General features: G+C 70.4%; 415 protein-coding genes, 4 tRNA genes, 32 pseudogenes and 1 riboswitch (1 of these 452 only partly in view). Of the genes and pseudogenes, 219 read left to right on the plus strand and 232 right to left on the minus strand.

Annotated elements, in window-relative coordinates:
• Together ACY0PA_RS05335 and ACY0PA_RS05340 are read left to right on the plus strand one after the other, a co-directional pair.
• On the plus strand, window positions 1-494 hold the 3' portion of the coding sequence (locus tag ACY0PA_RS05335) for an RNA polymerase sigma factor (protein ID WP_473083572.1). 124 nt of this gene lie to the left of the window's left edge; 494 of the gene's 618 nt are visible here — the last part of the coding sequence; its start codon lies beyond the left edge, outside the window; its stop codon occupies window positions 492-494.
• Window positions 491-1,564, plus strand: a complete 1,074-nt coding sequence (locus tag ACY0PA_RS05340; protein WP_473083573.1) for a CU044_5270 family protein — start codon at window positions 491-493, stop codon at window positions 1,562-1,564. Before ACY0PA_RS05335 ends, ACY0PA_RS05340 begins: the two co-directional genes overlap by 4 nt.
• Before the next feature lie 69 nt (window positions 1,565-1,633).
• On the opposite strand, the gene glsA is transcribed toward ACY0PA_RS05340, so the two are convergent.
• The 5 genes from glsA to ACY0PA_RS05365 all read right to left on the minus strand — a co-directional run bounded on the left by glsA (window position 1,634) and on the right by ACY0PA_RS05365 (window position 7,632).
• A complete protein-coding gene (gene glsA, locus ACY0PA_RS05345) occupies window positions 1,634-3,418 on the minus strand; it encodes a glutaminase A (RefSeq protein WP_473083574.1) in 1,785 nt (594 codons plus the stop codon).
• Between the two features lie 70 nt (window positions 3,419-3,488).
• The gene (locus ACY0PA_RS05350) at window positions 3,489-4,304 is read right to left on the minus strand and encodes an ABC transporter permease (RefSeq protein WP_473083575.1); all 816 of its coding nucleotides are present in this window, start codon (window positions 4,302-4,304) and stop codon (window positions 3,489-3,491) included.
• 97 nt (window positions 4,305-4,401) lie between these two features.
• The gene (locus tag ACY0PA_RS05355; RefSeq protein WP_473083576.1) at window positions 4,402-5,286 is read right to left on the minus strand and encodes an ABC transporter permease; all 885 of its coding nucleotides are present in this window, start codon (window positions 5,284-5,286) and stop codon (window positions 4,402-4,404) included.
• Between the two features lie 12 nt (window positions 5,287-5,298).
• Window positions 5,299-6,501: an ABC transporter substrate-binding protein gene (locus ACY0PA_RS05360; protein WP_473083577.1), complete on the minus strand. Its 1,203-nt coding sequence runs from the start codon at window positions 6,499-6,501 to the stop codon at window positions 5,299-5,301.
• A 54-nt stretch (window positions 6,502-6,555) separates the two neighbouring features.
• On the minus strand, window positions 6,556-7,632 hold the full coding sequence (locus ACY0PA_RS05365; protein WP_473083578.1) for an ABC transporter ATP-binding protein: 1,077 nt from the start codon (window positions 7,630-7,632) through the stop codon (window positions 6,556-6,558).
• Window positions 7,633-7,745: 113 nt separating this feature from the next.
• On the opposite strand from ACY0PA_RS05365, the gene ACY0PA_RS05370 reads away from it, so the two are divergent.
• Complete coding sequence (locus ACY0PA_RS05370; RefSeq protein WP_473083579.1) at window positions 7,746-8,564, plus strand: FadR/GntR family transcriptional regulator; 819 nt, start codon at window positions 7,746-7,748, stop codon at window positions 8,562-8,564.
• Window positions 8,518-9,321, plus strand: coding sequence for a cache domain-containing protein (locus tag ACY0PA_RS05375; RefSeq protein ID WP_473083580.1), 804 nt, complete (start codon window positions 8,518-8,520; stop codon window positions 9,319-9,321). The genes ACY0PA_RS05370 and ACY0PA_RS05375 overlap by 47 nt, the downstream gene beginning before the upstream one ends.
• 19 nt (window positions 9,322-9,340) lie before the next feature.
• Here the strand turns inward: ACY0PA_RS05375 and ACY0PA_RS05380 are convergent, their stop codons facing one another.
• The 5 genes from ACY0PA_RS05380 to ACY0PA_RS05400 form a co-directional block, all read right to left on the minus strand.
• On the minus strand, window positions 9,341-9,763 hold the full coding sequence (locus tag ACY0PA_RS05380) for a GNAT family N-acetyltransferase (protein ID WP_473083581.1): 423 nt from the start codon (window positions 9,761-9,763) through the stop codon (window positions 9,341-9,343).
• A gap of 185 nt (window positions 9,764-9,948) precedes the next feature.
• Entirely contained in the window at window positions 9,949-10,788 is an 840-nt protein-coding gene (locus tag ACY0PA_RS05385; protein WP_473083582.1) for an alpha/beta fold hydrolase, read from the minus strand.
• Between the two features lie 27 nt (window positions 10,789-10,815).
• Window positions 10,816-11,151, minus strand: coding sequence for an alpha/beta fold hydrolase (locus ACY0PA_RS05390; RefSeq protein ID WP_473083583.1), 336 nt, complete (start codon window positions 11,149-11,151; stop codon window positions 10,816-10,818).
• Window positions 11,152-11,238: 87 nt separating this feature from the next.
• On the minus strand, window positions 11,239-11,895 hold the full coding sequence (locus ACY0PA_RS05395) for a DUF1707 SHOCT-like domain-containing protein (RefSeq protein ID WP_473083584.1): 657 nt from the start codon (window positions 11,893-11,895) through the stop codon (window positions 11,239-11,241).
• Window positions 11,896-11,967: 72 nt separating this feature from the next.
• Entirely contained in the window at window positions 11,968-12,378 is a 411-nt protein-coding gene (locus tag ACY0PA_RS05400; RefSeq protein WP_473083585.1) for a RidA family protein, read from the minus strand.
• A 176-nt stretch (window positions 12,379-12,554) separates the two neighbouring features.
• On the opposite strand from ACY0PA_RS05400, the gene ACY0PA_RS05405 reads away from it, so the two are divergent.
• The 3 genes from ACY0PA_RS05405 (at window position 12,555) to ACY0PA_RS05415 (ending at window position 16,049) form a co-directional block, all read left to right on the plus strand.
• Window positions 12,555-15,065, plus strand: a complete 2,511-nt coding sequence (locus ACY0PA_RS05405; protein WP_473083586.1) for a SpoIIE family protein phosphatase — start codon at window positions 12,555-12,557, stop codon at window positions 15,063-15,065.
• Window positions 15,066-15,178: 113 nt separating this feature from the next.
• Entirely contained in the window at window positions 15,179-15,634 is a 456-nt protein-coding gene (locus ACY0PA_RS05410; RefSeq protein ID WP_468982910.1) for a GNAT family N-acetyltransferase, read from the plus strand.
• A gap of 22 nt (window positions 15,635-15,656) precedes the next feature.
• The gene (locus tag ACY0PA_RS05415) at window positions 15,657-16,049 is read left to right on the plus strand and encodes a TOBE domain-containing protein (protein WP_473083587.1); all 393 of its coding nucleotides are present in this window, start codon (window positions 15,657-15,659) and stop codon (window positions 16,047-16,049) included.
• A 24-nt stretch (window positions 16,050-16,073) separates the two neighbouring features.
• Here ACY0PA_RS05415 and ACY0PA_RS05420 read toward each other — a convergent pair.
• A pseudogene (locus tag ACY0PA_RS05420) lies at window positions 16,074-16,283 on the minus strand (hypothetical protein); the annotation flags it as partial.
• Between the two features lie 148 nt (window positions 16,284-16,431).
• Between ACY0PA_RS05420 and ACY0PA_RS05425 the strand changes: the two are divergent.
• The 5 genes and pseudogenes from ACY0PA_RS05425 (at window position 16,432) to ACY0PA_RS05445 (ending at window position 20,219) form a co-directional block, all read left to right on the plus strand.
• Window positions 16,432-16,682 (plus strand): annotated as a pseudogene (locus ACY0PA_RS05425) (MerR family DNA-binding transcriptional regulator).
• A gap of 71 nt (window positions 16,683-16,753) precedes the next feature.
• Window positions 16,754-17,593, plus strand: coding sequence for a molybdate ABC transporter substrate-binding protein (modA, locus tag ACY0PA_RS05430; RefSeq protein WP_473083588.1), 840 nt, complete (start codon window positions 16,754-16,756; stop codon window positions 17,591-17,593).
• A complete protein-coding gene (gene modB / locus ACY0PA_RS05435) occupies window positions 17,590-18,471 on the plus strand; it encodes a molybdate ABC transporter permease subunit (protein WP_473083589.1) in 882 nt (293 codons plus the stop codon). The genes modA and modB overlap by 4 nt, the downstream gene beginning before the upstream one ends.
• Window positions 18,472-18,532: 61 nt before the next feature.
• Entirely contained in the window at window positions 18,533-19,624 is a 1,092-nt protein-coding gene (locus ACY0PA_RS05440; protein WP_473083590.1) for an ABC transporter ATP-binding protein, read from the plus strand.
• A 175-nt stretch (window positions 19,625-19,799) separates the two neighbouring features.
• The gene (locus ACY0PA_RS05445; protein ID WP_473083591.1) at window positions 19,800-20,219 is read left to right on the plus strand and encodes a TOBE domain-containing protein; all 420 of its coding nucleotides are present in this window, start codon (window positions 19,800-19,802) and stop codon (window positions 20,217-20,219) included.
• 74 nt (window positions 20,220-20,293) lie between these two features.
• Here ACY0PA_RS05445 and lpdA read toward each other — a convergent pair whose 3' ends face one another.
• Complete coding sequence (gene lpdA, locus ACY0PA_RS05450; protein WP_473083592.1) at window positions 20,294-21,703, minus strand: dihydrolipoyl dehydrogenase; 1,410 nt, start codon at window positions 21,701-21,703, stop codon at window positions 20,294-20,296.
• A 193-nt stretch (window positions 21,704-21,896) separates the two neighbouring features.
• On the opposite strand from lpdA, the gene ACY0PA_RS05455 reads away from it, so the two are divergent.
• From ACY0PA_RS05455 to ACY0PA_RS05475, 5 genes are all read left to right on the plus strand, one after another.
• Window positions 21,897-22,511, plus strand: coding sequence for a DUF4291 domain-containing protein (locus ACY0PA_RS05455; RefSeq protein WP_473083593.1), 615 nt, complete (start codon window positions 21,897-21,899; stop codon window positions 22,509-22,511).
• A gap of 157 nt (window positions 22,512-22,668) precedes the next feature.
• On the plus strand, window positions 22,669-23,394 hold the full coding sequence (locus tag ACY0PA_RS05460; RefSeq protein WP_473083594.1) for a peptidoglycan-binding domain-containing protein: 726 nt from the start codon (window positions 22,669-22,671) through the stop codon (window positions 23,392-23,394).
• Between the two features lie 67 nt (window positions 23,395-23,461).
• The gene (locus tag ACY0PA_RS05465; RefSeq protein ID WP_473083595.1) at window positions 23,462-24,109 is read left to right on the plus strand and encodes a CatB-related O-acetyltransferase; all 648 of its coding nucleotides are present in this window, start codon (window positions 23,462-23,464) and stop codon (window positions 24,107-24,109) included.
• Between the two features lie 237 nt (window positions 24,110-24,346).
• Complete coding sequence (locus ACY0PA_RS05470) at window positions 24,347-25,246, plus strand: glycoside hydrolase family 16 protein (protein ID WP_473083596.1); 900 nt, start codon at window positions 24,347-24,349, stop codon at window positions 25,244-25,246.
• A gap of 28 nt (window positions 25,247-25,274) precedes the next feature.
• The gene (locus ACY0PA_RS05475) at window positions 25,275-25,655 is read left to right on the plus strand and encodes a hypothetical protein (protein WP_473083597.1); all 381 of its coding nucleotides are present in this window, start codon (window positions 25,275-25,277) and stop codon (window positions 25,653-25,655) included.
• A gap of 21 nt (window positions 25,656-25,676) precedes the next feature.
• Here ACY0PA_RS05475 and def read toward each other — a convergent pair whose 3' ends face one another.
• Complete coding sequence (gene def / locus ACY0PA_RS05480) at window positions 25,677-26,339, minus strand: peptide deformylase (protein WP_473083598.1); 663 nt, start codon at window positions 26,337-26,339, stop codon at window positions 25,677-25,679.
• A gap of 105 nt (window positions 26,340-26,444) precedes the next feature.
• Between def and ACY0PA_RS05485 the strand changes: the two genes are divergently transcribed.
• Window positions 26,445-27,032 carry a helix-turn-helix domain-containing protein gene (locus ACY0PA_RS05485; protein ID WP_473083599.1) on the plus strand — a complete coding sequence of 196 codons (588 nt, stop codon included), beginning with the start codon at window positions 26,445-26,447 and terminating at the stop codon, window positions 27,030-27,032.
• A gap of 141 nt (window positions 27,033-27,173) precedes the next feature.
• On the opposite strand, the gene ACY0PA_RS05490 is transcribed toward ACY0PA_RS05485, so the two are convergent.
• Together ACY0PA_RS05490 and ACY0PA_RS05495 are read right to left on the minus strand one after the other, a co-directional pair.
• On the minus strand, window positions 27,174-27,500 hold the full coding sequence (locus ACY0PA_RS05490; protein WP_473083600.1) for a hypothetical protein: 327 nt from the start codon (window positions 27,498-27,500) through the stop codon (window positions 27,174-27,176).
• A 711-nt stretch (window positions 27,501-28,211) separates the two neighbouring features.
• Window positions 28,212-29,486, minus strand: coding sequence for a D-arabinono-1,4-lactone oxidase (locus ACY0PA_RS05495; RefSeq protein ID WP_473083601.1), 1,275 nt, complete (start codon window positions 29,484-29,486; stop codon window positions 28,212-28,214).
• Window positions 29,487-29,658: 172 nt separating this feature from the next.
• On the opposite strand from ACY0PA_RS05495, the gene ACY0PA_RS05500 reads away from it, so the two are divergent.
• From ACY0PA_RS05500 to ACY0PA_RS05520, 5 genes are all read left to right on the plus strand, one after another.
• Entirely contained in the window at window positions 29,659-30,705 is a 1,047-nt protein-coding gene (locus tag ACY0PA_RS05500; protein WP_473086242.1) for a LacI family DNA-binding transcriptional regulator, read from the plus strand.
• Between the two features lie 283 nt (window positions 30,706-30,988).
• Window positions 30,989-32,299, plus strand: a complete 1,311-nt coding sequence (locus ACY0PA_RS05505) for an ABC transporter substrate-binding protein (RefSeq protein ID WP_473083602.1) — start codon at window positions 30,989-30,991, stop codon at window positions 32,297-32,299.
• 14 nt (window positions 32,300-32,313) lie between these two features.
• The gene (locus ACY0PA_RS05510; RefSeq protein ID WP_473083603.1) at window positions 32,314-33,249 is read left to right on the plus strand and encodes a carbohydrate ABC transporter permease; all 936 of its coding nucleotides are present in this window, start codon (window positions 32,314-32,316) and stop codon (window positions 33,247-33,249) included.
• Complete coding sequence (locus tag ACY0PA_RS05515; protein ID WP_473083604.1) at window positions 33,246-34,067, plus strand: carbohydrate ABC transporter permease; 822 nt, start codon at window positions 33,246-33,248, stop codon at window positions 34,065-34,067. Before ACY0PA_RS05510 ends, ACY0PA_RS05515 begins: the two co-directional genes overlap by 4 nt.
• A complete protein-coding gene (locus tag ACY0PA_RS05520; protein ID WP_473083605.1) occupies window positions 34,064-36,436 on the plus strand; it encodes a beta-xylosidase/alpha-l-arabinosidase in 2,373 nt (790 codons plus the stop codon). The genes ACY0PA_RS05515 and ACY0PA_RS05520 overlap by 4 nt, the downstream gene beginning before the upstream one ends.
• 67 nt (window positions 36,437-36,503) lie before the next feature.
• Here ACY0PA_RS05520 and ACY0PA_RS05525 read toward each other — a convergent pair whose 3' ends face one another.
• On the minus strand, window positions 36,504-38,468 hold the full coding sequence (locus ACY0PA_RS05525) for a M13 family metallopeptidase (protein ID WP_473083606.1): 1,965 nt from the start codon (window positions 38,466-38,468) through the stop codon (window positions 36,504-36,506).
• Between the two features lie 135 nt (window positions 38,469-38,603).
• On the opposite strand from ACY0PA_RS05525, the gene ACY0PA_RS05530 reads away from it, so the two are divergent.
• Window positions 38,604-39,308, plus strand: coding sequence for a TetR/AcrR family transcriptional regulator (locus ACY0PA_RS05530; protein ID WP_473083607.1), 705 nt, complete (start codon window positions 38,604-38,606; stop codon window positions 39,306-39,308).
• A gap of 24 nt (window positions 39,309-39,332) precedes the next feature.
• Here the strand turns inward: ACY0PA_RS05530 and ACY0PA_RS05535 are convergent, their stop codons facing one another.
• Window positions 39,333-39,692 (minus strand): YceI family protein, encoded by a 360-nt coding sequence (locus tag ACY0PA_RS05535; protein ID WP_473083608.1) that lies wholly within the window; start codon window positions 39,690-39,692, stop codon window positions 39,333-39,335.
• Between the two features lie 112 nt (window positions 39,693-39,804).
• Between ACY0PA_RS05535 and ACY0PA_RS05540 the strand changes: the two genes are divergently transcribed.
• Window positions 39,805-40,434, plus strand: coding sequence for a hypothetical protein (locus ACY0PA_RS05540; RefSeq protein ID WP_473083609.1), 630 nt, complete (start codon window positions 39,805-39,807; stop codon window positions 40,432-40,434).
• Between the two features lie 3 nt (window positions 40,435-40,437).
• Complete coding sequence (locus ACY0PA_RS05545; RefSeq protein ID WP_473083610.1) at window positions 40,438-41,118, plus strand: uridine kinase family protein; 681 nt, start codon at window positions 40,438-40,440, stop codon at window positions 41,116-41,118.
• Between the two features lie 22 nt (window positions 41,119-41,140).
• Here ACY0PA_RS05545 and ACY0PA_RS05550 read toward each other — a convergent pair whose 3' ends face one another.
• Window positions 41,141-41,710 carry a PadR family transcriptional regulator gene (locus ACY0PA_RS05550; RefSeq protein ID WP_473083611.1) on the minus strand — a complete coding sequence of 190 codons (570 nt, stop codon included), beginning with the start codon at window positions 41,708-41,710 and terminating at the stop codon, window positions 41,141-41,143.
• 71 nt (window positions 41,711-41,781) lie between these two features.
• On the opposite strand from ACY0PA_RS05550, the gene ACY0PA_RS05555 reads away from it, so the two are divergent.
• Window positions 41,782-42,174 carry a nuclear transport factor 2 family protein gene (locus ACY0PA_RS05555; protein WP_100594580.1) on the plus strand — a complete coding sequence of 131 codons (393 nt, stop codon included), beginning with the start codon at window positions 41,782-41,784 and terminating at the stop codon, window positions 42,172-42,174.
• A 29-nt stretch (window positions 42,175-42,203) separates the two neighbouring features.
• Here ACY0PA_RS05555 and ACY0PA_RS05560 read toward each other — a convergent pair whose 3' ends face one another.
• Window positions 42,204-43,163, minus strand: coding sequence for a LysR family transcriptional regulator (locus tag ACY0PA_RS05560; protein ID WP_473083612.1), 960 nt, complete (start codon window positions 43,161-43,163; stop codon window positions 42,204-42,206).
• Window positions 43,164-43,312: 149 nt separating this feature from the next.
• Here ACY0PA_RS05560 and ACY0PA_RS05565 point away from each other — a divergent pair, with 149 nt between their 5' ends.
• The 4 genes from ACY0PA_RS05565 to ACY0PA_RS05580 all read left to right on the plus strand — a co-directional run bounded on the left by ACY0PA_RS05565 (window position 43,313) and on the right by ACY0PA_RS05580 (window position 47,659).
• Window positions 43,313-44,008 carry a type 1 glutamine amidotransferase domain-containing protein gene (locus ACY0PA_RS05565; protein WP_473083613.1) on the plus strand — a complete coding sequence of 232 codons (696 nt, stop codon included), beginning with the start codon at window positions 43,313-43,315 and terminating at the stop codon, window positions 44,006-44,008.
• A 2-nt stretch (window positions 44,009-44,010) separates the two neighbouring features.
• A complete protein-coding gene (locus ACY0PA_RS05570; protein WP_473083614.1) occupies window positions 44,011-44,628 on the plus strand; it encodes a TetR/AcrR family transcriptional regulator in 618 nt (205 codons plus the stop codon).
• 206 nt (window positions 44,629-44,834) lie between these two features.
• A complete protein-coding gene (locus tag ACY0PA_RS05575; RefSeq protein ID WP_473083615.1) occupies window positions 44,835-47,171 on the plus strand; it encodes a xanthine dehydrogenase family protein molybdopterin-binding subunit in 2,337 nt (778 codons plus the stop codon).
• A gap of 11 nt (window positions 47,172-47,182) precedes the next feature.
• Window positions 47,183-47,659 carry a (2Fe-2S)-binding protein gene (locus ACY0PA_RS05580; RefSeq protein ID WP_356274990.1) on the plus strand — a complete coding sequence of 159 codons (477 nt, stop codon included), beginning with the start codon at window positions 47,183-47,185 and terminating at the stop codon, window positions 47,657-47,659.
• Between the two features lie 23 nt (window positions 47,660-47,682).
• Here ACY0PA_RS05580 and ACY0PA_RS05585 read toward each other — a convergent pair whose 3' ends face one another.
• The gene (locus ACY0PA_RS05585) at window positions 47,683-48,471 is read right to left on the minus strand and encodes a hypothetical protein (protein ID WP_473083616.1); all 789 of its coding nucleotides are present in this window, start codon (window positions 48,469-48,471) and stop codon (window positions 47,683-47,685) included.
• A 476-nt stretch (window positions 48,472-48,947) separates the two neighbouring features.
• On the opposite strand from ACY0PA_RS05585, the gene ACY0PA_RS05590 reads away from it, so the two are divergent.
• Window positions 48,948-50,099, plus strand: a complete 1,152-nt coding sequence (locus ACY0PA_RS05590; protein WP_473083617.1) for a serine hydrolase domain-containing protein — start codon at window positions 48,948-48,950, stop codon at window positions 50,097-50,099.
• Between the two features lie 64 nt (window positions 50,100-50,163).
• Here the strand turns inward: ACY0PA_RS05590 and hemC are convergent, their stop codons facing one another.
• Entirely contained in the window at window positions 50,164-51,099 is a 936-nt protein-coding gene (hemC, locus tag ACY0PA_RS05595) for a hydroxymethylbilane synthase (RefSeq protein WP_473083618.1), read from the minus strand.
• A gap of 349 nt (window positions 51,100-51,448) precedes the next feature.
• On the opposite strand from hemC, the gene ACY0PA_RS05600 reads away from it, so the two are divergent.
• Window positions 51,449-51,982 carry a GNAT family N-acetyltransferase gene (locus tag ACY0PA_RS05600; RefSeq protein WP_473083619.1) on the plus strand — a complete coding sequence of 178 codons (534 nt, stop codon included), beginning with the start codon at window positions 51,449-51,451 and terminating at the stop codon, window positions 51,980-51,982.
• Window positions 51,983-51,986: 4 nt separating this feature from the next.
• On the opposite strand, the gene ACY0PA_RS05605 is transcribed toward ACY0PA_RS05600, so the two are convergent.
• Entirely contained in the window at window positions 51,987-52,580 is a 594-nt protein-coding gene (locus ACY0PA_RS05605; protein WP_473083620.1) for a helix-turn-helix domain-containing protein, read from the minus strand.
• Between the two features lie 119 nt (window positions 52,581-52,699).
• Between ACY0PA_RS05605 and ACY0PA_RS05610 the strand changes: the two genes are divergently transcribed.
• Window positions 52,700-53,773 (plus strand): NAD(P)/FAD-dependent oxidoreductase, encoded by a 1,074-nt coding sequence (locus ACY0PA_RS05610; RefSeq protein ID WP_473086243.1) that lies wholly within the window; start codon window positions 52,700-52,702, stop codon window positions 53,771-53,773.
• Between the two features lie 41 nt (window positions 53,774-53,814).
• Here the strand turns inward: ACY0PA_RS05610 and ACY0PA_RS05615 are convergent, their stop codons facing one another.
• The 7 genes from ACY0PA_RS05615 to ACY0PA_RS05645 form a co-directional block, all read right to left on the minus strand.
• Window positions 53,815-53,958: a hypothetical protein gene (locus tag ACY0PA_RS05615; protein ID WP_473083621.1), complete on the minus strand. Its 144-nt coding sequence runs from the start codon at window positions 53,956-53,958 to the stop codon at window positions 53,815-53,817.
• Window positions 53,959-54,018: 60 nt separating this feature from the next.
• Entirely contained in the window at window positions 54,019-54,663 is a 645-nt protein-coding gene (locus ACY0PA_RS05620) for a GOLPH3/VPS74 family protein (RefSeq protein ID WP_473083622.1), read from the minus strand.
• Between the two features lie 132 nt (window positions 54,664-54,795).
• The gene (locus ACY0PA_RS05625) at window positions 54,796-55,485 is read right to left on the minus strand and encodes an alpha/beta fold hydrolase (RefSeq protein ID WP_473083623.1); all 690 of its coding nucleotides are present in this window, start codon (window positions 55,483-55,485) and stop codon (window positions 54,796-54,798) included.
• An 89-nt stretch (window positions 55,486-55,574) separates the two neighbouring features.
• Window positions 55,575-55,832 (minus strand): hypothetical protein, encoded by a 258-nt coding sequence (locus tag ACY0PA_RS05630; protein ID WP_473083624.1) that lies wholly within the window; start codon window positions 55,830-55,832, stop codon window positions 55,575-55,577.
• Between the two features lie 86 nt (window positions 55,833-55,918).
• A complete protein-coding gene (locus ACY0PA_RS05635) occupies window positions 55,919-56,431 on the minus strand; it encodes a hypothetical protein (RefSeq protein WP_473083625.1) in 513 nt (170 codons plus the stop codon).
• A gap of 76 nt (window positions 56,432-56,507) precedes the next feature.
• Window positions 56,508-57,296, minus strand: coding sequence for an SAM-dependent methyltransferase (locus tag ACY0PA_RS05640; RefSeq protein ID WP_473083626.1), 789 nt, complete (start codon window positions 57,294-57,296; stop codon window positions 56,508-56,510).
• A 66-nt stretch (window positions 57,297-57,362) separates the two neighbouring features.
• A complete protein-coding gene (locus ACY0PA_RS05645) occupies window positions 57,363-58,796 on the minus strand; it encodes a hydrolase (RefSeq protein WP_473083627.1) in 1,434 nt (477 codons plus the stop codon).
• A 288-nt stretch (window positions 58,797-59,084) separates the two neighbouring features.
• Between ACY0PA_RS05645 and ACY0PA_RS05650 the strand changes: the two genes are divergently transcribed.
• Together ACY0PA_RS05650 and ACY0PA_RS05655 are read left to right on the plus strand one after the other, a co-directional pair.
• Window positions 59,085-59,972, plus strand: coding sequence for a TIGR03619 family F420-dependent LLM class oxidoreductase (locus ACY0PA_RS05650; protein WP_473083628.1), 888 nt, complete (start codon window positions 59,085-59,087; stop codon window positions 59,970-59,972).
• 97 nt (window positions 59,973-60,069) lie between these two features.
• A complete protein-coding gene (locus ACY0PA_RS05655) occupies window positions 60,070-60,378 on the plus strand; it encodes a zinc ribbon domain-containing protein (protein WP_473083629.1) in 309 nt (102 codons plus the stop codon).
• Window positions 60,379-60,382: 4 nt separating this feature from the next.
• Here the strand turns inward: ACY0PA_RS05655 and ACY0PA_RS05660 are convergent, their stop codons facing one another.
• The 6 genes from ACY0PA_RS05660 to ACY0PA_RS05685 all read right to left on the minus strand — a co-directional run bounded on the left by ACY0PA_RS05660 (window position 60,383) and on the right by ACY0PA_RS05685 (window position 66,329).
• Window positions 60,383-60,922: a 2'-5' RNA ligase family protein gene (locus ACY0PA_RS05660; RefSeq protein WP_473083630.1), complete on the minus strand. Its 540-nt coding sequence runs from the start codon at window positions 60,920-60,922 to the stop codon at window positions 60,383-60,385.
• Window positions 60,923-60,993: 71 nt separating this feature from the next.
• Window positions 60,994-61,665, minus strand: a complete 672-nt coding sequence (locus tag ACY0PA_RS05665; RefSeq protein ID WP_473086244.1) for an LAETG motif-containing sortase-dependent surface protein — start codon at window positions 61,663-61,665, stop codon at window positions 60,994-60,996.
• 68 nt (window positions 61,666-61,733) lie between these two features.
• Entirely contained in the window at window positions 61,734-62,939 is a 1,206-nt protein-coding gene (locus ACY0PA_RS05670; protein WP_473083631.1) for a Gfo/Idh/MocA family protein, read from the minus strand.
• Between the two features lie 113 nt (window positions 62,940-63,052).
• Window positions 63,053-64,396 (minus strand): ABC transporter substrate-binding protein, encoded by a 1,344-nt coding sequence (locus ACY0PA_RS05675; RefSeq protein WP_473083632.1) that lies wholly within the window; start codon window positions 64,394-64,396, stop codon window positions 63,053-63,055.
• Window positions 64,397-64,411: 15 nt separating this feature from the next.
• Window positions 64,412-65,329 (minus strand): carbohydrate ABC transporter permease, encoded by a 918-nt coding sequence (locus ACY0PA_RS05680; RefSeq protein ID WP_473083633.1) that lies wholly within the window; start codon window positions 65,327-65,329, stop codon window positions 64,412-64,414.
• Window positions 65,330-65,357: 28 nt separating this feature from the next.
• Complete coding sequence (locus tag ACY0PA_RS05685; RefSeq protein ID WP_473083634.1) at window positions 65,358-66,329, minus strand: carbohydrate ABC transporter permease; 972 nt, start codon at window positions 66,327-66,329, stop codon at window positions 65,358-65,360.
• Window positions 66,330-66,542: 213 nt separating this feature from the next.
• Between ACY0PA_RS05685 and ACY0PA_RS05690 the strand changes: the two genes are divergently transcribed.
• The 3 genes from ACY0PA_RS05690 to pspAB all read left to right on the plus strand — a co-directional run bounded on the left by ACY0PA_RS05690 (window position 66,543) and on the right by pspAB (window position 69,434).
• Entirely contained in the window at window positions 66,543-67,697 is a 1,155-nt protein-coding gene (locus ACY0PA_RS05690; protein WP_473083635.1) for an ROK family protein, read from the plus strand.
• A 193-nt stretch (window positions 67,698-67,890) separates the two neighbouring features.
• Window positions 67,891-68,826: a zinc metalloprotease HtpX gene (htpX, locus tag ACY0PA_RS05695; RefSeq protein ID WP_473083636.1), complete on the plus strand. Its 936-nt coding sequence runs from the start codon at window positions 67,891-67,893 to the stop codon at window positions 68,824-68,826.
• A 17-nt stretch (window positions 68,827-68,843) separates the two neighbouring features.
• On the plus strand, window positions 68,844-69,434 hold the full coding sequence (pspAB, locus tag ACY0PA_RS05700) for a PspA-associated protein PspAB (protein WP_473083637.1): 591 nt from the start codon (window positions 68,844-68,846) through the stop codon (window positions 69,432-69,434).
• Window positions 69,435-69,683: 249 nt separating this feature from the next.
• Here pspAB and ACY0PA_RS05705 read toward each other — a convergent pair whose 3' ends face one another.
• The 4 genes from ACY0PA_RS05705 to ACY0PA_RS05720 form a co-directional block, all read right to left on the minus strand.
• On the minus strand, window positions 69,684-70,481 hold the full coding sequence (locus ACY0PA_RS05705) for a family 1 encapsulin nanocompartment shell protein (protein ID WP_473083638.1): 798 nt from the start codon (window positions 70,479-70,481) through the stop codon (window positions 69,684-69,686).
• Window positions 70,478-71,497 (minus strand): Dyp-type peroxidase, encoded by a 1,020-nt coding sequence (locus tag ACY0PA_RS05710; protein ID WP_473086245.1) that lies wholly within the window; start codon window positions 71,495-71,497, stop codon window positions 70,478-70,480. Before ACY0PA_RS05710 ends, ACY0PA_RS05705 begins: the two co-directional genes overlap by 4 nt.
• Window positions 71,498-71,594: 97 nt before the next feature.
• Window positions 71,595-72,089, minus strand: a complete 495-nt coding sequence (locus ACY0PA_RS05715) for a DUF5709 domain-containing protein (protein ID WP_473083639.1) — start codon at window positions 72,087-72,089, stop codon at window positions 71,595-71,597.
• 403 nt (window positions 72,090-72,492) lie between these two features.
• Entirely contained in the window at window positions 72,493-73,668 is a 1,176-nt protein-coding gene (locus ACY0PA_RS05720; protein ID WP_473083640.1) for a hypothetical protein, read from the minus strand.
• 220 nt (window positions 73,669-73,888) lie between these two features.
• Here ACY0PA_RS05720 and ACY0PA_RS05725 point away from each other — a divergent pair, with 220 nt between their 5' ends.
• A complete protein-coding gene (locus tag ACY0PA_RS05725; RefSeq protein ID WP_116500627.1) occupies window positions 73,889-74,107 on the plus strand; it encodes a hypothetical protein in 219 nt (72 codons plus the stop codon).
• Window positions 74,108-74,173: 66 nt separating this feature from the next.
• Here the strand turns inward: ACY0PA_RS05725 and ACY0PA_RS05730 are convergent, their stop codons facing one another.
• Window positions 74,174-75,109, minus strand: a complete 936-nt coding sequence (locus tag ACY0PA_RS05730) for an SDR family oxidoreductase (protein WP_473083641.1) — start codon at window positions 75,107-75,109, stop codon at window positions 74,174-74,176.
• Window positions 75,110-75,331: 222 nt separating this feature from the next.
• Between ACY0PA_RS05730 and ACY0PA_RS05735 the strand changes: the two genes are divergently transcribed.
• Window positions 75,332-75,796: a pyridoxamine 5'-phosphate oxidase family protein gene (locus ACY0PA_RS05735; protein ID WP_473083642.1), complete on the plus strand. Its 465-nt coding sequence runs from the start codon at window positions 75,332-75,334 to the stop codon at window positions 75,794-75,796.
• A 157-nt stretch (window positions 75,797-75,953) separates the two neighbouring features.
• Here ACY0PA_RS05735 and ACY0PA_RS05740 read toward each other — a convergent pair whose 3' ends face one another.
• Window positions 75,954-77,561, minus strand: a complete 1,608-nt coding sequence (locus ACY0PA_RS05740) for an MDR family MFS transporter (RefSeq protein ID WP_473083643.1) — start codon at window positions 77,559-77,561, stop codon at window positions 75,954-75,956.
• Between the two features lie 172 nt (window positions 77,562-77,733).
• The gene (locus tag ACY0PA_RS05745) at window positions 77,734-78,408 is read right to left on the minus strand and encodes a TetR/AcrR family transcriptional regulator (protein ID WP_473083644.1); all 675 of its coding nucleotides are present in this window, start codon (window positions 78,406-78,408) and stop codon (window positions 77,734-77,736) included.
• 238 nt (window positions 78,409-78,646) lie between these two features.
• Here ACY0PA_RS05745 and ACY0PA_RS05750 point away from each other — a divergent pair, with 238 nt between their 5' ends.
• Window positions 78,647-79,225 (plus strand): DUF4232 domain-containing protein, encoded by a 579-nt coding sequence (locus tag ACY0PA_RS05750; protein ID WP_473083645.1) that lies wholly within the window; start codon window positions 78,647-78,649, stop codon window positions 79,223-79,225.
• Window positions 79,226-79,234: 9 nt separating this feature from the next.
• Here ACY0PA_RS05750 and ACY0PA_RS05755 read toward each other — a convergent pair whose 3' ends face one another.
• The gene (locus ACY0PA_RS05755; protein WP_473086645.1) at window positions 79,235-79,420 is read right to left on the minus strand and encodes a hypothetical protein; all 186 of its coding nucleotides are present in this window, start codon (window positions 79,418-79,420) and stop codon (window positions 79,235-79,237) included.
• A gap of 57 nt (window positions 79,421-79,477) precedes the next feature.
• On the opposite strand from ACY0PA_RS05755, the pseudogene ACY0PA_RS05760 reads away from it, so the two are divergent.
• Window positions 79,478-79,876: pseudogene (locus ACY0PA_RS05760) on the plus strand (DUF3459 domain-containing protein); the annotation flags it as partial.
• Between the two features lie 150 nt (window positions 79,877-80,026).
• Window positions 80,027-81,457, plus strand: a complete 1,431-nt coding sequence (locus tag ACY0PA_RS05765) for a PP2C family protein-serine/threonine phosphatase (protein ID WP_473083646.1) — start codon at window positions 80,027-80,029, stop codon at window positions 81,455-81,457.
• Window positions 81,458-81,519: 62 nt separating this feature from the next.
• On the opposite strand, the gene ACY0PA_RS05770 is transcribed toward ACY0PA_RS05765, so the two are convergent.
• Window positions 81,520-83,019, minus strand: coding sequence for a DNA-binding protein NsdB (locus ACY0PA_RS05770; RefSeq protein ID WP_473083647.1), 1,500 nt, complete (start codon window positions 83,017-83,019; stop codon window positions 81,520-81,522).
• Between the two features lie 233 nt (window positions 83,020-83,252).
• On the opposite strand from ACY0PA_RS05770, the gene ACY0PA_RS05775 reads away from it, so the two are divergent.
• Window positions 83,253-84,431: an aminoglycoside phosphotransferase family protein gene (locus tag ACY0PA_RS05775; protein WP_473083648.1), complete on the plus strand. Its 1,179-nt coding sequence runs from the start codon at window positions 83,253-83,255 to the stop codon at window positions 84,429-84,431.
• Between the two features lie 71 nt (window positions 84,432-84,502).
• Here ACY0PA_RS05775 and ACY0PA_RS05780 read toward each other — a convergent pair.
• The 4 genes and pseudogenes from ACY0PA_RS05780 to ACY0PA_RS05795 all read right to left on the minus strand — a co-directional run.
• Window positions 84,503-84,754: pseudogene (locus tag ACY0PA_RS05780) on the minus strand (carbohydrate-binding protein); the annotation flags it as partial.
• A 39-nt stretch (window positions 84,755-84,793) separates the two neighbouring features.
• Window positions 84,794-85,498 (minus strand): annotated as a pseudogene (locus tag ACY0PA_RS05785) (RNA-guided endonuclease TnpB family protein); the annotation flags it as partial.
• 56 nt (window positions 85,499-85,554) lie between these two features.
• Window positions 85,555-87,324 carry a group II intron reverse transcriptase/maturase gene (gene ltrA, locus ACY0PA_RS05790; protein WP_473082088.1) on the minus strand — a complete coding sequence of 590 codons (1,770 nt, stop codon included), beginning with the start codon at window positions 87,322-87,324 and terminating at the stop codon, window positions 85,555-85,557.
• A gap of 660 nt (window positions 87,325-87,984) precedes the next feature.
• Window positions 87,985-88,503 (minus strand): annotated as a pseudogene (locus ACY0PA_RS05795) (RNA-guided endonuclease InsQ/TnpB family protein); the annotation flags it as partial.
• A 735-nt stretch (window positions 88,504-89,238) separates the two neighbouring features.
• On the opposite strand from ACY0PA_RS05795, the gene ACY0PA_RS05800 reads away from it, so the two are divergent.
• Complete coding sequence (locus tag ACY0PA_RS05800) at window positions 89,239-91,224, plus strand: N-acetylmuramoyl-L-alanine amidase (protein ID WP_473083649.1); 1,986 nt, start codon at window positions 89,239-89,241, stop codon at window positions 91,222-91,224.
• Between the two features lie 68 nt (window positions 91,225-91,292).
• On the opposite strand, the gene ACY0PA_RS05805 is transcribed toward ACY0PA_RS05800, so the two are convergent.
• Entirely contained in the window at window positions 91,293-91,793 is a 501-nt protein-coding gene (locus tag ACY0PA_RS05805) for a hypothetical protein (RefSeq protein WP_116500604.1), read from the minus strand.
• Between the two features lie 208 nt (window positions 91,794-92,001).
• Window positions 92,002-92,625, minus strand: a complete 624-nt coding sequence (locus tag ACY0PA_RS05810) for a CGNR zinc finger domain-containing protein (protein ID WP_473083650.1) — start codon at window positions 92,623-92,625, stop codon at window positions 92,002-92,004.
• Between the two features lie 7 nt (window positions 92,626-92,632).
• On the opposite strand from ACY0PA_RS05810, the gene ACY0PA_RS05815 reads away from it, so the two are divergent.
• Entirely contained in the window at window positions 92,633-93,388 is a 756-nt protein-coding gene (locus ACY0PA_RS05815; RefSeq protein WP_473086246.1) for a leucine-rich repeat domain-containing protein, read from the plus strand.
• A gap of 15 nt (window positions 93,389-93,403) precedes the next feature.
• Here ACY0PA_RS05815 and ACY0PA_RS05820 read toward each other — a convergent pair whose 3' ends face one another.
• The 6 genes from ACY0PA_RS05820 to ACY0PA_RS05845 form a co-directional block, all read right to left on the minus strand.
• Complete coding sequence (locus ACY0PA_RS05820; protein WP_473083651.1) at window positions 93,404-94,315, minus strand: universal stress protein; 912 nt, start codon at window positions 94,313-94,315, stop codon at window positions 93,404-93,406.
• Between the two features lie 223 nt (window positions 94,316-94,538).
• Window positions 94,539-94,766, minus strand: coding sequence for a DUF397 domain-containing protein (locus ACY0PA_RS05825; RefSeq protein WP_383085598.1), 228 nt, complete (start codon window positions 94,764-94,766; stop codon window positions 94,539-94,541).
• Between the two features lie 96 nt (window positions 94,767-94,862).
• A complete protein-coding gene (locus tag ACY0PA_RS05830) occupies window positions 94,863-96,065 on the minus strand; it encodes a thiolase domain-containing protein (protein ID WP_473083652.1) in 1,203 nt (400 codons plus the stop codon).
• Window positions 96,062-97,108, minus strand: a complete 1,047-nt coding sequence (locus tag ACY0PA_RS05835; RefSeq protein WP_473083653.1) for a thiolase domain-containing protein — start codon at window positions 97,106-97,108, stop codon at window positions 96,062-96,064. Before ACY0PA_RS05835 ends, ACY0PA_RS05830 begins: the two co-directional genes overlap by 4 nt.
• A complete protein-coding gene (locus tag ACY0PA_RS05840; RefSeq protein WP_473083654.1) occupies window positions 97,109-98,056 on the minus strand; it encodes a Zn-ribbon domain-containing OB-fold protein in 948 nt (315 codons plus the stop codon).
• 28 nt (window positions 98,057-98,084) lie between these two features.
• Window positions 98,085-98,921, minus strand: coding sequence for a crotonase/enoyl-CoA hydratase family protein (locus ACY0PA_RS05845; protein ID WP_473083655.1), 837 nt, complete (start codon window positions 98,919-98,921; stop codon window positions 98,085-98,087).
• Between the two features lie 196 nt (window positions 98,922-99,117).
• Between ACY0PA_RS05845 and ACY0PA_RS05850 the strand changes: the two genes are divergently transcribed.
• The 3 genes from ACY0PA_RS05850 (at window position 99,118) to paaK (ending at window position 103,107) form a co-directional block, all read left to right on the plus strand.
• Window positions 99,118-100,734 (plus strand): acyl-CoA synthetase, encoded by a 1,617-nt coding sequence (locus tag ACY0PA_RS05850; protein WP_473083656.1) that lies wholly within the window; start codon window positions 99,118-99,120, stop codon window positions 100,732-100,734.
• A gap of 111 nt (window positions 100,735-100,845) precedes the next feature.
• Window positions 100,846-101,637, plus strand: a complete 792-nt coding sequence (locus tag ACY0PA_RS05855; protein WP_473083657.1) for a GNAT family N-acetyltransferase — start codon at window positions 100,846-100,848, stop codon at window positions 101,635-101,637.
• A gap of 174 nt (window positions 101,638-101,811) precedes the next feature.
• Entirely contained in the window at window positions 101,812-103,107 is a 1,296-nt protein-coding gene (paaK, locus tag ACY0PA_RS05860) for a phenylacetate--CoA ligase PaaK (RefSeq protein ID WP_473083658.1), read from the plus strand.
• 26 nt (window positions 103,108-103,133) lie between these two features.
• Here the strand turns inward: paaK and ACY0PA_RS05865 are convergent, their stop codons facing one another.
• From ACY0PA_RS05865 to ACY0PA_RS05875, 3 genes are all read right to left on the minus strand, one after another.
• Window positions 103,134-103,283: a hypothetical protein gene (locus ACY0PA_RS05865; RefSeq protein ID WP_473083659.1), complete on the minus strand. Its 150-nt coding sequence runs from the start codon at window positions 103,281-103,283 to the stop codon at window positions 103,134-103,136.
• A gap of 158 nt (window positions 103,284-103,441) precedes the next feature.
• Complete coding sequence (locus ACY0PA_RS05870) at window positions 103,442-104,965, minus strand: acyl-CoA synthetase (protein WP_473083660.1); 1,524 nt, start codon at window positions 104,963-104,965, stop codon at window positions 103,442-103,444.
• 137 nt (window positions 104,966-105,102) lie between these two features.
• Window positions 105,103-106,668 carry a recombinase family protein gene (locus ACY0PA_RS05875; RefSeq protein ID WP_473083661.1) on the minus strand — a complete coding sequence of 522 codons (1,566 nt, stop codon included), beginning with the start codon at window positions 106,666-106,668 and terminating at the stop codon, window positions 105,103-105,105.
• A gap of 60 nt (window positions 106,669-106,728) precedes the next feature.
• Here ACY0PA_RS05875 and ACY0PA_RS05880 point away from each other — a divergent pair.
• Window positions 106,729-107,451, plus strand: a pseudogene (locus ACY0PA_RS05880) (penicillin acylase family protein); the annotation flags it as partial.
• 61 nt (window positions 107,452-107,512) lie between these two features.
• Here the strand turns inward: ACY0PA_RS05880 and ACY0PA_RS05885 are convergent.
• Window positions 107,513-109,084, minus strand: coding sequence for an acyl-CoA synthetase (locus tag ACY0PA_RS05885; RefSeq protein WP_473083662.1), 1,572 nt, complete (start codon window positions 109,082-109,084; stop codon window positions 107,513-107,515).
• Window positions 109,081-110,208 carry an NAD(P)H-dependent flavin oxidoreductase gene (locus tag ACY0PA_RS05890; RefSeq protein ID WP_473083663.1) on the minus strand — a complete coding sequence of 376 codons (1,128 nt, stop codon included), beginning with the start codon at window positions 110,206-110,208 and terminating at the stop codon, window positions 109,081-109,083. The genes ACY0PA_RS05885 and ACY0PA_RS05890 overlap by 4 nt, the downstream gene beginning before the upstream one ends.
• Before the next feature lie 161 nt (window positions 110,209-110,369).
• Here ACY0PA_RS05890 and ACY0PA_RS05895 point away from each other — a divergent pair, with 161 nt between their 5' ends.
• A complete protein-coding gene (locus ACY0PA_RS05895) occupies window positions 110,370-112,190 on the plus strand; it encodes a serine hydrolase domain-containing protein (RefSeq protein WP_473083664.1) in 1,821 nt (606 codons plus the stop codon).
• 77 nt (window positions 112,191-112,267) lie between these two features.
• Here ACY0PA_RS05895 and ACY0PA_RS05900 read toward each other — a convergent pair whose 3' ends face one another.
• Genes ACY0PA_RS05900 through ACY0PA_RS05910 form a run of 3 tightly spaced genes read right to left on the minus strand, consistent with a single transcriptional unit; the run spans window position 112,268 to window position 117,056 of the window.
• The gene (locus ACY0PA_RS05900; protein WP_473083665.1) at window positions 112,268-113,818 is read right to left on the minus strand and encodes a phytoene desaturase family protein; all 1,551 of its coding nucleotides are present in this window, start codon (window positions 113,816-113,818) and stop codon (window positions 112,268-112,270) included.
• A gap of 50 nt (window positions 113,819-113,868) precedes the next feature.
• Window positions 113,869-116,127: a serine/threonine-protein kinase gene (locus tag ACY0PA_RS05905; protein WP_473083666.1), complete on the minus strand. Its 2,259-nt coding sequence runs from the start codon at window positions 116,125-116,127 to the stop codon at window positions 113,869-113,871.
• Window positions 116,100-117,056, minus strand: coding sequence for an oxygenase MpaB family protein (locus ACY0PA_RS05910; RefSeq protein ID WP_473083667.1), 957 nt, complete (start codon window positions 117,054-117,056; stop codon window positions 116,100-116,102). The genes ACY0PA_RS05905 and ACY0PA_RS05910 overlap by 28 nt, the downstream gene beginning before the upstream one ends.
• Before the next feature lie 487 nt (window positions 117,057-117,543).
• Here ACY0PA_RS05910 and mptB point away from each other — a divergent pair, with 487 nt between their 5' ends.
• The 7 genes from mptB (at window position 117,544) to ACY0PA_RS05945 (ending at window position 124,566) form a co-directional block, all read left to right on the plus strand.
• On the plus strand, window positions 117,544-119,007 hold the full coding sequence (gene mptB / locus ACY0PA_RS05915; protein ID WP_473083668.1) for a polyprenol phosphomannose-dependent alpha 1,6 mannosyltransferase MptB: 1,464 nt from the start codon (window positions 117,544-117,546) through the stop codon (window positions 119,005-119,007).
• A gap of 65 nt (window positions 119,008-119,072) precedes the next feature.
• Window positions 119,073-119,771, plus strand: coding sequence for an SDR family oxidoreductase (locus ACY0PA_RS05920; RefSeq protein ID WP_473083669.1), 699 nt, complete (start codon window positions 119,073-119,075; stop codon window positions 119,769-119,771).
• Between the two features lie 588 nt (window positions 119,772-120,359).
• Window positions 120,360-121,175, plus strand: a complete 816-nt coding sequence (locus ACY0PA_RS05925; protein ID WP_473083670.1) for an ABC transporter ATP-binding protein — start codon at window positions 120,360-120,362, stop codon at window positions 121,173-121,175.
• On the plus strand, window positions 121,172-122,020 hold the full coding sequence (locus tag ACY0PA_RS05930) for an ABC transporter permease (RefSeq protein ID WP_473083671.1): 849 nt from the start codon (window positions 121,172-121,174) through the stop codon (window positions 122,018-122,020). Before ACY0PA_RS05925 ends, ACY0PA_RS05930 begins: the two co-directional genes overlap by 4 nt.
• An 11-nt stretch (window positions 122,021-122,031) precedes the next feature.
• On the plus strand, window positions 122,032-123,012 hold the full coding sequence (locus tag ACY0PA_RS05935) for an LLM class flavin-dependent oxidoreductase (protein ID WP_473083672.1): 981 nt from the start codon (window positions 122,032-122,034) through the stop codon (window positions 123,010-123,012).
• The gene (locus ACY0PA_RS05940; RefSeq protein WP_473083673.1) at window positions 123,005-123,640 is read left to right on the plus strand and encodes a flavoprotein; all 636 of its coding nucleotides are present in this window, start codon (window positions 123,005-123,007) and stop codon (window positions 123,638-123,640) included. The genes ACY0PA_RS05935 and ACY0PA_RS05940 overlap by 8 nt, the downstream gene beginning before the upstream one ends.
• Complete coding sequence (locus ACY0PA_RS05945; RefSeq protein ID WP_473083674.1) at window positions 123,637-124,566, plus strand: hypothetical protein; 930 nt, start codon at window positions 123,637-123,639, stop codon at window positions 124,564-124,566. Before ACY0PA_RS05940 ends, ACY0PA_RS05945 begins: the two co-directional genes overlap by 4 nt.
• 130 nt (window positions 124,567-124,696) lie before the next feature.
• On the opposite strand, the gene ACY0PA_RS05950 is transcribed toward ACY0PA_RS05945, so the two are convergent.
• The 3 genes from ACY0PA_RS05950 to ACY0PA_RS05960 form a co-directional block, all read right to left on the minus strand.
• On the minus strand, window positions 124,697-125,119 hold the full coding sequence (locus ACY0PA_RS05950; protein WP_473083675.1) for a transposase: 423 nt from the start codon (window positions 125,117-125,119) through the stop codon (window positions 124,697-124,699).
• 577 nt (window positions 125,120-125,696) lie between these two features.
• Complete coding sequence (locus ACY0PA_RS05955; protein ID WP_473083676.1) at window positions 125,697-127,136, minus strand: M16 family metallopeptidase; 1,440 nt, start codon at window positions 127,134-127,136, stop codon at window positions 125,697-125,699.
• Window positions 127,137-127,139: 3 nt separating this feature from the next.
• The gene (locus ACY0PA_RS05960; protein ID WP_473083677.1) at window positions 127,140-128,453 is read right to left on the minus strand and encodes a M16 family metallopeptidase; all 1,314 of its coding nucleotides are present in this window, start codon (window positions 128,451-128,453) and stop codon (window positions 127,140-127,142) included.
• Window positions 128,454-128,646: 193 nt separating this feature from the next.
• Here ACY0PA_RS05960 and lxmK point away from each other — a divergent pair, with 193 nt between their 5' ends.
• The 5 genes from lxmK to ACY0PA_RS05985 all read left to right on the plus strand — a co-directional run bounded on the left by lxmK (window position 128,647) and on the right by ACY0PA_RS05985 (window position 132,059).
• Window positions 128,647-129,783, plus strand: coding sequence for a class V lanthionine synthetase subunit LxmK (gene lxmK, locus ACY0PA_RS05965; protein WP_473083678.1), 1,137 nt, complete (start codon window positions 128,647-128,649; stop codon window positions 129,781-129,783).
• Window positions 129,780-130,760, plus strand: coding sequence for a T3SS effector HopA1 family protein (locus tag ACY0PA_RS05970; RefSeq protein ID WP_473083679.1), 981 nt, complete (start codon window positions 129,780-129,782; stop codon window positions 130,758-130,760). Before lxmK ends, ACY0PA_RS05970 begins: the two co-directional genes overlap by 4 nt.
• Window positions 130,761-130,778: 18 nt before the next feature.
• On the plus strand, window positions 130,779-131,114 hold the full coding sequence (locus ACY0PA_RS05975) for a helix-turn-helix domain-containing protein (protein WP_473083680.1): 336 nt from the start codon (window positions 130,779-130,781) through the stop codon (window positions 131,112-131,114).
• Between the two features lie 270 nt (window positions 131,115-131,384).
• A complete protein-coding gene (locus ACY0PA_RS05980) occupies window positions 131,385-131,573 on the plus strand; it encodes an LxmA leader domain family RiPP (RefSeq protein WP_362023257.1) in 189 nt (62 codons plus the stop codon).
• A gap of 285 nt (window positions 131,574-131,858) precedes the next feature.
• Complete coding sequence (locus tag ACY0PA_RS05985; protein WP_362023255.1) at window positions 131,859-132,059, plus strand: LxmA leader domain family RiPP; 201 nt, start codon at window positions 131,859-131,861, stop codon at window positions 132,057-132,059.
• A 71-nt stretch (window positions 132,060-132,130) separates the two neighbouring features.
• Here ACY0PA_RS05985 and ACY0PA_RS05990 read toward each other — a convergent pair whose 3' ends face one another.
• The 3 genes from ACY0PA_RS05990 to ACY0PA_RS06000 all read right to left on the minus strand — a co-directional run bounded on the left by ACY0PA_RS05990 (window position 132,131) and on the right by ACY0PA_RS06000 (window position 133,473).
• Window positions 132,131-132,484: a transcriptional regulator gene (locus tag ACY0PA_RS05990; protein ID WP_473083681.1), complete on the minus strand. Its 354-nt coding sequence runs from the start codon at window positions 132,482-132,484 to the stop codon at window positions 132,131-132,133.
• Window positions 132,481-132,951 carry a hypothetical protein gene (locus ACY0PA_RS05995; protein WP_473083682.1) on the minus strand — a complete coding sequence of 157 codons (471 nt, stop codon included), beginning with the start codon at window positions 132,949-132,951 and terminating at the stop codon, window positions 132,481-132,483. Before ACY0PA_RS05995 ends, ACY0PA_RS05990 begins: the two co-directional genes overlap by 4 nt.
• Window positions 132,952-133,152: 201 nt before the next feature.
• Window positions 133,153-133,473, minus strand: a complete 321-nt coding sequence (locus ACY0PA_RS06000) for a hypothetical protein (protein ID WP_473083683.1) — start codon at window positions 133,471-133,473, stop codon at window positions 133,153-133,155.
• A 520-nt stretch (window positions 133,474-133,993) separates the two neighbouring features.
• On the opposite strand from ACY0PA_RS06000, the gene ACY0PA_RS06005 reads away from it, so the two are divergent.
• On the plus strand, window positions 133,994-135,766 hold the full coding sequence (locus tag ACY0PA_RS06005; RefSeq protein ID WP_473083684.1) for an ABC transporter ATP-binding protein: 1,773 nt from the start codon (window positions 133,994-133,996) through the stop codon (window positions 135,764-135,766).
• Between the two features lie 240 nt (window positions 135,767-136,006).
• Here ACY0PA_RS06005 and ACY0PA_RS06010 read toward each other — a convergent pair whose 3' ends face one another.
• On the minus strand, window positions 136,007-137,197 hold the full coding sequence (locus ACY0PA_RS06010) for an acyl-CoA dehydrogenase family protein (RefSeq protein WP_100597361.1): 1,191 nt from the start codon (window positions 137,195-137,197) through the stop codon (window positions 136,007-136,009).
• A gap of 196 nt (window positions 137,198-137,393) precedes the next feature.
• Between ACY0PA_RS06010 and ACY0PA_RS06015 the strand changes: the two genes are divergently transcribed.
• Window positions 137,394-138,284: a GNAT family N-acetyltransferase gene (locus ACY0PA_RS06015; protein WP_473083685.1), complete on the plus strand. Its 891-nt coding sequence runs from the start codon at window positions 137,394-137,396 to the stop codon at window positions 138,282-138,284.
• Between the two features lie 136 nt (window positions 138,285-138,420).
• Complete coding sequence (locus ACY0PA_RS06020) at window positions 138,421-139,560, plus strand: ABC-2 transporter permease (protein ID WP_473083686.1); 1,140 nt, start codon at window positions 138,421-138,423, stop codon at window positions 139,558-139,560.
• 83 nt (window positions 139,561-139,643) lie between these two features.
• Here the strand turns inward: ACY0PA_RS06020 and ACY0PA_RS06025 are convergent, their stop codons facing one another.
• Window positions 139,644-140,276, minus strand: coding sequence for an HdeD family acid-resistance protein (locus ACY0PA_RS06025; RefSeq protein ID WP_473083687.1), 633 nt, complete (start codon window positions 140,274-140,276; stop codon window positions 139,644-139,646).
• A 137-nt stretch (window positions 140,277-140,413) separates the two neighbouring features.
• Here ACY0PA_RS06025 and ACY0PA_RS06030 point away from each other — a divergent pair, with 137 nt between their 5' ends.
• The 4 genes from ACY0PA_RS06030 (at window position 140,414) to ACY0PA_RS06045 (ending at window position 144,374) form a co-directional block, all read left to right on the plus strand.
• A complete protein-coding gene (locus ACY0PA_RS06030) occupies window positions 140,414-140,797 on the plus strand; it encodes a DUF488 domain-containing protein (RefSeq protein ID WP_473083688.1) in 384 nt (127 codons plus the stop codon).
• A 200-nt stretch (window positions 140,798-140,997) separates the two neighbouring features.
• Window positions 140,998-141,144: a hypothetical protein gene (locus tag ACY0PA_RS06035; protein ID WP_473083689.1), complete on the plus strand. Its 147-nt coding sequence runs from the start codon at window positions 140,998-141,000 to the stop codon at window positions 141,142-141,144.
• Window positions 141,145-141,165: 21 nt separating this feature from the next.
• A complete protein-coding gene (locus tag ACY0PA_RS06040; RefSeq protein ID WP_473083690.1) occupies window positions 141,166-142,989 on the plus strand; it encodes an alkyl/aryl-sulfatase in 1,824 nt (607 codons plus the stop codon).
• 80 nt (window positions 142,990-143,069) lie between these two features.
• Complete coding sequence (locus ACY0PA_RS06045; RefSeq protein ID WP_473083691.1) at window positions 143,070-144,374, plus strand: hypothetical protein; 1,305 nt, start codon at window positions 143,070-143,072, stop codon at window positions 144,372-144,374.
• A gap of 13 nt (window positions 144,375-144,387) precedes the next feature.
• On the opposite strand, the gene ACY0PA_RS06050 is transcribed toward ACY0PA_RS06045, so the two are convergent.
• A complete protein-coding gene (locus ACY0PA_RS06050) occupies window positions 144,388-144,999 on the minus strand; it encodes a TetR-type transcription factor C-terminal domain-containing protein (protein WP_473083692.1) in 612 nt (203 codons plus the stop codon).
• 115 nt (window positions 145,000-145,114) lie between these two features.
• Between ACY0PA_RS06050 and ACY0PA_RS06055 the strand changes: the two genes are divergently transcribed.
• The 4 genes from ACY0PA_RS06055 to ACY0PA_RS06070 all read left to right on the plus strand — a co-directional run bounded on the left by ACY0PA_RS06055 (window position 145,115) and on the right by ACY0PA_RS06070 (window position 149,074).
• Window positions 145,115-146,797: a class I adenylate-forming enzyme family protein gene (locus ACY0PA_RS06055; RefSeq protein ID WP_473083693.1), complete on the plus strand. Its 1,683-nt coding sequence runs from the start codon at window positions 145,115-145,117 to the stop codon at window positions 146,795-146,797.
• 290 nt (window positions 146,798-147,087) lie between these two features.
• Entirely contained in the window at window positions 147,088-147,762 is a 675-nt protein-coding gene (locus ACY0PA_RS06060) for an SRPBCC family protein (RefSeq protein ID WP_473083694.1), read from the plus strand.
• Window positions 147,763-147,830: 68 nt separating this feature from the next.
• Window positions 147,831-148,343: a DinB family protein gene (locus ACY0PA_RS06065; RefSeq protein ID WP_473083695.1), complete on the plus strand. Its 513-nt coding sequence runs from the start codon at window positions 147,831-147,833 to the stop codon at window positions 148,341-148,343.
• 98 nt (window positions 148,344-148,441) lie between these two features.
• Window positions 148,442-149,074 (plus strand): TetR family transcriptional regulator, encoded by a 633-nt coding sequence (locus ACY0PA_RS06070; RefSeq protein WP_473083696.1) that lies wholly within the window; start codon window positions 148,442-148,444, stop codon window positions 149,072-149,074.
• A gap of 20 nt (window positions 149,075-149,094) precedes the next feature.
• On the opposite strand, the gene ACY0PA_RS06075 is transcribed toward ACY0PA_RS06070, so the two are convergent.
• Window positions 149,095-150,792, minus strand: coding sequence for an AMP-binding protein (locus ACY0PA_RS06075; RefSeq protein ID WP_473083697.1), 1,698 nt, complete (start codon window positions 150,790-150,792; stop codon window positions 149,095-149,097).
• Between the two features lie 57 nt (window positions 150,793-150,849).
• Window positions 150,850-154,095, minus strand: a complete 3,246-nt coding sequence (locus tag ACY0PA_RS06080) for a carboxyl transferase domain-containing protein (RefSeq protein WP_473083698.1) — start codon at window positions 154,093-154,095, stop codon at window positions 150,850-150,852.
• Between the two features lie 220 nt (window positions 154,096-154,315).
• Here ACY0PA_RS06080 and ACY0PA_RS06085 point away from each other — a divergent pair, with 220 nt between their 5' ends.
• From ACY0PA_RS06085 to ACY0PA_RS06095, 3 genes are all read left to right on the plus strand, one after another.
• Window positions 154,316-154,966 (plus strand): TetR/AcrR family transcriptional regulator, encoded by a 651-nt coding sequence (locus tag ACY0PA_RS06085; RefSeq protein ID WP_473083699.1) that lies wholly within the window; start codon window positions 154,316-154,318, stop codon window positions 154,964-154,966.
• Between the two features lie 167 nt (window positions 154,967-155,133).
• Window positions 155,134-155,718, plus strand: a complete 585-nt coding sequence (locus tag ACY0PA_RS06090) for a nucleosidase (protein WP_116500556.1) — start codon at window positions 155,134-155,136, stop codon at window positions 155,716-155,718.
• Between the two features lie 118 nt (window positions 155,719-155,836).
• Window positions 155,837-156,832 (plus strand): YihY/virulence factor BrkB family protein, encoded by a 996-nt coding sequence (locus ACY0PA_RS06095; protein WP_473083700.1) that lies wholly within the window; start codon window positions 155,837-155,839, stop codon window positions 156,830-156,832.
• On the opposite strand, the gene ACY0PA_RS06100 is transcribed toward ACY0PA_RS06095, so the two are convergent.
• The 3 genes from ACY0PA_RS06100 to ACY0PA_RS06110 form a co-directional block, all read right to left on the minus strand.
• The gene (locus tag ACY0PA_RS06100) at window positions 156,801-157,967 is read right to left on the minus strand and encodes an alpha-hydroxy-acid oxidizing protein (RefSeq protein ID WP_473083701.1); all 1,167 of its coding nucleotides are present in this window, start codon (window positions 157,965-157,967) and stop codon (window positions 156,801-156,803) included. The two genes, ACY0PA_RS06095 and ACY0PA_RS06100, sit on opposite strands and share 32 nt — an antisense overlap.
• Before the next feature lie 244 nt (window positions 157,968-158,211).
• Entirely contained in the window at window positions 158,212-160,359 is a 2,148-nt protein-coding gene (locus ACY0PA_RS06105) for an ATP-binding SpoIIE family protein phosphatase (RefSeq protein WP_473083702.1), read from the minus strand.
• Window positions 160,360-160,500: 141 nt separating this feature from the next.
• Entirely contained in the window at window positions 160,501-161,838 is a 1,338-nt protein-coding gene (locus tag ACY0PA_RS06110; protein WP_473083703.1) for a hypothetical protein, read from the minus strand.
• Window positions 161,839-162,312: 474 nt separating this feature from the next.
• Between ACY0PA_RS06110 and ACY0PA_RS06115 the strand changes: the two genes are divergently transcribed.
• Together ACY0PA_RS06115 and ACY0PA_RS06120 are read left to right on the plus strand one after the other, a co-directional pair.
• Entirely contained in the window at window positions 162,313-162,870 is a 558-nt protein-coding gene (locus ACY0PA_RS06115) for an EGFR-like transmembrane domain-containing protein (protein WP_473083704.1), read from the plus strand.
• 31 nt (window positions 162,871-162,901) lie between these two features.
• Window positions 162,902-163,363 carry a hypothetical protein gene (locus tag ACY0PA_RS06120; RefSeq protein ID WP_473083705.1) on the plus strand — a complete coding sequence of 154 codons (462 nt, stop codon included), beginning with the start codon at window positions 162,902-162,904 and terminating at the stop codon, window positions 163,361-163,363.
• Between the two features lie 283 nt (window positions 163,364-163,646).
• On the opposite strand, the gene ACY0PA_RS06125 is transcribed toward ACY0PA_RS06120, so the two are convergent.
• The gene (locus ACY0PA_RS06125) at window positions 163,647-163,802 is read right to left on the minus strand and encodes a DUF6131 family protein (protein WP_473083706.1); all 156 of its coding nucleotides are present in this window, start codon (window positions 163,800-163,802) and stop codon (window positions 163,647-163,649) included.
• Window positions 163,803-164,209: 407 nt separating this feature from the next.
• Between ACY0PA_RS06125 and ACY0PA_RS06130 the strand changes: the two genes are divergently transcribed.
• The 5 genes from ACY0PA_RS06130 to ACY0PA_RS06150 all read left to right on the plus strand — a co-directional run bounded on the left by ACY0PA_RS06130 (window position 164,210) and on the right by ACY0PA_RS06150 (window position 167,200).
• Window positions 164,210-164,569, plus strand: a complete 360-nt coding sequence (locus ACY0PA_RS06130) for a hypothetical protein (RefSeq protein ID WP_473083707.1) — start codon at window positions 164,210-164,212, stop codon at window positions 164,567-164,569.
• Between the two features lie 198 nt (window positions 164,570-164,767).
• A complete protein-coding gene (locus ACY0PA_RS06135) occupies window positions 164,768-165,391 on the plus strand; it encodes a HemK2/MTQ2 family protein methyltransferase (protein WP_473083708.1) in 624 nt (207 codons plus the stop codon).
• Entirely contained in the window at window positions 165,375-165,590 is a 216-nt protein-coding gene (locus ACY0PA_RS06140) for a CDGSH iron-sulfur domain-containing protein (protein ID WP_473083709.1), read from the plus strand. The genes ACY0PA_RS06135 and ACY0PA_RS06140 overlap by 17 nt, the downstream gene beginning before the upstream one ends.
• The gene (locus tag ACY0PA_RS06145; protein WP_473083710.1) at window positions 165,587-166,657 is read left to right on the plus strand and encodes an iron-containing redox enzyme family protein; all 1,071 of its coding nucleotides are present in this window, start codon (window positions 165,587-165,589) and stop codon (window positions 166,655-166,657) included. The genes ACY0PA_RS06140 and ACY0PA_RS06145 overlap by 4 nt, the downstream gene beginning before the upstream one ends.
• Before the next feature lie 414 nt (window positions 166,658-167,071).
• Window positions 167,072-167,200, plus strand: coding sequence for an LPFR motif small protein (locus ACY0PA_RS06150; protein WP_384681378.1), 129 nt, complete (start codon window positions 167,072-167,074; stop codon window positions 167,198-167,200).
• A gap of 174 nt (window positions 167,201-167,374) precedes the next feature.
• Here the strand turns inward: ACY0PA_RS06150 and ACY0PA_RS06155 are convergent, their stop codons facing one another.
• From ACY0PA_RS06155 to ACY0PA_RS06170, 4 genes and pseudogenes are all read right to left on the minus strand, one after another.
• Window positions 167,375-167,548 (minus strand): gas vesicle protein K, encoded by a 174-nt coding sequence (locus ACY0PA_RS06155; RefSeq protein ID WP_473083711.1) that lies wholly within the window; start codon window positions 167,546-167,548, stop codon window positions 167,375-167,377.
• A 130-nt stretch (window positions 167,549-167,678) separates the two neighbouring features.
• Window positions 167,679-169,391: an IS1634 family transposase gene (locus tag ACY0PA_RS06160; protein WP_473083712.1), complete on the minus strand. Its 1,713-nt coding sequence runs from the start codon at window positions 169,389-169,391 to the stop codon at window positions 167,679-167,681.
• 157 nt (window positions 169,392-169,548) lie between these two features.
• Window positions 169,549-169,770 (minus strand): annotated as a pseudogene (gene gvpK, locus ACY0PA_RS06165) (gas vesicle protein GvpK); the annotation flags it as partial.
• Window positions 169,760-169,984 carry a gas vesicle protein gene (locus ACY0PA_RS06170; RefSeq protein ID WP_473083713.1) on the minus strand — a complete coding sequence of 75 codons (225 nt, stop codon included), beginning with the start codon at window positions 169,982-169,984 and terminating at the stop codon, window positions 169,760-169,762. The gene ACY0PA_RS06170 and the pseudogene gvpK, both read right to left, overlap by 11 nt.
• Here ACY0PA_RS06170 and ACY0PA_RS06175 point away from each other — a divergent pair.
• Window positions 169,982-170,746 (plus strand): annotated as a pseudogene (locus ACY0PA_RS06175) (SRPBCC family protein); the annotation flags it as partial. The gene ACY0PA_RS06170 and the pseudogene ACY0PA_RS06175 sit on opposite strands and share 3 nt — an antisense overlap.
• 500 nt (window positions 170,747-171,246) lie before the next feature.
• On the opposite strand, the gene ACY0PA_RS06180 reads toward ACY0PA_RS06175, so the two are convergent.
• Window positions 171,247-171,402, minus strand: coding sequence for a DUF6131 family protein (locus ACY0PA_RS06180; RefSeq protein WP_473083714.1), 156 nt, complete (start codon window positions 171,400-171,402; stop codon window positions 171,247-171,249).
• 468 nt (window positions 171,403-171,870) lie between these two features.
• Between ACY0PA_RS06180 and ACY0PA_RS06185 the strand changes: the two genes are divergently transcribed.
• Window positions 171,871-172,713 carry a DUF1206 domain-containing protein gene (locus tag ACY0PA_RS06185; RefSeq protein ID WP_473083715.1) on the plus strand — a complete coding sequence of 281 codons (843 nt, stop codon included), beginning with the start codon at window positions 171,871-171,873 and terminating at the stop codon, window positions 172,711-172,713.
• 351 nt (window positions 172,714-173,064) lie between these two features.
• Here ACY0PA_RS06185 and ACY0PA_RS06190 read toward each other — a convergent pair whose 3' ends face one another.
• Complete coding sequence (locus tag ACY0PA_RS06190; protein WP_473083716.1) at window positions 173,065-174,585, minus strand: catalase; 1,521 nt, start codon at window positions 174,583-174,585, stop codon at window positions 173,065-173,067.
• Window positions 174,586-174,848: 263 nt separating this feature from the next.
• Window positions 174,849-175,040: pseudogene (locus tag ACY0PA_RS06195) on the minus strand (thiamine pyrophosphate-dependent enzyme); the annotation flags it as partial.
• A gap of 222 nt (window positions 175,041-175,262) precedes the next feature.
• Between ACY0PA_RS06195 and ACY0PA_RS06200 the strand changes: the two are divergent.
• From ACY0PA_RS06200 to ACY0PA_RS06230, 7 genes are all read left to right on the plus strand, one after another.
• Window positions 175,263-175,469: a hypothetical protein gene (locus ACY0PA_RS06200; protein WP_473083717.1), complete on the plus strand. Its 207-nt coding sequence runs from the start codon at window positions 175,263-175,265 to the stop codon at window positions 175,467-175,469.
• Between the two features lie 148 nt (window positions 175,470-175,617).
• Entirely contained in the window at window positions 175,618-176,088 is a 471-nt protein-coding gene (locus tag ACY0PA_RS06205) for an MrpF/PhaF family protein (protein ID WP_473083718.1), read from the plus strand.
• Window positions 176,081-176,350: a hydrogenase subunit MbhD domain-containing protein gene (locus ACY0PA_RS06210; RefSeq protein WP_454398260.1), complete on the plus strand. Its 270-nt coding sequence runs from the start codon at window positions 176,081-176,083 to the stop codon at window positions 176,348-176,350. The genes ACY0PA_RS06205 and ACY0PA_RS06210 overlap by 8 nt, the downstream gene beginning before the upstream one ends.
• Window positions 176,347-177,120 (plus strand): MnhB domain-containing protein, encoded by a 774-nt coding sequence (locus tag ACY0PA_RS06215; RefSeq protein WP_473083719.1) that lies wholly within the window; start codon window positions 176,347-176,349, stop codon window positions 177,118-177,120. Before ACY0PA_RS06210 ends, ACY0PA_RS06215 begins: the two co-directional genes overlap by 4 nt.
• Window positions 177,117-177,464 carry a sodium:proton antiporter gene (locus tag ACY0PA_RS06220; protein WP_473083720.1) on the plus strand — a complete coding sequence of 116 codons (348 nt, stop codon included), beginning with the start codon at window positions 177,117-177,119 and terminating at the stop codon, window positions 177,462-177,464. Before ACY0PA_RS06215 ends, ACY0PA_RS06220 begins: the two co-directional genes overlap by 4 nt.
• Window positions 177,461-179,272, plus strand: a complete 1,812-nt coding sequence (locus tag ACY0PA_RS06225) for a complex I subunit 5 family protein (protein WP_473083721.1) — start codon at window positions 177,461-177,463, stop codon at window positions 179,270-179,272. Before ACY0PA_RS06220 ends, ACY0PA_RS06225 begins: the two co-directional genes overlap by 4 nt.
• Before the next feature lie 89 nt (window positions 179,273-179,361).
• On the plus strand, window positions 179,362-179,898 hold the full coding sequence (locus tag ACY0PA_RS06230; RefSeq protein WP_473083722.1) for a cysteine hydrolase family protein: 537 nt from the start codon (window positions 179,362-179,364) through the stop codon (window positions 179,896-179,898).
• A gap of 39 nt (window positions 179,899-179,937) precedes the next feature.
• Here the strand turns inward: ACY0PA_RS06230 and ACY0PA_RS06235 are convergent, their stop codons facing one another.
• Complete coding sequence (locus tag ACY0PA_RS06235; RefSeq protein WP_473083723.1) at window positions 179,938-180,084, minus strand: hypothetical protein; 147 nt, start codon at window positions 180,082-180,084, stop codon at window positions 179,938-179,940.
• Here ACY0PA_RS06235 and ACY0PA_RS06240 point away from each other — a divergent pair.
• Window positions 180,083-180,538 (plus strand): universal stress protein, encoded by a 456-nt coding sequence (locus ACY0PA_RS06240; RefSeq protein ID WP_473083724.1) that lies wholly within the window; start codon window positions 180,083-180,085, stop codon window positions 180,536-180,538. The genes ACY0PA_RS06235 and ACY0PA_RS06240 overlap by 2 nt on opposite strands.
• 736 nt (window positions 180,539-181,274) lie before the next feature.
• On the opposite strand, the gene ACY0PA_RS06245 is transcribed toward ACY0PA_RS06240, so the two are convergent.
• A complete protein-coding gene (locus ACY0PA_RS06245) occupies window positions 181,275-182,369 on the minus strand; it encodes a glutamate--cysteine ligase (RefSeq protein ID WP_473086247.1) in 1,095 nt (364 codons plus the stop codon).
• A 278-nt stretch (window positions 182,370-182,647) separates the two neighbouring features.
• Window positions 182,648-182,902: a CsbD family protein gene (locus tag ACY0PA_RS06250; RefSeq protein ID WP_473083725.1), complete on the minus strand. Its 255-nt coding sequence runs from the start codon at window positions 182,900-182,902 to the stop codon at window positions 182,648-182,650.
• Between the two features lie 180 nt (window positions 182,903-183,082).
• On the opposite strand from ACY0PA_RS06250, the gene ACY0PA_RS06255 reads away from it, so the two are divergent.
• From ACY0PA_RS06255 to ACY0PA_RS06270, 4 genes are all read left to right on the plus strand, one after another.
• Window positions 183,083-186,181 carry an FAD-binding and (Fe-S)-binding domain-containing protein gene (locus ACY0PA_RS06255; protein WP_473086248.1) on the plus strand — a complete coding sequence of 1,033 codons (3,099 nt, stop codon included), beginning with the start codon at window positions 183,083-183,085 and terminating at the stop codon, window positions 186,179-186,181.
• A 58-nt stretch (window positions 186,182-186,239) separates the two neighbouring features.
• On the plus strand, window positions 186,240-188,063 hold the full coding sequence (locus ACY0PA_RS06260; RefSeq protein WP_473083726.1) for a thiamine pyrophosphate-requiring protein: 1,824 nt from the start codon (window positions 186,240-186,242) through the stop codon (window positions 188,061-188,063).
• 70 nt (window positions 188,064-188,133) lie between these two features.
• Window positions 188,134-189,186 carry an SDR family oxidoreductase gene (locus tag ACY0PA_RS06265; RefSeq protein ID WP_473083727.1) on the plus strand — a complete coding sequence of 351 codons (1,053 nt, stop codon included), beginning with the start codon at window positions 188,134-188,136 and terminating at the stop codon, window positions 189,184-189,186.
• Window positions 189,183-190,301, plus strand: a complete 1,119-nt coding sequence (locus ACY0PA_RS06270; protein ID WP_473083728.1) for an enolase C-terminal domain-like protein — start codon at window positions 189,183-189,185, stop codon at window positions 190,299-190,301. Before ACY0PA_RS06265 ends, ACY0PA_RS06270 begins: the two co-directional genes overlap by 4 nt.
• A 186-nt stretch (window positions 190,302-190,487) precedes the next feature.
• On the opposite strand, the gene ku is transcribed toward ACY0PA_RS06270, so the two are convergent.
• The gene (gene ku, locus ACY0PA_RS06275) at window positions 190,488-191,573 is read right to left on the minus strand and encodes a non-homologous end joining protein Ku (protein ID WP_473083729.1); all 1,086 of its coding nucleotides are present in this window, start codon (window positions 191,571-191,573) and stop codon (window positions 190,488-190,490) included.
• A gap of 171 nt (window positions 191,574-191,744) precedes the next feature.
• Between ku and ACY0PA_RS06280 the strand changes: the two genes are divergently transcribed.
• Window positions 191,745-192,704 (plus strand): LLM class F420-dependent oxidoreductase, encoded by a 960-nt coding sequence (locus ACY0PA_RS06280; protein WP_473083730.1) that lies wholly within the window; start codon window positions 191,745-191,747, stop codon window positions 192,702-192,704.
• Window positions 192,705-192,893: 189 nt separating this feature from the next.
• Here the strand turns inward: ACY0PA_RS06280 and ACY0PA_RS06285 are convergent, their stop codons facing one another.
• Both ACY0PA_RS06285 and ACY0PA_RS06290 read right to left on the minus strand, forming a co-directional pair.
• Entirely contained in the window at window positions 192,894-193,601 is a 708-nt protein-coding gene (locus tag ACY0PA_RS06285) for a UdgX family uracil-DNA binding protein (RefSeq protein WP_473083731.1), read from the minus strand.
• A 95-nt stretch (window positions 193,602-193,696) separates the two neighbouring features.
• Window positions 193,697-193,942, minus strand: coding sequence for a hypothetical protein (locus ACY0PA_RS06290; RefSeq protein ID WP_473083732.1), 246 nt, complete (start codon window positions 193,940-193,942; stop codon window positions 193,697-193,699).
• Between the two features lie 86 nt (window positions 193,943-194,028).
• Here ACY0PA_RS06290 and ACY0PA_RS06295 point away from each other — a divergent pair, with 86 nt between their 5' ends.
• From ACY0PA_RS06295 to ACY0PA_RS06305, 3 genes are all read left to right on the plus strand, one after another.
• Entirely contained in the window at window positions 194,029-194,700 is a 672-nt protein-coding gene (locus tag ACY0PA_RS06295; RefSeq protein WP_473083733.1) for an HhH-GDP family DNA glycosylase, read from the plus strand.
• Window positions 194,701-194,851: 151 nt separating this feature from the next.
• A complete protein-coding gene (locus ACY0PA_RS06300) occupies window positions 194,852-196,054 on the plus strand; it encodes a PP2C family protein-serine/threonine phosphatase (protein ID WP_473083734.1) in 1,203 nt (400 codons plus the stop codon).
• A 159-nt stretch (window positions 196,055-196,213) separates the two neighbouring features.
• Entirely contained in the window at window positions 196,214-196,456 is a 243-nt protein-coding gene (locus ACY0PA_RS06305; protein WP_473083735.1) for a hypothetical protein, read from the plus strand.
• Between the two features lie 463 nt (window positions 196,457-196,919).
• Here the strand turns inward: ACY0PA_RS06305 and ligD are convergent, their stop codons facing one another.
• The 3 genes and pseudogenes from ligD to ACY0PA_RS06320 form a co-directional block, all read right to left on the minus strand.
• Window positions 196,920-197,852, minus strand: a complete 933-nt coding sequence (gene ligD / locus ACY0PA_RS06310) for a non-homologous end-joining DNA ligase (RefSeq protein ID WP_473083736.1) — start codon at window positions 197,850-197,852, stop codon at window positions 196,920-196,922.
• Window positions 197,853-197,867: 15 nt separating this feature from the next.
• Entirely contained in the window at window positions 197,868-199,715 is a 1,848-nt protein-coding gene (locus ACY0PA_RS06315) for a transketolase (protein ID WP_473086249.1), read from the minus strand.
• Window positions 199,716-199,970: 255 nt separating this feature from the next.
• Window positions 199,971-201,050 (minus strand): annotated as a pseudogene (locus tag ACY0PA_RS06320) (ATP-binding SpoIIE family protein phosphatase); the annotation flags it as partial.
• 82 nt (window positions 201,051-201,132) lie between these two features.
• Between ACY0PA_RS06320 and ACY0PA_RS06325 the strand changes: the two are divergent.
• A pseudogene (locus tag ACY0PA_RS06325) lies at window positions 201,133-202,385 on the plus strand (IS256 family transposase).
• A gap of 241 nt (window positions 202,386-202,626) precedes the next feature.
• The gene (locus tag ACY0PA_RS06330) at window positions 202,627-203,130 is read left to right on the plus strand and encodes a GNAT family N-acetyltransferase (protein WP_473083737.1); all 504 of its coding nucleotides are present in this window, start codon (window positions 202,627-202,629) and stop codon (window positions 203,128-203,130) included.
• 25 nt (window positions 203,131-203,155) lie between these two features.
• On the opposite strand, the gene ACY0PA_RS06335 is transcribed toward ACY0PA_RS06330, so the two are convergent.
• Window positions 203,156-203,374 carry a GAF domain-containing protein gene (locus ACY0PA_RS06335; protein ID WP_473083738.1) on the minus strand — a complete coding sequence of 73 codons (219 nt, stop codon included), beginning with the start codon at window positions 203,372-203,374 and terminating at the stop codon, window positions 203,156-203,158.
• On the opposite strand from ACY0PA_RS06335, the gene ACY0PA_RS06340 reads away from it, so the two are divergent.
• From ACY0PA_RS06340 to ACY0PA_RS06380, 9 genes are all read left to right on the plus strand, one after another.
• The gene (locus ACY0PA_RS06340; RefSeq protein ID WP_473083739.1) at window positions 203,367-203,879 is read left to right on the plus strand and encodes an ABC transporter ATP-binding protein; all 513 of its coding nucleotides are present in this window, start codon (window positions 203,367-203,369) and stop codon (window positions 203,877-203,879) included. The genes ACY0PA_RS06335 and ACY0PA_RS06340 overlap by 8 nt on opposite strands.
• Window positions 203,876-204,943 carry a phosphotransferase enzyme family protein gene (locus ACY0PA_RS06345; protein WP_473083740.1) on the plus strand — a complete coding sequence of 356 codons (1,068 nt, stop codon included), beginning with the start codon at window positions 203,876-203,878 and terminating at the stop codon, window positions 204,941-204,943. The genes ACY0PA_RS06340 and ACY0PA_RS06345 overlap by 4 nt, the downstream gene beginning before the upstream one ends.
• Window positions 204,944-204,947: 4 nt before the next feature.
• A complete protein-coding gene (locus tag ACY0PA_RS06350) occupies window positions 204,948-205,451 on the plus strand; it encodes a P-loop nucleotide/nucleoside kinase family protein (RefSeq protein WP_473083741.1) in 504 nt (167 codons plus the stop codon).
• The gene (locus ACY0PA_RS06355; protein WP_473083742.1) at window positions 205,369-205,719 is read left to right on the plus strand and encodes a membrane dipeptidase; all 351 of its coding nucleotides are present in this window, start codon (window positions 205,369-205,371) and stop codon (window positions 205,717-205,719) included. Before ACY0PA_RS06350 ends, ACY0PA_RS06355 begins: the two co-directional genes overlap by 83 nt.
• 515 nt (window positions 205,720-206,234) lie before the next feature.
• Window positions 206,235-207,335, plus strand: a complete 1,101-nt coding sequence (locus ACY0PA_RS06360; RefSeq protein ID WP_473083743.1) for an LLM class flavin-dependent oxidoreductase — start codon at window positions 206,235-206,237, stop codon at window positions 207,333-207,335.
• Window positions 207,332-208,732 (plus strand): NtaA/DmoA family FMN-dependent monooxygenase, encoded by a 1,401-nt coding sequence (locus tag ACY0PA_RS06365; protein WP_473083744.1) that lies wholly within the window; start codon window positions 207,332-207,334, stop codon window positions 208,730-208,732. Before ACY0PA_RS06360 ends, ACY0PA_RS06365 begins: the two co-directional genes overlap by 4 nt.
• A 109-nt stretch (window positions 208,733-208,841) precedes the next feature.
• Complete coding sequence (locus tag ACY0PA_RS06370) at window positions 208,842-209,765, plus strand: LLM class F420-dependent oxidoreductase (RefSeq protein ID WP_473083745.1); 924 nt, start codon at window positions 208,842-208,844, stop codon at window positions 209,763-209,765.
• Between the two features lie 75 nt (window positions 209,766-209,840).
• Entirely contained in the window at window positions 209,841-210,665 is an 825-nt protein-coding gene (locus ACY0PA_RS06375; RefSeq protein ID WP_473083746.1) for a DUF1684 domain-containing protein, read from the plus strand.
• Window positions 210,666-210,922: 257 nt separating this feature from the next.
• Complete coding sequence (locus tag ACY0PA_RS06380) at window positions 210,923-211,063, plus strand: hypothetical protein (protein ID WP_473083747.1); 141 nt, start codon at window positions 210,923-210,925, stop codon at window positions 211,061-211,063.
• A gap of 3 nt (window positions 211,064-211,066) precedes the next feature.
• Here the strand turns inward: ACY0PA_RS06380 and ACY0PA_RS06385 are convergent, their stop codons facing one another.
• Window positions 211,067-212,341: a sulfite oxidase gene (locus tag ACY0PA_RS06385; RefSeq protein WP_473083748.1), complete on the minus strand. Its 1,275-nt coding sequence runs from the start codon at window positions 212,339-212,341 to the stop codon at window positions 211,067-211,069.
• Between the two features lie 147 nt (window positions 212,342-212,488).
• Window positions 212,489-212,572: a putative leader peptide gene (locus tag ACY0PA_RS06390; protein ID WP_354775551.1), complete on the minus strand. Its 84-nt coding sequence runs from the start codon at window positions 212,570-212,572 to the stop codon at window positions 212,489-212,491.
• A 382-nt stretch (window positions 212,573-212,954) separates the two neighbouring features.
• Between ACY0PA_RS06390 and ACY0PA_RS06395 the strand changes: the two genes are divergently transcribed.
• Complete coding sequence (locus tag ACY0PA_RS06395; protein ID WP_473083749.1) at window positions 212,955-213,989, plus strand: MDR family NADP-dependent oxidoreductase; 1,035 nt, start codon at window positions 212,955-212,957, stop codon at window positions 213,987-213,989.
• Window positions 213,990-214,040: 51 nt separating this feature from the next.
• Entirely contained in the window at window positions 214,041-214,412 is a 372-nt protein-coding gene (locus ACY0PA_RS06400) for a MerR family transcriptional regulator (protein ID WP_473083750.1), read from the plus strand.
• Window positions 214,413-214,895: 483 nt separating this feature from the next.
• Here ACY0PA_RS06400 and ACY0PA_RS06405 read toward each other — a convergent pair whose 3' ends face one another.
• From ACY0PA_RS06405 to ACY0PA_RS06445, 9 genes are all read right to left on the minus strand, one after another.
• Window positions 214,896-216,023, minus strand: coding sequence for an LLM class flavin-dependent oxidoreductase (locus ACY0PA_RS06405; RefSeq protein WP_473083751.1), 1,128 nt, complete (start codon window positions 216,021-216,023; stop codon window positions 214,896-214,898).
• Window positions 216,024-216,037: 14 nt separating this feature from the next.
• On the minus strand, window positions 216,038-217,129 hold the full coding sequence (locus ACY0PA_RS06410) for an LLM class flavin-dependent oxidoreductase (protein WP_473083752.1): 1,092 nt from the start codon (window positions 217,127-217,129) through the stop codon (window positions 216,038-216,040).
• Entirely contained in the window at window positions 217,126-218,499 is a 1,374-nt protein-coding gene (locus ACY0PA_RS06415; RefSeq protein WP_473083753.1) for an NtaA/DmoA family FMN-dependent monooxygenase, read from the minus strand. Before ACY0PA_RS06415 ends, ACY0PA_RS06410 begins: the two co-directional genes overlap by 4 nt.
• Before the next feature lie 19 nt (window positions 218,500-218,518).
• Complete coding sequence (locus ACY0PA_RS06420) at window positions 218,519-219,736, minus strand: LLM class flavin-dependent oxidoreductase (RefSeq protein ID WP_473083754.1); 1,218 nt, start codon at window positions 219,734-219,736, stop codon at window positions 218,519-218,521.
• 99 nt (window positions 219,737-219,835) lie between these two features.
• Window positions 219,836-219,952, minus strand: coding sequence for a putative leader peptide (locus ACY0PA_RS06425; RefSeq protein WP_473083755.1), 117 nt, complete (start codon window positions 219,950-219,952; stop codon window positions 219,836-219,838).
• Between the two features lie 110 nt (window positions 219,953-220,062).
• Window positions 220,063-220,839, minus strand: a complete 777-nt coding sequence (locus ACY0PA_RS06430; RefSeq protein ID WP_473083756.1) for a GNAT family N-acetyltransferase — start codon at window positions 220,837-220,839, stop codon at window positions 220,063-220,065.
• A gap of 89 nt (window positions 220,840-220,928) precedes the next feature.
• The gene (locus ACY0PA_RS06435) at window positions 220,929-221,948 is read right to left on the minus strand and encodes a transporter substrate-binding domain-containing protein (RefSeq protein ID WP_473083757.1); all 1,020 of its coding nucleotides are present in this window, start codon (window positions 221,946-221,948) and stop codon (window positions 220,929-220,931) included.
• Between the two features lie 49 nt (window positions 221,949-221,997).
• Window positions 221,998-222,834, minus strand: a complete 837-nt coding sequence (locus ACY0PA_RS06440) for an amino acid ABC transporter ATP-binding protein (RefSeq protein ID WP_473083758.1) — start codon at window positions 222,832-222,834, stop codon at window positions 221,998-222,000.
• Window positions 222,831-223,835, minus strand: coding sequence for an amino acid ABC transporter permease (locus tag ACY0PA_RS06445; protein WP_473083759.1), 1,005 nt, complete (start codon window positions 223,833-223,835; stop codon window positions 222,831-222,833). The genes ACY0PA_RS06440 and ACY0PA_RS06445 overlap by 4 nt, the downstream gene beginning before the upstream one ends.
• A 625-nt stretch (window positions 223,836-224,460) precedes the next feature.
• Between ACY0PA_RS06445 and ACY0PA_RS06450 the strand changes: the two genes are divergently transcribed.
• Window positions 224,461-224,760 (plus strand): hypothetical protein, encoded by a 300-nt coding sequence (locus ACY0PA_RS06450; RefSeq protein WP_473083760.1) that lies wholly within the window; start codon window positions 224,461-224,463, stop codon window positions 224,758-224,760.
• 346 nt (window positions 224,761-225,106) lie between these two features.
• On the opposite strand, the gene ACY0PA_RS06455 is transcribed toward ACY0PA_RS06450, so the two are convergent.
• Window positions 225,107-225,703, minus strand: coding sequence for an NADPH-dependent FMN reductase (locus tag ACY0PA_RS06455; protein WP_473086250.1), 597 nt, complete (start codon window positions 225,701-225,703; stop codon window positions 225,107-225,109).
• 112 nt (window positions 225,704-225,815) lie between these two features.
• Here ACY0PA_RS06455 and ACY0PA_RS06460 point away from each other — a divergent pair, with 112 nt between their 5' ends.
• The 4 genes and pseudogenes from ACY0PA_RS06460 to ACY0PA_RS06475 form a co-directional block, all read left to right on the plus strand.
• Window positions 225,816-226,652 (plus strand): helix-turn-helix domain-containing protein, encoded by an 837-nt coding sequence (locus tag ACY0PA_RS06460; protein ID WP_473083761.1) that lies wholly within the window; start codon window positions 225,816-225,818, stop codon window positions 226,650-226,652.
• Complete coding sequence (locus ACY0PA_RS06465) at window positions 226,649-226,837, plus strand: DUF2255 family protein (RefSeq protein ID WP_473086251.1); 189 nt, start codon at window positions 226,649-226,651, stop codon at window positions 226,835-226,837. The genes ACY0PA_RS06460 and ACY0PA_RS06465 overlap by 4 nt, the downstream gene beginning before the upstream one ends.
• A gap of 394 nt (window positions 226,838-227,231) precedes the next feature.
• On the plus strand, window positions 227,232-227,420 hold the full coding sequence (locus ACY0PA_RS06470; RefSeq protein ID WP_473083762.1) for a hypothetical protein: 189 nt from the start codon (window positions 227,232-227,234) through the stop codon (window positions 227,418-227,420).
• A gap of 59 nt (window positions 227,421-227,479) precedes the next feature.
• A pseudogene (locus tag ACY0PA_RS06475) lies at window positions 227,480-228,109 on the plus strand (integrase); the annotation flags it as partial.
• Window positions 228,110-228,245: 136 nt separating this feature from the next.
• Here the strand turns inward: ACY0PA_RS06475 and ACY0PA_RS06480 are convergent.
• The 3 genes from ACY0PA_RS06480 to ACY0PA_RS06490 form a co-directional block, all read right to left on the minus strand.
• Window positions 228,246-228,830, minus strand: coding sequence for a hypothetical protein (locus ACY0PA_RS06480; RefSeq protein ID WP_473083763.1), 585 nt, complete (start codon window positions 228,828-228,830; stop codon window positions 228,246-228,248).
• 20 nt (window positions 228,831-228,850) lie between these two features.
• Complete coding sequence (locus ACY0PA_RS06485; RefSeq protein ID WP_473086252.1) at window positions 228,851-230,521, minus strand: IlvD/Edd family dehydratase; 1,671 nt, start codon at window positions 230,519-230,521, stop codon at window positions 228,851-228,853.
• Between the two features lie 118 nt (window positions 230,522-230,639).
• A complete protein-coding gene (locus ACY0PA_RS06490) occupies window positions 230,640-232,091 on the minus strand; it encodes an Nramp family divalent metal transporter (RefSeq protein ID WP_473083764.1) in 1,452 nt (483 codons plus the stop codon).
• 96 nt (window positions 232,092-232,187) lie between these two features.
• Between ACY0PA_RS06490 and ACY0PA_RS06495 the strand changes: the two genes are divergently transcribed.
• The gene (locus tag ACY0PA_RS06495) at window positions 232,188-232,955 is read left to right on the plus strand and encodes a FadR/GntR family transcriptional regulator (protein WP_473083765.1); all 768 of its coding nucleotides are present in this window, start codon (window positions 232,188-232,190) and stop codon (window positions 232,953-232,955) included.
• A gap of 51 nt (window positions 232,956-233,006) precedes the next feature.
• Window positions 233,007-233,153, plus strand: a pseudogene (locus ACY0PA_RS06500) (helix-turn-helix domain-containing protein); the annotation flags it as partial.
• A 42-nt stretch (window positions 233,154-233,195) separates the two neighbouring features.
• Here ACY0PA_RS06500 and ACY0PA_RS06505 read toward each other — a convergent pair.
• Together ACY0PA_RS06505 and ACY0PA_RS06510 are read right to left on the minus strand one after the other, a co-directional pair.
• Window positions 233,196-233,960 (minus strand): POT-type proton-dependent oligopeptide transporter, encoded by a 765-nt coding sequence (locus ACY0PA_RS06505; protein ID WP_473083766.1) that lies wholly within the window; start codon window positions 233,958-233,960, stop codon window positions 233,196-233,198.
• Between the two features lie 118 nt (window positions 233,961-234,078).
• Window positions 234,079-234,537: pseudogene (locus tag ACY0PA_RS06510) on the minus strand (oligopeptide:H+ symporter); the annotation flags it as partial.
• Between the two features lie 11 nt (window positions 234,538-234,548).
• Here ACY0PA_RS06510 and ACY0PA_RS06515 point away from each other — a divergent pair.
• Window positions 234,549-234,695 (plus strand): annotated as a pseudogene (locus ACY0PA_RS06515) (FAD-dependent oxidoreductase); the annotation flags it as partial.
• A gap of 397 nt (window positions 234,696-235,092) precedes the next feature.
• On the plus strand, window positions 235,093-235,437 hold the full coding sequence (locus tag ACY0PA_RS06520; RefSeq protein ID WP_473083767.1) for a hypothetical protein: 345 nt from the start codon (window positions 235,093-235,095) through the stop codon (window positions 235,435-235,437).
• Window positions 235,438-235,617: 180 nt separating this feature from the next.
• On the opposite strand, the gene gap is transcribed toward ACY0PA_RS06520, so the two are convergent.
• Window positions 235,618-236,616 (minus strand): type I glyceraldehyde-3-phosphate dehydrogenase, encoded by a 999-nt coding sequence (gap, locus tag ACY0PA_RS06525; protein WP_329567851.1) that lies wholly within the window; start codon window positions 236,614-236,616, stop codon window positions 235,618-235,620.
• Between the two features lie 107 nt (window positions 236,617-236,723).
• Window positions 236,724-237,680 carry a GlxA family transcriptional regulator gene (locus tag ACY0PA_RS06530; protein ID WP_329567852.1) on the minus strand — a complete coding sequence of 319 codons (957 nt, stop codon included), beginning with the start codon at window positions 237,678-237,680 and terminating at the stop codon, window positions 236,724-236,726.
• Between the two features lie 264 nt (window positions 237,681-237,944).
• Between ACY0PA_RS06530 and ACY0PA_RS06535 the strand changes: the two are divergent.
• A pseudogene (locus tag ACY0PA_RS06535) lies at window positions 237,945-238,327 on the plus strand (integrase core domain-containing protein); the annotation flags it as partial.
• Window positions 238,328-238,437: 110 nt separating this feature from the next.
• Here the strand turns inward: ACY0PA_RS06535 and ACY0PA_RS06540 are convergent.
• Window positions 238,438-238,851 carry a hypothetical protein gene (locus ACY0PA_RS06540; protein WP_473083768.1) on the minus strand — a complete coding sequence of 138 codons (414 nt, stop codon included), beginning with the start codon at window positions 238,849-238,851 and terminating at the stop codon, window positions 238,438-238,440.
• A 610-nt stretch (window positions 238,852-239,461) separates the two neighbouring features.
• On the opposite strand from ACY0PA_RS06540, the gene ACY0PA_RS06545 reads away from it, so the two are divergent.
• Both ACY0PA_RS06545 and ACY0PA_RS06550 read left to right on the plus strand, forming a co-directional pair.
• Window positions 239,462-239,710, plus strand: a complete 249-nt coding sequence (locus ACY0PA_RS06545; RefSeq protein WP_473083769.1) for a hypothetical protein — start codon at window positions 239,462-239,464, stop codon at window positions 239,708-239,710.
• A gap of 319 nt (window positions 239,711-240,029) precedes the next feature.
• A complete protein-coding gene (locus ACY0PA_RS06550) occupies window positions 240,030-240,458 on the plus strand; it encodes a VOC family protein (protein ID WP_473083770.1) in 429 nt (142 codons plus the stop codon).
• Window positions 240,459-240,750: 292 nt separating this feature from the next.
• Here the strand turns inward: ACY0PA_RS06550 and ACY0PA_RS06555 are convergent.
• The 3 genes and pseudogenes from ACY0PA_RS06555 to ACY0PA_RS06565 all read right to left on the minus strand — a co-directional run.
• Window positions 240,751-241,878 (minus strand): annotated as a pseudogene (locus ACY0PA_RS06555) (TIGR02679 domain-containing protein); the annotation flags it as partial.
• Window positions 241,784-242,428 (minus strand): restriction endonuclease subunit S domain-containing protein, encoded by a 645-nt coding sequence (locus ACY0PA_RS06560; protein ID WP_473083771.1) that lies wholly within the window; start codon window positions 242,426-242,428, stop codon window positions 241,784-241,786. The pseudogene ACY0PA_RS06555 and the gene ACY0PA_RS06560, both read right to left, overlap by 95 nt.
• Window positions 242,429-242,835: 407 nt before the next feature.
• Window positions 242,836-243,675, minus strand: a complete 840-nt coding sequence (locus ACY0PA_RS06565; protein ID WP_473083772.1) for an IS5 family transposase — start codon at window positions 243,673-243,675, stop codon at window positions 242,836-242,838.
• Between the two features lie 184 nt (window positions 243,676-243,859).
• Here ACY0PA_RS06565 and ACY0PA_RS06570 point away from each other — a divergent pair.
• Window positions 243,860-244,104, plus strand: a pseudogene (locus tag ACY0PA_RS06570) (VWA domain-containing protein); the annotation flags it as partial.
• Between the two features lie 121 nt (window positions 244,105-244,225).
• Here the strand turns inward: ACY0PA_RS06570 and ACY0PA_RS06575 are convergent.
• From ACY0PA_RS06575 to ACY0PA_RS06630, 12 genes and pseudogenes are all read right to left on the minus strand, one after another.
• Window positions 244,226-244,501 carry a VWA domain-containing protein gene (locus tag ACY0PA_RS06575; RefSeq protein WP_473083773.1) on the minus strand — a complete coding sequence of 92 codons (276 nt, stop codon included), beginning with the start codon at window positions 244,499-244,501 and terminating at the stop codon, window positions 244,226-244,228.
• Between the two features lie 447 nt (window positions 244,502-244,948).
• The gene (locus ACY0PA_RS06580; RefSeq protein WP_473083774.1) at window positions 244,949-247,003 is read right to left on the minus strand and encodes a TerD family protein; all 2,055 of its coding nucleotides are present in this window, start codon (window positions 247,001-247,003) and stop codon (window positions 244,949-244,951) included.
• A gap of 199 nt (window positions 247,004-247,202) precedes the next feature.
• Window positions 247,203-248,333, minus strand: a complete 1,131-nt coding sequence (locus tag ACY0PA_RS06585) for a glycoside hydrolase family 32 protein (RefSeq protein WP_473086253.1) — start codon at window positions 248,331-248,333, stop codon at window positions 247,203-247,205.
• 22 nt (window positions 248,334-248,355) lie between these two features.
• A protein-coding gene (locus ACY0PA_RS06590; RefSeq protein WP_473083775.1) for an IS5 family transposase occupies window positions 248,356-249,173 on the minus strand; the annotation gives its coding sequence in 2 pieces (ribosomal slippage) (window positions 248,356-248,822 and window positions 248,822-249,173; 819 coding nt in all).
• A 183-nt stretch (window positions 249,174-249,356) separates the two neighbouring features.
• Window positions 249,357-250,091, minus strand: a complete 735-nt coding sequence (locus tag ACY0PA_RS06595; RefSeq protein ID WP_473083776.1) for an NADPH-dependent F420 reductase — start codon at window positions 250,089-250,091, stop codon at window positions 249,357-249,359.
• Between the two features lie 106 nt (window positions 250,092-250,197).
• A complete protein-coding gene (locus ACY0PA_RS06600) occupies window positions 250,198-250,791 on the minus strand; it encodes a TetR/AcrR family transcriptional regulator (protein WP_473083777.1) in 594 nt (197 codons plus the stop codon).
• Window positions 250,792-251,039: 248 nt separating this feature from the next.
• A pseudogene (locus tag ACY0PA_RS06605) lies at window positions 251,040-251,878 on the minus strand (helix-turn-helix transcriptional regulator).
• Between the two features lie 492 nt (window positions 251,879-252,370).
• The gene (locus ACY0PA_RS06610; protein WP_473083778.1) at window positions 252,371-252,856 is read right to left on the minus strand and encodes an SDR family NAD(P)-dependent oxidoreductase; all 486 of its coding nucleotides are present in this window, start codon (window positions 252,854-252,856) and stop codon (window positions 252,371-252,373) included.
• A 112-nt stretch (window positions 252,857-252,968) separates the two neighbouring features.
• Window positions 252,969-253,151, minus strand: a pseudogene (locus ACY0PA_RS06615) (hypothetical protein); the annotation flags it as partial.
• 37 nt (window positions 253,152-253,188) lie between these two features.
• A pseudogene (locus ACY0PA_RS06620) lies at window positions 253,189-253,352 on the minus strand (NAD-dependent malic enzyme); the annotation flags it as partial.
• Between the two features lie 104 nt (window positions 253,353-253,456).
• The gene (locus ACY0PA_RS06625) at window positions 253,457-254,797 is read right to left on the minus strand and encodes a cation:dicarboxylate symporter family transporter (protein ID WP_473083779.1); all 1,341 of its coding nucleotides are present in this window, start codon (window positions 254,795-254,797) and stop codon (window positions 253,457-253,459) included.
• 166 nt (window positions 254,798-254,963) lie between these two features.
• Window positions 254,964-256,130, minus strand: coding sequence for a mandelate racemase/muconate lactonizing enzyme family protein (locus ACY0PA_RS06630; protein WP_473083780.1), 1,167 nt, complete (start codon window positions 256,128-256,130; stop codon window positions 254,964-254,966).
• Window positions 256,131-256,239: 109 nt separating this feature from the next.
• Here ACY0PA_RS06630 and ACY0PA_RS06635 point away from each other — a divergent pair, with 109 nt between their 5' ends.
• On the plus strand, window positions 256,240-256,917 hold the full coding sequence (locus ACY0PA_RS06635; protein ID WP_473083781.1) for a GntR family transcriptional regulator: 678 nt from the start codon (window positions 256,240-256,242) through the stop codon (window positions 256,915-256,917).
• A 618-nt stretch (window positions 256,918-257,535) separates the two neighbouring features.
• Window positions 257,536-257,736 (plus strand): integrase core domain-containing protein, encoded by a 201-nt coding sequence (locus ACY0PA_RS06640; protein ID WP_473086254.1) that lies wholly within the window; start codon window positions 257,536-257,538, stop codon window positions 257,734-257,736.
• Window positions 257,737-257,765: 29 nt separating this feature from the next.
• Here ACY0PA_RS06640 and ACY0PA_RS06645 read toward each other — a convergent pair.
• Window positions 257,766-257,920 (minus strand): annotated as a pseudogene (locus ACY0PA_RS06645) (SDR family NAD(P)-dependent oxidoreductase); the annotation flags it as partial.
• Window positions 257,921-258,545: 625 nt separating this feature from the next.
• Between ACY0PA_RS06645 and dhaK the strand changes: the two are divergent.
• The 5 genes from dhaK (at window position 258,546) to ACY0PA_RS06670 (ending at window position 263,196) form a co-directional block, all read left to right on the plus strand.
• The gene (gene dhaK, locus ACY0PA_RS06650; RefSeq protein WP_473083782.1) at window positions 258,546-259,538 is read left to right on the plus strand and encodes a dihydroxyacetone kinase subunit DhaK; all 993 of its coding nucleotides are present in this window, start codon (window positions 258,546-258,548) and stop codon (window positions 259,536-259,538) included.
• A 44-nt stretch (window positions 259,539-259,582) separates the two neighbouring features.
• Complete coding sequence (gene dhaL / locus ACY0PA_RS06655; RefSeq protein ID WP_473083783.1) at window positions 259,583-260,185, plus strand: dihydroxyacetone kinase subunit DhaL; 603 nt, start codon at window positions 259,583-259,585, stop codon at window positions 260,183-260,185.
• A complete protein-coding gene (locus ACY0PA_RS06660) occupies window positions 260,178-260,621 on the plus strand; it encodes a PTS-dependent dihydroxyacetone kinase phosphotransferase subunit DhaM (RefSeq protein WP_473083784.1) in 444 nt (147 codons plus the stop codon). The genes dhaL and ACY0PA_RS06660 overlap by 8 nt, the downstream gene beginning before the upstream one ends.
• A gap of 208 nt (window positions 260,622-260,829) precedes the next feature.
• On the plus strand, window positions 260,830-261,840 hold the full coding sequence (locus tag ACY0PA_RS06665) for a fibronectin type III domain-containing protein (protein ID WP_473083785.1): 1,011 nt from the start codon (window positions 260,830-260,832) through the stop codon (window positions 261,838-261,840).
• 201 nt (window positions 261,841-262,041) lie between these two features.
• Window positions 262,042-263,196, plus strand: coding sequence for a Gfo/Idh/MocA family protein (locus ACY0PA_RS06670; RefSeq protein WP_473083786.1), 1,155 nt, complete (start codon window positions 262,042-262,044; stop codon window positions 263,194-263,196).
• 39 nt (window positions 263,197-263,235) lie between these two features.
• On the opposite strand, the gene ACY0PA_RS06675 is transcribed toward ACY0PA_RS06670, so the two are convergent.
• From ACY0PA_RS06675 to ACY0PA_RS06685, 3 genes are all read right to left on the minus strand, one after another.
• Window positions 263,236-263,775, minus strand: a complete 540-nt coding sequence (locus tag ACY0PA_RS06675; RefSeq protein WP_473083787.1) for a PadR family transcriptional regulator — start codon at window positions 263,773-263,775, stop codon at window positions 263,236-263,238.
• Window positions 263,776-263,836: 61 nt separating this feature from the next.
• Window positions 263,837-265,858 carry an oxidoreductase gene (locus tag ACY0PA_RS06680; protein ID WP_473083788.1) on the minus strand — a complete coding sequence of 674 codons (2,022 nt, stop codon included), beginning with the start codon at window positions 265,856-265,858 and terminating at the stop codon, window positions 263,837-263,839.
• Window positions 265,859-265,976: 118 nt separating this feature from the next.
• Entirely contained in the window at window positions 265,977-266,243 is a 267-nt protein-coding gene (locus tag ACY0PA_RS06685) for a hypothetical protein (protein WP_326777240.1), read from the minus strand.
• Window positions 266,244-266,382: 139 nt separating this feature from the next.
• On the opposite strand from ACY0PA_RS06685, the gene ACY0PA_RS06690 reads away from it, so the two are divergent.
• Complete coding sequence (locus ACY0PA_RS06690) at window positions 266,383-266,775, plus strand: MarR family winged helix-turn-helix transcriptional regulator (protein WP_473086255.1); 393 nt, start codon at window positions 266,383-266,385, stop codon at window positions 266,773-266,775.
• A gap of 28 nt (window positions 266,776-266,803) precedes the next feature.
• On the opposite strand, the gene ACY0PA_RS06695 is transcribed toward ACY0PA_RS06690, so the two are convergent.
• Window positions 266,804-267,523: a GNAT family N-acetyltransferase gene (locus tag ACY0PA_RS06695; protein ID WP_473083789.1), complete on the minus strand. Its 720-nt coding sequence runs from the start codon at window positions 267,521-267,523 to the stop codon at window positions 266,804-266,806.
• A 193-nt stretch (window positions 267,524-267,716) separates the two neighbouring features.
• On the opposite strand from ACY0PA_RS06695, the gene ACY0PA_RS06700 reads away from it, so the two are divergent.
• The gene (locus tag ACY0PA_RS06700) at window positions 267,717-268,349 is read left to right on the plus strand and encodes a peptide deformylase (protein ID WP_473083790.1); all 633 of its coding nucleotides are present in this window, start codon (window positions 267,717-267,719) and stop codon (window positions 268,347-268,349) included.
• Between the two features lie 11 nt (window positions 268,350-268,360).
• Here ACY0PA_RS06700 and ACY0PA_RS06705 read toward each other — a convergent pair whose 3' ends face one another.
• Entirely contained in the window at window positions 268,361-269,152 is a 792-nt protein-coding gene (locus tag ACY0PA_RS06705; RefSeq protein WP_473083791.1) for a VOC family protein, read from the minus strand.
• 206 nt (window positions 269,153-269,358) lie between these two features.
• On the opposite strand from ACY0PA_RS06705, the gene ACY0PA_RS06710 reads away from it, so the two are divergent.
• A complete protein-coding gene (locus ACY0PA_RS06710; protein WP_473083792.1) occupies window positions 269,359-270,384 on the plus strand; it encodes an NAD-dependent epimerase/dehydratase family protein in 1,026 nt (341 codons plus the stop codon).
• 41 nt (window positions 270,385-270,425) lie between these two features.
• On the opposite strand, the gene ACY0PA_RS06715 is transcribed toward ACY0PA_RS06710, so the two are convergent.
• Window positions 270,426-271,538 carry a sensor histidine kinase gene (locus ACY0PA_RS06715; RefSeq protein WP_473083793.1) on the minus strand — a complete coding sequence of 371 codons (1,113 nt, stop codon included), beginning with the start codon at window positions 271,536-271,538 and terminating at the stop codon, window positions 270,426-270,428.
• Window positions 271,531-272,316: a response regulator transcription factor gene (locus tag ACY0PA_RS06720; protein WP_473083794.1), complete on the minus strand. Its 786-nt coding sequence runs from the start codon at window positions 272,314-272,316 to the stop codon at window positions 271,531-271,533. The genes ACY0PA_RS06715 and ACY0PA_RS06720 overlap by 8 nt, the downstream gene beginning before the upstream one ends.
• A 123-nt stretch (window positions 272,317-272,439) precedes the next feature.
• On the opposite strand from ACY0PA_RS06720, the gene ACY0PA_RS06725 reads away from it, so the two are divergent.
• Genes ACY0PA_RS06725 through ACY0PA_RS06735 form a run of 3 tightly spaced genes read left to right on the plus strand, consistent with a single transcriptional unit; the run spans window position 272,440 to window position 274,489 of the window.
• Window positions 272,440-273,174 carry a glycosyltransferase family 2 protein gene (locus tag ACY0PA_RS06725; protein WP_473083795.1) on the plus strand — a complete coding sequence of 245 codons (735 nt, stop codon included), beginning with the start codon at window positions 272,440-272,442 and terminating at the stop codon, window positions 273,172-273,174.
• A complete protein-coding gene (locus ACY0PA_RS06730; protein ID WP_473083796.1) occupies window positions 273,171-273,839 on the plus strand; it encodes a TIGR04282 family arsenosugar biosynthesis glycosyltransferase in 669 nt (222 codons plus the stop codon). Before ACY0PA_RS06725 ends, ACY0PA_RS06730 begins: the two co-directional genes overlap by 4 nt.
• Window positions 273,836-274,489, plus strand: coding sequence for a class I SAM-dependent methyltransferase (locus ACY0PA_RS06735; RefSeq protein WP_473083797.1), 654 nt, complete (start codon window positions 273,836-273,838; stop codon window positions 274,487-274,489). The genes ACY0PA_RS06730 and ACY0PA_RS06735 overlap by 4 nt, the downstream gene beginning before the upstream one ends.
• Here ACY0PA_RS06735 and ACY0PA_RS06740 read toward each other — a convergent pair.
• Together ACY0PA_RS06740 and ACY0PA_RS06745 are read right to left on the minus strand one after the other, a co-directional pair.
• A complete protein-coding gene (locus ACY0PA_RS06740; RefSeq protein ID WP_473083798.1) occupies window positions 274,444-274,992 on the minus strand; it encodes a hypothetical protein in 549 nt (182 codons plus the stop codon). The two genes, ACY0PA_RS06735 and ACY0PA_RS06740, sit on opposite strands and share 46 nt — an antisense overlap.
• Window positions 274,992-276,224 (minus strand): molybdopterin-dependent oxidoreductase, encoded by a 1,233-nt coding sequence (locus ACY0PA_RS06745; RefSeq protein ID WP_473083799.1) that lies wholly within the window; start codon window positions 276,222-276,224, stop codon window positions 274,992-274,994. Before ACY0PA_RS06745 ends, ACY0PA_RS06740 begins: the two co-directional genes overlap by 1 nt.
• A gap of 153 nt (window positions 276,225-276,377) precedes the next feature.
• Here ACY0PA_RS06745 and ACY0PA_RS06750 point away from each other — a divergent pair, with 153 nt between their 5' ends.
• On the plus strand, window positions 276,378-277,736 hold the full coding sequence (locus ACY0PA_RS06750) for a hypothetical protein (RefSeq protein WP_473083800.1): 1,359 nt from the start codon (window positions 276,378-276,380) through the stop codon (window positions 277,734-277,736).
• On the opposite strand, the gene ACY0PA_RS06755 is transcribed toward ACY0PA_RS06750, so the two are convergent.
• Window positions 277,723-279,468, minus strand: coding sequence for a phosphatidylglycerol lysyltransferase domain-containing protein (locus ACY0PA_RS06755; protein ID WP_473083801.1), 1,746 nt, complete (start codon window positions 279,466-279,468; stop codon window positions 277,723-277,725). The two genes, ACY0PA_RS06750 and ACY0PA_RS06755, sit on opposite strands and share 14 nt — an antisense overlap.
• Before the next feature lie 157 nt (window positions 279,469-279,625).
• Here ACY0PA_RS06755 and ACY0PA_RS06760 point away from each other — a divergent pair, with 157 nt between their 5' ends.
• Both ACY0PA_RS06760 and ACY0PA_RS06765 read left to right on the plus strand, forming a co-directional pair.
• On the plus strand, window positions 279,626-280,852 hold the full coding sequence (locus ACY0PA_RS06760) for an alpha/beta hydrolase (protein ID WP_473083802.1): 1,227 nt from the start codon (window positions 279,626-279,628) through the stop codon (window positions 280,850-280,852).
• Between the two features lie 151 nt (window positions 280,853-281,003).
• On the plus strand, window positions 281,004-281,486 hold the full coding sequence (locus ACY0PA_RS06765; RefSeq protein ID WP_473083803.1) for a DUF4440 domain-containing protein: 483 nt from the start codon (window positions 281,004-281,006) through the stop codon (window positions 281,484-281,486).
• Here the strand turns inward: ACY0PA_RS06765 and ACY0PA_RS06770 are convergent.
• Window positions 281,483-282,208 carry a class I SAM-dependent methyltransferase gene (locus ACY0PA_RS06770; RefSeq protein ID WP_473083804.1) on the minus strand — a complete coding sequence of 242 codons (726 nt, stop codon included), beginning with the start codon at window positions 282,206-282,208 and terminating at the stop codon, window positions 281,483-281,485. The two genes, ACY0PA_RS06765 and ACY0PA_RS06770, sit on opposite strands and share 4 nt — an antisense overlap.
• Before the next feature lie 411 nt (window positions 282,209-282,619).
• Between ACY0PA_RS06770 and rho the strand changes: the two genes are divergently transcribed.
• The 3 genes from rho to ACY0PA_RS06785 all read left to right on the plus strand — a co-directional run bounded on the left by rho (window position 282,620) and on the right by ACY0PA_RS06785 (window position 284,917).
• A complete protein-coding gene (gene rho / locus ACY0PA_RS06775; protein ID WP_473083805.1) occupies window positions 282,620-283,780 on the plus strand; it encodes a transcription termination factor Rho in 1,161 nt (386 codons plus the stop codon).
• A 60-nt stretch (window positions 283,781-283,840) separates the two neighbouring features.
• A complete protein-coding gene (locus ACY0PA_RS06780; RefSeq protein ID WP_473083806.1) occupies window positions 283,841-284,329 on the plus strand; it encodes a GNAT family N-acetyltransferase in 489 nt (162 codons plus the stop codon).
• A 153-nt stretch (window positions 284,330-284,482) separates the two neighbouring features.
• On the plus strand, window positions 284,483-284,917 hold the full coding sequence (locus ACY0PA_RS06785; protein ID WP_383095141.1) for an inorganic diphosphatase: 435 nt from the start codon (window positions 284,483-284,485) through the stop codon (window positions 284,915-284,917).
• A 35-nt stretch (window positions 284,918-284,952) separates the two neighbouring features.
• Here the strand turns inward: ACY0PA_RS06785 and ACY0PA_RS06790 are convergent, their stop codons facing one another.
• Window positions 284,953-285,315 carry an ArsR/SmtB family transcription factor gene (locus tag ACY0PA_RS06790; protein ID WP_473083807.1) on the minus strand — a complete coding sequence of 121 codons (363 nt, stop codon included), beginning with the start codon at window positions 285,313-285,315 and terminating at the stop codon, window positions 284,953-284,955.
• 89 nt (window positions 285,316-285,404) lie between these two features.
• Window positions 285,405-285,628, plus strand: a riboswitch (cobalamin riboswitch).
• Between the two features lie 29 nt (window positions 285,629-285,657).
• Here ACY0PA_RS06790 and nicT point away from each other — a divergent pair.
• The 4 genes and pseudogenes from nicT to ACY0PA_RS06810 all read left to right on the plus strand — a co-directional run.
• Window positions 285,658-286,752, plus strand: coding sequence for a Nickel transporter NicT (gene nicT, locus ACY0PA_RS06795; protein ID WP_473083808.1), 1,095 nt, complete (start codon window positions 285,658-285,660; stop codon window positions 286,750-286,752).
• A 42-nt stretch (window positions 286,753-286,794) separates the two neighbouring features.
• A complete protein-coding gene (locus tag ACY0PA_RS06800) occupies window positions 286,795-287,508 on the plus strand; it encodes a YoaK family protein (protein WP_473083809.1) in 714 nt (237 codons plus the stop codon).
• Between the two features lie 91 nt (window positions 287,509-287,599).
• Window positions 287,600-288,358, plus strand: a complete 759-nt coding sequence (locus ACY0PA_RS06805) for a hypothetical protein (protein ID WP_473083810.1) — start codon at window positions 287,600-287,602, stop codon at window positions 288,356-288,358.
• 152 nt (window positions 288,359-288,510) lie between these two features.
• A pseudogene (locus tag ACY0PA_RS06810) lies at window positions 288,511-288,881 on the plus strand (cytochrome P450); the annotation flags it as partial.
• Window positions 288,882-288,966: 85 nt separating this feature from the next.
• Here the strand turns inward: ACY0PA_RS06810 and ACY0PA_RS06815 are convergent.
• Both ACY0PA_RS06815 and ACY0PA_RS06820 read right to left on the minus strand, forming a co-directional pair.
• Window positions 288,967-289,338 (minus strand): annotated as a pseudogene (locus ACY0PA_RS06815) (cytochrome P450); the annotation flags it as partial.
• Window positions 289,339-289,358: 20 nt separating this feature from the next.
• Window positions 289,359-290,066 (minus strand): MBL fold metallo-hydrolase, encoded by a 708-nt coding sequence (locus ACY0PA_RS06820; protein ID WP_473083811.1) that lies wholly within the window; start codon window positions 290,064-290,066, stop codon window positions 289,359-289,361.
• A 576-nt stretch (window positions 290,067-290,642) separates the two neighbouring features.
• Between ACY0PA_RS06820 and ACY0PA_RS06825 the strand changes: the two genes are divergently transcribed.
• Together ACY0PA_RS06825 and ACY0PA_RS06830 are read left to right on the plus strand one after the other, a co-directional pair.
• A complete protein-coding gene (locus ACY0PA_RS06825; protein ID WP_473083812.1) occupies window positions 290,643-291,152 on the plus strand; it encodes a transglycosylase SLT domain-containing protein in 510 nt (169 codons plus the stop codon).
• Between the two features lie 66 nt (window positions 291,153-291,218).
• Window positions 291,219-292,355, plus strand: a complete 1,137-nt coding sequence (locus ACY0PA_RS06830; protein WP_473083813.1) for an LCP family protein — start codon at window positions 291,219-291,221, stop codon at window positions 292,353-292,355.
• Window positions 292,356-292,359: 4 nt separating this feature from the next.
• Here ACY0PA_RS06830 and ACY0PA_RS06835 read toward each other — a convergent pair whose 3' ends face one another.
• A complete protein-coding gene (locus ACY0PA_RS06835) occupies window positions 292,360-292,806 on the minus strand; it encodes a hypothetical protein (RefSeq protein WP_473083814.1) in 447 nt (148 codons plus the stop codon).
• Window positions 292,807-292,911: 105 nt separating this feature from the next.
• On the opposite strand from ACY0PA_RS06835, the gene ACY0PA_RS06840 reads away from it, so the two are divergent.
• On the plus strand, window positions 292,912-293,973 hold the full coding sequence (locus ACY0PA_RS06840; RefSeq protein WP_473083815.1) for a right-handed parallel beta-helix repeat-containing protein: 1,062 nt from the start codon (window positions 292,912-292,914) through the stop codon (window positions 293,971-293,973).
• A 50-nt stretch (window positions 293,974-294,023) separates the two neighbouring features.
• Complete coding sequence (locus ACY0PA_RS06845; protein WP_473083816.1) at window positions 294,024-295,052, plus strand: methyltransferase; 1,029 nt, start codon at window positions 294,024-294,026, stop codon at window positions 295,050-295,052.
• 95 nt (window positions 295,053-295,147) lie between these two features.
• Here the strand turns inward: ACY0PA_RS06845 and ACY0PA_RS06850 are convergent, their stop codons facing one another.
• From ACY0PA_RS06850 to ACY0PA_RS06880, 7 genes are all read right to left on the minus strand, one after another.
• Window positions 295,148-295,480: a TcmI family type II polyketide cyclase gene (locus ACY0PA_RS06850; RefSeq protein WP_100598572.1), complete on the minus strand. Its 333-nt coding sequence runs from the start codon at window positions 295,478-295,480 to the stop codon at window positions 295,148-295,150.
• 25 nt (window positions 295,481-295,505) lie between these two features.
• Window positions 295,506-295,982, minus strand: coding sequence for an SRPBCC family protein (locus tag ACY0PA_RS06855; RefSeq protein WP_473083817.1), 477 nt, complete (start codon window positions 295,980-295,982; stop codon window positions 295,506-295,508).
• 1 nt (window position 295,983) lies between these two features.
• Entirely contained in the window at window positions 295,984-296,244 is a 261-nt protein-coding gene (locus ACY0PA_RS06860) for an acyl carrier protein (protein ID WP_329577059.1), read from the minus strand.
• Window positions 296,245-296,271: 27 nt separating this feature from the next.
• Window positions 296,272-297,519, minus strand: a complete 1,248-nt coding sequence (locus ACY0PA_RS06865) for a ketosynthase chain-length factor (protein ID WP_473083818.1) — start codon at window positions 297,517-297,519, stop codon at window positions 296,272-296,274.
• Window positions 297,516-298,784 carry a beta-ketoacyl-[acyl-carrier-protein] synthase family protein gene (locus ACY0PA_RS06870; RefSeq protein ID WP_473083819.1) on the minus strand — a complete coding sequence of 423 codons (1,269 nt, stop codon included), beginning with the start codon at window positions 298,782-298,784 and terminating at the stop codon, window positions 297,516-297,518. Before ACY0PA_RS06870 ends, ACY0PA_RS06865 begins: the two co-directional genes overlap by 4 nt.
• Window positions 298,781-299,260 (minus strand): cupin domain-containing protein, encoded by a 480-nt coding sequence (locus ACY0PA_RS06875; protein ID WP_473083820.1) that lies wholly within the window; start codon window positions 299,258-299,260, stop codon window positions 298,781-298,783. The genes ACY0PA_RS06870 and ACY0PA_RS06875 overlap by 4 nt, the downstream gene beginning before the upstream one ends.
• Window positions 299,261-299,327: 67 nt before the next feature.
• Window positions 299,328-300,452 carry a SchA/CurD-like domain-containing protein gene (locus tag ACY0PA_RS06880; RefSeq protein WP_473083821.1) on the minus strand — a complete coding sequence of 375 codons (1,125 nt, stop codon included), beginning with the start codon at window positions 300,450-300,452 and terminating at the stop codon, window positions 299,328-299,330.
• 218 nt (window positions 300,453-300,670) lie between these two features.
• On the opposite strand from ACY0PA_RS06880, the gene ACY0PA_RS06885 reads away from it, so the two are divergent.
• Window positions 300,671-302,407, plus strand: a complete 1,737-nt coding sequence (locus ACY0PA_RS06885; protein ID WP_473086256.1) for an FAD-dependent oxidoreductase — start codon at window positions 300,671-300,673, stop codon at window positions 302,405-302,407.
• Window positions 302,408-302,422: 15 nt separating this feature from the next.
• On the opposite strand, the gene ACY0PA_RS06890 is transcribed toward ACY0PA_RS06885, so the two are convergent.
• Both ACY0PA_RS06890 and ACY0PA_RS06895 read right to left on the minus strand, forming a co-directional pair.
• Entirely contained in the window at window positions 302,423-303,181 is a 759-nt protein-coding gene (locus ACY0PA_RS06890; protein WP_473083822.1) for a class F sortase, read from the minus strand.
• 202 nt (window positions 303,182-303,383) lie between these two features.
• The gene (locus ACY0PA_RS06895; RefSeq protein ID WP_473083823.1) at window positions 303,384-304,382 is read right to left on the minus strand and encodes a hypothetical protein; all 999 of its coding nucleotides are present in this window, start codon (window positions 304,380-304,382) and stop codon (window positions 303,384-303,386) included.
• 683 nt (window positions 304,383-305,065) lie between these two features.
• Here ACY0PA_RS06895 and ACY0PA_RS06900 point away from each other — a divergent pair.
• A complete protein-coding gene (locus ACY0PA_RS06900) occupies window positions 305,066-306,457 on the plus strand; it encodes an MFS transporter (RefSeq protein WP_473083824.1) in 1,392 nt (463 codons plus the stop codon).
• 109 nt (window positions 306,458-306,566) lie between these two features.
• Here ACY0PA_RS06900 and ACY0PA_RS06905 read toward each other — a convergent pair whose 3' ends face one another.
• The 4 genes from ACY0PA_RS06905 to lnt all read right to left on the minus strand — a co-directional run bounded on the left by ACY0PA_RS06905 (window position 306,567) and on the right by lnt (window position 311,536).
• Window positions 306,567-308,510 (minus strand): helix-turn-helix domain-containing protein, encoded by a 1,944-nt coding sequence (locus ACY0PA_RS06905; RefSeq protein WP_473083825.1) that lies wholly within the window; start codon window positions 308,508-308,510, stop codon window positions 306,567-306,569.
• 90 nt (window positions 308,511-308,600) lie between these two features.
• Window positions 308,601-309,392: a 3-hydroxybutyrate dehydrogenase gene (locus ACY0PA_RS06910; RefSeq protein WP_473083826.1), complete on the minus strand. Its 792-nt coding sequence runs from the start codon at window positions 309,390-309,392 to the stop codon at window positions 308,601-308,603.
• 55 nt (window positions 309,393-309,447) lie between these two features.
• Complete coding sequence (locus ACY0PA_RS06915; RefSeq protein WP_473083827.1) at window positions 309,448-309,927, minus strand: NUDIX hydrolase; 480 nt, start codon at window positions 309,925-309,927, stop codon at window positions 309,448-309,450.
• Between the two features lie 10 nt (window positions 309,928-309,937).
• Complete coding sequence (lnt, locus tag ACY0PA_RS06920; RefSeq protein ID WP_473083828.1) at window positions 309,938-311,536, minus strand: apolipoprotein N-acyltransferase; 1,599 nt, start codon at window positions 311,534-311,536, stop codon at window positions 309,938-309,940.
• Window positions 311,537-311,760: 224 nt separating this feature from the next.
• Here lnt and ACY0PA_RS06925 point away from each other — a divergent pair, with 224 nt between their 5' ends.
• Window positions 311,761-312,831, plus strand: coding sequence for an O-antigen ligase family protein (locus tag ACY0PA_RS06925; protein WP_473086257.1), 1,071 nt, complete (start codon window positions 311,761-311,763; stop codon window positions 312,829-312,831).
• A gap of 14 nt (window positions 312,832-312,845) precedes the next feature.
• Here the strand turns inward: ACY0PA_RS06925 and ACY0PA_RS06930 are convergent, their stop codons facing one another.
• Together ACY0PA_RS06930 and ACY0PA_RS06935 are read right to left on the minus strand one after the other, a co-directional pair.
• A complete protein-coding gene (locus ACY0PA_RS06930) occupies window positions 312,846-313,397 on the minus strand; it encodes a hypothetical protein (RefSeq protein WP_473083829.1) in 552 nt (183 codons plus the stop codon).
• A 105-nt stretch (window positions 313,398-313,502) separates the two neighbouring features.
• Complete coding sequence (locus ACY0PA_RS06935; protein ID WP_473083830.1) at window positions 313,503-314,291, minus strand: glutamate racemase; 789 nt, start codon at window positions 314,289-314,291, stop codon at window positions 313,503-313,505.
• A 58-nt stretch (window positions 314,292-314,349) separates the two neighbouring features.
• Here ACY0PA_RS06935 and ACY0PA_RS06940 point away from each other — a divergent pair, with 58 nt between their 5' ends.
• The gene (locus ACY0PA_RS06940; RefSeq protein ID WP_473083831.1) at window positions 314,350-315,525 is read left to right on the plus strand and encodes a glycosyltransferase; all 1,176 of its coding nucleotides are present in this window, start codon (window positions 314,350-314,352) and stop codon (window positions 315,523-315,525) included.
• A 12-nt stretch (window positions 315,526-315,537) separates the two neighbouring features.
• On the opposite strand, the gene ACY0PA_RS06945 is transcribed toward ACY0PA_RS06940, so the two are convergent.
• Window positions 315,538-316,827, minus strand: a complete 1,290-nt coding sequence (locus ACY0PA_RS06945) for a TerD family protein (RefSeq protein ID WP_473083832.1) — start codon at window positions 316,825-316,827, stop codon at window positions 315,538-315,540.
• Between the two features lie 259 nt (window positions 316,828-317,086).
• Here ACY0PA_RS06945 and ACY0PA_RS06950 point away from each other — a divergent pair, with 259 nt between their 5' ends.
• From ACY0PA_RS06950 to ACY0PA_RS06965, 4 genes are all read left to right on the plus strand, one after another.
• Window positions 317,087-317,524, plus strand: coding sequence for a DUF6643 family protein (locus ACY0PA_RS06950; protein ID WP_116500463.1), 438 nt, complete (start codon window positions 317,087-317,089; stop codon window positions 317,522-317,524).
• 45 nt (window positions 317,525-317,569) lie between these two features.
• Window positions 317,570-318,394 carry an MOSC domain-containing protein gene (locus ACY0PA_RS06955; RefSeq protein WP_473083833.1) on the plus strand — a complete coding sequence of 275 codons (825 nt, stop codon included), beginning with the start codon at window positions 317,570-317,572 and terminating at the stop codon, window positions 318,392-318,394.
• Between the two features lie 180 nt (window positions 318,395-318,574).
• Window positions 318,575-319,180 carry an Rv1733c family protein gene (locus tag ACY0PA_RS06960; RefSeq protein ID WP_473083834.1) on the plus strand — a complete coding sequence of 202 codons (606 nt, stop codon included), beginning with the start codon at window positions 318,575-318,577 and terminating at the stop codon, window positions 319,178-319,180.
• A gap of 115 nt (window positions 319,181-319,295) precedes the next feature.
• Window positions 319,296-321,701, plus strand: coding sequence for a right-handed parallel beta-helix repeat-containing protein (locus ACY0PA_RS06965; protein WP_473083835.1), 2,406 nt, complete (start codon window positions 319,296-319,298; stop codon window positions 321,699-321,701).
• Here the strand turns inward: ACY0PA_RS06965 and ACY0PA_RS06970 are convergent.
• Window positions 321,671-324,010, minus strand: a complete 2,340-nt coding sequence (locus ACY0PA_RS06970) for a hypothetical protein (RefSeq protein WP_473083836.1) — start codon at window positions 324,008-324,010, stop codon at window positions 321,671-321,673. The genes ACY0PA_RS06965 and ACY0PA_RS06970 overlap by 31 nt on opposite strands.
• Window positions 324,011-324,226: 216 nt before the next feature.
• Between ACY0PA_RS06970 and ACY0PA_RS06975 the strand changes: the two genes are divergently transcribed.
• Window positions 324,227-325,054 (plus strand): DeoR/GlpR family DNA-binding transcription regulator, encoded by an 828-nt coding sequence (locus ACY0PA_RS06975; RefSeq protein WP_383094842.1) that lies wholly within the window; start codon window positions 324,227-324,229, stop codon window positions 325,052-325,054.
• Between the two features lie 66 nt (window positions 325,055-325,120).
• Complete coding sequence (locus tag ACY0PA_RS06980) at window positions 325,121-325,618, plus strand: SRPBCC family protein (RefSeq protein ID WP_473083837.1); 498 nt, start codon at window positions 325,121-325,123, stop codon at window positions 325,616-325,618.
• A gap of 15 nt (window positions 325,619-325,633) precedes the next feature.
• Here the strand turns inward: ACY0PA_RS06980 and cds1 are convergent, their stop codons facing one another.
• Window positions 325,634-326,791 (minus strand): L-cysteine desulfhydrase Cds1, encoded by a 1,158-nt coding sequence (gene cds1, locus ACY0PA_RS06985; protein ID WP_473083838.1) that lies wholly within the window; start codon window positions 326,789-326,791, stop codon window positions 325,634-325,636.
• A 306-nt stretch (window positions 326,792-327,097) separates the two neighbouring features.
• On the opposite strand from cds1, the gene ACY0PA_RS06990 reads away from it, so the two are divergent.
• Both ACY0PA_RS06990 and ACY0PA_RS06995 read left to right on the plus strand, forming a co-directional pair.
• A complete protein-coding gene (locus ACY0PA_RS06990) occupies window positions 327,098-327,442 on the plus strand; it encodes a hypothetical protein (RefSeq protein ID WP_473086258.1) in 345 nt (114 codons plus the stop codon).
• Between the two features lie 211 nt (window positions 327,443-327,653).
• Window positions 327,654-328,172: an ATP-binding protein gene (locus ACY0PA_RS06995; RefSeq protein ID WP_473083839.1), complete on the plus strand. Its 519-nt coding sequence runs from the start codon at window positions 327,654-327,656 to the stop codon at window positions 328,170-328,172.
• A gap of 62 nt (window positions 328,173-328,234) precedes the next feature.
• On the opposite strand, the pseudogene ACY0PA_RS07000 reads toward ACY0PA_RS06995, so the two are convergent.
• The 3 genes and pseudogenes from ACY0PA_RS07000 to ACY0PA_RS07010 all read right to left on the minus strand — a co-directional run bounded on the left by ACY0PA_RS07000 (window position 328,235) and on the right by ACY0PA_RS07010 (window position 331,869).
• A pseudogene (locus tag ACY0PA_RS07000) lies at window positions 328,235-330,797 on the minus strand (ABC transporter permease).
• Window positions 330,798-330,802: 5 nt separating this feature from the next.
• Window positions 330,803-331,591 carry an ABC transporter ATP-binding protein gene (locus ACY0PA_RS07005; protein WP_473083840.1) on the minus strand — a complete coding sequence of 263 codons (789 nt, stop codon included), beginning with the start codon at window positions 331,589-331,591 and terminating at the stop codon, window positions 330,803-330,805.
• Window positions 331,588-331,869, minus strand: coding sequence for an SHOCT domain-containing protein (locus ACY0PA_RS07010; RefSeq protein ID WP_473083841.1), 282 nt, complete (start codon window positions 331,867-331,869; stop codon window positions 331,588-331,590). Before ACY0PA_RS07010 ends, ACY0PA_RS07005 begins: the two co-directional genes overlap by 4 nt.
• A gap of 183 nt (window positions 331,870-332,052) precedes the next feature.
• Between ACY0PA_RS07010 and ACY0PA_RS07015 the strand changes: the two genes are divergently transcribed.
• Genes ACY0PA_RS07015 through ACY0PA_RS07025 form a run of 3 tightly spaced genes read left to right on the plus strand, consistent with a single transcriptional unit; the run spans window position 332,053 to window position 334,131 of the window.
• On the plus strand, window positions 332,053-332,625 hold the full coding sequence (locus ACY0PA_RS07015) for a TetR/AcrR family transcriptional regulator (protein WP_473083842.1): 573 nt from the start codon (window positions 332,053-332,055) through the stop codon (window positions 332,623-332,625).
• A gap of 7 nt (window positions 332,626-332,632) precedes the next feature.
• Window positions 332,633-333,217 (plus strand): DUF4865 family protein, encoded by a 585-nt coding sequence (locus tag ACY0PA_RS07020; RefSeq protein ID WP_473083843.1) that lies wholly within the window; start codon window positions 332,633-332,635, stop codon window positions 333,215-333,217.
• Window positions 333,214-334,131, plus strand: a complete 918-nt coding sequence (locus ACY0PA_RS07025) for a phosphotriesterase family protein (RefSeq protein ID WP_473083844.1) — start codon at window positions 333,214-333,216, stop codon at window positions 334,129-334,131. Before ACY0PA_RS07020 ends, ACY0PA_RS07025 begins: the two co-directional genes overlap by 4 nt.
• Window positions 334,132-334,141: 10 nt before the next feature.
• On the opposite strand, the gene ACY0PA_RS07030 is transcribed toward ACY0PA_RS07025, so the two are convergent.
• From ACY0PA_RS07030 to ACY0PA_RS07045, 4 genes are all read right to left on the minus strand, one after another.
• Window positions 334,142-334,717, minus strand: coding sequence for a DUF1097 domain-containing protein (locus ACY0PA_RS07030; protein ID WP_473083845.1), 576 nt, complete (start codon window positions 334,715-334,717; stop codon window positions 334,142-334,144).
• Between the two features lie 118 nt (window positions 334,718-334,835).
• Entirely contained in the window at window positions 334,836-336,086 is a 1,251-nt protein-coding gene (locus ACY0PA_RS07035) for an amidohydrolase family protein (protein ID WP_473083846.1), read from the minus strand.
• A gap of 90 nt (window positions 336,087-336,176) precedes the next feature.
• A complete protein-coding gene (locus ACY0PA_RS07040; RefSeq protein WP_473083847.1) occupies window positions 336,177-337,244 on the minus strand; it encodes an acetamidase/formamidase family protein in 1,068 nt (355 codons plus the stop codon).
• On the minus strand, window positions 337,241-337,549 hold the full coding sequence (locus ACY0PA_RS07045; protein ID WP_473083848.1) for a hypothetical protein: 309 nt from the start codon (window positions 337,547-337,549) through the stop codon (window positions 337,241-337,243). The genes ACY0PA_RS07040 and ACY0PA_RS07045 overlap by 4 nt, the downstream gene beginning before the upstream one ends.
• 171 nt (window positions 337,550-337,720) lie before the next feature.
• On the opposite strand from ACY0PA_RS07045, the gene ACY0PA_RS07050 reads away from it, so the two are divergent.
• The 4 genes from ACY0PA_RS07050 (at window position 337,721) to ACY0PA_RS07065 (ending at window position 343,433) form a co-directional block, all read left to right on the plus strand.
• Window positions 337,721-339,337, plus strand: a complete 1,617-nt coding sequence (locus ACY0PA_RS07050) for a PucR family transcriptional regulator (RefSeq protein ID WP_473083849.1) — start codon at window positions 337,721-337,723, stop codon at window positions 339,335-339,337.
• A gap of 132 nt (window positions 339,338-339,469) precedes the next feature.
• Complete coding sequence (gene fdrA / locus ACY0PA_RS07055) at window positions 339,470-341,050, plus strand: acyl-CoA synthetase FdrA (RefSeq protein WP_473083850.1); 1,581 nt, start codon at window positions 339,470-339,472, stop codon at window positions 341,048-341,050.
• Window positions 341,047-342,510, plus strand: coding sequence for a YlbE family protein (locus ACY0PA_RS07060; RefSeq protein WP_473083851.1), 1,464 nt, complete (start codon window positions 341,047-341,049; stop codon window positions 342,508-342,510). Before fdrA ends, ACY0PA_RS07060 begins: the two co-directional genes overlap by 4 nt.
• A gap of 104 nt (window positions 342,511-342,614) precedes the next feature.
• Complete coding sequence (locus ACY0PA_RS07065) at window positions 342,615-343,433, plus strand: oxamate carbamoyltransferase subunit AllH family protein (protein ID WP_473083852.1); 819 nt, start codon at window positions 342,615-342,617, stop codon at window positions 343,431-343,433.
• A 258-nt stretch (window positions 343,434-343,691) separates the two neighbouring features.
• Here the strand turns inward: ACY0PA_RS07065 and ACY0PA_RS07070 are convergent, their stop codons facing one another.
• The 4 genes from ACY0PA_RS07070 to ACY0PA_RS07085 all read right to left on the minus strand — a co-directional run bounded on the left by ACY0PA_RS07070 (window position 343,692) and on the right by ACY0PA_RS07085 (window position 347,609).
• Window positions 343,692-344,954 (minus strand): ROK family protein, encoded by a 1,263-nt coding sequence (locus tag ACY0PA_RS07070; RefSeq protein ID WP_473083853.1) that lies wholly within the window; start codon window positions 344,952-344,954, stop codon window positions 343,692-343,694.
• A gap of 75 nt (window positions 344,955-345,029) precedes the next feature.
• Complete coding sequence (locus ACY0PA_RS07075) at window positions 345,030-345,749, minus strand: alpha-ketoglutarate-dependent dioxygenase AlkB family protein (protein ID WP_473083854.1); 720 nt, start codon at window positions 345,747-345,749, stop codon at window positions 345,030-345,032.
• Window positions 345,750-345,809: 60 nt separating this feature from the next.
• Window positions 345,810-346,685, minus strand: coding sequence for a class II fructose-bisphosphate aldolase (locus ACY0PA_RS07080; protein ID WP_473083855.1), 876 nt, complete (start codon window positions 346,683-346,685; stop codon window positions 345,810-345,812).
• 39 nt (window positions 346,686-346,724) lie between these two features.
• Complete coding sequence (locus ACY0PA_RS07085; RefSeq protein WP_473083856.1) at window positions 346,725-347,609, minus strand: SIS domain-containing protein; 885 nt, start codon at window positions 347,607-347,609, stop codon at window positions 346,725-346,727.
• Window positions 347,610-347,788: 179 nt separating this feature from the next.
• Between ACY0PA_RS07085 and ACY0PA_RS07090 the strand changes: the two genes are divergently transcribed.
• The 3 genes from ACY0PA_RS07090 to ACY0PA_RS07100 all read left to right on the plus strand — a co-directional run bounded on the left by ACY0PA_RS07090 (window position 347,789) and on the right by ACY0PA_RS07100 (window position 350,742).
• The gene (locus tag ACY0PA_RS07090) at window positions 347,789-348,568 is read left to right on the plus strand and encodes a DeoR/GlpR family DNA-binding transcription regulator (RefSeq protein WP_473083857.1); all 780 of its coding nucleotides are present in this window, start codon (window positions 347,789-347,791) and stop codon (window positions 348,566-348,568) included.
• 153 nt (window positions 348,569-348,721) lie between these two features.
• On the plus strand, window positions 348,722-349,939 hold the full coding sequence (locus ACY0PA_RS07095) for an MFS transporter (RefSeq protein ID WP_473083858.1): 1,218 nt from the start codon (window positions 348,722-348,724) through the stop codon (window positions 349,937-349,939).
• 65 nt (window positions 349,940-350,004) lie between these two features.
• Complete coding sequence (locus ACY0PA_RS07100) at window positions 350,005-350,742, plus strand: maleylpyruvate isomerase family mycothiol-dependent enzyme (protein WP_473083859.1); 738 nt, start codon at window positions 350,005-350,007, stop codon at window positions 350,740-350,742.
• 25 nt (window positions 350,743-350,767) lie between these two features.
• On the opposite strand, the gene ACY0PA_RS07105 is transcribed toward ACY0PA_RS07100, so the two are convergent.
• Window positions 350,768-351,172, minus strand: a complete 405-nt coding sequence (locus ACY0PA_RS07105; protein ID WP_473083860.1) for a MarR family winged helix-turn-helix transcriptional regulator — start codon at window positions 351,170-351,172, stop codon at window positions 350,768-350,770.
• 87 nt (window positions 351,173-351,259) lie between these two features.
• On the opposite strand from ACY0PA_RS07105, the gene ACY0PA_RS07110 reads away from it, so the two are divergent.
• Window positions 351,260-352,786, plus strand: a complete 1,527-nt coding sequence (locus ACY0PA_RS07110; protein WP_473083861.1) for an MFS transporter — start codon at window positions 351,260-351,262, stop codon at window positions 352,784-352,786.
• 92 nt (window positions 352,787-352,878) lie between these two features.
• On the opposite strand, the gene ACY0PA_RS07115 is transcribed toward ACY0PA_RS07110, so the two are convergent.
• The 3 genes from ACY0PA_RS07115 to ACY0PA_RS07125 all read right to left on the minus strand — a co-directional run bounded on the left by ACY0PA_RS07115 (window position 352,879) and on the right by ACY0PA_RS07125 (window position 355,729).
• Window positions 352,879-353,544 carry a response regulator gene (locus ACY0PA_RS07115; protein ID WP_375998949.1) on the minus strand — a complete coding sequence of 222 codons (666 nt, stop codon included), beginning with the start codon at window positions 353,542-353,544 and terminating at the stop codon, window positions 352,879-352,881.
• On the minus strand, window positions 353,541-354,833 hold the full coding sequence (locus tag ACY0PA_RS07120) for a sensor histidine kinase (protein ID WP_473083862.1): 1,293 nt from the start codon (window positions 354,831-354,833) through the stop codon (window positions 353,541-353,543). Before ACY0PA_RS07120 ends, ACY0PA_RS07115 begins: the two co-directional genes overlap by 4 nt.
• A gap of 143 nt (window positions 354,834-354,976) precedes the next feature.
• Window positions 354,977-355,729, minus strand: a complete 753-nt coding sequence (locus tag ACY0PA_RS07125) for a TetR/AcrR family transcriptional regulator (RefSeq protein ID WP_473083863.1) — start codon at window positions 355,727-355,729, stop codon at window positions 354,977-354,979.
• A gap of 265 nt (window positions 355,730-355,994) precedes the next feature.
• On the opposite strand from ACY0PA_RS07125, the gene ACY0PA_RS07130 reads away from it, so the two are divergent.
• On the plus strand, window positions 355,995-356,480 hold the full coding sequence (locus tag ACY0PA_RS07130; RefSeq protein WP_473083864.1) for a nitroreductase family deazaflavin-dependent oxidoreductase: 486 nt from the start codon (window positions 355,995-355,997) through the stop codon (window positions 356,478-356,480).
• Here ACY0PA_RS07130 and ACY0PA_RS07135 read toward each other — a convergent pair.
• Complete coding sequence (locus tag ACY0PA_RS07135; protein ID WP_473083865.1) at window positions 356,464-357,780, minus strand: geranylgeranyl reductase family protein; 1,317 nt, start codon at window positions 357,778-357,780, stop codon at window positions 356,464-356,466. The genes ACY0PA_RS07130 and ACY0PA_RS07135 overlap by 17 nt on opposite strands.
• Window positions 357,781-357,991: 211 nt before the next feature.
• On the opposite strand from ACY0PA_RS07135, the gene ACY0PA_RS07140 reads away from it, so the two are divergent.
• Complete coding sequence (locus tag ACY0PA_RS07140) at window positions 357,992-359,350, plus strand: M20/M25/M40 family metallo-hydrolase (protein ID WP_473083866.1); 1,359 nt, start codon at window positions 357,992-357,994, stop codon at window positions 359,348-359,350.
• A gap of 96 nt (window positions 359,351-359,446) precedes the next feature.
• Complete coding sequence (locus ACY0PA_RS07145; protein WP_473083867.1) at window positions 359,447-360,184, plus strand: MBL fold metallo-hydrolase; 738 nt, start codon at window positions 359,447-359,449, stop codon at window positions 360,182-360,184.
• Window positions 360,185-360,200: 16 nt separating this feature from the next.
• On the opposite strand, the gene ACY0PA_RS07150 is transcribed toward ACY0PA_RS07145, so the two are convergent.
• Window positions 360,201-361,241: an NUDIX hydrolase gene (locus ACY0PA_RS07150; RefSeq protein ID WP_473083868.1), complete on the minus strand. Its 1,041-nt coding sequence runs from the start codon at window positions 361,239-361,241 to the stop codon at window positions 360,201-360,203.
• A gap of 148 nt (window positions 361,242-361,389) precedes the next feature.
• Between ACY0PA_RS07150 and ACY0PA_RS07155 the strand changes: the two genes are divergently transcribed.
• Window positions 361,390-361,620, plus strand: a complete 231-nt coding sequence (locus ACY0PA_RS07155) for a hypothetical protein (protein ID WP_473083869.1) — start codon at window positions 361,390-361,392, stop codon at window positions 361,618-361,620.
• A gap of 61 nt (window positions 361,621-361,681) precedes the next feature.
• Window positions 361,682-362,113, plus strand: a complete 432-nt coding sequence (locus tag ACY0PA_RS07160; RefSeq protein ID WP_473083870.1) for an anti-sigma factor antagonist — start codon at window positions 361,682-361,684, stop codon at window positions 362,111-362,113.
• Here the strand turns inward: ACY0PA_RS07160 and ACY0PA_RS07165 are convergent.
• The 3 genes from ACY0PA_RS07165 to ACY0PA_RS07175 are packed head-to-tail and all read right to left on the minus strand — an operon-like array spanning window position 362,088 to window position 365,220.
• Entirely contained in the window at window positions 362,088-363,020 is a 933-nt protein-coding gene (locus ACY0PA_RS07165; protein ID WP_473083871.1) for a carbohydrate ABC transporter permease, read from the minus strand. The two genes, ACY0PA_RS07160 and ACY0PA_RS07165, sit on opposite strands and share 26 nt — an antisense overlap.
• Window positions 363,017-363,940, minus strand: coding sequence for a carbohydrate ABC transporter permease (locus ACY0PA_RS07170; RefSeq protein ID WP_473083872.1), 924 nt, complete (start codon window positions 363,938-363,940; stop codon window positions 363,017-363,019). Before ACY0PA_RS07170 ends, ACY0PA_RS07165 begins: the two co-directional genes overlap by 4 nt.
• Before the next feature lie 11 nt (window positions 363,941-363,951).
• Window positions 363,952-365,220 (minus strand): ABC transporter substrate-binding protein, encoded by a 1,269-nt coding sequence (locus ACY0PA_RS07175; RefSeq protein WP_473083873.1) that lies wholly within the window; start codon window positions 365,218-365,220, stop codon window positions 363,952-363,954.
• A gap of 266 nt (window positions 365,221-365,486) precedes the next feature.
• Between ACY0PA_RS07175 and ACY0PA_RS07180 the strand changes: the two genes are divergently transcribed.
• Window positions 365,487-367,553, plus strand: coding sequence for an NPCBM/NEW2 domain-containing protein (locus ACY0PA_RS07180; protein WP_473083874.1), 2,067 nt, complete (start codon window positions 365,487-365,489; stop codon window positions 367,551-367,553).
• A 90-nt stretch (window positions 367,554-367,643) separates the two neighbouring features.
• On the opposite strand, the gene ACY0PA_RS07185 is transcribed toward ACY0PA_RS07180, so the two are convergent.
• The gene (locus ACY0PA_RS07185; RefSeq protein WP_473083875.1) at window positions 367,644-368,597 is read right to left on the minus strand and encodes an ROK family protein; all 954 of its coding nucleotides are present in this window, start codon (window positions 368,595-368,597) and stop codon (window positions 367,644-367,646) included.
• A 160-nt stretch (window positions 368,598-368,757) separates the two neighbouring features.
• Between ACY0PA_RS07185 and ACY0PA_RS07190 the strand changes: the two genes are divergently transcribed.
• Entirely contained in the window at window positions 368,758-369,795 is a 1,038-nt protein-coding gene (locus tag ACY0PA_RS07190; RefSeq protein WP_473083876.1) for a LacI family DNA-binding transcriptional regulator, read from the plus strand.
• A 220-nt stretch (window positions 369,796-370,015) separates the two neighbouring features.
• Here ACY0PA_RS07190 and ACY0PA_RS07195 read toward each other — a convergent pair whose 3' ends face one another.
• The 5 genes from ACY0PA_RS07195 to ACY0PA_RS07215 all read right to left on the minus strand — a co-directional run bounded on the left by ACY0PA_RS07195 (window position 370,016) and on the right by ACY0PA_RS07215 (window position 374,578).
• Window positions 370,016-371,308 (minus strand): DUF6986 family protein, encoded by a 1,293-nt coding sequence (locus ACY0PA_RS07195; RefSeq protein WP_473083877.1) that lies wholly within the window; start codon window positions 371,306-371,308, stop codon window positions 370,016-370,018.
• A gap of 167 nt (window positions 371,309-371,475) precedes the next feature.
• A complete protein-coding gene (locus ACY0PA_RS07200; protein WP_473083878.1) occupies window positions 371,476-372,438 on the minus strand; it encodes an electron transfer flavoprotein subunit alpha/FixB family protein in 963 nt (320 codons plus the stop codon).
• Between the two features lie 61 nt (window positions 372,439-372,499).
• Window positions 372,500-373,285, minus strand: a complete 786-nt coding sequence (locus ACY0PA_RS07205) for an electron transfer flavoprotein subunit beta/FixA family protein (protein ID WP_473083879.1) — start codon at window positions 373,283-373,285, stop codon at window positions 372,500-372,502.
• A 168-nt stretch (window positions 373,286-373,453) separates the two neighbouring features.
• On the minus strand, window positions 373,454-373,960 hold the full coding sequence (locus ACY0PA_RS07210; protein ID WP_473083880.1) for a flavin reductase family protein: 507 nt from the start codon (window positions 373,958-373,960) through the stop codon (window positions 373,454-373,456).
• A gap of 210 nt (window positions 373,961-374,170) precedes the next feature.
• Complete coding sequence (locus ACY0PA_RS07215; protein WP_473083881.1) at window positions 374,171-374,578, minus strand: TlpA family protein disulfide reductase; 408 nt, start codon at window positions 374,576-374,578, stop codon at window positions 374,171-374,173.
• Window positions 374,579-374,654: 76 nt separating this feature from the next.
• Here ACY0PA_RS07215 and ACY0PA_RS07220 point away from each other — a divergent pair, with 76 nt between their 5' ends.
• Both ACY0PA_RS07220 and ACY0PA_RS07225 read left to right on the plus strand, forming a co-directional pair.
• Entirely contained in the window at window positions 374,655-375,071 is a 417-nt protein-coding gene (locus ACY0PA_RS07220; protein ID WP_473083882.1) for a DUF4395 domain-containing protein, read from the plus strand.
• A gap of 175 nt (window positions 375,072-375,246) precedes the next feature.
• Window positions 375,247-375,975, plus strand: a complete 729-nt coding sequence (locus ACY0PA_RS07225; protein ID WP_473083883.1) for a lysophospholipid acyltransferase family protein — start codon at window positions 375,247-375,249, stop codon at window positions 375,973-375,975.
• A 40-nt stretch (window positions 375,976-376,015) separates the two neighbouring features.
• Here ACY0PA_RS07225 and ACY0PA_RS07230 read toward each other — a convergent pair whose 3' ends face one another.
• The 7 genes from ACY0PA_RS07230 to ACY0PA_RS07260 all read right to left on the minus strand — a co-directional run bounded on the left by ACY0PA_RS07230 (window position 376,016) and on the right by ACY0PA_RS07260 (window position 382,927).
• Window positions 376,016-376,702, minus strand: a complete 687-nt coding sequence (locus tag ACY0PA_RS07230; RefSeq protein WP_473083884.1) for a B3/B4 domain-containing protein — start codon at window positions 376,700-376,702, stop codon at window positions 376,016-376,018.
• A 34-nt stretch (window positions 376,703-376,736) separates the two neighbouring features.
• Complete coding sequence (locus tag ACY0PA_RS07235) at window positions 376,737-377,330, minus strand: transglutaminase-like domain-containing protein (protein ID WP_473083885.1); 594 nt, start codon at window positions 377,328-377,330, stop codon at window positions 376,737-376,739.
• Between the two features lie 88 nt (window positions 377,331-377,418).
• Window positions 377,419-378,489 (minus strand): threonine aldolase family protein, encoded by a 1,071-nt coding sequence (locus ACY0PA_RS07240; protein ID WP_473083886.1) that lies wholly within the window; start codon window positions 378,487-378,489, stop codon window positions 377,419-377,421.
• On the minus strand, window positions 378,486-379,244 hold the full coding sequence (locus ACY0PA_RS07245) for an SDR family NAD(P)-dependent oxidoreductase (protein ID WP_473086259.1): 759 nt from the start codon (window positions 379,242-379,244) through the stop codon (window positions 378,486-378,488). The genes ACY0PA_RS07240 and ACY0PA_RS07245 overlap by 4 nt, the downstream gene beginning before the upstream one ends.
• Before the next feature lie 26 nt (window positions 379,245-379,270).
• Window positions 379,271-380,689, minus strand: coding sequence for a DUF6421 family protein (locus ACY0PA_RS07250; RefSeq protein WP_473083887.1), 1,419 nt, complete (start codon window positions 380,687-380,689; stop codon window positions 379,271-379,273).
• Window positions 380,690-380,771: 82 nt separating this feature from the next.
• Window positions 380,772-381,716, minus strand: a complete 945-nt coding sequence (locus tag ACY0PA_RS07255) for an alpha/beta hydrolase (RefSeq protein ID WP_473086260.1) — start codon at window positions 381,714-381,716, stop codon at window positions 380,772-380,774.
• Window positions 381,717-381,787: 71 nt separating this feature from the next.
• Window positions 381,788-382,927: an LLM class flavin-dependent oxidoreductase gene (locus tag ACY0PA_RS07260; RefSeq protein WP_473083888.1), complete on the minus strand. Its 1,140-nt coding sequence runs from the start codon at window positions 382,925-382,927 to the stop codon at window positions 381,788-381,790.
• A gap of 153 nt (window positions 382,928-383,080) precedes the next feature.
• Here ACY0PA_RS07260 and ACY0PA_RS07265 point away from each other — a divergent pair, with 153 nt between their 5' ends.
• Both ACY0PA_RS07265 and ACY0PA_RS07270 read left to right on the plus strand, forming a co-directional pair.
• Window positions 383,081-383,665 carry a PadR family transcriptional regulator gene (locus ACY0PA_RS07265; RefSeq protein WP_473083889.1) on the plus strand — a complete coding sequence of 195 codons (585 nt, stop codon included), beginning with the start codon at window positions 383,081-383,083 and terminating at the stop codon, window positions 383,663-383,665.
• 290 nt (window positions 383,666-383,955) lie between these two features.
• Window positions 383,956-384,639: a glycerophosphodiester phosphodiesterase gene (locus ACY0PA_RS07270; RefSeq protein ID WP_473083890.1), complete on the plus strand. Its 684-nt coding sequence runs from the start codon at window positions 383,956-383,958 to the stop codon at window positions 384,637-384,639.
• A 57-nt stretch (window positions 384,640-384,696) separates the two neighbouring features.
• Here the strand turns inward: ACY0PA_RS07270 and ACY0PA_RS07275 are convergent, their stop codons facing one another.
• A complete protein-coding gene (locus ACY0PA_RS07275; RefSeq protein WP_473083891.1) occupies window positions 384,697-385,248 on the minus strand; it encodes a GNAT family N-acetyltransferase in 552 nt (183 codons plus the stop codon).
• 79 nt (window positions 385,249-385,327) lie between these two features.
• On the opposite strand from ACY0PA_RS07275, the gene ACY0PA_RS07280 reads away from it, so the two are divergent.
• Complete coding sequence (locus tag ACY0PA_RS07280; RefSeq protein ID WP_473083892.1) at window positions 385,328-385,714, plus strand: VOC family protein; 387 nt, start codon at window positions 385,328-385,330, stop codon at window positions 385,712-385,714.
• A gap of 138 nt (window positions 385,715-385,852) precedes the next feature.
• On the plus strand, window positions 385,853-387,211 hold the full coding sequence (locus tag ACY0PA_RS07285) for an NAD(P)/FAD-dependent oxidoreductase (protein ID WP_473083893.1): 1,359 nt from the start codon (window positions 385,853-385,855) through the stop codon (window positions 387,209-387,211).
• A 157-nt stretch (window positions 387,212-387,368) separates the two neighbouring features.
• On the opposite strand, the gene ACY0PA_RS07290 is transcribed toward ACY0PA_RS07285, so the two are convergent.
• Genes ACY0PA_RS07290 through ACY0PA_RS07310 form a run of 5 tightly spaced genes read right to left on the minus strand, consistent with a single transcriptional unit; the run spans window position 387,369 to window position 392,826 of the window.
• Complete coding sequence (locus ACY0PA_RS07290; RefSeq protein WP_473083894.1) at window positions 387,369-388,922, minus strand: sodium:solute symporter family protein; 1,554 nt, start codon at window positions 388,920-388,922, stop codon at window positions 387,369-387,371.
• Window positions 388,919-389,266: a DUF3311 domain-containing protein gene (locus ACY0PA_RS07295; protein ID WP_473083895.1), complete on the minus strand. Its 348-nt coding sequence runs from the start codon at window positions 389,264-389,266 to the stop codon at window positions 388,919-388,921. The genes ACY0PA_RS07290 and ACY0PA_RS07295 overlap by 4 nt, the downstream gene beginning before the upstream one ends.
• A 32-nt stretch (window positions 389,267-389,298) precedes the next feature.
• Window positions 389,299-390,087, minus strand: coding sequence for an SDR family NAD(P)-dependent oxidoreductase (locus tag ACY0PA_RS07300; protein WP_473083896.1), 789 nt, complete (start codon window positions 390,085-390,087; stop codon window positions 389,299-389,301).
• A gap of 37 nt (window positions 390,088-390,124) precedes the next feature.
• Window positions 390,125-391,573, minus strand: coding sequence for an aldehyde dehydrogenase family protein (locus ACY0PA_RS07305; protein WP_473083897.1), 1,449 nt, complete (start codon window positions 391,571-391,573; stop codon window positions 390,125-390,127).
• Complete coding sequence (locus tag ACY0PA_RS07310) at window positions 391,570-392,826, minus strand: M20 family metallopeptidase (RefSeq protein ID WP_473083898.1); 1,257 nt, start codon at window positions 392,824-392,826, stop codon at window positions 391,570-391,572. Before ACY0PA_RS07310 ends, ACY0PA_RS07305 begins: the two co-directional genes overlap by 4 nt.
• 142 nt (window positions 392,827-392,968) lie before the next feature.
• On the opposite strand from ACY0PA_RS07310, the gene ACY0PA_RS07315 reads away from it, so the two are divergent.
• Complete coding sequence (locus ACY0PA_RS07315; RefSeq protein WP_473083899.1) at window positions 392,969-393,748, plus strand: FadR/GntR family transcriptional regulator; 780 nt, start codon at window positions 392,969-392,971, stop codon at window positions 393,746-393,748.
• Between the two features lie 45 nt (window positions 393,749-393,793).
• Here the strand turns inward: ACY0PA_RS07315 and ACY0PA_RS07320 are convergent, their stop codons facing one another.
• The 3 genes from ACY0PA_RS07320 to ACY0PA_RS07330 are packed head-to-tail and all read right to left on the minus strand — an operon-like array spanning window position 393,794 to window position 396,353.
• Window positions 393,794-394,069 (minus strand): DUF305 domain-containing protein, encoded by a 276-nt coding sequence (locus ACY0PA_RS07320; protein WP_473083900.1) that lies wholly within the window; start codon window positions 394,067-394,069, stop codon window positions 393,794-393,796.
• 5 nt (window positions 394,070-394,074) lie between these two features.
• Window positions 394,075-394,605 (minus strand): MarR family winged helix-turn-helix transcriptional regulator, encoded by a 531-nt coding sequence (locus tag ACY0PA_RS07325; protein ID WP_473083901.1) that lies wholly within the window; start codon window positions 394,603-394,605, stop codon window positions 394,075-394,077.
• Complete coding sequence (locus tag ACY0PA_RS07330) at window positions 394,602-396,353, minus strand: FUSC family protein (RefSeq protein ID WP_473083902.1); 1,752 nt, start codon at window positions 396,351-396,353, stop codon at window positions 394,602-394,604. Before ACY0PA_RS07330 ends, ACY0PA_RS07325 begins: the two co-directional genes overlap by 4 nt.
• A 218-nt stretch (window positions 396,354-396,571) precedes the next feature.
• On the opposite strand from ACY0PA_RS07330, the gene ACY0PA_RS07335 reads away from it, so the two are divergent.
• The 3 genes from ACY0PA_RS07335 (at window position 396,572) to ACY0PA_RS07345 (ending at window position 399,020) form a co-directional block, all read left to right on the plus strand.
• The gene (locus tag ACY0PA_RS07335) at window positions 396,572-397,123 is read left to right on the plus strand and encodes a DUF5134 domain-containing protein (RefSeq protein WP_473083903.1); all 552 of its coding nucleotides are present in this window, start codon (window positions 396,572-396,574) and stop codon (window positions 397,121-397,123) included.
• A gap of 213 nt (window positions 397,124-397,336) precedes the next feature.
• The gene (locus tag ACY0PA_RS07340; protein WP_356288887.1) at window positions 397,337-398,272 is read left to right on the plus strand and encodes a M56 family metallopeptidase; all 936 of its coding nucleotides are present in this window, start codon (window positions 397,337-397,339) and stop codon (window positions 398,270-398,272) included.
• A 73-nt stretch (window positions 398,273-398,345) separates the two neighbouring features.
• Window positions 398,346-399,020, plus strand: a complete 675-nt coding sequence (locus ACY0PA_RS07345) for a phosphatase PAP2 family protein (protein WP_473083904.1) — start codon at window positions 398,346-398,348, stop codon at window positions 399,018-399,020.
• A 147-nt stretch (window positions 399,021-399,167) separates the two neighbouring features.
• Here the strand turns inward: ACY0PA_RS07345 and ACY0PA_RS07350 are convergent, their stop codons facing one another.
• Window positions 399,168-399,413: a DUF2630 family protein gene (locus tag ACY0PA_RS07350; RefSeq protein ID WP_473083905.1), complete on the minus strand. Its 246-nt coding sequence runs from the start codon at window positions 399,411-399,413 to the stop codon at window positions 399,168-399,170.
• A 306-nt stretch (window positions 399,414-399,719) separates the two neighbouring features.
• Between ACY0PA_RS07350 and ACY0PA_RS07355 the strand changes: the two genes are divergently transcribed.
• Window positions 399,720-400,400, plus strand: coding sequence for a TetR/AcrR family transcriptional regulator (locus ACY0PA_RS07355; RefSeq protein ID WP_473083906.1), 681 nt, complete (start codon window positions 399,720-399,722; stop codon window positions 400,398-400,400).
• Here the strand turns inward: ACY0PA_RS07355 and ACY0PA_RS07360 are convergent.
• Window positions 400,388-401,890 carry an LVIVD repeat-containing protein gene (locus ACY0PA_RS07360; protein WP_473083907.1) on the minus strand — a complete coding sequence of 501 codons (1,503 nt, stop codon included), beginning with the start codon at window positions 401,888-401,890 and terminating at the stop codon, window positions 400,388-400,390. The genes ACY0PA_RS07355 and ACY0PA_RS07360 overlap by 13 nt on opposite strands.
• Window positions 401,891-402,006: 116 nt before the next feature.
• Between ACY0PA_RS07360 and ACY0PA_RS07365 the strand changes: the two genes are divergently transcribed.
• From ACY0PA_RS07365 to ACY0PA_RS07375, 3 genes are all read left to right on the plus strand, one after another.
• The gene (locus tag ACY0PA_RS07365; protein ID WP_473083908.1) at window positions 402,007-402,651 is read left to right on the plus strand and encodes a DUF305 domain-containing protein; all 645 of its coding nucleotides are present in this window, start codon (window positions 402,007-402,009) and stop codon (window positions 402,649-402,651) included.
• A gap of 95 nt (window positions 402,652-402,746) precedes the next feature.
• Complete coding sequence (locus ACY0PA_RS07370; RefSeq protein ID WP_473083909.1) at window positions 402,747-404,093, plus strand: FAD-dependent oxidoreductase; 1,347 nt, start codon at window positions 402,747-402,749, stop codon at window positions 404,091-404,093.
• A 173-nt stretch (window positions 404,094-404,266) separates the two neighbouring features.
• Window positions 404,267-405,661 (plus strand): nucleobase:cation symporter-2 family protein, encoded by a 1,395-nt coding sequence (locus tag ACY0PA_RS07375; protein WP_473083910.1) that lies wholly within the window; start codon window positions 404,267-404,269, stop codon window positions 405,659-405,661.
• Here the strand turns inward: ACY0PA_RS07375 and ACY0PA_RS07380 are convergent.
• On the minus strand, window positions 405,584-405,943 hold the full coding sequence (locus tag ACY0PA_RS07380; RefSeq protein ID WP_473083911.1) for an ArsR/SmtB family transcription factor: 360 nt from the start codon (window positions 405,941-405,943) through the stop codon (window positions 405,584-405,586). The genes ACY0PA_RS07375 and ACY0PA_RS07380 overlap by 78 nt on opposite strands.
• 164 nt (window positions 405,944-406,107) lie before the next feature.
• Between ACY0PA_RS07380 and ACY0PA_RS07385 the strand changes: the two are divergent.
• The 5 genes and pseudogenes from ACY0PA_RS07385 to ACY0PA_RS07405 all read left to right on the plus strand — a co-directional run.
• A pseudogene (locus ACY0PA_RS07385) lies at window positions 406,108-406,416 on the plus strand (oxidoreductase); the annotation flags it as partial.
• A gap of 70 nt (window positions 406,417-406,486) precedes the next feature.
• On the plus strand, window positions 406,487-407,563 hold the full coding sequence (locus tag ACY0PA_RS07390; RefSeq protein WP_473083912.1) for an NADH:flavin oxidoreductase/NADH oxidase: 1,077 nt from the start codon (window positions 406,487-406,489) through the stop codon (window positions 407,561-407,563).
• Between the two features lie 1,147 nt (window positions 407,564-408,710).
• The gene (locus ACY0PA_RS07395; RefSeq protein WP_473083913.1) at window positions 408,711-409,466 is read left to right on the plus strand and encodes a DUF6879 family protein; all 756 of its coding nucleotides are present in this window, start codon (window positions 408,711-408,713) and stop codon (window positions 409,464-409,466) included.
• Window positions 409,467-409,476: 10 nt separating this feature from the next.
• Window positions 409,477-410,319, plus strand: a complete 843-nt coding sequence (locus tag ACY0PA_RS07400; RefSeq protein WP_473083914.1) for a helix-turn-helix domain-containing protein — start codon at window positions 409,477-409,479, stop codon at window positions 410,317-410,319.
• Between the two features lie 172 nt (window positions 410,320-410,491).
• Window positions 410,492-411,064, plus strand: a complete 573-nt coding sequence (locus ACY0PA_RS07405; RefSeq protein ID WP_473083915.1) for a hypothetical protein — start codon at window positions 410,492-410,494, stop codon at window positions 411,062-411,064.
• A gap of 48 nt (window positions 411,065-411,112) precedes the next feature.
• On the opposite strand, the gene ACY0PA_RS07410 is transcribed toward ACY0PA_RS07405, so the two are convergent.
• From ACY0PA_RS07410 to ACY0PA_RS07420, 3 genes are all read right to left on the minus strand, one after another.
• Window positions 411,113-411,328 carry a LexA family protein gene (locus ACY0PA_RS07410; RefSeq protein WP_473083916.1) on the minus strand — a complete coding sequence of 72 codons (216 nt, stop codon included), beginning with the start codon at window positions 411,326-411,328 and terminating at the stop codon, window positions 411,113-411,115.
• Between the two features lie 131 nt (window positions 411,329-411,459).
• Window positions 411,460-412,059, minus strand: a complete 600-nt coding sequence (locus ACY0PA_RS07415; protein ID WP_473083917.1) for a hypothetical protein — start codon at window positions 412,057-412,059, stop codon at window positions 411,460-411,462.
• Window positions 412,060-412,234: 175 nt separating this feature from the next.
• Entirely contained in the window at window positions 412,235-412,411 is a 177-nt protein-coding gene (locus ACY0PA_RS07420; RefSeq protein ID WP_473083918.1) for a phage terminase small subunit, read from the minus strand.
• A gap of 414 nt (window positions 412,412-412,825) precedes the next feature.
• Between ACY0PA_RS07420 and ACY0PA_RS07425 the strand changes: the two genes are divergently transcribed.
• Entirely contained in the window at window positions 412,826-412,972 is a 147-nt protein-coding gene (locus ACY0PA_RS07425) for a hypothetical protein (RefSeq protein ID WP_473083919.1), read from the plus strand.
• Window positions 412,973-413,656: 684 nt separating this feature from the next.
• Here ACY0PA_RS07425 and ACY0PA_RS07430 read toward each other — a convergent pair.
• Window positions 413,657-414,064, minus strand: coding sequence for a hypothetical protein (locus ACY0PA_RS07430; protein ID WP_473083920.1), 408 nt, complete (start codon window positions 414,062-414,064; stop codon window positions 413,657-413,659).
• Between the two features lie 1,236 nt (window positions 414,065-415,300).
• Here ACY0PA_RS07430 and ACY0PA_RS07435 point away from each other — a divergent pair.
• Window positions 415,301-415,879: a DUF4352 domain-containing protein gene (locus ACY0PA_RS07435; RefSeq protein ID WP_473083921.1), complete on the plus strand. Its 579-nt coding sequence runs from the start codon at window positions 415,301-415,303 to the stop codon at window positions 415,877-415,879.
• Window positions 415,880-416,229: 350 nt separating this feature from the next.
• On the opposite strand, the gene ACY0PA_RS07440 is transcribed toward ACY0PA_RS07435, so the two are convergent.
• The 5 genes from ACY0PA_RS07440 to ACY0PA_RS07460 all read right to left on the minus strand — a co-directional run bounded on the left by ACY0PA_RS07440 (window position 416,230) and on the right by ACY0PA_RS07460 (window position 417,290).
• A tRNA-Pro gene (locus ACY0PA_RS07440) sits at window positions 416,230-416,308 on the minus strand.
• Window positions 416,309-416,311: 3 nt separating this feature from the next.
• Window positions 416,312-416,382, minus strand: a tRNA-Trp gene (locus tag ACY0PA_RS07445).
• 176 nt (window positions 416,383-416,558) lie between these two features.
• The gene (locus ACY0PA_RS07450; protein WP_473083922.1) at window positions 416,559-417,059 is read right to left on the minus strand and encodes a hypothetical protein; all 501 of its coding nucleotides are present in this window, start codon (window positions 417,057-417,059) and stop codon (window positions 416,559-416,561) included.
• Window positions 417,060-417,088: 29 nt separating this feature from the next.
• Window positions 417,089-417,159: transfer RNA gene (locus tag ACY0PA_RS07455), tRNA-Ser, on the minus strand.
• A gap of 55 nt (window positions 417,160-417,214) precedes the next feature.
• Window positions 417,215-417,290: transfer RNA gene (locus ACY0PA_RS07460), tRNA-Asp, on the minus strand.
• Window positions 417,291-418,119: 829 nt separating this feature from the next.
• Between ACY0PA_RS07460 and ACY0PA_RS07465 the strand changes: the two genes are divergently transcribed.
• Entirely contained in the window at window positions 418,120-418,959 is an 840-nt protein-coding gene (locus ACY0PA_RS07465) for an IS5 family transposase (protein WP_473083923.1), read from the plus strand.
• 36 nt (window positions 418,960-418,995) lie between these two features.
• Here the strand turns inward: ACY0PA_RS07465 and ACY0PA_RS07470 are convergent, their stop codons facing one another.
• A complete protein-coding gene (locus ACY0PA_RS07470; RefSeq protein WP_473083924.1) occupies window positions 418,996-420,627 on the minus strand; it encodes a recombinase family protein in 1,632 nt (543 codons plus the stop codon).
• 43 nt (window positions 420,628-420,670) lie between these two features.
• Here ACY0PA_RS07470 and ACY0PA_RS07475 point away from each other — a divergent pair.
• Window positions 420,671-421,413: pseudogene (locus ACY0PA_RS07475) on the plus strand (oxidoreductase); the annotation flags it as partial.
• A 59-nt stretch (window positions 421,414-421,472) separates the two neighbouring features.
• Here the strand turns inward: ACY0PA_RS07475 and ACY0PA_RS07480 are convergent.
• The 3 genes from ACY0PA_RS07480 to ACY0PA_RS07490 form a co-directional block, all read right to left on the minus strand.
• Window positions 421,473-421,727: a type B 50S ribosomal protein L31 gene (locus ACY0PA_RS07480; RefSeq protein WP_100598819.1), complete on the minus strand. Its 255-nt coding sequence runs from the start codon at window positions 421,725-421,727 to the stop codon at window positions 421,473-421,475.
• 127 nt (window positions 421,728-421,854) lie between these two features.
• Entirely contained in the window at window positions 421,855-423,402 is a 1,548-nt protein-coding gene (locus tag ACY0PA_RS07485) for a M81 family metallopeptidase (RefSeq protein ID WP_473083925.1), read from the minus strand.
• Window positions 423,399-424,580 (minus strand): ROK family protein, encoded by a 1,182-nt coding sequence (locus ACY0PA_RS07490; RefSeq protein ID WP_473083926.1) that lies wholly within the window; start codon window positions 424,578-424,580, stop codon window positions 423,399-423,401. Before ACY0PA_RS07490 ends, ACY0PA_RS07485 begins: the two co-directional genes overlap by 4 nt.
• A 261-nt stretch (window positions 424,581-424,841) precedes the next feature.
• On the opposite strand from ACY0PA_RS07490, the gene ACY0PA_RS07495 reads away from it, so the two are divergent.
• The 8 genes from ACY0PA_RS07495 (at window position 424,842) to ACY0PA_RS07530 (ending at window position 434,669) form a co-directional block, all read left to right on the plus strand.
• Window positions 424,842-426,719: a peptide ABC transporter substrate-binding protein gene (locus ACY0PA_RS07495; RefSeq protein ID WP_473083927.1), complete on the plus strand. Its 1,878-nt coding sequence runs from the start codon at window positions 424,842-424,844 to the stop codon at window positions 426,717-426,719.
• A complete protein-coding gene (locus ACY0PA_RS07500) occupies window positions 426,716-427,666 on the plus strand; it encodes an ABC transporter permease (RefSeq protein WP_326777093.1) in 951 nt (316 codons plus the stop codon). The genes ACY0PA_RS07495 and ACY0PA_RS07500 overlap by 4 nt, the downstream gene beginning before the upstream one ends.
• Window positions 427,663-428,568, plus strand: coding sequence for an ABC transporter permease (locus tag ACY0PA_RS07505; protein WP_473083928.1), 906 nt, complete (start codon window positions 427,663-427,665; stop codon window positions 428,566-428,568). The genes ACY0PA_RS07500 and ACY0PA_RS07505 overlap by 4 nt, the downstream gene beginning before the upstream one ends.
• 27 nt (window positions 428,569-428,595) lie before the next feature.
• A complete protein-coding gene (locus tag ACY0PA_RS07510) occupies window positions 428,596-430,650 on the plus strand; it encodes an ABC transporter ATP-binding protein (protein ID WP_473083929.1) in 2,055 nt (684 codons plus the stop codon).
• Between the two features lie 92 nt (window positions 430,651-430,742).
• Complete coding sequence (locus tag ACY0PA_RS07515) at window positions 430,743-431,831, plus strand: WD40/YVTN/BNR-like repeat-containing protein (RefSeq protein WP_473083930.1); 1,089 nt, start codon at window positions 430,743-430,745, stop codon at window positions 431,829-431,831.
• Between the two features lie 34 nt (window positions 431,832-431,865).
• Entirely contained in the window at window positions 431,866-432,543 is a 678-nt protein-coding gene (locus ACY0PA_RS07520) for a uracil-DNA glycosylase (RefSeq protein WP_473083931.1), read from the plus strand.
• On the plus strand, window positions 432,540-433,586 hold the full coding sequence (locus ACY0PA_RS07525) for an N-acetylglucosamine kinase (protein ID WP_473083932.1): 1,047 nt from the start codon (window positions 432,540-432,542) through the stop codon (window positions 433,584-433,586). Before ACY0PA_RS07520 ends, ACY0PA_RS07525 begins: the two co-directional genes overlap by 4 nt.
• 132 nt (window positions 433,587-433,718) lie before the next feature.
• Entirely contained in the window at window positions 433,719-434,669 is a 951-nt protein-coding gene (locus ACY0PA_RS07530; protein ID WP_383095392.1) for a sirohydrochlorin chelatase, read from the plus strand.
• A gap of 85 nt (window positions 434,670-434,754) precedes the next feature.
• Here ACY0PA_RS07530 and ACY0PA_RS07535 read toward each other — a convergent pair whose 3' ends face one another.
• From ACY0PA_RS07535 to ACY0PA_RS07545, 3 genes are all read right to left on the minus strand, one after another.
• Window positions 434,755-435,798 carry a lactonase family protein gene (locus ACY0PA_RS07535; protein ID WP_473086261.1) on the minus strand — a complete coding sequence of 348 codons (1,044 nt, stop codon included), beginning with the start codon at window positions 435,796-435,798 and terminating at the stop codon, window positions 434,755-434,757.
• A gap of 210 nt (window positions 435,799-436,008) precedes the next feature.
• On the minus strand, window positions 436,009-437,364 hold the full coding sequence (locus ACY0PA_RS07540) for a nitric oxide synthase oxygenase (protein ID WP_473083933.1): 1,356 nt from the start codon (window positions 437,362-437,364) through the stop codon (window positions 436,009-436,011).
• Between the two features lie 300 nt (window positions 437,365-437,664).
• The gene (locus ACY0PA_RS07545) at window positions 437,665-439,176 is read right to left on the minus strand and encodes an FUSC family protein (protein WP_473083934.1); all 1,512 of its coding nucleotides are present in this window, start codon (window positions 439,174-439,176) and stop codon (window positions 437,665-437,667) included.
• A 391-nt stretch (window positions 439,177-439,567) separates the two neighbouring features.
• Here ACY0PA_RS07545 and ACY0PA_RS07550 point away from each other — a divergent pair.
• Window positions 439,568-439,837 (plus strand): annotated as a pseudogene (locus tag ACY0PA_RS07550) (P1 family peptidase); the annotation flags it as partial.
• A gap of 56 nt (window positions 439,838-439,893) precedes the next feature.
• Here ACY0PA_RS07550 and ACY0PA_RS07555 read toward each other — a convergent pair.
• The 3 genes and pseudogenes from ACY0PA_RS07555 to ACY0PA_RS07565 all read right to left on the minus strand — a co-directional run.
• Window positions 439,894-440,175: pseudogene (locus ACY0PA_RS07555) on the minus strand (glycoside hydrolase family 65 protein); the annotation flags it as partial.
• Between the two features lie 2 nt (window positions 440,176-440,177).
• Window positions 440,178-440,834 carry an HAD family hydrolase gene (locus tag ACY0PA_RS07560; RefSeq protein WP_473083935.1) on the minus strand — a complete coding sequence of 219 codons (657 nt, stop codon included), beginning with the start codon at window positions 440,832-440,834 and terminating at the stop codon, window positions 440,178-440,180.
• 79 nt (window positions 440,835-440,913) lie between these two features.
• Window positions 440,914-443,298: a phosphoketolase family protein gene (locus tag ACY0PA_RS07565; RefSeq protein WP_473083936.1), complete on the minus strand. Its 2,385-nt coding sequence runs from the start codon at window positions 443,296-443,298 to the stop codon at window positions 440,914-440,916.
• Between the two features lie 48 nt (window positions 443,299-443,346).
• Between ACY0PA_RS07565 and ppk2 the strand changes: the two genes are divergently transcribed.
• Window positions 443,347-444,150: a polyphosphate kinase 2 gene (ppk2, locus tag ACY0PA_RS07570; RefSeq protein WP_473083937.1), complete on the plus strand. Its 804-nt coding sequence runs from the start codon at window positions 443,347-443,349 to the stop codon at window positions 444,148-444,150.
• A gap of 13 nt (window positions 444,151-444,163) precedes the next feature.
• Here ppk2 and ACY0PA_RS07575 read toward each other — a convergent pair whose 3' ends face one another.
• The 3 genes and pseudogenes from ACY0PA_RS07575 to ACY0PA_RS07585 form a co-directional block, all read right to left on the minus strand.
• The gene (locus ACY0PA_RS07575) at window positions 444,164-445,045 is read right to left on the minus strand and encodes a universal stress protein (RefSeq protein WP_473083938.1); all 882 of its coding nucleotides are present in this window, start codon (window positions 445,043-445,045) and stop codon (window positions 444,164-444,166) included.
• A 99-nt stretch (window positions 445,046-445,144) separates the two neighbouring features.
• Window positions 445,145-445,288 (minus strand): annotated as a pseudogene (locus ACY0PA_RS07580) (universal stress protein); the annotation flags it as partial.
• A 784-nt stretch (window positions 445,289-446,072) separates the two neighbouring features.
• Window positions 446,073-446,237 (minus strand): annotated as a pseudogene (locus ACY0PA_RS07585) (pirin family protein); the annotation flags it as partial.
• Window positions 446,238-446,416: the final 179 nt, after the last annotated feature.

The following is a 446,416-nucleotide window of genomic DNA, read 5'->3' on the forward strand; positions in this document are numbered from 1 at the left end:
TGTCCGACACGTTCCTCACCGCGTGGGCGACCCGGGAGCGTCTCGATCCCGGCGCCGATGCCGACGCACCGCTCGGGCCCTGGCTCTACGGCATCGCGACCAACAAGGCGCACAACGCCCGGCGCGGTGTGCGGCGCCGGCTGGCCTTCCTGGCCCGCCAGCCCGCCGCACCCGACGTGGACGACTTCGCGGAGGAGACGGCGGGCCGTATCGACGACGCCCGCCAACTCGCCCGTATCCACGGCTCGTTGGCCAGGTTGCGGCGCCCCGAGCGGGACGTGATCGCCCTGTGCGTCTGGGCCGGACTCGACTACGCGCAGGCGGCGGACGCGTTGGGCGTCCCCGTGGGCACGGTGCGGTCGCGGCTGTCCCGGGCGCGCGCCAGACTGCGGCAGCTCAGTCAGCAGGAAAAGCCGGAACCGCGCCCCGGTCGCGGAGAGGTATCGAGTGAGGCCGCGTTCGCGGCCCTGCCCCTGCGGGAGGAAGCCCGATGAACGCAGCACACTCCTTTGGGAGTGACCGCAAGGAGGCCCACGAGGTGTCCCGGCTTCTGCCCGAGGCGCCCGAATGGGATCTGCCGCGGGGGCGACACCGCCACCACAAGGACGTCCTGATGCAGCAGATCGACCGCCACCACGAGAGCGTCGCACCCGCCACTGGGCCGCGTCACCAGGAAAGCGCCATCGCCCGCCGACTCTTCCTGCGCCCCGCGGTGGCCGTGCCCGTAGCGGCGCTCGCTCTGACCGGCGCGCTGGCCGCCACCCTGACCTTCGTCGGCGACGACCACGGCGCGGCTCCCGCAGCCCACGCACCCGTGGCCGACAGCGGAGCCACCGTCCTGCTGAACCAGATCGCCGACGCCTCGCTCAGGACGGACGCCACACCGGTCAAGGACGGCCAGTACGTGTACGTGCGCAGCACAGTCCGGTCCAACGAGGGCACGTTCGCCGGGCCCGTCGAACTCGGCGCCCCGCACCGGCGCGAGGTCTGGATGGCGCAGACGTCCAAGCCGGTGAAGACCCTCGGCACCATCGAGGAAACCGGCAAGGGCGTCCCGATGTCGGGACAGCGGCTCCCCGTCGAATCGGCGGACGCGCTGGCCCCCGGCCTCGACCGTCCGACGTCTGCCTGGCTGGCCTCGCTGCCGACCGATCCCGACCAGCTCCTCGACGAGCTCTACGCCGGGACCCGGGCCTCGGGCCGCGAGTCCAGGGACCAGGCCGTCTTCGAGAAGATCGGATCCCTCCTCGACGAGACGGTGATGCCGCCGAAGAACGCCGCGGCGCTCTACAAGGCCGTCGCGCGGATCCCCGGGGTCAAGCGGATTCCCGACGCGGTCGACGCCGCGGGGCGCCACGGGGTCGGCATCGCCCGCCAGGACGCCAGCTCCGCAACCCGCAGCGAGTGGATCTTCGACAGCGAGAGCCTCACCTACCTCGGCTCACGCTCGTATCTGGACAAGGACGGCAAGGGCATGAAGCTGGCGGGTACGAACGCGATCCTGCGCCGCGCCGTCGTCGACAAGTCCGGCGAGTTGCCCTCCGGCACGACGGCCGACAGCTGACCGGACGGCGGGGCGGCTTCGGGCGCTCCGCCGTTCAACTCCCTGACGATTGCCGCGACTTGGCGCGCTTCAGCCGCCCTCGGGCCGGTCCACCGTCTCCGCCCCGTCGAGCGGGCTGCGCTCCAGGAAGGCGGCCGCCGCGGGCACGGCCGTGCGCAGCCGCACCAGTCCCGCCGCCGTCAGGGTGCGGCACACCGAGTCCTCCTCCGCCATGACGCGCTCGCCGAGGCGGGCGTGGAAGTCGGCAGGGGTGAGGGCCGCGCCCGGCCCGGCGGACCAGGTGCGGCCCGCGGGTGTGGGCCGTGAGCTGTGGGCGCACACGGCCAGGCGCCCCGACTCCACGTACCAGAGGACCACGGGCTCCGCGCGGGGTGGCTCGACGGTCTGGCCCGCGGACAGGGACAGGGTGCCGAAGCAGTCGAGGACGGCCTGCGCGGCCTGCTCACCGGCCCTCCCGAACAGGTCGCTGTCCGTCAGGGGAACAGGCGCGGAGGGGTCGAGTCCGAGGCCGGTCAGGAGTTCGTCCTCGCAGGATTCGATGGCGCGGCCGAGGTCGGCGAACTCGTCCTTGGTGTGCGTCACGGGTCGGGCCGACGGGTCGGCGATCACCATGCGGATCCCGCGTTCGCGCAGGTCGTGGCCGAGGGCGCGCAGGAGGTCGGCCGCGACGGGTTCGATGCGGCCGACCCGGGCGAGGTCCAGAACAAACCAGCGCGCGGCCTTCGGGAGGTCGCGGGCCGCGCGCAGGGTCTGTTCGGCGGTGGCGAAGTCCAGGTCGCCCTGGAGGACGTGGACCCGGATGCGGTCGGGTCGTTCGTCGAGTGCGGCGCGCTGGTCGCGGGGGCGGTGGCGCAGCGAGCGCAGCGGGCCCGGGTCGAGGGAGCGGGGCGGCAGGGGGCGGCCGCTGCTGCCGGTGGGGCGCATGAGGTGCAGCCCGAACTGCTCCGACAGGAGGTGGCAGGCGGCGATGGCGCGGACGCTGTTGCCCTTCTCGTCGAGGGGCGGGCTGAACACTCCGATGCCGAACTGGCCGGGCAGCGCCACGCCGATCCCGCCCGAGACGCCGCTCTTCGCCGGCAGGCCCACGCGCAGCATCCACTGCCCCGAGGCGTCGTACATCCCGCAGGTGGCCATGACGGCGAGCACGTGCTGGGCATGGCGGGAGGCGACGACCCGTTCGCCGGTGAGCGGATTCGTGCCGCCGCCGGCCAGCGTCGCGTGCATCACGGCGAGGTCGTCGCAGGTCACGAGCACGGAGCACTGTCGGAAGTAGACCGCGAGCTGCTCTTCTACGTCGCCGGTCAGCGATCCCGCGTTGTGCATGAGGTAGGCGAGGGCGCGATTGCGGTCGCCGGTGGAGCGCTCGGAGGCGAAGACCGCTTCGTCGACGGTCAGATCCCGGCCCGCGAAGGCTCCCAGTCCGGCCAGGATGCGGGCGAAGCGCTCGTCGGGGTTCGCTCCCGCGACCAGTGAACTGGTCACGATGGCACCGGCGTTGACCATCGGGTTGGGCGGGCGTCCGGTGCCGGGTTCGAGGCGGATCGAGCTGAACCCCTCACCGCTCGGCTCGGCGCCCACGCGCGCCAGGACGTCCTCCAGGCCCTGGTCCGCGAGTGCGAGCGCGAAGACGAAGGGCTTGGACACGGACTGGACGGTGAACGGCACCTCACTGTCGCCGCAGCTGTAGACCTGCCCGTCGAGCGCGCACAGGCTCAGTCCGAACAGGTCGGGGTCGGCCCTGCTCAGCTCCGGGATGTACGAGGCCGGCTCGCCGTCGGTGAGGTCGCGCAGCCGGATGCGGACGCGGTCCAGGAGCGCGGCGAGCGGATCGTCCAGCGGCTTGTTGTACCTCACACCGCAATCGAACACCACGGCCGGACGATGCGCCTTCCCGAGCGGGCAACGGGTGCCCGCGATGCCCGGGTCAGATCCGGCTCCCGGACGCGGTGTCCGAGGACAGACGCTGGGCGAGGTAGATCGGGATGACGGACAGCAGGACGAGGACGGCGGCGACGACGTTGACGACGGGGGCCTGCTGCGGGCGCGCCATGTTCGAGAAGATCCAGACGGGCAGTGTCTGGATGCCGGGTCCGGCGGTGAAGGTCGTCACGACGATCTCGTCGAAGGAGAGGGCGAAGGCGAGCAGCCCGCCCGCCACCAGCGCGGAGCGCACCAGCGGGAACGTGATGTCGAGATACGTGCGGAAGGTGTGCGCCCCGAGGTCCATGGCGGCCTCTTCGTACGCCCCCGGCATGCGCCGCAGCCGGGCGATGACGTTGTTGAAGACCACCACGATGCAGAACGTGGCGTGCCCGACGATGACGGTGAACAGGCCGAGGCCCACGCCGAGCGGTTCGAGGACCGTGCGGAAGGCGGTGTTGAGCGCGACGCCGGTGACGATGCCGGGCAGCGCGATCGGCAGGACGACGACGAAGGAGATGGCGTCACGTCCGAAGAACTTGTAGCGCTGGCACGCGAAGGCGATGAGCGTGCCGAGGACGAGGGCGATGACGGTCGCGCCGAGCCCCGCCTTGACCGACGTCCAGAGCGCGTCGCGGGCGCCGGAGCTGTGCCAGGCGTCGGCCCACCAGTCGAAGGTGAGCCCAGGCGGCGGCCAGCCCGAACTGCGGTCCGGGTTGAGGGAGTTGACGAGGACCAGGAGCAGCGGCACGTAGATCACCGCGAAGCCGAGCGCGGCGGCGATACGCAGGGTGATGCGCGCGGGGCGGGAGAGATTCAACGGAGGGACCTTCGCTGTGCGTGATACGGAGGGTCGGCGAGGGCGGGCGGCGGCCCGGGACATCAGGGGCTTCAGACGAACCGGCAGGCTCGGGGCGTCACAGGCTGCTGAGGGCTCCGGTGCGGCGTACCGCGAGCAGGTACAGCACGATGATCACCACGGGCACGGTGCCGAGCGCGGCGGCGAGCGGCAGGTCGAGGGTGATGTTGGAGTAGATGAGGTTGCCGATCAGCTGCGTCTTGCCGCCGACGATCTGCACGGCGATGTAGTCGCCGAGGCTGAGCGAGAACGTGAAGACCGAGCCGGCCGCGACGGACGGCAGGATCATCGGCAGGACCACCGAGCGGAAGGTGCGGCCCGTGCGGGCGCCGAGGTCGGCGGAGGCGTCGAGGAGGCTGTCCGGGAGCTGTTCGAGTCCGGCGTGGATCGGAAGGATCATGTACGGCAGCCACAGATAGGTCAGGACGAGGACAGTGGCGGTGAGGCCGTAGCCGGGCCCCTTGAGGCCGAGCGGCCCCAACACCCAGTCAAGGAGGCCGCCTTGAGCGAGGATGAGCCGCCAGGCGTACGCCTTGACGAGGTAGCTGGCCCACAGCGGGGTGAGGATGGCGACGACGAGGAGCGGCCGCCACCGGGGGTTCGCGATGCGAGCCGTGTAGAACGCGATCGGGAACGCGATGAGCACGCACAGCGCGGTGACCGCGAGGGCGACGCCGACGCTGCGCAGGGCGACCTGCCGGTAGACGTCGGTGGTGAACAGGGCGGTGAAATTGTCCGTGTTCCAGATCTTCACGACGTTCGAGGTGAAGGAGTCCGTGGTCCAGAACGCGGACAGGAACAGGACGGTGAGCGAGCCGAGATAAGCCAGGACGAGCCAGGCCAGTGGTGCGGAGAGCAGCAGGGACAGCTGTAGCCGGGGGCGGCGGTACAGGGCCCCGGCGAGCCGCCGGACGGGTCCGGCGGCAGGCGCGGTGTCGGTCATCGGCGGCAGGTCCTAGCCCTTGATCTCGGTCCAGGCCTGGACCCACTTGGCATACGGGACGCACTTGGTGTCCGTGCGGCCGTCGATGCACTGGGCGATGGGCGTGGTCCAGAAGTGGACGTTCTTCCAGTAGGCCTCGTCGGCCGCGTGGTAGCTGGCGCAGTGGTTCTTGTCGGCCGTCAGGTCACACGCCTTCGCGTTGGCCGGCGCCTCACCGAAGTACTCGGCGACCTGGGCGTTGGCCTTGGGCGAGATGATCCAGTCCATCCACTTGTAGGCGCAGTTGGGGTGCTTGGCCTTGGCGGAGAGCATCCACGTGTCGGACCAGCCGGTGGCGCCCTCCTTGGGCAGGACGCCCTTCACGGGGACCTTCTCCGCCTGGGCGGTGTTGAGGATCACCTGCCAGCTGGTGCCGACGACGGAATCGCCGCTCTTGAAGGCGGAGACCTCCTTGAGGTAGTCGCTCCAGTACTCGCCGACATTGGAGTTCTGCGCCTTGAGCAGGGCGACCGCCGCGTCGAACTGCTTCTGGTCAAGGGCGTAGGGGTCCTTGATGCCGAGGGACGGCTTGGTCTTCATCAGATACAGGGCGGCGTCCGCGAGGTAGATCGGCGAGTCGTACGCGGTGACCTTCCCCTTGTGGGCCGAGGCCTTGTCGAAGACCGCGGACCAGGAGTCGGGCGCCGGGGAGACCTTCTTGGTGTTGTACATGAGGAGATTGGCGCCGCGGCCGTGCGGGATGCCGTAGGCGACACCCTTGACCGAGTTCCACTGCTGGTTCTTCAGTCCGGCGAAGACATCCTTGTAGTTGGGCACCAGTTTGGTGTTCACGGGGGCCGCGTCACCCGAGGCGATCAGCCGCAGCGACGCGTCGCCGGAGGCGGAGACCGCGTCGTACTGGCCGGTCTTCATCAGGTTGACCATCTCGTCGGACGTGCCCGCGGTCTTGGTGTTGACCTGGCAGCCGGTCCGCTTCTCGAAGTCGGTGACCCAGTCGACCTTCGGGTCGTTCGAGCCGTCCTCGGCGTAACCGGCCCAGGCGATCAGGTTGACCTGGCCCTCCGTCTTGCCGAGGGTCTTCTGCGCGGAGAGCTTCGGCGGGGTGAAGTCGCTGCCGCCGGGCGAGGATCCGGCGGTGTCCGGGGAACCGCAGGCGGAGGCGAGGAGCAGGGCGCCGAGCGCGGCCACCGCTCGGGACGTTCGGGTCAGTCGCACGGGGATCTCCAAGGTGAGGGGACGGTCGGGCAGGCGGTAGCGGTCGTTCGAGGTCTACGGCGATACGTGCTTGCCAGGAGCGAGGCCGGCGGACGGCCAACTGGCGTCAGGAACCTGGAAGTTGTGCCGCCTGTGCCACTGGAGTCTGACCCGGGAGCCGCGCAGGGCGGCCACGTCCTCGGAAGAGGTCTCGAGGTTCTGCTGGAGGGCGGTGAGGCGGCCCCCGGCATCGAGGTCGACGAGGAAGCGGGTCGCGTCGCCCAGATAGACGACCTCCGCGACGGTGCCGGTCGCGCTGGCGTGCTCCGGCTCGGCGGCGGCGGACTCCTTGAGCACGTGGATCTTCTCCGGGCGGATGCTGTACGTCGCCCGGTCCCCGACGACCTGCTCCGCCGCGTCGCCGGACAGGAGATTCGAGGTGCCGACGAAGCCCGCGACGAAGGGGGTGGCGGGACGCTCGTATATCTGGGCCGGGGTGCCGACCTGTTCGACGCGGCCCTGGTGGAAGACCGCGATGCGGTCGCTCATCGTCAGCGCCTCCTCCTGGTCGTGCGTCACGAAGACGAACGTGATGCCGATCTCCCGTTGGATCGCCTTGAGTTCGACCTGCATCTGCTCGCGGAGCTTGAGGTCGAGGGCGCCCAGCGGCTCGTCGAGGAGCAGCACCTTCGGGCGGCCGACGAGGGCGCGAGCCAGGGCCACGCGCTGACGCTGGCCGCCGGACAGCTGGGAGGGCCGGCGCCCGCCGAAGCCTTCGAGCCGCACGCTCGCCAGAGCCTCCCTGGCCCGCGCGAGGCGCTCGGCCTTGGGCACCTTGCGGACCTTGAGGCTGTAGGCGACGTTCTGCTCCAGGGTCATGTGCGGGAACAGGGCGTAGTCCTGGAACACGGTGTGCACGTCACGCTCGAAGGGGGCCCGGCGGGTGACGTCGGCGCCCGCGAGCTCGATGGTCCCTGCGGTCGGGGCCTCGAAGCCCGCGATCATCCGGAGCACCGTGGTCTTGCCCGAGCCGGACGGCCCCAGCATCGAGAAGAACTCGCCGTCCGCGATCTCCAGGTCGACCCCGGCCACGGCCTCCGTCCTGCCGAAGGACTTGCGCAGGCTCTGCAGCCGGATGGCCATTCCCTCCATGGGCGGGAACCTTTCTGGTGCTGTCGGGAGTTGGCCGTAAACATATGAAGCCATAGTTCTAATTTCAAGGCCCCGCTAAGGTAAAGGCTGTGCCAAGTGGCAAGGTGGTGACCGTGAACCGAGACAAAACCGGCGTCCGAAGAGCCGTCTTCACACCCGTCGACACGCTCGCCCGCGTGGACGCCGTCGTGCGGCGGCTCGGTGACGCCATCGACCTCGGGCTGCTCGCCGACGGTGAGCAGCTGCCCGGCGAGAGCGACCTCGCCGCCCAGCTCGGCGTCTCCACCGTGACCCTGCGCGAGGCCCTCATGGCGCTGCGGCAGCGCGGCCTGGTCACCACCCGCAGGGGCCGCGGCGGCGGCAGCTTCGTCACCGTCCCCGACGGCCCCGCCGAAGACCGGCTCCTCGCCCGCCTCGCCGACTGGAGCACGGAGGAACTGCGCGATCTCGCCGACCACTGGGCCGCCGTCTCCGGCGCCGCCGCCCGCCTCGCGGCCCGGCGCACGGAGCCCGCCGATCTGCGGCAACTGCAGAGGTCTTTGGGAGAGTTGATGGACGCCAAGGACTCGGGGGCCCGCAGCCGCATCTACGGTCGCTTCCATGTCGAGCTGGCCGCCGCCGCCCAGTCCGCCCGTCTGACCAGGGAAGAAGTCGCTCTGCAGACCGAAGTCGGAGCGCTGCTGCGGCTGGTGCTGCACGACGACGACCTCCTCGCGGACGCCGCGGACCGTCACCGCGCCGTGATCTCGGCCGTGCATGATGGGGCGGACGACCGCGCCAGAGCCCTGGCCGAACAGTGCGTGCAGACCTCCATGGCGCGCCTGATCGAACTCCGCCTCGGCCCGGCCGGCGACGCGAGCGGTCCCCGCCCGAAGGAGGCCCCCGATGGGCAGCAATCCCCGTCCCGCACACGCCGGATCGGCGCTGCTTGACGACCTGTCGGCAGCCGACGCGGCCGCCCGCGTCCGCGACGCGCTCGAAGGGGTCTTCGACGCCGTCGGCGCCACCGCCGCGGACATCGAGGCGCTACTCTCCTCCGTCGCCGCCGAGGGCCGCCGCCCGGCCACGGACGACCTGACCGCGCTGCGCCCCGGACTGCACACCCGGCTCGACCGCTACGACCTGGTCTCGGGGATCGGCTTCGTCGCGGCGCCCGGTCTCCTCGACGACGTACCCGCGTGGCTCGAGTGGTGGCAGCGGACCGCGGACGGATCCGTGCAGCGGCTGCTGCTCGACCTGGACCCGCAGCGCTCCGCGTACTCGGACTACACCCACTGGGACTGGTTCACGCTGCCCCGCGACACCGGGCAGCGGGCCGTCGCGGGCCCCTACGTCGACTACCTCTGCTCCGACGAGTACAGCCTCACGCTGTCCGCGCCCGTGACGGTCGGGGGCCGCTTCATGGGAGTGGCCGCCGCCGACGTCTACCTGCGGCGCTTCGAGTCCGTCGTCATGCCGCTGCTCCAGCGCCTTCCGGGCCCCGCCCGCCTGGTGAACGCGCGCGGCCGCGTCGCCGCCTCGACGGACCCCCGCCACCTCGTCGGCTCCCTCACCAAGGGCCCCGACCTCGCGGCGGTACTGGCCGGACCGGCACAGGGCACGGACCACGACGAGGTGCGCCTGCTGCCGTGCGACGGTGTCCCGTTGATCCTGGCCACGACACCTCCGATGTCTGAGACCAGGCGGTAATAAACCCGCTCCGGCCCCCTCAGGCACCACCCGGCGCACGCACCGCCGCCGCGACTGCGCTGTACACGCGACCGTCCACCACGTACTCGCCCAGGGGCCGCATACCGAACCCGTCCACGTGGACGCGCCAGGAGGGCCGGTTCGTGGACTCGATGAACGCGACCACCGCGTCGGCCCGCGCCGCGGCCGCCTCGACGGCCATGGTGAACAGGCCACGCGCCACCCCGCGCCCCCGGTAGGCCGCGTCGACGACCACGGGACCGTAGAGCAGCGAGCGCACCTCACTCAGCGGCCGGTCCTCCCAGCGCAGCGAGTACTGCGCCGCGAGCAGGCCGACGACCGGTGGCGGCGGCGCGGGCAGTTCGTCGAGGCCGGAGAGGGCGAGGAGACCCACCACCTGCCCGTCGTCGTCGGCCACCAGCAACGTCCCGGCCGCGGCCATGGCGCGGAGCGTCGTGGTCGAAACCCCCTTGTACGAAGCCCTGGTCGTCCCGCTGCTGTTCCGTCAGGGCGTCGCCGTGGTTGGCGGCGAAGAGCGCGGCCATGGCGGGAGCGTCGGCCTCGGTCGCCCAGCGATACGTCGTGGATCCGATCCTGGCACGGCAGGCGCGGCGCGCACGGCGGCGGCTATCCCAGGAACGAGGCCACCGTCTCCGTGAAGCGATCGGGGTCGTCGACCCACGGGAAGTGGCCCGCGCCTTCCTGGACGACCAGGTGGGCGCGCGGGAACAGCTCCGCGACGGCGGCGGCGACCCGGGGCAGCGGGCCGCCGTCCCGCTCGCCCGCCACGACCAGGACCCGCGCGTCCCACCCGGTCAGGGCGGCGCGGGCCACTGCGGGGTCGAAGGATCCGGGGGACGCGTAGACGTCCGCCGCCTCCTCGTTGGTCTGGTCGACCTCGCAGGCGGCGTGCGCCTCGGCGGCCGCGTCCCAGCGCCCGTAGAAGAACGGGACAGCCGCGTCGAAGTCCTCGTCGGTCGCGGTGCCGTCCCAGACGCGTCCGAACGCGTCGCGCGCGGAGGCGAACCAGGGTTCGTCCGCGCGCAGGTCCGCCGCTTCGAGCCGCTGCTCCGTGGTGAAGTCGACACCGAGGGCGCGTGCGCGGGCGGTGACCATGGTGAGGGTGCGGACCCGCCCGGGACACCTGGCAGCGTAGAGCAGCGCGAGGTCTCCGGCTGCCGAGTGCGCGAGCAGATCGACGCTCTCCAGGCCGAGTTGGACGCGGAGCGCCTCGACGTCGTCGACCTGCCGGTCGCAGCGGTACGTGGACGGGTCCGCCGGGACGTCGGAGGCGCCGGTGCCGCGCAGGTCCAGCAGGACAAGGCGGCGCCGCTTCGAAAGCCCGCCGAGGTCGCCGAGGTAGGCGGAGGCACGCATGGGCCCGCCGGGCAGACAGATCAAGGGCTCACCCTCCCCCACGACGTGGTAGGCGAGCCGGGTGCCGTCGGGTGCGGTGAAGGCGGGCATGGCGTCATCCTCGGGTCCGCGCGCCGATCATGGCAAGCGGATTGGCGCCCGCCCGGCGGGGCCGGGAGTCACCGGCGGGGGTTCCGGATCGGGTACGCGCGTGAACTCCCGTACAGCTGAAGCCAGTTCAGTCGGCTGGCCCAGGGGGACGAGGGTGTAGCTGTCCTCGATCTCGACCAGCCGCCCGCGCGGGAGGAGCTCGGCGAGGCGCCGGCCGTGGGCGAGCGGCATCACGCGGTCGTCGCGCGCCCAGATGAGTTCCCGCCGCCGGGCTTCACCGCGCGGCGACCCGGCCGACCGCCGGTAGCCCGCCCGTCCTGGTGAGCCGTCGTCGGCAGGGGTGTTCACATCGGCGGCTTCCATGGCCGGTCCTCCTCGCGCAGCGAACGCTCGGGCCGACCATAGCCGCCGGGGGCGGACCATGATCCGTACGTCCCGCCGGGGTCCCGGTCAGCGAGGGAGCGCCGCCACCGGTCGCGGGCGCCGCAGCAGCCACTGCCAGAAGCCGCGGCGGGGCGGCCTGGGCGGCCTGGGCGGCCGTATGGTGACGCTGCCGCTGTGGACCTCACCCGTCATCTGGATGCGCAGCCTGACCGGCGTCACGGGCTCGGGCCGCGCCTGATGGCGCACGCTACCGCTGCGAACGGCCACATCGTCGACGTCCGCGACGACGTCCGGCGGCACCAGCAGCGTCACCGACCCGCTGCGCACCGCGACCTCGATCTCCAGGGTGGGCACCGCTATGACGGCCTGGGTGAAGTCGAGCACGACGGAACCGCTCCTCGACTCGATCTCCAGACGCCTCGGAACCACCCAGCCGCCGTCCCGTTTCGCGCTCGCGCTGTCGACGACGATCCGCGACACGTCTTTCGGGGTTGCGGCCGCGACGCCGGCGGCCCACGCAGGGCCGGCCTCGGGCAGGTCGGCGAGCAGGGCCGCCAGCTCACCGTGGGTACGGGCCGTCAGCGCGGCCCCGAGCCGTTCGTCCAGCTCGTCCGCGGTCAGTCGGCCGTCACCGGCGGCGACGGTCAGCCGCTCCACGACCTGGTCGCGCTCCTCGTGCGACGCACGCAGCTCGCGGCGGTCTGGCACCATTTCACCGGGCATGGACGCACTCTAGTGGCGTGGCCGCCACCCGTGGAACCGGCCCGGGCGGCCACCCGCGACCGGATCGTCCCGTCAGGAGTCCAGTACCGCCGCGACGCCCTCGATCTCCACGAGCTGGTCGGCGTATCCGAGCACCGTGACGCCCATCAACGTACTGGGGACGTCGTGGTCGCCGAACGCGTCGCGCACCACCTCCCACGCCGTCACGAGGTCCTCCTGGCGCGTGGACGCGACGAGGACGCGGGTGCTGATGACGTCGCCGAGCGTGGCGCCGGACTCGGTGAGCGCCGTCCGCATGTTCTCCACGGCCTTGGCCGCCTGTCCGGCGTAGTCGCCGACGGCCGCCGTCGAGCCGTCCTCGTTCAGCGGACAGGCCCCTGCGAGGAAGATCAGCCGCGCTTCCGCGGGCGCCGTGGCCGCGTAGGCGTACTCGGCGACGTCGGACAGCGAGGACGAGCGGATCAGCGAGACGGCGCGGGGCACGTGAGTTTCCCTTCGAAGCGGGTACGACGGGCGGTCATCCTCGCAAGGAACTTCGGCGGACGCCCCGGATTTTCCCGGCGCGGAGGCGTGCGGGTGGCGAACAGCTGCCGCCATCGTCACACGAGGTGAAGAATGGACGGGAGGGGGAAGCCACCTTCAGGACGGAGCGGGGCGCAGTGGGGACGAGCGAGCACAGCGATGCCACCGAGCAGCGCTTCGACGTGGCGGACGCCGCGCCGGTGCTGCTCGACGCGCACGGGGTGGTGTCCGGCTGGTCGGGCGCAGCCGGGCGGCTGCTGGGGTACGCGGCCGCCGAGGTCGTGGGCCGGAAGGTGGCCGAGCTGCTGCTGCCCGCGGACGCGGCCCGGGTTCGCACGCTCAGCGAGCGGTGCAGGAGGGCCGGCGGCTGGTCCGGGATCCTGACGGCGAGGCACCGCGACGGCCACTCGGTCACCCTGATGGCACGCGTCGTCGAAGCGCAGCTCAGCCCTGGGCCCGAGCGCTGGATCGCGCTCGTGACGGACCTGACGGGGGCGCCGGGATGGGACATGAGCCGCTCCGTCCTTGAGCAGATGGCCACGCGCTCCCCCTTGGGCATCGCCATCGTGGACACGGATCTGCGGTACGTGTGGTCGAACGAGGCGCTGGCACGGTTCGGCGGCGGCCCGGCGCAGGACCGTATCGGACTCAGGCTGGCGGACATCCAGCCGGGGCTCGACTCCGAGCGGCTCGAGGCGAAGATGCGCGAGGTCCTGGAGACGGGCGAAGCGGTCGTGGACTTCGAACAAGTGGGCCGCGTGCGGTCCGCCCCGCACCGCCAGATCGCCCACGCCATGTCGTTCACGCGGCTCGACGACGACAACGGGCACCCACTGGGCGTGTACTACACGGCTATGGACATCACCGACCGCTATCTGGCCCGGCAGCGGCTCGCCCTCCTGGACCGGGCCGGGGAGCACATCGGCCGGAGTCTGAACGTCCTGCAGACCGGGCAGGAACTGGCCGATGTGGCGGTGCCCGGCCTCGCGGACTTCGTCGCAGTGGATCTGCTGGAGTCCGTGCTCGAAGGGGCCGAGCCGACGCCGGGGCCGCCGGACGACTCCGAGGTGGTGATGGTGCGGCGCGCGGGCCACCGGTCGGTGCGGGACGGCGTCCCCGAGACCGGCATCCGCATTGGGGAAACGGTCCGCTATCACGCGGATTCACCCCCCGCCCGCGTCCTGACCAGCGGCGAGTCCTGGCACGAGGAGCAGGTCGGCCCCCAGGCTGAGGACTGGACGGCGACCGGCCCTGGCCGCCCGGCGGCCTCTCTCATGGAGTTCGGGCTGCACTCGATGATGATCGTGCCGATCCGCTCGCGCGGCGTCACGATGGGCATCACCAGCTTCTTCCGGCGAGACCGCCCGGACCCGTTCGACGCGGACGATCTGGCGCTCGCGGAGGAGCTCGTCGCCCGGGCCGCGATCTGCGTGGACAACGCCCGCCGCTACACACGCGAACGCGACGCCGCGCTGGTGCTTCAGCGGAGTCTGCTGCCGAGCCACCTGCCCGAGCAGAACGCGGTGGACGTCACCGCCTGCTACCGGCCGGCGGACGAGCTGACGGGCCTCGGCGGCGACTGGTTCGACGTCATCCCGCTGTCCGGCGCCCGGGTCGCCCTCGTCGTGGGCGACGTCCCCGGCCACGGCATCGACGGCGCCGCCGCCATGGGACGGCTGCGCACCGCGGTCCAGACGCTCGCCGATCTGGACCTGCCGCCGGAAGAGGTGCTCGCCCACCTCGACGACCTCGTCAGCAGGGGCGCGCGCGAGGAGGACTCCCTCAGCGCGGTCCAGGCCGTGGGCGCCAGCTGTCTGTACGTGGTGTACGACCCGGTCAGCGGCCAGTGCGCCATGGCCAGCTCCGCGCATCCCCCGCCCGCGCTCGTGACCCCGGACGGCGAGGTCTCCTTCCCCGACCTCCCGATCGGGCCGGCGCTCGGCACGGGCGGCCTGCCCTTCGAGGCGGCCGAGATCTCCCTCGCGGAAAGCACTGTGCTCGCGCTGCACACCGACGGACTGCTCGCCGTCGACCCACGGGAACCCGGTCGCGAGCCCGGCCTCGACGCGGGCAGGGAGCGCCTGCGCAATGCCCTGGAGCTGCGCGGCCCGTCCCTGGAGAACCGCTGCGTGGCCGTCGTCGACGCGCTGGTGCCCGCGCGCCCGAACGACGATGTGGCCCTCCTGATGGCCCGCACCCACCGTCTCGGCGCCGGGCAGGTCGCGTCGTGGGATCTGGAGAGCGACCCAGCGGTCGTCGCCGAGGCACGCAGGAAGGTCACCCAGCAGCTGTCCGCATGGGGGCTCGACGAACTCGCCTACACAACGGAACTCGTCGTCAGCGAACTCGTCACCAACGCGATCCGGTACGCCTCCGGGCCGATCCGGCTGCGTCTGATCGTCGAACGGGCGCTGATCTGCGAGGTGTCCGACGCGGGCGCCAGCGCTCCGCATCTGCGCCACCCCCGCACCACCGACGAGGGCGGGCGCGGGCTGTTTCTCGTCTCCCAGTTCTCCCAGCGCTGGGGAGCGCGCTACACCCTCGAAGGAAAGATCATCTGGGCCGAACAGTCCCTCACCGACGAACTGGACACCGAGACCGGGACCGGGACCCGGACCGACGAAACGCCCCCTGAGACGACGCGCTGAACCAGCGCCGCCGCACCGCATCCCCTCCAGGCCGGAAAGAGGTCGCCCGATCACCGACTGCCGGGCACCGATATGCAGTTGACGTGCGGCGACGGGCGCGATTTCCTGCTGCGATGACTGATCTGCGCATAGAGAAGGTGCAGGGCGACGCCCTGATCGAGGACTGGCGTCACGTCCACAACCTGATCATCCCGGCCGACCCGCTGTCCCTCGACGACGTGCGCGAGCGGGTGGGCCGCAACCATCTGGAAGTCGCCTATCTCGGCGATACCCTCGTGGGCTGCACGACGGTGCGCCCGCCGACGGACGACACCGCCACAGCCACAGTGATCGCGCGCGTGCTCCCCGACCACCGGCGGCAGGGCTTCGGCGAAGTGCTCTACCGGCACGGCCTGGAGCACGCGCGGACACTGGACGCCGCCGTCATCGAGACGGTGATCCTGGCGTCCAACGTGGCCGGGGTGCGGTTCGCCGAGAAGCACGGGTTCGTGGAAGTGGAGCGCTACGTGCTGCCGGAGGACCCCGCGCTGTGGTTCACGATGCGACTCGCCGAGGACGGGCTCACCTGAGTATTCGTCTATCTTGGCGCGTATGCAGTCCTACACGATCGGCCAGGCCGCGCGACTCCTCGGCGTGAGCCCGGACACCGCGCGCCGATGGGCCGATGCGGGCAGAGTGGCCACCCACCGTGACGCGGGTGGGCGGCGGCTCATCGACGGCGGGGACCTGGCCGCCCTCTCGGTCGAGGTCGCCAGGACCGGCGGCGAGGACGACATCTCATACACCTCCGCGCGCAACGCCTTCCCCGGCATCGTCACTGCCGTGAAGCTGGGCGATGTAGCGGCCCAGGTGGAGATCCAGGCGGGCCCTCACCGGCTGGTGTCACTGCTCACGCGTGAGGCCGTGGAGGAGCTGGGACTTGAGGTCGGCGCGGAGGCCACCGCCCGCGTGAAGTCGACGAACGTGCACATCGACCGCACCTGACGTCTGCGGGCGGCGGCCCGCGCGGCCGGGTCCCGCGTCGTGCAGGACGTCGTGCAGCAGCGGGCCCGCGAAGCTGTGCTCCTGGATGCCGCTGGTGGCGCACTCGAAGCTGACCCGGGCCGCGTGCTGCGGCCAGCCGAACAGATCGGGCACCGTCAGCCGGGCCGGGCGCGCGACATCACCAGTCAGGGCGAGCTCTGCCACCGGTCCGGCGGCCGTAAGAGATTGACGCACGGACCACCACCTCCCGGATGACCGTACCCGGGCCACGGCCGGAGCAGTCTCATACAAACGCACATGCCTACCCCCATCCGCACATGATCCAGCTCATGCGATGCGACAAGAGACTTTCGCCTCGCATCTGCGGCAGTATGATCCGTGCATGCGCACCTACCGGATCGGGGAGGCGGCCGCCTTGACGGGCGTCAGCGCCGACACCCCTCGGCGCTGGATCGACGGCGGGAAGCTGCATGCCGAGCGTGACGAGCTGCGCCGCCGGATCATCCCCGGGCCGGACCCTTCCGGGTCGTGGCCACGGTCAGCCGGGAGTCGGCCGAGGAGAGGGAGCTGGAACCCGGCGTGCCTGCCGTCGCCGTGATCAAATCGACCAACGTGGTCGTCGAAGGTCCTTGAAGTGTCCGCCGGACGCTTCGCGGAGAATCAGCCCGATTCTTCTCCAGAGAGCCCTAGGGAGTAACCCCGTGATGACCCGTTACGCGCCCCGGACCCGCCTGACCCTGCAGGTGACCGGCGTGGGCGTCGCCGCGCTGCTGGCGCTGAGCGCCTGCTCCTCCGGCTCGGACTCGTCCTCCGAGAAGGCCTCTTCCTCCTCGGCGTCCGCGGACTCCTCCAAGAAGCTGACGGGCACGGTGACCGTCTTCGCCGCCGCCTCGCTCAAGGAGAGCTTCACAACCCTGGGCAAGGACTTCGAGAAGGCCCACCCAGGCACGAAGGTGACGTTCAGCTTCGGCGGCAGTGACACCCTTGCCGCGAGCATCACCGGTGGCGCGCCGGCCGACGTGTTCGCCGCCGCCAGCCCCAAGACGATGGCGATCGTGACGGACAAGAGGGACGGGAAGGGCACAGCCACCGCCCCGTCGACGTTCGTGCGCAACCAGCTGGAGATCGCGACCCTGCCGGGCAACCCCGACAAGGTCGCCTCCCTCAAGGACCTCACCAAGTCCGACCTCAAGGTCGTGCTCTGCGACAAGACGGTGCCGTGTGGCGCCGCCGCGCAGAAGGCGCTGGACGCAAGCAAGCTGAAGCTCACCCCGGCCTCGTACGAGCAGGACGTCAAGAGCGCCCTGACGAAAGTGGAGTTGAAGGAGGCCGACGCCGCCGTCGTCTACAAGACCGATGTGAAGGCCGCGGGCAACAAGGTCGAGGGCGTCGGGTTCCCCGAGTCCACCAACGCCATCAACGACTACCCGATCGCTCTCCTGAAGGACGCGCCGAACGCCGAAGCGGCCAAGGAGTTCATCGCGCTCGTGCAGTCCCCCGAGGGCCAGAAGGTCCTGACCGCGGCAGGGTTCCTCAAGCCGTGACCGAGCTCGACAAGTCAGGGGCCGCGGCCAAGGTCCTCACGGGTGGCGGCACCCGTGGGGCCGGGCCGCGGCGTCGGCGTGCCCGGCCGGGCGCCCGAGGACGCGGGGTGCCTCTCCCGCTTCTGCTGCCCGCCCTCGCCGGCCTCGCGTTTCTGCTGCTGCCCCTGATCGCCCTGCTCGTGCGGGCCCCTTGGCGCAGCCTGCCGGACCAGCTGACAAGTCCGGAGGTCTGGCAGGCGCTCCAGCTGTCCCTGATCTGCGCGACGGTGGCCACGGCGGTGAGCCTGGTTCTCGGGGTGCCGCTGGCCTGGCTGCTCGCGCGCACGGAATTCCCCGGGCGCGGCTTCGTCCGGGCTCTGGTGACGCTGCCGCTCGTACTGCCACCGGTGGTGGGCGGTGTGGCGCTGCTGCTGGCGCTCGGGCGCAACGGTGTCGTCGGGCAGTTGCTGGACTCGTGGTTCGGGATCACGCTGCCGTTCACCACGGCGGGGGTCGTGGTCGCGGAGTCGTTCGTGGCGATGCCGTTCCTCGTCATCTCCGTGGAGGGCACGCTGCGGGCTGCCGATCCGCGGTTCGAGGAAGCCGCCACGACGCTGGGCGCCTCCCGTTTCACGGCGTTCCGCAGGGTGACGCTGCCGCTGATCATGCCGGGTATCGCAGCGGGAGCTGTCCTCGCCTGGGCGCGCGCGCTCGGCGAGTTCGGCGCGACGATCACCTTCGCGGGCAACTTCCCCGGCCGTACGCAGACCATGCCGCTGGCCGTGTACCTGGCGCTCCAGAACGATCCGGCCGCCGCGATCGCCCTCAGCCTGGTGCTGCTCGCCGTGTCGATCGCGGTCCTCGCGGGGCTGCGGGACCGCTGGATGACGGCGTCATGACCGGCCCCGCTCTCCCCCTCACGGTCCCCGCCGGACCGTCCGACCACCGGATGACCGCCCCATGACGCACATCGACCAGGCCACCGGTGGCGTCCTCGCCGACGGCATCCGCGCCGAAGGCCTGGACGCCCGCCTCGTCGTCGACCGCGGTCCCTTCCGCCTCGACGTCGCCCTGAGCGTGGCCCCGGGCGACGTGGTCGCGCTCCTCGGACCGAACGGCGCCGGCAAGACCACAGCCCTGCGCGCCCTGGCGGGTCTCACGCCTCTGACGGGTGGCCATCTGCACCTGGACGGCACCGCGTTGGACCGTACGGCGCCCGAATCCCGGCCGGTCGGCGTGGTCTTCCAGGACTACCTCCTCTTCCCCCACCTGAGCGCCCTGGACAACGTCGCCTTCGGCCCGCGCTGCCATGGCGTGCCCAAGGCCGAGGCGCGCGATCAGGCCGCGCGGTGGCTGGACCGCATGGGCCTCGCCGACCACCACGGCGCCAAGCCGCGCCGGCTGTCCGGCGGCCAGGCCCAGCGCGTGGCCGTGGCCCGCGCCCTGGCCACCCGTCCCCGGCTGCTGCTCCTCGACGAGCCGCTCGCCGCGCTCGACGCCCGCACCCGCCTCGACGTGCGCGCCCAGCTCCGGCGCCACCTGGCCGAGTTCGAGGCGGTCGCCGTACTGGTCACTCACGACCCGCTGGACGCGATGGTGCTCGCCGACCGGCTCGTCGTCATAGAGCACGGGCGCGTCGTCCAGGAGGGCGCCCCCGCCGACATCGCCCGTCGTCCTCGTACGGACTACATCGCCCAGCTGGTCGGCCTGAACCTCTACAAGGGGCAGGCCGACGGGCACGTGGTGCGGGTCGGCTCCGGGCCGGAGATCGCGACCAGCGAGGAGCTGTCGGGACCCGCCTTCGTGGCGTTCCCGCCGGTCGCCGTGACCCTGTACCGGGACCGGCCCACCGGCACCAGCGCCCGGAATCTGTGGCGCTGCCAGGTCGCCGGGCTCGAGACTCACGGGGACCAGATCCGCGCGGACCTCACGGGTGAACTCGACCTCGCCGCCGACCTCACGACGGTCGCCGCCGCCGAGCTGAACCTGCACCCGGGCGCGCCGGTCTGGGCCACGGTCAAGGCGGCGCAGACGCACGCGTATCCCGCCTGACTCGGCGCCCCGGGAGCCCGTAACAGAGTCGGCGCCTGCGACCTGCCAGGCACTCGCGCCCCCTCGCCCGGCAGGTGCGACGGGCCTCGCACACAGCCGCACCCCACCCGGCTACGGTGATGCCTACAGAGGCCCAAAACCCGACATTCCATACCAATTCTGTGAGGCGTTCCGTATGAGCCTGAGCATCCGCAATCAGCTTCCCGGAAGCGTTACGGGCATCACGGCCGGTGAGGCCATGGCGACCGTCACGGTCCGCCTCGACGGCGGCCAGGACATCACCGCGGCGATCACCCTGGATGCCGTCAAGGACCTCGGCCTCACCGAGGGATCCGCCGTGCGCGCCCTGGTCAAGTCCACGGAGGTCTCCCTCGCCACCGGCACGGTCGAGGGCCTGTCCATCCGCAACCAGCTCCCCGGAACGGTCGACGACGTCGTCGCGGGAGGGGCCATGGCCTCCGTCAAGGTCAGCGTCCAGGGCGGCGAACTGACCTCCGCGATCACCAAGGACGCCGTCACCGACCTGGCCCTGGCCCCCGGCACCTCGGTCGTGGCCCTGATCAAGGCGACCGAGGTCTCGCTCGCGACCGCGTGACGGCAAGGGGTTCACCGACCACTTGACCGAGGAAACCCGGCCGGCCACCGCAGAGGCCGCCGCCCGGACGCACGTCACATGTTGATCATGTGTCCGGCCAGCCCGTGCACCGCCTCCTTCACGGCCTCGCCCAGTGTCGGGTGGGCGTGCACGTTGCGGGCCACCTCGTGGACGGTCAGGTCCCACTGCTGGGCCAGCGTCAACTCCGGGAGGAGTTCGGTGACTTCGGGGCCGATGAGGTGGGCGCCGAGCAGTTCGCCGTACCGGTCGTCGCTGATGATCTTGACGAAGCCCGTCGGTTCACCGAGGCCGTGCGCCTTCCCGTTCGCCGAGAACGGGAACTTCGCCACCTTCACGTCGAAGCCGAGCTCGCGGGCCTGCGCCTCGGTCCAGCCGAAGCTGGCGATCTGCGGCTGGCAGTAGGTGGCGCGCGGGATCATGGTGAAGTCGACCTCCATGGTCTCCGCGCCGCCGATCGTCTCGGCGGCGATCACCGCCATGGCCTCCGCCGCGTGTGCCAGCATCAGCTTCGCGGTGACGTCACCGATCGCGAAGAGGTGGGGCACGTTGGTGCGGCCGCGTCCGTCCACGTCGATCGCGCCGCGGTCGGTGAGCTGTACACCGGTGTTCTCGAGCCCGTATCCGGTGGTCCGCGGCGCGAAGCCGATCGCCTGGAGGACCTTGTCGGCCTCGATCACGCGCTGCTGCCCGTCCTTGGAGACCGTGACGCGTACCTTGGCCGCCGGGTCGCTGTCGTCGATGGACTCCACCCGCGTCCCGGTGTGCACCTCGATGCCCAACTTCCGGTACTGACGGGAGAGTTCCTTGGACACGTCGGCGTCCTCGGTCGGCACCATGCGGTCCAGGAACTCGACGACGGTCACCTTGACGCCGTAGTTGTGCAGGACGTAGGCGAACTCGACGCCGATCGCACCGGCGCCCGCGATGACGACGGACTCGGGGAGCGTCTCGGAGAGGATCTGCTCCTCGTAGGTGACCACGCGGTCGCTGAGGGCGGTGCCCGGCAGGAGGCGGGTGGTGGCGCCGGTCGCGATGATGCAGTTCCCGAAGGTGACGGTCTCGGTGCCGCCGGCCGTGAGGTCGATCCGGAGCGTGCGGTCGTCGGTGAACGTGCCGCGCCCGTCGTACTCGGTGATGTCGTTCTTCTTCATCAGGTAGTGCACGCCCGCGACGCGGCCGTCGGCGACCTTGCGGCTGCGCCGGTAGGCCTCGCCGTAGTCGAAGCTGACCTGCCCGTCGACGTGGATGCCGAAGGCCGAGGCCTGCTGCGTGAAGATGTGCGCGAGTTCGGCGTTGCGCAGGAGCGCCTTGGACGGGATGCAGCCCACGTTCAGGCAGACACCTCCCCAGTACTTCTCCTCGACGACCGCCACACGAAGGCCCAGCTGGGTGGCGCGCACGGCCGCGGTGTAGCCACCGGGCCCGGCGCCCAGGACGACGACGTCGTAGTGCGTGGTACTCATGGAGCGTTCCTGCCGTTTCGGTGAGACGCGGTCTGGCGCTGACGTGCACGACGGTACGTCCGCGGGCCCGGAGCGCGCGAATACGCAACGCCCGCACCTCCCCGGCCCACGCGCCGTCAGCCGTCGTGACGTTACGCCGTCACGCCAGGAAATCGATGGCCTCCCGACGCCCGCGCCCCTCACCCTGTACGGCATGGAAGAACCAACCCGTAGGATCCGCGCCCTGCACACCGCCTCGACCGTGACGGTCTATCAGGCGTACCGCCCCGACCTCGGTCTCGCCGCGGCCCGAGAGGGGTGGTTCCCCCCGGCCTGGAAGCGGGACCGGATGACGTGGATCAAGCCGTCGTTCCTGTGGATGATGTACCGCTCGGGCTGGGGCACCAAGGAGGGGCAGGAGACCGTCCTCGGTATCGAGATCACCCGGGACGGATTCGAATGGGCCCTCCGGCACGCCTGTCTGTCGCATTACGAGCGCGGCCTGCACCCCGACCGCGACACCTGGAAGCGCCGGCTCAAGCAGGCTCCCGCCCGCGTCCAGTGGGATCCGGAACGCGATCTGCGGCTCCAGCCGCTGCCGCACCGTTCGCTGCAACTCGGTCTCGCGAACGGCGCGGCGGGCCTGTTCGCGGACGAGTGGACGGTGTCCGTCACCGACGTGACCGCCCTCGCGCACGAGGTGCGCGCCCTGGTGCGCGAAGGCGATCTCGACGCCGCCCGGCGTCTGTTGCCCAGGGAGACGCCGTATCCGGTGGAGGACGATGTGCTGAACCACCTCGTGGTCGCGGTCGGGGATCGGTCCAACTGATCGTCGTCATATGCTGTGCCCGCCCGGAGGAGGGGCGATTCACGTGAATGCACAGCATTGCCCCTGGTGCGGGGCCGGATCCGCTGGCGGCCAGCCCCCGGCATGCGCCTGCCCCAAGACCGCACCGGCGATTCCGGCAAACCCGGTGTTCGGGCAGGTGGCTCCGCCCGGGCAGTCCGTCGGCCCGGTGGCCCAGGACGATCTGCGGCTCTTCGAGGGGCCGGTCGTCGGTGGCTCTTCGGCCCGGACGCCGGAGCGTCCCGGCGCGCCCGGTCGTCGTCGGCGCGCACCCGCGCGCCGCAGGCCATGGCTGCTCGCCGGTACGGCGGTGGTGGGTGTCGGGGCGGCCGCTGTCATCGCCATGGCGACCGGAGTGTTCAGCTCCGGAGCGGGCCCGAGCGAGGCGGTGTCCTCGGTCGACGATCCGACCGTGCCCGCGCCGACCGGTTCCGCCTCGGAACGGACGGAAGGCCCCGCCCCCGAGGACGGTGCCGGTGCGAACCCCACCCGCTCCCAGGACCCGTCATCCACAGCCTCCGGATCCTCCTCGGCCGCCTCCGCAACCACATCCACCTCCGCGGCCGTCTCGGCCAAGTCCCCCACCGCGACGCCTTCCGAGCCCACACCCACCACATCGTCCGCCGCCCGCCCGGGACCAGGCTCCGGTGTCCTGTCCACCGGCAGCCACGGCGGCCAGGTCAAGGATGTGCAGCGGCGGCTGACGCAGCTCAACCTGTACACCGGGCCGGCCGACGGCACGTACTCGGCCGACGTCGCGGACGCCGTCCACCGCTATCAAGTCGCCCGCGGTATCGACGAGGACGCCGGTGTCTACGGCCCCAAGACGCGGACCGCACTGGAGTCGGAGACCAGTCGCCGCTGAGACCATGACGGCCGGCCGCCGCCGTCGCGTACATACAGCGCATACAGCGTAAGGAAGTTGGACTGTCATGTCGTTCGTGCCCGCCGATCCGACCGTGCTTCACCCGATGCCGGGGCAGTCGCGGGTCGTGCTGCTCAAGCCGCTTGTCACCTCGCCGCTGATCGAGGTCGGCGAGTTCTCGTACTACGACGATCCAGACGACCCGACCGCCTTCGAGACGCGCAATGTGCTGTACCACTACGGGCCGGAGAAGCTGGTCATCGGGAAGTTCTGCGCGCTGGGCGAGGGCGTGCGGTTCATCATGAACGGCGCCAACCACCGTATGGACGGCCCGTCGACGTTCCCCTTCCCCATGATGGGAGGTTCGTGGGCGGACCACTTCGACCTCATCAGCGGCCTGCCCGGCAGGGGCGACACGGTGATCGGCAACGACGTGTGGTTCGGCTACCGCACCACGGTGATGCCCGGTGTGCGCATCGGACACGGGGCGATCATCGCCTCGGGTTCCGTGGTCGTCGACGACGTACCCGACTACGGAATCGTCGGCGGCAACCCGGCGAAACTCATCCGCCGCCGATACTCCGACGAGGACGTCGAGCGCCTGCTCGCCCTCGCGTGGTGGGACTGGCCCACCGAGCACCTCACCGAGCACGTGCGCACCGTCATGTCCGGCTCCGTCGACGCTCTGGAGGCCGTGGCCCCGAAGCCGCGGTGAAGATCGGGGCGGCGGGCCGTCGGCCTACCGGGCGACCCCGCAGGCCACGGCGCCTGCGGGGTCGCTCCTTGCACTTGGTACACGCCAATGCCTTGACTCCACGATGGGCACTCCTTTAAATCAAGAAGTGAAGGAAGTGCCTCAAGTGGCCGTCGTCGGCGTTCACTTCCGGATGCTTCGCTTGCTTCGTTGTCATGCACGCGACCCCCCACACGACCCCCCACGTGAAGCGATGTGATGACCGTGAGCTCATCCTGGCGCCGCCGCGCCTCCCTGTACGCCGCCTCCCTGGCCTGCTGCGCCGCGAGCCTGGCGGCGATGCCCAGCGGCGCGTCCGCCGCCCCGGCGCCCATCGACAGCCCCGCGAAGGCCGCCGCGGCCACGTTCACCGATGATTTCAACGGCGCCGCGGGCTCGGCCGTCGACGGCGGCAAGTGGCAGATCGAGACCGGCGACAACGTCAACAACCATGAGCGGCAGTACTACACCGCGGGCAACAGCAACGCCGCGCTGGACGGCCAGGGCAACCTGGTCATCACGGCCCGCAAGGAGAACCCCGGCAACTACCAGTGCTGGTACGGGCGTTGTGAGTACACCTCGGCCCGGCTCAACACCTCAGGCAAGTTCACCCAGGCCTACGGTCATGTCGAAGCACGGATGAAGGTGCCGCGCGGCCAGGGCATGTGGCCCGCGTTCTGGATGCTCGGGGACGACATCGGCAGCGTCGGCTGGCCGGCCAGCGGCGAGATCGACGTCATGGAGAACGTCGGCTTCGAACCCGGCACGGTCCACGGCACGCTGCACGGCCCCGGGTACTCGGGCTCAGGCGGCATCGGCGCGGCCTACACGCTGCCCGGCGGCCAGGCCTTCGCCGACGGATTCCACACGTTCGCCGTGGACTGGGCCCCGGACTCCGTCAAGTGGTCGGTGGACGGCAACGTCTACCAGACCCGCACACCCTCCGACGTCGGCGGCAACCAGTGGGCGTTCAACAAGCCGTTCTTCCTGATCCTCAACCTCGCGGTCGGCGGCTACTGGCCGGGCGACCCCGACGGCAGCACGAGCTTCCCCCAGCAGCTCGTCGTCGACTACGTCCACGTCACGACCGGCAACGGCGCGGCACCGGCGAGCAAGTGAGGCGGGACCGCGCGGCTACGATCCATTAATGGTCCGCAGCGCGAAGAAGGCCCGCCGACTCGTGGTCGGCGGCCGGACGTACCTCTGGTCGGTGGGACACCGGCACCAGGAGGAGGACGGCCGGTTCCTGGACTGCAGGGAGATCCTCACCGTCCGCCCCGACGGGGCGGACGGGAGGCTACTGATCTCCTTCCGGCACGGCCCCGGCCGACTGGTTCCGGACGGGTTCCTGCACTCCGGAGCCGTCGGCACGACCGAGGGCCGCTTCCTGAACCTCCACGAGCCGGGCACCGTCAGGGCCCTGCTCGACGAGGCGATGTCCCGGGGTGGCTGGTGTCCTACGGACCCGCCGCCCCGGGACATCGACGGCTGGTCCCTCTTCGACGCCGCGGCGACCCGGCGGCGCTGACCGCTCGGCGCCCGGCCCGACTCACTTGCCCAGTTCGGCCGCGCGGGCCGCGCGCCGGGCGAACACACCGTCCCTCGTCGCCTCCATCTCGCGCAGCGCCGCCTTCCGTTCCCGCTGGGCGAGCCGGTCCAGATACGTACGGCCGTAGAGGTGGTCCGTCTCGTGCTGAAGGCAGCGCGCGAAGTACCCCCGGCCCTCGATCACCAGCGGATTGCCCTCCTGGTTGCGTCCCCGGACGACAGCGTGGTCCGGCCGCGGGACGACCTTGTAGGGACCGGGTACCGACAGGCAGCCTTCGGATTCCTCGGCCAACACACGTTGGGCCGCGGGCAGTTCGTCGAGAACCGGGTTGGCGATGTGACCGACATGACGCACCCCCCAGTCATCCGTGATGTCCCACACGAACAGCTGGAGGTCCACATCGACCTGATTGGCGGCGATGGCCGCGCCGTCAGCGACCGCGTTCGTGGCGAACATGTCGTCGATCAGCCTCGACAGTTCAGGTGTACCGAAGTTCGTGACCTCACGGCAGCGGCGGTGCAGGATCTCCTCCCCCACGACCGTGATGCGGCGCATCGTTCCGCGCCCGGCCTCTGGTGGAAGTCCCGAGTAGGAGTCCACCGGAACACCCTGCACCCGCACCCGTAGGTCCTGTGATGTTCCGTCACCGAACTGAACTGCCATGGGTGTTGACGCCTCCCGCGCGCAGGCCGAGGGGGGCCGGAGCGCATCCCCGGCCTCACTCGGCGGACTTGACCAACCGCTTTGCAAAGTAGCACTCTTTGCAAAATGAGCGACAAGGAACGAGACAGGGAACGACGACCCGCAGCGGCCGCCGGCCCGTGGATACCGCCGCGCGGAGCGCGACGGCTCCTGCCCGACCATCCGGTGCGAATCGCCCTCCTCGACCTGCTCGCAGAGGCCGGCACGGTCACCTCCACCGAGGCCGCCGCCCGCCTCGGCCACAGCTCCGGCCTCTGCTCGTTCCATCTGCGCCAGCTCGCGCGCTACGGCCTCATCGAGGAGGCACCCCCCACGGACGGACGGGCCCGTCCGTGGCAGTTGCGCTGGGAGTCCGGCGACCGGCCGGCCGGCCAGGCCGGACCTGCCCCCTTCGAGTCACTCGCCCGCGGCCTCGAGGACGAGAGCCACCAGCAGTGGCTGGCCCGGCGGGAGCAGGCACCGGCAGCATGGCGGGACGACGTGTCGTTCAGCGCCGTACTCCACCTCAGCCCGGCAGAAACGGCCGAACTCGCAGCCTCTGTGCGGGACTTGATGGTCGAGTTCCAGAGGCGCCACGACGCTGCCGCGACCCCGCCGGTGGACACCGTGCCGGTCGCCGCCGTCACGAGGCTGTTCCCGCTGCTCACCGACTAGCGGATCCTGAAGCTGTCCACGATCAGATAGCTCCCCGTCTTCATGACGCCCTTGTTGGTGTGCTCGCCCGGGTGGGCGAGGCTGCCAGGACGGCACGCGGACGTGCGACTCCGGCGCGGCAGAGGTCGTCACCACACCGTCTCAGTCCTGCGAACCGGAGCGGCGCCTGGCTGCGTACACGCCGGCGCCCACGGCACCGGCCACCAGGGCGGTGCCCGCAAGGAGCTGTGTGGCGTCGAGCCTGGAAAGGCTTCCGCCGTCTCCGGCCTCCACGCCCCCCGGCACTGTGGGCGTGGTGGGACGAGTGCCTCCGCCGGAGATGACGAGCTTGGCGGTGCCACGCCGCCCCTTGCAGTCGAACGTCACGTCGTACTGGCCACCCGGCTTCGCATCGCGGGAGACCGTGGCCTTCGCCGAACGGCCCCCATTGAGCGTGACGTCACCGAAGACGGGCGCCGTGACGCGCACGGTCGGCTTCTCGCACCGGGTGGCATTGAGGGTGACGGTCCCGCCGGGGGACACGGTCCTCGGGGAGACCGTGAATCCGAAGGGGGTGATGTTGTTGCCGCTGCCATCGGTGCGACCTTCACTGCCGAGGTCGTCGCCACCTTGATCGGTACCACTGTCGGAACGGCCGCCACTGTCGGCTTCGCGAGCGGGGGCGGTCTCGCCACCGTCGGCTTCGCCAGCGGGGGCGGTGTCCCCACCGTCGGCTTCGCCAGTAGGAGCGGTCTCGCCACCGTCAGCTTCGCGAGTAGGAGCGGTCTCGCCACCGTCAGCTTCGCGAGTAGGAGCGGTCTCGCCACCGTCAGCTTCGCGAGTAGGAGCGGTCTCGCCACCGTCAGCTTCGCCAGCGGGGGCCGTGTCCCCACTGTCGGCTTCGTCAGTGGGAGTGGCGTCGCCCCCGTCAGCTTCGCGAGTAGGAGCGGTCTCGCCACCGTCGGCTTCGCGAGTGGGGGCGGTCTCGCCACCGTCGTCCGCCACGGACGCCAGCGCGGTCACGGACACAAGCGCGGCGGCGCCGAACAGCGCTGCGGTAGCGAGACCTATGGAACGCACAGTGGACCCTCCAGACAGAAATACCCCCTGACTGTGGGAACGCTAGGTTCGGCGCCGGAGGGCAGCGACCCGGGCGCCGCCGAACGGACCAGCCCTGCGGTGCTCCGCAGGGGATCACGTTCAGTGACCGGCGAAGAGTTCCGTCACGAAGGCATTGCTGAACTTCCCGGCCGGGTCCAGCTCTTGTCGCAGCCGCCGGAAGTCAGGTGCTCGTTCGTAGAGGGCGGCGACGGTACGGGGAGCAGCCGTCGTCAGTTTCCCCCAGTGGGGGCGCGCCCCGAGCGGCAGCAGCCGCTCCTCGATGGCGCCGATGACGGGGAGTACGTCGTCGGGTCGTCGCACCCAGGTGAAGTGCAGGGCGAGGGACGCGCGGCCGTGGCTCGGACTGAGCCACAGGTCGTCCGCGGCGACCGTGCGGATCTCCGAGACGAGGAGTACCGGGGCGATCCGGTCTCCGAGCGCGCGCAGGGCCGCCATCGCGTCGGCCGCGGCCTCGCGCGGCAGGAGCAGTTCGGACTGGAGCTCCTCGCCGTTGCTCGGGGTGAAGTCGGGGCGGAAGTGGGGCAGGCGCTCGTGCCACGGTCCGGGGGCGCCCAGCTGCTCGGTGCAGAACGACGGTGGCATGCCGGGGACCGGGTGGCGTGGGCCGTCCGCGAGCAGGCCGCCCATCCACCGGTCTCCCGGGGTGACGGTCGGCAGGCGGTCGGTGCGGCGCTTCAGCCACACGGTGGCGGTCTCCGCGCGCCAGTCGGTGAACGCGCTGACGCTGTACGCGGCGCCGAACACGGTGTCGAAATCCTCGGCGATGTGGTCCAGCGGCACGTCGTCGTAGACCCACTGGGCGACGTCGAAGGCGGGTTCCACGGCGAGTGTCATGCCGACGACGACACCGAGAGCGCCCAGGTTGACCACGGCACCGGGGAAACGGTCCGGGTCGGAGTCGCGGTCCAGCGTCGTCCGCGTACCGTCGGGGCCGATCAGCTCGATCCCGGTCACTGCGGTGGCCAGACCGCGCAGCGAGTCCCCTGAACCGTGCGTGCCGGTGGCGCACGATCCCGCGACCGAGATGTGCGGCAGCGAGGCCAGGTTGGCGAGAGCGAGACCCCGCTCCTGGAGCGCCGAGGCGACCTCCGCGTACCGCATGCCGGCCGAGACGCTCACGGTGGCGCGGTCCTCGGACACCCGTACCCGGCGCGCGAGCCCGTCCAGGAGCACGAGGTCGCCGTCCGTGTCCGCGATGCGGTTGAAGGAGTGTCCGCTGCCGAGGACCCGTACCTTCTCGGCGGAGGCGACGGTCCGGCTCAGCTCGGCCTCCGACGTCGGACGGTGGACCCGCGCCGCGCCGAAGGTGACGTTTCCCGCCCAGTTCCGCAGCGGTGTATCGGTCGCGGGCATCCGCATGTCCGTTCTCAAGGGGTGTTCGCGTTCAACTATTTCGGCGCTGAAGACGCATGTTGCGAAAACCTAGAAGGATCTTGCCGGTGCGTCAAGGCTGCTGGGATGCGTTGATCCCCTTGCCCCGTCTCACCCCCAAGAAGTTACGATCCGTACCGTGAACTCCTCAGCGGTGCAGAAGAAGCAGACGTCGGCCTCCCAGGACGCTTCCGGGGCCGGCACGGCGACGCTTGCTGAGATCGCCCGCGAGGCGGGAGTCTCCGCTCCGACTGTTTCGAAGGTCCTCAACGGCCGGGCCGATGTCGCTCCGGCCACTCGCGAGCGGGTCGAGGAACTGCTCCGCCGCCACGGCTACCAGCGCCGCAGGGCCAACACCACGGCCATCCCCCTCCTCGAACTGGTCTTCCACGAGCTGGAAAGCTCCTGGTCGATGGAGGTCATCCGCGGGGTCGAGAACGTGGCCCGCGAGGAGGGGCTCAGCCTGGTCCTGTCCGAGCACGCCGGGCAGCTCAGCATCGGCCAGTCCTGGGTCGACGGCGTCCTCGCCCGCCGTCCCACCGGCGTGATCCTCGTCCTGTCCGGGCTCGACGCCGCTCAGCGGGCGCAGCTCACCAGCCGTGACATCCCGTTCGTGGTGATGGACCCGGCGGGCGATCCCGGTGACGACGTGCCCGCGATCGGCGCCACGAACTGGCAGGGCGGGCTCGCCGCCACGCGGCACCTGCTGGAGCTGGGCCATCGCCGGATCGGCGTGATCGCCGGCCCGGCGGGGATGATGTGCAGCCGTGCCCGGATCGACGGCTACCGGGCGGCCCTGGAGACGGCCGGCATCGCCGTCGACCCCGCGCTGATCCGCGAAGGGACCTTCCACCATGAGTCCGGCCACGCGGCCGGTCTCGAACTGCTCGGCCTGCCGGACCGGCCGACCGCCGTGTTCGCCGGCAACGACCTCCAGGCACTCGGCGTCTACGAGGCGGCCCGCGAACTGGGCCTGCGGATCCCGGACGACCTCAGTGTCGTGGGCTTCGACGATCTGCCTCTGGCCCGCTGGGTGGGGCCGCCGCTGACCACCGTCCGCCAGCCCCTGGTCGAGATGGCCGAGGCGGCCGCACGGCTGACCCTCGACCTGGCACGGGGCAACAAGCCCGCCACGCCGCGCATGGACCTGGCGACCCGTCTCGTCGTGCGGAGCAGCACGGCGGCGCCGGCCGAGCGGTAGCCCTCACCCCACCTCGCCACCACGCCCCATCGGCCATCACGCCCTGCGGCGACCTTCGAAACTGTCGGCGCGCATGGTCCGCGCCCTCTTCGGCGGCCCGAACCGGACCGCCGCCCTCGTCGTGCCCTTTTGCCGCAAGGCCTGACCTGCGCCAAGCGGCGCCCCATCGATAACGCTTCGGAAACCCGGACGCCGAGGGTTGACCGTCCCTTCGGCGCACCTTAGCGTCACACCATCCAAAACATTTCGCTCTCATTACCGACACTTTCGAGAGGCTTCGAAGATGAAGACACCCGCACGGATCTCCCGCGCCGTCGCCGCAGGTGTGGCGCTCACCCTCGGTCTGACCCTGTCGGCCTGTGGCGGCGGCTCCTCCGACTCGGCGGGCGGCGGGGACTCCGACAAGATCCACGTGCTGGTGTACGGGGACGCGGCCAACAAGGTCGAGAAGCAGCTCGTCGCCACCTTCAACAAGACGTCGAAGGTCAAGGCGGTCCTGGACACCATCCCCGGCGCCGACTACCAGCAGAAGCTGCAGACCATCATCAGCACCCCGCAGGCCCCTGACGTCTTCTTCAACTGGGGCGGCGGCAGCATCAAGCCCTTCGTCGACGCCGACCTCCTGCTGCCGCTCGACGACTTCATCAAGGACGACCCGGCCCTCAAGTCCAGCTTCCTGCCGTCGGTCTTCGACAGCGCGACGGTGAACGGGAAGCCGTACGGGGTCCCGATGCGCGGCACGCAGCCGGTGCTGCTCTTCAACAACAAGAAAGTTCTGGCCGACGCCGGTGTCACGCCGCCGAAGACCTGGGACGACCTGCTCGGCGCGGTGAAGGCGCTGAAGGCCAAGGGCGTCACCCCGATCGCTCTCGGCGGCGGCGACCAGTGGCCGACGCTGATGTGGTTCGAGTACCTCTACGACCGTGTCGCCGGCCCGGAGGTCTTCCAGAAGGCGCTCGGCGGCGACAAGAGCGCCTGGGAGAGTGCGGGCAGCAAGAAGGCCCTGGGCATGATCAGGCAGCTCGTCGACGCGGGTGCCTTCGGCACCAACTACGACTCGGTCAAGTTCACCGACCAGGGCTCGCCCACGCTGCTCGCCACCGGCAAGGCCGGCTTTGAGCTCATGGGTTCCTGGGAGTACTCGACCCAGCAGGACTCCCACCCCGCGTTCGCCAAGAAGGACCTCGGCTACTCCTCGTTCCCGACGGTCGCGGGCGGCACGGGCGACGCCGGCAACCTCGTCGGCAACACCAACAACTTCTACTCGGTGATGAAGAAGACGAAGCATCCCGAGGCCGTCGCCGAGTTCCTGAAGCTCCAGTACTCCGACAAGTTCGTGAAGGCGCAGCTGGGCATCGGCAACCTGCCGACCACGACGAACACGGACAAGTTCCTCGGCGCCTCCGCGAGCCCGGACTACTCGAAGTACCAGTTCGACCTCGTGAAGAAGGCCCCGTCGTTCCAGCTCTCGTGGGACCAGGCCTACCCCCAGTCCGCCTCGACTCCCATGCACCAGGCGGTCCAGCAGTTCTTCAACGGCGGGCTCGACACCGACGGTTTCATCAAGGCCATGCAGGCCTTGCCGACCGCGTGAGAACTGGTGCCGAGATGACCACCACCGTCACCAAGGCCGCTGTCGTCGCCGAACGGCGGCCCGCGCAGCGGCGCACGGCCGGCGTGGGGCGCCCGGGCTTCGCCTGGGCGCTGCCGGCCACCGTGTTCTTCGTCCTGTTCGCCGTCCTCCCGCTCGTCCTGGTCGCCGTGCTGTCGTTCACGAGCTGGAACGGTCTGGGCTCGCCCCGGTTCGCCGGACTCGACAACTGGACCAAGCTCTTCCACGACCCGGTGATGCTCAACAGCCTCTGGCTGAGCGTGCTGATCACCGTCCTGGGCGTGCTCGTCCAGACGCCGCTGAGCATCCTGCTCGGCGTCTGGGCGGCGGGCCGCCAGCGCAACCGCGCGATCCTGTCGGCCATCTACTTCGTCCCACTGCTGCTGTCCGCCACCGCGGTCTCCGTCCTGTGGCGCACGCTGCTCGACCCCAACTTCGGTGTGCCGTCACAGGCCAAGTGGCTGTTCGGCGACGGCAATCTGCTCGGTATGCAGAGCGGAGCCATCGGCGTGCTCGTCTTCGTGGGTGCCTGGCAGTTCACCCCGTTCCACACCCTGATCTACCAGGGCGCGGCGCGGGCCATCCCTCAAGTCCTTTACCAGGCAGCCCAGATCGACGGTGCGGGCACGGTGCGCCAGTTCTTCCACATCACGCTGCCGCAACTGCGCAACACCATGATCACGTCGATGATCCTGATGGTCGTCGGCGGTCTCACCACGTTCGACACAGTCCTGATCCTGACCCAGGGCGGTCCCGGCACGGACACCACCATCAGCGCCTACTACATGTACCAAAAGGCCTTCAAGAGCTTCGACTTCGGCGCGGGATCGGCCATCGCGCTGCTCCTGGTGGTGGTCGCGACGGTCATCTCGCTCGTCGTCGTACGGGTCTCGGGCTACGACAAGATGCGCAGCTCGGTGGAGGGCCTGTGAGAAAGCAACGCCCCAACTACCTGGCCGGCCTGGGCTCCGTGGTCTGGCTGCTCGTCGTCGGCGCCCCGCTCTACGTCCTGGTCTCGGCGTCCGTGCAGTCACGCGCGGACTACGGCGCGAGCGGCCCGCTGAGCCTGCCCCGGCACTTCACGCTGCGGAACTACATCGACGACTTCTCCACCGGCTTCGGCCGGTACTTCCTCAACACGGTGATCGTGACCGTGTGCGTGGTCGCCATCGTCCTCGTGGTGGTGCCGCCGCTGTCGTACACCATCGTCCGCAGCCGCGGCCGTGTCACGACCGCCGTCTTCCGTCTGTTCCTGCTCGGTCTCGCCATCCCCGCGCAGGCGGTGATCGTGCCGATGTTCTACGTCATCAGCAAGGCGGGGCTCTACGACAACCTCATCGGCGTCATCCTGCCGACCGCGGCCTTTTCGCTGCCCATGTGCGCCCTGGTCCTGACCGGGGTGATGCGTGACATCACCCCGGATCTGTACGAGGCGATGGCCATCGACGGGGCCTCCTCGTGGCGGGTGTTCCATCAGCTCGTCCTTCCCCTGTCGCGGGGCGGGCTCTCGACGATCGCGGTCTTCTCCGCCCTCCAGGCGTGGAACGGCTTCCTGTTCCCCCTGGTGCTCACCCAGTCCGACTCCACCAAGGTGATCACCTTGGGGCTCTACAACTTCCGCACCCAGTACGGCATCAACGTCCCGGGGCTGCTGGCCGCCGTGGTCCTGTCCATGGTGCCCGTCCTGCTCGTCTACCTGTTCGCCCGGCGCACCCTGGTCCAGGGGCTCATGGGCGTCGGAGGAAAGTGACCCACAACGTGGCCGTAACGACAGACTCCATCACGCCCGTGTGGCGCGACACGACCCTCGACCACGAGACGCGCGCCGACGCCCTCATCGGCGAGATGACCCTCCAGGAGAAGGTCGCCCAGCTGTTCGGCGTCTGGGTCGGGGCGTCCGACGAGGGCGGCGAAGTCGCCCCGTACCAGCATGAGATGGAAGAGGTGGTCGACCTCGATGCGCTGCTGCCGCAGGGGCTCGGGCAGCTCACCAGGCCCTTCGGCACCGCCCCGGTCGACCCCGCTCTCGGCGCGCTGTCCCTGCTGCGCACCCAGCGCCGCATCGCCGCGGGCAACCGCTTCGGCATCCCGGCGGTGGCGCACGAGGAGTGCCTCGCGGGCTTCGCCGCCTGGGGTGCGACCGCCTATCCCGTCCCGCTCTCCTGGGGCGCGACGTTCGACCCTGCACTGGTACGGCGCATGGCCGGGGCCATCGGGCAGGACATGCGCTCGGTGGGTGTACACCAGGGCCTCGCCCCCGTGCTCGACGTCGTGCGCGACGCACGGTGGGGCCGCGTCGAGGAAACCATCGGCGAAGATCCCTACCTGGTCGGAACGCTCGGCACGGCCTACGTCCAGGGCCTGGAGTCCGCCGGGATCATCGCCACCTTGAAGCACTTCGTGGGCTACTCCGCCTCCCGCGCGGGACGGAACCTCGCGCCCGTCGGCATGGGGCCCAGGGAGCGCGCCGATGTGATGCTGCCGCCGTTCGAGATGGCGCTGCGCGAGGGCGGCGCCCGCTCGGTGATGCACGCCTACACCGACACGGACGGCGTCCCGTCGGCAGCCGACGAGCAGCTGCTCACCGGGCTGTTGCGGGACATCTGGGGCTTCGACGGGACCGTGGTGGCGGACTACTTCGGTGTCGGGTTCCTCAAGACCCTGCACGGTGTCGCCGCCACCTGGGGCGAGGCGGCCGGCGCCGCGCTGACCGCCGGGGTGGACGTGGAACTGCCCACCGTCAAGGCGTTCGGACAGCCGCTCCTCGACGCGATCGCGGACGGACGGGTGTCCGAGGCCGTCGTGGACCGCGCGCTGCGCCGGGTGCTCGTGCAGAAGGCGCAGCTGGGCCTCCTCGACACCGGTTGGGACGCGGTGCCGCAGGCGCTGGCCGGTGCGGACCTCGGAGACCCGCAGGCGCTGCGCGGAACCGTGGTCCTGGACACCGCGGAGCGCCGCGCCCTCGCCCGGGAGGTCGCCGAGCAGGCCGTCGTCCTGCTCCGCAACGACGGCACACTCCCCCTGGCCCGGCCCGCCACAATCGCGGTGGTCGGCCCGACTGCCGACACCGCGACGGCCGTCCTGGGCTGCTACGCGTTCCCGGTGCACGTCGGCGCCCAGCACCCCGAGACACCGGTCGGGATCGAACTGCCCACTCTGGTCGAGTCGTTGAGGGCCGAGTTCCCGGACAGCGAGGTCGTCACCGCGCCCGGGTGCGGCATCGACGACACCGGCACCGACGGTTTCGCCGAGGCCGTGGAGCTGGCCAGGGGCGCCGACGTCGTCGTCCTCGCGCTCGGCGACCGGGCCGGCCTCTTCGGCCGCGGCACCAGCGGCGAGGGATGCGACGCCGAGACGCTCGCGCTGCCGGGCGTGCAGGAGCAGCTCCTCAACACGCTCCTGGACACCGGCACACCGGTCGTGCTGACACTCCTGGCGGGACGCCCGTACGCGCTCGGCCGTGCGGTACGGGAGTCGGCCGCCGTCGTCCAGTCGTTCTTCCCCGGCGAGGAGGGCACGCCCGCCATCGCCGGTGTGCTCAGCGGGCGGGTCGCCCCGTCGGGACGGCTGCCCGTCAGTATCCCGAACGGCCCGGGGGCCCAGCCGTCCACGTATCTGGCGGCGCGGCTCGGTCAGGTCAACGAGGTGTCGAACATCGACCCGACACCGGCGTTCGGCTTCGGGCACGGCCTGACGTACACGTCGTTCGACTGGTCCGATCTCACCGTGGAGCGTGCGACGGTCGGGACGGACGGCGAGGCCGAACTCGCCTTCACCGTAAGGAACTCGGGCGACCGTGACGGCACCGAGGTCGCGCAGCTCTATCTGCACGACCCGGTCGCCTCGGTCGTGCAGCCCGTGCAGCGGCTGATCGGGTTCGTGCGCCTGGCACTCGCGCCCGGGCAGGCCGCGCGGGTCCGGGTGACGGTGCCCGCGGACCTCGCGTCGTTCACCGGGCGGGACGGGCGGCGGATCGTCGAGCCGGGCGAGCTGGAGCTGCGGCTCGGCGCGTCCAGCACGGACCTCCGGCTGACCGCGAAGGTGACGCTCACCGGTCCCGTGCGGGCGGTGGACCACACCCGCGGACTGCACGCCGGCTTCGGCGTCACCGTGTCCTGAACCAGCCGTGGCCCGTGCCTTCCAGGAAGGTCTTCCTGGAAGGCACGGGCCACGCGTCACGGGCGCGCTACCAGATGCGCACGCGGTCCGCCGGGTCGAGCCACAGGCCGTCGCTGTCCGACGTGTTGAACGCGTCGTGGAACTCGTCGAGGTTGCGCACGATGTTCGCGCGGAACTCCGCCGGCGAGTGCGGGTCGATGGTCAGGTACTGCTGCTCCTGCTCCTTGCGCCGCTTGGTGCGCCAGCAGTAGGCCCAGTTGAGGAACAGCCGCTGGGAGCCGGTGGTGGCCTCGTGCTCCGGCGACGGGGTGTCGCCGAGCGAGATGACGTACGCCTTGTGGCCGATGGTCAGGCCGCCGAGGTCGCCGATGTTCTCGCCGACCGTGAGCGCGCCGTTGACGGTCTCGCCGGGCAGGTTGCGCGGCGAGAAGCCGTCGTACTGCTCGATGAGGGCCTTCGACTTGGCCTCGAAGGACGTCTTGTCGGAGGCGGTCCACCAGTCGTTGAGATTGCCCGCGCCGTCGTACTGGGCGCCCTGGTCGTCGAAGCCGTGGCCAATCTCGTGGCCGATCACGGAGCCGATGCCGCCGTAGTTCTCGGCCGCTTCGGCGTCGGGCGCGAAGAACGGCTTCTGCAGGATGCCCGCAGGGAAGCAGATCTCATTGGTGCCCGGGTTGTAGTACGCGTTCACCGTCTGCGGCAGCATGAACCACTCGTCGCGGTCGACCGGCGAGCCGATCTTGGCGAGCTCGCGGTCCGTCTCGAACGCCGCGGCCGCCTGCGCGTTGGCGAGCAGGTCGTCCGCGGTGACCTGGAGCTTGGAGTAGTCGCGGAACTTGTCCGGGTAGCCGATCTTGGGGCGGAACGTGGCGAGCTTCTCGAACGCCCGCTCCTTCGTCTCGTCGGTCATCCAGTCGAGCTGGGCGATCGACTGACGGTAGGCCTCCAGGAGGTTGGCGACGAGCTCGTCCATCATCGCCTTGGACGCCGGCGGGAAGTGCCGGGCCACGTACTCCTTGCCGACGGCCTCGCCCATCGCGCCCTCGACGAACGCGACGGCGCGCTTCCAGCGGGCGCGCAGCTCCGGGGTGCCGTTGAGCGTGCGCCCGTAGAAGTCGAAGTTGTTCTGGACGAACGCGTCCGAGAGGTACGGCGCCGAGGCGCGCAGCACGCGCACCAGCACCCAGTCGCGCCACTGCTCGATCGGGAACTCGGTCAGGACCTGGGAGAGGTGGGCGAAGTACGAGGGCTGCCGGACGCAGGTCTCGGCGATGGTCGTATCGGTGCCACCGAGCCCGGCGGTGTAGCCGTGCCAGTCGAACTCCGGCGCCAGGGCCTTGAGTTCGTCCAGGGCGATGAGGTTGTACGTCTTCTGCACGTCACGGGTCTCGGCCCGCTCCCAGTGGCCCGCGGCCAGCTTGGTCTCGATGGCGAGGACGGTCCGCGCGGCGGCCGCGGGATCGGCGTGCTCGGCGAGCGTCAGAAGATCGGTGAGGTAGGTGACGTACTTGTCGCGGATCTCGGCGAACTTGTCGTCCCGGTAGTACGACTCGTCGGGCAGGCCGAGGCCGCCCTGCACGACGTTGACGAGGTAGCGGTCGGAGTTGCGGTCGTCGGTGTCGACGTACGACCCGAAGAGGCCGGAGCCGCCGACGCGCTCGAAACGGCCGAGGAACGTCGCGAGGCCCCGGAGGTCGGTGATGGCCGCGACCTCGTCGATCAGCGGGCGCGCCGGCGCAAGACCGAGCGCCTCGATGGCCTGCTCGTCCATGAAGGAGGCGTAGAGGGCGGCGATCTTGCGTACCTCGCCGGCGTCGGCCGAGGTCGCCTCGGCTCCCGTCGCGAGTTCCTCGATGATCGCCTTGACCTGCTCCTCAGCGGTGTCGGCGAGCTGCACGAAGGGGCCCCAGCTCGAGCGGTCCTCGGGGATCGGCTCGGTGTCCAGCCAGTGGCCGTTGACGTGGCCGAACAGGTCGTCCTGCGGCCGGATCTCGGGGTTCATACCCGGGCGGGCGTCATCAAGAATGCTCATCGACGCAGCTTATGCGAGGTGCGGCCGGGACGTTTCGTAATCCCCCGGGCCGGGATCCTCATAGGGCTCCGAACACGCTCGTTAAAAACTTGTTCGTGACGAACGTGTTCGTCACCCGCTCGTTACGGTGAGCACGTGTCCCCCCGGCCCGCAGCACCCCGCAGCCGCCGAGAGCGCCCGGCCAAGCCCGCCCTGACCCGGGACGGCATCGTCGCGACCGCGGTCACGATCATGCGCGACGAAGGCCTCAAGCGCGTCACCATGCGGCGCCTTGCGCAGGAGCTCGACACGGGCCCGGCCTCGCTCTACGTGTACGTGCGCAACACCGCCGAGCTGCACGCGGCCATCCTGGACGAGCTGCTCGGCGAGGTCGACCTCTCCCCCGCCACCGCCGCGGACGACTGGCAGGACCGTCTGGTGCGGATCCTGTCCTCGTACACCGCCGTGCTCTTCGAGCATCCGGGCCTCGCCCGGTCGGCACTCGTGGCGATGCCCTCGGGCGAGCACTACCTCGACCTGCTCGAAGCCCTTCTCGCGCTGCTCGCCGAGGGTGGTGTCCCGGACGCGCAGGCCGCGTGGGGCGTGGACGCCCTGGTGCAGTACGCCACTTCGACCGCGGCTGAGCAGTCCACCCGCGACCAGGACGAGGGCGCCCGGGGCGACTGGGACGCCCTGACCACCGCGCTGCACGACGTGTCCGCCACGAGCCACCCGCGCCTCGCCGCGCTGGGCGACGAACTGCTGTCCGGGCCGGGACAGGCCCGCCTGGGCTGGGGCCTGCGGGTGCTGCTCAACGGGATGCCGCACACACCCAGGCCGTCCAGCGCCGACACCCCGTGACCCCCCACCGGGTGTCGCGGCAGGTCAACGCGTCGCCCTGATGTCCAGGCGCACGATCAGGCGGCGGCCGGTCATGCCCTTCGCGGTGGTCACACCGAACGCGTACCGGTCGACGACGGCCGACCCCACGACCGTCAGCCTGCGGCCCTCGACGGCCACGCTCTCCACGGTGACGTCGACCGGTCGGCTGACTCCGAGGACGGTCAACTGCACTGTCGGAACTGTCACGTTGGAGTCCACCTCGACGCCTTCGCCGCGGAACGCGAACTCGGGATGGGTGGCCCACATCGAGGTAGTCGGCCGACCGTACGTGTTCGTCGCGGCGCGCCACACCCGGGTCGAACGTGTCCCGCCGACGGCCCGCACGGCCGTACACAGTGCCATCCCACCTACACTGCGCAGGGGCAATGCACCGAAGAAGCGTGCACAAGTGTGTGTGGTGTGAGTACCCTTCGGCACCAACACACAGCCCCACAGAAACAGGAAGCGGGCAGTCATGTCGGACAGCAACACGCTCAAGTCCCAGTACTCCGCCCAGGTGGAGGCCGACATCGAGCGCAACGCCAAGGAACAGGAACGCGTCGCCGCCGAGTTGGCCGCACTTCAGGAGCAGCTCCAGACGCTGGACCACGACCGCACCCTGCTGGTGGGGATGCGCGAGGCACTCTCAGGCCAAGGCACGGCGGCGGTGGCCGAGGAGGCACCGGTCGCGCCGAAGACGGCGCCTCCCGCCGAACTCCCCAAGGCACGCAAGCCGAAGGGAGAGAGCGCGGCACCCAAGCAGCGCGCGAAGAAGGCGGCCGGCAAGCAGGACACCACGAAGAAGGCACCCACCGTCGCGCAGCCCCGCACACCCGGCACCCCCACCCTGCGGGAACTCGTCCTGAACCTCATCACCACGAGCACCGAGCCGCGTTCGGCCGCCGAGGTCACCACGACGCTCGCCGAGACCCACCCCGAGCGCAAGGCGGGTGGCACGGTCGTGCGCAACACCCTCGAATCCCTCGTCGCCCGCGGTCAGGCCGAGCGCACCAAGCAGAACAAGTCCGTGTTCTACACCGCCCTTCCGGCCGCGGCGCCCACCACTGAGGACGCCGACAAGAAGGACGCTCCGGCGAACGCCTGAGACATGGCGGACGCCGGATGGGCGCGTGCGGTGCGCGCGGAAATCCCGGCCGGCACCGCACAACCGCCGCTGTCGTGCGCCCTCATGGAACCCACCCCTGAGACGTACAGGGCACTGGCGACCCGCATCCGGGCGGCGCCACCGCGGTGCGGGCCGGTCAGGCTCGTCGCCGTGGACGGCCCGCCGGGGGCGGGCAAGAGCACGTTCGCCGAGCGCCTGGCCGGGGCTCTCGGCAGCGCCCCGATCGTGCACACGGACGACTTCGCCTCGTGGGACGACCCGTTGGGCTGGTGGCCCCGCCTCGAGGAGCAGGTGCTCCAGCCCTTGGGGAGCGGGGTGGCCGGCCGGTTCCAGCGCTACGACTGGGTGCGGCGCGAACTCGCCGAGTGGCACGAGGTTCCCGTCGGCCGCGCCCTCGTCCTCGAAGGTGTGTCGACGGCGCGCCGGGCCGTCGCCGACCGTCTCGCCTGCGCCGTGTGGGTCGAGACGGGTCGGACGGTGCGTCTGCGCAGGGGCCTGGCTCGTGACGGTGAGGACGCGCTGCCGCAATGGCGTACGTGGATGGCCGCGGAGGACGAGCACTTCACCCAGGACGGGACCCGGGAGCGGGCCGACGTGGTGGTCGACGGCAACCCGCGCACCGCGCCCGCCGATCCGGCGCACACCTACCTGCGTCTGCAGTAACCACCCGTCTCCGTAAGGGAGTTCAGGATCGGCCGGCACGTGACGTGCGACGGGCCAGGATGTCCAGGACGCGCTCGCCCCACCGGAGGTTCTCCTCCTCGAAGGAGCGGCCGCGCATCAATGTCAGGTACGGGCCGATGCGTTCGGCGTCGCGCAGGTACGTGTCCTCGTCGCGCCCGTCGAGGAGCCGCTCCCTGAGGCGTTCGTAGCGGGCCAGCTTGCCGCGCGCCCACCCCATGCGCTCCTCGACGAGCGCGCGTACGGCGTCCGGGTCCGCGCCGTCCGAGGCCTGGATCTTGACCATGAGTTCGTCGCGGATGGCGGTGGGCCTCGGCGGGGCGAGGGCGAAGTCGTCCAGGGTGGCACGTCCCGCGTCGGTGAGCGTGAACATCCGCTTGTTCGGCCTGCGTTCCTGCGGCACGACCCGCGCCTCGACCAGGCCCTCCCCGGCGAGGCGCTCCAGTTCCCGGTAGAGCTGCTGCGGGGTCGCGGACCAGAAGTTGGCCACCGCCACGTCGAACACCTTGGCCAGGTCGTACCCGGACGCCTCGCCCTCCAGGAGGGCCGCGAGGACCGCGTGCTTCAGAGACATCTGGACACGCTAACACCGGCACGATTAATCTCGGCCGCACCTATTCAACAAATTGACTATGGAGCGCGCGCATGAAGGCATTCCGCAAGGCCGTGGAAGCGAACGACCCCGACGCCGTCGAGGCGCTCCTCGCCGAGAACGTCGTGTTCACCAGCCCGGTCGCCTTCCACCCGTACCCCGGCAAGGCGATGACCGCCGCGATCCTCCGGGGCGTCATGCGGGTCTTCGAGGACTTCCGCTACGTACGGGAGATCAGCAGCGCCGACGGACGCGACCATGCCCTGGTCTTCGTCACCCGCGTCGGCGACCGCGAGGTCAACGGCTGCGACTTCATCCACCTCGACGAGGACGGGCTCATCGACGACTTCACGGTCATGGTGCGCCCGCTGTCCGGCGCCGAGGCCCTCTCCGAGGCCATGGGAGCGCAGTTCGAGCGGATCCGGCAGGAGGCCGCGGGCGCGTAGCCGCGCCGCCGCTGTGAGGCCGGTGGGGGCTACCAGCCCCGGCCGGCCTCCAGGAGCTGGTCGCGGACGAGGGCGATGTGCGGGTTGTCCGGCGTTCCGGGGCGCTGGACCACGTAAACGGTGTTGAAGGGCGGGTCCTGCGGGTCGTGGAGGAGGACGAGCGCACCCGCCGCGAGCAGGTCGCGGCACAGGTAGCGGGGCAGCACGCCGAACCCGGCGCCGGCCGCCACGGCGGACACGACCCCGCGCAGGTCGGGCACGGTGACGGCGGCCTTGCAGGTCAGGCGTCCGCCGAAGACGTGATGCCAGTACCGGCGGACGATCGGGAGTTCCTCCGCGTACGTGATGAGCGGGACGGTGTGCAGCATGCCGGGTCCGTCGGCGGCGATCCGGTCCGGGCCGCCGATACGGTCCGCCCAGGCGGGTGCGGCGACCAGGACGCACTCCTCGTCGGCGAGCGGCACCGACATCAGATTGCGGCCGCGGGGGCGGGCGGTGGCGATGACGAGGTCGTGCCGTCCGGTGCGCAGCTCCTCGAGGAGCGGGTCGGTCAGCCCGGTGGTGACGCGCAGCCGCACCCCCTTCTCGACCAGTGGTGCCAGCGCCGGCAGGACGCAGTGGCACAGCATCTCGGCCGGTCCCGCGAGGTGGACGGGCTCGGCCGCGGCGTCGGTGCCGGGTCCGCCCTGTCCGGCGACGGCCGACAGGGCGTCGAGCGGGTCGACCACCCGGGACGCGAGCTCGTGGGCGAAGGGAGCGGGAGCGACGCCGCGCGGCAGCCGCTCGAACAGCTCGCGGTCCAGCCGCCGCTCCAGCGCGCGGATCTGTGTGGTGACGGTCGGCTGTGACAGACCGAGCAGTCGCGCGGCCGCGGTGAAGGAACCCGACCGGTACACCGCGAGGAAGGTGCGCAGCAGATTCAGGTCCAGCGGGCCCGTGTGCGCCGTCCGGCCTATTCCCGGAGACCCATTCGAATCCCTATTTCTCATATGGACCACCCTATTGGATTCCTATGGGAGACCCGCCCTACGGTCGGTGCCATCGCCACACACTGACGATCTGAGCACACAGCGTCAGAGGTTCCGCGATCCGAACCCGTCCTTTGGGCCCGCGGGCCCGCACCCTCGGAGCACTCACCATGTCGAAGATCCTTTTCGTAGTCACCGGCGCCACCCACTGGACGCTGGCCGACGGCACGCTGCACCCGACCGGCTTCTGGGCGGAGGAGGCCGTCGCCCCGTACGAAGCCTTCAAGGCCGCGGGCCACGACATCGTCGTGGCCACGCCCGGCGGCGTCGTCCCGACCGTGGACAAGGGCTCCCTCGCGCCCGAGTTCAACGGCGGCCAGGAAGGCGCGGACCGGGTGGCCGCGGCCCTCGCCTCCTTCAGTGAACTCCAGCACCCGGTCAAGCTGGAGGACGTGAACCTCGACGACTACGCGGCGGTGTTCTACCCCGGCGGCCACGGCCCCATGGAGGACCTCTCCGCCGACGCCGACTCGGGCAGGCTCCTCACCCGCGCCCTGGAGACCGGCAAGCCGCTCGGCATCGTCTGCCACGCCCCGGCCGCCATGCTCGCCGCGATCAAGCGCGACGGCTCCAACGCCTTCGCCGGGTACAAGGTGACCGCCTTCACCAACGCCGAGGAGACCCAGGCCGGCTTCGCCGACAAGGCGAAGTGGCTGCTCCAGGACCGCCTCGTCCACGCGGGCGTGGACTTCCAGGAAGGCGAGCCGTGGGCCCCGAAGACGGTCGTCGACCGCAACCTGGTCACGGGCCAGAACCCGTCCTCCGCCGCCCCGCTCGCGGCCGAGCTGCTCGAGAAGCTGGCCTGACGATGGGCGCCGACCGGCTCGACGAGGTCCTCGACGCCGCCTACGACTGCCTGACCAGGTACGGCGTCCGGCGCACGACGATGGACGACATCGCCTCCACCATGGGCGTGTCCCGGTCCGCGGTCTACCAGTACGTACGGAGCAAGGACGACGCTTTCCGCCGGCTCGCCGAGCGTCAGCACACGCAGGCGCTGGAGCGGGCCCGGCGGGCGGCAGCCGAGGACTCTCCCATCGCCGGGCGCGTCCGGGGTGTCCTGGCCGCCAAGCTCGAGCTGGTTCTGCGCCTCGCCGGGGACTCGCCGCACTCCGCCCAGCTCCTCGACGCGAAGGCCCGGCTGTTCGGCGACATCTGCCACACGTTCACCGCGGATCTGCGCCGGCTCCTGACCGACCTGTTCACGCAGGCGGGCACCCCCGCCGCCGTGGAACCCGCCGAGGCCGCCGACATCTGCATCGCCCTGGTGGTCGGCCTGGAGTCGGTTTCCGACGCACGGCAGTTGTTCACCCCGGCCACGGACGCGCTGCTCGCAGGGCTCCTCCGCAGCCCCATATCCGTATGCACCTCGCGGGTGACAACGCCCGGCGGGCCGCCGCCCGGATCCGTGACGCGTCCCGCCTGACCGGCCACACTGTGCCCACCGGCCGGGCGGGGCGGGTCTGGGTGGCTCGCCCCTCTCGCAGCCGCGAGCCGTGAGCCTCAACTGCCCCCGCATACGCGAGTGTGTGGCAGTCATGTGGAGCTTCCCCGCACCGTATACACCCTCCGCCTCCCACGCCCTAGGCTCCCCGGTTGATCAACTCAATCCGTGCGCCGGGAGGCACCCTCATGGCAGAACAGAGCCGTTCGCCACGTGAACCCGCACAACCCGATGGCCCCGGCGGTCCCGGACGGCGACGGGTGCTCGCCTATCTGCTCGCCGCACCGACGCTGGCGGTCGGTGCGCGCATCGGCCTGGACGCCGTAAGCGGTGAGTCCGCAGAAGCCGCGGTGCCTTCCGTGCCGCAGCCTGAGGAGCTCTTCGACCTCGGTGACATGCAGACCATGGCGGCGGCGCCCACATCCGGTCTGATCTCCGTCCAGGTGCACTCCGACGGGACAGCGTCGTTCGCGGTTCCGCGCGCCGAGGTGGGCCAGGGCATGACGACGGCGGTCGCCATGATGATCGCCGAGGAGATGGACCTCCCGCTCGCGAAGGTACGGGTGTCCCTGGCCGACGCGCGCCCGGAACTCCTGATGAACCAGCTGACCGGCGGCTCCAACTCGATGCGCAGCATCTACCTCCCCGTCCGCTCCGCCGCGGCCGTCGCCAGGCAGCGGCTCGTCGCCACGGCCGCACAGCAATGGGGCGTACCGGAGTCCGAACTGACCACGCGGGAAGGCGTGATCACGCACGGCACCGCGAAGAGCGCCACGTACGGCTCGCTCGCCGAGGCCGCAGCCACCGCGCGCACCATCACCGCCTCCGCCCACCTCAAGTCCACGTCCGACTTCACGATCCTGGGCACGCCGCAGAACCGTATCGACGCACGCGACATCGTGACCGGCGCCAAGAAGTTCGGCATGGATCTGCACGTGCCCGACGCCAAGCCGACGATGGTGCGCAGGCCGCCCACGGTCAACGGCACGGTGGTGTCCGTCGCGAACGCCGACGCCGTCAGGAACATGCCGGGCATCACCGACGTCGCCACCGTCGAGCACGGTGTCGCGGTACGCGGCGAGACGTTCGGCCAGTGCATCGACGCGCTGCGCGCGCTCGACGTGACCTGGGGCCCCGGCACCGTGGACAAGGAGTCGGACGACACCGTCCTCGCCAAGCTCAGAGCCGCGGCGCTGCCCATGGCCGTACCGCCGCTCCTCACGAAGAAGATCGACGCCGAGTTCACCTTCGCGTTCGCCAGCAACAGCCCGCTGGAGCCGGACAACGCGATAGCCGACGTGCGTCCCGGCCGCGCCGAGATCTGGGCGAGCCTCAAGGTTCCGATCGTGGCGCAGCGCGACATCGCCGACCGGCTCGGGCTGCCGCAGACGGCTGTCACGGTGCATGTGGTGGAGGGCGGCGGTTCGTTCGGGCGGCATCTCTTCCACGACGTGGCCGCAGAGGCCGCGGAGATCTCGCAGAAGATGGGCAAGCCGGTCAAGCTGTCGTGGTCACGGACCGACAACTTCCGGCAGGGCAGGACCCATCCGATGTGCGTCTCGCGCGTGCGCGCCACCTACGCGCTCGGCAACGTCGTCAGCTACGAGCAGCGTCACACCAGTTCGCAGACCGACTTCGGGCACGGGCTCGGAGAGATGATCACGTCGACGGCGGCGAAGCTGCCCGTGGCCGGCAACCTCACGTTCGCCGAGACGATCTTCCAGCTGACCCAGTCCACGCCGTACAACTTCGGTGTCACCACGCAGCTCCTCAACGAGGTGCCGCTGAAGTTCAACACCGGCAGCATGCGCAACATCTACTCCCCCAACGTGGCCTGCGCGCGCGAGCTCGTCGTCGACCAACTGGCCGCGAAAATGGGCAAGGACCCCGTCGCCTTCCGCCGCGAGTTCCTCAAGGAGAAGCGGCTGCGCGCCGTCCTCGACAAGGCGGCCGAGGCCGGGGAATGGGGCAGGTCGCTGCCGGCAGGTGTCGCACAGGGGATCGCCCTGCATACGGAGTACCGCGGCGCGGTCGCCTCGCTCGTCGAGATCGACTGTCGGCCCGAGACGGTGAACCGCAAGGTCAGGGACGGTGTCACCGGCCCGCGCGTGACCCGCGCCCTGATGGTCGTCGACGCCGGATTCGCGATCAACCCCCGTGGTCTGGAAGCCCAGATGATGGGCGGGATGAACGACGCGCTCGCGATGGCCCTCACCTCCAGCCTGCACATCAAGGACGGCATCCCGCTGGAGGGCAGCTGGGACGAGTACTTCTACACGCGGCAGTGGAACACCCCGCCCGACCTGCGCGTCATCGTCATGCCGTCCACCGGTGACAAGCCCTCGGGGGCGGGGGAGCTGGGTGTCGCGCCTGCGTTCGCCGCCATCGCCTGCGCCTACGCGCGTGCCACGGGCACCCTGCCGACGAGCTTCCCGGTCAACCACGCCACCCTCTCCTTCGACCCGCTGCCCCTCGAACCGTCCACACCCCAGTCCCCCACCGACGGTCTCGACCGCGCCTTCTGAGGAGCCCCGCCATGCCCAGTCACACCTTCAAGCTCAACGGCGAGCAGATCACGGTCGAGGCCGAGGACGACGTACGGCTGCTGTGGGTCCTGCGCGACCTGCTCGGCGTCACGGGACCCAAGTACGGCTGCGGCCTCGGCGTGTGCCAGGCCTGTACGTCACACATCAACGGCAAGGCGTTCAACCCGTGTTCGGTGCCGGTGTCGAAGATCGGCCCCGAGGACGAGGTCACCACCATCGAGGGTCTGCCCGCCACGGTGGGCAAGGACCTCCACCCGATGCAGGAGGCCTGGCTCGACCTCGATGTCGCGCAGTGCGGGTACTGCCAGCCGGGCCAGATCATGACGGCGGTCGCCAAGGTCCGGCGCGCGGCGGAGGCCGGCCGCGACATCACCGACGCGGACCTCGACGAGATCCGCAACATCTGCCGCTGCGGCACCTACACGCGTATCCGCGAGGCGATCAGGGCAGGCGCCAAGAACATGTGAGGAACCGCGACGCCGGCGGCCGGCTACGTCAGCGGCCGCGGCGGCGCCGGTCCCCTGCCCACGTCGCGTACGAGGTCCAGGCCGAGTACCCGGTCCACATACGCGAAGGTCTCGAAGAGTGCTCCGGCCGGGGCGTCCCCGGAGTGCTCCAGGCGGTGCAGCGTGCGCAGCACCCCGGGCAGGTCGAGGTCGTCCTCCAGGCAGTTGCGAATACTGTCGCGGGCGGGTCCGGGCATGGGCCGGGACGGGCTGTCCGCCCAGGTGGCCACCGCGTGCCGCCACCGCAGAAGCGTGTGATGGGCGGCCGACACCGACGCGGGTGCGAGGCGCAAGGGCTCCGTGCGCGGCTCGCTCAGGAGCGCGAGGCGCAGGGCCAACGGGTCACCGGCTCGGTCCGCGGCACCGTCGGCGGCGTGGGCGTCGCCGACGGCGAGCCGGATGACGTCCCCGTTCGCCTCGTCCGGCGCGTCCTCATGCGGTCCCACACGGACGGCGAACGGACCGCCCAGCTCGCCCTCCACCCCCCGCTCGTCCCCATGCGCGGCGGCCGGATGCATGCCGAGCTCGGCGGCCCGCGCCTGGAGCGCCGCGCGCCGCTCGTCGGCCCCGTCCGGGCAGATCAGCCCTGTGTACGCGATGGTTCCTGACAGCTCAAGTACGCGGGTCAGGACGTCGGCGACGAGCATCGCCCGTACGTCGGAAAGCGTCTCGCCACCCTCGGGGAGGGCCACAGGCACGCCGATGCGCACCACGCTCTGGTGCATCACCGGAGCGACAGGAAGGCCCGAGCAGGCATCGACGAGGCGCAGCATGGCGCGAAGCCTATGCGCAACTCCCTCCGCACGCCGAGACGTGCGGCCGAATCCGGACCTCGCGCGTCGCGGATCGCGGGTCCGCGACCGGGGTGCAGCCCCAACTGGCCAAGACCGTCGGTGTGTTGGCGGTGCGCTCACGCGCGGCAGAGCCTGACGGCGGAGACCGCCAGCAGGAGTACGGCCGCGACCTGGACCGCCTCCCGTCACCGCGCCGACGATGGCCGCGGATGCGCCGAGCGAGGCGAGGAGGGGCCGGTGACCGAGCCGGGGGGGCGCCCTCGTGGACGAAGTCGGCGAAGGAGGCTGACCGTGCCGCACCCGACCACGAACCGCCACGGCCTCATCGCTGTCGCCTCTTGGGTCATCCGGCCCCCTCCCCGCCGCCTTTCGGGTAAGCCGGCGGCGCCACGGCCGATGAATCCGCGCCTCGTGGGGAGTCTCCCCTTCGACCCCACACTCGAGAAGGTGGATCGATGACCAGCTTGCAGGGCATTCTCACGCCGCACGTCCGCGACGGTTCGCTGCCGGGGGCGGTGGCGCTGGTGGCCCGTGGTGACCGGATCGAGGTGGAGACCGCCGGTTCGGCCGCCCTCGGAGGCAGTACTCCGATGGCCCGGGACTCGATCTTCCGCATCGCCTCGGTCACCAAGCCCATTGTCGCCGCGGCCGTGATGACGCTGGTCGACGAGGGGCGGATCGCGCTGAACGACCCGGTCGACCAGTGGCTTCCCGAGATCGCGAAACCGGTCGTGGTCCGCACGCCGGACGCTCCGGTCGACGACGTGGTCCCCGCGGCCCGGCCGATCACGGTGGCCGACCTCCTGACGTCCCGCGCGGGATGGGGCTTCCCGTCCGACTTCTCGCTGCCGGCGGTCCAGTCGCTGTTCGGGCTCCAGAAGCACGGCCTCTCCCCCCAGCTCGTTCCGCCGCCCGACGAGTGGATGGCGCACCTCGCGCGTATCCCGCTGCTCAACCAGCCGGGTGAGGCGTGGCTGTACAACACGTGCTCCGACATCCAGGGAGTGCTGATCTCCCGGGCGACGGGGAGCGCGCTGCCGGACTTCCTGGCTGAGCGCCTCTTCGAGCCGCTCGGGATGACCGACACCGGGTTCGAGGTGCCGGCCGGCAAGCTCGACCGGTTCACCACGTCCTACCGCCCGCGCCCGGAGGGCGGCCTCGAACTGGCGGACGCTCCCGACGGGCAGTGGAGCAGCCTGCCCGCGTTCCCGTCCGGCGCGGGCGGGCTCGTCTCGACCGTCGACGACTGGCACGCCTTCGCCCGGATGCTGCTCGCGGAAGGGGTCGCGGGCGGCCGGCGTCTCCTGTCGGCCGACGCGGTACGGCAGATGACGACCGATCACCTGACGGCTGCCCAGCGCGAGGCCAGCGGCCTGTTCACGGAGGGGCAGGGCTGGGGCTTCGGCGGCTCGGTCGACGTGGCGCCCATCGATGCGTGGAACGTCATGGGCCGCTACGGCTGGGTCGGCGGCACGGGAACGACGGCGCACCTCGTCCCGTCCACGGGCGCGGTCGCCATCCTGTTCGCGCAGGTGGAAATGACCGGCCCGACCCCGCCCGCGCTGATGCGCGACTTCTGGCGGTACGCGGCTGCCGAGACCGCCTGACCGTCAGGCGAGGCGGAACGCGTCGGGCGGCGACTGGCTCGCCGCGCAGTGACGGGCCGGCCGTTCAGTGCTTGATCGAGTCGATCAGCTCACGCGCTCCCTGCCGCAGCAGGGCCACGGCGACCGAGGTGCCGAGGGTCGCGGGGTCGAGAGGGCCGGCCCATTCGTGAGCGTTGAGCACGGTCTTCCCGTCCGGGGTGAACACACAGGCCCGCAGCGACAGATCACCGCTGCGCTCCGCCCTGGCGAACCCGGCGATCGGGCTGTTGCAGTGCCCCTGGAGGACGTGGAGGAACATGCGCTCCGCACTCGCCTCGCGGTGGGCGTCCCGGTCGCCGAGCCCGGAGATCGTGTCGATCAGGTCGGTGTCGCCCTCACGGCACTGAAGAGCCAGGATCCCCGCGCCGATGGGCGGGCACATGACCTCGGGCGACAGGACCTCTGTGATCACGTCCGTACGCCCGATGCGTTCGAGGCCGGCGGCGGCCAGGAGGAGCGCGTCGGCGTCGCCCGCCGCGAGCTTCTCCAGGCGCCGGTTCGCGTTGCCTCGCATCGGCACGCACTCGAGGTGCGGGTACGCGGCGGAGAGCTGGGCGATGCGGCGCACGGACGAGGTGCCGATCCGCGTGCCGGACGGGAGTCGGTCGAGCGTCAGGCCGTCCGGATGGATGAGGGCATCCCGGATGTCGTCCCGCTTGAGGAACGCGGCGAACACCGTTCCCGCGGGCAGGGGCCGGTCGGCGGGCACGTCCTTGACGCAGTGCACCGCGAGGTCGGCCTCACCGGCGAGCAGCGCGGCGTCGACCTCCTTGGTGAACGCCCCCTTCCCCTCGACCGCGGACAGGTCGCCCATCCACTTGTCGCCGGTCGTCTTGACGGGGACGACCGCGGTGCGGATTCCCGGGTGCAGGGCGGCCAGCTCGGCGCGTACGCGCTCCACCTGGGCCAGTGCCATGGGCGAGTCGCGGGAGACGATGCGGATCAGTTCAGGGGCGGACATGGCCTCCACGATAGAGGGTCACGCCCGCCCGTCCGCCGCGTGTTCAGCCACCGGCCGTGAACTGCTCGCCCGTCACGGTGACCTTCCGGCCGACCGGTGTGTCGGACGACGTGCTGCTCAGGCAGCTGCCGGACGCGGGATCGGTGACGGTGGGGAGGCTTCCCGTGTACTTGTTCCCGCCCTCGGGTGCGGCTGCGCGACAGCATGTAAGCGTTTGCTGTTCACTCGCAAGAGGGCTCGGAATGTTTCTGTCTTTTACTATGGCGGCGGCGATTTGACGGGTAGTAACCGCTCACGTCGGGAAGCGGGCCCGCACGCCCCGTACCGGCACACGAAAGGCGAGAAGTCCGTGGACACGAGCCAGGCCCGGCACACCGACGGCGACCTCACGGTCCGTAAGGGAGGAGCCGAGTTCATCGACCACCTCGCTCCCCTGTGGCTCGCGCTGCACGCCCATCACCAGTCCGTGCAGCCCGGGTTCACCTACTTTCCCGACGAGGACTCCTGGGAGCTGCGCCGCGACTGCTACCGGCGCTGGATCCTCGACGAGGGCTCGTTCGTGCTGCTCGCCGAACGGGACGGGCAGCCCGTCGGGTACGCCTTCGTACAGATCGAGGAAGGCCCGGACGACACCTGGGTGACCGGCACCCGCATCGCCGAGCTCCAGACGCTGTCCGTCCTGCCGGCCGAGCGCGGCCACGGCATCGGCACCCTCCTGCTCGACCTGGTCGACGCCGAGCTGGACCGCATGGGCGTCACCGACCTGCTCATCGGGACGCTGGCCGCGAACACAGGGGCGCAGCGCCTCTACGAACGCCGGGGCCTGCGGCCGGTGTTGGTGCACTACGCCCGGTTCGCCGCCGACGACGCGAAGCCGGCGTAGGCGCTCATCCCTCGCTGGGCCGTGCTCGCACGTGGAGCCGTTCGCCCTGGGGGCCGAACAGGGAGAGGAACTCGACCGGGTACGTGCCGGCGTTGGCGAAGCCGTGCGGGGTGCGTGTGTCGAATTCGGCGGCCTCACCGGCCGTGAGGATGAGGTCGTGCTCACCGAGGGCCAGGTGCAGGCGGCCGGTGAGCACGTAGAGCCATTCGTAGCCCTCGTGCGTGTTCTGCTCGGGCCGCACGCCCTCGCCGAGTTCGCGCACCGGCATGATCTGTTTGTAGGCGTGCAGGCCGCCCAGGTGCCGGGTCAGCGGGATGTACGTGTGGCCGCCCCGGGTGATGGGGCGCGGGTGGATCCGCGGGTCGCCGGTGTCGGGTGCGCCGACCAGCTCGTCGAGCGGCACGTGGTGGGCCTTGGCCAGCGGCAGCAGCAGTTCCAGCGTGGGCTTGCGCTGCCCGGACTCCAGGCGCGAGAGGGTGCTCAGCGAGATGCCGGTCTGCTCGCTCAGCCGGGCCAGGGTCGTCCCGCGCTCGTGCCGCAGGGCCCGCAGCCGAGGCCCCACGCCGGCCAGGACCGGGGTGAACTCGTCGTCGCTCATGCCTCGATTTTGCTCTTACGGCAAAGAACTTTGTCAACCGGGACGGGACCGGCGCAGGCTCGGTACCCAACGGAGGCAATCCCATGAGCAATCAGCTGAGCAAGCAGATGGAGCCGATGATGAGTGCTGACCCTTCGCGTGACGAGCGGCGCTACGACGTCGTGGTGATCGGCGGTGGCGCCGCCGGGCTGAGCGGGGCCCTGACCCTGGGGCGGGCGCGCCGCTCGGTCCTCGTGATCGACGCGGGCGAGCCGCGCAACGCCCCGGCCGACGGCGTGCACAACTACCTGGGCCGCGAGGGCACACCTCCCGGTGAGCTCGTGTCCACCGGCCGCGACGAGGTGCGCCGCTACGGCGGGGAGATCGTGGCGGGCCGCGTCGTCACGGCCGAGCGGGACGGCGACGGGTTCCGGGTCGTGCTCGACGACGGCGGCGCCGTGCGCGCCGCCCGGATCCTGGTCACGACGGGCCTGGTGGACGAGCTGCCGCAGGTGCCGGGCCTTGCCGGACTGTGGGGTTCGGACGTCCTGCACTGCCCGTACTGCCACGGCTGGGAGGTCCGCGACCAGGCGGTCGGCGTCCTCGGTACGGGACCGGCCGCGGTGCACCAGGCCCTGATGTGGCGGCAGTGGAGCAAGAGCGTCACCCTCTTCCTGCACACCGCGCCCGAGCCCACCGACGAGGGGTACGAACAGCTCGCCGCCCGCGGGATCAGCGTGGTCGACGGCACGGTGGCCGCGCTGGAGAGCGAGAACGGCCGGCTGGCCGGAGTCCGCCTGGAGCGCGGCACGCTCGTGCCGGTCCGGGCCCTGGTGGTCGCGCCCCGGTTCACCGCGCGCGCCGCTTTCCTCGGCTCCTTGGGGCTCGAACCGTCCGAGCAGGAGATGAACGGCATGGTCATCGGTACGCGCATCCCCGCCGGTCCCACGGGTCAGACGGCGGTTCCCGGGGTGTGGGCGGCGGGCAACGTCACCGAGCTGACCGAGCAGGTCATCGGCTCGGCCGCGGCGGGACTGCGCGCGGCCGCGGCCATCAATGCCGATCTGATGGCGGAGGAGACCCGTGCCGCCGTCGAGGCGCGGCGCGCCGACTTCTCCGATGCGTCAGGCGTCTCCGGCTTCTCCGACTTCTCCCCGGAGGCCGAACGCCGGGTGTCGGAGCGGGTTCTGGGCAGTCGGCGGCACGGCCTGTGACGCGGGGAGGCTCCTCGGGCCGCACGACTTGAGCCGCAACGTCAGCGCAGTACGGCGCGCGTCCCGTCGTCCACGAACCCGGCCTCGACGGCGGCCCGGCCGAGGGCCTTGAGCGCGAGTGCGCCGAAGCCGAGGTCGCGCGCGAGGAGCCGGCACTCGTCGCTCAGGAGTGAGCGGGTCTGCACGGGGGTTGTCGTCGCCGAGCACGACGGGCCTCGGTCCGTGGGCCGCCCGGCGTGACCGGGTCAGCCACCGCCCATCCCGCCCTGCGCCGCCACCATCGTCATGCCGAGACCGCCGACCGCCTTGCCCAGGCCGGGGGCCACGGCGTCGAGCCGTGCCGTCAATTCCTCGATGCGGTCCTTGCGGGCGTGGGCATCCGGTCGGGAGACGACCGACCGGATGCCGCCGGCGGCGGCCAGGGCCACCAGCGCGGCGTCGGCGGGCGCGATCCGGACGGCGGGCTCGATGCCGTGCAGCAGCCCGGCCGCCGTGGCCTGGAGCGAGGTGACCGCGGAGGCGTCCCGCACCGTCACCTCACGGCGGGACCGGCCGAAGGACTTCTTCTCCTCGACCGCGAGGACTCCCTCGGCGACGAGCCTGTCCTCGACCGCGTGCAGCGTCTCCTTGCGGTCGTGCTTGATCCAGGACTTCCAGCCGCGCCGGTCGCGCGCGACATGGTCGAGCGTCAGGTCGAGGACCGGGTCCCCGGTCGGTTCCGGCGTCGCGACCGACACATCGCCTCCGGAGCTGACGAGGTTCCCCCGGATCGCCAGCTCGGCCAGGACGGCGGCCCGGATCAGGAACCCGGTCCTCGTACGGTCGTAGAGGCCGTGGGCGGAATTGTCGTAGGCCGTGAGGTAGATCCGGCCGTACAGAGTCTGCGTCATGGCATCGACGCTACGGCGTTCATGACCGTGAGTGCTCCGTCCAGCGGGTGGAGCGGCGCTGGGCCCAACGGATGAACCGGCCGGGCGCTCATCCTGAAGGGCGCGTCACGCCACCGGGGTCGCCGGCGGACGTCAGGCGCTCTCCTTGACGTAGGCCTCAAGGCGGTCGGCGAGCTCCATCGGGTGACTCAGTGCCGCCAGATGGCCGCCCGGCACCTCGTCGGGGGTGATGCCCAGTCGGTCCTCCGCCACCCGGCGCTGGAAGTCGGCGGGGAAGAAGCGGTCGTCGCGGCCGGTCACCACCCGCGTCTCCACCGCCGGCCACACATCGAGGGTGAACGGTGTGGCGAAGGCCGCCTCGGACTCGTCCTGGTTGTGCTCCGCCGACGCGTCGATCAGCGTCTGCGGCAGGTCGTGCAGGAAGTACGTCTCCAGGTCGGTCTCCGCGTCGGGGTCGCGGCCCTCACGCACGTCGTTCGCGCGGCGGGCCTCTTCCTGGCCGGTGTGGGCCCACCACTCCCCCGGTGTCTCGCCTGGCCGCGGGATCATCCCGTTGACGAGTACGAGGAGCGACACGGGCAGGCGCGGGCACACCAGCGGCGCGGTGAACCCGCCGAGGGACTGCCCCACGACCACCAGGTCGGTCCGGTCACCGACCGCGTCGACAACCGTGTCCACGTACTCCGGAAGACCTGCCCGGGTGTCGTCTCCGGGGAGGTCCACGGAGACGACGTCCCGCCCCCGGCGCATCAGCTCGTCAGCGACCCCGTGCCAGTACCAGGCCGAGCCGCCGGCTCCAGGGATCAACACGTACGTGGTCATGGTGCACCCTCCACGATGGGACCGTCCGTCTTCTGTGTGACCGTCGTGCGCACGACGGTCCTCTCTCTGACTCTCGGTCCCCGCGGAACTCACCGCATGTCGGCAGGCCGCTCCTTGGACTCGAACGGGAAGCGACGGCGGAAGTCGTAGGCCGCGTCCTCCAGGGTGCAGAAGGAGACTCCCTCGTGGCCCGAGACGTAGGCGATGAAGCGCTCCAGCATCAACAGCACCTGCGGGCGCCCCGAGACGTCCGGGTGCAGGGTCACCGGGACGACCGCGTAGTCGAGCTCGCGGTGGACCCAGTCGAACTGGTCCTTCCAGTCCTGTTCGAGCGCCCGCGGCGACACATAGCCGTGGCTGATGTGCGAGGTGGACCTCGTGGCCGTGGACAGCCAGGAGCCCGACGGGCAGACCGTCCCGCGCGGGCTCGCGGTCAGTGCCCCGCGAGCAGCTTCACCCCCACCACACCGGCCCCGATCACCGCGTCGACCGCGGCCGCCAGGCTTGAGGCGAGCAGCCCGCCGCCCATCCGGCGGCCGCCCTCGAAGCCCCAGGCGGCGATCCCGGCGATGCCCGCGCCGGCCGCGATCCACAGGGCGGTGTCGAGGTCGAGGGCGCCTGCCGCGGACAGAGCGTCCATCGCGAGCGGGCCGGCCGCGGACGAAAGGAGGGGGCTGCTGACGTACAGCATGTGGCGCACCTCGGCGCGCCTCGGGAACCGCTTGTGCACGACGCGGTGCGCCTGCACGTCCGCGACCAGCGTGGCCAGCCACAGGCCGACCGCGGTGCCCGTCACATAGGCGGCAGCGGTCCAGTGCTCCACGTGCGGGCTCTGCGCGAGACCCACGACCACCGCGAGCATCGTGATCGCGGCGTAGATGCGCTCCTTGAGGCGCTCTCGCAGGGTGTTGAGCAACTCCCCTTTTTTCTCCGCATTTACAGCCATGCGCGAACAATAAATGCAGCGCCCGCCGGGAGATCACTCCCGCCGGACGCTGCACCGGTGTCCGTCTCGATCCGTACTACGGCTTGCGCGCCACCGCGCCGTAGATTCCGCCGTTCTCCGCGCGCGGGGCGTCCGTGTCCCGGAACCACTCCGTCGCCGTCACGAGGCCGGGCTCCACGAGTTCGAGACCGTCGAAGAAGCGGGCGACCTCGTCCCGCGAACGGAACCCGAGCTCGATCCCGCCCTTCGCGTACTCGGCCGTCACCCGCGCCGACAGCTCCGGGAAGATGTCGGACGACGCATGCGACAGCACGAGGTAACTGCCGGAGGGCAGCGCTTCCACCAGGGTGGAGACGATGTCGTACGGCTCCTGGTCCCCGGGCAGGAAGTGCATGAGCGCGATGAGCGAGAGCGCGACCGGCCGGTCGAAGTCGAGCAGCTTGCGGGCGTGGTCGAGGATCTCGCGGGGCGAGCGCACATCACCCTGGACGTAGTCGGTCATGCCCTCGGGGCTGCTGACCAGCAGGGCCTCGGCGTGCCGCAGCACGATGGGGTCGTTGTCCGTGTAGACGACGCGCGACTCGGGGCGGATCCGCTGGACGATCTGGTGCAGGTTCGGGGCGGTCGGTATCCCGGTGCCGATGTCGAGGAACTGGCCGACACCGGTGCCCGCCAGCCACGCGACGGCGCGGTGCATGAACTCACGGTTCTGGCGCGCCCCGTCCCTTGCCTCGGGCGGCAGTTGCTCCCCCACCGCCTCGTCGACGGGGTAGTTGTCCTTGCCGCCGAGAAGATAGTCGTAGACACGGGCGGGGTGGGGCTTGCTGGTGTCTATCCGGGGGGTGGGTGATGTGTCTGCCGTCATGGCCACGCAGTCTGCCACAGCAACTCGCTTGTCAGTACGGATGGTTGGCGGTCGGCCTGCGGTCGGTCAGCTCACGCTGACCGCCGTGTCGTCGACGACGAACGACGTCTGGAGGGTGGTCCCTTCCGTGCCGGTCAGCTTCACGGTCACCGACTGCCCCGCGTACGCGCCCAGGTTGAAGTTCTTGAGCGCGTAGCCCGAGGCCGCGTTGAGGTTGGAGTAGGTGCCGAGCGTCGAAAGGACGGTGCCGCCGCTGTTGAGGACCTGCACCTTGAGCGTGTCGTACGCCGTAGTGGTGGTGGTCTCCGCCGTGTCGATGTGGAGGTAGAGACTGAGGGTGGCGGCGCAGCCGGCCGGGATGTTCACCGCCTGCGACAAGGTGTCCGTGTGGGCGGAGCCGTAACCGCCGAGCCATGCCTTGTAGGTGCCGGTGCGCGCGGGTTCGCCGGTGTCGTCGGTGATGACACCGCTGGAGGCGGTCCAGGTGGTGCTGCCCGACTCGAAGCCCGGGTTGCCGAGGAGCTGGGCGGCGGTGCAGGTGCCCCCTCCGCCGCTGCTGCCGGTGGCTCCGGAGAGCCACTCGGTGGCGTTCAGGGCGAGCGGCGCGTTCGTGCCGGCGGGGTCGTTCCAGCCGTCGTAGAGCGTGTTTCCGGACTGGCCCGTGCCGTCGTCGATCGGGGAGCTGTCGCCCCAGAACGCGACGCGGCCGCTGCCGAACGTGCTGGTGGCGAAGAAGGCGCCCGTGTTGCCTGAATATCCGGTGCGGTAGACGAGGCCCTTGACCGCGGAGTTGTCGGCCGGCTTGAGCGTGGCCGTGGTGCCGCTGCGGATGATGCTGCCGCCGACCTTGCCGAACGACCCGTTGATGACGGGGTCGGTGGTGGAGGTGATGGCCTTGGGGTTGTCGGTGCTGATGCTCAGCGTGTCGACGGAGAAGCCGAACGGGTCCGTGGAGTCGACGGTGTTGTTGGTCATGAGGTCGTTGATGACCTCGACCGCGTCGTTGCCGTCGTTGTTGCGGTCCGCGCCGGTGTGGTCGGAGATGAGGAAGAGACCGCCGCCGTTCTGGACGAACTTCATGACGGCGGTCTTCTCCGCCGCGCTGAGCAGCACGTTCGGCTCGGGCAGCACGAACGTGTCGAAGTTCTTGAGATCCAGGGCCGACGAGGTCCCGTACGTGATGGTGTTGCCGGACGGCAGCGTCTTGAGCGCGTAGTCGCCGGTCTTCTGGAGGCCCACGCCCCATGCGGAGAGCGCGCCCGTCCAGTCGTTCTCGGCGGACGGGGTCGCGTCCTGGCCGAGAGGGTCGGGCTGGCTGGTGCCGATGATCCAGTCGGCGTTGCCGGCGGTCTCGGCCTTGGTGTTGTCGAAAAGCACGCGGTGGGGCGTCGCGGCGGCGGCCGGGGTGGCGGCCGAACCGGCCGTGACACCGGCGAGCAGCATCCCGAACACGCCGGCCGCGCACGCGATGCGGCGGCGGGACCGTATGGATCTGAGCATCCGTCATACCTCCGGGAGGGGTGGGGAGAAGGCGGTGCGGGCGCCGAGTCTGCGCGCGTAGAACGTCGGCCGCGAGTGGGGAGGACCACGCGTTATTGAACAGTACATGGCAACGCGGGGGCCGGACAGATGGCGTGTCACGCCTCGCAGGTGCTCATCCGCCCCGCAGACGACGGCACCGCCCCCGGGCCGGATCCTCCGCTTTCGCCCTCCCCCGTTCACCCGATGAGTTCCGCCCCCGCGCGCGGTCATACATGGAGCACGCACCCCCGCAGAGGAGATGTCCCGATGAACACCCCACGTATCGGCTTCAGCCTGCCGAGCTACGGACCGTACGCAGGCCCCGAGGCCATCGCCGAAGTGGCACGGGCCGCCGAGCGGTTCGGGTTCGACAGCGTGTCCCTGTCCGAGCGGCTGCTGCTCCCCGCCGGTCCCGACTGGCGCAACGAGGCGCGGCTGCCCGAGGCGTACGTGTGGGATCCCCTGGAGACGCTGACCTGGGCCGCGGCGCACACGAGCCGGATCAGGCTGGCGACGGGCATCGTCAACGCGCTGTTCCAGCCGCCGCTGATCCTGGCCCGGCGGCTCGCCACCCTCGACCGGCTCTCCGGCGGGCGGCTCGACGTGGGGATCGGGCAGGGCTGGCTGCCGGAGGAGTTCACGGCCACCGGCGTGCCGGCCGGTCGCCGGGGCGCGGGTTTCGAGGAGCACATCGCCGCGATGCGGGCCTGCTGGGGTCCGGACCCGGTGGAGTACGAGGGGAAGTTCTACCGGATCCCGCTGTCGACCGTCGGGCCGAAGCCGGTGAACGGCCCGCTCTCCCTGGTGATCGGGGCGGGCGCGCGTTCTGCGGTGGAGCGGGCGGCCCGGCTCGGCGCGGGGTTCGTCACCGTGGCGTTCCCCCAGGACTGGGACACCGCCCGTACCCAGATCGGCTGGTACCGGGAAGCCGGCGGCGCCGGTCCCGTGGTGATCCGGATCCTCGCGGTCTCCCAGGAGACACCCGACCCGGTGGCCACACTGGTCGACGGCGCGCGTGAGGAACGTGAGCGGTGCGTGGAGCTGGGCGCGGACGAGATCCAGTGGGGTGACCTCAATCTGGCGGAGGTCCCCATCAGGGACCAGGTGGCCGCGATGGAGGCGATGGCGAAGGCCCTGGACCTCGACGCCTCCTGAGGGCCACTGCGCCCGACCGGCCTCGGCGTGCTCCCTTTACGATGGCGCCATACCGCCGCTCATGTGCCGGCGGGCCGCCGGTCGGGAGGGGCCACCAATGATCATTTTCGGTACGCGGGGATATCTGTACCAGCTCGCGATGCTCACGTTCGTCTGTGGCAATTGCGGGAATCCCGCGGCGCACGCGCTGCGGAAGTACGTCACGAAGTTCACGCTGTTCTTCGTGCCGCTGTTCCCCATCTCGACCAAGTACCGCTCGCAGTGCACGTTCTGCGGGATCGAGCACCACCTCGCCAAGGAGCAGGCGGAGGCGCTGCTCGCGCAGGCCGCCGCGCCCGCCGGTTACCCGGCCCAGGGCCGGCAGCAGCCGGGCCAGCCGCTCGGCCAGAACCCGTACCAGCAGTAGTCGTTCAGGGGCCGGCGGCGAACGGCGCCGTGAGGCGCAGCCGCCAGTCCCGGTCGGTACGGACCACGAGATCGACCCGCCAGGCCGCCACGCGCAGCGGAAGCAGCGGACGCACCCGGTCCCGCACGAGCTCCGCCTCCTCGTCCGTGGCCCCCGTCGCCAGCGTGACATGCGGCTCGGGACGCTCCCCGAACCGGCCGCCGTACGGCGCGATGAGCGGCCAGCGTGCGCAGAACGCGTCGGCCACGGCCTGCAGCGCGGGCACGGGCACGGCGACGAAGCGCGGCGCCACCACGAAGTCCTTCAGATCCGTCTCGACCGCGGGCAGCGATGCCGCGAGGTCGCGCACCTCGGCGTCGACGTCCGCCGTCAGCTCCGCCGCGGGCAGGAACGGGTAGAGCAGCGAGACATGGGCGGGCAGGCCCTTTCTCACCAGCGCGGGGTTGACCTCCGCCGCCGCTTCGAGCAGCGGGTTCGCCATGGGCAGGGTGATGACCAGAGCGCTCCGGTCCTCCGGGGCGCTGCCCTCGCCGACGGCCGTCATGGCCAACTCACCTCCGTGTTCGGACATGCGTGCGGGGGCGGACCAGGATCGGCCCGCCCCCGCACATCTTCTCAGCCCTGAGCGGCGCTGCGGCGCTTGCGCGTCGCCCACACGAGGCCGCCACCCGCGACGATCACCACGGCGGCCGCCCCGGCGATGAGCGGCGTGGCGCTGGACGAGCCCGTCTCGGCGAGGTCGCCCGAGTCGGCGCTCGGCTTGGACGAGGGCACCGCGGCAGCGGAGCTCGTCGACGTGCTGGGCTTGTCGCTCGGCGTCGGAGTCGCCGTGTCGGCGGGCTTCGACGGCGTCGGAGTCGGCTTCGGCGTGTCCGAGGGCTTGGGCGTGCTGCCCTCGCACACCGGGGCCGTCTTCGTCTCGTCACGCGAGTACTGGTCGCCGTCGGCCGCCTTCACGACCAGGTGGACCTGGAGTTCCTTGCTGTGCTCGGGCAGGTCCAGCTTCTTGTGGAAATCGTTCTGGAACGTGGCGGTGGGCAGCAGGTCCTTTCCGTCCACCGTCACAGTCACCGTGTTGTCGGCCTTCGACCCGTAGTTGGTCAGGTCGAGGCTGACCTGGGAGCAGGTCACCTCCCACACGGGGGTGTGCGCCTGCGCGGGGCTCGCGAAGAGACCCACGCCGAACGCACCCGCAGTGGCGGCCGCTATGAGAGCGCCCGACGTCCGCCACGTCTTCTTGTTCTCAACCACAGAATTGTCCTCCGCGATGTTCGCCCCGTATGACAGTGCGCGCACCCTACTCCTGGCGCACCGGGGGTTCACAACCGCCTCCCTCTTTCCCACGCGTCCCTGACTCAGAGGGAGTTGGGAGCGTCCCCGAAGTCCGGGATGTCCAGACGTGCACCCCCGCGCAGGGCCGACTCGTGGGCGACGATGCCGGGCAGGGTGTAGCGGGCGGCGACCCACGCGTTCACCGACGGAAGGGTCCTCGTGGCGACGGCGGTGACGAAGTCGTCGACGAGGAAGTGGTGGCTTCCCTCGTGGCCGTTGGGCATGTGGTCGAACTCGCGGGGCAGCCGGGCGCGGTCGTGCACGGGCGCCGAACCGGAGGTGAACGCATCCCTGAGTGCGGGCGAGATGTGCTGGAGCGAGGGATCGTCGGCCGGCAGGGTCGGCTTGGGCTGCAGGAGCTCCGAGATGTCCTGCACCCCCTTCTTGTCCTGCCAGAAGCTGACCGTGGCCAGCTGCTCCATGCTGGCGTCCGTGCCGAAGAACCGGAACCGCGATTCCCGGATGTGCGACGGATAGCCGACCCTGCGGAACTCGTTCGTACGGAACGAGCCGCCGCCCGCAACCTCGAAGAGCGCCGTCGCGTTCGACAGGTCGTTGCCGAACTGGCTGACCTCCTTGTCGAAGACCCCGTCACCGCGCTCGTCGGGCACACCGATCGCGGAGACGCTCACGGCGTGGGTCTGCCAGGCGCCGAGCACGCCGCCGACGGAGTGCGTCGGGTAGAGCAGGGGCGGATAGCTGGCGGTGGCCTTCCAGTTGTCGCCACCGCTGTACCGGTAGGCGTCGTAGAAGCCGAGGTCCATGTCGTGGACGTAGTCGCCCTCGGCGTAGAAGAGCCGCCCGAAGGCACCGTCGGCGATCTGGTTGCGGGCGTGCACCGTCGCCGGGTTGTACTGGCTGGTCTCGCCCATCATGTACGTCAGCCCCGTGTCGCGCACGGCGTCGATGATCGCGGCGATCTCGTCCTCGGTGATCGCCATCGGCACCGCCGAGTACACGTGCTTCCCGGCACGCAGCGCCTTCAGGACGAGCGGGCCGTGGGTCCAGCGCTGGGTGAAGACCGCCACGGCGTCGACCGCGTCGGACTCCAGCATGGCGTCGAACGAGGGGAAGGTGCCGGTGAGCCGCTCGGCGGCGACGAGCTGTTCGGCGCGCTCCGGCAGCAGGTCCGTGACGTGGATGTCGCCGACACCGGGATGGGCGCGGAACAGTTTGGCGAACTGCCCGGAGAACTGCCCGGCGCCGACGATGCCGATGGAGAACGTCATGAGGATCCCTTCACAGACTGAACTTCACTGAACTTGGCTGAACTTCACTGAACTTGACCGAACGTCAAAGAATTCACGGAACTACACTGCACGCTCCTCCACTTCCCTGAACTTCACTGGGAGAGCAGGAGGTTGATCTGGCTGTTGGTGCGGTCGAGGGCGCCGACGGGCGCGTCGTTGGCGTAGATGTCCTGCATGGTGGGCCGCATCAACGCGTACACGTCCGCCGCGTAGTTGGTGATCGGGAAGGAGAAGGTCGTCTTGTCGGCGACCGGCTTGGTGAACGCCGTGACGTCGATGCCGTCCTTCTTGTACGCGGCCACGGCCGCGGCCGTGCCGTCCTTGGTGGCCGGGAACACGATCCCGTGCTCGCCCACCGTCCGCTGGCAGGCGTGGGAGGCGAGGTAGGCCACCCACTTCTCGGCGCCCGGCTTGTTGCGCGCGTTCTTGGTGACGGAGTCGGCGAGGCCGTTCATCATGGTGGCGCGCCGGCCGCTCGGGCCGACCGGGGTGAGGGCGGTGCCGGTCTCGATGCCCTTGAACCCGTAGTACGTCTTGATCATCCACGAGCCGTTGAGCGAGGTCGCCGCCGTGCCCGAACCGAACTGCACATCGGGGCCGTTGGTCTGGGAGAAGTCCTTCTGGGGCGGGAGATAGCCCTTCTTGGCGAGACCGAAGTACCAGTCGATCGCGGCCTTGAACCTCTTGTCGTCATAGTTGTAGTGGGTGCCCCAGGCCGGCTGGTCGGTGTAGCGCCAGCCCATGGACGCGGCGAACGCGCTCCACTGGGTCTGGCCGTCGCCGTCGCCCGCGTCGTTCGTGGCGAGGCCGTAGACCTTGACGTGGTTCTTGTCGAAGCCCTTCTCGTCACCACGCACGCCGTTCTTGTCGACGGTCAGGTGCGCGATGGCCTTCTCGAAGGTTCCGCCGTCCTCGGGGTTCCAGGTGAGGTTGTTCAGTTGGCCGGCGGTCAGTCCGGCCTCGCGCGCCATCTTCTTGTTGTAGAAGAGGGCGACGGTGTCCCAGTCCTTCGGCGCGCCGTAGCGGTGCCCGTCCTGGCCGACCCAGGAGGCGGCGAGCCCGGGCTGGTAGTCCGCGTCCTTGATGCTCCTCGTGTGCGGGAGCTTGTCGAGGGGCGCGAGCACCTCCAGGTCGGCGAACTGGGCGAACTTCTGGATGTGGTCGGTGAACACATCGGGCTGGGTGCCCGCGATGAAGCTCGCGGTGAGCTTGGTCCAGTAGTCGTTCCACCCCATCTGCGTGATCCGTACGTCGAGGCCGGGGTTCTCCTTCTCGAAGTCCTTGGCGCAGGCCTCGTACGCGGGCAGCTGGTTGGAGTCCCACAGCCAGTACGTGACGGTGTGCGAGGCGGGGCCGGAGGAGGATCCCGCCGAACAGCCGGACACCAGTGAGAGGGCGAGCGCCCCCGCGAGGGCGGTGAAGGCACGCAGTCGCATCAGGTTCCTGCCTCTCTACTTGATCCCGCTGAAGCCGATGGAGTTGACGATGCGCCGCGCGAAGCAGCCGAAGAGCACGAGCATCGGGAGCGCGGCCACGAGCGTCGCCGCCATCAGGCCCGACCAGTCGGTGCCGCTCTGCGGGGTCTGCGCGCGGAAGATGCTCAGCGCGACGGTGAGCACGCGCGAGCTGTCGCTGTACGACACCATCAGCGGCCAGAAGTAGTCGTTCCAGGCCGTGATGTACGTGAGGACGCCGAGCGTGATCACGGGGGTCGACGCCATCGGGAGCAGCACGCGGAAGAAGATCCGCACCTTGCCGGCGCCGTCGAGCAGCGCGGCCTCCTCGACCTCGCGGGGCAGGTTCATGAAGAACTGCCGCAGGAAGAACACCGCGAAGGGCGTCATGAACAGGCTGGGCAGGGCGATCCCGAGCAGCGTGTCGACCAGGCCGAGCTGTTTGATCAGGATGAAGTTCGGCAGGAACGTGAAGATGGTCGGCACCATGAGCCCGGCGAGGAAGAGGCCGAACATCCGGTCCCTGCCGCGCCAGCGGAGCCGGGCGAAGGCGTATGCGGCCGTGGCGGAGAACAGGATCTGGCAGACGGTGATCAGGGTCGAGACGGCCACGGAGTTCAGCAGATAGCGCCAGAAGTCGATCGACCCGCCCGCGCCGCCCTGGGCGAGCGCCTCCTTGGTGCTCTGCTGCCCGAAGACCCGGGCGAAGCCGCCGCCTGTCAGGCCGGTGGGCAGCGGGGACGAAGGGTCGGCGGTGAGCGCGGCGTTGGAGGACAGGGCGGTGCGCAGGATCCAGTAGAACGGCACCAGGGTGATGACGACGATCGCGGTCATCACGGCCCAGGCGAGGGCGCGTCCGGGCGAGATCCTGCGCCGGGCGCGGGTGCGGGGCGCTGTGGTGGTCACGGCGGCCATGGCGATGGCTCCTTTCTCTCGCTCGTCGCTAGCCGAGGTCGGTGTGTCCGGCGCGGGTGAGCCGGTACTGGATGACGGTGATCACGCTGAGGACGACCAGGAGGGCCACGGACATGGCGGAGGCGTAGCCGAACTGGAAGCGGCCGAACGCGGAGCCGTAGATGTACAGCTGAAGGACGTTCGTGGCGTTGGCGGGCCCGCCGCCGGTCGTCACGGCGACGGAGTCGAAGACCTGGAACGAGCCGATGACGGTCATGATCAGGACGACCGCGAGCACCGGCCGCAGCAGCGGCAGCGTGACGCGCCAGAACATCCGCCACTCGCTCGCGCCGTCGACCTTCGCCGCCTCGTACACGTCGGAGGGGATGGCCTGGAGCCCGGCGAACAGGAGCAGCGCGGTGTAGCCGACGTGGCGCCATACGTTGATCAGCGCGATGGTCGGGATCGCCCAGGTCTCGTCGGTCAGGAAGGGGATGTGGTCGAGGCCGAACGCGCCGATGACGCGGTTGCCGATGCCCAGCTGGGTGTCGAGCATCCACAGCCAGACGATGCCGGCGACGACGTTCGACACGAGGTAGGGCGTCAGGACGATCCCGCGCAGCAGCGCAGACTTCGTCAGCCGCTGCATCAGGACGGCGATGGCGAGCGCCGCGACCGTCTGGACGCCGATGTTGATGATCACGTACTCGACGGTGACCTTCAACGACCCCCAGAATATGGGGTCGTTGACCATACGCACATAGTTGTCGAGGCCGACCCACTCGGCGGGCGTGAGCAGGTTGAAGCGGGTGAAGCTCAGATAGATCCCGCGCAGCGTGGGCCAGAGCAGGAAGACCAGGAAGCCGAGCAGCGCCGGGGCGATGAAGACCGCCGCGAGGGCGCCGTCCCCTCCGCTGCCGCCACCGTCCCGTTCCCTGATCCGGTCCTTGGTCTTGTTCCTGGCTGCTTCGGCACCAGGCAACCGCACTCGGGTGGGTGGGCTGCTTGAGGCGACAGTCATCTGAGACTCCCTCGTCCGCGACTCGTCCTCGTGCCGATTACTTTTGATGCGGAACAATCATCGCGTCAAGAGGCGTGCACAGACCTTCTCAAGGGCACCCCTCCCCGCATCGGACCTTGACATTGTTTCCGTCCCGGAATAATTCTTTGTCACAGGCTGTGACAGGCTTAGGTTCTGCACTGCACTCCCTTCACCGACCAGCGCGAGGAGCCCATGAGCGCACGTACCGCGAGCTGGCTGCCCCTGAGCCCCGGTGAACGCGCAGTGGCGATCGAGGTGTTGACGCACGGCCCGCTGTCCCGCAGCGAGATCGCCAAGCGGCTCAGCCTGTCCCCCGGCAGCCTCACCCGCCTGACGAAGCCGCTCATCGAGTCGGGCCTGCTGGTCGAGGAGGCCACGACGGCGGCATCCTTGCGCCAGGGACGCCCCTCGCAACCGCTCGACATCGTGGCCGGGTCACAGAGCTTCGCCGGGTTCAAGATCACGGGTGACGCGGTCTACGGGGTGGTCACCACCCTCAGGAGCGAGATCGTCGCCCGCCGCTCCGCGTCCCTGGACACGCACGATCCGCAGGAGATCGCGGACCTCCTGCACCGGATGACCACCGGTTTCCAGGAGAGCTTCCCCCGCCTGGCCGGAATCGGCATCGGCGTGGGCGGCAACGTCAGACACCGGGCGACCGTCGTCGCGAACGCGTTCCTCGGCTGGGAGGAGGTGCCCCTCGCCGAGATGGTCGAGGAGCGCACGGGGCTGCCCGTCGTCGTCGACAGCGACGTGGCGGGGCTGATCGAGGCCGAGGCCTGGTTCGGCGCGGGCCGCGGCCTCGACCGGTTCGCGGTCCTCACCATCGGGGCGGGCATCGGCTACGGCCTCATGCTCGGCGGACACCTGGTCCGCACCGGCGAGGACGGCCACGGCGTCGGCAAGCGCTGGATCATCAACGCCAACGGTCCGCTCACCCCGGAGGGCGAACGGGGCAGCGCCACGGCCCTGTTGACCATCCCCAGCATCTGCTACCAGGTCCGCGCGGCCACCGGCCGGGACGTGACGTACGAGGAGATCCTGGCCGGCGCCGCCTCCGGCGACCCGCTCTGCTCCCGCGTGATCGGCGAGGCGGCCCGGGCCCTGGGCACCCTGGTCGCACAGATCGCCAACTTCGCGATACCGGAGAAGATCCTGCTGGCGGGCGAGGGGGTGGGCCTCGCCGACGTAGCGGGCGGCCTGATCCACGAAACGATCCTCGCCAACCGCCACCCCATGGCGGACCCCGTCCACCTGGAAACAAAGGTCTCCGACTTCCACGAGTGGGCCCGCGGCGCCGCGGTCCTGGCCATCCAGGTACTGGTACTGGGGACGAACGAGGGGTGAGGGCCCCAGCGGGCGCCGCGCACGACTGGAAGGGCCCGACCCGGACGGAGCGCGGGCTCACGAGGATCTGACGGGCACCGTGCGCTACTGGTCGGAAGAGGCCCGGTTAGTGGCATCGTGGAAGGTGAGCGCACCGCCGGTCCCGCTCCGTGTGAGCGGTCCGTACGGCGGGGCGCGCCGCGGAGCGAAGGCGGTGACGGCTGTGGCAACCACCCTGAAGGCCGGAGGGAGCCGGTTCAAGCCGGACCGGCAGCTGACCGTGCGCATGCTGGTCACCGTGTTCCTGCTGGGCCTACTGTACGTGGCCTTCGTCGGCGCGCTCCTGGTCCTGCTCAAGTCGACGCTCCTGGTCGTCGTGCTCGCCGCGGTACTCCTCGGGTCGCAGTACTGGTTCTCCGACCGGATCGCCCTGTACGCCATGCACGGCCGGATCGTGACCCGTGACGAGCAGCCCCAGCTGCACGGCGTCATCGACCGGCTGTGCGCGACCGCCGACATGCCGAAACCGCAGGTGGCCGTCGCCGGCACCGACCTGCCGAACGCCTTCGCCACCGGCCGCAACGCCGATCACGCCGTGCTGTGCGTGACCAGCGGCCTGCTGCGCCGCCTCGAGCCCGACGAACTGGAGGGCGTCCTCGCGCACGAGCTGTCCCACGTGGCGCACCGCGACGTCGCCGTGATCACCGTGGCCTCGTTCCTCGGAGTGATCGCCGGCATCGTCGTGCGCTTCGCGTTCTACTCCGAGCTGCTCGGCGGCCGCCGCAGGACCGACCAGAACACGCTGGTCGTCCTCGCGGTGGTGGTGGGCGTCTCGGCCGCTGTCTACGCGATCAGCTTCGTCCTCATCAGGGCGCTGTCCCGGTACCGGGAGCTGGCCGCCGACCGGGCCGCGGCGCTGCTCACGGGCAGGCCGTCGGCGCTGGCGTCCGCGCTGACCAAGCTCGACGGGGACATCGCCCGCATTCCGAACAAGGACCTGAGGACGGCCCGCGCGTTCAACGCGTTCTACTTCATCCCGGCGCTGTCGAGGAACGCCCCGCTCCCCCGTCTCTTCTCGACGCACCCCTCGCTCGAACAGCGCCTCGACCAGCTGGCGACGATCTCCGCCGACCTCGGCCGCCCGGCCTGAGCCCCGAAGGGATCCACATGGGTTTCCTGGACATCCTGCTCGGGCGCACCAGGCCCGCCCCACCGGACCTCGACCGGCTCTTCGGCCTGCCGTCGGCCGCGGTCACCCTGGAGGCGGCGGCCGGGTTCACCCCGACCGGCCTGGGGTCGGTGTGCTTCACGACGGTGGAGGGGACGGCCTTCGACACGATCCGCCAGGACGTGGGGGCGCTCCTCAACGCCGAGGCGGAACGGGCCGGCGCGACGGAGTTCAGCCGGGACGAATACGGCTACACATGGCTGCTCTCCCGGCGCGACCCCTCGGACCTCCCGGCGCTGGTCGGCGATCTCCACGCGGTGAACGCCACGCTCGAAGGCAACGGCTTCGGCCCCCAACTCCTCTGCTCCCTGGCCGGCTTCCGCAACGCGGAGGGCCACTCGCTCGCGCTCGTGTACCTCTACAAGCGGGGCACGTTCTACCCCTTCGCCCCGCTCCCCGGCGAGAAGCGCGACAACGCGCTGGAACTGCGCGTACGCGCGGTGGTCGGCGACGACCTCCGTATAGAGCCGGACCTGGAGCGCTGGTTCCCGGTGTGGGGCGCACCCGGCCTGGAAGGGGCCAGGCCCTGACGCCGCAGCCAAGGCAAGGGCCCGCTCCCTAGACTCGTTCCGCCTCCACGAGCCGGAGCACGGCCCTGATCCGGTCGGCGTACGTGCCGATCTGGAACAGGGTGCCGGAGAACTCGAAGAGAACGGCACGCACAGGCAGTTCGGATACAGCGGGTCCGGCGCGCAGAGGCCCTTCGGGCCCGCAAACGGTAGGTCGACTCATCCGGTCTTCCTCACCGCCCCGGCACACCCCGTCAACAATCCCGGCCATCACGCCCGCAGGGCGACAACGGCCTCGTCCGTGTACATCAGGAACGTCAACGTCTCCTGGAAGTACAGGTCGACGCCGGTCGCGTCGTGCGAGGTGTAGCCGATGGACAGGTCCTGGCCGATGCGGAGTTCGTAGTCGCCGCCGCGGGTGGTCAGGACGAACGCGCCGTTGATCGCGGGTGCCCAGATCAGTTCGCCGTCGAGGAGACGGGCGATGTGGCCGGACACGGGGAAGCCGTGGTCGGTGGTCTCACTGACCGCCGTGTACGCCTGCGCGCCGAGCAGCAGCGAGTACGGGCCGTCGACACCGGCGAGGCGCAGGGCGCTGAGGGCCCTCGCGATGGTGTCGGGGTAGTCGCGAGGCTCGGCCGGCAGACTCAGGACGGGGTTGGACGTGCGCTCGCGGACGCCTTCGATCCGGGCCGCGGCGTAGCCGTCGAAAATCGCCTGGTCCTCGGCGAACGCCATGGTGCGGGCCGCGTCCTTGACCGGCTGCCAGTCGGAGTCGTTGGAGCCGCGCGCGACATCGTCCACGGCTTCGCGGCTGACGGTGAAGGGAACGCGCAGTTCGACAAGCGGCTGGGCCTCGCGCAGGCGTGCCATGACTCCCGGGGCGGGCGGCGTGACGGACCGCAGATGGCCGGTGCCGACGGCGGCGAGTTCGAGCCCGTCGGGGCCGGTGACGTCGAGGACGCGGCGTCCCGCGACATGACGCTGGAAGGTCCGGCCGGCCTCTTGCTCGATCTCCGCCCAGGCGGCTTCGCTGATGGGGGCGAGTTCGCGGTGCAGGTTGTTCATGACGCGGGGGCTCCTTTGAGGCCGCCGATGCCCAATGAGCCGTCGGGCGGGGCGACGACGGGCTGCGGTGACACGGCAGGGACGGGAAGTTCGCGTGCGGCGTCGGGCAGGGCGGGCGGGTCCGGCAGGTTGTCGAGGAAGTCTGCGGTGGGGACGAAGAACAGGTTTCCCGTGACGGCGGTGGAGAAGTCGAGGATCCGGTCGGTGTTGCCGGGCGGGCTGCCGATGAACATGTTCTCGAGCATCTGCTCGGTGACCGCGGGAGTCCGCGCGTAACCGATGAAGTACGTCCCGAACTCGCCGCGCCCCAGCGTCCCGAACGGCATGTTGTGGCGGACGATCTTCCGCTCCTCGCCGTCCTCGGTGATGGTGTTGAGGGCGACATGGGAGTCGGCAGGCTTGGTCTCGTCGGACATCTCGATGTTGTCGGCCTTCGAACGGCCGATGACCTTCTCCTGCTCCTCCGTCGACAGAGCGTTCCAGGCAGTCATGTCATGCAGGTACTTCTGCACCACGACGTAACTGCCGCCCGCGAACGGGGCGTCCTCATCGCCGATGAACACGGCGGAGCGCGCCGCGTCACCGGTCGGATTCTCGCTGCCGTCGACGAACCCGAGCAGGTCCCGGTCGTCGAAGTAGTTGAAGCCGTGCACCTCGTCCACCACGGTCACGGCGTCGCCGAGCTGACCGATGATGTGGCCGGCCAGCTCAAAACAGAGGTCCATGCGCCGCGCGCGCACATGAAAAAGCACATCCCCCGGAGTGGCGACGGCCCGATGCCGATCGCCGTTCAGCTCGCGAAAGGGATGCAGCTCAACAGGCCGCGGCCCGCCGAACAACCGATCCCAGACAACAGACCCGATCCCGACGGTGCACGACAGAAACGAGTCGGGAGAGCGGAACGAGACCGAGCGCAGCAGCCCATTCAAGTCGCCGAGCTGGTCGCGTACGCGGGGTTCGGCGCCAGGTGCCGTGGTCACCACGAGAAAGAGGGCCGCTGTCGAGTGCGGCGCCATGACAGGCTGCGTTTGCGTCACTGACTCTCCCGCAGGGGTGCACAATGCCGTCGGCTGACTTCCGTCACCCTAAGCCGGGCTCACCTCTCCCGCACGGTCAGTCGGTGACCCGCCGTGGATCACGCCCTCTGCGGACGTCCTCCACGACGTGCATGGCGGCCTCCTCACCGGAGGCGGCCGCACCGTCGATCCCGACGTCCTCGGCGATCAGCTCGCTCTCCTCGTCCCTGCGCACACCTTCATCGGGCGCCACGAGCCGACCGGAGCGCTCGGCCCCCACCTCGTCGTCGAGCGGCTCGCCATCGGTGTCCCACGTGTCGCCGATACCGTCGTCATCAGGAACCACCAGATCGGGGACCTCCTCGGACAGACGCTCGTCGAGCGTCTCGCCGAGCCGCTGCTCCGTGCAGGTGACACCGGTGTGCTCGACCCCCCAGGGCCGCTCGGGCGGCGAATAACCCTCGTCGAGCGGATCGGTGACGCCGCTGCCGAGCAGGGTGTCCTCCTGGTCGAGGAGCCCCTCGTCATCCTGGACCTCGGACCCGTCGGGCTGGTAGACGTCGTCTCCCCGCCCTTGATCGTCGATGTCCACGGCGCCTCCTTCAGCGGTGGCCTCTGTCTCCATTGTGGGCGGCGAGGGGGCGGCACGTCCTGCGGAACGATGGACGGCCCGGAAACGAAAGTGCCCCGACCGTGACGGGGGATCACGGCCGGGGCGGTCTGAGTGGCCACGGATGGCGGTCGCCTCTCGGCGGGGGCTCCACAAGGCATCAGCCGAACGATCGTCCTTGCAGGCAATTCAGATGAGGCCCGGGGACACAGTTCCATCCGCGTCCACACCTAGTTTAACGAAGAACCACCCCGGGGAATTCCCCACCCCTCAACCGGCTCTATGAACTGCGTCACGGCGCCTCCGCGGCCCCGCACCCGAAAACACACCGGCCAAAGACGCCCCGCACCAGCCAACGCACCGGACCCCACCACCCACCCTTCCGTCACGGCGTCACAGCCACACCCTCCAGCGCCGAGATCCGCCGGCCGATGGCCTCAAGCGCACCGGGCCGCCGCCCAGGAACCGCACGCCGCAGCCGCGTGAGAGAGGCCGCAAGAGCACGAGCCTGCGCCGGATCACCAAGCTGCTCCCACTGGTGATGAGCGCGATCGACGGCAGCCTCGACGTCCTCCGAGCCCACCGCCTGCCCGCGCGCAAGCCGAGCCTCGGCCGCAGCGGTCCACAGTTCGCAGCTGCGCCCCGGATCCTGAGCGAGCCGCGCAAGATCGGCACGCACCTCGAGCCAGTGGAGCGCCTCCGGCGACCCCGCACCATGGGTACGCAGAGCAGTGCTCTCCCATATCGCGGCGAGGGCAGCGGCCTCACCGTGCCGCCCGGAATGCGCGGCGGCGAGGATCGCCGGGTGCGGATCGGCATCAGGGCGCGGTTCGACGACAGGAACCTCCTCCTGCCGAGCGGCCGGCACACGCGGGCGGGCAGCCGCCGGAACAGACCCCGGCCCACCATCGACCGCGAGAAACAGGGCACCATCCGGACCGGCCTCCCCAGCCGCCTGAGCATGAAGATACGCAAGAGGCGGACGGTGCCCGCTACGCCATATCGAGGCGTAGGTCTTGAGATATCCAGGCACGGCGGTGGAACGACGCGGAGGAGGAGGCGAGACCCGCCCGAACAAACGAACACCCACTCCCACACCGAACCCCCCACCCCGCACCTGCTCCCAGGCATCCCCATCGGCCACCAGGTCAAGGACAACCGTGGTCGTGCCGGGCCGCCGCAACGCGAGTTCGCCGGTGAGCCAGTGCCAGGGCAGGGAGGTGTACCGCAGGGTCGACGGAGTGGTACGGGCCAGGGCGAGATGAAGCAGACGCTGGCGCTGATCCAGATGAAGCTGCCCGGTCACAAACAGGGCGAGAGGCCCGGGCGCGGCAACCGCCGTGCGGATGCGGGTGAGGACGGTCTGCGGGTCGACGGGATCGGCGAGTTCGACGACGGTCGCGGCGGCGGTGCCGGTCAGGGCACTGGGCGGTACGGCCGCGAGTGTGGCCAGTACGGACGTCGCGTCGATGAGGCAGCTCTTGTTCGCCGGGGCGGCCGCAAGGAGCACCGCGGTCCCGGTCACTGTCTGTTCCCCGTTGTCCTGCTGAGTGGTCACCACTACAGCACCGTAACCGGTCCTTCTGTGCCGCGCGTGACCGGCAGAAGCAGCTCGACTGGTGCTCATACAGGGCGATTTGGACGTCATTTGAACGTCATCGGGAAGTGGCTGCCGCACGCGCACGCGTTCCGTCATTGTTGGCGGAACGAGAACGCCACGCGTCCGGCGCCGGGACCCCGTCCGGGTGCGGAGCCGATTCACCTCACGGAAGCTGAGGACTATGGACGAACCTGAAGGATTTCCCCCTGTGGTCGTGCACGCCTCCCAGCCCGGCGGGCGCCGGGTGACGATCCGCGGCGAGGACGCCGGGCTGGCCACCGGGCAGGAGGACGTGCTCGAGTTCCTGCGGCGCGCGGGCCTGGAGGACGCGCGGCTGGACGACCCCGAGTTGGTCGAGTGGCGGGGTGGCGGTACGAAGGTGTGGCCGGCACAGATCTAGATCCAATCGCCGAGCCCCAGCCTCCAGCCCCCAGCCCCCAGCCCCCAGCCCCCAGCCCCCACAGCGTCAGCGGTAGGAGCTCACGTCAGCCGGCTTGCCAGGATCCTGCACCTCGACGAGATAGCGCCAGGCGTCGGGCCGGCTCCCGTCGACGTCGGTGAACCCGTACACCTGGGCAAGTGCCCCGCTGGACGTCGACTGCCCGTTCCAGCGGGCCACTTCGGGGTCGGCGGCGAGCGCGGCGACGGCCCGGCCGACGTAGAACGGGGTCTCGGAGATCCCGAAGTGCGGTGTCTGTTCCAGGGCGTCGCGCCAGTTGTCCTCGGTGACGCCGTAGTGCCCGAGCATGATCTCCGAGCGGAGCCAGCCCGGGGTGAGGGCGAGGGCTGTGGCGCCCCGCGGACCCAGCTCCTGCCCGAGGGCGAAGCCCATGCGCAGGACGGAGCTCTTGGCGAGGTCGTAGAAGAAGGAGACGCGATAGTTGTCGCGGTTGTATTCCGCCGTGCCGTCGGTCACCTCCACCACAAGACCGCCGGGGTTGCGGAGCAGGAGCGGCAGCGCGAAGTGACTGGTGATGGCGTGTGTCTCGACGGCGAGGCGGAGCAGCCGGAGCCCGTCGTCGAGGTCGTGCTCCCAGACCGGGGTGTCCCAGGCGAAGAGGTTCTCGCCGCCCCAGATGTCGTTGACCAGCACGTCGAGCCGCCCCTGTTCGTCGGCGATGCGGTCGACGAGGACCTTGACCTGGGCGGACTCCAGGTGGTCGGTGGGCACGGCGATACCGCGCCCGCCGGCCGCGGTCACCAGGTCGGCCGTGTCCTCGATGGTCTCCGGCCGGTCGTATTCGGAGCGCCGGGCCCGCGTGGTGCGCCCGGTCACGTACACCGTGGCGCCGGCCGCGCCGAGTTCCACGGCGATGCCCCGTCCCGCGCCGCGGGTCGCGCCCGCCACGAGGGCGACCTTGCCCTCCAGCCGGGCGCTTCCGGTCCCGGGTTCCTGCGTCATGAAGCCGCCTCCTCGCTGCTGCAGGACAGGCCGTCGTGGCCCGTCCTCGGTTCGAGCGTGACCCGAAATCAGGACACCGAGTGTCGCCATTCCTGAGCGGATGACGGCGATGACGACGACGCCCGGAACGAGAAGCGCGTTCTCGCCCATCGGTCACATTCCAGGGCCGACCCGTGTCATAACAGTGACCAGGGAACCCGCCCGATGCGACAGGAGACGCCGATGCCACCCGCCCGGACCGCGAAGCAGCGCAAGCAGGACACCCTCGACCGGCTCGAACGCGACGAGGACGTATGGGTGGCCACGGCGGACACGTCGGACGGGGAAGGCCCGACGCCCTATCTCGTACCGCTGTCGTTCCTGTGGGACGGTTCGACGCTGCTGCTCGCCACCCCGGCGGCCAGTCCCACGGGACGCAATCTGCGGTCCACGGGGCGGGCCCGGCTCGGGCTCGGCCCGACGCGTGACGTCGTCATGATCGAGGGCACGGTACAGACGCTGACAGCCAGGGACCTCCCGGACGACGTCGGTGACGCGTTCGCGCAGAGGACAGGGTTCGACCCGCGCGGGCTGACCTCGGAGTACCTCTATTTCCGGGTCACGCCGCAGCGAGTCCAGGCCTGGCGGGAGGCCAACGAGCTGGCGGGCAGGGAGCTGATGCGTGAGGGCGAGTGGATCGACGGCTGAACCACCGGCACCGCCCCACGAGTTGAAACCCACCGCCACTCACCGCACCCCCGAGCCGGAAAACACAGAACGCGCCCGCCGAAGACCCCTCCGACGGGCGCGCGCTGCGCCACACACGCAGCCGGCAAAAGCCGACTGACCCGACCAACCGACCGGCTCAGCCGGCGGCAGGCTCCAATTCCTTGTCCTCGCTGCCCGGCCGCGCCGTTTCGTTCTCGGCATGCCAGTCCTCGTTGTCGGCGAGCGGCTTCTCCTTCAGCACGAAGGCGAGGACGAGACCGACCGCGAAGACGGGGACCAGGTACAGGAAGATCGGCACGAGCGCCTCCTGGTACGAGGAGACGACCGTGGCGCGCAGGTCGGCCGGCAGGGCCCGTACGAGCGCGGGCGTCAGTGAGTCGCTGTCGCCGACCTTCGAGGCGGCGTCCGCGGGCAGGCGCGTGGCGAGCTGGTCGGTGAGGCGGCTGGCGAAGACCGCGCCGACGACGGCGGTGCCCAGGGTCGCGCCGATCTCGCGGAAGAAGTTGTTCGCGGAGGTGGCGGTGCCGACCTCGGCGCCCGGGAAGTCGTTCTGCACGGCGAGTACGAGGGTCTGCATCATCAGGCCGACACCGGCGCCCGCGAGTCCGACGTACAGGCAGACCAGCCAGACCGGGTCGCTCACGTCGAGGCGGGACATCAGGAACGCGACGAGCATGATGATGACCGTGCCGACGATCGGATAGACCTTGTAGCGGCCGGTCTTGCTCATGATCGCGCCGGACGGCAGCGCCGTGGCCATGATGCCGACGACCATCGGGATGAGCAGCAGCCCCGACTCGGTGGCCGTCTTGCCGTAGACCATCTGCAGATACGTGGGCATGTAGCCGACGATCGCGAACATGCCGAGGCCGATGACGATCATGCCGAGCAGCGTGGCGACGTTGAAGATCGGGCTGCGGAAGAGGTGCAGCGGGATGACGGGCTCGGCGGCCCGCTTCTCGGCGACGAAGAACAGCACCCAGGCGACGACGGCGCCGACGCCGAGCCCGATGACCAGCGGGTCGGACCACGCGTACTGCGTGCCGCCCCAGCTGGCGAACAGCACGGTGCAGGTGACGGCGGCGGCCATCAGGGCGGTGCCGAGGTAGTCGAGAGTGACCTTGACGGCCTTGCGCGGCAGCTTGATCGCGACGGCCGCGACGAAGAAGGCGAGGATGCCGAGCGGCAGATTGACCCAGAACGCCCAGCGCCACGAGTGCTCGTCGGTGAACCAGCCGCCGAGGAGCGGCCCGACGACCGAGGAGAGACCGAACACGGCGCCCATGGGGGCCATGTACTTGGCGCGTTCCCGGGGCGGAACGAGGTCGGCGATGATCGCCTGCGAGGTGATCATGAGGCCACCGCCACCCAGGCCCTGGAGGGCGCGGCCGGCGACGAGGGTGCCCATGTTCTGGGCGAGCCCGCAGACCACGGAGCCGACCAGGAAGAGCGCGATGCCCGCGAGGAAGATGTTCTTGCGGCCCATGAGGTCGCCGAGCTTGCCGTAGACCGGCATGCCGATGGTGGCGGCGAGGATGTACGCGGTGGTGATCCACGCCATGTGCTCGATGCCGTTGAGCTCGCCGACGATGGTCGGCAGGGCGGTGCTGACGATGGTCTGGTCGAGCGCGCCGAGCAGCATCGTCAGCATCAGCGCGCCGAAGATCAGCCCGAAGTTGTGCGGCTTGGCTATGCCGTCCTCAGGGGCGGGATCGGAGCCCGCCGGTGCGGGGGCGTGGGTCATGCTCAGGTCTCCGTAAGTGAAGGGATGGGGTGCGCGGCGCGCGAGCGGTCGCCGCCCGGGGAGGCTGGGGAGTCTTCGGGGCTCGGGTGGGGAGTCGTGTGGGGCCTTGCGCGGGGAGCGCGCGCACCGGTGTCGTGGGGGCGGCGACGGGTCGCGCTTCTGGAGCCGCGCCTCAGGCCTCCCGTTCGGTGGTGGCGTGTGGGAAGTCCGCCGGGGAGAGGAGGCCGCGCAGGGCGGTGAACGAGTCGCGCACCGAGGCCGCGGGACCGTCGGGGTGCTGCTTGTCGCGGGCCCATCGCATGAGGCCGTTGCGTACGGCGGTCATGGCGATCCCCGCGAGAAGAGCCACGGTCTGCCCGTCGGGGGCGTCTTTGGTGCGGCGGGCGATGGCGCCGGCGAGATCCCGTTCGAGCGCGTCGCACTCGGCGAGGAACGCGCCGAGTGCCGAGGGCACCTTCTCGACGATGGCGAAGACGTCCTCGAACGCTCCGGCGCCGGGCGCCATCTCGTCCACGTGCGTGGCGAACACCTCGCCCAGGTCCCGCAGCACGGCGTCCGGGTCGCGGCCGGGCGCGGTGACGAACTGCTCCGCCTCGGCCTCTGTCAGGCCACCGGGCCAGGCGAAGAGCGCGGTCTCTTTGGTGCGGAAGTAGTTGAAGAAGGTCCGCGGGGAGACGCCGGCCTCCTTGCTGATCATCTCGACCGTGACGTGTTCGAGGCCGTGTGCACCCGCCAGGCGGACTGTGGCGGCGTGCAGTTCGGCCCGGGTCTGGCGCCGTCGCCGGGCGCGCAGCCCCTCGACCGGCGCCTGCTCGCGGACCGCCGACGTCGCGGTGCCTGATGTCATCACGCCAGAGATTCTTGCACACACTGCAATCTTTGCGCGCACTGCACCTATGGCAGGCCCTCGGGCCCATAAATCCCACGCACCCGTGGGCACGTCAGCGACTCAGGCACCGGCTTGGACACCGGCTCAGGCACCGACGCGGGCACTGGCGTGGGCAGAGGCATTCATCCGAGATAGGCTCCTTAAGCCTTGTTTCAGGTGAAATGTGAAAGCCACTGTTCGCCGGGAGACCAGACTGATGCCCACTCGCACCGTTCTTGCCGCCGCCGCCGCGCTCCTCGTGTCCGCGACCGGCGTGTCAGCCACCGGCGCCTCCGCCGCTGCGTCGGCCGACCCCCGCCCCGCTCACCCCGCCGCCGCGCCGGCCGCCGCCCTCAAACAGTGCGCGGAGAACGCGCTGACGCTGCGGGCGGCCGCATCGGGCGAGGACCACGTCCTGCGCCTGAGCGTCAAGAACCACTCCTCGCACGCCTGCCTCGTGGGCCATGTCCCGCTGGTCACTTACGGTGATCTGGACGGGGCCGCCGTCCCGTTCCCGCTCTCCGGGAGCGCCACGTACAAGCTGGACGCGGGGAAGACCGCTCACGCCGCCGTGCGCTCCTTGTCCGCGAGCGGTGACAGCGATGTCCGGTCGGTCGGCTACGTCGTGGTGGCGGCGAATCCGGAACACGATGGGCAGAAGTTCACCGCCGCCGCGCTCGCCGAGCCGGGCGGGCTGCGCGTCTGGTCGCCGGTGACGACGCTGTGGCAGCCGACGCGGGATCTGGCGGACGAGGTCCTGGCCGAGTCCACCGGCGCAGGGGTGCTGAAGGTCTGATCCCGCCCGTTAGGCCGCGGCCCGGACCGCGAGGAGTGAGGCGTCGTCCTGGAGCCGGACCTCCGCGTGGCGGAGCAGGTCGGCGCCCGCCGCCACCCCGGCGCAGGCCACCGACAACGTGCCGTGCCACAACACCGTGAAGCGGGACCTGGTCGACCCGTCGTCCGGGCACACCTGGCCCGGGACCGCTGTCATGTACTGCAACCTCACGCGCGGTCACGTCCCGGTCCACGCGAGCCGCTCCCCCGGCTGCCGGGCCGCGACGGCTGCCGGGTGCCCCTGCCCTGGACGCAGGACGGACCCTCGTACGGCTTCGGGCCGGCCGGGGAGCCCTGGCTGCCGCAGCCGGCGGACTGGGGGACGTTCGCGGCCCATCGACAGGACGCCGATCCGGGCTCGATGCTGTCGCTCTACCGCGAGGCGCTGCGCCTGCGCCGCACGGAGCCGGGCTTCGGCGACGGGCCGATGTGCTGACTCCCAAGTTCCCCTGGCGTACTGGCTCTTGCCCGGGGCGAGGGACTGCTCTGCGTCGTCAACTTCTCCGATCCGGCCGCGCCGCTCCCGGCGCATTCACGTCTTCTGCTGGCCAGTGGCCCCTTGGACGACGAGGGGCGGCCCCCACGGGACACGGCGGTGTGGCTCCGCGCCTGAACCGGACGGCCGGAAGGACTCAGGTATATGCCAGAAGCATCACCGCACCGGGTGTTGCCAAACCCCTTACGGGGCCTGTCCGGCTGTGCGACAGTCATTAACGGTCCTTCCGTCAGTCTTGGTCGTGCCGCGCCTGTATCGGAGTACGTCATGCCTCCCCATGTCTTCGCGGACCGCCCCGCCGCCCAGCCGCCGGAGCACGGTTCGGTCGACGCGCTGATCACGCAGACGCGTCGGCTGCTCGGTGATGTCGACGCCGTGCGCCGCGAGGCCGTTTCGGACGACGGTGACCCCGAGCGACGCTGGCAGCGCGCCCTCTACGAGCTCGCCGTGCACCAACTCAGCGATCTCGACAAGCACTTGGCGCAGCTGCGCGACGGGCCACCGCGCCCGAGTGTGGATTCGCCGGTCCCCGAGTCCCGCGGCTGTGCGCCGGCCGAGCCGCCGAACGGTTCCCTGCTCAGCCGCGTGGGCAGCGCCGAGTGGAATCTCCTCACCGACGAGGCGAGCTGGTCCGGGGAGCTGTTCCAGATCCTCGGCCGCAGCCCCGACGCACCGCCGCTGACCCTCGACGAACTCCCGTCCGTCGTGCACACCGATGACCAGGCCATGCTCACCAGAATGGTGACGGACTGCCTCATCGAGGGGAAGCCGATCGACGGCGAGTTCCGCATCCTGCGCACCAACGGCACCGCCCGCACCGTGCACATGATGGGCGAGCCCGTGCTCGACGCCGACGGCTCCACCGCCTCGATGTGGGCGGTCCTGCGCGACGTCAGCGAGCTGCGCCGAACCCAGCGGACCGTACGCGAGACCCATGACTCGCTCCAGCGCCGGCGGCACGTCGAGCAGACGGAACACCGGCTCGCGGCCGAGCTCCAGGAGGCCGTGCTGCCTCCGTGGCGTGGCTCCCTTCGGTTCTCCCAGGGAGCACCGCACGACCTCGACCTCGCGGCCCGCCATCTGCCCTCGTCGACGGGCGAACTCGTCGGCGGCGACTGGTACGACGCGCTCGAACTGCCGGACGGACAGACCCTGTTGAGCGTGGGCGGCCTGACCGGACACGGCGTGACCGTGACCTCCGCCATGGCGATGCTCCTCGGCGCCCTGCGCGGCATGGCCGTCACGGGGACCCGCCCCGACGCGCTGATGGGCTGGCTCAACCAGCTGACCGACACGTCGGTTCAGCCGTCACTGGGCAGCGCGGTCTGCTGCCGCTACGATCCCCGGTCGCGCACGCTGACCTGGGCGCAGGCGGGACACCCCGCCCCGCTGCTCTTCCGCGACGGGGTGGGGCGTGCGCTGACGCCGCCGGAGGGCGTGTTGCTCGGAGCGACACCGGGTGCCACGTACGGGCTGGCCGAGGAGTCGCTCCGCGCAGGCGATCTGCTGCTGCTGCACACCGACGGCCTGGTCCCCCACCGCAGCGGTGCCGCGGCGGCGAACAGGCTCCTCGATCTCGCGCCACGACTCACCGAGGCCGCCACCGCGCAGGACTGTGTGCGGACGGTCTTCGAGGAGTTCGCCGCGCACGAGCGCGCGGACGAGGCCTGTGTGCTGGTCGCCAGGATCGGCTCCTGACGCGGACAGCCATGTGTTGAAGTCGGTCAATGTGTTGAAGTCGGACCGCGTGCCCCTGAGGGTCACGCCTGGGCGCGCTTGCCTCCCGTGGGCTTTCCAGGGGACTTCGGCAGCGCGAGCTTGATCTCCTCGCGCAGGTCCACGATCTTCGGGTAGCCCGCGTACTGCCCGGTGAGCCGGTACATCTCGCGGAGCCGGTCCCAGGTGCGATGGGAGGAGTTGGCCCCCATCGACACCAGCGCCAGGCGCGCGTACCGGTCGGCCTGCTCCGGGTCGTCGGCGATGAACAGGGCCGACGCGAGCGAGATGTAGTCGAAGATCTGCGACCGCTGCCGCCCGTTCGCCCGCAGTTCGAGGGCTTCCTTGGCGTGGCGCTGCGCCGTGCTCGCCGCGGCCGGCTCGTGGTCGGCGAGGGTGCGGTACGCCAGGGCCTGCATCCCGTGCAGGTCCGCCTCGTCGAACATCTGCATCCAGCTGGGCGGCGGGACGTCGCCCTTGTCGGAGACGAAGAGGTCCTCCGCCTGGCCGAGGGTGCGCCGCATGGCCTGGCCCTTGCCCATCGACGCCTGTGCCCAGGCCTCGATGGTGTAGAGCATCGCCCGGGTACGCGGCAGGGTCTGGTCGCCGGATCCGGACTTGGCGAGCTTCATGAGGTCGAGTGCGTCGTCGGGCCGGCCGAGGTGCACCATCTGACGGGCCGCCCTGGACAGGGCCTCCCCGGCGCGCGGCCGGTCGCCGCCTTCTCGGGCCGCGTGCGCGGCGATGACGAAGTACTTCTGGGCCGTGGGTTCGAGGCCGACGTCGTGCGACATCCAGCCCGCGAGGACGGCCAGGTTGGCGGCGACGCCCCACAGGCGCCGCTGGAGATGGTCGGGGTGCCGGTAGCTGAGCATGCCGCCCACTTCGTTGAGCTGGCCCACCACCGCCTTGCGTTGCAGGCCGCCACCGCGGGCCGCGTCCCAGGCCCGGAACACCTCGACGGAGCGCTCCAGTTCCTCGATCTCCTGCGACCCGATGGGGGCGGCCTCATAGCGGTCGAACCCGGCGGGGTCGGCGTGCAGGGGGTCTTCGAAACGTGGGGCGTCGGCCGCGAGGGCCGGATCGGTGTGCAGCCAGTCATGCATGGCGCCGCTGAGTACAGATCCTGTGGCGAGCGCGGCACCCGCGCCCACCAAGCCGCGTCGGTTGAGCATGAGGTCCATTCCCGTGAATTCGGTGAGGACCGCAGCAGTCCGCTCGGGCGCCCATGGCATTCCGTCGGGGTGTTGCACAGCCCCGTCGTCACGCCGTTTCCCCGTGCGCCCGTGCCGGACCAGACCGAGGTCCTCGATGGTCACGACACGGCCGAGCCGCTCGGTGAACAGCGCCGCCAGCACCCGTGGCACCGGATCGCGCGGGATCTCTCCCATGTCGATCCAACGCCGCACCCGCGAGGTGTCGGTCGCCAGCTGGGGGTGGCCCATGGCCGCCGCCTGCCGGTTCACCATTCTCGCGAGCTCCCCCTTGGACCAGCCGGCGAGGCCGAACAGGTCGTTCAGGCGGGTGTTGGGTTGTCCGTTCACGTCAAGCCCCCAGGTTCTCGGCTGAGTTGACAGTAACCCTCTGTCAGTTGCTGAGCGACTATTCGCCAGGGTTCGCCAGGGTGCGCCAGATGGTGTGCCAGTGGGCACCGGGTGTCAGGTAGGAATGCGCCACCCCGACCCGGTTGCCGCGGCTCACTCCCCAGGGTGCACCACGGTTCCCCGGGGCGGGTGGCGCAGGCAACCAGCAGGCACACGAAGGGATCTGTTCGCCCATGTACGCAGCATCGTCCTCCGTGTCCGCTCCGCCCCGGCCGCTCTACGCCCGGCCCCCGGCTCGCGGCAACGGCCGCGCAGGGGAGGCCCCACCGGCGGGCGGCGGCCCGTATCTCGACCCCGCGCGACCTGCGGCCGCAGCGCTCGGCTCCGGTCGGACAAGGCGCGTCCCGGGGGTCGGCACCCAACCGCTCAGCGGGAGACTCGACTTGTCCGGTCCCCAGGGCGCGCAGCTGCGCACGGCGATCGCCTCGGTGCACCGGATCTGCCCGGAGTTCAATCCGGTGCAGGTGCTGCGCCGCAGTGGACGGTCCGTGCTGCTCGTCGGCACCACAGGGCGCAGCACCGCCGTCGCCAAGTGTTTAGTGGACCACTCCCCCGTCTGGGCCGAGCGGATCCGCCATGAGATAGCGGCATACCGCTCGTTCGTCCGGCACCGGCCACCGGTCCGGGTGCCGCGGCTGATCGCCGCGGACCCCGACAACTGCACGCTGGTGATCGAGCGGATGCCCGGCCGGGTCGCCGCCCTGCAGCGGCACCCGGCCGAGGCACCGCCCCGGGCGGACGTGCGGGCCGCGCTCAGCGCGATCTGCCGGCTCAACCTCTGGCGTCCGCCGGCCGGCACGTTCAACGCGCCGCTCGACTACGCGGACCGGATCTCCCGCTACCACGGCCTCGGGCTGCTCACCGACCGGGACATGGGCGATCTGCAGAAGCTGCTGCACGGCATCGCGCACTCGTCGGGCCGCCAGGGCATGGGCCAGTTCTGTCACGGTGACGCACTGCTCTCGAACATCCTGCTGTCCCCGGCTGGCCCGGTGCTCGTGGACTGGGAGCACGCGGGCTGGTACCTGCCGGGGTACGACCTGGCGACGCTGTGGTCGGTGCTCGGTGACGCGCCGGTGGCGCGGCGCCAGATCAGCCAGCTCGCGCAGTCCGGCGGTCCAGCGGCCCGGGACGCGTTCCTGGTGAACCTGATGCTCGTACTGACGCGGGAGATCCGGACGTACGAGACGGCCGTGCAGCGTTCGATGCACGACTCGGCCCCGGCGGCATCGGGCACGGCCCCGCACGGTGCTGCGCCGTCCGGCGAGGAACAGCGGCTGCTCCTGAGGCGGCTGCACGACGACTGCCAGCTGGCCCGCAGGGCCGTGCGTGCGGCGGTCGGCACTCGCTGAGGGGACAGGAATCCGCGGTGCGCCAGGACAGCGGCGCACCGCGGATTCTCGTGTGCCCTTATCCCTAGAGGCTACGGGTTACTGAACTGCACGGCGTCCACGTCGAACGAGTTGTCCTGCGGGGACTTGAACACGAGGTACAGCTTGTGCGTTCCGGTCAGCGCGTCGACCGGGACGGCGGGTGTGGCCCGGTAGGTGTCCCAGCCGCCGGTGTTCGGGACGGGTGTGGTGGCCAGGAGCTTGCCGTCGGGGGCGTCCGCGCGCAGCTCGATGGAGCCGACTCCGTACGGTGACGACAGTTTTTGACTTGCACCTCGGGCTGAAGCCCGAGGATTCTGGCCTTCTCGATCGTTGCTGTGCCGCTACGCGGCACGGGGTTCGGTCGAGAATCCGTGGCTTCCTGTTTCTGCGCGCTGGGCCAGAACGGGTTCTGGTCTTACCGGCGCTCCGCAGGCCGATACCGCCAGTCCGGCGGCCGTCTTCACGTTGATCGCGGCGTTGACATCCCGGTCGTGCCGGGTGCCGCAGGCCGGGCAGGTCCACTCCCGTACGTGCAGGGGTTTGGGCCCGTCCCGGTGTCCGCAGGCCGAGCAGATCTGGCTGGTGGGCTCGAACCGGCCGATCTTGACCAGGGTGCGGCCGTACCGCTTGGCCTTGTATTCGAGCATGGTCACGAACTGGGACCAGCCCGCATCGTGCACGCTCTTGGCCAGCCTGGTGCGCGCGAGCCCAAAGACCGCCAAGTCCTCCACCGCGACCGCTTGATTCTCGCGGATCAACTGTGTGGAGAGCTGGTGGTGGAACTCCTTGCGCGCATCAGCCACTTGAGCGTGGGCACGGGCGACCTTCAGGCGGGCCTTGGCCCGGTTCTTCGACCCCTTCCGCTTACGCGACAGCTCCCGCTGAGCCTTCTTCAGCTTCTTCTCCGCCCGGCGCAAGAACCTCGGAGAGTCGATCTTCGTGCCGTCGGACAGGACCGCGAAGTGGGTGAGACCGAGGTCGATGCCGATGGTCCGGTCGGTTTCGGGCATCCGTGACGCGTCGGTGTCGGGGTCGGTGTCGATGAGTCGGGTAGCCGGAGCGCGTCACCGCGCCCCGGCCCCCTCAGAACCGTGCGTGCGACTCACGCCGCACACGGCTCAAGCAGAACCCGAGGGCGTTTGCTCTTCCGTGCGGTTGCTCGGTCACCGGCTTCGTGGTGCCGCCGATGACAATCCGCGTGTACAAGGCGGAGGTTGTTCAACTCGTTCCCGCCCCCTACCCGCCGGAACACGAAGTGATGCTTGTGCAGCTTCTTCGCTACGGCTGCGAACCACTCGATCCACTCCCGTGGATTGTCCGGTTCGTATTCCGCTCCGGTGATCAGGGTCCCGCCGCAGAGCGGACACACCCCTTGCTGGCGGAACGCCAGGTGCAGGCTGGTCTTGTCCATGACGGGAGGCGCCTTCTTCCGGCGCCGTTTCGCCCAGTAGTCCTGGAGGGCAGGGTCATCCATGGATGCCGCGCCTTTGACCATGACGTGCCGGACGATCGGGGTCCAGGCGAACTTGTAGAGGTAGGCACCAGAGATCCGGTCGCCAAACACCCACTTGTCCGCCCGGGACTTGTTGAACGTACCGAAGTACCGCTTCACCACCCAGTCCTTCGGCTTGTTGGGGTGGCTCCGTCTGGCCCACTTGTAGGTGAGTTTCCAGACGTAAGTATCCAGCGATTGAAAGATCTTCGAGGACACCACCCCCCGGTAGTACGTTGCCCACCCACGCACGATCGGTGTGAGCCGTCTCAGTACCGCTGCGGCGTTGGAGCCATTCAGCTCCTTGACCTCTATCCGCAGCCGTTCCCGGATCCTCTTCACCGCTTCCTTGCTCGGCCGGATGATGACCATGCGATTGCTGTTCCGCCGGATGTTGAACCCGAGGAAGTCAAATCCCCTGTCGAGATTGGTCACTTGGGTCTTCTCCTCGTTGAAGCGGAGCCCTCTCGGCTCCAGCCACAACGACAGCTCCTGCTTCATCCGTTCCGCCTCCTCCTTCGAGTGCGTAAGCACCACAAAGTCGTCCGCGTACCGCACCAGGACCGGGGTCCCGGACTTCGCGCCAGGTTCTTGCCCCTTGCGAATCCGGTATTTGACCCCTACGGCGCTCTCCATTCCGTGCAGAGCGATGTTCAGCAGCAGAGGGCTGATCACGCCCCCTTGCGGGGTGCCTTCCTCTGTCGGAGCCCATCTTCCATTCTCCAGCACCCCCGCCTTCAGCCATCCACGGATCATGCCCCGTCCGGGGAACGAGCCGACGGACTCCATCAGGCGGTCGTGGTGGATTCGGTCAAAGGCCGCCGACAAGTCCGCATCCAGAACCCACATCCGCTCGGGGGACTTGCCCCGTGTCATCGAGAAGATGCTCTGAATCGCGTCGTGGCAGCTCCGCCCCGGTCGAAAACCGAACGATCGGGCTTCGAACCGGGCCTCCCACTCAGGCTCCAAGGCATTCTTGGCACGCGCCTGCATGACGCGGTCCTTGATCACCGGGATCCCGAGCGGACGTTGCTTCCCGTTGCTCTTCGGGATGTACACCCGCTTGACCGGATGTGGCCGACGAATTGGTGTTTCCTGGATCTCCACCACGAGCCTTGCTCGTCCTTGTGGAGTGAGGATCACCTGTCCGTCGACGCCGGCGGTCTTGCGGCCAGAACTCTGCTGGGTGACCCGCCGCACGCTGACCAGCGTGTTGCTTCGTGACCGCAGCATGAGCTTCTGCAGGTTGCGGACCTTCTGCAGGTCCCCTTCCTGCGACGCCTTGAAGATCCGTTGGCGAAGTCGCCGTACGCTCTCTTCCTCGCTGGCCCAGTCGATGCCGTGCCAGTCAAGTTCGGGTCCGCCATCAGGTCCGTTCACCACACCCCGTGCGGCGTCCAACTTGCCCGTCAGTTCTGGTCCCTCCCCACTATCTCTTCAAGGTTCCACCTGATCCACGTCAGCTCCCTTTCGGGCCGGGCAGCGCCCGTATCCGACGGGTTATACGCGTCGTCTCAGAGCAGACGGTCGCGCTTTCCCCCGGCCTTTCGGCCGGTCGGCATTCGCTTCTTGGATCATCCTGTTCCCGCTGCGACATCGGCTGCCCTTGCGGTTCGCCTACTGCACGCAGATCACAACGGGGTTTCCACGTTCCGCACCATCAAGCTGCGACTGGGGAGGGTGCCTCCTTTACCCCGGGCCCGGTGGTGTCCTGCCTCCCCGCATTCGTCCAGGGAGGTCACCTGGCGCTTTCCAACGCCGAGGGCCTGTCGGCCAGTTGTACATCCCGTCGTCTGACCGTTTCGCTCACGAGGCATAGCCGGAGGTTCACGCGAGTTCACCCTGTCCAGTCTTCCCCTCGCCTGTTGTCTCCGGACGGTTCGAAGACTCTTGGGCTTTACGGTCCGGCTTCACACCCCGCCGTTACCGGCAACGCATGCGGACCCGGGGACTGACCATGGACACTGATCAGAGAAGCAGCCCGTATATCTCCTCTCTGTGGGCTGCCCCCACTTGAATGGAGCGACCTCGTGTCGCACCGAAGGAGGCGAAGTACCGCCCGGCCGCGTCCTTGACGACGGTGACCGAGGTAGGAGTGGCGGGCAGCGTGCGGGACCACTTCACCTTCACCGCCCCGATCTTCGGCAGGTTCAGCCGACCGCTGCCGCTGACGCTCCAGCGCGCGTTGGCGGTGAACCTGATCGACTGGCGGGAGTCCTTGCGGGACTTGAAGCGCGGGGGGCCGATCTTCGGTCCCTTCCGGGTGCCCTTCAGGGAGGCGAAAAAGTTGCGGTAGGCGCTCTCGACGTCCCGCAGTGACTGCTGCAGGACGACGGCGGAGACCTCACCCAGCCAGGATCGCGAAGCGGTCTGCTTCGCCCGGGTGATCAGACGGGTGGACAGCTCACCGATCTTCGGGAAGGCCGCCTGGGCCGCGCGGGCGTCCTCACGGGCGCGCACCGCGTCGTTGAACACGACGCGAGCGCACCCGAACGCCTTCGCCAACGCTGTCTGCTGGCTGGTGTCCGGGTACAGGCGGAAGGCGTACCGGAGCTGCATAACGATCACACTAGACATGCCGAACGCCCGCCGTCCCGGGGAACGTCCGTGCGGACTGTCACCGTTCACGCCCCACAGCCCGGCTCCGCCGCAAAGACGCCGCGACGCACCGCGTCGCAACCACCAGACTCGCTTCACCACCAGGCTGAAGCCCAATGCACTGCGAATGAATCCCGGTAGCTCACCTGTCCGATGCCCTCGACGCTCATCGGGTCGGCCGTCCACGACCAACTCCTCGCGGGCGTACGGGAAGCCGTGTGCCGCCGCTCCCACCCGCTGGCCACCCATGTGCTGCGCATCGAGCCGAGCCGCACCGGAGCGAACGCGGCCGTGGCCGGCGCGGCCATCCTGGCGATCGAGCACGCACTCTCGCCCGAGCAGGTGGACCGGGTCCTCGGGGGCGCGTCGCCCCGCTGGCCACGCCGGGCGACTCCCGGGGGAACACCCGCGCGGTTCGGTCCCCCGATCAGGTGGAGTACGCCGAAGAGTCCGGGTCGCCCTCCCGTATGCCGAGACGGCGGCCCCACTCCTTCCGGACGGTCATTGGTCCACTCCAGTGACGCGCCGCAGGCGGTGAGGCCTCCCCGGCGAAAGCCCGCCGACCGGGCGCTGACATGGGAAATCCCTTGACCTGAGCATGATTGACGGATCGTCGGCAAGCCGATACCACTGACCCACGATCGCCCCGCACACCGTCGAGCTCATCTGTCCCAGGACCGTTCCCAGGAGGCCGCTTTGCCCTCGACCACCAGCGACCACTCCCCGGCCGCCCGCAGACGCACCCACCAGGCGGCCCGGGCGGCGGGGACGCTCGCGACGGCGGCCCTGCTGCTCCCTCTCCTCGGCGCCGCGCCCGCGAGCGAGGCCCGGGGGACGTCGGACGCGGGTCTCCAGCACGCGTTCGCGAGCGCGGCGGCCGAGTACCGCGTGCCCCAGAGCGTCCTGCTCGGCGTCTCCTACCTCCAGTCCCGGTGGGACACGCACAGCGGTGCGCCCAGCGTCACCGGCGGCTACGGCCCGATGCACCTCACGGACGCCCGCGCCGCGCTCGCCGGTGTGGCGACGCACAGCGAGGCCGAGGGTGATCCGCGCGGCGACTCGTCACGGGCGGCACTCACCCCCACGGCGAAGGTGCCGCGGAACTCCCAACTCCCGGCCCGGCTCAAGTCGTTGACGCGTGCCGCCGAGCTCAGCGGCATCCCCGCCGAACAGCTGCGCTCCGACCCCGCGGCCAATGTGCGCGGCGGCGCCGCCCTGCTCGCCGCGGCCCAGAAGGCCCTCGGCAAGCCCCTCAGCTCCGACCCGGCCGACTGGTACGGCGCGATCGCGAAGTTCTCCGGCGCCGACGACACCGCCACGGCGGCGACGTACGCGAACGACGTGTTCGCCGTGATCCACGACGGCGAGCGGCGCACCACGGACGCCGGGCAGCGCGTGGAGCTCGCGGCCGACCGCGGCCTGAAGCCCGACGCGGCGCAGGTGCGGAGCATGGGTCTGCGCACGTCCGACGAGAGCGGCACCGAGTGCCCGGCGACCGTGTCGTGCGAGTGGATCCCGGCGCCCTACGAGGAGTTCGGGGACGGCGACTACGGCAACCACGACCTCGCGGACCGGCCGAACGACCAGAGCATCGACTACATCGTCATCCACGACACCGAGGCGACGTGGGACACGACGCTGCAGCTGGTGCAGGACAAGACGTATCTGGCCTGGCACTACTCGCTGCGGTCCACGGACGGGCACATCGCCCAGCATGTGAAGGCCAAGGACGTCGGCTGGCACGCGGGCAACTGGTACGTCAACGCCAAGTCCCTGGGCCTGGAGCACGAGGGCTTCCTCGCCCAGCCGGACTCCTGGTACACGGAGGAGATGTACCGGGCGTCGTCGCGCCTGGTGAAGTACCTGGCGAAGAAGTACGACATCCCGCTGGACCGGCAGCACATCCTGGGCCATGACAACGTGCCGGGAACGACACCCGCCGGGATCAAGACGATGCACACGGACCCCGGTCCGTACTGGGACTGGGCCCACTACTTCGCGCTGATGGGCAAGCCCTTCAAGGCGACCGCGGGCACAGAGGGCGGCCTCGTCACCGTCGCCCCCGACTTCGCCAGGAACAAGCCGGTGTACACGGGCTGCGTCAAGGCGGGCGAGACCTGCGCGGCGCACGGCTCCGGTGCCGTACGGGTGTACACCGCGCCCAGCGAGGGCGCCCCGCTGATCAAGGACATCGGGCTGCGCCCCGGCGGCGAGGACTCCACGATCGACGTGAACGACATGGGCGCGCGCCTGTCGACCGGCCAGCAGTATGCCGTCGCGGAGCGCAAGGGCGACTGGACCGCGGTCTGGTACCTCGGCCAGAAGGCCTGGTTCAAGAACCCGAAGAAGCAGCCCACGGCCGTGAACGCGGCAGGCCTGGTCATCGCCCCGAAGGCCGGCCGCACCGACGTCCCCGTGTACGGGCGCGCCTACCCCGAGAAGGAGGCGTACCCGGCGGACATCACGCCGCAGGCGATCTCTCCGCTGCCGTACAAGCTGCTCGCGGGGCAGCGGTACGTCGTGGGGGGCAGGACGACCGGTGAGTACTTCTTCTCGCCGACGTTCGACACGACGTCGCACCGGGTGGTGCGCGGCAAGGACGTCTACTACGAGATCCAGTTCGGTCACCGGGTGGCGTATGTGCGGGCCGCCGACGTGCAGGTGCTGCCGTCGGGCGCCTGAGGGCACATGACTCGGCCGGGTCCGGAACTGCCGTGGGGGCAGGTCCGGGCCCGGCCGGTTTTCCTGGCTCAGGCCTGCTGGAACAGCTCGGGGGGCAGCGGCTTCAAAAGCGCGTAGAGGTCGTCCGTGATGGGCCGGTCCCAGGCTGCGATGGTCACGAGGACGTTGTCGCTGCGGTCGAACTGCACGCACGAGATACGGCCCTCGGAGAGCTTGAGGCGGCGCACGATGAGGAGGTTGTCGCCCTGCATCACCGGGACGTCCTCGGTGCCGACGACGGTGACCTCCTCGTCGTTCTCCAGCGCGAGAAGGAGCTGGGCGACCTCGAAGGGGATCTCGCCCTCGGCGGTCTCGCGGGCCGATGAGCCCTCGGGGAGATTGCCGATGATCATCGCGGGGCCGCGGCCGCCGAACAGGTCGTAGCGCAGGAAAACACCCTGGCAGCTGCCGTCAGGGGCGGGCAGCAGGCCCGCGCCGAGATTGCCCGGCCAGTCGCCCGGGTCCATGGCGAGGACATCGAAGTCAGGACCCGCGGGTGTGGCGGAGCTGCGTCGGCGGAGGAAGGACATGCCGCAATGGTACGTGCACCGGGGCGCTCCGCGGCGCGGGGGCCGCGGCCCCGGCGGGGTCGTGGCCGGGCCGACGCGGGCGGTTCCGGGGGCGTCGGGGGTTCCCGCGGCGGCGCAATGGTCTGCTCATCGGTGTGCAACCGGCCGGGGACGACAGCCCGGGCCCACGCCGGCGCCCTCACTCAACACCCCCTCCCCGGCGGCGAGTTCAGTCTCGTACCGCCTCCGCGCGGTGCCGCTCGTGGTGCCGGGCGACCCGTGCGCGATTGCCGCAGGACGGCTTGCACCACTCCTGACGGGGATGGTCCTTGAGGAAGTAGCGCACGCAGCGCGGGGCGTGGCAGGCCCGCAGCCGCTCGCGGTCGTCGCTCGCGAGAAAGCCGACGGCGGCGCGGGCCAGGGCCGCGGTGAGCAGGTCGGGGGCGGGCGCGGGGGTGCGCGCCTCCTGACGTACGAGGGGGATGGCGCCGTCGTCCCAGGTGAGGACGGGAACGGTGGGGGCGAGCGCCGCCGCCTCGTTGAGCCGCCGCACGGCCTCGCTCACGGGGAGCAGCCGGTGGGCGTCCGCCGGGCTGGGCTCGCCGGGGCGCACGGCGTGAGCGAACAGCGCGCGGACGGCGGCCCGCACCTCGCGCACCTCGGCGAGCGCGGTCGCGTCCGCTTCGAACCCGGCGGCGCCCGGCAGCACCCCGGCACGCTCCCGCACCCAGGCCGTCAGCGCCTCGGGCCGGTCGAGGTCATCGGCGACACCGCCGTGCCCGTCGTGGCGGATGGTGAGGACGAGGTCCAGGGCGAGCGGTGTGCTGTGCGGGCCGGTGCTGATCTCACGCATGGGGCTAATGATAAGGTCCCGGGCATCCATTAGATCTCGGGGGAGGCCGGCTGTGCTCTCGTACTGGCGGGCGGGCCTGAGCGACGTACCGGACGAGGTGTGGGATCACCCCCGCCTGGAGGTTCTCCTCCTGCCCGACAACGCACTCACCCGGCTCCCCGACCGCATCGGATCGCTCCCCCACCTGCACACTCTCGATCTCGGGCACAACCGCCTCAACTCGGTCCCGGACACGCTCGGTGACCTGACGAGCCTGACCCGTTTCCTCTACCTGCACGACAACGAGCTCACGGCGCTCCCGGACTCGCTCGGCAGGCTCTCGCGGCTGGCCTATCTCAACGTCGGCGAGAACGCGCTGACCGGACTCCATGAATCGATCGGCTCGATGAAGGGTCTCGTGGAGCTGCGCGCCCAGCACGCCACCCTCACCCGGCTCCCCGAATCGATCGGCGGCCTGACCGCGCTGCGCGAGCTGTGGCTGCGCGGCAACCGCCTCACCGCCCTCCCCGATTCCGTACGGCACCTGCATGAGCTGCGGGAAGTCGAACTGCGCGAGAACGCCCTCACCGACGTGCCCGGATCCCTGCGCGGACTTCCGCTGCTGCGTCGGCTCGACCTGCGGTCCAACCGGCTGCGCAACCTGCCCGACTGGATCGCGGCGCTGCCCGCGCTGGAGAAGCTGGACCTCCGGTGGAACGACATCCGCGTGCCGTCCGGGCTGCTTGAGGCCCTCACGGCGCGGGGGTGCGTGGTGCTGCACTGATCCACTGAAGATCTTCTAGGGCTCCTCCAGAACCGGCGGCACGACCGCGACCGGGCTCGCCGCGTGCAGCAGTACCGCCAACGTCACCGAGCCGAGCATCGGCGCGGGGCGCGTGAGGCGGCGGCGATGGCGGCCCACGACCACGAGGTCCGCCTCGCGGGAGTTCTCGACGAGGTGCCCGGCCGCGTCGCCCGGCGCCACGTACAGGTCGACCTCGACATCCGGATGCGTCTTGCGGAAGGGCGCCACCGCCGCGTTCGCCAGTGTCAGCGTCTCGCGCTCGGCCGCTTCCTGGTCGACCGTCGTGGGCGTGAAGTCGCCGAACGTCGTCCAGGCGAGCACCGGCCACGGGAACGCGGCGATCACCTGAAGCCGCGCCCCGCCCCGCGCGGCCTCCTCGAAGGCGAAGGCGAGGACGGTGTCATCGGGCTCGTCCACGTCTACGCCGACGACCACACGCGGTCCGGGCGGTACGTCGTTGTCACCGTGCACGGAGCGCCCGGGCCTGGGCACCACGACGACGGGGCAGGCGGCGTCCCGTGCCGCGGCCACACCGTTCGAACCGAGCAGCAGGCTGGCGAAGCCGCCGCGTCCCCGTGAGCCGAGGACCAACAGCTGTGCCTCAGCGCCGAGTTCGGGCAGGACAGCTGCAGGAGCGCCCTCCAACGTCACGTATTCCACCGGCGGCAGACCGCCTCGGCCGGCCAGGGAGGCGCGCACCTCGTCGACGACCGGGTCACCCGCGGGCTCCGGCGGGCCGGACACCAGTACCCCTGGCTGGGTCCAGGGGGCGTACTGGCGCACATGGGCGATCCGCACGGGCGCCCCGCGCCTGCCCGCTTCGGTCAGCGTCCATTCCAGGGCGCGCAGGCTGTCTTCGGATCCGTCGACGGCGGCCACGACAGGCAGGGGGCGCGGGGTACTCATGTCCAACCTCCGACACCGGGGCACGGTGTCGACGGGCCCCGGCAAGAGCGACTGTTCCTGCCCCCCAGCCTCGCGCACACCGGGACCAAGGGGCAGGGCCGTATGTCACATGTCGCCAGAAAAGCCGGAAACGTCACCTGACCGCGGCTCGGGCCGGACCGGCTCAAGTCAGACCCCCCAAGGCCGGACCGGCCCAGGTCAGACCCGCTCAAGTCAGACCCGCTCAGGTCAGATCGAACTCCCCCTCGCGTGCCCCCAGCACGAACGCCCCCCATTCCGCGGGCGTGAAGATCAGGGACGGGTTATGGGGACTGCCGCCATTGCGCATCGCGATGAAGCCTTCGACGAAGGCGATCTGGACGTCCCCCAGCCCCTTGCTGCTCGAATGCCAGTCCGCGGCACTCAGATCGAGGTCCGGCTTGTCCCAACCCGCGAGCGTGTGCTGCTCCATGGTGCTTTCGGCCACGTCCGTGCTCCTCCCGGTTCGTCGTCCGCCGCCAGCCTAGCGATCGGCCCGCGCGGCGGACAGGCCGCGGCGGCGAGCCGTTCAGGACGTGGGCGGCTGCGCCCCGACGAGCCACATCGAGAAGAACTGCGAGCCGCCACCGTAGGCGTGCCCGAGCACCTTGCGAGCGCCGTCGACCTGGTGTTCTCCGGCCTGCCCGCGGACCTGGAGCGCGGCCTCCGCGAAGCGGATCATGCCGGAGGCGCCGATGGGATTGGTGGACAGCACGCCGCCCGACATGTTGACGGGGAGGTCGCCGTCGAGTTCCGTGACGCCCGATTCCGTGAGCTTCCAGCCTTCGCCCTCGTCGGCGAAGCCGAGGTTCTCCAGCCACATCGGCTCGTACCAGGAGAACGGCACGTACATCTCGACGGCGTCGATCTCCCGTCGGGGGTCGCCGATGCCCGCCTGCCGGTAGACGTCGGCGGCGCAGTCCTTGCCGGCCTGCGGCGAGACGAAGTCCTTGCCCGCGAACATGGTCGGCTCGCTGCGCATCGCGCCACCGTGTATCCAGGCCGGCTGCCGCGGCGAACGGGCGGCGCCCGCACGGTCGGTGAGGATCATGGCGCACGCGCCGTCGGAGGACGGGCAGGTCTCGGAGTAGCGGACCGGGTCCCACAGCATGGGCGAGGACTGGACCTTCTCCAGAGTGATGCCGTGCTCGTGCAGATGCGCGTAGGGGTTCTTCAGCGCGTTGCGCCGGTCCTTGTACGCGACCAGAGAGCCGACGTGGTCGGGTGCGCCGGTGCGCCGCATGTACGCGCGGACGTGCGGGGCGAAGAAGCCGCCGGCGCCGGCGAGCAGCGGCTGCGTGAAGGGGATCGGCAGGGACAGGCCCCACATCGCATTCGACTCGGACTGCTTCTCGAAGGCGAGGGTGAGGACGGTCCTGTGGACGCGGGACGCCACGAGGTTGGTGGCGACGAGGGCGGTGGAACCGCCGACCGAGCCCGCCGTGTGCACGCGGAGCATGGGCTTGCCGACCGCGCCGAGCGCGTCCGCGAGATACAGCTCGGGCATCATGACGCCCTCGAAGAAGTCCGGCGCCTTGCCGATCACCACGGCGTCGATGTCCGCCCACGTCAACTGAGCGTCCTTCAGAGCACGTTGGGCCGCCTCACGGACCAGTCCGGCGATCGAGACGTCCTTGCGGGCCGCGACGTGCTTGGTCTGGCCGATACCGACGACGGCCACGGGTTCTTTGCTGACCCCGCCGCTCACCCCGCCGCTCACCGTGCTGCTCATCGGGCGTCTCCTTCCAGGACGGCGACCAGGTTCTGCTGCAGACAGGGGCCGGACGTGGCATGCGCGAGTGCCCGGTCGGACTCACCACGGTGGATACGGGCGGCGGCCTCTCCGATACGCAGCAGACCCGCGGCCATGACCGGGTTGGCGGCGAGCGCGCCGCCGGAGGGGTTCACGGCCACGTCGTCGCCCAGCTTCAGCGCCTTGCGCAGGACGACCTCCTGGGAGGTGAACGGTGCATGCAACTCGGCGGTGTCCACAGGCCGTTCGAAAGCACCCGCTCGCTCGGCGGCGAGCCGCGAGGACGGGGAGTCGGTGAGGTCGCGGACGCCGAGACTGTGCGCCTCGATGCGGTGGTCCATGCCGCGGATCCAGGCCGGCCGCTCGCACAATGCGCGGGCCTTGTCCCCGGCAGCCAGGATCACGGCGACGGCGCCGTCGCTGACGGGCGGGCAGTCGCCCTTGCGCAGCGGCTGCACCTCGTAGTCGCCCTGCGGCACCGAACCCTTCACCTGCGCATGGGAGTTGGCCGACGCGGACTCCCGACTTCTTGCGGCGATCCCGGCGAGCGCGGACTCGTCGGTCTCCCCCGCGTCGATCAGGGCCTGCGCCTGGAGTGCCGCCAGGGCAACGGAGTCCGGCCACAGCGGGGCCACGTAGTACGGGTCGAGCTGGCGCGTGAGCACATCGCGCACCGAGCCCGGCGAGGACTTGCCGTACGAGTAGACGAGCGCGGTGTCGACCTCGCCGGTCAGCAGCTTCACCCAGGCCTCGTACATCGCCCAGGCACCGTCCATCTCCACATGCGACTCGGAGATCGGCGGCCACGCGCCCACGCCGTCGAGGGTCATGGTGAAGGAGAAGGCGCGGCCCGCGAGATAGTCGCAGGAGCCGGAGCAGGTGAAGCCGATGTCGCTGGTCTTGAGGCCGGTCTGCGCCAGGACCTGGTGCAGCACCGGCATCACCATGTCGACCTCGGAGAGTTCGTCGGTCGTGCGCAGATGGTCGCTCTGCGCGAAGGCGACGATCGCTACCTCTCGCATCTACACCAGCTCCTTGTACGTGTCGTAGTCGGCGTCCGGTTCGCCGGTGGGCCGGTAGTGGTCGGGGTAGCGCCCGCCCTCGGTCCACACCGGCTCGACCCTGAGGCCCATGCGCACCTGGTCGTACGGGATGCCGGCGATGCGGCCGTGGAGCGCGAGGTCGGCGCCGTCGAGCGCGATGTGGGCGTAGACGTAGGGCAGTTCGATGTCGAGGTTCTTGGCCTTGACGTTCACGATGCAGAAGGTGGTGACGGTGCCGGCCGGGCCGACCTCGACCCGGTCGGTCGTGGCGACGCCGCAGGTGGGGCAGGCGCCGCGTGGCGGGACGTAGACCTTGCGGCAGGACGGGCAGCGTTCGCCGACGGTGCGCCGGTCGGCGAGGGCGTTGATGTACGCGGTCTGGGCGCGGCCCGGGGAGTACACGTAGTCGAGACGGGCCGGGGTGACGATCCCGGTGACCGCGTCGTCGAACTGCCCGTCGTGCGCGGCGGGTTCGGCATCCGCGGTCTCGCCCTCGTACGGCTCGAAGCAGGCGATGTCGGTGATGGCGCCGGTGCGTTCGGCGGCCCAGCGGACGCGGACGCGCATGCCGGTGGTCACGGCGTCGGGGCCCGGCGCGTCGAGTACGTGCAGGAGGGCGGTGTCGGCGCCGTCGAGCTTGACCAGGACCCAGGCGAAGGGTGTGCCGAGGGGCTGGCCGCGGCGGGGTTCGGGATTCCAGGCCCAGGTGGTCACAGTGCCGGTGGACTCGACCTCCACGAGGTCGCGGAGTTCGTCGGCGGTGACGGGGTCGTACTCGACGGGCGGGACCATGACCTTGCCGTCGGTGGTCTTCACACCGAGGACGGTGCGTTCGCGCAGGCCGGTCAGGAACGCGCTCTGGACAGAGCCGAGCGAGCGGGTGAAGGGGAACTCGACGACGAGCGGTGCTTTGAGGACTTCGGGCACTTCATGACTCCTTGGCGGTCGGAGGGCTTCACGCGCGCCGGTAGACGGCGGGACGCTTCTCGGCGAAGGCCCTGGGGCCCTCCTTCGCGTCCTCGGTGGCGAAGATCGGCCAGCCGCGCTCCAGTTCGGACTTGAGGCCGTCGGTCTCGGTCATCTCGGCGGTCTCGTACACCGAGGCCTTCACCGCCTCCACCGCGAGCGGGCCGCAGGCGTTGACCTGCTCGGCGATCTCCAGGGCCTTGTCGAGCGCGGTGCCGGCCGGGACGACGCTGCCGATCAGCCCGATGGAGAGGGCCTCGGCCGCGCTGTAGTGCCTGCCGGTCAGCAGCATCTCCAGGGCGTGGGTGCGCGGGATCTGGCGCTGCAGCCGCACGGTGGAGCCGCCGATCGGGAAGAGGGCTCGCTTGACCTCGGAGAGTCCGAAGGTCGCGCTCTCGGCGGCGACGCGGATGTCGGTGCCCTGGAGGATCTCCGTGCCGCCGGCCACGCAGTGGCCCTCGACGGCGGCGATCACGGGTTTACGGGGCCGGTGGTGGCGCAGCATCGCCTTCCAGTGGAGATCGGGGTCGGCCTTGAGGCGGTCCCGGTACTGCTCTCCCTCCATCCCCTTGCCTGCGAGGGCCTTGAGGTCCATGCCGGCGCAGAAGGTGCCGCCCGCGCCAGTCAGGACGACCGACCGGATCGAGTCGTCCTCGTCGGCGGCGACCCATCCGTCATAGAGACCGACGAGCATCGGCAGAGAGAGCGCGTTCCTGGCCTCGGGCCTGTTGAGCGTGAGGACCAGGGTGGCGCCTTCGCGCCGCACCGCGAGGTGTTCCGTCCCGTGCCCCGTTCCGTGTCCCGCGTCGTGTTCCGTGCCACCCATGGCCGTGCTCCCGTCTCGGATGCGTCGCGGATGCCGCGTACGTCTCGGATGCGAGAACAGGTTGCAGTAGGCGGGTGGCCAGTTCAAGAGTTTTCTGACAGTCAGTCAGATTTCTTGTGCGGGGGCCCTTCCCTGTTCCCTGCGGCTCTGCTGAGATGACGGCCACATCGAGATGGCGCCTGGGTCAGGAGGAGCGGTGGAGTACAACCTTGCCGACCTGTTCGAGTCGGTCGTCGACGTGGTCCCCGACCGCGAGGCGCTCGTGCACATCGACCATCCCGGTACGGGCGCGGAGCGCCGGCTCACGTACGCCGGGCTCGACGCGGCGGCCAATCGCCTCGCGCACCATCTGATCGACAGCGGGATCCGCCCCGGCGAACACCTGGGCCTGCACCTCTACAACGGCATCGAGTACCTCCAGACGGTGCTCGCCTGCCTCAAGGCGCGGATCGTGCCCGTCAACGTCAACTACCGTTACGTGGAAGAGGAGCTGGCCTACCTCTACCGTGACGCGGACCTCGCGGCGCTCGTCTTCGACGTCGAGTTCACCGAACGCGTCGCGGCTGCTCTCCCGCAGACGGAGAAGCTGCGCCACCTGGTGCGCGTGGGGACCGCGCCGACCGGCGCGCCGCCCGTCAAGGCCGTGGACTTCACGGAGGCGGAGGCCACGGGCTCGCCGGAGCGCGGCTTCGGGCCGCGCTCGGCCGACGACCTCTTCATCATCTACACGGGCGGCACGACCGGCATGCCCAAGGGCGTGATGTGGCGCCAGGAGGACCTGTTCTTCTCGGGGCTCGGCGGCGGCGCGCCGACGGGCGAGCCGGTCAGCAGGCCGGAGGAGCTGTCCGAGCGCGTGGCGGCCGGCGGCGACGGGATCACCTTCTTCCCGACACCTCCCCTGATGCACGGCACGTCCACGCTCACCGCCTTCATCGGCTTCAACTTCGGCCAACGCATCGTCATCCACACGAAGTTCGTGCCCGAAGAAGTGCTGCGTACGGTCGAGAAGGAGAAGGTGACGAGCATGTCGCTCGTCGGGGACGCGATGCTGCGGCCCCTGATCGACGCACTGAACGGGCCGATGAAGGGCACGGACTGCTCGTCGATGTTCAGCGTCTCGTCGTCGGGCGCGATCATGTCGGAGACGGTGCGCGCGCAGTTCCAGGCGCTCGTCCCGAACGTGATGCTCCTGAACAACTTCGGCTCGTCCGAGTCCGGCTTCAACGGCACGGCGACGGACGACTCCGGCCCGGAGAAGGGCTTCCGCCTGCGGGTCAACTCCCGTACACAGGTTGTCGATCCGGCGACGTATGAGCCCATCGCTCCCGGAGAGCCGGGCCGCATCGCCCAGCGCGGGCACGTCCCGCTCGGCTACTACAACGACCCCGCGAAGACGGCCGAGACGTTCTTCCAGAAGGGCGACGAGCGGTGGGTGCTGCTCGGGGACATGGCGACGGTCGACGAGGACGGCATCGTCACAGTCCTCGGACGCGGCTCGCAGTGCATCAACACGGGCGGCGAGAAGGTGTATCCGGAAGAGGTCGAGCAGGCCCTGAAGTCCCATCCCGACGTGTACGACGCTCTGGTGGCCGGAGTGCCCGACGCCAAGTGGGGCCATCACGTCGCCGCGGTGGTCCAACTGCGCGACGGCGCGGAACCTCCCTCGCTCGACGACATCCAGACCCACTGCCGCACCCGCCTCGCGGGCTACAAGATCCCCCGCCAGCTCGTCCTGACCGACCGCATCCAGCGCTCGCCCAGCGGCAAGGCGGACTACCGGTGGGCGCGGGCGGTGGCGGCGGACGGCTCCTAACGGGACACGGCGACGGTCGTAACGGACGCGGCGCCGGCTCCTACGGGACACGGCCGCGTGCCGGGGCACAAACCGGTTGCCGCCCCGACGCGCCGGTGCTGGAGTGACCGGATGGATCATCAAGCGGTGTTGTCCCTGTTCGACCGACAGATGAGGCAAGACGCCAAGCCCGACGGCCCCGGCGCGCGGGTCGAGCGGGCGGACGGCGTGGTGCGGCAGACCGGCGCCGAGGGCAGCTCCTGGAACGGCGTCGTGTGGTCGGACCTCGACGAGGACTCGGCCGACGCGGCGATCGCCGCGCAGGTACGCCATTTCACCGGCCTCGGACGCGCATTCGAGTGGAAGGTGTACGGGCACGACCTGCCGCACGACCTTCCGCAGCGGCTCACGGCCGCCGGATTCGTCCCCGAGCCCGTGGAGACGCTCCTGGTCGCCGAGGTCGCGGACCTGCCGGCAGATGTCCCGCCTCCCGAGGGGATCCGGCTGCTCCCCGTCACCGACGAGGCCGGCGTCGACCTCATGTCACAGGTGCACGACAAGGCCTTCGGCAGGAGTCTCGGCCTCACCCGGCACCAGCTCCTCGCCCAGCTCGCCGAGGACCCGGACGCCGTTCCCGCGGTGCTCGCGCTGGCCGGGGACGTGCCGGTGAGCGCGGCCCGTATGGAGACGCACCCGGGTGCGGACTTCGCGAGCCTGTGGGGCGGCGGCACCGTCGCCGAGTGGCGCGGGCGCGGGATCTACCGCAGCCTCGTCGCGTTCCGTACCCGCATCGCCGCCGAGCGCGGCTACCGCTACCTCCAGGTCGACGCCTCCAGCATGAGCCGCCCGATCCTGGAACGCCTCGGCTTCGCGGCCCTGAGCACGACGACTCCGTACGTCCACGAGGCCGCCGGCGGCGCCTGAGGGATCTGAGGGCGCCCGGCCGGCGATTGAGTCCGTCCCGCCTCTTGACGCCTGCCCCCGCCCCTTGAATTACTGGCCCTGAACGGATCAACCGAATGATCGGTCGGCCGATTCGCCCATGAATGTGGATCCGGGTGGACGGTCGGCCCTCAGGGCTCGGGAGTGCGGTCGACGATGACAGAACTGCTGGACGCGGGGGAACAGCTCGGCCCCGAGGAGCTGCACGCACAGCAGCTGGAGCGGCTGCGGGCGACACTGCGCCGCGTGTACGAGCGGGTGCCGTTCTACCGCGCGTCCTTCGACAAGGCGGGCGTGCACCCCGAGGACTGCCGCTCGCTCGCCGACCTGGCCCGCTTCCCGTTCACCACGAAGACCGACCTGCGGGACAACTACCCGTTCGGGATGTTCGCCGTGCCGGAGACGGACGTGCGCCGGCTGCACGCGTCCAGCGGGACCACGGGCCTGCCCACCGTCGTCGGCTACACGGAGAACGACCTCTCCATGTGGGCCGACATGGTGGCGCGCTCCCTGCGCGCGGCGGGCACCCGGCCCGGCCACAAGGTCCATGTCGCGTACGGATACGGCCTGTTCACGGGTGGGCTCGGCGCGCACTACGGCGCCGAGCGGCTCGGCTGCACGGTCATCCCCGCGTCCGGCGGCATGACCGCCCGCCAGGTGCGCCTGATCCAGGACTTCCGCCCCGAGATCATCATGGTCACCCCCTCGTACATGCTGACGATCCTCGACGAGTTCGAGCGCCAGGGCGTCGACCCACGCAGCACGTCCCTCAAGATCGGCGTCTTCGGCGCCGAACCGTGGACCGAGGAGATGCGCCGCGAGATCGAGGAGCGCTTCGCCATCGACGCCGTCGACATCTACGGCCTCTCCGAGGTGATGGGCCCGGGCGTCGCCCAGGAGTGCGTCGAGACGAAGGACGGGCTGCACATCTGGGAGGACCAGTTCTATCCGGAGGTCGTCGACCCGATCACCGGCGAGGTCCTGCCGGACGGCGAGCAGGGCGAGCTGGTGTTCACCTCGCTCACCAAGGAGGCCATGCCCGTGATCCGCTACCGGACACGTGACCTGACCCGGCTCCTGCCCGGCACGGCCCGCCCCTCCTTCCGCCGCATGGAGAAGGTGACGGGCCGCAGCGACGACATGGTGATCCTGCGCGGCGTGAACCTGTTCCCGACCCAGGTCGAGGAGATCGTCCTGCGCACACCGGGCGTCGCCCCGCACTTCCAGCTCCGGCTCACCCGCGCGGGCCGCATGGACGCCCTGACGGTACGCGCGGAGGCCCGCGCCGACGCGACCGCTTCCGAGCGCGACGCGGCGGCCCGCGCCATCGCGACCGGCGTGAAGGACGGCATCGGTGTCTCGGTGACGGTGGAGGTCGTGGACCCGGAGACGCTGGAGCGTTCGGTGGGCAAGATCAAGCGCATCGTGGACCTGCGAGGGCGGGAGGGGTAACCCGCCCCCCATCCGTCCCGTGTCCGTCAGCTCGGGTCGCCCCACAGGTCGTGCCTGTACGCGTCGACGACTGCCCCGATCCTGGCGAGCGCCTCCTCGGCGGGCAGCGGGGCAGGGCGGCGGCCGTCACGCAGGCGCAGCGCGACCCGACCGTCCACCGCCTCTCTCGCGCCCACGGCGAAGCCCCGGGGCACTCGCCCCGGGGCTTCGGACTGAGACAGCTGTCAGCGCGCCGGGACACTCTCCGGCGTCGTCGTCATGGCAGCTGCGCGTCGCTTCATGGCCGGACCGTAACAGGGCCCCGGTCTGGTCAGCGCGTCAATTTCCGACGGGCTCAGTCCGCCGCACTGAACCGGTCCCGCAGCTCGCGCTTGAGGATCTTGCCGCTGGCGTTGCGCGGGAGTTCGTCCACGAAGACGACCCGCTTGGGCGCCTTGAAGTGGGCGAGCTTCTCGCGCGCGTGGGCGATGAGCTCCGCCTCGGTCACCTCTCCGCCGCCGCGGACCACGACGGCCGTGACGGCCTCGATCCAGCGCTCGTCGGGCAGGCCGATGACGGCGGTCTCGGCCACCTGCGGGTGGGTGTAGAGCGCGTCCTCGACCTGGCGTGAGGCGACGAGCACTCCCCCGGAGTTGATGACGTCCTTCACGCGGTCGACGACGGTGAAGTAGCCCTCGCTGTCACGCACCGCGAGGTCTCCCGAGCGGAACCAGCCGTCGCGGAAGGCGGCCTCGGTCTCCTGCGGCTTGTCCCAGTAGCCGTCGCACAACTGCGGTGAGCGGTAGACCACTTCACCGGCGGTACCGTCGGGCACCTCCTTGCCGTCCTCGTCGACGACCCGTGCTTCGACGAACAGGACGGGCCGCCCGCAGGAGTCCATGCGGCCGTCGTGCTCGTCGGGTCCGAGGACGGTGGCGAGGGGCCCGATCTCGCTCTGGCCGAAGCAGTTGTAGAAGGCGAGTCCGGGCAGGTGCGCGCGGAGCCGCTCGAGGACCGGCACCGGCATGATCGACGCGCCGTAGAAGGCCTTGCGCAGGCCGCTCAGGTCCCGGGTCGCGAAGTCCGGGTGCTGCGAGAGGCCGATCCAGACGGTGGGCGGCGCGAAGAGGCTGTCGGCGTCACCGGCCTCGACGTGGTCGAAAATCTTCGCGGCGTCCGGCGCGTCGAGGATCGTGTTCTGCGCGCCGACGGCGAGGTACGGCAGCAGGAACACGTGCATCTGCGCCGAGTGGTAGAGCGGCAGGGAGTGGACGGGCCGGTCCGTCTCCGTGAGGCCGAGGGCGTGGATCGCGCTGACGTACTCGTGGACGAGCGCCCGGTGCGACATCATCGCGCCCTTGGGCAGCGCGGTCGTGCCGGAGGTGTACAGGAGCTGCACCAGGTCGTCGGCGTCGGGCTGCGGTCCGTCGTACGGCTCGGCGGACGGGATCCGGGCGAGCAGGGAGTCGTCCGCGTCGCGCAGTTCCAGGGTGCGCACACCCGCGGGGAGCCGGTCCGCCAGGTCGGGGTCGGTCAGTACGAGCACGCAGCCCGACTGGCCGACGATGTAGGAGAGGTCGTCTCCGGTGAGGTTCTGGTTGACCGGCACGTGCACGAGCCCGGCGCGCGAACAGGCCAGGAAGCCGATCAGGTACGCGTCCGAGTTGTGCCCGTACGCGCCGACGCGGTCCCCGCGTCCGAGTCCCAGGCCGCGCAGCACGCCGGCCGCGCGCGAGACGGCCGCGTCGAGTTCGGCGTACGTCCATGCGCGCGGGCCGTAGCGGACGGCGACGCGCTCGGGGGCGCGTCGCGCGCTGCGGCGCAGCGTCCCGTCGACCGTGCTGGCGCGTACGTCTTGTGCATCCCGGACACCCGTCATGGCGCGATCCTGTGCCCCGGCCGACGCGAAATCAAGGCCGGTGACGCGCGTCGCGGGAAGGTCGTGCCGGACCCTGCACGGCGGAGCCCGGCCGGTGTTGCTTCCCGGCCGGGCTCCGCCGTGCAGCGTGGGGAAGGTCAGTGGTTCCACTCGATGCGGACGCTCTCAGGGGCGAAGTAGCCTCTGCCGGAGCCGGGCACGAACCCGGCGGGGCGGCCCTGGCGCGCGGGCAGCAGGGTGACCGTGGCCAGCGTGGTGAGGATCTTCCGCCGCCGGTCCAGGGTGTACGTCTCGCGCCACCAGGCCAGCGCGGCCTCGGGGTCGTCGGCGTGCAGCCTGACTAGCTCGGCCAGGTCGACGCCGACGAGCGGGCCGGGCTCGGCAGCAATGGCTGCCGCCGTGGCTGCGTCGGTGATCTGCTGCTCGACGGCCGCGAGTCTCTCCCTGAGCTTCCTGGCGGCGGTGCGGTACGCGACGGGGTCGGAGTCGTCATCGTCCGCGAACGTCTCGGCCAACGCCTCCAGCCGGGCGGTGAGCGCCGCGTGACGGGCATTCAGGTCCTCGTCGGGCGTTCCCGCCGGGACCCCCGCCACCGGAGCGGAGAACACGGCTCGGACGTCCTCGCGGCCCAGCCGGGCGATGACCGCTCGCTCCACGAAGTCGTCCACGGGCGCGGTCGTGCGGACCATGTGGGACTTCGCTATGCAGCGGTAGAGCTGCGGCTTTCCGGCGTGGGCGCCGCCGGGGCGGACGACGGCCCCGCAGTGGCACTTGTACAGGCCGGAGCCCAGGTAGGTGACCGTCTTGCCGTCGTGGCCGGAGCTGAGGTGCGAGCGGCGGGACTTGTCGTTGAGCACGTTGCGCACGGCGAGCCATACGTCATGTTCCAGGATCGCGTCCCACTGCGCCGGGCCGAACTCCTCACCCTGGTACGCGATGCGGCCAGCGATGCGAGGAGAGAGAAGCGTCTTGCGCAGACTGGGCACGGTCCACTCGTTGCCGCGCGGGGTGAGGACGCCTTGTCCGCTCCAGGAGCGGCAAATGCCCGCCAGGGTGAGCCCGGATTCCGGATCGGCCGCTCGGGCCAGCACCGCATCGGCAGCCTCGCGCAGCAGCCGGGCCTCCCTCTCGTCGACCTGCGGCACCTCTGGGGCCTCACCCTTGACCTTGCGCTTGACCGGCAGGTACCCGAACGGGCGGGGGCCGCCGTTGTGTACCCCGGCGGCGCGGTTGACCTTCTTCTTGTCCTTCATACGCTCTACAGCGTGCTCGACCTCATGCGTGGACACACTCGCGAGGATACGGGCGACCATCCGGCCGGACGCGCTGGCGAGGTCCAGCTCGCCCTGCCTGACCGGGCGGATCACGGCGTGGGTGCGGTCCACGATCTCGATGAGCGGTTCAAGGTCGCGGGCCTGGCGGTACAGGCGGTCGGTGTGCCAGACCAGCACGGCGTCCGCCTCGCGGGCGGCGAGCATGTCGAGTAGCGCCGCGTATCCGGGGCGCCGGGCGCGCTGGCCGCTCTTGCCGATGGCGGTGCGGTCGTCGTCGGTCTTGACGTCGATGACGACCCAGCCGAGTTCGGCGGCGAGCTTACGGCAGGCGTCCTCCTGCCTGGTGACCCCTTCGGCATTGCCGTTGGGGTCGTGCGAGATGCGGGTGTAGATGACTGCGCGGAGCGCTGTGCATTCGGTCCTGACCATACGTCTAAAGTACGCCCTGACAGCGAACTTGGAGACCTCGAACAACAGTGCATGGCTGGCCAACGCAAGATCGCCGACCGGGTACCCGCAGGTGATCTGGCGGCGGCGGACACGGCGCGCGCGTGCGCGGCGCTACCCGGCGGCACGGCAACAGCAAGCGACGGCAAGGCTGTTGAGGTGAGCCAGGCCTGCGATGTGCTCAAGAAGTGGGATCACACCATGCGCACGTCGAGCCGGGGAGCGCTGCTCTTCGACCGGTTCTGGCGCAAGCTCACCGCGGCCGTGCCGAGCGACAAGCTGTGGAAGGTGCCGTTCTCGGCCGCCGACCCTGTGCGCACGCCGAACACGCTGAACACGCAAGCGCCGGGCTTCGCGACCGCGCTCGCCGACACCGTGGGTGAGCTGCGGGCGGCCGGGATCGCCATGGACGGCCCGCTCGGCGCGCACCAGTTCGTCGTACGCGGCGGCAAGCGCGTCCCCGTCCACGGCGGCACGGAGTCCCTCGGTGTGTGGAACAAGGTCGAGACGGTGTGGGACGCCAAGGCGGGCGGCTACACGGAGGTCGTTCACGGGTCGAGCTACATCCAGGCCGTCGGCTGGAACGGCGGCGCCTGCCCGGTGGCCCGCACCCTGCTGACGTACTCCCAGTCCTCGAACCCCAACTCGCCCCACTACAGCGACCAGACGCAGCTGTACTCGGACGGCGACTGGGTGACCTCTCGCTTCTGCGAGAAGGACATCCTGGAGTCACCGGCACTGAAGGTGGTGCGGGTGCACGGCTGAACGACGGGAGCGGCCCGCGGATCTCTCCCCCGGCCGCTCCTTCGTCGCACCTCCGCGTGGGTCACATCGCGCGCGTGCGGCCCTCCCAATAGGGGTCGCGCAGACGGCGCTTGTAGAGCTTGCCGTTCGGGTCGCGTGGCATCGCCTCGATGAAGTCGACGCTCTTCGGCCGTTTGTAGCCCGCGAGCTGGCGCTCGCAGTGGGCGAGGATCTCGGCGGCGAGGGCGTCTGTGGCCATGTGCCCCTCCGCGGGTTCGACGACCGCCTTGACCTCCTCGCCCCAGTCGTCGTTGGGGATCCCGAAGGCCGCGGCGTCGGCGATGGCCGGGTGGGTGAGGAGCGCGGACTCGATCTCGGCGGGGTAGATGTTGACGCCGCCCGAGATGATCATGTCGATCTTGCGGTCGCGGAGGAAGAGATACCCGTCCTCGTCGAGAATGCCGAGGTCGCCGACGGTGAAGAAGTCGCCGATGCGGTTCTTCTTCGTCTTGGTCTCGTCCTTGTGGTACGAGAATCCTCCGGTGCTCATCTTCATGTAGACGGTGCCGAGTTCGCCGGGCGGCAGCCGGTTGCCGTCGTCGTCGAACACGGCGAGTTCGCTGATCGGCCACGCCTTGCCGACCGTGCCCGGCTTCTTCAGCCAGTCCTCGGCGGTCGCGAAGGCGCCGCCGCCCTCGCTGGCCGCGTAGTATTCCTCGACGCTGTGGCCCCACCAGTCGATCATCGCGCGTTTGACGTGGTCGGGGCAGGGCGCGGCGCCGTGGATGGCGTGCCGCATCGCCGACACGTCGTACGCGCTCCTGACGCTGTCGGGCAGGGCGAGCAGGCGGTGGAACTGGGTCGGCACCATGTGCGTGTGCGTGCACTTGAAGGTGTCGATGAGGCGCAGCATGTCCTCGGGGGTCCACTTGTCCATCAGGACGAGGGTGTGTCCGATGTGCAGGGACGCGCCGGCGAACTGGAGCACGGCGGTGTGGTAGAGCGGCGAGCAGACGAGGTGGACATTGTCGTCGAACGGCTTGATGCCGAAGATGCCGAGGAAGCCGCCGAGGTAGGTCTCCTCGGGAAGCTTGCCGGGCAGGGGGCGGCGGATGCCGCGGGGGCGGCCCGTGGTGCCCGAGGTGTAGTTCATGACCCAGCCGAGAGTGCGGTTGTCCGGCACCGACTCGGGCTGTCCGTCGAGGAGTTGGACGTACGGGCGGAAGCCGTCGATGGCTCCGACCGCGTACCGCCGCCCTGCCGGGAGTGCCGCCTCGTCGGCGGCGGCCACGGCCTGTTCGGCGAACCGCTCGTGTGCGATGAGGACCTTCGCTCCGGAGTCGGCGACGATCCAGGCGATCTCGGGGCCGACCAGATGGTGGTTGACCGGGACGAGGTAGAAGCCGGCCTGGGCGGCGGCGAGATACGCGGTGAAGAACTCGACTCCGTTGGGCAGGACGACGGCGAACGCGTCGCCTCGTTCGAGCCCGGCGGCCCGCAGACCGTGCACGAGCTTGTTGACGTCGGCGTGCAGCCGGCCGGCGGTCCACTCCTCCCCGTCGGGTGCGACGACGGCGGTCCGGCCGGGATCCGCGGTGGCCTGGGCCCAGAATCCGTTGGGGGGCGCGCTGTTGGGGCTGGGGCCGGTGCTCACGACTGGCCGCTCCTTCCTGCGATGCGGTTGATGCGGTCGACGGCGCGCTCGAAGCCGCGCGTGAGGTCGTCGAACACGGCCTGGACGGGGCGTTCGCTCGTCATCCGGCCGACGATCTGCCCGACGGGCGTGCCGAGCAGCGGATCGACCTCGTACTTCTGGATACGGGAGACGGCCTCGGCGACGAGCAGCCCCTGGAGGGGCATGGGCAGGGTGCCGGGGCCCGACGGGTCGTCCCAGGCGTCGGTCCACTCCGTGCGGAGCTGGCGCGCGGGCTTGCCGGTCAGGGCGCGGGAGCGGACGGTGTCGCCGGAGCCGGCCGCGAGGAGTTTGGCGGTGAGTGCGCGGGAGTGGAGGTCGGCCTCGGTGGTGGTGAGCCAGAGGGAGCCGAGCCAGACGCCCTGGGCGCCGAGCGCGAGGGCCGCCGCGATCTGTTCCCCGCTGCCGATGCCGCCGGCCGCGAGGACGGGCAGCGGGGCCACGGCGTCGACCGCTTCGGGCGTGAGCACCATGGAGGCGATCTCGCCGGTGTGTCCGCCTGCCTCGTAGCCCTGCGCGACGACGATGTCGATGCCGGCGTCCGCGTGTTTACGGGCGTGCCGGGCGCTGCCCGCGAGAGCGGCTACGAGGACGTCGTGGTCGTGGGCGCGCTGGATGACGTCGGCGGGCGGTGAACCGAGCGCGTTGGCAAGGAGTTTGATCGGGTAGTCGAAGGCGACATCCAGCTGGCTGCGGGCGACCTGCTCCATCCAGCCGGTGATGCGCCAGCCCGAAGCCTCGCCCTCGGCGAGCCCGGGCACCCCGTGCTTGGCGAGGGTGTCTGTGACGAACTGGCGGTGTCCTTCGGGGATCATCGCCTCGATGTCGGCCTCGGTCAGTTTCTGGTGGTTGGGGCCCTCGACCTTCTTCGCGGGCATCACGACATCGAGCCCGTAGGGCGCGCCGTCGACGTGCTCCTGCATCCAGTCGAGATCGCGGGCCAGGTCGTCGGGTGCGGTGTAGCGGACCGCGCCGAGCACGCCGAACCCTCCGGCCCTACTGATGGCGGCGGCCACCGCCGGGAAGGGCGTGAAGCCGAAGATGGCGTGCTCGATCCCCAGTTTCTTGCTCAGCTCCGTCTGCATGGGCGCAGAATGCCGCACTCCTGCGAACGAGGGAAGACACTTTCTGATGCTGCGTCAGATTTCTGCGACGCATTTCCGAGGCTTGACACGACCGGAAGCTGACATGAAAGTTTCATGCGTCGAGCTAGATCCCGAAAGATTCTTTCAGAAGGGGTTCGTTCATGACCGACGGCGCGGCGGGCAGATTGCACGACACGGACGACGGGCTGTCCCGTCGCCAACTGGGCGCGGGTGTACTGGCATTGGGTGGGGCACTGGCCATTGCCCCGTTCCCGGCGGGGCCCGCCTCAGCGGCGGACACACCCACGGGCGGGCACGCCGACGGGCAAGGAACCACGCTGCGCCGCGGGTCCCCCGAGCGGGCCGGCCTGATCGCCGGGCATTTGCGCCAACTCGTCGCCGACGCCGAGAAGTTCCTCGCCCCCTCCCCCAAGCACCCCTGGTACGCGGGCGCCGTACTGCTCGCCGGCCGCGGCGGCACGGTCGCACTCCACCAGCCGATCGGCAAGGCTGTGCGCTACTCGGCCTACGACGACAAGACCGACACGGGTGTGGAGTTCCCCGCCGACCAGCAGATCGCGGCGGCCGAGGACACGGTCTACGACCTGGCCTCCGTCTCGAAGCTGTTCACCTCGCTCATCGCCGTACAGGAGATCGAGCGCGGCAAGCTGGAGCTGGAGGCCACGGTCGCCTCGTACATCCCCGACTTCGCGGGCGCCGGCAAGCAGGACATCACGATCCGTCAACTCCTCACGCACACCTCGGGATTCCGCGCCTGGATCCCCCTCTACAAGGAGACGACGCGCGAGGGCCAGCTCCGCCTCATCTGGAACGAGGCGCCTCTCAACCCGCCCGGCACCGTGTACCTCTACTCCGACCTCAATCTGATCTCGCTCCAGCTGGTCCTGGAGAAGCTGACGGGCCAGAGCCTGGACGTGCTCCTGCGCGAGCGGATCACGGGCCCCCTCGGCATGCGCCGCACCCGCTACAACCCGCCCGCCTCGTGGAAGCCGAAGATCGCCGCGACGGAGGACGCGCGCCTGCCCTGGTCCGGCCTCGACCGCGGACTCGTCTGGGGCGAGGTGCACGACGAGAACGCGTTCGGGCTGGGTGGTGTGGCGGGCCACGCCGGTGTCTTCTCCTGCGCGTGGGACCTCGCGATCCTCGGCCGCACACTCCTCAACAAGGGTTCGTACGGCGAGGCGCGCATCCTGTCCGAGGACTCGGTACGGCTGCTGTTCACCGACTTCAACCAGGCTTTCCCCGGCGACGAGCACGGCCTCGGCTTCGAGCTCTACCAGCACTGGTACATGGGCGCGATGGCGACGCCACGCACGGCCGGGCACACCGGCTTCACGGGCACGTCCATCGTCCTCGACCCGACGACGGACTCGTTCCTCATCGTGCTCGGCAACTCCGTGCACCCCGTTCGTACGTGGCGATCCGGCTCCGCTCCCCGGGTCGCCACCGCGAACAACCTCGCCCGCGCCGTCGCCGTACGACCCGCGCACGGCCGCACCGCCTGGTTCTCCGGCATGGTGAGCGCCACGTCGGCGACGCTCACGCTGCCCGGCCTCGACGTCACCTCCGACACGGCGAGCCTTGCCTGCGACCTGTGGTGGGACACGGAGCCGCACTCCGACTTCCTGTACCTGGAGGCTTCGGCCGACGCCGGGGCGACCTGGCAGGCCCTGCCGTTCACGACCACCCGCAAGGGAGAGGACGCCGAGGACCACCCCAAGGGCACGGCCGACGGCTGGTCGGGCCGCGCCTGGCACCGCCTGACCGCCGCCCTCGGCGCCTTCAAGGGCAGCCAGGTCCGCCTGCGCTGGCGCTACGCGACCGATCAGTTGTACGTGGGGCGCGGGGTGTACGTGGACGGGGTGGGCGTCACCGACGGCCGCCGGACCGTGTTCGACGAGGCACGCCCGTCCGACGCGGCGCGGATCGAGGCGGTGGGGTGGTCACCGTCGCAGGACTGAGCGGGGCGCGGGCCCCCTTCGGGGGCCTGGGCCGGGCCTGAGCCGACGGCTTGAGTCGGGGGTCTGGGGCCGGCGGCTCACTTCCCGAGTACGGCCATCGCCGCGTTGTGCCCGGGGATCCCGCTGACCCCGCCGCCGCGCACGGCGCCCGCGCCGCACAGCAGGACGTTGGCGTGGGCGGTCTCGACGCCCCAACGGCCCGTCCCCTCCTGGGAGTACGGGAAGGACAGGTCGCGGTGGAAGATGTTGCCGCCCGGCAGGCGCAGGTCCCGCTCCAGGTCGAGCGGGGTCTTCGCCTCGATGCACGGCCGGCCGTCGGCGTCCGGGGCGAGGCAGTCCTCGATCGGCTCGGCGAGCTGCGCGTCGAGCTGGGCGAGGGTGGCTTTGAGGAGCTCGGCGCGGGCGGCGTCGTTGTCGCCCGCGAAGAGCCGGGCGGGCGTGTGCAGGCCGAACAGGGTGAGGGTCTGGTAGCCGCGCGCGACGAGGTCCGGGGCGAGGATGCTCGGGTCGGTCAGCGAGTGGCAGTAGATCTCCGACGGGGGCGCCGCGGGCAGTGACCCGGCCGCCGCCTGGCCGTACGCGGTCGCCAACTGCTCGTAGCCCTCGGCGATATGGAACGTCCCGGCGAACGCCTCGCGCGGGTCGACGGACGTGTCGCGCAGCTTCGGCAGCCGGGTCAGGAGCATGTTGACCTTGAGCTGCGCACCCTCGGCCGGGGCGGGCGGCTCGTCGCCGACGAGGGCGGCGAGGGCCTGCGGCGACGCGTTGACGAGCACGTGCCCGGCGCCGACGCGGCCCGCGCCGCGCTCCGACTCGTAACTCACCTCGGCGTACCGCCCCTCAGTCTCGACGCGGGTCACCTCGTGCCCGGTCACGAGCTCGGCGCCGGCCGCGCGGGCGGCGCTTGCGAGGGCGTCGGTGAGGGCGCCCATGCCGCCGACGGGCACGTCCCAGTCGCCGGTGCCGTTGCCGATCACGTGGTAGAGGAAACAGCGGTTCTGCTGGAGGGAGGCGTCGTGGGCGTCGGCGAACGTACCGATGAGGGCATCGGTGAGGACCACGCCGCGCACCAGGTCGTCCCTGAAGCGCTCCTCGACGGCGGCGCCGATCGGCTCCTCGAAGAGCATCCGCCAGGCGGCCTCGTCGTCGACGCGCTGCCGGAGCGCGTCCCTGGTCGGCAGCGGCTCGGTGAGCGTGGGGAAGACCCGCTCGGCGACGCGGCGGGTCGTCTCGTAGAAGTCGGTCCAGGCCGCGTACTCGCGCCCGCCGCCGGTGAGGCGCTCGAAGGAGGCGCGGGTGCGCTCCTCACCACCGCCGACGAGCAGCCCGGTCGCCCGCCCGTCGCGCTCGGTCGGCGTGTACGAGGACACGGTGCGGCCGCGCACGGCGAAGTCGAGCCCGAGATCGTCGACGATCTTGTGGGGCAGCAGGCTGACCAGGTACGAGTACCGCGACAGGCGCGCGTCGACCCCGGCGAAGGGCCGCGTCGACACGGCGGCACCGCCGGTGGTGCCGAGCCGCTCGAGAACCAGGACGGAACGTCCGGCCCGGGCGAGGTAGGCGGCGGCGACGAGGCCGTTGTGACCTCCGCCGACAATGACGACGTCGTAGCGCTCGTGTGCTGGCATCCCTCTTGGTAACACGAGCGGATCATGCCGGGCCAGAGTGTCCCCCCGACTCAGTGTTCCCCCGACGCCCGCTGCTGGCGCAGCGCCGCCACTCGGCGGTACAGCTCGACCGCCTCCGTGCCGCGGCCGAGTTGTTCCAGGCAGTGTGCCTCGTCGTTGCGGCTGGCGAGGGTGTCGGGGTGGTCGGCGCCGAGGACCTGTTCGCGGGCCGCGGCGACCCGGCGGTACTCGGTGAGCGCGTCGGACCACCTGCCGAGCCAGCCGAGGCCGACGGCCACCTCGCGCCGGCTGACCAGCGTGTCCGGGTGATCGGCCCCGAGGACCCGGGCGCGGATCGCGCAGACGTCGCGGGCCTCGGCGAGCGCTTCCTCCCAGCGGCCCATCCGTCCCAGGTTGACGCCGAGGCCGTGGCGGGTGCGCAGGGTCTCGGGGTGGGCCGGGCCGCTGACGCGCGTACGGTCGTCGATGAGCTCGCGGTAGAGGCCGAGGGCCTCGGCGCTGCGGCCGAGCCGGCCGAGGCTGATGCCTACCTCGTAGCGCGAGGCGAGTGTGTCCGGATGGTCGGGGCCGAGCGCCTGTCCGCGGGCCTCAGCCACCTCGCGGTAGGTGCGCAGGGCCTCGGCCCAGCGCCCCAACTGACCTAGCGCGTAAGCGACTTCGTAGCGCGTGACGAGCGTGTCCGGATGGCCGGCGCCGAGGACGCGGGCGCGCGCCGAGGCGACCTCGCGCGCCATGCGGTACGAGTCCTCAAGTCGCCCGAGCCGGCTGAGGTTGTACGCGAGGTTGTGGCGGCAGCGCAGGGTGTCCGGATGGTCGGGGCCCATGGCCCGCTCACGCGCCGCGAGCACCGATGTGTACACCTGGTGCGCGTCGAAGTGGCGCCCCAACTGGCCGAGGACGTACGCCATTTCCTGCCGGGTGCCGAGCGTTTCGGGGTGCTCGGGGCCGAGGACCCGCTCGCACCCCTCGGTGACACGGCGGTACTCGCGCAGGGCGTCGGCGGGGCGGCCGGTGCGGCTGAGCGTGAAGGCGACCTCGTAGCGGCTGGCGAGCGTCTCGGGGTGGTCGGGGCCGAGCGCGTGCTCGCGCTCCGCCGCGACGGCGCGGTGGACCTCGCCGGCCTCCTCCCAGCGCCCGAGCCGGCCGAGGCTCAGGCCCGCATTGTGCCGGGCGGCGAGATGGGCGACCAACTCCGGTGCCGGCGTGGGGCGTTCCGTACGCACAGGCTGCTCCCCGCGCCGTGACTCGGGGCGCGTGATCCACTCCCCGGCCAGTCCCGCGGCCGCGTCGGGCGGCGTGCCGCGCAGCAGGGGTGGGCCGGCCGCCTTGTGGCCCGTCGTCATGCCGCGCGTCCAGGACGGCAGCCGCGGCTCACGGGACACCGGCTGGTGCGGCTCGACCGCAGTCTGCCGTACCGGGGCGGTGGCCGCCGTCGGCACATATCCGGACGGGGAACGGCCGTCACCGATCCGCCGGGCCAGTTCGCGGGCGTCCCGCGGCCGTTCGTCCGGGTCCTTCGCGAGGAGGTCGACGATGATCCGGTCCAGGAAGCCGGGGAGCCCGGCCCGGTGCGTGCGAGGCGGTTCGGGCACGGTGTCGCGGTGCCCGACGAGGACGGCCCAGGCGTCCTCCAGGTCGAACGGCGGCGCTCCGGTGGCGATCTCGTAGAGCACGCAGCCGAACGAGTAGAGGTCGCTGCGCTGGTCGACATGGTCGCCGCCGATCTGCTCGGGCGACATGTAGTGCGGGGTGCCCATCGCGATGCCGGTGCCGGTGAGGCGTGAGGTGAAGCCGATGTCGTGGCCGAGGCGCGCGATGCCGAAGTCGCAGATCTTCACCGTGCCGTCGGCGAGCCGCATGATGTTCGCGGGCTTCAAGTCACGGTGGACGATGCCCTGTTCATGCGTGTAGGCGAGCGCGGCCGAGACCTGGCCGGCGATCTCGACGATGTCGGCGACGGGTAACGGGTGCTGCTTGTTGTCCTCCAGGAGCTGGCTGAGGTTCTTGCCCTCCAGAAGCTCCATCACGAGGTACAGCACGCCTTCGTGCTCGCCGAAGTCGTGGACGACGGTCACCCCGCGATGCTGAAGGGCGGCCGCCACTCGGGCCTCCCTGCGGAAGCGCTCCCGCAGGACCCGGGTGAAGGACTGGTCGTGCTGCGGCCCCATCGGCTTGAGGCACTTGACCGCGACTCTGCGCCCGAGCGACTCGTCCCTGGCGCGCCACACTTCGCCCATACCGCCCCGCCCGATGAGATCGAGCAGCCGGTACCGGCCCTGGATCAGCCTGGTCTCCCCCGACTCCGGCATCTCGCGCTGTCGCCCCCGTCGCCTCGCTGCGCCCTCCCCGGCCTGTCCAGTATGGCCGTCCGACTCCCGATTTTGTACGGTGCCGGGCGGCTGCCGGGGCCGAGTCGTGACATGGCGCGCAGGATGTGTTTCGGCGGGAGTTGCCAGCGCACACCTGCGGGAACGCAGCGCAGGACGGTGCCGGTGAACCGCAGCCCTCGGGTCACGGCGGCCGGTGCCGGGGCCGGCCTGCCGTACAACTCGTGGGCGTAAGGCGGCAGAGAGGCGTACGCCAGATGCGACACGCGCCTCCAGAGCGTCGCGCGCGCCGGGATCAGCAGCGGGTGGACGGGCGGCCTGCGCAGGAAGTCGTCCACGTCCTGGGCCTCCGGACCGGCGGCGAGCTGGGGTCTCATCCGCTCGAAGTACGCGGCGAGTTGTGCTTGGTCGCCGGGCACGTCGGCGGGGTCGAGGCCCACCAGCCGGGCGCTGGTGCGGTGTTCGGCGATGTACTGGTCGGCCTGCGCGTCCGTGAGCCGGAACCCGGAGCGGCGCGCGACATGGAGGTAGGAGTCGATCTCGGCGCAGTGCACCCACAGGAGCAGCTCCGGCTCATCGACGCCGTACCGTTCACCGGTATCGGGGTCGGTGACCTTGAGATGACTGTGGATCTTCCGCACGCGGGCACCGGCACGCTCGGCGGCCTCAGTGGTCCCGTACGTGGTCGTACCGACGAACCCGGCCGTCCGCATCAGCCGCCCCCAGGCATCCTTGCGGAAGTCCGAGTTCTGCATGACGCCCCGCACGGCGCGCGGAAGGAGCGCCTGGAAGTAGAGCGCACGCACACCGGCGACCCACATCATCGGATCCGCGTGCACCTGCCAGGTAACCGACCCGGGCCCGAAGAGCCCGGGATCACCCCGCCCCTCTGCCGCTCCTGTGCCCACCACGTCGCCGCCTCTCCCTCGCATCAGCGGTCCCAGCCGATCAAGGATCTCCACTTGGCGCTTCAGCACCACGCTACCGGTGAGTTGACATGGTCGCCCCAGGGGTTCAGGTCTTGACTGCCGCCGTCCCGGACCGCGTCCGTACCTCCGCGTCCGCGTCGAAGCCGATCGGCTCCCAGCGCTACGCCAGCAGGGCCGTCAGGCCGAGGACGGGGCGGCGAGGACGGGGGCGGCGAGGATGACCCGGGTGGAGCTCACGAGCGCCTTCCGGTGTGGTGCGAGGACGTACCGTCGGATCGTTTGCACCGGCCGGAATTCGCCCCTCCACATGTCCATATCGTGGGCACGCCCTGTGGACTCGGCAGCGGCACATGATCCAAGCTGTGACCATGGACCCATCCCGGCCGCGGACACAGGCGACATCCGGCGTTTGCCGTTCATTGGGGCAGAGCTGGTGCAGCGATCCGGAAAGCGCTCTACCTTCGTGCGAATGAGAGCGGCGGATAGCGGTATTCGGGTCTGGGCACAGCGCGGCACGTGGGGTTCTGTGCTGCTCTCATGCGGTGCCTGGGGCGCCGGCGCTCTGCCGCGCGGCCTGCCGAACGGGATCTGGGGAGCCCCCGGACCCGCCCTCGCGCTGATCGGTGCGACGGCGGCGTATGCGGGGCTCACTCTGCTGCTCTGGTCCTGGTGGCAGTTGGGCACGCTGCTGCGGGCCGGTGCGGTGATGAGCAAACGGCGGCAGTGGCTCACGCTGGGAGGCTGGGCGCTGCCTCTGCTCCCGGCGCCGGCGCTGTTCAGCATGGACATCTACAGCTACGTGGCCCAGGGCGCACTGGCCGGGCGCTCCTGGAACGTGTACGAGATCGGCCCCTCCGCACTCGGCGGGCCGCTCGCCGCGAACGTCCCTCAGGTGTGGCAGGACGCCCCGGCTCCGTACGGGCCACTGTCCGTTCTGGTGAGCCGAGCCGTGGTCTTCGTGACCGGCGAACACCATGTGGTCGCCGCCGTCTTCCTCCATCGGGTGGCCGCGCTCGCCGGACTCGCCCTGCTGGCCTGGTCGGTTCAGCGGCTCGCGACGCGGTCGGGCGGCGACGGCGCGGGAGCCTGGTGGGCGGCACCGCTGAATCCACTGGTGCTGGCCCACCTGGTGGGCGGGGCGCACAACGAGGCGCTGATGCTCGGCTTGATGATGGCCGGTCTTGTGGCGTGCCGGTCCGGACGATGGGTTCTGGGCGTTGTCGTGCTGACGTGCGCCGCGTTGGTGAAGGCCCCGGCCGCGGTGGCCCTGGGGTGCGCCGCTCTGGTGGCGGTCGCCGGACAGACGGGCTGGTGGCGACGTCTGGGCCGCGCGGCGGGGATCCTCCTCGCAGCCGTCGGGACGCTGGTACTGACGGTGGCGCTCTGTGGGCTGGGCTGGGGTTGGCTCGACACGATCCGCACACCGACCCACTCGTACACGCCGATGTCGGTGACCACGGACGTCGGCCGGCTGCTGAGGTGGATCGGGGCCGAAGCCGGGTGGGTCACCACACCGGACCCGGTGACGGTGATGCGTACGCTCGGGACCTTGGCAGGGCTCTGCGGGGCCCTGTACTTCCTGGCGCGCGCTCCTCGCCTCGGCGCCGAACGCGCAGCGGCCCTGGGTCTGTTGGCCCTGGTGGTGTGCGCTCCCGCCGTGCAGGGCTGGTACTTGCTGTGGGGGGCGGTACCCCTGGCCACGGTCGCATGGGGCGCGCTGGCGGACACCCGGATCAAGACAGCGGTCGTCGTTCTGGTTCTCATGGTGATGCCGTCGGGCCGGGGACCCACCGTCACGGATGTGGTCGGCGTTGCCCTAGGGGGCTTGGCGATCCTGCTGTGGGTGGCGTGGACGTCTCAACGAGAGCGCGACGCAGGGCTTCCCCCTTCACCTCGGCCCAGTTACGGAGAGGTGCCCTTGCGGTTTCCATGACGCTCAGTCATGGACTCCGTACCCTGGTCGAGCCCCGATGACCGCACCACTGAGGAGGCCGCCCCATGGAACCCGTCACGCTGATCACCGGTGGCTCGACCGGAATCGGCGCGGCCACCGCCCGCGCCCTGCTCAAGCAGGGCCACCGCGTGGCCGTCACCGGACGTGACACGGACAAGCTCGCCGCCTTCGCCGCTTCGGCCGCGGCGGGCGAGCGGCTGCTGACGATCACAGGCGACACCAGCGACGAACACGACGTCGCCTCCGCCGTGCGCCATGTGGTGGACGGGTGGGGCCGGCTGGACAACGTCATCGCCAACGCCGGTTTCTCGCTGCCCGGCAACCTGGAGAGCCACGCCCCCGAGGACATGCGCGCGATGGTCCTCACCAACGTCCTGGGCCCGGCCCTGCTGGTGCGGGAGACCCTGCCGCACCTCAGGGAGTCCAAGGGCCGGATCGTGATCATCGGTTCGGTCGCCGGGGTGCGCAACACGCCCGGCAACCTGTACTCGGTCACCAAGTGGGCCGCGCACGCGCTGGCCGAGAACACCCGGCTGCTGGTCGGCAAGGACGGGGTCGGCGTGACCGTCATCGCCCCCGGGGTGGTCGACACCCCGTTCTGGGACCAGCGCGGCGGCACCCCCGAGGCGGCGCCGGCTATGACCGCCGAGCACATCGCGGACACGATCGTCTTCGCCGTCAACCAGCCCGCGGGCGTGGACATCAACCACATCACCATGCGGCCGTCCGGGCAGCTCGGCTGACCCGCGCCCCCAACGACCGTACGAAAAGGCGCTGTGACCGGGCTTGCCAGTTGGCACTTGAATACGTCCGCCACCTGCGCTGATGCCAGCACGATCAGCAAGCCTGAGTAGGACGTGGGCACGGCACTCTACTTGGCACATCGGTACAGCCTCGGCGACATGGAACCTGGGCGAGATTCCCCGCATGAGTCTCAGCACGATTGGGGAAGTGCCGCTCCGGGGTAGCCCCACGCAGTTGCGAGCTTCGGGTGACGAGAAAGGCTGGTTTCAACCGCACCCTCTGGCTCTTCCGGGAACTCCCTGGGTTCCGTCCGTTGGGTCTGCGGGTCCGGGTTTGACTGCCAAAAAACTACGCGGCTCCATTACTTGGGAAACCGGCGGCCGGAAGACGCGTTGTATCTGGTCAGGGCCTATATGTGGCGGCCGGGGAAGGACACCTCGGGGCTGGGCCAACTTGCCCCGGGAGCGCCGGCGAAGATCGTTCCGTCGTTAGGGTCCAGCGATATGGCCCTTCCCTCAGCAGCGCCGCCGGTGACGGCAGCGAATTCCGAACCCGTCCCTCCCGCGATCCTCATACGGAACCTGCGGATGCGCTACAACGCACGTGATGTGCTCCACGGAGTGGATCTGGAGGTGCGGCGGGGGGAGGTGCTGGCGCTGCTGGGGCCCAACGGGGCCGGTAAGAGCACCACCATCGAGATCCTGGAGGGTTTCCGGCGGCGCTCCGGTGGTGACGTCAGCGTGCTGGGCACCGATCCCGAGCACGCCGACGACGCCTGGCGGGCACGGCTGGGGATCGTCATGCAGTCCTGGCGCGACCACGCCCGGTGGCGGGTCGGGGAGTTGGTCGAGCACTTCGCGCGGTACTACCCGAATCCGCGCGACGCGGGCGAGCTGCTGGAAACCGTCGGGCTGTCGGAGCAGGCCGGCCAGGAGTGCCAGAAGCTCTCCGGAGGCCAGCGGCGGCGTCTGGACGTCGCGCTGGGCATCATCGGCCGGCCCGAGCTGCTCTTCCTCGACGAACCGACCACCGGGTTCGACCCGGAAGCACGGCGCGACTTTCACACACTGGTGGAGCGGCTGAGCTCGGTCGAAGGCATGACGGTCCTGCTCACCACCCACGACCTCGCCGAGGCCGAGCGGCTGGCCGACCGCATCGCGGTACTCGTCGCCGGCCGGCTCGTCGCCGCGGGGTCCATCGACGAACTGGCCGCGCAGATCCAGGCCGACGCCGACGTGCGGTGGTCCGAGGACGGCCGACGGTGTCGGCAGCACACCAAGGACCCCTCCGCTCTGGTGTGGGACCTCCACACCCGGCTCGGCGGACCCATCCCTGACCTGGAGGTGCGCCGGCCCACGCTGGAGGACACCTATCTGGGCATGCTCCACCAGGAGGAAGCGTGATCAGCCGACAGTCCCTTGCCGTTGGGCTGCACCGAGGGCGGACCGAACTGCGGCAGACCGCACGCACCCCGCGCGAGTACCTGAGCCATCTGGCCAATCCGGCGATGTTCCTGCTCACCGCGTCGTTCCAGACCGGCACCATCCCCGGCAGCCCGGTTCCTTCCTCGCGCATGGTGATCGCCGGAAGCGTCGCCGCGCTCCTCGCCATGATCGCGATGGTCTGGCTGCCGCAGCAACTGGCCACCGAGCGCGAGGACGGCACGCTGCTGCGCCTGCGCGGCACGCCTGGCGGCATGGCCGCCTACCTCGTGGGCAAGACGGTGATGGTCCTCGCGATCGCCGGCCTGAGCACCGCGCTGCTGCTGGCCACAGGCGCGCTCACCACCGACTCGGGCTTCCCCCGGAGCGCGGATCAGTGGGGCACCCTGCTGTGGGTGACCACGCTGGGTCTGGTCGCGCTCTCCCTGCTCGGCGCCGCGGTCGGCGCGATGCTGCCCAACCCACGCCAGGCCCTGGCCTGGGTGATGATCCCCATGCTCGGACTCCTCTTCATCTCGGGGATCTTCTTCCCGGTCACGAGCATGCCGCGGTGGCTGCGGATCACCGGCGAGGTCTTCCCCCTGAAGTGGATCGCCCAGGGCATCCGTTCCGCCCTCCTTCCCGACAGCGCGCTGGTGGCGGAGACAGGCCGGAGCTGGCAGCACTGGCAGACCTTCGGCGTGCTCGGCGCGTGGACCCTGCTGGGGCTGCTGCTCGCTCCGCGGCTCCTGCTGAAGTCCTCACGCCGGGAGTCCGGCAGCCGCCTCGCGGCGCGCCGTGAGCTCGTCGGCCAACGTTCCTACTGAGGGGTGATCCCGTGACCTCCACGCACAACACCAGCATCATGTACCCGATCCAGCCCTCCAACACCGGGCAGATCCTGCCCTTCGCCCGGCTGTTGCAGCGCCGCGGCGCGGGCCGGCTGTGGCTGGGCCAGTCCCTGCGGCTGGACACCCACCAGCTCTTCGCGGCCCTGGCCGGCATGGGGTACCGCATCCCGATGGGCAGCGGGGTGACCCTCGCGCCGCTGCGCCACCCGTACGACGCCGCCGTGCAGGCGCGTTCGGTGGCCGCGCTCAGCGGCGCCCCCTACGTGGCCGGCATCGGCCCGGCCGCACCGGAGTTCCAGGACTCCCTGCTTCCCGAGCGCTACGCCAAGCCGCTCACCGCGATGCGGGAGTACGTGACGTCCATGCGCGAGCTGCTGGACGGCGGACTCGCGCGCCGCGACGGCGCGTACCACTCCATCGACGCCCAGCTCATCGCCCTGGACGCCCCGCTGGTCGAACTCGGCCTGGGGGTGCTGCGCCCGCGGATGGCCACGATGGCCGGGGCGGTCGCCGACGTCGCCGTCACCTGGATGACTCCGGCGGACTACATCGCCGACACTCTTGTGCCCGCCCTGGCCAAGGGCGCCGCGGCGGCGGACCGTGCCGCGCCGCGGGTGGCGACCGTGATCCATGTCGCCGTCGCCCGCCCAGGCCGCGACATCCGCCTGGCGGCGCGCCGCGGCGCCGGCGCCCACCTCAGCGCGGCCCACTACACCGACATGCTGCGCCGCGCCGGCGTCCCCGCCCACGCGCACGACCCGGACGCCGGCGCGGACGCCCTGGTCGAGGCAGGGGTGTTCGTCGCCGGAACGCCCGACGAGATCGCCGCCGAACTCCACCGCTACCGTCAGAACGGCGTCGACGAGGTCGTACTCAATCCGGCGGGCGTCATGCACATCGAGGGTCTGGGCGCCGCCATGACGGACCTCCAGGACATCCTCGCCGCCCTGGACCGCCTCCATGGCTGAGAACGCGCCCCCGCCCGAAGGACCGGCACCGGACTTCGGCGCCCGCAGGGTGCTCTTCGCGGGCACCGGCTCCCTCGGGGTGATGTTCATGCCGATGTGGCTCAACTGGCTGCGGACCGCGTACCCGGACATCGAAGTACGCACCATGCTCACCCGGTCCGCGCAACGGTTCGTCACGCGTGACGCACTGACCGCGTTCGCGGGCGGAACGGTGCTGCAGGACGTCTGGCCGGACGAGCCGGAGGAAGGCGCCACCCACGTCGAGCTCGCCCAATGGCCTGACGCGATCGTCGTCCACCCGGCGACCTACAACTTCGTCAGCCGGCTGGCCCTGGGCGCCGCCGACACCCCCCTGCTGCTGGCCCTGCAGTGCACCCGGGCGCCCATCGCCGTCGCTCCCGCGCTGCCTCCGGGCGGCGCGGAGTCGTACGGCTACCGCCGGCACGTCGCGGCACTGGCGGAGCGCCCCAACGTGACCGTGGTGCCCCCGCAGCCGGGCTACAGCGTGACGACCGGCGGCCCGGGCGCCACCGTGGCCACGCCGCTGCCCGCCGTCATCCCCGCCCTGGAACGGCTCAGGGCCCGTCTGGCGGCCGCCCCTTCACCCGGAGAGGACGAGGGACGATGACGCAGCCGGCCGCGTCCGCCGTGCAGGAGTTCGCCACCGGCTTCCTGCGCACCGCCATCCACCCCCACGGCCCGGGCTACGTGTGGATCCGCCGCCCGGGCGACGACCGCCCCGTCCCGCTGAGCGCGCCCAACGCGCCGGTGCGCGCCGCGCTCACGGCGCTGCGCCCGACCGGTCTGCGGTTCGCGCTCCCGGAGGCGGTCGGCGACGCCCTGCACTACCAGGTGCCAGGCCCGGTCCCGGTGGCGAAACTCTGCGTGGGCCGCGACCTCGGTCTTCCTCCCGGGCTGGTGGCCGGAGCCCTGTCCGGGACGGGCGCGGCGCTGCGCCTGCTGCACACAGCGGTTCCGGCGTCCCTGGCCGTCTCCGGGCCGCCGGGCCCTGCCCGGCTGGCGTCCTGGATGCACGAGGGCAACGGGCCGCGAGCCGCGCCGGCCTTCCACACCATCATCCGCCGCCAACTCGGCACCGCCCGGTGGAACCTGGTGCGGGAGTGGTGCCACGCCCTGGCCACCGACCTGAGCGGCGGGGTCTTCCTGCACGGTGGGCCCAGCCTGGGCTCGGTGGTCGTGGGGGACGCGCCGGATGACGGTTGCCTGCTGTCCGGTGAGGATGTGGCCCGCGGTCCCGCCGACTTCGATTTCGGCTGGCTGCTGGGGGAGTTCGTCGAATGGCGGATGACGCTGCTGCGCCGGACGCCGGGTCTGGACCTGGACCCGGACGACTTCCACACCGCTCGGGACGCCCTGGCCCACGGCTATGGTGCGCCGGCCGATCCGGTGGCGGCCGGGCGGGCCGCGGTGCTGCGGGTGTTCACCCATGCCCATGACTTCGCCGCGTACATGGGGTGGCATCCCGAACTGCTCGAATACACCGTGAAGATCGCCGAGTTGATCGACGACGAGGGTGCCCAGGCGCTGCTCTGACCGTGGCGCGGCCCGGCGTCCGTACGACGATGTGCCCCCCGGTGGCGAACGCCACCGGGGGGCACAGGTCATCCGCGGGCCGGACCGGCCTCACCCGTGTCGGGGCGGGCCGGCCGGGCGGGGATGTGGTTCATCTTCCAGCGCGTGTAGGTGCGCCGAGGGATTCCCAGGATCTGGCAGTACCTCGAGACGTTGATCCCGGCGCTCTCCCTGATGGCTTCGAGGTCTGAAAAGGGACCGTGCGGTACTCACCCGATTTACGCCGTACGCGCAACTGGACGTAGGCTTCCCCGAGTGCGGTCTTCAGTTCCGTGATCTCGGAAAGGAGGTCGCGTTCCCGCTGGGCATTGCGGGACGTGCCTCCTTCGAGGCCGGCGCGTCCGCCGTCGAGGAACTGTCGTTTCCAGTTTCCGATGGACTGCTCGGATACGCCCGCGCGGCGGGCGGCCTCGGCGATCGTCCGGGATCCGGACAACACCTCGAGGACGATCTTCAGTTTTTCGGCAGCTGGCATTACCGGAGGGCGTGACATCGCCTCTTGTCTCCAATTCATAACGCGCGGGGCGCTGTTGGGTGCGCATCCCGCGGTAGATCTGGCGGAGTGCCGGGCGGAGCGGCGGTCATTCCGTTCCGTCGGGCTGTCCCCGCGTGAGCTGCAGCGCCTGTGCGTCAAGGTCCAGACCGGCGACCTGAAGACCCGACTCAAACAGGGCCGTGGCAGTTCACGAAGATGTACGGGAATCCGAATGCCTGCGACGGACGGCGTCCGTGCGGGCGCATGCCGATCTGACTTCTGGTGGCTCCATTTGTTTCCCCCTTGGAAAGACGGGTCAGGTCTTTCTTGTGAACTCGCGTATGTCCTGCCGTTTTTGTGGCAGTGGTGAGGCGTCGCGACCGGGCCGCGAAAGACTGTCCGGAGCCCGATGAATGCCTGGCGATAAGAAGATCATATCCCTGGCTCATTATGGAGGGCAACAAACTTGGGCCGTATTTGAGGTTGCACATTGCGGACATATTTGAACGTAGCGCATGTGATGTTCCCGTCCCCGTTTCCGTCGTGGCCCGGCGGCAGGAAACGCCCGGCCCACCGGAGCCGGACGGCTACCGGCAGGCCGCCCGGCCGCGACCGGTCACGCCTCCACCGCAGCACCGTTCGCGACCTCGGCGTCCGCGATCTGGACCCCTCCGACCGCGCGCAGCCGGGAGGCCAGACGCTCCGTGTCCCCGACGATGACGCCGCTGAACGCGTCGGGATCGAAGAACTCCCGGGCCACTAGGGCGACCTGGTCGCGGGTGACGCCTCGCAGCAGGTCGGGGAAGGCCGTCACCCGCTCCGGCTCGTGCCCCAGGCACACCGCGGTGGCCACACTGCCGGCGAAACCGGCCTGGGACGCCAGGGTGAGCATCGTCATACCGACGGTGTACTCGCGTGCCGCGTCCACCTCCGCCGCCGACGGTGCCACGGTCGTCAGACGCCCCAGCTCGGCCCGGATCTCCTGGTAGGCCGTCGCCGTCGCCTGCGTCGCGGTGTCGGCGTCGACGGTGAGCATGAGGCGGTCCAAGTGGTCCTCGAACCCCGCCTCCGCACGGTAGGCCAGCCCCTTGTCCTCCCGGATGTTGGTCACCAGCCGGGAGGAGAAATACCCCCCGAACACCAACGTGGCCAGACTCAAGGCCGGAAAGCATTCATCGGTGCGTGCCACCGCCGGCCGCACGAGCTTGATCTGCGACTGCACCGCCTCAGCCCGTGGCGCCAAAGCAACACGACCGGCGCGCAGCGGCGGCAGCGGCAAGGGTGCCGGCAAGGGCCCGCCCGCGCGCCAAGAGCTCGTGGCCGCGGCCACCGACTCCACCGCCCCCTCCGGATCGAGGTCCCCCACCAGCACCAGCACCGTGCCCCGCGGGCGCAGTCGCTCGCGGTGCAGGGCCCGCACCGCCGCGCCGGTGACCGCGGCGACCGGTTCGGCAAAGGGCACTTCCTGCAGCGCCGGCACTGCGCCGTAGCAGTGCGTCACCAGGGCCTCCTGCGCGACCACCTGCGGCTGCGCGCGGATCAACGCGATCTGCCGCACCATCCGCTCGCGTACCGGCCCGATCTCCGCCTCGTCCGCGCTTTCCTCGGTGACCGCGTCGGCCAGCGCGCCCACCAGGGTGTCGAGGGCATGACCGGGCGCGGACCCCGACACCTGCAGCCACCGCGAGGAGCGGTGGGCGGTCAGCGTGACGCCGTGCCGGGCCATTTGGGCTTCCCGGCCCGCCCCTTTGCCGCGCCCGGGCCGGAACAGGACGGTGGCCAGGACTTCGGCCGTGGCCGCGTGCGCGAAGGTGGCGCCGCCGAAGGGCACCGACATCCGCAGTTCGACCATCGGGGAGGAGGGCTGCCGGGCCGCGATCACCCGCAGGCCGTTGGGCAACACGGTGTCGGCCATCGCCGGCAGACGGTGGCCGCGGCGGGCCTCCAGCGGCGGCAGCGCGCGCGCTCCGGCCGCGGTACGGCCGATCTCCTCGGCGCTGCGATGGGCACGGGCGGGCTCCCCGGCCGGGGAGGGGACCAACGAGGTGACGGTCACGGGTCAGCTTCCTGACAGGATCGGGTGGAGGGACGGTGACGCGGCGGGGTGCAGACTCAGCACGGCGCGCGCGTCCGGCCGCAGGGACGCGGCGGCCTGCGCCAGGTCCCGCGCGCTCACGCGGGCGAGCCGGCCGGGCAGTTCACCGACGAGCTCGGCCTTGCCGAACAGCACCTCCTGCGCCCCCAGGGCGCGGGTACGAGCCGGCAGCATGTCGTACTTGCGGTGCATTCCCACGCTGCTGAGGGCCGTGGCCCGCGCCAGCTCCTCCTCAGTGGGGCCCTGCGTCGCCAGCGCCGCGAGCTCCTGGTCCAGCACCTCCAGCAACTGGTCCGTCGCGGTCTCCCGCGGATGTGTCGCCACGCACAGGAACGTCTCGGGAGCCCGGGCCTCCAGCGCGCCGAACAGCCCGCAGCCGGTGCTCACATCGGTCACCAGGGGCGAGGGGCCGTGGATCATCCGCCGCCGGAGCCTTGACGACTCGCCCGCACCGGTGAGCACCACGCACAGCACCATGTGCGCCAGGTAGGCGTCCAGGTCGCTGTTCGGATCCGGCATGCGGTAGCCGACCGCGGTGGCCGGCATCGGCGCGTGCGGGTCGGCGTGGCCGCCCCGCAGTTCGCGCTCGGGTGCCCGCTCGCTCAGGTCGACCGGAACCGGCGGGCGCCGTGCCGGGACGTCGTGGAAGTGCCTGTGGACCAGCTCGGCCGCTCGGCCCGGGTCGATGTCACCCGCGATGGTCAGCACCGCGTTGCCCGGCGCGTAGTAACGGTCGAAGAACGCGGCGCATTCCTCGACCGTGGCCTGTTCCAGGTCGGTGAAATCGCCATAGCCGTTGTGTGCGTTGGGATAGGTCCTGAAGAGCAGTCCGGGCAGCACGGTCCAGGGGAAGCCGCCGTAGGGTTTGTTCATGACGTTGAGGCGGATCTCCTCCTTGACCACGTTCACCTGGGTCCGCAGGTTGTCCTCCGTCAGTTTCGGGGCACGCATCCGGTCGGCTTCCAGGAAGAGAACGCGCTCCAGTGCGGCGGACGGAACCACCTGGTAAAAATCCGTGTAGTCCTGGTGCGTCGATCCATTGGCGGTACCGCCGGCCGCCTGCACATGACCGAAGTGCTCGGTCCTGGCCACGCTCTCGCTGCCCTGGAACATCAGATGCTCGAAGAGATGGGCGAAGCCGGAACGCCCCCGGGGCTCGGACCGGAAACCGACGTCGTAATGCACGCTGACGCCCACCGCCGGAACTCCGGATATCGAGTACAGGACGACCCGCAGGCCGTTGGGCAGCGTGAAACGGTGCAGGTTCTCAGGGGGCATGCCCGGTACCTTAGGGGACCTCGGCGATGCCAAGAAGGCCGCAGATAACCGGTTACTTTGGTCCGGAAAGCCCCGCCCGCACCGCTGCTGACGGCGCGTCTCCTCGGTGCCCCGGTCCGCCCCCACCCAAGAATGACGCGATAGTGAGCCATCTGTTGTCGGCGACCGCGGACGCTTCCTACGCTCCGTGATCGTGATTACAGATCAAGAATCGAAGCCCCTCCCGACCCGCGTCCGCTTCGATCCGGTCCACCTGGACAAGGCTCCCGAAGTGGAGGCGTTCCTCGGCCGGCTCGGGCTGGGTTCCTTCGACGCGGACACCGTCGTCGCCCACATCGGCCGCAACGACAACTGGGCCGGCACCACCACCACCGGCGCGAAGGTCTTCGTCAAGCGGGTCGGCGGCGGCGACCCGGCCGACGTCCTGCGGCGCTACCACCGCATCCTGGCCTTCGAAACGATCGCGTCACGCCTGAACGGCAGCGAACTGCGGGGTCCTGAACTCCTCGGCTCCGACGAGGAACACCGTCTGGTGGCCTTCACCCGCCTGGAGGACGCCCAGTCGGGTTTCGAGCTCTCGACCGACGACGCCTTCGACGACGCCCTGTGCCGCCGGGCCGGCCGCATCCTCGGCATCCTGCACACGCTGCCGCTCGAACCCGGCACCTTGGACGACGACCCCCACCCGTCCCCGTCGATGGACCACTTCGACGCTCTGTCGCTGCCCGTCTTCATCCACTCGGCCTTCGCCGAGATCGAATCGTGGTCCCTGCTCCAGTCGGACGCCGAGCTGGCCGCAGCCCTGCACGAGCTGCGCCGCCGCGAAACCGCCGCGCCCCAGGTGCCTACGCACGGCGACATCCGCCTGGACCAGTACCTCCTGGCCGCCGACGACCTCTACCTGACCGACTGGGAGGAACTGCGGTCCGGCGACGCCGCCCGCGACATCGGCGGGTTCGCCGGCGAGTGGCTCTACCGGGTGATCCAGGGCATCCCGAAGTCCATCAGCGAGGACCCCGGCAACACATTCGGCCGCGAAGCGACGCACGAGGACATCCTCACCCACGGCGCGCGCGAGATCGACCGCCTGCGCCCGCGCATCGAATCCTTCTGGGCCGGGTACCGCGAGACGCGCCCCACCCTGGACGACGGCTTCACCACCCGTGTCGCCGCCTTCACCGGGTGGCACATGATCGACCGCATGCTCGCCGGCGCCAAGTTCGGCACCCGGCTGTCGGCCGGCGACCGCGCGGCCGCCGGCATCGGACGGACCGTCCTGCTGGCCCCGCAGAACTTCACCTCCGTACTCGGTCTGGAAGGCACCTCATGACGACCGCCCTGGGCCTCATCGCCCCTGTGATCTCGACAGCACTGGCCAGGACCGAGGTCGCCGCAGACGGCCTGACCGCCGCCGTCGGCGAGAAGGAACTGGACGCCAAGACCCCCGGCGCCCTCGCCAAGCAGCTCGGTGACCTCTTTTACCAGGACCTGCACGCCGGGATGGAGGACCAGGACGACACCGCCCGGCAGCGCAGCCTGCGCGACGACGCGTTCGACCAGCAGCTCTTCGCCGCGATGCCGCACCGCACCAGCCTCGTCCCGGCCACCGTGCTCGGCGACGGCTCCCGGCCGGACACCGTGATCGTCCAACTCGACGGCCTGCGCGTCCAGGTCCCGCGCGACAGCATCACCGGCCACCGGCCGGACGCCGCTACCGCGCGGGTCACCCTGCGCATCCCCGCACCGCGCCCCTCCCTGTCGACCGGGTTCTTCCTGACCGACGGCTCCCGCGGACGCGTCGGCGGCTCCCCGATGCTGCGCCTGTACTTCCACCTGACCCACGCCGAGGCGGCACCCGAGGCCTGGGGCACGGTGCTGTCCCAACTGGAGGCGCTGCGCCTGCGTTACCGGGCCAAGGTCACCTCGTCGCTGAAGCACTTCCCGCGCCGTGACGCGCTGGTGGTGTACCTCGGCTCCGACGCCTGGCACGCGGCCGCCGACATCGCCGCATCCGTCCGGGACCTGCCCGGACTGGGCGACGCCACCTCGCCGTTCGTCCGCCGGATCGCCGACGGAGTGGGCGCAGCCTGGGAGCCGGACGACCCGCGTTCGGGCAAGGACAGACTCAGCTTCGGGGAACATCGCTGCCAGGTACTGGCCGAGGCATTGGTGAGACATGCCGTGCGAGCCGACGGCGGTTCGCGCGAGGCCCTCATCGCCGAGGCGTACCTCAACGCCGGCGTGGACCCGCTCATGCCCGCCCGGAATCTGGACTCTCCCGTACTGCCGGGAATCGGCCTGGCATGACCACGGGTCGGTGAGCCGATGAACCACACCCCGCACCCCGTCCCGCCGGCACTGACGGCCGAAGACAAGGCCGGCATCGTCCTGAGCGTGCTGTCCGGCCGCGAGACCGTCGGGGAAGCCGCCGGACGGCACGCCCACCTCTGCGAACAGTCCCTGCTGGACTGGCGTGAGGCGTTCATCGCAGGAGGACTGCGCGAACTCCAGGGGAGCGCGGCCCACCGGCCGCCGCCGCGCGAAAGCCTGCTCGAGGCCGAGGCGGCCGAGCTGAAGAGCGCACTGGGCGAGGTCTGCCTCGAACTGAACGTATGGCAGGCCCTCAGGAGCTACCCGCGGCGCCATCCGGAGCCCGGATGACCGCCGTCCGCACACCCCGTCCAAAACCCCCCCACTCCGCGGTGGGGGGTTTCGCGTTCCCGGGGTGGTTTCCCCGGATGGGCCGTTCCCAATTTTGAAAAGACGGAAGTGTGAGCCATTTCCTGTGGATCGGGCGAGAATTTCGCAGGCCGCGTGGGTCCTGGCAAAGTCTCTGATAATTTTCTCGTAGCGCGGACGACGGAATGTGCGGTCGAATGGATGCAGAGCGGGAAAGCCCTCGCTCCACACCTCACTCATCGAAGGAACGTCATGAACACCGCAGACCAGCTCCTGACCGGCTACACCGCCTACACCAACGCCCAGGAGTTCGGCGCCAGCGCGGAGGCCCAGGCCCCGGCAACGACGCCCACCGTCACCGTTTCCTCCCCTGAGTGCGTCTACTTCTCCCTCGGTGCGTCCGCCGGCAGCATCGCTAGCACCAAGGCATGGGGCTGCTGACCCAGCATCACTGATTGACCAAGTGGGTGTCCGCCGTAACAGGCGGACACCCACTTCTGCGTTATGCGGAACCGGGCGATTACTGCTGGGGGGGTGCGGCCCCAACTTTCCCGCCGCGATATGTGCGCAACGAGGTTGGGTTCCGCTGCGGAAAGCGCAGGTCGCGAAGCCGACATTGCCAAATATGCATAAGATTTCCGCGGTCGCGCCACCGGGAAATGTGATCGAATGGATCTCGGGCAGGAAAGATCCGGCCCATCTCGTTGGATTCAGTAAAGGAATCTCATGAACACCGCAGACCAGCTCCTCGCCGGCTACACCGCCTACACCAACGCCGAGGAGTTCGGCGCCAGCGCCTCGGCCGACGCCCCCGCCACCACCCCGAGCATCCTCAGCTTCATCGGTGGCTCCAGCGGCGGCTGCGGCGCGGCTGTCAGCGCCATCTCCGGTGCCGGCGTCTCGGCCACGGCGCACTGGGGCTGCTGAACCACCTGCCTGCTCGCAGGCAGTGCTCCACCGCTGGGCGCCTGTGCCCCTTCAGGCGCCCAGCGGCATTTCTATGTCCGCTCCCCTTCGGCACCACCGGCGCCCGGCGCCTCGGCTCCGGCCCGGCGGGCGGCTTCGGCCAGCGCCTCCAGGGCGGCCAGGTGCGCGGCGAGCCTCTTGCGGCCGGTCTGGGTGAGAGCGACCCAGGTGCGGGGCCGCTTGCCGAAGTAGCCCTTGCGGACACTCACGTAGCCGGCCTTCTCCAGCGCGGCGACCGTCTTGCTCAGTACGGAATCGGTGACCCCGCAGTAGTCCCGCACTGTGCTGAACTCGGCCTCGGCGCAACTGGAGAGGAACGCGGCCACCGTCAGCCGGGTGGGGTGGTGGATCTCCTTGTCCAGGCCGGGCGGGCCCGCGTCGGTCACGACGCCTCCTGGGCACCGGCGCGCCCGCGGCCGGCCTGCAGCCAGGACACCGCGCCGGCCACCACGCCGAATCCGGCGAACGCTCCGGCCGTACCGAAGAGGAGGGCCCCCACCAGGCCCGCGGCGAAGGGGATCAAGGGCAGGACCCACGCGCGCCACGCGGTCCCGTGCTCGCGCCGGGCGAACCACGGTGCGACTCCGGAGGCGTGCTGCACCCTCCAGGTCACCACGAGGAAGGCGCCCGCGCAGAGCAGTGCGGCCGCGAGGATCCAGCCCTGCCACCGGGGCCATACCCGCGCCAGGCCGAAGCCGCTCATGGCCGCGGCGAGCAGCAGGCCGTGGGCGGCGGGATACCAGGCCGGCACCGACCGCGCCGACTGCCGTGCCGCGTTCTCGGCGGCCCGCGCGGTACGCAGCGCCGCTGCGGCGGACTCGGCGCTGGGCCGCATCGCTCCTGAGGTGTTCATGGGTTCTCCGGCTTCCGTACGACGAGGTGCGCTTACTCATGCCAGGCTGGCATCTACTTTCCAATTTGGCAAGTAGTTTCCGTCTCGGCGATTCGGGGACACGAGGGCCCCGCCGGGAACGGATCCCGGCGGGGCCCTCGTCAGCGCAAGTGGGCAGGTGAACGCCGACCCTGAGCACGCGTCACCTACGACAGGCGGACGTCACGCCTGCTGGGCGAGCTTCGCCTCCCGCGCCAGCTCGGTGGCGGCCACCAGGCTCAGCCCCGGCAGTTCCTGACGCAGGGCCCGTATCGCCGCCACCTCGTGGGCGACGGGGTCCACGCCGTCGCGCTCCAGGATCCCCCGGGCCCACCGCACCCGCGGCTCCCCGTCCCGCTCCGCCAGCTCGTCCAGGATCTGCGCGGCCCTCCGCAGCCCGGGAGCCTCGTCGGCGGCAGCATCCGACAGGGCCTGGCGCACCGCGTTCCGCGCGTCGCCGAGATCGCTGAGCGCGATCAGGTGCACTTCCTTCTTGTTGAACATTCCCGTTCCTTCTCTCTCCCCGGCCGTCCGCGATCGCCGCCCGGAGAAATGCCGGACGGATGAACTCCCGGCCACGCTACAGGCTGCCCCGGGGGCACCCTCCGCCGCGCAGAAGAATCCCTTCCTCGGCACCAACTTTGCGGCGCTGCCACCTGCGCCAAACTATTGGAGGGCCAACGGAGTACGGCAGTTGGCCCCGGCGGACCAAGGATAGGAGTTACTTTGCCGCGCGAGCGTGTGGTGGACTGACTCAGCTCGAGCGCGGACGACGGAGACGGGTTTTCGTCATGCCACCGCAGAGGAATTCGTGCTTCACCAGAACGGCCTCCGGTCGCATACAGCACCCGTCCTGGAAGGACGGTGCCCTACTCGCGGTCGCCGCCATTGCCGGTATCTCGGCTATGGCAGTGAAAGCGCGCCTCCCGCCGACTCTCGTTCTCCGTCATATGTCCGGGACGGCGAACTCCAGGACACCGCACCGCTGAACACGATCTCTTCTCACACGAGGTGGAACAAGCGCATGTCAGTCGCCCGCGACAAAACCGCCCCCAGGCTGAGACTGGGCTCCGACCTCATCAGCGGCGCCCGCCTCCCATTGGCCGTCGCAGCCCTGCTGGCGCTGATATCCGCCGCCGCGACACTGGTCGTGCCTCTGATGGTCAGAGACCTCGTCGAATCCCTTTCCGGCACCGGTGGGCTCGTCCGGCCGGTCACGTTGATGACCGCCGTCGCTCTCGCCGGCGCCCTCGCCGCCACCGTCTCGGGTTACCTGCTCGCCCGGGTCGGCGAGAAGATGATCCTGCGCCTGCGCTCCCGCGTCATGGAGCACACCATGCGTCTTCCGCTGCGCGAAGTGCGTACACAGGGCCCCGGCAACCTCGTCGCACGCGTCACCTCCGACGCCATGATGCTCCGCTCCGTCATCGACGTCGGGGCGATCCAACTGCCGTTGTCCGTCATCACCGTGATCGCCACCCTGATCGTCATGAGCGTCCTGGATTGGGTCCTCGTGCTGATCACCGTGGGGTCCTTCGCGCTGGCGGGCGCCGTCATCGGCTTGGTCATCGTCCGGGTGCGCCGCAGCGTCAACGCCCAGCAGACCGCCCTGGGCGAACTCGCCCAGCGTTTCACCGCCACGCTCGCGTCCCTGCCCACGATCAAGGCCTACCGCGCGGAAGCCCTCACCACCCAGGGCCTGGCCCAGGACGCCTCCGACCTGACCGACTCCACGCTCCACAGCGCCCGCCTTCAGTCCCTCATCGGCCCGGTGATGGGCCTGGGGCAGCAGATCGCGCTCGTCAGCATCATCCTCGGCGGCGGTGCCCGCATGGCCTCCGGCGACCTGACCGTGCCGGACTTCATCGCCTTCCTCCTCTTCCTGCTCCAACTCGTCGCCCCGGTCGCCGTCGTCGCCTCCAGCATCAGCCAACTCCAGGCCGGCCTCGCCGCACGCTCACGCTTCGACGACCTGCTCTCCCTGCCGCAGGAGGCTTCCGGCACGGCCACCACCAGCCCGGTCCCCGTTCAGGGCGCCCCCGGCGTCGAGTTCGCCGACGTGGCCTTCGCCTACGACGGCGAACCCATCCTGGAAGACCTGACCTTCTCCGCCCCCCGACGTGGTCTCACCGCCCTCGTCGGGCACTCCGGCGCCGGTAAGTCCACCGTCCTGACCCTGGTCGAACGCTTCATGCACTCCGACCACGGCACGATCCGCGTCCTGGGCCACGACGTGGACGACTGGCCGCTGGACGACCTGCGACGCCGGGTGGCCTACGTCGACCAAACCTTCACCCTGCTCGAAGGCACCGTCCGCGACAACCTGCTGCTCGGCAGCGACACCCTCCTCGGCGACGACGCCCTGCTGGACGCCCTCGATGCCGTGGCCCTGCGCGACGAGGTCCTGCGGCTCCCGGACGGCCTCGACACCACCCTCGGACGCCCCACCGACCTCTCCGGCGGCCAGCGCCAGCGCCTCGCCCTGGCCCGCGCCCTCCTCACCGACGCCGACGTGGTCCTGCTGGACGAACCGACGTCGCAACTGGACAGCATCAACGAGCAGCGGCTGCGCGATCTGGTCACCCAACTCGCCCAGGACCGAGCCGTGGTGGTCGTCGCCCACCGGCTCTCCACCGTCCAGCACGCCGACCATGTACTCGTCATGGAGTCCGGCCGCGCTCTGGACGCCGGAACGCACCCCGAACTGCTCGCACGCTGCCCGCAGTACCAGGACCTGGTCCGCAACCAGCAGTGGTCGGCGGAAGCGCACACCGTCCCCCAGGGCGTCCCCGCATAGTGTCCTGCGCCGGAGCGTCCGGGTTCGCGGCGCCCGGACGTCGGTGGGACGGTCGCTCTTCCGGCGAGGCGAACGAAGGCCGTCAGCGCCGGCGGCCAGATGGCCGCTCCACACCGGCGTGAGTCCCCAGGACTGAAGCGACAGGCCCGAGACTTGACTCGCTCCCTCGTGCGCCACCTGTCCGGACCGATGCCATTCATCTTGCCTATAGGCCGACTAGAACGCCCAGTCGCAGGCGCCTCAACGGCGGACGCGGGGCATGCCCAGGCCTATCCAGGAGATGATCTCGCGCTGGATCTCGTTGTTGCCGCCGCCGAACGTGAAGATCACGGCTGAGCGGTAGCCGCGTTCGAGTTCGCCGTGCAGGACGGCGCCCGCCGAGCCCTCCTTGAGCGCTCCCGCCGCGGCGACGACCTCCATCAGCCAGGCGTACGCCTCGCGGCGCGCCTCGGAGCCGTACACCTTTACGGCGGAGGCGTCCTGCGGGGTGAGGCTGCCTTCCTGGACGGCGTTCACCATCTGCCAGTTGAGGAGTTTCATCGCGTCGAGCCGGGTGTGCGTCTGGGCGAGGCGCTTGCGCACCCAGCCGAGGTCGATGACGCGGCGCCCGTCGGCGAGCTTGGTGTCCATGGCCCAGCGCTGCACGTCGCGCAGCGCGCGGATCGCCATGGTGCCGTGGGCGGCGAGCGTCACGCGCTCGTGGTTGAGCTGGTTCGTGATGAGCCGCCAGCCCTTGTTCTCCTCACCGACGCGGCGGCTGACGGGAACGCGGATGTTCTCGTAGTAGCTGGCCGTGGTGTCGTGCGAGGCAAGGGTGTTGATGATGGTGCAGGAGTAGCCGGGGTCCGACGTCGGCACCAGGAGCATGGTGATGCCCTTGTGCGGCGGGGCGTCCGGGTCGGTGCGCACGGCGAGCCACACCCAGTCGGCCGTGTCGCCGTTGGTCGTCCAGATCTTCTGCCCGTTCACCGTGTAGTGGCCGGTGGCCTCGTCCCCGTCGCGCACCGCCCGCGTCTTGAGCGCGGCGAGGTCGGTGCCCGCGTCGGGCTCGCTGTAGCCGATGGCGAAGTCGAGCTCCCCGGAGAGGATCCTCGGCAGGAAGTACGCCTTCTGCTCGTCGCTGCCGTACTGCATGATCGTGGGGCCGACGGTGTTGAGCGCCATGAGCGGCAGGGGCACGCCCGCCTGCGCGGCCTCGTCGAAGAAGATGAACTGTTCCATGGGCGTCAGGCCGCGCCCGCCGTACTCCTTCGGCCACCCGACGCCGAGCCACCCGTCGGTGCCGAGCCGGCGCACCGTCTCGCGGTAGAACCGCTTCTGCGCGGCCGGATCCTCGTAGCGGGCGTAGGCGTTGTCGGGCACCAGCTCCGCGAAGTAGGCGCGCAGCTCCGCGCGCAACTGCTGTTGCTCGGGCGTGTATTCGAGGTGCACGGCCCCTCCTGGCGGTCGCTGGTACACCGGGTCCCGGTCCTGACGGCGCACACAGTAGAACTCGTTTCAGAAATAGGGAATGGGCGCGAGCGGACGGTTCCGGCGCCGAGCCGATGCGTGGTCAATTCCTTTGCGGGGCTCGAGCCCACGCGGTTAGGTTCGGCCGCGTCCTCAACTCTCCGTACAGGGAGCCCTCTTGTCGCTGCACCTCACACCGCTGACCGATCCGGCCGGCGGTCCGGACGTCCGCCGCCTCGCCTGGCTGGCGTCCGACACCGACGGGAACCCCGTCGGGTCCGCGTTCCTGCGGCTCATCGACCGGGACGGGCAGCGGCATCTCGCCCAGCTGGCCCTCCAGGTCCATCCCGCGGAACGGCGTCGCGGCGCCGGCACCCGGCTCCTCGACGCGGCGGTGACGGCCGCGAAGGACGACGGGCGCCGCTCGCTCACCGCCCCGGCCGACGACGGCTCACCCGCGGACCTGTTCCTGGCCGCGCGAGGGTTCCGCCGCGTGCTGAACCTGACGTACGCGCGACTCCCGCTCGCGGACGCGGACATCCCGGCCCTCACGCGGACGGCGCGCGCGGAGCACCCCGGATACCGGCTCGTCTCCTGGGAAGGGACGGTTCCGGACCACCTGGCCGCGACGTTCGCCGCGTCGCGTCGCGCCATGGACGACATGCCCATGGACGACACCGACTACGGGACGGTCGCGTGGGACGTGGACCGCGTCCGCGCGGTGGCCAAGGCGGTCGAGCAGCGCGGCGAACACCTCGACACGGTCGCGGCGGTCGACGCCTTTGACGGCACCGTTGTGGGGTTCACCGAGCTCGTCGTCCCCGGCGACGGCACGGGCGACGGACAGCACTACGGCACGGGCGTGCTGCCCGAGCACCGCGGCCACGGCCTCGCGCGCTGGATGAAGGCCGAGGCCGTTCTCCGCGCCCGCGGCCGCCACCCGAAGCTCGGGGGCCTGCTCACGGACACCGCCGACAGCAACACGCACATGCGCGCCGTGAACGACGGACTCGGCTACGTGCCGACGCACCGGACGTACGAGTACCAGCTCGAGCTCCAGCAGAGCTGAAGGCACGCGCGGTGGCCGCCGCGGGGCCGCGGTGGCCACCGTCACACCCTCCCCCGTACCCCATCCGGCCAAGATAGTTGTACGGTACAACGTGAAAGGTTGTAAACACCAACCCACCCGGCTGGAGGTCCTGCCCATGCCCGCCGATCACCAGGCACACCGCTCCGAGTCCGCGGGCGCCGTGCACGGCGTGCGGAATCCGGCGCTGCGCCATGTCCTGACCCACCTCATCACCCCGCTGCTGATGTGCCTGGGCATGGGGCTCGCCTACATGGGGGCCTTCGTGGCGCCCGAGCCGCACCATCTGCCGGTGGCGGTCGTCGGGGCGGGGCCCGAGGCGAAGGTCTTCGCCCAGACGGTGAAGGACAAGGCCGGCGACGCGCTCGACGTCCGTACGCTCGACAGCCGCCCGGCGGCCGTGGAGCAGCTTCAGTCCCGTGACATCGACGGCGCGTACGTCCTGAGTGCGAAGTCCCCCGAGCTGATCGTCGCCACCGCCGGTTCCGACATGAGCGCGATCACCGCCGAGAAGATCTTCACCCCCGTCGCCACGCAGCAGGGCGTGCCGCTCAAGGTGACGGACGTGACCCCGACCGTCTCGGACGACCCGACGGGCCAGGGCCTGTTCTTCCTGCTGGTGGCGCTGAGCATCGGCTCGTACGCGTCGGTGGCCGTGGTCGGCGCGGCGGGTTCCGCCCTGTCGATGCGGACGCGGGCCGCGCTCGTGGTCGGTGTGTCCGGCGTGGTCAGCCTCGTCGGCGCGGCTCTCGCGGGACCCGTGTTCCACCTGGCCCACCACGGCCTGTGGGGCATGTGGGCCATGTCCTGGCTCTACTCGGCGGGCATTCTGTTCATCGGCGTGGGTCTGCACACGTTCCTGAAGCGGTGGACGACGCTCGCGCTCATGGTGTTGTTCGTGATGCTGAACTTCACCAGCTCCGGCGGCCTCTACCGGCCCGAGCTGCAGAACGGCTTCTTCGGCACCCTGCACGCCTTCTGGAACGGCGCCGGCTTCGTCGAGGGCTCGCGCAGCCTGCTCTACTTCGGCAGCCACGACCTGGCCAGGAACGTGTGGACACTGGCCGTCTGGTTCGTCGTCGGCCTGGCCGTGATGGGGCTTGCCGCGCTCACGGAGCGGCGGCGCCGTGCCGTCGAGGTCGCGGTCGATCCCCGGCAGCACGCCGCGCACAGCGTGACTCAGGCGCCTGCCCGCTCCACGGAGGCAGCACAGGGAGAGGCGGCAGAGGAAGAGATGGAGGAGACGGTCGCGGTCTGACCGTCACCGACAGACCGCAGCCGTCACGCCGGGCGGCCCGATGCGGGCGCCCGGCGCGCGCGTATCGGCCTTCAGAAGCCCCGTCACATCCCCTGCGGAATCCGCTTCGCCTTGCTTCGCAGCTGGAACGCCGTGACGATCTCCACGACGCCGACCGCCAGCAGCCAGCAACCGCCGACCAGGGTGAGTACGGCGACGGACTGGAACGGCGAGACGATCAGGACCACACCGGCCAGCGCGCTCACGACGCCGAGGAAGATCTGCCAGCCGCGCGCCGGCATCGCCTCGTCGGAGACGGCCGCGACGGTCTGGGTGATGCCGCGGAACAGCCAGCCGATACCGATCCACAGCGCGAGCAGCAGGATCGACTGCGTCGCCCCGCGGAAGCAGAACAGGCCGAGCAGGATCGACAGCGCGCCGCTGATGAAGGCCATCACGCGCAGCCCGGTGGTGACATGCGTGCCGAACGCGGCCACCACCTGGAAGACGCCGGTGACCAGGAGATACACGCCGAAGAGCACTCCGGCGGCGAACAGGGACGCCCCGGGCCAGACCAGGACCAGTACGCCCAGGATCAGGGCGGCTGTGCCTGCCAGAAGCACTACCTGCCATGCGGATTGAGCCAGGCGCCCGAGGGGACCCTCGGGCGGCGTAGTGCGCTCTTCGCGGGTCTCTTCGGCCGCCGGGGTTCGGGGTTCGTGCGGTGCGTGCGTCATGTCCGACTGTTCACACGACGTCGGCGCGCCCGCCACTCGGGTGAGGCGAACGACGTACGCCTGCGGCATCCGGGGACCGTCGCCGAAGCGGCGCACGACCGCGGACACGAAGCCGGGAAACTCCGCACCATTGGGCCATGACAGAACGCTCCAAGAGCTCCGAACCAGGCTTCCGCGTCCGCTGGGTCTACGATCCGCCGTCGGCGGACGACGGAACACGGGTCCTGGTGGACCGCCTGTGGCCGCGCGGCGTCTCCAAGGAGCGGGCCGACGTCCAGGAGTGGATGAAGGACCTGACGCCGTCCTCCGCGCTGCGCTCCTGGTACCACGAGGACCGCGCATCCCGCTTCCCGGAGTTCGAGCGCCGCTACCGCGACGAGCTCGCGGAGCCCGACCGCGTGGAGCTGACGGACAAGCTGCACGCGCTGGCCCGTACGGGCACGGTCACGCTGGTCACCTCGGTCAAGGACATCGAGCACAGCCATGTGCCGGTGCTGGTGCGGCATCTGACCGAGGGCTGACGGTCCGGGGACGGCGCGGATCGGGTCCCGCCGCACCCCTCGTGCGTACGGGCCGACCCGACAGCAGGTGCGAACCGGCACAAGCTATGCCAATTTTGTGCAACGACGCGACCTGGGAGGGCCCGTATGACCACCATGGATGTCCCGTCCGACGAACCGAGACCGCGGACGAGGACAGCGGCACCGGTCACGGCGCCGCCGTGACGTGGGGGACGCCGGCGCTGATGACGACCGCGTCGGTGGCGGGTCCGCGGGCCGACGAGAGCGTGGACCCCTCCGAGATCGAGCACATGGCGCAGGTGGTGGCACTGTTCCTGCGCGCGTACGGCACTGAAGCGCGCCGCTGACACCATCCCTGGGAGACCGAAGTGACCACCTCCGACACCCCCGACTCCGCCCCCGACTTCGCCGACCGGTCCGACTTCGAGGAGGCCGACCGGGGCCTTGTCTCTCCGCCGCTCTCCTCGACGGTCACGGCCGAGGACGGGCGCGTCGTGTGGAACTTCGACGACACGGCGTTCCTCGACGAGGACTGTCCCGACACCGTGCACCCGAACCTTTGGCGGCAGTCCCAACTGTGCGCGCGGGCAGGCCTGTTCGAGGTGACCGAGGGCGTCTTCCAGGCACGCGGGTTCGACCTCTCCAACATGACGCTGATCGAGGGCGACCACGGCGTCGTGGTCGTCGACCCGCTCGCCTCCGCGGAGACGGCGGCCGCCGCGCTGGAGCTCTACCGGTCGCAGCGCGGCGAACGGCCCGTCGCCGCCGTCGTGTTCACCCACTCCCACCTCGACCACTTCGGCGGTGTGCTCGGCGTCATCGGAGCCGACGACGACGTCCCCGTGATCGCTCCGCAGGGCTTCATGGGGCACTCCGTCGCCGAGAACGTGTACGCGGGTGCGGCGATGCTGCGCCGCGGCACCTACTACTCGGGCGCGAACCTGGAGCGCGGGCCCGAGGGTCTCGTGGGCATGGGGCTCGGCTTCACCGCGTCCACCGGCACCGCGGGGCTGGTGGCGCCCACGGTCGAGGTCCGGCACACGGGACAGGAACTGACCCTCGACGGCGTCGTGTTCCGCTTCCAGATGACGCCGGGCACCGAGGCGCCGTCGGAGATGAACTTCCTGCTGCCGCAGCGGCGCGCCCTGTGCTTGGCCGAGAACGCCACGCACAACCTGCACAACATCCTGACCCTGCGCGGCGCAGTGGTCCGCGACGCCCGGATCTGGGCCCGCTACCTCAACGAGGCCATCGAGCTCTTCGGCCACGACGCGGACGTCCTGTTCGCCTCGCACCACTGGCCGACCTGGGGCTCGGACCGCATCAGGTCGTTCCTCGCCGAGCAGCGAGACCTGTACGCGTATCTGCACGACCAGACGCTGCGGCTGCTCAACCAGGGGTACACGGGGGCGGAGATCGCCGAGCTGATCGAGCTGCCGCCCGCGCTCTCCGCGGCCTGGCACGCGCGCGGCTACTACGGCTCCGTCAGCCACAACGTGAAGGCCATCTACCAGCGTTACATGGGCTGGTACGACGGCAATCCCGCATCCCTGTGGGAGCACCCGCCCACCGAGACCGCCGAACGCTATGTCGACTGCATGGGCGGGCTCGAAGCGGTGCTCGGCAAGGCGCGTACGTACCTGGAGGAGGGCGATCTGCGGTTCGCCGCCCAGCTCCTGAAGCACGCCGTGTTCGCCGCGCCGGACAGCGCTGACGCCAAGGAGATGCTCGCGGAGACCTTCGAACGGCTCGCGCACGGCGCGGAGTGCGCGACCTGGCGCAACTGCTACCTCACCGGCGCCCAGGAGCTGCGCGGCGAGATCAAGGCGACCAGCATCGGCGGCGGCAGCATGGACGACGCGCTGAACGTCGAGCAGCTCTTCGACTCGCTCGCGGTCCGGGTCGACGGGCCCAGGGCGTGGGACCACTCGCTCACCCTGCACTGGCATCTGTCGGATCTGGGCGAGATGTACCGCATGACGCTGCACAACGGTGTCCTGGTCCACACCCGTACGACCCGGCCCGCCGACAGCGCGGACCTCTCCCTCACGCTGACGAAGCCCCAACTCCTCACCCTGCTGGCCGGGAAGGGTCTCCACGGCGTCTATCACTCGGGCGACCTGGGCGCCCTCGACACCCTGCTCTCGGTCCTCGACGAGAACGATCCGGACTTCGCGATCGTCACTCCGTGACGGTGGTGACGGGGTGCGGTGGCCGCCCATACGCACTAGTCCAGCGGGCCCTCGGTCACCGCAGGGCATCCCATGAGTACATGACACCGGACCGTGACGACCGTCCCCCGGCGGACACCAGCGACGACATGGCGGCGCTGCGCGCCCGGGTCGCTCAGCTGGAGGCCGCGGCGCCGGCCCGGCACCGGCCCCGGCACCATCTGCGCTTGTTCTTCGCCGGCCTCCTGATCGTCCTCGTGGCGATCCTGACGCCGCTCAGCGCGGTCGCGACCTGGGCCAGCGACATCGTCGGCGACACGGATCGCTATGTGGCGACGATGAAGCCGCTCGCTTCCGATCCCGATGTCCAGGCGGCCGTCACGAACCGCGTCACGAACGTCGTCATGGAGCACATCGATCTCAAGGCGCTCCTCAAAGACGTGGCACCCGCCGACCGGCCGAGGCTCGAAAAGGCACTGGGCACCCTGAGCGGCCCGCTCACCAGCGGACTCAGCGGCTTTGTGCACAACACCGTCCAGAAGTTCGTGTCGAGCGACTCGTTCGAGAAGCTGTGGACCGGCCTCAACCGGCGCGTGCACATGGCGGTCGACAAGGCGCTGACCGGGAGCGGCGGCGGCGCCGTCAAGCTCACGAACAACGCGGTGACGATCGACCTGGCGCCCGTCATCGACGAGGCGAAGCACCGGCTCGTCGACCGCGGCCTCAAGGTCGCCTCAAAGATCCCCGATGTGCACACCGACTTCACTGTCATGACGTCCGACTCCATCGGCAAGATCAAGAAGGGCTTCCGGCTGCTCCAGCTCATGGGGGTCTGGCTGCCCGTCATCACCCTGGTCCTCGCCGCCTGCGCCGTCCTCCTGGCCGTCCGCAGGCGGCGCGCGCTGGTGGCGGCCGGGATCGCGATCGCGGTGGGCGCCGCGATCCTCGGCATCGGTCTGTGGGCGTTCCGCGCGTTCTATCTCGACGGGCTGCCCTCCGAGGTGTCGCAGCCGGCCGCCGGCGCCGTTTACGACGCGCTCGTGCGGTTCCTGCGGACGACGGTGCGCATGCTGATCACCGTCGGCATCGTGGTGGCGCTCGCGGCCTGGCTGAGCGGCGACGGCGGTGCGGCGACCCGGGTCAAGGCCATGTGGCGCGGCGGGATCGGCGCGGTGCGCGACGCGGCGGGCCTCACCGGCGGGCCGGTGGGCGCGTGGGTGCACCGGGCGAAGACGTCGCTCAACTGGACGGTCGTCGCCGTGTCTGGCGTGATCATGCTGGTGTGGGACCGTCCGACGGGCGTCGTCATCGTGTGGATCGCTCTTTGCGCGCTCATCGCTCTCGCGGTGATCGAGTTCCTGGACGACGACGGATCGCCGCATGTGACGGCCGCCCCCGCGGGGTGACGCGGCTTCGGTGTCAGGCGCGCGCGGGTCGGCGTACCGCGCGCGGGCGGTACTCGACCACCGTCAGCGCCAGGGCCACGTACCGCTCCACCAACTCGTCCACGGATACGGGTCCCTCGGACTGGAACCACTCCCCGATGGCATTGCACATGGCGATCACCGCGCGCCGGGCGTCGTCCGGGTAGGGGGTGAGGAAGATGCCCTGCGCCACGCCCAGCTCGACGACGTCGCCGAACTGCCGGCTGCCGCGCGCCTCGTTCTTCCGGTAGCGCGCCAGGTGCTCGGGCTCCAGGCTGCGCCCCTCGGTCAGCACGATGCTGCTCTTCACGGGGTGTTCCGTACGGAACCGAACGGTCGCCGCGACGAGCGCCTCCAGTTGTTCGGCCGGGTCGTCGCCCGCCGCCTCCAACGCCTCGTCGCAGGTACTGAAGTAGGCGTCGAGACCGTCGTCGAGTATGGCGACCAGCAAGTCCTGCTTGCCCTTGTAGTAGTAGTACAGGGCAGACAGGCTCACCCCGGCGCGCTGGGCGATGTCGCGGATCGAGGTGGCTCCGTAGCCGCGCTCGGAGAACTCATGCCGGGCAGCCTCGACGATGGCCTTGTGGCCGGTGGGTCGGGTGGACACGGCTCTCCGATCTCCTGCTCCTGTCCCGGTGTCTGGACACGTGCCGACGGGGACCGTAGCTTAACGAATGTTCTGACTGCACGCCCGTCGCCCTCGTCGACAAGGGAGTTGCCGCGTGATCCGTCGCCACCCGAAGGGCATGCCGGCCCGCCTCTCCTACCCCGAGGCGTCCGTGGGGGACATCCTCGCCGGCTCGGCCAGGAGATACCCCGACCGCGTCGCCCTGCGCGACGGCGACGACACGCTGACCTTCGCGGAACTCCACGAACAGGCGCTCCGCTTCGCGCGGGGGCTGCGCGAACGCGGCATCGCCGAGGGCGATGTGGTGGCACTGCACCAGCCCAACTCCCTCTGGTTCCCGGTCACTTACTACGGGGTCCTGCTGGCCGGCGCGATCGTGGCACCCATCAACCCGACCCTGCCCCCGGCGGCCCTGCGCGCACAGCTGGACGAGGCGGGGGCCCGGGCGGCCGTGACGCATCCGGCGACGGCACCGGCGCTCGTCGCGGCCGGCACCGAGGAGCTCGGACTGCTGGCCCTCGTACCACCGTCGGCCGTCGCGCCCGGCGATCCGGCACACCTCGACGGCACCGTGCCTCTCGCCGACCTGCTCACGGCGGCCCCCGAGCCCGGCCCACCCGTCACGCCCGACGCGGTCGCCCACCTGTCCTTCACGGGCGGCACGACGGGGCGTTCGAAGGCGGTCCAGGTGCTGCACCGCCAGGTCGTGGCGAACTGCCTCCAGTTCACCTGCTGGCGTGCGGCCGCCGTGCCCGCGGTGGACCCCGACGGGGGCATCTTCCTCGACCCGGTTCCCGAGGCCGCCACCGAGTACACCAACCCCCCGGGGCAGGGCGTCTCGGTCGCCGTCGCGCCGTTCTTCCACGCCATGGGCCTGGTCGGCCAGTCGATCGGCGTGCTCGCCGGGCTGACGAGCGTCCTCGCGGGACGTTTCGACCCCGAGCGGTTCCTCGAACTGGCCGAGAAGTTCGGAGCCACCCAGATCGCCGGGTCCCCCGCGCTCTTCCACGCCCTGCTCGCCGCCCCCGCCGCACAGGGCCGTGCGCTCCCCGCGGTCCGCGTGGTCAACTCGGGCGCGGCGCCCATCGATACGACGACACTTCGTGCCCTGGGGACACTGTTCCCGCGGGCGTGCGTCGTGGAGGGGTACGGACTGACCGAGGCCACCATGGGCGTCACGTCAGGCATCGTCGACCCCGATGACCCGGTTCCGATCGGATCGGTCGGCGTGCCCGTGTTCGACACCGAGGTCGAGATCCGCGACCTCGTGCAGACCGGGAGCTGCGTGCCCGACGGCGAGACGGGCGAGCTGTGGGCCCGCGGCCCGCAGATCACGGCGGGCTACCTCGGCCATCCCGAGCTGACGGCCGAGCAGTTCGTCGACGGCTGGCTGCGCACGGGCGACCTGGCGCGGTGTGACGAGCGCGGTCATGTCTACATCGTGGGCCGCGCCAAGGACATGCTCATCTACAAGGGGTACAACGTCTATCCCGGCCAGTTGGAGGAGATCCTCAGCGGCCATCCGGCGGTCGCGCAGGTCTCGGTGATCGGGGTGCCCGCGGCGGACGCGGGCGAGATACCGGCGGCGTACGTCGTGGCGCGCCCGGATGCCTCGCCGGCTCCCGGCCCGGCGCTCGCGGAGGAGCTGATGGCGCACGTGTCCGCCCGCGTCGCTCCGTACCAGCGGGTGCGCGAGGTGCGGTTCCTGGAGGCGCTGCCCACCTCGGCCGCGGGGAAGGTCCTGAAGGCGGAGCTGCGGCGGGCACACCAGCCGTAGATTTAACGAACGTTCAACACACTCGGTGCCGGGTCCCCCGATGAGTGGTGGCCCGGCCCCGCCCCCTCACACCTCCCCCGCACCCCCTTTACACCCCCGGCCGCCCTGAGCCGCATGACAGGCGGCGTTCCGGGCAGGCGACCACCGAACGCGCACGCCCCACCACCCGAACGGGCTAACCCGAGATGTCGTGGAGCCGATCCGCACGCACGTTTGGAAGGTAGAGCCCGTGGGGTGCGTACCCGTCGGCAACCGCGCCGACGACCGGACGGGCGCCGGGGAGGTGCGTGATGCCGGAGATTTCCGTGGACGTCCACATAGGCCGATCCGTCACTGAGGTGTACGACTTCCTCTCCGACGCACGGAATCTCGAACTCTGGTTCTCGGGGGTCGACACCGTCGCCGAGAGCGCAGAACCCGCAGGTCCGGGCGTGGCTCATGTGTACCGCTTTCCGGGGCGCCACCGGGACCAGCTGCTCCAGTGCGTGGCGTACGTCCCTGGCGAGCACCTCGTCTTCCGTGGCGACCGGATGTGGAACCTGCTCGGCGCCCAGACGCCGGTGTACTCGTTCACGCTCTCCCCGCGCCGCCGCGGCACGCTCCTGCGCCTCACGGTGCAGTGCCGTCTCGTGGGCGCCCTCATGCTGCTTGCGCCCGTGGTCGCCATGGCCTGGCGGCGCGACCTGCCGAGGGACGTGCGCCGGCTCGGCGAGCGCCTCGGCGCCCCGCACTGCCACGTCATAGCCGCTCCGCGACGGGTGCGCCTGCCCGGGCCGGCGTTCACCCCCGCCGCCGAGCACACGGCCGCTCCTGCGGCCCTCACACAGCCGGGCCCACCGCGCACACAGGTCCGCCCCGAACCGCGGCCCCAGGTCCCATCCGGGCCCCACCCCGAGCAGCACCCCGAGCCTCGTCCCGCCTCGGTCCCGGCCGCCAAGGAACGTGAGACGCGCCCCGCGGCATGAGGCGCCCCGATCCGCCCACGGGAAATTCCCGTGCGCCGGGTCCGCCCGGACCAGTAGCGTCCCCGCCCATGACTCTTCCTCGTATACGCCCTCCCTACGACGCCGACGAGCGAACGCAGTTGGTCGCCTGGCTGGACATGCAGCGCGCCATCGTCGAGTGGAAGTGCGAGGGCGTGTCCGAGAAGGACGCCCATCGCGCCGTCCTCCCCGCGTCCCCCGCCATGACCCTGGCGGGGGTCGTGTCGCATCTGCGGTGGGTCGAGCACTGCTGGTTCGAGGTCATGCTGATGGGCGGCGCGGCCGAGGGCCCCCAGTTCGACGACGGGCCCGAGGACGCCGACATGCTGGTCGACGACGTCCCCCTCGACCAGCTCCTCGGCGAGTACGCGCGCCAGTACGCCCGGTCGAACGAGATCACCGCGGCGCACTCCCTCGACCAGGCGGGCCGGCACCCCGACTTCCGCGCGGGCGCCGCGAATCTGCGGTGGATCCTCCTGCACATGATCGAGGAGACGGCCCGGCACGCCGGTCACCTCGACGCGATCCGTGAGCTTCTCGACGGCGAGAGGGGCTACTTCTGACCCGGTTCCCACCCGCTTGTGCCCCGGTTCCGACCCGGGGCGTTCACGGCCCGCCGGGCCCTGTACGGGCGCGTCGTGCGACCTGCGAGACTGTCGCCATGCCCAGTCCGGCCCGTACGTCGTCCGCTGCAGGCGAGGGCCTTCGCGCGAGGCGCCGCCGCGAGACCGAGCACGCGATCCACGCGGCAGCGGTACGGCTCGTCGAGGGGCACGGCCTGGCCGGGGTGACGGTCGACATGATCAGTGCCGCCGCCGGGATCTCCCCGCGCACGTTCTTCAACTACTTCCCGAGCAAGGAATCCGCGCTCACCATCAGCCCGCCCCCGCTGCCTGACGCGCTCCGCCTGCGCCTCACACACGGCGACCCGGCTCCGCGGGCCACGCTCACCGAACTGCTCGACGTCCTGTCCGCGCACATCACGGACGATGTCGTGCCCGACCGTGAACTCGTCCAGGCCACCTTCCGGATCGCCGACCGGCACCCGGAGCTGCGGGCGGCGCTGCACGCGCGGTTCGGCGCCTTCGAGGAACAGGTGAGGGAGGCGGTGGCCGAGCGGATGGCCGCCCCTGTGGCCGACCCCCGGCCCCGCCTCCTCACCGGCATCGCGCTCGCCGTGACCCGCACCGCCCTGGAGCAGTGGTCACTGGGCGCGGCCGGCGACCACGCATCTCCCGAGCCGGATCTCCGGAGTTGCGTCGACCTGCTGCACACGCTCATGCCGAAGACCTGAGGCGCGCGTCAACACGGCCTTCAGCGGCCGTCGGCGAGCTGCTGCGCGCGGGCCGTCAGATCCACCTTCCGGATCTTCATGGTCGTCGTCATCGGCATCTCGTCGACTATCTCCACGAGGGGAACCTTGTAGGACGCCATGCTTTCGCGGGCCCAGTCCCGTAGCACCGAGGCTTCCACTGCGCCCTTTTGACGGAGTGTCACGAAGGCCACCGGGATCTGGCCCTTCGTCGGGTGTGCGGCGGGGACTACGGCGGCCGTGTGTACGGCGGGGTGGCGGCACAGCAGCATCTCGACCTCCGCGGGGAAGACGCTCATGCCCTTCACCTTGATGAGGTCCTTGTCGCGGCCGAGGTAGTGCAGGCAACCGTCCTCATTGATCCTCCCGTTGTCGCCGGTGTGCAGCCAGCCGTCCCGAAGTTGGCGTTCCGTGGCGTCCGGCTTGTTCCAGTAGCCGGTCGTCACCGAGGGGCTGCGGACGACGATCTCGCCGGCCTCACCGAGCGGCAGCGGTTCACCGGTCAGGGGCGACACCACGGCGATGTCCGTGCCGGGCATGGGCAGTCCGCAGAAGACGGGTTCGGCGTGCAGATCCTCGTCCCCGCCCTGGAACCCGTAGGGCGTCACGTCGATGGTGTGCGTCTCGGTCATGCCGTACGCGGCCTCGCGCAGGACCGAGTGCGCTCCCGTGGCCGCCTCCCAGCGCCGCCGGACGCCGACGTCGAGCTTGCGGATGAACGAGGTGCAGAGCGGGTCGACGAGGGAACTCAGGTCGTACGAGGCGAAGTCGGGCCGGTCGAGAAGTTCGAGGTAGTTCTCCACGGTGCCGACCATGGTGGTGACCTTGTGCGCGTCGATCGCCCGCAGGACGCGCGCCGGGTCCCAGCGGGGCATGAGGACCGAGGTCCCGCCCAGCATCAGGGGGCTGAGGATTCCCAGGTCCTCGCCCGCGATCCAGAAGACGGGGATATAGCACAGGACCACGACCTCACCGTCCGCCGTCTGGCGGGTGGCCGCGGCGCTGGTGGCGATGGTGTAGATCATGTGCCGCTGGGTGTGCATGCAGCCCTTGGGAAGCCCGGACGTGCCGCCGGTGTAGTTGAGGGCGGCCAGGGCGTCGAGGTCGGCGGGGGCGCCGTCGACCGGCTTGTGGGCGGCGGCCTGCGCCCACGTGTGGACCGCGAGCCCCTCGATCGCCACGGCGTCCGGGGCGGTCGCGGCGTCGGCCATCTCGGTGAGCGAGGTGACGAACACCCGTCGTACGGCGGTCTGTTGGCGTACGGAGGCGAGCAGCGGGAGCAAGGTGTCCAGGGTGATGACGGTCTCGGCGCCGCAGTCCTCCAGTTCGTAGGCGAGTTCGGCGCCCTGGAACATCGGGTTGACCGGCACGTGCACCGCGCCGAGGCGCAGCACGGCGAGGAAGGCGACCAGGAACTGGGGGCAGTTGGGCAGGTGGACGGCGACCCGGTCGCCCGCGCCGACGCCCTCGGAGGCGAGCCGTCCCGCCACCCGGCGGCTCAGCTCGTCGAGTTCGCGATAGGTGACGGTGCGGCCCTCGAAGACGACCGCGGCCCGGTCGGGGCGCAGCCGCGCCCAGTGCGCCACATGATCCGGCACGGAGATCTCGCCGAGCGGGTACACGACGTCGGACGGTGTGCCGTGCGGGCGGACGCGGGCCTGACGGGCACGCAGATCCTCCAGGTACTCCTCGATCTTCATGCGGCTCCTCGGTTTGTTGTCCCGACCTGACCTACCTGGACCTTCACCGCACCGGCGTCACCACGTGTCGACGAATCGACCGCGGGTGTGCCCCTCGGGCGTACGCGGGTGCGGATACGGATCCGGATGCGTGGGGTGCTGGGCGAACGTCGTGGTGATCCAGCGGCGGGTGTCCGCCGGGTCGATCACGTCGTCGACCTCGAAGGTCGTCCCCGCGTTGAGCGCCTTGCCCTGCTCGTACTGCTCCGCGAGCAGGGCCTCGTACGTGGCCTGTCGCTCCTGCGGGTCGGCGATGGCTTCGAGTTCGCGGCGGTAGCCGAGCCGGACGGCGCCTTCCAGGCCCATCGGGCCGATCTCGCCGGTGGGCCAGGAGACCATCGCCGTGGGGGCGCGGAAGCCGCCGCCGGTCATCGCCATCGCGCCGAGACCGTAGCCCTTGCGCAGCACAGCGGAGAAGACCGGGACGCCGAGGTGGGCTCCCGCGACGAAGAGCCGGCTGAAGTGCCGTACGGTCGCGGTCTTCTCGGCGTCGGGGCCGACCATGAACCCCGGGGTGTCGCACAGGGTGACCACGGGCAGGCCGTGGGCGTCGCAGAGTTGCAGGAAGCGTGCCATCTTGTCGGCGGCGTCGCTGTCGATGGCGCCGCCGAGGTGCTGAGGGTTGTTGGCGACCAGGCCCATCGGCCGCCCCTCGACCCGTACGAGCGCGGTGATGACGCCGACGCCGAACTCGCGACGCAGTTCCAGGACCGAGCCGGTGTCGGCGAGGAGGGTGACCGCCTCACGTATGTCGTACGCGCGCAGCCGGTTCTCGGGGACGACGTGTCGCAGGAGGCGCTGGTCCGCGCAGTCCCAGTCACTCAAGTCGCCCTGAAAGTAGGAGAGATACTGCTTGGCGACCGCCACGGCCCCGGCCTCGTCGTCGACCAGGATGTCGACGACGCCGTTCGGTACCTGGACCGGCATGGGTCCGACCTCCTCGGGCAGGAACTGCCCGAGGCCGCCGGCCTCGATCATCGCGGGGCCGCTCATGCCGACGGTGGCATCGGCGGTCGCGATGACGACGTCGCAGCAGCCGAGGAGCGCGGCGTTGCCCGCGAAGCAGCGCCCGGCGACGATACCGACCGTCGGCACCTGCCCGCTGAGGCGGGCGAGGGTGGCGAAGGTGGGGACGTCGAGTCCGGCGACGGCCATCATGTCGGTGTCGCCGGGACGTCCGCCGCCGCCCTCGGCGAAGAGCACGACCGGGATCTGCTGCCGCTCGGCGAGTTCGAGCATGCGGTCGGTCTTCTTGTGGTTGAGCATCCCCTGTGTGCCGGCGAGGACGGTGTAGTCGTACGCGAGGACGGCGCACTGGCTCCGCCGGTCGCCGAACTGATCGCCGTTGACCTGGGCGACGCCGGTGACGATCCCGTCGGCCGGTGTGTTGGCGATCAGGTCGTCCAGGGTCCTGCGGCGGCGCTGTGCGGCGATGGCCAGGGCGCCGTACTCGGTGAAGCTGCCCGGGTCGCAGAGGTCGGCGAGGTTCTCGCGTGCGGTGCGGTGGCCGGTGCGCCTGCGGCGCTCGACGGCCTGGGGCCTGGCCTCGTCGAGACCCACGCGGTGGCGCTCGACGACCTCGGCGAGGTCCGGCCTGATCACGTCGAGACCGACGTCGGCCGCCCCCTCGTCGACGCTGTCCTCGCCCTTTGAAGGTGCGAAGACGACGAGTTCGGCACCGGCCGGGACGACGTCCCCGACGTTCGCGCGGACCTCGCGCACGATTCCGCCGCGGGGCGCGGTCAGGACGTGTTCCATCTTCATCGCCTCGAGGACGACGAGTGGCGCACCGGCCGCCACCTCGGCGCCCGGCTCCACACAGACGTCTACGACACTGCCCGCGGAGAGGGCGGTGAGGACCGAGCCGTGGCTCTCCTGAGAGGGGGCGGCACCCGGTACGAGCTTGTCGAGGTGTTCGTTGACGAAGGCGGTCGTCACCGTGCCGTCCCGGAAGGCCTCGTGGCGCAGAACGGCGCGAAGGAGCGGGATGTTCGAGGGGACCCCGCAGAGCGTGAACTCGGCGAGCGCCCCGGCCGCCTTCCCGGCCGCGTCGGCGAAGCCGCCGCGGACCGTACGCGTGATCACCTTGGCGACGAGCGAGTCGTACGAGCCCTTGATCTCCAGGCCCGCGCGGCCGTGGGTGTCCACGCGCACGCCGGGGCCGCCGGGTGCCTCGAAGGCGGTCAGCGTGCCCTGCGAGGCGCGGGCCGCGCCGTCCGCGGACAGCTCTTCGAGGTTGACGCGCGTCTGGACCGCGAAGCCGCGCGGCTGCGGGATGTCCTCCTGGAGGAGGCCGAGTTCGGCCAGCGACCTGCCCTGGGCGAGGCGCAGTTGGGTGGCCACCAGGTCTACGCCGGTGAGTTCCTCGGTGATGGTGTGCTCGACCTGGAGGCGCGGATTGGTCTCGATGAAGTAGTAGGCGTCCGGGTCGTCCACGTCGACGAGGAACTCGAAGGTCCCGAGGCCGAGATACCGGGTCGCCGAAGCCATCGTGACCGCGGCCTCGATCAGCAGGTCACGCGTGCGCGCGGGGAGCCACGGGCTGGGCGCGACCTCGATCAGCTTCTGGTTGCGGCGCTGGACCGAGCACTCCCGGTCCCACAGATGGGTCACCTGTCCGGTGCCGTCCCCGACGACTTGGATCTCGATGTGCTTGGCGCGGGGCAGGAGTTGCTCGACGTACACGTCGCCGTTGCCGAAGGCGCGCTCGGCTTCGGAGCGGCAGCGCTCGTACGCCCGGGCGAGGTCCGAGGCGTCGTGCACCGCGCGCATGCCGCGGCCGCCTCCCCCGGCGACCGCCTTCACCATGACGCCGTCGCGCGCGCCGGCGTGGAAATCTGTGGCCTGCGCGAGTGAGGTCGGGGCGCCGGTGGCCGCGAGGACGGGGACGCCGTGTTGCACGGCGAGCACCCGTGAGCTCGCCTTGTCGCCGAAGAGAGCGAGGAGTTCGGGGGTGGGACCCACGAAGGTCAGCCCCGCCTCGGCACACGCCTTCGCGAAGCCGGCGTTCTCACTGAGGAACCCGTAGCCGGGGTGGACCAGGTCGCATCCCGCGCGCCCGGCGATCTCCACGATCTGACGCGCGTCCAGATAGGCGGCTACGCCTTCGCCCTTGAGCAGGTGGGCCTCGTCGGCGAGCCGCACATGGGCCGCCGAGCGGTCGTCCGCGGAGTGCACCGCCACGGTCCGCAGGCCGAGCGCCGACGCCGCGCGGTGGATCCGGACGGCGATCTCGCCCCGGTTGGCGATCAGCACACCTGTCATCGGACGTCTCCTCCACGGGCTCGGAACGCGGGCCTTCTGTACGTGACGGCTTCGGGCTGCAGTGCGTGCGTCGGGCTGTACGTGACTGCTTGGGCTGTACGTGACACGGCTTCGGGGCGTGCCGGACGTACCGATGCGCCAGTGCATTGACGCTGGTGTCAACGCCAATGGCGCGCCCAGTCTGCGTTGACGCCGTCGTCAACGTCAATAAGCTGGGGCCATGCCGATCGCGAGAAATTCCTGGACCGTGCGCGACAAGCTGGACCGCCAGGACAGCGCCACGCGGGCCCGACTGCTCACGGCGGCCCGCACGGTCTTCGAGCAGCGCGGCTATGCGCGCACGACGATCGCCGACATCACGGCGGAGGCCGACGTCGGCCGCGCCACGTTCTACGTCTACTTCGCTTCCAAACAGGACGTCTTCGCCGTGCTCGCCGCCGATCTGCGGGACCGCTTCCTGGCGGCCCAGGAAGCGGCGGCCCCAGAGGCCGAGAACCCGTATCTGCTCGCCGAGCGGACCAACGCGGCGTTCCTCGACGCCTACGTGGACAACCTCGCGTTCCTGACCGTGCTCGAGCACCAGTCGCTCACGGATCCGGCGATGCGCGTGCTGCGCGACGAGATCAACGACCGCCCCCGCGGGCGCACCGCGCGCTACATCGCCCGTCTGGTGCGCCAGGGCCTCGCCGAGCCGGCCGGTTCGCCGGAGTCCGTGGCCACCGCCGCGGCCGGCATGGTCGCGGGCTTCGCACGGGCCGTGGCCGCCGACCCGGGCTACCGGGACCGGGCGGTCGCCGATCTGACGGCGATGTACCTGCGGCTGCTCGGCCTCACGCCCCGCGCAGGCGCCACCGCCCCCAGTCGCGACTGACCCCACACCCCCACCGGCCCGTCCAATCGGCCCACGCCCCCCGCGCCACCCCGCCGCCCCTCTGTTGACTTGAGCCACACATCCGGACGGCGCGGTGCGCGGCCGCTGACCGCGTGTGCCATGCCCCGGCTGCGAGTGGGCGACCGGCCCGGAGCTACCGTTGCGGCATGGAACTCATAGGTGAGATCACCGCCGGCCGCCCCCTGCTCGTGCTGGCCGTGAAGGAAGAGGCGCAGTTCCTCGACACGGATCTCCCCGTCCTGCTCACCGGGATGGGCAAGGTCAACGCGGCGACCGCGCTCGCCACCGTCCTGGCCCGCGGCCCGCACCCCTCGGGCATCGTGAACCTGGGCACGGCGGGCGCGCTGCGCCCCGGCTGGACGGGCACCCACGTCATCGGCTCCGTGATCCAGCACGACCTGGACAACGCCGTGCTCGCCTCGCTCACGGGCGAGATCTACGGTGCGCCGATCGACCTGCCCGACCACGGCGGTCCCGTCCTCGCGACCGGCGACTCCTTCATCTCCGACGAGGCGGCCCGCGCCCGCCTGGCCGCGCACGCCCCGCTCGTCGACATGGAGGGCTACGCGCTCGCGTCCGCCGCCCAGCAGGCCGGTGTTCCGCTGCGGATCGTCAAGCATGTCAGCGACGAAGCGGGCGACGGGGCGGCGAGGACCTGGCGCGAGACGGTCGCCGACTGCGCACGCGTCCTCGCCGACTGGACCGCGCGGAACGTCCCCGTACGCCCCTGATCCACGACTCCCCCGGCACGCTGCGGGGTCGGCGATGAGATGATCGCAGACCATGTCCCGCGCACACCGGCGCTCCCGCCGAGGCCGTCGGGCGCCCTCCGACCGAGACGAGCACGCCTTGGGAACCCGGCCGACGGCCCAGGTCACCCGAACCGTCCCCTCCCCCGCCACGGCCGCCTCCTCCGCCACCGACGAAGGCGACAACGACCAGGGCGACGGCCCCGTGCCGGGCGCCGAGTCGATGTCCTGGCGCCGGCTGTGGGCGGCGCTGCGTCGCACGCCGGTGTCGATGTGGAACGACGACGTGTCGGACTGGGCCGCGGCGTTGACGTACTACGCGATCCTGGCCCTGCTGCCCGCCATGCTCGTGACCGTCTCGCTCATCGGTCTCGTCAGCCCGGCGACGACGGACGCCCTGATCGCGCATGTGACGGCCTGGGCGCCCGCAGAGTCGGGTGCCGCGCTGCACGGCGCCCTGCGCCACATGGCACACGAGCGGTCCGCGGCGCTCACCGTGACGATCGCGGGCGCCGTCAGCGCCCTGTGGTCGGCGTCGAGTTACTCGGCCGTGTTCCGCCGGGCCCTCAACAAGCTGCACGGTGTCCGCGACACCAGGCCCGCGTGGCGCAAGGCCCACCGCATCCTGCTGACCGCCTGCACCCTGCTGGCGCTGCTCGTGGCCAGCGCGCTCGTCCTCGTGCTCAGCGGATCCCTCGCCCAGTCGCTGGGGCACTGGCTCGGGCTCGGCGACTTGGGCGCCGCGGCCTGGAACCTCCTCAAGTGGCCTGCCCTGCTCTGCCTGGTGGCGCTGCTCGTCCTGGTGCTGTTCCGCTCCGGGCCGCCCGCCGCCCGAGGGTGGCGGCACGGCCTGCCGGGCGGTCTGCTGGCCGCGCTGATCTGGCTCGTCGCGTCGGCCGGCTTCACGCTCTACGCCTCGCAGCTCGGCACCTACAGCAAGCTCTACGGCTCCCTGGCGGGCGTCGTCGTCTTCCTCGTCTGGCTGTGGGTGTCGAACCTGGCGCTGCTCGCGGGGGCCCGGTTCGGGGTCGAACTGGACCGGTCCGCACCCCACGCGCCGCTGGTCAGCGCCGGCGACGCAGCGCCTGCGGAGTGAGATCGGCGAGCGTCGGATAGCCGTCGACGGCCATGATCAGGTCGGTCTCCGCGAGCAGGGACCGCAGCACGTGGACGATGCCGTCGACGCCGCCGAGGGCGAGGCCGTAGGCGTAGGGGCGGCCGATGCCGACCGCCGTCGCGCCGAGGGCGAGCGCCTTGACCACATCGGCTCCGGAGCGCACCCCCGAGTCGAACAGCACGGGCAGACCGTCGGCGGCCTCCACCACCTCGGGCAGGGCGTCGATGGCGGCAAGGCCTCCGTTGGCCTGCCGCCCGCCGTGGTTGGAGCAGTAGATCCCGTCGACGCCGCCGTCCTTGGCCCGCCGTACGTCCTCGGGGTGGCACAGGCCCTTGACGATGAGCGGCAGGTTGGTGAGCGAGCGCAGCCAGGGGAGGTCGTCCCACGTCAGGGGGTTGCCGAAGACGCTCGCGAACTGCATGACGACGGCCTGCGTGTCATCGGCGCGGCCCTGCGGGAGCCGGGAGCGGAAGACCGGGTCGGAGGTGTAGTTGCTGAGGCAGTGGCCGCGCAGCTGGGGGAAGTTGCCGGTGGTCAGGTCGCGGGGCCGCCAGCCGGTGACCCAGGTGTCCATGGTGACGACGATCCCCTTGAAGCCTGCCGCCTCGGCGCGGCTGACGAGGCTCTCGGCGAGGTCGCGGTCGGTCGGCGTGTAGAGCTGGAAGAAGCCGGGGGTCTCCCCGAACTCCTTGGCCACGTCCTCCATGGGGTCCGCGGACAGGGTGGAGGCCACCATCGGAACTCCCGTGCGCGCGGCGGCCCGCGCCGTCGCGAGGTCCCCGTGCCCGTCCTGCCCACAGAGCCCGATCACGCCGATGGGACACATGAACAGCGGGCTGTGGAGCTTGAGTCCGAAGAGGTCGACGGTCAGGTCCCGCTTGTTCGCCCCGACGAACATGCGCGGAATGAGCCCCCACTGTTCGAAGGCGGTGACGTTCTCGCGCTGGGTGAACTCGTCGCCCGCGCCACCCGCGACGTACGACCACACGGACGGCGCGAGCGCCTCGCCGGCCCGCTGCTCCAACTCCGCGAAGGCCATGGGCAGCTCGGGGACGACGCCCCCGAGCGCGTTGAAGTAGATCTCGTGCTGGTAGTCACCGAACTGCTGCGTCATCGCGGCCACCCTCCTCGTCGAACGCCACCGTGTCCTGGCGGTGGCGATCAGACCCTAGTGCGCAGGCCGATGGATGGGGGCCCGTGGGGTGCGGGGTCAGGTCCGCACCCCACGGGCGGCTCGAGGCCCGCTACGCACCGGGGGTTGGCCGGAGATCAGGCGGAGATCAGCCGGAGGTCATGCGGATGCGCTCCGCATGGCGGAGTTCCTCGCAAGAGCACGCTGAAACGGCCCCTGACGGCTGTCAGGGATTCTGCAGCTCGGCCCAGATCGTCTTGCCGCGGGCGGAGTGACGCGTGCCCCAGCGCCTGGCCAGCGTCCCGACAAGGTAGAGGCCGCGGCCTCCCTCGTCGGACTCGTCGGCGAGACGCAGGTGGGGTGCTGCGCTGCTGGAGTCCGTGACCTCGCAGGTGAGCGCGTCGTCACGGATCAGACTCAGGCCGATGGTGCCCTCGGCGTAACGAACGGCGTTGGTGACCAGTTCGCTGACGATCAGTTCGGCACCGGGGATCACGTCGTCCAGCCCCCATTCGGCCAGTCGGCCGGCAACCAGCCGCCGGGCCCGGGAGGCGCTGCGCGGGTCGTGGGGCAACGTCCAGCACCCGAGGTCGTGGGGGCCCAGGGCCCGGGTGCGGGCGAGAAGCAGCAGCGCGTCGTCCTCGGGGCCGTCGGGCAGCACGGTGGTCACCAGCGTGTCGCACAGCTGCCGCAGCGGGCGCTCCCAGGCCCGGGCCAGGTGGTGCATGAGGAGGGGAAGCCGATCGTCGTCCCGAACTGTGCCGCGCACCAGGCCGTCGTTGAACAGCGCGAGCACACTGTCCGTCGGCAGTTCGACGGTCGTCGACCGGTACGAGGCGGCCCCAAGCCCCAGCGCGGGACCGGGAACCAGCTCCAGCAGGTACGGCGCTGTCTGCGGGGGCGTCACCACGGGCGGCGGGTGCCCGGCGCTGACGGCCTCGCACTGCAGGGTCACCGGGTCGTACACGACATACAGGCAGCTCGCCAGCGCGCCATCATTCATCTCGCGGTCGTGCGGCGCAGAGCCGTCGACCTGCGCCGGGAATTGCGCCGGCCGCTTTTCCATGGCGACGCCGGCCGCCAGCTCATGCAGCCTCGTCAGGAGTTCGACAGGCTCCAGGTCCATAGCGGCGAACGCGTGGACGGCAGTGCGGACTTGGCCCATCGCGGTGGCTGCGCGCAGCCCACTGCCTCGTACGTCACCCGCCACCAGCGCCACGCGGACCCCGGACAACGGGATCACGTCGAACCAGGCTCCGCCCGCCGCCACGGGCAGATACGTGTAGGCCGTCTCCACGGCACGCGTGGCAGGCATGCGCCTCGGCAACAACTCCCGCTGGGCGATCCGGGCCAGAGTTCGCTCGCGCGTGTAGAGACGCGCGTTGTCCAGGCAGAACGCGGCCCGCGTCGCCAGTTCCCCGGCCACGTCGGCGTCCGCGTCGTCGAACGGCTCCGACTCCCCCGTACGGTAGAACGCGACGAGGCCCAGCACCACGCCGCGAGCGGCTAGGGGCACCACCAGCAGCGAGTGCGCTCCGGCGCTCCGGAACAACGCTGCCCGGTCCGGATCGTGCGACAGCCACGCTGCCGCGTCGTCACCTCCGAGATCGTTCACCACGCGCGGGGTCAGATCGGCGAGCACGTAGGCGTACGGTGTGCCCTGCCGCATGACGCGCACGCAGCCCACCTCATGCACACCCCCCCTGCCCGCTCGCGCCGTCGCGAAGCCCGCCCGGCGTACGGTGACCGGGTCAAGGAGCGGCCCCGGCGCGGGAGCGTCGCCGTGCAGCACGGTGTCGAGCACGTCGACGGCGGCCGCGTCCGCGAGGCCGGGGACCGCGCTCTCGGCCAGTTCCTGCGCGGTACTGAAGACGTCCAGCGAGCTGCCGATCACCGAGTCCGCCCGCTCCAGCAGCTCCAGTCGCTTCTCGGCGCGCTCGCGGGCCGTGATATCGGTGACGGTCACGGCCAGGCCGAGAGGTTGCCGGTCCCGATCGCGCAGGGGATAGGCCGAGAGGGACAGCGCCCGCCGCTTTCGCCGCTCTCCGTGGCCAGCGTTCACCAGGCAGCGCAGGTCACGCACGGGCTCACCTGTTGCCAGGGATGTGCGCAGCGCCCGTTGCACGTGGGGAAGCGACAGGCCCGCCTCCAGGGAAACACGCTCGTCCGTGGCAGCCGGGGCCGGCGTTGCGGGAGCGCTGCTGTCGCAGCGCAAGCTGCGCAGGTCGGCGTCCAGAACGTACAGGCCGCCCGCTGCCTCGGCGCACAGGACATCGAGCAGCGCCATCGCCCTTTCCGTGCCCAGTTGCCGCAGCACACCCGCAGGTGCGGACGTCGGCGGCCTGTCCCCCTGCGGGCCCTCTGTGTCTTCCACGCCTGGCAGATCTCCCGTGATCTCCCCCGCCTCGATCGCATCTCCCTTCTCACGATGCCAGGGAGGGAGCCCCTCCGCCTCACAGGGCGGCGGGGCCCGGATGGATGCCCGGGCCGAAGCACAGGCGGCTCACCGAACTGATCAGGAGCTGGACGCCGACGACGTGGGGCTGGCGCTGCCCTTCGGTGCGGCTGCGCTCAGACCGAACTGGGCGGCCTCCAGGGTGCCCGTGCCGGTGGCCGAGGATTGGGTGCCGGCGACGCCGAGGGTGAGGTCGCTCTTGGTGGCGTAGCGGGTGTACCAGATCTCGTCGATGCCGAGCTTGTCCAGGGCGGTTTTCTGGGCCTGTGTGGGCTTGGTGACGTATTGCTTGCTGACGATCAGCTGGTTGGTGTCGGTGAAGGTGACGTCGGCCTTGTCGTTGCCGTTGCGGTAGCTCCAGTGAACCTTGCTGTCATAGTCCTTGGGGTAAGCGGGGTTGGGGTACGCCTTCGGGGCCGACTCCTTGGCTTTCACCGTCTGGGTGCCGTACGCGCCGACCATGCGCTTGCCGCTCTTCGTGTCGTCCACGAGGAAGACGGGGACGATTGCGGAGTCGTACTCCTTGCGCAGGTGGAGATCGGCGCCGATCACCGAGTACTGGCCGGCGCTGCCGCGGCCCCGGCGCCAGTGCTCGACGCCGTAAGGGAAAGGCTGGTTGCCCCAGTTGCGGTCGTGATACCCGTGGCCGGTGAAAGAGCGCTTTTTACCGTTCACGGTGATGGTTCCGGTGGCGGTGCCGGAGGGCACCACGGCCAACCAGCCGAAGTTCTTGTCGGTGTCACCGAAGTAGATGATGCCGGTGCCGGGCCGGAAGGGCTGCGCCACGCTCGTCAGGGTGAGATCGACGCCCAAGTCGCCCAACTGGCCCTTCATGTGGTAGGTCTTCAGGTCGCCGCTGAAGGTGAAGGGCCCCAGGCGTACGTCGCAGCGGTCCTTGGAACTGGAGAACTCGTCCCAGCCGAAGGTGTGCGTTCCTCCGTGGCTGGTTCCGTCGGGATCGGTCACGATGACGCTGGACTTGGGTTTGCGCCCGGCCTCGCCGGGCTCGGGCACGAAGCCGTCGTCGAGCCGGGTGCTCAGGGTGAAGGACACGACGGTGCCGTCGTCGCCGGTGAAGTCGGAGTACCACCACTCGAAGACGTTCGGATCGTCGTTGTGCGAGGCCGTGCGGAAGCCGTCCTCCCAGAGCTCGATGGTGTCGCGCTTCAACCCCACGCGGGCAAAGTCGGCGTCTGTGTGGCCGTAGCCGTTGGCCGTGAGATCGCTCCCTGAGGCGTTTGCACCGGGCCCGGTCGGGCTGGGCGAGGCCGCTGCGGCCTCCGTCCGACGGGAACTGGAGCAGGCCGACACCGCCAGGCCGGATACGGCCGTGACCAGTCCGGCGGCTGCCGTGCTCCGCAGGAACGCGCGGCGGGACGGCGTGGAGTCTTCGTGCATGAGGGGACCTTTCACGACGAGCGGGAAGGGGCGGGCGGCGGCTACGGCGTTGCCACGAGCGGGCCGTGCCCATGTACCCGACCGGACTTCGCCGTATCGAGCAGGCGGCAAGGGCGGGCTGGGGCGGACGTGGGTACCGTCCCTGCCGGCCTGACCAGGTGCCCGGAACCCGATGAGCCGACCTCGTACGGCTGTCACCGTCGACGCCATAGCTCCTGCGGTGCCTCCTGGCTGGTCCCAGTCAACGTCCCGGGAGGCGTGGGGGCATGCAGAGCGACTGCGAACGGGTGAGCGTGGCGCGCAGGCGAATGCCGCGGGAGGAGGCGCCGGCGGCCTGCGGTCCGCTCGCACCATGCTGCTGGTCCGCGTGGGATGCCAACGGGTCGTCCGTCGGTAACCGACAGTTACCCAGCCAGACGTAGAGGACAAAGCATAAAATTATGGGGCGAGCTGCAACGAGGGAGGTTGCTCTCCATGTCAACAGGAACTCTTCTGGCGATCGTCATCCCGGTGGCCGTGGTGCTGGTTCTGATCGGCGTGGCCGTGGCGCTCTTCATGCGCCGTCGCCGCCTCCGTGAGCAATTCGGGCCCGAGTACGACCGGACGGTGGAAGACGCTGAGAGCCGCACGGCCGGCGAGCGGGACCTCAAGGCCCGAGAGAAACGCCATGACGCACTCGACATCAAGCCCCTGGAAGAGGGTCGCCGGGAACGCTACCGGCACGACTGGGACGGCGTACAACAAGAGTTTGTCGACCGGCCCGAAACGGCGGTGCACGACGCGGACCGTCTGGTGACTTCACTCATGCACGAAAGGGGCTACCCCACGGAGGACTTCGAACAACGCCTCAAAGACCTCTCCGTAGAGCACGGGAGCACCCTGAAGCACTACCGGGAAGCCCACGAAATCGACACCCTCAGCACGCAACACAGAGCAAGCACCGAGCAGTTGCGAGGGGCCATGACGCACTACCGCACGCTGTTCGATGAACTGCTCACCAACGGCGGCCAGTCGCGCCACGCACGTGCCTAACCCATGCCCAGCCGCGCCAGGAGGAGGAACTATGCAACGCGACTCCACGTCGGACCCTATCCTCACGGGCCGGTCCACCGAAGATCTCGCCGGGCCGAAAGACGGGGCGCCGGACGCACCGCCGCCGGATGAGGCACCCCCGCCAGAAGAGGCACGGCCGGAGGCAGCTGCGACGACCGAGCCGGCCCAGCAGGAGCAAGACGAACAGCCAGCCGAAGAAGAGGCGCCCCCGCTCCTGACGACCGGGGACGCCCAGGACTTCCGCGATCGCTGGAGCAAGGTCCAGAGCACCTTCGTGGACGAGCCACGGGAGGCCGTTCAGTCAGCGGACGCTCTGGTCGCCGATGTCATGCAGACGTTGGCCGCCACCTTCGCCGAACAGAAGCGTGGGCTGGAAGGCCAGTGGAAGAGCGGCGAGGAAGCCAACACCGAAGACCTGCGCAAGGCGCTCCAGCACTACCGTTCCTTCTTCAACCGTCTCCTCACCTCCTAGCGAGTCCGGCAGATCGGCGCCGGACCGATGGGCTCGCGGTACAGCGCGCCGGTGAGTATCCGGGTGTCGTACTGCGGTGCGTAGACGCCGGGCGGCCTCAGAAGCCTTGGTGCGGGAGTGGGTGCCCGCACCAAGGCTTCTGGTGCCATCGGAAGGCTCCTATCCGCGGAGCGAGCGTGACATCAGCTGCCGACCACGACGAGAAGCACACGCCACTACGACGAGATGCACACGCGAGACGTCTGTGACAGATCGTGCGAGCGCGCGCGGGCCGAGGAAGGTGTCACCAATAGTGTCGACGCCCACCCACAGCGTGACCAACCCCGCCGAGGATCCAAAGAATGCACCCGATGACCAGTAGGACGATTCCGATGGTCCAGAGGATGCCGATCCCCGTGACAAGTCCGACGACGAGCAGGATGATCCCCAAAACAATCATGTGGGCCTCCAGGTCAGTGACCCCACTGTCCCCTGAACAGCAGGTACCCCTCCCGGATGCCACGACACATACAGGAGCGAGGCGGACCCGTATAAGGATCCAGTTGGGTCTGACGGCCGCCTCGGGCAGTCGGGCGGGCAGCGTTCCCAACACGACACCGGCGTGTGGAGCGGAAGACCGGTCACGCCAGTCAACATCATCGTCCCCCGCTCTGCGTCAACCGCGCCCCGGTGTACCGGCACAGGCGTGTGAATCCACCACGAAGTGGTGGCACCCAAGCACGACGGCCCGGCCCGGGTGCATGGCTGGATATCCGTCTTCGCGCCGGACGGTCGTCCGGTCACAGTGCGGTTCGGGGTCCCGGCCTCCCACCGACCCAGGGTGAGGCGTACTTCGAGGTGCCGGGGGTGCGGGCATCGCCCCAGCTGCTGGAAGGCACGGCGGGCGCGATCACCTGGCGCCTGACGGTCACCGGGGGCAGAGAGTCCCTCTACACCTTTCCGCGCTGGTCCTGGCAGCGTGAACTACTGCCCGCCGCCCAGATCGTGCCCGCCCCCGACGCCCTCTTCGAGGGGGAACTCGTCGTCGGAGAACGGCGCTTCCCCCTCTCCGACGCCATGGGAGGCGTCGCCCGGATCGCCGGGCACGGCAATGCCCAGCGATCGGCGTGGCTCCACGCGGGCCTCGGCGGCGGGGACGTACTGGAAGTGGTGGCCGCCGTCGCCCGCCGTCCCACGATGCGGTGGCTGCCACGGGTCGCTCGGTGACCGGCGGGACAGGATGTGTGGATCACGCCCGGTGGGGCACTCGGTGGGGCACTCAGACGCAGGTCAGGCGCTTCGGCGCGAACCAAGCCCCATGGGCAGGATGCCATGCCTCTTTCTGTGCAGAACCCGCCCTCGCCCCGCGTCGCACCCCGCGTGTACAGGCCCTGGAGGCGGCAGGGAGTCGTCGCCCTGCCAGGCGTGTACAGACCTCAGTGCGACACGGAACTGCTGGGCCGGGTCCTTGAGAGCGAGGGCCTCGGGCCGGGGACCGATGTCCTGGACCTGGGCACCGGAAGCGGAGCGCTCGCCCTGCGGGCGGCGAGACTCGGGGCGCGGGTCACGGCGGTCGACATCTCCCGCAGGGCTGTCCTCACGGCACGGCTGAACGCTGTCCTGGCCCGGCAGCGGGTATCCGTCCGGCGCGGTGACCTGACGGCGGCGTTGCCGGACCACAGTTTCGACGTCGTGGTCAGCAACCCGCCCTACGTACCGGCGCCCACCCCGGGGCCGTACCGCGGCGCGGCCCTCACCTACGACGGCGGCGTCGACGGACGTGCCGTCGTGGACCGCGTCTGCGCGGCGGCGCGCGGCCTGCTGCGGCCCGGCGGCACCCTGCTCGTCGTGCACTCCGCGCTGTGCGGCACCGACACCACCCTGCGGCGCCTCGCCGACGAGGGGCTGAGGGGTGAGGTCGTCGCCCGCGCACACGTGCCGTTCGGGCCGGTGCTGCGGGCCCGCCGCACATGGCTGTGCGGCGCCGGCCTGCTGGACGAGGACGCGGACGAGGAAGAGCTGGTGGCCATCCGTGCCGAACGTTCCTGAACGGCCACGCCGGGTCACCGTCGACCCGGAAGGCCCGCTGCTGATCGAGGGCCCCGTCGAAGTTGTCGGCGAGGACGGGGAGATCCACACTTCCGACCGCTTCACCGTCGCGATCTGCACCTGCCGGCGCAGCGGCGCCTACCCGTGGTGCGACACGAGCCACCGCAAGTGTCCTGGGCGCTCGGAGGAGGAGACATGACGACGGCCAGTGCGTCCAACGACCCGCGCCGCCTGAGCCCTGCGCTGCCCGCCCCGCGCGGACCGCTGTCGTCCCTCGTGATCGAAGCGCTGCATTCCGACCAAGCGCTCCCGGCACCGCCGCTGGTGACGGATCCCTTCGACCCGTACGGCGACGACCTGCACATCGCGCTCTACGTCCTGTACGAACTGCACTATCAGGGCTTTGACGCGGTACCGGACGAGCGGGAATGGGATCCCGAACTGCTGTGCCTGCGGAGGAGGTTGGAGCGGTGCTTCCTCGATGCGCTGCGCGCCGACGTGTTACCTGGCGGCGGTGTGCGTGAGGCCCTGGACGAGATTCTGGTGGAGCCGATGGGTCACGACCCGTCCAGCGTCACCCACTTCCTCCAACGATCGGGCGAACTGTGGCAGTTGAGGGAGTACGCCGCCCTGCGCTCGCTGTACCACCTCAAGGAGGCCGACCCGCACGCCTTCGCTATTCCACGACTGCACGGGCGGGCCAAGGCGGCGCTGGCCGCGGTCGAGTTCGACGAGTTCGGGGCGGGCCGAGCCGAGGAGATCCACGCCCGGCTGTTCGCCGACCTCATGACCGACCTCGGCCTGGAGACCCGCTACGGGCACTACGTGGACGCGGCACCGGTGCAGGCCCTCGCGACGGTGAACCTGATGTCCCTGTTCGGGCTGCACCGGGCGCTGCGGGGCGCGCTCGTCGGGCACTTCGCCACTGTCGAGGTGACATCCTCGCCGGGCTCGCGGCGCCTCGCACAGGCGCTGCGCAAGGCAGGGGCTGGGGCCGCTGCCCAGAAGTTCTACGACGAGCACGTGACGGCGGACGCCGTGCACGAACAGGTCGTACGTCGTGACGTGATCGGAGGCCTCCTGGAGAGCGAGCCGGAACTGACCGCGGACGTCGTCCTCGGGATCCGGGCCACCGGTCTGCTTGAGGACCGCCTCGCCGCCCGACTGCTGGCCGCATGGCACAACGGCCACAGCGCGCTACGCCTGCCACTGACAGCGGCGACTGCGACGGATCTTGCGGCGCCCACCACGAACCTACGCAAGTGAGGAGACGAGCTCGATGCGATGGCGCACCCTCGCCTGGGATGTCTCCGCGGCCTGACACTCGGTCCACAGCGCGCCGGCCGGCCCCGGACGCGAGCGGGACACCGCCGTCCAGTCGCTCGAGGCGGGCTGGTACGGCGCCGCTGCTCGCCTGGCACTGGCGCGCTGGTGGTGGAACGCGCCGATGGCCCTGTTGGCGCCGTGGACATCGATGTTCGTCGTGCAGACCTGCGTCTGAGTGCCCCACCGAGCGTGATCCACACATCCTGTCCCCCCGGTCACCGAGCGACCCGTGCATATCTCGGGGCCGCCTGCGGAGTTTGGGAGGCCATCGTCAGGACACCCGCCCTGTGATCGCTCCCCGCCTGTGCAGCGGGCCTGGACCGAAGCCGAGCATTCCCGAAGAGAGGACTCATTATGTTCACGGCCATCGCCGACGTCCTGCGCGCCATCGGCGGCGCTATCGCCACAGTCGTCACCCTGCCCTTCCGCGCAGTGGCCCGCCTCTTCGGCGGGGCCGCCGACAGCGCACACGGTCGGCACTGAAGACGCCGACGGCACATGCGTGCCTTACCGCGGCAGTGTCAAGGGCTTGGTCGCGGACCGCGGCACGGCTCCGAGGCATGCGGGGTTGGAACTGTCAGGGTCACGACAAGTCCAGGTACGGCACGGCGCCTCAAGGCCCCGCCATCCGTGCAGGGCACAACGAGGTCTGCAACCTCAGCCAGCGGGCGGGAGCAACGAGCCCAGCGGCCCAAGGTCCAGGTTGAGCTCCTCCATGGTCAGTCCGTACTGACTGCAGAGATCGCTCATACGATCGTGGAGCAGCATGAGCGTCGTTCCCAGCCGTTCCTCCTGTTCGTCGGTGAGGTCCGCTTGATCAACACGGTGCATTGCCTGCCGCTCCATAACCGGGGTTCGACGTAATTCGGCGGCCTGGAGGATCGAATCTGGGGTCTGACCTGGGCGGACGTGGGTGTGGCCGCCTGGAGGGCGTTTCTCTAGGCGGTCGCGTTTTGGCTGGTCAGCGGGATGCGGGCTGAAGGGCGATGACCTGCTTGGGGGCGGGGATCTGCAGCTTCGCGAGCAGGTCTCGCTGGGGCTTCGTCAGGGCGGTGACCTGCTGGAAGGTTCCGGCGGGGCCGGTGAAGGTGCCCAGATGGAGGCGGTCGAGCTCGCGTCGGATGTGGGGCCAGGTGTTGCCGGTGGTGGTCTCGGTGATGCGGATCAGCAGGAGGGCGAGCCAGCAGAGGATGACGTGGGCTCGGATGCGTTCTTCGAGTCGGTGGTAGACGGGCCGCAGGTCGATGATCTGCTTCATGTCGCGCCAGCCGCGCTCGACTTCGAGCAGTTGCTTGTAGCCCAGGGCGATGTCCTCGGCGCTCAGGTGGGGGTCCGAGCAGCGCAGGAGGTACTTCCCGTCGAGGTTCTCCTCGGCCTTGATCTTCGCCTGGTCGATGCGGAGCTTGCCGGCCGGGGTGGCGCGAAGGTAGCGGTTCAGGCCGGGCTTGTCGGCGATCCGTCCGCGTAGTTCGCCTCGCTTGAAGTCGCTGAGCTTGTCGGTGTCGGCGATCAAGTCGGCCAGCTGGGCGACGAGTTGTTCGCGCATGTGCCGGTCGCGCTCGGCCGCTTCGGGGTTGTGACAGATGACGAACCGGTCGGTGTCGGATATCCGCACCTCCTTGACGCGCATGTTCTCGCCGACGTCCTGGTAGCGGCCCTGGCGGGACAGGGCGGCCTGCGCCTCGGGGCTTCCGGAGCGGAGCTTCTCGCCGATGATGTAGGCGTGGTCGCCCTTGCGCAGGTAGCGGCGGTTCTCGGCGGAGGAGAAGCCGCGGTCGGCCACCCACACGATCTTGGAGAGGGTCCAGTCCCGCATCTCGTCCTTGACCTGGCGGATCAGGGTCTGGTCGGAGGCGTTGCCCGGCCAGCACCAGCAGCGGACCGGGATCCCGTCCCTGGTGACCGCCATGCCGATCACGATCTGCGGCAGGTCGTCGCGGGAGTCCTTCGACTTGCCGTAGGTCCGGAACCCGGCCTGCTTCGCGTCGCCGCCGGTGTCGTCGGCGTCCAGGCGGCGGCCTGCGTCGTCGCGGGCGACGGGCTCGTCGGGCTCCTCCAGCTCGAAGTAGGTGCTGGTGGTGTCGAAGAACAGCAGGTCCACCTCCAGGTTCAGCAGGTTCGCGACCTCGTCGAAGACCTGCTTCTCCAGGTCGTCCTTCACCTCGTGCAACCAGTCCATCGCCCGGTAACAGGTCTGTTCGCCGGTCTCCGCGAGGCCGTCGATGTGCACGTCGTTCGTGATCCAGTCCGCCGCGGCGAGCTTGGAGGACGGGGCCAGTGCGCGGTTGGCGACCAGGGCGAACAGGACCCGCTCGGTCGCGGTCATGTCGCGGCGGCGACCCCGTTTGGGCTGCCCGACCCGGGCCACGATCTGGTCGATCCGCAGCCGGCGCCACAGCTGGTCGAGCGCGTAGGCGCCGCCGAACGGCACCGAGGAGACAAACTCCAGGTCCGAGGCGGCGGTCGCGGCCAGCGCGTCACCCGGCTCCAGGAGCTTCGATAGAGACGCGACCAGGCGCCTGACCGCGTCGCGGTCCAGGTCATCCTCGCGGCCGAAGGTGAACAGCACCTTCGGCACCGCCCGGCCCTTCACCGGATCCCACTCGTTGTGGGCGAGGTGCAGGTACCGGACCGTGCCGGACTTGTTCTCCCGCTTCGTCGTCTTCACGTACACGGCTCCAGACCATAGGCCGAAGCAACAAGCCAGCGCAGGCGAATCAAGAAAATCGCGTCTCTAGGCATTCTCGGGCGTCCACGCCCATCGCGACACGGTGACCTGCGCGTTCACCCCTGCGGGACCTCTAGAACCCGCGAATTACGTCGAACCCGGGCATAAGCTGGCGCAGCAATTCCACAAGAGTGAGAACCAGCTTCATGAGGTCTCGTTCCACCGTGTCGGGGTCAGAGCTGATCCGCCGGGCTGGAACAGCCAAGCCGTCGCCGACGGGGGGCGATGTACGTGGAGCGGCAGGGAGTAGCCGGAAGGCGCGTTCGGCGGCCTGCGCGACCTCGTCGGCGCGGCTCGGTGGCTTGCTGGCTCCGTCAGCCTTCATGGTCGCCTCTTAGCTGCGCGTTCGTCGGCCATGGGGAGGGGTTCTGTTCGCTGATGGATGCGATAAGGGCTCGCAGTGAGACGCGTACGAGATCGATGTCTGCGATGGACAGCACAACGTCCCCGGTCAGTACGACGCCGCCGCTCAAGAGACGGTCCAGGAGATCGATGAGAGCCACCTGCCGCTGAGGCAGGGGCTCTGCCGGGGGCGGCACGGCGGAGCGCTACCTGGCATCGCCGGGCGCATCCTCGAAGGCGACTCTCCCCTGAAGGCCATCGCCGGCGAGAAGGTCACGGGTCTCAAAGACAGCGTGCTGGGCAAAGCACAGAGCGTGTTCGGCGGGGCAGGCGGCAAAAAATCCGGCAGCAACAAGTCGATGAATATCATTGAAGTCCTGGACGTGGGTGTACCGATCCGCACGGCTTACAACCTGTGGACCGAGTACGAAGAGTTCAGCACCTTCACCAAAGGGGTCCGCAGCGCGTCCCGCAACGACGACGTCACCAGCGACTGGAAGGTGAAGGTCGGTCCCTCAACTCGCAGCTGGAAGGCAACCGTTCAGGAACAAGTGCCTGACGAGCGGATCGTCTGGTCCTCCGAGGGATCGAAAGGCACGGTCCACGGCTGCATCAGCTTCCATGAACTCACACCCAACCTGACACGTCTCGTGCTCGTCGTCGAGTACTACCCGTCGGGATTCTTCGAAAAGACCGGCAACTTGTGGCGCGCCCAGGGGCGTCGCCTGAGGCTCGACTTCAAGAACTTCCAGCGCCACGTCACCTTCACTGATGAAGAAGCCGAGGGCTGGCGCGGAGAAATCCGCGACGGCGAAGTGGTCCAAAGCCACGAAGAAGCACTCGAAGAAGAGGCGGCACGTGAAGACGACGGTGAGTACGACGAAGACGAGGAGGAGTACGAAGAAGAAGAGCCCGAGGACGAAGCAGAGTACGACGAGGAAGAGGAGTACGAAGAGTGAGCAACTCCATCGCTAATTGCCGGAGTTGACCAGGGCTTCGCACTCGATGAGTCCCGCCGTACGCCACCGGATCGCTACTCAGACGGGATTGCGAAATCGCAGGCCCCGGCGCGATGAGGGAGGTGGACTACTAGCCGCCCCTAGGTCGGTCCGGGGCCAGCCCCTCTCCCGTGGGTCGCTCGTCGAAACCACAACGGTTCGATCAGTGTCAACAACTCGTCGTCCAATATTTCCGGCCGAGGTGTCACATCCCCTCGAACGGCCATGGGTCACACCGGCCCTCTTCGGTTCCGTTGGCGTCCGCGATGGGCCGGCCGCGCGGGAGCGCGACGCCCTGGCGCAGAACCCTGACGCACGCCGAATCGGCGGAGAGAGGAAGCGGCCAAGGACGCACGGGAGACGCAGGCGGGGGCCCTGCGGACCTTCGCGTTCCGCAGGGCCCCCGCCTGCCCTAAGGGTGCATGGTGCTGGCGTCCACGCGGACACCGATCGACACATCCTTAGAAGTAGTGCCTACGTCCCCCCACGGTGCGCCCACTGGCGCCGAGGATCCACAAGACTGCACCGACGACAACGAGGACGCCGCCGACCGTCGTCAGCAACGAGATATCGACCAACAGGCCGATTACGAGCAGAATGGCGCCGAGGACAATCATGGGTGTTCCTCTCATCAAGTCTTGTCGGTATGCGCCGGCCTTCTGTTCGGCCTGCGGCATCTGCTTCCCCCCGTCTGCGTAGCCGGGAGGGGGCCAAAGCCCTGCCACCCGCGAATCTTGCGGCCACTGGGTCTCTGCCGTGCTAGGTCCGTGTGCCCGTCTCTCTGCGGCCCATGCGCCGGCAATCCACGCCCTTGCCTTCGCCGAGCTTGCTCCGCCGACGTAACAGGCGGCAAAGACTCGCGGCGAACACCCCAACTCCGTTGCACAGCAGCGTCACCACGTTGCTCTTCCTGTCATCTCTCCAGTCAGGGACGCCGCCGACCTCCGTCTCTACCCGACCGAGTACCTCTAATCAGACGGACACCCCCTTCCATTGACCCTTCGAGGGGACTCTGCGTAAGTGAGGAAGGCACGACTCGGGAATGTGCCAGGGGTCGGCTCCTCCAGCGGGGGCAGGCGGTGGATATGACTCCTGGATCGGCAGCGGCACGCGGACGCGGTCAGGCGCAACGCGCCGCGAACAGCACGGCAGTTGCGGCGGCAGCCCGTGCAGGCTTCGTCGCTCGCGGCATCATCTACGTCCTGATCGGCGTACTCTCGCTGCGGATCTCCTTCTCGGGCGACGGTGGCAAGCAGGCGGACCGGGGCGGAGCCGTCGCCGAGATCGCGGGCAAGCCCTTCGGTGCCGCTCTGCTCTGGCTGCTCGGCACAGCCCTGGCGGGTATGGCCCTGTGGAGGCTGTCCGGGGCTGCGTTTGGCCAGGCAGGGCCCGATGGCAAGAGGGCGAGCAAGCGGGCGATGGCCGGAGGCCGTTGTGTCTTCTACGGATTCGTCTCGTACTCCGTGCTGTCCTACGCCGCCGGCGACAAGCGCAGCGGGAGCGGAAACTCGGACGAGAACTCCCGCGACGTCACGGCGAAGGCCCTGGATTGGCCGGCAGGCCAGTGGATCGTCGCCATCGCCGGAGCCGCGGTGGCCGCGGCCGGTGTATGGATCGTAGTGAGGGCCCTCCGGCGCAAATTCCAAGAGCACCTGCAGATGTCCCGGGTGTCACCGAAGACCCGTCAGATGGTCACTGTGCTTGGGGTGTTCGGCGGAACGGTTCGGGGCGTCACCTTCGCTGTCGCGGGCGGCTTCGCCCTCACGGCGGCCGTCCAGCACAAGCCCGGCAAGGCCAAAGGTATGGACGACACTCTGCGCTCTTTCGCGGATACACCTGTCGGTCCCTGGCTCCTGGTGTTCATCGCGGTAGGCCTAGTGGCTTTCGGGGTGTTCTCCTGGGCCGGCGCCCGCTGGCGAACGCTCTGATGCTTGACATGCACCTCGGGCTGAAGCCCGAGGATTCTGGCCGTCCCACGGGCTGCTGTGCCGCCGCGCGGTACGGCTTCCTGAGGATTTGGGCCCGTCACGGTGTCCGCAGGTCGAGCACACGTGGCTGCACATGTCGGTCGGAGTCGTAGGCAGGCACGGCCCAGGGCCTTTCCCGGCAAGATCCGCCGGAAAGGCCCTGGGGGTGGTCCACCGCCGTCGCCCATCCGCCCGCCGAAGGCTCCTCCTCCGCGTCGGCTGGTGATTCAAAGAACTGCGCTTCGTCGGTGGTTCACACTGTCCTGTCACTCCGGCTCAGGCGTGCCAGTCGCAGGATCGCTGGAAGCCCGCTCAGGCTTTGCGCTGCATGCTGCTCCGGGCAGGGTTGGCCTGCTCCGTCGCCTTGGGGTCCTTCTCGTCCGCCTTGGCGCGCACGCCCTTCTGGATGCGCTCGCCGACGGACTTGTCGATGTTGGACCAGTACTCGAAGGCCCTGGCGAGAACGGGTTCACTCACCCCGTTGAGCAGGTGCCCGACGACGTTGTCCACGAGACGGTCGCGCGCGGCGTCGTCAAGGACCTCGCGCACCAGCGTGCCCGGCTGGCCCCAGTCGTCGTCATCGGCATGGTCGACGTACGCGGCGCGCGTGATGTCGCCGTCCGCGTGCCAGGTGGGCGGCGCGTAACGGTCCGTGTCGGCTGCCGGGCCACCCTTGGAGTTGGGGGCGTAGACCGGGTCCTGGGTATTGCGGTACGCCATGGCTCCGTCTTTGGAGTATGTGTTCAGCGGCGCGATGGGAGCGTTGACCGGAAGCTGCTGGTAGTTGCCGCCGATGCGGTGACGGTGCGCGTCGGCGTAGGAGAAGAGTCGCGCCAGCAGCATGCGGTCGGGGCTGGGGCCGATGCCGGGGACGAAGTTGTTGGGCTGGAACGCGGCCTGTTCGATCTCGGCGTGATTGTCCGTGGGATTGCGGTCGAGGGTCATCCTGCCGACCTCGATCAGCGGGTAGTCCCTGTGCGGCCACACCTTGGTCAGGTCGAACGGGTTGAAGCGGTAGGTGGCCGCATCCTCGTACGGCATGACCTGCACGTTCAGCGTCCAGCTCGGATACTCGCCGTCCCGGATGTGCTCGAAGAGATCCCGGGTGTGGTAGTCGGTGTCGACCGCGCACATCTGGTCACCCTCGTCCTGGGTGAAGAACTCGATGCCCTGGTCGGTCTTGAAGTGGTACTTCACCCAGAACCGCTCGTCCTGCGCATTGATCCACATGTACGTGTGCGAGGTGTAGCCGTTCATGTGGCGCCAGGAGCGCGGGATGCCCCGGTCGCTCATGAGCCACGTGACCTGGTGCGCGGACTCGGGTGAGAGGGTCCAGAAGTCCCACTGCATGTCGTGGTCGCGGAGGTTGTTGTCCGCACGGCGCTTCTGGGAGCGGATGAAGTGCTGGAACTTCATCGGGTCCTTCACGAAGAAGACCGGGGTGTTGTTCCCGACCATGTCGTAGTTGCCCTCGGTGGTGTAGAACTTCACCGCGAATCCGCGCGGGTCACGCCAGGTGTCCGGGCTCCCGCGCTCGCCGGCGACGGTCGAGAACCGGATCACCAGCTCGGTGCGTGTGCCCGGCTGGAAGACCGCGGCCTTCGTGTAGGCGCTGACGTCTCCGGTGACTTCGAAGTGGCCGAAGGCGCCGCTGCCCTTGGCGTGCGGCTGCCGCTCAGGAATGCGCTCCCGGTTGAACTGCGCCATCTGCTCGATCAGATAGGAGTCCTGCAGGAGGATCGGGCCACCGGCGCCGACGGTGAGCGAGTGTTCGTCGCTCTCGACCGGACCGCCGGCATCCGTGGTGGTCGCCTTGCCTGTGACGTCATTCATGAGCAACGTGTGCCTTTCGATCGGTGTGTTCGGCGCCCCGCGAGGTCGGGCCCACTGCTACAGAGAGACACGGCGGGGCAGCTTCGCGGCCTATCGGCAGATACGTGGGCGTACCGGTCCACATCCAGCCTGCGGCTTTTCTGCTCATTCGGCGCTTTTTCCTGCTCCGCCCTCCCGCTGGGTGATCTCTCGGCGGTCGGGGTCCGGGTGGCCTCGTTCACGCCGCCGAAACGTGTCGGGGCCCCGGTTTCCCGGGTCTGAGGTCAGCGTCCGCCGGGACGGGTGAGGTTCTTGCGGATCTTGGCGATGGCGAAGCCCCAGCCCTGCTGGACGGTCGGCTTGGCGGGCACGGCGATCTCCTCCGGGTTGGTGAGAACGTCCACGAGGACCGGTCCCGGCGTGGCGAAGGCCCGGCTGACACGCTCGGCCAGGTCCTCGGCCCGGCTCACCCGGATGCAGGTGATGGAGGCCGAAGGCAGCCGTCCGATCCGCTCCTCCGGTGTTCGAGCGGGAGCCGGCCAGGACCCGCTGGTTCATCTTCCTCGGCCCGAGCCCGGCGGGACTGCCGCAGCGCGCTGCGCGCACCGTTGACGCCGTCACCGGCCAGGTTGACGCGGCGTCGCACAGCTGCATGAGAGCCTGGCGGCCGGGCACCCGGTGCGGCGGGAGGTGGACTCATGGTTCGTGCCGGCGCGGGCTTTGCGGCAGTGCGCGGGTCAGCTGAAGTGGTCGGCTGGTGGCTGGTGTTGACGGGGCTCTGGCTCGTGCTGGTCTCCCGCGTCGACCTTCTGGAGTGGGTGGTCGGCTCGTCCGCCGCTCTCTGCGCAGCCTTCGCCGCGCGCGCGGCGCGCCTCGCCGCGGCCAGGCGGAGCGAGTCGTCATGAAGCCCCATTCGCCCCCGCGTTCCGCCCTTGGCGTCCCCCTTCAACTCATCCTTCGATTCGCCCCTCGGCTCGCCCTTCAATTCGTCATCCCGTTCGTCATCCAACGCCTCCTTCCCGACGGTGGTGTCCCTGGGCCAGAGCGGACTCCATGAACGCCTGGCTTGTCGCGGCCGCAGCCCTGCTCGCACTCGGTGTGGCCCCGGCCCTCTGGGGCGCGACCACCGGGCCCGTCCGGCGCCGCGTCGTCGCGCAGAACCTCGCGACGCTCCTCGTGTGCCTGGTCATGCTGTTGCTCGCGCAGGGCTATGCCCGCACCTCGTACATCGATCTGGCACTCGCCCTGGCGGTCCTCGGGCCGGCCGGAACGCTCGTCTACGCACGTCTGCTCGCCGACGAGCTGGCCGCCGAACCGCCCACGGTCCGTGTCACGCGCATCATGACGGGCCTCGCAGTGGCCGCCCCGGCGCTCGTCATCCTGCCGCTCTGCGTGGCGACGGGGCCGGGCCGCGCCCTCGTGAAACTGCTGGTCATCGGGGCGCTGCTGATTGCGGGTAACACCGTCGCGGGCCGGGCGGTGTCGAGGAAGGTGTCCATGTCACGGAAGGCACACGATGGCTGACCTTCTTGTCGCCCTGGCGCTCGCGCTCGTCGTCGCCGCCGCGACAGCCGCCGTCCTGACGCGCGACCCGGCCCGTCAGGCGCTCGTGCTGGCCCTGCTCGGGCTCGCGTTCGCGGTCCTGTTCACCGTTCTGCAGGCTCCGGACGTGGCGCTCTCGCAGCTCGCGGTCGGCTCCGCGATGACGCCGCTGATGCTCCTGCTCGCCGTCCGCAAGGTGCGCGGCAGGAGTCGGCGTGGCGGCCGGGAAGGACGGTCCGAGTGAGCAGGAAGGCCCGGCTGTGGCTGCTGTTGGCGGGCGGTCTCGGTGTGGCCGTTCTCTTCGCCTGCGCCGCGTTCGACATGCCCCACTTCGGAGGCCGCTCGCATCCTTACGGCGAGCGCGCCGTCCGAAGTGCCCTCGCGCGGCACACCGCCAACGTCATCTCCTCCGTCAACTTCGACCAACGCGCCTTCGACACCCTCGGCGAGGAATCCATCCTGTTCACCGCCGTCCTCGGCACCGTCGTCCTGCTCCGCGAGACACGCGACGAGCACACCGAACCGCCCGAAACCGTCCACGTCGACCCGCCCGTGCGCCGCTACGCGCTGATCGCCCTCCCCGTCACCCTGCTCATCGGCCTCTACGTCATCGCGCACGGCCAGCTGAGCCCTGGCGGTGGCTTCCAGGGCGGCGTCATCGTGGCGACCGCCCTGCACCTCCTCTACGTCGCCGTCGACTACAAGGCGCTGGAACGCATCCGACCGGCGGCCGCGTACGCGGTCGCGGACGCCGCGGGCGAGGCCGCCTACGTCCTGCTCGGCGCGGCGGGGCTGTTGGCCGGGTCGGCGTTCCTGGACAACTTCCTGCCGTACGGCACGTTCAACACCCTGTCCTCCGGCGGAACCGTCCCGCTCCTGAACGCCGCGATCGGTGTGGAGGTGGCCGCAGCGATCGTCGTGCTGCTCGCCCGGTTCCTCGACCAGGCCCTGGAGATCGAGAGCCACGGTCGGGCCGGGACCGGGCGAAAGAACGGGGAGGGCGGCCGGTCGTGAGTGTGCTGCCCTATCTCACCGCGGGCTGGATCTTCCTGGTCGGCTGCTACGGGCTGGCCACGAGCCGCAACCTCATCCACGCGGTCGGTTGCCTTTCCGTGTGCCAGAGCTCGACATACGTACTGCTGCTCGCGGTGGGCTACCGGCGAGGCGGCACCGCTCCCGTCTTCTCCGACATCACGCCCGGGTCCCGCCCCGTCGTCGACCCGGTCGTCCAGGCGCTCACCCTGACGGACGTCGTCGTGGGCGCCACCGTCACCGCGCTGCTGCTCGCCCTCGTCATCCAGACCGCCAAACGGCACGGCACCGTCGACCCGGACGAACTGTCGGAGCTACGAGGATGACAGCCCCACAGCTGCTGCCCTTGATCGTGGCCACACCGCTCCTCGGTGCGGCGCTCCTGGTCGCGGCGGGCCGGCGGCTGCCCAGGTTCGCCGCCGAGGTGATGGGCTTCATCTTCTCCGCGGGAGCGGCCGCGTGGGCCGTCGCAGTCCTCGTACGGGCGCCGTCGGCGGGCTCGCGTGCCGTCGAATGGATGGGCGGCTGGCGGCCCCGCAACGGGGTGAGCGTGGGAATCGTGCTCGTCGGCGACCGCGTCGGCGTCGGTCTCGCCGCGCTCGTCTCCGCCCTCGTGGTCGCGGCACTCGCCTATTCGTGGCGGTACTTCGACGAACCCCCGCACCAGCACGCGGGCTCGTTCCCCGCGCTCATTCTGCTGTTCCAGGCGGGCATGTGCGGCTTCGTCCTCACCGGCGACCTCTTCAACGCGTTCGTTTTCTTCGAACTCATGGGCGTCGTCGCCTACGCCCTGACCGGCTACCGGGTCGAGGAAGCCCGGGCGGTACAGGGCGCGTTGACGTTCGGCATCGTCAACTCCCTCGGCGGCTACACCACTCTGCTCGGCATCGGTCTGCTCTACGGACGCACGGGCGAGCTCGGTCTCGCGCAGATCGGCGGCCGCCTCGACGCGCACCCGCACGACGCCCGCCCCGACGCCCTGGTCCTGGCCGCCTTCGTCCTGGTCGTCACCGGGCTCCTCATCAAGGCGGCGGCGGTGCCGTTCCAGTTCTGGCTTCCCGATGCACATGCCGTCGCGCCGACGCCCGTCTGCCTCCTGCTGTCAGGCGTCATGGTCGAGCTCGGCGTCTACGGCACGGGACGTGTCTACTGGACCGTGTTCGCGGGCCCCGGTGGCGTGCCGGGGCCCGACGTGCACCGCGCGCTGCTCACCCTGGGCGTGGTGACGGCCCTCGTGGGCGCCGTGATGTGCTGGCAACAACGCCACCTCAAGCGACTGCTCGCCTACTCCAGCGTCTCCCACACGGGGCTGTTCCTCATCGGGATCTCGCTCCTCACTCCGGAGGGCCTCGACGGGACCATCCTCTACGTACTCGCCCATGCGGGAGCGAAAGCCGGGCTCTTCGCCTGTACGGGCATCCTCCTCGATCGTTTCAGCAGCGTCGATGAACACGAGCTGCACGGCCAGGGCCGCCAACTCCCTGTCGTGGGCGCCCTTTTCACGGTCGGTGGTCTGGCACTCGCCGGGCTGCCGCCCTTCGGTACGAGCCTGGGCAAGGCAGTCTCCGAGGAGGCTGCCGGGGCGTGGCCGACCGTCGTCTTCGTCATCGCCTCCGCACTCACGGGAGGAGCGGTGCTGCGGGCCTCGGCGCGGGTCTTCCTGGGCTGGGGGCCGCGCCCGTCAGGTGACGTGGAGACCACGACCGGCAAGGACGAGGAACCGGAGACACGCGGGCGGTTGCGGCGCATCCCGGACCCCATGCTCGCCGTGCCCGCGCTCCTCCTGGCGGGTGCGCTGGCGGTCGGGGTGGTGCCGGCTCTGTGGCCGGCCGTCCGCACAGCGTCCGACGCGTTCACCGACCACGCCGGATATAGGGCGGCCGCCCTGCTTACGGGTGAGGCGGCAGCCCCGCCGGCCACACCCGCCCCGCACTGGACGGCCATCGGCGTCGCCCTCGGCCTGCTCTCCTCGGTACTGGCACTCGCTCTCGCCTGGTCGGCGGTGCGCCGACCCGCGTCCGACGAACCGTCCAGGTGGGTCGCGCCCCTCCTCCGCCTCCAGTCGGGCCACCTGGGCGACTACGTCGCGTTCACGCTGGCGGGGATCACGCTGCTGACCGTGCTCCTGTGGTGACGAACGGGCGGCACGGTCAGCGCCTGTACGGGGGCACCGCGGGCGCGTGAACAGGCGCAGCCGGGGCAACTGTCGGCACAGTAGAAGTCATGGGAAAGACCGCGGTCATCGTCATCGACATGATCAACACGTATGACCACGCCGACGCCGACCTGCTGCTCCCCGCTGCCGAGGAGGCTCTGCCCGCCATCGTGAGGCTGCTCGAGAACGCCCGCCGACACGATGTTCCCGTCATCTACGCCAACGACAACTTCGGGCAGTGGCGGTCCCACCACGGGGAGATCCTGGAAACGGCTCTCGCGGGGCCGCACGCCGACCTCGTCCGCCCTCTCGGCCCTGACCAGGAGTCGCTGTTCGTCGTCAAGGCACGTCATTCCATCTTCTTCGAGACGCCGCTCAGCTATCTCCTGAGGCAGCAGGGGATCGAGCATGTCGTGCTGTGCGGGCAGGTCACCGAGCAGTGCGTCCTGTATTCGGCGCTCGACGCCCACATCCGGCACCTGGACGTCACGGTCCCCCGCGACGCGGTCGCCCACATCCACGAGGACCTGGCCGACGCGGCTCTGCGGATGATGGAACGGAACATGGGCGCCAACATCCGGGTCACCGACGATCTCGAGTTCTGACGCCGTCCGGGCGCCCGCATCAGGATGAGGTTCTCCGCATCAGTACCGTTCGATCCAGCGCTGTACGACCCAGTCGCCGACGACGAACATCCGCGCCATCGCTTCACCACGTACGCCGCCTGGCAACTCTCTGCGACTGCCGGCGGCAGGTGCGGGTACTTGGGCCTCGAAGGAGGGATCGGTCATGGCTGACGGCCTCGAGCGGACCCCACGTGTCGTGGTGGGTGTCGATGGTTCCGCGGACTCGGCCGGGGCACTGCAGTGGGCGTGCCGCTATGCGCGCCTCATCGGAGCGACGGTGGACGCGGTGGCGGCCTACGAGATTCCCGGCACAGCGGCGTTGTCGGCTCCAGCAGTGGAGGCCGGCTTCGACGAAGGGCAGATCAGGGAAGCGGTGACCGACGAGATCCGCAGCGTCGTCAGCCGGGAAGACGACCCCGTGGAAGTGGAGCAGCGCATCGTGCGCGGCAACGCCGCCAGCGTTCTGATCCAGGCGTCCGAAGGGGCTGAGCTGCTGGTCGTGGGCAGCCGGGGCAGAGGCGGTTTCGCCCGTCTCCTGCTGGACTCCGTCAGCAATGTGTGCGCCCATCACGCGTCCTGCCCGGTGGTGATCATCCGCCCGTCCGTGATGAGCGAGTGAGCGGTCGTGCCCGTCCCATAGGGCAGGGGCACCAGAAGCTCTCCCCCACTCGTCCGCAGTGCCGCCTGCATGTCCAGGCGGTGCGCTGCGGCAGTCAGGTGACCGGCTCAGGCGGCGGGACCGGGCCGGGCAGGGGGCCCGGTTCCGGATGCGGCTCGGGCCTCGGGGCGGGTGGTGGCTGTGGGTCGGGTTCGGGCTGTGGCGGCGCCGGCGGCACGGGGTCCGGTCCCGGAGCGGGAACGGGGCCGGGGAGCGGGCCGGGCTGCGGTCCGGGTCCGGGCGCCGGAGTCGGATTGGGAGGCACGGGATCGTTGGGAGGTGTGCCCATGATGACCATCTCGGCTCTAGATGTATTGCCTGGGAGCAGCCCCGGACGGAGGCGCCGGTGGAGGAAGCGGTCCGGGTTCTCCATCCGGTTCGGGCGCAGGCGGGGGTTTCGGCGCCGGGGCGTGGGGATCGACCGGGAAAGGGTGCGTAGGGGGCGCCGGGAGCGGGTTTGGGCTCGGTGGGAAGGGATGGGTCGGCGGCCCCGCATTCATGTGGTTCATGGTGGGCCCCCTTCCAAGCAGGTGAGAGCCATCCATGTATCGACTGCCCTATTGCGCGTTTCCGAATCGGCAGTCGCGGACGCGATATGGCTGCGGACGGCCGAGCGGCGGCAGTAGATCTGTCCGGACCGCATCACGTGGATGTCGCACATGCCGGCGCGCCCTCAGCCGACGGAGGCGATCAGCGCTCAGTCCGCCGTGGTCTCGGCGATGATCATGTCGGTGACTGCCCGCATGTCTCCGTCCTCCAAGGCACGCCGCTGTCGGTCCGAGGCCGTGCCCTCGCGCAGGAGGCGGTGCATGAGTGCGGCGACCTCACGGTTGTCGCCCGCCTCCAGGAGTGCGGGCGTGATGCGATCCGTCAGCTGGGACAAGACGTCCCCGACGCTACGGAGTCTTCCTTCGGCGTCCACCAGCGATCCGCCGAGCCCGTGGAGGGCAGCGTGCCAGTTCATCGCCTGCAGCAGTTCCGGCGGGCAAGGTGGTACGGGGGCGCCCCCGTCCATGATCGCGGTGGCGACCAGCGCGCGGACGATCCCGGTAATCATGACCGCCTCGTCCGCCCGGAGCTGGACGTCCGGGCAGCGCACCTCCACGGTCGCAGAGTGGCTTGAAAGACGGGCCTGCCAGAAGATCTGGCCCAAGTCCGTGATCACGCCGCAGGAGAGGAGTTGCTGGACACGCTGCTCATGGTCGGCGAGGCCGTCGAAGTGTGGCGACGGACCGCTCACCGGCCACCGCCCGAACACGACCGTCCGCCAGCTGGCGAACCCGGTGTCCTGTCCGGCCCAGAAGGGCGAGTTGGCGGCCATGGCGACGACGACCGGAAGCCACAGCCGGATGCGGTTCAACACGGCGACGCCGATCTCCGGATCGGACACCGCGACGTTCACCTGCATGCCGCACACCAACTGCTCGGACGCCAGCTGCGCAGAGGTCGCACGCACGGCGTGGTAGCGCGGCAGGTTCGTCACCGGCGGCGGCTCCACCTCCTTGAGCGGCGGCGTGGCACAGGCGGCGAGACGGCAGCCGCGGCTCTCCGCCGCGCGCCCCAAGGCGTGGCGCAGTCGCAGCAAGTGACCCCCCACCTCGTCGAGGTCGGCGCACCCCGGGGTGACCACCTCGATCTGAGCCTGAGTCAGCTCCGCCCGGATCTCACGTTCTTCCGCGATCGGTTCGAGCCCGGCGGCGCCGCGCACTTGATCCGCCTTCGGCGCCGGTAGGCCGGTGTCGGCGTCAAGCAGCAGATATTCCTCTTTCACACCGACCGGGAGCCGGCTCACCGCGCCACCGCTGTTGTCGCCGGCACGGACGACCGCGTCCGCCCCCCGCTGCGGCGGCCGCACCGGGGCAGCCGGGCCGTGAGAAGTAGCCATGACGACGTCCTTCCGTACACCCCCAACGGGGCCGACTGCCAGGCGAGTACCCCCGGCGCCTTCCCTCACGCATTCGGACATTCGACACGGCAGCAACAGCGGCACACACTCCGGCCCAGGGTCACGGGGCATCCTGAGCCGGTCGCACGGCGCCGTGCGACCGGCTCAGAAGTAGTTGGTTTCCCTCAGCGGTGGAAGGCGTCCTTCGCCTTCTCCTTGGCCTGGCGCGCGTACCCCTTGATCTTCTCCCCACGACCTTCGGCCGTCGTCTCGTGACTCCCTGTGACGCGCCCGACCGCTTCCTTCATCCTTCCCTTCATCTGTTCCTTCTTGGCTTTGGCCTTCTCGCTCCCAGACACATCGTTCTCCCATTCCGCCCCGTCGAGGCAGGTTCTCCCTGCGTTGCCCTCGTCGCGAGTACCCCTCTTGCGCGTGGTCACGCGCAGGATCTGGCCGCGGATGAATGGTCTCCGAGCAGGTTTCTCCACGTGCTTCGGGGATACCCGAGCCTCAGTGTTCGCACGACCCGTTGCACGCTGCGGGAGGCCGTGCGGTCCGGCTCATGCGCGCCGGCGGTCGAGCGCTTCCGGAGGTCCGAGCCCATGGACAGGGATGAAGGCATGCCGCCGAACCGACCTGTGGACAGGGCGGCTGCACCGGCTGCCACCGAGGTCGCCGCGCCGGCGGACCTGACGGCGCTGGAAGAGGCGCTGCGTGGCCGTGTCGAAGGCGAGGTGCTCTTCGACGCGGGCACGCGCGGTGCCTACGCCACGGACGGATCGAACTATCGGCAGGTGCCCATCGCAGTGGTGGTGCCGCGCAGCATCGAGGCGGGGGCCGAGGCCGTTTCGGTGTGCGCCGGATTCGACGTGCCCGTGTTGTCACGGGGCGGCGGAACCAGCCTGGGCGGCCAGTGCACCAACACCGCCGTCGTCATCGACTGGACGAAGTACTGCCATCGGCTGCTGTCGGTCGACCCCGAGGCCAGGACCTGCGTGGTCGAGCCAGGAATCGTGCTGGACGAGCTCAACCGGCAAGTGTCCCAGCACGGCCTGAAGTTCGGTCCGAAACCTGCCACGCACAGCCACTGCACCCTGGGCGGAATGATCGGCAACAACTCGTGCGGCGGATCGGCGCAGGCCTACGGGAAGACCGTGGACAACGTACGTCGCCTGGAGATCCTGACCTACGACGGAACGCGCTGCTGGGTGGGCCCCACCTCGAACGAGGAGTTCGAGGAGCTCGTCGCCGAGGGCGGGTCGGAAGTCGACCTCTACCGGGGGCTCCGGCAGTTCGTCGAACGCCACCTTGCCGAGATCCGCCAGGGCTTCCCCAAGATTCCCCGGCGCGTCTCCGGCTACAACCTCGACTCACTCCTGCCGGAGAACGGCTTCGACGTGGCCAGGGCCCTGGTGGGCAGCGAGGGCACTCTGGTGACAGTGCTGCGCGCCGAGCTGGACCTGGTGCCCGTTCCCCCGTACGAGGCCATGGTGGTCCTTGGCTACGACGACATCTGTGCGGCGGCCGATGACGTGCCACGGATTTTGGCCCGCAGCGACCCCGAGCTGCTGGAGGCGCTCGACGGACGAATGGCGCAGTTGATGCGCGAGGAAAGCGCCTACCTGGACTCCCTGGACCGCTTCCCGCAGGGCGAGAGCTGGCTGCTGGTCCAGTTCAGCGGGCAGAGCCGGGACAAGGCCGACGAAAAGGCCCAGGCCCTGCTCGAGTCGCTGGGCCGCAGCGAGAAGGACCCTTCCGTGGCGTTCTCCGACGACATCGCGCGGGAGCACCAACTGCTCAAGGCCCGCGAGGCGGGACTCGGCGTCACCGCCCGGCCGCCCGACGAGCGGGACACGTGGGAGGGCTGGGAGGACTCGGCCGTGCCTCCCGAGCGCCTGGGTGAGTACCTGCGGGACCTCAAGGGGCTCTTCACGGAGTTCGGCTACGGCCGTCCCTCTCTGTACGGGCACTTCGGGCAGGGCTGCGTCCATACTCGTATCCCTTTCGACATGACGAGCGCCGACGGCGTGGCGAGGTTCCGGGACTTCCTCTTCCGTGCGGCTGATCTGGTTGTCTCCTACGGCGGTTCGCTGTCCGGGGAACACGGCGACGGGCAGGCGCGCGGGGAACTGCTGACGCGGATGTTCGGTACGGCGCTGGTGTCGGCATTCGGTGAGATGAAGGCCGTCTTCGACCCTCACAACCGGATGAACCCGGGAAAGGTGGTCGCGCCGAACCGGCTCGACGACAACCTGCGTCTGGGGCCGCACTGGCAGCCGACGACCCACGACACGCACTTCGCCTATTCGGAGGACGATCGCTCCTTCACCCGGGCGGTCATGCGCTGCGTCGGTATCGGGAACTGTCGCTCCCACAAGGGAGGCGTCATGTGTCCCTCGTACCGGGTGACGGGCGAGGAGGAGCACTCGACCCGGGGCCGGGCAAGGCTGCTGTTCGAGATGCTGGAGGGCCACGCCGACTCCCCCGTGACCGGTGGCTGGCGCTCCATGGAGGTCCTGGACGCCCTCGATCTCTGCCTCGCCTGCAAGGGATGCAAGTCGGACTGCCCGACCGGGGTCGACATGGCCACGTACAAGGCCGAGTTCCTCTCCCACCACTATGCCCGCCGCCTTCGGCCCGCCGCGCACTACTCGATGGGATGGCTGCCTGTGTGGGCCCGCCTCTCCCGTCTCGCTCCGTGTGCTGTCAACGCGGCGCTACGGGCGCCTGGGCTCGCTCGGATCGGCAAGCGCGTCGCGGGCCTGGCTCCGGAGCGTGAGGCGCCGGCGTTCGCCGAGGAGTCCTTCGTCGAGTGGTGGACGGCGCGCACCGTCCCGGAGCCGGACCCCGCTGATCCACGGACGGTGGTGCTGTGGCCGGACACCTTCAGTACGTACTTCCACCCGGCGATCGCCAAGTCGGCGGTGCGCGTGCTGGAGGACGCGGGATTCAAGGTCGCTGTCCCCACGCAGGCGGTGTGCTGCGGGCTCACCTGGATATCCACCGGTCAACTGGCCACAGCGAAGGGTGTGTTGGGCCGCACCCTTCGTGTGCTGCGGCCCTGGATCGAGGCAGGCACCCCGGTCGTCGGCCTGGAGCCTTCGTGCACGGCGGTGTTCCGCTCGGACGCGCCGGAGCTTCTGCCGGGCGACGAGGCCGCCGTACGGCTGTCCCGGCAGTTCCGCACGTTTGCCGAACAGCTCGTGAACCACGCCCCCTCCGACTGGCGGCCACCGGCCCTCGCCCGCGCGGCCGTCGTGCAGACGCACTGTCATCAGCACGCCGTGACAAAGTACGACGCCGACCGTGAACTCATGAGGCGCGCCGCCATCCACGCAGACGTCCTGGACGCGGGATGCTGCGGCCTGGCCGGCAACTTCGGATTCGAGCGGGAGCACTTCGAGCTGTCGATGAAGGTCGGCGAGCAGGGCGTCCTGCCCGCTGTCCGGCACAGTGCGCCGAGTTCCGTGATCCTTGCGGACGGCTTCAGTTGCCGCACCCAGATCGAACAGGGCGGCACCGGGCGCCGTGCCCTGCACCTGGCGGAACTTCTGGCGCTCGGCCTCGACGGACCGCTGCCCGCCGACCATCCCGAGAAGCTGACCCACCGCCCGGACGTGTCGTCCCGGTCCGGACGCAGGGCGACAGTCGCCACAGCAGCGACCGCTGCCACCGCCGCCGTCACGGTGGCTGTCGTTCTCCGACGCGTGCGCAGGTGACTCTCCGCCGGCACGGCTCTCCCCCAGAGCGAACTACCCCAGAGGAAAGGCTGATCCTGTGTCCACAAAAGTCGCCGACCACGTTCTCCAGCGACTGCGCGAGTGGGAGGTCGAACACGTCTTCGCCTACGCGGGCGACGGCATCAACGGCCTGCTCGCGGCCTGGGGACGCGCCGACAACAAGCCCGAGTTCATTCAAGCCCGGCACGAGGAGATGGCCGCCTTCGAAGCAGTCGGCTACGCCAAGTTCTCCGGCAAGGTGGGTGTCTGCGCCGCCACGTCGGGGCCCGGCGCCATCCACCTGCTCAACGGCCTCTACGACGCGAAACTCGACCACGTACCCGTCGTCGCGATCGTCGGCCAGACCGACCGCAGCGCCATGGGCGGCTCCTACCAGCAGGAGGTCGACCTGCTCAGTCTCTACAAGGACGTCGCCTCCGACTTCTGCACGATGGTCACCGTCCCCCAACAACTCCCGAATGCCATCGACCGCGCGATGCGCACCGCATACGCGAAGCGCACCGTGACGGCTGTCATCATCCCCGCCGATGTTCAGGAGCTCGACTACGCACCGCCCACCCACACCTTCAAGATGGTGCCTTCCAGCCTGGGCCTGGCCACCTACGCCCCTGTCCCCTCCGACAACGAGATCGCGCGGGCCGCCGACGTCCTCAACGCCGGTGAGAAGGTGGCCGTCCTCATCGGGCAGGGCGCCCGCGGGGCCCGGGCCGAAGTCGAGGAACTCGCAGACGTCCTGGGCGCGGGGGTGGCCAAGGCCCTCCTGGGCAAGGACGCGCTCCCCGACACCCTCCCGTACGTGACGGGCTCGATCGGACTGCTCGGCACCCGGCCCTCGTACGAGCTCATGCAGGACTGCGACACCCTGCTCGTCATCGGATCCAGCTTCCCCTACACCCAGTTCATGCCCGGCCTCGACCAGGCCCGCGCCGTGCAGATCGACATCGACCCGTACATGGTCGGTCTGCGCTATCCCTTCGAGGTCAATCTCGTCGGTGACGCCAAGGAGACGCTCACCCGCCTTCTCCCCCAGCTCGAACGCAAGAAGCACGACAAGTGGCGCGAGAAGATCGAGGAGGACACCGCACGCTGGTGGGAGGTCATGCAGCGGCGCGCCGCAGTGGACGCCGATCCCATCAACCCGGAGTACGTCGTCCACGCACTCGACGCCCTGCTTCCGGACGACGTGATCCTCACGGCCGATTCCGGTTCCGCCGCCAACTGGTACGCGCGTCACCTGCGCATGCGCGGATCGATGCGCGGATCGCTGTCCGGCACCCTCGCGACCATGGGTTCCGGCGTGCCCTATGTGATCGGCGCCAAATTCGCCCACCCCGACCGGCCCGCGATCGCGCTCGTGGGTGACGGCGCCATGCAGATGAACGGCCTGGCCGAACTCATCACCGCGGCCAAGTACTGGCGGGAGTGGATCAACCCCCAGCTCATCGTCGCCGTCCTCAACAACCAGGACCTCAACCAAGTCACCTGGGAGATGCGGGCGATGAGCGGCGCACCGCAGTTCCTGCCGTCCCAGGCGCTGCCCGATGTCCCCTACGCCGACTTCGCGCGTTCCATCGGCCTCGGCGGGACGCGCGTCGAGAAGCCCGGTGACGTCGAAAAGGCGTGGCAGCAGGCGCTGGCCGCCGACCGCCCGTACATCGTCGAGTTCCGTACGGACCCTGCCGTTCCGCCCATTCCCCCGCACGCGTCCCTGGACCAGATCGAGGCTGCCGCGTCCGCCATCGTGAAGGGAGACAGCGACCGCACCGGCATGATCCGCCAGGGCATCAAGGCCAAGGTGCAGGAGATGCTCCCCGGCCACCGGCACCGGGACGACCGGCCGGGCGCACAGGACGGGGGGTGAGGCGCCTCTGAATCCCCTCAGCCGGATCGTCGCTCAGGCCGCCCCCGCCCCCCGAGTAAGGCATTCCGTCATGTCGCAGACCGTTGTCATCACCGGCGCAAGTGCCGGAATCGGCCGTGCCACAGCCCGGCTCTTCGCACAGCGCGGCGCGAACGTCGTCCTCCTCGCACGAGGCCGCAGGGGACTGGAAGCCGCGGCCGCGGACGTCGAAGAGGCGGGCGGCAGGGCCCTGGCCGTGCCCACCGACATGGCGGACCCCCTTCAGGTAGAGGCTGCGGCCGATCAGGCCGAAGGCGCGTTCGGCCCGATCGACGTGTGGGTCAACGTGGCCTTCACGTCCGTGTTCGCGCCCTTCACCGACATCGGAGCGCAGGAGTATCAGCGCGTCACCGACGTCACCTACCTCGGGTTCGTCCACGGAACCCGGGCGGCGCTGCGCCGGATGCTGCCGCGCGATGCCGGCGCGATCGTCCAGGTCGGCTCGGCGCTCGGTGAACGGTCGATCCCGCTGCAGTCCGCGTACTGCGGCGCGAAGCACGCGGTCAACGGCTTCACTTCGGCCGTGCGCACAGAACTGCTCCACCAGGGAAGCCAGGTACGCATCACCATGGTGCAGATGCCGGCGGTGAACACACCGCAGTTCTCCTGGGTCCGCTCACGCCTGCCCAGGCACCCCCAGCCGGTCCCGCCGATCTACCAGCCCGAAGTCGCGGCCCGCGCCGTACTCCACGCGGCCGACCATCCCGGCCGCAAGCAGCGCTACGTCGGTGTCACCACCCTCGCGACGATCTGGGCCAATCGACTGGCCCCCGCCGCACTCGACCGCTACCTCGCCCGGACGGGCTTCGACGCCCAGCAGACACCCGAACCGGCACGCGCCGACCGGCCGGACAACCTGTGGCGGCCTGCCGACGACCGGACCGGCGACGACTTCGGCGCCCACGGGATCTTCGACGACGACTCGACGGCCCGCTCTCCCCAAGCGGCACTCGCCCGCCACCCGGTTCTCGCCACGGCGCTCGCGGCCACCGGCGCGATAGGCGCGGGAGCCCTGGGCGCGCTCGCACGCCGCAGGCGGGGCACCGTAGCGGGTCTCTGGAAGAAGGGCGCGCGCAAACCGTGACTCATCTCCCGGCCGAACCCGCGGTGGACAGCGTGGAGACCGCTGTGTACACGGTCCCCACCGATGCTCCCGAGGGCGACGGAACGCTCACCTGGAGTTCCACAACCCTGGTCCTGGTGCGGGTTCGTTCCGGGGACGTCACGGGCCTCGGCTACACCTACGGAGCTGCGGCCACCGCCTGTGTCGTGACAGAGCACCTGGCCCAGGTCGTGAGGGGCCGCAGCGTCTGGGACGTACCCGCCGCCAACGAGGCAATGAACCGTGCTGTACGCAACGCCGGACGGCCCGGTCTGATAGCGGGCGCCATCTCCGCCGTCGACATCGCCCTGTGGGACCTCAAGGCCCGTCTGCTCGGGCTGCCCCTCATACGTCTGCTCGGTTCCGGCGGCCACGACGTTCCCCTCTACGGCAGCGGAGGCTTCACGACGTACGACGACGAGCGGCAGGACCGCCAGCTACGCAACTGGGTAGAAGAGCAGGGAATCCCCCGCGTCAAGATCAAGGTCGGCGCGTCGTGGGGGCAGGACGAGCAGCGGGACCGCGAGCGCGTCGCCCAGGCCCGCCGAAGCATCGGCAGCGACGCCGAGCTCTACGTCGACGCCAACGGCGGCTACACCCTCAAACAGGCGGTCCGTCTCACCGCGCACCTCGACGCCCACCACGTCACCTGGTTCGAGGAACCGGTGTCCTCCGACGACCTCGCGGGACTGGCGCGGATCCGGACGGCAACTGACGTGGACATCACGGCCGGTGAGTACGGCTACACCCTCTCCTACTTCCAGCACATGCTCGCCGCCGGAGCGGTGGACTGTCTGCAGGCCGACGTGACACGTTGCGGCGGCATCACCGTATGGCTGAGGGTCGCGGCCCTTGCCGAGGCTTACGGGCTGCAGATCTCGGGCCACTGCGCTCCGCACCTTCATGCGCACGCGGGCGCGTCGGTGCCCAATCTGCGTCATCTGGAATGGTTCCACGACCACGTACGCATCGAGGAGTTTCTGTTCGACGGGGCCCTCAGCCCGATCGGTGGACAGGTGCGGCCCATGGCATCCGGGGCCCCGGGACTCGGCCTGATACTCCGTTTGCAGGACGCCGAGCGCTACCGCGTCGCCTGACCACGACGGAGAGGGCACAGCGTGTCCAGCAGAATCCGGCCTCGACTCAGCGGCAGTTGCGAGGCAATCTGCCCCAGGCATGCGTACATGCGTTGATGCTCGAAGCCGCTGCCACGCCGGCCGGCCCGCCGCGCGGGCCGTCTTGAAGCCCCGCCGCCTCGAAGCGGTGCTCGCTCTGCCGCATGGCTACGCGGACGACTTGCGGCCGTGGGCCTTACCTCTGCCCTGTGCGGAGAGCGCCTTGACGAGATCGTCGCGGTTCATGGAAGAGCGGCCGGGAATGTCGGCCTCGGTGGCTCTGTGGTACAGCTCCGCCTTCGTCAGGGAGTCGAGGCGGGCGGACTTCGGCGAGTTACCGGACGTCTCTTTCTCCGCCTTTGCCCCGCCCCGGGACCTGCGCTTCTTCGCCGCTTCCTTGATGTCGGTCGGAGGACTTCCGGACGACGCGGTCGTCGTCTTGTTGCCCTTCTGACCCTGCTTGCCCTTCTGGCCCTGCGAGTTCTTGGCCCGGTCCACACTGGCACGCAGAGCTTCCATGAGGTCCACGACGTTGGTGGACTCCGGCGGCGGCTCCGACTTGTCCACGGCCTTGCCGGTCCGCTTTGCCTCGACAAGCTTGGCCACCTCTGCCTGATAGGTGTCGTGGAAGTCCTCCGGCTTCCACTCCATGGTCAAGGCGTCGATGAGCTGTTCGGCCATCCGCACTTCGCGATCCGCGACCTTGGTCCGGCCCGGGAGAGTGTCAATGTGGCGTGGGTCCCGGATCTCATCCGCCCAGTGAAGCGTGTGGAGCGTCAGCATCCCCGCCTCGGCCGTGACAGCCACAAGGTACTCACGGTTGCGCATGACGAAGGTGGCGATCGCGGCCTTGTTCTGGCCCTCCATCGCCAGGGCCAGCAGCGCATACGTCTTGCCGTAGTCCTTGTCCTTGGGGCCGAGGAAATACGTCCTGTCGAAGAAGATCGGCTCGATGTCGTCCAGGCCGACGAAGCCGACGACCTCGAGGGCTTTCGATCGTCCTGGCGCTATGTCGTCGAGTTCGCCGGGTTCGAGGAGTACGTACTCGTCCCCGGCGTCGTAGCCCTTGACGATCGAGCTGGGCGGCACTTCCTCGCCGGTGCGTTCATTCACTCGCTGGTTGCGCACGCGATCCGACGTACCGCGCTCCAACTGGTGAAAATGAATCGTGTGACTGTCCGTCGCGGTGAACAACTGCACCGGCAGGGACACCAGCCCGAAGGTCAGGGCGCCTCCCCACACCGCACGTGCCATGGCAAGTGCCACCTCCTCTCCCTCCATGGCACCCCTGTCCGCCACGGACCGCATGTCGGGGGAGCACACGTCGACAGACCTCGGCGGCACGACGGGCACGGTTCACGTTTCCTCACGCGCCCCCGGGCCACTCGGGTGGGGAGCCCGTTCGTCGCGGTGAGGAGAGTCGTCATGACGGAGTTCGGCTATTTCCTGTCGAGCGAGGAGCACACGCCGGCCGGGCTGGTGGAACAGGCGAGAATGGCCGAGCAGGCCGGGTTCACCTCGCTGTGGATCTCCGACCACTACCACCCCTGGAACGGCGGACAAGGCCAGAGCCCGTTCGTCTGGTCGGTGATCGGCGCTCTGTCCCAAGCCGTCTCACTCCCCGTGGAAACGGCTGTGACCTGCCCCATCATGCGGATCCACCCCGCGGTCGTCGCCCAGGCCGCGGCCACGAGCGCCGTGCAGCTCGGCGGCCGGTTCCGGCTCGGCATCGGCACCGGCGAAGCGCTCAACGAGCACATCCTGGGAGACGGCTGGCCCGAGGCTCCTGTGCGGCTGGAGATGCTCGAGGAGGCGGTCCAGGTGATGCGCCGACTCTTCACCGGAGATCAGATCAGCCACCGCGGCAAGTACTACACGGTGGACAACGCCTGCCTTTACACCGTCCCCGACGAACCCGTACCCATCGACATCTCCGCCTTCGGAGCACACGCCGCCGAGGTGGCCGGGCGGATCGGGGACGGCCTCATCACCATGGCACCCGACGCCGCGGCGATCGAACGTTTCCGCCGTAGCGGCGGCGGGACCAAGCCCGTGACGGCGGGGGTCAAGGTCTGCTGGGGCACCGACGAGGCGGAAGCCGTCCGTACCGCTCACCGGCTGTGGGCCAACGAACAGCTGCCCGGAGAGCTGCCCCAGGTACTTCCCACCCCCCGCCACTTCGAGCAGGCCTCCGAACTCGTCACCCCCGACCGTGTCCGGGCCAACGTCACCTGTGGGGCGGACGTGGACGCACATGTGGCAACGGTCAGGGAGTACGTCGACGCCGGCTTCGACACCGTCTACATCAACCAGATCGGCAAGGACCAGCAGGGGTTCTTCGACTTCTACCGCACCAAAGTGCTGCCACAGCTCGGACCCGTCTGAGTCGGCCGCACGCCTGTGCCGAGCCCCGGGGACACGGACGAAGGGGTGATGCGCCGCCAGGGCGCGGGGCATCGGCCCCCCGGCCGGCAGCCGCCGCCGCTTTGGGTCTTCAAACCGGTCGTTGCCGATGGGCGCACGTTCCGAGCCCCCGGCATACGCAAGCCGCTCACCTTCGTGATCGTTGGTGCTCTATGCGAGAGCGCGCGCCGCGACATCGAGATCGGAGACGAGACCCGCATAGGCGCTCTTACGGTCGTCCGCCCTCAGGACCGCGGACGGATGGACGGTGCAGACGAGGCCGTGGGCAGGCGGCCGGCCCGCCCGGGCACGGCCCGCCCCGTCCCCTTGCGCGAAGGCGCCTTGGCCCAGTTCGTCCCATGAAGGCGCGTCCAGCAGAAGGCCGCGCTGCTCGCTCACGCGGAAGGAGTTGCCCATCAACGCTTTGCCGGCCGTCGCCCCGAGCGCCACGACGATGTCTGGGTCGACGGCCTTCAGCTCGGCGACGAGCCACGGTCGGCAAGCCGTCATCTCACGAAGGTCCGGCGCCTTGTGGATACGCCGCTTGGCAGAGCCCTCCCGTACGAACTTGAAATGCTTCACGGCGTTCGTGAGGTACATGTCCTTCTCCTCGATGCCCACCTCACCCAGCGCTTTGCGTAGCAGGCGCCCCGCCGGGCCGACAAAGGGCAGCCCACGAACGTCCTCCTGGTCACCAGGCTGCTCTCCGATCAACACGACACGCGCGGTCCTGGTTCCGGCACCGAACACGGTCTGCGTCGCATCCTCGTGCAGCGGACAGCCCCGGCAGTCGGCTGCGGCACGCCGCAGAGTCGGCAGACCCCCACGCTCAGGGATATACGGGGCGGCACTGTCTGTCTTCCGGGCCCGGCGTGACATCGGCTCTCCTTCGTCGGTGCGCCAGTTGGTTCACGGGCTCCGCCTCCCATGATGTCGGCGTTGCACACCGGGTGCACGCCCGTACCCTGCAGGGCTCAGCCGCTCCGCGCAGAGGTGCGGGCAGGCAATAAGTACGGGCCCTCGCCGGCGCCCGGTGATCGATCGTGCCACCAGTCGAGTACAGCGGCGGCGAGCGCGCAGAGGAGCGCGGCGGTGCCGCAACCGACCGACGCGGCCACGGCGACGTGAAAGTCGCCATGGGTGGCGTTGAGGACCACGAGGTCCGCGGTCCTGCCGATCGTCTTCCGATCGATCCGGGCCGGCGGCTCGACGAGTGACATGGGTGGACCAGGAATACCCCCGTCGTCCCTGGACACCCGTGGGAGGTGTCATTCCTGAGCAGTCACGCTGAGGAGCAGGGGTAGCCATGACCGACAACAAGAGGGCTGACGACAAGAGGAACAAGGAAGTGATGCGGCAGCTGCTCCGCCGTCACGGACAGACCTATGCCGCCGAGGCCCACATCCCTTTGAAGGACACACCTCAGCCGCTCTACCGGACACTCGTACTGGCGCACCTGCTCAGCGCGCGGATCCGTGCTTCCGTCGCGGTCTCGACATCGCGGTCCCTCTACGAGGCCGGGCTGAGGGACCCGAAACGCATGACCGAAGCCACCTGGCAGCAGCGCGTCGATGCCCTCGGGCACGGTGGATATCGCCGCTACGACGAGCGCACGGCAACCCAGCTGGGCGAGGCCGGCGACATCCTGGTCGACCGCTGGGGCGGCGACCTGCGCCGGATGCGGCAGCAGGCGGACGGCGACGCGGACGAGTTGCGGCGCCTGTTGCAGGAACTGCCGGGAATCGGCGCGACGGGAGCGGACATCTTCCTGCGTGAGGTCCAGGACGTGTGGCCGGAGTTCGGACCCTTCGTGGACTCCAAGGCTCTGCAGGGCGCCGGGCGTCTGGGACTGCCGCAACGAACCCCCGACCTCGTCCGGCTCGCGGACGAGGCGACCAACGCGGAGCTGGCCTCGGCGCTGGTGCGCGCTGCCCTGGACAAGGAAGTCGCGGCGGACTGCCTGGACCACGTCGCCTGACTGCCGCTCCGGGAGACATGCCGGAGTCCGAGGAACCATCACGACGGGGCATCGTGTCCGTCCCCCCGCGCGAGCCGTAGGCCCCGGTGTGAGACTGCACAGGTAAGCATCGGCCGTGGACCAGGCTGCGGACGAGACGAGGGGTGATGACGTGGCCGTCCCTGAGAGCCCTGACGTTGCCCTCGGCGAGTTCCTCGCGGATTCCGGCAACTCCGCGCTCGACCTGACAACCGCTGTGGCGCGTTGCACCAACGCCCTCGGCCTCCAGCACTCCGTGGTCTACGTGGCCGACCTGCAGCAACGACAGCTGACGCCGCTCAACGATCTGGTGCCGGCGCTCCCTATCGACGGTTCGCTCGCCGGATGGACCTACCGCACCCAGTCCCTTCGCGTCGAGGAGTCCGACTTCGGAGGGATGACAGCCTGGTTGCCGCTGGTGGACGGGGCGGAACGCCTCGGCGTCCTCGCCGTACTGACGCCGTCCCTCGACCCGCTGTCACTGCGGCGCTCCAGGACGCTCGCGGCCCTGCTCGCCCTGATGATCACGTCGAAGCGGGCGTACAAGGACACCTACGCCCGCCAGAGCCGAACCGAGCCGATGCAGCTGTCGGCCGAGATGCTGCGCGCCTACCTCCCGCCCCGCACGATCGGCACGACACGCGCGGTGTCGACAGCCGTCCTGGAACCGGCATACGAGATCGGCGGGGACGCGTTCGACCACGCCCTGACCGACTCGTCCCTGCACACGGCGATCCTCGATGCCATGGGACACGACCTGGTGTCGGGGCTGACCTCGGTGGTGTCGATGGCCGCCTGCCGCAACGCGCGGCGCACCGGAGCAGACCTTCCCGACCTCGTGGAGTCCGTCGACGCGGCCCTCACCAAGTGGCTGCCGGACCAGTTCTGTACTGGGGTTCTCACCCAACTGGACCTGGCCACCGGCAAGTTGCGCTGGATCAACTGCGGACACCCCCCGCCGCTCCTCATCCGCGACCAGCGCCTGGACGCCGGAGCCATGGACCGCGACGCCGACCCGCCCATGGGCATGCCGGCCGCCTTCACCTCGACGCAACGACGGGTCCACGAGATCGCCCTGCAGCCGGGTGACCGCGTGCTGATGTTCACCGATGGCGTCACGGAAGCCCGGACGGCGGACGGCGGCGAACTCGGTCTGGAACGATTCGCCGACTACGTCGTCCGGGCCTCCGCGACGGGTGAGCTGGCGTCGGAGACGCTACGGCGCCTCATCCACACGATCCTGGACGCCCAGGAAAACCGTCTCCGCGACGACGCGACGATCCTCATGTTCGAGTGGCGGCCCACAGCCCGGGCAGCAGAGACAAGTGGTCGGTGATGTCGGTGTCTTCCACGCCGCGCCGAACCTCGACCAGGGCAGACGTACTGCCTCGGACCGGCCCTCGCAAGACGCGCGGAGCAGCGGAGGCAAGGACATCGTTTCCACCGGCCGGGGTACGCGTGTGACGCACCAGCCCGCCGAAGAAGGGAGAGCGCTGTGAGTGACAGCCGACCCGAAGCACCCGTTCCGGACCCCACGCCGAGGGACATGCCCGACCAGCAGGCAGGAACCGGCCCGGATCCCTGGGACGACGACGATACTCGGCCGGCCGACGAGGAGCGCCCCGGGCCCGACACGGACCTCCCCGACACGGACGAGGCCGGTACGGGCCGGCGCGGCGCCCCGCACTCCGCAAGCCCGAACCCTGACCACCCTGTGCCCGACGAGCCGTCTGGCTGACGCACCGCGCGACGTGCCAGTCCAGGCAGGGCAGCCTGGACATGAGGCCCGCCACCGACGCAGGACCCCCGGCGGCCGAGCCGCCAAGGCCGGGCCCGCGCCCCTGCTGTGCGGCGCGCGGCAGCTCACCGCGGCTGGCGCCGATGGCGGACTGATGCCCGGCCGCCGCAGCCGCACGGCGGCCGTGGCCAGTGGTCTGGCCGTCCTCGCGCGCTCGGCCTGCACGCGCTTCGGCATCTTCGCGGCGGGGATCGCCTCGGCCGAGACCCGAAGTACGCGGTCGTGCCTCAGCCGAGCGACAGGTCCGCCAAGGAGCACCAGGTCCGAGTACCTGGTGGGCCAGGTCGGGGCGGCCGGGTGTTGCTTCCGCGGTTGACAAGGCCACCACGGCCACCACGGCCCGAGCGCCCCGCTCGGCCCGTGATGGTCAGCCAGGTCCTTGGCCGCAGGAACCCCGACCGTGTCAGCCACGACGGGATTGGAGCAGGCGTCTGGCCGGTCCGAGGGACCTTCCGTGGTTCATCAGCCCGTCCCAGGGGTCGGCGCGGCCCTGCTCGGCGGCGTCGGCAATCGTCCAGCGCTGGGCGTCCAGGCGTGGATCGTCCAACTGGCTCCAGGAGATGGGGACGGCGACGGGCGCACCGGGCTTGGCACGGACGGCGAAGGGAGCCAGGGCGGTCTGGGCGTAGGCATTGCGTTGCACGTCAAGGTAGAGCCGGTCGCCACGGTCCTTCTTGCGGACCTCGGTGGTGAGTTCGTCCGGGTGCGCGTGCGCGAGAGTGTCGGCAACGTCCGCGGCGAACTCACGCACCCCGTCGAAGTCGTGGCGCCTGATCAGGGGGACGACGAGGTGCAGGCCACGCGAGCCGGTGGTCATCAGCCCGGAAGGAAGTCCCAGCTCGTCGAGCAACTCCCCCAGGAACCTGGCGGCTTGACGAACGGAGGCGAAGTCACCCCCGTCCGCCGGGTCGAGGTCGAAGACCAGACGGTCGGGCCGGGCGATCAGGTCGGTTCGGTCGGCTCTGGACAGCCATCGGTGGAACGTGAGGCAGGCCTGATCGGCGAGGTAGACGAGGGTCGCGGTGTTCGCACACACCGGGTGCACGACGGTGCCACCCTCCTTCGGCACCTCGACGCGCTCGATCCAGTCCGGGTAGTGGTCCGGGGTGTTCTTCTGCATGAACTGGGGGCCGTCGATCCCGTCGGGATGCCGTTCCAGCATCAGAGGGCGGCCCCGCAGGTGCGGCAGCATGAAGGGGGCGACCGCCCGGTAGTAGGCGACAAGATCGCTCTTCGTGTACTCCTTGCCGCTTCCACCCGCAGGGAACAGCACTTTGTCCGGCCGGTGCACGTCGAGAGTCCGACGGCCCACCCGGACCGTCTCGGTGCTGGTCATGGCGATGTCCTCGGGTCAGCGCACGACGGCCGTCTCGACGAGCAGCCGTGCCGCCGTCGCGATCGACTCGGCGTCGATGCCGGCCGCGTGCAGTTGCTCCGCGGGGCTCGCCGAGCCGGGCATCGTCCGGACGGCCAGGCGCACCAGGCGCGGCATGGGACGGCCGTCCGTGAAGGCGTCGAGCACCGCGTCCCCGATACCGCCCTCCTCGCGGTGGTCCTCCACGGTCAGGAGGCAACCGGTGCTGTCCGCGGCCTCGTGCAGGGTGCGGCGGTCGACCGGCTTGACCGAGTACAGGTCGATCACCCGGACCGGGATGCCCTCACGGTCGAGCAACTCGGCGGCGGCCAATGCCTCGTGGAGGGTGACGCCCGCCGCGACCACGGTCAGCCGGTCCGCTCCGGAGGCGCGCAGCACCTTGCTTCCACCGATCGGGAACCCCTCGGTGGGGCTGTAGATGACGGGGGTGCCGCCGCGGGACGTGCGCAGGTAGCGGATGCCTTCGAGGCCGGCCATCTCCGCGACGAGTTTCGCCGTCTGGTTGGCGTCGCACGGGTACAGCACGGTCGAGCCGTACACCGCCCGGAACATCGCCAGGTCCTCGAGGCCCATCTGCGAAGGCCCGTCCTGGCCGATGGCGACGCCCGCGTGCGACCCGACGAGATTGATCCCGGCCCCGCTGATCGAGGCCATCCGCACGAAGTCATACGCGCGGGTGAGGAACGCGGCGAACGTGGATGCGTACGGCACCCAGCCGCGCGTCGCCATCCCGACCGAGGTCGCGACCAGCTGCTGCTCGGCGATGTAGCACTCGAAGAAGCGGTCGGGGTGCTCCTTGGCGAAGAACTCGGAGCGCGTGGAGTCGCTCACCTCACCGTCCAGGGCGACGACATCGCCCCGCACCGTTCCGACGGCCGCGAGCGCCTTCCCGTAGGCGTCGCGGGTCGCGACCTCGTCGCCGATCTCGTAACGGGGCAGCTCCGCGCGGCCCGAACCCACGGGATGCAGCATCCGTGCGGCGGGCGGATGGTGCACCTCGACGCGCAGGTCGCGCACGCCGCCGAGCTCGGCGATCGCCTCCTCGGCGTCCGGCAGCGGCTTGCCGTGCATGCCCTCGCGGTCCTGGACGGAGGCCACGCCCTTGCCCTTGAGGGTGCGGGCGAGGATCGCGGTCGGCTGCCCGGCGGTGGACAGGGCCTCGTCGTACGCGCGGTCGACGGCGTCGATGTCGTGCCCGTCGATCTCGACGGTGTGCCAGCCGAAGGCCTGGAAACGGCGCGCGTAGGCCTTCAGGTCGTGTCCGTGCCGGGTCGGGCCGCGCTGGCCGAGGCGATTGACGTCGACGATCACGGTGAGATTGTCCAGATGCTCGTATCCGGCGTGCTCCGCGGCCTCCCAGATCGAGCCCTCGGCGAGCTCGCTGTCACCGCACAACACCCAGACGCGGTATCCCGTACGGTCGAGCCGCTTGCCGGCCAGTGCGATGCCGGCGCCGACGGGCAGCCCCTGTCCGAGCGAGCCGGTGGCCGTCTCGACCCACGGCAGCCGCCGGGGCGTCGGATGCCCTTCGAGCCGGCTGCCGAGCCTGCGGAAGGTCAGCAGCTCGGTGTCGTTGATCGCGCCCGCCGCCTTGTACGCGGCGTACAGCAGCGGTGAGGCGTGCCCCTTCGAGAGCACGAAACGGTCGTTACCCAGGTGTGCGGGGCGGTCGAAGTCATAGCGCATGTGGTTGGCCAACAGGACGGCCATCAGGTCGGCCGCGGACATCGAGGAGGTGGGATGCCCGGAGCCCGCGGCGGCGGAGGCGCGGACACTGTCGACACGCAGCTGCTGGGCGAGTTCTGTCAGTGGGTGGGTGGTCATGTCACTCCTTCCGGGGGGTGTCACGCCGGTCGGGGGCGCCCGCTGCGCGCGCCGACGGTTGCTTGCGCACCGGGTCGTCGGTGAGCGGTTGCCCGTGCGCGTGACCGCGACGCGACACACGATGGCGCTCACTACCCGCTTACCGCGTCCCCCTGGCAAGAGCAGCCAAACACGCGGTGGTGACCCTGCATCGCAGGCGTCATACGCGCTGTACGCAGCGTCACCCCCGAACCAGGCGCGGCCCGGCGGACCGATGTCGCAGCGCAGGTGCGGGGCGGCGCCGCTGGCGTCGGAAACCTCGCACGTCAGGGTGGATTGGAGGATCATCCGCAGTTGGACGGGGGTCTTGCCGTAGCGGATCGCGTTCGTCACGAGTTCGCTGACCACAAGCTCCGTGGTGAAGGCCATCTCCTCCAGGCCCCAGGCTGCCAGCAGATCGGATGCATAGGTCCGCGCCTCGGAGACGACGGCCGGATCGGAGGGGAGCTCCGGGGTGGCGACGTGGTCGGCGTCCAGTGCTCGGGTTCGCGCCACAAGAAGAGCGACGTCGTCGGCAGCTCGACTGGGCAACAGTGTGTTGAGCAGTGCGTCGCAGGTCTCCTCCAGCGGCGCCGACGCCTGCGCCTGCGCCTGCCCAAGGACGTCGGACAACGTCGCGAGGGCGGCGTCCACGTCGCGAGCGCGACTTTCGATGAGGCCGTCGGTGTAGAGCACCAGAAGACTGCCTTGTGGCAGTTCGAACTGCGCGGTTTCGAAGGGGAGCCCTCCCAGGCCCAGGGGCGGGCCGATCGGTAGTTCCGGGAAGACGACCGCGCGCTCGGCCGGCGCATCACCGGGAGTCACCACAGCCGGCAGAACGTGTCCCGCGCTGGCCGGGGAGCACTCGCGGGAGACGGGGTCGTAGACCGCGTACAGGCACGTGGCGCTGATCTCGTCCATGCCCCTTTGCTCCGCGCGCTGCAGCCGGATGACCACGTCGTCGAGGTGTGTCAGCAGTTCGTCGGGAGTCAGGTCGATGTCGGCCAGAGTGCGGACGGCTGTCCGCAGTCGGCCCATGGTGGCCGCGGCTTGGATGCCGCGGCCGACCACGTCGCCCACCACGAGGGCGACGCGGGCTCCGGAAAGCGGGATCACGTCGTACCAGTCGCCGCCCACGCCCACCCGAGACCCGCTGGGCAGGTAGCGGGCGGCTGTGTCGACGGCGGATTCTTCCGGCACGTTCTGCGGCAGCAGGCTGCGCTGGAGGGTGAGCGCGGCCGAACGCTCCTGGGTGTAGCGACGGGCGTTGTCGATGGAGCAATGCTCAAGATCTGTGGATCGGTCCTGGGAGGGCATGCGGAGGGCGTACCTTCCCGGGTGATCGATCGAAGGTCACCGAGCAGACCGGTGTAGCAGCACCGGTCGGGAGGGTACGCCCGTGCTTACCGTAGTGAACAACGAGGACTCGCCGCGAGACGGCTCCCTGATCGACGGCATCGTCGGGAGGGCGCGCGGCGGATGCTGGCCGCCGCGCTTGAGGCCGAAGTCGACGCCTACATTGTCGAGTTGGCCCACGAGAAGGACGATCGTGGCCGCCGCCTAGTGGTACGCAATGGCCACCACCAGCCCCGCACCGTGGCCACCGCCGCCGGCGCGATCGAGGTGGTCGCCCCACGTGTCAACGACAAGCGCACCGATGAGGCGACCGGTGAGCGCAAGCGGTTCTCCTCCGCCATCCTGCCGCCGTGGTGCCGCAAGTCACCCACGATCGCCGAGGTGCTGCCCCTGCTCTACTTGCACGGACTGTCCACCGGCGACTTCGCCCCCGCCCTGGAGCAGTTCCTTGGCTCGGCGGCCGGTCTGTCGGCCCCGACGGTCAACCGGCTGACCGCCCAGTGGCAGGACGACCACCGCGACTTCGCCCGCCGCGACTTGTCCGCCAGCGACTACGTCTACCTGTGGGCCGACGGCATCCACCTACGCATACGCCTGGAACAGGCCCGCTCCTGCGTGCTGGTGATGATCGGCGTGCGCGCCGACGGCACCAAGGAGCTGATCGCCCTCGCGGAGGGCTACCGGGAGTCGACGGCCTCCTGGGCCGACCTGCTGCGTGACTGCGTCCGTCGAGGCATGCGCGCGCCTGCCCTTGCCGTCGGCGACGGCGCGCTGGGGTTCTGGAAGGCCCTCGCAGAGGTATTCCCCGAGGCTGACCAGCAAAGATGCTGGTTTCACAAGATCGCCAACGTGCTCGGTGCGCTCCCGAAGTCCGCCCACCCCGGGGCGAAGAAGGCGCTGGCCGAGATCTGGAACGCCGAGGACAAGGACCACGCCCGCAAGGCCGTTGCCGCGTTCGAGGCGGCCTACGGCGCGAAGTTCCCCAAGGCGGTGGGCAAGGTCACCGACGACGCCGAGGAGCTACTGGCCTTCTACGACTTCCCCGCCGAGCACTGGATCCACCTGCGCACGACAAATCCCATCGAATCAACCTTCGCCACGGTGCGGCTTCGGACCAAGGTCACCAAGGGTGCCGGCAGCGCGGCGGCGGCGCTGGCGATGGTCTTCAAGCTGATCGAGTCGGCTCAGGCCCGCTGGCGGGCGGTCAACGCACCCCACCTCGTTGCCCTCGTGCGAGCCGGCGCCCGCTTCGAACGCGGCAAGTTGGTCGAACGACCAGAGGCTATCGCAGCCTGATCAGACGTCACCCGAACCACACGTCTTGACAATAACGTAGTGGAAGAGGCAACACGGCAACGGTGATCAGTGCTTCCAGCTCTTACGGTCAGCGGCGCCGGGTCATGTCTCGGTAACTGGCACCAGCGGGCCCGGGTATTCATCACCTGCGATCATCAAGCAATACCAGTCGAAGAAGAAGGGGCGCACGATGTCGCCACGGTTGCGTGTAGCAGGTCCCGACGACGCCGAAAAGGTAGCGATGCTGCACACCGACAGCTGGCGCCGGAACTACCGCGGCGCCTATGCCGATTCATACCTGGACGGCGACATCCTCACCGACAGGTTGGCCGTGTGGTCTTCGCGGCTCGCCGCCCCGGCCAAGGGTATGACGGTCATCGCCGAGGATCAGGCCGGGCTGGCGGGCTTCGTGCACGTCGTCTTCGACGACGATGATCGATGGGGCAGCCTCATCGACAACCTGCACGTCTCCCACGACCGTCAGCGCACCGGTGTGGGCAGGGTATTGCTCGCCCGCGCAGGCGAGTCCATCGCCGGACAGGCGACTGGCAAATCCATGTATCTGTGGGTACAGGAACAGAACACCTCTGCTCAGCAGTTCTACCGGGCTATGAACGGCACCTGCGTTGAAAAAGCGCCGATTTCGCCCCCTGGCGGCGTGCCATTCCGGCTGAACGGGACCCCCAACAAGCTCCGCTTCACCTGGCCCGACACCTTCACGCTGGCCTGCACCACCGGCCGCTGAACTCTTCGGAGTCCGAACCAGCGGATCAAGCCACGATCACTGATCCACAGGTCTTGACAATAGCTCTGTCGATGTTCACCGCCGCTCTGGACGAGATGTCCTGGGCCATGAGCAGGTCGTCGTCATGGAAGGGGTCAGACGTTTGACTGCGGAAGAACTGCACGAGCCCCAGGGCGTTTCCACGGGCCCACAGCGGAACCAGGAGCACGGAGTTGATGCCGTTGCCTGTGCCGTCGGTGCCCACGGCACCTCTGTGGTCCGCGGACACCTTCAGCCGTGCCGCGCAGGGGCTGCGCAAGAAGGAGGCCAGAGCGCGGGCCGACACGCTCTTCGCCGACTTCGGGCTCGACGGCTTCCAGCAGGCATATCCCTCGCAGCTCAGCGGGGGCATGCGGCAGCGGGCCGCGCTGTTGCGGACGGTCGTGCTGGAGCGGCCGGTACTGCTGCTGGACGAGCCGTTCGGTGCGCTCGACTCGCTGACCAGGACCGACATGCAGTTGTGGCTCGCCAAGATGTGGCAGCGGCACCGCTGGACGGTAGTGCTCGTCACCCACGACATCCGTGAGGCGGTCCTGCTCGCCGACACCGTGCACGTTCTGTCACCGCGTCCCGCCACGGTGGTCGAGCGCATCGTGACGTCGCCCGGGAGGCCGCGCGGCGCGAACGACTTCACCGCACCCGGGTTCGCCGCCACCGAGCTCCGGATATTGGAGGCTTTCAAGGGCACAACGGCGGTGAGCACGACGTGAGTTCGCATCCGTCCCACGGTCTGGGCTCCGAACCCGTCGAGCCCGATTGGGCACCGCTCACGGACGCGGAGGTGACCGACGTCGTCGGTCTCGCGCGCGTGGTGTGGCGCAGCCCGCGGCCCCTGTCCGCGGCGGCCGTCGTGGAGCGGGAGGGACGGCGCCTGTTCGTGAAACGGCACCACGTCCGCGTACGGACGCCGGAAGGGCTGGCCGAGGAGCACGCGTTCCTGCGCCATCTGCTGCGGCACGGTGCCCCCGTGGCGGAAGTGCTGGACATGGCGGTGCGCGGTGAGTGGGTGTATGAGGTCCACTCGGCCGGTGTCGGTATGGACCTCTACCGTGACGCGCTGTCCTGGTCGCCGTTCCGGTCCGCCGTCCACGCGCGGGCGGCCGGTGCAGAACTGGCCCGCTTGCACCCGGCAGCAGAGGGTTTCGACACACCTCGCCGCCAAGTGCAGCCGCTGGTCGCGTCGTTCACGGTGTTCGCGTCGCACGAGCCGCTGCTCGCCCTGGAACGTCATGTGGCCGAGCGGACCGAACTGGCCGAGGCGCTGAAGGACTTCCCGTGGCGCGAGGACACCGAACGTGTGCTCATGCCGCTGCACGAACGACTGTCCCCGCACCTGGCCGGCCTCGCCCCGCTGTGGACCCACAACGACTGGCACGCCTCGAACCTGTTGTTGGACGCCGACGGCCAGGTGGCCACCGTCCTGGACTTCGGTATGAGCGACCGCACGACCGCCGTGCACGATCTGGCCACGGCGATCGAACGCAACGCGGTCCAGTGGCTGCAACCCGGCTACCCGGTGCGTGAGGAGGACGCCGTGTCCCTCCTGGACGGCTACCGGTCGGTGCGACCGCTGACAGCCGACGAGTCGGCCGCGCTCCCCGCGCTGCTCCCGCTGGTGCACGCCGAGTTCGCGCTCTCCGAGCTAAGCTACTTCCACGGCGTCACACGTTCTGTGCACAACGCCCGCCTGGCGTACGAGTACAACGCCGGCCACGCGGAGTGGTTCGCCGACACCGCAGGCAAGCGCCTCCTGCGACGGCTGACGGAAGGGTGATCCCGTGCTCATCGTCATCGGCGGCCTGCCCGGCACCGGAAAGACCACGCTCGCCCGTCTCCTGGCGGCCCGGATCGGCGCGGTCCACCTGCGGATCGACACCATCGAGCAGGCGATCGTCCGCTCCGGGCTGGCCCGACATCCCGTCGGCCCCGGGGGCTACGTCGTCGGATACGCCCTGGCCGGGGAACATCTGCGGCAGGGGCTGACCGTGATCGCGGAGTCCGTCAATCCGCTGGGCGTGACACGTGACGCGTGGCGGGCCACGGCCGTCGGGGCGGGTATGCCCGTCGTCGAGGTGGAGGTGGTCTGCTCCGACCGGGCCGAGCACCGGCGTCGTGTGACCTCGCGGTCGGTCGACATTCCGGATCTGCCGTTGCCGGACTGGCAGCAGGTTCTCGACGGGGAGTACGAGCCATGGGACCGTGAGCACACGGTCGTCGACACCGCGGGGCACAGCCCTCACCAGTCACTGGCCGTCCTCCTCCACGGCCTCGGACTGGACTGACCGGCACCAGGCGATCACGGAGCACGCCCGCGAGGTGGCCGGCGTGGACCACATCGGTCTCGGCGGCGACTACGACGGCGTTGACCACCAGCCGACGACCGGCCTCGCCGACGTCTCCGGCTACCCGGTCCTGCTCCGCGAACTCGCCGACCGCGGCTGGTCCCGGCCCGAGCTGGAGGCCCTCACCGGCCGCAACGTCCTGCGCGTCCTGCGCGAGGCCGAGGAGCGGGCCGCCGAACCACTGTGGCCCACGGCCCCACTGTGGTGAGGGACCGATGTCACGCGGACGGCGTTGGGCCGACCTGCCGGCCCTCTGGACGCCGGGCCTGCTCGCGATGGGCCGCTGCCTGTGGGGCCTGCCCACAGCGGAGGCGCCGTTCCGGGAGGGCCCGGCGCAGCCGCCTCCCGGCCACCCGACCCGGAAGGCGCGGCCGGTCACATCCCTCCCAGCAAGGTGGAACGGGAGCTGTGGGCCCGGCTGGGCCTGGGGCATGGCGTCTTCCCGTCAAGTGCCCTTGACACTCGCAGGGGCGGACGACGTACGTTCAACTGGCACATCTCTGATGGGTGGAGGCTTTCGATGCACGTACCTGGCGCGGCACCGCAGGGTGCGTGCACGGGTGCGCGGCTGATCACCCGGCGGCATGTCGACTACTGCCGCACCTCCTCCGCCGTCTGTCCTTCCGTACACGTCTGACCCCTGCCGGCCTGTCCCGCCGGCTGTCTCGTAGTGGCCTACGCCTTACGGCCGCGAGTCCGCGTGTATCTCGGAAGGAACACCCCTTGTCCGGCCCTGCCCTGCACCTCGCCGTCGAGATCGACGGTGACGGCGCCCACCTCGCGGCCTGGCGCCGCGCCGCCCACTCCCCCGACCAGTTGCTCACCCCGCGGCGCGTGGCCCGGGTCGCCGCCGTTGCCGAGAACGCCGGGTTCACCCTGATCACCCTGGACGACGGCGTGCTGCCGCCCGGAGCCGTACTGGACCCCGTGGGCCGTATCGGCGCGGTGGAGCGGGCGGCCTTCGTCGCTGCGTCCACGAGCACCATCGGGATCGCGCCCGTCGTCCCGGTCACGTATGCCGAACCCTTCCATGTCTCCAGCCAGTTGGCGTCCCTGGACCACATCTCCGTCGGTCGCGCCGGGTGGGTGGTGACGGAGGAGGAGCGTCCCGAGGCGGCCCGTGCCTGGGGGCGTCCCCTGGTCTCCGACGCCGACGCGCGGGCCCGGGAGTCCCGGGACGGTGTGGAGGTGGCCCGCGCCCTGTGGGACTCGTGGGAGGACGACGCGGTCATACGGTCCCTGGCCACGAGCCGCTACCTAGACCGCGAGCGGCTCCACTACATCGACTTCACCGGGGAGACGTATGCCGTCAAGGGCCCGGCAATCGTGCCGCGCCCGCCCCAGGGGCAGCTCGTCGTCCTGGGCCGCCCGGGCCGGATTCCCGCCGCACAGCTCGAGGTCGCTCTCGTCGAGGGCCGCGACCTCACGGCAGTCGCCTCGGCTGCCACTGCCGCGGGTACGCCCCGCGTCTTCGCCGAGGTCGAGGTGGCGCTGGACACGCCGGACGCCACGGCCGCCGAGCGCGTCGCCGACCTGGAACGGCACGCGCCGTGGACCGACCGGGGCAGGCTGCGGCACATTGGCTCGGCGGACCAACTGATCGCCCTGCTGGACGCGTTGAGCCGTCACGTCGACGGCGTACGGCTGCATCCGCTGGTGCTGGACGAGGACCTGCTCGTCCTCTCCCGCCTCGTCCTGCCGGCCCTGTCCGAGCGACGCCTCGTCGCCCACCCCCTGCCGGGCACGTCCCTGCGCTCGACCCTGGGGCTGGAGCGCCCCGCCAACCGCTTCGCCGCCGAGCGCGTCCAGGAGGAAGCCCGATGACCCGCACCGATCCCCTCGACGTCCCCCGGCCGCACGCCCAGCTGCACTTCGGGGTGTTCTTCCAGGGCGTCAACCACTGGACCATCTGGTCCGCCCCCGACAGCGGCTCCCAGATCGACCCGGCCTCCTTCCGCCGGGTCGCCCAGACCGCCGAGCGGGGCCTGTTCGACGCGTTCTTCCTCGGCGAGGGGCTACGGCTGCGCGAGGTCGACGGCAGGATCCACGATCTCGATGTGGCCGGACGGCCGGACGCCATCACCCAGCTCGCGGCGCTGGCCGCGGTCACCCGCCGGATCGGCCTGGTCTCCACTTCCAACTCCACCTTCAACGAGCCCGCCGATCTCGCCCGCCGCCTCTCCGGCCTCGACCTGCTCTCCGAAGGCCGCGCCGGCTGGAACGTGGTGACCACGGACAACGCCTGGACGGGTGCGAACTTCCGCCGCGGCGGCTACCTCGACCACGCCGAGCGCTACCGTCGCGCCGAGGAGTTCCTCACCGTGGCCCGCGCGCTCTGGGACGGCTGGGAGGACGGAGCGGTCGCCGGCTCCGCGAGCGCACCCGCCTGGTCGACGCCCGGTGCCGTACACCAAGTACGCCACCGCGGACCGCAGTTCGACGTCGAACTCGCCCCGACCCTGCCGCGCAGCACCCAGGGACACCCCGTCATCTTCCAAGCCGGTGACTCCGGCGAGGGACGCGACTTCGCCGCGCGCAACGCCGATGTCATCTTCTCCGCGCACGGCAACGACTTCGACGACGCACTGGCCTTCGCCGAGGACCTCCGCAACCGCCTGCGCGCCGTCGGCCGACCCGACGACGACCTGCGGATCCTGCCCGGCACCGAGATCATCCTCGGCGCCACCGAGGAGGAGGCCCAGGAGAAGAAGCGCTGGATCCGGCTCCAACAGGTCACCCTTGCCACGGCCTTGGGGATCGCCGGGCTGCTGTGGGGCATCGACCTGTCCGACCGCGACGCCGACGGGCCATTGCCCAAGGAGGATCCGGTCGTCGCCGAGAACGACGGCTCCTTCGGCGCACGGCGCATCGCCGACCCGCGGGCCGTCGTGGCCGAATGGCGTGCGAAGGCGGAGGCGCACGGCTGGTCGCTGCGCGAGACCGTCATCGCGCTCGGCCCGCAGCGCGGGCACGTCGGCACCCCGTCCGGCCTGGCCGACAAGTTCGCCCACTTCGTACGGCACGGCGCGGTCGACGGCTTCAACGTCACGCCGTACCTCATCCCGGACGGCCTCGACGACATCGTCGACCTGCTCGTCCCGGAACTGCAGGAACGCGGGGTCTACCGCACCGAGTACACCGGCACCACACTCCGCGACCACCTCGGCCTGCGCGCACCCCTCACCCACCGGTCCGCACCCGACCGGCGCCAGGCGGGCTGACCGCCTCGGCCACGGGCCGGAGCAAACCGGTGCTCTGTACACAGGACTGACAAGAAGCTGTAACACGGGGACCGGAATGGGGGTTCGGCCGGCGCCGGTTCTTACTGACATGACTGTTGGAGTAGCGCTCAACACATCCGACGCAGAGAACCAGGTCGACGCCACCGTGGAGCTGGCCCAGGAGGCCGCGGCCTTCGGTCTGCGGTCGGCCTGGTTCGGCCAGACCTTCGGCGCGGACTCACCCCAGCTCGCGGCGATCGTCGGGCGCGAGGTGCCCGGACTGCAGGTGGGCACCTCCGCGATCCCCGTCTTCGGCCGCCACCCGCTGCTGGTCTCCAGCCAGGCCCAGACCGCCCAAGCCGCGACGCACGGCCGCTACCACCTCGGACTGGCCCTGGGCACAAAACTCCTCACGGAGACCGGCTTCGGCCTGCCCTTCGAACGCCCCATCGCCCGCCTGCGTGAATTCCTCACCGCACTACGGCAGTTGACCGAGACCGGCACCGCCGACTTCCACGGCGAACTGCTCACCGCCAGCACCCCGATCCCCGCGCGCGTACCCGGCGCCGAGAACGGCGTCCCCCTGCTGGTCGCCGCGATGGGGCCGCAGGCGCTGCGGGTCAGCGGCGAGCTGGCGGACGGGATCCTGCCCTACCTGGCGGGACCGCGCGCCCTGGCGGAACACATCGTCCCCGCCGTGACCGCCGCGGCCGAGGCCGCCGGCCGTCCCGCGCCGAGGATCGTGGCCCTGGTGCCCGGCGTGGTCACGGACGACGTGGACGAGGTGCGGGCGAAGGCTACCGAGAACCTCGCGTTCTACGAACAGTTCCCGTCCTACGCGCGGGTCATCGAACTCTCCGGCGGCCGTCGGGCCGCCGACCTGGCCGTGATCGGCGACGAGAAGGCGGTCGAAGCCGAGGTGCGCCGTTACCGCGACGCCGGCGCCACCGAGGTCGTGTTCTCGGGCACCGAGATCGCGGGAGAGGCGGACCGCCGACGCACCTGGACACTCCTCGGCGAACTGGCCGGCTGAGTACGCCGACCGGACGGTCGATGGATGAACTGCACCCCCGTGCGAGGCCGAGCCTCGCGTGACGAAGGAGAACCTATGACCACCGAGGCCACCGCACCGGACCTCCAGGCCTTCACCGAAAACTGGCTGGACTGGTACCGCGCCCAGGAGGCCCGGCTCGCCGACCCGCACGGGTTCCTGGCGATCACCGGCCTGCACTGGCTCGACGACCGGCCGCAGCGCTTCCCCGACGCGCCCGGTGCGTGGCACACCAGCCCCGACGGGGTCGTCGTAGCCCTCGACGACGGTGAGGAACTCGTCGTCGACGGAACGCCGGTGCGGGGCGAACACCACTTCGGCGTGCTTCCCGAACGCGGCGGCGTCGACGCGGTCTGGGGAGACGCCGTCATCGAGGTCGCCAAGCGCGGCGGCAACGACATCGTGCGCCCCCGGCACCCGGACGCACCGCTGCGCACGGCCTTCACCGGAACACCCGCCTACGCCCCCGACCCGCGCTGGGCCGTGACGGGCCGTTACATCCCCTTCGACGAGCCGCGGCCAACCACCGTCGGCGCCGCGGTCGAGGACCTTGAGCATGTGTACGACGCTCCAGGCAGGATCGAGTTCGAGCTGGACGGGCGCCTGCTGTCCCTGATCGCGTTCCCCGGGCGTGGTGAGGGCCGGCTGATGGCGCTCTTCACCGACGCGACCTCCGGGATCACCACCTACGCCGCCAACCGGGTTCTGGCCCTCGAGCCGCCCGCCGCCGACGGCACCGTCGTCCTGGACTTCAACCGCGCCGCGAACCTGCCGTGCGCCTACACGGACCTGGCCACCTGCCCACTGCCACCGGCCGAGAACCGACTGCCGGTGGCGATCGAGGCGGGTCAGAAGATCCCCCGCGAGCGCGGCGGGTCCTGAGCCGGGCTGCCGGCCAGACGAAGTGACGGCGACCGGCCGACAGCCCGCGCCCCCGCCGGCTCAGTGTGCGCGACAGGGTCCGGCGGGCACCCGCCGGACCAACAGGACACACGCTCCATGGCCCGGTGCTGCCTCGCCGCACGACATCAGGGACGTGCGATCGTCCTCACCGCCACCGCCGAGCCAGGCCTGCGCCTCACCCTCACGGTGGCCGGGACCGAGCGCGCCGCCACGGAACCGGTCCATCAGCTGTCGGCATGGCGCCCGTCCAGGGCATCAGCCTGAGCCTTGCCCGCAAGTCGCCCGTCGCTCGTCCCTTCCTGGCCGGCACCCTTCAGCAGCGCCGGTACGTCGCCGCCCCCGCCTCCGACGGCACCAGCTCTGGCCGGGACGGCTGACCGTCACACCACGCTCACCGGATGCCGCACCACGGCGTCGAACAGGTACCCCTGCGTGTTCGGCACGGCGGTGTCCGGTTGAGTGCGGCCGGCCGTGTCCGTGGCGCGGGCCAGCAGGTGGGTGGCGCCGGGTGCGTCGGGCTGCCAACCGAGGGACCAGCGGGTCCAGGTACCGGCGCGGGGCCGGTCGTGCAGGCGGGCGGGCCGCCAGTTCGCCCCGCCGTCGGTACTGACGTCGACCCGGGCGACGGCGCCCGCACCCGACCACGACCGTCCGTGCAGTACGTGCCTGCGGCCCGCCGTGAACGTGGCCCCGCTCGCCAGCTCGAAGGCGCTCTTCGTGGCCTGCCGGGTGAGCGGCGCACTGCCGCCCTCCGGGTGGGAGGGGCCGAACAGCCGGTAGAAGGTGGTGTTCCAGGGCGAGAAGAGCGGCTGCGCAGACACCTCGATGTCGCCGACCCACTTGATCGACGCGATCCCCACCCAGGAGGGCACCAACACCCGCACCGGATACCCGTGGTCGTACGGAAGCCTCTCACCGTTCATCTCGTACGCGAGCAGTACGTCGTCCAGCGCCTTGGCCAGCGGCAGCGGACGGCGTACCCGGCCCAGGCTCTCGCCGCCGCTGACGTACTCGGCGTCCAGGCCGCGCGGCTGCACGTCCACGGTGTAGGGGGACAGCCCGGCCCTGCGCAGCACGTCGGCCAGGCGCACCCCACGCCAGCGTGCGACGCCGATGGCCCCCAGAGTCCACGGGGTGCCGGCGACCGTCTCGCCCTGCTGCGTCGCGTAGAAGGAGCGGCCGTTTCCGGCGCACTCGACGAAGGCAGTACGGGTGACGGCCGGCAGGGCTCGCAGATCGTCGTACCCGAACTCCACCGGCCGGTCCTCGCCGGGGGTGCCGCGCAGCCCACTCCCCCACAGCCGCAGCCGCCAGTCCTCGGCTTTCAGAACGGGGGTGGCGGTGTGGTTGCGCACGAAGAACAGCTCGTTGGGAGTGTGGTGGCCGGTTCCGCGCAGCGCCTCCCAGCGCGTCTCGGCGTTGGTGCCGCGCTCGATGAACCACTCGGGCGGCAGGGGCTTGACGATCGGCCCGTCGGCGGCGTGGGCGGGCCGCGTGGCGCCCAGTGCGGTCCCAGCGGCGGTCGCGGCGAGCAGGGTGAGCAGCCGGCGGCGGGTGACCCCGTCGGCCCTGGCCTCACCGGCCAGCCACTGGCGCAGCCTGCGGCGGTCGTAGTCGGTTTCGTAGCGGTGACCGGCGGGAGTGGGTGAAGGCATGGCGGGTCCTCGTCATGATGGGGCGAAAAGAACGAGAGGGGTCGGCGCGTGCCTGGGCACGGGCACGGGCATCCGCGGGTAGGGCCGACGCCTACACAACTGGCTTGTTCAACAGGGCTACTGACGGAGCTGCGAGGAGGCGCGTGATCAGCCGGTCGTCCGACACAGCGCGGCGGCCACCCGTACGAGGTCCACGGCGCGGCGGCGGGTCAGGGGCTCCGACAACGGCATGACGGGATGCAAGCACGTGGGGCGGAAGGTGTCAACGGAGCGTTCGCGTCAGGAAGCCGACCGCCCTGGGACGTCGGTGCCTGTGGCTGCGGCGACCCGCCGCCGGGGCGATGGTGGTGCGCCGTACAGCAGGAGTCGTACCTCGCCAGTCCGCTGTTCCCGTGGCGCCCGGTGGGTAGCAGCCGCTCGTTCGCGTCGGCACGGTACGGCGCCGCATTGCGCGAACGTACCGCGCTCGTCGAGGAGTTGCCCTCGTGTCGGGTGGCCGCAGCTGTCTTGCCTTTGACGTGCGCGTCAGGGGTTAGCGTCTGCGCGCCGACAGCCGGCCCGGTCCGGCTGTCACAGCCCGCGCTCACCCTCGAACCTAATCAGGAGCCCCGACATGGCCGCTGTCCTGCCCTCCACGACCCGCGAGATCCTGCTGGCCGACATCCCCGGCGGGCTGCCCGGGCCTGAGCACTTCACGATCACCCAGAAGCCGGTCCCGGTCCCCGGTCAGGGGCAAGTCGTCGTCCGGAACCGGTACTTCCTCGTGTTCCCCGGGCTGCGCACCCTGATCGGCGGCCAGGTCGACGGCGTCCCGCTGCCCCGCATCCACGCCGGCGACGTGCTGTTCGGTCCCGCTGTCGGTGAGGTCGTCGCGGCCGCGCCCGGCGGTCCGCTGCGCCCGGGGGACACGGTCACGCATCTGCTCGGGTGGCGCGAGCACGCGCTGGTGGCGGCGGCCGACTGCACTCCGCTGGGCGATGCCCTGCCCGACCCGGTGGCCCACCTGTCGTCCGGGTCGGCCGCCTACGGAGCGCTGACCCGGCTCGCCGAAGTCCGCCCCGGCGACACCGTGTTCGTCACGGGCGCGGCGGGAGCCGTGGGAACGCTGGCGGGCCCCGTCGCGCATCTGCTGGGCGCCACGAGGGTCATCGGGAGCACCCGTTCACCGGACAAGGCCGAGCGGCTTCGGGCCGAACTGGGCTACGACGCGGTCGTGGTGCCGGGACCCCGGCCGATCGACGAGCAACTGGCCGCGGCGGCGCCAGACGGCATCGACGTGCTGCTGGACACCGTCGGCGGTGACCAGCTGACCGCGGCTGTTCGCGCCGCGCGCCGGGGCGCCCGCTTCGCACTGGTCGGCGCACTGTCAGGACAGTTGTCGCCGCGCCGGGACGATGGCAGCGCACCCGCGGAGATCGACACCTTCCGGCTCGTCAACCAGGGCGTCTCGCTGCACGGCTACCGGGGTGCGGACCATCCGGAGGCGACGGAGGAATGGACCAAGCGCTTCGGGGACTGGCTGCGCTCCGGCGAGATCGCCTTCCCGCATGTACGGATCCCGGGCATGGATCACGCGCCGCGGGCGTTGCAGGAACTGTTCGAGGGGCGGCATTTCGGGACCGTCGTCGTGGAGTTGCCGCCCCGGTGATGCGTCGTCGCGCTCGGTCGCGGTGACGGAGGCTGAGGCGCGAGGTCGGACATGCGGATCGGAGATGCGGCGGCAGCGGCGGGGACCACCCCACGGGCACTGCGGTTCTACGAGGAACGCGGACTACTGCCACCACCGCGGCGCACCGCCACCGGGCAACGTGAGTACGGGCCGGGCGAGGTGGCCAGAGTCCGCGTCATCCGTGAGCTGCTGGCGCTCGGGCTCACCGTCGAGGATCTGCGCGGTGTCGCCGACCGGATCGGCCTGCTGGTCGAGAATCCGCAACGGCGGTGCGGGCACCCCGACTCCGCAGTCCCCGCCTCCGGGGTGGTCGACCGCAGACTCGCGGCCCTCGACGCCGAGATCGACCGCCTGACCCGCCTGCGCACCCGCCTGGCCCTGCGCACATACGGACAGCCGTGACGACACGTCTTCGGCAGCAGCATCGGCCCCGTCGAGAAGCTCCAGGGGGAGGCGGAGCCCGCCGCCTCCCCCTCCCGTCGGCCGCCGCGCTGCGCACCGCTGTGCGGCGCGAACCCGGGCCTCACACGGGATGAGAGGGCCGTGCGCCCACGGCCAAAGGGCGGCAGGCGCACGACACTTCGCCGAGCGTCTCAGGCAATGGCTGGCGCACCGGGGCTCCACTCCGATGACCTCGCGGTTGGCGCGAGCACCGTCGCCGTAGTCGCCCACGGCGTAGTGCCGGGTGGCACGACGTCCGCACGGCCCGTTGCCGAGGCACCGAGGAACGGTCGCCTCCGCGTCACCCATTCATGCATCGCCGCATGCCACGCCAGTCGCTGACCTGCCGCGCCGCTGCGTCGACCTCGTACCTGTCGCAACCGCGCTCTGTCGCGCCGCCACCCGCTGATCACCCGTCAGTTCTGGCGCTGAACGTCTCGCACCTCACCTCTTGCGCCATTCCTCGGCCAGCAACTCGTAGGATCGCACCCGGTCCGCGTGGCCGTGGGTGATCGTGGTGATCAGCAGTTCGTCGGCGCCGGTGGCCTCCTGGAGCTGGGCCAGCTGGTCGGCGACCCGGCCCGGGGAGCCGACGAACTGAGTGTCGAGGCGGTCCTGGACCAGCGCCCGGTCAGCGTCGGACCATGCGTGGGCGCGGGCCTCGTCCGGCGTGGGGAACTGAATCGCGCCCTCGGCCGTACGGATGCTGCGAACCCACAGGCCGTAGCCTGTGGCGAGTTCGCGGGCGGTCTCGTCGTCCTCGGCGACCACGACGTCCGCGGACACGCTGACGTACGGCTTGTCCAGGACGTCGGAAGGCTGGAACGCGGCGCGATGGCCCTCCGCCGCCTCCAGTACCGTAGCCGGACTGACGTGGTAGTTCGCCGCGAACCGCAGACCGTTGCGGCCCGCAACCTCGGCGCTCTCGCCTCCACTGCTGCCCAGGATCCAGATCTCGACATCGGCGCCCTCCCCCGGCACGACGTGGGCCTCAACACCGTCAGCGGAGCGGTACGTGCCCGCCAGCAACGCCAGGATGTCGTCGATCTGCTCGCCGTAGGGCTGCGACTCGGCGTTCGGCAGGAGGAGCAGCTTCCGCTGGAGCGCGACACGCGGTGAGCCGAGCAGGTGCTCGAACGAGAACCGGGGCGGGATGCGCAGGCCGCCCGGGGCGCGGCCGTCGACCACCGCAGTCGCGGTCGGCAGCGGGGTGGCGGGCCCGCCGGGCGGGCGTCCGCCGGAGCGGCCGAGCCCCAGGTCGAGGCGCCCGGGGTGCAGTGCGTCGATCAGGCCGAACTCCTCGACCGTGGACAGGGCGGTGCGGTGGCCCAGTTGTACGGCACCGGACCCGAGCCGGATGGTCGAGGTCGCGGAAGCGGTCAGAGCGAGGACGACCGCGGGCGAGGTCCCGGCCACGCCCGGGTTGAGGTGGTGCTCGGCGAACCAGTAGCGGGCGTACCCGAAGCTCTCGGCCTGCCGGGCCAGGTCGATGGAGTTGCGCAGCGCCTCGGTGGCGGTGGAACCGGACGAGATCGGGACCAGGTCCAGGACGCTGAGGGGGATGTCGGACATGTACGGAGAGCTCCTCAGTGGTCGGCGGGCACGGGCGCGGGCACGGGCTCCGCGAGGACCGGGCCCCATGAAAACGGCGGATCGGGGATCTCGCGGCGCAGCACCGGCGCGATGTCCGACTGGAAGAGTTCGAGGGAGTCTCGGTGTTGACGTTCCGTCAGTCCTCCTGCGTCCGCTTGCAGATGCAGCACCGTGTGCCCGAATCGTTCGTGGTAGCGGTGTACCTTCTCGATGATCTGCTGGGGGCTGCCGATCAGCGCCGAGCTGCGCTCCACGAAGTCCTCCAGGGTCGAGAACACCGGCTCGAGACCCAGCCGCTCCTGAAACGCCAGGTTCCCCTCGAACACGGGCCGGTAGGCGGCGATCGCCTCCTGGGAGGTGCGGGCCGCGTAGAGGCCCGCCGTCCCCGCGCCGACCGCGATGGCGGCCGGATCGTGGCCGTAGTACTCCCAGCGCTCTCGGTAGTAGCGGATCAACTCGGCATAGGGCTCTATGGAGTTGGTGACGTTGGCGGAGAAGAGCGGGTCGCCGTAGCGGGCGGCCAGGTCGACCGACTCCTTGCTGGTCGCGCTGCCGTGCCAGACCCGGATCGGCTGCTGGAGGGGCCGGGGCCACACCTCCGCGTCCTCGAGTCCCGGGCGGAAGCGGGTCGCGGCGGTCACCTTGTCCTGGCGCCAGATCTTGCGGAACACCTCGTAGCTCTCGGCGTTGCGGTCCCACTGGTCCTCGGGGGTGACCTGGAACAGGTCCCGCTGGGCGGCCCCGTTGCCCTTGCCGATGATCAGCTCAAGGCGTCCGCCGGAGAGATGGTCCAGAGTCGCGTAGTCCTCGTACGCCCGCACCGGGTCGAGGAGGCTGAGCGTAGTGACTGCCGTGAACAGGCGGATCCGAGAGGTGAGGGCGGCGATGTGACTGAGGACGACGGGTGGCGAGGAGGAGATGAAGGGCCGTTCGTGCCGCTCCCCCACGCCGAAGCCGTCGAAGCCCAGCTCCTCGGCGAGCAGCCCGTTGTCGAGCACCTCGCGGAAGCGGTCCTGGGTGGGCTTTCGTATGCCCGTCACCGGGTGCGGGGCGTGCACAATCAGGGTGATGGCGAGAAACTTCATGATGCCGCCCGCTCGTCGCGCACCTCGTCGGGGTGGGCCAGGCCGAGGTGGTCGCGCAGGGTCGGGCCCTCGTACGCGGTGCGGAAGACGCCCTGTTCCTGGAGGAGCGGGACCACCTTGTCGGCGAAGGTGTCGAGGCCGCCCGGGGTGATGTGCGGGGCGAGGATGAAGCCGTCGCTGGCGTCGGCCTGGACGAAGTCGCTGATGGTCTTCGCGACGGTGGCCGGTGAGCCGATGAAGGACTGGCGGTTGCCGGTCTCGATGACCAGGTCGCGGATGGACCACTTGTTGGCCGCGGCGAGTTCGCGCCACTCGCGGGCGGTGGCCCGCGGGTCGCGGTACATGCGCGCCTGGGCGCGCCCCTTGGAGATGTGGTTGTCGCTGACGTCCGGGTCGATGTCGGGCAGCGGGCCGTCCGGGTCGTACGAGGACAGGTCCTGGTTCCACACGAACTCGAGGTGCTTGATGGCGGTGGCGCCGCTGACCTGCTGGCGGCGCACCTCCTTGGCCAGGTCCTCGGCCTCGGTATCGGTGTCGCCGAGCACGAAGGTCGCGGCCGGGAGAATCAGCAACTGGTCCGCCCTGCGGCCGTACTTGGCGAGGCGGGCCTTGACGTCGGTATAGAAGGCCTGACCCCCGTCGAGGGTGCTGTATCGGCTGAAGACGGCGTCGGCGCTGGAAGCCGCGAACTCCCGGCCCTCCTCCGAGTCCCCGGCCTGGAAGATCACCGGGCGGCCCTGCGGCGAGCGCGGCACGCTGAACTGGCCGTGGATATCGAAGTGTTGCCCCTGGTGGACGAAGGCGCCGGCCTTGGCGTCACGCAGGAAGGCGCCGGTGGCCTGGTCGGCGAGGATCTCGTCACCGTGCCAGGAGTCGAACAGCTCGTTCGCGGTCGCCAGGAACTCCTTGGCCCGGGAGTAGCGCTCCTCCTGCGGCAGGAAGCCGCCCCGGCGGAAGTTCTCACCGGTGAACGCATCCCAGGAGGTGACGACGTTCCATGCGGAGCGGCCGCCGGAGAGGTGGTCGAGGCTGGTGAACTGGCGGGCCACCTCGTAGGGCTCGTTGAAGGTGGAGTTGATGGTTCCGGTCAGTCCGAGGTGCTCGGTGACGGCGGCGAGCGCGGCGAGGATCGTGAAGGTGTCGGGGCGGCCGACCACGTCCAAGTCGTGGATCTTTCCGCCCTGTTCGCGCAGCCGCAGCCCCTCCGCGAGGAACAGGAAGTCGAACTTGGCGCGCTCGGCAGTCCGCGCGAAGTGCGCGAAGGAGCTGAACTCGATATGGCTGCCGGCCTCGGGGTCGCTCCACACTGTGGTGTTGTTGACGCCGGGGAAGTGGGCGGCCAGGTGGATCTGCTTCAGGGGCTTGCTCATGTCGTACGGTCCCTCCGGCTCAGGCGGTGGCTGCGGCAGCGGCGTAGCGGTTGGCGGGACGGGTGAGCCCCAGCAGCCCGCGCAGGGTGTCGGCCTCGTAGTCGCGGCGGAAGGCGTCCCGGCGCTGGAGTTCGGGGACCAGGCCCCGGGTGATCGCCGGCAGGTCGTGCCCGGCGACGGCGGGACGCAGCCGGAAACCGCTCAGTCCGGCCGACTGCAGTTCCTGGAGCAGATCGGCGAGTTGGGCGGGGGTGCCGGTGAAGATCCGGGCGTCGCTGGTGTACGGCTCCCCCGCGACGGCGTCCAGGCGGTCCCGGCGGGCCACGGCTTCGGCGGGATCGTCGTCGAGGAAGACCAGCAGGTCGCCGAAGACGTGCAGGGTCTCGTCGGCGCGGCCGGCCGCCGTCTGCTCGGCACGGATCTCCGCGACGATGGCACGGGCCTGGCCTGCGTCGTGCGGGGTGACGTAGCCGATGTCGGCGGCCCGGGCCACCAACCGGTAGGGGATGGTCGCGTGGGCCAGGGCGCTGACGATCGGCTGGCCCTGGGGCGGGCGGGGCGTGATCGAAGGGCCCTTGACGCTGAAGTGCTTGCCCTCGAAGTCGATGTAGTGCAGCTTGTCCCGGTCGATGAAGCGGCCGGTGGCGACGTCCCTGATCTCCGCGTCGTCCTCCCAGCTGTCCCACAGCCGGCGCACGACCTCGACATGGTCAGCGGCCTCGTCGAAGGCGTCGGCCATCACTTCCTGCACAGCAGGCGTGTCGTAGTCCTCTATCCGCAACGGCGGCAACGTACGACGCCCGAAGTGCGCGGCCTCGTTCTGGCGAGCCGTGATCTGTACGCGCAGGCCCGCACGGCCGGTGCTCACGTAGTCGAGGGTGGCGATCGCCTTGGATATGTGGAACGGCTCCGTATGGGTGGCCACCACCGTCGGCACCACACCTATGTGGCTGGTCAGCGGGGCGACCCGGGCGGCGATGAGGACGGCGTCCAGGCGTCCGCGGACCTGGTCGGTGCGGCCGTCGAGTTCGGCGAAGGACGTGGACTGAAGGCCGAGGGCGTCCTCGATGGTCACGAAGTCGAGCAGACCGCGCTCGGCCTCGGTGACGAGGTCGGTCCAGTAGGCGGCGGTGAGCAGTTCGCGGGGCCGGGCGACGGGCTCGCGCCAGGCGGCCGGATGCCAGCCGGCGCCGTCGAGTGCGACGGCGAGGTGCAGAGGGGAGGGTGACGAGGACAAAGGAGTGACGCCTTCCTGATCAGCCGTACGAGGGAGCCGGCCCCGTACGAAGGGTGCGGCTGCAAGGTGGGGGTCCCCCGGCCGAAGGTTGGGGGAGGGTCAGGAGCAACAGAGCTCGCCGGCCACGCGCAGCAGGTCGATGTGTGGCCGGGAGTACAGGTGCAGGCGGCGGGGCGGGCCGGTTTTCACGACGCGGTGACGGGACACGGGACGCATGTGCCTCACCTCCGCCCGCCCGGCCCAGCGATCCCGGGGTCCTTGTCGGCCTCGCGCTCGCGCCTCACCGAAGGGGCGCCACTCGCTGATCAGAAAGCACAACACCACGACTATGCCTCGTCTTCCGGCTGTCCGGCTTCTTGTCCGTCCCGGCCTTGCGTTTCCGGCTGTCCGCCCGGCGTGCGGACGAGCGCGAACCGCGTGCGGCGGCGCAGGGTGAACCCGATGGACTCGTAGAGCCGGATCGCGTGGGTGTTGCTCGCTGCGGCGTGGAGGAAAGGGGTGTCGCCGCGTTCCCTGATCCCCGCCGCGACCGCGCGGACCAGCCGGGTGGCCAGGCCCCGGCCGCGGTGGTCCGGGTGGGTGCAGACGGCGCTGATCTCGGTCCACCCCGGCGGACGGAGGCGTTCGCCGGCCAGGGCGATCAGCCGCCCGCGGTCCCGGATGCCGAGATAGGTGCCCAGCTCGACGGTACGGGGCCGGAAGGGGCCCGGCTGGGTGAGGGCGATCAGGCCGAGGATCTCGGGCACGTCGGCGGGCCCGAGACGTACCGCTTCGGGTGCGGGTTCGGCGTACAGCGCGGTGTCGACCATCTGGACGCCGTCACCGCTCTGCTCGATCTCCCAGCCCTCGGGCACAGTCTGAACCCCGGTGACCGGGGTGACGGTGCCGGGTCCGACCAGTGCGGCCAGGTCGTCCCAGGCGCCGGGATCGGCGGGGTCTTCCAGGGCGGTGAACGGGGAGACGTCCGTGGGGTAGCGGGCGGCCCGGCCGACGCGCTCGGCGAGGTGGGCGTGCGGGCCGGTCAGCGCGGCCCAGGCGGCGTTGTCCAGGATGTGCGGTTCCGTCGGGCTCGGGGACGGGGCGTGGTGGACGCTGGTGGACATGGCGGTGCTGAGTCTCCCCTGTCTGGGACGCTGCGGGGCGCGGCCGGGACCCCGCCGTGTCACGGCGGAGCCCGGTGGGCGGACGGCGGTCAGGAGTTGTCGAGCGGCAGGCCGGCCGGGTTGACCTCGGACGTGGCGACGGCCTCGTTGGAGAGGTTGTAGGCGGCGAGCCACTTGGCGTACTGACCGTTCTTGATCAGGTAGTTGATCGCGTCGGCGATGGGCTTGGCGAGCCCGCTGTCCTTCTTGGTGGTCGCCGCGATCAGGCCCTGGATCGTGGCACCGGCCCCGGAGAACGTGCCCCCGCTGCGCGTCGGGTTGGGCGACTTGGCCGTCTGCGTGATGTGGTAGGCGACGCCCGGGTTGGCGGAGAAGTAGGTGTCGATCTTGCCGCCGGTCAGCGCCAGGTTGACGGCATTCTTGCTGGCGTAGTTCTTGACAGTGAGGGTCTTGCCCTCCTTCTTCAGCTTCGCCTGCCACTCCAGGAGGATCTTCTCCTGGTTGGTGCCGTTGTCGACGGCGACCGTCTTCCCGGCGAGATTCTCGTAGTTGTCGTCGAAGTTCCAGGTGCTCTTCTTCAGCACCTCGAAGCCGAGATTGTCCTTGCGGTAGGAGGCGAAGTCGTACTTCTTCTTCCGCTCCTCGGTGTCGGTGATGTTGGAGAAGGCCACGTCGACCTTGCCGCTGTCGATACCGACGAACATGTTCTCCCAAGTGGAGTTCTTCAGCGCCGGCTTGAGGCCGAGGACGGCGGCGACCAGGCGACCGAAGTCGGGTTCGGCGCCGGTGAGGGTCTCCTGGTCCGAGCCGACGTACGCCAGCGGCGGGAATCCTGCGGGCAGGGCGCCGACGCCTATCTCCAGCTTGCCGCTCTTGCTGACCGACGCGGGCAGCTCGGCGCTGATCGACTTCACCTCGGCCACCTTGAGCGCGGTCTGCTTGGCGGCCCCGTTGGACAGCTGTCCCACGGTGACCGTGCCGGCGGCGTCGGTCGTGGTGGCGGCCTCGCCGCTGCCCCCGCAGGCGGCGAGTCCGGCGGCGAGCGTGGCGACGGCGGTGCCCGCGGTCAGGCCGTGGAGGAGTCTGCTGCGAAAGCTGAGGGTGCGCATGGATGTCCTTGATGGTGAGCGGTGAGCAGTGAGGTGGAGTCGGTGGCGGTCAGAGGACTTTGCTGAGGAAGTCCCTGGTGCGCTCGTGTTTCGGGTGGTCGAGGACCTCGGACGGCGGTCCCTGCTCGACGATCCGGCCGTTGTCGATGAACACGACCTGGTCGGCGACCTCGCGGGCGAAGCCGATCTCGTGCGTGACGACGACGAGGGTCGTGCCGCTGGTCGCCAAGTCCTTGATGACAGCGAGGACTTCGCCCACGAGCTCGGGGTCGAGGGCGGAGGTGGGTTCGTCGAAGAGGATCACGCCGGGCCGTAGGGCCAGGGCGCGGGCGATGGCCACCCGCTGCTGCTGGCCGCCGGACAACTGCCGTGGATAGGCATCGGTCTTGTCGGCCAGGCCCACCCGGCCGAGCAGTTCCCGGGCCAGCTCCTGAGCCTGGGGCTTGGTGAGCTTCCCGGTGGCGACCGGGGCGGCGGCCACGTTGTCCAGGACGGTGAGGTGGGGGAAGAGGTTGAAGTTCTGGAAGACGAAGCCGATACGGCTGCGCTGGGCCAGGATGGTCCGCTCGCTCAGCTCCTTGAGCCTCCCCCAGCCTTCGGCCGGGGGGACCCCCATCTCCCTTCGGTCGCCCTGGCGCCGTACGCCGATCAGCTCGCCGTTGACGCTGACATAGCCGACCTCGGGCTTCTCCAGGTGGTTGATGACCCGCAGCAGCGTGGACTTGCCGGAGCCGGACGGGCCGAGAATGACGGTGACCTCGCCGGGCCGTACGGTCAGGTCGACGCCGTCCAGCACCCGGTGGGCGCCGTACCACTTGTGCACGTTGTGCACCTCGACGGCGGCGGGCGCCGCGGTCGTCAGGATCTCGGCGGTCTCGGTGCTCATACGGCGACCTCCCTGCGCGCACGCTCCCGCAACTCCCTGAGGCCGGCGCGGAGTTTCTGCAACGGGGTCGGCGGCAGGGTGCGGGTGGCGCCCCGGGAGAAGTACCGCTCGACGTAGAACTGGACGACGGACACGGCACTGGTGAGGATCAGGTACCAGACGGTGGCGACCAGCAGCAGCGGCACGATGTCGCCGGGGTAGGTGCTGCCCATCGTCTGCACCGAGCCGAACAGGTCGAGCAGCGACACGTAGAACACCAGCGATGTGCCCTTGATCAGGCCGATCAGCTGGTTGACGTAGTTCGGGGTGATGGACCTGAGGGCCTGCGGGAAGACGATCCGGGTGAACTGGTAGCCCTTGGGCAGACCGAGCGCGGCGGCCGCCTCGTGCTGCCCCTGGTCGACGGAGAGGATGCCGCCGCGCACCACTTCGGACGCGTACGCCGCCTCGTTGAGGCTGAGACCGACGACCGCGACCACCATGTCGGTGGCGAGCTTCGACTCGTCGAAGGTGAAGAAGGCGGGCCCGAAAGGCACCCCGAGGCTCACCGTCTTGTACAGGGCACTGAAGTTGTAGAGGAAGATCAGCAGGACGATCAGCGGCACGGACCGGAACAGCCCGGTGTAGACCCAGGTCACGGCCCGCAGCACTGGATTCCCGGAGAGCCGCCCGAGCGCGATCAGGATCCCGCCGAGCAGCCCCAACACCGCGCTGAACGCGGTCACTTCGAGGGTGATGACGAGCCCGTCGAGGATGGTGGGGCGCAGGAACCAGTAGCGGAAGCGGTCCCACTGGTAGAACGGGTTGGTCACCAGCCCGTGGGTGATCTGGGCGACAAGCACGAGCACGACGGCCGTGATGATCCAGCGGCCGGGACGCCGCAGCGGAAGGACCCGCTGCGCCTCAAGGGGCTTTGGCGCGGCGGGGGTGTCGAGGCGGGGGATCGCCTCGGCGGGCGGTGCTGATCCGGAGGACACAGCGATGCCCGGAGATTCACTCATGGTGGGCTCCAGCGGATTCGGACACCCCGGATCACGGAATGCGGCAGTACCGCGCCGAGCGGGAACAGCTCGGCACGACGCGACGCACGGGTACACGCGGATCGGGGGCTGGGCGGGGAGAGGGCACACCGCGACAGCGGTGGTCGTCAGAGACTCAGAAAGCCATCAGCCTTGACAGAGGGCGCAACAAGCGGCCGTACACAGGGCGCTGTTGACACGCATCAGGTCGACGGAGCGGTTCGCGCACAGCGAGACGCGGCCGAGGGGCCGCCATGCGGCCGTCCCGTCAGCTGCGTACATCGCTGTCACCATCACTTCTCCGGCCCTGGGGCATCTCGGTCTGCGCCGCAAGTTAGGCAGGTCCTGAAAAGAATGTCAACGCGAGTGACCACCAGGTGAGACCGCGTGCTCGGCCTTCTCGACGTCGTCACGGAGCGCGTCGAAACTGACGGACGGTCACGATTGTCAGCGCCCACGGCGCGGGTTCGCCCCGCTCATGTGGTCATCGGCCCCGGCCCGCTGACAGGCAACCCTTCCTGTCCCGCTCGGAACTACGATTCTGGGTCTGGCCTGCAGCTTCTCCGCGCGAGGCAGCGGCCTCCACGGCGCCTGGGATGATCCTTCGATGCCGCTGTCGATCGTCACCACGCTGGTCCGCATTTTGATCAAGGTGCCTGCTGCCGTGCTGCGCAGCCGCATGGCGAAAGACGCCGAGGTGTTGGCGTTGCAGCACGAGAACGCGGTGCTGCGCCGCCAGATCGCCCGGGTCCGCTATGAGCCCGCCGACCGGATCTGGCTGGCCGTCCTTTCCCGGCTGGTCCCGCGGGAACGCTGGCGCCAGGTCTTCGCAGTCACAGTCTCCCGGTCGTCGAGCCATACGCAGTGGGCGACCACGGTGTGCGGGCCGAGAATGCCCCTGTTGTAGAACTCCTCGATCGGGCGGCGTCCGAACTGCCGGAGGGATTCCTCGACTTCCCAGATGGTCTCGGGGGAGTGTGTGCAGTCCGGTGTCGAACTCCTCGGCAAGCGCGGCGGCCGCTTTGAAATTCTCCGCGCTGCAGTAGAAGAGGTGCTCGAGTCCGACTCAGGAGCGGACGCGGCCGCCCGCGCAGGTGCGATAGTTCTCCAGCAAAATCGGTGCCGCAGCCTGCTCGTCCAGGGCCCAGGGGTTGACCCCTTGCGCCGGATCCGCGACCCATACAGCCGAGCGCGAGCCTGCTGACCAGCAGATCGGTGCGCCCGAGCGGAAGATTCCTCCATCGTCGCCACGCTCAGGCCGGGTAGGGAGCGGCGTTGCGCGCCGAGCGGAGCGCGGCCGCCCACCAGGCCAACTGGTCGAGCAGCTTCTTGGCGTACCCGGGGGCGTCAGGGGCGAGGGGACGGCCGTCCTGCCACGCCGTGAAGTAGTTCGGGAAGGCCAGACCATCGCGAATCGTCACCGCGTGCAACTCGGTCAGCACGTTCTCCAGGTGCAGCACCGCGTGCCGACCACCTGCTGCACCGCCGTAGCTGACGAAGGCGACGGGCTTGGCTGTCCACTGGGTGAAATGCCAGTCGATGGCCGCCTTCAACGACGCGGGATAGCTGTGGTTGTACTCCGGTGTGACCACGATGAACGCGTCAGCGTTCTCCAGAGCCGACGTCAGTGCCGCCATCCCGGCCGGACGGGGGTAGTCGTCGCCGGCGTACTTCGGCGATGCCGCAGGCAGTGCCAACGGGATGTCGATCTCGGCCAGATCGACGACTTCCACATCGAAACCACGGTGAATGCCTGCCTGTTCGACGACCCACGAGGCCACGACGGGGCCGAACCGTCCATCCCGGACGCTTCCGACGATGATCAACAGCTTGTGCCTGTTCTTTTCCATGCCCACCACGATCAGCCCGCGCCGTGGAGCCAGCCAGACCGTGTTCAGGCTGGCCCCCACAGGGCCAGTCTGAGCACTCCGCGATCAGCGGGCCGCAGCCTATGCTCCCAACATGGGTACGCCGTTAGGGGACTTCATCCGGGCCAAGCGCGACAGCACCCAGCCGGAATCGCTGGGCCTACCGGATCGCGGCCGACGTCGGTCACCGGGTCTACGACGCCTGGATCTCGCCGCGCGGGCGGGCATCAGCGTCGAATACCTGACCCGCATCGAACAGGGCCGTGACCGTAATCCTTCGGTGGCGGTGGTGAACGCTCTGGCCGATGCGCTCAGCCTCGACCCGTCGGAACGCAACCACCTGCGCTACCTTACGAAGATCACTGGCGGCGAATGTTCCGCTCACACCCGGCCCGCACCACCGCGCCGCGACGTCCGTACGTCGGTCCTGGAGACACTCCGCCTCCTTGAACCCGGAATCGCCATGGTGACCAACCGGCTGGGCGACATCCTCGCCCACACCAGCGGCTACGAGTCCGTGACCAGCGGAACCGGACTGCTCGACGCCGACGCCCCGAACCTCACCCGCTACCTCTTCACCGACCCTCGCGCCCGGACGTTCTTCGCCGGCTGGGACGACGTCGCGGACGAGCAGGTCTTCGACCTGTGGCTCGCACCGTCCGTCGAAAACTCCGAGTGGTTCAGGGCAGAACTCGCCCCCACCGGCGGCGCCGACTTCACACGCCGCCTGAACCGTCACGTGGTTCCGCAACGTGGAGCTCTCCGCCTCAACCACCCGTCCGGAGGCGAACTTCGGCTGCTCCGCGAGACGCTCGAACTCCCCTCGGATGCTCAGCAACTGGTCGTCTTCCTCCCCGCGGACGAGAGGACGGCCCAGGCCGTCGACCAACTCCGCCGCCGGTCCCCCAGCCGGCTCCGGGCAATCTCCTGACTCGCTTTGACCTTCATCCGACGTCGAGTCGCGTCACCGTTACGTCAGAGACCAACTACGCCATCAACGACCGCGTCGACGCCGCCTACCACATCAAGTACGGCCGCTACGGCGCAAGCTACGTCCACGCCATGGTGACCTCCGGCACGCGAGCCACCACCCTCAAGGTCGTCCGGAGACCGTAGACCGGTGCCTGCGCGGAACGGATTCAGCACACATGCGGCCGGGAAGCCGCGTGAACACGCGAGAGCTACGGAGGAGTATTTACCCAGGCCAGGCATCCTGGTGCACCTCTGCTTCTCTGTTGCGTCCAGGTGGATTTCGCTAGGCAAGATCGCGTATCGAAAGCAGCGGCTCGGGCGACCTGAGTTCGGTCGGCAGCCGTACGCCCCCTGCACCAACATTGCGAGTGCCGACACATCATCCGGCCAGGTCACGACCTTGATCACTGATCTCGGCCGTGCCCGTCGCTCCCCGGCTGTCTTCACCTTGACCGGGGACGGCATCATGACCTGTCGTGCTGTTGCGCCTGGCCTACCTCGCTGCGTCCAACGCCCTCGCCCTGCTGCGCTGTTGCCGATGAGCGGCCGGGAGAAGGACGTGGAGATACTGACGCTGCGGGACCAGCTACTGGTCCCGCAACGCCAGGTCGGCAGGCCCACGTTCACCGACATCGACCGCACCATCCTCGCCGCAGCTGCTCCACCACGTGCCGGTGGAGCAGCTGCGGCACCTGCGGGTGCCGAATACCTCATCCATCGTTCGTGACCTGCGTGTTCTCATGAGTGGCCGACGGTTGCCGGATGGGCGTGTCAGGCTGCTGGATCGTGCTGCTGCGACTGACCTACCTCGCCGTGTCGAGCGTGTTCGCCTTCATGCGGCTGCTTCCGATGGACAAGGTTGACAAGAAGATCGAGATATTGACGCTGCGCCACCAATTGGCCGTCCTGCAGCGCCAGATCGACAGGCCGCGTATCACCACGGCGGACCGAGCCTTCCTCGCTGCGCTCCTCCACCAGCTACCCAGGCCCAGGCCGCGGCACCTGCGCCTGATCGTCTCACCGGACACGATCCTGCGGTGGCACCGCGACCTCATGCGCCGCCGCCACACCGATGCCTCCCGCCGCAAGCGGGCCGGCAGACCGCCGACCCGCCGCGCCATCCAGGCTCTCGTCCTGCGCCCGGCGGACGAGAATCCAGGCTGGGGCTACCGGCGGATCCACGGCGAACTCGCCGCCCTCAGCATCAAGGAGGCCGCACCCTCCACCGTGTGGGAGATCCTCCGGGCACACGGAATCGAGCCCGCACCCGAACGCGACCGCCAGAGCTGGGCCGCCTTCCTGCGCAGCCAGGCCCACGCAATCCTGGCCCGCGACTTCTTCACCGCCACCACGCTCAGCGGGACGACCCTGTGCATCTTCGCCGTCATCGAACATGCCAACCGCCGCGTCCGCATCCAGCAGGTGTCCAGCAGGGCTTTGTGGTCGATGGCGTAGCGGACCGCCTGGCGGGCAGCCCGGTCTCGGGGCCGACGAACTCCCGGTCCCGGCCGCGGTCCCAGCACACGACCGCTCCCTTTGAGGCTTCCCCTGGTCATGGACACCTGGAGACCGGCACCTGAGGTTCCGGGGGGAGTAGTGCCAGGTGGGATGCAAATACGCGCACGCCACGGTCGCCGCCGATGTCGTCGGCGACACCCAGGGCAATCTCAGGGTCGTGCCGAACGCGATGACCGCCGAACGTCATCGCCGGGCCGATGTTGATACCGCCCGACGGGATCGCGTAGCAGGGGCCCTGTTCGATGGGGCCAAGGGACGGGTTCGGGCCCGTGTGCGCGTAGTCGCCCGACTTGGTGTTGTACGCCGTCTCGCCACGGGCGAAGTCGGGACCGACGCCACACTTGGCGTTCTCGTTGAGCTCCTCGACGGCGCTGCGTAGTTGGACCGGGTCGATGCCGCAGACGCGGGCCGGTTCCTCCAGTGAGCTGCCGTGCTGGACGCAGCCGTTGCGGACGTAGGGGAACTGCGGGATCGGGAAGTGGTGGGACATTTCGATGGGCAGCGCGCGCGTCCGTCGCGGGCGGCGCGACGCACGGACCGTCCCCACTCGGGTTCCTGGACCCTGGCGACGAGCGGAGGCGACATCCGCGGCCAGGACAGACTCGGCGGTGACGGACATGGTCCACTCCCGTGGTCGGGTCAATGCGAGTCACGGGGGACGGCGTGTCCGCGGCAGCCACGGAGAAAGTCGAAGTCGGCACCTCGGTCGGCGCCTTCGACGTGCTGCGTGTACAACCAGGCGTAGCCGCTGTCGTGTTGCGGCGCGGGTGGTTGCCATGCGGCGGCGCGCCGCTCCAACTCAGCCTCATCGACGTCCAATTGCAGCGATCGCTTCGACACGTCCAGGGAGATTGTGTCCCCGTCCTGTACCAGCGCCAGGGGACCGCCGATCGCCGCCTCCGGGGCGACGTGCAGGACGACTGTGCCGTACCCGGTGCCGCTCATGCGGCCGTCGCAGATCCGCACCATGTCGGTGACGCCCGCCTTCAGCAGCTTCGTCGGCAGCGGCACATTGGCGACCTCGGGCATGCCGGGATAGCCCTTGGGGCCTGCGCCGCGGATGACGAGGACCGTGCTCGCGTCGACGTCCAGGTCCGGGTCGTCGCACACCGTGTGGTACGCCTCCGGGGAATCGAAGACGCGGGCCGTGCCGGTGTGGGTGAGCAGGTGCGGGGATGCCGCGGACTGCTTGATGACGGCGCCGTCCGGGCAGAGGTTGCCGCGCAGCACCGCGGTGCCGGTGCCGGCCGGCTGGAAGGGGGCGTCGACGGGCGTGATCACGTCGTCGCCCACGCGCTCGGCGTCCGCGACGTTCTCGCGGATGCTGTTGCCCGTCACGGTGAGCTGTCCGGCGTGCAGTAGCCCGGCCCGCACCAACTCGTTGTGGACGGCGGGCAGTCCGCCCGCGTAGCAGAAGTCCTCCATCAGGTACTTCCCGGACGGCATGAGGTTCAGCAACGTCGGTACATCGCGGGCGAGTTGGTCGAAGTCCTCGGCGTCGAGGTGTACGCCGACCCGCCCGGCCAGGGCCGTGAGGTGGATGATCGCGTTGGTCGAGCCGCCGATCGCGGCGTTAGTGCGGATCGCGTTCTCGAACGACTCCCGGGTGAGGATCCGCGAGGGGCACAGCCCCTCCTCGACCATCTCCACGATGCGGCGGCCCGCCCGCTGCGCGGTCTCGTAGCGACGCATGTCGACGGCAGGCCACGTGGCGGAGCCGGGCAACTGCATGCCGAGGGTCTCTGCCATGCACGCCATGGTGGAGGCGGTGCCCATCGTCATGCAGTGGCCGTTTGAGCGGGCCATGCAGCCCTCGGCGAAGAGGCACTCCTCCTGTGTCATCCGCCCGGCCTTGACGTCGGCCTCGAACTGCCAGACAGCGGTGCCCGAACCGACGTCGCGACCCTGGAACTTGCCGTTGAGCATGGGCCCGCCGGTGACCATCAGCGCTGGCAGGTCGACACTGGCGGCGCCCATCAGCATGGCCGGCGTCGTCTTGTCGCAGCCGGAAAGCAGCACCACGCCGTCGAGCGGGTTGGCGCGGATCAGCTCCTCGACCTCCATCGCCATGAGGTTGCGGTACAACATGGCCGTGGGCCGCATGAGGGTCTCGCCCGTCGCCATCGTGGGGAACTCCAGCGGGAATCCCCCTGCCTGCCACACGCCTCGCTTCACGGACTCGGCGACTTGGGTCAAGTGGGCGTTGCAAGGCGCGAGTTCTGACGCCGAGACGGCGACTCCGATCACGGGCCGACCGTCGAAGACCTCGGGCCCGAAGCCCTGGTTGCGCATCCACGAGCGGTACACCATTCCGCCGCGGCCCTCGGCTCCGAACCAGGCCTGGCTGCGCCGGCCGGACGGGTGGGGGTGGCCTTCGGACATGCGGATCACTCCTTTACTACGTGAACGGGGGTCGGGGCGAGGGGCCTCAGCCGAAGAGGTTGTCGAGCTGCTGCCGCACCGTCAGGACGGACAGCACACCGAACAGCAGCACCGCCCACACCAGCGCGGCCACCCGGTAGCCGTGCACCTTCAGGGGTTTGGGCAGTGCGGTGCGATTCATGACGAGCAGCAGGATCGCGTAGACGAACATCATCAGGCCGGACACGCAGGCCGAGATGACGAGCAGGACGAGCGGCTGGTCGAGGCCGAGCAGCAGCACCAGTGCGCCGACGGCCACGAGGATCCACACAAGACGTGCGTAGATCCGCGACTCGCTGAGCCGACTGCCGTGCAAATACGTCGACTTGAGCACGTCGGCGGTCATCCGGCTGGTGTAGTCGACGATGCCGGTGGCGGCGCTGAACAGAGAGAACGCGCCGATCAGCCAGAAGAACACGCCGAACCAGTCACCGACCCTCTCCTGCAGGACGAGGCCCTCCTTCTCGACGAAGCCCACGTTGTTCTCGAGCCCGCCGGTGCCGTACAGCGTGGAGTGCGCCAGCATCGACGACAGGATGATCGTGACGATGGTGACCAGGGCAAAGGTGATTGCCTGCTCGGCGTTGGCGAACCGCCACCAGCGGCGCCAGCGCGCCATGTTGGTCTCGTTCGGCTCGAAGACGTAACCGACGGCCGAACCGCCGGCCTCCTCCTTGCCGGTGACGGGGCTGACCAGGCGAGGCACGTAGTGGCCCATACCAAAGCCCTTGTCGCGGATCCAGTTGCTCTGCACCAGGTTCTGCCCACCGCCGGCGCCCGCGTAGGCGAGGGCGCCCATGAGGACGGCCACGCCGAGCTCGGACGGGAACGTCGCCTCGGTGACGGCCTTCGGCAGGTCGCCCACGGTGGCGGCGGTGATCGCGAGGGCGAGGGCCACCACGAAGAAGCCGCCGATCAGGACGATCTTCACGCCGAGCATCTTCTCGAGCGCGTTGTAGACGACGGGCGCGAGGGTGAGGATCAGGCCGATGACGACCAGCAGGCCGATTCCGATCCAGGCGGGCTTGCCGCCGAAGACATAACTGAGCATCGTCGCCGAACTGATGGCCCAGCCCGGCCACAGGTTCGCCGCGTACGTGAGTGCCACCATGACCAGGCCCCAGTGCCGCCAGTAGCGGTTGAAGCCGGTGACTGCGGTCTCGCCGGTCGCGAGCGTGTACCGCTCGATCTCCATGTTGAGGAACCACTGAGTGACCACGCCCACCACCGCACCCCACAGGAAGACCAGGCCGGCCTGCGAGGCGATGTAGGGCCAGAGGATGAACTCGCCCGAGGACAGGCCGACTCCGGCAGCCACGATGCCGGGTCCGATGATGCGCCATGTCTTCACGGGCGGGGCAGGCAGCTCCCGGACGGCCGGTGCCGGGAGGAGCTTGGTACGCAGGGGGAACGGCGGGGGCGGGGAGGATGGGGAGGGCGTGCGGTCGGTGTCGGTCATCTTTGGCGTCTCCGGGAGCCGTTGGGGACAGGAGCGCGTACGATGCCGGGCAATCATTGAATGATTCGATCGAACCGTCCAGGGGGTGCGCACGAGATGGTGGCGAAAGCCCGTACCGGCCGAACGGACCGAACGGATCCGAAGAACCCAGCGGTCCGCATCGGCCGAACAGGGCATCAGCAGCTCGTCGACGAACTCGGCCGCCACATCGTCTCGGGCGCCTTCCCGGTCGCCTCGCCGATGCCCGTCGAGGACCACCTCGCACTCGAACTCGGCGTCAGCCGCGGTGCGTTGCGGGAAGCCGTCAAGGCACTCGCCGCGAAGGGAATGCTCACCACCCGCCCACGCACCGGCACCCGGGTACTGCCCCCGGATCAGTGGAATCACCTGGACCGTGACGTCCTGGCCTGGCAGCAGGAGTGCGATCCACGCCAACTGCTGCGCGACACGGGCCAGCTACGCCGCATCGTCGAACCGGAGGCGGCACGCCTGGCGGCGGAGCACTGCCAGCCCGATCAACTGGCCGCGCTGCGGGCCGCGATGGACGCCATGGAGGTCGCCGAGGCGCGCGGCGACCGGACGGCCTACGTGGAGGCGGACACCGCCTTCCACCGCACCCTCCTGGCCGCGGGCGGCAACCGTCTCCTCGGCTCGCTCGGGCGCGCCATCGACGTGGCCCTGCGCCACCACTTCGCCATCAGTACGCAGACGCCGGGCGCCGTCGCCTCGTCACTGCCCGGACACCGGGCAGTGGTGGACGCGGTGACGGCGGGCCGCGGGGCGGACGCGGCGGACGCCGTCACCGGCCTCATCACGGCCGCAGAGCGGGAAGTCGCCGATTCACCAGGATTCCCCGCCCCCTGACCTTGCCCTTGCGGCGTCTCACGCAGCGAGGCGGACCGCCTCCGGGAGACGGTCCGCACCCAGCTGACGGGCAGCGGCTCGATCGCGGAGACGGCCGACGCCCTCTGCCGCCACCGCAACACAGTCCAGCACCGCTTCGTCCGCTTCCACGAGCTGACGGGCCGTGGCATCCGCAGGCCGGACGACGCGGCACTGGTGCCGGTGGCGCTGGGGCCCGCTGAGCGCGCGGACCGGTTCGGTTCAGCTCCCGAGCCCCGATTCCAGCAGTCTCCCCACCGGCTTGCGTACGGCGAACAGGACCAGACCGATACCGATGCCGCACACGGCGGTGACGGTGAAGCACGAGGCGTTGTCGATCACGGTGAACAGCTGCCCGAGGAGCCCCGCGAGCGACGAACCCAGCGCGAGCGTGTGGAAGTTCAGGCCGACCATCTGCGAGCGGAACTTCTCGGGTCCGATCCGGGTGGCCAGCGACAGGCCGATCGGCCCGATGAACACCTCCGAAGATCCGGCGGCCATCATGAACAGCAGGATGAGAAAGAGCGGGATCGCCGCGTCGCCGGTGGCCTCGGAGATGATCAGCAGGAAGAGATAGGCGCAGCCGATCTGGGTCAGTCCGATGGCGACCTTGGTCACCGGGCCCGGCTGGCGCTCCCCGAGGCGCTTCCGCAACCGGGCGATGAGCGGGGTGATGAGGACCGCCGCCAGGGGGCTGACGGTGGTGATCCAGGCGACGGGGAACGTCCAGCCGCCGATGTGGAGATCGATCCGCTCGGTGATCAGGATCGAGATGGCCGTGAACTTCTGGAACAGGGAGCCGAAGTAGACACCTGAGGCGAGGAACAGCGGCAGATAGCCGAGGATGCGCCGGCGCTCGTCGCGGGTGACCTCCGACGATGTTGTCATCGTGAGGAAGTAGGCGGCCGCGGCCACCAGCGCGGTGATCGTGACCACGGTGGACAGGTTCCCCGCCCGGAGCAGTCCGGTGGCGACGGCGCCGCCCACGACCGCGACGCAGGCCAGGACCAGAGCGGCCAGGAGCGGCCGACGCCCCGTCGGCGGTGGATTGTTGACTGTCTTGGCGCGCTCGGGGAGCCGGTTTCATCGACACGACGTACTGGATGAGCGCCCCGGCCATGCCGATGGCCGCGAGCCCGAATCCGAAGTGGAAACCGAGCTCGTTCTGGGCGAGCCCGGTGGTGAGCGGGCCGACCACCGCGCCGATGTTGATGGCCATGTAGAAGTACGAGAATCCGGCGTCGCGGTAGCGGTCGTCCGTGTGCTGGTCGAGGACGAAGCCGACGATCGACGTGATGTTCGTCTTGAGCGCGCCGGTGCCCAGCACGATGAGGACCAGGCCGGCGCCGAGGCCCGAGAAGCCGGGCGCGAAGGCGAGCACGACATGCCCCGTGGTGATGACGACGGCCCCGTACAGGACCATCTTCTGCGGGCTGACGAGCCGGTCACCGAGCCAGGCGCCGAGGATCTGCGACAGATAGACCGCGCCGCCGTATGCGCCGACGATGCCGGAGGCGAGGGCCGGATCGAGGGCGAGGCCGCCCTCCCCGATCTCGTACAGCAGACGTCACGGTCCTGGAGAAACACGGGGACTTTCTGCGCGACTTCCGCGGCGACACAGTGCGTCCCTCGACCCTGGCGCTGCTGGACGATCTCGGTCTGGCCGAGCGCTTCGCCCGTCTGCAGCAACGTCGGGTGACCACGGTCCAGCTGCCTCTCGGCAGATACGAACCCGCGGACCGGCTGTGGCTCGCTGCCCTGTCCTCGCTGATCCCCCGCCGCCGCTGGACGCACGTCTTCCCCCTCACGCCAGGCACACTACTGGCATGGCACCGCAAGTTGGTCGCCGTGGGACTACTTTCAGCAGCGCCACGGACCAGGGCGGCCGCCCACGAACACCGCCATCAAATAGCTCGCGCTGCACCTCGCTCAGGAGAACAGCCGATGGAGTCATCGCCGGATCCAGGGTGAACTGGCCCGGCTCGGACACCCGATCGCCGCATCGACGGTCCGGGAAAGCCGGCACTCGGCCGGCATCGATCCGGCCCCGCGCCGGGCCGGCCCAACCTGGCGCGAGTTCCTGTCCGCGCAGGCCGATGGCATCATCGCCTGCGACTTCTTGAGCATCAACACCATCGGCCTGCAGCGCCTGTACGCCCTGGCCTTCCTCGAACACGGCACCCGCACGCTGCACGTCGCCGGCGTCACCGCACACCCAACAGCTGCCTGGGCCGCCCAGCAAGCCCGCAACGTCGCCACCGACCTCGGCGCGCGTATGGATTCACTGCGCTTCCTCATACGAGACCGCGACAGCATGTACACCGACGCCTTGGGCACGGTGTTCCAGGCCGACCCAGCCCCGCTCTCCGTCCCCACTTGGTTGTGGGCTTTGACCAGGGGGCAGGTCCGTCCGATAGCCGCCAGATTACGAGGGGCGTCGCGGACTGTCAGGGGGTGGCCATAGACCCTCGCGGGGCGACGCTCGAAGGACCCTTGACCGGCCGTGGCGCTCCCGCACCCTCCGGAGGCCGGGCGGACCCGCTCCTGTGACTGGGCGCTCTGGTTGACCCGTCGGGCAACCAGAGCGCCCAGGAAGCACCGGCCCGCGCGGTCGCCGGAGGCGGGGCACCACCCCGGCGCCCGGTCAGCGGGTGGCGAGGAACTCGAGCGTGTCGATCACGCGGTTCGAGAAGCCCCACTCATTGTCGTACCACGCGACCACCTTGACGTGGCGGCCCTCGACGCGGGTGAGGGCCGAGTCAAAGATCGACGAGGCGGGATTACCCACGATGTCGGACGACACGAGCGGGTCCTCCGAGTACTCGAGGATGCCGGCGAGCGGCCCCTCCGCTGCGGCGCGGTACGCCGCCAGCACGTCGTCGCGCGTCACGTCGCGGGCGACGGTCGTGTTGAGTTCGACGATCGAGCCCACCGGCACCGGTACGCGGATCGAGTCGCCCGACAGCTTGCCGTCGAGGTTCGGCAGCACCAGGCCGATCGCCTTGGCGGCACCGGTAGTGGTCGGCACGATGTTGACGCCGGCGGCCCGGGCGCGACGGGCGTCGCGGTGCGGGCCGTCCTGCAGGTTCTGCTCCTGCGTGTAGGCGTGCACCGTCGTCATGAACCCGTGCTCGATACCGGCGAGTTCGTCGAGGACCGCGGCCAGCGGCGCGAGCGCGTTGGTGGTGCAGGAGGCGTTCGAGACGATCGTGTGCACGGCCGGGTCGTAGGCGTCGGTGTTGACCCCGAACGCGAGCGTGACGTCGGCGCCGTCCGACGGCGCGCTGACGAGTACCTTCTTCGCGCCCGCGTCGAGGTGGGCGCGGGCGGCCTTGGCCGAGGTGAAGCGGCCGGTGGCTTCCAGGACGATGTCGACGCCGAGTTCGGCCCACGGCAGCTGCGCCGGTTCCCGCTCGGCCAGCACCGTGATCCGACGGCCGTCAACGACGAGGGCGTTCCCGTCGACGGTCACCGGGCGCCCGAGCCGGCCGGCCGTACTGTCGTAGGCGAGCAGCCGGGCGAGAGTGGCGGGCTCCGTCAGGTCGTTGACGGCGACGATCTCGAGGGCGCTGTCGCGCTCCAGTAGTGCGCGCAGCACATTGCGTCCGATGCGGCCGAATCCGTTGATGGCGATGCGAGTCATGAGTGATGTCCCTTCCCTTCGCCACCAGGGTCGTCCGCGGCTCGAGCCGCTGACAGTGGCGGGATCGCCATGGTTCAAAAGGATCCCGCCACGCGGTGCCGGGCAGGTTACTCGCCCCGGGTGAAGGTGCGCCGGTACTCGCTCGGTGTGGTGCCGAGGATGCGCTGGAAGTGCAGGCGCAGGTTCGCGCCGGTGCCGAGCCCGACGTCGGCGGCGATCTGCTCGACACTGCGCTGCGAGCGCTCGAGCAGTTCGCGGGCCAGGTCGATGCGGGCGCGCATCACCCACTGCATCGGCGTGTAGCCGGTCTCCTCGACGAAGCGCCGGGAGAACGTGCGCGGCGAGACCCCCGCCTGCCGCGCCAGTGTGTCGAGAGTGAGGGGCTCGCCGAGCCGGTGCAGCGCCCACTCGCGGGTGGCGGCGAACCGCTCGCCGAGCGGTTCGGGGACGCTGCGCGGCACGTACTGGGCCTGGCCGCCGCTGCGGTACGGGGCGGCAACCAGACGCCGGGCCGCGTGGTTGGACGCGGCCACTCCGAGGTCGCCGCGCAGGATGTGTAGGCACAGGTCGATGCCGGAGGCGGCGCCAGCCGAGGTGAGCACGCTGCCCTCGTCGACGAACAGCACGTTCTCGTCGACCTGGACGAGCGGATGCCTGGCCACGAGTGCCCGCGTGTAGTGCCAGTGCGTCGTGGCGCGCCTTCCGTCGAGCAGCCCCGTGGCGGCGAGCGCGAAGGCGCCCGTCGAGATGGCGGCGAGCCGCGCGCCCCGGTCGTGGGCGGCGATCAGTGCGTCAATGACGGCCTGCGGCGGGTCGTCACGGTCCGGGAACCGGTAGCCGGGGACGAAGACGATGTCGGCCCACGCAAGCGCGTCGAGGCCGTGGGCAACGTAGTACGCGAGGCCATCGCCGCCGGTCACGAGACCGGGTGCCGCGCCGCACACCCGCACCTCGTACGGCATGCTCGCGCGGGTCGTGAACACCTGCGCGGGAATGCCGACATCGAGCGGCTTCGCACCCTCGAGCACAAGGACGGCGACGCGATGCAGGCGGGAGGCTGACACAGGAAGAGGTTACGTGGGGCGTGACTTCGATACGCCCACTGCGCGGACCGGACAGACGACACATCGCCCGGTCTGTCTTCCACGTTGCAGTCCACCGCCGTCCCACCCGTCGCCCGCCCCCAGCCGACCTGAGACCAAACACGCGCTCAGGAGGAACCTCCCTCCCCCCCCCACGCTCTCCAGTCCCCCATTAGCCCCGGCGGGCCAAGTCGGCCTGCTCACGGGCCGACCAGGTCTCGGCGAGTGAAGTGGACCCGCCAACCCGTCGAGCACGGCACCCGGCGCATCCGGATCCTGGGCGCCACCGCACACCTCACCGCGGACTGGGCGGTGCAGCTGGGACGCAACCTCGCCATGGACCTTCAGGACGCAGGCAACAAGACCAGATTCCTCATCCGCGACCAGGACTCCAGGTTCGCTGCCGCCTTCGACGCGGTGCTGGCCGTTGCCGGACTCGAGATCGTGAGGAGTGGCGTTCGGATGCCACGACTGAACTCCCTCATGGAGCGCTGGATACAGACCTGCCGCAGGGAGCTGCTGGACCGTACCCTGATCTGGACCAACGCCACCTGCTCCACGCTCTGCGCGAGTTCGAGTCCTTCTACAACGGACACCGCCCCCACAGGCGGAACCATCCACGAGTACCACCGTGCGGCGGCCTGAGCAGGGCGGATGAATTTTCGGCACCCGCAGGGCAATGGCCGGCACGATGCGGCGTTGCCGGACCTGGTCACGGTAGATGTCTCGAGTCACCCCCCTACTGGCCGACGACGCGGGCGTCGTCCCCAGCTCGCGCGCCTGCCTCCTTCAGCAGGGTCCAGCCGTCGACTTCCACCAGCCGTCGCTCCCCCGGCTGCCAACCGTGGGACAGCGCCACCTCGAGCAGGGCCCGTACGGCGCCCGGCTCGTGCAGGTTCAGGGACTTGCCCCGGGTGAAGCCCACGTCCCCGGAGCCCAAGGGGGCTCCGCCCGGGACGAACCGGCCGGGGCCGCCGGCGAACACGATGCGCAGCGGGCCGCCGGTGCCGACCGGCTGCGGGGACAGGGTGAGGGTCTGTCGGCAGTCCACGGACCGGCCGCCGTCATCCGTACTATGGCTGTGACGCATGGTCCACATGTACACACGCCCGTTGGCGACGAGCCGACGGGGCTTCTTCGCATTGCGGGGCACGGAACCGAGGATACGTGGACCGACCCACGCGACGCCCTCTACCGGTGATCAAACTTGGATGAGGCGAGTAGGGCAGCCGTTCCTTTGAGTTCCCGATGTACCTGGACATCGGGTTCGATCGGCCGTTCACGGTGCTGACGTCGTCCACCGCCGTACAGCGTGGCGCCGGTCTCTTGGCTCGTTTCCTCATGGCTGTTCGCCCCCCTGTCCCGTTCGGCGGGGGAAAGATATGGCCTGGATTTATCGGTCCGAGCTTGGAACCAAGGGCTGAGCGCCGAGGCCGCCAACGACGCGGTGATGGCCGCCCCGACCGCCGACCGGGCTGCCGCGCTTCGGTGAATCCCTTCGGGAAGGGCCGCGTAGTCCGCCGCGTCCGTGGAGCAGGAGGACAACGCGGGGGTGCGTCAGACGGGCTGAGTGGTGATGCGGGCTCCGACCACAGCCAGCTTGGCGACACGCGCTTCGTAGCCACGCTCCAGATAGCGGTTCCGGCGATGGTGCTCGTGCCGTCGGCGACGAGCGCGGCGAGGACGTAGCCGAAGCCGGCCCGCAGGTCAGGGATGACGAAGTCGGCGCCGCGCAGGCGCCGGGGACCGCTGATCTTGGCGGTGTGCTGGAAGTACCGCCCGTGGAAGCGGCAAGCGACCGCTCCCAGGCACCTCGTGGTCAGCTCCACCGAGGCGCCAAGCTCGGCTACACCTACGCCGGGTCTACGAAGTACGCCTCCGCCACCTCCATCGGCTCGGGCCAGACGGTGAAGAAGTCGTTCGGCCTGGGTGCCACCGCGTACTGCAAGAGCATCACCGGCGTACTCAACTACAGCGGCGGCACGTTCCAGACACCCGCCACTCACTGCTGAAACCAACATCCCGCAGGCCCCGTCTGATCAAACGGGGCCTGCGGCCCTGTCTACCTGACTCTAACTACGCAAGGACCGCGCCGTGTCTTCCGCGATCTTCCAACATCACGTCGGCTACCCGTCTGGCAGGGCGGCATGAAGGGCGCGCTGATCGCCTCCGCGAGTCTGATGCAGGTTTGGGTGACAGGTTCGGTCACGCCGTTCTCGCGGACTGTCCCGTTTGATCACTTTGCGTCCAAAGCTGCCCGGGACGCGCGATGGGTGGCAGCGGATATACCTGGGGAGGTGAGCGGCAGAGTCCGCCTGCTACGGTGCGCCGATGTCAGCGATCAAGAAGTTCCAAGTCACCTTCGACTGCGCAGAACCTGAGCGTCTCGCTCGATTCTGGTGCCAGGTGTTGGGGTACGTAATACCGCCGCCACCAGAGGGGTTTGTCACTTGGGACGATTTCAAGCGTTCGCAGCCACCTGAGCAGCGGGATTCATGGTTCGCCTGCATAGATCCCACAGGCGTGGGCCCGCGACTGTACTTCCAGCGCGTTCCCGAGGGGAAGGCCGTCAAGAACCGGGTTCATCTTGATGTGCGGGTCGGCACCGGACTCGTGGGTAAGGAGCGCCTCACCGCACTTGAGGCCGAATGCACGCGACTGGTCCCTCTCGGTGCGGTACACGTGCAAACGCTGTATGACGGCAACGACGCGTGCATCCCGATGCTGGACATCGAGGGCAACGAGTTCTGTATCGACTGAGCATTCTCTGAGCCCGGGCGGCGGGGAGCCGCCTCCCTTGGGTCTCTCCGGCCTCGTATGGGGCGGGAGTTACCCCGTGAGGGCGAGGTTCTGCAGATGGGCAATGTGGCAATGCCCAGCATGGCGGCGCCGACGTCTCTATGCCTGGCGTGACAGGCCGGCCACCAAGAGGTCGAGGGTGGCTTCCTCGTGGAGCGCGACGCCGAGAGCGGTCATGGCAGGAGCGAGATCCGGGGGCGCTGACCGGCCGTCCCTCGAGCGCCAGTTGAGGGATGCCCTCAGCCTGACTGCGCGCGGCCAGGTGCTCGTAGTCCGCGGCACTCATGCGCCACGACAGGGCTTCGTAGCGGCGGATGACTCGGTTGACCAGAGTGATCCCTGGCCAGTCGAAGTCGCCGTGGTACGCGAAGCGGCAGCCCGTGGTGGCGAGGGCGTCGAGAAGCGTGAAGACCACCGTGGCCGCGCTGCCGGACGTGCAGACCAGGGGCTGTGCGCAGGCCGCTTCAGCTGCGGCTTCCACCACGCGCGGGTTCTCACAGATGTGGATGAGCGTGCCAGTGGGGAGTTGCAGCCGCAGAGTGTGCAGGTCGCGCGGTGTGAGGTGGGCTTCGGCGTGATTCTCGGCCCGTTCTCGTAGGCCGCGCTCCTGCCAGCCCTCGCCTTCTGGGCGTAGCCCGTAGGTCAGCACCGTGCTGGAGACCTCGTCCGGCGTGACGGATACCAGTCGCCACAGGGCGCGTCGGCCGGCCGCGTCGTCGGGGAACTCGGTGTCATGGGCGAGGGCGACGCCGCGTTGGACGAGGCGTGCGAGCCAGGTGCCGTCGTCCAGGCCGTGCGCGGAGCCGGTCGCCATGGCGGCGAGTTCTCCTCGGCCGAGTGCGCCGTTGCGCTCGGGCCCGAGGACAGTGGTGAGGACGTGGACTGCCTGCTGGAGTGTCTGTATCGCCGCTTCGGACGGCACTCCTTTCGGAACGCCGGCACGGCGCAAGAGGTCGTACCACTGCGGGGGCCATTCCTGGTCGGCGAGCGGGGAGGCGTCCAGCGACGAAGTGAGGGACGACCACACCTGCTCCCGCTGTGCCGCCAGGTCCGCGCGGGCGGCACGGCGGTCGTTGAGTGGCGGGCCGAGTTCCTCCAGGGTCTGTCTGAGGCCGAGTGCGGCGGCCGAGGCGCGTAGCCGTGCGTCGAGCATGTCGAGCCGCACGGTCACGGTGGTACCGGTGAGGGGTTTGCCCAGCAGGAGAGACAGGTCGTTGCGTTCCTGGGCGTTCACCGCGGTCAGCCGGAGCGAACCGGTGGCCTGTACGCCGTTGCTCTCCAGGCGCTTACGTGCCCCCTGCCAGAGCCGGGTGAGTCCAGATCCCGTCAGCCAGTCGCGCGTTGCGGCGGGTAGCGCGCTCATGCCACAGCCAGCGCCCATCGACGCCCGGCGCGGGCACCAGCCGAAGGCTCTTGTCGCTCAGCAGCAGGCCCGAGCGGTAAGCTGCGACTTGGACCGCCGCGCCGACGTGATCAGGGGAGTTGGCGCGGCACAGCAAGATGTCGCCGGCTCTGATCTCATGGCGCTCATCGATGCGTACTCCGGCACGGACAGCCTTGTTCTCGGTCTCGTGGAAGGCCCCGCGTGTCATGGCGCTGGTCTTGATCACTCCCCACTCGTCGTCGCGCGCAGGCCGCCTGTTGTACTCCAGTGACCGGCCCGATTCGATCCCCTTGATGACATCGTCGAGCCGCCCCCATGACCAGCCGTCAGGAAGATGTCCGAGGGGCGCATCACATTCCGGTGCCAGGGCATCATGGGCCGCGCCCTGCAGAGCCGTAATTCCTGCTGCCGCACGGCGCAGAGCCTCACCACCACGATCCAGGCGCCGGAGCCGTTGCCGCAGTATGCCGAGGGTGCGATGCTGCTCCGCCAGCGGCGGCAAGGGCAGTCTGACTTCTTGCAGTGCGCTCACGGTCAGCGAGCGCATGCGACCGCCGCCCGCAGCCGCCTCGAGCTGTTCACGCACCTGGGAGGACCGCCACAGGTGCCCCAGAAACTCGGGGTGCAGGATCCCGGGTCGCACTTGTACCCTCATCATGCTGCTCGGAAGGGCCGCCGGCGCGAACCCGTCCCCAACCAGCGCCCCTCGGCCAAGCCGGTCCAAAGTCCCCGCGCTACGGCAGATGAGAAAGTCGCCCTGGCACGCAAGAACCGGAGCCCTTCGCCCAACACCCCCCGCACTCTCGTCGGCATCTCTGCAGTCAACCCATGATCCGGACAGTGCCGTTGGACGCAGCACCGGCCATCGCCCGTTGGCTCCTCCCGCCTTCGACCGCCCGGTGACCAGGGGGCTACTCAGAGGGCGTTTGATCTAGGCGGAGTGCGGCTTATGCCCTAGTAAGTTCCTCGCCAGGTTGGTGTGGACTCGTCGGTTATGCGCTTGGCGGTGTTGTCGATCGAGGCGATCTGGATCATGGCCTCGGAGCTGGCGTCCAGGCTCTCGTAGTCGCGGGCGAGCCGCCGGTGGAGCATGATCCAACCGATACTCCGCTCAACCACCCAACGTCTTTTTACGACGTGAAATCCGCGGACGTCGGATTTCCTGTTGACGACTTCGACGTCGATACCGAGCGTGGCTCCGTGCTCGATGACGGTCTTCTTGAAGCCGGTGTCGACCCAACTCTTTGTAATGGTCGGGTAGGTGGCCCTCGCCTGGTCGAGGAGGCGGACGCCGAAGGTGTTGTCGGAAAGGCCGGCGGAGGCGACGGTGACGGCGAGGAGGAGGCCGATAGTGTCGGTCAGGATGCCTCGCTTCCGCCCGACGATCTTCTTGCCAGCATCGGTTCCCTGGCTGGCCACGGGCACGTTGGTGGAAGTCTTGACGCTCTGGGTGTCGATGACGGAAGCGGTCGGCTCGGCCTTCCTGCCCTCCTTTACCCGGGCCAGTCCAACGAGGTCGTAGTTAAGCTGCGCGAATATTCCTTCGTCGCGCCAGGCTGCGTAGTAGAAGTAGACCGTGCCGTGGCTGGGGAAGTCGTGCGGGAGGTACTTCCACGGGATTCCGGTCCGGTTCAGATAGAGGATCGCGTTGAACGCGTCCCGCAAGTCGACTTGAGCCGGTTTTCCCGTGGGGCGTCGGTCGAGCCGGGCTTGTCGCCAGGCCGTGAGGGTCGGCTCGATCAGGGCCCAGCGGGCGTCGGACAGGTCGCTGGGGTACGGCTTGCGCGCGGTCACCGGGCAACGCGATCAAGGTCGGGCCGGAAGATCCGATTCCGCCAGAGCTTGGCGTTTCTGTCATATCTCTACGTCAGACGGTCTTCGAGGATGAAGTACGCGTGAAGCGGACTGGCGCGGGTTGCAGCGCGCGAGGGGCCAACAAGACAACTAAGCAGAATCAGCGCAAAGTTACCCAGCGGCAAAGGCAGCACGCCTTCCCCTGTTCTGGCAGTTCGTTGGCTTCGGTGACCCTGACAGCAACGAGTTCACGTTCTTGCGGAAGCTGGATACTCTTGCCGTGCCAGCCTGCCGCGTCGTCGACAACGCCGGCTTTTCCACGCCGGCCGCGCTCCGAAGGCCACTGCCGACCACCGGCTCTTCGACCAGCTGCTCGACGAATTTCCCGACTGGCTGGCCGCCGCCCGCGCCGCCCGCATCGCGCATTGAAGTCTCAGGACGGCGCCAGCCCCTACCGGCTGGCCTCTCTTCAGGCATACCTCCGTTAACGTGATCGCCCGTCCGGCAGGAGACGGTTCGCCCCGGCGACGGTGCGCCACCCAAAAGCGGCTTACGGGTTCATCCAGCGGCCGAACGCGTCGACCAGGCCCGCGTAGAACCTGTCGCCTGGGACGGATCCCGGACTCTTGCTCGCGTCGTAGAAGGCGACGTTGGTGAAGGTGGCCGAGGCTGAGGCGTTCAGGTTCTTGTCGAAAGCCAGCTTGCCACGGCCGAAGCCGACGAACAGCCAGAAGACTCCAAGGGTGGCGGTGTTCTGCAGAAGGGACCGCACTTCGGCCTTGTCCCATGGTTCGTCGCCGAGCCTCGCGAGTACAACGATGCCCACGCCTGACACCGCACCCCGCAGCGCGCGCCTGCCCCGCCGGAACACTCCGGCGGGACATCGTCGTCGCACGGCCTCTCACACAAGCCAACCGTGCGGACTCCCCCGGACGATAGGTCCCTGACGTGGCATCAGGCCCCTGCGTTGGACCGGCTGGCGTTGGAGGCGACGGCCACCGCGCAGGTGCGGCCCGACGAGTCTCGGCAACCCCGGCGTCGACGAGCGCGGCCAGTTCCTTGGTGCGGTGCAAGCGCGGCCCTCGGCCATGGGGGCGCACCAGTGGTCGTCGTCGCGGCGGGACGTACGTACCGTGCCGTCCAGTACGCCCAGCACGTTGTGGCGCGCAACTTGCACAGGAGCTCCGTGTTCGCACCGTCCATCGTCCTGCGGATGGTAGTGCGATCAGCAGTCATTGCCCCGCGGGGGACGCCCTGGCCGGCTGCAGCTCTCCTACGCCCCGACAGACGGCTTTCCCGGCGCCCTCCTCCTGGTCGCCATGCGGTCGAGGTGGGCCACCACCCCGGTGTGGAACTTGTGGATTGCTTCGTCGACACTGCGGATGAATCCGGATTCCGTGTTCCCCCGTTGGGTGCCCATGCCCTTGTACAGGGACAGCCGGAATCCGGTGATCTTTGCCCCGCCCTTCGGGAGGAGATCTCCCGGCTCGGGGCGCAGCCGTTCCAGCGTTCCCCGTGGTCCTCCCGCATCGCCATCGACCAAGGTCTCGATGTGCAGGTCCGCGGGCGCTTCAGCCAGTTCGCGGACGATTCGCTTGGCCCAGGAGAGTGGGTAGCCCTGCTCCGGGGGCGAGATGTCGATGGATGTGCGGATCTTGCTAGTGCGCAGGTCGGCGGTGACGGCGAGTACTCCTGGTGTCTGCTCGATGCGCAGCTCGGCCTGGAGCTTGCCGTTCTGGCACAACTCGTCGGCCATGCGGGTGCGGCGGGCCACGGCGTCCGTGCCGCGGCGGGCACGCTGCACGGGAAGGACCTTTCGTCCAAGTTCGCCCCCCAGGCCCAGCGAGACCTGACGTACCAGACGCTCCCAGCTCTCGACGGCCTCGAGTGCCCGTGGGTCGCCCGGGCCGAGCGTCTCGTCCTGGATCCCGTTACGGACAGGCACCCATGCCGGCCCCATGTTGTGGAAGCCGTGACAGCCCGAGTTCTCGTGGAGCAGGTAGTGCAGCAACTCCTCCAAGAGCCATGCGTGTGTGGGGTTCCCGACGCCCTCGTGCCGGATCAGCATCTGCGCCTGGTGGGCTACCTCGGCCCAGGACAGATGCCACAGGCTCACCTTGTTCTTACGCCGCCGGTCGATCTTCACATCGACCAGCGGGCTGCCTTCCAGCGCCACGTCGTTGGAGAGGGTGATGACCGCTTCGTAGCCCCTCCTGGCGGCGATGTCCGAGTAGTCCTGCACCTGCTCGGCCCTGAGCGGATTGCCATTGGTCTTGGTCTCGACGAGTGCCGTCCACAGCTTGCCCGCTCGTTCCACCCGGATGACACCGTCGGGGCGCCGAGGCGATTCTCCGTGGGGCAGCGACACCTCGGTGAAGGTCTCCATACGCCCGGCGGGGGCGCCGAACCCGGCGGTGAGCCGCCGGCCGAGCTCGGGCACCTGCGCCATCACAGCCAGCAGGACCGAGGTGGCGCGAGCCTCCCGGTCACGGTCACTCTTCAACGCGGACACGGGGAAGAGGCGCGCGACCCTCCAGGACTCGTTCTCCGCGAGGGACTTCTGCGGCGTCTTGGAAACAGTGACCTTCTTCTTCGACGTGCGCGGGCGCACCGGCTTCCTGGCGGGCGCCGCTGCCTCGGCTTCTTGTCGTGGGCCGGGGACGGTCACTGTGACGATGGGGTCCGGCGCCGATTCCGGCGCGGGGTTCTGCTGGAGGACGTCAGAGGCCGGGAGCTCTTGGGAGCCTTCCTCTGCCTGCGTGGCGTTCGCCTGCTCGGCGTCGTCGTCGATGTCTACGCCGTGATCCCCTGCCAGGGCTGCGAAGCCTGCCTCGTAGCCCTGCCCTACAGCCCGGAATTTCCATTCTTCCCCGCGCCGGTACAGCTCCCCAAAGATCAACGCGCTCACGTCACCGGCGTCATCGATCGCGAACCGCAGCAGCGGCTCGCCGGACCCGTCGCTCAACCTCAGCTGCAGATCCTCGAGTTCGTCGAACCGGGCCGACTCGTACCGGCTCGCCGCGATGAGGATGGTGGCGACATCGCCGGGAACTGCCGTCAAATCGAAACTGATCCGGTCCTCGCCGCCTTCCCCCACGGGCGTTTTGCCCAGTAGCTGCACGCTCCCGTCCGGCGCGCAGGCGTTGTTGTAGAAGTAGAAGTCGGTGTCGCTGCGGACCTTGGCGTTCTCGTCCAGCAGGAGCACGGAGACATCGGCGTCCCCCTCACCCGTGGGACTCACCCAACCCAGACTGACGACCACCGAATCGACGTCGCCGCCGCTCAGGCCCCCCAGCCCAACATTGGCCCCCTTGACCATCTCGTACATGCGGCCTCCCAACCGATCACCCAGGTACGAGGACCCCCCTCACTCACCCCGTCGACACATGTGTGCATATGGTGAGTCTGGCGTGAAGGAAATGAGTCTATCGGGCAGCAGGGAAGGCTGGCCCCCACAACGCCAGAGCTGGCCGCGCGCCTGAAGTCGGCCCTGCACACTGGCGCTGCTCTACTGAGACTCAAGACGGTCACGGCCACAGCGGCCGGGGTCCGTCGGTCAAGGCCGACGCCATCTGCCAGGCGTCGAACCGCTCCAGGGCCACATCGCCGTCGGCACCGATACCGACGCCGACGGCCTCGTCCGGGCGGGTGGGGTAGGTGCGGGCGGTGAGGGGCCGACCGTTGGCGAAGATCTCCAGTGCGGAGTGGTCGACGAGGACGCGCAGGTCGACCCGGCCCTCGGGGTCCAACGGCAGGTTGCCGTACCGGGGTTCGGTGTCGACCGTCGGGTCGAGGCTGCTGGTCTCGCGGTGCAGGCGGAGGGTGCCGCCCGTTCCGTCGTGCGACCGGCTCACCTCCACGACCGTGCGTTCCGCGCCGTCCGGTGTCTCGCGGAGCACGAGCCGGGCGGTCGCTCCGGGGGCGAGACGCAGGGTCGTCTCGATGTCCAGCTGGTCCCCGCGCACGGCGGGCAGCGGGGTGTACGGGTCGGCCAGCCGGCCCGGAGCCACCTCTACGCGCTCCCGCCGCAGCTCGGTCAGCTCCGGTACCGGGGTCTGGTGCAGGCCGCCGTCCGTGGCGAGCGTGACGACCCTCGGCAGGGACATCACACCGCACCAGCCAGCCTGCGCGTTCGCCTCGTCCGTCCGGCCTTCCTGGAGCCAGCCGAACATGATGCGGCGGCCGTGCTCGTCGCGGGTGGACTGGGGGGCGTAGAAGTAGCGGCCGCCGTAGTCGAGGCGCTGGAGGGCGGTCGGGGTGAAGGTGTCGCCCTGGTAGCGGCCGGTCCAGTACAGGGGGTGGTGGGTGGTGCCCTCGTCCCAGGCGGAGAAGACCAGAACGTCGGTGCTACCGGCCTCCTGGTCCTCGCCGAGCCGGAAGAGGTCGACGCACTCCCACATCGTGCCGGTCCAGTCGAGCTCGCCCCGGTTCTGCGAGGCGTCACCCGTCAGCAGCTGGCCGAGGTACCGCCAGCTGCGCAGGTCGTCGGATTCGTACAGGAAGGCCGTTCCGCCGACGCCCCGGATGCCCGAGCCCACCAGCTGGCGCCACACCTGGCCCTCCCGCCAGACGCAGTGGTCGCGGAAGGCCGTGATGTCGATGCCCTCCGGCGGGGCGGCGATGACCGGGTTGGCCGGGTCCTTGGTCCAGTACCTCAGATCCGCCGATCCCTTAGAGGTCCTAACAAAGACGTTGAACGTGGCGGTGGGTGATGAGGCAGGTGGCGATGCCGAGGAAGGCTTCGTGGATGTCGTCGCGTCTCTCCCAGCGGATGCGCAGGCGGCGGAAGCCGTGTAGCCAGGAGATCGTCCGCTCGACGACCCAGCGGAAGACCCCCAGACCGGTGCCGTGCGGCTGACCGCGTTCGGCGATCACAGGGCGGATGCCACGAGCCCGCACCAGGCGCCGGTATTTGTCGTGGTCGTAGCCGCGGTCAGCGAAGAGCAGGTCGGGCCGATGCCGTGGCCGGCCGACGACGCCGCCGATGGCCGGGATCTTGTCGAGCAGGGGCAGCAACTGCGCGACGTCATTGCGATTTCCACCGGTCAGCGACACCGCGAGCGGAATGCCCTGCCCGTCGGTGATGACGTGATGCTTGCTGCCCGGCCGGGCACGGTCGACCGGGCTGGGACCGCTTTTGGGCCCCGCCGGGCCGCCCGGACGTGGGAAGAGTCGATCACCGCCCGAGACCAGTCCAGCTGGTTCTTCGACCGCAGTTCCTTCAGCAGCACCGCGTGGAGCTGGTCCCACACGCCGGCCTCGTTCCAGGCGGCCAGGCGCCGCCAGCACGTCATGCCCGAGCCGAAGCCCAACTCCTGGGGCAGGTACTCCCATTGGATGCCGGTGTGCAGGACGAACAGGATCCCGCAGAACGCTTGCCGATCCGGCACCCGCGGTCGGCCCTCGACCAGCTTCGAGCCCGGCTCGGGCAGTAACGGCTCGATGAGCGACCACAGTTCGTCCGACACGATCCACGGCCGCGACTGACGTTTCCCCATGAACAGACCAACGAACCGACAAGCCAACAGTCACATGATCAACAGCTTTTGTTAGAGCCAGTAAGTGGGTGATGACGACCTTGCCGAAGTAAGCGCCGCTCTTCGTGTTCGTCGTGTGTGTTCGTGGCGTGCCGGCGCTGCCGCCCTCGTGCCGTTGCGTGCACGAGAGTCGCGTCGGGTGGCTCAGCGGTGGGCGGCGCGGTTCATCTCGACGACGTCCTCCAGGGTGGCCGTGGCCGGGAGGGTGGCGAGCCGTTCCGGCACGCTGTCGCGGATGCGGGCGTCCTTCACACGGTCAGCCGCGGCCAGGGCCGCCGGCAGCTCGTCGAGGGTCAGTTCGGTGCAGTAGGCGGGGCCGTTGGGCTGCTGGCGCCAGGAGTCGGCCAGCGGGCCGGCGTCGTAGGGGTCGAAGCCGGTGTCGTCCACGAGCCGCATGGCCACGCGCCGAGCGTTCTCGGTGTCGCCGGCGACGGGGATGGCGATGCGGCCGGGCGTTCCGGCCGGGACACCCCGGGTCCGCTGAGTTTCGGCCAGGGCGGCGTTCCACGCCTTGACCACGGGGCGCCCCAGCTGCTCGGCGTTCCACACGCTCTCGACCTGGCCGTTGTCCACGGCCTCGATGTGCCCGCTGAGGTGCGGATAGTAGTTCGAGGTGTCGATGATCACCGTCTCGTCCGGGACCGAGGCAAACAGGCCGGCCAGCTTCCCCGCCACCCCGAAGGGGATGGCCAGGACGATGACGTCCCGGCCCTGGACGGCGTCGGCAAGGTCCGCCGCGCGGGCCCCGGACTCCAGCACCTCGGCCCGGACGGCCTCGGGGCCGCGGGCGTCGGCCACCTGGACGTCGTGGCCCGCCGCGCTGAGCTTGGCAGCGAGGTTCCCGCCGATGGCACCGGCGCCTATAACAGCAATATTCATGATTTGTCCCTTGAATGGTTGTGCCGCCCCTGAGGGCAGCGCGATGTGATGGCCGTGTGGTGGCGCCGCCTGGCGTTGCGGGGGCCGGGGCTGGGTGTCTGGCGGTTTACGCCTGGGTGTCCCGCTGGCGGTAGCCGCTTGCGATGAGCGTGCGGAGCCGGTCGAGCGACTCCTCCTCGGTACCGGTGCCCTTGATCCAGGCAACGGAACAGGCCGCGAGGAACAGGTCGTGTCCCCGCACCGACGCGCGCACGCGCCCCGCGAGCTGCGCGGCTCGCACGTACTGATCGGTGGCGGAGATGAGGATGTCGCAGGGAATCGTGAGCGGGTTGTCCGGCTCCTGCGCCCGGGCCGCGGCCATGAGCGGGTCCGGCAGCCCGCTGAAGGCGCTGAAGTACTCCTCCATCGCCCGCAGCCACTGCTCCAGCGCCTCGGCCGGATCGCCGAGCTGATCGATGTCCGCCTGGCGGGCCACCAGTTCTTCGGAGCGCGTCTGCAGCACAGCCGCCAGCAGCGCCTCCCGGGTGGGGAAGTGCCGGTACAGGGTGGCGGGCCCGACTCCCGCCTCCTTGGCCACCGCCTCGAGGGAGGTGCCGACCCCGTGCTGCAGGAAGTGACGCTGCGCGGTCTTCAGCAGGGCCACGCGGTTGCGCTGGACGTCCGCGCGGGGCTTGCGTCCCCGCAGTTCACCGGCGCTCATGCACCCTCCTGCCTGCCGTGATCGTGCGGCCGCATCAAAACGGATGCTGCCTCCGTACACATTCGAGAGTAAAACGGAGAGGGCATCCGGTCAAACGGGCGGCCCGACCACGATGCCCGGACAGAGCAGGGGGCCGACATGTCTGGCCGCAGAGCGCAGGGCACAAGCCGTGCGGGCTGCACCATTCCAGACTGCCCTTGTCCGGCCCCTCCCGCGCCGAGCCTGGCCCCTACCCCCGGGCCAGGACATCAGGGGGTGACCTGCTGGTGCCCGATCACGGAGAGCAGTTCCAGCTTGCTGTGGCTCTCCGTGCCGGGGCGAGTGGTCAGGACCACCAGAGTCTGGGCGCGGTTCTCGGTGAACAGGACCTGGGCGTCGACATCGATGCGGCCGAGTTCGGGATGGAGGATGGTCTTGCAGTCGTCGTAGCGTCGGGCTACCTCCTGAAGTTCCCACATGCGGACGAACTCAAGGCTGTGTTCCTGGAGTTCGGCGAGGATCCGGGCGGCTCGTGGGGTGTCGCTGCCGGCTGTGAGCGCGGCCGCAGGAGTGCTGCCTGGGCGCGGCCGTGGCGCTCGCGGCTCTCCTCCGGAACCATCAGACGCTCGGCCGGATCCATGAACCAGCGGTAGTAGGCGCTGCGGGCCAGACCGGTGTGGCGGGTCTGGTCGCCGAGCAGCGCCACGGCCAAGGGGTTCATCGCAAGGGTGTCGACCAGATCGGTCTGCACCAGGGCCGGCGAGTCGTCCAGGCGGTCCAGGACCCGCATCAGCGTCGGGCTGACATGTTCGGAGCGCTGGAAGCGGGCCGGGGCGTTGTGGCCGATGAGCACGAAGAGATGGTCGCGTTCGTCCAGGGTCAGCCGCAGCGCCCGGGCGAGAGCTTCGGTGATCTGGACTGACGGCTGCGGAGCACGCTGCTGTTCCAGCCGGGCGTAGTAGTCGGTGGACATGCCGGCGAGCTGCGCGACCTCCTCGCGGCGCAGCCCCTGCGTACGCCTGCGCGGCACCTCGACCAGACCGACGTCGCGGGGCCGCAGCGCCTCACGCCGGTGGCGCAGGAATTCCGCCAGTTCCTTCTTGTTCATGCCCCCATCCTCGCCGCATCCCGCCCGACTAGCCAGAGACCGCCGATCCATGGCTGAGCCCTCCTCTCACACCCCCGCGAAGCCGCCCGTATGGCCGACGCCGAGAGCGCTCCCAGCGAGACGACCCGATGGTCACCTTGACCCGCTGGGAGCGCCGCGGGCCGTCGGTCTGGAAGACGGCCCGCCGCGACGGTCCCCCGTCGAGGACACCCAAAGCTTTGGACCCAGCGCTTTGACCGGCCCCGGGCCTCGTCGCCCGGCCCGTCTGACACGACGATGTCCGCCGTGTCAGACGGGCGTTCGCGTGCCCCTCGGCACTCAGGACGGAGCCGGTCGCCTCCCGTCCGAGGACCGGGGCGAAGCCGCAGACGCTTCCTTACCGTTCCGCGTCCTCGGTGAGGACCACCCCGAGGCGGTCCTCGCGTTCGCCCATGATGCGACCCCACAGTGCCCGACCGCCTGCTCTTGTTCCGCGTCGGTCCCTATAGGTCGTCAGCTGCCGCTGATCATGGCGAGGACGTTGTCGTAGGAGCCGTTGGCCTCTGCGTCGCGGATGAACCTGGCGCGCTCGACGACAAGCTCCCTCGCGTCGGGCTTCTCACGCAGCAGGTCGAGGGTCTCGGTGAGGAAGTCGTCCAACGGCATGGCATGGTCGTCGTCCTGCTGGCCCAGCAGGGTCGTGCGCACGCCCGGCGGGACCACCTCTATCACCTGGACACCGGCGTCAGCGCCGGCGAGCTGGATGCGCAGGCTCTCGGAGAAGGAGTGCAGCGCGGCCTTGGTCGCGCTGTAGGTCGGGGTGCTCTGGTACGGGACGAACGCCAGCGCGGAGGTGACGTTCATGACGACCGCGTCGTCCTTGCCCACCAGCAGCGGCAGGAAGGCGTACGTCATCCGGATCGTGCCGAGCAGGTTGACCGTGACGTGATCCTCGGCGATCGGGAGTCCGGCGGGGTCGAGGAGGTTCTCCCGCAGCATGATGCCGGCGTTGTTGACCAGGACGTTCAGCCCCGGGTGGCTCGATGCCCGGGTGCTCGGCCGTGATGTCGTCGAGGAGTTCCTTGCGCCGGCCGGCGACGATCACCTTGTTGTCGGCCTCGTGCAGACGCAGGGCCAGGCCGAGGCCGATGCCCGAGGTTCCGCCGGTGATCAGGATCGTGTTGCCGGTCATCTTCATGGGGGTCTTGCTCCTTCGGTACGGCGGGCCGGTGAGCGCCCGGTGCCTCGACCGTAGGGGCGCCCGCGCAGGGGCGGGAGAGGAAGGTTTATCCATGGATCGGCGGTCTCTGCCTCGTGAAGCGGCCCCGCGCAGCGGATCCGGTGTCGTGGGCGGCGATGGTGACGTCGATGCCGAGGCGGTCGGCGTCGGATGAGATGACGTCGGGGGTGGTGACCGAGCCGCCCAGCCCCTCCATGGTGGCTGTCAGCTGGGATACCGCGTTGCCTGACGCGGGACTTCGAGCCGGATGGTCATCGAGTAGGAGACGCTGGGCGTGCTCACGGAAGGGTCCTCATCTGTCCTGGTGCACGGCACCCTGGAGGATGCCGCCGGCGGGTGACTGCACTCGACGGGCACGGCTACTTGCCGGCACCGACCTTGGCGGTGTCCAAGTCGGCCTGCGGCGGCGTGGTGGTGCGGGAGTGCAGGACCTTGCGGGCCTGTTCGGTGTCGAAGTCGTTCTCCCACTTGCCGATCACGATCGTGGCGACGGCGTTGCCGAGGACGTTGATGAAGACGCGGCCCTCGTTGAGGATGCGGTCGACGCCGACGATCAGGGAGAGTGCGGCCAGCGGGATGTGGCCGACCGCGGTGACGGTGCTGGCGAGGACGATGAACGCGCCACCGGCAATGCCCGCGGTGCCCTTGCTGGTGAGCATCATGACGCCGACCATGACGAGTTGCTGCTGCCAGGAGAGGTCGATGCCCATGGCCTGGGCCAGGAAGAGGGAGGCCATCGTGAGGTAGACCGCGGAGCCGTCCAGGTTGAAGGAGAACCCGGAGGGGATGACGATGCCGACCACGGGCCGGCCGATGCCGAGGATCTCCAGTTTGCGTACCAGCTGGGGCAGGACGGCCTCGCTGGAACAGGTGCTGAGAGCGACGAGCAGTTCTGCCTTGAGGAAGCGCATGAGGCCGAACAGGCTCAGGCGGCAGGCCCGCATGATGGCGCCGAGGACGACCAGGACGTAGACGATGCAGGTCGCGGTGAACAGGATGATGAGGTAGCCGAGCTGTTTGAGGCTCTCTGCGCCGTAGGTGGCGACCACGGTGGCCAGCGCGCCGAAGGTGCCCAAGGGGGCGAGCCGCATCACCCAGCCCACGATGCGGAAGACGACGTCCGACAGCGCCTTGATGCCACGGGTCAGTGGTGCCCCTTCTTCTCCGGCCATGTTCAGGGCCACACCGAAGACGATCGAGACCATCAGCGCGGCCAGGATCGCGTCCCCGGTGATCGCGCCCAGCAGGGAGGCGGGGATGAGGGAGGAGAGGAAGCCGGTGAAGGTGGCGTGCTCGGCGGCGGTCTTGGGCACGTCGTCGGCGTTCAGTGACGAGGGGTCGACGTGCAGGCCGGTGCCGGGCTGGAAGATGTTGGCGACGACCAGCCCGATCAGCATGGACACCAGGGACAGCACCAGGAAGTAGCCGATCGCCTTCACACCGATCCGGCCCGCCTTGCGCAGGTTGTCCATGGAGGCGATGCCGGTGGTGACGACGCAGAAGACGACCGGGATCACGATCATCTTGACCAGCGCGATGAACCAGTCGTTGAGCGGCTTCAGGTCCTCACCCAGCCCGGGCGCGAGGATGCCTACGGCGATGCCGAGGACGGCGGCCAGTACGACCTGGAACCACAGCTCACGTATGAGACGGCTCAGCCGTGACCGCTGCGGGCGGCCGGCGGCGGCGGTGCTTGTCATCGTTGGTGCTCCCTTGCACGACGATTGTGTGTAGCCCTGTCCCGTGGGGGGTGCGGGGGACGCGACGCGGCTCGCGCGCCCCCGATCTCGTGTGTGGCGCCCGTGTCCGGCGGCGCCGGCCGACGGCGCCCGCCCGGTGGCGGGCGCGTCCGCGGTGGGGTGGCGGTCAGCTGTGCAGGGCGCGCAGCACCTTGTAGAAGGCGGCCTTGCTCTCGAAGCCGATGCCGGGGGTGTCGGTCAGGCCGACGCGGCTCTTCTCGACGACGGCGTCGTCGGCGAAGCCGCCCGTGGGCTGGAACTCGCCCGGGTAGGACTCGTTGCCGCCGAGCTTGAGGGCGGCTGCGATGTGCAGGGAGAACTGGTGCCCGCCGTGGGGGATGCAGCGCCTCGATGACCAGCCGTGCTGACGGAGCATGTCCTGGATGCGCAGGTACTCCACCAGACCGTAGGAGAGCGCGGGGTCGACCTGGATGGTGTCGCGGTCGGGGCGCAGGCCGCCGTAGCGGATCAGGTTGCGGGCGTCCTGGAGGGAGAAGAGGTTCTCGCCCGTGGCGATGGAGCCGGTGTAGTGCTCGGCGACGGTGGCGTTGAGGTGGTAGTCGAGCGGGTCGCCGATCTCCTCGTACCAGAACAGCCCGTAGGGCTCGATGGCCCGCCCGTACTCCAGGGCCGTGTTGAGGTCGAAGCGGCCGTTGACGTCGACGGCCAGCCGGGAGCCGTCGCCGTCCAGGACGTCGATGACGGCCTCGATACGGCGCAGGTCCTCCGCCAGGTCGGCGCCGCCGATCTTCATCTTGACGACGTCGTAGCCCAGGTCGAGGAAGCCGCGCATCTCGTCCTGAAGGTCGGTGAGGATCTTGCCCGGGGCGTAGTAGCCGCCGGCGGCGTAGACGAAGACGGAGTCGTCGGGCTGCCCGTCGCCGTAGCGCTCGGACAGATACCGGTACAGCGGCTTGCCCTCGATCTTGGAGGCCAGATCGAACAGGGCCATGTCCACCACACCGACCGCGACCGAGCGCTCGCCGTGCCCGCCGGGCTTCTCGTTGTTCATCATCACGTCCCACGCCTTGGCGTGGTCCAGGCCGTCCCGCTCGTCGAGCAGGCTGCCGGGCTCGGCCTCGAGGAGGCGGGGCAGGACCCGGCGGCGCAGGATCTCTCCGGCGCTGTAGCGGCCGTTGGAGTTGAAGCCGTAGCCGACCACGGGCTTGCCGTCCCGGATGACGTCGCTCTCGATCGCCACGATCGAACAGTCCATGGAGCTGAAGTCGATCCAGGCGTTGCGGATCGAGGAGCTGATCGGAACGACGCCCTCGTAGACGTTGGTGATCTTCACTGCGAAGCCTCTCTCATATCTTATAAGATGTGACGGCTGTTAGAGTGAGCGGGTCCGATACGGGATGTCAAGAGGTGGGGAACCTCCGGAAAGGAACGGTCAGGGGGCTATGGCAGGACAGAACCTGTTCTTCAGCAAGAGCGACCTCGCCTACGCAGAACTCCGCGATCAGATCCTCTTCGGCACTCTTCCTGCCGGGTCACGGCTCGCCCAGTACGACCTCGCCGAGTCCCTCAACATGAGCATCACGCCCCTGCGCGAGGCCATCCGCCGCCTCAGCAGCGAGGGACTCGTCACCGTCGACACCCATCGCGATGTCCGGGTCTCCGTCATGAACTCGAACGAGGCCCGCCAGCTGTTCGAGGTCCGCCTGTCCCTGGACCCGACCGCCGCCGAACTTGCCGCCCAGCGACGCACCGACGACGACATCGCCACGATGCAGGCCGCCGTCGACAAACTTCTCCCCGTCACCCGCCAATGGGGGGAGGAGGCACTGACGGCCCACCGCGCCTTCCACCAGGCGCTGTACCGGGCCTCGCACAATGACGTCCTCATCCGTCTCCTGGACGACCTGTGGGACAAGTCCGATCGCTACCGGCGCCTCGGCCTCGAACTCCCGCCCGGCGACGAACCCCGCACCCGGGACCTCGAGGAACACCACCGTCTCGTCGACCTCATAGTGGACGGCCAGGCAGGCCAGGCCACACAGCTCATGCGCGACCACATCACCAACAGCCTCACCGCCACGGCGATCAGCGCACTCGAGGAATGCGAGAACCGCTCGTAGCCCTGGAAGCCGTTCGTCGCCGATCGGACCAAGCCCATCTGGAGAGTGCTGATGGCCATCCGCCAGCTCGAGAACTTGCTGGCGATCGTCGACTCCGGTGGCTTCAACGGGGGGCCACCGCACTCCTCGTGAGGCGGAGCGGGCGTCGGCGGAGCCGACAAGCGCAGTTGCTAGCCCTGGCCGATGTCGTCGATCGAAGACGAGTATCTACCGCACCCTGCGCAGCCAGGTGACGCCGGTGACTGCTTTGTCCGCGCTATGAACCCCCCACCCGCAGCTTCCGGGCCGGGTGTCTCCACGGTGCACGTCGAGATCCCCATGTGATCGCCGCTCGGTGAGCGCTGCTCAACGAGCCCGGAGTCGCGGTGCAGGATGCGGCGGGATGGACACCGTTCGAGGCCCGGGGCCGTTCGGACCGCACGAGCTGAGGGGCTACGCGTATGGATTCACTGCGCTTCCTCATACGAGACCGCGACAGCAAGTACACCGACGCCTTCGACGCGGTGTTCCAGGCCGAGGACGTAGAGATCATCAAGACGCCGGTCCGCGCACCGAGGGCAAACGCCACTGTGAGAGAGTCATCCGCACCTCCGCCGAGAGGTCCTCGACCACGTCCTCATCCTCGGCGAGGCCCACACGCGCCAGGTCCTAGCCGATTGCCAGACGCACTACAACGCTCACCGCCCCCATCGCAGCCGAAACCAACTACCACCCCAGGCCCAGGAACAGCCGCCTTCAGTCCAAGCGTGCGCCGCCCACAGACTTCTCCGCACCCACGTCCTCGGCGGAGTGATCAGCGAATACCGGTACGTCTCTTGACCAGCGGCAATGATTATCCGAGCCCCACAGGCTCCGGCGGCCGAGCCGCGCAGTGCGGCCTCGGAGGCGGTGAAGATGACGGAGCCCCGGCCAGCCTCAAGCATGTCGGCAGCGCGGCACGGGTCAGCAGGAACGGTGCCGTCAGGTTGATGCGGATCAGCCGCTCCCACTCGGCGTCGCACGTCGGCCAGCAGCACTTCAGCGCGCGGTAGATGTTGACCTGATTCCCTCGGCCCACCCCGTCGGCCTCCAACTCGCCCAGGAAGCGCTCGACCATAATGGCCGTGACGGAATTGAGCTTCCGCGACCCCAGGCGCGGATATATGGGCTTCCGCAACGGGCGGCTCCGTGCGCTCCTTCTCCGCGTATATCTGCGTAAGGCGCTTAATCGCGTCGTCCTGCGTTCTGTGGCCGGCCTCCTCGCGCTGCTTACCGAGCCCGTCCCGGAAACCGATCGTGCATGGGTGGGGGCAACGGAGCGGCCTGGCGCAATCGCAGTCCTTGAAGAACGACCCCATGCCACGGGCGAGCTGTCGAGCCACTTGGCGAACCTAACCACCCACGCCGCACACGTGACCAGGGCTCCGCGAGAGCCGATACTGCCGTGAGTGAGCGGTTGGGAGCGCCGGTCCGCAACTACACGCCCACCTGATACTCCGTCAGTAAAGTCAGCGACAGGTCAGCAACAGCCCCGCCAGAACCCGCTTCCAGCCGCCACGGACCGCCAAGATCGAAAACCTTCCAAACCCGCTTTGGCCAGAGAAAACACTGGCCATAGGCTCAGACGCTACGCTCACTTGGAGGCACCCATGAAGATGCTCATCAACGTGGCCGAGACCGTGGTCGCCGACGCGTTGCGGGGAATGGCCGCGGCCCATCCGGAGCTGCTCGTCGATGTCGAGAACCGGGTGATCGCGCGCCGGGACGCTCCCGTCGAGGGGAAGGTCGCGATCGTCTCCGGTGGCGGGTCGGGCCACGAGCCCTTGCACGGGGGGTTCGTGGGGCACGGGATGCTGTCGGCCGCCTGTCCCGGCGAGGTGTTCACGTCGCCGGTGCCCGACCAGATGGTGCGGGCCGCGGCTGCCGTGGACAGCGGCGCCGGGGTGCTCTTCGTGGTGAAGAACTACACAGGTGACGTGCTGAACTTCGACATGGCCGCGGAACTCGCCGAGGACGAGGGGATCCAGGTCGCCAAGGTCCTCGTCAACGACGACGTGGCCGTCACCGACAGCCTGTACACCGCGGGCCGGCGCGGCACGGGCGCGACCCTGTTCATCGAGAAGATCGCGGGCGCGGCGGCCGAGGAGGGACAGCCGCTGGAGCGCGTGGAGGCGATCGCACGTCAGGTCAACGCGAGTGCGCGCAGCTTCGGCGTTGCCCTGAGCGCGTGCGCCACGCCCGCCAAGGGCAGCCCGACCTTCGATCTGCCGTCCGGCGAGCTGGAGTTGGGCGTCGGCATCCACGGTGAGCCGGGCCGCGAGCGGCGCGCCATGATGACGTCCCGCGAGATCGCCGACTTCTCCGTGGACGCCGTTCTCGAAGACCTGCAGCCGAGCGACCCGGTACTCGTCCTCGTCAACGGCATGGGCGCGACCCCGCTGCTCGAGCTGTACGGGTTCAACGCCGAGGTCCAGCGCGTGCTGACCGAGCGCGGTGTGCCGGTGGCGCGCACGCTCGTCGGGAACTACGTCACGTCGCTCGACATGGCCGGTGCCTCCGTCACTCTGTGCCAGGTCGACGAGGAGATGCTGCGCCTGTGGGACGCGCCCGTGAGCACGGCGGGCCTGCGCTGGGGCATGTGAGGCAGCCTGTCGTCCGAACCATCACCACCACGCAAGGAGATGACGTGCTCGACGCCGATTTCTTCCGACGCTGGCTCAACGTGGCCACCGCGGCCGTCGACCGGGAGGCGGCCCGGCTCACCGAACTCGACTCGCCGATCGGCGACGCCGACCACGGCAGCAATCTGCAGCGCGGCTTCATCGCCGTGAGCGCGGTCCTGGAGAAGGAGGCACCGGCCACCCCAGGCGGTGTGCTCACCCTCGCCGGGCGTCAGCTGATCTCGACGGTGGGCGGCGCGTCGGGCCCGCTGTACGGGACGCTCCTGCGCCGTACGGGCAAGGCGCTCGGGGACGCCCCCGAGGTGAGTGAGGCGGAGTTCGCGGCGGCGCTGCGGACCGGCGTGGACGCCGTCATGACGCTGGGCGGGGCGGCGCCGGGCGACAAGACCATGATCGACGCGCTGGTGCCCGCGGTCGACGCGCTCGGCACCTCCTTCGACGCGGCCGCCACCGCCGCCGAGCAGGGCGCGCTCGCGACGACGCCCATGCAGGCGCGCAAGGGGCGGGCGAGCTATCTGGGCGAGCGCAGCATCGGGCATCAGGACCCGGGCGCCACGTCGTCGGCGCTGCTGATCGGGGCCCTGGTCGAGGCGGCCCGCGATGAGTGAGCCGGGGGGCGTGGGCAGCGGGGGCAGTGGTCAGGAGAAGGCCGTCGGAATCGTGCTCGTGTCGCACAGCCGCGCCGTCGCCGAGTCGGTGGCGGAGCTTGCGAAGGGGCTCGCGGGCGGCGGCGCGGTCGTCCCCGTGGCACCGGCGGGCGGCACCGAGGACGGCGGGCTCGGCACCAGCGCCGAGCTGATCTCCGGGGCCGCGCGGTCAGTTGACCGGGGTGCGGGCATCGCGGTGCTCGCCGATCTGGGCAGCGCGGTGCTCACCGTGAAGGCGCTGCTGGCCGAGGGCGATGAACTCCCGGACGGGGCACGCCTGGTGGACGCCCCCTTCGTCGAGGGGGCCGTGGCCGCGGTGGTCACGGCGTCGGCGGGGGCGGATCTGGACGCGGTCGAGGCGGCGGCCGTCGAGGCGTACACATACCGGAAGGTTTGAGCGATCCGGGGCGGCGGCTGGTCCGTCGCCCCGACTGCCGCGTTCCTGCTGTCACCCAACTCACCCTGTTCCTCGCCAAGTTGGCGGCGACGAGCTTCTTCGCCTGTAGCTCGCCAAGACCATTCAGTCCACCGCTCAGGGTCCGGACGTGCACGACGCGCCACCTCTTGATGTGACCCCGCCACTCATGGCATACAGGTCTGCACCAATGCTTCCGAACGGAAGGCCCGTCGTGCGACGCACCCCCGGACGCACCCCTCTGGCGTACGCGGCCTGCGCCGCCGCGCTCCTCTTCGCCACCTCGTGCGGCCTGCTCGGCGACGACACCCGGCAGGGTCCCGCACTCACGGCCCCCGCCGGCGTCACGGCGCAGGCGGGCAGCGCCACCTCCGTGCACGTCATGTGGAGCCGCCCCGAGGGGGACGCCGACGTCAAGGGCTACACGGTGTACCGGGACGCCACCAAGGTGAAGGAGGTGCCGGGCGAACAGCACATGGTGGACGTCGTCGGACTGCGCCCGCGATCCGCGTACACCTTCTCCGTCCGGGCCGAGGACACCGATGGCACGCTCGGGCCGCTCAGCGCGAAGGTGCCCGTCACCACCCCGGCCGCCGTGGCCGAGGACCGGTCGGCGCCGACCCGGCCGGGAGCGCTGCGCGGCCGGGCGGACGGCGGCCGCGCGGCGTCGCTGTCGTGGGGTGCGTCGAAGGACGACAAGGGCGTCGTCTCGTACGACATCTACCAGGGCGCCTCGAAGATCCACAGTGTCGGCGGGGGCGAGACCCGGGCGCTGATCACCGGGCTGCGGCCGGGCACCGCCTACGCGTTCACCGTGAAGGCGCGCGACGCCGCCGACAACACCTCACCCGCGGGCCCGGCCCTGAGGCTCACCACCGCGAAGGGCTCCGACGAGGGTCCCGGCACCGCGCCCACCGACTTCCGCGCCGCGTCCCGCCGGGCCGGCGGGGCGTACTACATCGACCTGTCGTGGACGCCGCCGCGCACGGGCGGCACCGTGCCCGCGTACCGCATCTGTCTCGACGGCCGGCAGGCGACCACGCTCGTCTGGGGCGACGCCCCGCCCAAGGGCACGGCGCGGAACAGTTTCTACGTGGGCAGGGAGTCCGGCGTCCGGCACCGGGTGCGGATCCGCGCCCAGCTGCCCGACGGGACATGGGGCGCCTACTCCGTCGAACGGAGCGTCACCACCGGGTCCTGAGCCAAGGTTCTTGTGGCCGAGGGAGCCGGCGGCAGCTCTTGGTTCCCGCGCAGGCGTGGGGCACACCACCGGATCCGGGTCCGCGGCATCTCTGTGTCCAGGCCCGGGACGCGCCCTTGTCCGCTCCCCTCGAAGCGTCCTACCGTCTCCGGAGCCGCGCGGGAGCGGCCGCACCATCTACGCATCCGCCTTGGGGGCAGTGTGAGTTCGGGGCCGGTCGGTGTCGCCGTCGTCGGAGCGGGCGTCATCAGCAAGGAGTATCTGCGGACGCTGTCCGCCTTTCCCGATCTGCGGGTGGTGGGCGTCGCCGACCTCGACGCGGACCGCGCCACGGCCGTCGCGCGCGAGCACGGCGTACCGGTCGCCGGCGATGTGGCGACGGTGCTCGCCGTTCCCGAGGTCGAGCTCGTCGTGAACCTCACCGTGCCGACCGCCCACGCGCAGGTCGCGACGCTGGCGCTGCGGGCCGGTAAGCACGTGTACGGCGAGAAGCCGATCGCCCTGGCCCCCGGCGAGGCGGAGAAGGTGCTCGCCGAGGCGACGGAACGGGGGCTGCTCGTGGGGAACGCGCCGGACACGTTCCTCGGCGCGGGGCTCCAGTCGGCGCTGCGGGCGGTCGGTGCCGGGCACATCGGTGAACCGGTGGCGGCGACGACTGCGGTGCAGGGTCTCGGACCGGAGCGGTGGCACCCCGATCCGGCATTCTTCTACCAGCCGGGCGCGGGCCCGCTCTTCGACCTCGGGCCCTACTACCTGACGTCCCTGGTGGCGCTGTTCGGCGGGGTGTCGCGGGTGGCGGCCTCGGCGGCACGCGCGCGTGAGGAGCGCGTTGTCGGCTCGGGGCCGAGGGCGGGGCAGGTGTTCCCGGTGGCGGTGCCGACGCATGTGTCGGCACTCGTCGAGTTCGCTTCGGGGGTGCGGGCGACGTCGGTGTTCAGCTTCGACTCGGCGCTGCCGCGCATCCAGTTCGAGGTCACCGGCACGGAGGGCGTCCTCGCGGTGCCGGACCCCAACACCTTCCGCGGGCCGCTGCAGGTGCGGGCCAACGGGGCGGACGACTGGCGCGAGCTGCCGGTCGCGGGGCGCACCGACGGGCGGGGGCTCGGCGTGCTCGACCTGGCGCGCGCGATCCGCCGGGGCGGTGTGCCGCGTGCGTCGGGGACGCTGGCCCTGCACGTCCTGCAGACGATGACGGCGATCACGCGCTCGGCCGAACACGCCGAGTTCACCCACGTCGACACCTGTCCCGCGGCGCCGCCGCCCGTACCGGCCGACTGGGACCCGCAGGCGGCGACGCTCGTCCGGACGAAAAGCCGAGAGGGCCTGCCAGGCGTCGCGGGGCAGGCGGGAGCTTGAAGTCAGGGCCATAGGACAGTCCTAGGACGGGGGACAGTCCTAGGACGGGTCGAGGCCGAGTTCCTCCAGGGTCTGTTCGAGCCAGCGCGCCCAGAACGTCTCCAGGTCGATGCCCGCGCGCAGCACGACGTGTTGCAGCCGGTCCTCGACGGAGTCGAGGCCGGGCGGGAAGTCCCGCCTCTCGATCTCCTCGTACTCCGCCAACTGCCGCCGGTGCAGGTCGAGATGGCGGCGCAGGTCGGCCTCGATGCCGTCGGTGCCGACGACGGCGGCGGCGCGCAGGCGCAGGAGCAGCGGGTCGCGCAGCGGTTTCGGGTCCTGGCTCGCGGCGGTCCAGCGGGCCAGTTCGGCGCGGCCCTCGGGCAGGACCTCGTACTCCTTCTTCTGGCCGCGCGCGGGCGTCGGCGCGGGCAGGGCCCTGATGTACCCCTCGCGTTCCAGGCGGCCCAGCTCGCGGTAGATCTGCTGGTGCGTGGCCGACCAGAAGTAGCCGATCGACTTGTCGAAGCGGCGCGTCAGTTCGAGGCCCGACGACGGTTTCTCCAGGAGGGCCGTGAGGATCGCGTGCGGGAGTGACATGGCTGCACCTTATGCGGAGGCGGTCACGCGGCCGGCGGGCCCGGCCACGTGACCGCCGGTCTCACAGCGCCGCGGCCAGCTCGGTGCCCTGGCGGATGGCGCGCTTGGCGTCCAGCTCGGCGGCCACGTCGGCGCCGCCGATCAGGTGCGCCTCGCGGCCGGCGGCGAGCAGGTCGTCGTACAGGCCGCGGCGCGGGTCCTGGCCGGTGCACAGGACGACGGTGTCGACGGGGATGACCGTGGAGCTGCCGTCGACGGTGACGTGCAGGCCCGCGTCGTCGATGCGGTCGTACGTGGCGCCCGCGACCATGGTGACGCCGCGGTGGCGCAGTTCGGTGCGGTGGATCCAGCCGGTGGTCTTGCCGAGTCCGGCGCCCACCTTCGAGGCCTTGCGCTGGAGGAGGTGGACGGCGCGCGGCGGGGCGGGCCGGTCGGGCTTCGCGAGTCCGCCGCGGCCCTGGTAGTCCATGTCGACGCCCCACTGCCGGAAGTACGTCGCCGGGTCCTGGCTCGCCTTGTCGCCGCTGTCGGTGAGGTACTCGGCGACGTCGAAGCCGATGCCGCCCGCGCCGACGATCGCGACGCGCTCCCCGACGGGCGCACCGTCACGCAGGACGTCGAGGTAGCCGACGACGCTGGGGTGGTCGATTCCCTCGATCTCGGGGGTGCGCGGGGTGACGCCGGTGGCGACGACTACTTCGTCGTACGCGTCCGGGGTGAGGTCGGCGGCGGTGACGGGGGTGTTCAACCGGACGTCCACGCTGTGCAGTTCGAGCTGCGCGCGGTAGTAGCGCAGGGTCTCGTCGAACTCCTCCTTGCCGGGTACCTTACGGGCGATGTTGAGCTGGCCGCCGACCTCGGACGCGGCGTCGAAGAGGGTGACGGCGTGGCCGCGTTCGGCGGCGGAGACGGCGCAGGCGAGGCCCGCGGGGCCCGCGCCGACGACGGCGACGCGCTTGCGCAGGCGGGTCGGCGCGAGGAGCAGCTCGGTCTCGTGGCAGGCGCGCGGGTTGACGAGGCAGGAGGTGATCTTGCCGCTGAATGTGTGGTCCAGGCAGGCCTGGTTGCAGCCGATGCAGGTGTTGATGGTCTCGGAGCGCTCGGCCTGGGCCTTTGCCACGAAGTCCGGGTCGGCGAGCAGGGGCCGCGCGAGGGACACCATGTCGGCGCAGCCGTCGGCGAGCAACTCCTCGGCGATCTCGGGGGTGTTGATGCGGTTCGTGGTGACGAGCGGGATGGAGACCTCGCCCATGACCTTCTTGGTGACGAAGGTGTACGCGCCGCGCGGTACCGAGGTGGCGATGGTCGGGATGCGGGCCTCGTGCCAGCCGATGCCGGTGTTGATGATGGTGGCGCCGGCCGCCTCGATCTCCTTGGCGAGCTGCACGACCTCTTCGAGGGTGGAGCCGCCGGGCACGAGGTCGATCATCGAGAGCCGGTAGATGAGGATGAAGTCCGTGCCGACGCGCTCGCGGACGCGGCGGACGATCTCGAGGGGGAAGCGGACGCGGTTCTCGTACGAGCCGCCCCAGCGGTCGGTGCGCTGGTTGGTGGCGGCGACGATGAACTCGTTGATGAGGTAGCCCTCGGAGCCCATGATCTCCACGCCGTCGTAGCCCGCCCGCTGCGCGAGTTCGGCGGCGCGCGCGAAGTCCTCGACGGTCTGCTCGACCTCGGCGTCGGTGAGTTCGTGCGGCGGGAAGGGGCTGATCGGCGCCTGGAGGGGGCTGGGGGCGACGAGGTCCTCGTGGTACGCGTAGCGGCCGAAGTGGAGGATCTGCATCGCGATCTTCCCGCCCGCCGCGTGCACCGCGTCGGTGACCTGGCGGTGCTCGTCGGCCTCCGCCTCGGTGGTCAGCTTCGCGCCGCCGGCCCAGGGGCGTCCCGCCTCGTTGGGGGCGATGCCGCCGGTGACCATGAGGCCGACGCCGCCGCGGGCGCGGGTGGCGTAGAACTCCGCCATGCGCGCGAAGCCGTTCTCCGCCTCCTCGAGTCCCACGTGCATGGAGCCCATCAGGACCCGGTTGGGCAGCGTGGTGAATCCGAGGTCGAGCGGGGTGAGCAGGTGCGGGTATCGGCTCATGGTGGCCCTCCGTGCGCGGCGAACGTCGTCACAGTTGTAGACGACGACAGCTCGCTTTTGCAACAAGTTGCATAAGAGAGCTGCGCCACGGTGGGCCCCTGCACGGCCGCGTGGCCGGTCAGTCCGCGGCGATCTCCGCCACCCAGCCGTACGGCAGCTCCTCGCCGTCGACCGTGACAGCCTCGACGGAGCGGGTGAGCGGGTCGATCTCGACCTGCACCCCTTCACCCTCGAAGCGCGGATAGCCGGACTCCCCGGACGACCCCGTGGCCTCGACGGACACCACGCGCAGGGGGTTGCCGTGCACGGGGTGGCCGTCCTTGTCGGCGAGTTGGGGCTTGACCAGGACGGTGTAGCGGGCGGGCACATCGCTGGGGTCGCTCATGCTCAGGAGGCTAGCTCCGGGCGCGGGAACTCGCCTGCCCGCGGCGCACCCCGCCCCTCGGTTGTAGAATGCAACGAGCAGCGGGAGAGGACCGTACGTGACAGACCGCGAGACGGCAGTCGAGACCATTCAGCGCGAGATGACGTCCTTCGCGCGGCGCGCCCGAGCGATGGCCGGACGGATGCACCCCGAGCTGTCCCTCGTGTCGTACACCCTGCTCAGTCACCTGGACGAGAAGGGCGGCTGCCGGGCGACGGACCTCGCCACGCACTACGCCCTCGACAAGTCGACGGTGAGCCGGCAGGTGTCCGCGCTGGAGCGGGCCGGGCTCGTGATGCGCCGGGTGGACCCGGACGACCACCGCGTCCAGGTCCTCCATCCGACCGAGGCGGGCGCCGACATCCTCGCCCAGGTCACCGTCAGCCGCCGCCAGGCGTTCCAGGAGCGGGTGGCGGACTGGCCCGAGGAGGATCTCGTCCGCTTCGCGGACTATCTGCTGCGCTACAACGCGCAGGCCGGGGAAGAGGCCTGAGCCTCCCCGAGGACCGCTCGCGTCGCGCTCAGCGGGCGGCGGCGTGGTCGAACTCCGGGACCCGGGCCGTCATGAACTTCGTGGTGCGCCGCAGCCGGAAGCCCAGGGACTCGTAGAGCCTGATGGCGTTCGTGTTGCCCGCCGCCGTGTGCAGGAACGGGGTCTCGCCGCGGTCCTTGATCCCCGCCGCGACGGCCAGGACGAGGCGGGCCGCGAGCCCCTGGCCGCGGTGGTCCGGGTCGGTGCAGACGGCGCTGATCTCCGTCCAGCCCGGCGGATGCAGGCGCTCCCCCGCCATCGCCACGAGCGCGCCCTGCCTGCGGATCCCGAGATACGTGCCGAGCTCGACGGTGCGGGGCAGGAACGGGCCCGGCTGGGTGCGCGCCACGAGGTCCAGCATCTCGGGCACGTCGGCCGCGCCGAGGAGCACGGCCTCCGCGTCCGGCGCCGCGGCCACGCCGTCGTCGACGAGCTGCACGCCGTCCATGCTCATCGTGAGTTCCCAGCCCTCGGGCGGCGCCGTGCGCATCCCCAGCAGCGGGACCGTCTCGCCCGGCCCGGCGAGCGCCGCGAGATCCGCCCAGTCCCCGGGTCCGGGCTCGTCCGGCAGCGCGAGCCACGGCGTCACGTCGAGGGGGTACCGCACGATCCGGCCCCGCCACTCGGCGAAGTGCGCGTGCGGGCCGGTGAGGGAGGCGTACGCGGGGTGGTCGAGCGGGTGGGCGGTGGCGGCGGCCGGGACGGACATACGGCGGGCTCCCAGGAGGCGGCGGTGGACGTTCGGACGGGTGGAGCGGCCGTGCCGACCATGGCCGCCCTCTCATGAAAGCCCGTGTCACCGCGGTCTCATTCCCTCACCGGGGGATGTTCACGAGTCCGCAACGATGCGCGTGGCGGGGTGGACGTTGCCGACGCGTGATCCTTCTTGGCATGCTGGCGCGATGTCCCCCGTACCCCTGAGTGACCACGTCGAGGAACTGCTCGCGGGCGAGCACCCGTTGCCAGTGGTGGAGGCGGGCGACCCCGTGCTCCGGTCCCCCGCGCAGACCTACGACGGTCAGCTCGCGCCCGCGCTCCTGGAGCGTCTGATCGTCGCGATGCGTGCGTCGATGCACGCCGCCCCCGGCGTCGGGCTCGCCGCACCGCAGATCGGCGTCCCGCTGCGGATCGCCGTCATCGAGGACGCGGCCGAGGTCCCCGACGAGGTGCGGCAGGCGCGCGGCCGGGTGCCGCAGCCGTTCCGCGTCCTGATCAACCCGTCGTACAAACCCGTGGGGGCCCACCGCGCCGCGTTCTTCGAGGGCTGTCTGAGCGTGCCCGGCCTCCAGGCCGTGGTCTCCCGGCATCAGCACGTGCGGCTGCGGGGGCTCGACGAGCGGGGCCACGCCGTGGACGAGGAGTTCACGGGGTGGCCCGCCCGGATCGTGCAGCACGAGACGGACCATCTGCACGGCACGCTCTATCTCGACCGGGCGGAGCTGCGCTCGCTGTCCACCCGCAACGCGATGGCCGAGCGCTGGACACAGCCCACCGCGGAACTGGCCGCGGGCGCGCTCGGCTTCTCGATTCCCTGACGGATCCGGCCTCAGGTGAGCTCGGGCATCTCGCCCTCGGTCGTGCTCAGGTCGATCACCGAGAAAGCGGCGCCCTGCGGGTCCGTCACCGCCGCGAAGCGGCCGAACGGGGTGTCCATCGGGCCGTAGTGGAGCTTTCCGCCGAGCCTGGTCACCGTGGCGACCGCCGTGTCGCAGTCGTCGACCGCGAAGTAGACGTTGACGTACGACGCGACCTCCGGCGGGAAGTCCTCGGTCATCTTGAAGCGGCCGAGCTGCGGCTCTCCGTCGAGCTGCCAGATATTGAAATCGACGCTCTCGTCGGCCATCTTCCGGACCTCGTACGGGAAGGCGGCCTCGAAGAACCCGTCCGTCTTCTCGGCGTCACGTGTGGTCACCTCGGCCCAGGCGTACGAACCGGGCTCTCCCACCTTCTCGAACCCGTCGTGCGTGCCCGGCTGCCAGAGGCTGAAGAACACGCCGGCCGGGTCCTGGACGGTGACCATCGTGCCGAAGTCGCCGACCTCCATGAGCTCCGTCAACAGGGTGCCGCCGGCCTCCTTGACGCGCGCCGCCGTGGCGTTGACGTCGGGCGTGGCCAGGTACAGGTTCCAGGCCGGCGGGGTGCCCTCCATGCCCGGCATCTGCGGCGCGAGCGCGCCGACCCGCTTGCCGTCCGACCTCGCCTGGGTGTAGTTGCCGTACTCCTCCTGCCCCTCCTCGAACGTCCAGCCGAGGAGCTCGCCGTAGAAGCGCTTGGCGGCCTCCAGGTCGGGGAACATGGCGTCGGCCCAGACGGGCGCGCCCTCCGGTCGTGCGGCCATGGCGCGAACCCTTCTTCCGAGTGGCGGTGCCGGGGGTGAGATGTTCCGGGCGACCCCGGCGCGTTTCGTCCCGGTTCCCCCGATTCACGCTAGTCGTGTACGAGCTGCCGCGCGATACCGAACTCCGTTCGCACAAGCCTTACGGAGCCGTGACGTATCGGCGCGCAGAGCCCTCCCGGCGCCCCGCCCCGCATAGCGTGGGCGGCATGCGTGTACTGGTCACCGGCGGTGCCGGGTTCATCGGGTCAGCGGTCGTGGACACTCTCCTCGCGCGAGGACATGAGGTCGTCGTGCTCGACGTCCGGCCGCCCGGCCCGGACGAACCGCACCCCTGGGTCGTCGCGGACGTACGCGACCCCGCCGCCGTGGAGTCGGCCCTCGCCGGCATCGACGCCGTGTGTCATCAGGCGGCGAAGGTCGGGCTCGGCAAGGACTTCGCCGACGCCCCCGACTACGTCTCCCGCAATGACCTCGGCACGGCCGTGCTGCTCGCCGCGATGGCCTCGGCGGCGGTGAGGGACCTGGTGCTCGCCGGGTCGATGGTCGTGTACGGGGAGGGGCGGTACGAGTGCGAGCGCCACGGAGTCGTGCGCCCGGGGCCGCGCGCCGAGGCCGACCTGCGCGAGGGCCGCTTCGAGCCCGCGTGCCCGCAGTGCGGCGCCGCGCTGAGCCCCGGCCTCGTCGGCGAGGACGCCCCCACGGACCCCCGCAACGTGTACGCGACGACGAAGCTCGCCCAGGAACACCTGGCGTCGTCCTGGGCGCGGGCCACCGGGGGCCGCGCCGTGTCGCTGCGCTACCACAACGTGTACGGGCCGGGGATGCCGCGCGACACCCCGTACGCGGGCGTCGCGTCGTTCTTCCGGTCGGCCCTGGCCCGGGGCGAGGCCCCGCGCGTCTTCGAGGACGGCCGCCAGCGGCGGGACTTCGTGCACGTGCACGACGTGGCCGCGGCCAACGCGCTCGCGCTCGAGACGATGAGCGACCGGCCCTCCGACAGGTGCGTCGCGTACAACACGGGCAGCGGTGACCCGCACACGGTGGGCGAGATGGCCCATGCCCTCGCCGCCGCGTACGGCGGGCCGATGCCGGTCGTGACGGGCGAGTACCGGCTCGGCGACGTACGGCACATCACGGCGGACCCGGCCCGGCTCAGGGCCGGGCTGGGGTGGCGCGCCGAGGTGGGATTCGAGGAGGGGATGACGGAGTTCGCCAAGGCCGAGCTGGGGTGAGGTGAGCGAGGCGGCGCTCCCGGCGACGTGGCGCCTGCGGGCTACACCCCCGCCGCCGGGAGCGTCACCTCGAAACAGCAGCCGCCCGCCACATTGCGCACGGCGGCGCTGCCCCTGTGGGCCTCGACGATTCCTCGGACGATGGCGAGCCCGAGGCCCGCGCCCGACGGGGGTGTACGGGCGTGGCTGCCGCGCCACCCCGTGTCGAAGACGCGGGGCAGATCCTGCTCAGGGATGCCGCCGCAGCCGTCCGTGACCGTGAGGACCACGCCGTCCGTCGAGCCGGCCGCCGCCACGGCAACCGTGCCGTCCGCCGGGGTGCGACGGATCGCGTTGACGAGGAGGTTGCCGAGGACGCGGCTCATCTCCTTGCCGTCGACCTCGACGGGAATCTTGTCGATGCGGTCGCCGACGAGGCGTACGCCGTGTTCGCGCGCGAGCGGGTCGGCGCCCGCGAGCGCGTCGCCCACCAGGTCGTGGAGGGAGACCCTGGACGGGCTCAGGACGAGGGTCCCCGCGTGGATGCGCGACAGTTCGAAGAGGTCGCCCACCATGTCGTTCATGCGCTCGACCTCGGTGCGGATCTGGCGCAGATAGCGGTCCGGGTCGGCCGCCATGCCGTCCTCCAGGGCCTCGGACATCGCGCGGAGCCCGGCGAGCGGGGTGCGCAGATCGTGCGAGATCCAGGCGACGAGCTCGCGGCGCGAGGTCTCCAGGGCGCGCTCACGGTCTCTGGACGCGGCCAGCTTGGCGCTGGTGGCCTCCAACTCCCTTGAGAGCGCGGCGAGTTCCGCCGTCGCGGGGGCGAGGGGCGCCGCGAAGCTGCCGCCGTCACCGAAGGAGCGGGCGGCGAGGGTGAGTGCCTTGCTGCGGGCCACGACCCAGCGGCCGAGGAGCAGCGCGGTCGCAAGCGACACGGTGGCGGCCATCGCGGCGACGGTCGTCACGACGGACAGGTCGTGCGGGGACAGGAACATCGCCCAGGCCACGACGAGCGTTCCGGCGAGCATCGCCGTCACGGCGACGGCGGCGACGACCGTGAGCGACACCGTCAGGGAGCGGCGGCGAAGCACGAACAGGGCGAGCGCGCCCAGCAGGCCGGCGCCGACGGCGCCGAGGAACGCGTAGAGGGCGATGAGGAGCATGTCATGCACGGCGTTCGGTCCGGTCTTCCGGCGCCCGGTCGGGCCGAGAGGCTTGCGATGCACGATCCAGCCCAGGGGCGTCGCTGTGCGGGCCCGGGTCCAGGCGGTAGCCGACGCCCCAGACCGTCTGGATGAGGCGCGGCGCCGCCGGGTCGTCCTCGATCTTGCCGCGCAGCCGGCGCACGTGGACCGTGACGGTCGACAGGTCCCCGAAGTCCCAGCCCCACACCTGCTGCATGAGCTCCTCACGGGAGAAGGCGCGGCGCGGGTGGCGCAGGAAGAAGGCGAGGAGGTCGAACTCCCTTATCGTCAGGGCGAGTTCGTCCCCCGACTTGGTGGCGCGACGGGCCGCCGGGTCGATGGTGAGGGTGGCCGCGCGCAGCGGTCCCGCCGGCTTGGGTGCCGTGGCCGCGCGGGCCCGGCGCAGCACCGACTCGACGCGCAGGACCAGCTCGCGCGGGCTGAACGGCTTGGTCACATAGTCGTCCGCGCCGACCTCCAGGCCGAGGATGCGCTCGTCCTCGTCGCCGCGCGCCGTCAGCATGATCACAGGGACGGGGCCGCGGGCCCGGAGCCTGCGGCACACCTCCAGGCCGTCCATGCCGGGCAGCATCAGGTCGAGGACGACCAGGTCGGGCCCGTGCGCGTCGGCGCGGTCGAGGGCGGCCGGGCCGTCGGCTGCGCGGTCGACGTCGTAGCCGGCGCGGTCCAGGTAGCCCGCGACGACCTCGGCGACGGTCGGGTCGTCGTCGACGACGAGGACGCGGCCGAGCGGTGGTGTCTGCATTCCACCAGCGTCGCACCCGGCGGCGCCGATCGGAGTCACCGGAGGGGCCGTCCGCGTCCGACGTCCGCGTTTCGTAAGGAGCTGAGGGCCTAAATGTCCGGTTTGGATTCGTAGGGTGACACTGTGATCCCCCCTGACTTCCCCTCACTTCGCGACCTGGCCCCCTCGGTCGATGTCGTGCTGCCCTGCCTCGACGAGGCCGCCGCGCTGCCGTGGGTGCTGGCCCGTATCCCGGACGGCTGGCGGGCACTCGTCGTGGACAACGGGTCCACCGACGGCTCTGACGACATCGCCCGTTCCCTGGGCGCGACCGTGGTGACGGAGCCCCGGCGCGGCTTCGGGGCCGCCTGCCACGCGGGCCTGCTGGCGTCCGACGCGGAAGTGGTCTGCTTCTGCGACTGCGACGCGTCGCTCGATCCGGCTCTGCTGACGACGTTCGTCGAGGACGTCATCGAGGGCCGGGCCGATCTCGTGCTCGGCCGGCGCAGGCCGCAGGGCCGTGGCGCCTTCCCCGTGCACGCGCGCGCCGGGAACCTCGCGCTGGCGGGGATGCTGCGCCGGCGCACCGGGCTGCGGCTGCACGACCTGGGCCCGCTGCGGGCCGCGCGCCGCGCGTCCCTCCTCGGCCTTGATCTCACGGACCGCCGCAGCGGCTACCCCCTCCAGATGGTCGTCCGGGCCGCCGACGCGGGCTGGCACATCGAGGAGCGCCCGGTGCCCTACCGGCCCCGTACGGGAAAGTCCAAGGTCACGGGCACCTGGCGGGGCACCTGGCAGGCGGTACGTGACATGCGCGGGGTCCTCGCGGAGAAGCCCCGGACGGCCCACCCCGCGCGCGGAGCGGCGGCGTCCCGGTGACCGCCGACGAATTGCCCGCGGCGCGGCGGCACGACACCACGCTCCTCGTCATCGCCAAGTCCCCGGTGCCCGGGCGGGTCAAGACGCGGCTCACGCCGCCGTTCACGCCCGAGGAGGCCGCGCACCTGGCCGAGGCCTCGCTCGTCGACACCCTGCACGCGGCGCTCGCCACGCCCGCGCGGCGTCGCGTGCTGGTGCTCGACGGGGCGCCCGGTGCGTGGCTGCCGCCCGGGATCGACGTGGTCCCGCAGTGCGGCGGAGGCCTGGACGAGCGGCTCGCGGCTGCGTTCGCCGGGTGTACCGGGCCGGCCGTCCTGATCGGGATGGACACGCCTCAGGTGACGCCCGCGCTGCTCGCTCCCGCGCTCGGGCCCGACGCCTGGCGGGGCTGCGACGCATGGTTCGGGCCCGCCGACGACGGCGGGTTCTGGGCGCTCGGGCTCGCCGCGCCCGACCCGGAGCTGCTGCGGGGTGTGCCGATGTCGACGGCGCACACGGGTGCGGCCCAGCGGGCCCGGCTCACGGATGCCGGGCTGCGCGTTCGGGACCTGCCGGTGCTGCGGGACGTCGACACGGCTCACGACGCCGCCCTGGTGGCGGCCGACGCGCCGGACGGCCGGTTCGCCGCCGAGCACGCGCGGCTGACGCGGGTGGTCCGCTCATGACCTCGACGCGCGAGGTGGCACCGGCCTGGTGTACGGATCCCTACACCGATGCCCTGCGCAACGAGCGCGGCCCGCTCTTCCTGCGGCGCGCCGACGGATGGCTGCTGCCGCTCGAGGTGGAGCGCTGGTGCGCGGTCGCCGACACGGCCGACCTCTCGGCGCTGCGGCGCTGCGAGGGCGCTGTCCTCGACATCGGCTGCGGCCCCGGCCGCATCGTCGCCGCACTGGCCGCGGCCGGGCACCGCGCGCTCGGCATCGACGTGAGCGAGGCCGCGGTCGCGCGGACGGTCCGCCTCGGCGGAGCCGCTCTGCAGCGGTCCGTCTTCGACCCCCTGCCCGGTGAGGGGCGTTGGGGGACGGCGCTCCTGCTGGACGGCAACATCGGGATCGGCGGCGACCCCGGGGCCCTGCTGTCCCGTGCCGCCGAACTCACCGCCCCCGGCGGGCTGTTGATCGCAGAGACGGCACCGCTCGACATAGACGAGCGGATGGAGGTGCGGGTGGACGACGGACAGGGCGCCGCGGGCTCGCTGTTCCCGTGGGCCCGGGTGGGCACGTGGGCGCTGCTGCGGTACGCGCGCCCGCTCGGCTGGCTGCCGGTCGCTCAGTGGTCCGAGGGCGGGCGCTCCTTCGTCTCCTTGCGCCGCTGACGCTCCCGTTCGCGCTCCCGCGCCCGCTCTTCCCGGCGCGCCCTGCGTGCCTGCCTCCAGGGCGACGCGGGAGCGAGGAACGTGACGGCCACGAACCACAGGGCCGACGCGGCGAACAGCGCGGCCGTCAGCAGCAGCCACCGCGGCAGGAACGCGTCCCCCGAATGTCCCGTCACGAGGGCGTAGTGGTCCGCCCGCGCCCGCGTGATCAGCGGGAACCACACCAGGAGCAGCAGGCCCGACAGGAACGCGGGGACGCGTACATACATCGTCGTTCTGCGGCTCCGGTCACCGAGCGCCTTCTGCGCCGCGACGTCCGCGAGCGAGTACACCGGTACGAGCAGCAGGTCGTGGACGAGGGCCGCGCCGACGAACCAGACCGCCACAGCCCACGGATCGTTCTCGAGCAGCCGCACGCCCGCATATCCGGCGAGGGCGAACGAGGCTGCCAGGAGCGGGAGTTGGAGCGGGCTCTCGCCGTACCAACGACTCAGTCGGTTCATCACAGCGCTCCGAACGTCATGCGGGCGACCCACTTGGTGTTCAGGACGCCCGGCGCCGCGGGGACGATGACACGGGCCGGGTAGCCGTGGTCGAGGGTGAGGTCGGCTCCGTTGACCCGCAGGGCCAGCAGGGAGCGCGGGTCGTGGACCTGGTTGTGCCGCAGGGCCGCCTTCCGGAACGCGCCGTGTTGTTGCAGCGATTCGACGAACACGTCGGTGTCGCCGTCGGTCCCGGCGAGGGCGGCGAGGTCGCGCAGCCGTACGCCGCTCCAGTGCTGGTCGTCCGTGGACCAGCCTTCGACGCAGGCGATGGGCAACGCGCTGGTGTGCTGCGGGAGTTGGAGGAGGTCGTCGCGGGTGAGCCGGTGGACGGTGCCTTTCGGCCCGGTGACGACGAGCCGCCACGGCTCGCCCGTGTCGGCGGTACGGATGCCGGCCACGGCGGCCGTCTTGTTGATCTGGAAGCGACCGGGGCCGGTGCCCGGGTCGGCGCCGCCGTGCGGCGCGAGCAGAGCGGTGCGGCGCCATACCCCGCCGATGCTCTGGCCGGCCGTCGTGACGAGCAGCAGGAGCGAGCCCGCGCCGACCATGGCGAACGCCCCGCGCCGCGAGACCGTGGGCTCGGCCGGTTTCGCCGGCACCAGGTCACCCGTCTCGGGCAGGCCCGCCTTCCGCTCACGCAGCACGCGCAGCGCCTGCGGTACACGCAGCACCGCGTGGACGATGAACGCACTGATGAACACCCAGGCGCCGTAGAAGTGCAGCGGATAGAAGGAGCCGGGGAACAGGTAGTCGAGCTGCACGTTGAGGATGCCGGTCACGAACTCGAAGAGCGCGCCGCCCACGAGCAGGAGCAGCGAAAGTCGCTCCAGGGCGTGGCCGAGGGAGCGTACGGGTGGCAGCTCGAACAGTTTGGGCACGACCGACCACAGCTTGGCGAGCAGCACGGGCACGAGCGTGATGCCCACGGTCACGTGCAGTCCCTGGGTGAGGCGGTACAGCCAGTGCGGGTCGGTCGGCCAGGAGAACAGATAGAAGCCGAGCAGCCCCTTGCCGGGCGTCTTGTCGTTGACCGCCGCGAGGTTCGGGTTGTAGGCGGCGTACGACAGGAGGCCGGTCACGAAGAGCAAAGTCATGCCGACGAGCAGGACGAGGCCGAGGACCGCGGTGAAGCGCGGGCCGCGCAGCGGGCTGCGCCACGGATCGGGGAGAGTGCGGGGGAGGACGCCCATGTGGTTCCTTCAGGCTGTGCGCGGCGGGGGCCCGCCGACCTGTTCCGACCGTATTGCGCACAGCCCGCGGATCGGCGCAGGAAGATCTGACGGTTCGGTGACGCGACCTCGCGGTGCACCAAACGGGCGGTGCGGGCGCCTAGCGTTCCGGGTGTGAAGCTCGAAGCTCCCCCTGAAGCCCCCCGCACCGCGCCACCCTCCACCGGGACGCGCCGTGACCTGCTCGCCGCCGCTGCCGCCGCCACCCTGGTCGCGGCGGCCGCGCTCGTGGGCCGATACATCCAGGACCGCTACGGCACCCTGCACGTCGACTGGGCGCCCCTGTACGCCCATTGGGATCCCCACGTGGGCCCGGGCACCCCGGCGGCGATCGCCGTCGCCGTACTGGTCATCACGTACGGGCCCGTGGTGGCGGCCCGGCTTCGGTGGCGGCGGCTGCTGCCCGCCGTGTGGGCCGCGTCGGTGGCGTGGACCTTCTCGCTCGCGCTCATCGACGGCTGGCAGCGGGGCATCGCCGGGCGCCTCACCACGTCGTACGAGTATCTGCGGGTCATCGACCGGTTCGACGACGTCGGCGCGACGCTGCGGGATTTCACGCGCCACATCCTGCTGCAGTCCCCCGGCCACTGGCCTCCCCATGTCGCGGGGCATCCGCCCGCGGCGACCCTGACCTTCGTGGGCCTGGACCGGATCGGGCTCGGCGGGGGTGCTTGGGCCGGGGTGTGGTGCATCACGGTGGGGTGCACGGCGGCGCTCGCCGTCCTCGTCACCGTCCGCGCGCTCGCCGACGAGGGGACCGCGCGCCGCGCTGCGCCGTTCCTGGCACTCGCGCCGGCCGCGGTCTGGACGGGCACGTCGGCGGACGGTTACTTCGCGGCGGTCGCCGCGTGGTCGGTGGCGCTGCTGGCGGTGGCGGCCACCCGCGGCAGCCGCTGGGCGGCCCTCGGCAGCGGACTGCTGTTCGGGCTCACCTGCTATCTGTCGTACGGGCTGACGCTGATGGCCCTGGTCGCGGCGGCCGCGCTGCTCGCGGCGCGGACACTGCGGCCGCTGCCGCTGTTCGTCGTGGGGGCGGCCGTGGTGCCCATCGCGTTCACCCTCGTCGGGTTCAACTGGTGGGAGGCGTATCGCCTGCTGACGGAGCGTTACTACCAGGGTGCGGGCGGGATCCGGCCGTACGGCTACTGGGTGTGGGGCAACCTCGCGTGCACCGTGCTGATCGTCGGGCTTGCCACGGCGGCGGGGCTGCGCCGGGTTCCGGGACGTGTCCTGCGTGAGCGGGCGGAGCCGCAGGGGCGGCTCGCCCTTGTCGTCCTCGGCGCAGCGCTCGCCCTTCTGGCCGCCGATCTGTCGGGCATGAGCAAGGCGGAGACGGAGCGCATCTGGCTCCCGTTCGCCGTCTGGCTCATCGCGGCCACCGCTCTGCTGCCCGAGCGGTGGCGCCGCGGGTGGCTGACCGCACAGGCGGTGCTCGCCCTGCTGGTCAACCACCTGCTGGTCACGGGGTGGTGACCTGCACCGGCTGCGGCTTCTCCTCGCGGGCGGCGGGCCGGCTCCTGAGCAGCTGACGCAGCCGCTCCGCCGGGCGCGGCAGGACGACGAACGCCTCCGCCTGGAGGCAGGCCCAGCTGATCCTCGGCAGGTCGCGCACCGTGGGATAGACGACGAAGCGCGGCTCCCACTCCGGGCGGAACTTCGCGTTGAAGCGGTACAGGGACTCGATCTGGAACCAGCGCGACAGGAACACCAGCAGCCCACGCCACACCCGCAGCACCGGTCCCGCGCCGAGGCGTTCGCCGCGGGCGAGAGCGGCCCGGAACACCGCGAAGTTCAGCGACATACGGCGCACTCCGAGCCCGGGCGCGCCCCGCAGGGCGGCCACGATGAGGAGTTCGTTCAGGCCGGGTTCGGCCGTGCGGTCGCGGCGCATCAGGTCGAGGGAGAGACCGTCCTCGCCCCAGGGCACGAAGTGGAGCAGGGCGCGCACGCGGTCGTTGCCCGCCTCGTCGTCCTGGTGCGCGGTGACGACGACGCAGTCCCCGTCGTCGGGGTCGCCGAACCGGCCGAGCGCCATGGAGAACCCGCGTTCGGTGGCGCTGCCCCGCCACGCGGCGGCGGCCTCGCGCAGCCGCTTCTTCTCCTCGTCGGGCAGATCGCGTACGCGCCGCATGCGGCAGGTGTAGCCGGCGCGTTCGATGCGGTTGACCATCTGCCGGACGTTGCGCATGGAGCGTCCGGAGAGGCTGAAGGCCGCGCAGTCGACGATGGCCTCGTCGCCCAGCTCCAGGGCCTTGAGGCCCCCCTCGCGGATCCACACCTGTCCGCCGAGTTCACTGCACCCCATGACGGCCGGGGTCCAGGCGTGCAGGGCGCACTGCCGCAGGAACTCCTTGATGGCGCCCGGCCAGGCCTCGTAGTCGCCGATGGGGTCGCCACCGGCCAGGGCGACGCCGGACACCACGCGGTAGGCGACGGCGGCCTTGCCGGACGGCGAGAAGAGGACGCTCTTGTCGCCGCGCAGCGCGAAGTAGCCGAGCGAGTCGCGCCGGCCCTCGTCGGCCAGGAGGGCACGCAGCCGTTCGTCGCTGTCGGCCGGGCGGAGGGTTATGGGCCGCAGAGCGAGATAGACGCTGGTGGCGGCGGTGACCACACCGAGCGCGAGCAACGAGAACTGGACGATGTCGGCGGCCTTGTCGCTGCTGTACGCGATGGGGCCCGACGCACCGAACAGGCCGTAGGCGACCTCCTTGACCCGTTCGGTGAACCCGATGGAGTGGCCCGCCTCCTGGTTCGCGCGCACGCCGACGACGAGGAGCCCGAGCCCGAAGCTGCTGCCGCCGAGGACGACGAGGTTCCACAGGGCTCGCGTTCTGCCGCGCGGATCGCCGAGCGCGTAGAACTCCTCGCGGTAGGCGACGAGCGCGACGCACAGGACGGCCGAGACCATCGCGGGGATCAGGGCATGGTGGCGCACGCCCTGGACGAGCGCGCTGACCGCGAGCAGCCCCACGGCCGCCTCCCAGGCGCGCCGCTTACGGCGGCGCAGGCCTCTGGCGAGCATGACGAGCAGCAGTCCCGCGGCGAGCGCGGCGGCGCGGGCCACCTCCTCGGCGAGGCCCGGCACGTAGGGCGCGATGCGCTCTATGCGGGTCTCGTGCATGTGCGGGGAGATCGCCGACGCGATGTCCAGAATTCCGATGATCAGGCACGTGTGACCTGCCACGGCGGCGGGGCGTTGTTTCACAGTGACCGAGCGTAGGAGCGCTCCACGTCGCTGGAGTAAGAGCGACACAGGAGCACGGTAAGAACGCGGTGGCCGGCAAACCTTCCTCGGCCGTCGCGCCTCTTTCCCGGTGAAAACTGCCGAACAGCGCAGATGACGGCTGAAAGTTGAGGAAACCATGGGCCTGACGAGCCGGGCACTCGAATACGCGACGGTGCTGGCCGCCCTGGTGTGTGTGGCGTTCACGGTCTGGGTGTGGCCACGGCTCGCCCGGCGCGGGCCCGCCGCCGTGCTCGGCCGACTCGGCGTGATCGGCGCGACCCAGCTCACGATCCTCACCGCGTTCGCCGTCGCCGTGAACACGGACTTCGACTTCTACGGCTCGTGGGACGAGCTGCTCGGCCATGTCGACACGGCGCCCGCCGAGGTCACGGCGCTCGGCCACAGCGGCGTCTACACCACGGTCGGCGCGGTGCGCGGCGGTCTGGTGCAGCACGCCGGGCCGCAGGGTCTCGATCGGGTGAAGGGGATTGCGCACGGACCCGCGGCGCAGGTCGGCCGGGTCGAGTCGGTCAAGATCGTCGGACGGCGCAGCCGGGCCGTGAACCCGGCCTTCGTGTATCTGCCGCCGCAGTACTTCCAGAAGCAGTTCCACCGCCAGCGCTTCCCTGTGATGGTCGCGATCAGCGGCTATCCGGGCGGCATCATGAACCTCGCCCGGTACCTCCAGGTCCCCCAGACCGCGGACCGGCTGCTGCGGGCGGACAGGATGCAGCCGACGGTGATCGTGATGGTGCGCCCGACGATCGCGCCGCCCCGTGACACGGAGTGCGTGGACGTGCCGGGCGGTCCGCGGGCCGAGACGTTCTTCACGAAGGACCTGCCGGAGGCGCTCAAGCAGTCGTACCGCGTGGGCCACGACCCGAGCGCGTGGGGCGCCCTCGGATACTCGTCCGGCGGAACGTGCGCACTCCAGCTCACCCTGCGCCACCCCGGTGTGTACACGTCGGCGGCCGCGCTGTCGGCGGACTACAGGATCGGCGACGACCTGACGACGGGCAGCCTCTTCGGCTCGGGTCCCGACGCCGCGCGGCGACAGCGCGAGCACGACCTGATCTGGCGCCTGGAGAACCTGCCCGTGCCGCGCGTGTCCGTCCTCGCCGCCAGCAGCAGGTCGGGCGAGAAGGACTACAGCGACACGATGAGGTTCCTGCGCGCGGTCAAGCCGCCCATGACGTCGGCCCAGATCATCCTGCCGCGTGGCAGCCACCACTTCACGACATGGCAGCGGGAGATCGCGCCGGCCATGCAGTGGATGAGCGGCCAGCTGACGTTCCCGCAGGACACGACGCCCTCGCCGCACCGCCCGCCCACACCACAGGCCGCGAACCTGCCGCGCCCCTAGCTAGGGCCTGCGTCCAGGGCCTGCGTCGGTATCCCGTCCACCCGCCTGTCGCTGCGGCCCGACCGGTCGCCCGTCACCTGCGACCCGTTACGGTGGCCTGGCATCCGCGTCGCCCCGGCGCGCCTCCCCCGTCCGACCAGGAGCATCCCTCATGCCCGAGTCCGCCGTGTCCGCCCGCCCCGCACTGGCCAGGCCGGGCGCGGCGCCCGGCGACGTGGCCGCCGTCTGGTCCGTCGTGACCGGCATGTACGAGGCGTACGCCACCGGAGACCGCGCCCAGATCGACGCCCGGCTCGACCCGGAGGCGACGATCTGGGACCCGGCCGCCGAGCCGCTGCTGCTCGGCAAGCCGGACCTGGACCGGGTGCGGGACGAGCGGCCCGAGTCCGAGGACGGGCCCGTGGGGAGCGGGCTTCGCCCGTACGACCCGGTCGTCGACGTCTTCGGTGACACCGCGGTCCTGCGCTACTGGCTGCGCGTCGCATACGCGCCCGGCCCGGACGGCACCCCGCTCCGTCCCGAGCTGCTGCGGAACACGGCCGTCCTGCGCAAGGACCCCGCGGCGGGACGCTGGCTGATCGTGCACCTGCACGAGGACGTACGGCAGGCTGGCGGGGCGCCCGAGACCGCCTAGCGCGGCGGGCCGGTCTTCGTGGCCACCAGAAGGCGGCACCGGGGGCTGCCGTCGGAGCGCTCGCCGAGTTCGGGCAGCGCCTGGAGCTCCACGCCGAAACCGGCTGCGACCAGCTCGCTCCGCACATCGCCGAGGCGGAAGCCGCGGTAGTACATGACGAAGGACGGCCGCCACAGCGCGTTGCGGACCCGCATCGCGCCGTCGAAGGCCAGCATCGACCAGTAGCCGCGGGAGCCGGGCCGCGCGGGTGCCGGCAACGGGAACGCGAAGCGTCCGCCCGGCCTCAGCACGGAGTGGACCTGGGCGAACAGCGCGGGCCGCTGCCGTGGCAGGAAGTGGCCGAACGCCCCGAAGCTGACGACCAGGTCGAAGGCCGGCCCGAAGGGCAGCGCGAGGGCGTCGGCGCGCACCAGGCCCGCGCCGCTCGTGCGGGCCGCGCGGCCCGCCGTGAGCATGCCCGCGCTGATGTCGACCCCGACGGGCCGCTCGCGGCACACCTGCCGCAGCACATCGAACCCCGCGCCGGTCCCGCAGCACAGGTCGAGTCCGCGCTCGAAGGGGCCCATACGGCGCAGGGCACGGGTGACCGGTGCGAGGACCGACCGGGGCGTGCGGAACGGCGTGCGGTCGAACTTGGGGGCGAGCAGGTCGTAGCCGTGCTCGACGGAGGACAGCGCCTGGACGGCGAGCTCGCGGACGGTGGGGCCTTCGGGTGCGAACATCGTGGCTCAGCATAGGCCGCGCCCGGGGCCACAGGGGCTGTGGTGAAGGGTTCGAGCAGGGCTCCCGGGCCGGGTCGGCATCGCGGCCCGTGACGTAAGCCCTTGCGGGGCGGCGCCCCCATGGTGTTACAGTGCGAATGGCACGTCTGCTAGCCGCCTCTCCGGCGCCGGTGCCAGTCTCCCCCTCCGAATCGCCGCTACAGCGGGATTCGTCGAATCGATGTCAGCGATGCGCCAGGCGGCGCCGACGCGCCGTACCCCGCATCGCTTCTTCCCGGCCACAGGCTTTTCAGGGCTTTCACGGGCCGCTTCGCCCGCCCGCCTCGCGGGGCGTGCAGTCACCGCCCCGATCCCGCCGGATCCCACCTCACTCATGCTCTCGTACGAACGTCCTCGAAAGGACCGATTCCGATGACCACCACTCTCGAACCCCCCACCACCGCAAAGGCGTTCACGACGCAGCCGAAGGAGGTCGCGGTCCAGGCCGCGGGCGTCCTCGACACCTCCGGCAACGGGCCCGGGTTCCTGCGCCTCGCCGACCTCCTGCCGACGTCGCACGACGTCCAGGTTCCGACCGCCCTGATCCGCCGACTCGGCCTGCGCAAGGGCGACTTGATCCAGGGGACGTGCGGCAGGCCGCGCGTCCTCGCCGAGGTCGAGCGCGTCAACGGGCGCCCCGTCCAGGAGCTGCGCGGGCGGCCCAGGTTCGGTGATCTCACTCCCCTGCACCCGCGGCAGCAGCTGCGTCTCGAAACCGCGAAGGGCGGCGTGACACCCCGCGTCGTCGACCTGTTCACCCCCATCGGCAAGGGGCAGCGCGGTCTGATCGTGGCTCCGCCCAAGACCGGCAAGACGGTGCTGCTCCAGCAGCTCGCCGCGTCCGTCGCCACGAACCACCCCGAGGCCCATCTGATGGTGGTGCTCCTCGACGAACGGCCGGAGGAGGTCACCGACATGCGGCGCTCGGTGCGCGGCGAGGTCTTCGCCTCGACGTTCGACCAGCCTGCGAAGGCGCATATCGCGCTGGCCGAACTCGCCGTCGAGCGCGCCAAGCGGCTCGTCGAGGACGGCCGTGACGTCGTCATCCTCCTGGACTCGCTGACCCGCCTGTGCCGCGCCCACAACAACACGGCCTCGTCCGGCGGCCGTACCCTCAGCGGCGGTGTCGACGCCTCCGCGCTGATCGGCCCCAAGCGGTTCTTCGGCGCGGCGAGGCTCGCCGAGGAGGGCGGCTCGCTCACCATCCTCGCCACCGCGCTCGTCGACACCGGCTCCCGCGCCGACGACTATTTCTTCGAGGAGCTCAAGAGCACGGGCAACATGGAGATCCGCCTCGACCGCAGCCTCGCCGAGCGCCGGATCCACCCCGCCGTCGACCTCACCCAGTCCGGCACGCGTCGGGAGGAACTCCTCCTGCCGGAGGCCGAGTTGGCGGTCGTACGCGGTCTGCGGCGGGCGCTCCAGTCGCGGGACGGACACGCGGGGCTCGAGACGCTCGTCGAGCGGATCCGGCAGACACCGGACAACGCGACGTTCCTGCGGCAGGTGCAGTCCACCGTTCCCACCGCGTGAGACGGTCGGCGAGCACCGTCCCGGGTCGATCGGCGCGGCAGGATGCGTAATACTCTCACTATGACTTCGAGCATTACTGGTGCGGAAAGCGCGGGGGACGGTGCGACGGTCCGGGTGCGCCGGGCGACCACCCGTGACGCCAAGCGGCTGACCCGGCTCGTCCGCACGTCGCGCGCCTACGAGGCCCCGTACGCGTCGATGGTGGCCGGCTACCGGGTGGGGCCCGACTACATCGAGGCCCATCGCGTCTTCGTCGCGGTCGGCGCCGATGACCTGGTGCTCGGTTTCTACGCGCTCACGCTGGTGCCGCCGGAGCTCGACCTGATGTTCGTCGCCGACGCGGCGCAGGGACTCGGCATCGGGCGGCTGCTCGTCACCCATATGAAGGACGAGGCGCGCGCGGCAGGACTCACCTCGGTCCGCGTGGTCTCGCACCCGCCCGCCGAGGGCTTCTACCGCAGCGCGGGAGCCATACTCACGGGCACGGCCGCCGCCAACCCGCCCGCAGTGCTGTGGGACAGGCCCGAATTGGAGTTCCCGATCGGCTGACGCGCCCGCACTCCCGGGAGGACACTCGGGGTGGACGAGGAGGCCGGCTTGGACAACGAGGTCCGACACACCGACGCAGCCCACGGCACCGACGCGGTCCACGCGTTCGACGTCACCGTGGAGATCCCCCAAGGCTCCCGCAACAAGTACGAGATGGACCATTCCGTCGGCCGGATCAGGCTCGACCGGATGCTGTTCACCTCCACCCAGTACCCCGCGGACTACGGATACATCGAGGGCACGCTCGGGCGTGACGGCGATCCGCTCGACGCGCTCGTCCTGGTGGGCGATCCGACATTCCCCGGCTGCACCGTCGAGTGCCGCGCGATCGGCATGTTCGTGATGCGGGACGAGAAGGGCATGGACGAGAAGGTCCTGTGCGTGCCCGCGCACGATCCACGCCATACCTCCGTGCAGGACATCGAGGACATCCCCGAGTTCGACCGCCTGGAGATCACGCACTTCTTCGAGGTCTACAAGGACCTGGAGCCCGGCAAGTCCGCCGAGGGCTCGCACTGGGAGGGGCGCGACCTCACGTACGCGGAGATCGCCGCCGCACGCAGGCGGGCCAACGGCCAACGGGACTGAAGGACAGAGCAGCCGGCCACGACGGCGCGCACGTGTCAGTGCGCGTCGTCCGTCGCGCACTGCTTGAGAAGGTCCGCGGTCGCCGCGTCGACGACGCGGTAGCGCACGACCCTGCCCTCCTTCTCCCCCTCCACCACTCCGGCCGCGCGCAGCAGCCGCAGCGCCTGCGAGACCGCCGGGTCGTTCATGCCCGTCGCGACGGCGAGATCCGACACGGCCAGCGGCCCCGCCCGGTACAGCGCGAGGAGCAGTGCGAGGCGGCGGGGATCGGCGAGCAGGGAGAACCGGTCGGCCCAGGCGCGCAGATGTCCTGGCTCACCGATGGCGGCGATGGCTTCGCAGACCCGGTGGCCGTCGATCGTGCGGCGGTCGGCGCGCTCGGCAGGGACGAGATGCATGGCCCCATCCTCGCAGCCACCGATGTGATCTTGAATACCCGCGCACACCTACGCAGCTGTGCAGCCTTGCAGGCGTCGCCGACCTGCCTCTACTGTGGGCGGGCCGTGGTGCTCGGGAATTCGGTGACGGTCCCTCAAAGGACTCAGACCGAAGCGGCCCTCGCCACTGTGATCGGGCCCCGGGTCCCTCGGCAACGAGACGACTCGGGACGCCTCGCCCCACTACGCCACTGGCTGCCGCGCGCAGCTGGGAAGGCAGGGGCGGACGCGGACACCCGTCAGCCAGGAGACCGGCCACGGCATCTCACGAAGTGATTCCACGAGGTGTTGGAGCGTGACCGCATGGCCCTGCCCGTAAAGTCCCCGGCGACCGGACGCGACGCGTTCCACTGGCGGCGCGAGGACACCGTCCGCACCGCCGGGCTCCTCGCGGTGATCGCCGCACTCCATGTCGTCGCGTTCGGCGTGCTGTTCCTGCTCGTCGTGCCGGAGCACTACGAGGTGGGGTCGAAGGCCTTCGGCATCGGCCTCGGCGTCACCGCGTACACCCTGGGGATGCGGCACGCGTTCGACGCGGACCACATCGCCGCGATCGACAACACCACCCGCAAGCTGATGGCCGACGGCAAGCGCCCGGTCTCGGTGGGGTTCTGGTTCGCGCTCGGCCACTCCAGCGTCGTGGTCGTGCTCGCCGCACTGATCGCCGGCGGCACCCAGCTCGCCGGGCGGATCATGAACGAGGGGTCCGCCACCCATCAGACGCTCGGCGTCATGGGCACCACCATCTCCGGGTCCTTCCTCTACCTCATCGCGGCGCTCAACCTCGTCGCCCTGGTGGGGATCCTGCGGGTGTTCCGGGCGATGCGCGCGGGCTCGTACGACGAGGCGGAGCTCGAACAGCACCTGGATTCACGGGGGTTCATGAACCGGATCCTCGGCCGGTTCACCAGGTCCATCACCCGCCCGGGCCAGATGTACCCGCTCGGCTTCCTCTTCGGCCTCGGCTTCGACACGGCGACCGAGGTCACGCTGATGGTGATGGCGGGCAGCGGCGCTGCGGCCGGACTGCCCTGGTACGCGATCCTGTGCCTGCCGCTCCTGTTCGCCGCCGGTATGAGCCTGTTCGACACCCTGGACGGGACGTTCATGAACTTCGCGTACCAGTGGGCGTTCTCGAACCCGGTGCGCAAGGTGTTCTACAACCTGGCCATCACCGGCCTGTCGATCGCCGTCGCGTTCCTGATCGGCACCATCGAGCTCGTGGGCGTCCTGCACGACAAGCTCGACCTGCGGGACTCGGTGACCAGCTGGATAGCCGGGCTCGACCTGGACAACGTCGGGTTCATCATCGTGGGCCTGTTCGTCGTCGTCTGGGCGGCCGCCATCGGGTACTGGCGGCTCGCGAAGGTCGAGCAACGGTGGGCCGTGCGGACCTGATCCGGCGGGCCGCCGGGGCCGGGACTCCGTAAGGTCGTGCGGGTGAGTGAAGCCAGCGTTCCACCAGCGGCGCCCGCGTCCGTGCCGCGCAGGTCCACCCTCCCCGCGGCCCTCACGGTCCTCACGGTCGTGAGCGGCTTCGTCGACGCGGTCAGCTTTCTGGGCCTCGGCCACGTCTTCGCGGCGAACATGACCGGCAACGTCGTCATCATCGGCTTCGCCGCCGCGGGCGCTCCCGGGTTCTCCGTCCTCGGGTCACTCACCTCCCTCGGCGCGTTCCTCGCGGGGGCCGTGTGCTCCGGCCGGCTGGCGGGGGTGTTCGCCGGGCGGGCGCGGGGGACCTGGGTGCGGTCGGTGTTCGTCACCGAGGCGGTCCTGCTCGCCATGGCGGCGGCCGTCGCGTTCGCCTGGCCGGGCGGGGCTACGTACGCGCTCATCGCGGTCCTCGCCTGGGCTATGGGGCTGCGCAACGCGACGGTCCGCAAGCTCGCGGTCCCGGACATGACCACGACGGTCCTCACGATGACGCTGACCGGGCTCGCCTCGGAGTCCTGGCTCGCGGGCGGCACCGAACCGCGGGCGGGGCGTCGGATCGTCTCCGTGGCGGCCATGCTGGTGGGCGCCGTGCTCGGCGCCCTGCTCGTGCTGCACCACGGCCTCGGCTGGCCGCTCCTCGTCGGCACCCTGCTCGTGGCGGCCGCCGCGGCCGGATATCGCGAACCGGTCGCCGACGGGGACGACCTCCGATCGGCCTAGTACTGCGGGCGCCGCCCGCCCGGGGTCACTAGCGTCCTGACCAGGACCGCAGCTCTCCCTGCCGCTGCGGCACAGGGACCGGAGACGCCTCATGTTCTGCCCCATAGCCACCGTCATCACGACAACCGCCTGCCTGACCGCGCTCGCGCCCGGGTCCGTGAGCGCTCACGAGTCCGTCACCGCGCCCGCCTCGGTGACCGCACCCGGCGGGGTGGGCCGGACCGACTCGGTGGGCCGGACCGACCCCTTGACCCGCGCCGACTCGGACGACGAGACCCGCGACCGGGGCTCGGACGACGGAACCCGCGACCAGGGCTCGCCGGACGGGACCCGCGACCGAGGCTCGGAGGACGGGACGCGCGACCGGGGCTCGGAGGACGGAACCCGCGACCGGGGCTCGCCGGACGGCGACTCCTACGCGGAGGCGCGCCTCTCGCCGTCCGCGGTGGTGGGGGCCTCGTCCACCGCCGAGATCACGGTCTACTGCGCCCGCGGCGGGCGGGGCTCCATCACGGCCCGCTCCCAGGCCTTCGCCGGCGGCTCCGTCACGCTCCCCCAGCTGGGCGGCGGGATCGGGCAGGACGGCCGCACGCAGTACCGGGGCACGGCACGCCTCGCCGTCGGGGCCGAGTCCAGCTCGCAGGTGTCCGTGCAGGGAGCCTGCCCCGACGGCAGGCAGTGGAGCACCCCGATGAACGTGAACCGCGACGGCTACCGCGGCGCACGCGCCGGAGTCGGCAGCACCGCGGACGGCGGCGTGGACCTGGGCAGGATCGGCTTCGGCGCGGCGCTCACGGGCGGGGCCGGCTACCTGCTGTGGCGCAGGACGCGCGCCCCGCACGAGGACTGACCGGCCCATCCGCCAACCGTCATGTTCGGGGCAAGTGCACAGTACGTCCGTTCCACCCCCGACCAACCGCGCGTTGCCGACCATCGCCTTCATTACGGCCGCCCGAAACGCGGCCCGGCCCGAGTGCCGTCGCGCCGGGTCGCGCCCAACACTCCGACCGGCTCATCGACGCGTCCGCCGGCAGCGGCCGGGCCGAGCTGATGGGCGCGTTCGCGCACGCCCTGCCGATGCGGGCGGCGGTGCAGTTCTGCGGGATGCCCGCGGGCGGCATCGACACGGAGCAGCTGGTGGACGATCTGCGGATCTCCCTGGACGCGGCGGAGGGCGACGACCCGGTGGCCGCGTACGGCCGAGTGGGCGCGCGGATCCAGCAACTGGTCAAGGAGAAGCGGGAGTCGCCCGGTCCTGACGTCACGTCACGGATGCCGGCGGACCCGGCAGGCCTCACCGACGAGAGGTCGCCCAGGACCTGATCTCCGTCATCGCGGCGGCGCAGCAGCCCACCGCCAACTGGATCTGGAACCGGTGCAGTTCACTCCCGTGTCGCACTGAGACCCACGGAGACAACGCGGCCGGGACCGTTCAACTGCCCGTCCCGGATGCATGGTTCAGGCCGTGACGGGAGTGAACCGCACCGGCAGGGACTGCGGGCCGCGAGTGAACACCCCTTGTTCCACCGGGTCGAAGCCGTCGGTGAGCCGCAGTTCGGGCATCGCGTCGAGGAGCTGGCCGACGCCGATCTCGACCTCGGCCTTGGCGAGCAGCGCGCCGACACGGGAGCACCGGCCGAGCGCTAAAGAGAGAGGGTCGGCCGCCGCCGAGAACGCGTTCGTCGCGGTGAGGTCCTCGCGGAAGATGTCGAAGCGGTCAGGTTCCGCGTGGCGGTCCGCGTCGCGGTTGGCGGCGCCGATCAGACAGGTGACGGTCGCTCCCGCGGAGATCGTGCCGCCGCTCACCTCCACGTCGGTCGCCGACTGGCGCGCCGGCGGGCCAGGGTCGCTCAGTCGTCCGAGCGGCAGATGATGAAGTCGGGGAAGACGTGCCGGCCGGGCCGGTCGCCGATTTCCCCGATCGCGCGGCGGATGTCCCGCAGTTGCCCGACTGTCATCTCCAGCGGCGGCTCCTCCGGCTGACAGGTCGTCAGGACCGGGTAGTCGACGCCCCGCTCGCTGCTCATCTCGATGTGGCAGCCCAAGACGTGGGTGACCGTACGGGTGCCCGCGAACGCGACCATGCGGTCGATGGACTCGGCGAACGCCGCCCAGTCCTCGACGTACAGCCGCCCGGGATAGACCGTGTCACCGGTGAGCAGAAAACCGGCGTGCGGGTCGTCGTAGGTGACGGCCGCCGCATGGTGGCCCGGCGTGGCCAGGCACTCCAGCACGCGGCCGCCCAGGTCTACGCGGTCCACTTGGCCCTCGTCGTCCGAGAACCTGAAGAACTCCCAGGCACTGTCACGATCGGCCCCCACAACGCGCATATGGGGCCGGTCGGCGAACTGGACGTCTCCCGCGACATGGTCCCCGTGGGCGTGCGTATGCAGGACAAGGAGTTCGTACGTCCCCCTGGGGTGCTCGGCCAGCCAGTCCTCGATGAGCCCGTCGACGACCCGGCGCAGGGGAATACCGGGCGACGGCGGTGGCCCCCGTGTCGATGAGTACGGCGCGTGCGTTGCCGAACAGCAGAAACAGGAACGGTGCCTCGTCATGCACGGCCATGTTCTGCCGCAGGACGACCGTGTGCTCGTCATAGGCGTGCACCTGGATGTCCGGGTCGGTGTTGTGCTTCGCCGACACCGACCCACGGATCCAGCGGACACCCAGCGCATACGGCTCGGGCCCGTCGGTCACGAAGTCGACCTGCCGCGCGGTTCCACCCATTCCGCCCCCTTAAGAGAGTCACGTTCCGAGGGCATCATCCCGGCCTCCGGACCGGGCTGAACGCGTGACGTGGGTAACACGGAGGGGGCCGAGCCTGTGAGGCGCCCCATAGGAGCCAGATCACATACTAAAGGCGGTAGTAGCCGACAGGGCAGCCCTGCGGTCCGCAGAGGGCGCCCATTCGGTCATTTCGGACATTTCTCCGAAGTGGGGTAGTACGTCACATCCTTGCGCCCCCTCTCGGGCATCGCTAACTATGGCTGTCGTCCGGAGAGCGGGGCGGAGCACGAGCGAAGGCGCTCGTTCCGAACCCCGGGTCAGGACGCGGATCACCACTCCGCACCAGGCGCCGCCACACGGCCCGGCGCCGCACGACGTCCCCGAACATGAAGAGGTACTCCCGTATGACCTTCTCCACCCCGATCGCCGCTGCCGCCCGCCCCACCCGCTTCAAGCGCGCCACCGTCACGGTCCTGGCCGCGGCCGGTCTCGCGGGCGCCGCACTCACCTTCGCCCCGTCCCCCGCGCAGGCCGCCGAGCCCGCCGCGGCGCCGAAGGCCGCTCACTCGGTCTCGACCAAGAAGGCCACCGACGGGAACAACGTCGACGGCTGGATCAACGAAGCCCTCAAGGTCATGAAGGCCAAGGGCATCCCCGGCTCCTACGAGGGCCTGCACCGCAACATCATGCGTGAGTCCTCCGGCAACCCGAACGCCGTGAACGGCTACGACGTGAACGCGGTCAACGGCACCCCGTCCAAGGGCCTGCTCCAGGTCATCCAGCCGACCTTCGACGCCTACCACGTCGCCGGCACCGCCAAGAGCCTGACGGACCCGGTCGCCAACATCACCGCGGCCGCCAACTACGCCGCCGACAAGTACGGCTCCATCGACAACGTCGACTCCGCGTACTGAGCCGTCGTGACCGCACGCCGTAACTGACCACGGCACATCTCAACCCTCGAACGGAGGGCAGCCCCCATGCCGCACAACAGCGGAGACGAAGGGCACGCGCCCTCAGCCGATGCCCTTGACCACCCCGGCTACGGGTCCGCGAACCTGCACCGCTCCCGCGGCAGGTCACGCAAGAGGCGGCTGCGCGTCATCACGTACACCGCGCTCGGCGCCGTCCTCGTCGGCGGCGGCGGTGTCGCCTACGCGTGGTCGCACCTGAACGGGAATCTCAAGGGCACGGACATCAACGCCGTGCTGGGCAAGAACCGCCCGGACGCGGGCCACGACGGGGCGATGAACATCCTGCTCCTCGGCTCCGACTCGCGCGCCGGCACACACGGCAAGTACGGCAGGGGCGTCACCGGCGCCCGCTCGGACACGGCGATGGTGATGCACGTCGACAAGAGCCACAAAATGGCCTCCGTCGTGAGCATCCCCCGCGACACGATGGTCGACCGGCCGCAGTGCGCGAAGCCGTCGGGCGGTACGGCGCCGGGCGAGCATCAGTCGATGTTCAACGCGGCGTACCAAGTGGGCGGTCCCGCCTGCACCGTGAAGACGGTGGAGAAGATGTCGGGCGTCCGCATGGACCACTATCTCGAGGTCGACTTCAAGGGCTTCCAGAAGTTCGTCGACGAGCTCGGCGGTGTCGACATCAGCACGCACCGGGCCATCAAGGACGCCGGCAGTCACCTGTCCCTGAGCGCCGGAAAGCACACCCTCAAGGGTGAACAGGCCCTGGCGCTCGTGCGGACCAGGCACGCCGTCGGCGACGGCAGCGACCTGGGGCGGATCCAGCTCCAGCAGACTTTCATCAAGGCACTGATCCACCACGCCGAGTCGATCGACGTGGTCGGCAACCCCGCCAGGGCGTACGAGCTCGCCGACACCGCGACCAAGACCGTGAGCGCCGACTCCGCTCTCGCGTCCGCGGACAAGCTGCTCGGCCTGGCGAAGGACCTGAAGGGCATCAGCCCCGACCACATGAACATGGTCACGCTGCCGGTCAGCTACGACGCCGAGGACGCCGGCCGTGTCCTGCCGCTGGCCAAGGCGTCCCACCAGGTCTGGCAGGCCCTGCGCGACGACCGTCCGATCCCGAAGTCCGCGACCGAGAACTCGGTGGCCGCGCGGACCGACTCACCGGTGTCCGCCGGAGCCTAGAGGGTCACGGCAGGTCGGTGCGGCCCAGCCAGGCCGGTTTCACCGGCACCCCGTCCTCGTACCGGTCCGCAGTCGGGCCCGAGGGCGCCGGAGCGGCGTCCTCGGGCGGTGCGGCGGTCGGGGTGGCGGTGTCCTCGGGCATCGGCACGGGAGTCGGCTGCGGCTCGGGCGGCGGCGCGGCACTGTCCTTCACCAGCTCCGCAACCGTGAACCGGGAACTGAAGGACTGCCAGGCACCGTCGATGACGAGCAGAAATCCGTCGGCGGTGCGGAAGATGCGGCTGCGCTTCGGACTGCGGGGATGCTCCGGCGTATAGCGCCCGATCCGCTCCGCCAGCTCCGCGAGGGCCTGTTCCCGCGAGCCCTCCACATGCCCGAGCACGGACGCCTCCACGTGCTTGCGCTCCCCCGTCCCCACCGTCATCTCGACGATCAGCCCCCAAGTGGCCATGTGCCGCCCCCTTTTCCCCTCGTTCGGCTCACCCACAGCGTAGGGCGCTGCCCACCTGGGCGATCAGCGGTGGCGGGCCGGAACACCCGCTCGTAGCTTCGCCATATGACCAAGCGACAGATTGCATACCTCGCATGCACCGCGGCCGTCGTCGTGTCGGGGGTGGGGGCCGCGGCCCCGTCGGCCGACAGCCGGACAGTGCACCGGGTGAACCCGGGCGAGTCGATCCAGAAAGCCGTGAACACGGCAAAGCCGGGAGACGTCATCGTCCTCTCCCCCGGCACCTACCACGAGAGCGTCAGCATCACCGTGTCCGGACTGACGCTGCAGGGCGCGAGCACCCGGTCCACCGTCATCGTCCCTGACGCGGCGTCCGCTGCCGGCAGCTGCGCCAAGGCCGGCAACGGCATCTGCGTCACCGGGACCAAGACCAAGCCCGTCGAGCACGTCACCGTGCGCTCGCTGACCCTTCGCGGTTTCAAGAAGAACGGTCTGTTGGCGACCGGGACCGATCGCCTCCAGGTCGAGAGAGTGACCTCCGAGAAGAACGGCCAGTGGGGCATCGGCCAGGAGAGGTCCGTGCGCGGGGTGTTCCGCCACGACATCGTCCAGGCCAACGGCGACGCCGGCCTCTTCCTGGCCAACACGATCGACGCCGAGGAGGGGGCCCCGGACTCCAAGGCGGTCATCAGCCACAACCGTCTGCTCGGCAACCGGATCGGCCTCACCGTGCGGCGGCTGCGCAACGTGGCCGTCGATCAGAACGAGGCGACCGGCAACTGCGCCGCGATGATGCTCGTGGGTGACGAGAACAAGCCGCGCCCCGGCGCACTGAAGGTGCGCAACAACTTTGTCCACGAGAACAACAAGTACTGCGCCGCGACCGCGCGACTGCCCTACATCCAGGGGTCGGGCATCGTCCTCACCGGCGTCGAGGACTCGCTGCTGGCGCGGAACATCGTCGTGGACAACGTCGGCAAGGCCCCAATGTCAGGTGGCATCGTGCTCGCCAAGAACTTCAAGGGTGCCCTCAACCAGCGCAACGAGATCCGCGACAACCTCGTGATGGGCAACGGCCCCGCCGACCTGGTCGTCCAGGACAAGGGCAAGGGCAACACGTTCCGCAACAACAGGTGTGCGGTCTCTGTGCCCGCCGGAATGTGCTGAGGGCCGACGCCATGTCCGCACACACAACGCCAGCAGAAGCGAGACAACAGATGACGACTGTTGATGAGGCCTCCCAGTCACCCATGCGCCTGCGGGAGCTGGTTTTCGGGGCCGCGTGCGCCGCCGCCGTGCGCGCGGCCGCCCGCCTGGGTGTCGCCGACGCCCTGGACGACACACCCATGAGCGCGGAGGAACTGGCGGCTGCGGTGAAGACCCAGCCGTTGACACTGCGCCGGCTGCTGCGCGCACTGTCCAGCCAGGGCGTCTTCACCGAGCTCCCGGACGGCACGTTCGCGCACACGGACATGTCCCGGCTTCTGCGCGAGGACGACCCGCACAGCCTGCGCTACATCGCGCTGTGGTGCACCGAGCCGTGGACCTGGAACGTCTGGCCGAAGCTCGACGAGGCGGTGCGTCACGGCCGCAACGTCTTCGAGGACGTGTACGAAACTGAGTTCTTCACCTATCTCAACCAGCAGGCCCCCGAGTCGGCGCACGTGTTCAACCGCGCCATGACGACGTCCAGCGAGCAGTCCGCGCGCGATGTCGCAGGCCTCCTCGACCTGACGGGCGTGGCCTCGGTCGCGGACATCGGCGGCGGTCACGGTCAGGTCGTGGCCAGCCTGCTGGAGAAGCACCCCGAGATGCACGGCACCCTGCTCGACCTGCCGGGGGTGGTCGAGAACGCCGATCCGCGCCTGCGCGACGGCGGTTCGCTGGCCTCGCGGGTGCGCATCGTCGCCGGTGACTGCCGCGAGGACATCCCGGTCCAGGCGGATGTCTACATCATCAAGAACATCCTGGAGTGGGACGACGACAGCACCCGCAGGGCACTGGCCAACGTCCGCAAGGCGGCGCGGCCCGGTGCCCGCGTCATCGTCATCGAGAACCTCGTCGACGACACCCCGTCGATGAAGTTCACGACGTCCATGGACCTGCTGCTGCTGCTCAACGTCGGCGGCGCGAAGCACACCCGGCTGAGCATGGTCGAGCGGCTGACGGACGCGGGTCTCGTCATCGGCGAGGTCCGTCCCGTCAACGCGTATCTGCACGCCTTCGAGTGCACCGTCCCCGCCTGACCTGGCATCACCTCCGGACACACGGACACAACCCGAGGCCGCCGGCTCCGCGTCTGACGCGGGACCGGCGGCCTCGGGTTGTGTCGTGCCCTCACTCAGGAGGGGTTGTTCCGGTCCCAGTGGTAGAAGCGGTGCGCCATGGCGTCCTTGGGGCTGCGCCATGTCTCGGGGTCGTACGCGCTGACGTACGCCGACAGCTGATCGCTGACGCTGCGGAACTCGGGGTGCCCGGCCACCTTCGCGATGACGGGCGCCGGGTCCTCGTCGGACTCGATGAGGTGCAGGTACACGTCACCGAACTGGAAGAGGCTGCGTCGGTTGACACCGATCAGGTGCGGGAGCTCACCTCGGTCGGAGGCGGCGAACACGTCGGAGATCGCCGGCGCCGAACCGGGCGCCATGCGGGCGACGATCAGGGCGTGATGCATCGGGTTTTCCCTTCCGTGCGGGCGATCAGCGGGGGACGGCGGCGTGCTGGCGGTCACGGGCGACGCGCTCGATCCGGTCGCGGATGAGGCCCATCTGCGTGACGGAGTTGCGGTTGATGTTGTCCGTCATCCAGGCGTCGTCGACCGGGGCCTCGGGCTTCATCGCGAAGTCCTGCACCCAGTCCATACGGGTGCCTTCCGGGGTCTCCGTGTAGTCCCACCGGATGTCCATGTGCGCGAAGGGCCCGGTCTCGACGCGACGGGCACGCACGGACCGCTTGGCGCGGTCCACGGTCCGCTCCGAGACCCAGCTCCACACCTTCCCGTTGTCGTCCGGGTGCATGGTCAGGCGGAAGGTCGTCTTGTCGCCCTCGCGGGAGAGGACTTCGAGGGACGCGTACTCGCTGAAGAGCTGCGGCCAGTTCTCGATGTCGTTGGTGATGTCCCAGACGAGGTCGATGGGAGCGTCGATGGTGATGCTGTTCTCCGTGTGTCCGGACATGTCAGGCTCCAGCTTTGAGGGTGCTGTTGACGAGGTCGAGGAACTCGCGGGGCGTCTTGCAGCGCTCCGAGTCCGGGGGAAGCGGCTGGCCGGACCGGTTCTCGAGCTCGCCCACGATGCCGAGCAGGCCGAGCGAGTCGAGGCCGACGGAGTCGAACGGGGAGTCCGGTGACTGCTTGAGCTGATGCGGGTCCACGGTGACTCCGGCCGCCTTCTTCATCAGGCGGGCCAGTTCGTCGAAGGTCAGTTCTGCGGTGATCATGCGGGTGTTCTCCTTCCCGCCCGGTCGTTACCGGGCGGAGTCGCCACCGCGGCGCACTACCAGCGCCGCGTTGGAGCCCATGAGTCCCCTGCTGAGGACCAGGGCCGTGCGCAGCTCGGCGGGGCGAGCGCGAGACATCACCAGGTCGAGGTCGTGGCAGATGTCGAACACGTTGGGGGTGGGGGGTACGAGGCCGTTCTCCATGGCGAAGACGGCGGACGCGACGTCCAGGACGGGCGCCGCGCAGTAGGCCCGTCCCGTACCGGTCTTGGGTGCCGTGACGGGTATACGCCTGCCGTGTGCACCCAGGACGTCGGCGATGGCCAGCGCCTCGGCGCGGTCCGCCGCAGGGACGCCCATGGCGTCGGCGAAGACGACGTCGATCTCCTCGGGGGCGCAGCCCGCCTCGTCGAGGGCGCCCTTGATCGCGCGGGCGAGCCCCTCGCGGGACTCCTCCCACTGGGAGGCGCCGGTGAAGGTGGCCGAGTGGCCGGCCACCACGGCCCGGATGTCCGCCCCCCGCTCGCGGGCACGGGTCTCGTCCTCGACGACGAGCATCGCGCCGCCCTCGGCGGGCGCGAATCCGCGGGCTCCCGAGGTGAAGGGCAGGTAGGCCCGGTCGGGGTCCTCGGCGGTGCTGAGCTCGGGGTAGCCGAGCTGGCACACCATCGAGTACGGGGCGAGAGGTGCCTCGGCGGATCCGACCACCATGGCGCCGGTGCCGCGCCGTACGCTGCGGGCCGCGTGCGCGATGGCGTCCAGGCCGCCCGCCTCGTCGCTCGCGACCACTCCGCACGGCCCCTTGAAGCCGCTCCAGATCGAGATCTGTCCGGTGCTGGCCGCGTAGAACCAGGCGATGGACTGGTAGGGGCCCACGAACTTGGAGCCCTGACCCCACAGCTTCTGGAGCTCCCGCTGCCCGAACTCGCCGCCGCCGGAACCGGCCGCGGTGACCACGCCGATGGAGTACGGCTCCGCGGGGTCACCGCGGCCGAGGCCCGCGTCGTCGAGGGCGAGCGCCGCGGCGGCCATACCGAAGTGGGTGAACCGGTCCGTCTGGACGAGGAACCGCTCCTCGATGAGGTCCGCGGGATCAAAGCCGCGGACCTCACCCCCGACGCGGAGCGGCAGGTTCTCGCATCCTTCGCGGGTGATCCGGTCCAGGACGCCGAGGCCCTCCCGGACGGATTTCCAGTACGCCTCGGCGTGCAGTCCGTTGGGCGCGATCACACCGATCCCGGTGATGGCCGCGCCGCGGGCGCGTTCCGTTCTCATCGTGTCCTCCCACCTGCCTCAGTCAGGAGCACCGCGGACTGGAATCCGCCGAATCCGCTGCCGACGGAGAGCACGTTCCGCAGCTTTCGCGGACGTGCGGTGCGCGGTACGTAGTCCAGGTCGCACTCGGGGTCGGGGGTCTCGTAGTTCGCCGTGGGCGGCACCACCTGGTGCTTCATGGCAAGGACGCAGGCGACCACCTCTATCGCGCCGATCGCGCCCAAGGAGTGGCCCACCATGGATTTGATGGAACTCATGGGTGTCTCGTAGGCGTGAGCTCCCAGGGACACCTTGACCGCGGCCGTCTCGTGCCGGTCGTTCTGTCTGGTGCCCGAACCGTGGGCGTTGACGTAGTCGACCAGCGAGGGGTCGAGGCGGGCCTGGCCGAGCGCGGTGTCGATCGCCCGGGCCATCTCCAGGCCTTCGCTGGTGAGACCGGTCATGTGGTAGGCGTTGCCGTAGGTGGCGTAGCCGCTGAGCTCGCAGTAGATGTGCGCACCTCGCGCACGGGCGTGCTCGTAGTCCTCCAGGACGAGCACCGCGGCGCCCTCGCCCATCACGAAGCCATTGCGCTCGGCGTCGAAGGGGCGGGAGGCGTGCTCGGGATCGTCGTTGTTGGGCGACGTCGCCTTGATGGCGTCGAAGCACGCCATCGTGATCGGGGAGATCGGCGAGTCCGACGCCCCGGCGATGCAGATGTCGGCGCGGCCTTCCTCGATGGTGTGGAAGGCGTAGCCGACCGCGTCGAGCCCGGAGGTGCAGCCGGTGGATACCGTCTGCACCGGGCCCTGGGCACCGAACTGTTCGGCGACGACCGAGGCGAGTGTGCTCGGCGAGAACGCCATGTGGAGTTTCGGTTCGGCCGCGCGGTGGTCCACGTCCCACCGCTTCCCGCCCTGGCTGACCCGCACGTAGTCGTGCTCCAGGCGGGTGGTGCCGCCGATGGCGCTGCCGAGCGAGACTCCGATGCGCCAGGGGTCCTCGACCCCGGCGTCGATTCCGGAGTCCTTGACGGCTTCGCCGGCGGCGATGACGGCGAACTGAATGTACCGGTCTGCGTGTTCGACCAGCTCCGGGTCGAGCCCGTGTGCGAGCGGGTCCAGGTCGCATTCGGCGGCGATGCGTGAGCGCAGGCCCACCGGGTCGAAGAGCGTGATGCCGCGGGTCGCGGTACGGCCGTTGGCGAGAAGGTCCCAGAACGCGCTCGCCCCGATGCCACCCGGGGCGACTACACCGACACCGGTGACAGCCACCCGCCGGGTCACGTTATGGCCCCACTACGCTCGGACGACTGTCCGTGGTGCGGCGCGGACAGGTCGGGGCCACCGGTGATGAACCCGGGTCCGGATCCGGCGCCCTCGGTCGCCTCCGTGTCGACGTGGCCGAGGCTGGGACGCGGGGCGAGCGGGCCGAGGTGGAAGACCATACGGGCCTCCACGTCGCCGACGTTGCGGAAGCGATGGCGCATGTTGATCGGGATCAACAGACCCTGATCCGGGCGGAGTTCATACGTCTCGCCGTCCAGGTCCACCTCGAGGGCGCCGTTGACGACGTAGACGAACTCCTCCGAGTACGGGTGGTAGTGCTCGCCGATGCGCTCGCCGGGCTGGACAAGGGCCAGGCCCATGAAGCCACTGGTGGAGCCGACCGTCGCGGGCGTGAGCATGGCCCGCAGATCACCTCCTCTCCGGCGGTTGGGCTCCGTATCGCTCAGGTCCACGATGCGTGGATTCTTGATCATGGTTGATACCTCCGGGTGCGGCGGTGGCGTCCGGGGCCCTTGCCCACGGACACCCCGCGGTTGTCCGTCAGGAACCCGCCGAGCTGCGGTCGGTGATGGGCATCATGTCGGCGTGCGACAGAAGCCGGTTGATGTTGCGCTCCGTCTGCAGGGAGCCCTCGACGCCGATGGCGGCGCCGTCGAGGAGCTTCTCGAGCTCCGCGCACTTCTTCGCGCCGTTGAGGCCGAGGGAGGCGACGGGGTCGGCGTCGAGCTCACCCGTGATGTCGATGAGACGCACCACGATGTCGTCGCGCTGGAAGACGGTGCTGCCGTACACCGGGTTGCCCGGGGCGTCCGCCGCGGCCGCGTCCTGCTCGGCGAGCAGCCGGGCCAGGTCCATCCCGCGGCCCTTCTTGGCCGGGTAGTACAGGGCGTGACGCCGCAGGTCGGTCGGTACCGGAACGTCAGCCACGACGTGGTGGACGGCCGGGAGCGCGGCCCGGGTGAAGAACACGCGGGCATCTCCGGGGTCGGTCAGGTCCCGGTGCTGTTCGAGGTAGGGGTTGATGGCTTCCTCGACCGTCTGCACCTCGGGCTGAAGGGCGACGTGGCGCAGAGCGGCGAGGAGGTCGCCCTCGACCTCCACGGCCCGCACGACGCGGTTGCCGTGCATGAAGATCGAGGTGCGGCGCAGGCGCGTGGTGCCGTCGACCTGGGCCTGAGGCGACTGGTAGCCGGCCAGGATCTCCGCGACCTTCGACTCGGAGCCCGGCTTGACGGTGAAGGTGAGGGCGTGGCGTGCCGCGCCGTCGCCCACCCGGGCCGCCACCGCGTTCGCCGCCGCCGGCGCCGGCGGAACCGGGTCGGCGGGGCTGGTCTCCCGGAGGATGCTGTAGCGCATCGACCGGGTGTCCTTGACGCAGCTGTGCATCGGCTTGACGGTCTCGACGTGCTCCTCGCTGTTCACCCACGCGAGGAAGGGCGGGGCGCTCTCCCACTCGCTGGTGATGAGCCACTGCGAGGGGTTCTCGATCGACTGGCAGAGCTGGTCACTGAGGTGACCGGGCACGGACGCGACCTGATTGCGCATGTGCTCGTACGCGTCCAGGAACTGCTGCTGGGCTCCCTCGTACAGATCGAGCAGAAGGATCACTCGCAGCTTGGATCCGTCGAAGGCCGATTGCGATATACGTCCTGAGATCGGGGTCATACGGCACACCTCTCCTCTTCTTCGCAAAAGCTCAGGAACGACCACCGCGTCCGAAATGCCGGGGTCGCATGAGCCGATCGTTGTTCGGCCCCCCGGCGGGCGCGATCCCCAAGCGCCGTACGGGTGAGCGGAACACCCGTCCGGGTGCTCCGGGGGGCGAAGCGGCACGGGGAGGCATGGACTGTGATCCCAACCACTGACCCAGGTCGCCGCTACGGCTGGAGGCAAATATGAACCGATCGCAAGAGGCCCCGGAGGGCACGCAGGACGTGCCGGTGCTCATAGTCGGCGGCTCCCTGGTGGGCCTGTCGACCTCGCTGTTCCTGGGGCGACTCGGCGTCCCGCACATGCTCGTGGAGCGCCACTCGGGCACATCGATCCATCCACGCGGGCGCGGCAACAACGTGCGGACCATGGAGCTGTTCCGGGTCGCCGGAGTCCAGCAGCGCATCGAGGACGCCGCGTCGGTCCTGGCCGACAACCACGGCATCCTGCAGACGCCGACCCTGGTGGGTGACGCCGGCGAGTGGCTGTTCAAGGAGATCGACCCCGGTGGCGGGCTCGCCCGCTTCAGCCCCGCCGGATGGTGCCTGTGCAGCCAGAACGACCTCGAACCCGTACTCCTGCAGAGCGCGCGGGAGCTGGGCGGGGACCTGCGGTTCCACACGGAACTGATGTCGTTCGAGCAGGACGCCGAGGGCGTGACCGCACAGCTCAAGAACCGCGACACGGGCGAGCACACCACCGTCCGGGCGAAGTACCTCGTCGCGGCGGACGGGCCGCGCAGCCCCATCCGCGAGCGGCTCGCCATCGGGCAGAGCGGTCCGGGCGACCTGTTCCACAACGTGAGCGTCACGTTCACCTCGCGCGGCCTCGCGGACTTCGTCGGCGACCGGCGCTTCATCGTGTGCTACCTCACGAACCCCGAGGCCGACGGCGCGCTCCTGCCGGTCGACAACCGTGAGCACTGGGTGTTCCACGCTCCCTGGCACCCCGAGAACGGGGAGACGCTCGAGGAGTTCACCGACGAGCGGTGCACGGAACACATCAGGCGTGCCACCGGAGTCCCGGACCTCGACGTGCAGATCACCGGCAGGGCCGCCTGGCACGCCGCCGAGCGGGTCGCCGAACGGTACTCGGACGGGCGGGTGTTCCTCGCCGGCGACTCGGCCCACGAGATGTCCCCCACCGGGGCGTTCGGGTCCAACACCGGTATCCAGGACGCGCACAACCTCGCCTGGAAGCTGGCCGCCGTGCTGGGCGGCTGGGCAGGTCCCGGTCTCCTGGAGTCCTATGACCTGGAGCGCCGGCCGGTCGCGGAGGCGACGAGCGCCCGCGCCTCGTCGCGATCGGTCGAGCACAGCCACCCGGGATACACCCCTGGCCCGGAAGCCGGCGGCGCCGGCGGCGTCGGTGGTCCCGGCGGCCCTGGTCGTCCTGGCGGTCCTGGCGGTCCCGGCGGTCCCGGCGGTCCCGGCGGCAAGAAGGGAGGCATCCTCAATGTGGCGCTGGGCTACCGCTATCCGCGCGGCGCGGTCCTCGGCGTCGACCCGGCGACGCCGGTCGTACCCGAGGGAATGCGGCTGACGGGCGAACCCGGAAGCCGCGCGCCCCACATGTGGCTGCACCGCGCCGGCACCCGGATCTCCAGCCTCGACCTGTACGAGAGGTCGCTGGTGCTCCTGAGCTCCGGAGACAGCGCGTGGCACACCGCGGGGACGGACATCGCACAGCGGCTGGCCGTCCCGCTCGACTCGTACCGCATCGGCAGTGGGCCCGACGCGGAGCTGACCCCCGTGGGCGACGTGGACTGGGCCGAGGCCCATGGCGTCGCCCCGGGAGGTGCGGTCCTCGTCCGCCCTGACGGGTTCGTCGCGTGGCGGTCCGAAGGGCCGTCGGCGGATCCTGGGAAGGAACTGCGGGACGCTGTCGTGGGAGTCCTGGACCGGGACTGACAACTCCCAACGGCCTCAGACAAGATGGGCGAAGACCACCAGGTTGTCGGTGTAGTCCTTCTTGCCGTGGTCGTATGCCCCGGCGCAGGTGATCAGCCGGACCTGCGCCTGGGGCGTGTCCCCGTACACGCGCTCGTCGGGGAAGTTGTCCTTCGCGAACTCCTCGACGCTGTCGACCACGAAAGAGGCCGTGCGCAAGTCGTCCCTCTCGACGCTGAAGCGGTCCCCCTTCTTCAGGGCCCTGAGCCGGGCGAACACCGCGGCGGACGTCTTCGTGTCGACATGCCCGGCGATGATCGAGGTGCCGATCTCGCCCGGGGACACGCCGTCGGCCTGCCAGCCGACCAGGTTCGTGTTGGCGGCGGGCGGGGGCTGGAGCTGGCCCGTGGGGCCGATGGCGAGGCGGGTGAAGGGGGCGTCCACGCCGATCTTCGGAATGAGCAGCCGCGTGGGATTCGCCCACGGCAGATGCTTTCCGACGGGCGCCGCGGTCTCTGCGGGCGCTGCGGACTCGGTGGGCGCTGCGGGCTCCGTGGGCGCTGCGGGCGGAGCCGACGGAACGAGCGGAGCCGGCTCCGAGGATGGCGCGAGCGCCACCGCGGGACGCGAAGCGCCGGAGGAATCGGAGATGTCGGACGTCTCTTCTTGACCGCCGAACAGGCTCACCAGCAGGACGACGATTCCGACGGACCACACGATCCACGGGCCGCGGCGGGAGCGGCGCTCGGGCGGCGCGGACTCGGTCTGATTGGGGGAAGGCAACCGGGCTGCCATCTGGCACCACCTCACTGGGACGAGCAGATCTGGAACAGCGCAAGAAGATCGCAAGCAGCAAAAGAGTCCGGCAACAGCGCAAGCCGTCCGGAACCGTGCACATAGTCGGGAGCTTCAAGAGAGAACTGGGCAAAAAAAGAAAGCCAGCCGGGCCGCCGCGACGTGTTGACGCGGCGGCCCCGGCCGCTATGACGGGCACCGGTCAGGACGCGCTGTCGGACGCGCGCCTACGGCGCATCGCGAACGCGCCGGCCGCGGCGACCCCGAGGACCGCAATCCCGCCTGCCGTGACACCCGGCGACGTGGCGAGCCCGCCGCCACCGGTGTGCATGCCACCGCTGGGCTTGTCCCGCCCGGAGTCGGAGCCCCTCGAGCCCTTGCCCCCGTCGTGGTCCGAGCCGTAGTTGCCGCCACGGTCGTCGCCACGCTCCTTGCCGCCCCCGTCGCCGCGCTCCTTGCCGCCTTGGTAGCCGTGCTCGTCCGAGTCGCCCTGATAGCCATTCTCGTCCGAGTCGCCCTGGTAGCCGTGCTCGTCCGAGTCGCCCTTCTTGTTCTCGTCCTTGCTCCAGTCGTCACCCTTCAACACGGTGAGGGCGCCACCGCCGGTGTGGATGCCACCACTCGGCTTGCCGTGGTCAGAGCCGTAGTCGTCGCGCTCGTTCTTGCCCGAGCCGCGCTCGTCCCTACCCGAGCCGCGCTCGTCCCTACCCGAGCCGCGCTCGTCCCTACCCGAGCCGCGCTCGTCCCTACCCGAGCCGTGGTCGCCCTTGCCGGAGCCGCGCTCCTCCCCGTGCTCGTCCGAGTCGCCCTTCTTGTTCTCGTCCTTGCTCCAGTCGTCACCCTTCAACACGGTGAGGGCGCCACCGCCGGTGTGGATGCCACCACTCGGCTTGCCGTGGTCAGAGCCGTAGTCGTCGCGCTCGTTCTTGCCCGAGCCGCGCTCGTCCCTACCCGAGCCGCGCTCGTCCCTACCCGAGCCGCGCTCGTCCCTACCCGAGCCGCGCTCGTCCCTACCCGAGCCGCGCTCGTCCTTACCCGAGCCGTGGTCGTCGCCGCGATTGCTGTCCTTGTCGTGCTCTGTGCTGTAGGAAGAGTCATCGTTGTCCCAGTCGCCTGCGGCGACTGCGTACGCACCGGGAGCAGCCATGGCGAGTGCAGCCGTGGCTGTCGCGGTAGCGAGGAGCATGCGAGCAGAACGCATCGTCGAAGTCCTTCCGCCGCGGCCAGGCCACTGACACTTTGTCAGCTCGAATTACCCGGCCCCGACGTGTTAACCGTTGACCACAGGCGGCCCGCTCACCACTCGAACCGCCCGCCTGGCCGATAGTCGGGTTATCGCCCACTCGGCCCCCAAATGGCTCAACCGGGCGGGCGAGCCACAATCCTGACCAGGCATTTCGCCACGGGATTTACCTGACTTCCGGCTTGCGGACCGTTTATGACACAACCCGATCGGCCCCGACACGACTGCGCGTACCCGGCCCCTCGAACGCACCAGCCCGACCCACCCGTCTCGCTGACGATGGGTCCGATCCGCCCGTCCAGGTCCTTGACGCCCAGCCCGGTGCGACCACACCCGATCGCTGACGAAGAGTCTGATCCGCGCCCGCCGCGCTCCCTGACGACGGGTCCGATCCACTGACCCCGATCACTGACGGACAGTCTGATCCGCCTGGCCCAGTGACTACGGGGCCCCACAGCCGTCACGCTGTCGCGACACGCCGACACGCGATGAACTTGACGCTGCTCACCGTCTCCTCATGGTGGCTCCCCGCATAGCACCGCCCAAAACTATGGTGCCCCACCACATGTGCCGTTGACCTGCGTCTTTCTACCTTGTGCCGACACGTACCCGTCCCCGCCCAACGCCTGGAAGTGGTCCACATGGCCTCCGCAGCAACCGCTCCCCCACCGCCCGCGAGCCTCCGTCGGATCGTCGCCGCGAGCCTCATCGGCACCACGATCGAGTGGTACGACTTCTTCCTCTACGGCTCCGCCGCCGCGCTGGTCTTCAACAAGCTCTTCTTCCCCAACTCCGAGCCGCTCGTCGGCACGCTCCTCTCGTTCCTGACCTACGCCGTCGGGTTCGCCGCGCGGCCGATCGGCGCGCTCGTCTTCGGGCACTTCGGCGACAAGCTGGGCCGCAAGAAACTGCTGGTCCTGAGCCTGCTCATGATGGGCGGGGCGACATTCGCCATCGGCGTCCTGCCCACGTACGACACGGTCGGCATGGCTGCTCCGGTACTGCTCACCGTGCTGCGACTGGTCCAGGGCTTCGCGCTGGGCGGCGAGTGGGGCGGCGCCGTGCTCCTGGTCTCCGAGCACGGGGACGCCGAGCGGCGCGGCTTCTGGGCCTCCTGGCCGCAGACCGGAGCGCCCGCGGGACAGCTCCTCGCCACCGGCGTGCTCTCCCTGCTGACCGCGCTCATCTCCGACTCCGCCTTCACCTCCTGGGGCTGGCGCATCCCGTTCCTGCTGTCCGGTGTCCTCGTCATGGTCGGCCTGTGGATACGTCTCTCTGTCGATGAGTCACCTGTCTTCAAGGAGGCGCTGGCCCGGGCCGAGGCGCGCAAGGCCGCGCAGGGCGGCGCGAGCGAGAAGACGCCGCTCGTCGCCGTGCTGCGCCACCACTGGCGTGACGTCCTCGTCGCCATCGGCGCCCGCATGGCCGAGAACATCAGCTACTACGTCATCACCGCCTTCATACTCGTGTACGCCACCACATCGGCCGGCGTCTCCAGGCAGACCGCGCTGAACGCCGTACTCATCGCGTCCGCCGTGCACTTCGCGGTCATCCCGGCCTGGGGCGCGCTCTCCGACCGGGTCGGGCGCAGGCCCGTGTACCTGCTCGGGGCCGCGGGCGTGGGCCTGTGGATGTTCCCGTTCTTCTCGCTCATCGACACCGGCGGCTTCGGGAACCTGATCCTCGCCGTGACCGTGGGCCTCGTACTGCACGGGGCGATGTACGCGCCGCAGGCGGCCTTCTTCTCCGAGATGTTCGCGACGCGGATGCGCTACTCGGGTGCTTCCATCGGCGCGCAGTTCGCCTCGGTCGCCGCGGGAGCACCCGCGCCGCTCATCGCCACGGCGCTCCTCGCCGACTACGGCAACTCCACCCCGATCGCCCTGTACGTGATCGCCGCCGCCGTCCTGACGCTCATCGCCGTGGGCGTCGCGAAGGAGACCCGGCACCGCGATCTGGCCCACATCGAGGAGGACAGCGCCGCTGGCGAGCAGGCGGCCGCGGCCCGCACGGCGGACGCCCGCCCCGCCTGACCCGGCCACCGCTCCCCCGGCCCCCGTACGCACCCCCGCGTACGGGGGCCTCGCCGTCATGCGAGGCACGCCGCACGCCACGCAGCACCCAGCTCACCACGCCCCGGCGTCAGCCCGATACCGCCCCGGCCAACCGGTGCAGCCGCAAAGCGAGTTGGATCTCAAGGGCACGCGCGGGCGACTGCCAGTCCGGGCCGAGCAGGCGCCCTATTCGTTCCAGGCGCTGTGCCACCGTGTTCACGTGCACATGCAGCGCGTCCTTGGTGCGGGCGGGACTCATGCCCGAGGCGAAGTAGGCGTCGAGCGTGCGCACGAGGTCGGTCCCCCTGCGCTGGTCGTACGTCACGACCTCGCCCATGGTGCGTTCGACGAACCCTGAGATGTCCCGGCTCTCCGCGAGCAGCAGGCCGAGGAAGCCGAAGTCCTCCGCGGCGGCGCCCTCGCCGTCTCTGCCGAGCAGGCGCAGGGCGTCCAGGCAGCGCTGCCCCTCCGCGTACGCGGCGGCGACGGTGTCGGTGCGGGTGGTCAGGTCCTCCACGGGCGCCGACGCGCCGACGGTGACCTGCTCGTGGACCGCGGCGGAGAGGTGCTTGGCGGTGCGGCGGGCGAGGTCGGAGGCCCGGTCCCCCGTTCTCAGGGGAAGCAGCAGGACCGTACCCCCGTCACGCGCGGCGGCGAGCCCGTGCCGGGTGGCGGCGAGATGGGACGCGGCGGACCACAGGCGGCGCCGGGCGGCGGCCTCCTGTTCGGCGTCGGCGCCCGGGGTCTCCAGTCGCGCGGCCAGGACCACATGGGTGGCGTCCAGGTCGGCGTGCAGCCGCGCGGCCCGCTCCCGCAGCAGCCGCGGATCCCGGTCCCGCGCGTCGAGCAGGTCGTCCAACAGCTCGCCCCGTACACGCTGTTCGGCCTCGGAGGCGGAGCGCCGGGCGAGCAGCAGGAGCGAGGTGACCATCGCGGCCCGCTCCAGGGTGCGCTGGTCGACGGGGTCGAGCCCCGGGTGGCCGCGCAGGACGAGCGCGCCGAGGAGTTCACCACCCGCAGCGACGGCGGCGACCCAGTCGTCCCCGTCCCGCACGGCGTGCCCGTCGGCGCGGGAGGCGTCGAGGGGTTTGTCGGGGGCGGTGACCACGTCGGCGAACTCCACGGTCCCGTCGAGGACTTGGGAGACGGCCGCCGCCACGTCGTGGACGCCGCCGCCCCTCAGGACGAGTTCGGCGAGGCGGTCGTGGACGTCGGACGCGCGCTCGATGACGTCGCCGCGGTCCCGGATGATCTCGTTGGCGCGCTCCAGCTCACCGAGCGCCTCCCGGGTCTCCGAGAGAAGGTTCGCGGTGTCGATGGCGGCCGCGGCGAGCGCCGCGAAGGAGCCGAGCAGCGCGATCTGCTCCCGCTCGAAGACCCGCGCGCGCCGGTCGGCGGCGAACAGCACGCCGATGACATGGGGGCCGAGCATCAGCGGCACGCCGAGGATCGCGACGAGGCCCTCGTCGTGGACTCCGGTGTCGATGGTGCGCGTGTGCTTGAAGCGGATGTCCTGCGCGTAGTCCTCGGTGACGTACGGCCGGGCGGTCTGGGCGACGAGTCCGCCGAGCCCCTCGCCCATGCCGAGCCTGAGCTGCTGGAAGCGCGCGGCGACGGAGCCCTCGGTGACCCGCATGTAGGTGTCGCCCCTGGCCGGGTCGTTCAGCGTCAGATAGGCGACGTCCGTGCTGAGGAGGGAGCGGGCGCGCTGCACGATGGCCTGGAGGACGGCGCCCAGGTCGCGCAGGCCGGCGAGGTCGTGGGCGGTCTCGAAGAGCGCGGACAGCTCCGCCTCGCGGCGGCGCCTGCCTTCGAGGTCGGCGCGGACCCGCAGGGCGAGCCCCTTGGCGTGTTCGAGGGCGTCGATCCGCCCCTGCGGTTCGCCCTCGGCGCGGGCGACCAGCACGGGCTGTTCGTAGGCGTCGGCTGACGCGCCCCGGGCGAGGAGCTCGAGGAACGGCGCCTCGGCACTCGACGCGGGGCGTTCAGGGCCTGCGGGGCCTGACGGGGACTGTGCTGGATCGTGCTTCATGCTCAACAGGATTACCCGCCGTACGGCCGGCCCCGCCAGCCCTGTGGACAACTCAGTGGATCAGACAATCGCCGCCACCCGCGAGGGTGATCAGTGTGCGGTCCAGCCGCCGTCCAGGACGAGCGACGTCCCGGTGATGAAAGAGGCCTGTGGGCTGCACAGGTACGCGACCGCCTCGGCGACCTCTTCGGGTTCGATGAGCCGCTTGAGCGCGCTGTCCTGGAGCAGGACTTCGGCCAGGACCCGTTCCTCGGGGATGCCGTGGGCTGCGGCCTGGTCGGCGATCTGCTTCTCGACCAGCGGCGTGCGGACGTAGGCGGGGTTCACGCAGTTCGAGGTGACGCCGTGCGGAGCGCCTTCGAGCGCGGCGGTCTTGGAGAGCCCTTCGAGGCCGTGCTTGGCGGCGACGTACGCGGACTTGAACGCGGAGGCGCGCAGGCCGTGGACCGAGGAGAGGTTCACGATGCGGCCCCAGCCCTGCTCGTACATGTGCGGCAGGGCGCCGCGGACCAGGCGGAAGGGTGCCTCCAGCATCACCGTCAGGACGGTGTGGAAGACGTCCGGCGGGAACTCCTCGATGGGGCGCACCAGTTGGATGCCCGCGTTGTTGACCAGGATGTCGGCGCCCGCGGCGCACTCCTCGGCCGCGTCCAGGTCGGTGAGGTCGAGGACGCGCGGCTCGATACCGCCGGGGGTGGCGCCGGCCTGCTCGGCCAGCGCCTCAAGGCCCTCCCGGTCCCGGTCGACCGCTCTCACCTTGGCCCCGGCCGCGGCGAGCCGCAGCGCGCAGGCGCGGCCGATGCCGCCTGCGGCGCCGGTGACGAGTGCGATGCGGCCGCCGAGATCGAGCGGCGCGGTGAGGGGTGCGTTGGGCGCGGTCATGCTCCGCACCCTAGGCAGCGCTCGCGCCCCGCCCGATGTGGTCAGCACACATACTTCAGCGCTCGGACATGGTCTCGAACCATGTCGGCCCGTCGGAGGCCGCCTGCTTGATCCGGAGCAGGCAGAAGTCGCCCAGCGGCGGCAGCGAGTCCAGCGCGAACCAGCCCACTTCGAGGGACTCGTCGTCGTTGACCCGGGCCTCGCCGCCGGTCGCCCGGCAGCGGAAGGTCGTGTCCGTGAACTGGCACTGGTCGCCGTTCGGGTACGTCACCGGCTTGAGGGTCTTCACCAGGACGACCCGCTCGGGCACGCACTCGACGCCCGTCTCCTCGTACACCTCGCGTACGGCGGCCGCGGCAGGCTGCTCACCCGGCTCCGGAATTCCGGCGACGACCGCCCAATTGCCGGTGTCGGCGCGCCGCCCGAGAAGGACCCTGCCGTCGTCGTCGAAGACGACGGCGCTCACGCCGGGCAGCACGAGGAGCTGGTGGCCCGCGGTGGCACGGATCCTGCGGATGAACTCTGGAGTAGCCATGCCTGCGACCCTATCCGGCGGCGGACCCGCCCCGGCGGGAGCGCACCACCGCCCAGCCGAGACCGCCCACGCCGATGGCCACGAGCAGGAGCTCAGGCCATCCGCCCAGGCGCGTGGCGAGGGTCAGCGAGGTCCGCTTGGGCACGTCGGCGACCAGGGTGTCGGCGACGAACATGCCGGTGTGCTGGGCGACGGACCCGTCGGGCCTGATGACCGCGCTGACGCCGCTGGTCACCGGCACCATCACGGCGCGGCCGTGCTCCACGGCGCGTACCCGGTCCATGGCGAGCTGCTGGTAGGTCATCTGGCTGCGGTCGAAGGTGGCGTTGTTGCTGGGCACGGAGAGGATCTGCGCGCCCGCCTTCACCTGGTCGCGTACCACGGAGTCGAACGCGGCCTCGTAGCAGGTCACGGGCCCGATCCTGGTGCCCGCCATATCGAACACGACCGGCTTCTCGCCGGCCACGAAGTTGCCCGCGCGGTCGACGTCCTTGCTGAAGATGCGGAAGAAGCTCCGGTACGGCATGTACTCGCCGAAGGGCTGGAGCTGCCGCTTGTCGTAGACGGCGCCGGGGCCCGTCTTCGGGTCCCAGAGGATCTGCCGGTTGCGGGGCGTGCCGTCCTTGGCGGTGACGACGGCGCCGACGGAGACGGGCGCGCCGACCGCCCTGGCCGCCTTGTCGATCTCGGCGTACGCGTCGGGGTTCACGTAGGGGTCGATGTCGGAGGAGTTCTCCGGCCACAGCACGAGGTCGGGCTTCTTGACCTGGCCCGCCTTGATCTTCGTGGCGAGCTTCATCGTCTCCCGTACGTGGTAGTCGAGCACGGCCCGGCGCTGGGAGTTGAAGTCGAGGCCCATCCGCGGCACGTTGCCCTGAATGACGGCGACGCGCGCGGTGCCGTGCTCGGCCGCGGTGGAGACGAGGGGCGCCGCGGCCGCTCCGGCGATGACGGGCGCTACGGTGAACGCGGCGGCGACGGCCACACCCCGGTCACGTACGCCGCGTACGTCCTTGAGGCGCAGCGCGAGAGCGGTGAGGCCGAAGCCGCACAGGACGACGGCGAATCCCAGGAGCGGGGTGCCGCCCAGCGAGGCGAGCGGCAGGAACAAGCCACTGGGCTGACCGAACGCGACCTTGCCCCAAGGGAAGCCGCCGAACGGGAAACGTGCCCGCAGCGCCTCGTCCGCGATCCACACGCCCGCGGCCCACAGCGGCCACAGCGGCAGCCGAGAGACGTAGGCGATGCCGAGACCGGCCAGGGCCATGACCAGCGATTCGGCGAGGGCGAGGGCCAGCCACGGCAGCGGCCCGACGTCGACGCCCGTCCACGACAGGAGCGGCACGAGGAAGCCGAGGCTCATGAGGAAGCCGAGGCCGAACCCCGCGCGCATCCGCCGCCCGTACACGGACGCCCCGAAGAGCGCGAGGGCCAGGGGCGCGAGCCACCACAGTTCACGAGGCGGGAAGCCGGCGTACAGCAGCACTCCGGAGAGCACCGCGGCGGCGGCCGGAGCGATCCGTCGCGGCAGGCGTGCCCGGCGCGAGGCGGGCGCCGACTGCGGATCGAGCTGTTCCGGCTCGTCTACGGAGGTTGCGGTGGCGGTCACTCGGGGAGTGTACGGCGGGTCGTCTGCCGGGCGACACGGCGGTCCGCGGGGGTCGTGGCCGCCACGCGGACCACTGCGTGCAGCATCGTTCCTGCGCAACCCGTGCACAAACCGGTGCATCAGCCGTTACGGTGTGCCCTAGTCCCCGAGGAACGGCCGGATCCGGCCATGCCACTCGGGGCCCGTCACAGTCGGGGGGCGACGGGGTGGTGGGGACCACGGGGATGTCGTCGGCGGCCGGTCCGTCGGCGGAGTACGAGCGGCGCAATGTCGCCGACGCGTTGGGCATCGTCGCGCTCGGGGCGTGCGCTGTCTGGTCGCTGATCACCGCGACCGCCCGCGCGGGCAGGCCCGAGGGCGTGCTGCTCGCGGTGCTGGCCGTCGCGGCGGGCTACGCGTGCGGCCGGATCTCCGGCGCGCTGCTGCCCATGGCGGCGCCCTGTGCGGCGGCCTTCGCGGGACTCGGGCTCGCGCTCGCATCACCGCACGCGGTGCCCGCGCCCGACACGGGTTCTCCGCTCGGCCGCACCGGCGCGACGGCCGCACTCCTCGCGCTCTCCACCGGCGGGGCCTGCTGCGCGGCTTGGGCGGCGCGGCGCCTGCCCGTGCGCGCGGCCCTGTTCCTGCTGGCCGGCGGCACGGTCGCGGCGGCCGCCGCCGTCGGATCGATCGCCGGTGTCACCGCGTGCACGGGCGTGCTGCTGTGCTCCCTCGCCTCGGCCATGATGCGGCACCACAGGGGCGTCGGCCTCGCCGGTCTCGGCGTCATGACCGGGCTGGTGACCGGAGTTTCCCTGGCTCTGCTGAAGGGCGTACTGCCCTCGGGACTCACCGCCTCCTTGGAGGGGCAGCTCACGCAGCACCGGATCCTTTTGTGGCAGGACGCGCTGCGCCTGGCCGAGTCCGATCCCGGCCTCGGCAGCGGCCCGGGCCGCTTCGGAGAGCTCAGCCCCACGGTCGGCGAGACGCTGCTGCCCGACGGCAAGCCGCACTCCGCCCCGCTCCAGCAGGCCGCCGAACAGGGACTCGTAGGCGTCTGCCTCCTTGCCGCGGTGTTCTGCTGGCTCCTGTACGTCCTGTGGCGGTCGGCGCGCTCCACGCCGGTGGTCCTGACGGCGGGCGCGGCCCTGACCGCTCTCGCCGGTATGGCGACGCTCGGCAACGCCTTGAGCTTCACGACCGTCACCGCAGGCGCGGGCCTGCTCGCGGGGGTGGCGACGGCGAGACCCTGGGGCGACGAGCCCCCGGACAGCACTACGGCCGCCCCGGTGCGTGTCCGGAGCGGCCGTGTGTAAGGGTGCGGGTGCCGTCAGACCGCGGGGCCCATCGAGGCCGGCTTGAGCCTGGCGTGAATGGCGCGCACCGCCGCCTCGGCGTTGTCCACGGTCACCGTGAACTTCCTGCCGTCGACCATGATCAGAACGACGCCCTCGCCACGCCGGACGATGACGGCCGTGCCCTGCTCGGGACGCCAGCGGTAGCCCCAGCCGCCCCACTGCCGTGGCGTGACGCTGGGTTCGAACTCGGCTCCCGCCACATGGGCGAGCAGGATGCGGCGGCGCGGGACTCCTATGTGGCCGCACCGCACTTCCAGGTAGTCCTTGTCGACCTTCACGGCCACATGGACGAAGGCAAGGGTGCCGAACAGGATCAGGAGACCCGCGGCGATGCAGCCGACCACCGACATCACCAGCGCGACGATCCCGGAAGTCCACTGGGCAGCCACGGCGATCTCGATGCCGAGCGCCAGGCACGCGGCGCCGCCCAGCGCTGCCAGCCACTGCACGCGATTGCGTGCACGGCCTGTCCAGACCTCGGGGGCGGCGGACGCGCGCCGCTCACTACCGGAGTGGTGCCTCATGAAAACGAGACTACTCATGTTCCGCAGTGAAGGCACTGGGCTGCGGAGAGTGATTGCGTAAAGCCCCGGTGCGCCTGGGTCACGCCCGAAGTCCGGGCCACTTGGTCACTGTGCGTGGCTGACGGCGGCCTGGAGCAGCCTGCCCTCCGCGTACACGAGTGCGGCGGGCGGCAGCGCGGAGGTGCGGCCGCTGAGGAGGACGGTGAGGGCGCCCTGCGCACCGGTCTCGGCGCCGGGCCCGGCGCCGATCCTGCGCAGCGCCTGCGCGGCGACGGCCCCTGCGCTGCCGTGCAGGGCGAGCGGCGGCATGCCGGGCTGCTGGACGGCGGCGCGGATGCGTTCCGCCACGAGTTCGTAATGGGTGCAGCCCAGGACGACGGCCCTTACATCGCGCGGGGTGAGCGCTGCGGCGGCAGCGATCGTCCTGTCGATGGCGCCCTCGTCCGCGTGCTGCACGGCGTCGGCGAGCCCCGGGCAGGGCACCTCGGTGACCTCCACCCCGTCCGCGAAGTCCCGGATCAGTCCCCGCTGGTAGGGGCTTCCGGTGGTGGCGGGGGTGGCCCAGATGGCTACAGGTCCGGTGCCGGCGGCGGCCGGCTTGATCGCGGGGACCGTGCCGATGACGGGGATCCCGGGTTCGAGACGGGCCCGCAGCGCCGGCAGGGCGTGGACCGAGGCGGTGTTGCACGCGACGATGAGCGCGTCGGGGCCGTACTCCGCGGCGGCCTCGGCGACGGCCAGGGCCCGCTCGGTGATGCCCTGCGGGCTACGCGGCCCCCAGGGCATCCCGTCGGGGTCGGAGGAGAGGACGAGCCCGGCGTCGGGCCGCAGGCGCCGTACCGCGGCAGCGGCCGCGATGAGTCCGATTCCCGAGTCCATGAGCGCGATCTTCACCCGGAAACCATAGACGATGGCCCTCACAGCGAGCGGGCGGTGGGGCAGACTGCGGCGGATGGACGCCGTTGTGTGGATCACCGCAGCATCGCTGGCCGCGTGGGTGTGGCTGCTGGCCGGGCAGGGCTTCTTCTGGCGCACGGACCTGCGTCTGCCCCCGCGTACGGAGCCGGCCAAGTGGCCCTCGGTGTGTGTCGTCGTCCCCGCACGCGACGAGGCGGCGGTCCTCCCGGACAGCCTGCCCTCGCTGCTCGCGCAGGACTATCCGGGGCGGGCCGAGGTCTTCCTGATCGACGACGGCAGCACGGACGGCACCGGAACCCTGGCAAGGGAGCTGGCCCTGCGGCACGGCGGGCTGCCCCTCACGGTCGACTCACCGGGCGAACCGCCGGCGGGCTGGACCGGCAAGCTGTGGGCGGTGCGCCACGGGATCGGCCTGGCACGCGCGCGTGATCCCGAATATCTGCTCCTGACCGACGCGGACATCGCGCACGGGCCGGACAGCCTGCGGGAGCTGGTGGAGGCGGCCCGCACGGGCGGCTTCGACCTCGTCTCGCAGATGGCGCGGCTGCGCGTGGAGAGCGTGTGGGAGCGGCTCGTCGTCCCGGCCTTCGTGTACTTCTTCGCCCAGCTGTACCCGTTCCGCTGGATCGCGCGGAAGGGCTCGCGCACGGCGGCAGCGGCCGGCGGCTGTGTGCTCCTGAGCGCCCGGGCCGCCGAACGCGCCGCGATCCCCGACTCGATCCGGCACGCCGTCATCGACGACGTCGCGCTCGCGCGGGCGGTGAAGGGCGCAGGGGGCCACATCTGGCTGGGCCTCGCCGACCGCGTCGACAGCGTCCGCCCGTACCCGCGGCTCGGCGACCTGTGGCGCATGGTGTCGCGCAGCGCCTACGCCCAGCTGCGCCACAATCCGCTGCTCCTCGCCGGGACCGTGGCCGGCCTCGCGCTCGTCTACCTGGCGCCGCCGGGCGCGCTCGTCGCCGGACTCGCCACGGGACATGGGCTCACCGCGCTGCTCGGCGGGCTCGCCTGGCTGCTCATGACCGCGACGTACGTTCCGATGCTGCGGTACTACGCGCAGCCGCTGTGGCCGGCGCCGCTGCTGCCGGGTACCGCGTTCCTGTATCTCCTCATGACGGTCGACTCCGCGGTGCAGCACTACAGGGGGCGGGGTGCGGCCTGGAAGGGACGTACGTATTCCAGGCCGCACCCCGCGCCGGAGCGGCAGTAGCCGACCGGGGCGCTACTTTCTGCCCGGCGTCCAGTTCATGCCCCACCCGTAGGCGTAGTCGACGGTGCGCTGCGGGCTCACGCCGCGCTCGGGCACGAGGTAGCGGGCCTCGCGCTGCACGGTCAGGTCGCTGCCCGTGTTCGTGATGAGCGCGAGGGCGCACACCGTCGACGGCACGGTGCACTCGTCCAGGGAGAAGTCGACGGCCGCGCCGAACTGGGGCTGGAGCGTGACGGTCGCGTGCAGGTCCGCGAAACTGCGGGCGCCTTCGTAGATCGTGACGAAGATGAGGACGCGCCGCAGGTCCTTCATGTGGTCGAGGTTGATCGTCAGGTTCTCGCCGCTGGAGACGGCGCCGGTGCGGTCGTCGCCGTCGAGGTGGATGTACGGCGGCCGGTTCAGGGCGCCGAACGCGTTGCCCAGGGCCTGGACGACGCCTTTGCGGCCGTCGGTGAGTTCGTAGAGGGCACACAGGTCCAGGTCGAGGTCCGCGTGCTGCGCAACGGCGCGGCCCAGCTTGCTGCCCCACCCCTTGAACTGCTTGCGCACCTCCCAGTTGAGGTTCACGCGCATCGCGCCCGACGTGCCGCCCTGCTTGGCGAGGGAGACGGACGGCGCCGCCTTGGTGAGCGTCACCTTGGTGAGGCGGACGGGCTGCTGCGGGGGTGCGGTGGGGGGCGGAGGCGGCGGCGCGGTGACAGGGGCCGCGACGGGCGGTGCGGGGGCGGGCGTGACCGCGGGTGCCGATACGGGTGCGGGTGTCGGCGCGGGTGTCTGGGGTTCGTCGACCGTGATCCCGTAGTCGGTGGCCAGGCCCGCCAGACCGCTGCCGTATCCCTGGCCGACGGCGCGGAACTTCCAGGCGCCCTGGCGCCGGTAGAGCTCGCCGAGGACGAAGGCGGTCTCCATGCTCGCGTCGGCGCTGTCGTAGCGCGCGATCTCGGCGCCGTTCGCCGCATCGAGGACTCTGATGTACAGCCCGGGGACCTGCCCGAACGAGCCGCCGTCCGACGACGCGGCGAGCACCACGTTCTCGATCGCGGGCTCCACGCGCGCGAGGTCGACCGAGATCGTGTCGGTCACCTGGCCGTCCGCGCTCCGCTTGCCCTCGTGACGTACCGCCCCCGAGGCGTGCGCCGGCTGGTTGTAAAAGACGAAGTCCGCGTCCGAACGGACCTTTCCGGAGACGAGCAACAGCGCGGAGGCGTCCGCGTCGGGCACCCCCGCACCTGAACGCCACCCCAATTCGATCCGCACGGCCGGCGCCGCCACGACGACATTCGAACCCTTAGACATTGGCATGTCCGCCCCCAACAGAGATCTCCGGCTTCCTGGTCAACCTATTCCCCGCGACCGAAAGCGGCACAGGGGCCGGCGTTTGATGATCACTGGCCAACCGCCGGTAACCCATCAGAACTCGCCTTTACACGATCCGAACGCTGGACGACGACCGATTTTGCCAAGTTCGCTCGCATTGGGGATCGCGAGTCACTGCCGACACGCAAAACAACCCTCTTATCGGTCTCCCCAACCAGCACATCGTGGGCTTAACTTATGTGCCATGACCTCCCCCCGCTCCACCTATGGCGGCGGTTACTACTCCGCGCCGTCCTTCCCGGACACTCCGATCTACGACTCCCTCGTCGCAGAGCGGGGCACACCCCAGATCGCCCCGATCCGGGTTCCTGCCATGTACGACACCGGCAGTCATCTGCCCGCGCTCCCGTCCGCGCTTCCCGCGCTGCCGGCCGCGCCCTCCGCTCCCATGCCCCAGTACGGTTACGCGACCCCGCAGCAGGCGCCGCTCCAGCACGCGCCGGCGCCGTACATCCCGCAGCAGGCCTCCGGGCCCCGCGGCTACGCGGGCATGCAGCAGCCGCAACAACAGCAGCAGCGCCCGGCGCCCGGCACCGGCTACGAGGCCATGCGCCCCGCGGCGCCCCGCCCTGCCGCGCCCTACGAGGATCCGTACAACCGTCAGCAGTACCGCGGTTATTGATCTTCCGGACATGGGGCTGTCCGTGCCGGCTGGCAGGATGGCCCCATGCCGAATGCCTCGCTTCACTCGATTCACATACACCCACTGAAGTCGGTTCGGGGGCGCGCGCCGCGCGAGGCGGCCGTGGAACCGTGGGGTCTTGCAGGAGACCGCCGGTGGGTGCTCATCGATGCCTCGGGCAAGGTCGTCACCCAGCGCCAGCACCCGCGTCTCGCGCTCACTTCCGCCGAGACCCCGGACGGCGACGGTCTGCGCATGTCGGCACCCGGCCGCGCTCCCCTGACCGTGCCGGTGCCCCGGCCGGGCGGGACGACCACGGTGAACATCTTCGGGGACAAGGTCGAGGCCGTTCCGGCCGACGACGCGGCGCACACCTGGTGGAGCGCGCACCTTGAGGCCGACGTGCGGCTCGTCCACCTCGACGACCCGGCGACGCGGCGCCCCATCGACCCCGAGTACGCGAAGCCCGGCGAGACGGTCAGCTTCGCCGACGGGTATCCGCTGCTGCTCACCACCCTGTCCTCCTTGGACGCCCTCAACTCCCTCATCGCGCAGGGTGATCACGCGGACGAGGGCCCGCTGCCCATGAACCGCTTCCGGCCGAACGTCGTGGTGGACGGCACCGCGCCCTGGGCGGAGGACGACTGGTCACGCATCTCGATCGGCGACGTCACGTTCCGTATCACCAAGAAGAGCGGCCGCTGCGTGGTGACCACCACGAACCAGTCGACTTCGGAGCGTGGCAAGGAGCCGCTGCGGACGCTCGCACGCCACCGCCGCTTCGGTGACCAGCTGTGTTTCGGGACGAACCTGGTCCCGGAGACGACCGGGACGGTCCGGATCGGTGACGCGGTCACGATCCTGGGCTGACGCGTGGCCGCGTGGGGAACCCCGCGCCGGAACACGGTCGTTGGAGCACAATGGAAAGACATGGAGAGAGGGACAGGCGGAGAGCTTCGTCGAGTGGGGTGATTTCGCTCTCTCTTCGCCCCACCCGCGCGTGAGTCGTGCCGTTCACGGTTAAGACGGAGGCGGAAGGGGGTGCTGGCTGTGCGGGCAATCGCCGGTCTCTGGCGCTGGCGGCACAATCCGCTGCGCCGCGCGACCGACCTCGCCGAGGCCTGGGTCGCACTGGTGGCGCTGCTGCTGATCGTCGTTGTCGCACCGCTCATCGGCGTCGCGACGGGGACACTGGCGCACGGCGCCCTGATGCAGTCCGTGCAGGAACAGCGCAAGGAACGACGGGAAGTTCCGGCGACGGTCGTACGGAAGCTGCCCCAGCCGCCGCTGGACCCCGACCCCGAGACGTCCACGGCGAGAGACGCGCACAGCAGGGTCGTCGCCGGCTGGAAGGGACCCGACGGCGTCAAGCACACGGGTCGCGTCCTGTCGAGCCTCAAGACCCCGCATCCGGGCGACCGGTTCACGCTGTGGGTCGATGCCACGGGTCAGGTCGCCGGCCGCCCGCTGGACAACGCGACGGCGACAACACACGCCGCGCTGGCCGGATTCGGGACCGCGGCGGCCGTGGCGGGGCTCGTCGAGGGCGCCCGGCGCCTGGTCGTGTGGCGCATGGTGCGCCGCCGGTACGACCGTTGGGACCGCGCCTGGGACAACGCGGGCCCGGACTGGGGCAGGACAGGGACCGGCAGCTGAGCGGCCTTCCGCTCCGGTCAACTCCCGTCCTTCGCGCACGCTACGGTGGACCCACCTTCGCCGCGGGTAACGCAGCGAGGACCCGCGTACGACGAGGTGGGGGCACGACAAAGCCATGGCACAGGGCACGGTCCAGGTGACGCACACCGGCACGTCGCGGTGGCGGCGCCGCACTGGGGAGTACGGATCGCTCGCCGCGGCCCTGGAGGCCGCGGGCGACGGCGATGTGCTCACCGTGGCATCGGGCACGTACAGAGAGAACCTCGTCGTGGAGCGCGCGGTGACGCTGCGCGGTCCGGAGGGCTCGCCCGGGTCCGTGCGGATCGCCCCGGTCGACGGGGTGCCGCTCACCGTGCGCGCGTCCGCGACCGTCATCGATCTGCATGTCGAGGGGCAGGACTCGGCGGCCCCGGCACTCCTGGTGGAGGAAGGCGCTCCGGAGCTCTGCGATCTGCGGATCGTCACGCGCTCGGCGGCCGGCATAGAGGTGCGGGGCGGCGCGCGGCCCACCGTGCGGCGCTGCACCGTCGACAACCCCGGAGGCATCGGCATCGCCGTGCTCGACGGCGGGGGCGGTGTCTTCGAGGAGTGCGAAGTCGTCTCGGCGGGCCAGGCCGGAGTCGCCGTACGCGGCGGCGCGCACCCCCGCCTGGAGCGCTGCCGGGTGCATCACGCGTCGGGTTCCGGACTGTCCGTCACCGGCGAGCACAGCGGCCTGGAGGCCGTCGGCTGTGAGGTGTACGAGGTCAAGGGCACCGGCGTGCAGATCGCCGGGGGCGCCACGGCGCACCTCACGGACTGCGATGTGCACCGCACCACGGCGGACGGTGTCACGCTCGACACGGACGCGGTGCTCACCCTCTCCGACTGCCGTATCCACGAGATCCCGGAGAACGCGATCGACCTGCGCTCCCGGTCGGTTCTGACGCTGACCCGCTCGACGGTGCGCCGGTTCGGGCGTAACGGTCTGTCCGTGTGGGACCCGGGCACGCGCGTGGACGCCAACCAGTGCGAGATCCACGACAGTACGGGCGACTATCCGGCGGTGTGGGTGAGCGACGGCGCGACCGCCGTGCTCGACGCGTGCCGGGTGCACGACGTGCCCGACGCCCTCTTCGTGCTTGACCGCGGCTCCCGCGTGGACGTCGTCGACAGCGATCTCTCCCAAGTCCGCAACACGGCCGTGTCGGTGAGCGACGGCGCCACGGCCCAGCTGGACGACTGCCGGATCAGGGAGGCCGCGACGGGTGCCTGGTTCCGTGATCACGGGAGTGGCGGGACCCTCGCCAACTGCACTGTGGACGCCGTCCAGACGGGCGTGATCGTCACCAAGGGCGCCGACCCGACGATCGAGCGCTGCACGGTCACCTCCCCCGCCGAGGCCGGCTTCTACGTGTCGGCCGGGGGCCGGGGCAGCTTCCACGGCTGCCGCGTCACCGGGAGCGAGGGCTACGGCTTCCACATCATCGACGGCTGCCGCACGACGCTCAAGAAGTGCCGTACGGAACGGTGTTCGCGCGGCGGTTACGAATTCGCCGAGGACGGTCCCGTCGTCGAGGGCTGCACCAGCGACGAGAGCGGCGGGGTGCGCTCCGCGGGGCAGCCCGTTCCGGTGCCCGGCGTCCAGAAGGCCACGCAGACCGTGGGACTGCTCAGCGCGCTGCCCGACCAGCGTGTTCCGGCACCCGAGACAGAGGCGCCGGACACGACGCGTACGTCGGCCGATGTCCTCGGTGAACTCGACACCCTGGTGGGCCTGGAGAGCGTCAAGCGCGAGGTGCGCGCCCTGACGGACATGATCGAGGTGGGCCGGCGCCGGCAGCAGGCAGGCCTCAAGGCGGCTTCCGTCAGGCGGCACTTGGTGTTCACGGGCTCCCCCGGCACCGGAAAGACCACCGTGGCGCGCCTGTACGGGGAGATCCTCGCCTCGCTCGGTGTCCTGGAGAAGGGCCATCTCGTCGAGGTGTCCCGGGTCGACCTGGTCGGTGAGCACATCGGTTCGACCGCCATCCGCACGCAGGAGGCCTTTCAACGGGCCACCGGCGGCGTGCTGTTCATCGACGAGGCGTACGCCCTGTCCCCCGAGGACTCGGGCCGTGACTTCGGGCGTGAGGCGATCGACACGCTGGTGAAGCTGATGGAGGACCAGCGCGACTCCGTCGTGGTGATCGTCGCGGGCTACACCTCCGAGATGGAGCGCTTTCTCTCGGTCAACCCCGGTGTGGCGTCCCGTTTCTCACGCACCATCACGTTCTCCGACTACGCGCCCGAGGAGCTGCTGCGGATTGTGGAGCAGCAGGCCGACGAGCACGAGTACCGGCTCGGCGAGGGCGCGTCCGAAGCCCTCCTGAAGCACTTCACGGCGCTCCCGAAGGGACCCGCCTTCGGCAACGGCCGCACCGCGCGTCAGACCTTCGAGTCGATGGTCGAGCGCCACGCGGGCCGGGTCGCCCAGCTCGCCGAGCCGAGCACGGACGACCTGACCCTGCTCTACGAGGACGACTTGCCCGAGCTGCCCTGAGTCGCGGCGGGCTCGCCGTCCGGGCGTGGCGCCGGGACTTCCGGGCGCAGCCTGGCGAGGAGGCGGGCCCGTTCTTCGGCGAAGACGGGGTCGGCCTGGTAGTCGGAGTGGCCCAGGATCGGTGCGGGCAGCGGGTGTTGCTCGGTGCGGCCGTAGGCGAGGGGGTCCTTCAGCGCCGGGTGGTCGACCTGGGGGCCGTCCTCGCCGGGCAGCCGGACGGGGCCGCCGATCGGGTCGGTGGTGCGGTGCAGGTTGCGCCAGCAGTCGACCTGACGGTGCAGGGCGCCGAGCGCGGCGGGGCCGAAGTGGGCCGGGAACCAGCGGCCGTAGAGCCGCTCAAGGGGCGAGCCGTAGGTGAGCAGGGCGACGCGTCGGCGGACCGTGGGGTGCAGCTGCCAGGCGGCCGCGGCGGCGAGGACGCTGCCCTGGGAGTGCCCCGACAGGACGAGGCGGCCGCCCGTGGTGCGGGTCCAGGTGGCCATGCGCCAGGTCAGGTCGGGCACGGCGCGCTCCGCGTAGCAGGGCGGCGCGAAGGGGTGCGCGGCGCGCGGCCAGAACGTGCCGACGTCCCACAGGATGCCGATCGTGCGGCGGGCCGACGCGTCGCGGTAGGCGCGCCTTCCCCAGGTGACGAAGAGTATGAAGCCGAGGCCGATGAGCCAGGAGCCCATGGCCTGCGCGGTCTGCGCGGCGCCTTCCACGATGTCGTACGTGCCCTGTGCCGCCCGGCCCGGGACCTGGTGGGTCGCCCACGCGCCCGTGAGGGCTCCCGCGCCGAGGAGGAGGGTCACCGTGGAGACCGCGCCGATGATCATGGGCGCCTGGTCGGTGAGGGCGGCACGCGCGCGCGTGCCCGCGATGCGGCCGGTGCGGGCGGCGTCCTCGGGCTCCCCCGGGTAGTCGGTCGCGACGGTGGCCGTCTCACGGCGCTTGAGCCGCATGGTGCGCTGGGCGAGGACGGCGCACACCACGGCGACGACGATCAGCAGCGGCGGGATCACCGAGGCCTGCCAGGACAGCAGGACGGGGGGCCCCTCGATAGTGCCGCCGGCGCCCGGAGTGCCGGAGCCGTCCAGCCAGTCGGCGACGCGCTGGGACACTCCCCCGGACATCACACCGCCCAGGGCGCAGGCGAGCATCGCGGTCGCGGGTCCGCCGAGGCCGCGCAGGGCCGCACGGGGGTCTCGGGCTCGGCGGTGGATGGCGTGGGCGACCACGGCGAGCGCCACGATCACGGCGCCCTGGACAAGGACGATCCCGCCGAACGTCGCGTCTCCGGGCAGGCGCCCCTGCGAGCGCCACTCGGGGCGCGACCAGCCCGCGTAAAGGAACGTGAGCACCAGGAGGGCGAGGGCGGCCGCGGGCAGGAGGCGGACGAGGGTCCGGTCGAGGGTGCGGTCGACCGTGTTCTCGCTGCGGCCCCTGCGGCACACCACCCAGACGACGATGGCGGTGCCCACGACGAGCGCGCCGTCGAGGATCCGGCCGAGCACGTCGAGGAGGACGGGGCCGCCGCTCTCCCGGTCGAAGCGGGCGGCCGAGGTGCCGACGGCGGCCGCCACCGTGAGCAGGCCCGCGGCGGTGTGCGCGGCGCGCAGCCGGGCGACAAGACGGCGGCCGTACCAGAACCCCGGCCGGCCCAGCGCGTTGGTCGGGGCCTCCTCCTCCGGGTCGGGCTGGTGGGGCAGCGGCTGCTGGGACTCGTACGCGCCCCAGGTGCGGTGGGAGAGGTACCAGAGGAGTCCGGTGAGGGCGGCCGGGACGAGGGCGGCGAGGGCGAGGCGGCGGCCGGGCTGGCTCCACCAGCCGCCGTGTCCGTGCGCGTCGACCGACAGGAAGCCGAGCCAGGAGCGCCCCTCGGAGCACGCGCGCGTGCCCGCGCACTGCCAGGCCACCAGGTCGAGCGCCACCTCGCAGGCGGCGGCGACCAGGAGGACGGTGAGGCTGAGGCCGACGAGGCGCACCAGGAGTCCGTAGGCGCGCACGGTCCGCGTGCGGCGGTGGGCGTTGGGGCGCATCCAGTGGGCGAGGTTGACCACCATGAACGGCAGGAGCAGCAGCCATAAGGCGCGCGAGCCGTTGCCTGACGTGAGGTTGCACCAGACGTATGCCTCGGGGACGGGCTTGCCCCGGTAGTCGTCGGGGCGTTCCTCCGCGTCGGCGTCGTCGGCGCGGCGGTAGACCGCGGCAGTGTCGTCGCCGGAGACCCGGACCGTGCGCGGGTCGCCCAGCATCGCCTCGGGGGTGGTGCCCCCTACGCCGTGGACCAGAAGTTCGAGGGCGGTCTCGTCCGCCGTGTCACGCTCCACCGTTCAGCATCCCCCGATTGACGTGCGCGTGTGGTGCCGGAATCAGAATCCCCGCTCACGCCCGCGCTACGCATCCCTCGTCACCGAATCTCCCCCATCCGTGCCACCGCGCGCCATACTGCCCACGCGAGCGGGCAGTGGTCCGGGTGTCGGTGGCGCGTGCGAGGATGTGGCGACCATGGACGGATGTGACGAGGCGAAGGGATCCGACAGGACGTGAGCGAGAATCAGAACCTCCTCGCGGAGCAGCGCCGGGCCTTGATCCTCGACGAGGTCAGGCGCCGTGGCGGCGTCAGGGTCAACGAGCTCACTCGCAAGCTGGGCGTCTCCGACATGACGGTCCGCCGTGATCTCGACGCGCTCGCCCGGCAGGGCGTCCTGGAGAAGGTGCACGGCGGCGCGGTCCCCGTGGAGGAAGCAAGCACGCACGAGCCGGGCTTCGAGGCGAAGTCGGGTCTGGAGCTCAGCGCCAAGGAGGACATCGCGCGGACCGCCGCGGCCCTGGCGGCGCCGGGCACGGCCATCGCGCTGTCCGGCGGCACCACGACGTATGCGCTGGCCCACCACCTCCTCGACGTCCCGGACCTGACCGTGGTGACCAACTCGGTGCGGGTGGCGGACGTGTTCCACGGTGCGCAGCGCTCGTCGGGACAGCGGCAGGGCGCGGCGACCGTGGTCCTCACGGGCGGCGTGCGCACGCCTTCCGATTCTCTGGTGGGGCCGGTCGCGGACCAGGCCATCGCGGCGCTCCACTTCGACGTGCTGTTCCTCGGTGTGCACGGCATATCGCTGGAGGCCGGCCTGTCGACGCCGAACCTGGCGGAGGCGGAGACGAACCGGCGCCTCGTGCAGTCCGCGCGCCGGGTCGTCGTGGTCGCCGACCACACCAAGTGGGGGACGGTGGGCCTGAGTTCGTTCGCCTCGCTCGACCAGGTGGACACGCTCGTGACGGACGCGGGGCTGCCCGCGGACGCGCGCGCGGAGATCTCGGAGGAGCTGCGGCTCGTCATCGCGGGCGAGCCCGGAACAGGTACAGACATCTGACGGTTCGCCAGCTATGGTGACCTCTGCCCGGTCAACCGCCCGATTCCGCTTGGGGGCTGAACGTCCATGGCACGCCGACTGAAGCCCGTGGGGCTCGAGTTCACCGAGTCCGCGCCGCTGCGCCTGGTCTTCGCCCGTGAGGTGTCCGCGCCTCCGCAGGCGGTGTTCAGGGCGCTCTCCGAAGACGTGACGGGCTGGCCCGAGTGGTTCTCCGCCGTGACGCTGGCCCGCCCGACGGACGGCGGCACAGGGCGCGAGGTGCGACTCAGGGGCGGTACGCGCATGCGGGAGACCATCCTCGCGGCCGAGCCCGACACGGTGTACGCGTACCGGGTGGACGAGACCAACGCGCCGGGGATACGTGCCCTGGTCGAGGAGTGGCGGCTCACGCCGTCGGGCACCGGCGGGACGCGGGTGCAGTGGACGTTCGCCGCGGACGGCGCCGCCGCTTTCCGGGTGGGGCTGCGGCTCGGCCGAGCCGGACTCGGCCGGGCGTTCCGTGACGCGGTGGCCGCGCTCGACCGCAGGATCGCCGCGAACTCCCGGGATTCCAGGACGAGTTGAGACAGGTTCCGGGCCTCAGTCGGCGCTCGGCCACACTCCCGTAGCGAGCAGCGTCTCGATGGTCCGCGTGTACGGCGCGATGTCCATACCCTGGTGGGCCAGCCACTGGTCGGAGTAGTACTTGTCGAGGTAGCGGTCCCCCGGGTCGCACAGCAGGGTGACGACGCTGCCGGTCCTGCCCTCGGCCACCATCTCGGCGACGATCTTCAGCGCGCTCCACAACCCCGTACCGGTCGAGCCGCCCGCCTTGCGGCCGATGGCGCCCTCCAGGGCGCGCACGGCAGCGACGCTTGCCGCGTCCGGCACCTTCATCATGCGGTCGATCGCGCCGGGCACGAAGCTCGGCTCCATGCGGGGCCTGCCGATTCCCTCGATGCGGGAGCCGCAGTCGCAGGTGACGTCCGGGTCCCCGGTCGTCCAGCCCTCGAAGAAGCAGGAGTTCTCGGGGTCGGCGACGCAGACGCGGGTGTCGTGCTGCATGTAGTGGACGTACCGGGCGATGGTCGCGGAGGTGCCTCCGGTGCCGGCGGTGGCGACGATCCAGGTGGGCTCGGGGTAGCGCTCCAGCTCCAGCTGCCGGTAGATCGACTCCGCGATGTTGTTGTTGCCGCGCCAGTCCGTGGCCCGCTCCGCGTACGTGAACTGGTCCATGTAGTGGCCGCCGGTGTCGACCGCGAGGGCCGCCGACTCCTCGTACATCGTGCGCGAGTCGTCGACGAAGTGGCACCGGCCGCCGTGGAATTCGATCAGGCGGATCTTCTCGGGGCTGGTGGTGCGGGGCATCACGGCGATGAAGGGCACCCCGATGAGCTTCGCGAAGTAGGCCTCGGAGACGGCGGTCGAACCGCTGGACGCCTCGATGACGGGGCGGCCGGGCCGGATCCACCCGTTGCACAGGCCGTAGAGGAACAGCGAGCGGGCGAGCCGGTGCTTCAGGCTGCCGGTGATGTGCGTCGACTCGTCCTTCAGATAGAGGTCGATGCCCCACTCCTCGGGGAGCGGGAAACGCAGGAGGTGGGTGTCGGCCGACCGGTTGGCGTCGGCCTGGACCTTTCGTACGGCTTCTTTGAGCCAGCTTCGGTACGCGGCGTCCGTGTGGTCCACGTCCAGCGTGGGCACCGGTTCCGGCCCTTGGGGGATCACGGCTGACGGGTCCTGCCGAGGGGTGCTCACCGCATGGCTCCTTAGCGTCGTGCCGAGCGCCGGTGCGACGCCGTCCACACCCGGCCGTCGTCTTTACGACCGGTCGGACGCCCCGATCATAGACACCTTCCACACGCTTCTCACCTGCATAAACATCCCTTTGAGCAACTCAAAGGAACGCCTGCCCCAGGGCAGGAACAGGCGTGCCGAGGAACAAAGGCGTGAGTCGGCCCTTCCCCTGCCGGGCGCACTCCCCCGCGCACTGGTGCGGACGCGTTCGTGCGGGCAGACTGCACCGCGGGGCCGGTGAGAGCTCACACCAAGGGGGCGGACGACATGGCGGAGCCGGAGTTCACGGCGACGGGTGTGCGCATAGGGCGGCTGCTTCGCTCGCTCACCCGGGCAGGCGAGGTCCGCATCAAGGGCGGCCGTCTCGAACTGCTCACGAGTTACGGCAGCGAGATCGACAGCGCGCCGCTCCAGGAAGTCCGCGCCGGCAAGGTCTGGTTCGCGCCCGGCGACCGGGCGCTCGCCGATGTCGGCGGCAGGCGCTACCTGCTGAAACTCGGCGACGATCATGAACCCGGCGATGCGGTGCCCCGCCTCGCCGGCGAGAGCGGGCCGCCCACGACGCGTCGGTTCCTCGACGCGGTGCGCAGGGCGCGCGGCCGGCTGACGTAGTCGGCGGCGGACTGGGGGACTGCGTGCGCGAGTTGCAGGCTCGCACCCCCTGAGTCACTCTGGTCACACATCACTACTCAGGGTTTACCGGCGATAACGCTGCGAACCAGCCCGCCGGACATGCAGCAGGCGGGCCTCGGCTGACAACGCGACCCTCTGCTGGCTCGGTACTCCGCCTTCTTCCGGACCTTCAATTCGGGGAGTCGCAGCCGTGATCAGCCACCCAAGCAAGCATTGCACGGTGGAGCTCCAGGCCCTGCCGTCGCGGATCCGCCAGGTCCGCAGGATCGTATCGGCGCAGCTGCGCTACTGGCATCTGGATCCCCTGATCGACGAGGCGATGCTCGGCGTGACCGAGCTGCTGACCAACGTCCATCGGCACGCCGGTCCCGACAAGATGTGCACCGTCGAGATCGAGCTGCTGCGCGACCGCCTCACGGTGTCGGTGCACGACCACGACCCGCACCTGCCGCAACTGTGCGACACCGACCCGCTCGCGACCTGCGGCCGTGGCCTCGCCCTGGTCGCCGCGGTCAGCGAGAGCTGGGGCGCGCGGCCGCAGGGCGAGGACGGCAAGGTCGTGTGGTTCACGCTCCCCGCGCCGCCGGCGGCGCTGCCGCTGCCGCCGATTCCCGAGTACCGGGTGGCGGACGTCTTCCCCGAGCTGGACTCCCCGGCGGACCGCCGCGCGGCCCGACATGCTCCCGCCCGGTCGGCCGTTGCCGGCTGACCGGGCGGTGACCACCCCCTCGTACGGCACGGACCGCGTCACTCCTTACGGCACGGACCACGTCATTCGGTGGCGATGGCCCGCAGCACGTCGAGGCGTGCGGCGCGGCGGGCCGGACGCAGGCCCGCGAGCGCTCCGGCGGCGAGGCCCACCAGGGCCACGACGACGAGCTGGAACGGGGGCAGGGCGAACGCGAACGCGCTGTCGCTCGCGCCGTCCGAGGCCTCGACCAGGACCCAGCCGAGGAAGCCGCCGAGCACCAGGCCACCCGCGGTGCCGAACGCCGCGACCAGGACGGACTCCCACCGGACCATGGCCCGCAGCTGGGCGCGGGTCTGTCCGACGGCCCTCAACAGGCCCAGTTCACGGGTGCGTTCGTGGACGGCCAGGGTGAGGGTGTTGGCGATGCCGAGCAGAGCGATCAGCACGGCGAGGGCCAGCAGCGCGTAGACCAGGGTCAGCATCATGTCGATGCCGCCGGCGGACGACTGCGCGTACTCGTCGCGGGTCTGCACCTCCGGATTCCCGTACGCCGCCGCGACCTTGGAGACGGCGGCCTTGCCGTCGGCCGTGCTCACGCCGTCCTTGAACGTGACGGCGATCAGGGTGTCGGAGTCCTGGGCGCGGTGCGGGGCCCAGGCCTCGCGCGTGATGACGTAGTCCCCCGCGAGCTCCGACTGGCCGTAGACCGCGCGGACGGTGAAGGTCTGCTGCTTGCCGTCGGTGAAGGCCAGTCGGGCGGCGCTGCCCGGTTCCAGGTGCTGCTTGTCGGCCTCCTTGCGGGTGATCGCGATGCCGTCCGTGCCGAGGTCGTTCAGCGAGCCCCGGACGGTGCCCAGGTCGAATGACCTGGCGAGCGCGGCCGGGTCGGTGACGGTGAGGGCGCGGCCCTCGCCGTCGACGTCCGCGACGCCCTTGCCCAGGCCGACGGCTGTCGCAACCTGCGGCTGCTCGGCGATGGCCGGGGCGAGCTTCGGGCTGAGGCCGCTGCCGCCCGCGCCGAACGACGGCGCGGACACGGCGATGTCGCCGGCGAAGGAGCGGGACACCGTCTGGTCCATGGTCGCCTTCAGCGAGGCGCCGAAGACGGTGAACAGGGAGACGACGGCGACACCGATCATCAGGGCACTCGCGGTGGCGGCGGTGCGCTTGGGGCTGCGCAGCGCGTTGCGCCGGGCGAGGCCGCCGGTGACGCCGCGCAGCTTGTCGAGGGGGCTGCCGAGGACACGTACGGCGCGCGACGAGGCGACGGGACCGAGCACCACGAACGCGACGAGGATCAGCACGCTGCCGAGGCCGGCGAGCCAGATGGACGGCGACGCGAGGACACCGATCAGGGTGACGGCGACCGCGGCGACGCCCAGCGCCGTACCGATGACGGCGCGGCGGCGCGAGGCCCCGGACTGGTCGACTGCCGTCTCGCGCAGGGCCGCGAGGGGTGCGGTGCGTCCGGCTCGTACGGCGGGCAGGAGCGCGGAGCCGAGGCAGACGAGGATGCCGACGGCGAGCGGGAGCAGCATGGACAGGCCGCTGATCACGAGAGCGCCGTCGGGGAACGGGAAGCCGATCGCGGGGAAGAGCGCCTGGAGCCCGGCCGCGATGCCGATGCCGCCGGCGAGACCGGCGACCGACGCGAGGACGGCGACGGCGCTCGCCTCGACGAGCGTGGTGGCGGTGACCTGGCGGCGGGAGGCGCCGAGGGCACGCAGGAGCGCGTTCTCCCGGGTGCGCTGGGCGACGACGATCGCGAACGTGTTGTGGATCGAGAAGGTCGCCACAAGCAGGGCGATGCCGGAGAACACGAGGAGGAAGGTGGTGAAGAGGGTCAGGAACTGGCCGGAGATCATGTCTGTGTTCTCCTGCGCCGACGCCTCACCGGTGATGGCCTCGACTCCCTTGGGCAGTACGGGAGTCAGCTCGTCGACGAGTTCCCGCTGGCTGATGCCGGGGCCGGCCCGCACCTGGATGGACGCGGCCTCGCCGGGCTTCGGCGTGAGGTACTTCTCCGCGTCGGCCTGCGTCATGCCGGTGTACGTCACCTGGGCCATGCCGTCCTCGCCGCCGAACGTGGCGAGGCCGACGATCGTCACCTTGACGGGGTCGGGGGTGCGCAGGGTCGTGGTGTCGCCGATCTTGAGGTCGCCCTTCTTGGCGGCTCCACGGTTGACGACCACCTCGCCGGTCTTCGAAGGGGTGCGTCCTTCGGCCAGGCGGTACGGGTTGAGTTCGGGATCTGCGATCCAGTTGCCCGCGAGGGTGGGCGGGCCCCTGGCCGCCGATCGCCTTGCCGTTGCTGCCGACGAGCTGGCCCGCGCCCTGGATGCCGGGCACGGCGGCGGCGACGCCCGGGGTGTCCGCGAGCTTCTTCGCGAGCGACGCGGCGACGGGCTGCCGGGTGCCCTGGCTCTCACCGGGGGTCGTGATCACGTTCGTGCTGCGGACGACGGCGTCGGTGCCGCTCGACGCGTTGCCGAACATGGTGTCGAAGCTGGCGCGCAGGGTGTCGCCCATGAGGAGCGTGCCGGCGAGGAACGCGACGCCGAGCAGGACGGCCAGGAAGGTGCCGGCGAAGCGCCGCTTGTGGGCACGCAGGGACGACAGGCTCAGACGCGCGGAGGTGCTCACGGAGCTCATGACGGTGTCTCCCCCGCGTGTCGTGCGCCGCCGGCCGCGTCGAAGGCCTTCATGCGGTCGAGGACCTTGTCCGGGGTCGGGTCCTGCATCCGGTCGACCAGGCGGCCGTCGGCGAGGAAGACGACCTCGTCGGCGTGGGCGGCGGCCACCGGGTCGTGGGTGACCATGACGACCGTACGGTCCATCTGCCGTACGGCGCGGCCGAGAAGCCCGAGCACCTCCTCGCCGGAGCGCGAGTCGAGGTTGCCGGTGGGCTCGTCGGCGAAGACGACGTCGGGGCGGCCCGCGAAGGCCCGGGCCACGGCGACGCGCTGCTGCTGTCCGCCGGAGAGTTCCGACGGCCGGTGGTGCAGGCGGTCGCGCAGGCCGACGATGTCGACCAGGGCGTCGATCCACTCCCTGGAGGCGGCGTCGTCCTTCGCGCCCGCGAGATCCATCGGCAGGGTGATGTTCTCCGCGACCGTCAGCGTCGGCACCAGGTTGAAGGCCTGGAACACGAAGCCGATGCGGTCGCGGCGCAGCAGGGTCAGGCGGCGGTCGTCGAGGTCGCTCAGGTCGGTGTCGCCGATGAAGGCGGAGCCGGCGCTGAGGGTGTCGAGGCCCGCCGCGCAGTGCATGAGCGTGGACTTGCCGGAGCCGGAAGGACCCATGATCGCGGTGAACCTCCCGGCCTCGAAGCCGACGCTCACGCCGTCCAGGGCCCGGACCGCGGTGTCGCCGCTGCCGTAGACCTTCACGGCGTCGACGACTCGGGCCGCGGTCCGGGTGAGAGTGGCGGTGGTCATTCCGCACCGCCCTTGGTGCGGCCGAACTCCTCGTTCAGGACGGAGCTGCGGCGCCAGTATTCGTCCTCGTCGATCTCGCCCGCGGCGAAGCGCCGGCCGAGCACGGTGAGGGGCGAGTTCTCGTCGGCGGCGGGCCGCCAGGGGCCGCCACGACGGCGTCCGCGCCACACGGTGCGGCGCAGCAGCGTGACGGCGCCGATGACGACGGCCGCCCAGATCAGTGGGAAGAACAGGATCCACGGGCCGGGCCCGCCGTCCCAGTTCGCCAGGGTCTGCATGAGAGTCATCTCCTCGGAACGTGTGCTCACGTTTTCTCGATGACTCGAGACTCGCTCCGAAGGGGGGTCGAAGTCGTCGTACAGCCAGCGGCAGCGCGCGTACCACCACGGGAGTACTGGGCCTGCTTCCGCCTACTCTCCTCGCTCTCGACCACTGTACCTACTAGTATGTACAGTGGCTGCATGAGCACTTCGGACCGGTTGATCGAGTCCACTCGTGAGCTCCTGTGGGAGCGGGGGTATGTGGGCACGAGCCCCAAGGCGATCCAGCAGCGCGCCGACGCGGGGCAGGGCAGCATGTACCACCACTTCGGGGGGAAGCAGGACCTCGCGCTCACCGCGATCGAGCGGACGGCGCAGGAGATGCGGGCCACGGCCGCGAAGTCGTTCGGCGGCGCCGGCTCCGCGTACGCCCGTATCGAGGCGTATCTGCGGCGTGAGCGCGATGTGCTGCGCGGCTGCCCGATCGGCCGGCTCACGATGGACCCGGATGTGATCGCGAGCGACGCGCTGCGCGCTCCGGTCGACGAGACGATCGACTGGCTGCGGGAGCAGCTCGCCGGGATCGTCGAAGAGGGCAAGGAACAGGGCGAGTTCGCGCCTTCGCTGGATGCCGAGGAGATCGCGGCGACGATCGTCGCGACGGTCCAGGGCGGCTATGTGCTGGCCCGCGCGTCGGGCTCGCCCGCCGCTTTCGACGCCGGGGTGCGCGGACTGCTCTCGCTGCTCGTACCCGCCGCCCGAGCCGAGGAGTGACACGACCGTGTACGCGATGCAGTACGAGATCACGCTGCCCGCCGACTACGACATGGCCGTCATCCGCAAGCGGGTGGAGACCAGGGGGCATCTCCTGGACGACTTCCCCGGACTCGGACTCAAGGCCTATCTGATGCGGGAGCGCGGCGTCGCCGGGTCACCCGTGAACCAGTACGCGCCGTGCTATCTGTGGAACACCCTTCAGGGCATGAACTCGTTCCTGTGGGGGCCCGGTTTCCAGGGCATCGTGGACGACTTCGGCCGGCCCGAGGTGCAGCACTGGGCCGGACTCACGTACGACGAGGGGCCGGCCACGCACGCCACCCCGAGGAGCGCGGTACGCCGCCGGACACCCCTCACCGGGCAGGCGCCACTCGCCGAAGTGACGGACGCCGCCGTGCGCGACGCGGCCCGCGTCGCCAGGCAGGACGGGGCGGTGTGCGCGGCAGTCGCCGTCGACCCGCGCCGCTGGGAGCTTCTCACCCTCTCCCTCTGGGACCACGCGTCGCCGGACACGCCGGGCGACCTCTACGAGGTGCTGCACCTGAGCGCGACCGAGCGCGACCGTCTTCCCCGAGGGAGGCAGTGGTGACCGCGACCGTACGGACCGTGCTCGGGGACGTGGTGCCGGAGGAACTCGGTGTGTGCGACGCGCACGACCACCTCTTCTTCCGCAGCCCGCTGCTCCCCGGCCAGGAACTCGACGACGCGGCAGCCGCCGAGGCGGAACTGCGCGCCTACCGGGAGGCGGGCGGCGGCGCGGTCGTCCAGTGGACGCCGCACGGTCTGGGACGCCGGGCCGAACTGCTGCCCGAGCTGTCGACCACGACGGGTGTACGCATCGTGGCCGCGACGGGACTTCATCAAGCCGCCCACTACACACCGGAGTTGCTCGACCGGCTGCGTCCCGTCCTCGCCGACGTGTTCGTGCGGGAACTCACCGAGGGGATCGGTGACTGCGGTGTGCGTGCCGGGCTCATCAAGGTCGCGGGCGGCTTCCACGCCCTCGACGTGCACGCGGTGTGGACGATGCGGGCCGCGGCCGAGGCCCATCACGCGACGGGCGCGCCGATCGCCGTCCACCACGAGCTGGGTACGGGCGTACTGGACGTACTCGACCTGTTGTGCGGGGAGTTGGGGGTGGCGCCGGAGCGGGTCGTGCTCGGGCACCTCAACCGCTCCCCCGACTTCGCCGTACACCGCCAGGCCGCCGAGTCCGGCGCGTATCTCGCCTTCGACGGGCCGTCGCGCGCCCACCACGCGACGGACTGGCGGATGCCCGACGCGATGACGGCGCTCGCCGACGCGGGGTTCGGCGACCGGCTTCTGCTCGGCGGTGACACGACGACCGCCGGGGCGCGTTCGGTGAGCGGCGGGCCCGGGATGCCGTACCTCCTGCGCCGCGTCCGCCCACGGCTCGAACTGGCCCTGGGTGAGGAGTTGGTGGACCGGATCCTCGTCGACAACCCGGGCAGGGCGCTCGCGGTGGAGCGGCTGCCCGGGTGACGGACGGACTTCACTCCGCGCGCGCGGGTCCGGCGGAGGGTGACGGGACGTCCGGCGCGAGTCCGACGGGCGCCGGCGCCGTCGCCTTGACCGGGAACGTCAGCCTGTTGGACAGATACGCGAAGACCGGTCCGAGCGCGTTCATCGCGATGACGCTGGCCCATGCCGCCCAGGCGTTGCCCGAGTCGTAGCCGAAGCCGCCGAAGAACGTGGCGAAGTAGCCGGCGAAGCCGAAGAACATGCCGGGGATCAGCGACAGCGCCTTGATCCGACCCGAGTACATCAAGGCGCTGTTGACAACCAGGATGACCAGGGCCTGCATCGCGTTGCGGGCGAACTGGCCCTCGCCGAGGGCCGTGCCCGCGTGCTGTTCGATCAGCACGATGGCGAGGGCGAAGGTCGAGCCCGCGGGCATCGCGAGCCACAGCCTGCGGGCGTTGGCCCAGCTCGGTCCGCCGAGCAGGAACGTGCCCGCCCACGATATGAAGATCGCCCAGGGCGGCAGATGGAGAGCGTTGCCGCCGATGAACGCCGTCAGGCCGGCGAGGACGGAGGCGACGATTTCGTGCGGGAGGCGTTCGCGCATGGGGATTCCTCTGCTGGAGGTTGGTTGACGGTGCGCGGGGCCGTGCGGGTGCGGGTGCAGTAGTGGGTGCGGGTGCTGCCGCGGTTGCGGACGCGGGTGTACGTAGGGGCAAGTGGTGTCAGCGGGTGAGGAGTTCGCTGGTCCTGGTCGTGCGGGCCACCACCTTGCCCGCCTTGATGACATGGGCGCGTTCGGGCCGGTCCAGGACGATGTCGTCGTAGACCTGCGTGTCGAGGACCACCAGGTCGGCGCAGGCGCCGGGCCGTACGCCGTAGTCGTCGGCGATCCCGACGACGCGGGCCGCGTCGTGCGTGACCATGCGAAGGACCCGATGAAGGTCGTCGGGCCCGGACAGATGGCCGGTCTGCGCCAGCAGGAGCGCCGTGTCCAGGGGGTCCGCGCGCCCGAACGGGGTGAAGGCGTTGCGGATGTTGTTGGAGGAGCAGGCGGCGAGCACGCCGTGGTCCCACAGTTCTCGGACCGGGGCGATCCCCCGCCGGACCGACCGGGTGTCGCGTCGGCCACCGAGGTGCAGCTCGGTCGCCGGGAGCGGCACGACGGCGACGCCCGCGTCGGCGAGTGCCGCCATCGCCCGCGCCCGGTCCGTCGGCTCCCGGCCGCCGAGCGAGGTCATATGGCCGAGCGCCACCCGGCCGCCCAGGCCCCGGCGCATGGTCTCACCGGCGATGAACTCGGCGAGCGCGTACCGGGGGTCGGACGCGTCGTCGGCGAAGTCTGCGTGCAGATCGGCCGGAACTCCGTGCTGTGCGGCGAGGTCGAGTACGAGCTCGACGTGGCGGCGGCAGTCGTCCAGGGTGGCCTCGTTGTACGTGCAGCCGCCCACCACGTCGGCGCCCGCCGCCAGCGCCGCGATCAGCAGCTTCTCGGTGCCGGGTGAGCGCAGGACGCCCTCCTGGGGGAACGCCACGATCTGGAGGTCCACCACATCCGCGTATTCCTGGCGGAGTTGGAGCAGGACCTCGACGCCGAGCAGCCCCGCGATCGGGTCGACGTCCGGATGGGCGCGGATCACCGTCGTGCCGTTGAGGACCGCCGCCTCGAGGACGCGCCGCGCACGAGCCAGTACGTCCTCGTGCGTGAACGCGCTCTTCAGTTCGCCGGTCACCGCGATCGCTCCGGCGAGGGTTCCGTCGGGGTTGCTTCGTACGCCGTCCAGGAGGGCCTTGTCGAGATGCAGATGCGGTTCGACGAAGCCGGGCAGGACGACCCGGCCGGCGCAGTCGATCACCTCGTCGGCGTCCTGGCCCGAGGCGTCCCCGACCGCTCGCACCCGACCGCCGTCGATCACCACGTCGCAGGGCGACCGGGCGTCTTCGACACGTGCTTGACGCAGTACCAGTTGAGGCATGCGGGCTCCCGGTGGGTGGATGGGCGGGGCGGATGCGGGGGGGGATGACTGGCATACGCGGAAGGCGCGATCGGACTGGATGGAACTGGATCAGTCAGGGAAGTCCGCCTTGCGGATGAGGCAGTGCACTCCCTGGACCTGGTCGACGACCTGCGAGATCTCGAAGTCCGCCGCCGCGCTCAGGTAGGCGTACGCGGCCGGACCGTCCATGCCGAAGCGGTCCGTGAGGAAGCGGACGGCGGCGCGGACCGCTTCCCGCATCGCCTCGTCGAGGTCCTCGTGCAGCCCCACGGGGATCCAGTGCCGGTCGGTCTCGCCGAAGGGATGCGTGAGGGCCGCGGCGGCGGCGCGGGCCCGTGCGCCCTTGAGAAGGGTGAGCCGGAATGTGGCGCGTAGCGGCGCCTCCAGGGCGGTGAGGGCGACTTCGCCGTTGCCCTGGGCGTAGTGCGGATCTCCGGTGTAGAAGCCCGCGCCGGCCGTCTGTACGGGCAGATACAGCGCGGAGTGCGTCGCGAGGTCCTTGATGTCGAGGTTGCCACCGTGCCGTCCTGGCGGCACGGAGTGCTCCGGGCGTTCCGTGTCGGTGGCCACGCCCATGATGCCCATGAAGGGCCGCAGCGGGAACCGGGCCGCCGCCCGGCCGTTGCCGTAGCGGATCACTCCGACGTCCCGGCCGTCCGCACGCTCCACCGCGCAGAAGGTGAACTCCGGCCCTGTGCGGGCGAATTCATCAGGCAGGGCGCCACGGCCGTGCCGGCTGGAGATGACTCCGTAGTCGGCGCGCCGGTGCAGGGACAGCACTTCGGCCTTGAGGAGGTCGCCCGGCTCGGCGCCCCTGATGTGGACGGGCGCACTGACGACGTGAGGCCCGTCCCGGTCCGGGTCCCGTGGCGGCGGGGACTTCGCCAGCAGGCGGGCGTCGGAGAGCACTTCGGTCGCGGCGATGCCGTACCGCCCGAAGAAGGCCGCCGGATCGCGCCCCTGGTCCTCCAGGATGCCCTCGTGCGAGACGGTGTCGAAGGTGACGCTGTCGCCGGAGTCGATCGTGAGCGCCGGCGTGGTGGTGCGGCAGGGCAGCCGCCCCCAGCCGACGGTCTCCGGTGTGGCCCGCAGATAGTGCGTGCCGTCGATCGGGCCCTGTCCCGCTTCGAGTATCACTGCGGCCTCCCTGCCGTAACGGTGCCGTTGAGGGGTTCTTCGGTGGTCCGCGCCGGTTCGCTGTCGAGCCAGGTGCCGCCGCGCCCGTCGAGGGCGGCGCCGAGCTGTTGCGGTGACGTGGCCTGAGGGCCGTTGCCATGGGTGACGACGACCCGCCACCCCGTGTCGGCCGGCGCCACGACGGGGGACGCGAGCCGGCGCGCGGCCTCGACCTGTTCGGCGACGGTGGCGTGGGTGCCGCCGCGCAGCAGCGCGTTGCCGCCGCCGGCGACCACCGCTGTCCTCGGCACGGCTCGGGGAGTCATGCGGGTCACCGTAAGAGAGGCGGGCCGAGCCGGTCATGGGCACCGGACGCCAGGATGAGCGGCCCGCCGTTGACACCCGCTGACAAGGGGCGTCCCCAACCGTGGTGGGAAACATGGAAGTTACACGCGGGGTATTACAGGTTACTCGCGGCCGTCGCATAGTGACTGTGCATGACAGGCATCGGTACCGGTACCGCCCAGACCGTCCCCTACGGTCTCTCTCCCGGGCTGACCGTGAGAGAGGCGCTGGCCCTGCCCTGCCTCAGCGGCGCACGACTCGTCGCCGGGGCGAGCGGCCGCGACCGCCGTATCCGCGTCGTCAACATCATGGAAGTCCCCGACATCGTGCGCTGGATGCGCGGCGGTGAACTGCTGCTGACCACCGCCTACGCCGTCCGTGACGACGCGGAGGCGCTGAGCGCCCTGATCCCCGTACTCGCCGAGCGCGGCCTCGCAGCCCTGGCCGTGAAGGTGGGCCCTTATCTGCCCGCGTTGCCGCCGGTGATGCTCACGGTCGCGGACGAACTCGGCTTCCCTGTCGTCGAGTTGCCGGGCGCTGTCATGTTCAACGACATCCTGTCCGAGGTGCTGGGCACCGTACTGAACCGTCAGGCCCTGGAGTTGGAGCGTTCGCGCGCCATCCATGAACGGCTCACGGAGGTGGCCCTCGACGGAGGCTCCTACCAGGAGCTCATGAACGTACTGCTCGAACTGTCCGGCTGCGCGGCCGCCGTGCTCGACGAGCACGGGTGGATCCTGGCCTCCGCAGGCTCCCCGCCTCCCGATCGTCCGCCCGCCGCCGAGCGCGCCATCGAGACAGGCACGGGCGCGAGCGGCGCCGTGGCGCTGTGGCGGGACGACGCGGAGGTGGCGGACCACGGGGCCGGGGCGGCCATGCCTTCCCCTCATGAGCTCGACACTCATCAGCGGATGGCGCTGGAGCACGCCACGACCGTCGCCGCCACCATCGCCGCCCAGGAACGCGCCCTGGCCAGCCGCCAGCAGCGCTACCGCACGCTGCTCCTGATGGAGCTGGTCTCCCGGCCGCCGCGCGACCGCGCCGAGACCGCGCGCCGGGCCGCGGCCATGGGCTGGAACCTGCGGCTGCCCCGCGCGGTCGTCCTCGTCGAGGTTGCCTCCACCGGCACCGGCAGTCCCACCGACACCGAACTCGCTCTGGAGGAACGGCTGTTGCCGCTCGTACGGTCGGCGGCCGGGTCCGGCGCGATCATCTGGGGCAGCCAGAGCGGACTCGTCCTGCTGATGGAACCGGGGCCGTCACTCGCCGGCCGGTGTCAGGCCCTGCATGCGGCTGTCACCGCCGCGCACCCCGGCTGGGACGTGGCTGTCGCCTCCGGGACCGTCCGGGACGACTTCACCGACTATCACCACAGCTACGAGGAAGCGGTGCAGACCCTGACGCTCGGCCGCGAACTGCACGGCCCCGACTTCGTTCGCGGCTACGCGGACCTGGGGGTGTACCGGCTCCTCGGACAGCTTCCCGCGGCGGAGCTCACGGCCCTCGTCGACGACGCGCTCGGCCCGCTGCTCGCCCATGACGCCGAGCACAAGGGCAGCCTCGTCGAGACCCTCAGCGTCTATCTCCTCCAGGACCGCAACGGCGTGGCCACCGCCGCGCGGCTGCACATCCACTACAACACCCTGCGCTATCGACTGCGCCAGATCGACCGCCTCACCGGCGGTCTCGAACGCCGGCCGACGGCCCGGCTCCAGACCGAACTGGCCGTCCACGCCCACCGGTTGCTCTCCTCGCGCGACCGGCACTGAACAAGCCCTCCATGCGGCTGACGCCGACCCCCGCAAGGCGGGTCACTGTCACCCGTTGCCGGTAAATCCCCGGCCGGTTCTGGCACCTCGAGCCATGCTGCCAGGGGCGGGCCGCTGCCTAGAGTCGGAACCATGGTGCTACGAAACGCCGTGCACAAGGATCTCTACGCCGACTCCGTCGCCCTCATGAGGGTTGCCGCCCGCCTGGCCGAACCGCCGGGCGTCGAAACCATCAGCCTCGTGATGGGAACACCCGCCAACCGCGACGTCCTCGCGCGGTCGGGGCTGCTGACCACCCCGGGCCACGACGCCGGACCCAACGACCTGCTCGTCGCCGTCCGCGGCGAACCCGACGCGGTGGACACCGCCCTCGCCCTGGTGGTCGATGCCCTGTCCGGTCCCGGCGAGGGACCGGGCGCAGGACCGGAGGCCGGTGCGGACGCCGGGCCCCCGGTGCGCTCACTCGCCGGCGCACCCGCCGACGCGAGTCTCGCGCTGATCTCCACCCCCGGCCCGTACGCGGCCGCCGAAGCTCTCAAGGCACTGCGCCTGGGCATGCACGCCTTCGTCTTCAGCGATCACGTGCCGATCGAGCAGGAAGTGCTCCTGAAGCGGGAGGCCGCCCGCCGCGGGCTGCTCGTCATGGGGCCGGACTGCGGAACCGCAGTCATCGGCGGCATCCCCCTCGGCTTCGCCAACGAAGTGCGGGCGGGCTGCGTCGGCCTGGTCGGAGCCTCCGGTACGGGACTGCAGCAGGTGTCGAGCCTGCTGCAGTCCATGGGCGCCGGGGTCAGCCATGTGATCGGCACGGGCAGCCGGGACGTGAGCGCGGAAGTGGGCGGGCTGACGATGCGGGCGGGGCTCGACGCCCTGGCCGCGGACCCCGCGACGGACGTCATCGTCCTCGTATCCAAACCGCCTGCCTCACACGTGGCCGAGCAACTGCTGTGGCACGCGGACGCGTTGGGGAAACCGGTCGTGGCCTGCTTCCTCGGCACGGACGAGACCTCCCCCGCCCCGGCCCGCGTCACGCTCGCTCCCACCCTCTTCGAGGCGGCACGGTCCGCGGCCTCCCTTGCTGTCGGCGGGGCGCTCCCGCCCGCCGAAGAGCCGCCCAAGCTGCCCAAGCTGCCCGCCCCTGCTCCGCCTCGCCGCCTGCTGCGGGCCCTGTACGCGGGCGGCACGTTCGCCCACGAGGCGGCCTGGCTCCTCGGCCCGGTGCTCGGTGGCATCACCCGTACCGCTCCCCCGCCCGCGCCGGGCACAGCCCCGCGCCTGCCGGACCGGCATCTCGTACTCGACCTGGGCGACGACGAGTTCACCGCCGGGCGCCCCCACCCGATGATCGACCCCACGGTCCGCACCGAGTATCTGCGGGCAGCCCTCGCGGACCCGCGCAGCGCCGCGGTCGTCCTCGACGTGGTCATCGGACACGGCGCCGCGCCGGATCCGGCAGCGGCTCTCGCCGGAGCGCTGGCCGAGGCTCCTGCCGACGCACCACCGGTGATCGCGTTCGTCGTGGGCACCGATGACGACCCGCAGGGGCTCACCGCACAGCGGCGGATTCTGCGCGACGCGGGCGCGTATGTCGTCGACAGCAGTACGACCGCTGCGCGGCTGTGCGCCGAACTACTGTCCAGCAGCGACGACTTGGCACTCACTCCAGCCGCGTCTGCCCCCGCCCCTGGCTCCCGGATCGGAGAGACCGCATGACCGCACGGGCCACCCCCGCACAGGCCACCCCCGCACAAGCCGTGCCCGCGCAGGGCCTCCTGACCGGCGTCCCGCACGTCGTGAACGTCGGTGTCGACGCGTTCGCCGGGCCGCCGCGGTCCGCGGGCGCGACGGTGACCGCGGTCGACTGGCGCCCCCCGGCCTACGGTGATCCGGAACTCGGCGCCGGGGTCGCCCGCCTGGTCGCGCACCCGGCCGTCGAGGCCGCCAACTCCGAAGCACTCGAACGGATCCTGGGCGTCGTGCCGATGTGGACCGACGTCCGCCCGGCCGGAGAGCTGATCCCTGAACTGGCCCAGGAGAGAGTCCTGTTGCACGCCGGGCCGCCGATCGAGTGGGAGCGTATGTGCGGCCCGATGCGGGCCGCCGTCGTCGGCGCCGCGCTCCTGGAGGGCTGGGCGGCGACGCCGCCGGAAGCGGAAGCGCTCGCCGACGCGGGCGCCATCCGCTTCGCCCCCTGTCATCACCACGACGCGGTCGGCCCGATGGCGGGCGTCATCTCCGCGTCCATGCCCCTGCTCGTCGTGGAGGACGAGGCCACGGGGCTTCGGGCGTACTCCAACCTCAATGAGGGACAGGGCCGTTGTCTGCGCTACGGCGCACTCGGCGACGACGTCATGGAGCGGCTGCGCTGGATGGGAGAGCGTCTCGGCCCCGCGCTGCGCGCTGCGACCGGCTCGCTCGCCGAGCCGGTGAACCTGCGGTCGGTCACCGCGCAGGCCCTTCAGATGGGCGACGAGTGCCACAGCCGCAACACCGCGGCGAGCGCCCTGCTCACCCGCGAACTCTCCGCCGCGCTCGCCCGGCATGCGGACCTGGGCGGGATCGAGGCGCTGGACTTCCTGCGCGACAACAACTACTGGTTCCTCAACTTCTCCATGGCTGCAAGCAAGCTGGCGCTCATGGCCGGGCACGGCGTGCCGCACTCCACGGTCGTCACAGCCTTCGCACGTAACGGTGTCGACGTCGGCATCCGCGTCAGCGGCCTCGGCGACACCTGGTTCACCGCACCCGCCGCCCCCGTGGACGGCCTCTACTTCGCCGGTTACGGACCCGCCGACGCCAATCCCGACATCGGAGACAGCGCCATCACCGAGATGCACGGCCTGGGCGGGTTCGCGCTGGCCGCCGCCCCGGCGATCGTCGGCTTCGTGGGCGGCACGCCCGAAGGGGCCCGCCGCATCAGCCAGGAGATGGGGACACTCACCGTCGGCCGGCATCGCGACTACCGGCTCCCCGGCCTCGACTTCGTCGGCAGCCCTGTTGGCGTCGACATCCGCAAGGTCGTCGACACGGGCCTCGAACCGGTGATCACCACGGGCATCGCCCACCGCGAACCGGGCATCGGCCAGATCGGTGCCGGTCTCACCCACGCCCCGATGCGCTGCTTCACGGACGCGCTGAGCGCCTTCGAGGTGCCCCCGGAGCCCGGGGAGTGACGGGCACGGCGGCCGGCGGGGGTTCTGTACGGGCTGGGGTGCCCCGCCCTGAGCACGTGCACCTCGGCGCCCTCAGTCATGTACACCCCGGCGCCATCAGTCACATGCGCCTCGGCACCATCAGCACGGCCGTCGCCCCGCTGCTGCACGGCCCGTTCCGGCCGGTCCGCGTCGTCGCCGCCACCCGCTACGCGCTCCATCTCGCCACCGGCGAACGGGAGATGCCCGCGCTCGCCGTGGTGACCCGCGACGCGATCCGACTGCCGAACGCGCTCGTCCTGCCGTTCACCTCGGCGGACCGGCCGTTGGACCTGAACACACCATGGGCCGGCTTCGGGGCAGGCCGCGTCGTTATCGGGCCCGTTCACTTCGAGCCGGAGGCGTCCTGGTCACCGCCCTGTGTCCAGGGCGCCTCCTCCCCACCGGACCCAGCGCGCATCGGACAGGTGACGGTGCTGCTCGACGCCCTGGCCCAACCCCTGCCGCCCCCGCTGGCGCCCCGCCTGACGGACCTGCGACACGCCCTGCGCGCCAATAGGCCGAGCGAAGTCCGGCGGGCCGCCCGCGCACTGGTCGGCCTCGGCCCCGGACTCACCCCGTCCGGTGACGACATTCTGTGCGGCGCACTCCTGGCGAGCCGGGCGTGGGGAGGCCCTCTCGCGCCTCTCTCGGACGCGGTCGCGGACGCGTCCCGCCGCACCCCGCTGCTCTCGGCAGCGCTCCTGCGGCACGCGAAGCGCGGCGAATGCGTACCGCAGGCCCACGCGTTCCTGCGGGCGCTGAGCGGGGAGGGCCTTCCCCTGGAACTGGAATCCGCCGTACGCGAACTGCTCGCCGTCGGGCACCACTCGGGAGGCGACCTGGCGCGCGGGGTGCTCGCGGTGGGCCTGAGCAGAGCGTGCGCGGCGGCCGGCGACCGATGACCGTAACGATTACCCGGTAGAAACCGACGTAGCGCTGTGCGCTGTCCACGACGACGGGGCGCGCGAAGCAGGCGAAGCGGTTGCGCTGCTGCTGTTCGGCCCAGGCCATGCGGCCGGATCGACGCGCTCGCGGCGGGCCGACTTCCGGATGCGCTGGATGGCCACCAACCTCCACCGGGCCGATTCACCAGTCATGGCGGTGATTGTGCACGGTCAAGCCCCTGCCGGACCGGTCGGGGTGCGACGGAGTCCCGCGCGTCAGGCCAGGCCCAGTGCCGAGAGCGGGTCGTCGAGGACCGGCTGCCACGCCAACTCGGCGGCTCCCACGAGGCTGTTGTGGTCGAGCGTGCACGCCAGGATGGGCACGCCGCCGCTGCGGCCCCACAGGCTGCGGTCCGCGACGACGGCCCGCAGGCGGTTCGGGTCCGCGTCGAGGAGCGCCCGGTGCAGGCCGCCCAGGATGATGCGGTCGGGGTTGAGGATGTTCACCAGGCCCGCGAGGCCGAGTCCGAGACGGTCGATCAGGGCCTCGGTGGCCATCCGCACCTTCGGGTCGTCGAGGCTGCCGGCGATCAGGTCGCGGGCCTGCTGGAGCAGGGAGCCGTCGGGGCCCGGTTCGCGGCCCGCCGCGTCGAGCAGGGCCAGCGGGTCGGTCTCCACGTCGAGGCAGCCGCGGCTGCCGCAGTAGCAGGGCCGGCCCTCGGGGTTCACGGTGAGGTGCCCGACCTCCAGGGCGAGACCCGAACTGCCGGTGTGCAGACGGCCGTCGAGAACGAGCGCGCCGCCGACGCCGCGGTGGCCGGTGGCGACGCACAGCAGGTCGCGCGCGCCACGGCCCGCGCCGTGCCGGTGCTCGGCGAGGGCGGCGAGGTTGACGTCGTTCGCGGCGAACGCCGGGCGCCCGATGCCCGCCTCCCGTACGCGCTCGGCGAAGATCTCGCGGACGGGCGAGCCCGCGGGCCAGGCGAGGTGCAGCGGGTTGAGGGCGGTGCCGTCGGGCTCGGCCACCGCGGACGGGACGGCGAGGCCCGCGCCGACGCAGTGGCGCCCGGTCTCGCGCAGCAGTTGGGCGCCGGCCTCCACGACCGAGCCGAGCACCTGCGCCGGGTCCGGTTCGATGATCTCGCAGCCGGGCGTGGTCGCGACGATCCGGCCGCCGAGGCCCACCAGGGCGGCGCGGTAGCCGTCGGCGTGCACCTGCGCGGCGAGGGCGACGGGTCCGTCCTCGGCTACGGACAGCCGGTGCGAGGGGCGCCCCTGCGAGCCTGCGGCGGCGCTCGGCTTGGCGTCGATCCTGATCAGCCCGAGCGCTTCGAGCTCGGCGGCGACCGCGCCTGCCGTGGCCCGGGTCACGCCCAGTTCGGCGGTGAGGACGGCGCGGGTCGGCGCGCGGCCGGTGTGCACGAGTTCGAGCGCGGGCCCGAGCGCACCACGGCCCCGCTCGAGACGTGGCGAACGCGCGGAACCCTCCGCCTCGCCCGCCGTCTGCCCCCCGGCCCCGGAGGCCGCCTTGCCACGCATCAGCAACTCCTCGCCCTGATCACCGTGTCGCATCGTAACCGGTGAACGTCGCAGCCCCTGCGGGTGAACTCACCCCTATGGGGAGGGTGGGGAAGGCGCGGAGGGCGGTCCAGTGAGTCCGGTGACGCGCATCGTGAGATTCAGGCGGCCCTGGGAGAGCCCGGTGGCGGGGTCGCCGGTGCCGGGGTACACCTTCGGCACCCCGTGGAAGGCGAGCCGCGACGGCCCTCCGAAGACCAGCAGGTCCCCGGAGACCAGCTCCACGTCCTCGTACGGTGTGCCGCGGTTCTCGGTGTTCCCCAGCCGGAAGACGCAGGTGTCGCCGATGCTGAGCGAGACGACGGGTTCCCGTGCGCGCTCGTCCTTGTCCTGGTGCATGCCCATGGCGGCGGCGCCGTCGTAGAAGTTGATCAGTGCCGTGTCGGGGTCGTAGCGGTCGCCGGCGGCGTCGTCCTCGTAGGCGTCGACGAGCGCGCGTCTGCCCAACTCCCTCAGCCAGTCCGGGAAGGGGGCCACCTGCTTGCCGTTCACATCGGCTGCCGTACGCGTGTAGCGGTAGGGCTGCCAGTGCCATCCGACGCACACGGTCTGGACGGACATCACGCCGCCGCCCGGCAGTCGTGTGTGGCGCATCGGCACGGGCCCGGCGGCCCAGCCGCGGCAGGCTTCGACGAGCGTGCGCTGGGCCCCGGCGTCGAGCCAGCCGGGCACGTGCACGGCGCCGGGCGTGATCTCCCGGCGCTCCCGGTGCACCGGGAAGAGCGGGGGTGCGTGCGGTTCGTGCCGGCCGGCCATGGACCCATTGTCCCCGGTACGAGGTGCCTTCCGCGTACCGGGGCGGGAGCGGTGGACGGGTCAGCGGCGCATCACCTCGACCAGCTCCGTCACGGTGCGGGCCATCGCCTCGCGGCCCACGCTCAGGTACTTGCGGGAGTCGACGGCGTCGGGATGTGCGGCAAGGAACTCCCGGATGGCCGCTGTCATCGCTATGTTCAGGGCCGTGCCGACGTTCACCTTGGCGATGCCGCCCCGGACGGCCCGCGAGAGTTCGTCGTCACCGACACCGGAGGAGCCGTGCAGGACCAGCGGTACGTCGAGGCCCTCCGAGAGCTGCTTGAGGAGGTCGTGGTCGAGCGTCGCGGTGCGGGTGGTCATGGCGTGCGAGGAGCCGATCGCGACGGCGAGGGCGTCGACGCCCGAGTCCGTCACGTAGGCGCGGGCCTCCCCCGGGTCGGTACGGGCACCCGGCGCGTGCGCGTCGAGCGGCGCCGAGGCTGGTTTCCCCCGCTCGCCCGGCCCGGCCTTGCCGCCGACCTCGCCCAGCTCCGCCTCGACCCACAGCCCGTTGGCATGGCCCCAGTCGGCGGCCGCGCGGGTGGCCGCGAGGTTCTCGTCGTAGGGGAGCCGGGCCGCGTCGTACATGACCGAGCTGAACCCGGCGTCCGCGGCCTGGCGGAGCAGCTCGTCGCTCTGGACGTGGTCGAGGTGGAGCGCCACGGGCACCGAGGACGCCTCGGCGGTGGCGGCCGCGGCCCTCGCGAGGGGCAGCAGGCGCCCATAGCGGTAACGCACGGCGTTCTCGCTGACCTGGAGGATCACCGGCGCGTTCGCCGCCTCGGCGCCCGTCACGACGGCCTCGATGTGCTCCAGGGTGATGACGTTGAAGGCGGCCACCGCGGTACGCGCCGCGGTGGCCTCGGCGACGAGCGCGCCGGTTGCTGCGAGGGGCACAGCCCCTCCTTTCGGAAGGCTCGGAAGCTCGGTCGACGGTCAGCCGGCGGTGAGGATCACCGAGCGGGTGAGGTGGCGCGGCTGGTCGGGGTCGAGTCCGCGGGCGGCCGCGACGGCGACGGCGAGGCGCTGCGCGCGCACGAGTTCGGCGAGCGGGTCGAGGCTCCCCTCGACCCAGAGCGCGCCGGTGCCGGCGACCTGCTCGGCGAGCCCCTCGGGCGCCGCGCCGATCATCCAGGTGGCGGTGCCCGCGGTGGTGACGCTGATGGGGCCGTGGCGGTACTCCATCGCGGGGTATGCCTCGGTCCACGACAGGGATGCCTCGCGCATCTTCAGGGCGGCCTCGTTCGCGAGTCCGACGGTCCAGCCGCGTCCCAGGAAGGTGAACTGGCCGCACTCCACGAGGCCTTCGGGCAGCGGCGTCTCGAGCGCGGTGCGCGCGTCGGCGACGGCCTGCTCGGTGTGCAGGCCGAGGTGGGCGCGCACGAGCGTGAGCGCCGTCGTCGCGAAGCGGGTCTGGACGACGGACTGCTCGTCGGCGAAGTCCAGGACGATCACGTCGTCGGCGGCGGAGACGATCGGTGTGTTCGGGTCGCCGATGACGGCGGTCGTCCGGATGCGGCCCTTGACCGCGGCGAGCAGCTCGACGACCTCGGTCGTGGTGCCGGACCGGGACAGCGCGATGAGGCGGTCGTAGGGGCGCCCGGCCGGGAACTCCGAGGCCGCGAACGCGTCGGTCTCGCCCTGCCCGGACTCCTCGCGCAGCGCGGCGAAGGCCTGCGCCATGAACCACGAGGTGCCGCAGCCGACGATCGCGACGCGCTCCCCCGGCGCGGGCAGCTTGGCTGCCTCGCCCGCGGCCAGGCCCGCCGCGCGCGTCCAGCACTCCGGCTGGCTGTTCAGCTCGTTCTCGACATGGCTCATGCCGTGCCCACTCCCTGATGTGTCGTGTCCGTGGGCCGGTCGAGTACGCCGCACGCGCCGCGCTCGACCGACCCCGTCGAGCGTATGCTCGTTCCTGCAAGAATTCGATATGTTTCGAGCATAACCAAGCATCAGGTAGTGCGCTAGGGTCACCGGAGATCGACGATTGGAGGCCGCGGATGTCCCGCGACGCCCGCTGGAAGTCCCTGCTGGAACTCCTCGTGGAGCGGGGGCGCCTGGATGTCGAGGAGGCGGCGGCCGATCTGGGGGTGTCCGCGGCCACGATCCGGCGCGACTTCGACCAGCTCGCCGAGCAGCAGATGCTCGTACGCACCCGGGGCGGTGCCGTCGTCCACGGCGTCTCCTACGAGCTGCCGCTGCGCTACAAGACGGCGCGCAACGCCTCCGAGAAGGAACGGATCGCCAAGGCGGTCGCCGAGCTGATCACGCCGGGCGAGGCGGTCGGTCTGACCGGCGGCACTACGACGACCGAGGTGGCGCGCGCACTCGCGGTCCGCCCCGATCTCGCCTCCGGCTCCCCGGCCCTCACGATCGTCACGAATGCGCTGAACATCGCCAATGAGCTCGCGGTGCGGCCCCAGTTCAAGATCGTGGTCACGGGCGGAGTCGCCCGGCCTCAGTCGTACGAGCTCATCGGCCCGCTCGCGGACGGCGTGCTGAGCCAGATCACCATCGACACGGCCGTGCTCGGTGTCGTCGGTTTCGACGTCGCGCACGGCGCCGCGGCGCACGACGAGGCGGAAGCGGCCATCAACCGGCTGCTGTGCGAACGGGCGGAGCGCGTGATCGTCGCGGCGGACTCCAGCAAGCTGGGCCAGCGCGCGTTCGCCCGGATCTGCCCGACGGAGCGGATCGGCACCCTGGTCACGGACAGCGCCGTGGACGCGGCGACGGTGGAGCGCTTCGAGGAGGCGGGGGTCAAGGTCCTCGCGGTGTGACACTCCGAGCCACACCTACGGTTTTCATGACTGCGGTCCCGCCCCCACGGGTGGGGCCGCAGTCATTTCCCTGCGCCCGGTCCGGCGGATGTCGCGGCCGTCACGCCTCGAACCGTCTTGTCGCCGGCCTGGGTGGCGCCCTACCCTGACTTTGTGCCGACACTAAACAAACTCCGGACCGTCAAGGACGACAGCCCACGAACCGCGTCCCTCACCCGCCTGCGTATCGCGCTCACGGTCTTCTTCGCGCTCGACGGCTTCATCTTCGCGGGATGGGTCGTGCGCATCCCCGCCGTGAAGGAGCAGACCGGCGCTTCGGCGAGCACGCTCGGGCTCGCACTCCTCGGCGTCTCCGCGGGGGCCGTGATCACGATGATGCTCACGGGGCGCCTGTGCAGGCGCTTCGGCAGTCATCCGGTGACCGTGGTGAGCGGTGTGCTCCTGGCGCTGAGCGTCGCGCTGCCTCCGCTCACCCACTCGGCGCTCGCCCTCGGCCTGGTCCTGCTCGTGTTCGGCGCCGCGTACGGCGGGATCAACGTGGCGATGAACAGTGCCGCGGTCGATCTCGTCGCCGCCCTGCGCCGCCCCGTCATGCCGAGCTTCCACGCGGCGTTCAGCCTCGGCGGCATGCTCGGCGCGGGGCTCGGCGGCCTGGTCGCGGGCCACGTCTCCCCCACCCGGCACCTCCTCGCCCTCACCGTCATCGGCCTGCTCGTCACGGCCGCCGTCGGCCCCACACTCCTGCGCCACGACGCCCCCACGGCCTCGGACGACCACGGTCGTATACGGGACGAGGCCGCATCGGCGTCCGAGCGGCCCTCCGGGCGCGTGCGCGGGCTCGTCCTCGTCTTCGGCCTCATCGCCCTGTGCACCGCGTACGGGGAGGGCGCGCTCGCGGACTGGGGCGCGCTGCACCTGGAGGAGGACCTGCACGCCCATCCCGGCGTGGCCGCGGCAGGCTATTCCTGCTTCGCCCTGGCCATGACCATCGGCCGGATCAGCGGGACGACGCTGCTCGAACGCCTGGGCAGGACCCGCACTCTGGTGTGCGGCGGCGCCACCGGCGCGGTCGGCATGCTGCTCGGGTCGCTCGCCCCCACTGTGTGGCTGGCGCTCCTCGGCTTCGCCGTCACAGGCCTGGGTCTCGCCAACATCTTCCCCGTGGCGGTCGAACGCGCCGGCGCCCTGGCCGGACCCACAGGCGTCGCCGCCGCGTCCACGCTCGGCTACGGCGGCATGCTCCTCGGACCGCCGATGATCGGCTTCATGGCGGACTGGTTCTCGCTCCCCGCCGCGCTGACCAGCGTGGCCGTACTGGCGGGCGTCGCCGCCCTGATCGGCTTCGCGACCCGGCGCGCAGCCGTCTCCTGACCCGCACGCCACGAGCATCCCGCAAGGACGCATTCAAGCCAGGTCCCATCGGGCAGACTCCCGCCATGGAGACTGCGGAACACATAGAGACGCTCGACGAGGAGGGCCGCCTCCTCGCCCGCGCCGCCGAGACGGCAGGCACCGACGCCAAGGTGCCGACCTGCCCGGGGTGGGACGTACGGGACCTGCTGCGGCACGTGGGCATGGTGCATCGCTGGGCCACGGCGTTCGTCGCCGAGGGGCACACGTCGTACCACCCCGACGACGGCCTGCCGGATCTGGACGGAGCGGAGCTCATCGCCTGGTTCCGCGAGGGCCACGGCCGGCTCGTCGGGACGCTGGCCGGCGCCCGGCCCGACGTGGAGTGCTGGACGTTCCTGCCCGCGCCGTCGCCGCTCGCGTTCTGGGCGCGGCGACAGGCGCACGAGACGACCGTCCACCGGGTGGACGCGGAGTCCGCGCTGGCCGGGACGCCCGGCGTGATCCCCGCGGAGTTCGCCGTCGACGGCATCGAGGAGCTGCTGCTCGGCTTCCACGCGCGCGGCCGGAGCAAGGTGCGGTCGGACACCCCGCGCCTGCTGCGCATACGGGCCACCGACGCCGGCCGGGCATGGACCGTACGGATCTCGCAGGAACCGCCGGTCACCGAGCGGGACGGAGCGGGCGAGGCCGACTGCGAGCTGTCGGGTCCCGCGGCACGGCTCTATCTGTCGCTGTGGAACCGGCTCCCGTTCCCGAGCCTCACCGGCGACACCTCACTGGCCGCGCTGTGGCGGGAGCAGTCGGGGATCACCTGGAACTGACGACCTGCCGGGCCGCCTGCGGGCCTCAGCCCTTCGGGCCGTCCGCGAGCATCCGCCCCAGTACCGCGCGCTGCAACGGTCGCACCTCGGTGTGCAGGTCGCGGCCCTTCTGCGTCAGGCAGACCCGTACGCCGCGGCGGTCCTCTGCGCACATTCCGCGCGTCAGGAGGCCGTCCTTCTCCAGGCGGCCGATCAGGCGCGACAGGGCGCTCTGGCTGAGATGGACCTGCGCAGCGATCTCCTGCACGCGGAAGGAGGAACTGCCGTCCTCCGCCGTGCCGGCGGCCAGGACGTCGAGCACCTCGAAGTCGCTGGCGCCCAGTCCGTGCTGATGCAGCTCGCGATCAAGCTCGCACATGGTGCGCGCATGCACCGCAAGGATGTCCCGCCACTGATCCACGAGGCCGGGCTCGGCCCTTTTCGCCGCCATAACCGCACGGTAGCAGAAAAGACAGGCATTGTTGCATCGGAATTAAATGCACTTGCAGTCAATGCATACGCATGTAGTGTGCTCCGCATGACCTCTCCGCTCGCCCACACTCCTGCGTCCCAGGAGCGTTGGTCCCCCCGTCTGTGGGGCACACTGCTCGTCCTCTGCGCCGCGATGTTCCTCGACGCGCTCGATGTGTCGATGGTCGGAGTCGCGCTGCCGTCCATCGGCTCGGAGCTCGACCTGTCCACGTCGACCCTGCAATGGATCGTCAGCGGCTACATCCTCGGCTACGGCGGCCTGCTGCTGCTCGGCGGCCGCGCGGCCGACCTGCTCGGCCGGCGCCGGGTGTTCCTGATCGCCCTCGGCGTCTTCGCCCTCGCGTCCCTGCTCGGCGGACTCGTCGACTCCGGGCCGCTCCTGATCGCCAGCCGCTTCATCAAGGGCCTCAGCGCCGCGTTCACCGCGCCGGCCGGCCTGTCCATCATCACCACGACGTTCGCCGAGGGCCCGCTGCGCAACCGCGCGCTCTCCATCTACACGACCTGCGCCGCGACCGGCTTCTCCATGGGCCTCGTCCTGTCCGGCCTGCTCACCGAGGCCAGCTGGCGCCTGACCATGCTGCTGCCCGCGCCGATCGCCGTGATCGCGCTGCTCGTCGGCATCAAGCTCATCCCGCACAGCGAACGCGAGAAGAACCACCGCGGCTACGACATCCCCGGCGCCATCACCGGCACCGCGTCGATGCTGCTCCTCGTGTTCACCGTCGTCCAGGCACCGGAGGCGGGCTGGGCCTCGGCCCGCACCCTGCTGTCCTTCCTCGCGGTCGCCGCCCTGCTCGCGGTGTTCGTCTCCATCGAGCGCCGCTCCCCGGGCCCGCTGATCCGTCTCGGAGTGCTGCGCTCCGGATCGCAGATCAGGGCGCAGCTGGGCGCGATGGCGTTCTTCGGCTCGTACGTCGGCTTCCAGTTCCTCGTCACCCTGTACATGCAGTCCCTGCTCGGCTGGTCCGCGCTGCACACCGCGCTCGCGTTCCTGCCGGCGGGCGCCCTCGTGGCGCTCTCCTCGACGAAGGTCGGCGCCATCGTCGACCGGTTCGGCACCCCGCGCCTCATCGCGGTCGGCTTCACCTTCATGGTGATCGGCTACGCGCTGTTCCTGCGCATCAACCTCGACCCGGTCTACGCGTCCGTCATCCTGCCGACGATGCTCCTGATCGGCGCGGCCTGCGCCCTGGTGTTCCCCTCGCTCAACATCCAGGCCACGAACGGCGTCCACGACGACGAACAGGGCATGGTCTCGGGCCTGCTCAACACCTCGGTGCAGGTCGGCGGCGCCATCTTCCTCGCCGTCGTGACGGCCGTCGTCACCGCGAACTCCGGCGAGGGCTCCTCCCCGCAGGCCGTCCTCGACAGCTTCCGGCCCGGTCTCGTCGTCGTCACCGCGATCGCCCTGGTGGGCCTGCTGATCACCCTCACCGGACTGCGGACCCGTCGTCCGCAGGACACGATCCTGATCGCGAAGTCGGTGCAGGAGGAGGGGTCGGCGCAGGAGTCGATGAAGGACGAGGCGGACGCCGTCGCGCGTACGGAGCCCGTCGCGGTCCGCGACTGACCCTCAGGTCCTCGACCCCATCGCATGGGGTGCGCCCGGCCGGCAGTCCCCTGCCCGCCGGGCGCACCCGCGTGTCAGCGGCGCGTGTCCGCTCAGCCGAGCCAGCCGGGCCGCACGAGGCCCGACTCGTAGGCGAGCACGACCAGTTGGGCCCGGTCACGCGCGCCGAGTTTCACCATCGTGCGGCTCACATGTGTCTTCGCGGTGAGCGGGCTGACGACGAGACGGCGGGCGATCTCCTCGTTCGACAGGCCGATGCCGACCAGCGCCATCACCTCACGCTCGCGCTCGGTGAGCTGCCCGAGCGACTCGGCCGCCGCGGGCTCCTTGGAGCGCGCCGCGAACTCGGCGATCAGACGGCGGGTCACCCCCGGCGAGAGCAGCGCGTCCCCGTGCACCACCGCCCTCACGGCACGCAGCAGTTCCTCGGGCTCGGTGTCCTTGACGAGGAACCCGGACGCTCCGGCGCGGATCGCCTCGAAGACGTACTCGTCCAGTTCGAAGGTGGTCAGCATGACGACCTTCACGCTTTCCAGCGCGGCGTCGTCGCTGATGCGGCGGGTCGCGGCGAGCCCGTCGAGGACCGGCATGCGGATGTCCATCAGGACGACGTCGGGCCGCAGTTCGCGTACGAGCCGCACCGCCTCGTCTCCGTCGGAGGCCTCCCCCGCGACCTCGATGTCGCTCTGCGCGTCGAGCAGCGCCCGGAATCCGGCGCGGACGAGCGACTGGTCGTCGGCGAGCAGTACGCGGATCAACGGTTCTCCTCCGTCGGCGTGAACGGCAGTTCGGCGAGCACCCGGAAACCGCCGTCGGGCCGCGGTCCCGCCTCGATCGTGCCACCCAGTGCGGCGGCCCGCTCACGCATCCCCGCAAGCCCGTTCCCGCTGCCACCGGCCGCCTCATGGCTGGCCGGCCCGTCGTCGTCGATGCGCAGGGACAGCGCGGTACCCGAGTACCGCACCTCCACGCGCGCGTTGCGCGACTCCGAGTGCCGTACGACGTTGGTGAGCGCCTCCTGCACGATGCGGAACGCGGCGAGGTCGGCGCCGGGCGGCAGCGCGGCGCGGGATCCTTCCGTGTCGATGTCGACGGTGAGGCCCGCGCTCGCGGCCTGCTCCACGAGTTCCGGGAGCCGGTCGAGACCTGGGGCGGGGGCCCGCGGCGCGTCGCCCGGGGTCCGCAGGGTGTCGAGGACCTGGCGGACCTCGCCCAGCGCCTCCTTGCTCGCGGACTTGATGGTGGTGAGGGCGGTACGGGCCTGCTCGGGGTCGGAGTCGAGCAGCGCCAGTCCCACGCCCGCCTGGACGTTGATGACCGAGATGGAGTGCGCGAGCACGTCGTGCAGCTCCCGTGCGATCCTCAGGCGCTCCTCGTCGGCGCGCCGCTCTGCGGCCTTCTCGCGCTCGGCGTGCTCCTTCGCCCACTGCTCGCGGCGCGTTTTGACCAGCTCGGAGAAGGCCACGATCGCCAGGACCCACGCGGCGATGAAACCCTCCTGCCCCCAGGACACGGCATCGTCCCCCGACGGCGGCAGATGCGCGTACAGCCAGTGCGCCACGAGGACATGCCCCACCCAGAACATGCCGACCGCCGCCCACGCGGCTCTGCGGTGCCCCGCGACGATCGCCGCGTAGCAGCCCACGGCCACGGTGATGAAGACCGGACCGTACGCGTAGCCCGCGCCGAGATAGACCGTCGCGCACGCCGCCGTACCGAAGGCCACGAGGACCGGGTAGCGCTGACGCCACAGCAGGAGAACGCCACCCGCGATCAGCAGCACGCGGGCGAACACGTCGAGGCCGGCGCGATCGGTCTGGGCGTGCGCCGCGAAGGTCGAGCCGACGAGGACGAACGCGGTGATCAGGACGGTGGACCGCCAGGGCCAGCGCGGCCCCTGGCCCGAGGCGCCCCACCAGGGCGGCCCGTAGTGGCCTCGCCGGGCGGCACCGGTCGCCGTCCAGGGCGGCCCGTAGCGCCTGAGGTGCGGCGGACCCGCCCAGGTCCGGTGCGGGCCGCCGGCCCCGCGTCCGTGCTGCTCATCCATGACCGCAACGCTAGACGCCGCACGCCGTCGCGGGCGTCAGCCGGGCGAGGTGATCACGCCTACTCCCCGGGGAGTACGCGACGCGGTTCGGGCGGCGTGCGTCACGCCCGGGCAACGACTTTCACTCCCGGGCCGGGGGCGTGTCATTCCCGGGGCAGCACCAGGCCCACGCCGTGGGCGAGCTGTGTCGCGGCGTGCGTGAAGAAAGTGGCACGGTCCTCCACGACCCGGTTGAACTGGCCGAAGAGCTCGAAGCCGATCAGGCCGAACAGCTGTGCCCAGGCGGCGACGAGCGCGGCCACCGTCGCGGGCGGCAGGTCCGGGGCCAGGTCGGCGCCGAGCCGCTCGGCCTCGGGCCGCAGCTCCTCGGGGAGCGGCGGCTCCGCGATCCCGCGGCCCTGATGGGCGTCGCGGACGATGCCGAAGAACAGCAGCCCGACGCGCGACGCTGCCGGGACGGTTGTCATCGGCGCGGTGTATCCGGGCACGGGCGAGCCGAAGATGAGCGCGTACTCGTGCGGGTGGTCGAGCGCCCAGGCGCGGACGGCTTCACTGACGGCGACCCAGCGGCGCACGGGTGCGATCGCCTCGGTCTTGCTGTCGGAGGTCTTCGCCCTGCCGGTGCTCTTCGCCGCCTTCTTGAGCAGGGCGGCGTCCGCCCGCTCGGCCGCCTCGCCGACGGAGTCGTACGCGTCGATGATGAGCGCTGTCAGGAGGTCGTCGCGGCTGGGGAAGTATCGGTAGAGCGCCGAGGAGACCATGCCCAGCTCGCGGGCGACGGCGCGCAGGGACAGCTTGGCGGCGCCCTCGGCCGCGAGCTGTCTGCGGGCCTCGTCCTTGATGGCGGCGGTGACTTCTTCCCGGGCCCTGGCCCTGGCTCCTCGTGCGGTGCTCATACGGGCAGTGTGCCACGGCTTCGGAGCAGTGCACACGTTCCGGATCGATGCACTCGTTATGGATCAGTGCACTCATTTGCGAGCAGTGCACTCAGTGGCGAGCGGCGCGCTCAGCGGCGGCGAACAGAAAAGAGAGCACTGCTCTTGCTTTGGATCACCGATCTCGTGCACACTGATCTCAGGCGAGAGCGGTGCTCTCGCAACCGAGGTCGAGACCGCCTCCAGCGGCGCCCGCATCGGGCCACCCACACCAAGGAGAACCCCCATGACCGCGAACGCCCAGTCCGGCTCGTCCTCCTCCCCCAGCCCTTACTACCTGAAGGGCAGCCGCCTCAACGTCCGGCTGAATGGCGTGATCGGCTGGCTCGCGCGGCACGGCGTCAGCCTGATGGGGTCCGCCGAGCTCTCCGTGCGCGGCCGCAAGAGCGGTCAGATGCAGCGCATCCCGGTCAACCCGCACACGTACAAGGACGCGCAGTACATCGTCTCGGCCCGCGGGCACTCCCAGTGGGTGCGCAACATGCGCGTCGCCCAGGCCGGCGAGCTGCGCGTCGGGCGCAAGGTCCGCACGTTCACCGCGACCGAAGTGCCCGACACCGAGCAGAAGACGGCGATCCTGCGCAGCTACCTGGAGAAGTGGGGCTGGGAGGTCAACCAGTACTTCCAGGGCATCACTGCCAAGTCGACCGACGACGAGCTGGCCGCGGCCGCGCAGGACCACCCGGTCTTCCTCATCACGATCGAGAAGTAGCCTCCGGATCGTCGACCGTCGGCACGGCCGACGGATCAGCCGAGGACGCGGCCGGGGATGCCGGCCGGTCCAGACGGCTCAGGACGCGACCCGCCATCGGATACGTCCTGACGATCTCGCCCAGCGTCGTCGATCCGCGGGTGATGCGGGCGAACGCCTTCCACGCGGGCCTGAACCCGGTGATCGCCGCGTGCAGCACGCCGGGCCTGCGCTCGAAGACGCTCAGCATCCACCTGCCGACGCTCATCTCGACCCCGAGCCCCGCCTTGACGGCGAACGCGTAGTTCAGAGCCTGCCGGCGCGCGTCCACCGCGTCGTGCGCCTCGGAGACGCGGACGGCCCACTCCCCCGCGAGACGACCCGACCGCAGTGCGAACGAGATGCCCTCGCGGGTCCACGGTTCGAGGAGACCCGCCGCGTCGCCACACACGAGTACGCGGCCGCGCGAGAGCGGTGAGTCGTCGGCACGGCAGCGCGTCAGATGGCCGGAGGAGACGGACGGTTCGAAGCCGGCGAGGCCGAGCCGGGCGATGAAGTCCTCCAAGTACCGCTTCGTGGCGGCGCCCTCGCCCCGCGCCGAGATCACACCGACGGTCAGGGTGTCCCCCTTGGGGAAGACCCAGCCGTAACTCCCGGGCATCGGGCCCCAGTCGATGAGGACGCGGCCCTTCCAGTCCTCGGCGACCGTCTCGGGAACGGGGATCTCCGCCTCCAGACCCAGGTCGACCTGGTCGAGTTTCACCCCGACATGAGCCCCTATGCGGCTGGCACTGCCGTCCGCCCCGACGACGGCGCGCGCCAGGACCGTCTCGCCGTCCTGGAGGATCACCGCGACCGTGCGCCGGTCGGGCACGGCCGAGCCGTGCTGCTCGACCCGCGAGACCGTCGTCCCCGTGCGCAGCTCGGCGCCCGCCTTCTCGGCGTGCTCGACGAGCTGGTGGTCGAAGTCGGCGCGGTTCACCAGGCCGAAGAGCATGTGGCGGGAGCGCCGGGTGCGGGTGAACTTCCCGTCGAGGGAGAACGTCACCGCGTCGATCCGGTCCCGGAACGGCAGCTCGAATCCCGGCGGCAGTGCGTCCCTGGAAGGGCCGATGATGCCGCCGCCGCACGTCTTGTACCGGGGCAGTTCCGCCTTCTCCAGAAGGAGGACGCTGCGTCCGGCGACCGCTGCCGCGTAGGCGGCCGAGGCGCCGGCGGGACCGGCGCCCACCACGACGACGTCCCACACCTGCCCGCCGTCACCGGCGTCCGCCGCGCGCTCGCCCGTTCCGTTGCCGTCCGTCGAGTTCTCGCTGCTCACGATGGTCTACTGCTCCCGATCCAGCCGCCTGCCGCACCTTTCCCAGGCATCCTACGGCGGTGTCCTGCCGACCCCTTGTGGCAGGATCGGCACCGCATGCCCTGTGCACGAAACGCTCACGCACACCAGCCGACGGCGGACCCGCACGGACGCGTGCGAAAGCCGCATACGTACACACACGTGCAACGTCGCACCCACGAGGAGCGTTCCCATGTCACCGAATCCGATCGCCGAGACCGTCGCCTCGCTCATGCCCGGGGCCCGGACCGAGCTCGCCGAACTGGTGGCGTTCAAGTCGGTGGCGGACTTCGACCAGTTCCCGAAGAGCGAGAGCGAGGGCGCCGCGAACTGGGTGGCGGACGCGCTGCGCGCCGAGGGCTTCCAGGACGTCGCGCTGCTCGACACCCCGGACGGGACGCAGTCGGTGTACGGCTTCCTGCCGGGCCCCGAGGGCGCGCCGACCGTTCTCCTGTACGCGCACTACGACGTGCAGCCGCCGCTGGACGAGTCGGCGTGGGTCACGCCGCCGTTCGAGCTGACGGAGCGTGAGGACGGCCGCTGGTACGGGCGCGGCGCCGCGGACTGCAAGGGCGGCGTCCTGATGCACCTGCTCGCGGTGCGGGCGCTCAAGGCCAACGGCGGTGTCCCGGTGAACGTCAAGGTGATCGCCGAGGGTTCCGAGGAGCAGGGCACGGGCGGTCTCGAGCGGTACGCCGAGCAGCACCCGGAGCTGCTGAAGGCGGACACGATCGTCATCGGTGACGCCGGCAACTTCCGGGTCGGCCTGCCGACGGCCACGTCGACGCTGCGCGGCATGACGCTCGTCCGCGTCCAGGTCGACACTCTCGGTGGCAACCTGCACTCGGGCCAGTTCGGCGGCGCGGCCCCGGACGCGCTCGCGGCGCTGGTGCGTGTCCTCGACTCGCTGCGCGCCGAGGACGGCTCGACGACGGTCGACGGTCTCGCGGGCGACGCCGTGTGGGACGGCCTCCAGTACGACGAGGGCCAGTTCCGCGAGGACGCCAAGGTCATCGACGGTGTCGAGCTGATCGGTTCGGGCACGGTCGCCGACCGCATCTGGGCCCGCCCCGCCGTCACCGTCCTCGGCATCGACTGCCCGCCGGTCGTGGGCGCGACGCCGTCCGTGCAGGCCGGGGCGCGCGCCCTGATCAGCCTGCGGGTGCCGCCGGGCACGGACGCCGTGGAGGCGACGAAGCTCCTCGTCGCGCACATCGAGTCGCACACCCCGTGGGGCGCCCGCGTCCAGGTCGAGCAGATCGGGCAGGGCCAGGCGTTCCGCGCTAACACCGGCAGCCCGGCGTACGCGGCGATGACGGAGGCGATGAGCGTCGCGTACGACGGTCAGGAGATGCAGTACGCGGGCCAGGGCGGCTCGATCCCACTGTGCAACACGCTGGCGTCGCTGTACCCGGAGGCGGAGATCCTGCTGATCGGCCTGAGCGAGCCCGAGGCGCAGATCCACGCGGTGAACGAGAGCGTGTCGCCGCAGGAGCTGGAGCGGCTCTCGGTCGCCGAGGCGCTGTTCCTCCAGAACTACGCCGCGATCTGAAACGCGTCACAGCCGTCGTCTACGCCCCGGGCAGAACTCTTCTGCCCGGGGCGTAGCCATGTCCCCCGGACAGCTGCGCGTCCCTACGGTCGGCGTATGAGTGTCTACGGCATCACCGATGTGATCGAGGTCGTCCCGCGGCTGCACCTGTTGCGCTTCCCGGTGGGGCAGGCCTATCTGTGGGACGACGGGGGCGAGTTGACGCTGGTGGACGCGGGGGCCGCCGGCGCCGGGACGGCGATCGCCGGCGCCGTACGCGCGCTCGGCCACCATCCGCGCCGGGTGCGCCGGATCGTCCTGACCCATTTCCACGAGGATCACGCGGGCGGCGCGGGCGAGTTCGCGGCGCTCAGCGGGGCGGACGTGTGGGCGCACCCGCTCGACGCGCCGTTCGTACGCGGCGAACGGCCCGGCCCCGCCCCGGAGTTCGAGGACTGGGAGCGCCCGCTGTACGCACAGGCGCAGAAGCTGCTGCCGCCACCGCCGGCGAATCCTGTACTACCGCGTGAGGTGAGGGAGTTGGCGGACGGAGACGTGCTCGACTTCGGCGGTGGCGCCCGCATCGTCGCGGTACCCGGGCACACGGACGGCAGTGTCGCGCTCCATCTGCCCCACCACGGCGTGTTGTTCACCGGTGACGCCGTGGCCGCGTCCCCGCTGGACGGGCAGGTCATGTTGGGCGTGCTCAACCTCGACCGCGCGCGGTCCGTCGAGTCCTTCCGCACCCTGGCCTCGCTCGACTCCGACGTGGCGTGCTTCGGGCACGGCGACCCGGTGACCGGCGGATCGGCGGCGGCCCTGCGTGCGGCGGTCACACGCCTCGATGCCGCGTAGGCATCCGCGTACGGCGTCAGCCCACCGGCACTCCGGCCTCCAGGTAGAGGGCGGCGCCGCGCTCGCGGGCCCGCAGCGCCCAGCGCAGGCGCTCGTACCGGACGGGAGGCAGAAGTCCGGCAGCTTCCTGTTCGGTGACGAACCGCCAGCCGCGCAGCTCCGGGCCCGGAAGGATCACGCGGCGGGCCTCGGCGCCGTCGAGGCGCCCGCCGTCGAAGAGCAGCCGCAGGCCGCCGTACGCGGGAGGTGCGGGCGCCTCCCAGTCCACGACGAGCAGGCCGGGCAGCTCGGGGAGCTGGATCCCGGTCTCCTCGGCGACCTCCCGTACACCGGCCCTGGCGGGGGCCTCTCCGGGTTCCACAACACCGCCGGGGAACTCCCAGCCGGCCTTGTACGTGGGGTCGACGAGGAGCACGCGGTCCTCCTCGTCGAAGAGGAGTACGCCCGCGGCGACGGTCTCACCGGTGGGCTCGGGCGTCTGGACGATGTCGCAGGGCTCGACGGCGCCGGTGCGCACGGCCTCGGCGATGCGTTCGGCCGCTCCGTACGCGCTGAGCGCGCTGGTGTCGACGGGGTGGGCGTCGGCGGTGAGCCAGGTGGCCAGCGCCGTGCGGTAGGCCTCGATGCGGTCGTAGGACCACTGGCGGACGCGGAGCTCGCCGTCGCGTGTCTCGGGCGGTATCTCGCGCCGGGCTATTCGCTCGCGCAGGATCGTTTCAGCCGGGGCGAGGAGCACATGGCGTACGGGGATCCTGCGGGCGGCGAGACCGCCGAAGATCTCGTCGCGGTACTCCTGGCTGAGCAGCGTCGCCGGGACGACGAGGACGCCGCCCACCTCGGCGAGCAGCGCGGCGGCGGTGTCGACGACGAGCCGCCGCCAGATGCGCAGGTCCTGGATGTCGGTCACCTCGGCCAGCTGCTTGGCGGGCAGCAGCTGCGCGAGTTCCCCGCCGATCGCGTCGGGGTCGAAGAGCGTGCTGTTCGGGATCAGCTCGATCAGTTCCCGTGCGGTGGTGGTCTTCCCCGCACCGAAAGCACCGTTGATCCAGACGATCACGGTTCCCCCTCCTCTGTCGGCCCTCTGAGGCTTGCCCGCAACAGCGTGCGGCGGAAACCAGCGCCTGATGGGGGCGCGCCTCGCGTACGCCTCGCGCACGTCACCGAGTTCCGCGAACCAGCCGCGGGGGCCGCTTAGGATCCGCTCCGTGGACCTTCCCGAAGAGTTGATTCGCCTGCAGCACGACGCCGATGACAAGGGCCGCACCCTGGAGCACCTCGATGACGGGGAGCGTCAGGCGCAGCGGGACGCCTGGTTCGAGGCGGCGGCCAAGGTCGAGGCCGCGGTCACGGCGTACGCGCAGGAACAGGGCCTGAACCGGCACGACGTGGCGAAGACCCTGCGCCAGGCCGCCCGCCGGCCGCACTCCCAGAGCTGATTCCGGAAGGTGTACGGGAGCGTTCCCTCCTTGACGTGTGTCCGCGCGGCCAGGGGGATCCATGCGACAGGGTGAACAGCGTCGCGGCGACACGGACGCGCCCCCGGCGCTCCCCGTGGTCTACGAGAGCGGTGACTGCGTCGTCGTCGAACTGCGCGGCGAGGTCGACATCGTGACGCTCCTGGACTCCGTCGCCCTGCTCGAGACGGTGGCGGCGGGCCAGGCCGCCACCGTGTTGATCGACCTGACCCGCACGACGTTCTTCGACTGCTCGGGCCTCACCCTCCTCATGCGCACCCGCCGCCGCGTGGAGTCCCGCGGCGGCCGCCTGAGGGTGGTCTGCACCCAGCCGCTGACGCTACGCCTGCTGGAGGTGACGGGCCTGCTGCCGCTCTTCGCCCCGGCCCCGACCGTCGAGGCGGCGGCACGGCAGGACTGGAGCGGCAGGGCTGGAGCAGCCGGCCCGGCTAGCCCTTACTCGACCCCAACGTGAGCCCCGCGATGAAGTGCCTCTGCAGGAGCAGGAACACCAGGATCGTGGGGAGGGCCACCAGGACCGAACCGGCGGCCAGGAGGTTGTAGTCGGTGAAGAATTGGCCGCGGAGGTTGTTGAGGGACGACGTGATCGGGAGTTTGTCGGGGTTCGAGATGAAGATCAGGGCCCAGAGGAAGTCGTTGTAGATCCAGGTGAATTCGAGCGTGCCGAGCGCCGCGAGAGCCGGGCGGCACAGTGGCAGCGTGATGCGCCAGAACTGCGTCCACAGTCCCGCGCCGTCGACGATCGCCGCCTCGAGGATTTCCTGAGGAAGCGTCCGCATGAAGTTCGCCAGGACGAAGACGCAGAATCCCAGCTGGAATCCGATGTTGACGATGATCAGGGCCCAGTACGAGTCGTACATCGTCAGCGAGTCCGACATCCACCACGGCAGCGGAATCTTCAGGAAGAGAACGTACAGCGGGGTGACGAGAACCTGGGGTGGCAGCAGGTTTCCCGCCGTGAAGAACATCAGGAGCACGATTCCGCCGCGCACCTTGATGCGCGACACCGCGAAGGCGACGAACGAGGCGAGAAAGAGTGTGATCAGGACGGCCGGGACGGCGATGATCAGGGTGTTCTTGAAGTACTCGCCCATCCCCGAGTCGCTGAAGGCCTCACGGTAATAGTCGAAGGACAGGTGCTTGGGCAGCGAGAAGTAGCCGTGCTGCGCCGTCTCCTCGTAGGGCCGCAGCGAGGCGTACACCGCGAGCAGGAGCGGCGCGAGGAACGCCAGCGAGACGGCCATGAGGAAGATGTGCACCCCGAACCGGCCGCGCCTGCGCGGGTGTTCACCGCGCCGGTCGCCGCCGGCCAGGGAGCGGCCCCGGGCGGCGGGGGACGTCGTACGGATGTCGGCGGTCATCGGTCGCGCGCACCTCGCAGCTCTTGGACCAGGAACGTCACGATGAATCCCAGGGAGACCGTGAGGAGGACGACCGCGATGGCCGAGCCGAAGCCGATGCGGCTGGCCTCGCCGATGACGTTGTCCGTGATGAGGACGGACAGCAGCTCCAGGCCGTTGCGGCCCTTGTTCACGGCGTAGACGATGTCGAAGGCGCGCAGCGACTCGATGACGGTGATGACGCCGACGATGACATTGACGGGGCGCAGGGTCGGGAAGACGACGCGGAAAAAGGTCTGGCGGGCGTTCGCGCCGTCGATCGCGGCGGCTTCTTTCAGTGTCGGGTCGACGGATTTGAGGCCGGCGAGATAGAGGATCATCACGTATCCGGTGTGCCGCCAGCTCGCGGCCAGCATCATCATCCAGATGTTGAGGTCCGAGTCGCCCAGCCAGTCGATCGGGTTCTCGTGGTTGTCGAGAACGGTGTTGACGACGCCCTGGTCGGTGCCGAGGACGAGCTGCGCCATGAATCCGACGACGGCGAGTGAGAGCACGACCGGCATATAGAGAGTCGACTGGTAGAAGCGGCTGAAGCGCACGCCGCGGTCGATGAGTACGGCGAGGAAGAGGCCGAAGGGTGTGGCGATCAGGCCGAGAAAGGCGAGCCACAGGAGGTTGTGGCGCACGGCCGGCCAGAACGGCGGATAGTTGTCGACGAGGTTCTGGTAGTTCTTTCCGCCGACCCAGTGGATGTCCCCGATGCCGTCCCACGACGTGAAGGACAGTCCGATGGAGGCGAGCGTGGGGCCCCAGATGATGACGATGTCGAGCAGTACGGGTATTCCCAGGAGCACGACGAGAACGGCGAGGTCACGGCGGGTGAACCGCCGCGACCTCCGCCGCCCTGCGCGCCGCGCGGTGTTCAGCGCCACGGAACGCATTCCCCCACTACTCAGCTGACGGCGGACGAGAAGATTTCCTTCTTCTGCCGTTCGATCCGGTTGACGAGGCCGTCGACGTCGTTCGGATTTCCGATGAAGTCCTGAAGCGCCTTGATCATCACGGTCTGCGCGAAGTCGGGCCGGGTGTCGCGGTCCATGAACTGCGATATCTGCTTGGCCCCGGAGACAAGTTCGGCGGACTTCTTCTGCAGCGGGGTGTACTTGGAGGTGTCGGCGCCGTCGTTCACGGCGACGTTGTTCGGGTCACCCGCGAGATAGATGTCCTCGGCCCCGGGAGTGCCGAGGTAGGTGAGGAGCGCCTTGCCCGCGTCGATGTTCTTGGCCTTCTTGGCGATCAGGAATCCGTCGATGGGAGCTTCCACCGCGTCCTGCCCGTACTGGGGATCGATCTCCGGGAACGCGAAGAAGTCGATGTCCCCGCGCTCGTTCTCCGGGAACTGCTGGCCCGGGTGCGGCATCCCGAAGACGGCCATGCCGGTCTGGCGCTTCTGCAGGCTCTGAGCGGCCTCCTCCCAGGTCCGGCCGAGCGCGCCCTTCTGGTAGTACGGCATGAGTTCGCGCCAGAGGTCGAACACCTTCTTGACCTTGGTGTCGGTCCAGGCTTCCGTACCCGCCATGAGGCCCTTGTGGAAGTCGTATCCGTTCAGGCGCATGTTGATGTAGTCGAAGGTGCCCATCGCGGGCCAGCCGTCCTTGTCGCAGAACGCGACCGGGGTGCCGTCCTTGTGCATCTGCTTCGCCAGGGCGATGAAGTCGTCCCAGTTCTTGGGCTGTTCGTAGCCCTTCTTCTCGAAGAGGCTCTTCCGGTGGAAAACGGCCCACGGATAGTAGTAGTACGGCACGAAGTACTGCTTGCCGTCGTGCGTGGACTGATCCTTGAGCGCCTGCGAGAAGCCCTTGAAGCCCTTCCAGACGTCGTCGACGTCCGTCAGGAGGCCCTTCTCGGCGAAATACTGCATGCGGTAACCGGCGAACCACATGAAGACGTCGTCCGGGGTGCCCTGGAGATAGCGCGTGATGTTCGTCTGGAACTCGTTGTGTTCCGTGGTGTTGACGTCGACTTTCTTCCCGGACTTCTTCTCGTACGCCGTGAAGGCCGCCGCGAACGCCTTCTTCGGCACCGCGTCCGAGGAGTTGGACCCCACGGTGACCGTCTTCTTGTCGCCGCCCGGGCCGGCCCCGCACGCCGTGAGCAGTGCCGGGAGCGTGAGCGCGCCGGCGCCCACCGCCGTACCCCGCAGGAGACCCCGACGGGACATCCGATGTCCTGTCGCGCCCCCGGGCGCGCCAGAACCGTAGAACGATGACTGTGCCATGTCCCCCTCCTGGGGCCGCAACCCAACACAACCGAACGCGAGGGTTGGATCCCACTCCCAACTCCCGTGAGGGTCAAGGGTTCTGACGGGACATCGGGCAACCGTTACCGCATCTCTTCCAACAGAGTCCAACACGGCCTACCGTAAACGCGCGCCACTGACGCGAACATGACGTCACCCCACCTTTCGCGAGTACGGAGGACGTAACGATGCGTCACCTTTCCACCCGCACCTCTCGCACCACCCGCCGAAGAGTCGTCGGAGCGTTGGCCACCGGGCTGCTGTGTGCCGCGGGCGTCACGGCGCCGGCCGCGGTCGCCGACCCGCCGAAAGGCGGTGCGACCGGCTCGCAGAGCGCAAGTGTCCAGGAGGTCTCGCCCACGCTCGACGACGGGCTCGCGCTGACCCCTCCCATGGGTTTCAACAACTGGAACTCCACGCACTGCCGCGCCGAGTTCAACGAGGCCATGGTCAAGGGCATCGCCGACATCTTCGTGGACAAGGGCCTCAAGGCCGCGGGCTACCAGTACGTCAACCTCGACGACTGCTGGGCCCTGCCGCAGCGCGACGCGAACGGCAAGCTCGTGCCGGATCCCGCGCGCTTCCCGGGCGGCATCAAGGCCGTGGCCGACTACGTCCACTCCAAGGGCCTCAAGCTCGGCATCTACACGAGCGCGGGCACCAAGACGTGCAGCGACATCGGCTTCCCCGGCGGCCTCGGCCACGAGTACAGCGACGCCCAGCAGTTCGCCGACTGGGGCGTCGACTACCTCAAGTACGACAACTGCAACAACCAGGGCGTCGACGCCAAGCAGCGCTACCGCACGATGCGTGACGCCCTGAAGGCCACGGGCCGGCCCATCGTCTACAGCCTCTGCGAATGGGGATCCAACAAGCCCTGGGAGTGGGCGGCCGACGTCGGCCATCTATGGCGCACCACCGGTGACATCAGTGACAGCTGGGGCTCGATGCTCTCCCTGATGAAGCAGAATCTGCCGCTCGCGCAGTACGCGGGGCCCGGGCACTGGAACGACCCCGACATGCTCGAGGTCGGCAACGGCGGCATGACCGCGACCGAGTACCGCACCCACTTCTCGATGTGGTCGATCATGGCCTCACCGCTGCTCATCGGCACCGACCTGCGCAAGGCCTCCGCCGAGACCCTCGACATCCTCGGCAACCGCGAAGTCATCGCGGTCGACCAGGACCCGCTGGGCAAGCAGGGCACGGTGCTCTCCTCCGAGGGCGGGCGCTGGGTCGTCGCCAAGGAGATGAAGGACGGCAGCCGCGCCGTCGCCCTCTTCAACGAGTCGGGCAGCGCGCAGCGGATCGCGACCTCGGCCGCAGCGGTCGGACTGCCGCACGCGAGCGCCTACACGCTGCGCGATCTGTGGCAGCACAAGAGCTACAACACGGCCGGGGCCATCTCCGCGACCGTGCCCGCCCACGGGACCGTACTGCTACGGGTCGCCGCCGACGACGAGTGGGCCGCGAACCCGCCCGCCGTCGAACTCGGCGTGAGCGGCGCGCCGTTCGTCGAGGCGGGAAAGATCGCCCGCCTCACGACGTCGGTCACCGACCTCGGCCGCACGACCGCACGCCAGGTGTCCGTCGCACTGGACGGGCCCGCAGGGTGGAGCGTCAGGCCGGCCTCGCCGACCGGCGCCGGATCCCTGCCGACGGGCAAGGCGCTCACCACGTCGTGGACCGTGACCGCGCCGGCGGGGACCGCGACGGGGGCGTACGACCTGTCCCTCAAGGCCACGTACCGCTCGCCGGGCGGGGTGCGGGCCCAGAGCGCGCTGCCGCTGACCGCGCACGTGGTGGTCGCGCCGCCGGCCGGGGCCTCGTCCCTCGGCGATCTGCCGTGGCTGTCCACGACGAACGGGTGGGGGCCCGTCGAGCGCAACACCAGCAACGGGGAGAGCGACGCGGGTGACGGGCATCCGATCACCATCGGCGGCGTCGTGTACGGGAAGGGGCTCGGCGTGCACGCGGACAGCGCCGTCGAGTACTACACGGGCGGATCGTGCGAGCGCGTCACCGCGAGTGTGGGCGTCGACGACGAGAAGGGCACGAAGGGCACCGTGACGTTCGAGATCTGGGCCGACGGCAAGAAGGTGGCATCGACCGGCACCCTCACCAACGCGGACGCGGCGGAGCAGCTGTCGGCCGACGTGGGCGGGGCTCAGGCGGTACGCCTCGTGGTGACCGACGCCGGCGACGGCGTGGACTCCGATCACGCGGACTGGGGGGACGCGACGCTGTCCTGCTGACGCGTCAGGGGGTGGCGTCGGGGCAGAACTTCCTGTCCCGACGTCGCCCCTTCGAACTCAGGTGACGCGTCTTCGAACTCAGGTGACGCGTCAGAGCGCCGACACGTCCCGGTCGCGCGTGAGCGCAGCCGCTGCCGCTGCCGCTCCGACGAGGCCCGCGTCCGTGCCCATGCGGGCCGGGGCCACCGTGAGGCGCTGCACGAACGACAGCGTCGCGTAGTCACGCAGCGAGCGGCGCAGGGGCGCGAAGAGGACTTCTCCCGCCTTCGCCACTCCCCCGCCGATCACCGCGATGTCGATCTCCACGAGCGTGGCCGTCGCGGCGATGCCCGCGGCCAGCGCCTGGGCGGCGCGTTCGAATGAGGCGATGGCCACCTTGTCGCCCGCGCCCGCGGCCGCCGCCACCGCCGCGGCCGACACGTCGCCGTCCGCTCCGGGACGCCAGCCGCTGTCCAGCGCGCGGCGCGCGATGTTCGGCCCGCTCGCGATGCGCTCCACGCAGCCGCGCGCCCCGCACGGGCACGAGTCCCCGTCCAGATCCACGCTGATGTGGCCGATGTGGCCCGCGTTGCCTGTAGGGCCCGGGTGCAGCTTGCCGCCGAGGATCAGGCCGCCGCCGACGCCGGTGGAGACGACCAGGCACAGCGCGTTGTCATGGCCTTGCGCCGCGCCCTGCCAGTGCTCGGCGGCCGTCATCGCCACGCCGTCCCCGACCAGATCGACGGGCAGGCCCCCGGTGACCGCGCGGACCCGGTCCACGAGCGGGAAGTCGCGCCAGCCCGGCACGTTGACCGGGCTCACCGTGCCGGTGGAGGCGTCCACCGGACCCGCGCTCCCGATGCCCACGGCCCGCACCCGCACCCACAGCGGCGCGGAAGTCAGCTCGCGCAGCACCTCCTCGACGGCCCGCATCACCGTGTCGCCGTCCTCCTTGGCCGGAGTCGGCCGCTGCGCCCGCAGCAGGATGCGGCCGTGGTCGTCCACCAGGGCCCCGGCGATCTTGGTGCCGCCGATGTCGAGCGCGGCGACGAGGTCGGTCTGCATCAGTGTGAGGTCCCCTGGTGAAATGGCAGGTCGGAGAATGCGATGCATAGTCTCTCCCGCATCTGACAACGTTGTCCAGGGCCTATGCTCGACGCCACATCCTCCTACAGCATGATGAACCCCCTGGAACCGCAGCGACGACAGGACAGGACAGCCCACCGTGGACCGCACCGCCCGCCGCCCCGACAGCCGTTACGGCAACCGCCCGACCATGAAGGACGTCGCGGCGCGCGCCGGGGTGGGACTCAAGACGGTGTCCCGTGTCGTGAACGGCGAGCCGGGGGTCACCCCCGACACCGAGCGCCGCGTCCAGGAGGCCATCGAGGCCCTGGGCTTCCGCCGCAACGACAGCGCGCGCGTCCTGCGCAAGGGCAGGACCGCGAGTATCGGCCTGGTGCTCGAGGACCTGGCCGACCCGTTCTACGGGCCCCTGAGCCGCGCCGTCGAGGAGGTCGCCCGCGCCCATGGCGCGCTGCTCATCAACGGGTCGAGCGCCGAGGACCCGGAGCGCGAGCAGGAACTCGTCCTCGCGCTCTGCGCACGCCGGGTGGACGGGCTCGTGGTGATCCCGGCCGGTGACGACCACCGCTATCTGGAGCCCGAGATCGCAGCCGGTGTCGCGACCGTGTTCGTCGACCGTCCCGCCGGGAAGATCGACGCGGACGTGGTCCTGTCCGACAGTTTCGGGGGCGCGCGTGACGGCGTCGCGCATCTGATCGCGCACGGCCACCGCCGTATCGGCTTCATCGGTGACCAGCCGCGCATCCACACCGCCGCCGAGCGTCTGCGCGGCTACCGGACCGCGATGGAGGACGCCGGGATAGTCGTCGAGGACGCGTGGATGTCGCTCGGTGTGACCGATCCGGAGCGGGTGCGGCGCGCCGCGGAGGAGATGCTCGCGGGGCCCGAGCCGGTCACGGCGATCTTCGCGGGCAACAACCGTGTGACGGTGACCGTCGTACGGGTCCTGTCCGAGGTGGACCGCCCCGTGGCGCTCGTCGGCTTCGACGACATCGAGCTGGGCGATCTGCTGCGCCCCGGCGTGACCGTCGTCGCACAGGACGCCGCACAGCTGGGCCGCACGGCCGCCGAGCGGCTTTTCCGGCAGCTCGACGGGCTGTCGGTGGCGCCGGAGCGGATCGAGCTGCCGACCCGGCTGATCACGCGCGGCTCGGGCGAACTGCCCCCGGCCGACTGACAGTTGAGGCCTCGGGTGGCTCGGCGGGCGGTCAGCAGACAGGCAGCCCGGGGAGCGGCGCGTTGTTGTCGCCGCCCTTGAGGTAGACGTCGCTGACGAAGACGTTCCAGTTGCCGCATCCGCCGAAGACACCGCTGCCCCGTGACGCCTGTTTCAGTGGCGTGAGACTACGGGGCAGCGGTGACAGGACCGGATACGCGTTACGGGACCGGGACGACCGTCACCGTTCCTGCGCGGTCAGGTCGCCGCGGCGCGGCCCCGCGAATCCCTGGAGGCGGGCCAGGGTGAGACCGGTGATCCGGGTGACCTCGCCCGTGTCGAGGGCGCCGCAGTCCAGGCCGCGCAGCAGATAGCCGGCGAGCGCCTTGGCGGTGGCCGGCTCGTCCGCCACGTCGCCGCCCTCGTGGTGACCGGCGTAGGCGGCCAGACGCGCGGCGGCCGACTCGAAGCCCTCGCGGTAGAAGGCGAAGACCGCGGCGTAGCGGGTCGGGATGTGGCCCGGGTGCATGTCCCAGCCCTGGTAGTAGGCCCGGGCCAGGGCGCGGCGGGTGAGGCCGTAGTGCAGGCGCCAGGCGTCGTGGACCTTCGCGGTCGTGCCGACGGGCAGGACGTTGGTGGAACCGTCCGAGACGCGGACACCGGTACCGGCTGCGGCCACCTGCATGACGGCCTTCGCGTAGTCGGCGGCCGGGTGGTCGCTGGCCTGGTAGGCGGCGCTGACGCCGAGGCAGGCGCTGTAGTCGAAGGTGCCGTAGTGCAGTCCGGTCGCGCGTCCCTCGGCGGCGTCGATCATGCGGGCGACGGCGGCGGTGCCGTCGGCGGCGAGGATGGACTGGCTGGTCTCGATCTGGATCTCGAAGCCGAGGCGTCCCGCCTCGAGACCGTGCGCCTTCTCGAACGCCTCCAGAAGCCGGACCATGGCGGTGACCTGCTCCGGGTACGTGACCTTGGGGAGCGTGAGGACGAGCCCGTCGGGGAGGCCGCCCGCCTCCATGAGGCCGGACAGGAAGATGTCGAGGGTGCGGATGCCCCGGTCGCGTACCGGCGCCTCCATGCACTTCATGCGGATGCCCATGTACGGAGCGGCGGTGCCGTTCTTGTACGCCTCGGCGACCAGCCGGGCCGCGCGGGCGGCGTCCTGGTCCTCGTCGGCGCCCTTGTAGCCGTCCTCGAAGTCGATGCGCAGGTCCTCGACCGGCTCGCGCTCCAGCTTGGCACGTACGCGCGAGTGGACGGCCTCGGCGAGGTCGTCGCCCAGACCGAGAACGGCGGCGAAGGAGGCGGCGTCCGGGGCGTGTTCGTCGAGCATCGCCAGGGCCTTGTCGCCCCACGTGCGCATGGTGTCGGCGTCGAACTGCTCACCGGGGACGTACACGGTGTGGACGGGCTGCCGGGTGCCGGGGTCTCCGGGGTAGCGGCGCTCCAGCTCCGCGTCCACCGGGGCGAGGGAAGCGCTGATGCCCTCGCTGACCGCACCGGCGAGGCTCGTTGCCACCTTCTCTTGCTGACCCATTGCTGCACCCTCCACACTCTCGACGTTCCAGAGTTTCCGCTTCACGGAATCAACAATCCGTATAGCGAAGTTATCTGCGCTCGCCACCTGCGTCAATGGTCCCTCGCACGCCAACGGGGCCGCGCGGTGAAGATCACCACGCGGCCCCGTTACCGGCCCGGAGAAGCTCAGCCCTTGCGGGTGTTGATTTCCTCGGTGAGCTGGGGGACGACGTCGAAGAGGTCGCCGACGACGCCGTAGTCGACGAGGTCGAAGATGGGTGCCTCGGCGTCCTTGTTGACCGCGACGATGGTCTGGGAGGTCTGCATGCCGGCCCGGTGCTGGATGGCGCCGGAGATGCCGTTGGCGATGTACAGCTGCGGGGACACGCTCTTGCCGGTCTGGCCGACCTGGTTGGAGTGCGGGTACCAGCCGGCGTCGACCGCGGCCCGGGAGGCGCCGACGGCCGCGCCGAGGGAGTCGGCGAGGGCCTCGATGATCGCGAAGTTCTCGGCGCCGTTGACGCCGCGTCCGCCGGAGACCACGATCGCGGCCTCGGTCAGGTCCGGGCGCCCGGTCGACTCGCGCGGCGTGCGCGCGGTGACCTTGGTACCGGTGGCCTGGGCGGAGAACGTCACGTCCAGCGCCTGGACGGTGCCGGGCGCCGGGGCGGGCTCGACCGGGGCACTGTTGGGCTTGACGGTGATGACCGGGGTGCCCTTGGCCACGCGGGACTTGGTGGTGAACGAGGCGGCGAACGCGGACTGGGTGGCGATGGGACCGCTCTCGCCGGCCTCGAGGTCGGTGGCGTCGGTGATGACACCGGAGCCGATCCGCACCGCGAGCCGCGCGGCGATCTCCTTGCCCTCCGCCGAGGACGGCACCAGCACGGCGGCCGGGGCGACAGTGTCGTAGGCGGCCTGCAGCGCATCCACCTTCGGCACGACGAGGTAGTCGGCGTACTCGGACGCCTCGTGCGTCAGGACGCGGGTCGCGCCGTGCTCGGCCAGCGTGGCGGCGGTGCCGGCGGCGCCCGCACCGATCGCCAGCGCGACGGGCTCACCCAGGCGGCGGGCCAGGGTCAGCAGTTCAAGGGTGGGCTTGCGGACGGCACCGTCCACGTGATCGACGTAGACCAGAACTTCAGCCATGGGACTTCTTCTCTCCTGCGTGCGAAAGATGAGGACAGGGGGACAGCAACGGGCGCGGGCTCTAGATGAACTTCTGGCCCGCGAGGAACTCGGCGAGCTGCTTGCCGCCCTCGCCCTCGTCCTTGACGATCGTGCCCGCGCTGCGCGCCGGACGCTCCGCCGCCGCGTCCACCACCGTGAACGCACCCGCCAGACCCACCTCGTCGGCCTCCACATCCAGATCCGAGAGGTCCCAGGAGGTGACCGGCTTCTTCTTCGCCGCCATGATCCCCTTGAACGACGGATACCTGGCCTCGCCCGACTGGTCGGTCACCGACACCACCGCCGGCAGCGAAGCCTGAACCTGCTCCGAGGCCGTGTCACCGTCACGACGGCCCGTCACCACACCGCCCTCGACCGACACCTGCGACAGCAGCGTCACCTGCGGCACACCCAGGCGCTCCGCCAGCAGCGCCGGCACCACACCCGCCGTGCCGTCCGTCGACGCCATCCCCGACACCACCAGATCGAAGCCGGCCTTCTCGATCGCCTTCGCCAGCACCAGCGACGTCCCCACGATGTCCGTGCCGTGCAGATCGTCGTCCTCGACATGGATCGCCTTGTCCGCGCCCATCGACAACGCCTTGCGCAACGCGTCCTTCGCGTCCTCGGGACCCACCGTCAACACGGTGATCTCCGCATCGTCCGCCTCGTCCGCGATCTGCAACGCCTGCTCGACCGCGTACTCGTCCAGCTCCGACAGCAGCCCGTCCACATCATCACGGTCCACCGTCAGATCATCAGCGAAATGCCGGTCCCCCGTCGCATCCGGCACATACTTCACGGTGACAACGATCCTCAAGCTCACGCCGGCTCTCCTACTGCAATCGTCTTTACTGGGCGGCCTTGCTCCCTGCAGGCAGCATAGGCGTCCGAAGCGGACTCTCCCGGTCGGGGCGGCCCGCGCCCCGAACGAAATATTACTCGTCAGTACACCCAGGATTCGCCCGCTAAGCAAGCGCTTTGAACTGTGATCCTAGTCGCGCAGAGCGTTGAAGCGGCCCTGGTGGTAGACGAGCGGCCGGCCGGTCCCCGCGGGGTCTCCGGCGACGGCCTCGGCGAGCACGATGCGGTGGTCACCGGCGGGCACGCGTGCGATCACCCGGCACACCAGCCAGGCCAGGACGCCTTCGAGTACGGGCACGCCCTCCGGACCCTCGTACCAACGCGTGGGGTCCCCGAAGCGGTCGGCTCCGCTCTTCGCGAACGTGGCGGCCAGATCCTGCTGATGCTCACCGAGTATGTGCACGCCGATGTGTTCGGCCTCGGAGACGACGGGCCAACTGGAGGCGCCCAGGCCGATACCGAACGAGACGACGGGGGGTTCGGCCGACACGGACGTCAGGGAGGTGGCGGTGAAGCCGACGGGGGCGGCGCCCCGGGCGGTGATCACGGCGACTCCGGCCGCGTGCCGGCGGAAGACCGAGCGCAGCAGGTCGGGCGATGCGGTCGTGGCGGTGCGGAGATCGGGCGTGGCCGTCATGGAGTTGTCCTTCTGCCGGAGGGGTGCGAGCGGGGTCCGTGGCTGCTCAGGAGCCGGGACAGCGCGCACTCGCGCAGCGGGCGAGGTCCACATGGACACGCTCGAAGAGAAGGAGTTCCGTCGACATACAGTCAGGCTGACGATAGGTGGTGCGTGCAGTCAAGTGCGTCCCGCCATCTGGGAGAAGCGTCACCACGAAGTCACCTCCCGTCAGACCGCCTCCCCGAGCGCGGCGATGACGTCGGCCTTGCGCGGCTGACCCGAGGCGCGGCGCACGATGTGTCCGGCTGCGTCGAGGACGAGCACGGTGGGCGTCTTGAGGACGCCGAGTTCCCGTACGAGATCGAGCCGCTCCTCGGCGTCGATCTCCACATGAGTCACGCCGGGAACCATTTCGGCCACCTCGCCGAGCACGCGCCGGGTGGCCCGGCACGGGGCGCAGAAGGCGCTGGAGAACTGCACGAGGGTGGCTCGCTCCCCCAGCTCCTCCCCCAACTTCGCCGCTCCGAGAGCCGCTTCGCCCTGCCGCACCTTCATCCTCCCGCTCCGCCGCCGTTGCATCAGCCCGAAGACGCTCGCCACGGCGAGCACGGCCACACACACCACAAGTCCGGTCATCGTTCCAGTGCAGCATTCACGAGACCGCAAAGATTCCCCGGGTCCGCGCCACGCACTTTTGCGGAATGCTGGGTTCATGGACATCGATGTGAGAGGGCCGCGGTTCGGTGCCGCGGTCACGACGGTCGTACTGGCCCTGGTGCTCGTCACGGGCAGCGCCTGGCTCCTGGCGTGGCAGACGCTGTGTTTCGCGCTCGGCGCGGCGGGCGGGGTGGGGCGTTCTCCCTATGCGTGGCTGTTCCGTACGGCGGTGCGGCCTCGGCTCGGGCCGCCCACGGAGTTCGAGGCTCCGCAGCCGCCGCGGTTCGCGCAGTTCGTCGGGCTCGTCTTCGCGTTGGTGGGTCTGGTGGGTCTGGTGTGGGGACCGGGCTGGCTGGGGCTCGGGGCGACGGCCTGCGCGCTGGCGGCGGCGTTCCTCAACTCGGTGTTCGGCTACTGCCTGGGGTGCGAGATGTACCTGCTCCTGCGGCGTGGCGCGGCACGATTTGGCTGATCAACGGGTTGTGCGGACCGCGTGGGAGTGACGAGGATCTCGCGCCCGGCCGGAACCAGGACTGGCTACTCAGCCGTTGATGGGGCACGATCTGCGCAAGCCACAAAACCTACGGCTGCGTAACTTCCCGCCGGGAGCCCCCTCCCCAGGCAGAGATGAAGGGTCCTCCCCCTCCATGGCAGAGCTCGTCTACCGTCCGGTCATCGGCGCGGCCCGCACGATGTTCAAGGCGCTCGATCTGAAGATCGACGTCAAGGGCGCGGAGAACATTCCGCGCTCCGGCGGCGCGGTCCTGGTCAGCAATCACATCAGCTACCTGGACTTCGTTTTCGACGGTCTCGCAGCGCTGCCGCAGAAGCGCCTGGTGCGCTTCATGGCGAAGGAGTCGGTGTTCCGGCACAAGATCTCCGGTCCGCTGATGCGCAGCATGAAGCACATCCCCGTGGACCGGAAGCAGGGCGAGGACGCGTATGCGCACGCCCTCGACTCGCTGCGCTCCGGTCAGGTCATCGGAGTGTTCCCCGAGGCGACGATCTCGCAGTCGTTCACGCTGAAGAGCTTCAAGTCGGGCGCCGCGCGCCTGGCCCAGGAGGCCGGTGTGCCGCTCATCCCGATGGCACTGTGGGGCACCCAGCGCCTGTGGACGAAGGGCCACCCGAAGAACTTCAGGCGCCAGCACATCCCGATCACGATCCGGGTGGGCGAGCCGATGGAGGCCCCGCGCGACCAGTACGCCGGTGCGATCACCCGGCGGCTGCGCGAGCGCGTGCAGGAGCTTCTCGAAGCGGCGCAGCGCGCGTACCCCGTACGCCCGAAGGGTCCGGACGACACCTGGTGGATGCCCGCGCACCTCGGCGGCACCGCGCCCACCGCGGCAGAGGTGAAGGCCGCCGAGGCGAGCTGAATCGGTACTGCGGACGTGCCGCGGGCCCACCGCGGTGCGTCTACTCCGGCGCGTGGACGGTGATCCGCGCGCCGGGGCTGAACTTCTCCAGGAGTTCGGCGAGTTCGGTGCCGGCCGCCACCACGTCGCAGTGCGGCCCCATCGCCTCCAGCAGGAAGAGCGCGTTCACCGACTCCTCGGTCAGGCGCGTACGGGTGCCCTGGCGCCAGTTCCAGCGGCGGCAGGTCACGCCGTCGTCGTCGCACCAGACGACCTCGCCGGCGTCGGGGTGTTCCACGACGTCCGCTCCCCCGGCCACAGTGGCGAAGCCCTCTTCGCCGGTGGCCCTGACCAGGCGCATGCCGCCCTTGATGTGGTCCAGGTCCTCGCCTCCGACCGGGATCAGATGGGCCACGCTGATCGCGTTGTAGACGTCGACCAGGGTGTTGATCCGCGGTAGTCCGCCGTCCGCGAGGGCCCTCTTGGCCAGTGCTTCGGCCGAGTTACGGGTGCGGGAGGGCTTGGAGCCGAAGGCCGTGTAGGCGGCGCGCCAGGCCGCCATGTGCGGGTCCTCGTGCGGGGCGCCACCGTCGAGGCGCGCGGCGAGGCGGCGTGCGGCATCGTCGAGAAGGGCCGAAGTCCCTTCACTGCTGGGGCCGTTGACCAGCCCGTACGCCTCGATGGCGACGTGCCGGAACTCGGGCGCGAGGGTCCGTACCGCGTCGGACACGGTGAGGTGGAGGGTCATCGTCCGCCTTGCTCTTCGGGGTGCGCTTGCTGTTTCAGAGTGCGTCGGGGAGGTGTTCCCACAAGTAGGGCCGGTCGGGGGCGTCGCGCAGGGCGCGCAGAACCGCCGACTCCGGTACATCGAAGAGTACCGGATAGTCCACCTCATTGGACTCCGCATCCACAATGAAGGCCAGCCGCTCGCCGTCGAGGGAGAACTGGGCGTCGACCCCGGGCTTGTTCCCGCGGCAGTCCTGCCGGTGCCAGGCCCCATGGAAGCGGACGGCGACCATGCCGTGCAGCACATACCCGGTCCCGGCGTCATGCGTGAGCCGCTGGTAGCAGAGCGCGGCGGGGATGTCCTCGGCGCGCAGGAGCGCGGCCAGCGCGTGGGATTTGGCGTGACAGATGCCCGTGCTTTGCTCCAGGACGTCCGAGGCGCGCCAGGTGACGCGCAGGTCCCCGCTGTCTGCGGAGTGCGGGATGGTGTCCCGCACGAACTCGTAGGCGACCTGGGCGTATGAATATGAGTCGGATGCCTGCGCGGCGAGCCGCTCGGCCGTCTTCCGTACGAGCGGGTGGTGATGGTCGATGACCTCGTCGGCCGCCAAGTAGGCAGACAGGTCAGGGTTCTTCTGGATCAGCCGCATGGACCGGGAGCATAGAAATGCGACCGACCGCGCGTCAATAGCTTTACGGTCGATCGCATATCTATACAGCCCAGCTGCGGGGAGAACGCTAGCGGGCCATTTCCTCCTTGAGGGCGGCGACGAAGCTGTCGACGTCCTCCTCACGGGTGTCGAACGCGCACATCCAGCGGACGTCGCCGGCGGCCTCGTCCCAGAAGTAGAACCGGAAGCGCTTCTGGAGGCGCTCGCTGACGTCGTGCGGCAGCCGCGCGAAGACCGCGTTGGCCTGCACCGGGTAGAGGATCTCGACGCCGTGCACGGCGCGGACGCCCTCGGCGAGGCGCTGGGCCATCTCGTTGGCGTGCCGCGCGTTGCGCAGCCACAGGTCCTTGGCGAGCAGGGCCTCCAACTGCACCGACACGAAACGCATCTTGGAGGCGAGCTGCATCGAGAGCTTGCGCAGATGCTTCATGTGGCTGACGGCGTCCGGATTGAGGACGACGACGGCCTCGCCGAACAGAGCGCCGTTCTTCGTGCCGCCGAGCGACAGAATGTCGACGCCGACCGCGTTCGTGAACGTGCGCATCGGCACGTCGAGCGACGCGGCCGCGTTGGCTATCCGGGAGCCGTCGAGGTGCACCTTCATGCCGCGCTCGTGCGCGTGGTCGCAGATCGCGCGGATCTCGTCGGGCGTGTAGAGCGTGCCCAGTTCCGTGTTCTGCGTGATCGAGACGACCTGCGGCATCGCGCGGTGCTCGTCGTCCCAGCCGAAGGCCTGCCGGTCGATGAGCTCGGGCGTGAGCTTGCCGTCCGGGGTCGGCACGGTGAGCAGCTTGAGGCCGCCCATACGCTCCGGGGCCCCGCCCTCGTCCACGTTGATGTGCGCGGACTCGGCGCAGATCACCGCGCCCCAGCGGTCGGTGACTGCCTGGAGCGCGACGACGTTGGCTCCGGTGCCGTTGAAGACCGGGAACGCCTCGGCCGTGGGGCCGAAGTGGGAGCGGATGATCTGCTGGAGGTTCTCCGTGTAGTCGTCCTCGCCGTACGCGATCTGGTGACCGCCGTTGGCGAGGGCGAGGGCCGCGAGGATCTCCGGGTGCGCGCCCGCGTAGTTGTCGCTCGCGAAGCCGCGGACGTCCGGGTCGTGATGCCTGCGGGCGTCGGTCTTCGGAGGATTCACGGCTTCTCGATCAGCCACAGACGGGTCCCGTTCAACTCTTGGGCGGGCCGGTCCCAGACGCCGGCGATGGCATCGGCCAGATCCGTGACGTCCGTGAAGCCCGCGAACTTCGCGTGGGGTCGCTCGGCGCGCATCGCGTCGTGCACCAGCGCCTTCACCACCAGGATCGCAGCCGCCTGCTGCGGGCCGGCGTCACCCCCCGCCTTGCGGAAGGCGTCGCCGAGGGCCAGCGTCCAGGCCTCGGCGGCGGCCTTGGAGGCCGCGTACGCCGCGTTGCCCGCGGTCGGCTTGCTGGCGCCCGCGGCGCTGATCAGCAGGAAGCGTCCGCGGTCGCTGCGCTGGAGGGCGTCCTGGAACGCGAGGGAGGTGTGCTGGACCGTGCGGATCAGGAGCTTTTCGAGGATGTCCCAGTCGGCGAGGTCGGTCTCGGCGAAGGTGGCGCTGCCGCGCCAGCCGCCGACGAGGTGGACAAGGCCGTCGACCCGGCCGAAGTCCTTCTCGATGCGGTTCGCCCAGTCCCGGGTCGCGTTCAGGTCGAGCAGGTCGACGGTGTCGCCGATGACGGTGGCCCCCCCGTGCGCGTAGCGTGCCGCGTCCACGGCCTCCGCCAGGCGTGCGGCGTCCGCGTCCGCTCCGACGACCGTCGCGCCCGCCTCGGCGAGGCGCAGCAGGGTGGCGCGGCCCGCGGGTCCCGCCGCGCCCGCGACCGCGATGACCGCTCCGTCCAGCGTGCCGTTCCCGTTGCCTTCGGCCATGGCCGTCGCCTCCTCGTCGCGAGTGCTCACGCGGCGGCCTGCTCGGCGCCCGCAGCGGTGATCCCCTTGGTGGAGGCGATCACGTTCTTCAGCTTCTTGGACAGTGCCTCATAGAACATGCTGAGCGGAAACTCGTCCGGAAGCACGTCGTCGACGAGCTTGCGCGGCGGCAGGCTCAGGTCGAGGGCGTCGGGGCCCTTGGCCCAGCGCGAACCGGGGTGCGGGGCGAGGTACTGGGACACCAGGTCGTACGCGGCGAACCAGTGCACCAGCTTCGGGCGGTCGATGCCGTCGCGGTACAGCTTCTCGATCTCGGCGCACAGCTGGTTGGTGACCTGCGGGGCGCGCTCCCAGTCGATCTGGAGCTTGTTGTCGGTCCAGCGCAGCACGTCGTGCTTGTGCAGGTACGCGAAGAGAAGCTGGCCGCCGAGTCCGTCGTAGTTGCGGTTGCGGTCACCGCTGACCGGGAAACGGAACATCCGGTCGAAGAGGACGGCGTACTGGACGTCGCGGCCGTGCGCGTTGCCCTCGGACTCCAGCTTCACGGCCTCCTTGAAGGCGGTGAGGTCGCAGCGCAGCTCTTCGAGGCCGTACATCCAGAACGGCTGGCGCTGCTTGATCATGAACGGGTCGAAGGGCAGGTCGCCGTGGCTGTGGGTGCGGTCGTGCACCATGTCCCACAGGACGAAAGCCTGCTCGCAGCGGGCCTGGTCCGTGACCATCTCGCGGATGTCGTCCGGCAGTTCGAGCCCGAGGATGTCGACGGACGCCTCGGTGACGGCACGGAAGCGGGCCGCCTCGCGGTCGCAGAAGATGCCACCCCAGGAGAAGCGCTCGGGAGCCTCGCGTACGGCGATGGTCTCCGGGAAGAGCACGGCCGAGTGGGTGTCGTACCCGGCGGTGAAGTCCTCGAACGTGATCCCGCAGAACAGCGGGTTGTCGTAGCGCGTCGCCTCCAGCTCGGCGAGCCACTCGGGCCACACCATGCGCAGGACGACGGCCTCCAGATTGCGGTCCGGGTTGCCGTTCTGCGTGTACATCGGGAAGACGACCAGGTGCTGCAGTCCGTCCTCGCGGTGCGCGGCGGGGTGGAAGGCCAGCAGCGAGTCGAGGAAGTCGGGGACCTGGAAGCCGTCTTCCGCCCAGCGCCGCAGGTCGGCGGCGAGCGCCGAGTGGTACGCGGCGTCGTGCGGGAGCAGCGGGGAGAGCTGCTCGACGGCGGATATCGCGCGGCCGAGCGTCAGCTCCGCCACGGCCTTGGACGGGGCGCCGTCGGCGCCGAAGTCGATCGAGCCGTCCTTCTGCTGCCAGGGACGGATCTCCTCCACGGCGGCCTTGAGCACGGGCCACGCCGGGTGTTCGACCACCCTGCTTTCGGGGCTTCCCCCGACCTTCTCCGGAGGAACCTTCCCCTCCACGCCCGACTGCACAAGAATTTCCGTCATTACCCATCCTCCACGGGAGAACCTCGCGTAGAGACACCGTAAGCGGGCGAGGTTCTTCACCACAAGTGGGGTCGGGAGGAAGTTATCCTGCGTGACCCCCTGGTTCACCGTCGTTTTTCCTGCCTGGCACCGTTGAAACGATGGCCTTCGCCACATCCGCCACGGCAGTACGGGCGTCGTCGAGCAGCTCGGGGAAACCGAAGAAGCCGTGGAACATCCCCGGGAAGTGGCTCTCGGTGACCTCGACGCCCACCGCCCGCAGGGCCTTCGCGTAGGCGAGGCCCTCGTCGCACAGCGGGTCACAGCCCGCGGTCACGATGTGGGCGGGCGGCAGCGAGGCAAGGTCGGCGAGGAGCGGCGAGACGTGCGGGTGGGACCGGTCGCCGTCCGGGCCGAGGTACTGCTCGGCGAACCAGCGGCAGTGCGCGGCCGTCAGGAAGTAGCGGTCGGCGTTCCGCGCGAACGACTCCGTCGACTGATGCGCGTCGGTGGCCGGATAGACGAGGGCCTGGAGCGCGATGCGCGGGCCGCCCCGGTCCCGGGCCAGGAGGCAGATGACAGCCGCGAGGTTCCCGCCCGCGCTGTCCCCCGCCACGACAAGGGCGCCCGCGTCCCCGCCCAGCGCGGCGTGGTGGCCGGCCGCCCAGCACAGCGCCGCGTACGCGTCGTCGACGGCGGCCGGGAACGGCGACTCGGGGGCAAGCCGGTAGTCGACGGAGACGACCACGGCCCCCGCCTCGCGGCACAGGCCGCGGGCGGTGGAGTCATGGCTGTCCAGGCCGCAGATCGCCCACCCTCCCCCGTGGAGGAAGACGACGGTGGGGCGCGGGCCCGGGGCCTCGTCGGGGTCCGGACGGTAAATCCGTACGGGGATCCGGGGCGCTCCGGCGGGGCCGGGGATGTCGCGGTCCTCGACCGAGCCGACGACCGGTGGCGGGAACGGTGACGCGGGAGCCGCGGCCAGGATGCGGCGGGCCTCGGCCGCGTCGGTGACGGCGCCGCCGAGGTCGGGGAAGAACGCGGTCATCGCGTCGACCAGGGCGCGGACGTCGGGTGCGAGGCGGTCCTCGGATGCGGGGTGGTCCTCGGATGCGGGGCTCATGCGGACACCGCCTGCTCCTGGGCGCGGAAGTGCGGAATGACCTTCTCGCCCCACTGCCGCAGCGTCTCCAGGCAGGCCTCCTGGGGGACGGTGCCCATCTGGACGAGACACATGATCTCGTCAGCACCCGCGTCGCGCAGGCGCTCGACGTAGGCGATGGCGTCGTCGGCGGTGCCGTAGGCGTGGTCGGCGTTGAAGGTGGCCGTCGCGGTGGGACGTACCGGGATCCGGTGTTCGTGGAGGCGGGCCACGACCTGTTCGGCGGCCCTGCGCATGCCGGCCGCCTCGTCGGCGCCCTCCACCACGGCCTCGTCGGGGACGCCCGCGCCGCCGTACCAGTGCCCGATGGACTGCGCGAAGAACCGCTGGCCGCGGATGCCGATGTTCCGGGCCGTCTCCTGGTCGTCCAGGACGATGGTCGGGCACAGGACGGAGAAGTGGTCGTTGACGACGCCGGACACGAAACGGTCGGGGGTACGGGCGGCGATCGCGTCGTCGTAGGCGCGCCGCATGCCGGCGATCGACTCGGGGCCCGCGAAGCCCATCACCAGGGCGCCGATGCCGAGTTCGGCCGCCTGGGCGAGCGTCTCCGTGCGGCTGCACGCGAGGAAGAGGGGCGGGTGGGGCTCCTGTTTCGGGCGCGGCAGGACGGGGTGCGGGTCGATATCGAGGAGCTCCCCGTGGTGCTCCAGCTCGTCCTTCTCCCAGGCTTTCCCGATGATCCGCAGCGCCTCCTCGACCTCCTGCGTCGTGCGGTCCTTGTCGACACCGCACAGGGAGGTCTCCTGCTGGGTGCCGCCACGGCCGGCCCCGAGGTCGAGTCGGCCACCGGAGAGCAGGTCGAGCATGGCGGCCCGCTCGGCGACCCGCACGGGATGGTTGAAATTGAAGGGCATGCAGACGACGCCGTGCCCGATCCGGATGGTGCTGGTGCGGGCGGCGACCCAGGTCAGGAAGATCTCGGGGGCCGACATGTGCGCGTACCACTTGAGGGAGTGGTGCTCGACGGCCCAGATGCGGTCGAAGCCCATCTCCTCGGCGAGGACCGCCTGCTCCACGCAGTCGCGGATGACCTGGTGTTCGTGTTCGACGGTGGGATCGGCGAGCTGCGCCTCGAAGATGACGGAGAACTTCACGCTGCCTCCAGGGAGTTGAGCCACAGGCACTGTTCCGGTTAGCTATATGACTAACCGTCAGGTCCTCAAGGAGCAAGACCGGCGACGGTATTCGGCAGTGACAAAGGCTCCGGGGTCTTGCGGTGACCGCTTCCGGTCACTTCAATGCGGCGCATGGCTGACGACCTACCACCGACCGCCTGGGCCGTCCTCGGGCTGCTGTCCTTCCCCGGGGAACGAACCGGATACGAGCTGAAGAAGTGGGCCGACGCCTCCCTGCGGTTCTTCTACTGGTCGCCCGCCATCAGCCAGATCTACGCCGAACTGCGCCGCCTCGAATCACTGGGCTACGTCACCTCGCTGCACTCCGGGGCCGAGGAGCCGCGGGCCAAACGAACGTACGCGATCACCGAGGAGGGGCGCGGGGCGCTCGCGGTGTGGGCCGGGGGCGGGCAGGGCCTCGGCACGCCCGTGCTCAAGCACCCCGTACTGCTGCGCGTGTGGCTCGGGCACCTCGCCGCGCCGGAGCACCTGCGTGGCCTGGTGACGGAACACGTGGCGCGCACGAAGGGCGAGCTGAAGGAGGTCCGGGACGCGCTCGAGCGGGCCGACGGGGTGGAGGCGTGGGCCCATCCGCAGATCGCGCTGCGCTGGAGCGAGCGGCGGCTCGCGGCAGAAGTCGAGCTGGCCGAGGCCATGCTGGACGACCTGGACGCGGCGCCCGGTCAACCGCCGGGGAACTCGCCCACCCACGGGTGACACTTCCCGCGGCAGGCTGCCGAGGCGGTAGGACGGACCGGTCCCCGCCCCTTCCCTGCCCCTCCGCCGTCTGGAGCCCTGAGCGTGAGCATCCGCGCCGTCCTGGTCGCAGCCGTCATCACCGGACTGGTCCTCGGAATCACCGCAACCAGAGCGGACCACTCCACTCCCTCGCGTCGGACCGGTCCCATCGTGGAGACGGGCCGTTAGGCTTCGGCCGTGCCGCGCGGGCGACCCCGTCCACGACCTCGCGCGGATGCCGAGCCGCCGTCGACGGAAGCGAGACGATCTTGAACTTCCTCACCATCGGGCATCGCGGAGTGATGGGTGTCGAACCCGAGAACACCCTCCGGTCCTTCGTCGCCGCGCAGGGCGCGGGCCTCGACCTCATCGAACTCGATCTGCATCTGAGCAAGGACGGCGCCCTCGTCGTCATGCACGACGCCGACGTCGACCGCACGACGGACGGCCGGGGCCCCATCGCCGACAAGACGCTCGCCGAGCTGCGCGCCCTGGACGCGGGGCGCGGCGAACGGGTGCCGGTCTTCGAGGAGGTGCTCGACGCCGTCTCCAAACCGCTCCAGGCCGAGATCAAGGACGTCGCCGCGGCGCGCGCCCTCGCCGAGGTCATGCTGCGCCGTGATCTGGTGAGCCGCGTCGAGGTGATCTCGTTCCACGACGAGGCCGTCGCCGAGATCGCCCGGCTGGTGCCGGGCGTCCGTACGGCGCTGGTGGCCAGCCGCTACGGCACCGACGTGGTGGAGCGCGCCACCGCCGTCGGCGCCACGTCCCTGGTCCTCAACATCCGGCGTCTGACGCAGGAGATCGTCGAGCGGGCCCGCAAGGCGGATCTGCGGATCATCGGCTGGGTCGTGAACACGCAGGACGATCTGCGCCTGGTGCGGGCGCTCGGCCTGGACGGCGCGACGACCGACTACCCGGAGATCAAACGGACCGGCCGCTTCACGGCCTGAGCCGCGCGAGCGGCCCGACTCAGCCGCGGGACCCGGGTGTCGGCCGAGCGGCCCACGTCAGCCGAGGGGCTTGACCAGCAGCTCGAACTGGAGGTCGTCCCGCTGCGGGATGCCGAAGCGCTCGTCGCCGTACGGGAAGGGGGTCATCTCTCCCGTACGGCGGTAGCCCCGGCGCTCGTACCAGGCGATGAGGTCCTCGCGTACGGAGATCACCGTCATGTGCATCTCGCGCACGCCCCAGGCCTCGCGGGCGGTGCGCTCCGCCTCCGCGATGATCACCTTGCCGAGCCCCGCGCCCTGGAGGGCCGGGCTCACGGCGAACATGCCGAAGTAGGCGTGCTCCCCGCGGTGCTCCAGCTGGCAGCAGGCGACGACCGCGCCGTCGCGCTCGACGGTGAGCAGCCGGCTGTCCGGCGACTTGATGACGTCGACGACGCCCTGCGGGTCGGTGCGCTGCCCCTCCAGGATGTCCGCCTCGGTCGTCCAGCCGGTGCGGCTGGAGTCCCCGCGGTACGCCGACTCGATCAGCGCCACGAGCACGTCGACATCGGCGCCGGTGGCGTCCCGGAAGGTGAGGTCGCCGGTCGTGGGGCGGGGAGCGATGGACATGGGACGGTCTCCGATCTCGTGCACGGCTGTCGGCGCGGGCGCCGTCGAGCCTAACGCCGAGCCTCTACGCTGCGTTCGCATGGTTCACGTACTGAGCAGCAGGACGCTTCTTCGCCCCACCGATCCCGAGCGGTCGCGGGCTTTCTACGGTGGGGCGCTCGGTCTCGCCGTGTACCGGGAGTTCGGGACGGGGCCCGAGCGCGGGACCGTCTACTTCCTCGGGGGCGGCTTCCTGGAGGTGTCCGGCCACTCCCAGGCGCCGGCGTCACCCGGACTCCAGCTGTGGCTCCAGGTCGCGGACGCGGCGGCCGCGCACGAGGAGCTGGCGGCGCGCGGCGTCGAGGTGCTCCGGCCGCCGGTCAGGGAGCCGTGGGGGCTCATCGAGATGTGGATCTCGGACCCGGACGGCGTGCGCATCGTGATCACCGAGGTACCCGAGGACCATCCGTTGCGCTACCGGCCTTGAGAGAGCGCGTTCCGGGGTACACGCGAGCGGAAGGACCCGTTCAGCGTGCGCGCCACCGGCGCACGGAAGAGTATGAGCGGGATGGCCGCAGACCGGCCCCTTCGCGTCCGGACGAGCCCGACCCTGGAGAGACATCACATGGCAGCTCCTCGGATCCTGATCGTCGGCGGCGGATTCGCCGGCATGGAGTGCGCGCACAAGCTGGAGAAGATCCTCAAGCCGGGCGAGGCCCAGCTGAGGCTGGTCAGTCCGTTCGACCACCAGCTGTACCTGCCGCTGCTCCCCCAAGTCGCCTCGGGCGTGCTCACCCCGCAGTCGGTGGCCGTGCCGCTGCGCCGCATGCTGCGGCACACCGGCATCGTGCCGGGCGGCGCGGTGGGTGTGGACCCCGAGGCGAAGGCCGTCGTCGTACGGAAGATCAACGGCGAGACGGTGGTGGAGCGCTACGACTACCTCGTCCTGACGCCGGGCAGCGTCACGCGGCAGTTCGACATCCCCGGTGTGGACCAGTACGCGGTCGGCGTGAAGACGCTGGCGGAGGCGGCCTGGATCCGCGACCACGTCATCTCGCAGCTCGACCTGGCCGCGGCAAGCACCGACCCCGCCGAGCGGGAGTCGCGACTGCAGTTCGTGGTGGTGGGCGGCGGGTACGCCGGTACGGAGACGGCCGCCTATCTGCAGCGCCTGACCACCGCCGCCGCCAAGCGCCTTCGGGGGCTCGACCGGGCGCAGATCAAGTGGCATCTCGTCGACATCGCCCCCAAGTTGATGCCCGAGCTCGGCGACCGGCTCGGCGAGAAGGCCCTGTCGATCGTGGAGCGGCGCGGGCTGCATGTGTCGCTCGGGGTGTCCGTGGCGAAGGCGACCGAGGACACGGTGACGCTCACGGACGGCCGTGTGCTGCCGTGCCGCACGCTGATCTGGACGGCGGGTGTCGCCCCGAGCCCGCTGATCGCGACGCTCAGCGCGGAGACGAACCGGGGCCGGCTCGTCGTGGAGCCGGATCTGACGGTTCCGGGGCTCGACGGTGTGTTCGCGCTCGGTGACGCGGCCGCCGTGCCGGACCTGGAGAAGGGTGCCGACGCGATCTGCCCGCCGACCGCCCAGCACGCCATGCGGCAGGGCTGGGCGGCCGCGAAGAACGTGGCGGCCGCGCTGCACGGACAGCCGCTGAACCCGTACCGGCACAAGGACCTGGGGCTCGTGGTGGACCTGGGCGGCGTTCAGGCGGTGTCCAAGCCGTTGGGTGTGCAGCTGACCGGGCTGCCCGCCCAGGCCGTCGCCCGCGCCTACCACCTGGGCGCGCTGCGCACCGTGACGGCCCGGTTCCGCACGGCGGCGAACTGGGGGCTCAACGCGGTCGCCGGCGACGACTTCGTGCGTACGGGGTTCCAGGCGGAGCGGCCCGCGACGCTGAAGGACTTCGAGAAGACGGACGCGTATCTGACGCCGGAGGAAGTGCACGCGATGGTGACGGCGCATGTCGAGGGCCAGTGACAGGGGCCTTGGGTTATCGCTGCTCGCGAGTTCACCGGTACGTGACTCCCCCGTCCCGCGTACACCCGGCCGCCGCCCACATACGTCGCCCTGACCGGGATCGACGCGATGCCGTGCGGGTCAGCGGTCAGGAAACTCTCGTCGAGGACGACGAACATCAAGACTCGTTGGTCGGTGCCGCCGGGGTCGCCGAGGTCGCCGAGGTCGCCGAGGTTACGGCGGACGGCTTCCGGTCGGGAACGCGCGGGCCCGGCGCCGCGCCCGGCGACACCCGCGTGACCGCGAACGTCACCACGAGGTTCGCGGCGAGCGCGATGATGCCGCCGTTGATCCCGTGCCACGGGTCGTTGTCAGTGGCCCACAGACCCGTCATCACGGCGAGCCCGACGAGCATGCCGGAGATCCCGGCGCGGGCGGTCATCCGACGCCAGAACAGGGAGAGCAGTACGACGGGCACGAGCTGGGCCAGGCCCTCGTACGACAGGACGGACAGCTGGACGAGCGTGTTGGGGTAGAAGAGGCTGCCGCCGAGCGCGACCAGGCCCGCGAGGACGCAGACCGCCTGCGAGCGGCGCTTGGTGCGCCGATCGTGGTCGTCGGTGACGGCCGGCCGCGGGCGGCGCGGGTCGGCGCCGTTGCCGCCGCCGAGGACGGTCTTTCCCCACAGGGTGCCGATGGACAGCATGAAGACACTCATGGGCACGATCGCCGACAGGGCGCCCGCGACGCCGATGACCGCCACGACGGGCGACGGCAGCGAGTCGGTGACCAGCTTGAACAGCGCGAGGTCGGGGCTGCCGAGGCCCGGCAGCACGAACAGCGCGGTGGCGCCGACCATCATCGGTACGAACAGGAGCAGCTGGTACCACGGCAGCAGCAGAGCGTTGCGCCGCAGCGCGTTGGGGCTCTTCGCGCTGAGGTAGCCGGCCACGGTGGTCGGGAAGATGGTGATGGTGACTGCGTTGAGGACGACGGTGCTCAGGAACCAGGCGGCGTTGCGTCCGCCGGACACGTGTCCGGGGAAGGTGAGCCACTCGGGCTTCTCGGTGACCATGCGCTGCATGAAGTCGGAGAATCCGCCGAGGTAGTGCAGGGGGATGTAGACGGCGAGGAAGACGACCGCGAGGATCACGAGTACGTCCTTGAGGGCGCTCACCCAGGCGGAGCCGCGCAGTCCCGACACGAGGATGAACACCTCGGCGACGACGAACGAGATGACGGCGGCGACGTGCAGGTCGACGCTCCCGTACGTCATCGCGTTGACGACGACGCCCATGCCCTGGATCTGCACCTGGATGTACGGCACGAGGAACACGGTCCCGACGACGGCGACGAGAATCCCCAACGGCCTTGAACGGAACCGGAATTCGGCGATATCGGCGATCGAGATGAGACGGTGCCGGGAGGCGTACGTCCACAGGGCGGGGCCCACGATGTAGGCGACGGCGAAGCCTACGGTGAGGTAGGCGACGAGGTAGAGGATCGGGGCGCCGAAGGAGTACGACCAACCGGCGGTCCCGAGGAACGAGAAGCTGGTGTACGTCTCGCCGGCCATCAGGAGCCAGATGAACATCACGCCGAGGCCGCGGCTGGACACCGACCACTCGGCGAGGCCCTTGGACCGGCCGCGCGCGCTGAGCAGGCCGATCAGGATGGTGGCGGCCATGGCCAGGCCGAACACGGTCGTGGCGACGGCTGCGGAGCCGCTCATCGGGTGCCTCCCTCGTCGGCGGGGACGGGTTCGACGGCGCCGGTGCGGTACGCCGGGTCGAGGCGGGCGACCAGCCAGATGGCGACGGGGCTGATGACCGTGGCGGCGATGACCCAGGCCAGCAGGAACGGGACACCCAGGATGCGGGGTTCGATGCGGTTGGCGACGAAGGGCGCGGCGCCGTAGAGGACGACGGGCACGAGCAGCATCCAGAGGGAACGGCGGGCCTGGCCGCCGAGGGTGGGGAGACCTTCGAGGGGGTCGGGCTCCGGGGAATCGAGGGGGTCGGCCTCGCGCGGGTCCGGCTCCGGGGAGCGGCCGGCGGCCTCGTCTGTGGGGGACATGGACTTCCTTGGGGGGAAGGGTGGCGGATTGTTCAGAGGGCGGGGTCGTAGCGGCCGTCGACCGCGGTCCAGCCGCCGTCGACGGTCAGGACGCTGCCGGTGACGTACGTCGACGCGTCGGAGACCAAGTACGCGACGGCACCGGCGAGTTCGTCGGCGCGCGCCCAGCGCCCGAGCGCGGAGGCCCGGGCGTAGGCGTCGTACCAGGCGGGGTCCGCGGCGATCTGGTCGGTGAGCGGGGTGCGGACGACGCCGGGGGCGACGGCGTTGAACCGCACGCCCCGTGGGCCCCATTCGGCGGCGGCGGTGCGCAGGAACTGGATGAGGCCGGCCTTCGACGCGGCGTACACGCTCTGGCCCGCCTCCACCTGGAAGGCTCGCATGGAGGCGAAGCCGACGACGCTGCCGCGCCCGCGCTCCGCCATTGCAGGGGCGAATGTCTGGACGAGGCTGACGTAGGCCCGCAGGTTCAGGGCGATGACGCGGTCGAACTCGTCGAGCGTGTAGTCGGCGATGCGTTTGCGTACGTTGGCGCCGACGGTGACGACGAGCGCGTCGAGGGGGCCCCACGCGTCGGCGGCGGCGCGGATCGCCTCGGGGTCGAGGACATCGAGGGCGTAGGCGGACGCGGTGCCGGACCGGACCGCGTCCGCGCCGGCCAGGGCGACGGTCTGCTCGGCGCCCTTCTCGTCACGGTCGGCGACCACGACGTCGGCGCCCTGGGCGACGAGCGCGCGGACGGCCTCACGGCCGATGCCGCCCGCGCCGCCGACGACCGCGACGCGCCGGCCGTCGAGCCGGAACAGATTCGCGTAGTCCATGGAGTGCTGCTGCCTTTCTGTCTGCTGAGGTGATCCGTCAGGGGCGGATGACGGCCATCCGCGTGACCGTCAGCTCCTCGATGGCGAACCGTGGCCCCTCGCGTCCGGTGCCGGAGTCCTTGACGCCTCCGTACGGGGCGATGTCGCTGCGGTAGCCGGGGACTTCGTTGATGACGACGCCGCCGACGTCGAGCGCGTCGACCGCGCGGAAGGCGGCGCCGAGGTCGCGGGTGTAGACCGCGGCGTGCAGCCCGTACCGGCTCGCGTTGACCAGGTCGTACGCGGCATCAAGGCCGGGGACGGTGCGCAGGCACACGACGGGGCCGAACACCTCCTCGTCCCAGGCGGGTTCGCCGTCGGGGACGTCCGCGAGCAGGGTCGGGGCGAGGCACCTCGCGCCGGTGCGGCCCCCGCCCGCGACGACCCGGGCACCGGCCGCCCTGGCCCGGCCGATCCAGTCGAGGACGCGCTCGGTGGCCGCTTCGTCGATGAGCGCGGAGACCCGGGTGCCGGCGTCGCGCGGGTCACCGACCACGACGTCGGTCAGCCGTTCGGCGATCTTCTTCTCCAGGGCGCCGGCGATCTCCTCGACGGCGATGACCCGCTGGACCGAGATGCACGCCTGCCCGGACGCGTAGTAGCCGCCGCGGGCCACGGCGTCGGCGGCAGCGTCGAGGTCGGCGTCCGCCGCGACGACGAGCGCCGCGTTGGAGCCGAGTTCGAGGACGACCTTGCGGGGCGCCGCGTCGCGCGCGATGCGGTGGCCGACCGTGGCGGAGCCGGTGAAGGAGACCGCCGCGACGTCGGGATGCGTGGTGAGGGTGCGGCCCACCTCGGTGTCGCCGGTCACGAGTTGGACCGCTCCGGGCGGCGCGCCGGCCGCGGCGAGGCGCTCGCGGACGAGGTGGGTGAGCCAGAGGGTGGCGAGCGGGGTCGCCGGTGCGGGCTTCACGATCACGGGACAGCCCGCGGCGAGCGCCGGGGCGATCTTGTGGGAGGCGAGCAGTACGGGGTAGTTGAAGCCGGCGATGCCGACGACGACCCCGATGGGCCTGCGCGTCCAGAACCCGAACATGCCGTCGCCGGAGGCCTGGAGGTCCAGCGGGACGGTCTCGCCGTGCAGGTGGGCCACCTCGTCGGCGGCGGCCCGCCAGGTCGCGGCGGCGCGCTGCATCTCGGTGTCGCAGTCGGCTCGCGGCTTCCCGGTCTCCAGGACGAGCAGCTCCGCCATCCGGGACGAGACGCCTTCCAGGTCGGCCGCGACACCGGCGAGCACGTCCCGCCGCACCCGAGCAGGCAGGGCCGCGGCCTCCTTGCGGAGCCCGGCGGCGTGCTCGACGGCGCGCCGCGCCAGGTCCACGTCGCCGACGGGCGCCGAAGCGAACTCGCTCCCGTCGTACGGGAAGACGACGGGCTGTTGCGACGGCGCGGGAACCCAGGCGTCTCCGACCGGCAGGCCCGTGGGCACTTCTCGCGGATACGTCATCGCGCCGCTCCCCCGTCCGATCGCGCCGCTCCCCCGTCCGTACGGGCGGTGAGGAAGGCCTGCGCGGCGGCCGCGTACACGCGCGTGTACTCGGCAATCTCACGCACCTCGACGTACTCGTCGGCCTGGTGCGCGATCCATTTGCCGCCGGGGCCGTACACGACGGTGGCGAGTCCGGCGTCGCGAGTCAGGATCGTGCCGTCGGTGGTGCCGGGCACGGCTCCGAACGGTGGTGCTTCGCCGTGCACTTGGCGGTGTGCGTCCACGAGCGCGGTGACCACGGGGTGGTCCTCGGGGATCTCGATGGCGGGCCGGTCGTCGACGACGGTGACCTCGACGGACACCCCCGCTCCGGAGGCCGCCCGTTCCGCGAACTCCCTCACACGCTCGATGAGTTCGGCGTGGTGGGTGCCCGGGACGGTCCGTACGTCGATGCCGACGACGCCGTGCGCGGGGATCACGTTGAGCTGGTCGGGGTCGCCGCCGAGCAGCACGGTCGGGGTGACGGTGACGCGGCCCGCGTGCGGATGCTCGCCGTAGCGCTCCTCGGCCCACTCCTGCACGGCGGCGAGCGCCTCGACGATGCGGGCGCCGGCGACGATCGGGCTTCTGCCCTCCTGCGGCATGGCACCGTGGGCCATCACGCCGTGCAGGTCGAGACGGAGGCGGATCCCGCCGCGCGCCGAGGTGCACACCTCGTAGCCCTCGGGCTCGCAGACGATGACGCCGTCCACCTCGCGGGCGAGCGGTGACGCGGCGAACGCCTTCGCGCCGAGCATCAGCCCCTCCTCGTCGCAGAGCACGCCGACGACGATCCGGCCGGGGAAGGGCCCGGCCAGCTGAAGGGCCCGGACCCCGTAGATCATGGCGGCGACACCGGACTTCATGTCGGCCGAGCCGCGGCCCCAGAGCTTTCCGTCGCGGATCTCGGCGCCGTACGGGTCGACGGTCCAGTCGGCCGTGTCGCCCTCGGTGACGACATCGATGTGCCCCTCGAACATCAGCGTGGGGCCGTCCCCGCCGCCGCCCTCGACCACCGCGACGGTGTTGGGCCGCCCGGGGACGACGTCCACCACCTCGTACTTCCAGCCGAACTCCGTGAAGAGCCGCTGGACGAGGTCGGCCGCGGGGCGCTCCACCTCGGCGGCTCCCGCGGCGTTGACGGTGCGCAGCCGGACGAGTTCCTGGGTGAGGGCGACCGCGGCCGCGGCGTCGGTCTCGGGGACGGGCAGGGCTGTTGAGCGGGAACGCATCGCACCTCCAAGTCGGGCGGCCACGAGGCCAGTCGACTGGTCAGACCAGTTGATTTCCCGTACTCTGCCCCCACGTTCACGCCCGGGTCAATGGCCGGATCATGGATTCACTCCGGCACAACTGCCCGACACGGAGAGGCACATGGCGCCCGACGACGATCTCTTCCAGCCGGTGAAGCCGGTCCGCGCCTATCAGCGGGTGGCCCAGCAGATCGAGGAGCGCATCCTCAGCGGCGACCTGCCGCCCGGCTCCCGGCTCCCGGCGGAGCGCGAACTCGTCGTGCGCTTCGATGTGGGCCGCTCCACGGTCCGCGAGGCGCTGCGCGTGCTCCAGACCGCGGGCCTGATCCGCTCACGCCCGGGCGACCCGCTGGGCGCGGAGGTTCTCGGCGTCTCCCCGGACAACCTCAGCCAGGCCCTGAGCCGCCTGACCCGCTCCCGTATCGCCTCCCTCGGCGAACTGGTCCAGTTCCGCATGGTGCTCGACGCGGAGAGCAACCGTCTCGCCGCGCGCCTGCACACCCCCGACGACCTGGCCCGCATGCGGGAGCAGATCGACCGGATGGAGCGCCTCGGCGAGTCGTCGACGGGAAACCTGCACGCCTTCAGCGAGGCGGACGCCCTCTTCCACCGGGCCATAGCCGAGGCGAGCGGCAACGCCCTGCTCGGCCTGTGCGCCCGCGCGGTGCACGAGGCGGTGGTCGGGGTCATCGAGGAGAAGATCGCGGGCGCCACGGACGCCGCCGCCTGGATGGAGCGCTCGATCACCCACCACCGGCAGGTGCTCGACGCGATCAGCTCGGGCGACGCGCCGCGCGCGGCCCGGCTCGGCCGTGAGGCGCTGTACGAGTACTACGCCGACCATGTGGAGCCGGAGACACGGCGGTTGCTCGCGGCGGCCGTGGAGGACCCCTCGGAATAGGGCCTGACGCGGGCCACCGCCGGAGACCTCCAGCCCGGAACGCCGCTACCCCGGGCCACCGCCGGAGGCCTTCAGCAGGGACTCCATCAGCGCGATCTCGGCCTGCTGGCCCGCGATCATCAGCCGCAGGAAGACCTCGTCGGCCCGCTTCCCCCGCGCGCCGCGCAGGGTGTCCAGCTCGGCGACGCTCGCCATGCCCGGCCAGCGGCACGGCGCCGAGTACGGCGAGTGCCGCGGGGATCCCGCCCGGCCTCGGGATGACGGTGAGCGTCGCGAGCACGAGAAGCAGCAGACATATTCCGATATACGGCCCTCATGCATCGGGATCAGGCGCGCGGACCACCCGGACGGCCTTCGAGCTGACCGAGCAACTCGCCGAGCAGCACACTGAGTTGCCCCTGCCCGGCGCCACCGAGGCCGGAAAGCACCGTCTTCTCGTACACGAGCTGGTCGGGCAGCAGCGCGTCGACGAGGTCGCGGCCGGCGTCGGTCAGGCTGAGGTGGGATACGCGCCGGTCACGGGTGTCGCCGCGCCGGCCGACGAGACCGCGCTCCTGGAGCTGTTTGAGCCGCTTGGTGACTGCGGCGCCCGAGGAGAACGTCTCCCGGGCGAGGTCACCCGGGGTGAGTTCGTGGCCGGTACGGCGCAGCGCGCCGAGCAGGTCGAACTCGGCGCGAGTGAGCCCGGCGCGGCGCAGCGGGGCGTCCTCGGCCTGCTGGAGGAGGGCGGCGCAGCGGTTGATCCGCCCGATGACCTCCATGGGCCCGGTATCGATGTCGGGGTGGACGGTCTGCCACTGCCGCACCACCGCTGCGACGGTGTCGTCCGCCGCCGCCCTGCCGTTCCGTGTCGTCATGCTCGCGTGTTCTCCCGGGCGTCCATGCCGCCCCTGTGCTCGTCTGGGTTCTCTGGGTTCTCGGGGTTCGCTGGGTTCCGGACGGTCCACGACGTCGCGCGTCGGACCGTCGCCGCGAGCGTACGGTGTCCGGCCTGCTCAGCGGTGACCACACGCTCCTCGGGCAGGGCGCGCTGCCACCATTCGCCGGCCGCGGTGTCGTCGGCGGCGCGCAGTTCGACGAGGGCTGTGGCGAGCCTGCGGCGCGCGGTCTCCAGGGCGCCGGGCTCAGGACGCGGGGCGCCGAGGGTGCGTTCCGCGGCCTCGCGGGCGCGGTCGGTCGCTTCGAGGGCCAGCTCGATGTGGTCGGCGGCGCGCCGGTTGGTGACGATCACTGCGGCGACGATGCCCAGCAGCGCCCCGACAAGGGTGTCGACGACCCGGTCCGTGATGAGCTCGCCGGCCTCCTGCGTCCTGGCGAACTCGGTGATCAGCAGCGCCATGGGGGTGACGCAGACGCTGCCGAGCCAGTAGTTGCGGGAGATGAACGCCTCGGCGCCGAAGCTGAAGAGCAGGCAGAACAGGACTACGAAGATCTGGCCGGCGTGGGCGAGGGGCACCACGGCGGCGAAGACGAGCACTCCGGCGAGATTGCCGGCCACGCGCTGCACGGTGCGGTTCCAGGTGAGGGTGACATTGGCCTGGTAGAGCGAGGCGGCGGTGACCAGGGCCCAGTACGGGCGGCCGATTCCGAGGGCGAGGGACCCGTATCCGGCGAGGGCGCAGCCGACGGCGGTGCGCAGGGCGACCGGCAGGAGAGGCGAGCCGGGGGCGAGCCTGCGCCACAACGACGGCTTACCGAAGGCGAGTTCGGCCTCGACGCCGAGGACTTCGTCGTCGACTTCATGGGCGTGCGCGTGGTTGATGCGCGGGACGGGGCCCGTGCCGCGCAGGCCTGCGGCCCAGTCACGCAGGAGTGCGGGGTCGGTGTCGGCGGGGGCGGCGAGAGCGACCTCGGCGCGCACGACCAGGCGCTCCAGGGCGCGACGGGCGGCGCCCCGGCCGCCGGTGGCGAGGAGGGACTGCCAGGCGGCGTGGACGGCGGCGGCAGCACCGCCCCTGGCCCGCTCGCGCGCATCACCCTCGGCGCTCACGTACGTGGCGGCGGCGTTCAGGGCGCGGGCGGTGGCGCGCCGCTCCGGGCCGTGCGGCCGTACGAGGGCGGGGGCCATGCCGACGAGCCAGGCCACGGCGCCCGCACCGGCGGTCAGGGCGAGGTGGCCGGGTATCTGCCCCAGGTGCTGCGGTGCGAAAAGGCTGGCGGAGCTGATGAACGTAAGGATCAGATGGCCGGGCGGGCCGATGCGGGTCGCGTCGCACAGGGTCTTCTGGGCGGCTGCGAGAAGCGCGCCGACCGCCACGAGCACGGCCGCCGAAGAGGTGAGCGAGGCGGTGAGCAGGGCCACGGCGAGGCTCGCGAGCATGCCGAGGACGACCCAGGCGAGGGCCCGGGCACGCGCCGCGTACGGCAGGTTGTGCGCGTAGAGCGCGCACAGCGACCCGGCCATCGTGTACATCGCGAGGTCGAGGCGGCCGAGGGCGAGCAGCATCAGATTCGGCACCGCCGCGGACACGACGACGCTCGTCGCGGGCTTGAACCAGATGTCGGACGGCTTGTGGAGACGCAGCACCCCAGCGAGCGGGAGCGGACGGACGGGCCGTGGCCTGGACGGGGACGGGGTAGGGGTTGTCGTTTCTGCGCTGCTCATACGGAGAAGTTTAGCAGGTGTTTTACCTGGAAACATTCTGCTCTCCTATCCGACCCCCGCACCCGCTCACTGCACCTCGGCCGGCCGCCGACCGCGCAACACCCGCGCACGGTGGCACTGCCGAAAGCGCCCAGTGCTCCCCTGCGCTCGATTGCGCCCCGCCGTGCACGGGCATCTCGTCCCCGACGCGGTACGGCGTCCGACTGGGGGTGGTTCGCGTGCACGGACCGGGCTCGGCCGCCTGGCTGCTCGTCGCGCTGTGCGCGGCGACGGGGGCGTACTGCCTGCTGCGGATGCGCAGCGGAGTCGAGGAGCAGCGCCGCACGGCGGGCAGCGAGGCTCTCATGGGGTTCGGCATGGCGCTCATGGCGATACCCGCCGCGGTGGTCACGCCGCCGCCCGCCGCCTGGGTGGTGTACGCGGCCGTGTTCGGGGCCGCGGCACTGCGCGCGCTGTGGGCGGCGCGTTCGAGCGCGCACCATCTGCACCACCTGGTGGGCGCGTGCGCCATGGCGTACATGGCGGTGGCGATGGCCGCGGCGCCGGGCGGGCACGCGGGTCACGCAGGGGCGGGCGCACCGCTGGTGACCGGTCCGCTCCTGCTCTATTTCGCGGGGTACGTGCTGTGGTCAGGGGCGCGGCTGGTGCCGGTGGCGACGGCGACCGGCGGCGGCCCGCCGGCGTCCGGGTGGCGCGACCGCCCGGAGCTGGCACGGGCCTGCCGGCTCTCGATGGGCATCGGAATGGTCGCGATGCTGCTGACCATGTAGACGCGCAGGACATGTCGAGCAGGCAGACGCGCAGGACATGTCGAGCAGGCAGACGCGCAGGCCGGGGCCGTTGAGGTATCGCGGCGAGCCCGTACGGACAGGGGTCCCGGGAAACTGTTCCATTGCGGACAACTGCCCGCTCAAAACCGTGGCGTACGTCACTTGACGCGACAGCCCGTACCCTCCGGTAGCCCCGGCTCATAGGCTGAGGCCATGACGGTCCCCGTAGCACTGCTGCTGCTCGGCACCCTCGCCGCTGTCCTCGCCCCGCGCCTTCTCGCGCGGGCCGACTGGCCGGAGCGCGAGCCGGTGGTCGCCCTGTGGGTGTGGCAGTGCGTGGTGGCCGGCGTCCTCCTGTGCTGCGCGCTCTCGATGACGCTGAGCGCGGCCGCCGCCTGGCAGGCCGTCCGCGGCCATGTGTTCGCGTCCGCCCCGCATGCCGTCGTCGACGCGTACGCGCTCCGGGCAGCCGGCGGATGGGCGGCGACGCTGGCCGTGACGCTCGCGCTCGGCGGGCTGTGGACCGCGGCGATGCTCGCCCGGGAGATCTTCCGCTCGGGGGCCGGGCGCAGGCAGCGGCGCGCCGAACTCCTGGTGCGTTCCCCGCTGTTGCCGGGCGAGGAGCCGGGCAGCGACCGACTCGTAGTCCTCGAAGGTGAGCGCCCCGACGCCTGGTGGCTGCCGGGCGCCGCGCCCCAACTGGTCATCACCACGGCCGCCTTGCGCCGTCTCAAGGGCCGTCAGCTGGACGCGGTCCTCGCGCACGAGATGGGCCACGCGCAGTGGCGGCACGACTGGCTGCTGCACTGCTCGGGTGCGCTGGCCACGGGCTTCCCGCAGGTTCCGGTCTTCGCCGCGTTCCGCGACGAGATGCACCGGCTCGTCGAACTGGCCGCCGACGACATGGCGTCGCGCCGCTTCGGTCGGCTGACCATCGCCCTCGCCCTGGTCGAACTCAACGAGGACCGCGGGGTGTTCGGCCCCTGCCCCACGCCGCAGGCCCATGTGCCGCAGCGCGTGCACCGGTTGCTGACCCCGCCGCGGCGGCTCACCCCGGCCCGGCGTCTGCGCCTGACCGCCGCGGCAGCCCTCGTACCCGTGGTGCCGCTCCTGGTGACGTTCGTGCCGGGCCTGCGCGCGCTGGGCTGAGCGACAACCCGAGCCGGACGCGCCCGCTCCGCATGATGGCCACCGGCGCCGTCCATGGGTGAGGATCTTCCCCATGCACCCGGCACCGGTCGACTCCCCGCCCCGTCCCCGGCATCCGCGGCCCGCACGCGCGACGGCGGTGCTCGCCGCCCTCAGCGCGCTGCTGCTGATCGCGGTGGCGATGCGCTGGGAACCGCTGATGACGCTGGACGGCGAACTGGCGCGCACCGTCCACCGCTGGGCCGTCGACGATCCCGGACTGACGCAGGCGAACCGGATTCTGACGGACTGGTTCTGGGACCCGTGGACGATGCGCGCCCTGTGCGCCGTGGTCGTCGTCTGGCTTGTATGGCGCCATAACACCTGGTGGCTCGCGCTATGGGTGGTAGCCACATGTGCGGTGGGCACACTGATCCAGCAGGGTCTGAAGGCGGCCGTCGGTCGTGACCGCCCCGTGTGGACCGACCCCGTGGACTCCGCGCACTACGCGGCCTTCCCCTCCGGGCACGCCATGACGGCGACGGTGACGTGCGGGCTGATCCTCTGGCTGCTGCACCGCTACGGCGCGGGCCGCGTCCTCTGGCACACGGCGTGCGCGCTCGCGGTGGTGTCGGTCGTCGGCGTGGGCCTCACGCGGCTGTGGCTCGGCGTGCACTGGCCCTCGGACGTACTCGGCGGCTGGCTGCTCGGGGCACTGACGGTGACCGCGTCGGTGACGGCGTACGAGCGGCTCGCAGCGAGCAGGTGACCGTCAGGGCTGATCTGTCAGGGCTGATCTGTCAGGGCTGATCCGTCATGCCTGATCCGTCACGGCTGAACCGTCACGGCCGATCCGGAAGAGTTGATCCGTAAGAGCTGATCCGATGGGGCCTGGTCGTCACGGCGCCACCGGGCCTCACGACTGATAGCCCTCGACCTGCGACTCGGGCCTGACCCGCGCCTCGTCGGGGTTTTCGCCGAACTCCGTCTTGGCCCGGCGCTGGCGCAGCAGGTCCCAGCACTGGTCGAGTTCGCGCTCCACGGCGGCCAGGCGCTCGTGCTCGGTCGCACCGTCGATCTCCCCGGAGGCGAGCGACGCGCGGAGCCGCTTCTCGTCGTCGACCATCGCCGTGATCCGGGCCAGGATCTGCTCTTGATCCATGTCGGTACGCCTCCTGGTTGGCCCCCGTCACCCCTTGCCCACTGTAGGGAGGGTTCGCCCGGTGTGCGATCCGGATCGGGTGGGCGCCCAGTACCGCAGCACCCCGTAGCGGAAACCCGTACCGGGCCGGTGTCCGGACGGCACCGACGCCGTCCGGACACCGGCCCGGCAGGACCGGGCGTATCCGACGATCCCCCGCGTCGCCGGATACGCCCGAGAGCCCTGGCCAAAGGTTCCGCAAAGGCCCCTCTGGCAGGGACGCGACGAGTATACTGGCTCCGAGCCAGTCAACGCAGGAGTTACAGAATGTCCCCGCGCAGCGCATCGGTCAATGAGGAGTTGCGACGGCGATCCCGCGAGCGGCTTCTGCAGGCGACGGTCGAGCTCGTCGGGGAGCGCGGGTACGACGCGACGACCCTCGGCGACATCGCGGACCGTGCCGGTTCGGCGCGAGGCCTGGTGTCGTACTACTTCCCCGGCAAGCGGCAGCTGCTCCAGTCCGCGGTGCACCGCCTCATGCACCAGACGCTGGAGGCGGCCCTGGAGCGCGAGCCGCACACCGAGGACGGGCCGGAGCGCCTCGCGCGGGCCGTCGACGCGATCCTTGGCCTGGCCGTCGACCGCCCCGTCCTGATGCGGACGCACATGGCGGGGATCCTCCAGGCCGAGGGCTTCGTGCAGTGCCCCGAGCAGCAGCGGCTCGCCGAGCTGCTGCGCGACACGGTCCTGCGGAACGGCTCGCTCAGCGTCGACCGCGACTATCCGCTGCTGCGCTCCCAGCTGATGGGTGCCGTGTTCGCGGCGCTGGTCCCGGGGGCGCCGATGCCGCTGCCGACGCTGCGGGCGGATCTGTTCGCCCGGTACGGGCTCGCGTGGGAGCTCGGAACCCCGCCGGACGACGCGGCGCCCGGCGGGAGAAGCCCGGAGAGCGCTCCGGACTTCTCCCGGTACTTCGAGCCGGGACGTCCCGGGTCTCAGTCGAAGTAGTCCGGCTGCGTCTGGACGTTCAGCTCGCCCATGCGGACCCGTTCGGCCGGGTCCGTGCGCCGGTCACTCAGCTTCAGGACGTCGAAGCCCTTGGCGATGTCGTTCGAGTAGATGTAGCCGTTGTAGTAGTACGCGGACCAGGCACCGCCCACCTGAAGGGTGTCCGTGGTGAGCGGACCGCGCTCGAAGTAGCCGATCTCCTTCGGCTTCGAGGAGTCGGTGAAGTCCCAGACCGAGACGCCGCCCTGGTACCAGGCCTGGACCATGATGTCCTTGCCCTTGACGGGGATCAGCGAGCCGTTGTGGGCCACGCAGTTCTCGGTGTCCGCCTGGTGGCGGGGGATCTTGAAGTAGCTCTTGAAGACCAGCTTGCGGTGGTCGCCCTTGCCGACGACGGCGTAGATGCCGTCGGCGCCGCGGTCCGGCCCGACGGCCTCGTTGCAGGTGGCCGCCCCGCCGCCGCCGAGCTCGTCCGTGAAGACGACCTTGTCGGCCTTCTGGTTGAACGTCGCCGAGTGCCAGAACGCGAAGTTGGTGTTGTCCTCGACCTGGTCGATGACCTTCGGGTTCTCGGGGTCCTTGATGGAGAACAGGATGCCGTCACCCATGCAGGCGCCGGCGGCCAGGTCCTTCGAGGGCAGGACCGTGATGTCGTGGCAGCCGGTGGTCTTGGAGACGCCCGGGTTGGTGGGTCCGCCCGGGTTGCCGCCGCCGTCCGGCCCCTCACCGGGGAACAGCACGGGGAAGTTCACCGTCGCGGCCTTCTCGGGTGCCTCGCGGGGCACCTTGATCACGGAGATCCCGTCGTGCGGCGGCTGGCAGTCCGGGAACGTCGCGCTCGGTGAGTACGAGGAGACGTACACGTAGACGTTCTTCTTCTCCGGGACCAGCGTGTGCGTGTGCGAGCCGCAGGCGGTCTCGACGGCGGCGACGTACTTCGGGTTCCTCTTGTCGCTGATGTCGAAGACCTTCATGCCCTCCCAGGAGGACTTCTCCGTGGCGGGCTGGGTGGTGCTGGCACAGGAGTTGTCGCTGCGCGAGGAGTCCGTCGACAGGAAGAGCAGGTCGCCGGAGACGGAGATGTCGTTCTGGGATCCGGGGCACAGGACCTGCGCGACGGTCTTCGGGGCCTCCGGGTTGCTGATGTCGAAGATGCGGAAGCCGTCGTAGTTGCCCGCGAAGGCGTACTTGCCCTGGAACGCGAGGTCCGAATTGGTGCCGGGCAGCACGTCCTTGGGGATGTTGGTGAGATGTTCGATGTTGTCGGAGTGGACGACCTCGTCCTGGGCGGGTATGTCGCCGTTCGCGATGGCCGCCCGGGTGTCGGCCGCCGCGCCCTTCGAGAGCCGCTCGGACTTGGCCGGGGTGTCGCCCGGATCCGGGGTCGCTGCCGCCGGGCTCCCCATGAGCAGCGCGGCCAGCAGCCCCGCCGCTGTCGCGGCAACTCCCAGGCGTCTGCATCGCGTTCGAGACGTGTCCAACAGGGTCACTGCTGTCTCCCTCGTCGAGAACTTCCCCGCATCCCCCGTTCACGCGGGAGCGGAGCACGAACCCCACGAGTATCGTCTTCATCATGCACAGATCAACAGATGGCAACGTACTCGTCATGAAAGTTGTTCTGCCGTTGACGATCGCGGTGGCCGCGCTCGTACTCGGCGGCTGTGACACGGCGCCGGACGGCGGGGGCGCTGACACCAACTCCCGAGCACGGCCCGGGCCTTCGGTGATCGCGCCGGGGAAGCCGGGCGAGGGCGCCGAGACGCTGTCGGCCAAGGACGCACAGAAGCGCAGGCCGGACGACAGCCCCAACTCGGCCGACTTCAGTTACGCGCAGATGATGATCGCGCATCACACGCAGGCCCTGCAGATGACCGAACTTGCCCCGAAGCGGGCCGAGTCGGGCCAGGTCAAGCGCCTCGCGGAACGCATCGCCGCGGCGCAGGGGCCCGAGGTCGGGGCCATGGAGGGCTGGCTCGACTCCCACGGCAGTAAGCGCGAGAGCGGCGGGCACCACGAGCACGGGGCGATGCCCGGGATGGCGACCGAGGCGCAGCTGAAGACCTTGCGCGCGGCGCGCGGCGCGGCCTTCGACGAGCTCTTCCTGAAGCTGATGATCACGCACCACACCGGGGCGGTCACCATGGCGACGGACGTGCTGTCCGTGGGGAACAACGTCCAGGTCGAGGAGATGGCGAACGACGTGATCGCGCAGCAGACGGCCGAGATCGGGCGCATGCGGAAGATGTCGTGACGCCCGACGGGTGAGTTCCGTGCGCGTCGCACCCTCCCGGCCCGGCCCCCTCGGTGTCATGCTGGAAGTCCGTCGGCCTGCGGAAGGAGTCCGCCGTGCTGCGCATCGCCGTTGTGGGGTCGGGGCCGAGCGGGGTGTACACCGCGCAGAGCCTGGTCCAGCAGGAGCGGGTGCCGGACGTCCACGTGGACGTCCTCGACCGGCTCCCCTGCCCGTACGGCCTGGTGCGCTACGGCGTGGCACCGGACCACGAGAAGATCAAGTCGCTGCAGAACAATCTGCGCACGGTCCTGGAGCACGAGCGCGTCCGATTCGTCGGCGGCGTCGAGATCGGGCCCGGCCTGCCGCCCGACCGGCTCCTGGAGATGTACCACGCGGTCGTGTACTGCGTGGGCGCCGCCACCGACCGCCATCTGGGCGTACCGGGCGAGGACCTGCCGGGCAGCTGGTCGGCGACCGATTTCGTCTCCTGGTACAGCGCGCATCCGGACGCGCTGACCGAGGGGTTCGTACGGGGCGTGGAGTCGGCCGTCGTCATCGGCGTGGGCAACGTCGCCGTGGACGTCACGCGGATCCTGGCCCGCGGCGCGGCCGAGCTGGCGCCCACCGACATGCCGCAGGCGGCGCTCGGCGCACTGGCCGACAGCCGGGTGCGGGACGTGTACATGGTGGGGCGGCGCGGCCCTTCGCAGGCCCGGTTCACCACCAAGGAGCTGCGTGAGCTCGGCACGCTGCCCGGCGTCGAAGTGATCGTGGATCCGGGCGAGTTGGCGCTCGATCCCGCCTACCTCGACCCGTCGGGGCTCCCGGCGGCGAACCGGCGGAACGTCGAGGTGCTGCGCGGCTGGGCCGAGCGCCCGTCGCCGGGTCTGGCACGCCGCATCCATCTGCGCTTCTTCCAGCGGCCGGTGGCGCTCCTGGAGGGGGCGGCGGGCCGGGTGTCGGGCGTGCGGTTCGAGCACACCGCGCCGGACGGCTCGGGCGGCGTGAGCGGCACCGGCCGGTTCGACGACATCGACGCGCAGCTCGTCCTGCGCTCGGTCGGATACCGCGGAGTGCCCCTGGACGGGCTGCCGTTCGACGCGGCCACCGGGACCGTGCCGCATCGCGAGGGGCGCATCCTGCGGGCCGGCGAGGTCTCGCCCGGCGAGTATGTCGCGGGCTGGATCAAGCGCGGCCCGACGGGCGTGATCGGCACCAACCGCCCGTGCGCCAAGGAGACCGCGCAGTCACTGCTCGACGACGCCGCAGCGCTTGCCGCCCGGGACGTTCCGGATGACGCGCTCCCCGGCCTTCGCGCGGCGGGCTGTGCGGCCGTCGAGTGGCCCGGGTGGCTCGCGATCGAGCGCGCGGAGGCGGAGCTGGGCCGGTCCCTGGGGCGCGGGCCGGTGAAGATCCCGGACTGGGCGGGCCTGCTGACGGCTGCCCGCGACGGGACATAGCGTCCGAGCAGCGATACGCACTGTCGCGTGGCGCCCGGGAAGGGCGACACATCCCGGCAACAGTCGTGAAATCAACAAAACGTTTAAGCCCCATACGGTCTCGTGCTGTCCGCCTCATCCCCGCACCCGCATTCGCCTGCGCGTTCGCGTTCCGACAGCCCCTTGGAGTGCCCATGGCAGCCCCGGCCGCCCCACCGTCCGTACACCCCGTCGACGAGGTGCCGCCCGTGCGGCAGCTGGCCGTGTTCGGTTTGCAGCACGTGCTCGCCATGTACGCGGGCGCGGTGGCCGTGCCGCTGATCGTGGGCGGCGCGATGAAGCTGTCGCCCGCCGACCTCGCGTATCTCATCACCGCGGATCTGCTGGTGTGCGGCATCGCGACGCTGATCCAGTGCGTCGGGGTGTGGCGGTTCGGCGTACGGCTGCCGATCGTCCAGGGCTGTACGTTCGCCGCGGTCTCGCCGATGGTGCTCATCGGCACGACGGGCGGCGGGCTTCCCGCGATCTACGGGGCGGTGATCGTCGCCGGGCTCGCGATGATGCTGCTCGCGCCGGTCTTCGGCAGGCTGCTGCGCTTCTTCCCGCCGCTGGTCACCGGCACGGTCATCCTGATCATCGGTGTCTCGCTGCTGCCGGTGGCGGGCAACTGGGTTGCGGGCGGCGCGGGTTCGCAGGACTTCGGCGCCCCGAAGAACGTCGCGCTGGCCGCGTTCGTCCTCGTGGTGGTCCTGGCCGTGCAGCGGTTCGCGCCGCCGTTCCTGAGCCGCGTCGCGGTACTTGTCGGCATGGTCGTCGGGACGGCCGTCGCCGTGCCGACCGGTTTCACGGACTTCGGCGGTGTCGGTGACGCGCACTGGGTGGGTATCAGCACGCCGTTCCACTTCGGCACGCCGACGTTCCACGGCGCGGCGATCGTGTCGATGCTGATCGTGGCGCTGGTGACGATGACCGAGACGACGGGCGACTTCATCGCGGTGGGCGAGATGACGGGGCGGCCCGTCCAGCCGCGCTCGCTGGCGGACGGCCTGCGCGCGGACGGCTTCTCCACGGTCCTCGGCGGCGTGTTCAACACGTTCCCGTACACCGCGTTCGCGCAGAACGTCGGTCTTGTGGGCATGACGCGGGTGCGCAGCCGCTGGGTCGTCGCCACGGCCGGCGGGATCCTGGCCCTGCTCGGCCTGCTGCCCAAGCTGGGCGCGGTCGTCGCCGCCATCCCGGCGCCGGTGCTCGGCGGCGCGGGCCTGGTCATGTTCGGCACGGTCGCGGCGAGCGGTCTGCGGACGCTGGCCCGGGTCGACTTCGCCGGCAACCACAACCTGACGGTCGTCGCCGTGTCGGTCGCGGTGGGCGTGCTTCCGGTGGGTGTGCCCGGGATCTACGCGAAGTTCCCCGACTGGTTCCAGACGGTCATGACGAGCGGGATCAGCGCGGGCTGCATCACGGCGATCGCGCTCAACCTGCTGTTCAACCACCTTCCAGGAAGCGGGAGTTCAGCCCCCGAGCCGGCCGTCCTGAAGGGCGGCGGCCTCGAGAACGCTGTCGAGCAGCCCAGGGAAGAGCGCCTCTAGATCGGCGCGGCGCAGCACGCTCATCTTGGCGGTACCCCGGTACATCTGCCGGATCACGCCGCTCTCGCGCAGGACGCGGAAGTGGTGCGTGGTGGTCGACTTCGTGACAGGCAGGACGAAGTGCGAACAGGAGAGCTCCGCGTCCTCACCCTCCTCGGCCGCCAGCTCCCGCACCACCCGCAGGCGCATCGGGTCGGCGAGCGCGTGCAGCACCGACTCCAGGCGGATCTCGTCACGCGCGGGGTGAACAAGCGCCCTGCTGCTCGGTGCTGCGGTCGTCACGGCGGCTCCACTTCGTTCGGCCCGGTGTGCTGATCGGGGTGGCGGGTGCGGTCCAGTTGCGTCAGGTCCATTGTACGAGACCTGTCGTAGTTTGACAGGCGTCGTACTACGATGACTATCGTACGAGGCCCGCCACGCCCGTCGTGAACGTAGAGGAGTCTGCCGTGAGCGCGCTGTTCGAGCCCTACACCCTTCGGTCGCTGACCATCCCCAACCGGGTCTGGATGCCGCCGATGTGCCAGTACAGCGCCGCCCCCGAGGGCCCGCTGACCGGCGTCCCGAACGACTGGCACTTCGCGCACTACGCGGCCCGCGCCGCCGGCGGCACCGGGCTCATCATCGTCGAGGCCACCGCGGTCAGCCCCGAGGGCCGCATCAGCCCGTACGACCTCGGTATCTGGAACGACACGCAGGTCGAGGCGCTCCGCCGGATCACCGACTTCCTCACCAAGTATCAGGGCACCCCGCCGGCTGACTTCGCTCTCTGCGCCTGACCCTGCCTCCACTCCACTGAACTGCCCAAACCGCATCAGGAGTCTTCCGGTGACCGAACTCTTCACGCCCTACAAGCTGCGCGATCTCACCATTCCGAACCGCGTATGGATGGCCGCCATGTGCCAGTACAGCGCCGCCCCGGAGGGTCCGGAGACGGGCGTAGCGACGGACTGGCACTTCGCCCATTACGCGGCTCGTGCCGTCGGTGGAACGGGCCTCATCATCACTGAGGCCACAGCCGTCAGCCCGGAGGGCCGCATCTCTCCGTACGACCTCGGCATCTGGAACGACACCCAGGTATCAGCACTGCGCAAGATCACAGACTTCGTGAAGAGCCAGGGCGGCATCCCCGGAATCCAGATCGCCCACAGCGGGCGCAAGGGCTCGACCGACCGCCCGTGGAAGGGCGGAGCGCCCGTCGGCGCGGACGAGCACGGTTGGCAGCCCGTCGCGCCCAGCGCCGTGCCCTTCGACGACGGGCACCCGGTCCCCCACGAGCTGACCACGGACGAGATCGCGAGCGTGGTGGGCCAGTTCGCGGACGCTGCTCGCCGTGCGCTCGCCGCGGGATTCCAGGTGGCGGAGGTCCACGGCGCCCATGGGTACCTCGTCGGGCAGTTCCTCTCTCCGCACTCCAACAAGCGCAGGGACGAATACGGAGGGTCGTTCGAGAACCGCGCCCGCTTCGCCCTGGAGGTCGTCGACGCTATTCGCGCCGTGTGGCCTGACGACCTCCCCCTCTTCTTCCGCATCTCCGCTACTGACTGGTTGGAGGAAGGCGGATGGACCGCTGACGACACGGTTCACCTGGCGACTCTTCTCCGGGATCACGGGGTTGATCTCTTCGACGTCTCTACCGGAGGCAACGCCGCCGGCGTGCGCATCCCGGTGGGCCCGAGCTATCAGGTCCCGTTCTCGTCACGCGTGAAGAACGAGACGCCGATGCCGACGGCAGCCGTCGGCCTCATCACTGAGCCGGAGCAAGCGGAAAAGATCCTCACCAGCGGTGAGGCGGACGCGATCCTCCTCGGGCGCGAACTCCTGCGTGACCCCTACTGGGCGCGTCACGCCGCCCGCGAGCTTGGTGCGGAGGTCTACACCCCGAGCCAGTACGGCCGCGCCTAGACACGACAAAGCCCCGCCCACTCCCCCATCAGTTAGGAGTGGACGGGGCCTTCGCCGCCGGAGCGGGCAGGGTCCCTAACGGCGACGCCGGAACCCTGCCGCCCCTCCGCGCGCCGGAGTGGGAGCCCCTGGCACGCGGGTCTGTGATGGGAGATCACTCCCAGTAGAAGATGCCGCCCCCAGGGAGAGCGGCCTCGTGGCTCGGGTGGTGGCCGTCAGGGAGGGCGCACCGGACGATGAGAGCCGAGAGGTCTCGCTGACACACCGCCAAAAGGCTCCGCACCAGGAGATGCGGGATCGTGGACACAGCGATGCACAGGGGCGGAGACGTCATAGCCACGGCCCCCGCCTCTCCTTCTGGCTCGCCTCCAGGCACGTCGGGGCACACGCCCACAGCTCGACGCGCACCTTCAGCCCGTGACGAACCTCCGTGACCGGAGGCAGCGCCCGATCCTCGTAGAGCCTGGCGCCACACAAAGCACACGCCCAGCCCCGGAGTTGGCCGCCGTTCAGCCGGCGCAGGTCGGGCGCCTCGATGGCGGCCGTCACGACGGCACCCGCTTTACGAGTGACCCCTCCGCGACGGATGCGCGGCGCCTCTCCGCCTCGTTTGCCTGTCGGACGTGAGCGGGGTCGGCGTCCCACTCACGTCCACCGCCCGGAGGGCGGAGCTGGAGATATGGCCCTGTGCGGCCCATGACGCGGCCGAGTCTGTCGTTCCTCGTGTCGACGACGAGTGCGCCGACTGCCTGGTTCACCGTCACGCCCCCGCCCCTTGGCCCCCTTGCCGAATTGCGTCGGCCAGACGACAGGCAATGTCCGCACGGACCCGCCCCAGATTCACGAGCCCTGTGCCGAATGACGCATCGTCGACTCCCAGCGAGGGGAGGACGATTCCCGCCTGATTAAGGGCAGCCCTCAGCACCTCTACTGCGTCCCGCGCTTCGGTGTTATCCGGCTCTCGCGTGCTGACCATGCGTTAGACGCTACGGACGGTAATTGCGGTCGGTCGACGCAATGTTCTCGAATGTTCTCGTCAAATGGCCGGATGTTCCCGTGTGTTCTCATGGCGGAAGGCGCATCCTGTGGAGAACACGGCCTCCAACGTCGACGCTGAACGGACCAACACCCGTGAGAGGAACCGGTCATGGCTCGCACAATCCGCTTCAACGGCACCGACAGTAAGAACGGTGGTTGCCCCGCCGTGCACGAGATTGTTGGCACGGACGACTTCATCGTTCAGGGAGTCCCTGTCACCGACCCCAACGAGGTGGCACAGCTCCGTCACCTAGGCCCCGATGACGTCGCCGTCGTCGTTCCGCGGGAGACTCTCGTCAACCACGGACCGAAGGAGCTTGTGCGCGTGGCGAAGCTGATCAACCTGGAGGAGTTCGGACGCCTCTTCGAGACGTTCGAGCACACGGCCTGGAGGCTGGAGACGCGGGGCCGCTACCAGTCCGACACCGAGGACCCGACGTACGAGGAGTTCGTCCGCACGGGCCGCTTCGATCTGGACACTAACGACGAGTGGTCACAGCTCATGCGACGCCAGACGTCAGCCGGCAAGACCGTCGGCCGCGTCCGGGTCGTCGACGAGACACCGACCGTCGGACAGCTCTTCCTTCTCGCCGACGCCGCGCGTAACGCTGCGGCGGGTGAGGACATGCGCTACCTCTGGCGCCCGGAGGCCGACGCGCGGAACCTCCCGCGAGAGGACTTCTGGATCTTCGACTCCCGCCTCGTCGCAGTGCTCCGCTTCGACGACGAGGACGTCCTCCACGGTGCAGAGGTCATCACGGAGCCGGCGGAGGTCAACCGCTACATGCAGCTCCGCGACATCGCCACGCATGGCGCCATCCCTCACGACGTCTTCGCGCAGAGCGTCGCCCAGCTCGATCAGTGAGTGAGAACCGGTGAGCACGGACTACCAACAAGCGCGGGTTGCCTTCGGGATCTCACTGCGGGAGATCCGCATGTCGTCCGCGCTCACCGGTACTCAACTGGCCTCCGCTCTCGGGTGGCCTCACTCGAAGATCTACAAGTGCGAGGGTGGCAAGCAGACCATGACGGAGGCGGACCTCCTTCTGTGGGTCGACGCCTGCGGCCAGCCGGACAAGTTCGCGGGGATGCTGTCCCGCCTGCGTGGCTTCGAGTCTCAGATCCGCTCGTGGCGGCGCCAACTGGCTTCAGGCCACAGCCCCGTTCAAGACGGTTGGAACGTCGAAGTCGGGCGCTCCACCGTCATCCACGCGTGGGAGGAGTCGGTCGTCGCCGGCATGTTGCAGACGGCCGACTACGCGCGCCACGTGTTCATGCGCTACGGCTCGTTCTACGGCACGGCCCGCGACGCCGACGAGGCCGTCCGCATCCGGGTCAAGCGCCAAGAGTGGATCTACCAGAGCGGCCACACCCTCCGCGTCATCATGTGGGAAGCAGCCCTCCGCGCCCTCGTGTGCCCTCCGTCCGTCCTGGACGCCCAGCTCGACCGACTCTCCAGCGTCGTCGGGATGAACACGGTGGAGCTCGGAATCATCCCGTTCAGTGCGTCGCTCAAGCTGCCGACGGCCAACGGGTTTTGGATCTTTGACGAGCGGCTAGCCGTCACCGAGGACTGGCACGCGGAGGTATGGCTCGACGACGCGGAGAACATCCGCCTGTACGGCCGTGTCTGGAAGACCCTTCAGGAGTCCGCCGTCTACGGTGCCGACGCGCACAACGTGATCAACGCAGCGCGGAGGGCGCTCAGTTCACGGTGACTCCCGCGAGGGCACCCGCGCCGCCAGGCTCGAGAGCAGCCTTTGCGCCTCCCACGCCCAATCCTCGTCGTCGCCCGCCGCAACGTGCGCCAGGACGTCCAAGACAGCCAGACCGACTTCAACATGAGCGAAACCGCCACGGCCCCCCTCTGGATCCGCCAGACTCTCGATCATGGATTCTGGACTGGCTGCAGTTCTGGGAGCCGCTGTAGGAGCAATCGGAACTGGTGGCGCAGCCATAGCAGCAGCTCTGCTAGGCCGCTCACAGACCCGTCTTCAGGTTCAAGCTGAGCACCACCGCATCCTTCGCGACGCCCGTCGCGTCGCGTACGCGCGACTGGCCGAAGCTCTCGCTGCCAGTTCTCTCGCCGTCCAACAATGCGAGCGAACGCTCCTCATCATCCACACCGTGGTGCCGGTGCCGGAAACGGACTGGGGGGAGCACCTCCTAAGAGCAGAGGAAGAGTTCGCCAAAGCCAGCCGCCTACATGCGGCCATCAAAGGACCTCAGGCCCTGGTTTCAATCGAGGGGCCCGAGGAAGTCTCGCTCTCGGCAGCCAAAGCGAGTTCGGACATCGTCGATCAGCGGCACGCAGTCATTCAGGTCATCCGAGTCATGGCCGCTGGAGGCCGCGCAGACGACCTCCTCGCCGGAATTGAGGGGCTCCGCGCCGAAGCGATCCGTAGCCAGCACGCTTACCAAAAGATTGCGTCAAGATTCCTCAGCAACCTCGATCGAACTTAGAAACCGGCCTCCTCAATGAGCGTGGCATCACGCCTGCCGCTGGAGCCGTCAGCCCGCCAGCCGCCACGTCCGAACCTGGCCGTCACCCAGTGTCACGACGCCCTGGGTCTCCATCCGACGCAGGTGGTAGAGCACGCTCGACGGGCTACTCAGCCCGACTCCGGCGCCGATCTCCCGGACGCTCGGGTACTCCCCCGTCTCCGCGACCCACTCCCGGATACAGCGGACGATGCGCTCTTGCCGTTCAGTCAGGAAGTCGATCATGTCTGCGTCCTTTTGCTGGTCCAGGAGCCACGACTCCTCGCCACTGATTAGAGCGTGTGTTCGAATTCTAGTGCAAGCGGGCACCGCCCCCGGGAACGCAAAAACCCCCGCCGGCTGACGGGGGCTGAAGGCTAGCCGCGGAAGGTGCGACAGGTACTGGGATTCTGCGGCCGGGGCGGAGGTAGAGCCGGCTGGGCAGTGAGTGACCTGCGCCAGGTTAGGCCGCCGGGTGCATGGCACTCCAGGACAATCGGCACATTCAAGGGGTTGCTGTGTACCCACTCCAGCTCCAGGCACAGTTCAAACGCTGCCCCTGGAGCGGGAATCTTCCACTCGACAGGCATAGGCATCCAGGCGTCGCTGTGCTTGGAGGGCCGGACTCCGCGAACATCGGACGAGTCCACGGCAATGAAGGAAGAGTCCAACGAGGAACCCGCCACCTGTTGAATCCTGATGATCGCGAACCACTCGCCGAAAGATTCCTTCACCGCTGACTCGACCCGGAACTCCGGGCCGGCATTCTCGTGCCGTTCCCGTTGCTCTGCGGCGAACTGCGTGCGTGCCAGCACCAACGCTTGTTGCGCAGTCTTGTTTGCTGCATGCGAGAGGGCGTTAGCGGCGTCAGCGGTCTCGTTTGCCTGCTTGGCGGCGCGACCCTGCGTCCAGGCGAAGGCGACAGATCCGAAGGCAGCAACTGCGCTGCACGAAGCTATCCAGTCCGAGGTGTTCAACACTCCCCCACTCCCCCATGCGGTCGACGGTCAGAGGGTACGCCGATGACGGTCACTCCGCGGACGCCGCGTTCCTGGCGCAGCCTTCGCGGTCATCTCAACCTCATAGCGGCTCATGCCCACGCCGTCCTGCTTCGCGTAGGCCGTAACCTCCTTCTGAAAGGTCCACGTCGCGTCATACCAGCGTCATGGGGTGCCACTCGACGACCATGCCGTCTTCCTCGCCCAGTACGCCGGCGGGAAGTTCGGGGCCGCGGAGTTCCTCGTCCGGCGTGATGACGGTCTCTGGCTCACCGGCGTTGCGCCGGCGGCGCTTGGTCGGGTCTTTCGGGGCGGGACCTCGTCCGGCCATCGGCGCCTCCCCTCTCTCAGGCTTCCTGCGTATGACGTTCTCAGGGTCAGAGTCAGAGCACTTCCGGTCTTTCGGGGCGGGGCCTCGTCCGGCCATGACACCTCCGCTCGGGCCCGTTTGTAGGGGTATGGGTACACACTTTTTGATCGCTAGGCGGAATGGGCCTTCTCCACCTACGAGGATGAGGAGATTAACTACGACTTCGACGAGCGCAAATACAGACCAAATAGGATGTTGGACTAGATTCCACTGCCGTGCACTCGTGATCAACGATCCAATCAGTGACACTGAGTGCCATTTCTAGTGAAATTCGTGACCCCGAGTGCACTCCAGGTGACACCGCCTGGAAGCATTGAAAGCTGATGACGCCCACCCAGGCAGGGCGTCGCAAGGTGCTTGATGGAGGGTCAGACCATGGAGAGCGACGACCACGGCACTCCCGCACTCGACATCCGTGTCGGCGGGTTCCGCATGACCCTTCAGCGCGTCCCCGTGCGCCTGCTGACGGCATTGATCACCTGCGCTGGGTCGGCGCTCACGGCATGGATCACAACGCGATGAACATTCATCGACCCGCGCCTGCGCAAGTCCCTTACGGAAGCGCGATGAGCCAACCCGACACCGCTGCAATACAGGCAAGCGCCGCCGCGGTGTTGCGCCGGCGGCGCTTGGTCGGGTCTTTCGGGGCGGGACCTCGTCCGGCCATAGCGGCCCCTCCAATCGGGAAGCATTACCGGTGGGAACTGTCCGTATTGAGTAGTTTTGGAAAGTCCATTTAGCCTGGAGAACGTGGCACTCAGCGCCCAACGCGCCGCACGTCAAGAGCTTGAGCCGGTGCTCTCGCAGTGCGGTCAGGCGCACCGCAAGAGCACCACGGCATCGGCTAGTGGCACCTCGACCAACATGGTGCGGTGTTCAGTGCGCCCCTCAGTTACGTCACGCAACGGCGCGCGACAGGAGCCACGGGACATGCCAGCCAAACAGAGCAACGCCCAGAGAGAGGACGACAAGATGAGCCGCACCACGGAAGCCGTCCCACCGATTCCGGCGCTCGAACTTCGATGCGGCGGAATCCACTTGACCGTTCAGCGCGCCCCCATCAGGCTCCTTACGGTGCTCACGACGTTCGGAGTATCCGGCGTGGCAGCGTGGCTGACGGCGCGTTAGGTATGGGCATCTACGGTGCCATGAGTAGAGCGGCGCCCACCCGTAGTCAGTGCCGCCGCGAGCGCGTGCAGCTGCACGTCAGATAGTGAGCAGCGCGCGCACCGTCGCAGATACGTCAGCGAGCACCGACGGGGCGTTGCCATGTCGGCGCCCCGTCATTGCGATGTAGCGGCCGGTCCCGTAGATCTCCACGGCCGTACCTTCGGGGCGCCGGATCTTCCGTGCATGTCGGACGTCAGCGCGACCCCAGATGTGCAGGCCGTCACCGGACGGAGACACCTCTACATAGGTGGCGCCTGCGTCGCGGACGATGGCAGCGGCCCACGGGGCGAGTTGCCCAGTGAGCGGGTTCAAGCAGTGGTCCAGGTCGAGGCAGGCGATGTCGTCGACGCCCGAGAGGACGAAGCCCAGACCGACGCCGGCCGTCGAAGCGGCGGTTTCCTTGTGCGTACTCCAGGTGCGGGGGCGCGTCGACGAGGCCGCCATGCCGGCGACTGTCAACGGGCGCTTGTCCGCGGCGCGTCGAACCCACCTGTCGCGGGTCGTCAGCTCGTGGGGAGTCGCATCCTTCTTCGCCGCGCGGTGCGATGCCACACGACAACGGGTCGAGCAGAGGCGCGCGCGGTGTGAGTGCCGCGCCCCCAGGTGCTCCGAGCATCGCTCGCATTGTCGTGTGTTCATGGCCCCATCTTAGCGCGGCGCGTAACGGTAAAACAGCGCTTGACCTGCATTGATTCAAGTCGAGGCCGGCGCGAGACTCGCGACGATCACCGTCCGCTAGCTCACCCTTGATCTCCAGGCGGCTCGGGACGAGCGTGATCGTCACCGTCGTGACGCTTCGATCGCGATCACTTCCAACGCTGATCTTCGGAGCTCTTGCGAGTCGACCAACATCAACACCATTGACCACGACGCGAGTCACCATGACTCCGTCCTCGCCCGTGTCGTCGGCCTCCTTCAGTACCACGTGTGCACCCGGCACAGCTCCCGCCTCCAGCCTGTGGGACTGCTGTGCAGCCTCAGTAAGATGCGCCCGTGAGACGCAAGATCAACCTTCGAATAGCGGCAGCGTGTTTCGCTGCCGTCGCCCTCGTCACCGCTGGGTGGTTCGTCACGCAGACCGTGCGGCCGGACTGTCACGTCTCAGTTGCATACTTCGCAGACAGCGACGACAACCCGCTGCCTGACGAGCACGGGAAGCGATGGACCGTTCACGAGCTCTACGAGCGCGCTTACCAACAGCGGGTACGCAAGGGCGAATGCGACCCTCCGCAAGCCCGTTGGCGCCAGTGGCTCGACTGATCACTTAGTCGTCGAGTGCAGGGTGCACCGGCGCCGGCCGTGCAGTACGTACGCGTGTGAGGGCCGCTGCTGAGCCGCCTTCACTACTGCTCTTGTGCGTGTGATGCCACGAGCACAGGAGTTGTAGGTTCGCGTCGCTGTGGTCGTCACTGTGGACGATGTGGTCCACGTCAGTACCAGGCAAGCCGCACTGTGTGCCATCGCTGTACGTGACTACACAGACGCCCTTGTCACGGCGGATGATGCGGCGTCGGATACGAGGCCAGTCCTTCGGGAGGCGCGCTCTGCGCGTGCTTCCCTGCCACGCCATTGCGCCTCCTCACCGTGCGCTCGTGCCTTACGCTGGCGGCTCTATGTGGCCAGGGGAGGTCGCTGTTCATGGGGGGGGTTGCTTTGCGTGCCTACATTCGACGTGTTGCTTTGCTGACGGCACCTGCCGTCCTCGTCGCCGTGCTGAGCGGCTGCACGAGCGCGGATGCCGACGTCGACAAGGCGGCGCCCAGTACGCCAGCTGTGGAGGCGTCCGCCTCGTTCGACGAGGTGGACGCCGGCAAGGAAGCTGACGCCCCGCCAGCGCCGTTGCTGGTCGTCGGCACGAGCGGTCCGTTCGACGTCTTCGACGACACAGGCGAGTCGGTACAGACGAAGATGAACGTCAAGGTGGAGTCCGCGAGGTACGTCACGGCCGCGGAACTCGACACGTCGAACAAGCCTGAGCATGGTCAGTACGTCGTCCTGAAACTCACGCTGAAAAACGTCGGCAAGGCGCCTGGACGGTTCAGCCCGCACGGCGCAATGAAGTGGCAGGACGACAAGACGGCCGCTCAGGACTGCACGACGCTGGAGTCCGTCGATGGGCAGGACGTCGACACGGAGTACGGGCCGGGCCAGTCCGTGACGGGGTCCGTCGTCCTGGACGTCCCGCGCAAGGGCGGCACCGTCACGTACTACGACACTCCAGGAACGGGGGCCTTCGCGGTGCTGTTGCCGAAGGCCTAGCTCCGGACGTAGCTCAGCCCCGCTCGCGGGAACTCTCCTCCGCGGCGGGGCTGCGTGTTTGGTCGGAAACCGCCCCGGAGGAGCAGCTCCTCGCCTGGCAGGTGCCCGGCACTCGCCAGGACTCCAGGGATCGAATTTGCTAGGCAAGGATCTCTTGTTACCGTCCGAGGGGCTCATCAAGGGGCCCTGAGTGGCGGGGAGTTGGGCATGTCACCGACGTCAACTAAGCCGTACTTCGAACTGCGTATCGGCGGCTTCCGCGTCACCGCTGACCGTCTTCCCATCCGCCTCATCGCAACGATGTCTAGCGCTGTGTCAGGACTCGCGGCGTGGTGGCTTGTGCGGTGATGTGGTCGGGACGGACGGATTCGGACCGTCGATCTCTCGCTCCCAAAGCGAGCGCCGTAGGCCGGACTGGGCTACGTCCCGTTGCACAGGCGGGAGGAATCGAACCTCCGCGGGCGGTTTTGGAGACCGCTGCTCTATCACTGAGCTACACCTATCCGGACGTCGCGCCACGGTGACAGCACCGAGACCACGTCCTCTGTGCGCGGCCGTGTAGCCCCGTTCCCGGCGCCTCGCGCTACAGCTACGTCGGAACGTCGTCAGAGCGGGCGTGACCCCGTCCTAGCTCCAGCGGAACGCTCCGCGTCTCCAGGAGGACCGTTAGGCGCGTCAATCAGGCAGGCGCCTTCACGTCCGTGTGGATGGCGAGCTTGAGCTCCGCGAGCATGAGCGGCGTCGAACGCTTCGCGTCGCCGGCTCCCCGGGCCGCTGCCTTCAGGCCCAGTGGGGTCCCGCGCCGCACGAACATCTGCCACATGTACGAGCGGTACTGTCCGCCCTTCGTCGGCGTGCTGTCACTCGTTGCCGTGGCGTCGTAGCCCGTCGACAGGCCGAGCGGGTCACGCAGGAACCGCGGCCGGTACTCCAGGGCGTCAGGATCCGCCTCCCAGAACACGAGCGCGGACAGCACGCCCCAGCCGTCGTGAGACGGCCAGATGAGCCCGGAACGGGCGTCAGGGAACTTCGACGCGGCAGAGCCGCCGTTCTTCGGGTCGTGCATCTTCCACGGGTCGTAGGACTCGCCGGCGGCCGTGTAGGGGAAGCGGACGAGATGGTAACCGTCCTTGTCGTGCGTGATCTTCTGCGTCCCCGCGACGCTGGCGACAACGCTCATGTTTGCTCCTCGCTCGGTGGGTTCGTGAGTGTGTCCGACGGGATTCGAACCCGCGTCGCCCCCTCTCCGGGGGAGTTCTAGACCGCTGAAGAACGGACACCGCTACGCGCTTCCGGGGATCAGCCGTAACGCGGAGCCTGCGGGAGCTACCCGCATGGCGCTTCAGACCGGACTCGAACCGGCGGCTACCCGCTCGACAGGCGGGGGCTCTGGCCTCTGAGCTACTGAAGCAAGTGACATCAGCGGTCCGGAATCGAACCGGCACCCTCGCAGGTTGGGGATTGCGTCCCCGTCGGCCGCACCAATAGCCGACACACCGCACTGACGTCCTCGTCCGCCAGGCTCGCCCGGCGGGAAGCATTGGGACGACCGGGGCCGCTCTACCGCGCGTCTACCCGGAGGAGAGTGCGGGGAGCGCAGGAGCGGCGCCGGTCGCCAGGGAGGGAAGCGGACACCGCGCCATTCGCCGGCGTCGCGGTCCTTCCCTCCTACCTCTGTTATGGGTCGCGTGTGACGCGGTAGTGATCTTACTCCGCGTCCACCCCTTCCGGGGCCGTGCACGAACTAGCAAACTAACCCCCTATTTCACAAACCTCTTAGCGCGCGTTAGAGGAAATTGAAATAAGGGGTTGGTTTGGCACTTTGACCCCCAGAATGGCCACCCGTGTCACTCGGCGTAGCGAATCCACAGAACTCCGTCACTCGCTGGAGTTATCCACAGCACCCTGTGGACGACGTGGACGGCTGCCGACGTCGACGAGGTGGCCAAACCCGCGCCGGGAGCCCTGGCGTTGACCCGCCAGGGCTCCCAACTCCTTTACCTGAACGTGACCTTAGAGGGCGTTCACATAGGGTTCTTCCGGTATGCGGGTTTTGACTGTGCCCCGCTTTGAGCGCCTTCGCCCGGGTGGCAGTCTTATGTTCCCCTGCGGTCCGCGCACTCGACTGTCCGCCTCATGCACTTCTGTAACCAGAAACCCGTCTGATTTGAAAATGCCCCGGAACCGCCCGATCTCCGGCGGAACCGATCCCTCCAGCATGCCCATGATCACGCTGTGCCGTGAGCGAGCGCAAGCCGTACCCCAGCGACCTGTCCGACGCCCGATGGGCCCTGATCGAGCCGACGCTGACGGCCTGGCGGAATGCCCGACTCGCACGCCGTCCCACCGGAAAGCCGGCCCAAGTCGATTTGCGTGACGTGTTCAACGCACTCCTCTACATCAACCGCACCGGAATCCCTTGGAAATACCTCCCGCACGACTTCCCGGGCCACGGCACCGTCTACTTCTACTACGCCGCCTGGCGCGACGAAGGAATCTTCGCCCAGGTCAACTACGACCTCACCGCCCTCGCCCGCGTGAAAGACGGCCGCAAACCCGAGCCAACCGCCTCGGTCATCGACACCCAGAGCGTCAAGACCTCCAATAACGTGCCCCTGACCAGCCAAGGAACCGATGCCGCGAAGAAGATCGTCGGCAGGAAGCGAGGCATCCTCACCGACACGATCGGCCTCATCCTCGCTGTCACCGTCACTGCTGCCAGCCTCTCGGAAAACGCCCTGGGAATACGCCTCCTGGACCAGGCGAAGGCGAAGTACCCGACCATCTCCAAGAGTTGGGTCGACACAGGCTTCAAGAACGCCGTCATCGAACACGGCGCCCGCCTTGGAATCGACGTCGAAGTCGTCAACCGAAACCCGGAGAAACACGGATTTCACGTTGTGAAAAGGCGCTGGGTGGTAGAGCGAAGCATTGGTTGGATCATGATGCACCGCCGCCTCGCCCGCGACTACGAGACCCTCACCGCCAGCTCCGAAGCCATGGTCCACATTGCCTCGATCGACAACCTCAGCAGGCGCATAACGGACGAGAGCACGCCAACCTGGCGAGGTACCTACTAGGGCATACACGGCAATACGCCTAGATCAAATGCCCTCTTAGAGACTCTCTTGGTGGACGACATCGTCCAACGCGTCCTGCACCGGGTCGACGTGTTGGCCGACGTGGAAGCGCAGTCGCGTGGAAATGTCCGGGCGCCACCCTTCAGCCGGCAACGCCTCCACGCGCACGCCGACGGACCGCATGAGGACAGCCTTAGCGGCCCAGTCGGGGGCTGCCCTCCAGGCGTCTCCCCACGTCTCGTCAAGCTCCACTACCTTCTGACTCGCCGGCACGAACGGCGCCTCCCGCAGCTCTTCGAGACGGTTGGAGCGCCCGGCTAGCTGCTTCTCCACGGCGTCAGCCGCGGGGCCACGGAGGCGGGCCAGGCGAGCCGACAACTCGTCTACGTCCGACTGGAGTTCCTCGATCTCCGGTCGGTGGTCAACGCCGGGAGTGGTGATGACCTGAGTGCGGCGGAACGGCCCGATGTGAGCCAGGAACTGACCATCGATCCACTCGAATACCTCTACCACCTTCATCGAGAGGCCCGGCACGCCCTCGGGGTGGTGCTTGCCGTTGCACCTGAAGATGTCGACGCGGACATCGGTACGAACGCGGTTCTTCCCCCTGCCCTTTGTCTCCGATGTCCAGGACTTGACTAGATTCCTCTCGCAGATGGAGCACTCCAGGATTCCCAGGAGCTCATGCCCGTCGCTGCGCGGCTTTCCGGCCAGTCCGTTTTCCAGGAGCTTCAACGCCTCTTTGAGTTCGTAGGAAGTCGCGTCGTCGATAAGCGGCTCCGCCTGGAGGATGGGGGCGCCTTCGTCATCGCGAACCACCGTGCCGTCACGCTTGACGGTGTGGCCACGATTCAGCGCGGACTGAAGCATGTCCCGCACAACGGTGACGTTCCACGAGCTTTCGGGGTCCAGCTCGCGCGGCGGGGTCGCGAGCAACGCCCGGTGATTCCACGGCGTGATGGCGTTCATCTCCACCAACCAGCGGAGAATTTCGGTGTAGTTCTTCCCGGAGACAGCCCGCGCGATCATCCCGACGCGGATCTCCGACGTTGATCGCGACGGGTCGTCGTCTGTGTGCTTGAAGAGCCACCACCCTTCCTTACCGTCTTCGAAAACCTTGCGCCCTGGCGTCCAGCCGTAAGGCACTGGACCGCCGGCCCAGCGCCCGAGCGACTCGAGATGCGCTGCCGCACCCTGAGTGCGCTCCATGATCGTCTGCCCCTCCATCTGGGCAGCGAACGCGAGGATGAGCATGATCAGCTCAGACATGGGCGACGCAAAGTCCAGCTCCAGCATGTCCCCGCCGGGCCCGGACGCGAAGATGAGCCGCTTCCTGTGCTTCCTGGCGTAGCGCCCGAGATCCGCCATGTCCGCCATTGAGCGAACCGCGCGGTCCATGCGCTGCCAGATCAGAACGTCCCAGAGTTCGGGGCGCTCCAGCCAATACACTAGTTCCGGGCGCTCCCACGGCGTCGTCTTGATGGCGGAGATGTCAAGGTCCGTCGCCCATCCGACGAACTCACCGCCCACGCGCCGTTGCGCGCCAATGATCATTTCCTCTTGGACTTCAGGCGACGTAGTGGCGTCGGTGAAGCGGCTCAACCGCTTGGCCCCGACGACGCGTAGCCCTCCCCAGTGCGGCGTTTGCCGCAACTCTCCATCGACCATGGGTACAACGATACTCACTAACACTGGCGTACGTCGGCCGCAAGGCGTCGACCGACCCTGGAAGGGCGGCGCCCCGGTCGGCGCCGACGCCCACGGCTGGGACTCGGTCGCGCCGAGCCCCCTCGCCTTCGACGACAGGCACCCCGCCCCGGCCGAGCTCACCGTGGAGCGGATCCGCGAGATCGTCGGCCAGTTCGCCGACGGCGCCCGCCGCGCCCTGGACGCGGGCTTCGACGTCGCCGAGATCCACGGCGCGCACGGCTATCTGATCGGCCAGTTCCTCTCGCCGCACTCCAACGTCCGCACGGACGAGTACGGCGGCTCCTTCGACAACCGGTGCGTTTCGCCCTCGAGGTCGTCGACGCGGTCCGCGAGGTGTGGCCGCAGGACAAGCCGCTCTTCTTCCGTATCTCCGCCACCGACTGGCTGGAGGAGAACGGCTGGACGCCCGACGAGACCGTGCGCCTGGCCACCCTCCTCAAGGAGCACGGCGTCGATCTGCTCGACGTCTCGACCGGCGGCAACGCGTCCGGCGTCCGCATCCCGGTCGGACCCGGTTACCAGGTCCCCTTCGCCGCGCGCGTGAAGGCCGAGACGGAGCTGGCCGTGGCCGCCGTCGGCCTCATCACCGACGTGGAGCAGTCCGAGAAGATCCTCGCCAACGGCGAGGCCGACGCCGTCCTGCTCGGCCGTGAACTGCTGCGCAGCCCGTCGTGGGCGCGCTCGGCGGCGCGCGAGCTGGGCGGGGACGTGCACGTGCCGGACCAGTACCACCGCTCGGTCTGAGCCCCAGCGGTACGGTCCGATCCCCCGGCGGTACGGCGGTCGGTCAGGCGCCCGGGCGGTCAGCCCTTGTCCTGCTCGCCGTACCGCTTCTCGAACTTGGCGACCTGCCCCTCGGCGTCGACCACCCGCGCCTTGCCCGTGTAGAAGGGGTGCGACTCGGAGGAGATCTCCACGTCGACGACGGGGTAGGTCTCGCCGTCGTCCCACTCGATCGTCTCGTCGCTGGAGGCCGTCGAGCGGGTCAGAAAGGCATAGCCCGCCGACCGGTCGCGGAACACCACGGGGCCGTAGCCGGGCTGTTTGTCCTGCTGCATCGTGTCTCCTTCAGCGCGCGGTTTCAGCGCACCGGCTCGTCGGCAGCCGGTACGGGCCTCTCCAGCCTCACCCGGAAGCGGCCGCTCCGCGACTCCGTCGGCCACCCGTCCGCAAGAGCACGCCCGCCTACAGGAGCACGGCCGTGAGGTCGGGGCCCGGCCCGTCCGCGTACGCGTCGTCGTCGAACGGATACAGCGGCCGCTCGACCCGGTGGTGCCCCAGGCGCAGGAGGTCCTGGTCGACGCCGCCCGGGGTGAGGGCGAGCAGCCAGTCGGCGGCCATGTCGTGGAGTTCGGGCTCCAGATAGCCGATCTTCACGACGACCAGGTCGTACGTGCGCGGGTCGACGCCGAGGCCGCCCTCGGCGGGGCCCATGAAGTCTACGAGCGTGTGGAACGGCTTGCGGCGCTCCACGAGGACGACGGTGAGTCCGCCGACGCGCACGGCCGCCATGTCGACGCCGCGGTCGTAGGCGCCGCCCTCGGCCCGGTCCTTCTGCTCGGTGGCGCGCTGCAACGCCGTGACAGTACCGGTGAGTTCGTACGGTCCGCCGTGGCCGGCGTCGACCTTGCCACCGACGCTCAGCGTCACCTCGGAGCCCACTCCCGCCTCGAAGCAGCGGGCCACGGCGACCGGGTCGGTGATGCCCGGGTGCACGGCCGTGACCTCGCCCGTGCGGATGGCGTCGTTGGCGAGGAGCTTGCCCAGCATGTACGCGAGGTCGCCGGCGCCGCCCGCGGTCGGATTGTCGCCGGAGTCGCTGATGAGGAAGGGGCGCTTGTCGGAGGCCACCGCCCTCTCGATGCACTCCTCGGCGCTGCCGGTGGGGCCGACGAAGACGAAGTCCCTGCGGGCGTCCCAGTAGCGCCGGGCGAGCTTCTCCGCCTCCGCGGCGGCGAGTTCGGCGTCGTCGCCGGTGACGACGATGGCGGCCTTGCAGCGCGGCTCGTCCGCCCAGGCGTAGCCGACCCACATCGCCGCGTCGAGGATGCCTTGAAGCTTCTCCATCTCGGCGAGCGAGGCGTACAGGGACCTGGCGGGTTCGAGGCGGGTGCTGGTCTTCTCGCCGGGCAGCAGGACGGGCACCTGGACCCAGGCGCGGTGCGGGCGTGTGCCGTCGCGCAGGCAGCGTACGAGATTGCGGGCGGCGCGCTCGCGGGTGTCCCACGCGTCCTCGTGCGGGGCGAGGCGGTGGGCCGTGAGCAGGTCGCAGGGGTGGGCGAAGCGGCGCGACACATTGCCGTGCAGGTCCATCGCGGCGGACAGCAGGGGGCGGGTGCCGTGCGCGTCGAGCGCGGCGCGCACCGCGTCCGTGAGGTCGCCCTCGGCGTCGGTGAGGCCGATGACGCTCATGGCGCCGTGGATGTCGTAGACCATGCCGTCGAGGGGGCCCGCCTCGCGTATGCGGGTGACGAGTTCGTCCTTGAGGACCAGGTACGACTCCGCCTCGACCGGGCCGCCGGGGAGCGAGGTCGCGTGCAGCAGCGGCACCCACTCGACCACGTCGGCGAGGTCGGAGTCGGGCCTGGTCCAGGTGTAGCGGTCGAGGAGTTCCTGGCCGCGGGTCTGCCGGAAGTCGTCCTTGGTGGAGCGGTGCGGGCAGAACGTGGAGGACTCGATGCCGATGCCGCCGATGCCGATGCGCAGGCGGCGTGCGGGGGCCGTGCTGGTCATGCTGAGGCGCTCTCTTCCTGGGGGACGGGTGCGGTGGGGAGGTTGTGGCGCAGGGCGGTGAGTCCCGCGCCGAGCAGTCCTGCGTCGCGGCCCGTGACCGTCGTGGTGATCTCCAGGTCCGACGTCGCGAGCGGCAGGCAGCGCTCGTACAGGACTCCGCGCACGGCGGCGACCAGGGGCTCGGCGGCGGCGAGCGCGCCGCCGAGGGCCACGGCCTGCGGGTTGAAGAAGTTCACAACCACGGACAGGACCGTGCCGATGTGCCGGCCCGCGGTGCGGACCAGCGTGGTGGCCTGCGGGTCGCCGTCGGCGACGAGCTGGAGGAGCTCGGTGGTGGAGGCCACCTCGACGCCCTGCCCGGCGAGTTCACGGATGAGCGCGGCGCCGCTGGCGACCGTCTCCAGGCAGCCGATGTTGCCGCAGCTGCACGGGCGGTCCTGCGCGGCCTCCACACGTACGTGGCTGATGTCGCCGGCGCAGCCGTTGGCCCCGTCGTGCGGACGGCCCGCCGAGATGATGCCGCTGCCGATGCCGCGGCCCGCCTTCACCACCACCATGTGGTCGAGGTCGGGGCGGGCGGCGCGGTGCTCGCCGACGGCCATCATCGTGGCGTCGTTCTCCACGATGACGGGCAGGCCGAGGCGTTCGGCGAGGACGTCGCGCAGCGGGTAGCGGTGCCAGCCGGGCATACGGGACGGGCTCAGGACTCGGCCCTCGCCCGGCTTGACCGGGCCGGGGAAGCCGACGCCGAGCGCGCGCACGGTGCGGCCCGCCTCACGCTGGCGCGCGGCGAGTTCGGCGACCTGGCCGCAGAGCCAGTCGACGGCCGACTCCGGCCCCACGGTGATGTCGTGCGGCAGGTCGACGGCGTCGAGGACGGTCCCGTCGAGGCCGATCACGCCGAGCCGCGCGTGATGGCTGCCGAGGTCGGCGGCGAGCGCGACGCCGCCCTGGGCCCGCACGCGCAGCAGGCGGGGGCGCCGCCCGCCACGGGAGGCTCCCTCTCCGGACTCGGTGAGCACGCCCGCCGCTACGAGTTCCTGCACGCGCAGCGAGACGGTGGAGGGGGCGAGGCCCAGCTCCCGTACGAGATCGGCCCGGGAGGTGGCGGCGCCGGAGGAGACCAGGTGCAGGATGTGCTGCGCCGACCCCGGTTCACCCTGCGATGTGTCGGACATACGCCCTCTTCGTTGCTTGGTTGCTTGCTTCAGCGCGCTGGTTCGTTCGGCGGGCTCGTTCGCCTGGTTAGTTCGATGAGTTTCTTCGATTGCAACTCGAACCCTAGGCGGAACCGAACCAAGTTCGCCATACCTCCAGGCCGAAGAACTATTTGCCGAATGAAGCTATTGACTTGGTTTTGCCGACCGGCCTAGCGTTCGGGCGCCGCCCCGTCGCACTCCGGTACGGGGCGGCGCCCGTCCCCTTGGAGGCCCTCCGGCATGCGCTCATTCAGGTCAACGGCGGCCGCCGTCCTCGTCCTCGCGGCGGCGCTCACCGGCTGCACGCACGAGGGCGGCAGCATCGCCATGGGGCCGACCGGCGGCACCCCCGTGGAGGGCGGCACGGCCACGATGGCCCTGCCTCCCGCGGCCACGCCGAACTGGATCTTCCCGATCGGCGCGCCCGGCTACGGGGCCTCGTACAACTACGCCATCCAGACCCTGCTGTTCATGCCGGTCTACGACGCCGTGCAGCTCAAGGGCGAGCTGACCACGCACGGCCCGAGCACGCTCGGTCTCGAACCGAAGTACAGCGACGGCAACAAGACGGTGACCGTGCCGCTGCGCGAGGGCGTGAAGTGGTCCGACGGGAAGCCCGTCACCTCCCGCGACCTCGAGTTCTGGTTCAACCTCGTCAAGGCCGACAAGGCGGACTGGGGCAGCTATTCGGTCGGCACGATGCCGGACAACGTGAAGCGGTTCGAGGTCGTCGACGACCACACGGTGCGACTGCACCTCGACCGGGCGTACAACCCTGACTGGTTCACGGCCAACCAGCTCACGCTGATGCGGGCCTTGCCCCAGCACGCCTGGGACGCCACGACCGACGGCGGCAGGGTCGGCGACCACGACCGCACCACCAAGGGCGCCAAGGCCGTCTTCGCCCGGCTCACGCGGCACGCCAAGAGCCTCGGCTCGTACGGCAGCGACCCGCTCTGGACGACGGTCAACGGCCCCTGGAAGCTGGCAGGTTGGCGGGACAGCGGTCAGGTGACCATCGTCCCGAACGAGAAGTTCACCGGCCCCGACTCCGAGCGGCCGCACCTGGACAAGGTCGTCTTCAAGCCCTTCACCACCGCCGACTCGGAGTACAACGTGCTGCGCTCCGGCGGCGTCGACTACGGATACATACCGCCGTCCGTCATGGCGCAGAAGGCGAAGTTCGAGGACAAGGGGTACCGCGTCGATCCGTGGGAGGGCTGGGCGGCGACGTACATCGTCTACAACTTCAACTCCACCCACGCCGGGCCCCTGATGAGCCGGCTGTACATCCGGCAGGCGATGCAGCACCTCGTCGACCAGAAGGCGATGAGCGACGTCATCTGGCAGGGCAGCGCCACACCGACGCTCGGCCCGGTGCCGGTGACACCGAAGAGCCAGTACCTGTCCCCCGCCATGGCGAAGAACCGGTACCCGTTCTCCGTGCGCACGGCGCGCGAGCTGCTCGCCGCGCACGGCTGGAAGACGCGCGACGGCATCGCGCGCTGCGCACGCCCCGGCACCGGCGACGACGAGTGCGGCGCCGGCGTCAAGGAGAACGCTCCGCTGGAGATGACCCTGCTCTCGCAGTCGGGCTCCACCGAGACGACGAACATGATGCAGGAGCTGAAGTCGTCGCTCAGCCGGGCGGGCATCGATCTGACCGTGCGTCAGCAGCCCCTGAACTCCGTGCTCGGCAACTCCGTGCCGTGCACCGCCAAGGCTCCGGGCTGCGACTGGGACATGTCGTTCTTCGGTACGGCCGGCAGCTGGTACTACCCGCTCAACCCGAGCGGCGAGCAGCTCTTCTCCACGGGCGCCTCAGCCAACTTCGGCAACTACAGCGACAGAAAGGCCGACCGGATCATCCGGGCCGTGCAGTACTCGCCGGACATGAAGGCCGTCCACCAGTACGGCGAGTACCTCGCCGGGCAGCTGCCGGTGATGTGGATGCCGAACCCCGCGTACCAGGTGTCGGTGATCCGCAACGACCTGCGGGGCATCCAGCAGAACCCGACGGTCACGTTCGCGCCCCAGCACTGGTACTTCGTCAAGAACGACAAGCAGCACACGAACGACACGAACAACCAGCACGCCAAGAAGGGAGCCGCGAAGTGACCGGCTTTCTGGTCAAGCGCTTCCTGCAGGCCCTCGTCGTCCTGTTCCTGGTCTCGGTGATCGTCTTCACCCTCCTGCACCTGCTGCCGGGCGGCCCGGCCCGCGCCATCCTGGGCCCGAAGGGCACCCCGCAGCAGATCGAGCACTTCAACCACCAGCAGGGCTACGACCGTTCACTGCCGATGCAGTACGTGATGTATCTGAAGCGGCTGTTCACCGGCGACCTCGGCGACTCGTACAAGCTCAACTCGCCGGTCTTCGACCTGCTCAAGCAGCGCCTGCCCAAGACGCTGCTCCTGACGGTCCTGTCCACGGTCCTCGCCGTCGTCATCGCCGTCCCGCTGGGCCTGCTCCAGGCCGTGCGGCGCGGCAAGGCCTCGGACTACGCGCTCACGGGGCTCGCCTTCCTGCTGTACGCGACGCCCGTCTTCTTCCTCGGCCTCATCATGATCATCCTGTTCGCGCAGGTCATGCCGATCTTCCCGGCTGAGGCACCGCAGGGTGAGACGATCGGTCAACTCCTGGGCGACTTCACAGGGTTGATCCTGCCGGTCGTGACGATGGCCTTCGGCATCGTGGCGATGTTCAGCCGCTACATGCGCTCCGCCGTGCTCGACAACCTCACCGAGGAATACGTCCGCACGGCCATGGCGAAGGGCCAGTCCAGCCGGCGGATCATGGTCAGGCACGTCCTGCGCAACGCCCTGATCCCGCTCGCGACCCTGCTCGGGCTCTACCTCCCGACCCTGTTCAGCGGCGCTCTCGTCGTCGAGTCGATGTTCAACTACCCGGGCATGGGGCTGCTGTTCTGGAACGCGGCCCAGGGCTCCGACTTCCCGGTCCTCCTCGGCGTGACCCTCGTCGTCGGCATCGCCACGGTCCTCGGCTCGCTGCTCACCGACATCCTGTACGCCGTCCTCGACCCCCGGATCCGGAGCGTGGCATGAGTACGTCCGCCGTCCTTCCCGTCCAGCCGGGCCAGGAGGAAGCCGCGCAGGCCACCCCCTCCCTCGCCCGCCGCACCCTGCGCGTCTTCACCGGCAACAAGCTGGCCCTGACGGGCGTCGTGGTCCTGGTCCTGCTGCTGGCCTTCTGCTACCTGGGCCCACTCGTCCACCCGACCGAGCAGATCCACACGGATCTCGCGCAGGCGAACCTCTCCCCCGGCACCGCCGGACACCTCCTCGGCACCACCGACCTCGGGTACGACCTGCTCGGCCGGCTCATGGTCGCCGGGCGGACCTCGCTCGAAATCGGCCTGACGGCAGGCCTGTTGGCGACGCTGTTCGGCACCGTGTACGGGGCGGTCGCCGGGTACTTCGGCGGCTGGGTCGACGCCGCGATGATGCGGGTCACCGACGCGGCGCTCGCCATCCCCGCGATGTTCCTGCTCGTCGTGGTCGCCGCGATCATCACACCCAGCAAGGGCGTCCTCATCCTGATCATCGCCGGGGTCGCCTGGCTCTCCCCCGCCCGCCTGGTGCGCGGCGAGGCACTGTCGCTGCGCAACCGGGAGTACGTCCAGGCCATGCGGATGATGGGCGGCGGCGGCATACGGGCCGTGTTCAGGCACATCGTGCCGAACGCGATCGGCACGGTCATCGTGAACTGCACGTTCCAGATCGCCGACGCCATCCTCTACGTCAGTTATCTCGCGTTCCTCGGGCTCAGCATCCCGCCGCCGTCGGCCGACTGGGGCTCGATGCTGTCCGCCGGCATCACCTATACGCAGAACGGCTACTGGTGGCTGATCTTCCCGCCGGGCATCGCGATCGTGCTGGTCGTCGCCGCGTTCAACTTCATCGGCGACGGGCTGCGTGACGCGTTCGAAGTACGGCTGCGGAAGTAAGGGACCGAGGCATTGAGGAAGACAGACATGACCGAGCCCCTGCTCAGGATCGACGACCTGCGCGTCGACATCGCCACCCGCGACCGCACCGTCCACGCCCTCGACGGCATCTCCCTCGACCTGGCCGCCGGTGAGGCGCTCGGCGTCGTCGGCGAGTCCGGCTGCGGCAAGACGATGACGGCGCTCAGCGTCCTCGGACTGCTGCCGCCCGGCGGCCGGATCACCGGCGGGCGTGTCCTGTTCGACGGAGCGGACCTGGCCGCCGCGCCCGCCCCCGTTCTCCAGGGCGTACGCGGCAACACCGTCGGCATGGTCTTCCAGGACCCGCTGACCTCGCTCAACCCGACCATGGCGATCGGCCGGCAGGTCGCCGAGCCGCTCCTCCTGCACCGCGGCGTCTCCCGCAAGGAGGCCTGGGCACGGGCCGAGGAGACCCTCCGGCTCGTCGGCATGCCGCAGCCCGCCGAGCGCATGAAGGCGTATCCGCACCAGCTGTCGGGCGGCATGCGCCAGCGCGTCGCCATCGCGATGGCGCTGGTCTGCGAGCCGAAGCTGCTCATCGCCGACGAGCCGACGACCGCGCTCGACGTGACGACCCAGCACCAGATCCTGGAGCTGATCGACGACCTGCGCGGGCGGCTCGGCATGGCGATGATCCTCGTCACGCACGACCTCGGCGTCATCGCGAACCGCGTGGACCGCGTCGCCGTCATGTACGCCGGAAAAGTGGCCGAACAGGCCGACGTACGCGACCTGTTCGCCCGCCCGCGCCACCGCTACACGGAGGCCTTGTTCGCGGCGCTGCCGGAGCGGGCGGGCGACGGCGGCGGTACCGAACTGCACACGATCCCCGGGCTGCCGCCGAACCTGACGGTGCGTCCGGAGGGCTGCCGGTTCGCGCCGCGCTGCCTGTTCGCCACGGACGAGTGCCGCGCCCAGGAGCCGCCGCTCGCCGACGACGAACTACGGGGAGCGGAGCACCGGTTCGCCTGCTTCCACCCCGTGCCCGACGCGTCCGAGGAGGGCGAGACGGCCGGCGTCATCGCCCCCGCCGCCATCCCCGCACAGTCGGCCCCGGGCGCGCCGCTTCTCGAACTCGACACTCTCGTCAAGGAGTTCCCGCTCAAGGGCGGCCCGTTCTCGCGCAGCCGCGGCACGGTCAGTGCGGTGGGCGGGGTGTCGCTGACCATCCGTAAGGGCGAGACGTTCGGCATGGTCGGCGAGTCCGGGTGCGGCAAGACGACGCTCGGCCGGATCGTCGCGGGCCTGGAGGACCCGACGGCCGGTTCGGTGCGCTTCGGCGGCGAGGACCTCGCGGGCCTCACGCGGGCGGGGCGCCGGGCGCACCGCCGCCGGATCCAGCTCATGTTCCAGGACTCGACCGCGGCCATGGACCCGCGGATGCGGGTCGGCGAGATCCTGCGCGAACCCCTCGTCATCCAGGGCGTCGGCAGCCGCGCCGAGCAGGAGGCGCAGATCGACGGGCTCCTCGACGCCGTGGGGCTGCCGCGGGGCGCCGTCCACCGCTATCCGCACGAGTTCTCCGGAGGCCAGCGCCAACGCCTGGGCCTGGCACGGGCGTTGACGCTGTCGCCCGATCTGGTGGTCGCGGACGAGCCGGTGTCCGCGCTCGACGTGTCCGTGCAGGCGCAGATCCTCAACCTGATGCGGGAGCTCCAGCGCGAGCGCGGCCTGACGTATCTGTTCATCTCGCACGACCTCGCGGTGGTGCGCTATCTCGCCGACACCGTGGGCGTGATGTACCTCGGCAAGCTCGTCGAGACCGGTCCCGCGGAGGAGGTGTACGCGCGGCCGCTGCATCCGTACACGCGGGGTCTGCTCGACACCGTCAACGTGCCCGATCCGTCGGCCGCCGCCGGTTCCGGGGCTCCTCTTACAGGTGAGACGCCGTCCGCTGCGAAGCCTCCGTCGGGGTGCCGGTTCCGCACCCGCTGCCCGCTCGCGCAGGACGTCTGCGCCGAGGTCGAGCCGCCGGTCGCGGCGCCGCGCGGAGCCGGCCACCAGGTGGCCTGTCACTTTCCACTGCCGGCGCCGGAGGAAGCGGCCGCCCAGCCGGTGTGACCTGCGACGATGCCGGCTCTGGGGGTGACTGTCAGTGGTCGGGTGCAGACTGGGCCGTACCTGAGACAAAGGCGTCTGCGGAGGTGTCCGGCATGACTGAAGTGCTACTGACGGTTGGCACGCGCAAGGGGCTTTTCATCGGCCGCAAGCGGGGCGGCGGCGCGTGGGAGTTCGACGAAGGTCCGTACTTCAATTCGCAGGCCGTGTACTCGGTGGCGATCGACACGCGGGGCGATGTCCCGCGGCTGCTTGCGGGCGGGGACAGTGCGCACTTCGGCCCGTCGGTCTTCCACTCCGACGACCTGGGCCGTTCGTGGACCGAGCCGTCGCACCCCGCCGTCAAGTTCCCGAAGGACACGGGGGCCTCGCTGGAGCGCGTGTGGCAACTGCATCCGGCCGCCGCCGAGCGGGACGTGGTGTACGCGGGCACCGAGCCGGCAGCGCTCTACCGCTCCGAGGACCGGGGCGAGACGTTCGATCTCGTGCGTCCGCTGTGGGAGCACCCGACGCGGTCGAAGTGGGTGCCCGGCGGCGGCGGTGAGGGCCTGCACACGGTGGTCACCGATCCGCGTGACGCGAACGCGGTGACGGTCGCGGTGTCCACGGCCGGGGTGTTCCGCACGCGAGACGGCGGACAGAGCTGGGAGCCCGCCAACTCCGGGGTCTCCGCGGTCTTCCTGCCGGATCCGAACCCCGAGTTCGGCCAGTGCGTCCACAAGGTCACGCAGGACGCGGCCGACCCGGACCGCCTCTACCTCCAGAACCACTGGGGGGTCTACCGCAGCGACGACGGCGGCTCCCGGTGGAACGACATCGGGGCGGGCCTCCCCTCGACGTTCGGCTTCGCCGCCGCCGCGCATCCGCACCGCGGGGACACGGCGTACGTGTTCCCGATCAACGCCGACTCGGACCGCGTGCCCGCCGACAGGCACTGCCGCGTCTTCCGTACCGAGGACGCGGGCAGGTCCTGGGAGCCGCTGACGGCGGGGCTCCCTCAGGGCGATCACTACGGGACGGTGCTGCGCGACGCGATGTGCACGGACGACTCCGACCCGGCGGGCGTGTACTTCGGCAATCGCAACGGCGAGGTGTACGCGTCGGCCGACGACGGTGACAGCTGGCGGCAGTTGGCCTCCCATCTGCCGGACGTGCTGTGCGTGCGGGCGGCCGTGGTCGGTTGATCGGCCCGACCGTCACGGCAGTAGGGTGACGCCCGTGGCACCACGACCCTTGCACGAAATCGTAGAAGCCGGCTGGGCGAAGGCCCTTGAACCCGTCGCGGATCAGATCACCGCGATGGGCGAGTTCCTGCGCGCGGAGATCGCGGCGGGACGCACGTACCTCCCGGCCGGGGCGAACGTGCTGCGCGCGTTCCAGCAGCCGTTCGACGAGGTGCGGGTCCTGATCGTCGGCCAGGACCCCTATCCGACGCCGGGACATGCCGTCGGGCTGTCGTTCTCGGTCGCGCCCGAGGTGCGGCCGCTGCCCGGCAGCCTCCTCAACATCTATCGCGAGCTGAACACGGACCTGGGCCTGCCCCAGCCGTCGAACGGCGACCTGACGCCCTGGACGCAGCAGGGAGTGCTCCTGTTGAACAGGGCGCTCACCACGGCCCCGCGCCGCCCCGCCGCACACCGCGGCAAGGGCTGGGAGGAGGTGACGGAGCAGGCGATCAGGGCGCTGGCCGCGCGCGGCCGCCCGCTCGTGTCCGTCCTGTGGGGCCGAGACGCCCGCAATCTGCGCCCGCTCCTCGGCGACCTGCCGTCCGTGGAGTCCGCGCATCCCTCCCCCATGTCGGCGGACCGCGGTTTCTTCGGCTCGCGCCCGTTCAGCCGGGCCAACGACCTGCTGGCGCGGCAGGGCGGACAGCCGGTGGACTGGCGGCTGCCGTGACCCGCGGGCCCGCCGCTGCCGGGCCGGGCGACGGAGGGAACTGTCCCGCGGGCCCCGAGTGGGTCCTCGGCGTCGATTCCGGTGGCTCCGGTCTGCGCGTGGCGCTCGCCGCCGCCGGGGACCTCACACGTCCCGAGACGACGGTGTCCCGCGAGCCCGTGCGGACCGGTGCGGCGGGCATCGACGCCGGGCATCTGCTCGCACAGACGGTTCCGATGGCCCGGGAGCTGCTCGCCCGCGTCGGCGACCGCGGCCGGGGCGTCCCGCGGGTGAGCGCGGTCGCCGTCGGCGCGGCCGGCATGGCCACGCTCGGCGACGGACTGCGGGCCGGGCTCCCGGACGCGCTCGCGGCCGAACTGGGCGTACGGCGGCTCGCGTTGGCCGCGGACGGTGTCACCGCGTACGCGGGCGCGCTCGGCCAGCGGCCCGGCGCGGTCGTCGCCGCGGGCACCGGCATGATCGCGCTCGGCACGGACCTCGGCACCTGGCGCAGGGCCGACGGCTGGGGGCATCTCCTCGGCGACTGCGGGGGCGGCGCGTGGATCGGCCGTGCGGGCCTGGACGCCGCGATGCGGGCGTACGACGGACGGCGCGGGGGCTCCGCCGCGCTGCTCGCCCTGGCAAAGGAGCGGTTCGGCCCGGTGGCCGGGCTGCCCGCACGGATCTATCCGCGTACGGACCGTCCCGCCGTCCTTGCCTCCTTCGCGCCGGACGTGGCCCGCGCCGCGCTCGACGACTCCGTCGCCGCCGGAATCCTGCGTGAGGCGGCAGCCCATATCGCCGAGGCGGCGGCCGCGGTGTGCCCTGCGGGCGACGGCAGTGAAGTGGCGTTCACGGGCGGCCTGTTCAAGATGGGCGAGCCGCTGCTCGCCCCGCTCCGTGCCGAGCTCGCGGAGCAACTCCCGTACGCCGAAGCCGTGTCGGCGACCAACGACCCCCTGCACGGTGCGCTGGTGATCGCCGCCGCGCTCGCGCTCGACGGCCTGCTCCTGCCGTGCGACGGCCGCCTCCTCCACGTCCCCCGGAAGGACGCCGGCCACTGAGGGCGGCCCTGGCACCCCCTCTGACCTGGACAGTTGAGCCATTCGTCACCGAAAGGATAAATCCGGACGGATACCGCTCAGCTGCCCCCTCCCCGAACAAGGGAGACCCGCGAGCCAGTAGCATGCGGCGGCATGAGCTCCCCCACTGGGCCTGCATCCGGCCTGCCTGTACGAATGCCGCGACCCCGTCAGCCCGGTCGGCACCGCCGCCCGGAACCCGTGGCCGCCCCCGAGGGCGCACCCGCACTCGTCCTCGCGGTGCCCGGCACGCCCAGCAGCACCTCTCGCAGCCTCGCCGAAGAGGTCGTGAGCATCGCCCGCTCCGAGCTGCCGGGCCTCGACGCCCGCATCGGATACCTCGACGGTGACGACTCGGAGGCCGCCGAGGCCTCGGCCTTCGCCGAGTTCCCCTCGCTGCGGGCCGTGCTGTCGCGCGCCGCGAAGGAGCGCACCGCCCGTTTCGAGCAGGCCCGTGCCGCGGGCGCCGACGTCGCGGAGCCCGACGGACCGGTCGCCGTGGTCGTGCCCCTGCTCGCGGGCCCGGACAGCGCGCTCACGCGCCGTATCCGGCAGGCCGTGATCGACAGCCGTACGGCCGCCGAGCTGACGGATGTCCTCGGCCCGCACCCGCTGCTCGCGGAGGCGCTGCACGTGCGTCTGTCGGAGGCGGGCCTGGCCCGTGCCGACCGCGCCCGGCTGTTCACGGTGGCGACCGCCGCCGACGGCATCATCCTCGCCTCGGTCGGCGGCGACGAGGCCGTCCAGGCGGCCGGGATCACCGGCATGCTCCTGGCCGCGCGCCTCGCGGTGCCGGTCATGGCGGCCGCGCTCGACGAGGAGGGCGCCATCGCGGCGACCGCCGAGCAGCTGCGCGGCTCGGGCTCGCAGCAGCTGGCGCTCGCGCCGTACCTGATCGGTCCGGAGATAGACGCCAGCCTCCTCCAGGCGGCGGCGAACGAGGCGGGCTGCGCGTCCGCCGAGTCGCTGGGCGCCTACCCGGCGATCGGCAAGCTGGCCCTGTCGAAGTACGCGACGGCGTTGGGCATCGCCCCGCAGCAGCCGCAGGGCGCGCCGGTCCTCTAGGGGACCAGGCACGTACACAGGCACCGGAGACGGGCCCGAAGCCCCATGGGGTCGGGCCCGTCTCCGTATCCGGCCGGGAACGGTCTCAGCCGAAGATCACGCAGGACGCGGCGGGCACCTCGATGGAGCCGCCGCGGCGCGGGAGGCCGGTCTCGCGGTCCACGGAGAACCAGGTCACGTCGCCGGACCGCTCGTTCGCCGCGTACAGGAAGCGGCCCGAGGGGTGCAGGGCCAGGCCGCGTGGCCAGTCGCCGCCGCAGGACACGGTGGCGCGCAGCGTGGGGCGGTCGCCGGTGGCGTCGAGGGCGAGGACGGAGATGACGTTCGCGCCGCGTGTGGCGGTCCACAGGAAGCGCCCGTCGGGCGCCACGACGACCTCGGACGGGAAGGCGTCGCCGTGCGCGTCCGGCAGCACGGAGGTCTCGCCGAGCGGCTGCAGGGCGCCCTCGGCGGCGTCCCACTGGCAGACGGTGACGGTCGGCGTGAGCTCGTTCAGGATGTACGCGCGGTCGCCGCGCGGGTGGAACGCGAGGTGCCGAGGTCCTGAGCCGGGCCGCAGCGCGACCTCGCGGTGGACGTCCAGGCTTGTGCCCTTCATCGAGCAGACGCGTACGGAGTCGGTACCGAGGTCCACACTGACGGCCCAGCGGCCACTGGGGTCCGGCACCACCTGGTGGGTGTGCGGGCCCTGCTGGCGCTTGGGATGCGTGCCCGAACCCTCGTGGCGCAGCACGTCGACGGAGTCGCCGTCGAGAGTGCCGTCGGCGCGCAGCCGTACCGAAGTAACGCTGCCGGAGCCGTAGTTGGCGGTGAGTACATGGCCGTCGTACAGGGCGAGGTGGGTGGGGCCCGAGCCGCGAACGGGGACGCCGCGCCCGGCGAGTTCCGGCTTGCCGTCCCCCGTACGGAACGCCGCCACGAACCCCTCGGCGGTCTCGCTCACCGCGTAGAGGAAGTCGCGCGCGGGCGAGAGCGCGAGGTACGAGGGGTCGGGGAGCGTGTCGACGGCGCTGAGCACGGTGAGTGAGCCGCTGTCCATGTGGACGGACGCGGTGACGATCCCGGAGCCTCCCGCGGCGGTGAAGGATCCGATGTACGCCCGTCCGCCCTGCCTGTCGCCCACGCGAATCCCCTTGCGCCGGATGCACGGTGAGCCCGGTGCTCGCCGTTCGTGCGGCCGACGGTAGCAGCGGGTCCAGGGCCTTTCGATTGGATCAGGCCGGATCCGGGAGCGGGGTCAGCCGGATCCGGGAGCGGGGCATGGGGGTCCCGTGCTCTGGCGAAGCCGAGAGCTCGGGGGAGTCGGCGACTGACGACAACGCCACGGACGGGCGGGGCCCTAGACCAAGAACTCGCCGGAAGCTCTGGCGAGCGCCTCGGGATGCTGCACGTACGCCGGCGTGCGCTCCGTGGTGTCGTACGTGCGGTGGAAGACGGGGGTCGCCGAGCCGGAGATCGGCGGCACGATCCAGGACCAGTCGGCGCCCGCGGTGCGGCCTTTGCGCTCCTCGCGGTCGAGGTGGGTGAGGAAGCGCCTGGACTCGGTGTGATGGTCCGTGACGGTGACGCCGGCGCGGTCGAAGGAGTACAGGACGGCGCGGTTCAGCTCGACGAGGGCGCGGTCCTTCCACAGGGACCGGTCGCTGGTGGTGTCGAGGCCGAGGCGTTCCGCGATGCGCGGCAGGAGGTCGTAGCGGTCGGTGTCGGCGAGGTTGCGGGCGCCTATCTCGGTACCCATGTACCAGCCGTTGAAGGGCGCGGCCTGGTAGCAGACCCCGCCGATCTCCAGGCACATCGTGGACAGGGCCGGCACGGCGTGCCAGCGCAGGCGCAGCCCGGCCCACCAGTCGTGGTCCTCGTGCTCGATGGGCACTTCGAGGACCGCGTCGGGCGGCAGGTCGAAGCAGCGTGGCTTGTCGTCGGTGCCCTGGACGATCAGGGGCAGTACATCGAAGGGGGTGCCGTCGCCGCCGCGCCAGCCGAGGCGCCGGGCGAGCGCGGTGAGGCCTTCATTGCGCGGGTCGCCGACGACGCGGCCGTCACGCTGGACGTACCCCGCGTACCGGATGAGCTGTTCGTTCCAGATGCGGGGCCCGGGGCGGTCGGGCGCGTCGGGTGCGAAGACGGTGATCAGAGGACGGATGCGGCCGCCCTGCGATGCCTCGCGCAGATGGTCGGTGCAGGCGGCTGCGATGTCCTCGGCGGCGGTGAGGTGGCGGCGGTCGCGGACGTGCAGGGAGTTCCAGTAGAGGCGGCCGATGCAGCGGTTGGCGTTCCGCCAGGCGACGCGGGCCCCGAAGGTGAGCTCGCGCTCGGTGTGGCGATACGTTCCTGTGTCCGCGATCTCGGCGTATGCCTCCGCGAGGCGGGCGGCCGGGTCACCGAGCCTCTCCTCGGCGTGGTGGGCGCGGATGAAGCCGGAGGCCGCGGGCCAGAGCTCTGGGGTGCGGGGGGCTGGGTTACGGAGGTCCGGGCCGCGGGAGTCGGGGCTGCGGGAGTCGGCGCTGCGGGGGTGGCCGATGCCGGCGGCGGGGGCGGGGGCGGAAGAGTGATGGCGGGCGGCACCTTCCGGGCAGTCCCAGGGCGCGGCCCCATCCCAAGGCACGGCTCGATCCCAGACCGTGGCTCCGTCCCTGGCCTCGGCTCGGTCCAGCCATCCGGCGGGCCCGTCGGTTCGCTGCGGTGTATCGGGCATGGCGCACTCCCAGGGGGTCCCCGGCCGCGGACCCTCCCGCGGGCCGCGCACTCCGTGCGTCCACATGATGCCGCTGCGTCACCCACCCGGGGGCCGATCCGTCGTCTACGTGAACAGGCGAACCCGCTCCGGAATGTGCCGGACCGTCCACCTCACGAGGCGTTGCCGCAGGTGGGACGAGTGACGCAGGGCCGCGGCCGTACGCGCGACCGGGCTCCGAGGAGAGGGGAGCGCACAGGGCAGTACTGGGGCGTGAATTGCGTGGCGCGCGCCCCTCGGGAGGGCCTGCGCCGCGACGGCTCAGGCGCTGACCGGAACGCGGTTGGATCCGCGCAGGGGAACGGCGAGTTCGAGCAGGGCCTGCTCCAGGGCGTGGAGATGCGCCAGCACGGGTTCGCCCTCGACGAGCTGCGGCAGCGACGCGGATTCGATCTGGCGACGCGCCCCGCCTGCCAGCGTATCCGTGAGCGCCTCGACGGCTGTCTCCACGCGCCAGCAGGCCGCGGCGAGCCGCGCGTCGTGCGAGGCCTCCGGGTCGGCGACGACGGAGGCGAGCCCGCGCACCTCGCGCGCACAGTCGTCGAGCAGCGCGAGTACGTGCCGGGCCCGGCCCATCCGGGCCCGCATCGGGCTGAACGGATGCACCAGCGGCGCGAGCGAGAGCCGCACCCTGCCGAGGATCGACTCCAGCTCGGCCACACGCCGGGCCGGGTCGGCCGTCGGTGAACCCGCCAGCCGGGCGGCGGCCTCGGCGGTGCAGGCGTGCACGCAGCGCAAGGCACGTTCGACCCACGCGTCGGTGACGGAGTGCGTGGTCACCGGCAGCACGAGCATCACCGCGAGCACGGCGCCGAGCGCCCCGACGGCGGTCTCGCCGACCCGCAGGGCCAGCAGCGCCGGGTCGAGCACGCCGAGCAGCCCGTACAGCATGCTCGCCATGACGGTGACGGCGAGCATCATCCACGTGTACGAGACAGCGGCGGTGTAGAAGATCCCGAACACGCTGAGGGCGACGATCACGGCGGCCACGACGGGCTGGTCGTGCAGCGGCACGGCTACGGCGAAGCCGAGGACGATGCCCAGCACCGTGCCCAGGAACCGCCGGAACCCGCGCACCACGGTCTCCCCGCGGGAGGTGGTGTTCACGAACACCCACCACGTGGCGCCCACGGCCCAGTACCACCGCTGGTCGGACAGCACCTGACCGGCGGCGAGCGCGAAGCCGGCGCCCACCGTCGCCTGCACGGCCTGCCGCGTCGTGATGCGTGCGAGCCGGCTCCCGCCGGTGGGCGCCGCTATCGCCGCGGGCGCCGGCAGGCGGCGCTCGTAACACCACAGGCCGAACCGCACGACCGAGGCGGCGGTGAGCGAGAGGAGTACGGCGGCGTACAGCTCGGGGAGCTGGTCCGGCACGGTGTGCAGGAACTGCGCGGCGAAGAAGGTCATGAACGCGAACACGCCGAGGGAGTGCCCGCGCGGCCCCCACCGCCGCGCGTACACCCCCACCCCTACAACAGTGAGGAACAATGCGTCCCGCGCGACAGGCACGTCATGCACCACGGCCGCGAGCGCAAGTACGGGCAACCCCACGACCGGCAGCAGCGCCGTCGTCACCGCCTGCTCACGTACCGTCGCATCCGTCACCGTGAACAGAGCGAGAAGCGCAGTCAGTCCCCCCGCGATGGCCGGCACCAGCGAGTGCCCGACCACGCCGCACAGCGTCACCGCGAGCCCGATCCCCAGCACGGCCCGGCTCGCGAAACGCAGCCGCATCCGACCCGGATCCGCCGCCACGAACACCCTCTTCAGCAATGTGCCCCGCCCCTTCCGTCGGCCGCCGTACGCGCACACGACAATGGCGCCGCGGAGACCCTTTAAGGACAGCAGCGCCATTGACGCACCTATCTCAGCATCTGTACGACTGTTGGTTCAACAGAGCTCAAACTCCCTATACCAATGGCCCAACACGATCACATATCACTCGGCCACAGCAGTACCAACGGACCACCCCCCGGGCATCTGGACACGCACAGCAGCGAACCCCACCGACCACCTACGTGGTCAGCACAGCTTCTGCTGCCGAACTCATGCTTCCGAACCCTGAACTGGATCTTGGCCTTGACCTCGCCCGCTCGACGGCACCCCCGCGGCCTGGAACGCGATCACGGACGTTCCCGGCGTCGAGGTCGGACACGTCACCCTGATCGAGGGCGAAGGTGTCCGCACCGGCGTCACCGCCCTGCTGCCGAGGGGCCGCGACGGGGTCGGCGCGCCCTGCGCGGCCGGCTGGTACTCGCTCAACGGCAACGGCAAGATGACCGGCACCACCTGGATCGAGGAATCCGGCGGCTTCCACCTGCCCGTCTCACTCAGCAACACCCACGCGGTCGGCGCGATCCACACCGGCGTGGACCAGTGGGTCGCCGAGCACCACCCGCGGCTCGCCGCGCAGTGGATGCTGCCCGTGGTCGCCGAGACGTGGGACGGTTACCTCAACGACATAAACGGCCGCCACGTCCGCCCCGAGCACTCCGGGGAGAGCCAGGTCCCGGTGTCCGTACGGAAGCGGAGTCGTAGCCAGTTGGGGAGGTTGACCATGTCTTCGTTCTCGACTCTGCGTCCCGCCACGTGCGAGGTGAGCCGGTTGTAGCAGCCGGCTGCGTACGTGCCCGGATAGTGGACGGCGTCGGCGGCGCACTCCGGTGCCACTCCGCGGGTCGCGAAATAGCCGTTGCCGAGGGTGCACAGCGACTCACGCAGCCTCTCCTGGGCGGGATCGTAGCCCTCGTACTCCAGTGTCCAGTCCCCCATCGTCAGCCCTCCCCCATCAGTTCGCCCAGGTCGTCGACCACCAAATCTGCGCCGTGCTTCAGCAGCGCGCCCCGGGTGTCGGGGGTGCGAGCCCGGTCCACCCCCACGACCAGGCCGAAGCCGCCGCGCCGTCCGGCCTCGACTCCGGCCAGTGCGTCCTCGACGACGGCGGCTTGTCGGGCGGGGACGCCCAGTCGGCGTGCCGCCTCCTGGAAGAGCGCGGGATCGGGTTTCCCCGGCAGAGCAAGACGTCCTGCCTCCGCTCCGTCCACCAGGACGTCGAAGAGGTCACGCACGCCCGCGCGCTCGAGGAGTTCCCCGGCGTGCCGGGAGGCCGACGCGGCGGCCAGCACTTCCTTATGGGCGGCGACGGCCTGGATCTCCGTACCGGACGGGCGGAGCCCCCGGGCGCGGAGGAACGCGGCGGCTCCGTCGAGGCGTGATCTGCCGTCCACGTACCGCAGATAGTCGTCGCGCATGTCGAAGGGCGGTTGTCCCCGCGGGTCCCGGGCGTGCAGGAAGCTGTCGAAGGCCGTCTTCCACGCGGCGGCGTGCACCCGGGCGGAGTCCGTGACGACACCGTCGGTGTCGAAGACCACGGCTGCCGTACCCCGCAACGCGCGGGGCACGGCTGCCGTTCCGCTCCGTTCACCACTCATCGTTCGCCGGCCATCGAATTGGCGTCGTGCTACGCGTCGCGTCCGTCATGGCGGTGAACTCCTTTGCAGAAAAGGCGCCTTACGCGCTCCAGGCCCAGTCGGCGACCTCGGGCAGGTCGGTTCCGTGTTCGCGGATCCATCCGTGGTGCCGGGTGCGGGCATCTGCCATCCGCTGGCGTACGGCGGCGGCCCGGACAGCGAGGCCCGGCACGCGGTCGATGACGTCCATCACCAGGCGGTAGCGGTCCATGTCGTTGCGGACAACCATGTCGAACGGGGTCGTGGTCGTGCCCATTTCCTTGTAGCCGCGGACATGGAGGTTGCCGTGTCCGGTACGGCTGTAGGCGAGACGGTGGACCAGCCAGGGATAGCCGTGGTAGGCGAAGATCACCGGTTTGTCCGTCGTGAACAGCCCGTCGTACGCGAAGTCGCTCATCCCGTGGGGATGTTCCTCGCGGGGCAGGAGGCGGGTCATGTCGACCACATTGACGACTCGGACGGCGAGTTCGGGCAGGTGGCGCCGCAGCAGGTCGGATGCCGCGAGGATCTCCTGGGTGGGGACGTCGCCCGCGCAGGCAAGGACGACATCGGGTTCGCGGTCCCCATCGGCTGACCCAGCCCAGTCCCAGATTCCGGCGCCGCGGGCGCAATGGGCGCGGGCCTGGTCCATGGAGAGCCAGTCGAAGCAGGGCTGTTTGCCCGCGACGACGACGTTGACGTAGTCCCGGCTGCGCAGGACATGGTCCGCGACGGACAGCAGCGTGTTGGCGTCGGGCGGCAGGTACACCCGTACGACCTCGGGGCTCTTGTTGAGGACGTGATCCACGAAACCGGGGTCCTGGTGCGAGAACCCGTTGTGGTCCTGCCGCCAGACGTGCGACGTCAGCAGGTAGTTGAGCGAGGCGATCGGGGCGCGCCACTCCAGTGTTCGCGAGGTCTTGAGCCACTTGATGTGCTGGTTCACCATCGAGTCGACGATGTGGACGAACGCCTCGTAGCACGAGAACAGTCCGTGTCGGCCGGTGAGGAGGTAGCCCTCCAGCCAGCCCTGGCAGAGGTGTTCGGAGAGGATCTCCATGACGCGGCCGTGTCGGTCCAGGTGCTCGTCCACCGGGAGGCTCTGTGCCTGCCAGGCTTTGCCGCTGGCCTGGTAGACGGCTTCCAGCCGGTTGGAGGCTGTCTCGTCCGGCCCGACCAGACGGAAGTCACGGCGGCCGGAGGTGGCCTCCATGATCCGTTCCAGGAGGCTGCCCAGGACACGGGTGGGCTCGTGCAGGGTGGCACCCGGCTTCTCCACGGGGACGGCGAAGCCGTCGAGGGGCGGGATCGGCAGATCGCGCACGAGTCGGCCGCCGTTGGCGTGCAACGTGGCGCCGAGGCGGCGGTCGCCCTCGGGGACGCACGCAAGGACGTCCGCGCTGGGCCGACCCGCTGAGTCGAAGAGTTCCTCGGGGCGGTAGGAGCGCAGCCAGGCCTCCAACTGCCGCAGGTGATCCGGGTTTTCGCGTACACCGGCCAGGGGGACCTGGTGGGCCCGCCAGGTCCCCTCGACGGGCACGCCGTCGACCTCCGCCGGTCCCGTCCAGCCCTTCGGCGTACGCAGCACGATCACGGGCCAGCGCACCCGCTCGGCCACGCCGCCCGCGCGGGCCGTGCGCTGCATCAGCTCGATGCGATCCAGCGCCCGGTCGAGAGCGTCGGCCATGGCGCGGTGGACCTCGTGCGGGTCGTCGCCGGTGACATGGATCGGCTCGTGCCCGTATCCCCGCAGCAGCTCGTCGAGTTCGGGCTCGGGGATGCGGGACAGTACGGTCGGGTTGGCGATCTTGTAGCCGTTGAGATGGAGGATCGGCAGGACAGCGCCGTCGTGGACCGGGTCGAGGAACTTGTTCGAATGCCAGGACGCGGCGAGCGGACCGGTCTCCGCCTCGCCGTCGCCGATCACGCAGGCGACCAGCAGGTTCGGATTGTCGAAGGCGGCGCCATAGGCGTGAGCGAGTGAGTAGCCGAGTTCACCGCCCTCGTGGATCGACCCGGGCGTCTCGGGCGCCACGTGGCTGGGCACGCCGCCCGGGAACGAGAACTGCCTGAAGAGGCGTTCCATGCCTGTCGCGTCACGCGTGACGTCCGCGTAGGTCTCGCTGTAGCTGCCCTCCAACCAGGAGTTCGCGAGGACCGCGGGACCGCCGTGGCCCGGTCCCCACACACACAGAGCTTCGAGATCACGGGCTTTGATCACGCGGTTGAGGTGGGTGTGGACGAGATTGAGGCCGGGCGACGTTCCCCAGTGGCCGAGCAGGCGCGGCTTGATGTGGGCGGGTGTCAGGGGCTCGGCGAGCAGCGGATTGGCCATGAGGTAGATCTGGCCCACGGCAAGGTAGTTCGCGGCCCGCCAGTGGGCGTCCAGGGTGCGCAGCTCGTCGTCGGTCAGTACCGTGCTGTCCTGGTGTTCGACCTTGGGCATGGTGGCTCCGTAAGTCATCGAGGCAAGTCATCGGGCGGAGGAGGCGGCATGGCCGGCGAGAAGGCCGCGAAGGTGCCGCGCGCGGCGTACGAACGGGAGCTGCTGCGTCTTCAGACGGAGCTGGTGAAGCTTCAGGAGTGGGTGCGCACCGAGGGCGCCCGGCTGGTGGTCGTCTTCGAAGGACGGGACGCGGCAGGCAAGGGCGGCACCATCAAGCGGGTCTCCGAACACCTCAACCCCCGCGTCGCCCGGACCGTCGCTCTCCCCAAGCCGACCGAACGCGAACGCGGCCAGTGGTACTTCCAGCGTTACGTCGAGCAGTTGCCGGCTGCCGGGGAGATCGCGTTGTTCGACCGGAGCTGGTACAACCGCGCCGGTGTCGAGCATGTGATGGGCTTCTGCACCAAGGAGGAGTACCAACTCTTCCTCCGCCAATGCCCCGTATTCGAGCGCATGCTCATCGAGGACGGCATCCTGCTGCGCAAGTACTGGTTCTCGGTGAGCGACGCCGTGCAGCAGGAGCGATTCAGCCGCCGGCTGGAGGATCCGACGCGGCGGTGGAAGCTCTCCCCGATGGATCTCGAGTCGATCAGCCAGTGGGAGGCCTACTCCCGGGCCAAGGACCAGATGCTGGTGCACACCGACACCTCGGACGCGCCGTGGTTCGTGGTGGAGAGCGATGACAAGCGCAGGGCGCGACTGAACATGATCGCCCACCTGTTGGACTCCGTGCCCTACCACGAGGTGCCCCCTCCGGTGCTCGTGCTGCCGCCCCGGCCCCCGTCGACCGGCTACGAACGCCCATCGCGTGACCTGCAGACATACGTCCCCGACCACGCGGCGGGCATCTGAGCCGGACACGTGCTCAGCCCAGCTGTGGAACGACGGCGACGGGACATCGCGAATGGTGCAGGACGGTGTGCGCGACCTGGCCTAGCTGAAGACCGAGGTGGCCCCGGCGCCGCAGGGCACCGACAACCAGCAGGTCGGCCCGCGTCGAGGCATCCAGCAGCACCCTGCGGGCGGGCCCCTCGGCAGTCCGTCGACGCAGTTCCACCGACGGGTACTCCGCCGCGAACTGGCTCAGCGCCGACTCCAGGATCTCCACCGCCCGCTCCTCGTGCAAACGGGCGGGTTCTCCCGCAAGCAGCGGGTGCTCGACCGACTCGTGCGCCGGGCAGCGCCAGGCCCGTACCGCGTCCAGAGCGGCCCCACGACGTTGTGCCTCCTGGAAGGCGAAGCGCACGGCCTCCGAGTTCTGCTGCTCCTCGCCGACTCCGAGAGCGATCGTGTGCAGCATCCCGGTCCTGGCCTGGTTGTCGTGACTGCCGCGCAGCACGAACACGGGGCAGTCGGCGCGGGCGGCCACCGCGAGGCAGACCGAGCCGAGCAGTAGCTCGGCGACACCACTGCGGCCACGCGATCCGAGGACCAGGGCACAGGCGTTCCGCCCTTCGTTCAGGAGAGCGCTGACCGCGTCTTCGGGCAGCACCTCGGTGGTGACCTGCAGATCGCTGTCACGCTGGTGGGCGCGCCGCGCCGCGGTATCAAGAATGTCGTCGGCCAGCACCTGTTCCGAAGGCTTGTCGAGGGTCTCGTCGAGCGCCGCTCCCTCATAGCGCTCCCACAACGACGCGTACACCAGTCGAACCGGCACCCCGCGCAGGACGGCCTCGTCCGCCGCCCAGTCCACCGCGCGCATGCTCGACTCGGAGCCGTCGACACCCACGACCAGGGGGAGCTCCACGGCCTTCACCTACCTTCACCGTCGTTTTCGGAGTCGGTCAGCGCCACGACGCAAGCCCACACCGGTGCTGTTCTCACGAGAATCACTCCTCCCAGGTGATCACTCATGGGGAACCACCGCGACAGGGGCGGTCGCATGGTGCAGTACGGCGTGGGTGACCAGCCCGATGTGGGTGCCGAGCGCAGAGCGGGGGCCACGACGGCCCACAACCACAAGGGAGGCGTTGCGAGAGGCCTCGACCAGGTCGTCGGGCGCATCGCCACGTCGGCATCGTCACCACCTTCGTGAGGAGGCCACCGCCACTGCCCCGGGGCATGGCGGTCCTCCCGCCACCGGACCTTTCCTCCATTCTCCGCGCCGTCGTCACGCAGCCGCACGTCGAACCATCCGCCGATGACGACACGGCCGCCACGGCGACGACGTGACCGTGGTCATTGGTCGACCGGGACCACATAACCCGCCGCCGGGGGGACGTCTTCCCCCCTCACGCCGGGGACGCTGCCGGCCTGGCACCGCATGCTGATCGCCGCCAAGTGGGACCACTCCGACCACACCCGCAACAGATTATCGATCAGTACGAGACCGACATCATCGCCGACCGGGAGGACCTCGCCTGACAAGTGCCATTCGTGAAGAGTGCCGACGGAGCGGGATGGAGATGCGGCAATCGTGGGAACCGCACAAACACCCCTTCAAGTCGGCGACGCTCCGCAAGGAATCGCGCTTCATGGGGATGAGCGCCTGCGCTCTGCGTTGGGGCACCCGATCAAGGGCCCTGAAACAGGAGCTCAGATGGTCGGGCGTCGACCGGGTCTCTGTGCCGACAGGAACCTGACGTGGCGTCAAGAAAGTCAGCATTGGGTCAGCATAAGTCTGATGAGAACTGCCCACGGTTGACGAAACCTGTGACTCGCGAACATGGAGTCACAGTCCCGGAGGAACGTTTGCGATCGCGGCGACGCGGAGCCGGGCGAGTCGACTACGCCGTACGCCCGGCCCTGCATAGGTCACGCCGCAAAGAGGCAGTTCAACGCACCCGGCCTCGGGGTTTAAGCGGCACAGGCGGCAGCTCGGGCGCAGCCAACGGGCCCCCGTCGTACCCCTTTACTTCCCCAAATCTCGACCCGCCCATCCAGTCCTCCCGGGCCTGACTGATATCGTCCTGCGATCTGCCGATGAAGTTCCACCACATAGCCGGTGTTTCGCTGCTTTGCGCAGGTCAGAGGCATCTCGCTCCTCGGGCGGTCAGCAAACCGTCAGCATCGGACCTGAGGAGTCGGCGACACGATGGCGAGCAAGACCCTGGCGCACGGCATGGGCGCCTTCTTCAAGGACTGCGATCACGCCCAGTCGAGATGGCCCAAGTGCCCG

It is taken from the genome of Streptomyces sp. DS1-CR2, from assembly GCF_055760475.1.

Coding starts and splice junctions, on each gene's coding strand:
- ACY0PA_RS05340 (WP_473083573.1), top strand. CDS start 491: ATGAACGCAGCACACTCCTTTGGGAGTGACCGCAAGGAGGCCCACGAG.
- ACY0PA_RS05355 (WP_473083576.1), bottom strand. CDS start 5,286: ATGACCGACACCGCGCCTGCCGCCGGACCCGTCCGGCGGCTCGCCGGG.
- ACY0PA_RS05365 (WP_473083578.1), bottom strand. CDS start 7,632: ATGGAGGGAATGGCCATCCGGCTGCAGAGCCTGCGCAAGTCCTTCGGC.
- ACY0PA_RS05375 (WP_473083580.1), top strand. CDS start 8,518: ATGGGCAGCAATCCCCGTCCCGCACACGCCGGATCGGCGCTGCTTGAC.
- ACY0PA_RS05380 (WP_473083581.1), bottom strand. CDS start 9,763: ATGGCCGCGGCCGGGACGTTGCTGGTGGCCGACGACGACGGGCAGGTG.
- ACY0PA_RS05385 (WP_473083582.1), bottom strand. CDS start 10,788: ATGCCCGCCTTCACCGCACCCGACGGCACCCGGCTCGCCTACCACGTC.
- ACY0PA_RS05390 (WP_473083583.1), bottom strand. CDS start 11,151: ATGGAAGCCGCCGATGTGAACACCCCTGCCGACGACGGCTCACCAGGA.
- ACY0PA_RS05395 (WP_473083584.1), bottom strand. CDS start 11,895: ATGCCCGGTGAAATGGTGCCAGACCGCCGCGAGCTGCGTGCGTCGCAC.
- ACY0PA_RS05410 (WP_468982910.1), top strand. CDS start 15,179: ATGACTGATCTGCGCATAGAGAAGGTGCAGGGCGACGCCCTGATCGAG.
- ACY0PA_RS05415 (WP_473083587.1), top strand. CDS start 15,657: ATGCAGTCCTACACGATCGGCCAGGCCGCGCGACTCCTCGGCGTGAGC.
- modA (WP_473083588.1), top strand. CDS start 16,754: ATGACCCGTTACGCGCCCCGGACCCGCCTGACCCTGCAGGTGACCGGC.
- ACY0PA_RS05440 (WP_473083590.1), top strand. CDS start 18,533: ATGACGCACATCGACCAGGCCACCGGTGGCGTCCTCGCCGACGGCATC.
- ACY0PA_RS05445 (WP_473083591.1), top strand. CDS start 19,800: ATGAGCCTGAGCATCCGCAATCAGCTTCCCGGAAGCGTTACGGGCATC.
- lpdA (WP_473083592.1), bottom strand. CDS start 21,703: ATGAGTACCACGCACTACGACGTCGTCGTCCTGGGCGCCGGGCCCGGT.
- ACY0PA_RS05455 (WP_473083593.1), top strand. CDS start 21,897: ATGGAAGAACCAACCCGTAGGATCCGCGCCCTGCACACCGCCTCGACC.
- ACY0PA_RS05465 (WP_473083595.1), top strand. CDS start 23,462: ATGTCGTTCGTGCCCGCCGATCCGACCGTGCTTCACCCGATGCCGGGG.
- ACY0PA_RS05470 (WP_473083596.1), top strand. CDS start 24,347: ATGACCGTGAGCTCATCCTGGCGCCGCCGCGCCTCCCTGTACGCCGCC.
- ACY0PA_RS05475 (WP_473083597.1), top strand. CDS start 25,275: ATGGTCCGCAGCGCGAAGAAGGCCCGCCGACTCGTGGTCGGCGGCCGG.
- def (WP_473083598.1), bottom strand. CDS start 26,339: ATGGCAGTTCAGTTCGGTGACGGAACATCACAGGACCTACGGGTGCGG.
- ACY0PA_RS05485 (WP_473083599.1), top strand. CDS start 26,445: ATGAGCGACAAGGAACGAGACAGGGAACGACGACCCGCAGCGGCCGCC.
- ACY0PA_RS05495 (WP_473083601.1), bottom strand. CDS start 29,486: ATGCCCGCGACCGATACACCGCTGCGGAACTGGGCGGGAAACGTCACC.
- ACY0PA_RS05505 (WP_473083602.1), top strand. CDS start 30,989: ATGAAGACACCCGCACGGATCTCCCGCGCCGTCGCCGCAGGTGTGGCG.
- ACY0PA_RS05510 (WP_473083603.1), top strand. CDS start 32,314: ATGACCACCACCGTCACCAAGGCCGCTGTCGTCGCCGAACGGCGGCCC.
- ACY0PA_RS05525 (WP_473083606.1), bottom strand. CDS start 38,468: ATGAGCATTCTTGATGACGCCCGCCCGGGTATGAACCCCGAGATCCGG.
- ACY0PA_RS05535 (WP_473083608.1), bottom strand. CDS start 39,692: ATGGCACTGTGTACGGCCGTGCGGGCCGTCGGCGGGACACGTTCGACC.
- ACY0PA_RS05540 (WP_473083609.1), top strand. CDS start 39,805: ATGTCGGACAGCAACACGCTCAAGTCCCAGTACTCCGCCCAGGTGGAG.
- ACY0PA_RS05545 (WP_473083610.1), top strand. CDS start 40,438: ATGGCGGACGCCGGATGGGCGCGTGCGGTGCGCGCGGAAATCCCGGCC.
- ACY0PA_RS05550 (WP_473083611.1), bottom strand. CDS start 41,710: ATGTCTCTGAAGCACGCGGTCCTCGCGGCCCTCCTGGAGGGCGAGGCG.
- ACY0PA_RS05555 (WP_100594580.1), top strand. CDS start 41,782: ATGAAGGCATTCCGCAAGGCCGTGGAAGCGAACGACCCCGACGCCGTC.
- ACY0PA_RS05560 (WP_473083612.1), bottom strand. CDS start 43,163: ATGAGAAATAGGGATTCGAATGGGTCTCCGGGAATAGGCCGGACGGCG.
- ACY0PA_RS05565 (WP_473083613.1), top strand. CDS start 43,313: ATGTCGAAGATCCTTTTCGTAGTCACCGGCGCCACCCACTGGACGCTG.
- ACY0PA_RS05570 (WP_473083614.1), top strand. CDS start 44,011: ATGGGCGCCGACCGGCTCGACGAGGTCCTCGACGCCGCCTACGACTGC.
- ACY0PA_RS05575 (WP_473083615.1), top strand. CDS start 44,835: ATGGCAGAACAGAGCCGTTCGCCACGTGAACCCGCACAACCCGATGGC.
- ACY0PA_RS05580 (WP_356274990.1), top strand. CDS start 47,183: ATGCCCAGTCACACCTTCAAGCTCAACGGCGAGCAGATCACGGTCGAG.
- ACY0PA_RS05585 (WP_473083616.1), bottom strand. CDS start 48,471: ATGCTGCGCCTCGTCGATGCCTGCTCGGGCCTTCCTGTCGCTCCGGTG.
- ACY0PA_RS05590 (WP_473083617.1), top strand. CDS start 48,948: ATGACCAGCTTGCAGGGCATTCTCACGCCGCACGTCCGCGACGGTTCG.
- hemC (WP_473083618.1), bottom strand. CDS start 51,099: ATGTCCGCCCCTGAACTGATCCGCATCGTCTCCCGCGACTCGCCCATG.
- ACY0PA_RS05605 (WP_473083620.1), bottom strand. CDS start 52,580: ATGAGCGACGACGAGTTCACCCCGGTCCTGGCCGGCGTGGGGCCTCGG.
- ACY0PA_RS05610 (WP_473086243.1), top strand. CDS start 52,700: ATGAGTGCTGACCCTTCGCGTGACGAGCGGCGCTACGACGTCGTGGTG.
- ACY0PA_RS05620 (WP_473083622.1), bottom strand. CDS start 54,663: ATGACGCAGACTCTGTACGGCCGGATCTACCTCACGGCCTACGACAAT.
- ACY0PA_RS05625 (WP_473083623.1), bottom strand. CDS start 55,485: ATGACCACGTACGTGTTGATCCCTGGAGCCGGCGGCTCGGCCTGGTAC.
- ACY0PA_RS05635 (WP_473083625.1), bottom strand. CDS start 56,431: ATGGCTGTAAATGCGGAGAAAAAAGGGGAGTTGCTCAACACCCTGCGA.
- ACY0PA_RS05640 (WP_473083626.1), bottom strand. CDS start 57,296: ATGACGGCAGACACATCACCCACCCCCCGGATAGACACCAGCAAGCCC.
- ACY0PA_RS05645 (WP_473083627.1), bottom strand. CDS start 58,796: ATGCTCAGATCCATACGGTCCCGCCGCCGCATCGCGTGCGCGGCCGGC.
- ACY0PA_RS05650 (WP_473083628.1), top strand. CDS start 59,085: ATGAACACCCCACGTATCGGCTTCAGCCTGCCGAGCTACGGACCGTAC.
- ACY0PA_RS05655 (WP_473083629.1), top strand. CDS start 60,070: ATGATCATTTTCGGTACGCGGGGATATCTGTACCAGCTCGCGATGCTC.
- ACY0PA_RS05660 (WP_473083630.1), bottom strand. CDS start 60,922: ATGACGGCCGTCGGCGAGGGCAGCGCCCCGGAGGACCGGAGCGCTCTG.
- ACY0PA_RS05670 (WP_473083631.1), bottom strand. CDS start 62,939: ATGACGTTCTCCATCGGCATCGTCGGCGCCGGGCAGTTCTCCGGGCAG.
- ACY0PA_RS05675 (WP_473083632.1), bottom strand. CDS start 64,396: ATGCGACTGCGTGCCTTCACCGCCCTCGCGGGGGCGCTCGCCCTCTCA.
- ACY0PA_RS05680 (WP_473083633.1), bottom strand. CDS start 65,329: ATGGCCGCCGTGACCACCACAGCGCCCCGCACCCGCGCCCGGCGCAGG.
- ACY0PA_RS05685 (WP_473083634.1), bottom strand. CDS start 66,329: ATGACTGTCGCCTCAAGCAGCCCACCCACCCGAGTGCGGTTGCCTGGT.
- ACY0PA_RS05690 (WP_473083635.1), top strand. CDS start 66,543: ATGAGCGCACGTACCGCGAGCTGGCTGCCCCTGAGCCCCGGTGAACGC.
- pspAB (WP_473083637.1), top strand. CDS start 68,844: ATGGGTTTCCTGGACATCCTGCTCGGGCGCACCAGGCCCGCCCCACCG.
- ACY0PA_RS05705 (WP_473083638.1), bottom strand. CDS start 70,481: ATGAACAACCTGCACCGCGAACTCGCCCCCATCAGCGAAGCCGCCTGG.
- ACY0PA_RS05710 (WP_473086245.1), bottom strand. CDS start 71,497: ATGGCGCCGCACTCGACAGCGGCCCTCTTTCTCGTGGTGACCACGGCA.
- ACY0PA_RS05725 (WP_116500627.1), top strand. CDS start 73,889: ATGGACGAACCTGAAGGATTTCCCCCTGTGGTCGTGCACGCCTCCCAG.
- ACY0PA_RS05730 (WP_473083641.1), bottom strand. CDS start 75,109: ATGACGCAGGAACCCGGGACCGGAAGCGCCCGGCTGGAGGGCAAGGTC.
- ACY0PA_RS05735 (WP_473083642.1), top strand. CDS start 75,332: ATGCCACCCGCCCGGACCGCGAAGCAGCGCAAGCAGGACACCCTCGAC.
- ACY0PA_RS05740 (WP_473083643.1), bottom strand. CDS start 77,561: ATGACCCACGCCCCCGCACCGGCGGGCTCCGATCCCGCCCCTGAGGAC.
- ACY0PA_RS05745 (WP_473083644.1), bottom strand. CDS start 78,408: ATGACATCAGGCACCGCGACGTCGGCGGTCCGCGAGCAGGCGCCGGTC.
- ACY0PA_RS05750 (WP_473083645.1), top strand. CDS start 78,647: ATGCCCACTCGCACCGTTCTTGCCGCCGCCGCCGCGCTCCTCGTGTCC.
- ACY0PA_RS05755 (WP_473086645.1), bottom strand. CDS start 79,420: ATGACAGCGGTCCCGGGCCAGGTGTGCCCGGACGACGGGTCGACCAGG.
- ACY0PA_RS05765 (WP_473083646.1), top strand. CDS start 80,027: ATGCCTCCCCATGTCTTCGCGGACCGCCCCGCCGCCCAGCCGCCGGAG.
- ACY0PA_RS05775 (WP_473083648.1), top strand. CDS start 83,253: ATGTACGCAGCATCGTCCTCCGTGTCCGCTCCGCCCCGGCCGCTCTAC.
- ACY0PA_RS05805 (WP_116500604.1), bottom strand. CDS start 91,793: ATGTCCTTCCTCCGCCGACGCAGCTCCGCCACACCCGCGGGTCCTGAC.
- ACY0PA_RS05810 (WP_473083650.1), bottom strand. CDS start 92,625: ATGCGTGAGATCAGCACCGGCCCGCACAGCACACCGCTCGCCCTGGAC.
- ACY0PA_RS05815 (WP_473086246.1), top strand. CDS start 92,633: ATGATAAGGTCCCGGGCATCCATTAGATCTCGGGGGAGGCCGGCTGTG.
- ACY0PA_RS05820 (WP_473083651.1), bottom strand. CDS start 94,315: ATGAGTACCCCGCGCCCCCTGCCTGTCGTGGCCGCCGTCGACGGATCC.
- ACY0PA_RS05825 (WP_383085598.1), bottom strand. CDS start 94,766: ATGGAGCAGCACACGCTCGCGGGTTGGGACAAGCCGGACCTCGATCTG.
- ACY0PA_RS05830 (WP_473083652.1), bottom strand. CDS start 96,065: ATGAGCAGCACGGTGAGCGGCGGGGTGAGCGGCGGGGTCAGCAAAGAA.
- ACY0PA_RS05835 (WP_473083653.1), bottom strand. CDS start 97,108: ATGCGAGAGGTAGCGATCGTCGCCTTCGCGCAGAGCGACCATCTGCGC.
- ACY0PA_RS05845 (WP_473083655.1), bottom strand. CDS start 98,921: ATGGGTGGCACGGAACACGACGCGGGACACGGAACGGGGCACGGGACG.
- ACY0PA_RS05855 (WP_473083657.1), top strand. CDS start 100,846: ATGGATCATCAAGCGGTGTTGTCCCTGTTCGACCGACAGATGAGGCAA.
- paaK (WP_473083658.1), top strand. CDS start 101,812: ATGACAGAACTGCTGGACGCGGGGGAACAGCTCGGCCCCGAGGAGCTG.
- ACY0PA_RS05870 (WP_473083660.1), bottom strand. CDS start 104,965: ATGACGGGTGTCCGGGATGCACAAGACGTACGCGCCAGCACGGTCGAC.
- ACY0PA_RS05875 (WP_473083661.1), bottom strand. CDS start 106,668: ATGGTCAGGACCGAATGCACAGCGCTCCGCGCAGTCATCTACACCCGC.
- ACY0PA_RS05890 (WP_473083663.1), bottom strand. CDS start 110,208: ATGCAGACGGAGCTGAGCAAGAAACTGGGGATCGAGCACGCCATCTTC.
- ACY0PA_RS05895 (WP_473083664.1), top strand. CDS start 110,370: ATGACCGACGGCGCGGCGGGCAGATTGCACGACACGGACGACGGGCTG.
- ACY0PA_RS05900 (WP_473083665.1), bottom strand. CDS start 113,818: ATGCCAGCACACGAGCGCTACGACGTCGTCATTGTCGGCGGAGGTCAC.
- ACY0PA_RS05905 (WP_473083666.1), bottom strand. CDS start 116,127: ATGCCGGAGTCGGGGGAGACCAGGCTGATCCAGGGCCGGTACCGGCTG.
- mptB (WP_473083668.1), top strand. CDS start 117,544: ATGAGAGCGGCGGATAGCGGTATTCGGGTCTGGGCACAGCGCGGCACG.
- ACY0PA_RS05920 (WP_473083669.1), top strand. CDS start 119,073: ATGGAACCCGTCACGCTGATCACCGGTGGCTCGACCGGAATCGGCGCG.
- ACY0PA_RS05925 (WP_473083670.1), top strand. CDS start 120,360: ATGCGCTACAACGCACGTGATGTGCTCCACGGAGTGGATCTGGAGGTG.
- ACY0PA_RS05940 (WP_473083673.1), top strand. CDS start 123,005: ATGGCTGAGAACGCGCCCCCGCCCGAAGGACCGGCACCGGACTTCGGC.
- ACY0PA_RS05945 (WP_473083674.1), top strand. CDS start 123,637: ATGACGCAGCCGGCCGCGTCCGCCGTGCAGGAGTTCGCCACCGGCTTC.
- ACY0PA_RS05950 (WP_473083675.1), bottom strand. CDS start 125,119: ATGAATTGGAGACAAGAGGCGATGTCACGCCCTCCGGTAATGCCAGCT.
- ACY0PA_RS05960 (WP_473083677.1), bottom strand. CDS start 128,453: ATGCCCCCTGAGAACCTGCACCGTTTCACGCTGCCCAACGGCCTGCGG.
- ACY0PA_RS05970 (WP_473083679.1), top strand. CDS start 129,780: ATGACGACCGCCCTGGGCCTCATCGCCCCTGTGATCTCGACAGCACTG.
- ACY0PA_RS05975 (WP_473083680.1), top strand. CDS start 130,779: ATGAACCACACCCCGCACCCCGTCCCGCCGGCACTGACGGCCGAAGAC.
- ACY0PA_RS05980 (WP_362023257.1), top strand. CDS start 131,385: ATGAACACCGCAGACCAGCTCCTGACCGGCTACACCGCCTACACCAAC.
- ACY0PA_RS05985 (WP_362023255.1), top strand. CDS start 131,859: ATGAACACCGCAGACCAGCTCCTCGCCGGCTACACCGCCTACACCAAC.
- ACY0PA_RS05995 (WP_473083682.1), bottom strand. CDS start 132,951: ATGAACACCTCAGGAGCGATGCGGCCCAGCGCCGAGTCCGCCGCAGCG.
- ACY0PA_RS06000 (WP_473083683.1), bottom strand. CDS start 133,473: ATGTTCAACAAGAAGGAAGTGCACCTGATCGCGCTCAGCGATCTCGGC.
- ACY0PA_RS06005 (WP_473083684.1), top strand. CDS start 133,994: ATGTCAGTCGCCCGCGACAAAACCGCCCCCAGGCTGAGACTGGGCTCC.
- ACY0PA_RS06020 (WP_473083686.1), top strand. CDS start 138,421: ATGCCCGCCGATCACCAGGCACACCGCTCCGAGTCCGCGGGCGCCGTG.
- ACY0PA_RS06025 (WP_473083687.1), bottom strand. CDS start 140,276: ATGACGCACGCACCGCACGAACCCCGAACCCCGGCGGCCGAAGAGACC.
- ACY0PA_RS06030 (WP_473083688.1), top strand. CDS start 140,414: ATGACAGAACGCTCCAAGAGCTCCGAACCAGGCTTCCGCGTCCGCTGG.
- ACY0PA_RS06045 (WP_473083691.1), top strand. CDS start 143,070: ATGACACCGGACCGTGACGACCGTCCCCCGGCGGACACCAGCGACGAC.
- ACY0PA_RS06060 (WP_473083694.1), top strand. CDS start 147,088: ATGCCGGAGATTTCCGTGGACGTCCACATAGGCCGATCCGTCACTGAG.
- ACY0PA_RS06065 (WP_473083695.1), top strand. CDS start 147,831: ATGACTCTTCCTCGTATACGCCCTCCCTACGACGCCGACGAGCGAACG.
- ACY0PA_RS06070 (WP_473083696.1), top strand. CDS start 148,442: ATGCCCAGTCCGGCCCGTACGTCGTCCGCTGCAGGCGAGGGCCTTCGC.
- ACY0PA_RS06075 (WP_473083697.1), bottom strand. CDS start 150,792: ATGAAGATCGAGGAGTACCTGGAGGATCTGCGTGCCCGTCAGGCCCGC.
- ACY0PA_RS06080 (WP_473083698.1), bottom strand. CDS start 154,095: ATGACAGGTGTGCTGATCGCCAACCGGGGCGAGATCGCCGTCCGGATC.
- ACY0PA_RS06085 (WP_473083699.1), top strand. CDS start 154,316: ATGCCGATCGCGAGAAATTCCTGGACCGTGCGCGACAAGCTGGACCGC.
- ACY0PA_RS06090 (WP_116500556.1), top strand. CDS start 155,134: ATGGAACTCATAGGTGAGATCACCGCCGGCCGCCCCCTGCTCGTGCTG.
- ACY0PA_RS06100 (WP_473083701.1), bottom strand. CDS start 157,967: ATGACGCAGCAGTTCGGTGACTACCAGCACGAGATCTACTTCAACGCG.
- ACY0PA_RS06110 (WP_473083703.1), bottom strand. CDS start 161,838: ATGCACGAAGACTCCACGCCGTCCCGCCGCGCGTTCCTGCGGAGCACG.
- ACY0PA_RS06115 (WP_473083704.1), top strand. CDS start 162,313: ATGTCAACAGGAACTCTTCTGGCGATCGTCATCCCGGTGGCCGTGGTG.
- ACY0PA_RS06120 (WP_473083705.1), top strand. CDS start 162,902: ATGCAACGCGACTCCACGTCGGACCCTATCCTCACGGGCCGGTCCACC.
- ACY0PA_RS06125 (WP_473083706.1), bottom strand. CDS start 163,802: ATGATTGTTTTGGGGATCATCCTGCTCGTCGTCGGACTTGTCACGGGG.
- ACY0PA_RS06145 (WP_473083710.1), top strand. CDS start 165,587: ATGACGACGGCCAGTGCGTCCAACGACCCGCGCCGCCTGAGCCCTGCG.
- ACY0PA_RS06150 (WP_384681378.1), top strand. CDS start 167,072: ATGTTCACGGCCATCGCCGACGTCCTGCGCGCCATCGGCGGCGCTATC.
- ACY0PA_RS06155 (WP_473083711.1), bottom strand. CDS start 167,548: ATGCACCGTGTTGATCAAGCGGACCTCACCGACGAACAGGAGGAACGG.
- ACY0PA_RS06180 (WP_473083714.1), bottom strand. CDS start 171,402: ATGATTGTCCTCGGCGCCATTCTGCTCGTAATCGGCCTGTTGGTCGAT.
- ACY0PA_RS06185 (WP_473083715.1), top strand. CDS start 171,871: ATGACTCCTGGATCGGCAGCGGCACGCGGACGCGGTCAGGCGCAACGC.
- ACY0PA_RS06190 (WP_473083716.1), bottom strand. CDS start 174,585: ATGAATGACGTCACAGGCAAGGCGACCACCACGGATGCCGGCGGTCCG.
- ACY0PA_RS06200 (WP_473083717.1), top strand. CDS start 175,263: ATGGTTCGTGCCGGCGCGGGCTTTGCGGCAGTGCGCGGGTCAGCTGAA.
- ACY0PA_RS06205 (WP_473083718.1), top strand. CDS start 175,618: ATGAACGCCTGGCTTGTCGCGGCCGCAGCCCTGCTCGCACTCGGTGTG.
- ACY0PA_RS06210 (WP_454398260.1), top strand. CDS start 176,081: ATGGCTGACCTTCTTGTCGCCCTGGCGCTCGCGCTCGTCGTCGCCGCC.
- ACY0PA_RS06225 (WP_473083721.1), top strand. CDS start 177,461: ATGACAGCCCCACAGCTGCTGCCCTTGATCGTGGCCACACCGCTCCTC.
- ACY0PA_RS06230 (WP_473083722.1), top strand. CDS start 179,362: ATGGGAAAGACCGCGGTCATCGTCATCGACATGATCAACACGTATGAC.
- ACY0PA_RS06240 (WP_473083724.1), top strand. CDS start 180,083: ATGGCTGACGGCCTCGAGCGGACCCCACGTGTCGTGGTGGGTGTCGAT.
- ACY0PA_RS06235 (WP_473083723.1), bottom strand. CDS start 180,084: ATGACCGATCCCTCCTTCGAGGCCCAAGTACCCGCACCTGCCGCCGGC.
- ACY0PA_RS06255 (WP_473086248.1), top strand. CDS start 183,083: ATGCCGCCGAACCGACCTGTGGACAGGGCGGCTGCACCGGCTGCCACC.
- ACY0PA_RS06265 (WP_473083727.1), top strand. CDS start 188,134: ATGTCGCAGACCGTTGTCATCACCGGCGCAAGTGCCGGAATCGGCCGT.
- ku (WP_473083729.1), bottom strand. CDS start 191,573: ATGGCACGTGCGGTGTGGGGAGGCGCCCTGACCTTCGGGCTGGTGTCC.
- ACY0PA_RS06280 (WP_473083730.1), top strand. CDS start 191,745: ATGACGGAGTTCGGCTATTTCCTGTCGAGCGAGGAGCACACGCCGGCC.
- ACY0PA_RS06285 (WP_473083731.1), bottom strand. CDS start 193,601: ATGTCACGCCGGGCCCGGAAGACAGACAGTGCCGCCCCGTATATCCCT.
- ACY0PA_RS06290 (WP_473083732.1), bottom strand. CDS start 193,942: ATGTCACTCGTCGAGCCGCCGGCCCGGATCGATCGGAAGACGATCGGC.
- ACY0PA_RS06295 (WP_473083733.1), top strand. CDS start 194,029: ATGACCGACAACAAGAGGGCTGACGACAAGAGGAACAAGGAAGTGATG.
- ligD (WP_473083736.1), bottom strand. CDS start 197,852: ATGACCAGCACCGAGACGGTCCGGGTGGGCCGTCGGACTCTCGACGTG.
- ACY0PA_RS06315 (WP_473086249.1), bottom strand. CDS start 199,715: ATGACCACCCACCCACTGACAGAACTCGCCCAGCAGCTGCGTGTCGAC.
- ACY0PA_RS06330 (WP_473083737.1), top strand. CDS start 202,627: ATGCTGCACACCGACAGCTGGCGCCGGAACTACCGCGGCGCCTATGCC.
- ACY0PA_RS06365 (WP_473083744.1), top strand. CDS start 207,332: ATGACCCGCACCGATCCCCTCGACGTCCCCCGGCCGCACGCCCAGCTG.
- ACY0PA_RS06370 (WP_473083745.1), top strand. CDS start 208,842: ATGACTGTTGGAGTAGCGCTCAACACATCCGACGCAGAGAACCAGGTC.
- ACY0PA_RS06375 (WP_473083746.1), top strand. CDS start 209,841: ATGACCACCGAGGCCACCGCACCGGACCTCCAGGCCTTCACCGAAAAC.
- ACY0PA_RS06380 (WP_473083747.1), top strand. CDS start 210,923: ATGGCGCCCGTCCAGGGCATCAGCCTGAGCCTTGCCCGCAAGTCGCCC.
- ACY0PA_RS06385 (WP_473083748.1), bottom strand. CDS start 212,341: ATGCCTTCACCCACTCCCGCCGGTCACCGCTACGAAACCGACTACGAC.
- ACY0PA_RS06390 (WP_354775551.1), bottom strand. CDS start 212,572: ATGCCGTTGTCGGAGCCCCTGACCCGCCGCCGCGCCGTGGACCTCGTA.
- ACY0PA_RS06395 (WP_473083749.1), top strand. CDS start 212,955: ATGGCCGCTGTCCTGCCCTCCACGACCCGCGAGATCCTGCTGGCCGAC.
- ACY0PA_RS06400 (WP_473083750.1), top strand. CDS start 214,041: ATGCGGATCGGAGATGCGGCGGCAGCGGCGGGGACCACCCCACGGGCA.
- ACY0PA_RS06405 (WP_473083751.1), bottom strand. CDS start 216,023: ATGTCCGACATCCCCCTCAGCGTCCTGGACCTGGTCCCGATCTCGTCC.
- ACY0PA_RS06410 (WP_473083752.1), bottom strand. CDS start 217,129: ATGAAGTTTCTCGCCATCACCCTGATTGTGCACGCCCCGCACCCGGTG.
- ACY0PA_RS06415 (WP_473083753.1), bottom strand. CDS start 218,499: ATGAGCAAGCCCCTGAAGCAGATCCACCTGGCCGCCCACTTCCCCGGC.
- ACY0PA_RS06425 (WP_473083755.1), bottom strand. CDS start 219,952: ATGCGTCCCGTGTCCCGTCACCGCGTCGTGAAAACCGGCCCGCCCCGC.
- ACY0PA_RS06430 (WP_473083756.1), bottom strand. CDS start 220,839: ATGTCCACCAGCGTCCACCACGCCCCGTCCCCGAGCCCGACGGAACCG.
- ACY0PA_RS06435 (WP_473083757.1), bottom strand. CDS start 221,948: ATGCGCACCCTCAGCTTTCGCAGCAGACTCCTCCACGGCCTGACCGCG.
- ACY0PA_RS06440 (WP_473083758.1), bottom strand. CDS start 222,834: ATGAGCACCGAGACCGCCGAGATCCTGACGACCGCGGCGCCCGCCGCC.
- ACY0PA_RS06445 (WP_473083759.1), bottom strand. CDS start 223,835: ATGAGTGAATCTCCGGGCATCGCTGTGTCCTCCGGATCAGCACCGCCC.
- ACY0PA_RS06450 (WP_473083760.1), top strand. CDS start 224,461: ATGCCGCTGTCGATCGTCACCACGCTGGTCCGCATTTTGATCAAGGTG.
- ACY0PA_RS06455 (WP_473086250.1), bottom strand. CDS start 225,703: ATGGAAAAGAACAGGCACAAGCTGTTGATCATCGTCGGAAGCGTCCGG.
- ACY0PA_RS06460 (WP_473083761.1), top strand. CDS start 225,816: ATGGGTACGCCGTTAGGGGACTTCATCCGGGCCAAGCGCGACAGCACC.
- ACY0PA_RS06470 (WP_473083762.1), top strand. CDS start 227,232: ATGAGCGGCCGGGAGAAGGACGTGGAGATACTGACGCTGCGGGACCAG.
- ACY0PA_RS06480 (WP_473083763.1), bottom strand. CDS start 228,830: ATGTCCGTCACCGCCGAGTCTGTCCTGGCCGCGGATGTCGCCTCCGCT.
- ACY0PA_RS06485 (WP_473086252.1), bottom strand. CDS start 230,521: ATGGTGTACCGCTCGTGGATGCGCAACCAGGGCTTCGGGCCCGAGGTC.
- ACY0PA_RS06490 (WP_473083764.1), bottom strand. CDS start 232,091: ATGACCGACACCGACCGCACGCCCTCCCCATCCTCCCCGCCCCCGCCG.
- ACY0PA_RS06495 (WP_473083765.1), top strand. CDS start 232,188: ATGGTGGCGAAAGCCCGTACCGGCCGAACGGACCGAACGGATCCGAAG.
- gap (WP_329567851.1), bottom strand. CDS start 236,616: ATGACTCGCATCGCCATCAACGGATTCGGCCGCATCGGACGCAATGTG.
- ACY0PA_RS06550 (WP_473083770.1), top strand. CDS start 240,030: ATGTCAGCGATCAAGAAGTTCCAAGTCACCTTCGACTGCGCAGAACCT.
- ACY0PA_RS06560 (WP_473083771.1), bottom strand. CDS start 242,428: ATGCGCTCGCTGACCGTGAGCGCACTGCAAGAAGTCAGACTGCCCTTG.
- ACY0PA_RS06580 (WP_473083774.1), bottom strand. CDS start 247,003: ATGTACGAGATGGTCAAGGGGGCCAATGTTGGGCTGGGGGGCCTGAGC.
- ACY0PA_RS06595 (WP_473083776.1), bottom strand. CDS start 250,091: ATGAATATTGCTGTTATAGGCGCCGGTGCCATCGGCGGGAACCTCGCT.
- ACY0PA_RS06600 (WP_473083777.1), bottom strand. CDS start 250,791: ATGAGCGCCGGTGAACTGCGGGGACGCAAGCCCCGCGCGGACGTCCAG.
- ACY0PA_RS06610 (WP_473083778.1), bottom strand. CDS start 252,856: ATGCTGCGGGAGAACCTCCTCGACCCCGCCGGACTCCCGATCGCCGAG.
- ACY0PA_RS06625 (WP_473083779.1), bottom strand. CDS start 254,797: ATGACAAGCACCGCCGCCGCCGGCCGCCCGCAGCGGTCACGGCTGAGC.
- ACY0PA_RS06635 (WP_473083781.1), top strand. CDS start 256,240: ATGGCAGGACAGAACCTGTTCTTCAGCAAGAGCGACCTCGCCTACGCA.
- dhaK (WP_473083782.1), top strand. CDS start 258,546: ATGAAGATGCTCATCAACGTGGCCGAGACCGTGGTCGCCGACGCGTTG.
- ACY0PA_RS06660 (WP_473083784.1), top strand. CDS start 260,178: ATGAGTGAGCCGGGGGGCGTGGGCAGCGGGGGCAGTGGTCAGGAGAAG.
- ACY0PA_RS06665 (WP_473083785.1), top strand. CDS start 260,830: ATGCTTCCGAACGGAAGGCCCGTCGTGCGACGCACCCCCGGACGCACC.
- ACY0PA_RS06675 (WP_473083787.1), bottom strand. CDS start 263,775: ATGTCACTCCCGCACGCGATCCTCACGGCCCTCCTGGAGAAACCGTCG.
- ACY0PA_RS06680 (WP_473083788.1), bottom strand. CDS start 265,858: ATGAGCCGATACCCGCACCTGCTCACCCCGCTCGACCTCGGATTCACC.
- ACY0PA_RS06685 (WP_326777240.1), bottom strand. CDS start 266,243: ATGAGCGACCCCAGCGATGTGCCCGCCCGCTACACCGTCCTGGTCAAG.
- ACY0PA_RS06690 (WP_473086255.1), top strand. CDS start 266,383: ATGACGTCCTTCGCGCGGCGCGCCCGAGCGATGGCCGGACGGATGCAC.
- ACY0PA_RS06695 (WP_473083789.1), bottom strand. CDS start 267,523: ATGTCCGTCCCGGCCGCCGCCACCGCCCACCCGCTCGACCACCCCGCG.
- ACY0PA_RS06700 (WP_473083790.1), top strand. CDS start 267,717: ATGTCCCCCGTACCCCTGAGTGACCACGTCGAGGAACTGCTCGCGGGC.
- ACY0PA_RS06705 (WP_473083791.1), bottom strand. CDS start 269,152: ATGGCCGCACGACCGGAGGGCGCGCCCGTCTGGGCCGACGCCATGTTC.
- ACY0PA_RS06710 (WP_473083792.1), top strand. CDS start 269,359: ATGCGTGTACTGGTCACCGGCGGTGCCGGGTTCATCGGGTCAGCGGTC.
- ACY0PA_RS06720 (WP_473083794.1), bottom strand. CDS start 272,316: ATGCAGACACCACCGCTCGGCCGCGTCCTCGTCGTCGACGACGACCCG.
- ACY0PA_RS06735 (WP_473083797.1), top strand. CDS start 273,836: ATGACCTCGACGCGCGAGGTGGCACCGGCCTGGTGTACGGATCCCTAC.
- ACY0PA_RS06740 (WP_473083798.1), bottom strand. CDS start 274,992: ATGAACCGACTGAGTCGTTGGTACGGCGAGAGCCCGCTCCAACTCCCG.
- ACY0PA_RS06745 (WP_473083799.1), bottom strand. CDS start 276,224: ATGGGCGTCCTCCCCCGCACTCTCCCCGATCCGTGGCGCAGCCCGCTG.
- ACY0PA_RS06760 (WP_473083802.1), top strand. CDS start 279,626: ATGGGCCTGACGAGCCGGGCACTCGAATACGCGACGGTGCTGGCCGCC.
- ACY0PA_RS06765 (WP_473083803.1), top strand. CDS start 281,004: ATGCCCGAGTCCGCCGTGTCCGCCCGCCCCGCACTGGCCAGGCCGGGC.
- ACY0PA_RS06770 (WP_473083804.1), bottom strand. CDS start 282,208: ATGTTCGCACCCGAAGGCCCCACCGTCCGCGAGCTCGCCGTCCAGGCG.
- rho (WP_473083805.1), top strand. CDS start 282,620: ATGACCACCACTCTCGAACCCCCCACCACCGCAAAGGCGTTCACGACG.
- ACY0PA_RS06780 (WP_473083806.1), top strand. CDS start 283,841: ATGACTTCGAGCATTACTGGTGCGGAAAGCGCGGGGGACGGTGCGACG.
- ACY0PA_RS06785 (WP_383095141.1), top strand. CDS start 284,483: ATGGACCATTCCGTCGGCCGGATCAGGCTCGACCGGATGCTGTTCACC.
- ACY0PA_RS06790 (WP_473083807.1), bottom strand. CDS start 285,315: ATGCATCTCGTCCCTGCCGAGCGCGCCGACCGCCGCACGATCGACGGC.
- nicT (WP_473083808.1), top strand. CDS start 285,658: ATGGCCCTGCCCGTAAAGTCCCCGGCGACCGGACGCGACGCGTTCCAC.
- ACY0PA_RS06805 (WP_473083810.1), top strand. CDS start 287,600: ATGTTCTGCCCCATAGCCACCGTCATCACGACAACCGCCTGCCTGACC.
- ACY0PA_RS06820 (WP_473083811.1), bottom strand. CDS start 290,066: ATGACGAGGCACCGTTCCTGTTTCTGCTGTTCGGCAACGCACGCGCCG.
- ACY0PA_RS06825 (WP_473083812.1), top strand. CDS start 290,643: ATGACCTTCTCCACCCCGATCGCCGCTGCCGCCCGCCCCACCCGCTTC.
- ACY0PA_RS06830 (WP_473083813.1), top strand. CDS start 291,219: ATGCCGCACAACAGCGGAGACGAAGGGCACGCGCCCTCAGCCGATGCC.
- ACY0PA_RS06835 (WP_473083814.1), bottom strand. CDS start 292,806: ATGGCCACTTGGGGGCTGATCGTCGAGATGACGGTGGGGACGGGGGAG.
- ACY0PA_RS06840 (WP_473083815.1), top strand. CDS start 292,912: ATGACCAAGCGACAGATTGCATACCTCGCATGCACCGCGGCCGTCGTC.
- ACY0PA_RS06845 (WP_473083816.1), top strand. CDS start 294,024: ATGACGACTGTTGATGAGGCCTCCCAGTCACCCATGCGCCTGCGGGAG.
- ACY0PA_RS06850 (WP_100598572.1), bottom strand. CDS start 295,480: ATGCATCACGCCCTGATCGTCGCCCGCATGGCGCCCGGTTCGGCGCCG.
- ACY0PA_RS06855 (WP_473083817.1), bottom strand. CDS start 295,982: ATGTCCGGACACACGGAGAACAGCATCACCATCGACGCTCCCATCGAC.
- ACY0PA_RS06860 (WP_329577059.1), bottom strand. CDS start 296,244: ATGATCACCGCAGAACTGACCTTCGACGAACTGGCCCGCCTGATGAAG.
- ACY0PA_RS06865 (WP_473083818.1), bottom strand. CDS start 297,519: ATGAGAACGGAACGCGCCCGCGGCGCGGCCATCACCGGGATCGGTGTG.
- ACY0PA_RS06875 (WP_473083820.1), bottom strand. CDS start 299,260: ATGATCAAGAATCCACGCATCGTGGACCTGAGCGATACGGAGCCCAAC.
- ACY0PA_RS06880 (WP_473083821.1), bottom strand. CDS start 300,452: ATGACCCCGATCTCAGGACGTATATCGCAATCGGCCTTCGACGGATCC.
- ACY0PA_RS06890 (WP_473083822.1), bottom strand. CDS start 303,181: ATGGCAGCCCGGTTGCCTTCCCCCAATCAGACCGAGTCCGCGCCGCCC.
- ACY0PA_RS06895 (WP_473083823.1), bottom strand. CDS start 304,382: ATGCGTTCTGCTCGCATGCTCCTCGCTACCGCGACAGCCACGGCTGCA.
- ACY0PA_RS06900 (WP_473083824.1), top strand. CDS start 305,066: ATGGCCTCCGCAGCAACCGCTCCCCCACCGCCCGCGAGCCTCCGTCGG.
- ACY0PA_RS06905 (WP_473083825.1), bottom strand. CDS start 308,510: ATGAAGCACGATCCAGCACAGTCCCCGTCAGGCCCCGCAGGCCCTGAA.
- ACY0PA_RS06910 (WP_473083826.1), bottom strand. CDS start 309,392: ATGACCGCGCCCAACGCACCCCTCACCGCGCCGCTCGATCTCGGCGGC.
- ACY0PA_RS06915 (WP_473083827.1), bottom strand. CDS start 309,927: ATGGCTACTCCAGAGTTCATCCGCAGGATCCGTGCCACCGCGGGCCAC.
- ACY0PA_RS06925 (WP_473086257.1), top strand. CDS start 311,761: ATGTCGTCGGCGGCCGGTCCGTCGGCGGAGTACGAGCGGCGCAATGTC.
- ACY0PA_RS06930 (WP_473083829.1), bottom strand. CDS start 313,397: ATGAGGCACCACTCCGGTAGTGAGCGGCGCGCGTCCGCCGCCCCCGAG.
- ACY0PA_RS06940 (WP_473083831.1), top strand. CDS start 314,350: ATGGACGCCGTTGTGTGGATCACCGCAGCATCGCTGGCCGCGTGGGTG.
- ACY0PA_RS06945 (WP_473083832.1), bottom strand. CDS start 316,827: ATGCCAATGTCTAAGGGTTCGAATGTCGTCGTGGCGGCGCCGGCCGTG.
- ACY0PA_RS06950 (WP_116500463.1), top strand. CDS start 317,087: ATGACCTCCCCCCGCTCCACCTATGGCGGCGGTTACTACTCCGCGCCG.
- ACY0PA_RS06955 (WP_473083833.1), top strand. CDS start 317,570: ATGCCGAATGCCTCGCTTCACTCGATTCACATACACCCACTGAAGTCG.
- ACY0PA_RS06965 (WP_473083835.1), top strand. CDS start 319,296: ATGGCACAGGGCACGGTCCAGGTGACGCACACCGGCACGTCGCGGTGG.
- ACY0PA_RS06980 (WP_473083837.1), top strand. CDS start 325,121: ATGGCACGCCGACTGAAGCCCGTGGGGCTCGAGTTCACCGAGTCCGCG.
- ACY0PA_RS06990 (WP_473086258.1), top strand. CDS start 327,098: ATGGCGGAGCCGGAGTTCACGGCGACGGGTGTGCGCATAGGGCGGCTG.
- ACY0PA_RS07005 (WP_473083840.1), bottom strand. CDS start 331,591: ATGACCACCGCCACTCTCACCCGGACCGCGGCCCGAGTCGTCGACGCC.
- ACY0PA_RS07010 (WP_473083841.1), bottom strand. CDS start 331,869: ATGCAGACCCTGGCGAACTGGGACGGCGGGCCCGGCCCGTGGATCCTG.
- ACY0PA_RS07015 (WP_473083842.1), top strand. CDS start 332,053: ATGAGCACTTCGGACCGGTTGATCGAGTCCACTCGTGAGCTCCTGTGG.
- ACY0PA_RS07030 (WP_473083845.1), bottom strand. CDS start 334,717: ATGCGCGAACGCCTCCCGCACGAAATCGTCGCCTCCGTCCTCGCCGGC.
- ACY0PA_RS07035 (WP_473083846.1), bottom strand. CDS start 336,086: ATGCCTCAACTGGTACTGCGTCAAGCACGTGTCGAAGACGCCCGGTCG.
- ACY0PA_RS07045 (WP_473083848.1), bottom strand. CDS start 337,549: ATGACTCCCCGAGCCGTGCCGAGGACAGCGGTGGTCGCCGGCGGCGGC.
- ACY0PA_RS07050 (WP_473083849.1), top strand. CDS start 337,721: ATGACAGGCATCGGTACCGGTACCGCCCAGACCGTCCCCTACGGTCTC.
- fdrA (WP_473083850.1), top strand. CDS start 339,470: ATGGTGCTACGAAACGCCGTGCACAAGGATCTCTACGCCGACTCCGTC.
- ACY0PA_RS07060 (WP_473083851.1), top strand. CDS start 341,047: ATGACCGCACGGGCCACCCCCGCACAGGCCACCCCCGCACAAGCCGTG.
- ACY0PA_RS07065 (WP_473083852.1), top strand. CDS start 342,615: ATGCGCCTCGGCACCATCAGCACGGCCGTCGCCCCGCTGCTGCACGGC.
- ACY0PA_RS07070 (WP_473083853.1), bottom strand. CDS start 344,954: ATGCGTGGCAAGGCGGCCTCCGGGGCCGGGGGGCAGACGGCGGGCGAG.
- ACY0PA_RS07075 (WP_473083854.1), bottom strand. CDS start 345,749: ATGGCCGGCCGGCACGAACCGCACGCACCCCCGCTCTTCCCGGTGCAC.
- ACY0PA_RS07085 (WP_473083856.1), bottom strand. CDS start 347,609: ATGAGCCATGTCGAGAACGAGCTGAACAGCCAGCCGGAGTGCTGGACG.
- ACY0PA_RS07090 (WP_473083857.1), top strand. CDS start 347,789: ATGTCCCGCGACGCCCGCTGGAAGTCCCTGCTGGAACTCCTCGTGGAG.
- ACY0PA_RS07100 (WP_473083859.1), top strand. CDS start 350,005: ATGGAGACTGCGGAACACATAGAGACGCTCGACGAGGAGGGCCGCCTC.
- ACY0PA_RS07105 (WP_473083860.1), bottom strand. CDS start 351,172: ATGGCGGCGAAAAGGGCCGAGCCCGGCCTCGTGGATCAGTGGCGGGAC.
- ACY0PA_RS07110 (WP_473083861.1), top strand. CDS start 351,260: ATGACCTCTCCGCTCGCCCACACTCCTGCGTCCCAGGAGCGTTGGTCC.
- ACY0PA_RS07120 (WP_473083862.1), bottom strand. CDS start 354,833: ATGGATGAGCAGCACGGACGCGGGGCCGGCGGCCCGCACCGGACCTGG.
- ACY0PA_RS07125 (WP_473083863.1), bottom strand. CDS start 355,729: ATGAGCACCGCACGAGGAGCCAGGGCCAGGGCCCGGGAAGAAGTCACC.
- ACY0PA_RS07130 (WP_473083864.1), top strand. CDS start 355,995: ATGACCGCGAACGCCCAGTCCGGCTCGTCCTCCTCCCCCAGCCCTTAC.
- ACY0PA_RS07140 (WP_473083866.1), top strand. CDS start 357,992: ATGTCACCGAATCCGATCGCCGAGACCGTCGCCTCGCTCATGCCCGGG.
- ACY0PA_RS07145 (WP_473083867.1), top strand. CDS start 359,447: ATGAGTGTCTACGGCATCACCGATGTGATCGAGGTCGTCCCGCGGCTG.
- ACY0PA_RS07160 (WP_473083870.1), top strand. CDS start 361,682: ATGCGACAGGGTGAACAGCGTCGCGGCGACACGGACGCGCCCCCGGCG.
- ACY0PA_RS07165 (WP_473083871.1), bottom strand. CDS start 363,020: ATGACCGCCGACATCCGTACGACGTCCCCCGCCGCCCGGGGCCGCTCC.
- ACY0PA_RS07170 (WP_473083872.1), bottom strand. CDS start 363,940: ATGCGTTCCGTGGCGCTGAACACCGCGCGGCGCGCAGGGCGGCGGAGG.
- ACY0PA_RS07175 (WP_473083873.1), bottom strand. CDS start 365,220: ATGTCCCGTCGGGGTCTCCTGCGGGGTACGGCGGTGGGCGCCGGCGCG.
- ACY0PA_RS07180 (WP_473083874.1), top strand. CDS start 365,487: ATGCGTCACCTTTCCACCCGCACCTCTCGCACCACCCGCCGAAGAGTC.
- ACY0PA_RS07185 (WP_473083875.1), bottom strand. CDS start 368,597: ATGCAGACCGACCTCGTCGCCGCGCTCGACATCGGCGGCACCAAGATC.
- ACY0PA_RS07195 (WP_473083877.1), bottom strand. CDS start 371,308: ATGGGTCAGCAAGAGAAGGTGGCAACGAGCCTCGCCGGTGCGGTCAGC.
- ACY0PA_RS07200 (WP_473083878.1), bottom strand. CDS start 372,438: ATGGCTGAAGTTCTGGTCTACGTCGATCACGTGGACGGTGCCGTCCGC.
- ACY0PA_RS07210 (WP_473083880.1), bottom strand. CDS start 373,960: ATGACGGCCACGCCCGATCTCCGCACCGCCACGACCGCATCGCCCGAC.
- ACY0PA_RS07215 (WP_473083881.1), bottom strand. CDS start 374,578: ATGACCGGACTTGTGGTGTGTGTGGCCGTGCTCGCCGTGGCGAGCGTC.
- ACY0PA_RS07220 (WP_473083882.1), top strand. CDS start 374,655: ATGGACATCGATGTGAGAGGGCCGCGGTTCGGTGCCGCGGTCACGACG.
- ACY0PA_RS07225 (WP_473083883.1), top strand. CDS start 375,247: ATGGCAGAGCTCGTCTACCGTCCGGTCATCGGCGCGGCCCGCACGATG.
- ACY0PA_RS07230 (WP_473083884.1), bottom strand. CDS start 376,702: ATGACCCTCCACCTCACCGTGTCCGACGCGGTACGGACCCTCGCGCCC.
- ACY0PA_RS07235 (WP_473083885.1), bottom strand. CDS start 377,330: ATGCGGCTGATCCAGAAGAACCCTGACCTGTCTGCCTACTTGGCGGCC.
- ACY0PA_RS07245 (WP_473086259.1), bottom strand. CDS start 379,244: ATGGCCGAAGGCAACGGGAACGGCACGCTGGACGGAGCGGTCATCGCG.
- ACY0PA_RS07250 (WP_473083887.1), bottom strand. CDS start 380,689: ATGACGGAAATTCTTGTGCAGTCGGGCGTGGAGGGGAAGGTTCCTCCG.
- ACY0PA_RS07255 (WP_473086260.1), bottom strand. CDS start 381,716: ATGACCGCGTTCTTCCCCGACCTCGGCGGCGCCGTCACCGACGCGGCC.
- ACY0PA_RS07265 (WP_473083889.1), top strand. CDS start 383,081: ATGGCTGACGACCTACCACCGACCGCCTGGGCCGTCCTCGGGCTGCTG.
- ACY0PA_RS07275 (WP_473083891.1), bottom strand. CDS start 385,248: ATGTCCATCGCTCCCCGCCCCACGACCGGCGACCTCACCTTCCGGGAC.
- ACY0PA_RS07280 (WP_473083892.1), top strand. CDS start 385,328: ATGGTTCACGTACTGAGCAGCAGGACGCTTCTTCGCCCCACCGATCCC.
- ACY0PA_RS07285 (WP_473083893.1), top strand. CDS start 385,853: ATGGCAGCTCCTCGGATCCTGATCGTCGGCGGCGGATTCGCCGGCATG.
- ACY0PA_RS07290 (WP_473083894.1), bottom strand. CDS start 388,922: ATGAGCGGCTCCGCAGCCGTCGCCACGACCGTGTTCGGCCTGGCCATG.
- ACY0PA_RS07295 (WP_473083895.1), bottom strand. CDS start 389,266: ATGTCCCCCACAGACGAGGCCGCCGGCCGCTCCCCGGAGCCGGACCCG.
- ACY0PA_RS07300 (WP_473083896.1), bottom strand. CDS start 390,087: ATGGACTACGCGAATCTGTTCCGGCTCGACGGCCGGCGCGTCGCGGTC.
- ACY0PA_RS07305 (WP_473083897.1), bottom strand. CDS start 391,573: ATGACGTATCCGCGAGAAGTGCCCACGGGCCTGCCGGTCGGAGACGCC.
- ACY0PA_RS07310 (WP_473083898.1), bottom strand. CDS start 392,826: ATGCGTTCCCGCTCAACAGCCCTGCCCGTCCCCGAGACCGACGCCGCG.
- ACY0PA_RS07315 (WP_473083899.1), top strand. CDS start 392,969: ATGGCGCCCGACGACGATCTCTTCCAGCCGGTGAAGCCGGTCCGCGCC.
- ACY0PA_RS07320 (WP_473083900.1), bottom strand. CDS start 394,069: ATGCATGAGGGCCGTATATCGGAATATGTCTGCTGCTTCTCGTGCTCG.
- ACY0PA_RS07325 (WP_473083901.1), bottom strand. CDS start 394,605: ATGACGACACGGAACGGCAGGGCGGCGGCGGACGACACCGTCGCAGCG.
- ACY0PA_RS07330 (WP_473083902.1), bottom strand. CDS start 396,353: ATGAGCAGCGCAGAAACGACAACCCCTACCCCGTCCCCGTCCAGGCCA.
- ACY0PA_RS07340 (WP_356288887.1), top strand. CDS start 397,337: ATGACGGTCCCCGTAGCACTGCTGCTGCTCGGCACCCTCGCCGCTGTC.
- ACY0PA_RS07345 (WP_473083904.1), top strand. CDS start 398,346: ATGCACCCGGCACCGGTCGACTCCCCGCCCCGTCCCCGGCATCCGCGG.
- ACY0PA_RS07350 (WP_473083905.1), bottom strand. CDS start 399,413: ATGGATCAAGAGCAGATCCTGGCCCGGATCACGGCGATGGTCGACGAC.
- ACY0PA_RS07355 (WP_473083906.1), top strand. CDS start 399,720: ATGTCCCCGCGCAGCGCATCGGTCAATGAGGAGTTGCGACGGCGATCC.
- ACY0PA_RS07365 (WP_473083908.1), top strand. CDS start 402,007: ATGAAAGTTGTTCTGCCGTTGACGATCGCGGTGGCCGCGCTCGTACTC.
- ACY0PA_RS07375 (WP_473083910.1), top strand. CDS start 404,267: ATGGCAGCCCCGGCCGCCCCACCGTCCGTACACCCCGTCGACGAGGTG.
- ACY0PA_RS07395 (WP_473083913.1), top strand. CDS start 408,711: ATGGCTCGCACAATCCGCTTCAACGGCACCGACAGTAAGAACGGTGGT.
- ACY0PA_RS07405 (WP_473083915.1), top strand. CDS start 410,492: ATGGATTCTGGACTGGCTGCAGTTCTGGGAGCCGCTGTAGGAGCAATC.
- ACY0PA_RS07410 (WP_473083916.1), bottom strand. CDS start 411,328: ATGATCGACTTCCTGACTGAACGGCAAGAGCGCATCGTCCGCTGTATC.
- ACY0PA_RS07420 (WP_473083918.1), bottom strand. CDS start 412,411: ATGGCCGGACGAGGTCCCGCCCCGAAAGACCCGACCAAGCGCCGCCGG.
- ACY0PA_RS07425 (WP_473083919.1), top strand. CDS start 412,826: ATGGAGAGCGACGACCACGGCACTCCCGCACTCGACATCCGTGTCGGC.
- ACY0PA_RS07430 (WP_473083920.1), bottom strand. CDS start 414,064: ATGGCGGCCTCGTCGACGCGCCCCCGCACCTGGAGTACGCACAAGGAA.
- ACY0PA_RS07450 (WP_473083922.1), bottom strand. CDS start 417,059: ATGAGCGTTGTCGCCAGCGTCGCGGGGACGCAGAAGATCACGCACGAC.
- ACY0PA_RS07470 (WP_473083924.1), bottom strand. CDS start 420,627: ATGGTCGATGGAGAGTTGCGGCAAACGCCGCACTGGGGAGGGCTACGC.
- ACY0PA_RS07480 (WP_100598819.1), bottom strand. CDS start 421,727: ATGCAGCAGGACAAACAGCCCGGCTACGGCCCCGTGGTGTTCCGCGAC.
- ACY0PA_RS07485 (WP_473083925.1), bottom strand. CDS start 423,402: ATGACCAGCACGGCCCCCGCACGCCGCCTGCGCATCGGCATCGGCGGC.
- ACY0PA_RS07490 (WP_473083926.1), bottom strand. CDS start 424,580: ATGTCCGACACATCGCAGGGTGAACCGGGGTCGGCGCAGCACATCCTG.
- ACY0PA_RS07495 (WP_473083927.1), top strand. CDS start 424,842: ATGCGCTCATTCAGGTCAACGGCGGCCGCCGTCCTCGTCCTCGCGGCG.
- ACY0PA_RS07505 (WP_473083928.1), top strand. CDS start 427,663: ATGAGTACGTCCGCCGTCCTTCCCGTCCAGCCGGGCCAGGAGGAAGCC.
- ACY0PA_RS07510 (WP_473083929.1), top strand. CDS start 428,596: ATGACCGAGCCCCTGCTCAGGATCGACGACCTGCGCGTCGACATCGCC.
- ACY0PA_RS07515 (WP_473083930.1), top strand. CDS start 430,743: ATGACTGAAGTGCTACTGACGGTTGGCACGCGCAAGGGGCTTTTCATC.
- ACY0PA_RS07530 (WP_383095392.1), top strand. CDS start 433,719: ATGAGCTCCCCCACTGGGCCTGCATCCGGCCTGCCTGTACGAATGCCG.
- ACY0PA_RS07540 (WP_473083933.1), bottom strand. CDS start 437,364: ATGCCCGATACACCGCAGCGAACCGACGGGCCCGCCGGATGGCTGGAC.
- ACY0PA_RS07560 (WP_473083935.1), bottom strand. CDS start 440,834: ATGAGTGGTGAACGGAGCGGAACGGCAGCCGTGCCCCGCGCGTTGCGG.
- ACY0PA_RS07565 (WP_473083936.1), bottom strand. CDS start 443,298: ATGCCCAAGGTCGAACACCAGGACAGCACGGTACTGACCGACGACGAG.
- ppk2 (WP_473083937.1), top strand. CDS start 443,347: ATGGCCGGCGAGAAGGCCGCGAAGGTGCCGCGCGCGGCGTACGAACGG.